The organism is Legionella bozemanae, assembly GCF_900450575.1.
In the GTDB taxonomy this organism is placed as follows: Bacteria; Pseudomonadota; Gammaproteobacteria; order Legionellales; family Legionellaceae; genus Legionella; species Legionella bozemanae.
Window position 1 is genome coordinate 3,357,844 of record NZ_UGGY01000001.1, and the last position, 461,373, is coordinate 3,819,216.

Genomic DNA, 461,373 nt, shown 5'->3' on the forward strand with positions numbered 1-461,373 from the left:
GTATTGTTGATTACTTATGTACCAATAAAATGGAGGCACTCAATCAAAGAGATGTTGAAGAGGGGCTAATCTTGGCAGTGAAACTTAAAAACCCCCAAATTGCTCGATATTTATGTGCACCTCCTGCACACTCGCCCAATAAAAAATCCCTAAGGATTGCTTTTAATAAAGCGGTTTCAAGTGATCAAAATGAACTTGCTGACTATTTAAGTGAGCAGTTACACAGTAAAAAAAGCCATCAGAAAAAAACGGACTCCGAATTGGATGATAGTTCAGACACGCATCATGAGCCTGAAATGGATAACATCTTGGAACTAGACAGTTTCTCAGAAACCGACTTGGAAATCGATGACATCCCCATAATAGATAATAGCTTAACAATAGATAGCGGCACAGAAAGTGATCCAGACTCTGATGTAAATCAGGCCTCTAAAGTTGGAATACCATTAACGAAACATGGGCTTTTTAAAGCAAAAATACAACGAAACGTTCCTTCTGTATCAGAAGATTTCGTTGAATCGATGCTTTTAGATTAATAAGATTGAAACAGTAAAAATTAGAGGGATAAATGCCCACTAATTTTTACTGATGAGCTACCACATAGCGTAAGACACTGCTTACCTATCCGATCAGGGATTAATCATAGATCCTATTGCTTTTTGAGGGGGTATCAAAAATCAATTGGCTAAATTTCTAAATTCACCAATAGACTGTACTAAACTACAAAATAGAGCTCTATGCTTAGCATGATGGACATGCACAAAGAGAAAGAATTTAGGGACACATTGAACTGGGAGATATTTATGCGAAGATATTGCATTCAAGCAGCCATGTTTCAGTTACCAATCCCCTTTTTTAATCGTTTTGCCCATGATTTTTGGATTTTAAGAGAGATTGAAAGTAATAACGTAATCGCTCAATTACATGGCCTTGCTACGTCAAGAAAAAGTGGGAATATAGTACCCATTGGCTACAATAAAGATCATAGTTTAAAAGCGTACTGTATTGCCTATGATACTGAATTTGCCAATCAATATGGTTTGCAACAAGGTACTTTTGCATTACCTATTCATGTCCACCGCACAGTGTATCTAAAAGAAGATTGTGTCCAACACTGGCTGCAAGGAATAAAAGCGATTAAAACAATTAATGATTTGGATCTTAATTATCCCCCTTACGGATTCACAATTCCTTTATCTGCCACCATCAACAGTAACTCCATCTATCACACTTTTGCGCAGGTAATGGAAATACCCTTACACACCTTTGATGGTTTTTTTCATATAGGAATAGAAGGTTCTATCTACGACCAAATTAAATATCATTTATAAATAAACTTATTAAATTAAGCAGCACATTCCATAAAATCGCAATGTTCTGTTTTTTATAAAACAGCTCTTTACCCCTTTTGATATTTTCTGTAGTCTTTCATTTTTTAAATTGAATGAATAAGGATTTTTCATGCCTAGTTTCTCTACGTTTAGCATTTACGAAAAAGAAATGCGTACCTTCATCAATAAAGTTGCCGAAACAACCTCCTTAGAACACGATAAACTGACAACATGGTTTTATAGTGAGGGAGTGATGCAATTTCGTGGCGGACAAGCAGCGGATTATTACTCTTACGTCAATGAAAATCTAAAAAAATTTGGCCATAGGCCATTGATTTCCAAACAACATTCCATGGGGCAAACATTAACTGGATTTATTACACTTAAAAACGCATTCATCAACCAGTTTGCAAAAGATCAGCTCGAACTCAAAAATCAATTAGAATCTTTATTTACCCATACTTTTTATAATGCCATAGAGAGTCATTTACCCTACATTATTATTCAAAGTGAAATATCTTCCGAATTGAGCGCCTATCAAGATAAAAGCGGCGGTCCTCTTGAACCAGCAGAAGCGCTTAAACTCTCAATTAAAATGTTTGAAGAAAAACGCTTAACTAATCCTCAGTTAGAAGAGGATTTTAAAAATCAATTAATTCTAATGAATGAGTTTTTAGACTATTTGAGTAAGCACGCAGCATCTTCTGGACCACAATTCTTTAAGCCAGGCGACAATAACACAGTACACACAACCTCAGAGCAACTCACTCTAAAATAGTTGAATCAATTAAGTACCCGGGTTCCGCTTCGCTGCACCCAGGCTACGACTTATAAACCGATTGGGGATCATGGCCTTCGGAGAACAACTGCATGGCCTCCCTTTCTTCAGATGTTCACCGCTCTGTTTCTATCATTTCATGCGTTACTTGTTGATAAATTGCTTTAAATTCAGCTATTGCTCGTATATCATCCAGATTTCTTTTCATGTATGGAGAATTACTAATCATAACTATTCACCCTTCTTCTATATAAACTTTCAAACCAAATTATTTGTACAATCAAACGGAGGGAAGTCTATTAAAAACGATATATTTACTTCGAGGGTCTTCAATGAAAACTTATAGAAAAGAATTATGGTTTCATGTTCCTGCACGCATGGGATTTATAAATATAACCGATAAAGTACGCGAGTGCTTAAACGATAGCGGTATTCAGGAGGGTTTTGTTTTAGTGAATGCAATGCATATTACTGCTTCTGTTTTTATTAACGATGATGAAGAAGGTTTGCATCAAGATTATAAAAAATGGTTAGAACACATTGCGCCCCACGAACCCATCTCGCATTATCAACATAACAATACTGGAGAAAATAATGCCGATGCCCATATCAAAAGACAAATAATGGGAAGGGAGGTCGTAGTAGCCATTACTGAAGGAAACCTTGATTTTGGGCCATGGGAACAAATTTTTTACGGTGAGTTCGATGGTTGCCGCGATAAAAGAGTCTTAGTGAAAATAATTGGGGAATAGTAAGCGCAATTGCCTATTTTTTTCTTTTGTGTATTATCCTGGATAATTGTGCATTTATTTTAATAAAACGAGGGATTTATGGGACATCTTGTTAATAATGTGTTACGTACAAAAAATATGGTGGCGCTGTTGCAAGCTATGGGGGTTAATTTAAATAATGCCCAGGTTTCATGTAAGGATGAGCGCGTTATTTTTACCTCAGAAACCCTGAAAGACGCTGAAACCCTAGTAACGAATTTGCAAGAACTTCTACAAAAGGATGGAATAAAACCTTCTGTTAGACGCATGAGTATTGCTGAGTTATTGGCCAATGAAATTGCTCAAGCGGCTTGCTCTGATGGTGCAATGACCGAAACACATAAAAAATCTTGTCTGGCTGTACTGAATGTTTTAGAAATGATGGGATTGGAATATGCACTTGATAAAGAACAGGAGTACGTGAATATCCAACTTCCATCTGCTGCTTATGCTCCCTTATTTAATTCTTTAAATTATAAGTATATGAGCATTGAAGGGGAGAAAATCAAATTTAACATCAAGGAATTTCTAAAAACTCATAAACAAGAACTTATTTTAATTGATGGAAAATCACCTTTGCTCTTTGCTGACACAGATTCCTTTGAAAAGAAAAAGGTTTTTTATGCAGAGAAAAGAATAAATGAGAATACAGTTGAAGTAACTCCTTACTTTTTTGTTCCTAATGCAATCACACCCCCTGCCTATCATTTTGTTTTGGATACAAGTAGCAGTATGGGTGGAGCACGTTTGGATGCATTGAAAAAAAGTGTAATCGAATTTGCCGAGGCTTTGTTCGAGTTTCAACCTGATGCGGTCATTCATATCACTGAATTTAATACTGCGACTAAAAAGGTGGGAATAGGCAATTATCGAAAATCAGATCGTTCTCAGTTAGCTACGGATATCACAACATTAAAAGCTGTTGGAGCAACCCGGCTTTTCGGGACAGTCTCCGATAAATTGACTGCGCTCGCACAATCAACACAGCATAATAATGTTTTATTATTTACTGACGGCGAAAATACAGAAGGACATCTTGATAACGAGATAGCAGTACTGAAGAAAACAGTTACAACCGTAAAATCAGGCTCCTCATTAATTCCTGTACGTAATAAATTTTTCATTTTGAGCTATGGTACAACGCAGCCCGAGGTTTTACATCATGTGGCTGAGGTATTTGGTTCTCTTGTTCTCGATACAGATACGATTGATTTTACTGAAGCCTTATCTAAAAAAGGCAAGTTACAGGAATGGGCGGCAGCTCGAGAATTATTCACCTGTCGTTTAGAGGTTACAAATAGCTCCGACCTCGATGCCAAATCAGAGGAATACGTTCATTCTTGTGATATGTCAGGACAATTTGTTGCGTTAAAGCCAAACCAATATAAGGATAATGAAACTCTGCATTTAACGATTACCGATGGCAACGGTACTATCCTGCTTGATGATAAAAAGGTATTTGCTAAAAAACAAATGGCTTCCCTGTTACCTGGTAGCGCCAAAGCAGCATCTCATCTTGGTGTATTTGCGCTACAGGGTACCCCCTCCCAACAGAGTCAAACATTCATACCCTCTTCTAATTTCATGTAAGTTTCAATTTTTATTTGGGTGAATTCATAGGCTAAGGAATGTTAAAACCCAAGGCCTAGGGTCATAATGGTATCTAAAAGGCTGTCATCCCTGCGAAGGCAGGGCTCCATTTACAATGTACATCCTAAGCCTTGTGAGGATATTCTCTCTCTAATTTCGCAAAAATACTTTACAATTGAGTTGAACAGTCCTCAGTAAATTAATTTGAGTTATGAACTATTTTGAGAGATGGATCCCTGCCTTCGCAGAAATGACAAAATAGGCGGAAATAGCAAGAAACTACTTTTTTATGAAATAAAAAATAGTGTCTTGGAACATGATATGAAATACTAGAACCTTTTGCTGTATTAAAGGACATACAATTGGGCTCTAAGAATTTAAATAATGATGATTTTTTTGGAAATACTGTCATTTATCGCACGAATGATTCTTGGGGCGATATTTTCGTAGTCGATAAAAAAAACATTAGAGCGTTAAACTTCGACCCAGTCTACGATCAAACCGGCATTTACATTCACTATCCTTATATCCCTGTACATGAATATACTCGTGTCATGGTGTTAGTCCTTGCATTGATTAAACCAAGCCATATCACTTTATTAGGACTAGGCGGAGGAAGCTTAATTCACTGCCTTCACTTTCTTTTGCCTGAATGCCACCTTTTTTGTATCGAATTACGTGAAAAAGTGTATGCCGCCGCAGTGGATTTTTTTCAATTGCCGAAAGCCCAAAATATCGAAATATTGATTGCAGATGCACAAGTTGCAATCAAATTTCAAAAAAGCAAAGGGACTCAAATAGTTTTTGCTGATCTGTATCTTGATTATGGAATGGACTTATTTCAAACTCAGCAACAATTTATAGAACAAACGCATCGTATTTTGGATGATCAGGGTTGGCTGGTTATCAATTTTCATGAACTTCCTAAACTGGACTCCTTTTTTATTCAATACATGCAAGATTATTTTGCTGACCTATTTATTTGTCCAACAGTGAGCAACAATTATATTTTATTTGCCAGTAAATCTTCTGTTCAAGATTTGCATTTAGACAACTATCAAATGTCCCTTGCAGAATTAGAAAATAAGCTCAATATCAAGTTACTTCGTTTATTTAAAAAAATAAAACGCTATAAGAGCGAGACAAATGAAGAATTAACTCCATCTTAAAAATGAAAAAGAGTCTTTAAGGCTAGGGTCTGTTGCCAATTCCCTCGCTTAAACCCTTGTATCTTTTTGGTAATACCCGGTTGCAAGCAACCAGGTAAATTAGATTATATAGGATTGAGCTCTTATGCGAATATATTTAAACCAATTAAGCGATTACTGCTAGGGATGCATGTGACAAACCCTCATCATGCTCCTTCTGATTTTTTTCTATCTTTGGTAAATCGCGCAGCTGGGCAAAATTGGGTTCAACAATCAATATTGCATAATCACCAGTTGCTTGTACACGCTGCATTGTCGGATGAACACCTGTTATTTTATGCTTTATTAAATGCTCAAGGATAACCCTTGTTTTATCTTCATCTTTTACAGTTAATAAAATTTGCGCTGGACGTGCTTTTTCACCATCACGTTTAGGATAATATTTCCAATGAGATAAACTGTCTTCAAAAAGAGAGCTTGTACATTTCTCTAACGCATCTTCATAGTCTTTTTTAGTGTTTTGGTTAATAAAACTGAATTCATGCTTAGCTAATTTCGGCAATGATTTATCATCTAAAGAGAACAGTTTAAACTCATGTATTCCTTTTAATTTTTCTAATATTTCGTTACTTAAAATACGAGCTGCTTCTTCAATTTTAAGTACTTTTTTCTGCAAAGCATTATCATTTGGCTGAAAAAGGATAACCCCAGGATGCTGTGTAGTAACATGATCGATTTCGTGCGCCGCAAAAAATGCCTGGTTTATTTCTAGCATTTTATTTGCCGGTGCAATCCACCCTATACTGGGATCAAAGCAGATCACACTATCAGGTAATCTCTTAAATTTGTCTATGGGCTCACCTGGATTAATGTCAACCTCTCCAAGCAAAAGACACGCATGATTATAAGACTCACCTGTAAATACATTCTTCTTTTTACTATCCAATGCAATGAAGGTAATCGGCAAATCAATATTTTCCGCCTTAAGCTGTTTTAATAATTCAAATAAAGCATACGTTGAAAACTCACCACAGGAACCCATTTTACAATAAGCAACTGCAAGCTGTTTCATCATATAGGTTGATACAGCTCCGTTCGGAAAATCTTTTATTTTTCTTACTAATACCTCCGAGGCATCTCTTACCAAGTTAAGATTCGTTATGGATTGCAGGAGTAAATCCAAAGATTTTCCAAATTTAATTCTATATTGTTGGATTTCATCTTCATAAACAAAAGGCAATTCAGATAAAGGGATAATACTGTTACGAGTCACCATATTTTTTTGCATGTCGGCTAAAATTGCCTGAGCTATTTTGATTGCTTTTTCTAGGGACATTCTTTTCCTTAGTGAAAAATAGAATGGTGAATATATCAATAGATGTTCGCACTGTCGATTATAAGACCAAATTTTATTTTAGCCGATTCAGTAAAGGGACAAATTTATAATTGGGAGGCGTAGTGTTTATGGAGTTTATTTTATATGGAACATAAACACTTCTATTTCACTGGAGAAAAACTTTTTAACTGAATCCAACTTAACGTGATTACTTCAAGAGTAAAACTGCTTTACAATAATAGAATACTAACTAAGAGTGTTCATGTCACTCTAACCATAGAATAGCTACTATGAAAAAAATACTCTTCTCATCTATTTTACTTCTTATCTTATGTTTTTTAACAGGGTGCTGGACGGTACAAAAGGGACAAAAATCTGGGGTTATTGTTAAAGTTGCCAAAGAAGGTAAATTTTGGGGGACCTATGAAGGAGAAATGATCCTGGGCGGTTTAGAAAATGCCAGCGGAGCCAGTGGCCGTGCCTTTCATTTTACTCTGGGACAGTTCAAATCAGAACTGGTAAAACAGGCTGATTTTGCCATGCAAAATAATAAACATGTAATTATTAGTTATCATTGTGATGCCTATACCCTTCCTTGGAGTGGTGAAACGAAATGTTTTGTCACTAAAATTGATGTATTGCCAGATAAATAAGTTGGTTAACTCTGGAAAAAAAGGATCACTTTAAGAAATTTCTTACAAAAATTTAAGCAAGTATGGTGATGACCTTTTAGAGGAATTTGTTATGCTTAACAAGAACGAGGAATGACAATGGATGTCTTAAAAGGAATTTATAGCATCAGGGAAGATGCGAAACCACATGGATGTGGTAGCTCCTCCTCGTGTACTTCACAGCTAGTTCCCATGCTAGCGAATTCAAATAAAAAACTATCGATGACAATTTTATGCAGAATATCTCTATGCCTCGGTGATGAATAAAAATCAGAGATAACCTGTATTCATTGCATTTTAGGAAGTTCTACTCCCCTTTCCTCAATTTCTTTCTTTGCATCTTTAACGATTTTATTGAGTGCATCCACAGAGTCTGTGGTAATCAATTTTTTTAAACCCATTTTATGAGCTGCTCTGGTAAACCCTCCTTGGCCTGTCTCAAGTGTTTTGTATTCATCAGTATCTTTAAACGCATCCATATAAGCTTGGATTTCTTCTACGGTATTAAATTTCTCAATTTCGGACTTAAAATTTAATAAAATATGGGTCTTTAATTCATCTCCTCTCATCTTATTATATCGCTCTTTAAACGCTTCAGAAACGTTCTCAACAGTATTTGGCGTGACTTCATATTCATGTTCTCTCGGTTTTTCTAAATTTGCAGGGCTATAAACCGTTTTAATATAGATTTTTTTTAGTTCCTCTTTGAGATCATGAACATTTTGATAAGGTTCTTTTGCCAGATAAAATGCTGCAGCATCTGTTTCTACCCCATTTTGAAGCTTTACCAAATTTTGCAAATTAGTAACTGCTGTTTTATGCGGTTTCTGCAATTCTTGAATTTGTTCAGGTTTCATTGCAAGTGCTGTTGACGGATCAATTCCAAGTTTCTTTTTAATCACCCTCTCATATTCCGTTTTTAGCTTTGCTATTTCGGCTTTTGCCTCCTCAGGCGCCTCGTTAAACTGTATTAAATTATTTATTTTTTTTAGTTCTTCTTTGATAGTTGGAACATTTATGTAAGCTCTTGTTGACATATAAAGTTCAGCAGTATCCAAGCCTATTCCAAGACTTCGTTCACTGTCTTTTTCTATCGAAGCTTGTATAGTATTTAACCGTTGTAAATTAGTAACCGCTGTTTTAGCCGGTTCATTCAATACCTTAAGTTGCTTGTAATCCAATGTGAGGGCATTTGACAAATCCAGGTCAAGTTTCTCATTAATCAACTGCTCATATTCAGTTCTTAGCTTTGCGATTTCTTCATTTATACTATCAAAATTGGGGCCTACTTGCTCAAAAGATAATATCCTGTTTTCCGACACCATAAAACGATTCGGTTTATTCTCAACTTCTTCAAACTCAAATAAATTTAAATAATTGTCATCAAAATAATCTTCTTCCAATTCAGATCCATCTTGAGTCAGTTTTGCACGCACGTCTTTTAATTGCTGTTGCTTATTAACGGGGTAACCTTCTGGATCCGTAGTTTTATATTCTGGATGATCAATTTGATATTGCGCTATGGCTGCTTTTTCTTTTTCAATCTCTTGCTCTAATGCAACTGTTTTTCTATTTATTTCCTCAAGTTCTTCTTTTGGAAGTAAGAACGTCTCAAGTTCTCGTATTTGCTCATTGAGTTAACTGATTTCAGGTTCACTGGCTGTTTCTAATTTACTCTTCAGTGTCTCTATTTCAAGTACTTTTGCTTGATGGAAGCGCAATTTTGTCTTGATGCTAGCATTTACAAGGACAAGTTCTTCAAAAGATTTTAATTGATCAAAATAAGCAAATTGCTCACCAAACATCGAGTCCACAGAAGTAGATACTTTAATTGGTTTCCCTTCAAGTGCTGCAGAAAGACTTGCAACCGCATCAGCCGTGCTTTTAAGTGTATCATCGGTTAGCATAGGTAAATTCAATGACTGCACGAATTTACTTCTTTGAGTAAATAAAATAATCTCATCATAGCCACCTTCACGTAATCGCTTGACTAGATTGAGATTTAATTCACCTTTTATAAGAAGACATCCATCAATATCAACTAGTGCTACTTTTTTTTTCTTGCGTGCTTCAAGTTTACTGTTACCCATATTGTGCCTTAAAAATCTAAAAATTTAATTGAGCACTCTTTACCATCTTTTAGTGAGCGCCCTCTATAAGTGTATGTGAAAAGCTTCTTATGTTCAATTTTTCATCATTTTAGATGTAACTGACATTCCTTCTGTTTCAGACGAAAACAATTTCATGAATTTTAGTATAATATTGAGATATGGATTATTCTAAAATAGGTGGAATACGATGCCCAAAGGTTCCGAACTCTTAGTTGCTGCCCTGGAAAATGAAGGAGTAAAACACATTTTTGGCATTCCTGGCGAGGAAAATCTTGATGTGGTAGAAGCACTTCGTAACTCGTCAATCAAACTGGTACTAACACGGCACGAACAGGCGGCTGCGTTTATGGCAGCAACCTATGGACGATTGACTGGCAAACCTGGGGTTTGTATCACCACCCTAGGCCCGGGAGCCCTGAATCTTACTACGGGAGCCGCTTATGCTCTTCTTGGCCACATGCCTGTGATCATGATTACAGGGCAAAAAGGCGTTTTATCCTCGCGCCAAGCACGATTTCAGATGGTGAATACCGTGGCAACAATGCAACCATTAACCAAAATGTCGCGCCAAATTGTATCCCCATCCATGATCCCTACCATCGTACGGGAAGCATTCCATCTCGCTCAAGAAGAAACTCCGGGACCTGTACATTTGGAACTTCCAGAAGACATTGCTGCAGAGAAAAGTAAAAAGGTTGAACTCATTCCGCCGCACCCTCTCGAATATCCTATAGCGAGTGAGGAATCGTTAAATCGGGCAGCGGAGATGATTAAAAAAGCAAAACGACCTCTTGTAATGCTTGGTGCTGCAGCATCACGTCCAAGAGCGACCAACGCACTGTCTCAATTTATTACGCGAACAAAAATTCCTTATTTCACAACCCAGATGGGTAAAGGGACTGTTTCCGGAGCAACAGAACTTTACATGGGCACCGCAGCTCTTTCAGAGCGAGATTATGTACATGAGGCGATAGAACAAGCCGATCTGATTATCACAATTGGACATAGTACCATAGAAAAACCACCTTTTATCATGGGACCTCATCTCGAAGTCATTCATGTGAGTTATAAATCCGCCACCGTGGAACAAATTTATTTTCCTCAGGCAGAGGTTATTGGCGATATGGGCCCCTCATTAAAATTGCTTGCAGATAAACTTGAAGGCAAGCTTCCCCATGCGGATGCGCTTCTTCATTTACGTGAAGGGATTTTGAGTAAAATCGCGGCGCGGGCTACAGAAGATCGCTTCACTCCCCAACGCTTGGTCTATGATGTTCGGCAAGTAATGCCGCGTGATGGGATTCTCGCATTGGATAATGGGATGTATAAAATCTGGTTTGCCCGCAATTATCGTACCCAAGTAGCCAATACAATTCTTCTTGATAATGCACTTGCTACTATGGGGGCAGGCCTTCCCTCTGCAATTATGGCCTCACTTTTGTATCCTGATCGCCGTGTGATGGCTGTATGCGGTGATGGGGGTTTTATGATGAATAGCCAAGAGTTGGAAACTGCTGTCCGTCTTAAATTAAACCTGGTAGTACTGGTAATTGAAGATCATGCATTTGGCATGATCCGTTGGAAACAAGCAGTAGATCACTTCCCCGACTATGGCATGACATTCACAAATCCTGATTTCATAAAATACGCGGAATCTTACGGTGCACGCGGCACCCGGGTTGAATCCATTGGAAGTTTCCAAACTATTCTGGAAAACGCATTCAAGGGTGGAGGAGTCCATCTTGTGGTGTTCCCCATTGATTATTCAGAAAATCAACGTGTTCTTGTGGATGAATTACAAGAAAGGCTACCGCCAAAGAAAAAGGGAAAATAATGACAACAACACTTCGCGTAGTATGCGCATTTGATCGCACATTAATCAAAGAAATTCCTGCTGATGATGCACAAGCACTTAGAGCAAAACTCAGCAAAGCCGCATCAACCTTAAAAAATCGTGATGCTTGGCTCAAACCTTACGAGCGTATGGCCATATTGAAACGTGCTGCCGAATTATTGGCATCCAAGCAAGAGCACTTTACAAAGCTGATCGCGCAAGAAGGAGGGAAACCCTTTACTGATGCAGCTATTGAGGTGACCCGTGCTATAGATGGGTTAAACGATGCCGCAGAAGAATTACGCCACTTTGCTGGCAAAGAAATTCCTATGGGCCTCACCCAAGCTAGTACGCATCGTTGGGCATTTACGATTAAAGAACCCATTGGCGTGGTCGCCGCTATTTCTGCGTTTAACCATCCACTCAATCTGATTGTGCATCAAGTAGCCCCTGCAATTGCGGTGGGTTGTCCGATAATCATCAAACCTGCATCAACAACCCCGTTATGTTGCTTGGAACTCATCGAATTATTGCGACAAGCAGGGCTCACGGAGGCATGGTGTCAAACGTTTGTTACGGAAGATAACGACTTAGCGGAACGACTGGCAACCGATGAACGCGTCGCTTTCTTAAGCTTTATAGGTTCCGCTAAAGTGGGTTGGTATTTAAGAAGCAAACTCGCTCCAGGGACTCGTTGTGCCTTAGAGCATGGAGGGGCTGCACCCGTGATTGTTGATCGCAGCGCGAATTTATCGAAAACCACCCAGGCACTTGCCAAAGGAGGTTATTATCATGCCGGACAAGTATGCGTTTCAGTCCAACGGATCTTTGTGCATAAAGACATTATTACCTCATTCATGGACGAATTCGTAAACCGGGTCAAAGTGCTGCACGTTGGCGATCCACTTTTAAAGGAAACGGAAGTGGGACCGCTTATTCTTCCACGTGAAACTGAGCGAGTCATGTCCTGGATCGATGAAGCAGTAGCAAAGGGAGCAAAATTATTTGGTGGCGGTCGACTTTCCGAAACAACTTTAATTCCCTCGGTATTACTCAATCCAGCTGTCGATGCCAAAGTATCACAATTGGAAATTTTTGGTCCGGTAACCTGTGTTTATGAATATGAAAAAATTGACCAGGCAATTCACACTGCAAATTCATTACCCTTTGCCTTTCAAGCCAGTGTATTTGCTGAGGATTTAGAGCCTGCATTAAAAGCAGCAGAAGGCCTTGATGCTTCTACAGTACTCATTAACGATCACACCGCTTTCCGTGCTGATTGGATGCCTTTTGCCGGATTAAAGCAATCAGGCTATGGCATTGGGGGAATACCTTGGACTATGGAAGAAATGTCCAAAGAAAAAATGATTGTTTTGAAAAAGAATTGATGCATAATAAACTGGAAAAGCAAGCCTGGTTGCTTGCAGCCAGGAATTCTATTTATTATCCATTACAGCAATCAAGCTCCATTTATTAATAAATGAGAAATAAAAATTGCATGTCTCACATACTATCAGCCCCTTAGTGAAAGGGAAACAACCTGCTTCTCTTCGTCTCCATTTATCTTGACCTTTTCTTCTACTCTAGTTTTCTGACCATTAATCTCAGAAAGAGTCTCTGAAAGTCGTTTGGTAGCTGCATGTTGGAGATGAAGGCTTGCACAGAACTTGATTTTTTTGAGCCCGGGTGAGTTCGCAATTAAATTTTGGCTATTTCTGAGAAACGAATCAAGAATTGAATACAGTTGACTATTTCTTGGACCAAAAAAACTTTGCAGCCCACTATATTCACTTCCTATCGCTTTGTGAATTTCTCTTATCTTTTTTGTGCAGTGTATGAATTTAGCCAGGGGTTGCGTCAAGGAATGCTCTTTCAGTGTAAGTTTTTTTATTTCTTTAACTTGTTCGGCCCGTTTTTCATTTGGGGCGTAACGCCGACCTCGGGTGTACTCCTTCACTTGCTTCTGCATATTTTCTAAAATCGGATCAAAATCGTTAAGGCTAAGCTGAATTAGTGGTAATTTGTCACGCTCCACTTGATCAAGAAAAATTTTTGCCGAGGTAAGCACTACCTGCCGCCATTCTTGACTTACATCCCACAATGATTGCCAATCTTGAACGGGAAGAAACTTAATGAGTTCACACTTTAACTCAGTAGGTAATAGCTGGATAAAAGGAGTAATTTTTTTTAGGGGATCGGTAATATGAGGTGCATAAAATTCCTCGCTTTGAATCAGCATTAAACTCAAAGAAGGATCTTCAGCTATTAATGGAATACACATATCGAGTAAGCTTTTGGGAGACCGTTTTTCTGATACATCAGCGGCTATGGGTGTATCGATTGCTCCTGATACCTTTTTCAAATCTTCATTCTTTTCTGTGTTTTCAGAGTTAATAGGCATTATATGGTCACAAAGATAAAAATAAATCCATTTTACGACATAGATTATAAAAAACAAGCAGGTGGCCTGGTCGCTTGCAATCAGGCGTTTCGCTGGTTTTTCTACTCTTAAATTAAAAATACTCAGTGAAACCTTGGATTTTAATAACAGGAAGCTTGTTTATTTTGAAGGCCCCACTGGTATCATTTTGGAACTCGCAGAATTGAAAAACCCCTAATTCTTTTATTTTCTTACAGAGGCTCAAGGCTCTACTTCAAACCCATCCCAAACCATAGGCCATACCCGGCATCCTACTTCAAATACCAGGCATTTTTTCAATAACTCCTCAATGACTTGCATTGATTTTAAGTAAAGCAAGTAAGACCACGAACATCATCGTAAATACGGTAACCAGAGCCATCGACGCATAAATATCTAAATGAGTTGAAGCACCTAAAGGGTCAACTAATTGTGATAAACCTTGTATCCCATAAATAGCGACCGCTTCTCTCCAAAAGTTTTTAGAAGAAAAAACAGAATGCTTGCTCATAGCCATAACATCATGCTTGGCAATATAAACCGCAAAAATTTGATAGATAATATAAACCACAAAAAACCAACCAAAATAATTTTGCAACGGAACACCAAAATATGGTCCCCCATCCCTCCATACCCATAATGAATAGACGGTCGAAGACAGAGGATCCATACATACATCCCACATCACCATAATAAAAGCAGCGATTAAAGGTACCAGAAATATCTGCCTCCCAGTCAGTGGCGTAGCATACTGTCCTAAAAGTATATGAGCCAGAATCCACGAAGCGTAGCCCGTTCCAAAATAAGCAAACATAATAATAAGAGGCACCTGAAACAACCTAGGCCCAGCTAATTTATCATAATAATAATGCCCAAAAGGAAAGCCCGTCTGAATGCTTAGTGCTTCAAAAAAGTGGCTGATCAACCACGTTATAATAAAAAATAAAATGAGATTTTTTAATCCATATCGCTCTTTACCATGCAGGCAAGCTGAAATAAAAATAGTCAAGACGAGAATAATAGGTAAAAACATCACAGCGAGTGGGCCATGCCAGACAGCAGAAAAAAGAGTTGCCAGAAAATAAAGAGTAATCACTGTCCATCTGATACTACTACTTCTATTTTTTGTCGCTTCATTTTTGGTCATTTAACGTGTCCTTACTCGTATGCCCATTTGAACAACCTACACCTATAAATTACCCGATTTAAGCTTCATTTAATAGATGAGATTTTGTAGAAATGATGGTGCAGCTTAAGTAGTGTTTAATGATACTATTGGGTCCTTAAGCGAAACAGTACAAGTGATTTATGCTAAGCATTTTCACTGCAACACGATGAAGGATTTACTTAAGGGGAACGCAGGATGCACGAACAAACCAATCTTCTAAGCTCACTCCGAAGATTGTTATTTTTATTATTCATAAGCTATATAAAGTGGTCAGCTGCTAATACGCCTGTATCACTCAATTACCCCCCAGCCATAGGGAATTTTGCTCTGGCAACGTCACAACAGCCTGGCCCTTTTTTTTCTTTTGGCCAAAATATTATTGACAAGAATCAATTTATTGTTTCTTTCAACCCCAGCTACTTATATAGCCAGACCCAACGCATTTTGGACGGAACTCCTTCCATCCTTTATGGAATCACAGATTCAGCCTCGATATTACTCACTTTGCCTTATGCTTTCAGTTATAAAAATGGTAATCAAAGCTTATCTGGTATCGGCGATCTTGCTCTTGATTTAGAATATGCATTTTATAGTCACGAAAATTCAAAATATTCAGATCAAGCAACCATTATTTTCTCGCCTACGTTCCCTGTCAGCAATTTAAATGAAATTTCTAAAAAACTAAATCCAAGCAGCCGTGTATCAGGATTTTCTAAAAAAAATGTCCCCTCTAGTTTCGATACAATGACTTATTTTATTGGCGCCACTTACTCGCGTATGCTCGTTGATTGGTATGGTTTCATTGCCCCAGGAGTTTTATTCGCAAGCAAAAAAGACGCAATTCAACAAGGAGCGCAATATTATTATAATTTTGGGATAGGGCGTAACATCAAAAGCGCAGAAAAAAAATACATCCTTTTTGGATTGCTTGAAATAAATGGCCAATACAGTGTTAAAACCCAACTTGACTCGCATAGTGCCCCCAACACGGGCGGAAATATTATTTATGCAACCCCGTCGCTCTCATTTTCTACGCCCAAAATAATGATTCAGATCGGTCTTTCCTTGCCTGTCTCCCAATATTGGTATGGCAATCAAAGTAACATCTCTTATTATACAAGCGGTATTATTACTTGGACTATTCACTAGAGGTCGTTTTTGCCTACTTGCCGTGCTTTATGCACGGTATCCAGTCAAGCGTGCATAGAGACCAGAGCTGGATTCCGCACATAAAGCGCGGAATGTAGGCTTTTGGATTATATTTTGATTTTATATTATGCTCTTCAAGGTGCTTACCCTGCCTATTTCGTCACGAACACGCGTTAATAAAACATTAATTTTTTTTTGTTTATACTAAAATAGTATTAAGCCAATAAGTTACTGATATTATGCCAAGACATATGCTATTTTCAGACGAAATGGATTTCATCGTGACGCAATATCTCGAAGGGAAAGCAGAATGGAAGAAGCGAGAAGTAGGCGTCATCATTCCTACGCTGGAAGATCCGGATGGAATGAATGTTACTTATTTTTACAACCGAGAAAAAAATTCTGTTGTCATTCCTAGCCCATTAGCTGTAAAAGATGGCGAAGGTCTTGGTGCCGAACCTTCTTATCAAGCAACCGTAGCGGCTATTGCAAGGCAATTATTAGGTACTGATCGTTTTAATATTTGCAGCTCTTTATTGGGAAAAGGCTCTGGAGAGCGTCATTATGTCGCACTTTATCATGCACAAAATGAAAACGAAGAAATGAGTATTTTTGACTCAAAAATAAGTAAGCCGAAACGATTTTTCAATTCTTCTAATGCACCGTCTATTTGGGAAATGGCATGGGGATACTTCACAGCTCCGTTTAAGGCATTTGGATTATGGGCATTTAACATTGGCAAACAAATCAATGCTACTTTTTTAGATCAGCAGCTGACTAAAATTTAAAATAAAAGTGACTGACAGTAAATCGTGTCTCAGGGATACATCACAATAAACTTTGAATTTATAGTGGTAAATCAAGAGTAAGATTTAGTTAAAAATTTTGTTTGTTTTATTTACAAACCATGCATTTCTTATCTATCCTAAACGTTCAATTTTTACTTAACTCAAACATAAGCACCAGATTATTTTCTGGAACATTGATTGCACATATCCTTGATGTCCGTTAATTTTGGGTTCTCTTTTTCTGAGCATTGTAAGAAAAACTATTTGGTCAATTTGCATGAATAAACGAATTAAATTAAAAAGTTATAATGAATTACTCTCAAAGATTACTCATTTATATTTTATAAAAAAGCAATTTATTTGCGCCGCTTTGTTGTTATTAGTTGCTCCATGGTCTTGGGCAAAACATTTTTATGACACCATAATCATTGGGGCTGGCGTATCTGGATTAACTGCCGCAAAGCAATTACATCAAGCGCACCAAGATATACTTATTATTGAAGCAAAAGATCATCTCGGCGGCCGAGTGCATACAGACTATAATTGGGGGTTTGCTATTGATCTGGGAGCTACCTGGATTCACGGGATTGAACACAACCCGCTAATCCCTTTGTTAAACCAACAAACTATCGTGCTCAATAGTTATAATAACTCCAAATCAACCGACATGCTAAAAGACTTTGCTTTGTATAATAGTGAAGGACAACCTGTATCAGATAACTCTTTAAAGTTATTTTCCAGTTTGACTTATGAATTTATACGTTACAGTAAAACGCAAAATATCATGCTCTCCTTTGCTCAAAATTTTACTGCATTTGCACAGAAAAAAAAGTTGGATGCTGAGCAGCGTGCCTTACTGCATTATGCATTGGAAAATATTTACACTTATGAATTTGCTGATGATTTGACGCAATTATCACATAATGTTTATTCTGCATACGAAGGCTCAACTTCTTCTGGCAAAAATGCATTTATTCCTGCAGGTTATTTTCAGCTTTTTCAACAATTTTCACGACATATTCCTATCCATTTGCATCAAATTGTCCAACAAATTGATTATGCTGACGATGATGTCCGTGTCATTACTCAAAAGGATACCTATCATGCCAAACGCGTGATTATCACGGTTCCCTTAGGTGTACTAAAAGCCAATAAAATTATATTTCATCCCTCCTTACCTAAAGAAAAGAGTAATGCAATAGCCCAATTAAAAATGGGAAATTATGAAAAATTATATTTGCTGTTTGATAAAGTCTTTTGGGATAAAAATAAAGAATGGATTGGTATGTTACCCAAAAATGAGGAGGAAGCGTTTAATATCTTTAATTATTACAAATACACCAAAAAACCCATTCTCATTGTATTTACTGCTGGTAAGCTTGCACGTGATATGGAAAAAAGAGGCCATTTAAAAGAATGGGCCATGCATCACTTAAGAACGATTTATGGTGTGAATACTCCTGAGCCAATTAAAGTAAAACAATCGCACTGGATTAACGATCCATTTACTCTCGGCAGTTATTCTTATTTACCAATCAATGTTGATAAAAATGTTGTTGCATTATTAGCTAAGCCTGTAGCTGGCAAACTCTATTTTGCCGGAGAAGCAACTTCTACAACCGATCCAAGTACCGTCCATGGCGCTTATTTATCCGGCCTGCGAGCTGCTCATGAAATACTAACCAAAAACCACTTTTATATGCAGCAGCCCAACAAAGAGGCATCTTCTTCGAACTCATCAGTCAAACGCACATCCTCGGGATAATAATTACTTAAATACTTGACGCAGGCTTCAATTCTTTAAGTTGCTTATCACCTTAAAAAGCGTCCATCTATATAAATGCTATAAGCTGCAATTGCCAATAGCAGCGCCGACAAAATGGTCATACCTACTCCCAAAAGAGCCATCCCGAAAGAAACTTATTAAGCGTGTTATATTCCTCAACCTCATTTTTTAATAGCGGAAATCGCTTGTTGTATTACTTTCAATATCAATCAATTTATATTCATAATAATCAAAAAACATCATTTCATTTCATAATGTTTTGTTTTTATTGATTATTTAAGTTCTAAAAAGTTCTCAATAACAACAAAAAGAATCCGAGAAAACCAAAAAAATATAATTTTTTACAAAACGTATTTTTTCATTATAATGTGTTCATATTTTCTATTTTAGAGGATTCCTATGGCTAAAAATACACTGTTTAATTTTCTTTTTACAAATGAAGCTACTGTCCAATTACCTCAAGGTCATAAGCTGGTATTAGACAGCAACAAAGAATCTCATAAGTACTACCGAATTGAATGCCACAAGCCAGTGCACGTTATCGTAAAAGACAAAGAAAATCTGTATACGTTGGACAAACACCACATTAGTGTGTATCAACATGAATATCGTGATAATCCAAAATTAAGTCAATATCATTATACCGCTGAATTTACAAACCAATTAGGTGGACACTATCGTCTCCACGTTTACTTCAATGCTTTTGATAATTTACTCCCAAATATAACCTTTGAGGAAAAAACCAATAATGGTTATGAATTGGTAGACAGCAAGGACTTGAAAAGCCAATTCATCCACTTGGCACTCAAACATACAGATCCTTTAATTAAAAAACTGAGACAACAACATAATGAAGCCATTAGAGTGTTGGAAACCCGTTATAATGAGTGTGACGAGCGTCTTGCACAACATTTTGATTCTCAAAAAGAGGATACAATTGGCGCGTTACAGATCACTAAAGAAGCATGTGACATATTAAGAAAACTTATTCCTCTTGTTCGCTCATCTAATTACCCCAAATTTCTTCGCTTTCACGAAATGGCAGCTCGCTCCCTTCGAGAACGGCATTCCATTCAAGTTGCAGCTGACGCCACTTCTCAAATAGAAAATTTGAATAATACATCCATTAATGTCCACGAAAACATTTCATCACATGTCGAAGTTACTTCACAGAATGCAGCCTCTTCAAAAGAAGAAGTTCCCCCAGCAGATATTACTTGCTCCCAAGCAGAAGAAGCTGCCACAGCAAATATTACTTTCTCTCAAGTAGAAGAAGCTGCCGCAGCAGATGTTGCTGTCTTGCCAAAGATAAAAACGAATTCCTCAAAAAAATCGAACACTCAGACTGCTCACGAATTGGAGCTCGAACTCAAGAAATTAAGTTCCCAATTTGCAAAACTTACTGAAGCTCCCAAAGAAGTACAAGCTAAAAAAATAGAGCGATTATTGGCTAAAACATATGGAATCAGTTTGCTCTATGAGCGTCAAATTAACGTAAAAGATCTACAGCAAATACAAAAAATACGTCGAGGCTTGCACGCACTTGGCGCTAATTTATTACCCAACTTACTCTTTAATAAGCAATTTGAATTGGCTTCCTTATTAACTTCTTTTCATCCTCTATTACGTGACGAAAAATACCTCCGGGTCGCCTTGCAAACACGAAATTCAAAGTTGTTGGATTTTATTTTGGAGTATGGCGACATTGATGTAAATAATCTGCCTGTCACCGTACGCAAAACATCTTATCCATCTGCAGTACACGCTTGTTTTTACGAAGACAGCTCTTCAAACTCTATGACTGAATGTTTCTCAGTACTCATCAAACATGGGGGCTCCCTTTTTGCACCAGACAATAAAAATAAGGATTTACCGCTTGCTTATTCAATACTCTCCAGCGATACCCATCCACTATTTAAAGCATTACAAATGAATCGTGACAAAACAATTAATTCCATTGATTTTTTAAAAAATTTGATTGTTTTACTGCGCGCTTATTTGGAGCGAAATGATCTTAGTGTGTCAGAATTGAATTCTATCGAATTAGAATTAAAAAGATTTGAGGTAGAATTGGAAGCGTTGCAAAATCCCCAGTTGAGCGATTCAAGCTCACGCTATTTAACGAAACGGGCTAATTCCCTCGAGGAAAAATATTTCGGTTCTCTAATAAATAAATTGAAGAAAGATCCCAATATCATTGCCGTAAACAGAGAACTACAAATAGCAACCTCTAAACTCGCCTCAAAGCTCACCAAGGCGCAAAGACGACAAGGATGTATTGCTGCAACTAATAATCTTGAAAATCTGGATAAGCTATTAGAAGGAATCGATATGACCGATATGGATTTCGATTTTATAAAAACTGAGGTTCTAAAAAATTTAAACAATAATTTACAATTAATTGAGAAAAAATCTCAACTCATTGATGTTCAGAAAGAGATAACTCGCTATCAAATTTATAGCCGAAGAGGAGGCAGAAAATATCGAGAACTACTCAGAGAGCAAGATACATTACTGCAAGAGATAAAGAGATTAGAAAGTGAAAATTCTCTGAACCTAAACAGTGAAGACCTGGAAAATACTCTGGAAGCGCTTGAATCCATTACTGAAACTCTCGAATCCTTAAATGGAATGAGTAGCTTATTAACTCGATTTTCCAGTTTATTTGCTTCCATTGCTCAGGCCACCCCAGCTCTGCCTGCAGATGAAGCCGAGGAAGCAGATTTCGCTTTATTAGACTTGGATGGTAATAATCCTAAAAAAGCCGCATTGGGATAAGTTAAAGGATATCCAGTTCTTGCATTAGAATTGTAGCCTGGGTGAAGCAAAGCGGAACCCGGGTTTACGATCGCTACTTCCCGGTTATGGCTTGCGTTCTTCATCCAAACTCACTTCTATATTAATCGATTAGGGTAATGCAAAATGCCAATTCATCGCTCTGGACAGACCTTCGAGCATGATTTCACCACGGATGCTATTGCCTTTCGCATTCACTCTAGGGCTTAATACTACAATTCCTGCTTTACCAGGAACAACAGCAATCGTATAACCAGACACACCACTTTTAGCAGGCATACCCGTTTTAACCATATGCGTCCCTGTTTCATCATAAAGGCCACACGTTGCCATAATTGCTAAAGTGATCTTACAGGTATCGGTAGAAATGATTTGGTTCCCACTTTCTGGATCTCGTCCCGCATTAGCTAATAAAGTAGGTAGGAATAGCATTTGTTCTAGCGTAGCTTCATAGGAACAAAGCGCAAAATACAAATCCAATGTTTCATAAACATCCGTTCCAAGGTTGTTTCTACTTTTTAATAAATAGGCAAGAGCACGATTGCGATTACCCGTTCTTTTTTCAGAAGTAAAAACCAGTGGATTAATGCTGAGCCGTTGATTAAATAATTTTTGAGTCCAATGCTCTAACCAGCCAAATTGTTGTTCCCCATTGCCTGGAATATGGGAGCATAAGGTAATCGCTCCAGCATTTAACATGGGATTTGAAGGTTTAGGGCCAAATTGTTCCAAACGAGTAATTGACGCAAAATCATCCCCGGAGGGTTCAACCTTAACCCATTCAAATACCTGTTCCGCACCAAATGCTTCGAGCAAGCCAATCAAAGGAATCATTTTGGCTGTACTTTGCAATGTTACGGGATTCAATGGGTAGTTGCTATAAGAAAGAGCTTGTTCACCTAATGGTTGGACAGCAATCGCAGTCAATTCCGGGTTCACGTTGGCAAGCTCTGGAATATAATCCGCAGTTTTACCTTCTTGATTCAACTCTGCGGCACGAACCAAATCTTCGAGCAAATGAATTGTTAGCAATGATGACATAGGATCCTTAGCCTGAAAAAGCAGCCATTATGATAAATTTAGCACATTAAAACAAATAAATTTGCAGGAAGGATTAATTAAAAACTTAACGAAGGCACAGAGGTTTCGCCGCTTACCGGTAAAAGTAATACATAGCTTATCTCTCCGTGACTGTGGTGAAAAAATTTAATGCAAGGAACTTTAAAACAGGCCAACCATTCAGTAATCACCTCATCAATGAATGCTTAAATCAATGGATTTTGATCGTAAAGGACTAGAAGGTGAAATAATGCCTAAGGTATCACCTTTTTGCAAAGGTCTAGGTCTTATATTGTTCATGTTCGCCAAACTCATTCTTCCTGAATATTCTTAATTTTATCAATGTGAGACAGATATAAAACATATTATAATTTTGTCAAATACTCTATACTTAAGGCCAAATAAAGGAATTTTACTCCCCCTTATACGCGTGTGATACTATGGATAATAATCATATAGTTGTGCTCAATTCAGGCTCTTCAAGTATTAAATTCGCGGTATACGAATTAAATGCCTCCTTACCCAAACTCCTGCATGGTATTGTTGAAAACATTCGTGAGTCCCCTGTTCTGAAATTGTACGATGAAAATGATGTCTTAATTCGAGAAAATCATTTTGAAAAAGATCGCGAATACAGCTACTTTTATGAATTATTATTTTCAGCCTTAAAAACCAATCAATTTGGTTTTCAAATCAGCGCCATAGGACATAGAGTAGTACATGGCGGCAATGAATTTCATGCCCCTGTCTTTATTTCCTCTGACATCATGAAAAAATTAGAAAAACTTATCCCTTTTGCTCCGTTGCATCAGCCATACAACCTTGAAGCAATTGAGAGTATCAGTAAACTCGCTCCTGAATTACAGCAAATCGCTTGTTTTGATACGGCATTTCATACCACTCATCCAAAGACAGCAGATCGATTTGGCCTTCCAAGAAAATTTTTTGAAGCGGGGATAAAACGTTATGGTTTTCACGGGCTTTCCTATGAGTTTATCATGCATCAATTGAAAAAAATTACCCCACAAAAGTACTTGGGTCGCATTGTCATTGCCCATCTGGGAAATGGCGCCAGCATGTGTGCGGTCAAGCAAGGCAAATCAATAGACAGCACTATGGGTTTCACCGCATTGGATGGACTCATGATGGGTACACGTTGCGGCACTATCGATCCAGGCGTCATTCTTTATCTTTTGCAATCTGAAAAAATGAGCCCAGATAAAATTCAAAATTTACTTTATAAAGAGTCGGGCTTGTTAGGTGTTTCCGGCATTACTTTTAATATGCAAGAGCTGCTTGCAGAAAAAAATCCGCATGCAAAAGAAGCAATTGAGTTGTTCGTCTATCGTATACGTAAGGAACTCGGAGCACTTACTGCGGCACTTGGCGGATTGGATGTCTTGGTTTTCACTGGCGGTATTGGAGAAAATGCCTGGCAAATTCGTCAAGCGGTTTGTCAAGATAGTGAATGGCTTGGTATCGAAATCGATACGACTTTAAATAAGACAAAACAATTAATGATTAGCAGTTCCAAAAGTTTTGTCGACATTTATACGATCCCGACTGATGAAGAATGGGTTATTGCCAATCATTGTTATCATCTTATTAAAAATAAGGAATTATGACATGGACAGTACATTACTTGCAGGGAAAAAGGCTTTGGTGGTTGGCATTGCCAATGAACATTCCATTGCCTTTGGTTGTGCCCATGCGTTAAAAATGGCTGGGGCTGATCTGGCAGTCACTTATTTAAATGAGAAAGCCAAGCCATTCGTGGATAAAGTTGCCAACTCGCTTCAACCCTCCATTTATCGTCAATGTGATGTAACCCAAGAGCATGATTTGGATAATTTATTTTTGGACATTGACAAAAAATGGGGGCAAATTGACATCGTGGTTCACTCAATTGCTTTTGCTCCCAAACACGATTTACAAAATCCTGTGCATGAATGCTCTAAAGAAGGCTTCCTCATGGCCATGGATATTTCCTGTCATTCATTTATCCGTATGGCGAATCTGGCAAAACCGCTGATGAAAAATGGGGGCTCATTGTTTGCCATGTCATTCTATGGAGCAGAAAAAGTCGTCGATAATTATAATCTCATGGGACCAGTTAAGGCTGCATTAGAGGCTTCTGTGCGTTATATGGCAGTAGAACTGGGTCCACAACAAATTCGCATCATCGCCCTTTCTCCCGGCCCTCTAAAAACACGCGCTGCTTCAGGTTTGGGAAAGTTTGATGAGTTACTTCAGCTTGCAAAAGAAAAATCTCCCTTAAGATCGTTGGTTGATATCGATGATGTAGGAGCAATGGTCGTTTTTCTTGCGAGCCAATATGCTAAAAACATTACTGGCGATGTCATTTATATTGATAGTGGATACCATATTATTGATTAGGTCTATTGACACTTCTACTCGCTTGGCCAAAAAATGATGCTTAACTTCCTAAATCCCTCAATAATGCGTTAAAATAATAGTGAAAATCACTGATGCGATAATGTAAATAATGGAAGGCCGTAATGAATATCAATCAAAAAATCACTTGTCCTATTTGTCGAAAACAAAATACCTGGTACTCCGAGAACCGGTTCAAACCTTTTTGCTCTCATCGATGTAAACTCATTGACTTAGGTGAGTGGGCGAGCGAAGATCGGAAAATTCCTGGAAATCCGCTTGATCCAGACCTTAAAATTGCTGTTTATGGCCAAGACGAGTAACTCTTTTCTCTACTTAACCTCTATGAATGATGCAGCCAGGTTCCACCAGTGTGTTGACAGAAGTTTGTCATTGATTAAAAGCGTCTGGATATTGCGCATAAAGTGTGACATGCAGGCGGAGGGCGGGTGAGTTTTTTTCATAAAATCAGTCTGCTTAAGCAGCATGACCTTCAGAATCATCAGCGTCTTTTTGAGGAGGATAAATTCTTACTTTAATAATTTTTGAGGGACTAACTTTTTCAATTTTGGCATGAAACTCTGGGAATTCAATGTATTCTCCTTCCTTAGGTAAGTAGCCCAAGCGATGAATAAATAATCCATTTAAAATATCAATCTCATCGTCTATATCGATATCCTGGTTCAACGCTTGTTCTAAAAAATAGATGGAGCAGTTACCTGAAGCAGAGATGCTCCCATCCTCATTTAATACCCAATCCACTTTAGTACGGTGAAACTCATCTTTAATTCGACCAATCATTACCTGCAGTAAATTATCAAGTGTAACAAATCCCAAAATCGTGCCTTTACCACTGTAAACAAGTGCAAAATGAGACATTCCTTCACGGAATTTATGTAATAAATCCAGTGCGGGCACACGACGAGACACTTTGATAATCGGTCGGAGAAGTGATTGCAATTCTTTGATCTCCCCATGTTGATAAAAGATAGGAAGAAGATCTTTGACATGAATAATCCCTATAACATCTTTTTTATCTGGATCATAAACTGGATAACGGCTGTAACGATGTTTCATAATGATCTCGATGATTTCCTGGATAGGCTTGCTTATATTGAGCATGACCATTTCTTCATTAAATCGCATCACTTCAGTTACTTTCAGGTCCGCTAAATCCAGAGTGTGTTCAATGATTTCAACCTCCTCTTCCGTAAGCTCACCATGAAGATGGCTTGCGCCTAAAAGCAGTTTTATCTCATCTGTCGAATGAAAATACTCACTCTGATGCACTTCATCTAATTTAAAAACCCTTAAAAGAAAATTTGAGCAGGTATTGAGGAACCATATTGCAGGATACATGAGCCAATAAAAACCATATAGAGGTATGGCCGTCCACACAGACACTCGCTCTGACTGACGAACCGCAAGGGATTTAGGCATTAACTCCCCAACGACAATATGAAGAAAAGAAATAAATGAAAAGGCGACAAAAAAAGCGATGACCGTGATTAATTGTGGTGAGCTTACACCAATAAAAGTCAGAAATGGTCTCAACAGATCAGCAAAAGCCGGTTCTCCTATCCAACCCAATCCAAGTGAAGCAATCGTAATACCGAGCTGACATGCAGATAAATACGCATCAAGATGTTTATGTACATGAACTAAAATTCTTCCGCGTACACCATATATATCCTTGATCGCTGCAACACGAGTGGCCCGCAGCTTTACCATTCCAAATTCGGCTGCCACGAAAAATGCATTCAGTAAAACCAATAGAAACGCTAATATAATCTGCAAAAAATTGATCACCAGGAATTTCCTTGTCTCGAAATCCAATAGTTAGTGAGATTTATTTTTTTCAAGAGTCTCTCTCCAAGCTTGCTCTTCAGACATAGTTTCAAAAATCTCTTTATCTGTTTTTTCTATGTCATGCTCTACTATTTTCTTCTCATGCTTAGAACCTGTCAAATTACTGGGTTTCTTTTGATTTTTAATCTTATTCAAACGCTCTACTGCATGGGGATTAGGATTTTGATAGATTTTCATATAAGTCCTTTTTATTAATAACCATAAGTATAAGTATAGTTCTTTCAGCTAAAATGGATTATTTTTCCGGAAATAGCATACATTTGCATATAATTCTATGCTTTTATCGCAAAAAGCTGAAGAATAAATGGAGCAGACTGGAGCATGCTCTATTGTTTAGCGAGTTACAACATCACAACTAATTTGTTCTTGGGGAGCGACCGTTATATGATGCGACCCGAGCTCCCCACTCCAACAGATTTTTATTGCAATCATCTTTATCTAAAATTACCTCTATAAAACATAAAGCATCTGTTTTTTTGGCTTCTTTAATTGCATCGAGAAGTGCTTGATGCGTAGGAGCTCTAAAAGCGCGGGCGTTTGCTTGTTCCCCATTAAAAACATCGACTAAATCAGCATAGCGCCAATTATTAATCACATTATATGGACCATCATGAATTTGTACCTCGATGGTATAAGAAGCATTATTCATTAAAAAAATAATTGGCTTAAATCCATAACGAATAAGCGTGGAAAGCTCCTGTGCACTCATTTGAAAAGAACCATCGCCTATCAAAGCAATAACCCGTTTTTTATGGTGAAGCGCTGCTTGCATACCCAAAAGTGCTCCTACAGACCATCCAATCGAGCCATATTGCATTTGAATTTCAAAGGGACATTTTTCAGGTAAATTAAGTCGCATGCCATTAAACCAGGAGTCTCCAGTTTCTGCCAAAACCCCATAATCATTGCTTAGAAGCTTCTGAATTTGACCAAATAGGAAGCGGGTGGTGAGTGGCGAATTCAGATCATCAGGCTCGTTATATAAAGGTGCAGAGCCTGCGATCCGTTTATAGGCTTTGACTGAAGCATCATTGAATTTTAATTTGTCCTTTAATCCTCGCAAAAACTCATTCATATACACTTCAGTGTATACTTTACCGGCGATAGAAACACTCCCATCTGCAATGATAATGAGTTTCTTGGGCTGGATATTACACACATGCCCAACCGTTGTATAATCATTAAAATTAGGTCCTATAAAGAAATACAGGTCGCTTGATTCTACTATTTCGCCACATCCCGGAGAACTAACCGGGCCCCAATAAATGCCGATGTAATTAGGATGTTGTTCTGAAACAAATCCCTTAGCATCAGGCATTGCTGCTAAGGCATAACCGCAGGATTGACTTAAGGTTTCGATCATGGCGGTTGCTTCACAAGGGCGAGATTTACTGCCTGCGATCAGCACTGGCTTAACAGCAGCATTGAGCTTCTCTGCGGCCTCCTTAATCGCTGCAGTAAGCGATGAGGTATCACTCAAGCGTTTGACATTAAGCGCCCGTTGTGTAGGAGGCGAAACAGAGAGCCCTGCAATATTGCATGCAATTTCTATATAAACAGGTTTCTTCTTTTCCAACGCGATTGCTATAGCGGAATCAATTTGCATGGGCGCATCACTTGGCCTATGAATAAACACACTATGTGCCGTAATTTTCGCAAATATTTCGCGAACGTAGCTGTAATTTTCTGTTGCCAAAGTATGATGTAAAATTTCTGCATCTTGCACCGAGTTTGTATTAGGACCGCCTGAGATGACAATTACAGGCAAATTCTCAGCATAAGCCCCTGCAATCGCATTGACGGCACTTAAGCCGCCAACACTGAAGGTGACAACCAGGGCAGAAACCCCTTTTATGCGCGCGTAGCCATCTGCTGCATAACCCGCATTCAGCTCATTACAGCAATTGATCATTTTCAGTGACGTATTTTTTAATAACTCGTCCAATAAGCCCAGATTATAGTCCCCAGGAATTGCGAAGTAATCATTCATTCCTAATTCTTGGAGACGTTGTGCGAGATAAGTACCTACAGTAGCCATAAGGAGTCCTTTCTTTGAAATACTGATAGAGCGTTTAAATTTATTATGGCAGTGGGTTATTCTTTCTTCAAGGAATTCTTTGTCCTTTTATTGAGCACAACAGTGGGTGGAAATTGATGTTGCAGTTACTTTTTTAAATGCTCAACAAAATAGTCCCAAATTCTACGCCAAACATAAGCATTCATGAAATACAGAGAATGGTTCTCATTGGGAACTAAAAGCATATCAAAATTTTTATCTGCCTCGATCAAGGCATTAACCAATTGCAACATATTGGATGGATGGACATTATCATCCAAATCGCCATGAATCAGGAATAATTTCCCCTTAAGCTTTGCGGCCAAGGGATAATTCGATTGTAAGGTATAATCCACCTCATTGGGTAAACCATGATAGCGTTCGCCCCAAAATGCCAAATAGCTTCGTAGATCTTGTAACCCAGAAACACAGACTCCTACTTGATAGAACTCAGAATAATCCAACAAAGCGCGAGTTGCAGCATACCCGCCTGCCGACTGTCCGATAATACCAACGCGCTTTATATCCATATAGGAATACTGCTGTGCCAGGCTTGTAATCACCGCAACATGATCTTCCAATCCGCCAGCAGTTTCTAAATGCTGGTAAGAATATTCATGAAATTTTTTAGAGCGCAAAGGCGTACCACGCCCGTCCATATTAACGACGATGAAACCTAATTCAGCCAAACTTTGCGGCCACCAGCAGCCATAAAAATATTCGGGAGGATCATAACAATAGGTTTTAGGCACACGCGTCAATTGCGGTCCTGGATAAATGTCATCAATTATTGGATATTTTTTCTTTGGATCAAAATCTGTAGGAAAATACATGAGACCATAAATGTCTGTTTCTCCATCTGCGCCTTTGAGACAAAAAGAGTTCGGTTGTTTATATCCCAAAGCACGGAGCAGAGAAAAATCTGCTTCTTCCAACAGATCAATTTCGTTCCCATTTTTATCATATATTCTGGTGACTGGAATGGAGTCCATGGAAGAACAATAATCAATAAAATAGTCGCAAGAGGGTGAGAACACAATGGAGTGATCAGCGATTTCCGGGGTCAACAATTGCACCTCTTTACCATCCAGGCGCGCGCGATATAAATAACGAAAGTAGGGATCAACTTCTGGTTCTTTGCCATTCCCTAAAAAATAAACCCAGCGGTTTTTCGTATCCACATGAACTACTTTGCGAACCATCCATTCGCCTTGAGTGATGGGATTTTTTACTTGCCCAGTGTGTAAATCATATAAATAAAGGTGGGCCCAACCGTTATGATTCGATAACCAAATAAACTCATTTGTCTCTTCCAGTATTTGCGTGTAATTCTGCCACAAAATTAATTGACTGGGCTCAACATACCCCGAAGACTTTTCAGTGAGAATGATTCGATGTTGTTCTGTCGCAACATCCAATTCGCATAAAGAGAGTTGATGATTACCCCGTTCTTCTTTTAAAAAAAAGATTTTTTTACTGTCTGCACTCCACCAAACATAGCCTGCTTCAATTGGTGATCCGACTAATGCAGGCATCAAAGGGGGCATATCGATTTTACTCAATTTCTTTGCTGCGACGTCAATCAAACATAATTTGATTTCCGGGAGCGCATCATCACCTACAAAAGGAATATGTGCCTCATAGACTTGGGGACGAAATGAACCATCCTCCGGAACATGTTGCAGCAGTGATAATTTTTTCACATGCTGTTGATTGCATTGAAAGGTCACAATCTTTTGTGAATCGGGAGACCAAATAGCCATAGGCGGTAATACGGTCTGCATCCGACGCAGCGTTAATGAAGTTAAATTAGTATCAGGAGAAACAGCATATGCATTCGTTGCAGTACCATCAGTAGTAAGTTGATACTCTTTATTCTCAGCAAATGAAAAAAGAAATAAGTTATAGTCTTTAATATACATATCCCAACACTGATCCAATGAGCGAATTCTCGGCACAATGGAAATGGGTAAAAGCCCCCAAATCTCCATGATCGTAGGACATCGGGACATTGCAGCAGGTTTTTTTATCTCCGGCACAAGCGAGAGCACCTGAGTTGTCCGATCATATTGAAAAATAAATTGCTCAATTTGTAATTGCACAATGTGTTCGTCAACAAAACCAATTTTATTGATTGGCAGGGCAAAAGCTGTGATTTCCCGATTTAATTTTTCTGCAACTTTGCGTGCCAGCAATGAGTGATCAAAAGCGGGTTCCTTTTTCTTGTTTTGGAGATTAAAAATAAGATATTCATAACCTTGAATCGTGTCATGTCGATAGCAAATACGTTGTTCATCGGGTGACCACGTAATGGAAGGTTGAACGTTTTTTAGCAAACCAGCAACATTTTGTGGAAGAAATTTTTTTGCCTTCTCATAACGTTTTTTTCTCTCTTTTTCCATAAGCATGCCTATTACTTTTGACTTTGTTGCATTTTGCTAATCATGTCATTTAAATCACTGTATACCCAAGCTTCCGCAATTTGCTGATCATCATCCAAGCGGAAAATAGTAATGCCACTGTAAAATACAGAGATACCTGTTGCGGGAATTCCTGCAAATTCATGACGATGGGTTCCATGGCCACGCCAACGCGTCACTACTTTGTCTCCACTTACTATGAGATCATCAATAGAGTGCGTTAGATCTGGAAAAGCGCGATACCATTGCTTTAAGGCTTCTTTAAAATTCTGTAAATTGGCTGCTTGATCATAGCTAAAGTGAATTACGGTTTTTGCTGAAAAAAGCTCATCTGCCAAAGCAGCATTTTGCTGATTCCACATCTCATCAAAAACCCTTCTCACTGTCTTTTCTATTGCGGTAGTCATCTTCATTCATTCCTTGATATTGAACATGTCACGCTGCAGGATTCTGCGGTGTATTCGCTAATTGCTCGGCTTTATTTTTATATGCCTGAACTTCTTCAACTTGATCAAAGAAACGCTCATGTTTTTTTACTACGGTTGAATACAATCGGGAGTTAAGTAACGCGGCAATATCAAAATCGGTGAGTCGTTCTCTTGCTTTTTTGTTTTCCAATGCAGCAATTAGTTTTTCTGCAGCCTTTATTTTATCTTCAACACTGAATCCAAATTTTAAGGTAATGAGATTCGTTTTATATTGCGCAGACTTTTCATTGACATGCATCCACTTCGGCAGGCTCCATTCTGCACGACGTGTCTGACAATATTTTTTCAGATCGTCAATAAAATCATTTATTGCGTGATCATTATCTGATGAAGGAGCCTCTTTCTGAGTAGCCTGTTCATGAGTTATTTCTTTTCTGGGAGGAGGATTATTGAAAAGCTCTAAAAACTCTTTTAAATTATTTTCTTCTGCAAATTGACGTGCGGATTTTCTCTGAAGATCATCCTCTTGTTCCGGATCAGCTCCATATTCAAGTAATAGCCTGGCAACTTCAAATTGAGCATTCTTGACAGCCCAAAGCAGGGGATTATCATCTTCCGGAGCAATTGCATTGGGATCAAAACCATGCTCGAGTATCGCTTTGAGACTTTCAAGGTGACCTTTTTCTATTGCAGTATTGACATTTAATTTTCCATATGGATTCTTAGCGAGTTTTGCACCATGTTCAAGCATTAATTTTACCAAATTATAATCGTTTGTTGTTATTGCATGCTCAAAAGAAGTAAGAGCATAAGGACCGGTACGAAAATTCGGCTCTGCACCATTTTTTAAAAGTAATTCGACACTATCCCTATTTTTTAAGAGTACTGCGATGGTTAGGGGAGTACAGTTATCAGTATCCCTCGGTTTATTAACATACGCCCCGTGAGCTATTAAATGAGGAATAAGTTCATAATTTTTCGCACGGATAGCAGCAATCAGCCAAGTTCCTCCATAAGAATCACTCCATTGAGCTTTATTTTCAATATTCCTTTTCGCTCGGTTCTGCACTTCCTGCATCCAACTCGTTAATACCCGCTCCAGGTATTCATTTCCTGCAAAAGTGTACACTTGAGTATGAATTGCCGCAATTTCATTTTTCGAACACGCCTTTATTAAAGCCTCAGCAATTGCAGCATCATCAGTATATTCTTGAGACGGGGGAGTATTCGCATCGATAAGAGTCCATTTATCATGTTGAGGATCATAGGAAACTACAATAGCATGTTGTAGCCCAAATCCAGAAATAGAAAGACATATAGGTTCTGTGGGTTTGGGAACCATGATATTAATTTTTTCTCTTAGAAGAGCAAAATAGTCAGTTGTCAATTCATCCTGTTTATAAACACCAGATAGATGCTGCGGCAAAGAAACAATTTCCCCTTGGTCTTTAAGTTTTTGAGGGATCGTTAATTTGACGAAGCTACCTTGCGTGAGTGGTTCTGTGCCATCAAATAAATGTGGATATAGAATACGTTGTTGATGCAGTTCAACGCCATCAAAAAAAGCAAGGGTATCAATAAGAAGATCCTTCGACCTTAAGTAATCTTCCAAAATACCTCTTAGCAAAGTTTTTTCGGTTCCCTCAGCTCCATTATTTAATAAAGCCTCCACTGTTTTTTTAAAATCATCAAGAGGAATTTCTAATAAACGATTGACTCTTTGGTTAAAAACTTCTAATTCATTTGTAAAAACAGCTTGCATTCCCATATAAGCAATACCCTCACATGTCCCTCGTTCGCTACCGATGTAATTTAATGCTTTCATTAAGTGAATTAGTTTGACATGTTTGCCAAAGAAAGGAACTGAATTTTCAGGCTTACTGGGTACCGTTTCAACTTTTTCTTCCATTTTCAAAAATCGGAAAATAATAAATTTCTATAATTATAGATCACATTGCGCATTTTATGGCGAAATACTGGCTCTGCTTAATGCAGTTGCAGCAAGGACGCCTACAGCGGCGATGCCGAGTGCCACAGCAGGTTTAAAAAAACTAAATTGATTTGATTTTTTTTCTTTCTCATTTGTTTTAAGCTCTTGGAGCATAGTAGGTCCCTGTGGCGGGCTTGCATTCACAATCATTCCTTCACGTGCTTTAATTTTTACCTCGGAAAATGGAATGTTATCCTTTTCAGCCTTCATAGTGTAATCACCGGGCGGGACGTTGATAAAAGCGACACCACCATCTAAAGAAGTCGCTTTTAATGTTTTGATAAAAGGATTGGTTTTATGAATAATTGGAAAAATACCAAAATAAAAGGTTTTTGCATCGACTTTAGGAGACAACGACACCGTAACGCCCTCGACTCCTTGGGGGATATCATCCAGAGTGGTATTAGGCGGAGTAACCGTTGCCGCAATCTGGCAGGCTAGAGGATCTTCCGTTTCGCCCATTGCAAAAGAAAGAAATTTATACGCCATATTGGAAGGAACTTGGAATGAAATATTTTTTAGGAAGTTCTCATTATTTATTCCCTCAGGAGGAACAGTCAGAGTTGCTGTTTGTATCTTTTTATATCCTGACCAAAAAGATCCGGGCTTTTCAAAAACTAAAGTAAGAGACGTTCCAACAGGCCACTCAAATGGTCCAAATTTCCCAGAAGAGTCCGTCTTAAATTGTAACTGATCATTTTCAAGTACCGTAATCGTTGCATCCACAATGGGCTGACCGGATATAAATGAACGAGCAAATCCAGATACCAATGTTGTTGTCATAATAAATTCCTTTTAAAAATCATGTAGAAAAGCCAAGAGCATCTATGAAGTTCCCGCAGATAATTACCAACACTCTAATGGGTTCTGTCGAAAATGAAAATACTCACTTACAGTAAATCCCTGGAAAAGCGATAACAGCTTAATTGCCTTACGAAAATAGCGCAATGTGGTATAGAAAAAGAAGGACAAAATCCCCTCTTTAACACCTATAAAAATAAAAGCGCATTCTTATTTTAAATCAAATTGCAGCCATACACCGAGCCCCATCATCCACTCTTCTTTTAACTCGGTGAGGTCTCTTGCTGGTTGAAATAAAGTAGTTTGTGTATTTGAAAATTCAGGTTGCGCAGGCAATGCCATCCCACATCTTATTACTTATTTGATGGTGGAACAGTATAAGCAAGATAAGATTAAAAAGAGTTAAGAAATTGACAATTGACAATGATATGGAAAAAGTTGAATCTGGGCATAGAATTTCCCAATTTACTCGTCTTTTGTATCTTAAAAACTTACTTGGAAATAAATCACTATGGTCACTTTTAAAAAAATAATTTTCTTCTTTTTCTATTTCTTTTTAAGCATCACGTCTTATAGCCAATCACTCGAAAACGACAAGGAAATCCTAGTTAATTACAATTATCTAGGGACATTTTCTAAAGAGATAGCGCAAAAGGCATTAAAAAAAATGCCACCGCTTGATGTACTCGAAGCAAATTATGAGGTGACTCTTTATAAAATCAACTATAAAACTCCAGCTCCTGATAGTCAGATAACTATTGCTTCTGGCCTGGTCGCTGTACCTCGTGTAACAAACACGCTAGGAATTGTCAGTTATCAGCATGGTACCCGCTTCAAGCACGAGGATGCTCCCTCCAGAATGAAAGAGGGCGATTATGTGTATCCTGCTTTGTTTGCCAGTCATGGTGGTTATCTGACAGTGATGCCCGATTACCTTGGGTTAGGGGATAATGAATTACCTCTACATCCTTATGTACAATATGAAACATTGGCCAGCAGCAGTGTGAATATGCTTTTAGCGGCCAAAGAGCTTGCCAAAATTATAAAAATCGAACTCAATGATCAACTCTATATTGGCGGTTACTCAGAGGGCGGATTTTCCTCTTTGGTCCTATTTGAGTTACTTGCCACTCAATATCCACATATACCGGTTACTGCTGTTGCTTTAGGGTCTGCACCTTATGACTGGGATGAAACCATGAAATTTATTATGTTGAATCCGGGCCCACGAGCTACTGCGTATTTAGCATATTTTTTCTATTCATTGCAAACCTATAAAAATTATTGGGCTGATTTAAATCAAATCTTTGTCAGCCCTTACAATATCCTCATTCCAGAATTATTTGACGGCCTCCATGCCACCAAAGAAATACTGGATGCGCTACCGCAAAATCCAGCATTAATTTTTCAGCCGGAATTTTTTGAGGCTATCTTAAATCATACAGCGAGCAACTCAGAGAAATTGAAGAACTATTTCAATCATTATGATTTTTCTCCAACAGCACCATTACTGCTTGTTGGCACAAAAGGAGATAGGGATGTTCCTTACCATGGAGCTGAAATTGCTTACGAACAATTTACAAAATACAGTAGTGCTGTCTTTATCCAATCAGTCAGCGACACACTCGATCATCGGGATGCAGGCCCATATGTCTTTTATGAAATGCTGCAATTTTTTAAGCGTTCTCATACTAAATAAGAGGATATTGCCGGGGCATCAGTAATCTTTTGTACTTCCACATCGAGACGAGGTATGGCCGCCAAATCCAACGGCCGATCGCGCACTCCCGCAATAAACGCGCATCCCTCATGCTCACAAGAAGAGTCGCAATTTTTGCTTCAAAGCAACACCAGATGATAAAATCATCTATATCCAACGTTCATGACGTAATCGCGTAATATAGAACTCTCAAATTCTGCTTTTTCCATAAGTACCAAAAGAACATCACGAGCGTTAATTACCCCTAATGGTTTGGAATTCTCGTCGATGATAGGAACATGCAAAAGATTATGCTCCTTCATCGTTGACCATACATCTCGCAACAAGTCGCTTGGGCGGCAGTAAATAACATCTTTGGTCATCACCGTCCCAACAGGAACCGTACAGCCACAACCTTGGCAAACCGCCATCATGCGAACAACATCCGTTCGAGTGACTATACCTACCATTGTTCCATCCTTGTTACAAATTACGACAAGATTGATATGTCGGCCATCAAGGAATTTGGCAGCCTCCAGTAATGGAGCATCATCTCTTACACTAACAAGACGTTTCTGCGCGATAGGAACTATTTCCTCTACAAATGCCATAGAACCACCTTCCTTCAATCATTGATGAGATCTTAATCCATTATTAGAAGCAATGGGTAATATACGGATAATTATAGCCTATTGTATAAAGAATATAAGAAATAAATTGAGTACCAAAAAACATCATGCAACAGACAAGAATTATAGGGCTAACTTAATCTCTTTGTGTCAGCCCCTTAAATCTCGAATATTATAACCCCTACAAACCTGGAGATTGAGTTTAATTTCTTCCAGCCATAACACCTCCATCGACATTGATGATCTCTCCGGTGATCCAGCTTGCTTTATCTGAGAGAAGGAATTCAATGGCGTTAGCGACATCCGTTGTTTTACCTATCCTGCCAAGGGGATGAAACTCATTAAAATCCTGTAGTGATGTTTCAATTTTATCTTCGGCTATAAATGACTTGTAGATAGGGGTCGCTACTACCGCAGGCGCTACGGCATTCACCCTGATGTTGTGATCTGCCAGTTCCATAGCTAAATGTTGCGTCAACGAATGAAGTCCCGCTTTTTGCATGGAATAAGCTGAAGAAGGAGTAGCCTTGACCGCTTGCTTTGCCCACATGGATCCAATATTAACTATTGAACCACCTCCATTTTGTTTCATTTTTGCTGCAACAGCCTGAGTAATAAAAAAGAATGCTTTGTTGAGATTTACTTGCAGATCATAATCGGCTTCTGTATGGTCTAAAAAGCTTATGGGTTTAAAATAGCCGGCAGCATTAACCAGATATTTTATTGCACGTGCTTCATTTTTTATTTTTATAACAAATTGCGTCACATGTGCTTGATCATAAAGATCACTAACTAAATATTCTATTTTGTCTCCAATTTGTTTTAGTTCATCAATCGCATGTTTTAGCTTTTGTTCATCCCTTCCTGTAATCAGGAGATCAAGGCCACTTGTTGCAAGTCTTTTTGCTGTTTCCAGTCCCATTCCACTGGCTCCCCCCACAATAATCGCTAAATTTTGATTGCACATATTCCTCACCTTTTTAGTTTATAAAAATCTGTTCCGTGGAGTATGAGCAATATATAATCCTAAAAAAAGTAGGTACTTAATGGTACACTAGGTACTTATTGGTACCTATTATTGAATTATTTGAAGAAAAAAGTTGAAGCAAAAAATACCTCTAAAAACAGCAACAATGGTTGAAACAATTTACGGTTGTAAATGGTCACTCACCATTTATTCTCTTTTGCGAGAAGGCGTTAACCGTCCCGGGGAAATGGTGCGCCGCGTTGACGGTCTCACCACAAAAGTTTTAAATCAATGCCTCAGAAAAAATATTGAATTCGGTATTCTTAGCAAGAAGGATTTTCATGAAATTCCGCCCAGAGTGGAGTATTTTGTTACCCCCTTTGGAGAAAAATTTTTAAAGATTCTCGATGAGATTGAAGAATTGAATCGTTCCATTGACCCACAAAATCATTAAATCTATTCTAACTTACAGAAGACCGATAAAATGAGACGTTTCATAGGAACGAACTCCTAGAATATTTTGCAGCCAATTCTCTCCTCGAAAATAAATAATAACTTAACCAAAACGAATTCACCAGTTTATAAAGTTCGTAAAAGCAACAATTTCAGTGAATATCTTATGAGAATGTTAACTCGTTTAACTTTTTTAATTTTAACATGTGGATAGACAGGAATAACGAGTGCCATTACTATTTGGATGGGCCAATCACATTTGTACGCCTGGCATACAAATACGATTAGCATTGGATTGTTACTATTTCATTGTTCAATGGAAAAAATTCCTTTTCATTTTTGTCAACGTTATTTCCTTTTCTTTATTCCATTGTTTCTGGGAAAACAAGGTTCCTGCGACAAAAATAGAAATGCTTTCCGTACTCTTTTGTTCTGACAATGGCGCGTCTTCTTCAAGTTTAAATTCTTGTGTAATCGTTTCAACCAGCTGCGCAAGATATTTATTCTCAGAAACCCCTTTATTATAGTAGGAAAGACGCTTCTTAAAAAACGATTGAATATCGCTGAAAGTACAACCAAACAGCAGAGGGCTTTTCGTTTCTAATAGTTTGCGCATGACTTCGATTTCATAGATATATGCATTTGCTTCAGTATTTGCGATTTTGCTGCAACATTAAAAGCATGCCCTGCTTCATGAATAATCGCACCAATCATATCAATCTTTTTTTGTTCAAAAAAACTTATCTTTAAAGCAATGGTTTGGTTCATGACCCAATTTTTATGAAGGTGTCCTAATAGTTTGTACGTACTTTTGTTGATAAAGATAGCGGGATTACCCTGAACACCTACAAAGTCATGCGGTGGTTTTAAAATATCAATTTGAAGTTGCGGAATTGAAGCAGTAATACCGTTATTAAGTCCATTCCAACCCATTTCGCGGCATTCTTCTATGAGCAATCTAATGTGATAGCTTGTCAGCATGGTATACACTCCTTGTCTATAAATTCCCATAAAAATCAAATTAAAATCAACTTGACTAATAGTTGCAAAGCCATTATTGCGGATCAATTTTTACCAGTCAATACATTTGGTGATCATTTGGTTTTTATTTGATTTATTTTGTTAAAAATAATCGAAAGAGAGTCAATAAGTGCGCATAACTTAAGAATTCTGGCACGTTGATTATAGAAAGTGCTGCAAGTAAAATTTTGAAGAGTACTTATGCCGTTACAGACCACCGATTACTGCTCTATGAGAAGGTAGGGCACAAAAAATTCACCCTACCTATAAAGAAATTTCTATAGCTAGCATGCGCTGAGCGGGTATCAGCACATACCCATCCCTTTTTGTTGTATTTTTTCCAGAGCTTCTGTGTCAGGCACCACTTCATCAAGAGAAAAATAATCACGAGTAATAGGATCACGTCGTAACTCAGGGCGTTGTGGATGGCGCTCCCTTATAGCGAGAATTTCTGTTAAATCATAAAGCTCATTCCCGACCCCACCTTCCAAACGTGAATTGGGTAATCGCACTGGAATTTTGGGCACGCTAAAACCAATAGGAGAACGCATGGAGTTACCAAATATTGCTGTATTCAGTGTTTGAAGCAACCCAGCATCCGCATGAGGAGTACAACATTGAACAATATGCTCCTGCATCTTGCTACTAAATCGATCCCATCGTAACCTTATCCCCTCAGGAATTACATTCCATATTTTTTCGTCCACTTTTGCAGAGCCGGAAGTTAATCCAAGTGCTTGAGCAAATTTTGCGATATTCACATGAGAAATTTTTACGCATGGAATCGTTACTTTCTCGCCGTCAACTTCAGCTTTTATTACTGCGTCCTTTAGTTCAAACGCCCCTTTTTCAGCTGCCTTACGAAAAAAAGCCAAAAATAACTCAGCCCTTTCTTTTCTACGTGGAATTGGAGGATTTTGCGTGCTTTCTCGAATAACAATGTCCGCTCCCGACCGCATCACTCGATAATGCTGAGCACAATTTATCGCTTCTAATATTTTATTAGTTATCAATTCAACAAACTTTGCACCTTGTCGCTCTTTTTCTGCACTTTCACTTCTCATTTGCATGATTCATTCTCACAACCATTAATCTTGTGATAAATTATAACAAAAAGGTTGTAATATGACCATAAAATCCGATTATTATTAAAGATAAGGTGGTTTTCTTAGAGAACATGCCCTCCATCAACTGCAATGACTTTTCCGGTGATCCAATTGGCTTTTTCTGAAGCCAGAAATAAAACCATATTTGCAATATCATCAGGGGTTCCGGCTCTTTGCAAAGGAATATTGCTCACATAATATTGCCACAATTCCGGGTTACTGGAAGCTGTATCTTCATTCATTCCCGCTTCAATAACACCAGGCGCAACCGTATTCACGCGGATGCCGTATTGTGCTAAATCGACGGCAGCATGTTTTGTCCATTTATTCAGTGCCGCCTTCGAAGCACCATAACCAATTCCCTTTGTCATCGTTATAATGCCGCTGATTGAAGAAATATTTAAAATACACCCCTTCTTGCCGTTTTCCACCATATTTTTGGCACACAATTGCGCTAAATAAAGTGGCGAAATAGTATTAACCTGAAAAACTTGCTGCATTTTTTCTGGGGGCAATTCAAATATCGTTTCCCGACAAAGCATGCCAGCATTATTAACTAATACATCCACATAGCCTAAATACTCCATCGCTTGTTCGGCAAAAGTTGCAACATGGTCCATTTTGGAAAAATCAGCATAAAATGCTTTTGCATTTCTCCCTGTTGCTTTAATCGCTTGAATCGTGTCTTCCGCACCTTGTGCATCACTGTGGTAACTAATAACAACATCTGCGCCTTGCTCTGCAAAAACTACGGCTATTCTTTGACCAATACTGCGGTTAGCCCCCGTGACAATAACTTTTTTCTCTTTAAAATCCATGTCCATCCTTAAAAATGTTCAGTTAAAATCTCTTTTTATTTTTTAACTCACATGCGGGAAGCAAACCAGAAAAAGTGCACATTACTCCCGTCTTGCTGCACCCCGTGCAATTTCTTTATTTTTATAATAACAAATCATTATGAAATAAAGACAATAATTGAAAAACTCAATTTTTTTTGCGGACAACTGTATTCTCCCTAATCGTATTGGAGCACATACAAAGCTTTTTCACTTGGCTGAGGATTAATAAAATCTTATTGAAAAAATTAAACACCTTGACACCGTACCTGTCGCCCTGTAGAAATTAAGCATCAATAAGGGACTAAAAAGGAGGAAGTTTATGGAAGGAAAATTGGAGCGCTACCAGCAAGAAATTAACACTGCAACCCAGCCCATTTTTACACGGCTGGAGCACTATCGTAAGGCCATGTTTGACATAAGAAAATTATTAATGAACTATTTTTTTAATCCAGGGCGAACACAAAAGCTCACTGAAGTTGCCAAAGGAGAAGAAATCGTTTTTAGCTTCAATCTGGTTCAAAAAAACATGGAAAAATGTCTGGTCGATGAGCATCAATTAGTAGAGACGGCTCAAGCAATGATCGATACAGAAAAAAATCCAAGTCTTGTAGCAGCTTTTGATAGTCATGTTTTACAGAGCGGCTTGCCGCTGGAATTTCGCGAACAAGAAGGCCTGTATCTCTTTAAACCAGAGAAACCCTACACACCAATGGCGCAAATTTTTATGCATCAATTTGCTTATGCACTGGGTGCTTATCGCCTATGTTTGGGCGTTGGTGAAACCTATTTTACTCTCTATAATCACCAAGGAATGTCCACTAAACAGCTGCAAAATTACATTGACGCAGCGAATGATTTAAAACAACAAATTACAGAGGAAGTCGATTTAATTGCGTTACATAAACAGGCAAAAACAATAGAAAATGAAATCATAGCCTTATTGCGAACTGAGAAAGTACATGAAGGATTAAATCAATTTAAGTATGATATCGACTCGCTCAAAATAAAATTGGTTGGATTATTGGAAGCCGGAGCACTTCATTTACAAAATTGCTATAAAGACTTTCCTAACAATGCTATATTTTGGATAGTGCATGATCGAAGTTGGCATACACTCGTCAAAACTATTTCAGGTCTTCTCTATGAGAAATATGATTATTCTACTTTATACAGTACATTCGAAATTAATAAAGAAATTATTGGGCGGATTAAAGCAGAAATAGACCATTTTTATTCCATAGTGTTTGAAAAAGAACCCTTGCTTAAAATTGAATTATTAAGAAAAGCAGCAAACCTTATTAGTGAAGCAAAAATTGATATACTCGCAAAACTTGCTGAAAACAAGATAGAATTGATTGAAGCACCAAAAAAATAGGTATGTTTTCCACCCACCCTTCTAATAGTATTTATGGGCTTATGCTCGCCTATCAACAAAGACAATTAGCACTTGTGAATACATTTGGAGAAGCAAACATTGCTGAGGAGGAGAAAGAAGAATTTAGCCCAAGCATTTGACCTGTAAAAATGACTATCTATAACAAACCATAATTGTTATGATAATTCAGTGGAAAATGCTATAACCTCATGGTAAAAAACAATTTTTAAGGAATAATATGTTAAGGAAAACAAAACTGCTCGGTCTTGTGTCTTTATTATTAGCCAATCCTTGTTTTTCAGGGTTTTACCTTGGTGCAGGAGTAGGACCTGAAGGCGCTCATTTTACGCAACGATCTCATGTAACGAGGCTAGGAGCTATTTCCAATACAGCAGGCGAAGGAGCTTTTAATGTTTATGATACAGAACACTTCTCCGGGACCGGAGAGTTCGGAACTTTATTTGGGGGTTATAGTTTAAGGTATAAAAACTTTTATCTGGGAGCAGAAGCCAACGCCAATATAAGCTCAGTTAAATATACCCTGGTTAACGACGAACTCATACACAGCAACTTTCTCAAAACTACTTTTTCAATTCCAAATAGTGAAGGCATCAGCATATTACCTGGATACTTTTTCTCAGACTCTTTTTGGGCCTATGGACGAGTGGGGTATGCAAATGGGCACGTAAAAATTAGGGAATCCGATCCAACAGTTAGAAGTTCTACATCAAACCGCAGCGGTATTCGCTATGGTGCTGGAGTTCGTTATAATCTGTTGGATCCTCGCTGGACATTAATGATGGATTACAGTCAAATCAATTACACCAAGATAAAAAGTCATGTGTTTGAGCCTAATGGCGGAGTAACTAAGATTGCCCGAATTTATCCCAATACTGCACAAGTCGCTTTTGGATTAATCTTTAATTTTGATACACCCAAAAAAGCCTTTGTTAAATAATACATGGAGACTCGTATTGAGTCTCCTTACTTTTCCTCATTTCTGAAGAAAACACCCGCTTATTTTTTCGTAATTAGGGTTTGTTTGCATTTTGCCCCGGAGCAAGTCCGGGGAAATGCAAATAGACCCTAGAAAACAATTGAATAAGCAAAAGCCAGAGCAATAGTATATCCCAATAACAACAGAACTTTCTGGGCTGCCTTCATGGATACAGCAAAGAAAACTAAAATCAAATGGAGCAAAAATAATGCATAAAGAATGTATTCATTAATTCTTTCCGCTGTAGAAAAAGAGTAATTCCTAAGGAACCCATCAGGAAAGGCATTCAAACGCGTAATAATTGTCGCCATAAGAATAATTAAGAAAAATAAATACAAAACAATCACATAAGTGCTAAAAAAAATGGGAATCTTAAATTCTGTAACTTCCTCCTCTTTATCTAAATTTTTAATAAAAATCAAAGCAATTAAAGAAACAATAATACCGATAAAATTAAATCGGACAAACGGAGAACTGAGTAAAGGAAAAAAATTCACCTGGCCTAACAAAGACCATTTACACTCCGCGATTAATACAATGAATAGAAGCGGAAAAAAGAATACGGCCTTCAAGAAGATAGGAGATCGGTTGTTTGTTTTACATGAATGAAATAAGAAATTTGTATATTTAAGGTTAAGAAAAATACCCCAAACAAATGAGGTAACAAAAATCAAAAAAAATGAATTAACAAGAAATAATAATGTAATAGGACTCAATAAAATGGATATAAGATTTTCGTGCATTATATTCCTAGAAAAATTATTGGATATTCATAATTATAGAGCGCCAATCAAATTCCTTTGTTGTTCATGATGCGGGAAGGACGTGCAGCAATAAATCCAGATTATATCCCCAAATCAATAACGTCAGAGGAAGATTTTAAAACCATTTTTAAAAGAGAGACCCGCTTAATTATTATTATCCTGTATCATGCGATATTGAGCCAATACCATTAAATTTAATTGGGACTATACTAATAAATATGCCAGTTTTTGTTTTTAAATGGGGTATTTCTATGAAGGTTTTTAATAACATGAAGATGTATACCTCTTATTTAGATGGTCTCTACCAGCATATTTTTGCAAATACTCCCATCGTTACCTGGGGCTATTTCTACTATGATTTGAATGGACGTTGTTTGCAATTGATGTCTGATAAATGGCTCCTCGATGTTTTTTTAAAAAATGATTTATTTGCCACACAAATTTTCACTAATATAACTACAACTCCGGATACCTTATATGCTTCAGATATTATGAATGATGAGCTTCTACCCCATTCAATCAAAGAAGTCTTAATTGATCACAAATATGCTTATTTTTTTGATATTGTCCATAAAGAGGAAAATTACACAGAAATCTATACATTTGCATCGATTACTGATTCTCACCGCTCTAATAATTTTACCCTTAACAACGTAGATATCTTAAAAGTCATTAGCCAAAACCTGGCCACTCGGTGCAGACGATTATTAACCAAAGATAATACTCTGATATTGCCTAAAGATTTAATCATTGAGATGAATTCACTTGCAGAATCGCATGGTTCAAAGAATTCTTTAAATTTGAAGGAATTCATTTTAAAACAAAAAGAGACTAAATTGCAGGAAATGGTAAATGACACCGTTTTTGATTTTAATACCTTGCCTTTTAATTTCATGTCAGCAAAACAACTGACCTTGAAGGAAAAAGAGATCATTTATCTTTATTATCATGGTTTTAAGATACAACGCATTGCCGATATTCTGGAAATATCAAAACGCACCGTTGATAAACATTTCGAAAATATCAAGAAAAAACTTACGTGTGACAGTACAGGTCAAATAATTCCTGCCTTACTGCGCTCTAATATTTCTATAAATCAATTTATCCAAAAATCTTAAGTCATTCGCCGCTAAAACTCCATTTTAAAAAATGATGCAGCAAGTGGATATTTTCTTCTCTTCGGTTTGAGCAAAATAATATTCTAGTGTCTTTTTGTTTAGCTTTTTATGATAAGTGAACTCCTTGTTGCTTAACAATTGATTCAACCATGATGCCTTCATATTAAACGATGAGCCATAAAACTCACAAAGATCTATTTCAGCAAGTGAAAAAATCGCACCTATCCAAGGATCAAGAAGAAAGTTTTTTGTGATAACTACTGTATGTTCAATGTCTTCGATATCATAAATAAGTGCAGGGATATTTTGTTGTTTTAGTAATGCAGCCAAATAAAATGCTTGGTGTTCACAATTTCCCGCTCTATGCGCAGAAATTGTATATTTTATTGGCGCTCTCGCATCGAGAAAATCAATCTTTTGGTCCTCACAATATTTTGCAATTTTAAGGAAAAAAGATCTCACTTCGCCTACTTCCCTCACTGCGGTTAAGCTATTTTCATGATATTGAGCCTTTCGCTCTTTGCCTATTTTTGCGGTTAAGGGATTGATAACCGATGCAGAAGTGCTGGCAATGCACACACCCATTGTAGCCTCCAGCGCGTTACATAAAATTTCAGGGTATTTATTTGCAGGGTTAATCTCGATTTTTTTGTTTTTGAAAAATTTAACCAACATCACCAATCTCCATTTGGGCTCAAAATCTTTATACTCAAGAAAAGAAACTAAAATCAATTACTTTTCCTGTAGCTTACAATGAGTTAATATTAGGCACTATGACTATCTTAACGATTTTTAAGCTGCATTTTTGAATTCCAAAACTGGCATATTACCGCGGCTGGAAAAGAAACAAAGCGGTGAATAGGAGAATGGATATCCCCGGAAATAGATAAATGATTTTTGGGTGTTTTCTGACGAACTAAAAAAGAGAGGGATAATGGGAATTTTTAAGGATATTACACACCGGTATTGTCAAAAAATATTGGATGCCTACCAAGTGCAAGCAGATGAAAAAACATATAAAGGTAAAGAAGCTGACTTATTAATTCAAAGAAATGAATTTGCAAAATGTTTAATCAAGAAGATTAAAGAAATAGATGTTGAGGACGATGATTATTCTACTTATTTTGAACAGATTTTAAAAGAAATTGAATCGATATCAAAGGAAGTCGTAACTGCCGTCAAAGAATATAATAAAGAAAATAGCACTACATTTACCACCGATCTTTATGAAAGTTTTTTCACATCCAGCCTAATCAATTTTATTAATGCATTAAAGGAATTGGTTCAAAACAGCCCCTCTCTCATTACTGATATTAAGGATGCATCATTCTTTGGCAATAATAGACATGTTCCCTGGATCAATCAATTTTCATTTATCTTATATGAATATATTCTTGAAAAGGAATTTGACCTTGCTACCAGTAAAGTTGAGCGGGATATTTTTGACACAAAAAAACGATTGATCTTGAAGTATGTGCAAAATGCAGGAAATCTTTATTCACAATTTAAAAAAGATGAGAGCAATACGGAATACCAGGAACTGATGAAAGTATTATTAACGAGTATGAGTTCTGAAGAAAAAAGCATCCAACGGCGTAAATCTGACGAAAATAATACAGGCTATATGTCTTATTTTTCTCAAACATTTTATAAAGCCTCTGAAAAAATAATTGGAAAAAATCAATTGGGACAGAAAATCGAATTTTTGATAAAGGAATTTAATGAGCGCTCAGTGAGTAAGGGACTAGTGATATAGCTAATCCCTTGTTCCGTACTACATAAGAACAATACATTACTAAATTTTTTATTTGCCCGGCTCCTATTTCATATAAGTTTGAAATGAAAAACAATTATCAAAAGTGACAATTAACGCTTTAAATATTATCAACCATTGGAGCCAAACTTGCAGCGTGTCCCTCTGATTTATTATTTTCTTTAAAACCATTTAAATCTTCTTTAAAATTCTTAATTTTTTCAACATCCTTGGTTATTAGGTTTTTATCAAAAATCGAAGCTACTTTTAAAAAAAACTCAGATAGCTTTTGTAAAAATCTAGGTAATTTGTAGTGGAGATTAGAAACAGATTGCAAATCCATTTTATCGTGCGGTGCGTCTTTATTCTCAATTTTATTAATCAGCAAAGTACAAAATTTCTCTAATTTTTCTTTCCGCATCGTTTTATGGGATGGATCCATTCTATGGACTTCCCTATCGAGTAATGATACTAAATTATAAATATCTTTCTTATATAAAATAACATGACTCAGATTATGGACTTTTGCTTTTCCTTCTTCCTCAAGTCTGCGATTAACAACCTCTAATAATCTACTTCGAACCCCATAGGTAAAAGGGCCTCCTTTGGGTAGTCCGGTAAGCTCACTTAATACGAAAATTAATTCCCTTACTTGAAAATGAAAGCGAGTATTCTTTTCGACTAATTCCTTTATATCGCTTGGAACTTTTACTCCCCCAAGTACTAAACAACACCCAAGCTCAAGGCTTTCATATATTATTTCTCGATCAGTGTGGCTGTAACTTTTTATATCAGCTAAAAATCCTTTTATTTTATCCCATTGCCCTTCTTGTGCGTATAGGGGGATTAGTTGGCGCTGGACTTCAATATTATCTTGGATGCCTAAATTTTCCAAAGCACCAATTTTTCTTGCACGACAATGTATATGATGAATCCTATCAAACTCCGTTTTAATCTCTGGTGTCACTGAGGGAATAATAGAGATTTTTGCAGGAACCATAAGTGCTTTTTCTCTGGGTAATTCCTCAATGGCATCTTGTATTCCTTTTGCAGCTTGATACCAGGTTATTCCATTTTCATGTTTAAACACTTGGTCTAATAGTTTATTAATTTTCTCATAGCCGGGTGAATCCTCAATGATATTTCTCACATACAAACAATATGCCTCTGGGGAGCAATATGTAGTACGTTGTATATCATCTATATCCCGTGCTTTTGCGCGAAACATAATATTCATATAAGGGTCTTGACCAACCACAGCTGTTCCAACAAGCCCTATATTCTTTGTCCATACATCGAAAGGAATTGAGGCTGATTGTTCTTTTCCCCAAGTCATAATACGAATATTTACCTTATCGTTTTGTTCATCAAACTCAATGTTTCTAATAATAAAAAAATGACCATCCATAAATCGTTGCACAACATTTTGATTTTTGGGCTCCCCTTGTTCTGGGGCAAGAATATATTTTGCAAGACTTCCTGTGCCAGCAAAACCTACCATATACCCATCTTGAATGAGTAATTGTAACTGCTTTATTGCCGCTCTATGATGGATGGGAATATTGTGCACATGATTGTATCCAGCTTGTTGCATCCAGTTATTGATTTCATGATGTGAAGTAACACCAAAAAGCTTTTTAGCCAAATCTGCTCCTTCTTCACTGTAGTGAACAATAGAATTTTCTGACGACCGTATTCCATTTAAAATAATGTGATCTGCATCGTGAATTGTAGTTCCGTCCGAACTTTTTTTATTTGCAACCCCTTCAGTGACTTCGACTCGTAATACGCCTTCTTTCCCGGCGAACTCTTTAAGATCACAAATCCCTTTTGCAGCAAGTTCAGTTACTATTTGTACGTATTTCAATGGATTTAATAAGGCGATATGGTGCACAAAAGCATTTACACCGCACACTTGCTCATTGCGTTGATTGATATAACGCGGATCCAACACCCGAATTATCATTTGTAAAACAAGAAGATCGCGATCAAAATTTTTAAATTTAAGTGGGTCGTCATTATTTAGAAAGTTATCATACAGATAAGATTCATAATCACATTGTACTACTTTCAATAAGGGGAATTCTTCCAATATTGAGTGAACTGCTTCTTGCTCCCCTGTTAAATAAGCGAAAGCCTCTAGTTGCTTGGCCACTGTATATATCTTTGGATTACTTTTATCGTACCAATCACTTTGGTTTTCTCGAAGATGCTCTTGGAATTTTTTCAATAAAATTTTAGCTAAATTTTTCACATGGGCTTTGGCTAAGGGAGCATCATCCTCATGCTCACAAATACGAGTAACCTTATCTAAAACGAGCAAATACTCCTGATATGAAGTGGCTTTTTCGCCATTTATGAGACCATCAAATGTAATTTGCCCATTATCGTGATATGTTAAAAGTTCTAATAATGATAAACCCATGACAATCAAACTCCCATCACTAATGAGAAAACAAAAAACATTATTTCACATAGAAAAAGTGATTAGAGCTCTTCCGCAGCATATGCGCTTCAAAAAAATTCTCTTATTTTTCATTGAAAATGAATAATGCCAATCTACTCTTCACCTATAACGTTAATTATAGTTAAAAGATTAAATATATTAGAAACTCCTATAAAATGCAGATGGCTTTTATGATGGAGCTTTTGGATACCGCGAGCACGTCGCGGTATGTAGGCAGGAAGAATGACCGCAGAAAAAAAATTCACCAACTGTTTACAACGCTTCAAGACAGTAATTTTTTGGCTTATTTCTATTTAATATGCTGCTGGAGAAAATCATAGGCCTTTTTAGCATACTGAAAAGGGGGAGCTTTAGCCGGATCCTGTTCTGCCTCAACAATCATCCAGCCAGAATATCGATGTTTTTGCAACATCTGAATGATGGGAGCAAATTCAATGGTCCCATCGCCAGGAACCGTAAATACACCAGCTCGTACGGCATCCATAAAGTTCATATGTTGACTCTTAACGTTATTGAGGATTTCGGCACGAACATCCTTTAAATGAACATACAAAATACGATCATTGTATTTATTGATTAAAGCAAGTGAATCAATATCAGCAAATGCAGCATGGCCGGTATCAAGCAATAAAGAAATCAATTGAGGGCTCGTGTTTTCCATTAAATAATCGATTTCATGTTCATAAAAAACGCCTGTTCCTGCATGATAGTGATAAACAAGCTGCATATCAAAATCATAAGCAATACGACCAATAGTATGTAATCCTTGAAGCAGTTTTCCCCACTGCCCCTCATTAAACTCTGGTTTGTGAGGACTTAAAATAGGTAGATCTGTTCCTTGGATGGCGTGTCCACACTCACACACATTAATAAAAGATGCTCCCATCGCGCGCATAAAACTTAAATGCTCCATAAATCGCGATAAAGTATTTTCATACTGCTCCGTCTCCGTAAAAAAAGTACTGAACCAGGCACTCGATAGATGTAGTCCACGATCACTTAAAGCCTTTTTTAAAACAGAAACGTCACGAGGATACTTATTACCAAGCTCTGTACCTGTATAACCCGCCTCTGACATTTCTCTAATGCATTGTTCAAAACTAATTTCTTTCCCTAGCTCAGGGTCGTCATCATTGCACCAGTTAATAGGTGCAATTCCCAATTTAATGTGCATATATAATTCCTTAGGAGTCCTTAATATTCTCTAACGTTTTGCAATTGCGCTTGCATCCTGTGATGCGCTTTAGTTACTTCTTCTGAGTTAGATACCTCTGCAACCGCTACACGCCACCAGGTTTGATAGCCATTACTCATGGTCTTAGGCAATATCGGCAATACAATCATTGAAGAACATGCTTCATTTCGCGCAGTTTCCATGGCAACAGCCAATTGCTCATAAGCATCCACAAAAAAAGTTTTAGCACCCAGACCTTCCGCGTATTTGCAAAAATTGATTGGCAAATAATTCCCAGAAAGCTTCTTGGTTTTATCTTCTCGATAACGAAACTCATTGCCAAAACCTTGGCTACCCTGGCTTTCTTGTAAATTTTTAATGCATTGAAAACCATGATTATTAAAAAGAATGATGGTTATTTTCTTGTGCTCCTGGATGCTGGTAAGCAACTCTGAATGCATCATCACAAAACTGCCATCGCCCACCAAAACATACACTTCACCAGGAGTATTTTCTTTAGCTAGCCTTACCCCTAAGCCTGCAGCGACTTCATAACCCATGCAAGAGTACGCATATTCCAGATGATAATCTTTAGGCTTTTTGGATTTCCACAAACGATGCAAATCTCCGGGCAAACTTCCTGCAGCACAGATAATGACATCATCTTCGGTCACCATTTCATTTAACAAACTGATGACTTTGGTTTGTGATAAACCATCCCCTGCCGCATGAGTCACAGTACAAATTCGTTTTAATTCCTTCTGCCATTCATTTTGATAGCGCTGCATACATTGTTGATACTCTTTAGATGTTTGATAAGCCCCTAATGTTTTCCCTAATTGTTCTAAGCCTGTTTTTGCATCTCCTTTCAACATCAAACCATTCATTTTGATTGCATCAAAACGGGAGACATTAAGATGAATGATTTGGCATTCTTCATTTTTAAAACCCCATTTAGACGCAGTAGTAAAATCTTGCAGACGCGAGCCGATTACTAAAATCACATCTGCTTGTGCTGCCAGAACATTGGCTACTTCAGAACCTGTGACACCTATTCCACCCACATTCATACAGTGACTTTCTGGCAAAGCACTTTTTCCTGCCTGAGTTTCAGCAACTGGGATTTTATGGTGTTCTGCAAATTGAGATAAAACGTCTGTTGCAAATGAATAATGAACACCACCTCCTGCAATAATCAATGGTTTTTTTGCTTTAAAAATAAGTTGGGCGGCTTCATCCAGAGCACGTTCACTAATAGGCTCTCGATCAATGTGCCAAAAACGTTTTTCAAAAAAAGAACGCTCATAATCATATGCTTCGGATTGCACATCCTGCGGTAAACATAACGTAACCGTGCCCGTTTCAACAGGATCCGTAAGTACCCTCATTGCATTGATGCATGCGGTCATCAATTGTTCGGGGCGCGCAATTCGATCCCAATATTTACTCACCGGCTTGAAGCAATCATTCACAGACAGGGTATAATCATGTGGGACTTCAAGTTGTTGTAATACGGGATCCGGCTGTCTGCAACTGAAAATATCGCCCGGTAGCAACAAGAGGGGAATTCTGTTTGTGGTTGCTGTAGCTGCTGCTGTAATCATATTGGTTGCACCTGGACCTATAGAGGAAGTACAGGCAAAAATACTTAATCTGTTTTTTTGTTTTGCATAGGCCGTAGCTGTGTGTGCCATTCCTTGTTCGTTATGTCCCTGATAATAAGTCAGCCCATAATTGTCATACTCAAGCGCTTCACCTAAACCTGTCACATTCCCATGCCCAAAAATTCCAAATACTCCCGCAACAAACTGATGTGCATGCCCATCCAGCACTACGTATTGATTCGCCAAAAACCGCAATAAAGCCTGAGCCATTGTTAATCGAATTTTCATGCAAATTATTCCTTGAAATTATTATTTTTTCAGACTTTGACTGCCGTCCTGCTCCCTACTTCCCGCGACGTGTTCGCGGGATCCAGTGTTACTGGACAAACTAGACTCCGCAAACAAGTCGTGAGGGCGAGGCGTAGGCTGGTTGCCATGGCGGCCGAGGCCTTTTTTCCATACCCTGTTATTTGCCTTATGTGTTCTTGTCCATTCATGTTCTTTGATAAAAGTCGGTGTCGTATAGGGGTTATCTTTTAAATGACGAATAAACCAAAGCGTATAAAGAGCATATCCCGGAGCGACACAATGCGCATGGGTCTGACCATTAGCAATTTGATACGTATCATAATTTTCAATACGTAAAACCTCTTTCCCATTCTCACCAAATGCATAGCCTTGGGGTTCTGAAAAACGATAATGATAGATTTCAGGTTGATCATGATAATGAGAAGGATAACTTGACCAGCGCCCTTGAAAGGTAATAATTTCTCCAACAACTAAATTAGACTCAGGTCTGTTGCGCTTATCAAATACCGTCCTCACGATACGATATGAGCTATCATCCAAAATGTCTTTTCCCCGATTATCTAACTCCACAAGATTGGGCTGATTAAATAATAAAGGAGCAAATGAAGCATGATTTTCTGTCTCAATCAACAAAATTTCACAATCAGTCAACGCATCCACAGAAGCTCTTTGGCCGGCAGGACAATGCAAGACGATAGGCTCCTGAGAAAAATAATCATAGCGCGCTACATGCTGGCTTTGCTGTCCATAGTGAAATATTACTTTTCCAGTCATTAATAAGGCAGCAAATTCATAATGTTCATTAAATAAGTAGTTTTGGCCAGCATCTAATTTAATCGAGCGAAAACTCATGCCTTGAGATAAGGGCTCTAATGTAACAATGGCATTTAATCCTCGATTAAAACCCTGGGGGTTTTTAATAAGAATCGGAGAATTATGTTGATTATGCTTTTGATGTAAGTGCAGCAAATAAGCACTTTTCCAAATTTGCGGATCATCATCAAAATGTTGAATAAAATAGTCTAACTCTTCTTTATAAGGAATAGCTGGAGCACAGCCATGGCGAGTGACTACCAGAGCCCCACTGGCATTCGCATAAGTAGTAGCAGCCTCCCAGGATTTCCCCTGCAAAAGAGCTGATAAGAGACCAGCCATAAATCCGTCGCCTGCTCCAAGCACATTCAGTACTTCAACAGGAAACGGCTTAGATTGTAAGCACTGGCTGCCGTTAGCAAAATGAACTTCACAACCTTTCTCGCCACGCTTTATCACTACAGGTGCCTGAGTCAATTCCCTTATTTTCTCTAATGCATCATAAACTTCCTCACATCCACCTGCGATACAAATTTCCTCCTCAGTACCTACGATTAAATCACAAAGAGATAAAATACGTTGATAGATTTTACTTACTTTCTGACTATGGCGGTATCGCGTTTCTCCATCACCTAATGCGGTTAATCCCCAAAGAACAGGACGATAATCCAGATCAAGAACTACTGCAGTTTCAGCCTTTCTTGCACATTGGATAACCTCTTCGGTAGTTTGTAACATCGTATCAGTAGATAATCCTGTACCTGTGATTAAAATAGCTTTCGCCTGTTCCAACACGCTCTGGCTTATTTGCTGCGGCTTAATTTGCATATCCGCACAATCAGTACGATAAAACATTAAAGGGAATTCATGAGGAGGCTTAATACCCAGCAATACCAGTCCTGTTAAATGATGTTCCGTTGTCTGTAGCAAGTCGGTATTGACTCCTTCAGCATGTAATTCATTTTTTAAAAAATGCCCCATTTCATCGTGACCAACACAAGAAAACATCATACATTTTAGACCAAGACGGGCAGCACCCACGGCAATATTTCCTGCACAGCCCCCTAGATATTTTTTAAAACTCTGAGCGTCGCTAAGCGATACACCAATTTGCTCTGCATACAGATCAACTGCTACCCGTCCCATGCAAATCAAATCTACAGATCTATTTGTATCAAAGTAAAATGATGGATAAATCATGTCATCCTCAACTTATAGAAACAGGTAATTTAGTAACCAAAGATTGTTTTGCAGCTTGGGCGATACGCAAGGCTTGCAACCCATCTCTTCCAGAAACAGGGCTGGGTTTATTATGCAGCCAAGCATCATAAAATGAATTTAACTCTGCTCTAAACGCCTGATGATAACGTTCAAGAAAAAAATATTCTGGATTGGCTTGTTCTGTGAAGGTATTTGCATAATGAATCACTGAATGTTTCAATTGATTATTGGCCAACAACATTCCTTCTTTACCGAATACCTCAATCCGTTGATCATATCCATAAACCGCCTGGCGACTATTATCAATGACACCCATCGCGCCATTAGCGAAACGCATTTGTATGATTGCAGTATCCACATCATCTAATGCTTCAAAATCTGGATTAATCAGTACTGCGCCCGTCGCATACACCTCAATAACTTCCGATTGGGTTAAAAAACGAGCCATATCAAAATCGTGAATGGTCATGTCCATAAACAGGCCTCCAGAGGTTGCGCAGTACTCCTTGGTAGGACAAACAGGGTCACGAGAGGTAATCTTAACAAGATGAACGGCACCAATTTCACCTGTTTGCACCTGTTGGTGCAGATGGGCAAAACTTGGATCAAAGCGTCGATTAAAACCGAGCTGTAATAAAGTGTTATTTGCCTGCACTGTTTCTAATACATCCAAAATTTCTTTTTCATTCAAGCCTATTGGTTTCTCACAAAATATCGCTTTACCCGCTTCGCTTGCTGCTTTAATCTGCTCTACATGCAAATTCGAAGGTGAAGCAATCAGGATTGCATCCAGACGTTGATGAAACACTACTTCTTCAAAATGAGTGTATTGACCTGTAATCGACAATTTATCGGCCCATTCCTTATTCAGATAAGGATCTGCGATGGCTAGTAATTCATATTGTGGTAAATAATATTTGATATTCTCTGCATGTAACTTACCGATTCGTCCTGCACCAATGATCCCTATACGGCATTTTCTTAGTTGATGTGCATTATCCATTTTTTAATCTCTCACTAATTCAATTTCGTTTGTTTTTATTTCTGATAATGATTTGCCAATGTCTCTGATTTTTTTACCTGACATCAAATTTTTCTCTATTTTTTCCAAAGAAGTCCCTGTTGTCTCAGGTACAAAATGATAAACAAAGAAAAAAGCCAGCAAGCATAATGAACCAAATAAAGCAAAAGTAAGTCCTTCTCCTAAATTTTGGTAAATCGCCAGAAAAGATATGGAAACTACAAAATTAGCGCCCCATTGCGCTACCGTGGCAATACTCATCGCCAAACCACGCACCGATAAAGGATAAATTTCAGAGATCAAAACCCAAAATAAAGAGCCTACGCTAATACAATAACCCATTACATAAGTTGATAAAGAACCCAATATCCAAAATTTTTGACCAGGTAATTCTGTATTAAATAAAAGGCTCACTACAAAAAGGCTTAGGGCAGCGAGCATCGCACCACTTAATAATAGGAAACGTCGACCTAATTTATCGATATAAAATAAAGTAAGTAATGTAAATAAAAAATTAACTGCCCCCATACAAAAGGTAGCCAAAATGGCATTCGAAACAGGATAAAAACCCGCTGATTCAAAAATAACGGGGCCGTAATACATTACTGCATTAATTCCAGAGAACTGCTGAAATATTCCCAAACTGATACCAACCACGAGAACAAAAATGATTGGAGCTCGAAACAATAAGTTATGATTCGGTTGGGTTTGTTGTATATTGCTCTGGATCTCATCGACTTCTTTTTGAATATCATACTCCAACGGACGAATACGTTTTAAAACGTGCAAGGTTTTATCCATTCCATATTTCTTCATGAGCCAACGCGGTGAATGGGGAACAAAATGCATCCCTATAAATAAAATCAGGGCAGGAATACTCCCCATTCCAAATAATAATCGCCAGCTGTTTACAGAGTAGTCATGGAAAAAATAACCGATTAAATATGCTATTGCCTGACCAAAGGTAATCGTCAAACCATTAATCAACACTAAAGTTCCTCTTCGGTCAGGAGGAGCAATTTCTGCAATAAATAATGGGGTAATGTAAGAAGCAATTCCAATGCAAATACCAATGATAAATCGACCAACTAATAACAGAATGAACTCATGTGTGATTGCACATAGAGCAGTCCCTACAATAAACCCCATAGCAACTGTTTTGAGTAGAAAACGCCGACTTAGTTTATCAGCAAAGAAACCACTTAAAGGAATGCCAAGAATACAACCAAGTATACTAATACTCACTACCTGGGACCATTGCCACTCAGAAAGAAACAATTGAGCCATCACCTGATCTTTAACATCGGCGATCACACTGGAATCAAAACCAAATAAAAAACCACCAAATCCAGCAATCAGGGCAACAAAAAAAACAAATGAATTAACTCCTGCATTCATAGTATTACCATCCCTAGCTCATACTTAATGGTTGGTGATGTTATCATTCTCCATGTCGAATAAATAGATGGTAATGTCTGAAAATAAACAATTTTCTGGCGAAGTATTTTTCTCGACAAACGTTGGATTTAATAGCCTGAGGGAGCTCACTTTTTAACTTGTTTAATCTGTAGATTTCAACGTCCCGCCCCCGCGAACAAATCCTGAGAGAATCACGCGAAATTTACCTCCCCTACGTACCGCGCTTATGCGCGGTACCCAGAAGATGTTTCTTGAGGCACAAAAGGTGCTGATTAGGAGGGGCTATTGCTCTGGATACTGCGCATAAAGCGCAGTACGTAGAACGTTGAGTATCGTTCATTTAAAAACATAAAGTTACTTTTATTTCTCTAGAGATATTCCCTGATGAAACACCATCCGCCATATGTTATTTTTTCTTCGCCAAATCGAAATACGTCGAGCAAATTTACTTTCTGAAAAATGATTTTGCTTCATCTCGCTGAGGTACGTTAATAAAACCACGTCTTCTACCAAAAGTTTTGCCTCAAACTCCGTACCTGTTGCTTCAGAATAATCTTCTAGTGACAACCATCGGGCTGCTTCATTTTTATCATGAATTTTGCCGTTACTTCCATATTCAATAAACTCATCATCGATTAAATTGATTAAAACAGCGACTGAATCCTTCTTGGCAAGCAACTGTTTTTCATAATGAATAATTTGATTAACAACTGATTCCATAAGTTAGTTCCTCTCAATGCACTCTTCCATTAGTCGAGTGGCAACTGCTTAAACTTTGAACACAAGTCACTCTTCTTACCTACTTGCTAGGCTTTATGCACGGCATCCAGCCACTCGAACCTATAAGATTCCGCCCATAAAGCACAGGAATGCAAGCATTTTTAGATACGTTTACTTAACCGCATAAGTACTTAGGCAAAATTTTTGTCGCAAAATATGATAATATATACAAAGATGAGTGATGCAAAGTAATTTTAGATGCAGCCTTTTTGCTCCCAATGCATCGTTTTTAGATTAAAACCATGAGCCATACCCCCAAGGTTAAGTTATGAAAAAAAAGCGGATTATAGTCGGTATCACTGGGGCTTCCGGAATTATTTATGGGATCCGTCTGTTGGAGTTATTAGCTCATACAGAGTACGAAACCCATCTTATAGTATCCAAAGCCGCCCAACAAACTCGCGCCTATGAATCCGAACTTTCTGCAACTGATCTTTATAATCTTGCCGATAAGCATTATCCAATTTATGATATCGCCGCATGCATTTCGAGTGGCTCTTATATTACTTCAGGCATGATTATTGCGCCTTGTTCCATGCGAACCTTAGCAGACATTGCTTGTGGGACAACCTCTAATTTATTAACCCGTGCAGCAGATGTTATTTTAAAAGAACGCCGACGGTTGGTATTAATGGTTCGTGAAACCCCGCTGCATCTTGGCCATATTGAAAATATGAAACGGGCAACAGAAATAGGTGCTATTATCGCTCCTCCTGTGCCTGCATTTTATAATAATCCGCAAACAATCGATGACATTGTTACCCATAGCGTTGGACGCGTTCTTGATTTATTTGATATAGAACTCAATTGCATTAACCGCTGGGATGAAAAAGAAAAGAAAACAATCCCTGAACATGAAGATTAATTGATGCAAGATATTCAACCACCTTCGTTTGAAACATACTTACTGAAAATATACAAAATCCATTGTTTAATGGAGTACAATTCAAGCCTACCTTTGCTATAGAGTAAAAAGGAGTATTAATTTTAATATCCGCAAAAGGATAGGTGTGATTTCAATATATCTCATTAAGTTCTATTCTGTGGCATTATTGTGATATAAACATTGTCAGAAGGTCAATGATCATAAATAAATAGATGAAACAAGGTGATTTTGAGTGATTTGTTAACAAGGAATGTAAATGACTACACGTATATTATTTAGAAAAATTACTCTAATTTTTTATCTCTGTACAGCGATGTTATTTCTTGGTTCTTGTACAAAAGCTGCAAACTCTAACGCACAACATGCAGGAGTTGGAGAAGAATATGGTAAAAGCGATCCTGCCTGGCGTTAGACGTATTTTTTATTGGCAAGAGATTCCCTTCTTATGAAAATTTACTTGTTTTTGTTTACTTTCTTATATTGCATCGCTACTCAAGCAACACCCACGCTCGCATTTGAGCGTTATGGTTCCATTTGGACTGCCAGGATGGATGGTAGCAAAGCTCAAAAAATTACTGAGGGTTACATTCCCGAAATTTCACCTGATGGTAACTACATTGCCTATAATGTAGTAGATAAATCAGGGAGCCGTTACCTGGCAATCATTGAGCTTAAATCAGGTAAGATAACTCCGTTAAAAAATATACCATCCGCGAACAGCTTTAATCCAGTGTGGTCTCCTGATGGTAAAACACTGCTCTTTAATACCTTTATCAATAATAATTGGTACCTGGCATTAGTCGATGCAGAGGGACGCGGTTTTCACCTCCTCAAGAATACCCTGAATGAATACAGCCCGGCATGGGCGAAAAATGGAGCATCTTTTTTTAGCCACGACCTGGATGCAATTTATTGGATGGATTTTAAAGGAAACCTAATAAAGAAATGGAATCTTAATGAGATTATCCCTCAGGGCAGCATGAGCAGCGCTTCTCGTATCCATCTCTCTCCTGATGGAAAAACACTAATTATGGATGTGGATATGAATGAAGAGATTCTGAAAAATTGGAATGAACCTCCGCCCGCCCTCTGGACGCTCCATCTTGATTCAGGAAAAACGACACGTATTACTCCCAAAGGAAGGCCAGCATGGAATCCTTTTTGGATTAACTCAGAAGAGTTTATTTTCTTAGAACAAGGAATAAACGAGAAAACTCCTGGGTTATATCGCGGCTCGCTAAAAAGTTCATCTAAGGTGCTCTTATTAAAAAATGTTCAAACACCAAGCGTTTCGAGATAAGGATCATTACCATTTTTTTCTTTAGAGCACTCTCAGCATCACCGTATTTTTAGACAGTTTATATTCCATAATTCATGGATTTTTGCTCTATTTTTAGGATGAGCATCCCCCTGCAAATACCCACAAACGAGAAAGAGTCATGCCTTTCTTTACAAAAGAGCTAAGCGACATTGGTAATACCTATCGCCTAGTATATTCCCAAAAAAATATTTACCCCTAAAATAAAGAAATAAGAGGCTATTAAAAAATACAATTATGGATCCTATAAAAAGGAAAAGTATTTTTGCTGGTTTATATGGAAATACTTTAGAGTGGTTCGATTTTCTTCTTTACGCCAACTTTACCCCCTTATTTGCCCAATTATTCTTTCCCTCAGACGAATATTTTGTTTCTCTTCTTCTCACCTTTGGTGTATTTTCCGTCGGTTTTTTTATGCGTCCGCTAGGAGGTGTATTACTGGGACATTATGCAGATCATATTGGCCGACGAAAAACCCTCATTCTCTCAATGTCTATTATGACATCGTCCACTGCATGCATCGCGTTGATACCCGATTTTAATTCTTTAGGTATTATTTCTCCTTTATTATTTATTTTTTTTAGGTTAATTCAAGGAATTGCAGTAGGAGGAGAGCTTCCTGGTTCAACAACTTTTCTTATTGAACATATGGCAGATCATCGACGTGGTTTTGCGGGAAGTTTAGTATTAAGCACTGCTTTTCTAGGCATTTTTTTGGGGTCACTTACTGCTTCTTTACTTAGTGTTTTATTAGCTGAAGATACCCTGCAGGCCTGGGGATGGCGTTTGGCGTATTTAATCGGTGCATTACTTGGATTAATAGGAGTTTATTTACGCCTTACGAGCGTTGAGCCTGCTACCTTTTTGAAAGCCAAACATACCACAGAGCTTCCTGCAAAAATTGTGTTTTTTGGTTATCCGCGCAAATTAGTGTTAGCCATCGTTTTTACGAGCATATTAGCAATGAGCAATTACCTACTCATCGCTTATATAACGAGTTTTTTAGTGAAATCAGAAGGATTTTTATTAAAAGATGCCTTATTAGCTAACTTTATTGCACTGCTCGTTTTAACACTATTAATTCCTTTGATGGGTTTATTATCAGATTATTTCGGCAGGAAGCCCATTTTTTTGTTGGGTGCACTTGGCATTTTCATTTTTATTTATCCCATATTTATTCTTTTTTCGAGTGGAATTTGGTGGCAAATCCTCTTAGGAGAAATAATCTTAGCGATAATACTTGCGCCGTTGAATGCTGCAGTACCTACCATGCTTGCAGAGATGTTTCCCACATCGATTCGCGCTAGTGGCGTATCTATTGGCTATAATATTGGCCAGGCGGTCTTTGGTGGGACAATGCCTTTAGTTTCTTTAACCTTGGTTGAATTAACCGGGAATAAATATGCTCCTGCGTTATATATTCTCTTTTGGGTGATTATAGCAATTATTGCTGCTCGCTATGCGCGAGAAACTTATCTTGATAAGTTAGCCTAAAATGACCATTGATAATATATATGCCAGTTCTCTTTTGCATGTGATAATGAGATTACTATCTACGATTCAAACAACAATATTAAAGGATATATTCTAATAATTTTTGTATCTCTGCGGGAGAAAAAAATATTCGTAAGAGCGCTCGCATCCAATTTTAATTAATAAAAAATCAATATGATTTTAATTTGGCCGTCATGCTATAATATTAAATATGCCTTTTTGAGTTTTTTACTATGCCTTCGTCCTTTGAAATTATAAAAAATGAGAACAATCTGAATAACGCCGAGGAAGCTCAAGCCGGTACTCCAATTCAACCACTGGCAGAGATGGATAGAACGAAACTAGCCCTTGAACATCATCATCATCGTATACGGTATGTTCATGGTGTGCCTTACATTAATTATCAAGATAAAGATTGCCCTGTAGTTACACGAGACGTACGTAATTTTAATCAAAGAGTATTCTCAATAGGCTCATCCTCCAGTCGAGAAATGATTATGTTAGATCCAGAGGCTGAATCCCTAAAAAAGCTCTATGCTGAATTACGCCAAAATATAAGAGCTGGCGCTACAACCTTAGAAATTTTACAAGAAATCTCTAAATTGACTCAAAAAACCTTTCCTATAAGCGAGACCACTCTTTTAAAAGAATTTGTGGAGAAGCACTTAAAAGAAGGAAACCCTATTATCCCCTTAGATGCATTCATGCAAACGGGAATTGGATTATGTCGCCACCATACCTTATTAAATGCTTATTTGATGAGTCGATTAGTTGATGACGGTATTCTTCAAGGAGAGGTAATACATCAACGCCACTCCTTCCAAAAACATGGGGCTCATACCTGGAATCTATTTCGGGACACCAAAGATGGAACACTTTATTCCTTAGATTCATTATGGAAAAACGTGACCTCACTTGCTGATAATCCAGGTGATTTAAATAGGTTATATGGTTTTGATGTTGAATCAGGAATTAAGGCAGCATTTGGCGCATTTCAATTATCGAGCAAACAAAAAGTTCATGTTTCCTCACCTGAACATAAAGCTCATGCTGCATCAAAACCTCCTGCAGCGCTGGAACCTATTCCGGCACTAAATCTTGCTCTCCTAGACATACTACGTAAAAAAGATGCACTACAAAACATCAAAAATGAGATACCAAAAAAATTCTTTAATATAAATGATAGGGCTCTGGAAGAAGATCTGGTAGAAATGATAAAGAAAGAGAAACTAATTGACGCCCATGATAAAAATAAGATACCGCAAAAATTCCTTAATATAAATGATAGAGATCGGGAAGAAGATCTAGAAGAAATGATAAAAGAGCAACGAAATGAGGCCCATGATAAACAGATACTCCATAACCAAGAGATCATACAATTTTTCAAACCAGCACATAAAATAGAGAAAATTGACCCTGATGAGAAACCAGAGAAATTTTTTAATCTAGAGAGATAATAGAGATGAGCACTTAGGATAATGAGGAGAATGATACATTATTTGTAGGCTCCACTTGCAATGTCCATCTAAGCTTAGTCCAGTATATTATATTACTCTACTTCGCAGTGCGGAAAAACAAATAGTGGCTTGCACATCAAATAGGATATTGATATATCATCATTTATTTTTTTAAATGGTCATTTTTTACAAATAAAAAACTGTACAATTTCAAACCACCCATCAAATATCTTCTATAATAGAAAGAAGCGTCCTTCGCTTTTAGAACTTCACGCTATCGAATAATGGAAAGAACATAAATGATTTCTATATCCGGATATGCATTACGTGAAAAAATGCGCCGTAACCATAATATTGATACCTATTATGCCTTGCGATTAAAAGATAGGTGTAGAGTCTTGCTAAAAACTCCTAATAAATTTCATTCGAGCTCTGAAAATTTAGCCATTTTACAACATGAATACCACTTACTGAGCATGATTGAAACGCCTACGATCATTAAAGCTTATGATTTTCTGCAAAATACCTATGCGCCTGTTTTAATCCTAGAGGATGTAAAAGGACAGTTGCTCACTTCCTATCTTTTAATGCATCAATTAGATATTGACGATTTTTTTAACTTAGCATTGCAGCTCGTTGATATTGTAGGGGAATTACATCAACGACAAATTATTCATAAAGAAATTAATCCATCCAATATTGTTATTGATCCTGAAAATATGGTTCTTAAATTAGTTGACTTAAGCGCTTCAACAAAGCTTACTGAAGAAACCTTTGATTATCTCAAGCTCAGCGAATTTGAAGAAGGTTTAGCTTATATCTCACCTGAACAAACAGGAAGGATAAACAGGCCTGTTGACTATCGTACTGATTTTTATTCGCTTGGTATTACCTTCTATGAAATGCTGGCAAATCAATTGCCATTTCAAGCAGTTGATGCGCTTGAACTCGTACATTGCCATATTGCAAAAAAACCACCAACCGTATTACAAGTTAGACCAGATACACCCAAAATGCTCGCAGCTATTATCGATAAGTTATTAGGTAAAATGCCGGAAGAACGTTATTCAAGCATTATTGGATTGAAGTCTGATCTTCAGGAATGCTTTAGACAATGGCAACTTAAAGGCTCGATTAGTGAATTTTCACTGGGAACACATGATATTCGCGATCACTTAATCATTTCTCACAATTTATATGGCCGAGAAAAACAAGTGAACCAGTTAATGAGAGTATTTAACCGAGTTCGTCAAGGCACTAAAGAAATGATCTTTGTTGCGGGCTATTCTGGTATTGGCAAAACCTCTTTAGTTAAAGAGGTGCACAAACCCATTATTCAGCATAAAGGCTATTATATCCAAGGTAAATTTGACCAATTACAGCGAAGCATTCCCTATAGTGCCATTGTTGCTGCCTTTAAAAATCTAGTCAAACAAGTACTTTCCGAAAGCGAAGAGCGGTTAGAAAAAATAAAAAAACTTCTTATTTACTCATTAGGCAATGTAGGGCAGGTTGTTATCGATGTCATTCCAGATGTTGAGTTAATTATAGGAAAACAAGCCCCAGTACGTTCCTTGAATCCTGCGGAATCCCAAATTCGTTTTAATCTCGTATTTCAAAATTTTGTTCGCGTATTTGCTCAACCTGAGCATCCACTTGTTCTGTTTTTGGATGATTTGCAGTGGGCGGATAATTCTTCGCTTAATTTCATAGAAAATTTATTACAAGATCGGGAAACAAATTATTTACTCATTATTGGAGCTTATCGAGATAATGAAATTAATGAGAATCATCCATTGCAATTAAGCATAAATAATTTAAATAAAAATAAAGTGAATCTAAGTACTCTCACTCTAAAACCCTTGCGATTAAATAATATCCAAGAACTAATACACGACACATTATCTGGTTCACAAAGAAAAATCCAAGGGCTTGCTCAATGTATTTATGATAAAACACATGGCAACCCATTTTTTATTAATGCATTTCTTCGCAACATTTATGAGCAAAAAATACTTAATTTTTCTTATGAACGAGGCGCATGGGAATGGGATTTAGCCAAAATCCAACAACAAAGTGCTACCGATAATGTAATTGATTTGTTAACCACCAAAATTCATTTACTTCCCAATACTACCCAGGAAATTTTAAAACTTGGTTCATGCTTTGGTCATCAATTTGATTTTAATACCTTAAAAGTGATTAGTAGTGAATCGACGAGTCACATTGCAGAACAACTTTGTCAGGCAATTAAAGCAAATCTTATTTATCCGCTTGAAGAAAGTTATAAAACATTAGGACTAATGGGGCTTGATGAACATATTGCCACCCTCGATACAAACTCCCTACATTATAATTTTTCTCATGATCGCATTCAGCAAGCGGCTTATGAACTTATTAATGTAGAAGACAGACCAAGCATTCATTTAAAAATTGGCCGCTTATTATTAAAAAACAAACCCTTAATAGAAAATGATGAGCGATTATTTGATGTACTCGAACACTTTAATCAAAGTATTGCTTTAATTCATACCTCCAAAGAAAGACTAAAACTGGCTCAATACAATTTGTGGGCAGGTCAAAAAGCAAAACTCGCATCTGCTTATTATGCGGCTAATGAATATTTATCAGCGGGCATTGAATTATTAAAACCTAATAATTGGGAAAAAAATTATAATTTAACATTCCAGCTTCATAAGGAATTAGCGGTTTGCAGATATTTAATTAGTGATTTTAAAGCTGCAGATAAATATTTTTCTGCACTATTAAAACACGCAAAAAATGCACTCGAGGAAATTGAAATTTATCGTTTAAAAATTGAGATGTTATCTACCTTGGGGAAACATACCGAAGCCTTGGAAATGGGATTGAATACATTGCGAAATTTTGGCATTAAACTGCCTAAAAAACCTAATTTAATGCATGTCTTAATTGCCATTTATAAAGTAAAACTCCAATTAAAAAATACTAAAGTAGAATCTATAAATTTACCTTTAATGAACGATTCAAAACAAATCGCACTTGTGGATTTAATTACGCAATTATTCAATAGTGCATTTATCACGAATCAACAATTGTTTGTTATTCTCACCTGCAAAAATATTAGTTTAAGTTTAAAGTATGGTTATACTGAAAGCACCTCAATGTCTATTCCCGTTTATGCATTTATAATAATGCACTCATTAAATCTTTATCAGGAAGCACTCTCCTTTGTAACACTTTATAACAATCTAAAGCAAAAATACGGAGCATCAAATTTCGAAGGAAAAAATCAATTTGTATTAGGTTCTTTTATCGAACCATATCAAATGTCGATGCATCTATGTAATACCACAATAACTAAAGCATTTAGACTGTGTTGTGAAGTCGGAGATTTAGTATACAGTAATTACAGTAACTTACTTTTGGTTCTTCATTCGCTTTCAGCAGGAAAAAAACTTGATGAGGTAAAAAAGAACGTACAATCTACCTTGTCCTTTATGTCACGCGTTAAAATTTCTGATTTTATTGAAGTGGCAAAATTCTGGGACTATTTATGCCAATGTTTGGAAAAACCGGGTTCCACAAAGATTAAACAAATATCTTTATTTGAAGAAAATATTATTAAAGGAAAAAATAAAACCGAATTAAGCTTCTTCTATAGCTCATTGACATTATTACATTTTCTACTAGGAAATTTTTCGGAGGCAATCAAAGCGGGAAAGAATCATGAACTTCACTCTGAATACGATAAGGGTTTAATAAGCCATTTAGATGGTAAATTTTTCTTTGCTTTAGCTCTATTTTGTCAATTGCCTTATTTACCAAAATCTATGTACCGGCTTTCTTTAAAAAAACTGAAACAACTGGATCTTTTTATTAAAAAATATACCAACTGGTGTCCTGAAAACTTTAGAGCCTACTCCATGCTTCTTGCGGCTGAATTCTCACGTTTAAACGGACAGCATGAGAAAGCTCTTGCACTTTATGAACAAACGATAGAAACAGCATTGGCAGGAGGGCTCATTTTAATTGCTGCCATAGCAAATGAACGAGCTGCATATTATTGTCTTAATCTTAACCTAAACCAAATTGCAAAAATTTATTTGTATAATGCACATTGTTATTTTAAAGATTGGGGGGCAAATACAAAAGTGAGGCTGTTGGAGCCAATAAATCACACAGCAGCAGACTTTTCCCCTTCTCAGCATATGCTCCCAACAACTCAAGCTAAAGCAAAAAATCAGACCATTGATATGTTGACCATTTTAAAATTTACTCAGCTTATCTCCAGTGAAATTCGTTTAGATAAATTACTGCAGAAACTTTTAGTTATTGTATTAGAACATGCAGGAGCACAGCGAAGTATTATTTTAACTAAAAATAGTGAAAAATGGGTTGTCGAAGCAGAAGGTGATTTAGAACAACAAAGTATTTATCTTATTGGCTCCGAAAATATAGAAAGAGAAATAAAATATCCGATTTCTATTTTAAATTATGTTCAGCGCACTCAAAAACCTATTATTTTAAATGATGCCATCCAGTCAGAATTAACTTTTCAAGACGAATATGTTCAGGGAGAAAATCCACGCTCGCTTTTAATGATGCCACTGTTTTATAAAGGAAATTTATGTCGAATGTTGTATTTAGAGAACAATAGTACAAGCCATACATTTACAACAAGCCATTTAGACAGCCTTCAATTACTTGCCTCCCAAGCAATGATTTCGCTTGAAAATGCCAAACTCTATTATCAAGCAACTCACGATCCTTTAACCGGATTAGCCAATCGAAATATGCTGTATGAATTTTTTCAACAAATGACCAAACAAATAACGCATTTCCATGAGAAAGTCGCATTATTATTCCTAGATATCGATTATTTTAAAGTAATAAATGATACTTTAGGGCATGATAATGGAGATAAGCTCTTGATTCATATTGCAAAAACAATTAACTCATGTTTGCGTGAAGGTGATTTTGCCGCACGTCTAGGTGGAGATGAATTTACAATCATATTATCCAATATTAATTCTAAAGAACAAGTCACAATGATTGTAAAAAAATTATTAAATGAAATTTCGAAACCGGTTCCAATTGATGCGCATTTAATTCAAATTGCATCCAGTATGGGAATCAGTATCTTCCCTAATGATGGCCAAGATATTGAAACACTTCTTAAGTTAGCTGATACGGCCCTTTATCAAGCAAAAGAAAAGGGCAGGAATCAATTTCATTATTATTCAACAGAGTTGTATGAAGAATATCAGCAGACCCATGGTTTGAGTAAAGAGTTACAACAAGCTTATGACAGACAAGAATTCTTCTTAATGTATCAACCATTTTACACCACTGATGGACGCATCATAGGGCTTGAATCCTTATTGCGGTGGAATCACCCTGAAAAAGGAATTATAGAAGCATCAAAATTCATTCGTAGCTTAGAAAAAAGCTCATTAATGATTCCCGTTAGCGAGTGGATTATTAAAAGTACCTGCCATCAAGCAAAAATATGGCAGGATCAAAAAATACTTCCAGGCCCTATTGCAATCAATATCTCAACAATACAATTTATTCGCCACTCACTGAGCAAAATTGTTGCTGAAGCTTTAGCTGAAAATCGGTTGAAGGGATCATGCATTGAATTGGAAATTACGGAATCCGTTTTCATTGAATACAATGATGCGCTGTATAAAGAAATTGACGCATTAAAAGGAATGGGTGTTCATTTAGTGATTGATGATTTTGGAACGGGTTACTCAAGTTTATCGTACTTAAAAAACTTGCCTATTAAGAAAATAAAAATAGATAAAGCCTTTATTAATAATTCGCATAAGGATTATTTAGATCAAACGATTATTAAAGCAATTGCCACGATTGCTCATAAATTAAATATTAATGTTGTGGCCGAAGGCGTTGAAAATAAATTACAGCTTCAATTCTTACGCAAACAAGGTATTGATTGCATCCAAGGATATTACTACTCGCACCCCTTAACGGTTGAAGCGTGTGAAACTCTTTTAAGAAACATGCCATTAAAAAAGCATAAGTAGAATATCTTTTTTTACACGAAACCCAAAACTTTTTTCTCAAATTGAATTCTTTTTCTGCTAATGATAAATTCTTTCTCTTAATTTATTAGAGATAAAATATAATGACAAGGACGCTTTTTACTCTATCACTCATTCTATTCAGTTCCATTGCTTCCGCCCAAGATAAAGTGGTTCAACATTTTTTTAAAGATGTGGATCCATCGGAAATTTCTTCTACGATAAAAAATAACATACAGGCAAGTCATTTTCGCCTTGTTGAGATTGACCTGAATCAACTCTATGCTGAGCTTGAGAATGCTCCCCATCGAGATGAATTGCAATCAGGAGAGTCAATACAAATCGAGCTTCCTCTGCCAGATAAAACGACGAACCTGTATCAGGTTACGGAAAATAGTACGCTGCACCCGGAACTCAGCGCAAAATTCCCTGAAATTAAAACCTATGATGCGTATGGAGTTACTGAACCAGGCGAACTTGTCAAACTGGACCTCACCCCACAAGGTTTCCATGCAATGATTTTCAGACCAGGACAAAGTCCCGTTTTTATTGATCCTTTAAAAAAAGGAGATACCCAATATTATATTGTTTACTATAAAAAAGATTTCATTACCTCAAAACGCTTAAAATGCGGGGTACACAGTCAAAGTCCATTAGCAACTATTCCTGTTAGTTCAAAGCATTTTGCTAATTTTAATCCGTGCCGACTCAAAAAATACCGCTTGGCTATGGCGGCAACAGCTCAATACACACAATACTTTGGAGGAACAGTCGCCGCAGCATTAGCTGCTGAAGCAACCACAATCAACAGAGTGAATGGTATTTATGAAATCGACATGGCCATAACCATGCAGATTATTGCTAATAACAATCTCATTATCTATACCAATCCGAATAATCAACCCTATACACATGGCAATCCTGAAAGGATGATCGATCAAAATCAAAGGAATATTAACCAAGTAATTGGTCCACTTAATTATGATATTGGCCATGTTGTTGATTCGGCTGGAAGCGGTCTTGCTGAATTGGCCAGTGTTTGTGACAATAATGGCAAAGCCCGTGGAGTTACAGGTCGGAAGAATCCTATAGGAGATCCTTTTGATATTGATTATGTCGCCCACGAAATGGGCCATCAATTTGGAGCGAATCACGTACAAAACAACAACTGCAACAGAAATGGGCCAACAGCGGTAGAACCTGGAAGCGGTAGTACGATTATGGGTTATGCAGGGATTTGTGCCCCCAATGTGCAAAATAATTCAGATGCTTATTTTAATGGTATTAGCCTACAGGAAATGGGAAATTTTGTCTCCAGCCCTTCGCATACCTGCCCCGTAACAACACCGATTGCCAGTGCTCCTGTAATTAGTCGCGTCAACGGAGGATTTATTCCAGCACAAACTCCTTTTGCTTTGTTTGCATCAGCAACTAAAAGCGGAGCTGGAGTATTAACCTATACATGGGAACAGATGGATAACGAAATCTCTCCCCAGCCGCCAGTAAGCACCGCAACTGGTGGTCCGAATTTTAGAAGTTTTCCACCTCAAACTGTAGGTACGCGCTTCTTCCCTAATCTCAATGCGCTGAGCAATGGAGGTCCTTTTACCTGGGAAGTGTTATCGTCCGTTTCTCGCATTATGAAACTCAGAGTTTCCGTGCGGAGAAATATCCCTGGAGGTTCTTGTAATGCATATACTGACACTGCGGTAACCACTGTAAGTAGTGCAGGCCCCTTTATAGTGACATCCCCCACGAATTCAGGCATCATTTGGACGGGCCTGTCACCACAAACAGTCACTTGGGATGTTGCCAATACCAATATTTATCCAATTAATGCCTTTTTTGTGAGCGTCTTTTTATCAATTGATGGAGGAAAAACATTTCCCTATCCTCTCTTGTTAAATACGCCAAATAATGGATACGGGCAAATTTGTGTTCCTAATCTCAACACAACTACAGCTCGAATTATGGTACAAGCAAATAATGGAAGCTTTTTTAATGTTTCAAAAAATAATTTCTCGATCATTGCGGTCCCGCCTAGAGCTCCTGTATTGACGACTGCCGAGCGTAATCAAATGAATACCAATGAAGCATTTGTCTTCTATGCGGGTTGTGCCCCCCTATCCGGTGAAGTCTATACAGTGAATGGCTTGCCTGGGGCAACTGTAACATTGGACAACAAGAACAGCCGCTTCGTCATAGGAAACATTTTAACACCGAAAAGAGTACAGAATGTCACAATTACTGCAACTGGCGGAAATAAAGTCAGTGTCACTTCAAACCCAATTACTATTCTCAGTATTTTATAGACAAGGCTTAATTATGTATAAACATTACATAGCAACAATTATCGCATATATGCTGTCATTTAATGCCTATACTGGTGTTTACTCGGGTATTAATTTAGGTATTAATACAGTCGAAAACAAACATTGAAGCCATTAAAACAAGACTTCATAATGGAGTTGAATTAAGAAACTTGAGGCACATTAACTCGAGTGTCAGAATAGGTACTTGCACTTCAGCAAGACATTCAATATAGTGAAATATCAAGTTGGTATGTAGTTCCACATTTAGACTATGGATTTAGCTTTATAAGGAATTTTACATGACAAGACTAGAAGAACTGCTTTATTCTTTGACTGCTGTAGTAGTTCGCTATCACGACAGTCAGCCAAAAGTGAAAAAATTAGTTGTTGCAACGGATGAGAATCTTCTCAGAGAAAAATCACTATCTTGCGCTAAAGAAATAATTCAGAATCAAGATATTCATTTTAAAATACGTTTGAATGATCTTATCAAACAGTGCTCAGATAGCGGCCGTAGGCCTTTCTTATATTATATTTTGCATGAAATAACCTCTCTGAAAGCTCTATTCGACCAAAAAACTTCTTTTGAAGCCGCAAAATTAGAAGAGTGCAAAAATCAAATTACTCAATTATTAATCGATTTTAAGCTTCTTTTAGATACCCCTAAACACAAAACTTATAGAATTACTTACAGTAAAACCGAAGACACCAAAAAGACAGCCCTTGATTTATCAGGTTTAAAAAATGATGGCTATATTGGAGGTGAGCTTTGTAATTCCGGGGAAATTTTAAACGATGAAGTATTAAGACGATTTAATATATGCACCTACACGTCCAATGAGCGGATTAGAGATATTGCCGAACAAATTTGCATGGAATATCAACATACGCTTTTAGTACCTGAACTAATGGAAAAAAACGAAGTTCAAAAAAGGATAAATTTAGAACAAAAGCAGGAACTAAATTCATTAACAAGCCAACAGGAAGAAAATCAAAAAAAATTGGAAACTACTTCTTCAAAACACTACGCTGCTCTTTACGTTTTTTACATTCTCTTTAAAAGACTGCAAGCGACAGAACAAAAGCAAAAAAAAATAATTGAGCAACAAGAAGAGACCATTGGCGAACTGAGACAAAAAATCAGTGAGTTAAACCATGCTGCGGATGCAAAACCAACGAGTTATAGGTTTTATCCCTCTTATTGAGAGTCTCTATCAGGATAAGGAAAATAGATAGCGATTCATCTCGAATCGCTGTACTAATTTGGCAGCGCACTCATATAAAGACTCATACTAATTACGGTCCGTTTCTGGAAGGTGAGCATTATTCTTCTTAGTCCTTAACTGAATCAATATATAGCTGCCAACAACTGCAATAATTAATAAACTAATGGAGAGCAGCGGTCGTGTCGCAAACCAGGCAATTGCAGTGGCAATGAGCCACACACACAACCCCAAGAGAAATGCTATAAATCCAGTACCAAATCCTACAATAGATCCTAAAAAAGGTACTACATCAGCTAAAATAACCAGTGGTTTCATGATTAGGGAGAATCCACCAATCAACATTAATAAAGAAAATAAACGCCAAACCCATGCGAGCAGTGAATTTTCGGATTGAGCCTGTGCAATCATTTCATCAGATGAATGCTGCCCTGTTGATAAGAGCATAATCCTTTGTCCTGCAGGGGCAAAATAGGGCTGAAAGGTCTCTCCTGTTTGTTGTCCAATAATACTCACTGTTTGTGGTTTAACAACTGTTAGATTAATACGCAGATCACCCACCTGGGGATTTTGAGCATCTTGCCCCAGGTATAGTTCATTATTAATTAGAGTAACTGGCTTATTCAATTTGCTCTTTAGAATTTCTTTATTAACCTGGGCTAAACTGACTGGTTCACTAATATTAATTTGTTTAATTAAAGCATCGGGCAGCAAAAAATCACCGACGGTTACTGTTCTCGCATACTCTGTTTGTGACTGAACAGGCATGGTTGGATTTTGATGTCCTACGGGATTTTTAAAAGTAGAGCTGTCGATTGCACTTTCTGACCAGACTTTATCATAGGTGTAGGTGGTTATATGTTTTTCCGAGCCGCCTAATTGTGATTCAGTTCTCGTTTCAGTTTTTTGTTTCCATTGATACATTTCAACCTTGCGATGGAGATTGATGGCATTTACTGTTACTCCTAGCAAGGAGTCGCTTAAATTATCTTTGGTAGTTGCTAAGCCACTTATATAAACAACTTTAAGATTATTTTGCTTATTTATAGGAGCATTCGGTACAGAAATTAGAACATTCTTGGTTTGCTCCAAAGATTGTGCCATATGCAAACTGTGTCCTTCGTTCCAAAACACGAGGACAATAGCACCAATAATTAAGGCAATTCCAATAAAAATACCAAGAAAAGCATCTTTTAATCGAGAAAACCATGAGGTTGTTGTTATTTCTTCTTCTGCCATGACATTACGCTCCATCGATTACTTATTATTATAGTGCACAAAGATCATCTGAAAAGGAAAAAATTAAAATTGAAATTAACCCCAAAAGCACCAATTAGTTTATTTAAACTACATCCACATAAATACACAAAAAATACTCAAGGATATTTTTTTAGACTTCTAATACCTAATGTGGATAAATCAGACCTCAATCCTTGCGGAAGCATTCAATCTCAATAACTTAACTCACAATAAAATCTTCTCCGATTCCAGGTATAATTTTCCATTGACAGGCTGCGCCGTGATAAGCAAGTGTATGAATATCCGGTTGTGCCGGACCATTGGCGGTGACCACAAAGACACAAGTTTTGGATTCAAAGCGTGCACCTTCAGTCGACTGAACAACAGTTACTGTATAGGCAATATCAAAAGTGGCATCCTCCTTAAAACCAAACCCATAGGTGAGAGGGTTAGCCGTCGAAATTCGTACTCGATTTATCGGCTGGCATGATTGATCAACCAGGAGTCCGTCCTCATTAATCATGCGCAAATTGACTTCCCATTCGCCATTCAGACTACTCACGTTATGCCAAGTGTGAACTGGGCAATAGGAAAACAAATGATTGGCAAATGCGTAGGGACTCAGGCCGAGAAAAACTACTATCTTGCAAATACGTTTCATTTTTAAATGATCCTTCCATTAATCAATTCGTACTGTTATTACATAAATGAGAATCATTTGCAAATGTACTACAGATTTTTTTCTTGAGTCGTTAACTCAGTTTTATCATAGATTTCAGCAAGGTGGTTTAACAGCTGAAAGAGATGAATCGTTCATATCTTCCTCAACTATCTCTTTCATTTCTTGAAGAGCATCTATTATTGAGGAAGGAAAATGTGCTGGATCGGAGATTTCTATACACTTTAATATTCGCACATGGATAGCACCCAAATCAGTTTTTTCTGCATTTTTCAAACTATCTTTTAACGCTTCTAACATACTGGCTTGTTGGAGAGGTAAACTGGATGTATCCTCTTCAGCTTCAGTAATTATATCGATTAGCTGCCCCATTTTTGCTCTGAACTCTTCTTTTTCAACTAAAATGCTTAAATCAGTGAGGAATTGTGAAAACTCAAGCTCTGAATTACTTATGCTAGACGAAATAAACTCAAAAAGTTTCTGCAGATCATTAGACTTATATTGTCCTTGCTCGATAGCTAACTCTTCTTGTTGAGCTATGATAATTAATTGCGCTTTCAAACCCTCTAAATAACGAAATTCTTTAGGGTTTAAATTCAATTTAAGTTGCAGTTCACTTATCAATTTCACCATAGTGTAGGTTTTTGAAAATTGCGTATTAAAAGTATGGACAATATTGCTAATTTCCTTATCTCCTATATCAAGTCGATACACCAGATCTGGAAAGCCTTTGGTTTGCAAAGGATATTTTCTATTTTTAACGGGGTCAGTGGAATTAAATCCAAAAAGAAACTCTCTAGCTGGATAAATTTCATTAGCCCAAGGATCACAGATAAAAGCGGAGCCCCAGCTTGAAGGATCTCGTGGATTTGAGGTTATAGGTCGTCCAACTACCACAAATGCATGATCCCCATCTACCATCTTATAGATTTCAATAGGCCGAATGCCCTTTTCTTTCAAATATTCAAAAGCCATTGCAGCCTGTAATAAGCAATTGCCTGCTTCATATTGCGCGCCAGACTTCGCAGCTGCTTCAATAAAGCCCTTCATGTAAGGGTAGGCCTCAATTAAGGATTGACGAATTTTTATTTGCGCACTATCGAGGTCTTTAATTTCTTTTTTATTTAAATCGTCGATTAAGATTTGCGCCAAATTAAGGCCTTGATCTTGCCGATATAATTGTTTTTTGTTTTCACTTAATTGAGCTTCTTCTGCAGGTTTATTATTTGCACCATAGGAAAGATTTCGTTTGACATGAGAAATCGCTTGTTTGGCAATTTCCAGATTCGCAGGTTGAGAAAACAACAATTGATTATGCTTGTAACGCATGTTTACCTCAGATAAAAGCTCATTCTTTTCATTAAAAACTTATTTAATAAATTCTTCTATTAAAAAATTATAGACTACCCTATACATCTTTGAAGGCATAATATGCCTCCGAAAATATTTTAAAATTTATTAATCCGAAGCCTGAAGTACTAAATGAATAAAATTGACAAAAGTGAATTATTTTTTTTGAAACCAGAAAATTAATTAGGGAATGTTCCGGTATGGGCCAGCTTGCAACGGGCACATAGACCTTTAATTTCTACAGTACAATTTATAATTGAAAATTGAATCGAATTCGCAAATTCTGTTACGGCGGAGAAATCTACAACGCTTTCTAATTCCTTGACAAAACCACAGTGGCTGCAAATTAGGAATTGGGCCTGCCCCATATGATCTCCATGCAAACAAGCAACATAAGATTTCAAACTATCGATACAATGAATAAATCCTTCTTGATGCCAAAACTGAATGGCACGATAAACTGTAGGTGGCTTGGGGTTCTCAGTTTGTTCGGATAATTTTTGTAGGATTTCATAAGCTCCAAGAGGCTTTCTCTCTTCCACTAAAATTTTGAGGACACGCTCTCTCGGTTCCGTAAATCGATACCCATGCTTTATACAATGCTTATAAGCCTTGTCCAACAAATTGTATTTCATCAATCATTTTTAAGTTTAATGGATCAAATACTATTGTACCACAGTCATTATTTTACCGAAAAATAATTAAACAAATACCGCAAGATATTTAACAGAAATTCTATTGGCATAAAAATTATTAAATGTGACTTGTTCTTTGGCAATAGAATGTTACAATGTAACACTTTCGAAAGGTTGGTTTGCAAAATAATTAATTTTCATTTCCTATAGGTTTTAAGGACAGGAAAATTTTCTTTGCTTACTGGATCTTATCTAATTTTAAGGTTTTAAGAGTTACTGTAATTGTTAATGACTTTTCTGAAATTAATATTGATGAACAACTGATAAAGTCAAGAGAGTCCCCTTTAAAGCGGACTTTTGCAAAAAAGCGGGCTCTTTAATGTCCTTTAAATGGAGGAAACCAATGTATTTTTATAATTATAGATTCCGCCTTCCAGATGACATCCAATTTTCCGATCCTGAGCAAACCTCAATGCGAATTGATCAGATGTTAAATGCCTCCAGAAACTTGGGATTAGTACGCATAGCAATTGACTTGACCAGCCCCAATAAAAGTATCAGTTTATTATGTAAATCTCAAAATGCTCATGCCATAGAGTCAGCAGTAACTCAAATTTTGTTGACCCAAGAAATTACGTTGTGCAGCGACATGGAGGAAGAAGCGCTGTGGTTTGAAGAGAAAGGGGCGCATAACGGTCAGGTGTTTCAAGCTGAGTCTATACATACAGGTGGTATTAAAAAGAAAAGAAAAAAAATATCGCATAGGTTCTCTCCCCCCCCTTACGCTCACTCCCGCAGTCACTCCACCTCCCACGACCACTCTCATGACCACTCTCATGACCACTCTCATGACCACTCTCATGGACACTCTCATGGACACTCCCATGGTCATGAAAATCATTGGGTTAAAGCCGCATTAGGTTTGATTTGGGGAGTAGCCCTGCTTGTTCTTGCTATAGGGAGTTTTAATATTCCTCTTCTTGCCTATTATGCCATAACCGGCCTTACTACTTTGATGACACTGTATTTGGGATATACCGTTTATCAATCAGCATGGTATGCCTTGCTTGAAAAGAAATGGGATACTACAACTTTATATACTATCAGTACCTTAACCATCGTTGCCGTATCCATTGCCAGTCTGTTTATTCCCGGACTACCCATGATGTTTGAGGCAGCGCCTTTGGTCTTAGGTTTTTGGCATTTAGGCGAAGGCATTGAACATACTTTAATCGATAAAATCACTAAAAAATTAGACGTTCGTGATTGTGTGGATCCCTTAGTCCTATTAAAGGGTAAACCAGACATAGAGATTTCAGTGAAACACTTAATTCCTAACGATATAATTCTCGTGAAAAAGGGACGTGTTATTCCTGTCGATGGGGTATTAACCACAGAAGCATTACTTTATACCACACGAATCGATGGTTCACCTGAACTCAAAAGGTTTAAAGCAGGCGATGAAGTCAAAGCCGGAATGCGTTTAGCCGATCATATTCCTTCATTGGAAATGCGGGTTACAAAGACCTATCAAAACTCGTACCTTTCATTATTGGCGGAAAATATTGATAAAGCGAACGAGGAAAAAGCACCTGTTGAAATCTTTGCAGATAAGGTATTGAAATATTTTATTCCTGGTTTGCTTGGAATTGCACTGCTCTCAGGCATTATTATAGGTTCCGTGTTTAATCCCGCGCTTGCAATTCAATGTGTCGTATCGGTTCTTGTGAGTGCATGTCCATGCGCTTTAAGCCTGATTACCCCCTTGGCGGTTAAAATCGGCATGCAAAAGGCCTCTGAAAATGGAATTATTTTTAGGAACGGTAAAGCACTACAAGCAGCGGCTAATATTGATACTGTTGTTTTTGATTTAAATGGCACGCTGACTCAAGGGAATGTCACAGTAGAAGCGTTGACGATTGATGATAAAAAGTTTTTGAGCCACGTCGCGTTATTAGAAGGCCAAGCCGACCATCCATTAGCAAAAATTATTAAGTCTTATATCGAAGATCAAGGCATCATTGCAGATGAGCAATCAGAAATAACTTCTGTTGATCAACGTCATCACTCAGGCATCAAAGGTGTGATTAAGGGTGAAACATTTATGATCGGCAATAAAGACATGCTTGCCGCGAATGGAGTCATGCAGATTAACGCGCCCTATAATAACCCTGAAAATGGTTCCATCTATATTGTACGTGAAAAAAACGTGATAGGACAAATTTCCTTAATCGATCCATTACGTGAAGATGCCATTGCTACAGTAAATGAATTAAAGCGTCTGGGTAAAACGGTACATATTTGTACCGGTGCAGATCGGGAAACTGCAGAAAAATATGCAAAATTATTGGGTATTTCTAAAAAGAATATTTTTGCGAATACAGTAGGTGTTGTCACGCGAACTGGCGAGATATCTAAAGAAAGTTATATTGAACAGTTAAAGCATGATGGCTATAAAGTGGCTATGGTAGGTGACGCAGCAAATGATCTCACAGCCATTAGGCATTCCAATCTCGGTATTGCTGTTCAATCGAAAATTGGTGATGACATTACACAGCAATATGCAGGCATAGTGGTTCAGCAAGGAAGACTATTTTCTATTGCAACTGCATTTGATATCGCAGCAAAAACAACAAAAAATATTGCCCAAAATTTCTGCGTGAGTTTAACCTATAATTCAACAATTACTTTAGTGGCGGCAGGACTGTTTGTTGCTTTAGGTTTTGCCCTTAACCCTGCACTTGGGGTGGCATTAATGGTGCTTGAATCAGCGATTGTTTTACTGAATTTATATCGTTTCAAAGAACAAGAAGTTGTAACAACTTCCACATCAAATAGTAATAGTGCAGGAGTGGATGAAGTTTCTGAAGATACAACTTTCGATTTATTGAATGTTTTGGGTTATCGCCCCCAACCTAAATCAAATCTTGATAGTGCTGGGGCAGAGCCTTTCACAATGGGCTATCAAACGAACCCTTTATTTACACCTCGACCTAAAGAGAAAAATTATTCTTTTTCCGTTCATGACGTAACTTCATGCGATGCAACCTGTCAAATCTCTTGATCACATCTGAACTGAAATCGATTAAAAAAAATTAAAGCTCCCCAATCTCATAATAAGAGTCCCTGCTCTTAAAACCTAACTTGGCTTCATATTCTCGTTGTTATGTCCCAATGAAGATTCTCTTGCAATCTTAAGTTTACTTGACATCGTATTGGCTTGCCAAAAAAGAACCCCACTGTCTACAATATTTGAGCTAAGATGAGTTGGACAATGACGCTCAATGAACTCTTCCCATGTCAAATAACATGGATCATCAAGTTGATAATCAGCTAAATGAGTTCCAGGGAGCAACTTATTTTTAAAACGATCCCCATATAAAAGACACTCATATAGTGCAATAAATTTTTGATACTCACTAAAAGAAAAATGCTCGTAAAATTTACCCCTATAACCATAAAGAATGAACAACAATTCATGAACTGCCGTTGTTGCATCAAGATCCAGAGTGATTGACTCCGTACTGTTTTTTTTATTAATTATAAGCTTCATTAGTGACCATTAATTAAAAATGAGCCATAACTTATTAATATATTTAAAGTAGCGAGAAATCAATATAGTTATCTGAACTTTAACCATCTAATCCATTAAAGCCCATTCTCAGAGCTGAGAGTAAGGGTTCCAAGCGATGCGTTACTAGAGCTTTTCTACCATATTAATAATCTCGCCGAGTGAAAGATGGCTCACCTTTTTATCGAGTGCAACAAAATTGTGCTTACATTGTGAGCAGTTGATCATATTTTTATCTCATGTTCAGTTAATTCCTTGTTGCCCAAAGATTTCTTTCTAGAAATTACAAATTTTTTGCTATGATTAACTGACTTTTGCCCGCATTTTGCTTTCATTGCAAGCGAAAATATTTGGTTAAGATCATCTATTGTCAGTATGTTCATACACTAAAACACTCTAGTTATTAAGATTGAAAAGAGCATATGATTAAAGGGACATTAGTGGTAACGATACAGTACGTTTAAAAGACATATCATATCACTATTTAATAAACTGGATATTAATATGAAAAAACTGTTTTACAGTCTGTTGGTGGTTTTGGTAGGTATTGGATTATTGTACTTATTTCAACCATTTCTGGGGTTTAATATTGCAATTTCTGAGGTATTAGGCCGATCTTTTCCATTTCTAAAACCACAAGCCCCCCAAGATATTGATCTAAAGAATGATTTTATACTTAAACCTTATGTTCGGAATTTGGATAGTCCCCGATTTATGTACGTTACGGAATCTGGAGATTTACTTATAACAGAACCTCCAAAAGGAAACGTACTCCTCATACCTTATAAAAAACCAGAGCAGAAACGAATACTGCTTTCTGGTTTGAACAATCCTCACAGTATGGATGTTTATGAGAACTACCTATATATTGCAGAAGAAAATGCTATTGGACGAATCGAATTTGATGCAAAAGAGGGACGCACTATTGGTCGTTATGAACGGATAATTAAAAATATTCCGGATGATGGCGGCCATTGGACCAGAACCATTAAATTTGGCCCTGATGGATATGGCTATGTATCTATTGGTTCTTCTTGCAATGTCTGTATTGAAAAAAATCCTTTAAGAGCCTCTATCTCTCGGTTTAAACCAGGAGATGATCATATGACAGTTTATGCCACAGGGCTTAGAAACGCTGTTGGATTTGATTGGTCACCCACAGATGGAGGACTTTATGCAACCGAAAATAGTCGTGATTATTTGGGAGACCATTTTCCACCCGACGAATTGAATCTGATTCAAGAAAATCAATTTTATGGATGGCCTTACGCAAACGGTGATCGTGTTCCAGACCCAAAATTTGGCATTGGGCAAGAACAAATGATTAATAAATCACAAATCCCTGTTTTCAAATTTGCCGCCCATCAGGCACCGCTGGGTATCACTTTTATAAAAAATCCTCAATCCCCATTGTATAAAAAAGCACTGATTGCCTTTCATGGCTCCTGGAATAGCTCAATTAAGGTCGGTTATAAAGTCGTTAGTTTAACTTTTGAAAATGGAGTTATAACTCAAAATGATTTTATTACTGGATTTCTCAAAAATGGTAAAGTAATTGGCAGACCTGTACATGTCGTCGAAGGTAAAGACGGTGAATTGTATCTATCTGATGATTTTAATGGAGTGATTTATTTGATTGAACATAAGTAGGGACAACAAGACTCTTGTTTTTTAATTTTCAGCGGGTTATAAGAAGATGTGATCAAAAAAGATGCACATTATCTTTTTTTGTGTTAAATTAGCACTCATTTTATATTTATTGGGTAGCTAATATGTTCTTTGTTCGATTAGATGTATTATTGGTCGCATGTTTCTTAATGTTGTTTCAGCAATCAACACACAGTCACGGACTTATAGAAAAGCCTATGTCTCGCGAGTATTTTTGCGGCAAAGTGACTCAGCCCCATCATATTGAGCCTGACAACACACTTCCTTATGCAGAATGTCGCCCCATTTTAACAAAGGGAGATGGAAGTTATAATCATGATGTCTACCAGTTTATGAGCGTATTAAGCCATACTCGGGGGTATTATCAAAATGACAATTTACCAAAACACGTTTGCGGTTTTGATAGCGAGACATTTAAAGGAAAAGCATCTCCCTGGGATGCCGCCATTAATTGGCCCACCAACAAAATAACCACAGCCACACAAGAATTTGTCTGGGATATTTCTTATGGCCCCCACTTTAGCGATACGGAACATTTTCGGTATTGGATTACCAAAGCGGATTATCAATTTAATAAAAATCAACCCTTAAAATGGACCGATTTTGAAGTAGAACCCTTTTGTGAGCTCGCATGGGATGACAAAAATCCGCCTCAAGATAAAAATACCATTTGGGCTGATAAGAAAAACAATAAATTTCATATGACATGTAATATACCAACACGTACAGCCCGCCATGTTATCTATGCGGAATGGGGACGAGATCAAAGCACCAATGAACGATTTCACTCGTGTATTGATGTTGCGTATTAATTGTCACTCCCTAGAAATAAATGCTCCCCCTAGGTGCCGCGTTTTATGCGCGGTATCCAAAACAATGCTTTTATAGTCATTCTGAGTTTTTTTAAAGCAAAATCATTGAATAACACGCATAAAGCCTGAAAGTTCCTCACAAAATTTAAACAGGAAAAGATGTATTCTACACAAGCAATATATTTTTCATTTTAACTTAACAACCGTAGGTTATGGTGAGATTATATCTCTGAAACCAATTGCTCAAACGTTAACCTGGTTTGAATCGTTAATAGGACAATTTTATTTAGCAGTTATCATCGGCCAGTTATCATCGGCCAGATTGTCGAAGGAGAGGTGGTGTAGCCACCCGTTTATCACTTATTTATTGCGGCACTTTATTAAAAAATACGTTGCCATCTCACCAACTCCCTTGACTAAAATGGTTCCTCTTTTTTCAAACTCGAATCGATCTTTCAGAATTTGGTATGTTGCTTCACTTACATGGATTCGCCCCGGTTCGCCGTGAGACTCCATACGGCTTGCCAAATTGATGGTTTTTCCCCATAGATCATAAGAAAATTTTTTCTTTCCGATGATACCACCCACTACAGCTCCAGTATGAATCCCTATGCGTACTTGAATGGGATAATGAAGCTTTTCGTTCATCCTATTTATCTTTTCAAGTACACTGCATGCAAAATTAGCGACAACTTCAGCGTGAAATTGATTGTTTATTGGAGCACCTGCCACCGCCATATAGCAATCTCCTATCGTTTTAATTTTTTCAAGACCGAATTGATCAGTAAGTTCATCCATAGTGGAAAATATAGTATTCAACATCCTAATCAACTTACCTGGGGTCAGGATATCTGCCAAATTAGAAAAATTAACAATATCAATAAATACAGCGGTTACAGAAGGAAATCGTTCAACGATTGTTTGTTCACCTAGTTTTAAACGTTCCGCAATAGAGCTCGGCACAATACTCAACAAGAGTTCATCTGATCTTTTCTTGGCTTCTTGTATTTGGATAAGATAAAGTTTTTCTTTGTCCCTTAATATCTTTTTTTCTATGGATGCTTCGATTCGAGCTTTAAAAATAACAGGATTAAATGGCTTAAGAAGATAATCATCAGCCCCCATCTCGAGACAACGTACTACTGCATCAATTTCTTTGAGGGGAGAAATAACAATTACAGGAAGATAGTAATAACGGCTATCTCCCATGATTCGTTTTAAAACTTCAAAACCACTTATCCCTGAAGTGATAATTGATAAAAGTATTAAATCGAAATTACCAGTACTTAGTTCATCAAGTACTTTAGAAGCATTACCACAAGGCGTGGCATTAAACCCATAATGCTTTAAACGACGTATTAATAAATCTCTCGCCATTTCATTGTCTTCAACAACAAGAATAGAACCTTTGGGAGGTATAGGCTTATAGATAATTTTATTGTCAAGCGGAGGAATAGAGACAATCACATCATGAATTATAATATTCGATTTCTTAAATTGTGCTAATAGATCTGTGCCCCTCCATTGTATTTGGGCTAATTTATCTATTTCGTTTATATAATTAATGAACAATTTTGCAGCTAGAAGAATTTTTCTAATATCATGAGTAAATTGCTCCTGTTCGACTGAGAGCTCTTCATCCAAAAGGAGCTCACAATAACCAATAACTGAATTAAGCGGCGTAAGTAAATTAAATTGCAATTCGCTGCTGAATGTTTTCAAATTAAATGCTTCTGATTTCCCAGCAGTAGAGCTGAAATGTAACACCTCCTCTACACGGCTTTGTAAGAGTTTTCCCGATTGTAAAATCTTTTTAAGATCATCCTCATACGTTTCAAGCTGATGGAAGACAAGTTCCTCAAGTAGGATTTCGGCATAGCCAACAATGACATCAAGAGGCGTGGAAAACTCACTACGTAAACTGGCAAATAAAGCCTCTCGTTCACGCCTCAGGGTTGAGTTATGCTCCTTCTTTATTTTTTTATCGAAATCCATTAATTATGTTCCTCATAGAGTTAAATATGCGGTGGCTCAACACGCTTTCACTAATCGCTCAATTTTTTCAAGAAGACGAGGAAGATCAATAGGCTTCACTTCATAATCATCACAGCCTGCAGCTACTGCTTTTTCCCTATCTCCTACCATAGCATGCGCCGTTAGAGCAATAATCGGGATGGCGCTGGTCTCTGGAGCAGATTTAAGTTGTCGTGTAGCATCGTATCCATCCAAAACAGGTAGGCTTAAATCCATTAAAATGAGATCGGGATTTTCAGCTCTTGCCATGCTCACGCCTTTTTCCCCATCGACTGCACTAATGATCTCATATCCTTTACGTTGCAAACGTCTTGATAGCATATCAAGATTCAATTCATTATCTTCAACAATTAAGATCTTTATCGTCATCGCAATATCTCCTAGCGATTTTTAATTATTTGTTCAATCTGATCCGTTATCGTGGCAACAAGTTGCTCCCGACTATAGGAGTTTTTTTGTAAAACTACTTTGCTCGAATTCATCAGAAAGTCTCGTTCTTCTTGGGTTAAATCCTTTGCAGTGAAGATGATTACAGGAATTTGAGCCCATTTTTCATGTTTTTGTAATTCACGAATGACAGCAAAACCATCCATTTCTGGCATCATTAAATCCAGGAGAATCAGAGAAGGAGTCTGGTCAGCTAAAACCTCTAAAGCATCACGACCATTTTTTGCCTCCAACACATTCCATCCCGACTTTTTAATCGCTCTTCGAATAATATTCCGTGCGTCTGCTTCATCATCCACAATTAATATAGATTTAATAGCATCCTGCGGTAATATACTCTCAATTTTCTCCATAAGTGTCTTAGGTTCAACGGGTTTATTGAGATAGTCAACAGCACCTAAAGCAAAACCCAAGTCTTTTTCCAGCAGCATTGAGACCAGAATCACGGGAATATTAGCCAGATTAGGATCAGATTTTAATGCTGATAAGGTAGTCCATCCATCCATCATGGGCATAATCACATCAAGAGTAATCAAGTCAGGCTGATATTTTTTTGCTAAAGAAAGGCATTCTTCACCATGGAATGCGTGTAACACTCTTATACCTGATTTTTCTAAAGCCTTTTGCATTATGTCATGTATTTTAGGATCATCATCAACCACCAGGACCGTTTTGGCTCCTACTTCTCCATGGACTTGTTGTTCAGGTAATTTTACCTGAGATATTTTTTCAACGCCTACTTTACTAATCAGCGGCAAAACAATAGTAAACGTGGAGCCCTTACCATATTCACTATCGATACTCACGTCACCTCCTAGAATTTTAGAGAAGCTTTTCGTCAAATACAAACCTAACCCAGTTCCACCAAATCGACGCGCGGTCGAGGATTCTGCTTGAGAGAATGCTTTAAACAATGTACCTAATTGCTCACGAGTCAGTCCGATCCCTGTATCACTGACTGAAAATTGCATATACGGTTTACCGTCACTCATTAACGGTTTAACCGATAAAGTAATCGTACCTTCTTTGGTAAATTTAGCTGCATTGCTTATTAAATTTAACAGACATTGTCTGACTTTCACGAGATCGGTATGCATCGTGTCCACCCGAGGATCGATCTCACATTTAAATGTATTCATATTCTTGCTCATCAAAGGAGTAATTATAGCCTCCAACTCCTTAATCATCTCGGGAATTTTGACATCTTCCAGGAAAATATCCATCTTACCTGCTTCAATTTTCGATAAATCCAAGATATCGTTGATAAGCGACAACAAATGTTTTGCTGAAGACTCTATTTTTTTGAGATCATCCAGATAAATCTCATGTCCCTCATCTTCCATTTCTTCTTTCAATAATTCGCAATAACCAATGATAGCATTGAGTGGCGTGCGTAATTCATGGCTGGTATTGGCAATAAATTCAGATTTTGCTTTATTAGCCACTTCCGAGTCTTTTTTAGCTTCATTTAATTGTACCACCAACTGTTCCAAATTCTGATTTACATTTTGCAGCTCCTTGGTTCTTGACTCTACCAATTCGTGTAAATGCTCTTGAGTATATTGCAGGCTTTCGGCCATATCATTGAAGGTTTTAACGACTCTGTTAAGATCATCATAAGGCGTCATACTTAAACGCTGCTCTAATCCGCCTTTGTCTTTGGTGATCTGATACATTGCCGAACTTAAACTACCCAATGATTTAGAAATAGCGTGATATAAAAAATATCCTACGATACTAATAAATAGAAGGATGCCCAAAGGTAAAGAAACCATAATAATACGATTGGTTGCAATCAGCTTATGAAAAGTCTTTAATGATTGATCCTTTAATTTCTTTGTAATTTGATCCAAGTTGTCAAATTGTTTTGCAAGAGACGCTAAATTTTCCTTTACCGCAATATGATTTTTTTGTAATTGCAATTGAAGATTGTTGAGTTCTTTTCGCAGGGAGAGGATACTTCCTGAACCCTGGGTTAACTGATTAACAACCAAGTTAAATTGGTTGCCTAAATCCAATGCGGCTTGGTGCAGTTGCGGATTATCCTGTAATAAAGTACTTAATTGTTGCAATTTACTGCGTGTTACTGGGATTAGCTGCAATAGTTGATTATCTTTTAAATTATTCAATTCATCGGAATTTTCTTCATCAGCAATTTCTTCGATCAATGCCATGAGCTGTGCGAGTTCTATATTAATTTTTTCATCGATACGATGAGCATCTGCAGCATTACTTAAAATCAGAGTTTCTAATGCTCCTTTAAGCTGGTCACTTTGTGGAAGTTTTCCATCCTGGAAATAGCCACGTAGTTGGCGTATGTTTTTTTTATATTGATAAGTTAAAATACCGCTGATATTTTCAGACTTATTGTGAATATTTTTAATTTGCTGATCAATAATTCTTTTTTGATCTGCCAACTCGTTTTTCGCTTTCAAAAAGGATTGAGTCAACTTCAATAATTGATCGTCAATTTTTAAAAATTCCTGATAGATCACTTTAAGATTTTCAAGTGCCTGCAAGACAGAGGAAACTTTATTGGTAACCAAAGCCAATTGTTCCTCCCCCTCAATAAAAATCGTCTCTATCGGTAAACGAGGCTCCAGTTTGGATAAATCATTTTCTTCATGTGCGGTTAAAATGCTTTGTTGGCGCACCAAGAATTGAGTTCGTGCATTACTCATTCTAAATCGCGCGTTTTCAATTGAAGTCACCGTTAATAAAAGGTTTTGATTTTGAAGCAGTTGATGATTAAGATAGAGTGCAGCCAAGCTAAGGATCATCGTAAAAATAACGGTAAGAATATAAAATAACAGAAACACGTTTACTAATGATAATCTTAGTTTCCTGTACATTAATAATCCTTCCACTTATTCTTTAACAAACGAATGCAATTCAGTCCAATCAAGAGAGGTAAATTTTCCATTTCTTAATATAGTAGGCCAAACTGTATGTAATGCCTGGTGATTGTTTTTATCATAACTGATGGGAATATCGATGCCTATATCCACATCGCGCATGTTTTGCATCACATCAACAAGCCCTTCTCGCGTCAATTTATTAGCATCCGCAGCACGTTGTAATGCCAGGACAAATAATTTTGTAGCGAGGTACCCCTCTAATGAGATATAGCCTGGTTGGGCATCATGTGCATATTTTTTTAGACTCTCTCGATACTCTTTGACAGCAGGAAGATCAGAGTTATAACTAGGAACAACCTGAGTCACTATCACGCGGTTATCTCCCAATGTGCCAAGCTCTTTTAGCAAAGTTTCACTTCCCACAAAAGAAACATTGAGAAACAGGGTATTAGGCAGGTCTTCAACCGCCAATTTAATGAATCGAGCAGCAGGAAGATAAGGAGCTACTATAATAATCGCCTTTGGCATTTTTTTTGCATCCAGGATCTCGGATAAACCCTCCTCCACATTTACTGTATTTCTGGTGAACCGACCATGCATTAATTTTTCTGAATCTTGATAACCTTCTTCCTTTAACGCTTTTATAGCACCAAAATAACCGGAATCCCCAAACGAATCATTTTGTGTAAAAAATGCAATTTCATCGGGTTTAATTCCTGCTTTTAATAAACCTTTCACCATGGCCGCAGTTTCTTCTGCATAACTTGCACGAAAATTAAAAACGTACCGATCGGGGGGGCTTTTACGGAGCACTTCTGTTCCAGCATAACAACCATAGAGTAGTGTCTGCAATTCTTGGGCAATAGGTACTGAAACCACCGCAGTTGGAGATCCCACATTGCCGATGACAGCGAGCACTTGATCCTGCGTAATTAATTTGCGCATGTTAGGCGCAGCAAGCGAAGGCTCATAGGAATCATTATAGACAATAAATGTTAATTTTTGACCATTGATACCACCAGCAGCATTTATTCTGTCAAAATACGTTTTGATTCCAAGGGTCATGCCCTGCCCCAACGTTTGTGCCGGACCTTCCAAAGCAGTGCTGCTTCCTATCCTAATAGGTGATTGATTGGCCGTGGACAAGGTTGCTTGTGCAAATGATAGTTGAGCAAAAGTAAGGAGTATAAAAATAATACTCCTGCTGAATGAAAATAAAATCCATTCCTTTATCATTTGTTTATCCAAGAGAGAAATATTTTATGATAAAAAAAGTATAGTTGATTCAACGCATGTAAGCACCTCGAATAAGGATTTTTTTGCGAAATAATTTATTTTATCGAGAAATACCCGTATATATTTTGTTGGCTTCCAAGATCTTAAGAGGATTACCATAAGGAAAAAGCAAAATTCCTAGCAGCTTTTAACTCTCTCCCCATGAGCTGATAAAAGAAAAGTTATGAACAACACGCAATCAAAAGGAATAAACGAATCACTTTGGATAATAATTCAGCATTATCAGAGTAACCGCAACACCTTGAGCGCTTCTGTTGTACGTAGCAAAATCATAAAACTCAACTGCCCTCAACGCAAAGTTAGAATTAATCTGATAAGATAAGGAGCCGCCAAGAAAAGGATCAACATCTACAGTGTTTGTGTTCTGAGAAAAAAATTGACGAGGGGCAACCGTAGTCGCTGTCAAGTATGTTGAAATAACTGATGCACCACCAACTATACTGGCTCTTAATCTACTTTTAGGGTTAAGAGTATATCCTATAATAGCTACCAATGACTTACTTGATCTGGAAATTTTTAATCCATCTTTTATTTTTGAATGAGTAAAAATTTGATTATAATCCAGTTCATAAGTGAAGGGTAAGTTGTCACCAAGGCCTGCTCCAAACCCCCAACGCATCCCGCTGGCATTGTTGGGAAACACATCCCGAGGTGTAAAATGTATTGTTGACTGGTCGGGAGGAGATAATGACAATTGATTGTCGTTGAAAAAAGTGTGTGTAAATACATATCCGCCTGTGATGTAAAAAGAACCATGGCAGCGCCAATCTGCTTTATCACAGTTTTTTTTAGCTTCTGCAGCAAAAATTAGGTTGCTTAGCGTTATTGAAAAGATTATTGCGACAATTTGATATTTAACCACATGCTTATCCTTAAAAATTAATAAATTTTATTTTATATAAAGCTCGGACTATTGGAATACTTAATTCTGCCTTTTATGCAACGAACAAGAAATACATAATACCAATAAATAATGTAATTTTTTGACCCTGGGCACATATATAAATAAGTTGGTCAAAAAACAATTTATTTTCCAATTAATTCAGTATATTCCCGCATTGTATTGGCAGTGATTTCTCTAAATCGTTCCGGTGTTAGGTCATTAGAAAGAGGGCTGGAGTCCTTGCTGTGAATTAAAAATTTCTCATATGCATTTTTACCTAGGAGAGTAAATAAATTATTCAATTCTGGAATAGTAAAATTTAATAGAGCCAAATTTTCTTCCGGCATCAGCGGCAAAATACGTTGCTTCACCTGCGTTTCATAAGCATAAGCAAGTGCTCATCGCGGAAATCCAAAATTTATCGGTTGGCTTTGCACTTTTTTCTATGACAAACCGTAATTTTCCGCTTTTTGATGGCCCAGGCATTTATTTACATGACTTATATGTGAAAGAGCACTATAGGCGTAAGGGTATTGCCACACAATTAGTAAATCAGTTAATAGAACTCACCAAAGAGCGCTCTTGTACACGAATAGATTGAGTATTATTAACCAATAACAATTAGGGCAAAATTTTTATGCCAGTATTGACTCAGCCAAGCCTGTAGATTACATCCAGTATATGAGAATTAGTTGTGATGACTCAGCGAGGTCTTTAGCTCCTACGCAAAATGAGTCTTGAAGAAAAAATTCATTTTATGGAAACATTTCGCCAGATACCACAGAATTGTTCGGCAATAGTGTAAATGCTCAGTCACTATCAAGGAACGGTTGGGTTTGAGTACAGGTTGTACGGAGATTTTTCTGAGCAAGCACAGCATACATCAACATGTGCGCATTGATTAGAAAAAATTTCTCGCAAAATGTGCTAGCCGTTCTTCAAGAAGTATTAGTGCTTAGGACTCATTCCTTTCGCCTGCAGTTCTTGCAGCGCGCCTTTATTTTTATGTAAATTTAAATTCATTCCAGCTAATACCTCCGGTGCTTTTGTAAATTGAATGTCGGCATATTCCACGACTTGAATATGATTCCCCCAAGGGTCCAGAAAATCTAAAAATTGTTCTCCAATTAATTCAGCCCCAGCCTTTTTCGCCAATTCTTTCACCTTGGAACGATCATCAACCACAAGACCAAAATGACGTATCTTATCTTTATGAGGGGTAGTATTTCGCATTAGAGCAATAAATTGATCGCCTAAATCAATAAAAGCATGATTTTTATCTTTACCTCGCAAAGTAAAATTAAAAATTTTGCTATAAAATTCCAATGAGTGTTCCACATCTCCCACTTCAAGTGCAATATGGTTAATGCCTATCAGTTTTGCTTTTTCCATAATTAGCTCCTCCTTTAACTCTATAATAACTATAGCTGATTAATGAATCGAAAATCGGGTTCGCAAAAGCAGACTTTCAATCCAAAATTAACTAAAAAAAACATGTAAAGCTCATTTATTTAATAAGTTGACTATAATTTATACTATAAATAACTTAATTCTTGAGAAGCTGAAAATGCTTTAAAGAAAAAGCAGTGTATTCATTATGGCTCAAACAAAGTATAGAAAAGATCCAACTGGAAAATTTGGAGGGAAACAAGTAACTCATAAAGCAGATACTGCTCCGCTCTATCCCGGCAAATTAGAAGTAAAACAAATCATTCAAGGCAGTCAATCAGGTGATTGTTATCTATTGTCAGCTATTAATTCGATTCTTGCGCTTCCAGGTGGTGAGAATTTTATTCGCCAGCGAATGGTTGAAAAAGATGGGGAAGTTCATGTTTTGCTTTTTGATGATTCATATAAACCTCACTGGATAGCTATTGATAAATCACTGCCAACATCGCCAGGTGTGTTAAGTAGTGGAGCCACATGGGTTCGATATCTTGAAAAAGCATATACAGCGTTTCATTCAGGAGATTATAATCAAACGTTAAAAAGTGGAAAAACCACTCAAGCATTACAAACCTTCCTTGGAAGATCTACAGACTCTCTTTCTTTACCATACCAATCAAAAAGTACACTTGCTGATCTTTATACAAAGAGTATTGCTGGCTGTTCCGGTCAAGATGTTTATACTTTAATTTTTTTATTACGTCCTATGACTAATCCAGCTACCATGCAGAATATAGTAAAGCATGTTTTTAATGATAACAGTGCACTCTTGGCAGATTGGTGGGCTTGGGTAAAACCCAATAAGAAAGATTGGGAGAAATTATTAAAAACCCACCCCTTGACCATTGAAGCCTTTCAAGCACACCTTAATAAAATGCAGCAAAAAAACCCCGAAACCTGCCCAAAAGAAGCGATCCAAGCTGTAGTAACATGGCTGAATACCAATAAAATACTGCCTTCTAGAAAAAGCTATGGTTATGAGGAAGAACATTTGTTCTCTGAGTTAAAAAATGCAATGGAGCACGATCAACCTGTAGTAGCTGATCCTAAAAATATGCCTTCAAAAGGTATTATCCCAGAGCATTCTTACGCAATCGTCGGCATCAGGGAAAATCCAGTAACTGGTAAAAAATTTATTGTATTACGTAATCCATTTCCTGAAGATCGTTCTTTAATTTCACATTTTTTCCTGTCAGGAGGACGACATACAAGCGAAACAATAGATCCCAAAACAGGTGAATCTAAGCTGAAATTCAGCACAACCAAGAACTCTACTTTTGAAATGGAATTACGTGATTTTACCGAGTCATTTGCTTACATTGATAAGGGAAGATCGCTGGAGCATGTAGAGTTTACTCCCGAACAGAATGAAACTCCTACCCCCAATTAATCAATAAGATAGATTCAAATTACTCCTTAATTTAACAAAAAATAAGCAAACTGTCCTTTTTTAATAATTCCTTAATGTATTCGAGTTATCATTAGCAAAAAAATTAGCTCCAATATGCATTACAGCGAGGAACATCCTGTGTTTAGTAAGCCGTTAAATACAAAAACAGATAAAGTAAATGAAAAAATTGCTGGTATTACTCGTGCCACAGAAGTACAAGACATCCGCTCTCTACCCAATTTTGATGAAATTTTGAGTAAAAACCCGTACCGTGAAAAAGTTCAGGGTTATTATGTTGAGATTCCATTATCTCAGTATGAAACATTTGTACCCAATGCACCTAAATTTCCCGATCGTTATGGCAATAATTATACAGGTGGTCAGTTTGATGCACCATTATTCACATTAAAAGAATGGCGTGACAACTGGACAGAAGCTTACCCAGACCCTAGTAGTGATAAACCCGATTTATTAGTCAATGCGAATTGGTTTAATGTATGGACAACTGGTGTACCCAATGTGGGAGAAAAAATCAACCCTAGAACACAACCACGCACATTTCTTGTTGGCTTATCGGTAAGTCATGGTGAGCTGGTGTCCACATATAAAGTACTTGATCAGAATAATGTTGGGTTGGATACAATTGTTTTTGATGCTGCACGTAAAAAAGCATCTATCATGGCCCATACAGATATTGAACCTGCATTGGAGACAAATCCCAATTTTTATGATGATAAAAATGCCGTATCCGGGTTTATTATTCTAAGGGATGAAACGAGATTAAAAACACCCGATTTGAATAATAACCATGCAAATCGATTGCCGCGTACTGGGGTTGGCTACAAAAATAATGGCAATAATATTGTTGTCATGGTCATTCATAATCCTGATCGTAACTGCGGTGTTACTGCGGAAGAGTTTGCGGATTTATTTGCCGCACTCGGGTGTACTCATGCCATCAACTTAGATAATAGCGGCTCTGTAGAGCTTTACTATCACGGATTAGGTGGGCTTGGTAAAAAAATGGTCACTGTGCAAACAAAAACCTGTGATGCAGGGACAACAACGGAACGACCAAAACCTAATTGTTTGGGCTTTAAAAATGTAAGTAGACATACCTTATTTGCCAAGGACGACTCAGATATCCCGGCAAGAAAGCAACCAAGTTCTGATGTGGAAAAACCATCAGCCCAAACAGATGATGAGATAACGTATAGTTATTATATTAAACGCTAACTTAAGGTCGACGAAAACTGGAATATGCAATTTGCATTTTCTCATCTATAGAAATTGCTTCAGATGAAGAGGCATCTGAGGCAATTTTTACTGCTAATTCAATAGGAAATTTAACCTGACTAAAAAAACTAGTACCATCTCGATATGCTTGAGCAAGTATATGAGAGGTATATTGTATTTTATAACGTTCGGCGAAATAGGGACATAGCACTGCAATATGAAACGTGGAAGCAGTGTCATGTATGCGTCTATCATTGATATAGAGCGTGCAATCGTCGACAGTAGAAGTAACAAGATTTGCTTTATCTAGATTAAGCAGATACTTAAAGCTGTCCCTAGATTTAATCGTTGGAAAAGTAACGGCTAGTTGCTGATTTTTTGATAAAAAAGCTGGGAGAGAAACACTATTCCCATGAATGACTATTGAATCAGTGTCTTTATTTAAACCTAATCGATTCAAAAATATATCGCGCATTTCCTGATCAGGAAACTCAATTGCCAATGTTCTATTTTTGTCTTTAATACACTCAGATAATTTAATTACTGGACCTATTGCTCGCTGAATAAAATAATTCAATCGCTGTTGTAGCACATGATCACCAGAACAATAACGATCAATAATCCTGGTAAACCAAGTAGAACCATAATTATTTTCAGTCAGCGATGCATGAAGTTGTTCATAGAGGCCATTAAGTAATTTTTGCTGAGCTACCTTCCACTCTGATGGTACGGAATTTGGGGATAATGTTTGTGCACTAGCAATTTGACGTACCATGTTTAGAACAGAGCGAATACGCGAATAATTGGCCGATTTACGCGGTAAGCGCTGTAACAAAGCTAAAAGATCGTTTTCGTAAGTAGTTATCCAATTTTTGGAATAAAATTTTGTATCATGCATCAGATTCCTTACAACTGTAATGATTGGATAACTCTATCAAAATCAGTTTAACTATGTTATCAAATTGGACGCTTTAACCCTTTCGAGAATGGGCTGTAAAAATATATAGCTCATGTTGCCTTCTAAAGAACAAAAATGTCAAGAGCCACCGCTTTTGCCTTTAGGACTGACCTGAGACTTTGATTGTCCGGGCAGATAGTCTTCAATTAGGGTAAAATCTGCCAATTTAGAAACAATTACTTCTGAATTAATGAGGGAAGAATTTAAATATTTGTGGAGCAAATAGGCAGTTTGGGACACTAAACGATGAGACGACATCACTGAAAGATGACCGTGGCGATCTAAGATATTGAGTGAGTTTGGATACTTATCAACATATTCTTTAATATACCCAGATTCTCCTGGAACAATTGCATCTTCTGTTGCAATGAAAAAATGATAGGTACTTGCTGAGTTTTCGATTATTTTTCTTTTAAGCCGTATCAGAAATTCACTATCAATTTCCATTTCCTTGATTGAATCAGAAAACCATGACAAGGGTTTCATAGCCAGATAAGAACCATTAAATGGTGTACCTACTGTAATAATTAAAAGTACTTCAATACCGGCTAAGCGGGCCAAAAACTCTGCGAAATATGAGGCAACCAAACCACCACGAGAATGAGCAATTAAAATGACTCGTCGATGATGATTTGCTTTTATTTTATCCCTAAGTTGTTCCGCAAAAAACTCGATACTTTTTCCCTGATATCGTTGGGCAAAAGAAAGTAAATTTAAGGAAGAAATTTCATTAGGAAGTCCAGCTTGAATCAAGCGCTCGGCAACCCGTTGAAAAGCGGAGGATTGATCTGCTGTACCATGAATAAAATAAATTGCCGTCTCTGATTCTTGATTTTGCTCATTCGTATAGAAAGGATTCCGATAGGTTTGATCCCCAGAGGGAGCCATTAACCAATAATAAGTATGAGCAAACATTCCTGTGGTGGAAATTGGTTGTTTTGTCTTTGCCGTATTGAGGGTTCGCTCCCACATAGTTAACTCCTTTTTCATTATCAAATTTCATGGAATATACTCTGACGTAAAAATGAAATAATATAAACTTATTGATAATTTAATAATACGAATGACTATAAAATTAGTCTTTTTAAGCGAAACACAAAACACGAAGTAATGCAATCATTCAATCCGTAACGGCTCCCATGTCCCGAAGAGCCGTCACTATTTCATGATCTTTTTAGTTTTTAAAACAAACCTCTGGATACTGCGCATAAAGCGCAGTCCCCCCGAACAGGTATGAGGGAAAGATGTAATCAGCAAGCCCATACCCCTTACCTCTATCTCTAGAAAGGCCACGCTTACTGTAAACCCAGTCGTTTCATATTGTTAACTTGGATAGTGCTGAGAAGAATCGTAATATGGAATGAGTCTTTTCAAAACAAAAAAACCATTTTTTTGAATGTTTGTTTGAAGATTACCTATCCAGCAATAATCTAAAATAATGAGTATAATTAATAAATATTCACTGCAACAAGGATGTTTTTATGTATGAAGATCTGACTGTTCCTTACCAAGCCCCCAAAGACATTGCTTCTTTACAGTTGGGAGGCATTCTTGCTGAGGATAAGGTGTTAGAAAATGCCCCCGTTAATCTCGTACTCAAATCATTTAACCGTCATGGCTTGATTGCTGGAGCTACAGGTAGTGGAAAAACAAAAACCATACAAGTGCTTTCCGAGCAATTGTCCTTAGCTGGGGTTCCTTGCCTGGTAATGGATATTAAAGGCGATGTCTCTGGTTTGGCAATGCCAGGAGAAGCCAATCCGGGTATTGAAAAGCGGTGTAAATCCTTACAATTACCATTTACTCCTCGCAGTTTCCCTGTAGAGTTATATACTCTAAGCAGCGTTCCTGGAGTTCCTTTACGGGCAACTATTTCTGATTTTGGTGCTTTACTGTTTTCGAGGATGTTAGAAATCAACGAAACTCAGGCTGGTGTTGTTACTATTCTTTTTGAGTATGCTAAAGACAATGCGATGCCGCTCATTGATCTACATGATTTTAAAGCGTTGTTGCAATACGTACAAAGTAAAGAGGGTAATGCAGAAATTGAATCACAATATGGCAGCGTTGCTGCGACTTCTATTGGTTCCATTATGCGTAAAATTGTTGAATTGGAATCACAAGGTGGCAAAGATTTTTTTGGTGAACCCGCATTTAAAATTGAGGATTTATTACAATATAACGAAAACAACCAGGGAATTATTTCCATTATTCGTTTAATGGACATGCAAGATCGACCACAGTTGTTTTCAACATTTATGTTAAAGCTACTGACCGACATTTATCGTCAACTGCCTGAGTTGGGCGATCCCGATAAGCCAAAATTAGTTTTATTTATTGACGAAGCACATCTGATTTTCAAAAATGCCAATAAAGCCTTATTAAGTACACTAGATACTATTGTTAAATTAATTCGCTCTAAAGGCGTAGGTTTAATTTTTTGCACACAAACGCCTAACGATATTCCCGAGGCTGTTTTAGGGCAGCTCGGATTGAAAGTTCAGCATGCTTTGCGTGCATTTACTGCCAAAGATCGACAAGCAATGAAATTAGTCGCGCAAAACTTTCCTCCATCAACCCACTATGATACAGAGAAAATGTTAACCTCTTTAGGCATTGGTGAGGCACTTTTGAGCGCTCTTGACGCGGAAGGAGAACCTACCCCCTTAGTTCACTGTTTGATGAGGCCGCCAGAGTCAAGAATGGGTGTATTAACTGAGTCCGAAGTCCAGCAAATACTTAACAAATCTCATTTGTATCAACGCTATTCTCGTCGGGAAAATCCACCCTCTGCTGCCGAAATGCTTGCTGCAAAAAAACAAAGCACGACAATGGAAGCTCCCACACCTTCACAAGAAAAAACGACCCCATCCGAACCGTCTATATTCGTCACAATGAGTAAAAATACTCTGGTGCGGCAAGTCGTTCGCGATTTTTTCCGTTGGTTACTAAAAAGTTTGACAAGCCGTAAACGCTAGCATAAGGTCGACGATTTGTTGCGCTGACGTCATGTTGCAAATATAATTCCGCCTTCATACTGCAAGTTCAATGATGTGGGCTCGTGTCCGGGGTCAATGGGTATATGCATGCTCTTAAAAAGATTTACTTAACTTAAATTTGCTAAAAATGTATCATTAGTGAAAATTTAAACGAATCCTTTTAGGGGAAGTAAGATGTCACTAGCAAAAATATATGCAGAAGAAGCTAAAGATTTCGAGCAAAGAGTGAAAAAAATATCAAAAACTGCAAAAAAAATTCTGTCAAAATATCCCCATGATTTTGATGAGGAACTCATAATCTTTGCAGTGCGGTCTATACTACGACACAACGAGATTGACGCCTATGAAAAAATTCCAGAGTCTCAATTGGCAGCAATGCTTAATGAAAAGACACTCTTTAATGCAATTCTTGCTTACTATTTTTCTGCACTTGATGAGCAACTTTTTCGGCAGAATAATTGGCTTCACAAAAATGATGTACCTACAGAAGAGGAAGACATTAATTTACGTACCAAATTTTTAGGCGAACTGTATGTCATTCGAGAGAAAAAATTTGAGGGGCACTCTATTGAGGAAGCAATTCGATTTAAGTTAGAACAAACCAAAGAATTAAGTGATGTAATAACAAAAACAGATATAGAACACCTCAAAGATCATCATACGCTAAACATCCTAGAAGTTATTTCCAGCTTACTAAAATTATTTGGTATGGCCATCTTTTCTCCACTTTATTTCGATCCCATCATTTCAAATAAATGCGCTATGGGAAATACATTTGCTACTCTTTGGTCGGGTAAATCATTAAACACAGTTCACATGGAGCATTTGAAGGCTAAATCAGAACAACTAGAACACGCGTGTAAAATTGTGAGTGAGGCTTTAGCAACTTCGCAAGATGGCCTCAAAACCGAAATAACATAAGTACAACATAAACTTATTTAAGATTCTTTAGATGTCGCGGACAAGGCCTGAGCAATCCACGCGAAATTTCCCCCTACGTATCGCGCTTTATGCACGGCACGTAGGGGGTTGAGTATAGGAGTAACCGTCTACATGTCTCACTGAACACGATTAGAAATGGATTAACTTTCGCTGTAGTGATACATTCATTTTTCATTCCAATGGGGTTTGCGCTTTTCAATAAATACTGTAAATCCTTCTTGAGCATCAAGCATTATCCCATTAAGTGACATGATTTCCCGCGCATAATCATAAGCAGCTTTATTTCTTACTTCGGATGCAATACAGAAAAATAAAAACTATTCGCTATATGATGCTCCGTAGCTCTCTCTAGATGATGTTCACTTGTATACTGAGCAATTTTCATCATTGCTTCATTTTGTATGGCAGCCATTTTTCGATGTGTCGTTTTTTCGAAAGTTTGAAGTTTTTCTGGCTCTAGCTTAGGAAAAAAAAGCCCCTGTCTTTGTCCTAATGCCAAGATTTTTGCAGCTTTTCGGATTGCTACAAAATCCTGAGCACCTTCATCTATCACCTTAGGTAATGAAGGCGAGCAAGGGGAACCTCCTAAATTCTCTGCTAAGACTATAGAATTAATCGGATCGCTGATTATGCTATCAAAATTTAATTGATCCAATTGATTACTGTTCGCCAAACATCGTGCAGCACTAGCCAGCGTTTTAACATATTTCAACTTGTGTATTAACTTATCAAGATTATATATATCTAAGAGATTCGCTGCCTTCATCATTTCGAATAATTTAAGCAAGGAGTCATCCGTTAATTCGGCTTTACACACTGCGGCAACAACCATATCCGTAGACAGTTTAATTCTTCCTTTACTCACTTCAGATTTATTATTCAAATTATGTATCAGCGAATTTGCTTGTAAGTACTCAATAACATTTGCTGCCTTGTCTGCACTATGAGGGTATTGATCTAATCCGTCATACGCTGCATTAACAGAGCAGTCGAGGCGGCTCAATTGAATCATCGCCTGTGCTAATCCAAAAGCATGTTCAGGATGAGAACAAATAACATCCGTTGTTTGATTATTGAAAAGTGTCGCCTTTTTAAGCGCTACTACTGCTTCAGCAACGCGATCAGGATAATTAGTGGCAAAAGCCAAATTTAACACATCCTCTTCCAGGTTCTCTTGATTTAAGAGAGTCACCGCATTGACTAATGCCATACTCTCATTAGAGCGAACAAATAGTGTTTCTAAAATCAAGGGAAGTAGTTCAGGATTGATAGTCATTTCCTTTAGCTTACCCGTGGCACATTCTATATCGAATCCCTTTCTATCGACACTTAAAATATAGGTCAAATAAGGCTGTGGATCCCAACCAGCGCTTTTAAAATTCTTGATAATTTCTTCGGCAAAAGAACACTTATCGAGTATGCCATCAACAACAAACAACTTATTCAAGCTATCTTGCGTATGAGGAAGAAGTTCTAACAACTTATAAAAATGATAAGGATTTTGTAATTTCAGAATATTGATCACATTATCAAGATTGAATAATTGCGGGTTAATCCTGAATAATGTTTCCAATGCCTGCTTCTTGCTAAAAAGCTGTTTCACGTCAATTAATAGTGGGACCACATCATCTGTATTTATGCCGTAACGATTAAGAGCACCCAGTGTTTCAAAATAAAGAAAAGCATCCTCGGCGAATGCTAATTGCCTAAAATATTTGAATATCTCTACTAATTGTTCTGGTTCTGACATCATTTCTGCTGCATGCAGAACGATTGTCATGATAGATGGAGAAAGTTTTTTGCTAATAGAAGCCAACAATGGTGCTAACTCTTTGGCATGCTTGGCATTTTTCTTCAAAAACACCACATGCTCTACTGACAGTTGTTTCTGATTATTTAAACAATCTAATGCTTCATAACCACCAAAATAATTAACAAGCATTCTAAAGATACGGCTGCTCTCTGAATCTCCATCTCTATCCTTCTTACCAATCAAAATAGTGACTAATTCTAAAAGTAACGATGGAGATAAGGTATCAATACCTTCAAGTTTGTTATTACAAAATTCACGTAACTCTTTAATATGCGGCTCATCCTTAAGCGTCCTAAAATATCCTTTGTTTTGATCATATAACTTAATTTGCTTTTGTATAATTTTTGCCTTCATTGACTAATCCTTTTGTTGTTACTCCTATTTTGCCTTCGACACATAATACTGCAGCAATAAATAAATAAACAGGCAGAACAACAAATCAGATTTGAGAAATAAATGGATAAATATTTGCAAACGGTGGATAAACTTTATCTCGTAGCTTACAACTAAATCGTGGGACCACCACTTCAAGGCTCATACAAAAATTCACCACAAGTAACTTAATAAGATCAATATCTTTTATATTAAGTTAGACTCTTAATGAGCCAATATCTTTAAGTTTTTATGCCAAGCTGATGACCAAAACACCGATGAAAATTAAAAGTCCACCCACAATGACTGAAAAATTCACGTGCGCTTGATTAAATAAAAACCAAGTAAAAATAATGGTAAATATGGGATAAGTTAATTCGACAATACCTGCAATCGTAGCATTTTTAAGATTAATGGAAGCTGCGATGAAATAACTGGCGATGAGTACAATGGCAATCTCGACGATTGTTAATAACAGTAGGCCAGAATCAGTGGTTAATATTTCAACGTCTCTTTTCATGGTGGTAAAAAAAGAAATGCAGGTAAACAATATAGCCCCAATTATCATTTCCAATGCCAATAATGTACTCGGTGAAATACTGTGTAATATTTTTTCAGCCAACGCGTAATTAAATCCCCATAAGATGGCGGCAAGAATAGCAAAAGTGAACCACATGACTTACTCCCGGGAAACAGACGTTTTTTGATTTTTTCTATTTTGAAACCAAGCCAGGCCCTCTAAAAACAAGGAATGGCGGCTAAAATAATCTGGGTATTATAACATCAAATAGATAAAAAATCAATCACTTATTGAACACTACGATGCGCATGAGCTTCTTGCGTGTCCTAATAAATTAAGAAATCAGCTAAGATAGGAATAACCACCTAAAGTGAAATAGCAGAGAAAAGATCATGAGTCACGATTTAAAAATTAGATTTGCAACAGCATCCGATGCACCCTTAATTTTACAATTTATTAAAGAATTAGCGGAGTATGAGCGATTACTGCATGAGGTAGTTGCTACCGAAGAACAATTGTTGAAGACCCTATTTGGCTCTAAAGCTTATGGTGAAGTAATTATCGGCTATCTCGATAAAAAACCAGTTAGTTTTGCTTTATTTTTTCACAACTATTCAACATTTTTAGCAAAACCAGGCCTTTATTTGGAGGATTTATATGTGAAGCCCGAAGCACGTGGTCAGGGAATAGGACAAATTATGTTGGCCTTTCTCGCTAAGTTAGCTAAGGATAGAGACTGTGGGCGTTTTGAATGGTGGGTATTGGATTGGAATGAAACTGCGATTAAATTTTATGAAAAGCTTGGTGCAAAACCAATGGACGAATGGACAGTACATCGAGTTAGCGGCCAGGCATTGGATGAATTAGCAGCCAGCTATACTGAATTGGCTCCGATGCAATGCTAACTCCCTACCCAAAAACTTAGCAAAGCGGCTCTAACCCCGCTATAGTATTGCGGTGCTCGTTAATTCATGAAAAAATTTTCTACAGGTCAATAAAAATCCACCTTCATACGCATTGAATATTTTATTCTATTCAAGTAAATTGCCGTAACTCATTGAGCTAAGGCTTAGCAAGAATTATGCATCAAATTATTCAGGCTCTTTTTTTTATTGGATTTTTTGCTATAGCATTCATTATAGCATTACCTTGTAAGCGTCTCTTCAATATAAGTGATGCTAAAGATCATCGATATCAGCATTTAGATGGTGTAAGAGGGTTAGCTGCATTGGGTGTTGTAGCGTGTCACGTGAATCATCATTTACTTGCTTATTTTGGTATCACCGGCACCCCCATAATTGGAAATCGCATAGGGTTTATTAGTGTACAGTTATTTTTTGCTTTAACTGCCTACTTATTTACTAAAAAAGCTTTAGAAAATAAACTTAACCCCGCTTCTTTTTATATGGCCAGGGTAAGGCGAATAGTTCCTCTTTACCTTTTTGTTGCCTCAATAACTATTCTTGTATGTTTTTACCTCTCCGTAAAAACATCGAATGACTTCTCTCTTCATTTTCAAGGAATTATCGATATATTTTCATATGGCTTTTTAGGTGATGGAGTACTCTATTTTGGTAGTATCAATGCCTTGTCCTTTATTGGTATTGCATGGACTTTAAGTTATGAATGGAAATTTTATTTAGTCCTACCCCCTTTATATTTTCTATATCGCCAGTCCACATTCATGGCGATTACAATCGTTTTATCTGTTCTTCTAGTAGCTTCTCGTGATTTATACTCTTTAGGCAATGCGTCATGGCCGTTTTTTATCATTGGAAGTTTTGGCGCATGGTTAATGTATCATTATCCAAGCTTACAGGATTCAAAGATAAAACCCTTTTTGGGGGCTATGGCTTTATTAGCGCTTCTCTTATCTCTCATAACATCCGGCCAATTCGATTTCAAACACTTTTTTCTAGCAGGTGTTTTATTTCTCAGCATTCTTATAGCAGAACCTAAAATATTAACTTATAAACCCTTACTCTTTCTTGGCCGGATAAGCTACAGTATTTATCTTCTTCAATACCTTGTAGTATTCCCTGTTGCACTATTTGCCTCAATGCACCCTATGGCACTACTCGCCCATCCAATACAAAAATTCATGACTTGTTTTAGCGTTGGCATCATATTAATTCCGGCAGCGACCTTTACTTATAAATTTATCGAATTGCCTGGGATGGAAGGGACCTTTTGGAGCCAATTTACTTTTATAAAAAATTTAGTACGGAGAAGACATAAGTTGCTCACCGAATAATTAAGAGGTAGCAGGAATCAGGAGCTTTTTTAAAGCCATCAAGATGACAAATAACAAACCCATTATGATTAAAAATAAATTTGATCCTATCTGAACGGACTTTTTCATTAATCGTTACCCTGTCTCAATGTAATCAATTTTAGACTAAGAGTAATAACATAGAAAGTTACATTTAATAAGTAGGCTGTATGTGACAATTCATTCCCACATACCATCTACCGCCATCCCCACCGTAAGCGTTCATGCCCCATTCACCGAACAGCTGCATTTGGCGCATCTTGCGCGAAAATAATGCTTCGGAAGCCTCACATACTGATGTATGCTACGTTTCCTCAGCATCATTTTCGCGCAACCTGCGCTCAAATCCAACCGTTCACCAAGATTCAAACATACTCCCTGAATAGCTACTCCCCACCACCTACGTACTGTGACTGGTTCCTGAGAGAACCACGCGAAACCAGAATGTAACTTTATGTTTTTAAATGAAATAGGCTCAACTTTCTACGTACCGCGCTTTATGCCTGTACGATCCCCACAAAATTCAAAGAAAGACTGTAGTGGGGGTCTGTGTTGTGGCATTTAGCTCAGAGAGTAGAGGTAATAAATTTTGAAACTGTTTTACTTTGAGAGAGATTCCTTTTTTGAGAGCTTCGCGCCCTAAATAGACCAGGGATAAAATGTTGGTGAATTTTGAAGAGTGAGCCTGAAAGGAAGATGCATATCCTTTACGCTTGGTAAAAATGCCAGCAAGCCAACAAGCAAAAGTAGAGATAGCAGCAATAAGCAGTAATATGCTCATTCTTTGAGGAGAACGAGAAAGACTTTCTTTCAATCCAAACCCATAACGAGTACATTTTGTATCACGAAAATTTTCTTCTATTTGCATGCGTTGCCGATAAATATTCACAGCGTATTCAGCGGTGTTTGTTGAGGTCAATGAAGTGACCAATAACCAAGGCTCATGATGAGCTCTAGTATATCGTTTACTCATTGCATCACGCCTACCTTTCTTGTATTGATTCACTCTATGACGACCTTTAGAGAGGCCTTTATAGAGTATAAAGTGAGCAGGGATTTGTTCTTTCTCTGTAAGAAGGCCCTGCCCCAAGTAGTTAGGTTTGGCTGTGGCTTGTTCATAATAGATATGACTTAATTGCCAAGTTGCTGTAGCCTCTAAATATATCGCATTCTTATGGCGTAATCGGCCTAAAAAATCCCAATCAAGCGCTCGAACATAGGAAAACCAAGGCGCTCTAAATCCCGCATCGGTAACAATAATAGGTTGTACAGAGCTCGGTAAAATAGCTTTTAGATTATTTAAAAATTCTTTATGAGTTTGATGGTTATTTTGTTTTTTCTGTGGATGACATTCTTCGTAAATCACAATCGAGCGTCCTTGCATCGACAAGGAGGCTCTCAATAAATAGAGTTTAGTCTGCGAACATATACAGCTCCAATCAACATGAATCCAGGGGCGTCTTTGTGCTGCTAGTAGATAATGACTCATTGTCCTATAAAATTCAATCGCTTCTTTTTGTAATCGCGTATTCCCTAATAAGCGGTCTATCCTTTTTATATTGCTGCGAGTCTTAACTTTAGTATGAGGCAAATGACGGCCAAGCGATGTCAGCGTTAATTTATTTACCTTAATTAACGTCGATGAAGCCATGATTAAATTGTGTAAGCGTGATTTATGAATAAAAGGTAATTCTTTTGCTAATGTTTTGTGTAATAATTGCATCAGGTGCATGACGTCGATCTCTTATTGTTGTGGAACTCTATTGGATCATAATCCGTCATGCACTTTCAATACCATTATTCCTATATTTCAATGCCTTAAACCAAATTTTTTTGTCTATCTCTCAGGCTTTATGCGCGGTACGTAGGAGGTTAAATTCACGAGGTTCTCTCAGGAACCAGTCACAGTACGTAGGTGGTGGGGATAAAACCTTTAGAAGGTTTGAGGATTTTTATAATAAATCCTCAATTTTTTTGCCATCCATCCATTATCTGGAAAAGTTGTCCCTGGCACTTCCCAAACCCCGGTTGCAAAAGCACCAGCTCCCCACAAAATTGAAAATATATGCGCATCAACTGCTGCTTTTAATTGGTCAGAGTTATTGTGAGCCCAATTGAAGTTATTTAACGTCAAGCACTGGCTCGCATTTTTACCAGCACACAAACTGTAACCATTGGGTAAATGAGCAATATCAACATTAACCCAGGAAACAATATTGCTTAAATCCGGTTGTAAGTTTGGGTCACCAAAAAAATATACCGGAGCAGAACCTTCTTCATGAGCTTCTAAAACAGGCTCATTTTGTGTAGGGATATGGGCCGCTGGGATTTGCCATAACATGGCAGGTATGTAATTTTTTCCTGCTTGTTGTCCTAGCCCTTCACTAATTTTTTTAGTCATTGTTAGAAAATTTTGCCATGCAGCATCATTGTAAAACGTTGCCTGATTCATAAGTAAACTGGGAAATTTACTACTGTAATCATCAGCGCCATAACGATCAAAATAAATAAAATCAGGCTTGTATTTACTGCTAAATAATTCAAAGCGTTTTAAATCGGCCAAAACCTTATCAACATAGGGTTGAACTGCCGTTGCTCCCTGATGAATCCACCATCCCCCTTCAGGCGCCGCGGAAATATTTTCATGAACGCCTAGGGCAACATACGGTCCAAAGTATTTGGCCATCCAGTTTTGGGCTTGTAACCAACCATTAAAATTATCTGAGAAATCGGGAATGTTATTATTTGGAGTTGCCGCGATACACTGAGGCATCACATAATCATTAACACAAGTGGAAAAAGCTTGACCCGCAGTATAATTATCCGTTTTAGACTTTAACCATACCAACAAATCCGTTGGGGTACCCTGAGCCATGACCGGTTTATTATCCCAACCATAGGTGCAATTGGTGTAATCCATTTTTTTAGCCATCATGCAATAAGCATTCGCAAGCGCTTGGCCAACGGGTATATATAAAGACTGAACTGTCTCCACACGATTTGTATTTCCTAAATAGCCAAGCATATCTGGGTTTAATAATATGGTGCCAAAGGTTCCCGTATTGCTGTACGCATTAGCCTCCAACGTTTTAGACAAAAACATGAGATTAAAGAAATGTTTTGTGAGATCATCTACATGAGTCACGCTGTCTGTATTCCAGCCCCCACTGAGTTGCCAGCCGTACTCCACTAAAACAGGATTAACAGGATAGCCCGTATTCGTTTTTATATTTTTGGCCATGTTAATCATATTCCAAATTTTATAAGGGGTTTCAATTTTTCCAGGATCCCCATCACCACCAGCACCATTGTAGGTAAACACTGAATCGATGCGAATATTAGTCGGTTCTTGCAGTGCTCCGTTTGTTATGGTTCCCATGGCTAGGTAGTTTGGCCAACCAGAAACAGTAGCGTTATTTTTAGTTTGACCATAAGAAAGAGGTGAGGTGATTATTGTGAAAAGAATCAAAAAATTGAGAACCATTTTTTTCATTGAATATTTCCAAAGATAAAAAATATTCAAATTATACTATAATTGATCAATTTAATCCAAAAATGATTATGTCCTTATTATCATCTCCATTTTATTTTCTATTTTGTTTCAACTAAATTACAAAGCACTCTCTGAAGCCTTGTTTTCATTAATTGTTTTTTCAAGGATTGCTTTTTTATCTGGCCATTGCTGAATTAATGACTTGTTTAATTGGGAACAATGTTCAGCAAACCAAGGCCCTACTTGCACCAAGATCAATGGTATTTTAGGTTTGATACATGTTTCAAACTCTTTCCGCGCTTCTTTTTTACACAGCTCCTTATTTTCAAGGCAGTTTTTTATAATGTCATCGGTTAATTGCTGCCAATTTTCTGGTGGAGCCACCCCTAAAAAAGATTCAGTCATGATCTTTGCCAAAATATTTTGGCTCATCGATGCAAATTTTTGGGGATCAATTTTTTCTTCGCAAAACTCATGGCGTAAAAGTTCATTGACTTGTTTTCCAACCCGTTCTACTTCATCCATGTTGAAACATGGAGTTAAGTTAGTACCCGATTGTGGGATAGTGTTTGCAATGAGTAAATTGCAGCTTAAAACAAGACCTAGACACATTAATATCCTTATCATGTTCTTATCCTTAATAACGCCCTTAATAAAAATGAATATAGAAGAAAAATCAGGAACATTCTATTTGGCAAGGTTAAAGCGGATACATAGAGCAGTGCCCAAAATTCTGCATCCTTGCTGCATTACCGAAATATAATGTCGCTATCATCAGATTTTATTTCACGAGAAGAACCACTCCCAGGAGCAAGGCCGCATAAATCCTTAGCTTTTTCCTTAAAACCGTGTGCTTGGGAAAGCTTTTTTTGCAAAAACCGGCTAGTGTTGATGGCTTCTTTCGAATTGTCTTGTGACCAATAAGCCATAGTCATTAGAAAAATAAGCGTCAAACCTGTCTCTTCAATAGCACGGTGATAATAAGTTGCTCCGCGTTGCGCTGCCTCTCTCCACCATTGTACTGTTCGGCTCACTCGCAAAAGTGCGGGAATTTGCACATGAATATGTCCCATCTCCAGTTGCGCCCAAAGCATTTGTCTCACCACATTGCGATGGCTTTGCAATACTTGAAACCAAGCCATTAAGAGTTTATGTAAACGCTCTGAGGTATTTAGTTCCATTATTTCTGGTTGCTCTGCTCTTGCCAGCATTGCTTTGTCCGCCCTATCGAAAAAAGCGTCTACCAACTCATTTTTTTCACGGAAACAAGAGCGAATATCCTCTAGATTCACGTTAAGTCGTTTGGCAATATCAAATAACCTCACATTCTCCCATGAAGTTTGTTCCGCAAGAGAGAGTGCAGCATCTACAATTTCATCCACAGTCACGTGTGCTTTTTTCATAGTTAAAGTCCTTTTCTCAAACTCTATACTATAGGTATAGGAACAATTTACTGCCTTCTCAACTTAAAACATGTTTGGTATGACGAGTCACCCTTATCTATCATTGCATGAATAAGGATAACTAAAGACACTTTAAACTTATGAAAACGACTTATGAGGATCAATAACAAATTTTTTAGGCACACCACGGTCAAATTCAACATAAGCACGGGGTGCCTCATCTAAAGTAATAACAGAAACATTGACCGCTTTTGCTATTGGAAGTCGATCGTTTAAAATAGCCATCATTAGACCATAATTATATTTCATTACTGGCGTCTGACCTGTGGCAAATGACAGTGATTTTGCCCAACCTGTACCAAGATGCAAACTCAAAATACCTTTTTTTGCAGCTTTATCTACAGCACCTGGATCTTCTGTGACATATAAACCTGGGATGCCAATGGCACCAGCTGCCCGGGTTACCTCCATCAATTGATTGAGCACCACAGCAGGCTCTTCAATCGTTTTTCCATCTGCAGCATGGCCTCTCGCTTCAAACCCAACGCAATCAATAGCGCAGTCGACTTCAGGCACTCCTAAAATTTGCTGGATTTGTTCACACATAGACACATCCAAAGAGGGATTGACCGTTTGACAGCCAAAGCTTTTGGCATGAGCTAGCCGATCTTCATTGACATCACTAATAATGACCACAGCTGCGCCAAGGAAAAATGCAGAAGCAGCTGCCGCAAGACCAACAGGGCCCGCACCCGATATAAAGACAGTTGATCCTGATTTAACACCCGCTTTGATACAGCCGTGATAACCCGTAGGTAAAATATCAGACAGACACGTTAAATCACGAATTTTTGCTAGGGCCTGATCTTTATCAGGAAATTTTAATAAATTAAAATCTGCGTACGGAATCATGACATATTCTGCTTGCCCTCCAATCCAGCCGCCGAGATCAACATAGCCATAAGCGCCTCCAGCACGCGAATCATTTACATGGAGGCATACGTCCGTAAATTGTTCTTTGCAATTTTTGCAACGTCCACAAGCAACATTAAAGGGAACAGAGCAAAGATCGCCTACCTTGATAAACTCAACATCTGATCCTGCTTCAATCACTTCACCTGTAATTTCATGGCCTAAAACCATTCCTACCGGGGCTGTCGTTCTTCCTCTCACCATGTGCTGATCACTGCCACAAATATTAGTAGAGATCACTTTGAGTATCACTGCATGATTAATTTTGCTTCCTTTAGGATTAACAAATTTTGGGAAATCGATTGAATCAACTTGAACCGTTCCTTTACCGGTATAAATAACACCTCGATTTGTTTGCATTCCATACTCCTTAAAGAGATTAGGTGGAAAAATTCTTTTGATAAAAATCGAATAAAATTCCATTCAACACCTTCAGTTACTCATTTAAGTTTAGCTGTTATTGTCTTATTTTCTACCATTTTGCTGTGCTTGCCCACGGAATCATCCATGAGTGATTACCTGAGCTGAATCCAACGGACTACCCATGAATAAGTCGTGGGGAGGGAAAGTAGGCAGGGGGCATGACATAAAATCAAAATACCTCCATTCAGATAATCACAAAAGCTTACGTTCTGCGCTTTATGCGCAGAATCCAGCTCCGATCTTAAGCATATAAAAGTAGTAAAAAATAATTATTACAATCATTAGTGTACTAAGATGTATATATATATTTACATCTTCTATTGCAGGTACGTTATGGAAAACTATTTGATAAAAACCCCACATCTTGGTTTGCGCTTAATTAAAAAAGGGGATGACAAACATTTAAAACTTATAGAAAGAGATCCAGCAGTTAAAGAGTTTTTTCCTGAAGGTCTTTTAAACGATAAAGACATTAAGGATTATATTGATGAATGTCTGGTTGATTATGAAGAGAAGCATTTGCCCTGTTTTGTTATTTTTAAGCTATCTAATGACGAATTTGTAGGAGAATCCTATTTCAACCAGCTCGAATCTGGAGAAATAAAGGTAGGCTATCTCTTACATCAAAAATTTTGGCATAAAGGGTATGCTACCGAAATATTAAAAGGGCTTTTGCGCTGGGCAAGGAAGAACATAGAAACAGAGTATATTATCGCCTATGCCGACAGGAAGAATACTGCATCATTCCGGGTCATGCAAAAATGCGGTATGAAGTATTATAAAAAAGGGCATTATAAGGATATGGCATGTTATTTTTACCGCATCCGTAATCAATAAAATAAATCCAGGGTGTATTTACATTTCACTGCTTTGGGGCTCACTACAGAAAAAAGTAATTACATTTTTTATTACTTTTTCACAGAGGTTAAGTTGTTCTATCGTTATAAATTCATTAGGATTATGTGCCTGTTTAATATCACCAGGCCCGCAAATAACCGTAGGGATATGCGCATTTTGAATTATTCCCGCTTCCGTTCCATACGAAACTTTTAAGCGCTCCTTTATTCCTGTTACTACACGAACTATCCTCGTGATCGATGAATCCTCAAGAGCACGAAATCCAGGTGCATCAGAGGTTTCATCAAAATAAATCATTGCTTCGGAGTAGGTTTTTCTCATCTCAGGCAGTAGCTCATTATTAATATAATTTTCAATTTGACTGCGAAAATTTTCAATGAGAAATTGATTGATATAACGCACTTCAAGAATAAATTCACAAACTCCAGGAATTACATTCGTTGCATTGCCACCACTGACGATATTGACGGTTATTGTACTGAACGGACAATCATAATCATTATCAAACGGCCCATTTTCTTTTACATAACGAGCGATAGAATTAATATAAGAAATTAAACGACTCCCATACTCGATTGCATTACATCCTTCAAAAGCAAGAGAAGAATGAACCGCTTTTCCCTGTATCTGACAATGATAAAGCTTTCTGGATTTTCCGCCTATTATTGGTCGCATATTAGAAGGCTCCCCAACAATACACCCCTCTGGCCGAATGTCATTTTTTTTAAAAAAATCAATTAAATAATCTATACCGACACACCCTATTTCTTCATCACAAGTAAATGAAAAGTGTATCGGCTTCAACAGGTTCAACTTTTTAAACTCGGGAACAAGAGCGAGAATTACCGCAAGAAATCCCTTCATATCACATGCACCGCGACCATAAATTTTATTATCAGACCTTGTGGCTACAAAAGGATCTGTATTCCATATTTGCCCTCCTACAGGGACCACATCGGTATGACCTGACAGAAGAAGACCTCCCTCTGTTTGCCCATTACTTGCAGGAATTGTTGCAAATAAATTAACTCTGGATTCTGTCGGGCCAGGTATAATTTGCGAATGAATATGATGTAACTTAAACCAGTCATCTATTGTTTCAATGAGTTCCAGGTTCGCCATGTTGGAAATCGAATTGAAGCGGATGAGATGAGCTAACCATTGTAATGTATCCATTACCATCCTTGAGTGGACAATTAATAATCAATTTGGACCACAAATTATAACGTGTCAAGCAGTTGGACTCGTATACACTGCAAAATAAGCGCGTACGGAAGCTGAAAATTATCATTAATATGAAGCAATAAATCCCAGCAGCATCCTTTATTTAGATTATAATTAACTAAAAGGAATTATTTTCCCAAGGAGATTTATGAGAAATCTTCGTTTTAAAAAATCCTCAGTTGGATCAATTGGTGTTGAATTGGAACTTCAACTTATTGATCCGAAATCGTATTCGTTAATTTCCAAAGCCAAGGAGCTGATTAGAAATATTAAAACCGGCCCGAATCAGGTAAGAATCAAACCTGAGATAACGCAAAGCATGATTGAAATTAATACTTCGATCCATCAGTCCCCACAAACCATGTCACAGGAATTATTTGAATTGAAAGCCTATTTGTTAGAGCAAGCATCTAGCCTTGGGATTGCTATGTGCGGCGGCGGAAGCCATCCTTTTCAAAGTTGGGCCATGCAGAAAATATTTCCGACATTAAGGTATAAAAGTATTTCAAGGAGATATCGCTTTTTATCCCAAATGGCGACTGAATTTGGTCAGCATATCCATATAGGCTGCGGAAACTCGGAGAATGCACTTTATCTTACCCACGCGCTCTCGCGATATGTACCTCAATTAATTGCCCTCTCAGCCTCCTCGCCTTTTTATCAGAGTGTTAATACCAACTTTTGTTCATCCCGCTCTATAATGTTTAATGCCTTTCCGTTAAGCGGTGTTATACCTTATTTAATCAACTGGAACGAATTCTCGGACTATTTTTATAAAATGCGACGCCTGGGTATTATCACATCCATGAAAGATTTTTATTGGGATATCAGACCCAAACCCGAATTTGGCACGGTTGAAATTAGGGTTTTCGATACACCCTTAACCATCAAAAAAGTCATTTTAATTACCGCCTATATTCAGGCTCTGGCCATTTATTTATTGGAAGAAAGGCCCACGCAAGTAAGCAATGACCTGTATTATCTCTATAATCAAAACCGATTTGAGGCCAGTCGTTATGGTTTCGACGGTACTTTTATTAATCCTTACACAATGAAGCATGGTTTAATTGTTGACGACATATTTGATACGGCTGAGAAAATAAAAAAATATACGAGTCAATTAGGAAATTCTGACTACGTGGCCCAGTTATTGGATGAGGTAACCAATAAAATTAATGATTCCTTTGTGCTCCTACAAATATTGAAAAAAGTAGGTTCCTTACCTAAAGTTGTTGAAGAGCAATGCCGAATATGGTCCGAAGAGATGAAACAGCAAGAATATCATTACTGAGGATATATCAATGGATAATATGGTTATTGAATCGGATGAAAACGAGTTAAATCTTAATAAACAGCTGACACGCATCATAGGTGACTTTCTGGACCCGCTTGAGCTGGAGCTCCTACTAAAACACGCTAAAATCTCTTCATTCACCGCAGGTGAAACAATTGTGCATCAAGGAAAAAAAGCAGATGGAGTCTATGTCATTCTTGAAGGTACGGTTCGTGTAACCGCACAAATAATGAGCGAAGGCGTCACCAATATGGAAATGCTCCAGCCAGGTTATTTTTTTACGGTAAATAGTCTTATTGAAAATACAGCTTCATCTACATCTTTTATAGCATCTGATGCAGTTCTCTGTATCCATATATCAAGTAGTTACTTTGAATTGCTTGCTGATGATTTTCCGGAAACACGATATAAAATATTACAGGTTGTTGCCCAACAGATTTGCAACCGTTTAAAAACAATACATGACATCATTACTTCTTTTATTTCTAATTCGGATATGACAAGTTTGTCATTTTTTGAAAGAATTATTCATTCATTAAATCAACCCAAAAAAATTATTTTTGAAGAAAGTAAAATCGATAAGCGCGAAATAGAAAATCTACTTTCACTTAAATCATTTACTCAAGATGAAATTGATATCTTACTCAAACAGTTCATTATTTTGAATGCGCCAAAGAATTGTAAACTGGTCAATGAAGGGGATAACACAGCCTCATGCTACTTGGTTATTTATGGTGCGATTCAATCATGCATTATACAAGACAGCAAACTCGCTAAACTCTCGGTGATTGGCCCGGGAACATTAATTGCCAGCATTGGTTGCATTGAAAAAAATGTACCGTTTCATTTTACATTTGTTACCTGCGAACAGACCATTTTATGTAAGCTGACTGAAGCAACCATACAACGGATTAAAGAAAGCAATCCCCAGCTTTGGTATAAATTATTTAATTTAATTTTTGGCTCGCTGGTAGCGCTGAAAAAATCCATTTATAAACTGGATATAAGACTCCATATAGAGAACTATAATAGGTAACATGATATGTGCAGAATATTAACCTACCTTGGTAAACCGATCCTGGTTGAAGAACTGCTCTATAAGCCAGATAATTCATTTATCAAACAAAGTTATAATCCCAAATATATGTCCCATTTACTTAATCTGGCAGGATTTGGTATGGCCGCATGGGACCATACGTCACCTAACCCCCAATTGCCTTATTTGTATAAAACAACGCAATTGCCTTTTTACGATGGAAATCTGTATAACCTCGCCTCTAAAATTTCGCCTTATTGTATGTTAGCGCATTTACGAGGAGTTTCTTATCACGAAAAACAGATTATCTCGAATCAAAATGTACATCCATTCATTTTTTCAGGTTCGAATGTGGTGCTTGCCCATAACGGATCGCTAAGTGAGTTTGAAATAATGCGTTATGATTTACTCGAATACATTGATCCTGAATATGAAAAACATATTCATGGGACTACAGATAGTGAATGGATTTATTCTATTTTTTTATCCCAGCTACCCAGCCCCATAGGCAATTATCAAACTGAAGATATTATTAAGGCAATTATTGAAACTTTAAAAATACTTCATTATGTTCGTCAAAAAAGAAATATAAGAATTAATTCACCAGTTAATCTATTTATAACGAATGGCGAATTTATTGCTGCCACTCGATTTGTTCTGGATTATGGATGGCCAGAACCCGATGATCCATCTCCCTCCGCCCACTCCGGCTATCATTCATTATGGTATACCTTCGGGGATAGTTATGGATTGTATGATAATGAATACAAAATGAAAGCAGGTCCTAAAAAAAGCATTATTATTGCTTCTGAACCTTTGACTGAGGACACAACTACTTGGCTTGAGGTTCCCGAATATACTCTGGTTGTCGCAAGACAGGCAGGAGAAGAAATTAATATAACCTCTCAAGATATTAATTTATAATTCCAGCCCCTGATCAAGAAAATTATTTGGTAAACCCTGGTTGCGAGCAACCAGGCGTATTTTTAGATAAACATCTGATTTGGAGTTTCCACTTTATCATTTGTTTGTTTCACCACAGATAAAGATGCAGGTTGCCAGAACATATCTCGCGGCAGAGAAGTAGATGGAGTTTGGCATTGCTTTAAGGTTTGAGCTTCTGCATTAATCAGCAAGTCAATTAATACATCATTTGCGCTTGCCTGTGGGCGACGCAGAGCTGCGCATTTAGAGGATACTCTTATTTTTTCATTCAGCGGTTTAATCTGACTTTCGTAATTTTTCAGTTGTTTTTCAAGATCAAAGGTATCGCTTGAAGCGAATGATTTTATATAGTTACTCAGGCACAGATCTGAATCCAATTCAAGAAACACCTTAACATCAAATTTATCGCGTAATTGTTCATCCAAAAAAATATCTGCCCCAAAAACAATGACATCGCCCTGCGCACTTTCGATTGCAGATAATAATGAATCGATAGAATTATAAGCAGAACTATCAATTAAGGTAGTGCACTTTTTATTTAATAAAGAATAACATTGTTCACTGAACGCCTTATAATCACTACCTATAGGTCCACAAATAGCTAATATTGTCATTGAAATCACCATGATGAGTAAAAAAGTGGCAATTATACTGCTTTATTAATCAATATGAAACTATTAAATCAAATTATTACTCTGAAGGTTGAGTCGTTTGACCCCAAATAAGAAGCTGGATAAACAAGTCTGGTTGCTTGCAACCAGGATCACTACTTAATCCCCTGTTCTTAGCAAAATCGACCTAGCAAACTCCTCTACCCCCATTTTTATTGATTAGAAAAACCCTCTTCTCTTTTATCCTCGTTGGAGTCAGATTCAGGTTTAAACGTATCTTTATAAAGTGCCTTGAAAAGACGCGAGTCTTTATACGTTTGGTTTGCGACGATACCTCCTGAAACAAGCAGACCAACCCCTGCTGCTAAGGTACTTAAAAGCACTAAAATGGCTTTTCCTAACAAATTAAGGCTTGGAGTGAACTTAAATTTTTGACCTATTGCTTGAAGCTCTTTCTTATTTTCATTATCTGATGGTTCTAGCAAAGCTTGGGCTGTTCTTGCCATGGCTTTCAAAACATCCGTTTTTGTTTCAGGTAAACGAGCTACATCGGTAAGAACTGCTCGAGAGGCATCTAGAATCTCTTTTAAATTATCATTTTGATGTTGCTTATCTTTAAAGTATTGTAGGTTATTAATCTCGTTTTCAGTTTCCTCATTATATTCCAGATGAGCCACATAATGATTGAACATTTCATGTTGAATTTTTGTAATCGTTGATATTAAACCCTCTAATTGTTTCGCTTCATCCAGCTTACCCTTCTTCACTAATGAGTCTTGCCTACCTTTAAGATTGTTAAGCTCATTCGCCAAAACCATTATCTCATTTAGACTTGGTTTTACTGTATTTGATAGATAATCTGCATAGGCTATTAATTGCAAATTCTTCTCTATTTCAGACTTAGCCAGTATATTTTCTTCTTTTAAGTATTGAGCTAATCCTTCATTGGTTACAGTTTTTCTTAATGTTTCCAGCACCTTTCCTACCGCCATTTGTGCTGCTAATTCCTTCTGAAAATTGCTTGGGGAAATATCTTTTTTCAGATAATTATAACAATCAAGTGAGCTGCTAAGACAATTATCAAATATTTTTCCGATTTCGCTTTCTAAAGCCGGTTCGAAAATGTGATCCCGTTCTTGTGCTGGTAAAGTTCCCTGTAGCCTCTGAAATGGCTCCAGTGACACAGCACTTTGTGTAGCAGTTAAATTAAGTAGTTGTTTTTGTTGCTCATCCAGTAGTCTTGTCTGATTCGCTGTATGGTAAAAAAAATCTCCAGCTTCATTTTGAATAAATAGATAAGGTGCATTTCCAGTGCGATTTTTTAATGCGTCCCTGATCTTTAGCTCTTTGTCTTCAGAGCTTAAGTCCAGCTTAAAATCACCTATCTTGATTACATAAGCAATAGTTCCGTCTAATTTATTTAAAATCTCTTTTGTTGCTTCCATCGTGGATTCTTTTGCAAATTGGGATAACTCACCATCATCAAAAGCACATATAGTCTGCATGGAATTATTGAGGCGCAAAAGGAAATCTTTTGTTTCCTCTTGAGTCAGTTTCTCAGCTACACCAGCCAAAGCACATAAAGCAGCATGTTTTAAAATAGCACCTTTCTTATCATCTTGATTCAATTTCTCCAAAATGTTTTTAGCTTTGGGATCAATCAAATAATTATCAAAATCAGTAGGTAGCTGTTTGCTGGCTAAAAGTGCGTCGATGCGATCGATCAATGAAGCTCCAAGGTTTCTTTTGATTTCTGGTGATAAGCTACCCCGGAATTGTTTAATACCTTCGATTAAAAACAGGCAAGATTCTAAGTCTTTATTATTAATGAATTGATCCTTGATCTTATCTATTGCATCTTTATCTTTTGCAGCCAACGCAAGCAATAAGGCAAGTTGGTGATTTTTCGTATCAATATTGGCGATCTGTGGTAATTCTTGGGCTGGATAAAAACGTATATCAGTATATCCAGTGATCAATGAAATCATTAATGAAGCGATTTCGGGGTTGCCATCAGGATAATTTCTTTCAAGGTTTTTCACATATTGCGTTAACTCAAGCTCTTTCCCTGTTTTAAAGAACATCTCTTTTAACACTGGGTAGCCAATAAACTTCCATGGTTGAGGCTGTGATGGATTAAGGGATATTAGGATTTCTGCAGTTTTTTGCATTAATTCAGGGGTTAAATATGCCGCAAATGCTTCTTTTTCCGGGGTGTTACCAAACTCACTTTTAAAATCACGATAATATCGTAGTAATTCCAAATAATTTTTGGGGTTATATGCAGTATGAGCTATTGCTTTACTAATATTCTCTTCGATAATTTTGACTTTTTCTTGTTCGGCTAAATCTGGAACCAAACCTTCTTCTATTTCTTTCCTTGCTTTTTTAGCCCGTATCATTAATTTTGTTAGTTCTTCAATATCTTGTTTATCTTTCATAGCTAAACCAAGTTGGATGCTGGAGCGGAGAAGCAATAAGTCATTGGTAGTCTCGCATTTATTTTCTGAAATTTGCTGAACCAGTGGCGTCCATTTTTCCGAATCTTTTTCTGCAAGCATTGTATAATGCTCAAGGGATGTTTTTTTAATATCAGAAACAAGGTAATCTTTAAAAGGCGTTTTTTTATTTTCATCGATGTTGGCAATAACTGCATCAAGAATTTTTATGCGAAAAGCAGGATTTTCCAAACTTGCCAACATTACATTAGCAAATGCTCCTTCCAGATCTGCAGAAATTGTTTCTTCCTGACTTAATTTTTGATATAGCTCGACTATATTCTCAATATCGTGGGGATGCCAATAAGCTAATACCAATTGCGCATAGATTCCTTTTTGCTTTTCCTTAATCTCTTCTTCTTGTGGTATCGCGTTTAATAAATAGCGCAAAAGTTCCTTACCATCTGCCAACTCCTTCGCATGAGTCTCAATAAACTGTTTCAATTGGCTAATAGAATAACCTTGAATCAACTTCCGAATATAATAATCCTCAGTTTGTTTTCTATTCTTCATATCGACCTTTACAGCATGCATACGGCCGTTTGCAGCGGGAAAATTTTCTGAGTCTACATCCATCCTTTCGACGGTATTGTTCACTTCCTCTTTATCGTCAAAAACAATAAAGTTGCTTGAGGGTTTATGCTGAAGGACATGAAGAATCATTCGTTCCTTACCTCCTTTGAACTTATGCCAATCAACGAATGACTCCGTTTTAGGTTGCAGCTTTTTTCGAATCCTTTCGACCTTTTCGTTATCACGTTTTTGAGTTTCTGTAAGCTCAGCAACTGACTCCATTGGGGCTGCGATCCCAGATGATTCACGTGCCAGTACGGCCTGTTCTCTTTGCTTGGACTCTATCCCAAGAATTTCTTGTTCTCGCATCTTTGGAGGTTCTAGTTTCCTTTGTTCTGTTACATCTAAATCCAAAACGTCCGGATTTTTTTTTCGAATTTTTAATATCCTTCTCTCAAACTTTTCAATCGTATTACGATAGTAACTTCCTAGTTTGCCCTGATCCTTATCATCCACATCCAAATAGGGTGAAGCATTTACGATGACATATCCTGTATTAATTCCCGTTTTTTTTAATTCATCAATCACTAGACAGCGAAAACTTTTGTCTTCTAAATATGCGTCTAATTTTTTCATCTCGAATGATGATAAAATGTTTGCTTGTTTGATCCCCATCGCTTTTAGTGCTTTAAAGAGATTAGTATTGAATTTTCCGGCGCTATCAAGACAAGTCCCATCAACATCTAATAAAATTTCTGGGTGTTCTGGAGGTTTAGGAGATTTTGGTTTTGGCATGATGTTCTACCTGTAACTGCTTACTACATACTACTTACTATAGTATAAATTTCAAGCATACGGATGTGATTCAAATTTTAGAGGAATATGCTCACCGAGTTATTGAAATTAGGCCTTTAACGTTTAATACTGCACTTACTCTAAGTATGTTATATGCCTTTTATGCGAAATACCGGCGAAGTTAATCCAACCCATTTTTATCATAAAAAGATTGAGAAAAATCAGGAGCTAGTGAAACATCAGCAAGGAGCATATCCTGTTGTTGTAATGGATTTGAGGCAATTGGATTTAAGTTCTTATAGTATGTTTAAGATAGCTTAAAACAATTGTTAGCCACTACTCACCTAAGGTTTACCATAATCTGGCTGCATACAATCAGGGATTCAATGAATTTGAATCCTGTTAATCAATAGTCATATAATAGAGAGAAAATTATCAATCCACTTTTAAAAATGATTACTCTCATCACTGGTGCTTCAAGAGGAATTGGTAAAGCGTTAGCGTTTGAGTTTGCCAGTCACGGCCATGATTTAATTTTAACGGCGCGCAATCAAAATTTATTAGAAGAACTCGCTGTTCAGATCAAAGAAAAGTATTCAGTCAAAATAAGTGTCATTGCATTGGATCTCAGCGAACCCAGATCTGCTGCTGATTTAGTCCATCAAATCGAGGCACTGAATATAGAAGTCGATTGTTTAGTAAATAATGCAGGCATAGGTTACCTTGGTGACTTCGTCTCTATGGATGCAGAGTATTTAAATGCATTGATGCAACTCAATATGACAACATTGACGATGCTCACTTATTATTTTGCCAAAAAATTTGTTCACAAAGGCAAGGGCAAGATACTCCAAGTAGCGTCTACTGCGGCCTTTCAACCAGGCCCTTTTATGGCGGTATATTACGCTTCTAAAAGTTATGTAGCCTCTTTTTCGCAAGCGCTGGCTTATGAATTAAAAGGAACAGGAGTTACCCTTTCCACTCTCTGCCCAGGCCCTACTCAGTCAGATTTTTTTAAAGAAGCAGGTATGGAGAATAGCTTTTTAGCCAGGGGCTTTATCGGGATAAAATCTACGGAGCAAATTGCCAAAGCCGCCTATCAAGGCTTTAAGAAAAACACACTTTTTATTATTCCCGGTATCATGAATAAGATACTTGCTTACTCCGCTAAATATACTCCTGATGCACTAAATCTCAGAATTGCTGCGTTCCTTCATAGACGCAATCAGGAATCCTAGCTTCGCTTCGGGTAAACCCTAGTTAGGGTAAATTGACCCCATCCGGTGCTCCTGCTGGTCAGAATTAACAGACGCGTTTAACATCCAAAAAACCTCTACCGATCTTTCGTTAAGGCAGAGGTTTTTATTCGTTCTTCAGCTCTCAGGTCCAGAAAGTACCAGGTGCAGCCTGTACTCATTAACTTTTAATGTTGTTCAAAATAATCAGGGGGTACGCCGTAAATGGAACAAAGCATGGGCTTATCTAATTTTTTCTCCCATACAGGATTTTTAAGAACCTCTATCGCATTTTCATACCCTGTTTTCATACGATAATTAACTGCTGAGCGAACGAAGTTATAGTCTTTGAACGAATGAGTAAAGGGAGAGCCCCGATAAATGATATGTACCACGCTGAAATGTTTGCTATGACCCAATTCAAGTATTTTCTGAACGTCAGGATCTTTCTTTACCTCCGGACTTAATTTTTCACCTAAAAACTGTATGGCTGCTTGCAAGTTTTGGCGACTGGTATACACATTAGTCAGTCGGCGTGAGTGACTGGCGTACCGTATGTCTTTTTGCCTTTCTTCAAGTTCATCCATGGTTTGCGGCAGCCGTCCTTGCAGACTGAAACAATCCACCACAAAACATAAGGTATCCAATTCGGGTAAGGCATCGAGCACCGTCACAAGAGGCGTATTCGCATAGATACCACCGTCCCAGTAATAATCATCACCAATTTTAACTGCCGGGAGGCCTGGAGGAAGCGCGCCGCTTGCCATAACATGCTCTGGGGTAATGGTAATTTTTTGATTATTAAAAAACTCCATTTCTCCGGATGCCACATTAACCGACCCCAAACAGAGGGTGACTTTTTTATCATTAATGCGATCAAAATCAATTAAACTTTCCAATGTTGTTTTGAGATAGGAGGTATCATAATAGCTGAGTTTATCCGGTGTATCATAAGTTAACGGCGTCGGTGGAAAGGGGCGAGGTTTAAAAAAACCCTCCAAACCATTGACGATCGTATTCATAGCACCCATGCGGTTATGAAAATGATGTAACAAATTTGAAACTTCAGCCTCATAAAATACATCAGTCCATATTTTAGGTACGATCATATTCCAAAATGCAGTTAATTTTTCAATTTGCTGATTTCTCGGATTCCCGGCAATAATCGCGCTGTTAATGGCCCCTATAGATACTCCCGCCAAAAAATTAGGATGATATCCTTTTTCATGGATTGCACGAAATGCACCGACCTGATAAGCCCCCAATGCACCGCCTCCTTGAAAAACACAAGCAATCCGGTCATACGTTTGTTTGGTATTATTTAAAGGGGCTGTGGGCTTATTTATGCGACATAAAGGGCTTTTATGATGTTTTGTTGTTTTTTCTTTAAGTTTCCTGCCCATGTTTATCACTCCTTACCGTCCTTGTTCTTTACAATTATAATCGATAGTTGCAGAATTTTTACAAGAAAAATGACTTAAAAAACGAATTCGCAGAAATTAAGCTTCTCTATTTAACAAAAACTCTAGTGCAAAAGGAGAGCGATACATGGAATTAAAAGATGCAGAAATGTTTTGCAGTAAGTGGCTGCCATCATGGACCGGTGGGGTAGAAGCAGTTGAAAATCTATTGTCTTTTTATAGTGAAGACACCTTTTATTTAGATCCGGTTATGAAAGAAGGTATTCATGGAAAAAAAAGATTGTCTCAATACTTTAGCAAACTCCTGGCAAAGAATCCTGACTGGAAATGGAATGCAGTAGAACTGATTCCCACATTAAAAGGCTTTATCTTAAAGTGGCAAGCAACATTCCCCAAAAATGAGAGCGAACTGACTCTCTTTGGGCTTGATATTGTTGAAATCGACAACAAGCTGATTAGCAGAAATGAAGTGTACTTTGACCGCTCAGTTCTTCTTACCTAATCAGTTGGTTGGTGACCTGCATCACTTTGCTTCCGGCGTTCCGCAGCTTGTCTCTGAGCTGAATCTTCTACACATCGCTGAAAAACCAGTCCAGCTCTACTCTGACGTCCCGCGGTTTGTCCCTCAGGCTTTATGCGCGGTACGTAGAACGTTGAATATAGTTCATTTAAAAACATAAAGTGACATTCAAATTTCGCGTGGATCGCTTAGGACTTGTCCGCGGGATCCAGAAAATCTACCCTAAAATACTAGCTCCCCACGGACAAGCTGCGAGGCGTAGGCAGAGATATAATCTACAGTTGCTTGCAACCAGGATTCTCCTCCCCCATAGGATCTGCTCTGCAAACCAGATAAGATATACAGTGCGCCATATCATATTAGTGTCATGGCGCAACAATGTTTTACCCGCATCATCATTTGAATGGAATTCAGATTAATTAAAAAAGGAGTTTGTAATGAAAATAAACTATTTAATGGGTGCTTTGTTTTTATCACCCCTTCTTGCTTTTGCTTATACTGACAGCAATTCAGAAAGTCTTATTTTTTCCCCTTTGCCTAAGAATAAAAATACAGTAAGCAGGCATTATAGTAATGAACAGGAACTACCTGATCTGCAGCAAATGGTCCAAAGGACCATTGATTTTCCAACGCAAATCGTTCGTGTCAGCGGGAATGTTACCGGATTGAAACTTAGTTGTGAGGAGGTAGAAGATGAAATCGATCGTGTCTTTTCAAAAAAAATCTCGCCCAACCTATTTACCTACAATACTTATGTCAATTGCGGCTATGATCAGGATAGCCCAGAACAATATGCGGTAAATTTTTCAATTCAAAGTTATTTTGATCCACTAACAGATAAAGCCGTTGATTATTTAAAAGCCTACCTGCAAGAATACAATGGATACAATTTATTCAATGCCACAACATTACACATTGAAAATGCCAAAGGTGTTATTATATCGATGAACTTTAATGCAGGTTTAAAAAACAACCCCGATAAACCTTCATTTACCCTTTATCGCCAAGATCGAAACAATTTTTATTTTAAAAGCAATTTCGACATGAGAAAGGAATTAATCACCGATATTTATCAACGATTTTATTCTAATGATCCCGAGATGATCCTCCCCTTTTTAGACAAATGGATTTTCTCCTATGCAGGAACAGTTTATTACTCTATTTTAAAAGCATCCAACTATCTTGAGTTGCAGCCTGAAAGAATATTTGTAATGGAAAATGAGGGAGATATTTTCGTATCCGATTTAAGATACTACTTCGCCAATCTCTGTATGAAGAAAAATCCCAATAAACATTGCTTGTAACTATTAAATCATTAATAGCGTATCCTGGTTGCGTGCGACCAGGATTTCCACTTAATTACCACTTCACAAGTAACTCTAACATCTACAGGGATGACAGGGCGTTCCCACTTGACTGAAATGTTACAATTTATGGGGAGTGCACTAGCATAAAGCGCGGGTATGTAGAGAAATTTAATGGAAAAACTGACAATCAATCAGAGGCTGGCCCCTATTTATGCCGCGTGCGCTCTTCGTGCTTTATCAATGTCGCCTAACCGTTCCTTTCTTAAGTCTTCGAAAGCTGCTGCAGATGATGTAGTCATGCCAAGAGCCTGCATCGTTCTATTTTGAGCCTGAGCAAGAATAGCATATCGTCCATCACTTTTATATCGATCAACAACCTTCTGTACATCATTTGGTGTCTCTGCATTTTCTAGATCCTCATAGAAATCTTTGAGAATCTTGCTTTTTAAATAATCCCCTCGATCGTTTGTGTATCTACTTTTAAATTCGCCCTTTATAGAGCCACTTGTGACCTCTGTAGTCACTGTTCTCGTAAGTTGCTCATTCGGTTGTACATAATGCTTATACTTCCCTTTCAATACCCCATTTTCCATGGCTTCCGTTTCTTTAGCAATGTGTGCAAAAGATACTTTAAGATAGACTTTACCTACCTCTTCCCATCCCCCTGCTCTTTTCGGATCAATATGATATTCTTTTATAAATTTATCACGGGATTCTCTATCTTTAAATTCGATTTGAATTATGGGAGCCTTGCTATCTTTGCCTTTTACTATCAAGGGTGCTCTTGTAACTCCAGGAGCATGATGTTGGATAAAATGTTGAATAAATTCCTTATGGGTGTCACCGGAGGTTGGTTTGTGCCCCATTGTACCTGGCTGCTTGACAGTGGGGTGGGGAACCGTTCTATCTGGGTGCCTGACAGTAGGTTGGTGATCCTCTGTCCTTGTCTGCCTGACTGCAGCTCGATGCACAGGAAGATCCGAAACAAAATTTTCAAGGCTGGCGTATTTTGAATCTTTTTTATATCCTTCTTGAGCTGCAAATGTATCGGACCATAGACGCCTAACTGTTACAGGAATTTTATTTTCGTTAAAGTGTTTCTCAAGTCTGCCTCTGAACTCTTTCTTATATATAGAATCCCCGAGATTTCCCATTTCCTGAAATAAAAAAGTCCATGCTTGCTCAGCGGATATCATTCCCGAAGCAGTGTTTTGTTGGCTTGATGCCATCCACCCACCACTTACTTGTGCATTAATCTGGCTTCCATCGATTAATTTACCGGTTTCAAGAGCCTCACATATTTTCTTCATCGACTCTTCAAGTCTTGATGATCTTCCGGTAAAAATGCCAGCATTTATTAAACTTCTCGTTGTTTGAATAAACTCAGCAGTTGATAATTTTGGAAAAAGAACAGTATCAATACTTTTTATAGCCGAAGGATCCACCAGAACAATCGGTATAGGTTTGCCTTGTGCATCTTTCTTGGTAGCTGTTTCGTCTTTTTTAACAGAAGGAGAAACGTTCCTGATTTTCTCGTAAAAATCGTCTCGCTCTTGTGGCGTATGAAATTCAAATTGAATAGTATCCAAAGGTTGCCTGGCATTATGAGATGGATTGTTATACTGAAAGTTCTTTACTCTGAAATCAACTTGTGCACCCAGTACCGAGGCAATCACTCTTGATTCTTGTACTATATCACTTTTTTCAGCGGTATTAGTAACAGTAGGCGACTTTATCTCGTGACACAATTGAAGTATGTTTGCTTTTAATTTATCAAGATTCACCCCAGGAAGATTCTGTAGTATCGAGGGATCCTGCTTATTAGCATCCGCAAAATATGTGTTGATAAACTGCTCATCAAAATTATCTAGAAGAGCGACCACAGTTTTTTGCGGATCTGCACTTAGCGCTCCGATAGAACCCATCCCTATCGAATAGTTGGCAAGAGGTTTATAAGGTTTTCCCTCTGCTATGCACTCTAATACGTTTAGCAGTTCGTTTGTGGCTTGGAAATCCCCCCTACTTCCAGGAATGTGCATTACCAATATTTGTAAATTTTCTAAATCTTTTCTATGTTTTCTGAGTAACTCCGCAGCCGCCTGTCGTGAAAGCATTTTAAAGTACCTCAAATACTCTTATTCACAGTATAGTATATAGCGGCCTTTTTTTTGCTCATAAAATGCGCATTTCTTTCCTTTGGCAAAATCCTGGTTGCATACAACGGCTACAGTGCGTTAGATTTTTCGATCAGATCTATTCTATTATCAGGCTCTTTTTCTTTTTGCTTTTTAAAGAAATTATTTAAGCCGCCAATGAGCGTATTACCAGCAGAAAATAGCTTATCAAGCAAACTAAAATCCATTTCCATTTCATAACATCTTACCGTGTTAATATCATTAAAATCATTAACAATCATTTGTGAGAAACACAAAAGCATGTAATTGAGAACCGCCTCATCCTGTTCTTTCTGTCCCATCTTTTTAAACTCAACATCATTCTCTAATTTTTTCCAGGTATAAAAATTAATACTACGTCCATGATTGGGATCATAAAAATAAGCGGTTTTTCTCTTTGCATCATAACGCAAATAGAGAGCATGGCCCCACGATTCATGCTCTGTGTCTTGGGTTCCATCTTTTTTAGTTGGGTGATGCCCAATGGATATTTTTACAATTCCATAATTTTTTAATTTTGACTTCTGTTGCCGAGTAACTGCTTGAAACAGTACTTGATAAATAGCATCTGAATTCAATGCGGGTTCATCTGCACAATGCGACTCCTCATCTAGTTTTTGAATTTTCTTAAGATGAAGCCGTTTTAGCACTGCTTGTGATAAACCATTGTTCGTTTCATCCCCTAAGTGTACTTGATATAAAGCTTGATTGAAGCGATCTTGTGGCGAGATTTTCACTTCCGCTTTCCACTGAGAATCGGAGAGTACTTGATTTCTACCTAGACTGGTCATTTCTCGAGTAATTAACCTATAGGTGTTTGCTTGACACGCCCCATCTCCCAAGACCTCATCGCTCCCCCCAATAAATCCTTGAATGTTTTCATACTGAATAGGATTGCCCCACTGATTAAAAAATTCAATCTCTTTGTTAACATCACCTAAAAGCAATGCGTGCATTTTACTTGCAGACCGCTCACTAAGGGGTGAAATAATCTCTTTTACTTTGTCATACTGAGCGGTTAATCCGCCCAGGCTCTCCTTGTTGTCTTTAATTTTTTGATCGATAAAGCGGCTGAGAGAACGCAACAATTTACTTTTTGATCGTTTCAAAGCGCTGTCAATGTGTTGAGGAATATTTTCATTAGCGTCACTCAGTTCCTTTTTGCATTGCGCGTATTCTTGTTCTAACAAATGAGTTGCTGTTGCCATGAGTTCTTGTCTTGCTTTGGTTACTGTGTGAATCAAAGGAGCTAAAGAAGACTCACCACCGGCTGTAATAATCTTCTCCTTCAACGCCATAAGTTCAATTTGCTCTTGCAACTCGCTCAAGGTCGGAATCTCATGTTCTGCCTGCCCATTAAGCACTGCGTTTTGTAGCACATGCTTGATTTTTTGCTGGACAAGCTCTTTATTCATTTTAATTTTGCTAGCGTCCAGGGCAAGCGCGGAGAAAACAGCGGCTTCATGTGGATTCTGCAGGAATTTTTCGGGATGGATAATTTGCTGGTGTACAAATGCTTTTTTTAACACCAGAGAAAAGTCCTGAATATATTCTTTCGGTAGCCGCGTGAGCGCCTGTTTTAGCTTAGGAAACATTTTAATCACTACTTCTTCTTGAGCCGTGACCTCGCCTCGTTCAAGCTTGACACTTAATTTGGACATTTCCTCATCGTATTCCTGTTTTGTCATTTTTCCTTGCGCATAAGCGATAATTCGAAGTTTATCAGACTCCGTCATCATGCGTGCACTATCGCGAATATCAGTGCCGATCACATCCCAGTTACCAATCATTTTTTCTGCCATTTCTTTATTTGTACTACGCTCCAAACGAGCATAAAGATCGATAAGCGCTGCGCGATTACAGGCTGAGCGAACACTCACTACAAACTGATCCAGTGCCTCAACATTCTTAGTGTGATCCACTGAGGTAAGCTTATCAGGCATATGTTCAATCACATGCTGAATATCACGAACGATTACAGGAGCTAACGCGGCTACATCGTCAACTCGTTCATCATGTAACACCTGGCTTACTATCTGTATAGGGTTTGTATTAACCAAAGAAAGTGAGGCGATAACATGGTCTTCGTCTGCAATTTTATGCAACTGCTCTGCAAGTAATTGCATAAATTCCTCATTATTTGCTTGTTTTGAGCCTAATAGAGATTGAGCCCGCTCCATAGCCACATCAAAGCCTGCAGGTGAACCGTGCCACTCCTTTCTTTTTTCTTCAATCATTCTGTTTCGTTCTTGTTCAGCAAGAGCTATTTTTTCCATAAACTCATTGATTTCAGATATTGAGCGTAGTGGCGGGACATTGTCATCAAGGCGTCTGGAAGTAGGCCAGTGCGTTTTATATACTTCCTCAAAGGGCATGTTCGCGTCATATTCGGCACATTTTTTTTTCAACTCATCCACGATAGAACAATTCATGAGCACGATTATCTCATTAATTAATCTTTGATGTAGGTGTTGCCAATATTCAAAATTGTTAGGATAAAGAGTCAGTTGGACATTATCTGGAATTAACTCTTTTTCATTGATCCTCTTTGCAATAGCAGAAACATTAAAAGCATCAAGTTTATTGGCGCTGCTACTGGGGTTAAAAATGTTCCAAAAATTAATCAGGTAGGTATTAAGATTTGCTTTCATTAAATGGAACGCATCTAAAGCGAATAACTCTTGCTTCAATTGCTCCAGATTCATAACCAGTTGCATTTTATATTCATTTAAACTTGGAAAGGTCTCTGGGTTCTGAGCATAAAAATGGTGCGCGGTTTTCTGAAACAGCCAAGTTCTTAGAACTTCGATGTTAAAGGCCCTTAATTGCTCTTCAGTTACATCTTGAGGCCAATCACCATTCTTTTTCCAATACCCACTGGTATTAAAATACTCACATAATTGTCGCAGAGAAATCACATCTTCTACTTCTTCTAATGCAGCGGGAACAGCACTCATCGTCCATGCCATTTTATCGTCACATTGTGCTTTTATTTTTTTTATATAGTCTGAGAAACGATGGTGCTCAACAGTATAATTGTCTTCCTCCGAGGTAACTGTAACTGTGGGAGATGTCTCTTGAGATCTAGGTAGACTCAAACTTAAATCAGCGTAAGTTGGAAAATCATAATAATAAACATATTGTCCACCGAAAATAGAGCGCATAATAATCTCAACAAAATATAAACACCTTGCGCATTATATATCAAGTCCTTTATTATGCCATGAGCGATGCACTTATTTTTTAAAATATGTATAAAAACACATAGCCCGGTTGCTTGCAATCAAGATTTCCGCTTAATTATTGATTCTCAATCCACCAAATCCCCCCATAAGTTGTACCTTGGTCCAACATTTTATTTTTTTATAAAATTTATAATGGCCTCCTTATCTGAAAGAACAATCCAATTTTTATTAATAAATTCAGTGAATTAACATGAAATCGCCTGAATAAAAATTCATCAATTAAGAAAAATAATTAACAAAACGACGTTAGTTAAGAAAATTGGCTAATAATTAGCCTAAAATGCAAATATAGAAGAAGATAAATAAAGGAATTTTTATGGGGATGCAAAAAAAAGAAGCAACAGAAAATCAAGATCAAGCAAATGAACTTGATATGCCATCCGAATTGCCTATTTTGGCATTAAATAGAGCCATTATCTATCCTTTGACCATATCCCCGCTTAATGTGAGACAATTGCGCGCCATCCAACTCATTCAAGACGTGACGATTAGCTCTTCACGTTTCATAGGAATAGTCGCTATTAAGGATAATGACGTCGAAGATCCAGGTCCGATTGATGTCTATACAATCGGCACTGCTTCAATAATACATCGTCTTATTCATTTATCAGATGACTCAGTACAAATCATTGTACAAGGAGTAGAACGAATTCGTATCAAAGAATTTACCACGATTGATCCTTACTTCAAGGCCCAAATTGCAATTGCAGAGGAACAATTTATTAAAAATAAAGAAGTTGAAGCCCTCATGCACAATACGATTGAATTATTACGCCACTTGCTTTCTTTAACATCACATTTACCAGAAGATTTATTAAATATCGCACTTAATACGGAGGATCCACGTCAATTTGTTTATCTCATTGCAGGGAGTTTCAGATTGGAATTGAAAGATGCACAAGAACTTTTGGAATTAGACAATGTCGAACACAAGCTCGTGAAACTCAATAATTTTTTAACCCGTGAAATAGAAATTATCGAACTGGGGAGAAAAATTCAATCGCAAGTACAAAACGGACTGGATAAAAACGAACGCTATTATATGCTGCGTGAACAAATGAAACAGATTAAAAGAGAGCTGGGTGAAGAAGATGAGCAGGTTCTCGAAATTAAGGAATATAAAAATAAAATTACTGAGGCACATATGTCGAAAGAAGCGGAGAAAGAAGCAATACGTGAACTTACGAGAATGAAAAGCATGTCTGCATCTGCTGCCGAGTATCAAATCATTAAAACCTATCTGGATTGGTTAGTTGAATTACCGTGGAGTAAGGCAACTGAAGATAATCTGGACATCGAGTGTGCGAGAAAAATACTTGATGAAGACCATTATAATTTGAAAGAAGTGAAAGAACGGATACTCGAATATCTTGCTGTACACAAGCTACGCCTTGAGCGCGGCGATAAAACTCAATTAGAAACAGGCTCCATTCTTTGCTTTGTTGGCCCACCTGGTGTTGGTAAAACCTCACTTGGGCAATCAATCGCCCGTGCACTCGGGCGAAAATTTATTCGATTCTCATTGGGAGGAATGCATGATGAAGGAGAAATTCGTGGGCATCGACGTACTTATGTTGGCGCATTACCCGGTAGAATTATTCAATCAATTAAGCGCGCCAAAACCCGTAATCCTGTAATGATGCTGGATGAGATAGATAAAATGGGCGCCGATTTTCGTGGTGATCCCTCATCCGCTTTGCTTGAGGTACTCGATCCAGCACAAAATAAAACGTTTTCTGATCATTACCTTGATGTCGATTTTGATCTATCGCAAGTTATTTTCATCTGTACAGCGAATCAACTTGATCCAATTCAGCCAGCGTTGCGTGATCGTATGGAAATTATTACGCTTTCTGGTTATATCGATGAGGAAAAATTGCATATTGCAACGAACTATCTTATTCCTCGTCAGATCGCAAAGAATGGGTTAATGCCTGAAGAAATTCAATTTGAAAATGATGCAGTCCTTATGATGATTCATGAGTATACTCGGGAAGCAGGTGTCCGTAATTTGGAACGTGAGATTGCTGCAATCTGTCGTAAAATTGCAACAGCTGTGGCAGAGGACAAAATGACATCCGCCATAATCACTAAGGATAAGCTTATAGAGTTACTTGGCAAACCAAAATTCTATTCCGAAGTTGCTGAGCGAACCACCATTCCGGGGGTTGCAACCGGTCTTGCCGTAACAACAGGCGGCGGTGACATTTTATTCATTGAAGCAACAAAAATGCCCGGTTCTAAGGGTTTTCTCATTACGGGCCAATTGGGTACCGTAATGCAAGAATCCGCCCAAGCGGCTTTTTCTTATGTCCGCTCCAAAGCACATCAGCTTGAAATAGATGATACAGTTTTTGAAAAAAGTGATATTCATATCCATATTCCAGAAGGGGCAATACCCAAAGATGGCCCCAGTGCCGGGGTTACTATGGCAACAGCACTTGCATCACTCATGACCAATCGTTTGGTCAAGAATGACATTGGGATGACCGGCGAAATCACACTAAGAGGACGAGTACTTCCTGTGGGGGGTATCAAAGAAAAAGTGATTGCAGCCCATCGCGCCGGTTTAAAAACAGTAATTCTTCCTAAACGGAATGCTAAAGACTTAGAAGATCTACCGGATGAAGTACGCCAAAAAATGAAATTTATCTTCGCGGAAGATGTTAACGAAGTCTTTGATGCAGCCTTATGTCCAAAAGAAAAGAAAAATAAAAAAAGTAGCATAACAGATAAAAAATAATCTGCTTTATTGTCTTGAAGTAAATACAATAAGCAACTGTCTCTTGCTCACATCTCTGCCTACACCCCGCGAACAAGTGTGGGGGCGGGGACGTCCGAATGCGCTTGGACTGGTTTTTCAGGGATGTGTATAAGATTCAGTTGCAAGCAGCCAGGCTACAACTTCATCACATTCACGCTGAGAAAGTCGTTATGAGTTCTTTATATTGATCTTCGTTAAAACCTATTGCAAGTGTTTTGCCATTTTGTACCAAAACAGGCCTTTTAATGAGTGAGGTATTTGCGATAATAAAATCTATTTTTTCCGATAGGCTCAATGCTTCATAATAATCTTTATATTTTCGGTACGTCATCCCTTTTTTGTTGATGGGAAGCTCACCCAAATAATCACCCCATGCTTTTATTTGTGCTTTTGTTGGCGGAGATTTTTTGAAATCAATAAATTCATAATCAATTTTATTTTGCTCTAAGAACGTACGCGCTTTTTTTACAGTATCACAATTGGGGATTGCAAACATTGAAATCATTCTTACTCCACAGGGCTCGACTATTACACATCACTGGATCTTATAATGTTGCACTCATTTCTTCTAGAACATTTTAACTCAATCTGTAATGATTGTGTTGTACGCATCAACGACGCGCTTAATCTGCTCCTTTTCCTAGATGTTACCTAAAAGATTTCTAAGCTTTAATGATGGTCAAAAGGATCAACTGGTTTTTTTTCTTCAGGATTCGCTACATCAACTGATGGCCGTTTACTTAGATACTCTTCAGACTTAAAAAAGACACAATGATCAGAACTTGTTTTTGCTGATTTGTCTTGTTTTTCATACTGCTCCAGTAAATTGCTTATTTCAGTATGACCCAGAGCGGTTGCCAGCTCATGCAGTGTTACAGAAACTGCTGTGGAATCATTAGGTTGAGCCAAGCCAATTTTTTTCTTAACTAATTCATCCATGATGCGTTCATCTAGCTGCGCATTACGAGCAAACTGATACAAAGAATCGGCTTGAACATCCAATGACATGGTTATTTTGGCTGGGCATGCAAGCAATTCTTTTAGAACATCAATATGGTTATAATAAATAGCTGTTAAAATCGGGGTATTTCCTTCTTCATCTGCTACTAGAGCAGGATTAACGCCTTCTTTTATAAGATTTTTAACCATGACGGGATCATTATCTAATGCGGCAAGGAAAAGTAGATGCGCGCCTGACCGTGTGGCTTTTCGTGCATCGATTCTATGGATCTCCTGAAATTCAGGTTGCTGCTCCCATGCAGTCATCCGTTTTTTAAAGTCTTCCTCATTCGCTTTATTACAATAAACATTGGTTACAAAAGCACACTGGCTACCAGTCGAAAATGCATTAAAAACTCGCCGGGATATTTCTTGCACCTTATTTCCAGGGATACGTTCAGGTTCACGACCGCTATTAATGAGTTGCCATTGATCCGCCGCCGGATCATATCCAACGGTAATGGCATGATCACTACTACCAAGAATAAAGACAATCGGCTTTTGAATTCCTTGCAATTCATTTTTAAGCGTGGAGAAATATTTAAATAATTCATCAGAATTATAGGCACCCATAAAGGTGTTTATTCTGCTGACTCCTCCACTTTGCTCAAGCTTTTGGGAAAGAACAAGAGGAGCACTGAGTAGTGTATCTTGTTTGAGTTGCGTTGCTTTTTCAAATAAAGGAAGGTGTAACCTAGGTTGCTGATATATTTCTACCCCTTCAAAAAAGGCCATATAATCATTTTGTGGATGGGTAAGCTCTGCTTTAAATTTTTCTAATGCATTTCTACAGTTCTCTAATTGCTGCTTTACATAAATAGTGTATAAAAATTCATTTTCTTTCTTGTTGAGTTCTTCTCTTAATTTACCGAACTCGATCTTTTCTACACCTAACAAATGGGTTGACCACTCTTTTCTCATCGCACGGAGTGTCTCTTCGAGCTCTAAAGTAGCTATTAAAGTTTTTTTTGCATCACCGTTTAATTTCTCGGTAGGATTTACAGCCTCCTCTTCCAGTATATCGATGGCCTTTCGAATACCTTCAAGTTCACCGTGAATAGCGATAAGCTCTTCAAAGCGGTCTTCAAATAGCACAAGTTCTTCAGCGAGAATGGCCTGCATACCCATATTGGCAACACCAAAACACATTCCGCCAGGATCAGGGTGGTATCCTGTTTCTTGCATTAACTCAATTAACCAATCTTTATTCTCTTCATCTCTCTCTTGTGGCATATCTGCCTCCATTATTTGCTCGAGGCATATCAGCCTACTTTTTTATTATAGTTTAAGTATAAAAAATGGACGATGTTATCATTTTCTTCCGGGCTCTCAATGAAGCGAATATCCAAAGAATGTTGATTGCATTGGGAGCCAATACTCATTTATTACAATCATGAGTGGTTGGGCCTTGGCCCAATATGTTAGATGCGACTATTGAAAGATTTATTGAACCGACTAAATAACACCGTTTTGCTGCTCTAATAAACCCTGTTGTAAGCAATCAGCTTCGCATACTCTCGTTTATTTGAGTATTGTCATTAAAATAGACTTACCATCTGGTGTGTCTATGATACCCATCTCATGAAATCCTGCTTTTTCATAACAACGTTTTGCACGTAAATTATTTGGATCAGCTTCCGTAATGATTTTCTTGATAAGAGGGTTTTGAAATAAAAATTGGATAAATTCTTTCATCATTAAAGTGCCGAAGCCTTTATTGATATAATTTTCCTCGCCAATAAATTGATCTAAACCTACTGTATTTGCATCTTCATCCGGCCACCATCCCTCGCCTACTTTACTCGCCCAATAATACTGAATAAATCCAATCGGCTTGTTATTCATAGAAGCAATATAAGCACAAACAACTTCATCATCGATACGCGCTCTATATTTCTCTTTAATTTGCCCTGACGTCAGGTGATCATTCCACCACTCCAGGACATGTGGTTTTTCAAACCATGTGCATAATAGATCGAGATCGGAAGTGGTGAGTGGTTTAAATATAATTTGCCCAGTCATTTTTTTCTCTTAGCAAACATCGCTGCTTGTTCGCAACATCATGATACTTTTATCATAACTACTAATTTTCTACATCTGCAAATAACATTGTCCCATTGGTTCCGCCATAGCAGTTACCCAATGATACACAACACATAGTCAATGAAACATTATCTATAGGAGAAATGCCTCATGAAATCAATTCGGGTAAAGTACCACCATTTTTGGGATTTTTACCGCAACCGGAAGCCTATGAAGGCAGTTGACCTTGGCTTTATTGATTTTGGTTCGGAAATAAAATCAGTTGCTGATATCTTAGACGCGCTTATTGAAACAAGAAATGGTAAAGGTCGCGTGTTTTGGAATATAATATTAGATACTGTTACTGTTGTTAGGAATTTTCAGCATATCTCTGCAGGTCCTAATCCTGCACCGCTTACAACAAGAGGTTTCAAACCGCAACTGTCTCCAGCTGACGCATATCAAGATGATTATGTTTTTGGTATGGATCCCTATTTTTTACAATCAATACATAGAAGGAATTTATTATTCGTGTTGAATAGGAGAACTAACAAATAAACGTAGCCTGCTTGCACACAACCAGACTACATTTTAACTATGCTGTTAGATGGCCTGCCAGTATCGCTTTTTCATTTAGACTATAGTGGTATTCTTCCTGCACCGTTGCAAATTTAATTTCCAAATACTGCGGTATCCTGGTCGAATAAATCTTCGTTCTGTCTGCAAAACTTTCCTGCTCTTTAGCAATCTCCGTAAGCTTTCTATTTTTTTCTTGCAGCATGGATGCTTGTACTCCAGCATTACATGCTGCCTCCATCTTTTCATTTAGATTGGTTAATTCTTTAGACCAGTAGAACGTAGCTTTTAATTTATTAGGAGATTTATCTTGATCCCATAATGCTCTAAGTTTTGCAAAATTGATGGAGGGGTCCATATGTCCAAGGAGCTGAATGTACATTTTAAGATAGGATTTGGGGAAATCTTCGCTTTCAGTTATTCCATCTATCAAGCGCAAATTCGTAATCACTAAAAAATATCCCTCATAATTATGCTTTTTCCTTAAAGCAATCGCTATATCAATCCAACGGCAAAAAGCTTTAAGTCGAGCATTATTTTCTTGAGCTTCCATTATATCTCTTTTAAGATGAGCTTCTAAGTACTCTCTACCATCTAAAAATGCTTTAAGGTTCGAGCTTGCCTTTGGCCTCTTGGAAAAACCATCAGGGCTTGCAAAATCATTTAGAGGAATTTTGCTATAATCTGCTCTTAATTGCTCATCAATGAGTGTTGCATCGACTTGTACTAGTTGATTGTACATTTTGAGATAGGGTTTAAAAGCCTTATTTTTTGTTAATTGAAGATTTATATCCATTTCCATTAATGTGTCGCGCACTAAAAAATAGGCTTCATAATTATGCCTTTTCCTTAACATGATTGCTGTATCCACCCATCGACGAAAAGCATGCATTTGCGCGTCTTGACAAGAGTGCTTGTTGATATCTTCTCTAACAAAATATTTTAATACTTTTCGAACTTCTAAATGTTCCTCGGCACTTGAGTTTGCTGTCCTTAATTTGACATCAAAGAGTCTGGCATGGTCATACGCAAATCGAGATTCAATATAAGCAAAGAATACGTAGCATTCTGGATCTCTTTTTATTTTTTTTCGGGTCTCTTTCTCGGCAAGCATCTCGTCCCACTCAAAGGCAGCATTGGGCTTAGTTAAAAACTGTTGCTTTTCTATTAGATTTTTAAAAAAAGAATTTTTAGACATAGTAATATTTTTAGACATAGGAACTTTCACAAACCAAAAATGTTCAATTGTAAGTCTATCTGCTTATTTTAATCAAGCAAATGCAGCCTGGTTATAAACAACGAAGTTACGCTTCTTACACCATTGCATATTTATTAGGGAAAAAGAAGTCATGATAAAATTTTGTTGGGTCACTATCCCCCAACTTACTTGCTGTGATTAAAATCTACATAAAAACTTTTATGTAATTTGTTTATGCTCATGCCATGGCTACGCGTTTATTAGGAGATAATCAAAGTTTAATTTCAGCATTAATTAAAGTTCGCGATGCCCACTATATTAATAAAGAGGAGGTTGCTGAAACATACAGTGAAATCTCGCATGAGGAAATAAGACGGGAAGCCTATTTTTTCGACCCCACTAATTTCAACTTGGCGCAAACCTTTTCTACTCCCTTCAGCACTCAACCTAGTATTGAAATGCAATTAGAAAAACTACAAAAATGTTAGGAACAGGTAGGCTGGTTGCAAACAAGCAGGCTTTCATGCCACAAGTAAGATTTATGAAAAAGTCTCATTTGAAGACTCACTGTGCATCTACAAACCTCAACTTAAGAAAAATTGAGAGGATTAAAATCGCCAGACTGCTCCGCCATATTTTGGGTATTTTGCTCCTGATATTGCCTATATTTTATATAGTGAATGCGGCGCGCCAAGGAACCTGTAGGATTAAAATCTTTTGACATTTCAATCTTATTGAGACGTACTAACAAATCATCTATAGAGTTACTTTTTTTCAGGATTTGATTGACTGCATCCACATGATGCCGCCGCCAATGAAAAGTAGCAAATAGGGTAAACCCAGGGGAGCAACTGGTATTTTTCGTATAATCATTTAAAAGATTTTTTGCATTCTGGAACAAATCGTCTGTGGATGAGCTCGTAAGTTCAAAGTAGCTTTCGGGAAAATACTCTTTTTTTCTGTATTCATCCAAATCTATTTGTTTTTCTTCTCGATGATTGAAAATACTACAGTTGCCGCTTGGAACAGAAAGGGTTTTTACAGAAAGAGGCAACCGGATAATCACATCGCGTAAGGCCCTATCTCCAATAGCGAGATCATTATCACATATATCACCTAAAAGATGGATTTCTTGCATTTGCTTAGGGAAACTGCTAAAAAATTGAGACAGCTCATCAAAAGGACAGTTTTTAATCACATCCGCATTCACTTTAAAATAAGTACAATGCGGTGGCATAGCCTTAATTACTTCATCTGCATCTTTCCATTTTTTACTAGTACGAATTCCAACCTTGGTTACATGTCCGGGCAGGTTTTCTAAAAGCTCAATACACGCCTTTTTGGATTTCGCAGCCATCTCCTCGCCGGCATTCTTTCGCCAATCATCAGTGCGGTTGATTTCGCTATCCTCATAAACAACAGAAGTAATTGACTTGGGAAGCAGGGATACGTTGTCAGCGAGTTCTTTGGTTCTTATATGAATCTCATTGATCTTTGGATTCAGCGAGTGCATCATCTCCACTGCTTCTTCCAAAAGTTCTTTTGTTAGTGGCATTTCCTTCTTGCGAAAACAGAGATTCTGACCTCGACCAGCATCATATCTTATTTCTATGTTGTCTGATTCTTTTACTGGATCTTTTGGAGTACCGTTGAATGAAAATAGAAATTTTATTCCCATAATTTAGACCTGCAAAAATTGTTTCGGGTTTGCCCTGTTCGAGGTCTATTATATAATTTATCTCTTTTAAATAGGCTTAATTGCACTACGTAAAACTTGCATTGTTGCATTTTAAGGCATCAGTGCCGTAGCCCTGTGCAAAGAGCAGAATCTTCTATATATTGCTGAAAAACCATCCCAGACCTATTCCGACGTCCCGCCCCACAGCTTGCTCGCAGGGTGTAGTCAGAAATGTGATCAAGAGACCGTTGCTAGCAATCAGGCTGCGCTGGCGGTCATAATATTCTTTTTCGATTGATAATATACTTCCCTGTATTTCCCATTATGATGCCATACTTGGCGTAGCATCTTTAGTAAATTGCTCCAATTCCTCTTCTAAATCCGTTACTGTTTTCTTCGCTCCCTTAATCAATTGGCTTATTGATGTGAGAAACATATAACGATCAAGGCCACGCTCATCATTATCAATAAATTCTTTTTCAAGAGTCTCGAGATGCTCCTTTGCCCGAGCCAGTTCGGCTTCTACTTCTACTTTTAATCTCATCGTTCCTTTTCTCCATTAAATGAAATGGGCTATAACCTACAATATAAATATTATCAAATAGTTATAATGTATTGCTCGCCTCTTTTACACTATACGTTCCTTTTAAGTCAATTTTTTCAAGAACTATTACCCCCACCACCCAGTTACGGATCTTATTGATTCTGAAGTCAATTGAAATTTGCTATGGTATGGAATGTCTTTAAAATTGAAAAGGATGAAGCATTGCCTGGAATATTCATTGCAGCAGGATTCATACTACTTTTGCTTTTCCTGGAAAGAATGTCGCCTTTTTGCTGATCCGTCCGACAACACGCTTCCTGTTGTTGTCATGTTTTGTATGCTTCTCTATTTTCAGCAAGCCCTAACCTGGTTGTGAGCAACCAGGTTAGGGCTAAACCTTATTGGCAATTAAAGCGACTTGGTTCTGCGTAAGGATATTGCTATGAAAATGTAAGTCCAACCGCTGATGATCATATCAATCGCAATAAACAATCCGATGACCCATAAGCCGCTAATTGGCCAGTGTAACAGAATCAGGATACCAAGTATTAAGGAGCATATCCCTGCAAATAAGATCCAAACCCAACCCTTTGTATTCCGTAAGGATACGGACATGCTAATGCGGACAACGCCAATCACGATAAGCGTCCATGCCAGTAACGCAGTAATAATGGTTGACGCTAATAAAGGATCATACAAAACTATACCTGCGCCGATAAGGTAGAGTATTGCAACGAGAATCTGCCAAACCGTACCTTTCCATTCTTTGTGTTTAAAAGCATCAGCAAAATGTGATAATCCTGAAATCATAAGTAATGCAGCAAAAAAATACATGCTGACTATGGTTAAGAAGATGTCCATTCCTAAACCAATAATACCAAAGATCAAGAGCAGAATTCCAAAACCCAAAAACCATCCCCAGTGACGTTGCATGATTTTTGTGTCGGGATGAAGCACAATATTATTTGTATTTTCCATATCAGTTCCTTTTGATTATGTAATTTAAATATAGCTTATTATTCGCAATTCGTTCTTTAGACTGAAAAAATTTTAACTAGGCAACTGTCTAAAGAAAATTTAATTGAATTCCTGTAGCGTATGGTTGTTTGCAACCACAATTTCAACTCGGTAGAGCAGGGATTGCATGATTCAATGCCTGCAGCATACTGAAAACTCTTGATAAAAAAAGCTAAGGGTGAAATGCGAAACTCAAGCCCTGCAGCTAAATCAGGCTACTTTTCTATAATGGATTATAGTAGTCACGATCACCATCCTCTTCTATTGGATTTTGTGGATCAGCTTTATTAACAACGACATCTTCAATTTTATCAAGTAATTGGCTGGATTTTGTTTGATGTACAAAAAGAAATGAACGATTACATCCCCAGTTTATCAAACCTTTAATTACTACTCCAACTCCTGCAGTTAAGATACCAAGAGTGAGGTTTACGAGAAATTCTGACCAACCTCGATGTGCATCAAGCACATCATGGGCTGCACGTATCAAACCTAGAGATTGCTCTTTAAATGTTTTGTAGGTCTCTGGGTTTGGATCTGCAAAATATATATCTGCTTTGTTCTTAAGCTCTTGCTGAAGTGTTGTAGCAACATCCCAAGCATTGTGAAGTGCACGATAGTCTTCATCGTTTTCATCACCGTCTGCTTCCACCAAGGCCTTACTTTTTCGCTCGTCCAAATCAGCGATTTTATTTTTGAGTAGTGCAAGGTTTTTATAGAATTTTCTTTCTCCCTTAATTCCATAGGGAGTGGGTAATTGGCTTGGAATTATGAGGGCTGGAGGCTCGGCCAGTTTTCTGGCTAACTCTTCTTTTTCGGCTCTTAAAACTGGCTTCTCAAATTCTTCTTCCGCTTTGAGCCAACTTACGATTTGGTTATCAAAGCCATGCTCTTCAAACTCATAGTCTTCAATAAATTCCCAGACATATTCATTGTGCTCTAAAGCAGGTCCTAATAACATTATTGCTAAATCTTTAGGCACCTCTTGAATACTTTTTAGATATTTTTCAATGAGAGTAGCCGCGTTATATAAGGCGCAAAGCTCAGTATCAACATGAGCTCCATTAAGCCTACGAGCGCTTAATTGGACGTGCTGTTTCAATAACTTGAATCCGGTAGGATTTACTTGAGCGTCATGGCCTAGTAATGGTAAATAGTGCAATAATTGTGTGCTTTTATGCTTTTTATACTCTATTCGTTCTAATTCATCAGTTGTCCTTTCCCAATGCCCGCCATGTGACGCACCTAAACGGCTTCCAGTATGGCAAATCGTTATACGTTGTGGATTTGAAAGTGGGATAGTCGGATCAATTGTTGCGGCAAATTCAGCCCCTTCTTGCGGGATATAGTGTAGGCTAAATCCTAATGGATTACAGACGAGAATCGCTAAATCATCCTGATCTAAGCTTATATAGCGAGCAGTTCCCGGATCTATTTCTGTATATTCCCTAATAGCACCTGCTTTATCTCTACCTGCTTTGGGAGGAAGTTTTTCGTATATTCCCGGCTTATTTAGTTGAACCGCCATAAAATCACGAAGTACCGGCCCCATCATGATTTGAATATCAAAAGGGTTATACTGCTTTAGAATACCCGCAAAGTGTTTCCAGGAAAAAGCGTGCGGATTAAAGCCATAAAATCTGGCAAAACTATTTTTTAGCTCTGCATAAGCATCGTTATGGTGATTATCATAATGCTCATCTTTTGCAAAACGATATATTTCCTGCACTAACTCAGGAGTTATCGCATGAAGTGGGCAGTTATTAAGCGCTGCTGATATTTTTGGATATGGCATAAGGAAAATCCCCTTAAGAGTCCAAGTAAAATTATAATCCTTTTTGATTAAGAAAATATTAATTTGTGCGTTTTGCAGCTCATTTAATGCCCAATAATCCAAATGTAGCCTGGCTTGCTTAACTAAATCTTCTACGCATCGCTGAAAAACTAGACCCCGCAGACAAAGATGTGATCAAGAGACCGTTTCTTGCAACCAGGCTATACTTCATGTAGTCAAATCGGCCCTTCTTCAGGCTGCCAACAACTGCATCAAAGATTTTTCACGACAACCTCCCTTGTCTCATTAGACTTAAATACCTTGAGCAAATTATTGGCCGCCGAATTATCATGATCGGATCTGACATATTTTCCGCTGACATGATGAAAACCCGATACAACGATCTTACCCGCTTTCATTAATCTGGCCAATTCTTGTGCACGAAACTTTCGTCTGTCGTCCAGTTCAAAAATGACGAAGCGTCGTAACTTGCGAGAGTATTCCGCTGAGCGCAGCCGTGCCATCATCGAGCGAATAATAACCTGAGCAAATAAAACCATATTGCCATTCACTACTAAAGCTGAATCAGGCGTACCATCAACGCGTAGCTCTCCGGCAGGAGTTGAATCATCAAGAGACTCGGCAAGCAAGCTGAGTTGCGCGCCAAGGCCGGCACCCAAACTGTCGCGGAGCACATTCGGAGCATTGTCAAGCTCCACTGCACCGTTCCAAACTTTCTGCACAAGCGTTGCCCACAATAAAATACCTAGAGCAGCTAAGCTTCCCACTCCAGTGAAGAGAAGCGCCGATGCCCCAATCGTTATTACCCATTTTAGCGCACCATAGAAGATCTCATCACTATCATCCACATCAACATCAATCCCGGATGTATCCATCGTCATACCTGTCGTACCACGAATCAGCTGGGGGATAGCCACACCATCGAAGTCGATATCCACATCAGGAGCGACATCGATAACAGGTGTATCAATCGCCCGCACCACATGTCCTGTTATTTGAATTCCATTATTGGCCATCGACATGGACAGAGATGTTACCTCAGCACCGTCGACTTGCTGCCCCACTTTGGCTTCTGCACCCCGCTCCAAAACCATATCCAGAAAATTCCTGTTATAGGCAATAGCAAGCCCGGTTCGTGGTGTAACGAAACTTTCTGTTATTATTAATGTTGCGGGAGTTTGCGGTGGGCTGGCTGATACAACGAAAGCATCGACACTGTCAGAAGCAGCTGGTGTTAAGGTGAGCGCAACATTCCATTCAGAATTTTCAGGCCTAGTATCAGGGTCAGTGAATCGTGTGTTGTTCAAACCACTAACGAGGCTAGCGGCTAGTGGAAGTCGTGTATTGGTAAGAATGTCTTGTACTTCGGAACTATTCATAAAATTGTCAATATCGGTTGCGATTTCTGCAGGTGAAGGAGTTCCGTCAACTCCATCATAGCGAAAACCGATCTCCGCAACTGGCTCGGCATCTACCAAGATAACTGTTAACTTTGCTGCCGCATCAAGAGGAATAGTCAATGGAGTTGCGTTTGGGTCGGAGGCCGGTCGTATCTCGATCGTTCCCAAAATACGGAATATACTCCGGGGTGAATCAGGTCCCTGGGTTATCATTGCAAACTCTAGTGGATCGAGCAAAACAATAATATGAGAAGGTTGTCCTCCAATGTCCCGATCAAACTCCAGACGCTCCGGGAGTCGGCCAAGTCGAGTTAACTCACGAAGAAAATCACTGATTACACTAAAAGAAACTCCAACTGCAGCATCTGCGTTTCCTAAATCAATATTCATCATACACCTCCTTATTTGACTTAATGCAAAGGGGCCTTTCAATTAATAATGATTTGGTATTGTAGATGCTCTATGCTCATTGAACGGGCTCCGTTTGCAAAAATTTGGGCTTCCTACCCCTTATACTTACCACCTCATAGGGATTGGAGCCCAGTGGAACAACTTCCCCATAAGTGTTCATTTCAAAAAAATCAGCTAAATTTTAGGTATCTTTATAAATATAGCATTCAGAAAAAAAGCATCTGTCCAAGTTCAAAGTTTTTATATGCATGCGCAGGGGCAATTTTGTCTTTCATCATCAACTTTCTTTATCAAGGGTCTTTTTGTACTTGCTTTGCAAAGGTTGAAATGAACTTATTTAACCGTTACCATGACCAATCATTTGAATACAAATAATTCGAACAGAAATAAAAAATCAGGGTGTTATTTGTAGTATCTGAGTTTTCGATAGCTAGAGAAATCTTCTCAAAAACAGTATTGGAAGTAACTTTCAATACGCCAATTAGTAGCACTCGCTAAAAAATATTAACCAAGGGAGGATTATCAAATGGATAATCAAATGAACAATCTCTTAAAAGCAACTAAGAATGCTGCGCAATTAGCTTGCACATCGGAGCAGGAAGAAATTTTTTTTAAAAGTAATGGTGTTTTAACATTAGGGGTAGAAATTGAGCTGCAACTCATCGATTCTGAAAACTATAATTTATGTTCAAGAGCTACTGATGTACTAAGTGCCACAGCCCATCTCGAAAAAATTAAGCCCGAGTTTTATTTAAGTACTATAGAGGTGAATACAGGTAAATGTATTACCACCCAGGAGGTTGAAAAGGATCTTTATAAAACACTTGCTGCACTACAAGATATAACAAAAAATTTGGGAATTTTATTTTCAACAACAGGCTCCCACCCATTTTCTAAATATGCGGATTGGGAAATTTCTCCTACGATGCGTTATCAGGAGTTAATTGATCGCAATCAATGGCTTACACGTCGTATGAGCGTATATGGCCTGCATGTTCATATCGGTATGTCCAGTGGTGAAGAGTGCATTCGATTTAATAATTTTTTCATGTATTTTTTACCTCATTTATTGGCGCTGTCCTCCAGCTCTCCTTTTTGGCAAGGAATTGATACCGGACTTGCGTCATGTCGTCCTACTACTTATGAGGCTCTCCCTACTGCAGGACAACCCTACCATGTCCGTACGTGGCAAGACTTCGAAAACTTATATAAAACATTAAAGTTATGCGGTTCGATTAAATCGCTTAAAGATTTATGGTGGGATTTAAGACCAAGTCCTGGCTTTGGAACATTGGAAATTCGTGTATGTGATGGCGCGGCAACACTTGCAGAAACATTGGCGCTTGTTGCATTGATTCATACTCTTGCTCACTGGTTTGCTGATAATGGAAGTTGGCTTGAATCAGTTGCCTACCCTCCTTATTGGCTTGCTCGGGAAAATAAATGGAGAGCGATTCGTTATGGTTTGGATGCTGAATTAGTCATGAATACGGAGGGAAAAACCAAGTTAATGCGTGAAGATATCAATGAATGGATTGAAAAATTAACCCCATATATCAAACAGTTAGGCTATCAAAATTATTTTTCTACTCTGCAAATGATCATGGACTCAGGTACAAGTTCCGAACGCCAACGAAAAGTATTTGCCCATCATGATTGTCTTAAAGAGATAGTCAAGCACAACGTAAACGAATTTTTATTACAAACTCCTCAATACCAATGTGAATCGGTTCTTACATAGCAGCCCAATAAGCGAATCTTTAATAAAAATAAGTCGAGGAAGACATCTATGAAACAAGTAACCTATACATCAAAAAAACTAGGTAATGTACTTATTAAAAGTGAATTGAATCAATATACAATGTGCTCAAAAAGGTTGGTGGCAAAATCCCTTAACCAAGATGAAGTGCGTTTTTTAGTCGATAAATACACTCATCTTTTAGAAAATCCTGAAAATACACGGTTGTTTGGTGAAGGAGAACCCTGGACGCCTGCTGCAGTAGAAGAGTTTATCCAAGATGAAACGAAATGTTGGAACTCGGGTAACAAGTTCTCCGTGTTTTCAATTTACCTTTCTGCTACGCAAGAGTTTATTGGTTATCTCCATATAAAACATTCTTTAAAAGATTTCTCGAAGGTAGGAACTGGTCATCCTAATGTTGGGGAGATTATTTATATTATTGATCAAGCGTTTTGGGGAAAAGGCTATGGAACTGAAATTGCAATCTTAGGAAAAAAATTTATTAAACACATTATTTCTGAGAGTGACAAAGAAACCCTAGAAAAGAATATTAAAGAAATTGTTGCTACAGCTCATCCCTCCAATGAAGGCTCAAAAAAAATTTTACAAAAAACACTGAAAAATCAGGAACAGCAAGAATTTACTAAATTTAATGGGCAGCCACGTCTATTATTTTTTAAACCCTTAAAAACCGATGTTACCCTGGCAGATGAATCTCACGCGTTAACCGCAAAATTATAAAAAGGAGGGGACTATGTGTGGTATTGCTGGCGAATTCCAATTCAATAAAAAAAATATTCCTCTTTTTAATCTGGAAAAAGCTTTGCTGAAGCAGTTCAACCGCGGCCCTGATGATGGTCAAATATATCTTACGAAAGGCATGGCGCTTGGACACAGAAGGCTGAAAATATTCGACCTGTCTCATCGTGGAATGCAACCTATGGTTGATTCGGATTTAGGGCTGGCATTGGTTTTTAATGGAGCAATCTATAATTTTGTGGCGTTGCGTGAAGTCTTAAAATCTAAAGGATACTCTTTTATTTCAAACAGTGATACTGAGGTACTTCTTAAAGCCTATCATGCCTGGGGGAAAGATTGTGTGCACCGCTTTTCTGGTATGTTTGCTTTCGCAATCTGGGAACAAAAGACGGGAAAATTGATACTTGCCCGTGATCGTTTAGGTATTAAACCGCTTTATTACAGCGCTGATGCAAATTATGGATTTAAATTCGCATCCACCTTACCTGCATTAATTGAATTTGGTGATGTCGATACATCAATTGATAAAATTGCGCTTCATTATTACCTTACATTTCATGCAGTCCCTGAGCCGCTTACTATTTTATCGGGTGTAAAAAAACTTTCTCCAGGCTCCATCATGACTATTCATCCTGATGGTAAAATTGAAGAAGAGACTTATTGGGACTTAAAATTTGATAATACAAAAGCCGATCATTATCGTGATGAAAATTATTGGATAAAAGAAACTTATGAAGTATTAAAATCAGCAACACATCGCCAATTAGCAGCAGATGTTCCTATTGGCATTCTCCTTTCTGGAGGGTTGGATTCTTCATTGCTCGTGGCGATGGCTTCCAAACTTGGGTATAAAAAAATTCAAACATTCTCTATTGGTTTTGATAGCTTAAAAGGGAATAAAGGCGATGAATTTTTCTATTCCAATCTGGTTGCGAAACAATTTAATACGCACCATCGGCAAATGTTCATTTCAAACAAGCAGTTAGCCTATTCATTGGGAGATTGTATTGCTGCAATGTCAGAACCTATGCTAAGCCATGACAATATTGGCTTTTATCTTCTCTCTCATGAGGTTGCCAAACACGTTAAAGTAGTACTTTCAGGCCAAGGTGCTGATGAGATTTTCGCAGGGTATCATTGGTTTCAAAATATACATGCAAACCCAGTATTACCGTCACAGTCAGCGCAAATAATTTTTAACAAAGTAGCCGATCGTTCCTTTCAAGAATATCAGCAACTTGTAATGCCAGACTTTCACACTGCATTTCATGCTTCTGATTTTCTAATTAAACTTTGTGAAAAAAATAATTCTAAAAATCCAATTGATAATCTGCTTCGATATGAAAGTACCTTTGCATTGGCAAATGGACCTTTAAGTCGGGTTGATAATATGACCATGGCAGCAAGTCTTGAGGCAAGAGTACCCTTTCTGGATGAAGAAATGCTCAAGCTCGCTCTTTCCATGCCCCTTCAATATAAATTACCGCAAAAAGGGAAATATATTTTAAAACAACTTGGAAGAAAAATGCTTCCTAAACCAATTGTAGATCGCCCTAAAGGATATTTTCCTGTCCCAGCATTGAAATATTTAGAAGGAAGTACCTTAGAGTTAATGCGCGATGTACTTTCTCCTGAAAAAATCAAGCAAAGAGGCATTTTTAATTTACAAGCAGTTCAAGAGCTATTTACAAGCGCAACAAAAAATTTTACCCCTTCAGGTATTTCTAAACTATGGCAAGTCGGCTTACTTGAATATTGGCTGCAACAGCATAAGCTATGAACTTATTATCTCTTTATGCCGGGTCGAATTGACCCACCCAACTTGCTTTTACTCAAAAGAACGGAGTATATGGGCAAGGAAAATATACAGTCAAAAAGCTCAACTATTTGATAATTTGCATTATTTATTATAGAGTTTCGTAGTGTACGATTACTTAAGCAAGCATTGACAATTAATCCACACCGAAGTTATTTAGCAATTACTTATTTCCATATAAGCATTATCAAGATATAGAACATTGTAATTCGTTACGGTACATGAGGATTTTGCATTGTTCGTTTTGGAATTTTTAAAAATCTTAAAGTAAGTTGTATCATTCTAGGAAGAGGCTTTAATGAAAATATTTGGTGTTTATGTCGTATCTAATAAAAATGAAATTATTTTATCTGTTAACAATGAAACAGATTCTATCTCGAGCTTCTTCCCTATAAAAAAAGATGACCCTTTTATTACCTCCACTACCTTGAAATATGCAAGTAAAAATCCGAAACATTTTCCCTACCAACACGAAAAAAAGTTTTACTATGGAATAAACGATGGGACAGGTAATTCATACTTCCTTGTTTCAGATGTAAAAGATGATAAATTAGTTAAGACTTTATTAGAGCAAGTAAAAGAAATCGATTTAACAACGGAAACACAACAAAACAAGTTCATTGCCATTAAAAATAAGATCTCAATGTATGCAAATGAAACAGCCGCATCATTGCCTCCACATATTATTTTCCGTGATCTAAAAAATAGATTTAATAATCTTTGGTCTTAGCTCGCACTAGTTCCTCATCACCAACAATCGTAGATACTGTCTTAAAAAACAAGCAAGCTTTTAATGAAAATTTATCTTGCTTTTAAAGATACAAGCTTGGTTACGTGAACCAGGATTTAACCACCAGAAGCAGCAAAATAATGCCATGAGCATAGTTAGAGAGGAACTCTAGTTGCAAGCACCCTAAATCACTTGCCTATTCTATTGAAGAGCTCTGAAAAGTTCTTACAACTTCGTGAGTATTATTATTGATAATAGAGCCATTATAATGTGTGGTTTGATTATGCGCCTTTGCCATCATCCAGAGATACAGCTCTTCTAAATCATCACTATTTCTTTCATCTATAGTTTTCTCTTCTATATACAATTTTGCAGTATAAATAAACATAATTTGTTCCTCGGTAGATATTAATATTTAGGATATCAAGAAAGAACAATTGTTTATTTTTTTAGACTTATTCAAAGTTGATTCGCATTCCTTTCTTATAGTATGGCATAAATATTGATTTTAGGATTAACTAAACATAAACAAAGAATCAGACTATACATGCTTTGGAATTTGCTCGTGAAGAAAGTATTTTCATTGTTTGGTAACAGGCTATGCTACTTAATTTATTAATTTTTATGAAAAATTTAAAAATAAAAATTTCCGCTTGAATTGCGATCACATAATATTGTTACAATGGACTTTGGTAATCATTAATATAAAAAAGGTAGAAGGAACTCCAATGACTAACAGATTTGCATTTTGCGCACAGTCACTTGTACTTGTAACATCCGTTTGCGCAGTGACCTCATTTGCGATTGCCGCTTCTTCTTCAATACCTGCCCCCATTTATGGTTCATACATTAGACACTTGGATCGAGCAAAACAAACATTTAATGGTAAACCTAATCCTAACAACCGCCCCACCAAGCAAAAGGAAGATTTCTTCACTGTGTGTAACGCAGCAGGTTGTGTGGCCCATACACCGAACCTGTATGCTCCTCCTGGTGCTCCCAAGTACATAGACTATCACTGGAATAATAATCGCTGGGAATTAAAGGCTGCTCACTTCTTCATTTGCAATAACGGCAACAAAGTCAAATCTACTTTATTCGAATTTTTTACATCGAACGGAGACGGGAGTTTTTCTGGTCAACGAAGTATTAAAATAGGCGGAGCAGGATGCCCTGAAGAAGGTCCTGGAGTATATAGGATACCTTTTAAGTTAATCCCTGCTTAAGAGAACTCATGGGATAAATACGCAAGTTATTTTGAGGAGGACTCAAAATAATTTAATTTTTATAGAGTATTTTGTTTGTAAATCAAATATGTTAAAGCCCTGGGAGCACGTAGATTGAGTCATTTTGACCGGAGGTATCGTCAGTTTTTTGATAAGAATCCTCCTACAAATTTTTTCGCCTACGTACTGCGCATAAAGCGCAGTACGTAGAGAAATTTAAATAAAAATGTGACAATACCTCAGGTCATTGTGACCCAAGAATCTTCGGTATTTAGCTATTATATTAGGTCTAAAGACTCAATCTTGTGCCTTAAGGTAGCTTGCACCAGGCTATGCTTACTGGCCTCCCATTAACCTTAAGTCGTTATTGATTATTGTTAATTTAGATATATAGTTTTCAGCAAGCACAGGATCATTTACTGCCTTAGATAATTTGCCCCAAACAATATGATCCTCATTTTTATCGGTAGGATATAACATCCATGATTCGGAATATTGATCTTTTAGAAATGCAATTGCCATATTATTTAAGTCAATAATGCTATTAATAAACACGTTTTTCGCATCTTGGGTGTTTTGATATACCGCCGCCATTCCCATAACCAATTCAAAATAGATACTTGCTATGTCATGAGGATCCGCATCCTTTAAAAGATCAATTGTAATTTTTTCTGAGGGCCATCTAATTATTGGAACTTCATATATTCCATAAATTTCCCTGACAATTGGCAAAGGATTAGAAATACTCTCACCCATACTGTCATTATCAATTAAAGAAAAAATATTTGTTTCTATATTATAAAACGTATTTTCCGGATGAAAATCATCATGAATTACCGACAGCAGATTTCTTGGAGATATAAATTGCTCAGCACCGATGATACTTTTATGTAATTCACTGGTTTGACGACCAATTTTATAAAAAATATCTTTAAGTTTATTTATATCTTTATTGTGCAGCAGTTCATAACTCATTGTTTTAAAAAGTTCTTTTCCTTGAGCAGCTTCAAGAACGGCAAAATAATAATTATTTATATCATTTTTTACTGTGTAATACTGAATTAATTTGCTTAAACAAATGGTAGCCGCTTCAGGATTATTTTGAATCGCGTGTAGTTTGGAATAGTTTTGTAATGCAAACAAAGACTCTGCTTCTTTTTTAGATGAAAGCCCTTTTATAACAAATTTCATTTGATTATCTATATAAACAAGATAGATAAAATTATTTGCTGCTCCTGCTTTTAATTTTGTGACTGAAACATGTTGTTCATTAAAACCATGTGCAGAGGCAAAATGTTTCGCAACATAAAGAGCAACTTCAGGCTCCCAAATTTTGGTAACCTTATTGGAAATATCCCCGAAGTCATATCGTTCAATATGTGCGGCAATGGAATTACCGGGCAATAAACAGACAGTTAGAACACTAACAATAAAAATATAATTTAATAGACTTAGAGTTTTGGATTTAAGAATGGAAAAGTTCAATGAATATCTCGAAGGATTAAAAATGACCAAATTGTATGCCATGTGACATATAGGATCAATAGGCTATGCTTGCTATCCTCTTTGGCAAAGCCTGACAACCCTGTTTCACTGCTTCAGTTTGCTCCTGGTTTTGGCTTGCAACTGAATCTTGATCACACTCCTGCCTACACCCCGCTCCCACGACTTGTTCGTGTGAGCGGGACGTAGGAATAGGACTGGACTGTTTTTTCAGCGATGTGTAGAAGATTCAGTTGCTTGCAACCAGGATACCTTTGCTTAAAAGACCATAGCCCGTATCTTATATAGGCTATTCGACTTATAGGGATTCTATCCTAAGCATAGTTTAGTAGCATATTCTTCTGCAGCAGCTCTTGTTTTATTCATACCACCACTGGAATAAGCAAAATTATAGCCATCAATAAAGCATTGAACCGAATTTTTTGTATAAAAACTACTCGATTCATAATCACTTATTGTAGCAGCAAAGCTTTTGGCAGCACTTCTGGTTTTATCCATGCCACTGCTTTTATAAGCGAAATCATAAGAAAGTTGAAATGTTTTAAAATAGGCTAATGGGCATACTTTATTAGATACTTCTGTAGCAAACTTTTCTGCTTCAGACGAAGTTGCATCTAAACCACTTGCACTATAAGCCCATTTATAGGACTCTTGCAGTACGCTTAACTTATTTCCACAATTAATATTATTTGGATAACTAATTACAGCCTCCATTTGATCAGCCAATACCTCGATGGTTTTTTGCTGCTCTGTATTTAATGAGTACTCTATATAATAAACTTTCTCTGCCAATCTATATAATTTCTCATATAAAGTTGCACTACTTGGCGCAGCTATGGTTGATGAAGAGAGAACGGCCATTATATAACACATCTTGTGATTAATTTTCATGTTTCAATCCTATATCCTAATAAGTTTCCATAATCGCTAGGGCGAGATATGACGCAAGGATTATATAATTCAATCATTGGTTTCAGCAATTAAAGATAACGGAGGGCGCATGTGCAGCCTGGTTACAGTGGTAAAAACCTGATACGCTGTTACACACTTCGGGTAAATCCTGGTTGCAAGCAACCAGGCTGCACGTGCAGGAAAATACTAATACACAGGGAGCGATGATTATGGATTTACAATTAAAAAATAAAAAGGCATTAGTAACAGGTTCTACTGCAGGTATCGGACTCGCTATTGCACAACAACTTGCCGCTGAAGGAGCTGTGGTGGTAATCAATGGTCGAACAGAACAACGAGTACACGAAGCGATAAAACAAATAAAAATAAATACGCCTCATGCTCAGTTAATTGCAGCAGCTGCTGATATAGGTAAAAAGGAAGGAATAAATAAATTAATAGAAGAAGTTACCGAAGTAGATATTCTTATTAATAATGCTGGAATTTATGATGCCAAACCATTTTTAGATATTTCCGATGAGGAATGGTTTCAGATGTTTGATGTTAATGTAATGAGTGGAGTACGTTTAAGCAGACATTACCTGCAATCCATGTTGAAAAATAATTGGGGGCGAATTATTTTTATTTCCAGTGAGTCCGGAGTGCAAATACCAAGTGAAATGGTGCATTATGGTATGAGCAAAACAGCACAGTTAGCTGTTGCCAGAGGAATAGCAGAAAACCTTGTAGGAACTAATATTACGGTAAATTCAGTCCTTCCAGGACCGACTCGCAGCGAAGGAGTTAACCAATTTATAAATAGCTTGGGAAAATCGCAACACAAAACAGCGGAGCAAGTAGAACAAGAGTTTTTTGCAACCGTACGTCCCTCTTCACTTATTAAGCGTTTTGCGACACCAGAGGAAATCGCTAATACAGTCACTTATCTATCCAGCCCCTTAGCTTCTACAACTCATGGAGCTTCCGTGCGGGTCGATGGAGGAATTATACGTTCTATAGTTTAATTTCCAGTAAGTGTAGCCTGATTGCAAGTAACTAGGCTACACTCCATAAAGTGAGTTGATAACTTATGCTATTTCATCTAGATTATAAATAATAGAAACAATAGGGAACACAATATTGTTGTGTGTGTTCCAATTCAAGGACGAAACCTATGTCGCTATTAATCAATTACATGAAGACATTACGCTTCCTCTTAAGACGGAAGGATCTGGGGTCTTTTGTCAAAGAGCACGACCGCCTGTTCTCTCTTGCAAAGCAAACTCACAATCATGCAGTCGTTGCCTCCCATTATTATGACCTCATGGCGGAGGTGATTGAAATTGCTTATGGCACCAGTTGGGTTTTTTATCCGCCCGATCATGTGGGACAATCACGCGAGGAGACCATTTCGAACTTGCATAAACGGATCAATGCAGTACTCTGCCTTTTACCCGGAAAAACAGCCCTCGATATGGGCTGCGGCCTTGGTGGCGCAGCACGTGATATTGCCCGTCATTCTCAGGGGAAAGTGCTTGGGGTCACCTTGTCTCAGGCTGAAGTAGAGCGGGCGAATGCCCTCAACCGTGAACAAAATCTGGATCACTTGTGCGAAGTCATCCAAGGAGATTACACCCAAAACTTGCCGTTTCCTAATGATTTCCTGGACTCAGCATATAGTATTTACTCACTTAAATACATTTCCAAGGATCTGCTTCCCCAGGTATTCGGAAACGTCCATCGTGTAATGCAACCGAATGCACGATATGTAGTCTATGATGCAGTTCTGACATCTAAATACGATAGGGACAACCCGCAGCATCGCGCGCTGGTTGAGCGGATTGAGTTTGTAACGGGTATGCCGCCTCTGCACACGAGTGAAGATCTGATCGATGCGGCCCGCAGCGTAGGCCTAAACCTGATCTCTGAAACAGAAACTTCAAAAGATCTTGGGTGGAGCTATTTTTTTACCGAAAACAAGCTCTTAGCTGGTGCGCTTCGTTCTCAGATAGTGGGAAGCGCGATTTTCGGCCTTGAAACGGTTCGCCTCTTTCCAAATGGATTCTCAGACTTCTACAACACGTTCATTGCAGGGACTGTAAATGCCCTGGTCGATGCCGACCGCTTAGGGATTGTGTCGTTCTCTCGGTTGTTCGTTTTTACAAAGACCGACTCCTGATGTTTTTAAAAGGACTCTAAAACCATGAAAATATTGGTCACAGGAGCTAGTGGACACATTGGAAATAACCTCATTCCTGAGCTTATTAGAAAACAATATGCTGTGCGAATACTTGTGCGAAGTGAACTACCCAAATACCTCACTCATTTTCCTCTGGAGGTATGCCAGGGAGACATCTTACATCCGGAGTCTTTATATCATGCTACTCGAGATATTGATACCGTTTTTCATTTAGCCGCGAAAATTGCAATTACAAATCGAGAAGCAGAAGAAGTCCGTAAAACCAACATTCAAGGCACCCAAAATGTAGTCAGTGCATGCCTTAAAAATCAAGTAAAAAAGCTAATTCATTTTAGCTCCATTCACACACTAATCCAAAGTCATCAAAAATCCAATACTGCTCACATTTTAAATGAAAATTCCCCTCTTGTTTTAGAATCCGTGAATATTTACGATCAATCTAAAGCCCATGCTGAAAAGATAGTGCTTGATAGTTGTGAGCAAGGATTAAATGCAGTTGTGGTTAATCCCACAGGAGTAATTGGCCCAAATGACTATAAATTATCCCTCATGGGCACTGCAATAATTAAAATATACAAGGGATACAACCCTGTTTTGGTGCGCGGAGGATTTAATTTTGTTGACGTTCGTGACGTGGTTCAAGGCGCACTAACTGCTGCTGAAAAAGGCAAATCTGGAGAGCGCTACATCTTAGGCGGCCACGACATAAGCATGCATCATTTAGTCAGATTGATGTCTACTGTAAGACAAAAAAAAATGACTCGTTTGTTTCTCCCCCCAAATATGCTTTACTTTGCGGTACCTCTCATGGAGTTTTTTTCTAAAATCACCAATACAGAACCGCTCTTTACCAAATACGCAATTGAAACGTTGATGTATCCACCAACAGTAGATTGTACGAAAGCTGAAAAGGAATTAGGGTATAAAAAAACAAAAATCGAAACAACAATCCATGATACTCTTCATTGGTTTTCACTGTCTGGCAAAATAAAATTATGACGCAAAACAATCTCACTTTATTTCTTTATTTCTGGAGTACCTTGGCCGTTATCGTATTTTTCACGCTTTTTTTCAAACGAGCACCTTATGGACGTTATGAGCAAGAGAGCAAATCACTTAAAATTCCTGCACATGTTTCTTGGTGTTTTATGGAATTGCCATCGGTGATCACTTTTTTGGTTGTTTTTCTCATGGCAAAACCATCTGCCTATACCTGGGTATTTTTTGTAATGTGGCAATTCCATTACGTCTATCGTTCCTTAATCTATCCGTTTCGCTTAAATAATGCAAAACAGGTTCCAATAGTTATCACGATATCTGCCACGTTTTTTACGACGGTGAATGGTTTTGTAAATGCCTATTGGCTCACTCATTTTCAAGAAATTACCTTGTCAACGTTGCAATCACTTCATTTTATCGTTGGTTTGCTACTTTTTGTTTCGGGATTTGTAATCAATCAACATTCGGACAACATTTTGTTTGACATGAATAAAAATAAAAAACCTGGATCCTACCAAATACCCTACGGGGGCATGTTTCGTTTTTTAAGCAGCCCAAATTACTTTGGTGAAATTCTCGAATGGATTGGTTGGGGTGTAGCGACTTGGTCGCTTGCTGGTTTTTCTTTTACGCTGTGGACAATAGCCAATTTAGCTCCTCGGGCGATCACGCATCATCGTTGGTATCGGTCCCATTTTTCCAATTATCCTCAGGAAAGAAAGGCGCTCATTCCGTTTCTTCTGTGAAAAATTCTACTCAGAATTATAGGAATAAGCTATATACAATTAGAAATAAGACTTGCGCCGCAGTCACGGTGAGTCCGTTTTGTATCATTGCTTTGACATTTTCGCTGCCAGCAAAACCCATTGCAGCAAACATATTAGCACCAGGATAGGCATAATTAGTAACACGGGTCGCAAAAACCAGGCACAAAGCGAACGATATCATGGGCAATTGCATCTGAAGCACACTAGGATAAAAGAGCTGATGCAGCATTTTAATGGTTGCTTCCGCAGCGCCTGGCATGCCAAAAGCACCTGTGAACCCAATTAACATCGATAATACCGGTTTGCCACCTAAATTAATTAATGGAGTTAATAGTTCTGTTAGGGCACTAAATCCTCCCGCCTGATGAATTAAAACCATGAAAGGATCAAATAAAATAAACAGAAAGAAGAGATGCAGGCTTTTTCGCATTCCCTCAACTAACAATTTAAAAATTTGATTTAAACTTAATTTACTCGCCAATCCAGTAATAAGCGCTAGAAATAACATGACAAAAATAACATAGGTGGTTTTTGCCTGAGCAAATAAACCATAGACCACACAGGCCATAAAGGAAATCAAAAAGAGCAAAGTAGCGCGCTTTTGTTGTTTACTGGGCACAAATGGTTCTGAAGTATCCTCTTCTTCGCAAGATTCATGTGCATACGTTCGTTGTAATCGATTCGCCATAAACCAGGTAGTCATTAAGGTAACCAGGGCCACGGGAAGAGATGCATAAAGAAGTACAGCCTCATAATTTAGTCCGGTAATGCCCAGTAAAGCCACTACTGGAGGGGCAAAAGGCCCAAGAATTAACGCTTCTTCCGCTGAAGCCTGCATTAACACAGCCAAACTAGGTCGTGATAATCCAACAGAACCCGCAATAGGGCGTAAACTGGGTGCTAAAATAGCTAATCCTCCAGCCAAGGTACCAAGCAACCCTACAATGATAAAAGATGAAAGCACAATGCCAATTTTAGCCCGTCGTTGAGTATTAATCCCAATCCCATAAACAATTTGGTGCACCAAAGTATGACTGACCTGAGTATGCGTTAAGATCTCGCCTAAGCCATGGCCTAGCATGATAATAAAACCAACTAAGGCCATGAATGAGCCTAAAGCATTGGCCATAGAGTTGCCAATGTCAATTGGACTGCTTAAATTCCACAAATAGCCCAGTCCCACACAGAGAGCAGTCGCTATTAACGCATCAACATTGCGGAATAACATCACGACATAAAGAACAATAATGGCTAAACTGGCTAACTGAATGTAAAAAGACATTAATGGATCACTCCAATCTGCTTTAATCCTTGGCTAATACCTTCAATTCCCAAACCAGGTTTGTCTGCCAAAATAATTTTATTGCCAAGGCATTGTGCCCCGCCAAGAATATAATTGTCACGAATCAAATAAATAGGATCAAGATCCGCATAGAGGATATCAGGCTTACTTAAAGCAAAACTGGCTACAGCAGCAACGCCAATGGGTGACTCCAGCATACAGCCGACCATGATTTTCATTTGTGCTGTTTTAGCAATATTATAAATCGCTTGAGCATTCGCAATACCACCCGATTTCATCAACTTAATATTGATGCCATCACAGGCATTAATTTTTACAATATTCAGGGTATCTTCGGGAGAAAAGCAAGCCTCGTCGGCAATGATAAGACAGTCAACCTGTTCGTTAATCGCTTTTAAATGCAGTAAATCTTGAGCACTAATAGGTTGCTCGACCAAAGAGATATTCACATGCTGTTGTTTTAATGAATCAATAACCTTTAAGGCATCTTCATAAGACCACCCCTGATTGGCATCTACAAGTAACGTGGTGGAATTACCTACAGCGTGACGAATAGCCTGGGCACGCCTGATGTCTTCAATTGGATTTAATCCTAATTTTATTTTTATTGTTTGGTGCCCTTGCTTGACGAGGTCAATAGCATCCTGCACCATAGCGCCGATCTCTTTAACGCTTATAGTAATACACGAGCTCATGCTGTTCGTGTTACCTCCCAGCAATTTATAAAGAGGTAAACCACAATATTGGGCAAATAAATCATGCAAGGCGATATCAATGGCAGCTTTCGCAGAAGTATTACCTACTATAGCCTGGTTATTCATCTGCAGTAATAAATTCAACTCAGAAATACTTCGTCCAATCAACTGTGGACCAAGCATGGTTTTAATTGCAGTGATAATAGATTCCGTACTGTCTCCAGTGATGGCTGGGGTTGATGCTGCGGAACCATAACCCAAATTGCCACTATCCGTTTTAATCATTACCACCACATCCTCAACGCATTCGGTACGTCTTACGGCAGTTATAAATGGGCGAATTAATGGAATAGTTAATTGCGCAATATGAATCTCCGTAATGTTCATCTAAGCACCTTTTCTAAGTTTATGGTGTCTAAAAATACATTCTCTTTTCAAGTTAGAGGGATATTTTTAAAAAGCTTAATAACCCTGTTTTTCTGCTTCTGGTTTAATCCTGGCTGCAAGTAACTAAATCTTATACACATCGCTGAAAAACCAGCCCAGGCGCTATTCCTACGTCTCCGCGACGATGTTATCCCTTCTTTATAATGTCTTGAGCCCTTCCTCAATGATAGAAAGTCCAATTTCCAAATCGTTTACCTCAGTAGAAAGCGGCATGAGGAGACGGATTACATTTCCGTATCCTCCGCAACTAAGAATTACCAGTCCATGCTCTAAACAAAATCGTGTTAACCTGTCCGCCGCTTCTTTATTTGGTGCCTTTGTGCTTTTATCCTCCACAAGTTCGAGCGCCTGCATCGCACCCAACCCCCGAACATCGCCTACTATTTTATATTTTTCTTTAAATCCAGAAAGCCTGGAATGAAGTACTTTTGCAAGATGAGTGACATGTTGCAAAAGCCCTTCTTCTTCAAAGATTTTGAATACTTCAAGAGCTGCGGCACAACTTAGTGGATTTCCTCCAAAGGTTCCGCCCAACCCGCCCACCATTGCAGCATCCATCATTTCAGCTTTTCCTGTGACAGCAGCGATCACTGTTCCGCCACCCAGTCCCTTTGCTGATACAGTAAGGTCAGGATCCACTCCCATTGTCTTCATCGCAAATAGATTTCCAGTACGTCCAAAACCAGATTGAATTTCATCTGCAATGAAAACAATTTTGTTTGCCGTACAAAACTCACGAAGTTTTTGTAAAAATGGAACTGGAAATTGTATGAATCCCCCTTCCCCTAACACGGGTTCTAAAATCACTGCAGCGGTATTTTCAACACCTACGCGAAAATTAACCAGTTCAGAAAAATCATTAAAACACTCTTCGACACAATTTTTTCCCTGCCAACGATACTCATACGGAATGGCAGCACGATGAACTTCTGCAAGAAATGGACCAAATCCATGCTTGTAGGGTTTATTCTTTGCTGTAAGTGCCATGGCCATGTAAGTGCGGCCATGGTACGCATGATCAAAACAAATCACTGCTTGTTTTCCGGTATAGGCACGAGCAATTTTAATCGCATTTTCTACAGCTTCAGCTCCTGAATTCAACAGGATTGATTTTTTTTCGAAATGTCCAGGTGTGAGATCATTTAATTTTTCACACACGTTGATATAGCCTTCATAGGGAAGAATATTAAAACTCGTGTGCATGAATTTTTCAGCCTGAGCCTTGATTGCATTGACTACTGCATCGGGACAGTGCCCTGTATTTACCACTCCAATTCCAGATGAAAAATCCAAAAATACATTTCCATCTACATCCTCTACAAACGAACCTTTTGCCCGCTCCACAAAGATGGGTGTAGCGTGAAAGGGACCGCGAGCAACATGTTTATAACGCCGCTCCATCAATACTTTTGATTTTGGTCCTGGTATTTGCGTTTTAATATGTATTTGATTCATTAGTACCATCCAATTGGTGTGTCATCCAGATTAATATTCACTTGCTTGATTTCAAGATAGCTTTCGATTCCATACAAACCTAACTCACGACCAGCTCCACTTTGTTTGTAGCCCCCCCAAGGCATTTCATTATGAGTTGGATGGTAATGGTTTACCCAAAGAATACCGGCACGAATTTGCGAGGTCACTCGATGAGCACGAGTAAGGTCCTTAGTCCACACAGCGGCTGCCAAACCATAATCGGTATCGTTTGCAATTTGAATTGCTTCTTCTTCCGTATCAAAAGGAATGACTGCGAGTACCGGACCAAAAATTTCTTCTCGAGCGATGCGCATTGTGGGCTTCACCTCATCAAAAATAGTTGGCTCCAAAAAATTTCCTTTTGCAAAAACTTCACCTGTAGGGCGTTTCCCGCCACAGATCAATTTTGCACCTTCATCAATCCCTATCTTGATGTAATGTTCTACTTTGTCGCGGTGCGCACTTGAAACCAATGGACCCATTTTTACTCCATCGTCCAAGCCATGGCCTAGCTTGATATTTGGAATTTTTTTCAACATTCCTTCCACGATTTTTTCGTGAATAGAGCGCTCAACTATCAAGCGGGAGCCAGAAGAACATACCTCGCCTTGATTGGCAAAAGCGCCAAAAAGAGCACCGTCAATTGCCATCTCCAGATCGCAGTCTGCAAATACAATATTTGGATTTTTTCCACCAAGTTCTAATGATATTCGCTTCAAATTTCCCGTAGCGGCTTGCATTATTTTTTTGCCGGTAACAGTTCCACCAGTGAAGGCAACTTTATCCACCATCGAATTAGTGGATAATTCTTCACCTACTTCCATCCCGGGACCAGTAATGAGATTCACGACACCTGCTGGAAATCCACATTGATCAATCAGTTTGAATAACTCAAGCGCAGTTATTGGTGTCAATTCTGAAGGTTTTAATATGACGGTATTGCCTGCTGCAAGTGCGGGAGCAAGTTTCCAAGCGGCCATAAGTAGTGGGAAATTCCAGGGAATAATTTGTCCGCACACACCGATAGGCTCGCGTACCACATAACTAAAAGAGTTCGCCGGAACTGACATCGTTTCGCCATGAATTTTAGTAGCGAGACCTGCGTAAAACTCAAAACAATTGGCGGCATCGGTCACATCATACTCTGCTTCTGCCAAAGGTTTTCCACAGTTTCGCGTTTCCAGCTCTGCTAACATTTTGGCATTGGCGCGAATTAAATCAGCAACTTTGAATAATAGTTTACTTCGATCAAGCGCTGATGTTTTTCTCCAATCACCTTCATCGAAAGCTTTGCGTGCCGCTTTGATTGCGAGCATAACATCTTCTTTGGTACTTTCTGGAACTGTTGCAAGCAATTGGCCATTACCGGGATCAATAATATCGCGAGTGCCCCCGTTTTGGGCTAAAGTAAATTTTCCATCAATATACATTTCATAACGTTTCATTTATTAAATCCCTTTTTATTGAGTGTACTAAGTTTATTATAACTCCGACTTCGCTCTCCTGATTATTTTCAAGCAACGAAAATATTAAGTTAAAATTTTAAAATCAGATTATTTTTGTGAGCTATACTAAAAATATAGTGGGGTAGCTCAATTTATACCTCTATTTCAAATAATTACAAATAGATGCTTCTATTTGAGGGGTACTTTATGGATCAATCTACGGCTCAAATAGTGTTTAAAAATAAAATTCTCATTCTTGGATTCGGCAGCATTGGCCAAGCAATATTACCTCTTTTATTCCAATATTTTAAATTAGATCCATCGCAAATCCACATCCTGTCAAAACATAATCTTGGAGCAGATGTGGCAAACAATTATGGCGTCTCATTCAAAGAATGTGCGGTTAAAGAAAATAATTACCAAGAACTATTGTCCTCTATTCTTAAACCTGGAGATTTTTTGCTAAATTTATCCGTAGGAGTATCCACTATTGATTTAATAAAATATTGCCAGTTAAATAAAATATTATATTTGGATGCAGCCGCTGAGCCTTGGGAAGAACGCTGTAGCGATGAGAATCAACTCTTTTCTAATTATGCGTTACGTGATGCTACATTACAACATAAAAAACAGGGTCCTACCGCAGTTTTAACCCATGGAGCGAATCCTGGATTGGTATCTCACTTTCTGAAACAAGCCTTATGGAATGTGGCAAAAGATAATGAGTGGGAAGGTGAACTACCGCAAAAATCTGTGGAATGGGCACAATTGGCCCATGATCTTGATATCAAAACCATACATATTTCTGAACATGATACGCAAATTACTTCTCAAAATAAAAAACCGGATGAATTTATCAATACATGGTCAGTGGATGCCTTAATTTCTGAGGCGCTTCGACCTGCTGAACTAGGCTGGGGCAGCCATGAACGTCACTGGCCTCGTGATGCAAATCATTACAACTTTGGCTCAAATTGTGGCATATATCTTAGTCGGCCAGGAGCAGAGACCCAAGTCCGTACCTGGACCCCTAACTCTGGCCCTATTAATGGTTTGTTAATTACTCATGCTGAATCTTTATCTATTGCAGAATATTTAACTTTAAAAAAAGATAATAAAGTGTATTACCGACCAACAGTTCATTATGCTTATCATCCATGCCCTGATGCTATTTTATCTTTAAAAGAACTCGTGCAAAGAAAATACATCCCTCAAAAAGAAAAACGAATTATTTTAAATGAAATTGTTGATGGCACCGATGAACTCGGAGTTTTATTAATGGGAAATAAAAAAGGAGCTTATTGGTATGGTTCTAATCTGTCCATCCATGAAGCGCGAAAATTAGTTAAGCATAATAATGCGACAAGCTTACAAGTTGCCGCTGGAGTTTTATCAGGTGTGATCTGGGCTATTAAAAATCCAGAACGTGGGATTATAGAACCTGAAGATATGGACCATGAGTATATTTTGAGTTTAGCCAATCCTTATCTTGGTAAAGTCGCCGGCTATTATACCGATTGGACGCCTCTACAGGGCAGAGACACTTCAAATGATAAAAATATTGATCAAAGTGACCCTTGGCAGTTTATTAATATTCGAATTGATGAAGCTGGATAGAAAATCTTTAAGAAATTAGGGCAGGTCTTTCTTTTTCCCTGGAGGATAAAGAAAAGCCCTGGTTCCGTTGGCACTGCAAGATGAAATGATTGTCTTATAGGCTTCTTTGCAAAATTACTTTTTTATTGTTATTACACTTAGCTACTCCCATTGAGCATCGCCTTTCCTAACCAGAAAAAACATACATCATGTGTCATTTTTTCTGAAGTTTTTGCTAAAATCCAAGACTCAACTTCCTGCCAAATATCACCATTCATATCTTTTTTGTCTCGTTGTAGAAAAAAGGCAATAAGCCATTTCATCTCCATACTGCCTTGATGGGGTAGGAGGATGGATGTTGTTTTAACTTCTTTCTCAAAGGGTATATTTAGGCTAAGTAGTGCTGACTCTATATCATCTGCAGTATAAAATTGCTCATTTTGATTTCCTATATAATGCTTGAAATGTGATTGAATTTCATAAATTCCACGATGCCCTCTTAATACAATTAAACCTGACTCTCCAGCATCTGCTATTTTCCTAACGATATAAAGTAAATCCAAACACCAATAAAGACATTGGGAGGCGATAACCCAATTGAAATACTCATTACCTGAATTTTCTAAAAAATAGCGTTCAGCAGTTCCAGAAAAGGTGTTCGTTTGAATGGGAATAGTAAATTGATTTTTGGAATATTCTAATAACGCATCTACACTTGGTTCTACACCGGTTATAGCGACTTTTGCAGGCATTCTACTGCCGTAAGCATCAATTATTTTTTTAATTAATGTGCCGTCATGGCAACCTAAATCCAAAATATTGAGCTCCTGTGAAGGAGGAGAAAAGCGAGTACTCATTAAGTCAATAAGTATGGATTTTTCACTCGCTTTAGCGAAATAGGTTTTGAAAAACTCACTGCTATCATACATAGACATTTTTAGTCCTTATCCGTGAGGTCCATATAAATAAACATGATTTGGAGACTGTAACCAATTGCTCTTGGGATAATTCACTCCCAACGTTTCAATGAATTGAAAAGATAAAGCTTTACGTGAGTAGCTTGAATTATTTACTGGACTGCAATGAACAAAATTACCATGAAATAATAATGCATCCCCAGCCTTGACTTCCAAGGGCGTATAACAATAATTTTCAGTGGTAAAATCAGGAATATAGACTTCATTGAGCGGAGCAAATTGTCTGGTTTTAAGTTGATGATTTACCCGTGAAACCCACTTTAAGGGCCAACGGTTGCTGCCCATAATTCCATACATGCACGCATTTTCTATGCATGCATCTTCTAAAGCTAACCATAAAACTACTACTGAAGTAGGCTCAGTATAAGCAAAAGTTGATTCTTGATGCGGCCTAACCTCACTGCCTAAACCATGAGGGTACTTAGGAATATAAACGCTCAAATGACAAATTGGCCGTCTAAATCCTATACCTTTAAAAATCAACCTAAGCATGGGATTTTTGTAAACTGTTTGTTGCATCATTGAATATTTTTCTATGAGATGCATACCATGCCCAATTCTATTAATTACTCTTACGCTGTCTATCACCTCGTAAAATACATGTCCTTTGTGACTGGAGGATTGAAAATAAGGTTCAGTGACATAATCTTTTGGTTCTGATTCTGGTTTCAAAGGATTTTTAGAATAAAAGCAAACGATTTCATTATTCCAGTTTTGCGCAATATCTAATTCGGCATCATGCTGTATGATTGCAATTTCATTTAATAAGTCAGTGAGCTCTACCTGATTAATGTACTCTTTAAGAACAATAATGCCATTTTGGTTATAACTGTAGATTGCCTGGTTTAAATGGGATTGAAGATCACAAAAATTGTACTCTTTTAATGCATTTGAATTGGTAATCATTTTCATCTTTCACCTCTATTTGAAAGCACTTCAAACGGGCATATCACTTTTATGTCCAAATCAGGATGTTTTTTGCGCTTTATGGTGTAATTTAGAGGGATAATGGCAATCTCTGTGGATGCACCAGCTTCTGCACTAATGAGATGACCACCAAAAATTTGGAAATTAGCATCACCTATGGCGGCATGAATGTGTACAAACAAGCCCTCATCAGCTAAGGCCACATTGCCAGTCAAGGAAGCAATTTCATAGGTTCCCTGAAACAACCTCTTGGTATGTTGTTGCGTATCACGATGATAAAAACCCATAGTGATATTGGATAAAGCACCAATACCTGTAAAAATTGCGGATTTTAAATTAATAGAATATGTATAATGGATTATGCTTTGAAATAGGTTTTCGCCTTCTTTTAGGCTTAAGATAAAAGGAGAACTTTCGGATTGATGCACAATAATGGCTCCTATTGAGTTAACAATAAAGAGCCATCACCAAAAATCTAAAGATGTGCTCGATCAGGATGGCTTAAAGAGTACCGAACACTAACGATTTTCTTAACTTAAATTAAATCAAATTCTAATTTCTCATGTCAAGCTACTGTAACCCTAACATCAGAGACCAGCTTTTCCTTTTAGGATAAAAAAAAGACCAGCCCCTTTGCATACTTTAGAACATAAAATCCAATATTCATTCTATTTGCCTTGTAATTGCTCTATACTCCAGTTATATGTAGCAATTGATATTTGATTATGCCAAAAAATCCAGCTTCTGAATTTTTGCTTGCAATGGAAGTTGATCCATTAGAACAGCCACGCCGTTTGCCTCCTAAGTTAAACGCAGAATTTCGTACCGCTTCTGAATATTTTAGAAACAATCCAGATGTTTTTAAATTAGCAAGAACAGATAAAACAAAATTCCAAGAAAGATACGTTGTTAAACATGGAGTGCGAGCAAAACTTCCTGATACACACCATAGTTTTTTTAATTTTAATGGTAAATTAGTCTGTACTTTACCTGGAGCAGAAGGAACTATAGGTTCAGGTAATTATGGCAAGGGATGTCTAGCAATGGACGAATATGGACATGTTTTTTTAATGAAAGTCGAGAAAAAAGCTGTTCTTCAGAGGCGCGCTAAACTTAAAGAATTTGGTGCAGACAATCTACAAGACTCAATGAAGGAAGAAATAGCGATTGGGAAGGATGTTGGGCTCATCGTTGCCTCAAGGCAAAAGGGAGGAAATAGTAAGGAATACGATGCACCAGGTTATTCCGAATACATTCCAGAACAAACCTATGTATTAATGCGATTTGGTGGGGATAGTGTCAAGCAAAAAATCAAAAGCCCAGATTTAACTCCAGAGCAAAGAGTGGATATAGCGATCCAGGCAGCTTGGCAATGTCATTTATTGCATCAAGGTTATTTATCGAGATCTGGTGTTCCATACGTACATGGTGATTTAAAACCCGATCAGCTCGTCGTTAATGCTCAAAATCAATTATCCTTGGTCGATTTTGGTTGTGCCAATAACAGATTAGAGGAAAAGCATGGAAATGATTCCGGTTCCTTTGACTATTTATCACTATCATGTAAAAACTATACACGAAAAGAAGTAGATCATTTTGCCCTGCTTAGAACAATTTATATGCCTGGGATCTTTAAGGACAAAATGGGAATGCCAAAAAAAAGAGAAGAAACATTTAAGTCAGATAATGTTTCTATATTAGACGATGGAAGTATTGAACAATATGGCCTTAGAAAATGGTTTGATACGTCCAATGGTGAATTACCTATAGACAGCAGCCCTGCACAAGTAGCATTTTTATTAATTTTAACTCAGCGTCAATGCCAACATCTTTTTGATCGCTATAAGAATAACCAAGAAGTAATTTCTGCTTTAAATATTGTCTACCAGTCCGGATACATTGCTAATCAAGAACTTAATGTTGAGTCATTTTTAACTAATGAGATGGCAATAAACTGCTTGGCGAAGCTTACGCCAATCATGCATTTAATGGATAAGGACGCTCAATTAAAGCTTGTTGAGCAAATTCTGAGTTCAAATCTTAATTTAAATACATCAGAGCAACATCCATTATTAACTTATTTGCAATTTGACTCTCAAACACGGCATTCAATTACCCCAGTTATAAGCATTGCAATTAAAAATGATGTTGACCTTAATGAGGTTCTTGAAAATATTGAATTTATAAAAGCGATATCTCCTCTTATTCGTGATAACCCCAAAACTATTATTTTTGGACCTGGGGAAAATATAGTGGAGCGATTATGTCATGAATATAAGGAGGAACTTGGCAAGAATCTTCCTCTGTTTTTCGCCACTAAAAAATCTCTAGGCCCAGAAAAATTTAAAGAAATTTTTAAAACTCGGGACGTGATGGAGGCATTAAAATATGAGGTTCAGGAACATAAAGCCAAATATTCTAAGAAAGGAATAGGATTTTTTGGGCGAAAAAACAATGATGGTATAAATAAATTAAATCGATTAGATTGTAGTGACGAAAATACATATGGTAAGTTTGCACATAAGATTGAAGGCATTAGTCCTGATGGTGCATTACCTTTTTTTCGTTCGCGCGATCCTGAAATTCAAAAATTTTATTGTATTGCCCATGTTCTCTTAAGTACCGTAGGGTGCATTAAAGAAAATGAGCAAATTATGAAAAAACAAAATAACTTACTCCAACTTTAATTATTGAGCATAATTAGTAATTAAGTATAGGTCTTTTCTTTTCCCTATGGGATCTCGTTTTGTAATACTCAATTTTTATGTAGCAATTTCACTCCGTTATTTCTGTAATTTAACTCCTATTTATGTTAAAAAATTCTTGCTGAGTTTTGATTTATGGATTTTCAGCGAGCAATTATTTTTATTAACAGGAGTTACGTTCATCATTTGGTTGCCTCAGGATAACTAAGCTCTATTTAAAATAAAGGAGATGTTTAAATGTCATTTAGCAAAGAAGAAATTAGTTCTAATAATTTTAGTTGGTCTAATTTTTTGAACTGGGGTACTGTATATAGAGGGTATAATGCAGGAGTTGCATTGCTCGTTACCTATCAATATTTGACCAATCCAGAAGCTTCATTTATTGAACATATTCCTGACATCCTTATTCATGCGGCAGAAGCAGTCATTCCGAACCAATGGTCTCAAATTGCAATCGTTGCAAATGTTGGGCGTGCATCCCAAGCTGCCTATGGATTTTTCTCTGGAAACTCGACAATCCCTAGTGTCGCAAACTTGGTCGATGTGGGGAATCATTTGTTAAATACAGCCCATAGATTGTCTTAATCCCTATCTCTAGCGAATTGTTAAAAACATTGAGGGTAGGTCTTTCCCTTTCTCAGTAAGCATAATCTGGTTGCAAGCAGCCAGGTTATGCTTGCATGTGGGGATATCAAATGTATGAATACTTAAAAACTGGATATGAAAGGGTCTATCTATGATCAATATTCTACACCACCCTATTTTCCCATAAATGACATTCCCATACTTACGCCTTGATCAAGTATATCCTCTCCTTCATCTATTACTGAGCTAACTAGATTCTGTCCTCCCCCGCTTCCATTTATCTGCAAAACCGAATCTAAATTATCAGGCAACAAAGATGAGGCTAACTGCATAGGATCTAAACTAGATATAGCTCCTGATGGGGCACTCAAGGAAAAGCTTTGGTCATCTTGATCATCAGGAGGGGATTGGGATTGGTTTTGCCCCTGATTTTGTAGCATCTTATCAGCCTCATCTAAAGCTATCTGGGCGGCTACTACCCCGACTATCTGGGCCATAATGAATATCTTTTTATAAAGTACCATATATTAAGAATAGCATAAATAATGAACACATCTAAATTTCTCGGCGCTGCTCCGCAGCAAGCCTGGTTACTTGCAACCAGGAGTACAATTTAATCAGTCCTACCTTCATTCCCAAAACTGGTCAGGCTGCGCTTGCTAGGCTGCCAAGCCTTCTAACAATAAAATTAATAAAAATCCAACGAAAAAGCACAAAGTAATCAATGGAGTTTCACGAACTTCATGTGCTTCAATTAAAAGTTCTTCTGTAACGAGATAAAGTAACGCCGCAACACCAAAAGATAAAATTACATTCGTAACCGTTTGAGGTAAATGAATTAACAAACTTGCACCAAGACCTGCGCCAATTGGAATCAAGAGTGCCAAAATAAAACTCACTAACAAACGGATAGGTGCACTAACTTGCCTTGCTCCTAAAGTGGACGTGGTCGATAATCCTAAGAAGAAAATTTCAATGGAAAGGGCTATAGCGATAAGAATTCCTCCTTTTTCGCCCGCTAAAAAAGAGACGCCAATCAAAATACCATCTACTAATAAATCAATTCCAACCGCAGTTAATAACCCCCATGATATACCGTTTTTTTGTTGTTCAAGATCTTCTAATCTACTGGTCAACCATTTTAAGAACAACATCCCCAAAACACCTAACGAAAAACCAATAATAAGCGCAATGGGATCGTGATATGCACCGATTTTGGGCAGAAGTTCTTTTGCTACTGCAGCAAAAACAACTCCCGCAGCAAAATGTTGCGTGGCACTTGTTATTTGATTACCCGGCTGATAAATACTGGCAATTCCTCCACCAATAAACATTAATGCGGCAGGCATTAATGAATATAGAATTATAAAAGTGATGGATGGGGCCATAGTCGTTTTTTAATTAAGGTAATAGTTTATACAGCATAGTGAAATATTCGAGCTAATTCAACACGCGTAGGCTGTGCTGAAAGCCTGAGAGAACCTCATCTTTTATAAAGCCCCGTTAGCGTATTTGTAAGGACAAAAACTGAAGACTTCTCAGCGGCAGTAATTCACAATAGTACAAACTATACGCATTCCAGTTAATATTTCATTAACACTGCATGCTCATAATTTGAACTATCAAATTTAAATTAAGGCAGTTTATTATGTTTACACCACTTGAAAAAAATCGAAAACAAGAACACAGTCGTTTATTAGAAAATATAACGGAATTGCATTCCCTCATTTATGCGTGCAGAAGCATGGTGTTAGCCGCTCTTAAGAAAGAAAATCTCGAAGCAACCGAGCCAAACAGCTTGCAAGAAATCAACTGGAATTTATTTGTACTGGAAATGAATAGTGGCTCTCAAAGAGATCAATTGAAACATTGTTTATATCTTTCGTTTTCCTCTTATTAACCATCTGGAATTTGCAGATGGTTTAATCTATTGCCCTCATTGGTTTATTACATGGGAGCTCAAATTTTTATAATTCATTAGCTTTTTGGATAATACAGTTACCCTGCCTCTTGGTTTTTTTAAAGAACCATCTCCTAGAGGAGGTGTTCCATACTCATAAATAACTGCTCTGGTATAGCAATATTAGGGGGCAAGTCTTTCCTTTTTTCTGTAGGCTAAAGGAAAGACCTGACGTATTTACCTATATGTCGCAAAATTTTAAAATCTCCAAGCTTGCAACACATTAATAAAACCATTTTATTGTTAAACCACGCAAGGGACAGTCTGAACTCGCTCAGGGGCTTTTCCATCGTGTTTCGGTGCTAGTCTAGTGGTTAATTTGCGATAACTATCCAGTACACTATCTGCTACTGTCAGTGCATCAGGAAAGCAATAGTTGATTTGTTTGCATTGATTAGCAAGTACATGGAGCTTATTCCAATCACTTATATTTTCTTTATTGATTTTTTTAGAGTCGAGTAATTGTTTATAACAGAAAAGTTCTAAAAATCTTTTTACTTTATCTTTGTCAGCTGTACGCTCAACTGTATTATGAAAAATTTTATTTATTTGCAGCTGCAATTTTTTTTGGGTCAAAGGGAATTCTGTATTCTCAATAATGAATGCCGCTGCCGCTTTAAAAAAAGCAGAAAACTCGAAGCTTCCTTGAGGTTGTTTCTTCTGTTTGAAAAAAGTGGCAACTGGAGGCTTCTTTTTTCGAATGAATAAATCTAAAAATTCACTGTTTTTTAAAGTAGCATCTAACAATAATTTAAGTGTTGCATGCTTATTATCATCGTTTTTATGATCTTTCATAGCAACGGAAGCAGCTATATATAAAGTAGGATCTATATTGGTCCAATGAGTATTTGTTAATAAAGCAATGAGGTCTTGATCACAAGGAACCTTTTCACATTCTTTTAAAAGTATTCTTCGTAGCGAGCCTTGATAGGCAGCAATGTTTTCTGGATCATTTAGAATAGAATCATCGGTTATGATGTCGATAGATTGGCTAACTACTAATTTAAATAGCGCGCCACTGTTTTCTTTTTTCTCTCGGTTAAAATAATCATAAACATCACTAAAAAATTGGGGATTGCTCGCAGCTTTTCTTATTAAATGTTTGAAAAATTCATTGTTACTCTGTTCTTCAGAGGATAAGGCAACGATTTTCTCCACCTCATTCCACAGTATTCGATAAAAGATCTCTGGTTTTCGCATCTCGGTGTTTATTGATATTTTCTTATATGTATCTATTCTTGAATGAATATAATTTTTGATATCAGCCCTATTCGTTCTACTCAACGCTTTATTCTCATTAATTACTGCCTCATAATGGCCTATCGCCTTGAATGCTTTTGTTAGGGTTTCAGATTTCCTGGTATTACCGAAATAACAGTTGACTATTCCTTCCACCGATTTATCAAAAATATAATTGATTAATTGTCTCAGGTGAAAAAAATCATCATCAGTATCTATATTGAAGGGTTTATTTTTTAGATCTTTGCCTGATTGCAGCATAGGATTTATCAAATGCTGGATAGTGCTTAGGTCCTTCATTTCCGTGGTACACCATTTATAGACATCTTCAGGTAATCGTTCTTTTAACAGACCTTTTAAATTTGCCAGAACACAATTACCTATTTTTTTGGATTTTACATGTTTGCCCAAGCTAAAACTGAAACCCAAATCTTTTAGTGCCTTATCATATTGATCATAAAATTTCTTATAGTCCTCTTCATTACCGTTTACTACTTCTAATCCGGTAATTTTTTCAATGGCCGTTCTTAACTTATTTAAATCTAAGCCAGTGATATTAATGCGATAAACTAAATTATAAGTCGCTCTCTGACCATTGCCACGATTGCAATGGGTAATGACCAATTGATTTCTTTCCTGATATATTTGGGTATAGATTGCGTGACCAATGCAGTTATGCTCAATTGTTAAATCATTACCAGCAAGGAGCTTTCTAATTCGTTTTAAAGTAATCTCATTTTTATCTTCGATAACGATTGTTTTAATTGACTCATAAAACCGATTAAGAATGCTTTTGTATTTCTTTAACTCTGAAGCAGAATATGTTTTTCCTGCTATTGTAATGTCTTGCGAAAGGACAGCTAGCAATAGTTTTACAAATTCTTCACTAGCTGCTTTAACAACTAACCCCTGCCTTCTAATATGTTCTTTTTGATTAACCACTAAATCAATCCGATAACCATGAAACATAGTTGCCCAGAAAGCCAAAAAGTTTTTATTTTCGGCATCATTGACATCGCTTAGCCATTTTTTCTTTTTAGTGATCGATTCATTTAATGTAGCTCTCTTTTTCGCTTTGCCTTTTTTTGATTTTATTTTATTTAATTCTACTTCTGCATCGGCTATTTCCTGTTTGACCCGATCATAAGCTGCTGAAGTCGGTTTATTGAGATTCTGGCGTTCGAGATCTGTCCGCATGAATTGCTCGAATACATGAGTAAAATTTACTGTTTTTGCTACCGGTGGATTGGATACACCATGTGTCATCCTGTGCTTCTTTCTTTTATAAACATCTTTTTTTGATTGCATATTCTGACTACCCCAATGATCTGCCCTATCACCATACATAGTTAATAGATATAACACATACAGTTACATTGTAAATCCAATTTTACGAAGTTCAATCAGATTGTATTAATATTTTAATTAGAAATTTTGAGCCGAAAAGTGCAGTGAAGTGTATAGAGCCAGGTCTTATCTTTTGCCTGTAGAATAAAGGACCTGAGCCCGTTTTGCTTTTGCAAGTTTCAACGAGCAAGTAAGTTGGATCACAATGACCATGTGCTTGCTTTTAATACTTCTCAAATAAATTATTTACAGACCACACAGTTCACTTAATCTAAATAAAATACAAATTGTATATTTAACAAAGGAGTTGTTATGCTTTCAAAAGGATTTTTTTCCTCTTCTACATTTAGTTGGGATCAAGATTTATCAATTAGAGATAATGTTCGTAAAGTGATGCAGGACTATCTTCCTTATGGATTTAATGTACTAATGAAAAATTAGGACTCAGGTGAAATTCTTTCTTTTTATCTGACTGTAACAATTTAATGCCCTCATTCTTGCTTCATGATGATTAATAATTGGCTTGGGGTACCTTGTATGCAAATAAATCCTATTACAATCAGTTGATTCCCAAGGAGCATGGATTGATGGCCTTTCTAATTTAGAAAGTTCCGGAACCCAATGACGAATATAACTACCGTCAGGATCGAATTTTTGGCTTTGTAATACAGGGTTGAAAATACGAAAATAGGGTGCCGCATCAGCACCACATCCGGCTACCCATTGCCAACTGGCACTATTATTTGCTAAATCCGCATCAACAAGAGTATCTAAAAACCAGTCGGCGCCCAACCGCCAATCAATCAGTAACCCCTTAGTAAGAAATGACGCAACAATCATACGCACACGATTGTGCATATATCCTGTAGCCCATAACTCTCTCATCCCCGCATCAATTATTGGGTAACCGGTCAATCCTCTTTGCCAGGGAGTTAATAATTGCTCATCGTTCTGCCAAGGAAATGCATCAAACTCACTTCTAAAATTATCATAGGGAAGATTAGGGAAGTGATACAGTAAATAAGCTGAAAACTCCCTCCACCCAAGCTCTGATAAAAAATGTTCTGCTGAGGATAAATCACAGCTTGAATCAAGCTTTGCTAATTCAATTGCTCGTACGATAGTTAACGGACTGATTTCCCCAAAATGCAAATGAGGTGATAAACGTGATGTTGCATTTTTTATAGGAAAATCACGATTTTTTTTATACCCATTGAGATGATACTTGATAAACTGACGAAGTTTGTATTGCGCCCCCTCCTCTCCTGGAGTCCAATAATTACTAAATTGTACTGCCCAATTGATGTTGGGTAATAATTTCCAATCCAAAAGCTTATCGCTTTGAACCTCAACTCCAGTTGGACGATGCTCTAAATGCATAGGCGGTTGAATATTAAGAATTTGTTTACAGTATTTCCAGTAAGGAGTAAACACTTTAAAATAATCGCCGTTTTTATTTCTTATCGTCCAAGGTTCGTGAAGCAAGGTTCCATTCGAACTGTAGACTTCAATGCCTCGCTCCAACAAAGTTGCTTTAATCTTTTTATCACGCGAAATAGCTGATGGCTCATAACAACGATTCCAAAATACTGAGCTTATAGAAATTGTCTTGGCCAAATCTAAAATAATTTCTAATGGCTCACCTTTACGAAGGACAAGATTTAATCCGCATTGATTTAAGGAGCGGTTTAAAGAAATAAGGCTATAGTGAAGCCACCAGGCTTGTGCTCCTCCTAACACACTATTTTTTTCATTATAAATATACAACGGAATCACAAACTGGTGATGAGAGCAAGCCTCGATGAACGCAGGATTGTCGTTTAGCCTTAAATCTTGTCGAAACCAGATTAATGCAACACCCATATAAATCTCGTGATGAACTGAATGTTTTAATTTATCAATTTCAATAACAGATTCATAGAAAAAGTATTTAATATGTCAGGCAAATTAGACAGTTTTCAAATAATTTAAGTCAAAATAGAACCTAATACATTGCACCATGAAACAAATATTGTTTCTCAAAAAACTGTCTCTTGAGCACATCCTTGCCTACCCCCCGCGGCTTTGTCCGCGAGGTCCAGTGTTTTAGGCAGATCTTCTGGATCCCGCGGACAAAGCCGCGGGACGTCGGAATAGGCTGAACTGGTTTTCAGCGATGTGTAGAAAATTCAGCTCAAAAAGAGAGGCAGATCATACCTCTTTTTCTGAAACTCGTAAAACATATATACCTAATTGTCAAAATAGTCTTTATTTCTTGTTATAAGGAAAAGAATACACGTGTCGATTCTATTTTATTCATCAAAAAATAAGACTTCACCAGAAGCAACATCGTACAAACCACCAATAATTTTAATGGTTCCTTGATCCTTTAACTCTTTTATAACACTACTTTTATCTAGAATATTTTGAATGCTATTTTTGATATTAATTTTGGCAACTTCATTGACATAAGCGAGATTACTCCCGTTTCGATTTTCTTTAAATGATTTCTCCAAGCTAATTGCAGGTTTTATTTTATCTAAAAGCTGAGTCAGATATCCTAGCTGAGCTTCATCACAAGCCCCTTTTATTGCACCACAATTTGTGTGACCAAGCACTACAATTAGTTTAGATCCAGCTAGCTTACATGCAAACTCTAAACTACCGATAATGTCATCATTTACAATATTACCTGCAATTCTAATGCTAAAAATATCACCTAGACCTTGGTCAAAGATTAATTCTGCTGGTGTTCTTGAATCAATGCAACTTAAAATCGTGGCAAAAGGGTATTGTGCCTCTGCTGTTTCATTGACTTGTTGAAGAAGGTTACGATTAAATCGCAAGTTTTGAATAAAACGCTCATTTCCTCTTTTGAGTAAATCAACTGCTTCATCGGGAGTAATATTAAGCTGATCTTCTTTTTTAAGAGTTTTCATATCGATTTCCTTTTTTATATATCAGTGAATATAAATACCAGTGTTTTAAATTGAACCTATGATAATAGTTTATTGACTTATATAGATTAGAATTAATAGCTCGTTATGTTAAAGGACTAATGAGTTAGAATATAACAGAGAAAAGATAGAATCCATTTTACTTTGATAAAATGAGGAAAATGTGATGCAAAAATTTTAAAAATAATCCCTGTTTCTTTTACAGAATATATTAAGAGAATTGCTGGTCGTGACAAATAAAAAATGAATTATAGAAAACAAGATTTTTTTAAGTAACCCCTACAATTTTAACGAAGCATTTAATTTCTCCATAACTCCAGCGCAGAGTAATTTTTGAATTCTTAAACAAAGGAAATTCTGCGTTATTTAAGAAATTGGATTAAAATACTAATAGCGCTTTTAAGTTCATTAAAATAAGAAAAAGCTAAGATTAATATAATACCAAGTGCAAAACCTATGGCACTTGCCTTACCAAAACGAGTATAAACGGTTTTTAATTGTTCTAGATATATTAAATTCTTAAAAGGTCCTAACCACCAAAAATAAAATGGGCGTTCCCAAAAAGGTTTTTCAAAAATACCGCCTGTAACAAACAATTGTTTACCACATATACTGCAGTAAAATACTTGAACCTTATGAGTAACGAGACGATTCTCAAATTTTACAATAGGCTCCATACTTTTCTTACAAAATTTACAGGGTAACTTCATGATAAAAACCTTTTTAAATATCCTGATATTAAGTATAAAGGAATTACTATCAATAACTCATTTAATGTACTTTCACTAAGCATAGCCATTCTTCTTTACCTGTTGATATGCTTGAGGCGAAGAACAATCACACCTACTAATGAATTACAAATCTCCTCATGAAAAATGTTATTATTTTTTAAACTAAAGAAACAAATATATCTTAAGATAAACAATTATAAATAAATCATGAGTAGAGCGACAGTTCGAAAATTAAGATTCTCCAAAAACAAGGTTATAAAATTTAAAGAATTTGTTTAAGTACAAAAATACATTTAAAAATGTGCTGCTCGAATTCTTATTTCTTGCTCAATAAGGAAAAAATCATGAACAAGGATTTATGCTTCATAAGTGCAGTAGAACTAAACACTCTTTATCGAGATAAAAAAACGTCTCCCGTTGAAGTGTGTCAAGCAACTTTGCAGAAAATCCAAGATATAAATGGTGAAATTAATGCGTTTCAGCACATTGATGGGGAAACAGCAATGGAAATGGCCCGCCTCTCAGAAATGCGTTGGTATAGAAAAAAAGAACTAGGATTCATTGATGGCATTCCTCTTACAATAAAAGATAATATTTTAACAAAGGGCTATCCTTCTTTATGTGGTTCAAAGACAGTTAACCCTAATCAACAGTGGAATATTGATGCTCCTGCTGTTGCGAGACTTCGAGAGCAAGGGGCTGTATTTTTGGGAAAAACAACTATGCCCGAATTTGCATGGAAGGTAACAACCGAAAGTCCTCTCTTTGGTATAACACGTAATCCATGGAATCAGAGTTATACCCCTGGCGGCTCTAGTGGTGGTGCTGCGGCAGCAGTGGCAAGTGGTATGGGTACTTTGGCATTGGCATCGGATGGTGGGGGGTCTATTCGTGTACCGGCCAGTCATTGTAACCTCGTGGGGTTTAAACCAACGCACGGTCGGGTGCCAGATTATCCCCCGTCACCATTTGGGACTAACTCCAATATTGGGCCTATTGCCAGAACCGTTGCAGATATCGCGTTAATGATGAATGTGATAACTCAATACGATTCTCGAGATTGGTATAGTTTACCGCCGGAGCATGTTGACTATCTAAGAAAGATAAAAGGTAATGTAAGAAAAATTAAAGTTGCCTATAGTCCAGATTTAGGTTTAAGTTCAGTATATTCTCCTATTACACCAGAGGTCGCGGAAGTAACTAAAAAGGGGGTTGCTCAATTAAATTTAATAGGCGTTGCTGTTGAAGAAATTGACTTAGGAAACAATTTCTTTGAAAAAGGAGCCAAAGCTTATGAGACCATTCGCTTTGCGATGCTTACTTCCTTGGTATCAAAGTTAACTCCTCAACAGCAATCTGTAATGGACTCTGAGCTATTGAAGACCTCTAAAGAAAATTCTATATCCCTTAATAAGTATTTAGAAGCGGAACAAGAAAGACGTTTGTTTGGTTCCAAATTAAACCAGTTTTTTGCTAAATACGATCTTTTAATAACACCTACTATCCATTGTCTTCCTGGACTCGTAGAACAACTTGCTCCAGAACCCTTTTTAACCATGTGCTTTAATTTTTCAAGACATCCAGCGATATCGATACCTTGTGGTTTTTCTAAAAATGGGCTGCCAATTGGATTGCAAATGATTAGTGGGCATTATAGAGATGCTTTTTTACTCAAAGTAGCTTATGCATTCGAGCAAACACTGTCAAATTAAGTGATAATAATAGGACGAGCAAATAGCTTCTTTTCTAAATATAAATGCTTCCTACTGTTGGTCAAGGGAAACAACACCTCATGTCGCATCTCCTTTCATCTCCGGGGCGAGGGCAAGGCGATAATCCCTGCCACTCTAAAATTTTTTAAGACTAATTGACAAGTATCTCAATACACGGGGAAGCGTTATGCGCTTCATCTAATGAATGCTCAGTAAAACTTCCCGTTTTCATGCAGTTTGGAGACCAATGCCCCATTAACTATTAACGACAACCAACTGTATTAAGTACCCTTATTTCTTGCTTTTGCCAACATAGTTAATTTCTCGCCTTCTAACAATCAGACTCAGGGCCGCCATTAGAGGAGCATTGCGATTTAGGTGAACTATTATTGACAACAGTAGTCGATAATACTGGTATCGCGAAAATATCGCCAGAAGCTGATACATGGGACGCCTCGTTTCCTTCAAAAACAACCATATTAGCGGCATAAACTCCATATCCCTCACCGCTGCCTCCTAAAACATTAATCGTAGAATTAGTAACCGTCGCATTACCGCTATTGCTATTGAATAGATCCGCTAAAATCCCCATCGTGAAAAGGTCTCCACTCGCATTAACTACTGAATTCGTAACAACCACATTCCGATTAAAACCCGCAATACCCACCACCTCACCTCCACCATTTGCAGTTACCGTGGAATTCGTTACGAATGCGTCCATATCACCGTATACGCCGTATGTCGTTCCACCACCTGTTGCCTTCACTGTGGAATTATCGATTATGACCGTATTGCTATCACTTACAACTGCATAGGTATCTCCTCCTCCTATAACACTACTGATGGAATTAGTTATTGTAAGCCCATTGACCGCCAATATTCCTACAGTCTGCCCTCCGCCGACAGCACTAACATTAGAGCTGTCTACAGTGGCGTTGTTAAAAGCTTGCACTCCATAGGCAAAACCACCACCAAAGACCTGTATGTTAGAATTACCTACCATCAAATTATTGTTACCGTACACTCCGAAGGTATTTCCTTCACTAACAGCCTTAATGATGGAATTAGTGACAATACTATCATTGGCAAATACCGCAAGGGTCTCGTAAACACTAGTAGCATTAATACTAGAATTATCTATTATCAAACTATTATTGCCGGATACTGCGATAGTAGTACCTTCACTCACGGTGTTAATGATAGAATTCATAACGGTACCATCATAGGCCGATACACCTACAGACTGGCCCTGATTAGCAATTGCACTAATAATAGAGTTATCTATTATTAAACCATTATTGCCAGATACTGCGGTAGCATTCCCTTCACTCACGGCACTAACGGTAGAATTACTGACATTACCATCATAGGCTGATATCCCGTAGGCAAGTCCTCCGTCACTGGCAACACTAATGAATGAGTTATTAATAGTTGCATTGCCTACAGCACTGATCCCATAAGCAGCACTTCCTAGACCCGGTAGGCTTTCAACATTTATGGTGCTTTGGGTCATTATAGCGTCGTTATCAGTATAAAGACCATACACTTGCGCAGCCGAATTCTGGAGATGAAGACTTGAATTAGTCGTTGTACCATTATTGTGAGCATATATTCCATATTGCTCGCCAAGTCCATTTAGACTCATTATGGAAGAGATAAGGCTGGCATTGTGTTCTGCATAAACTCCAGTTAAGGTTGCGAAATCAGTTCCTATTACATCCAAAAGAGAAGTTAATACTAATGCATCCTGGTCTGCTTTAACTGCAAAAACACTACCTAAACCCGTACTACCAGAAGTAATATTAGAATTAGTTACCAACACATTATCTTTACCGTAAATGCCGTAGGTATTTCCCTCATTTAAACTTGCGGAAAATATAGTCGTGTTATTTACATAAGCATTCTCACCCGCAAAGACAGCATATGTTTCGGGGGCACCACTGCCAGTAGCAGTTACAGCTGAATTATAAACATTTATATTCCCAGTAGCACCTGCAGCGATTAATTCATCAAATCCTGTTTCAGTCAATAATGAAGGGATAATCTGGTTGTTGTTGGTAACTTGCACATCATGAATCAGTCCATTACCTGTCCACCATAACCCTCCAACAATCTCGGGACGAGCATTACCACTTGCTGGCTGTCTAAAATCATAGGTTCTGCCCCAAATACTTTGTCCATTATATAAGTTAACAAAACCATCAGCGCCCATGGTAGGAACTTGATAAGTTCCTGACGCAAACCATAAAGACGCGTTCGGCGCTACAGCATTAATACCAGTAACAACACCTTGATACAAATCAAGACAAGGATTTTCAGCGGTACAACTATTTAAGTTAATGGACCACTGATTACTGCCCTGAGGACTAAAAAACCACACATTATCAGCAAGCAGTTGTGTTGGCCCGCTGGCTACAAAGCTATTACGAACAGGACTCGCAAGACCATAAGATTGACGTGCAATATGGCGAATAATAGGCTCTTCCATTCGATTGCTTAATCGGTTAACATCCGTATGATTAGGACCGCCAAAACTGTACCGAATTCCTAATGAGAACTTATTTTTATTTTGGTTGTCGTAATTATTTTGAACAATAAGCGATGCATTATTATTCATATATAATTCAATATTGGCCTCTACTCCATTAATGCTTTTTGCGGTCTTATAATCGAAGTGATAGACACCTCCTCGTACCCATCCCCCTTTCAGGAATGGGAAATAACGCCCTACCTCTCCTTCTACACCATTACCGAACTCATTCACCAAAGCTACCGGAGTATCAATAAAACTATGCCCGTGACCACCAGCTAAATAATTAGTCATCCCCGAATCACTTAATGTAGATTGAGGAATATCACTCGCCATTATATATTGATAAGGCTGTTGGCGATCACTCATTGGAATATAGCCCTGAATACGTGCTTCATAATGGCGAGTCAATAGTTCAATACCAGGGTTTGCAAGCCATGCATGGGTATGCGCTCTGGTTCGTTGATAATCACCAAAAAAATAACCGCCTAAAATAACCTCATGCGTATTTAAAGTAGTTAAACGACGAAGACCCGAACCAAGGCTAAAAGCATAATTATCATACCGCCCAGCCATAAAACTACCGTCAGCAAACCATAAATGATTCGCATTACCTTGAATAGGAATTAAACTATCTACAAAACCTCCTAACTGATTTCTTCCTCCAAGCCCTTGACCGGTATAACGTTTAGTCCAGGGAGTCCCTGCACCCAGTAATTCATTTTGAGCATTAGCATTCAATGCATTTAAGCTTAAAAGAGCTATAGCGACAACGACTGGTTTTATTTTTAACGTCCTTATAAGCATTCATATATCCTTAGTGGTTTTTAATATTCAACAACAAAAATTAGTTAGGTTTAGAGCAAATTAATTTTGAAAAATTATGCCTTTTATTCATCACTTAAAAACTGATTCTTTCACAATCAACTATGGAAATCCAGGGCATAAGTTATGGGTAATAATACCCAGATTGACATTATTAGAGGTTTTCCATAATCTCTAGATTTACATAAGGAGCTTCATAATGACAAGGCTGTCCGCCACTATAGTTGTGTTGGGTTTATTTTCAGGAGTAGTACATGCGAGTAAAAATTTGCCAGAGGATCATCTGAATCAGGTTATCTTCTCTGCACAATCTGGGATACAGCAACAAGACATAAAAAATCCCACTCCATTCAAAATAATTAAAATTGACGTAAAGCACCTTCAAACCCAATTAAAAAAAACACTCAAAGTTAGCGCAGGCACTCCGATTCAGTTACCGTTTCCTGATGGAAGTATCCACACTTATAAAGTATGGGAAAATCATACTCTTCACCCTGATTTAGCTGCTCACTTTCCTGAAATTAAAACCTATAATGCTTATGGTGTTTCTAATTCTGACGAGTTTGTTAAGTTTGATATTACCCCCGCTGGCTTTCATGCAATGATTATAAGACCGGGAAAAGATACTCTTTATATCGATCCAATATCTAATTCGCCTAATTCTCTTTATAGGGTATGGACTAATAAAGAAATCCCTGTGAGCAAACCAGGCCAGTGCCTTGTCGAAGATAGTCTAAGTATGGAACCACAACGATTGAAAGCGGAGGCAACTTCTTGTACATTAAGGACCTTTAGACTCGCGCTCGCCGCTACTTCTTCCTATACTGCAGCCCATGGAGGAACTGTCGCCGGTGTACTTGCAGCACAGAGCACCACTGTCAATCGGATTAATGGGATATATGAGCGTGATTTAAATATTTCTCTGCAATTAGTCAATCCTACAGCTCCCGCTTATCCCTCCTCTCCTTATCCCATTATTTTTGGTGATCCAGCGAATCCCACACCACCCAATCCTTATACATCAAACAATGATGTGAGTATTTTGATAGAGGAAAATCAAAATTTCTTCAATAATACCATCGATCCAAACTCTTATGACGTTGGCCATGTTTATAGCTATACTAAGAGCATGGAAGATCTTACTTATGCAGGCTTGGCTACTATAAGGAGTACCTGTAATCCTCTTTATAAAGCTCGTGCCGCCAGCTTATCCTTTTATGTAGCTCCAAACGATTTTGATATTAACGTTATTGCTCATGAAATAGGACATCAATTTGGTGCCACACATACTCAAAACAATGAATGCAGTCGCACTCCAGAATCTTCGGTAGAAACCGGCAGTGGAGTCACTACCATGAGTTATGGTGCATCTTATTGTTATCCGTCTGTGATCAATGCTAGTTTTGATTTTTTTCATGCCTTCTCGGTACAACAGATTGAAGCTTATCTAGCTACCCTGCCCAACCCACCTACTTGTGGTTCGAATACCTCAACATTACCTATACCGGCACCGACAATTAATTCAACGAATGGTAATTCTGTTATACCGGTGAATACGCCCTTTACTCTTACAGGAAATGTTACTCCAGGGGCACCTTCCGAAATTTTAAATTATATTTGGGAGCAAATGGATATAGAAATAACTCATCAACCACCTGTTAAAAGCGCCACTGGAGGCCCCAATTTTAGAGATTTTCTTCCTAATAGGTCACCTATACGCTATTTCCCTAACCTAAATGATTTAGCTAGAGGAGGACCTTTCACCTGGGAAGTGTTGCCTTCTGTCTCACGAACACTTAATTTTAGACTCACCGCTCGTCAGAATAACCCAGCACCTGGAGTAGGCTCCTGCAACGCGTTTACTGATGTTACCGTAACAACCGATGCGAACTCCGGCCCTTTTCTTTTAATTCACCCTAACCGTAGCGGTATTATCTGGACTCAAGGATCTAATCAAAATATTACCTGGAAGGTTGCCAATACAAATAATCTCCCTGTTAATGCACCTTTTGTCGATATCTTGCTCTCAGTTAATGGCGGTTTAACGTTTCCTTATGTGCTAGCAACACACATTCCTAATTCAGGAAGCACTTACATCAAAGTGCCATCTGTGAGTACCTCCACAGCACGGATCATGGTTATGGCTTCAGATAAGCGGTTTTTTACAGTACCAGGAAAAAATTTCACTATAAGATAAGAAAAAAGTGTGTTGCAAAAATAAATGGGCCATTATAAAAAATGGCCCATTTAGATTAAGGAATAAATATTAAAAATGTGGTTCTTAAGAAAATTTATCTTATGTAAATCATAATTAACTATTTCTTTTAGCAAACTCACCTTGGTTCATTACTCATAGAATTTCTTGAAATAAAGCAAATAATAAAAATAGATAATTAAATCGGGAATAAAGATCTTTACTATGCAAGGTTGCTTACATGAAAAACACACAAACCATTAAAGAGATGATAGCTTTATCTACCGGGATTCAATCTTATTGTATTCCTCTGAAAGAAATAGGGTTTCATACATTCACTGTTCTGATTAATTTTGATAATAACTCACAAATAAATTTAAGCAATCGACCTCAATGGATTAACGATTATTATGAATTAAAATTATATGAAAGCAGTATATTTGATACAAATCCTACATTATTTAACAGCGGAGTGAGCATTTGGCCTCAAGACTCTCATTTACCAGTATTTCAGCATGGATTACTTCACTTCGATAGCGGTCAAGGAATAACAATCTGCCATCGCGCAATAGATTACACCGCTTTTTATTTTTTTTCCGGCTCAAAAAAAAATGCGGGATTATTAAATGTCATTATTAATAATCTTACTTTTTTTGAGGATTTTATTAATTATTTTACTAGGGAGGCCGATCACATAATTAGTTCTGCATTTTCTTTGAAATTTAGTCGAATACAAAAAGAAAATAATAATATATTAAGTGATTCTTTTATTCTTAATAACTTAAATAAATACAATAAGTGCCAACTTCGAATACAAGAAATAAGAAAAAAAATAACCGATAAACCAACCCCATTTAACTCAGAATTATCTTTAAGGCAAAAACAAGTTCTTTTCTGGTATGCAAAAGGTAAAACTGCCAAACAAACAGCTAAAATATTAGGGCTTTCTCCACGCACAGTAGAACGACATTTTGAAGAAATTCGCAAAAAAAAAGGTAACAAAAATAAGCAAGAAATATTAAATGAATTTTTGAGATTATCCTATGAGGGAAGATTAGAGTTTTAGAATATTTAAATAAAGAAATCTGAGACCAATTTTCAGCTAAAAGTGTCTTCTCTAACAGGAGAAAATACATCTTTGTCCCTAGCATTATATTAAGTTGCGTGTATCATTTTAAAATTTGATTCTTTTTCACAGTATTTTAGTAACTAATCGCTTTAAAGATAAAAAGCATTTTCCAATTTCCAATTAATATTTTCTTATGGTTTACTATGTTATTTAATGAAAATTTATTACAAATCAATAAAATTGTTAGCGCTCTTAATGAGCTTTTCAATAATATTAACTACTCCTCTAGACACCCTCAATTTCAAATTTTTTTAACTTGCTTGGAAAGCTTATTGCAATCAACTCAGTATATTAATTATTTGCCGAAACAGAGTTTTTATTTAAAGCAAATTAGTTTGCTTAGAGAATTAAAAGTGTGTCATAGGAAGTGTTTAAATATGCTCTATATCTCAAAAGAATATAGTGAGTTTTTTCCTTCTCATATTCCTCTTGATATTGTTGATGATTTACTGATGAAATTAGATAATATTTGCAAGACATTAAGGGATAAAGAAGAAACCGAAGTAAAGCCTTATATTAAAAATAAATGGATAATGAGTTTTCCATTAGCAGATAATATTCGAGAACGCCTAGATCAGGTTTTATACTCCTTGAATAAGTCCATGCTAACAAAGAATAAATTACCGCCGTCTGTCTTTATAAGTTATGCCTGGCCATTTCCCGATAAGATTAAAGAAGAGTTTTGGATGCATAATTTTATTTTAATTTTAGCTAATGATCTCAAAAAGGCCGGAGTTTTAGTATTTGTTGACTTTCAACATAGCAGATGGGGACATCGTATCCAATCCCACATTAGTCGGATTAAAGAGTGTGACGCAGTTATTTTATTAGGCACTTCTTCTTTAAAATCAAAATATGAAAATCCGGATTTTCACATGGTGCAAGATGAGCTCAGCGAAATAATCCATAGTCATAAACCAGTAATACCTATTTTACTTACGGGTGATTTTTTCGAATCCTTTCCTAGAGCAATTGTAAGAAACTTGGCGATTGAAGATTGGCGAGAGGAATCGTATATCGCTCATTTAAAAGACCTATTACAGCACCTATATTCCCCTAACTCCAAAGCTTATAAAACCTTATGGGATAGCTTATTGCAGTTTGTACAAACCCAATTTCAAAATAAGGCCAGCGTTAATTTGTCAGGTCAAAGACTAGGAACATTAATTAGTTCAAGCTCATTTCAATCAAAGGAAAAAGCTAAAACTTATAAAGAAACAACTTCGGTGACCATACGCAAAACTGACGATCAAATGGATAAACAAGCTGATTTATTTCATGAGAAACAGCGATTTTTTAGACTTCCTCCTTTACAAGAAAAAAATAATCCTTATCGGCTCCCGCAAATTAACCTAAAACTAAAATAGGAATCTTTCTCTCATTCAACAAGTTACAAGTTATGCGTGCTAAAAGCCCACTGTTGATGGGCTTTTTCATATTTCAATTACCCTCTTATATCGCTAACAAAGACAGGATAATTATTAGGTGTGCCAGCCATTACTTCAGTGTGACCTTGATTATTTATATAAATAATTGTCGGGGTTCCCACAAGACCTGTATATCGAATGAAAGCCAACTCATTCTCATTTAAGGAACGAATAGCATAGGCTGACGGATTAGTTGATGGCGGAATACCCCCGCTTTCGCTTATGATATTAAAATTATCTTCATTATAAGCAAAAGCGCCCGCCGGGGTTGCAGGATAACCTGAGCCAGGCGGCACTCTTCCATCAAGGATAGCCCAAACTTTGCCTTGAGATGAGGGTTGCAAGAAGCTAACTAGAATCCAATGAATTGATACTTGCCCACTTATAACATAAGGCTGCATGCCCTCATAAAAATCATGGCAAACAGAGCAGTTTGGTTCGCCAAAAACATAAATTGTCTTGGGCGCATTCGGATTTCCTTCTACAAAAGAGGCTAAGGAACGTACTACATCGTATGAAAAATTAGCAGGAACCTGCTTGTTACTTCCATAACTACTCATAGGCAAGTTGCTGATATAATCTAGGAATGTGGTCGCTTGTGATGATGGAGGTGCTGGAGGCGGTGAAGGAATTTGAATGGCTTGGCCGCCAACTACGGCATAACGTTGGAACTGATCAATGAAGATAATTTGTTTATCTACTGTTTGATAAGCTAACAGGTTGGCAATATCATTAGAGGCGCCAGGGCCAGGAGGAATGATAGGATTATAAGGAGGCGTGATGGGGATTCTTGTCGCACTGCTTAACAGTAAGGTAATTTCCGCAGGATTACTTAAAATTTGTCCGTCTATAATGAGGAATTGACCATTTACGTCCACAATGCCCTTTTGTGGAGCCCAATGAGATTCTGGTGGGAAAGTAGCCTCGTACTTTAATAAGTCACTAAAGTAGAAACTTGTTTTCACTTGCGGTGGAGCAAAAAAGATACTCCCATACGCGGCTCTGACGCTTAATTGGGCAGGGGTAAGTATCTGAATATCCAAAATATCCGCCTGGCTTGGCTGATAGCATTGATTGGGATTTCCCTGCGCACACAGCACTGGCCCACCCTTTATAGTTCCAGATAATCCACCATTTACATATAAAGTCAAAATACATGATTGATGAGCACCTAGAGGAGACGTACATCCTGAAGGAGTAATACCCTGTATAGGTTTCATCTGTAGAGTATGCGGCTTGCGTGACTGATTAGTCACTGTATATTTTACTTGGGCAGTATCTGTTGTACCTATAGACACTTGAGGTGGAAATCCTGGAACAGGTATTAAAGTCCATAAAGGAGCTCCAGCATACACTACAACAGTAAAACAAAAAATGCTAAAGCCAATTCCTATTTGATTTATTAAGCGAAACAATTTCATATCCATGTCCTTATGCCAGGTAAGTGAGGTTAAACATCACTCCATTCGTGTAGAGGTGGTTTAAGCTAAGTCCGCTATTTTGCGTTTGCCCCGCAGCTCGACCAAGATTGCTCTTGCCCCAATCGGCAAATTCATACCCAACACCCACCTGCCAATGATTATTCAACGCTTTTTGTACACCTGCGCCCACCGTATAGGTGAATGTGGTTTCGGTATGAGATTTAAAATTTGGATTCGGTAGGGCCTCAAAAATTATTGGCGTGTTACTAAAGGAGTAAGCATTGTTAAAACCAACACCTATACTGCCGCTTATCCAGGGCATAAGCCAATACCCCATATCCGCCAGAAGCTTCGCTTTTGCTGCGATATGGGTATGTTGTATTTGGTACTCATAGGTATAATTAGCAAACTCTGGGTCTGCATCATCCCAAATCATCCCGGATAGATTCGCATTGCTGGTTGCGCCTACTGCTAAACCAAGCTGTCCCTGGATGATTTGCGACAGTCTTTTTTGAAGACCAAGAAATACTTCGCCATTAAATAAAGTTCGAGTCGACTTATTTGCTACATAAGTCTTTTCAATCTCAGGTGCCAGATAAAAAGTTTGCGTTTTACCCCCATCCTCCCAAACCGGCCCCGCACTAATAGTGCCAACCCAGGACCACGTAGGTACCACAGGCCCCATAGTGCCTGCTAAGGCACTCCCAGTTACAACGCTTGCTGATAACGCGAGTGCTAAAAAATTCCTATTCATAAAAACTCCCTAAAAAAATATAATGACTGGTTCAGATAAAAGGATAACACGGTCTTTCAATGCTGTTTGTGTCCATCCAGATATTGAATTGTCCTTTTTAAATATACGTATGATTTCAAACTCTTAAATGACTGTATACGCATTTTTCATGAATTGGAATCCCCGGTTTGATAAAACGTTTGAGTTTACCTATGAGCTTCGTTTTACATACTTAGTCAAAATCATAAATGGAGTTGGAAATATAAACAAAAAAGCGTTCGAACAAAAAATAAATTGAAATGAATAACCGACACTAGGGCGTATTTACACCCGAAGCAATTATTATTTACCTACCTTACAGAGGAATATCATGCACCATACCGTTATATGGCATTAGAAAAATTGCATAGCCCAGGATCACACGCTTTTTTCAATTTTGTCACTAACTTGTCCATTATAGGAAGCTACTTTGTTTGCAAAACCCAGGTAGCGCTTCCTATCAATTGATAATTTGAGAAATGGGAAGTACACTCGAGAATCCGTTGTTTTTCGAATAATGGAAAAAACGATGTCGCATGAAACATATCTATTGAGTATGTTCAAAGATTTTCCTAAGTATTCATTTACTAAATTAGTGAGGATTTAGGTCATTTCAAAGAGGGAGTTTAGATGAAAATAGGAGCGTTGGCTGGGTTACTTTTGTTGGGCTGTAATACAGACATTTATGCAAATGCTGCAATATGCGCTGTGCGTATTTAACCCTGAAACAAGACAATCAAGGATATGTGATGATAAAGCGAATAATTTATATCGGGACTCTAGCCCTGTTGTTGCTAAGTTCATGGGCTTATGCGAAACAAGGGCCCTTATTTAAGATTACTGAATCAGGAAACCCTGCAGCAGCGGATGTGATTTTATGCTTAAACGGCAAAGGTCCTTTATCCTGCCAGCGCTATCATGTTTCAGCGCAGGATTTACACATTCGTAGCACTGCAAACCATTATTACCCTATCGCCGGAATTATGCCAGTAACCCCAGGCTATCGAGCCTCTGGGTGTACGCTCTATCCTAAAACTGGGTATTGTTTGTTTGCAACGAGCAATACCACATCTGCTACGATCCATTTAAGCGCCGACTCGCAGAAAACTGTACCCGGAGCACCTGCGAATGTAACCGCCACTGCAGGCAATGCCCAAGCTTCAGTAAGTTGGACTGCACCCAGTAATGGAGGCTCTCCCATTACAAGTTATACAGTCACTTCGCATCCTGCAGGGGGGACGTGTGTTGTAACGGGTACAACCGCTAATTGTACGGGTTTAACCAATGGCACATCCTATATTTTTGCAGTCTATGCAACCAATGCGATAGGCAATGGTCCTGCAGCCAATTCGAACCCAGTAACGCCTTCAAGCCCAATACAGGTTACTATTGCAACAGGCGCTTATTCTGATGGCAGCATTGGTCGACCACTTCTAGCCCTGAGCAAAGACGCAGGCACCACCTGGGCCTTTCCTGAAGCCATTACGGCACCACTGTTTACGCCCAACAATACTTATCCGTTTAACCTTGGCTCCTTCATTGGTGCAAGTTGCACGGGCAACACCTGTATTGCGGTAGGTAGTTATTTTGATGGCAGCACTACTCGACCACTTCTGGCACTGAGCAAAAACACAGGCACCACCTGGACCTATCCTGAAGCCATTACTGCACCGCTGTTTACACCAAACAATACTGATCCGTTTCACTTTGGCTTCTTCAATGGCGCAAGTTGCACGGGCAACACCTGTGTTGCGGTAGGTACTTATGACGGCAGCACTGGTCGACCACTTCTGGCTCTTAGTAAAGACGCAGGCACCACCTGGACCTTTCCTGAGGCCATTACGGCACCGGTGTTTACACCAAACAACACGCATCCGTTTAACAATGGCTTCTTCAATGGCGCAAGTTGCACGGGCAACACCTGTATTGCAATAGGTGGTTATAATGATGGCAGCATTGAGCGACCACTTCTGGCACTGAGCAAAAACGCAGGCACCACCTGGGCCTATCCCGACCCCATTACGGCACCGCTGTTTACGCCAAACAACACACATCCGTTTAACAATGGCCTCTTCAATAGTACAAGTTGCTCGGGCAACACCTGTATTGCAGTGGGGGCTTATAATGATGGCAGCATTGAGCGACCACTTCTGGCACTGAGCAAAGACGCAGGCACCACCTGGACCTTTCCTGAGGCCATTACGGCACCGGTGTTTACACCAAACAACACGCATCCGTTTAACAATGGCTTCTTCAATGGTGCAAGTTGCACGGGCAACACCTGTATTGCAGTAGGTTCTTATAATGATGGCAGCACTGGTCGACCACTTCTGGCACTGAGCAAAGACGCAGGCACCACCTGGACTTTTCCTGCATCGATTACCGCACCGGTGTTTACGCCAAACAATGCTCATCCATTTAACACTGGCTCCTTCATTGGTGCAAGTTGCACGGGCAACACCTGTATTGCGGTAGGTAGTTATTTTGATGGCAGCACTACTCGACCATTTCTGGCATTGAGTAAAGACGCAGGCACCACCTGGACTTTTCCTGAAACCATTACCGCACCGGTGTTTACGCCAAACAACACGCATCCGTTTAACAATGGCTCCTTCAGTAGAGCAAGCTGCGCGGGCAACACCTGTATTGCAGTAGGTACTTATGATGATGGCAACTTCACGGCTCGACCACTTCTGGCACTGAGCAAAGACGCAGGCACCACCTGGACCTATCCTGAAGCCATTACCGCACCGGTGTTTACGCCAAACAATATTTACCCGTTTAATAGTGGCTACTTTAATGGCGCCACAGGCTTTAATAGTTTATTGTATCCAAAGTCTTTGCATTTTTTGAGTGAACGCTCAGCTGCAAAGCTTCCATAATAAATACCAAGATATCTTTCTGTTGTTGCAACGTGCAAACAACAGAAAGGTCGTTCAATAAAACGACTACTTCACCAGGAGAGGTGGAGGTTCGACAAAATGTAAAGTGAAGAGCACGAAGTGTGATACAGCATTTTGGACGTACTTTAGCGCGTCGCAAATATTTTTTAATTGAAAGGCTATAAAGAATTTGTGTCAAAGAACAGGGTCTCAGGATGGAATTCCTGGTTTACTCTTTCTATAACTCCACGCAACTCTATAAGTTAATGCAGATAGTTTATTTTTCTGCGAGGCCTATAAGTCCATCAGTATTTTCGTTAATTCTCAAGAAGCAAAGAAATTTACTAAGCATTTTATAGAGAGAATTGCATATTGATAACTCTATCTTATGCGTGCAATAAAATCTGAATCATTAGACAAAATTTCATACAAAATCCTTTTCGTAAAATAAATCAAACCTCACTACTGATAAAGTAGTGAGGCTAGATAATTAGCTGTTTGGGGTCACAATATTAAACCAGAAGTCAAAGTTGTCCATTAGTCCAAGTAATTGGTTTAAAGACTCTTTATTACCAGTAACTTTTAGTTCGTTGTTTGCCAGAGTACTTTCAACTGTTTTTTGCTTCAGAATAATTTGGTTTAATGTTTCTCTATCCATAGTAATGCTTGCATCCACTTTATCTGATTGATATCCCTTAATATGATGCAAACTCCCATTATTTAGTTCTACGACATATTTTTCATTAATATCAGGAAAAACAAAATTTAATGTGAGTACGGTATTAGCCGCTTTTTCACCGTTTAATTTAACTCCCAAGTAATCAAAAAATAAATCTGTACTCATAGCGCGAATCGTATCAGGGCTTGCAGTATCGGGTGTAGCAACTTTTTGTACTCCATTACGTAATTCCTTAGCTCCGCTAAGATAGAAATTGCGCCATGGTCCTGATTCAGCTTGATAACCGAGTTGTTCTAATGCATCGGCTTCAAGATTACGCGCTTCCTGATTATTGGGATCAGCAAAAACCACATGGTTCATTACTTCAGCTACCCAACGATAATTTCCTTGCTCATAATCTTTTCTAGCTTGTTCCATAATTTTGGCAGCCCCACCCATATAATCAACATACTTTTTACTGGCTTCTACTGGTAGCAAAGGATGTAAAGTCGCAGGATTACCGTTAAACCATCCTAAATATTTTACATAAGTGGCTTTAGTATTATGGTTCATTGTTCCATAGTAACCTCTGTTTGACCAATAATGACTTAATGTATCCGGAAGGTTCACTTTTTCAGCTATTTCATCCATAGTAAAACCTTGGTTTGCATAATGTAGGGTTTGGTCATTAATGAAGCGATACATATCTCGCTGTAATTTTAAATGAGTTACAATATTGTCTTTCTCCCAAACTGGCCAGTGATGAGGGGCAAACAATACCTGGACATCATTGCCCCAAAGATAAAGTACCTCATTTAAATACTTAGACCAAGCTAATGGATCCCTAATTTTTGCTCCTCTTAGAGAGTAAGTATTATGTAAGGTATGTGTTGCATCTTCTGCAGTACATAGAGCATGATATTCTGGTATGTAAAAGAACATTTCAGATGGTGCTTCAGAGTCTGGCGCCATATAAAAAATAAAGTTTAGACCTGCTAAATTTAAATGTTGCTGGTTGTCTTGGATAAGATCGGTAGGGGGTATAAGTGATACAGTTCCTGAGGATGTTGTCATTCCCAAACCAGCACCAACTTGTCCAGTTGGCGACATAGGAAGTAAGTTACCATACATGTAACTGGCTCTTCGACTCATCGCATTGCCTGCCATCACATTTTCAGCCACGGCAGCTTCGGTAAATCCAACCGGTGCTACAATTTTTACTTTACCTGCTTTAACGTCTTCTTCGGTAACTACTCCTTTGACCCCACCATAGTGATCGACGTGGCTATGAGTATAAATAACTGCAACAATAGGTTGTTTCGGTCGGTATTTAAAATATAAAGCAAGAGATGCTTTTGCTGTTTCAGTGGAAATTAAAGGGTCAACAATAACTATGCCTTGTGGTCCTTCAATAAAGGTAATGTTGGAAAGATCGGCAGTACGTACTTGATATACATGCTCATTAACTTTAAATAGACCTCCCATTTTTACTAATTGAGATTGACGCCATAAGCTGGGATTAACTGTAGCAGGTGATGGGCTACCTTCTTTAATAAACGAAAAATTGCTCAAATTCCATATAATGTTTCCATTAGCATTTTTAATCACGCCATCATTCGGCAAGGGTGCAATAAATCCTTTGGATGCATTATTAAATGATTCCTTATCATTGAAAGGCAGTTCTTTTAATAACTTATTATTTAAATTTTGGGTCACTGAGGAGGCTTCTTTTGGAGGTTCACTTGCGGAGGAGGTATTTAAGAAAAATACTGATGATGCAGCTAAAATGCTTAGAGCCAATTTTTTTATTTTCATATCCGTCCCTTGATTTGTAATAATATTTTAATTTCTACAAATTAATTCTAAATAAATAGTTGATGACGTAATTTACTATCTTAAAATAGTTATAGTATTTTGGCCCAGTATTTTTTAGTGAACTTTAATAAAAATTATAATCACCTAACTTTTTGATTTACCAGTCCAAGGATAAATTATTTGGCAGCGGGGGAATGACCAATTGTATCTGCAAACCATCAAAGAGAGTTCCAGATAAAATCGGTGCTGATTCATGAAGTGCTCGTTGCAGAACATCATCATAACTATAAATCTTATCGGCTGATTAACAAAGTTGCTCCTAATTGGGAAAAACAAAAGCATTTCTTGATCAAAAAAGCATCGTTATATCTTTCTGGTTAATGTAATGAATAAGAATATTAACTCTTTATTAGAGGAGCTTAAAAGATTCCCCTGGTTAATCCAAAGGGCTCCTTGGCACGAGCTATAGAAATTATTGAGCAAAAAAATCTGTCTACTAACCTTGTTAGTAATGATGCGTCGAGACAAGGCTCCACATTTTAAGTCCTGAGACTCTGTTGCCATTTGGCAATGCCCTATTTGTTGTTCAAAAAGAACCTATCTTTTACAACAAGCCAGTACCGTCCTGGTATTTTCTCTTACAATAAAAGATAATATTTTAATAAAAGGCTGGCCCTTTTTATGTGGTGCAAAAACCGTTAATCTTAATCAACTATGGAATATTGACTCTCCTGCAGTGGAGAGATTTTGAGAGCAAGGAGCTGTATTATTGAGAAAAACGACCATGCCCAAATTTGCATGGAAAGTAACAACCAATAGCCCGCTATTTGGTATAATCGCAATCTATAGATCAGCGTTTCACTCCTAACAGATCTTAGAATAACTTTAAATAAGGACTAAATGGTGTGCGCGAAATTCTAAATACATCCAGGATTAGAATGGAATCACACATAGGCAGCTAAAATTTATATTTTAAAATTGCTTCAATAATTGGACTCTAAACTTACTTTCCGCCTCATCTCTTCCATCTATGATAGAGTATCAAGAATTATTGAGAGATAAGAAAATATTAAATATTATTTTAAGTTATCTAACTAATATTAGAAAAATAAATATCCGGTTAAATTTCAACTACTTATTTCTTATGTGATATGAGTTAGGAGATTTTCTCCATCTCTAAGGCACTGGATTCATCTTACAACCATCTATGATTCTGGAATGATAACTATTATACAACCATCTTATTTTTGCAACACGGTCTATTGATTTGCTAATCTAGACGAGAGTGAAAAGGTAGAGCATGCAGTAAACTGGACCATGGATACATAAATGACACATTGTTCAACATGACCTATATGGCATAAGAATAGGAGAATAAGAAGAGTGAATAAGTTAAGGAATCGATGTTGGGGTGTTGGGTTCGTTGGATTATGCGTCAGCACTTCAATCAATGCAGCACTCCCCGTATGGACATATTCTGCTCCCAGTCCAGCCCTAGTTACAGTTGCTGCTGGAGGCACTGCTACAGTACAGTATACGGTAACGAATCAATCCATAAAATCCAAAAATCTAATATTAAAAGCGACTCCTGGCGTGAGTGCGTCAGCTTGTTATTTGGCAGCAAGAGGCAGTACATGTACCTTAACGCTGATGATTAACGGCAGCCTGATACCGGAACAAGGTCTTCATACAGGACCTGTATTGTGTGAACAAAATAATCCCAATCAGTGTTATCAACCGAACCCTGTTAATGTATTAAATGTGGTGAAAGGTACTAATCCACCCCCAGTAATCCATTATACGGTGAGTGCAAATGGGGACACACACGTTGTCCCGAATCCTTCCAACCAACAGGTGAATTATAATGGAACAGTGGTAATTTATTTGAGTGTGGCTCCTGGCTATGTAGCGGGTATTGCGAGTGATACATGTGGGGGAAGTTTGTCCGGTACGACGTATACTACAGCTCCAGTGACAAGAAACTGCTCGGTGAATTTTATCTCAACACCCTCTTTCCCTGTAGCTGGGAGACCCAATCATGTCTTTGTTGTTCCAGGTAATGGCCAAGCAATGATCAGCTGGACCGCTCCAAGCAACACGGGTACAGGAACAATCATAGGGTATACAGTAACGTATGGTCCAACTTCAGGCACGAGATTCGACACAGCGGGTTGTACTGCAACAGCACCATCATTAACATGCGTGGTTACTGGTTTAACAAATGGGATAGCGTATACGTTTGCAGTCAGCACTATAACGCGACAAAGTGGCGTAAATCAAACAGGCCCCGCGTCTTTATCAAGTTCCATTACCCCAATAAACGGCCTAGTTGCAAGCCCATCAACTTTGGCTCTTTCGGGGCTTGGTGGTGGTCTTGCAAGAACAATTACGCTGAAGAACACTTCAGCTAATCCCATTACTCTTGATACAGTGCCTACAGCAGGAGCTTTTAATCCGGCATTACCTATGGGAACTGCAATATCCGCAACAACGTGCAATAATAATGTACCAATTCCTAGCGGGGGTTCATGTACTATAATACTCACCCCTGGCGCCATAGTTTCTTCTGATAATTCAAGTACACCGTGCACCAATGGTGGCGCACCAGTTCCCAGCGCGATTAACATTACAGCAAATGGTAACACCGTTCATACAACAGCACATGTTGTAGTACTTGGTTATGGGTGTCAGTACCAGGGAGGTTATGTATTCTCTATTGACGACACAGCCCCCAATGTAGGAAGTATTGGCGGTAAAGTAGTGGCTACTACCAATCAGGCGGATGCTTATCCTAATGGTATCACGTGGTCTCCTGGTAGTGTTTATAATAACATTTGGGGTATTGATGATGCATCCACTTCTTCTCATCCTAGCCCAAACGCTTCTTCAACCTATCCCGCAACTTTTCAAACAGGCCAATTAAACTGTGATGCGGCGAATGATGGTGCCTGTGCTACACACAACGTACAAGTCTTTTATAACAGTAGAGCAAATACCACTTATGCAACAGGTCTTTGCAGGCAGCCATTAACGGGCAATAGTGCAACAGCATGTGCTGGCGGTTCGACTTGCTATAGCGACTGGTATTTGCCATCCGTATGTGATTTAGGTCCTTTTGGTTCTGGCGGTAATTATCCCTCTTCTCCTGGCTCGCAAGCATGTACTCCAGGAAGCACCAACATTCAAAACCAATTGGTGAGTACAAATATCACCAACCTTTCTGGCTATTATTGGTGTTCTACTGAGAATTCGGGCTTTCCGCTGGAGAGCGCATGCTATCAGTACTTTGATTCTAGTAACAGCGCCCAAGGCGGCGTAGATAAACACTACGCTTTAGGTGTGCGCTGTGTTAGAAGCTTAACCTATTAATCAATTTATTCATTATCCAGACCGCTTCGCGGTCTGGCCGTTTCTGCTTTAGCTATGTATCGAAACATTATATCAATAAAAACATAAGCTAAATAAACTGCTAAATAAAAAATTCAGCATCAAAAACATTATTGTAAGAAATTTGACAATTGAAGATTGGCCAATAGAAATCGTATGTCCCTCATTTAAAATGACATATTACAACACCTCTATTTCTACTAGCTTCAAAGCTTATAAAACCTTATGGAATAGCTTATTGCAGTTTGTACAAAATCAATTTTAAAATAAGGCCAGCGTTAATTTGCAAAGCCAAAAGCCACTAATAAGCACACCAGTTAGTTCAACTTCATTTCAATCAAAGGGAACTAAAATTTATATTTTAAAATTGCTTCAATAGGATATGAAACTAAGGTCCCAGTGTTACCGATAGCAACATTCGGTGCTGGAATCTTATTTTGTACTACTTGACTCAACCTTGATCCTGAAGCTAACACTTCAAATTTCACGCCTAAAGAAAACGTTTCACTCATTGAATAATCTAATCCAATATGAACTCCGCCACTAACTGTCGTATCTGACGAATAATAAGGATCAATTTCTGATGGGATTGGCACGCTAAGGAAGTGTTCCGATGCATTTACAGCTCTATAATTCATAAAACCAACTTTCGCACCGATATAGGGTAAAAATTTGTTGCTAAAATAATTGCTGATGTATCGCCCACCTAGATAAATACCATAACTCTCGTAATAATCAAACGTATGACTAATATTAATCCCCCGAAGAGTAAAATAGTAAGTTTTAGAGTCTCCTCTGAAATAATTCCCCTCAACAAATACGCTGGTTGAAGGAGCGATTAATCTAGCGATTTCCGCACCTATAGTATACGGTGTGTGAAATTGATCAGAAAAATTAGTTGAGCTTACAGAACTCAGCCCAAATCCCGCACTTTGGTTAAAAAGATAAGTTGGACTTCTGGTACTATAGTTAGTAGGAGCTACTCCACCTTCTATACCTATAGACCACATGGGTATGGGTAACACGGGAGTTCCAGTAGTTCCAGAATGACAGATATTGGCAGCAAGAAAACCAGGAATAATTAAAGAAGTCATTTTAAAGATGTTAGCTTTATTCATTTATAATTTCCCTTAATAGATTATTTACTGAAATATTCCTTCTTCTATTGTCTTTATTCATCATCCTTCCCTTAGACACATAAGCCACATCCAAACAATACAGCAGTGGTATAAAATGCTTCACAGCGCTCCATCAAATGATGGGAGCATTTTAATCAAGATAGTCTAGGCTAACCCTTTGATTTGACGTTCAAAAAAAGAATTAAAATACCTAAGAAAGATTCTACTCTATATTTACAGGGATGTTCTATTAGGAGTAAATATATTTTGCTGGAGTATCTCAACCAAAAGGCGCGCTGAACTGAATTTGTGCCTGGACTGCATTATAAGAATTGGTCCCGATCCCGTCATAAGTTACCATAGGGCTCAATGAAAAACCCGATGGAAATAGAACATCTAATGCCAACTTTGTTCTTCCTGAGAAACGTGATACAGGGATAAAAAACTCATCATCAATAAAAGAATCATGACTCTGATTGAAATTATAAAGTCCTTGTATGGTGAAACGAAGACCAATTTCCTTGCAACGAAGCGTATTAAACTGATAGGCAAATTCAGGTCCAAAATTTAATTGCCCCAAACTAACTGTTTGTCCAGGTATCAAAACATTTAAAGCATTAGTAAAGTGATGCTGATTTTCACTATAGTAGGTCATGCCTGCTGTAGGCATTACTAATAAATTTTTAAGTTTAAAATCACCTACTAGTTCGGCGTTATATAAACTACGCACGGTAGTAAATGAATCATCATAGTAACCTAAGGGATTTATTTTATTGTTTGATTCACCCCAACCAGCACGCGTATGTAAATATAAATTGGAGTTTAGTTTTGTACTTACGTAAGGCCCTAAAAGCCATCCAGAACCATGAGCATTGTTCACATGGTTGCTTTCATTTTGATTGATAACATCCCCTTGAGCTAAGATACCGCCAACAATTGAAGGCATAAAAAGGTAATCAAGTCCTACATAAAGCACACCAAAATTACCATGCCGTGAGTTCTCAAATCTATTTTGGTTATAATAGGCACCATGTACTTCGACCCATAAATCAAGTTTAGTGGGATTGATACTGAATTGACTCGAACTGATAGAACCATTAAGTGTTGCACCATTTGAGGTAGGTCTTATGTTTCCAAAAGAACCAGTATCAGTGCATGCTTTTTTCTGCTGCGACAGTTTTCTAATAAGACGATAGCGATCAGGAGATGCAGTCAGAATCAGTTGAGTCCGAGCACTTAAAAAGTTTCTTACTGCTGACAAGGTTTTTTTACGAATTAAATCCGGATTGAATTCTACAGTAAGCGCAGATTGAACGCTTAATGTCGTTCCATTAGGTGCTGCAGCTGTTGCAGTTCCAATATTGGTTACTCCACCTTGTTGCACATCTTTTATTGTTGTGACATAAGTCCCTTTACACGCCATACTTGCTCCGGGATTTAAGGCCGTTGCAGGACATGAAACCATATTTATTTGGGAATCGGTTACAGCAATATTATTTAAAACCACAGTGCCTGTATTTGTTACTAAGTAAGTATAGGTAATTGCAACACCTGGATAGGAAAAGCTTTGGATATCTGCTGATTTATTTAAAGTCAAAGAGGACGCTTGAGCAGTAGCTTGCACTGTTGTCGTTGAAGGTGCAGAAGTCACTACAAAGCTGTTAGGCGTCATACCTGAAGCAGTGGCTGTATTTGAAATATTCCCTGCATTAAGATCTGCTTGACTGACAGTATAGGTGGCGGTACAGGTTGTCTCTGCGCCGGGAGCCAACGTGGTGTCTGGGCATGTAATAGCACTCAAGTTATCTGGTGTTGCAGGAGCAGCTATTACATCATTTATAGCAAGCCCCCTAAGGGTCACATTCCCTGTATTCATAACTGTAAAGCTGTAAGTCACTTGTTCTCCAGCAGCATTAACCGTAGTTGGTGAGGCCGTTTTTTGTAAGGTTAATGCAGTAGTAGGAGTTGCAGCTACAGAGGCTGATGAAGACTCAGAAATTACAGTACCATTCACCCAAGATCCCGTAGCAGTAGCGCTATTATTAATAGAACCATTATCTACGTCCGCTTGACTGACGGTATAGGTGGCAGTGCAAGTTGTCTCTGCGCCGGGGGCCAACGTCGTGTCTGGGCATGTAATAGCACTCAAGTTACCTGGTGTTGCAGGAGCAGCCATTACATCATTTATAGCAAGCCCGCTAAGGGTCACATTCCCTGTATTCGTAACTGTAAAGCTGTAAGTCACTTGTTCTCCAGCAGCATTCACAATGGTTGGTGAGGCCGTTTTTTGTAAGGTTAATGCAGCAGCAGGAGTTGCAGTTACAGCGGCTGATGAAGACGCAGGAAGAAGTACAACACTTCCGTAGGATGCCTGAGCAGTTGCGGTATTAGTAATTACACCTGCATTAATATCCTCCTGAGTTGCAGTATAAGTAGCAGTACAGACAGTAGATTCTTCTGGTGCCAAGGTAGTTGTTGGGCAAGTGATGGCGGATAGAGTACCAGTCCCTGAAAAAGCGGACTCGTTAACTGTTATATTATTGAGCGTTACGTTCCCACTGTTAGTGACTGCAAAACTATAAGTAATGATTTGTCCTGCTGCTGTTATTTCTGAGGGGGTAGCACTTTTTTGGAAAGTAAATTGAGGAGAGACTGATATTGGTACCGTAACTTCATCTGAAATGGGTGTCCCACCATCACTATTAGCCGTAGCGGTATTTATTAGAGTTGAATCCCCAGATGGCGGATCGTTTACTGTAACTGAATACGTAGCTGTTACGACGGCACCCGCAGAAAGGGTACCTAAAGAACAATTTATTGTTAATGCATTAAATGTACAGCTACCAGCTGAGCTTGATACATTATTGTTATATGTTGCATCATCCAGGACTCCAGCAAGATCATCTTCTAGCACTACATTAGTTTCAGAATCCGGGCCAGTGTTAGTGATTTCTATAGTATATGCGACCGTTTGGCCTGGGACTGCAGAAGTTGTATCAGCACTTTTGTTAATTTCAAGAGCTGCCCAAACATTGGAACCAACAAAAGACATTAGTAGAATAAACTTTATTACAAACCACATTAATTCCTTTTTCATTCAACTTCCACTGTCAATGTACATAAAACTTTCGGTTTTTTTCTCAATTATTTTATAGTAAAAATTTGAGTTAACTTTTTGATAAAAAATGAAAAACAATTTAAACATACGTCTCATGAACAATCAAGCCCCAACCTATCTATAGAGAGTTCTATTGGTAGAATTTATATTGGAGTTAAGTGTATTTTCATGTTAGAAAGTAGGTGAAAATCAAGCATCAATCGTACTCATTTATGAGATATCAAGAGTTATATTGAGGTCTAGACTTCTATATTGATAAAATTGATTCATTCTAAAATTACTCAAATTACAAAAGAACGTGTTTCCTCATCGATGTTATATTCATCATCCGCATCACTATCTAATTGTTTATCTAAAGCCGCCCTGCTGATCGCTCCAGTTGCCAAATCAATTTGAGATATTTTCTCAGGACATGCTTTAATGGAAACAATGGGTCTCTTTAGGGTTTCTTCCAACATAAATGCGATTAAAAATCCAGGAAGCTCGATATCGTTTTGCTCTTCCTCTTCTTCTTCATTAATATAATCGGGATAGGGTCCATAAATAACAGTAATTTGAGTTGATGGACTATATAAATCTACATTGCACTCTTTTAAATACTTCGTTACATACCTGAAATCTTCATTTATAAATTCATGTATCTCCGCTACTGCTATTTGTAAATGGCTGTCTAGAACTAAGTGTTGCTCCGTATTTGTGATGATCAAGCGCGTGCAATACTCAAGAGAGCTCTCTCGAAGACTAATAGAACCGTTACAATCTTTAAATATAAAAATTCCCATTCCCTCTTGTTTAAGATGTGGCATAGCATTTCTCAAGACTAGTTGAGAATCTATTTTTAATTCAGGAGACACGGAATATCTGTCAAAAAGATTAATGCGCCAAGTTGGATTCTGCTGATGATTTGCAATGATTTGTTGAATGTACTCTGGCCATTCTTCATCACTTTGATAACCCGATTTGTCCATCGTACAAACTAGCTTTAACTTTCCACTACATTCACTTTTAATTAATGCTGATTTTCGATCAGAATGTTCATTAAAGTCGAATAGCCTTAGTTTCTTTGTTACTGTGACTATTTTCTCATCTTGGGTATTATTTCTTCTATTTAAAACACTATATTTTCGTTTCATTGAGTATGTACCAATCTCGTTAGTTTAAATATAAATTATATCATCGAATAGGAGGCAGTGAGCCCGGCATCAATAATTGGATGCACTCAAACAAATCATGTCCCCTCTTGTCCGGATCGTAACATCCATTCTGTTCTATTTGTTGAAGAGCGAATTGAACAAACTCCACACCATTCTGTGCATTTAACTCATTAGGAAAATAATTGCCGGATTTAAATAAGGATTCAAACATGCTGTCAACAATACATCAAGTTGAAAGATATCTCTTGCTTAAGATCCAACTAAAAGCAAGAAGAAGTAATTCTTATCTACCCTAAAACGAGACGATTTCCACTAAATTCAGAAAATTAAACAATAAGATAGAACACTTAGCTAACTTTTCTATAGCTTCAATGAGCACTTTAGTAAATTTACTCATTATTTGGTTTTCCGTTCTATAATGATCTTTGATATCTATGAAATTGATTATTTGTATAAGGTACATACAAATTTCTTATACTTCATGTAAGAGAGAATTATTATAAAGGGTAAAATCGTGACACCTTTTAAACGAATGAACTTAAATTTAATATTGCATTTGGATGCTCTATTAAGTGAAAAAAGTGTAAGTGCCGCAGCTGCTAAAGTGTGCATAAGTCAGCCTGCAATGAGTTCTTCTTTGAAGCAACTCAGAGAGTTATTTAAAGATCCACTGTTGATTCCTGGAAAAGGAGAATACTTTCTTTCTCCAAAAGCAAAAGAGTTACAACCACAATTAGAGCAGGTGATGTTTGGTTTAAGAAATATCTTACAACCTGGCGAACAGTTTGATCCCTTTCATTCAAAAAGATCATTTAAGATTGCTTTACCTGATTATGTTGAGCTCATCGTGTTACCTTCTTTAATGTCGGCGCTTGAAAAATTGCCTCATATTGTTATTGAAACAACAATTGAGGCAATGGCTGATAATCCTCATCTGTTTATTGATGATAAAGTAGATATTGCCATCGGAGCTATTAATGAAAATTCACTCTCAGCACAACTTAAGGCTGAAAAATTATATGAAGAAGAAATTATTTGTTTTGCAAGTAAGAATAATCCACTCATAAATAGGCCCTTATCTTTAAAAGATTATCTGGCCAGTAAACATATTGCATTTAGTTTTAATCAAGAAAGATACAGTCATTCAGCGGAATACTTACTTAAAAGAAAAAAGGTACGCAATGATATGCTTTTTGTAAAAAATATTTTACCTGCTATTTTTGCAGTAGCCAATTCCGACACCGTTATTTCCACGGCTCCAAGTTTTTTAATTAATATTTTTTCAAAGCAATTTAATTTAAAAATGCAACCCTTACCATTCAATCTGGAACCAACCCCTATTTATCTCGTGATGCACAGTAAGAGCCAATATGATGAGGGAGTGCATTGGTTATCCAAATTAGTAAGTTCGAGCATTAAAGATTTGAAGGCTTGGTAGAGTGCTTGAAAATAACTGGGCTTAATATGTAGTACTCATCTGCATTAAGTTTAGAATTAATCCGCACTAAGGAATCCCTGTCTCTCATACGCACAATAGTACCGATAAACTTAACAGTAAATTCGGCTATTGAGCCCTGATGACAAATGGGTGTTTCAAATCGATAAGCATGTCGACAGCCATCTTGACCAGTAAATACTGTAATGGTATTGAATAATCTGTCTACCAGGGACTTAGCCGAAGAATTAAAAATATAACAAACGGTCCTTTTCGTCAGAATCTCGAGCGAATCGCTAATATCATCGGTGCAAGATCCTGGGTGTCATCAGCAGCAGAGGGGCTGGTATAAGCTTTCACCCTGAGATCGTCCAAAAATCGCCAGCGCATCCCCAGAAGATTGATATTTCTGCCTTGCTCATTTCACTTTTTGAAAAACTCCGCTCCATTGTTTCTGTTTTTATACTGGAGCGCCCAGAAGCTCTTTCATCGGGCTCTGTTTCGATACTTTTCTCTAATTGTCTTGGTGCTGCAGCAACTGTTTCTTGAGCCGTTGTTGCCCACAATCTACCGGCCATATCTGGAGGATAAATTTTACCTTGGTAATAATTAATTGTGTTACATTCTGGGCGCAAAAGCATGGCTCTAAAATTCGTCGCCAAGCTGGCATTTTTGCCCGGATTATCGCAACAGTAAAGATGAATATGAGATATACGATGATTGATCACTAAAAAATCGTGGTTGAATCGCGTTGCTAGTGTTTCAATATTCAAATGGAATGTAAAGAATAATCATATTATGTGTTAACTTCTTGCATTTTTCTAACTCTCATTAAAGGAATTTATTTTGTTAAAATATGGAATTAACAATTAATAAATATCTAAAAAAATATTGAATGTTTCAGTAAAACTTTTGGAAAACCGAAGATATATATCTTGAATAAATTTTCTTTTTACGGTGCCATTCTTAATGGAGAAAAGCCCCTAAAACACATAATAACGACTTGGCAAGTATATTAGAAATAGATTGTTTATATACGTTGTATACAAAATACTGATAGTTGTTGGCAACATCGAAGAAGAGAGAATTTTGTGGTGTCTGCGGTAATGTTTTGATTGTACGCAATATTTCACGAACCATTTGTAAATGGTTCAATAATAGAAATTGTCAGCTTCGTAGCCTTAGGACTTTTTAAAATTATGGCAAGCCTATACATGCCCTTCTCAGTAAACGCTTTGGGCAACGCCGTTGAATGTTTTAAATTTTTATATTTTAAGTTTAATGAATGAAATATTAAATTTTTATGTAAAAGGTAAAAAATGAAAAAATTCAGAATAAAGCATCCAGCTGTCATCCCGTATATCCCTGCCCGCCTGCTTCGCTGCATGGGTAAAATCATTGATGAGAATATTGGGGGTATAATAAATGATGGAGATATTTTCTTTAAAGTATTGGGTACGATGCAGCCAGTATTTTTCTAAACAGGAAAAATAATAGGGAAGCTCAGTAGATACCATGTTAATTATCAAGACTCATGATTCGAGAACCTTTTCTTAATGATATTGATGACCTCTCAAAAGGTACTGGTAAAATGCGGCATGACAAATGTGGGGGCGTTGCTCCATGAAAAATATAAAATCATTATCAAAGCGAATCGCGGTTCATGAGATTTTTTTCTCGATTTAAAGGTTCGAGAGGTACGAGTAGCCATATTATGACATAAGCAATAAAAGCGGCCCCACCTGCCAGAAAAAGAACGATAAAAAAGATACGAACCCAGATGGGGTCGATGTTAAAATAATCTCCTAAACCACCACAAACACCAGCAATTCTTTTGTTATACCTTGACCGAAAAAGTCTTTTATAAGGCCGATTCGTTTTATTCATGAGTTTCTCCAAAACGCTTACCTTTTCCGAAGTCCTACAAAAAGTATAGAGTAATTAGCCCAAGAAAATGTTTTATCGCTATCTGTAGTTCCAATAGAGAGCTTGTTAACTGATTTAATTGAAAAACCGTCACACGCAGAGGACAAAAGAGAGTTTTCGTTTGATAAGTTTTTTATTATTTTATCCCCATTCCAACCTGGATTAGTTGTTAAAATTTTACTATATGTATAAATTATCCGCTTAAGGAGCAGGTTATGAAAAAACGTAAGGAAGAGAAAAAGCATCCTGAGGTCACTCATATTGAACACATTTGCGATATTACCCCCAACACTCCGCATACAGGAGAGGTTTGTGATAAAGTGAATAAACATAAAGACTCTAAACAAAAAATAAAGTCATATCCAAAAACTAAAAAAACTTAAAACTCGGGCGGAATTGATTTTTCATAATACCACTGGTCAAAAAATAACCTTATCCCAAGTTCCATAAGAAGACCGGATTTTTCCTCGCGGAATGGATAAGAAGAATAAAAGAGCGCCGCTAACGAGACTTGCAAAAATTCCCCATGCTGATGCATGATAAATAAATGGCGTAATAAACAAAGCGATAGCTAAAAATAAATTAAGTAGGCGCAAAATACGAACTGTTTCAGCTAATGCTGTTATGGTTATCGTTATAATAAGACAGCCAATGAGATGATCACTATTAGCCATTGGACCCGTTGTGTCCAAAGTAATACGCGTAAACATTAACCAGATACCGAGGAGTATGCATCCCATTAAATTCCAAGGTAAAGTTATACCTCCGCTCAACATTTCTCGTAGAATTATTTTAGGCGATTGCTCAAAAGTATCTACTTCTTTTCTAGATTGAGCTCTCTCATCACTATCACCAACAAACAAAATTCTCAATAATGGCCTGCCAGCTTTCCATCTTCGCCAAAGAAAAATACTCGTTGCAATTAATTCATCAAAGGAATAGGGAACTTGAATGAGCATGGCAACCGCAGCGATTAGACATAAAGTACACCATGTATTTAAAAGAATAGGTTGAATGACGATAAAGGTAATAGAGACGATTCCTAATGGCACAATCATAATACCAAACAAAAGCACCAACCATGGCATGGTACGCCACCGATTTGCGCCACCAATAATACCTGTTAAAATTTCTAAAATGTAAACTGCAGCACCTAGCCCTGCATCTGGAACTGGAAACGCTTTAGATATAGAAGACGTAATAATTTCTTCGGTTCCATTTTTTGCATCAGGTAAATCTCCCATAAAAAATGGTTCCCAGACATGATCAATATGACCAAGTTGATAAGCCGTCATATATCGTGAAATAAAAAAACCAATATAAGCCAAGATGATTATCGGCAATCGCTGGAACCAGCTTGAAGGTGAAAAATCCCATCCAGGAGGAATGACAGGTCCTTCTAAAGCAGCATTAGGCGCTACACCTATGTCAGGGCGAACTATTACAGAAAAACCAACAATTAGTGTGCCAATAAGAGTATCATTTAAATACGCAGCAGCAGTTGGTGCCCAAAAAACCAAAGGGGCAAATATTAACCACAGACCAATTAAAGCACAAGCCCATCGAGCTTGTGATAAACGCCAAGATAGACTTAAAGATGCAAATAAAAGAAGTACGCTCCCACTAATAATATCACTTAATGTTAGAGGATAAGAGGTATATCCTAGGGATGCTGGCGAAGTTATTAGCCATAATCCAAAACCCATATTTAAAAAATGTGCCCATAGGTTTTGTTGGTGTTGTTGGCGGAAGTTAGTCTCATAAAGGGAGCGTATTTTCTCTGGGTTATGCTTAATAGCAACCATCCAGTCTGGCTGGACTAATCTATTTTTTTTATACCAAATTTCCGGATCAGCCTTTAAAGAATCAATAATTTTAGGAAGGGTTTCTTCAATTGAATGTTTAGGTTCCCAATGAAGATGTTCTTTGGCTTTAGTAATATCTAAAGCATAATGATCTGAAGCAAGATCTATCATAAATGAACGAATAAATGGTTTTTCGCCTTGATCAAAATCATCAGGTATTAATGGTTCTGTCTGATGCTCCAGCCAGGCACCTGCTTTAGCGACAGTAGAGGGAACCTTGTAGAGAGAAGATTGTTCCCCATGAATCAATTGAGCTATTAGATTTTGTAATTTTCTGTAGCTGAGCGTTTTTGGCTCTCCTGCTAGAATAATTTCTTTTTGCGATAATTCATTACGGTAAAAAAGAGCTTTTTTGAAAAGCTCTATCAAGTCTTTCTGATGAATAAATGCTTGGCCAACATTTAAATCTCCCGCGTATAAATGACTTTTAATTTCTCGTTCATAGGTTCGAGCAATTTGGTTAGCAAGTGTGGGAACACAGGTCACGTCTTCATATAAACCTGCCAAACGAAAAATCAGGTAAGGTATTTTTCCATGATATTTTTTAATTACTTTTTCCGCTTCTAATTTGGATTTTGGATACGGCCATTTCGGCAAAAGAGGTGCATCTTCATTAATAGTTTCTCCTAAGAGACAAGGTTTATGTACGAGCATAGTGCTGGCATAGATAAATCGTTCCACCTCAAAATCTTGTAATGCCAGGAGTAAATTTTTTGTACCATTTACATTTACAGACTGATACAAAGAAGACTCTTCGCCTGTAAAATCAAAATAGGCTGCAAGATGAATCACTGCAGCAATTTTATTTCCATATTTTTCTTTAAATAACCGAAAAGATAAAGCTAAAGAGGCATCCGATGTAATATCACAGGGAATTTCACAGGCATCTTTATCTTGATCAAAACCTACAATTTTATAAGAGTTTCGTAAAGCACGAGCAAGAGCAGTCCCTATTTTGCCACTAGAGCCTGTGATAATGACAATTGGCTTATCCGCTTTCTTAGCCATATAAAAATCCTTTTTTATAGGTTTAGTTAATACTATAATCTGAATAATTCTTAATTATATAGGGGTTTTGCCCTATTATTAAAAAAGTAAATAAAAAATCTCGAATGCACACGAATGACGAGAAACGATATAATGCAGTCATTAAGATTGCAATATGGCCTAAATAATCTTCAATTAATAAAATACAGCTATTCTTGAAAAAGGAGGACCAATTTCCTTTCAAATGAAACGTAATCATTGTACTTAAAAATCAATCTCATAATGATTTTTTAGAGGAGTGATGTTGGCGAATTAATACATCAATACACGCATCTTTTTCAGTAAATGTCTTAGCATGCTTTTTAGAAGAACCAGGAAATAAATTTACTCAATAAGACTCAGAAAAATAATCATGTGTCCCTTGGGCTACGACAGCTTCTGCCTGTCGATTTAATGCATGAATATAAGCAGCAGTACGCAGGTCAACTTGATGAACTTCCAGTAACTCAAAAACGTTGTTAAATTCTCTCGATATGATGGCGCGCAAACGTCTTTGCACCTGTGCCAACGTCCAATAATAACCTGACTTATTCTGAACCCATTCAAAATAACTTACCGTAACCCCACCAGCATTAGCTAAAATATCAGGCACAACGAGAATATTTTTTTCCTTTAAAATATCATCGGCCTCTACTGTAGTAGGGCCATTAGCAACCTCAACAATGATAGGCACTTTTATCTTTGCCGCATTTTTCTTGGTTATTTGATTTTCCAGCGCCGCCAGAATTAAAATATCAACTTTTAATTCTAACAGTTCTTCATTAGTGATTTGAGTTGCTTTAACCATTTGACAAACTGAGTCCTCACAGTAGACGGCTTGGACCTGTTCAAATTTGTTTTTGGCATAAATAATACTTGGAATATTAAAGCCTTGTGCTCGATATATACCACCTCTAGAGTCACTAACTGCTACAATCTTATAACCATCTTGATACAACAATTGCGCTAAAGGTTGTGCTGCATTGCCAAAACCCTGAATGGCCACGCGCATTTTTTGGGGATGCCATTTTTTTATTTTTTCCAGTTCTTTAATACAATAATAAGCGCCTAAGCCTGTAGCATTTTCCCGGCCCTGGCTTCCACCCAACGGTAAAGGTTTCCCTGTAATTACAGCCGGTGTTGCTTGACGGACAATTTTAGAGTATTCGTCCATCATCCATCCCATAATCATAGCATTTGTATACATATCAGGCGCAGGGATGTCTAAATCAGGTCCAATAAAATCTGCTATGGACGTAATGTAACTTCGGCTTAATCGTTCTAATTCAAGACGTGATAATTGTTTCGGATTAACAATAACACCACCTTTTGCACCACCAAAAGGTATGCCAACTACAGCACACTTAATGGTCATCCAGAAAGCTAAGGCTTTTATTTCAGAAAGACTCACTTCAGGATGAAAGCGAATCCCCCCTTTAGTGGGGCCACGTATAGAATTATGATGGACACGATACCCGGTAAATATTTTTAATTGCCCATCGTCCATTCGTACTGGTATCGCCACCTCAAGGCATGCTTTCGCATGTTTTAATTTTTCAACTGCTTCTGGGTCAAGCGAAGCGAGAATAGATGCGTTATCGAGCCTGAGTAAAGCTTCTTTATATAAATTGTCATCCATAACAATATCCTTAAAAACATCCTCTTATTACTTACAAATATAATCATGTCCTTTCTACTATAGCTGCTTTTTAAAATGGATCCATGTTAGTAAAAAATAAATGTTTTTAATTCGTTTATTAAATATGAGTCAACAGAACTGTACTATAATTTTGCTAATAAATTTTTTTCTAGAGAAGCAATCTGGATAATGGATGCTCATTTCCAATCTAAATGGGACATAGAATTATATTTTTCATGAAAGAATTAAGGGATAAAAAATGATAAAGGGAATTTTTTCTAATTTAAAATATGACTTTCAAGCTTCAATAGTGGTATTTTTAGTCGCCCTACCTTTGTGCCTCGGTATTGCCCTGGCATCAGAAGCACCTTTATTTTCGGGGATTATTGCTGGAATAGTGGGAGGGGCCGTTGTTGGATTTCTTAGCGGCTCAGCCTTGGGAGTCAGTGGCCCAGCTGCGGGCCTTGTAGCGATAGTTCTCGCTGCTCAACAATCCTTAGGTTCTTGGAAAACATTTTTATTGGCCGGGTTTATCGCAGGAATCTTTCAAATTGTAGCGGGGTTTCTACGTGGTGGAATTATTGCTTATTATTTTCCTTCATCAGTAATTAAGGGCATGTTGGGCGGTATTGGGATTATCATTATTTTAAAGCAGATTCCTCATTTAATTGGATATGATGTTTCCCCTATTTTAACCGATTTAACCGATGGCCGGCTCGAATTTTTTTATATTAACAAAGCGATGGAGAACATTAACTCTGGAGTAGTCATCATTAGCATAATTTCACTTGTAATCATGATATCATGGCAATATTTAATTAATAAAGGATACAAACTATTTGAAATTTTACAAGCTCCTTTAGTGGTCGTTTTGTGCGGATTTATTCTGTCTTTGCTTTATAAAACCGGAGGGCTTCCTTTTCATTTAGAGTCATCACAGCTCGTACAAATTCCTGAATTTAAAAGTATTACTGATTTGACTCAAGTAATAACTTTACCCAATTTTAATCAACTGGGTAACATGGAAGTATACCAAGTGGCAGCCATTATTGCTTTAGTCGCAAGCCTGGAAACTTTATTGTGTGTTGAAGCCACTGATAAGCTAGACCCTTATAAACGAATTACATCCACAGACCGAGAATTAAAAGCTCAAGGGGTAGGTAATATGCTTTCTAGTTTGATTGGTGGATTACCTATCACCCAGGTCATCATACGCAGTTCCACAAATATTACCTTTGGCGCTAAAACTAAATTATCCGCGATTTTGCATGGAGTATTGCTTTTGGTTTGTGTGCTCACTATCCCCATGATATTAAATCAAATTCCACTTGCATCATTAGCTGCAATTTTAGTTATGATTGGCTATAAATTAGCTAGTCCATCTGTATTTAAAGAAATGTATCAAATGGGATGGGAGCAATTTCTACCATTTATCGTTACTGTGGTTGGAATTGTAGTGAATGATTTACTTTTTGGTATCAGTGTTGGCTTTACCGTAGCTATTTTCATTATTTTACGCCACCACTATTTAAACGCCCATGACACCAGTATTGTTATGAAAAAAGGTATGGTTTTTCACATGGAATTGGCTGAAGAAGTATCTTTTTTAAATAAGGGCAGCTTTATCCATCAATTTCGCAAAATCCCACCTAAATCCACTGTAATCATTGACAGCAGCGGCTCAAAATATATTGATAATGATGTGCGAGAGGTTATTAACAATTTCTCAGAGAGTGCTAAAACAAAAGACATTACCGTTGAAATGCGAGGAATCCAGCTTCAAAGATAAAAATAACTTTATCGATACCAGTAAGCAATGTCTTGCTGTGCTTTAGGATGTAATCCATAGTTACGAGTTCTTGCACAAAAATTAAACTCATAATAAGTAGAGAAATATTCTGACTCCAAAGTAGCTCTAAAGAAAAGTTAAGCATTGAAAATTTCATTAATTTTAAGGGATTATAATATATATTGATAATCTGTGTGTTTCTCGGTACCTAGCGAAGAGCAAAATGATAATGGGATAAATTTTAATAAATTATTTAGAGTAATAAAATTATGAATTCAGAAGCAAATAATGTGTTTCGAATACTTCCTAAGGCTTTTTTACTATTCATTATTTTGACTCTCACCCTGTCAACACTGGGTATTTTGTTGGGTTTTAAGCTAGGTTTTAGTTCTTTTTATCAAGATGTTAGCATTTACCATGCCTTATTTTATTGGTCATTAGGAGTCATTGCTTTAGTTCTTGTTTTACTTGGCTTTTCTTACTACAAACTCACTAAAGATAAAATCGCTTTTTGTATTAGTGTTTCCTATTTAATTGGAGTTGTTTTTTATTTTACGGCTTGCTTAGTAAATAATTGGTTTACTCCTTTGAATTATAACTTGAAAAATTTTCATGGGTTTGTTTGGTTAGGATCAAATACATTCATAAGCTTTTTATTAGTAGTGACTCTTGGCATGTGTTTAATAAAATCGTTAACGCGTAATTACTTTATTTTTAGTGTTCTTTTAATATTAAGTTGCATCATTTTTGGCACAGAAGGTTTTTTAATATCATGGTCTTCATATCCGAATTACATGCCACGATTTTTTTATCCTAATGAATTTATTACCCATCCATTTGGTTTAATTAACTTGGCATTAAATCTATATTTAGCTTTTATCACTTGTTATCAGCTTGATCCCAAGAAGTGGGGTGTCTTGCTCAACGCTGTCAAATATAGCGCATTTGCTCAGATTTTAATGTCAATTTATATGGTTTTTGGCTCAAGCAAGCTTCTGGATACCGCTTATTTAGTTGCATCGTTACTTCAACTTTGCAGTTTTATCATTCCGGTTATTGGCTTAATTCAAAGTTTTCAAGAAAAATTTTTCTTGGCTTTTAAGGCACAGGAGAATTTGCAGCAGCAAAAAGATAAATTTGAAAAGTTATCTACTATTGATTCGCTTACCTTGTTAATGAATAAAGCGGCTTTTGAGGCTACCATGGCTGCATTAATTTCTAATTACCAAAGGTATGGACGTCGATTCACTTTAATATATTTAGACCTAGATAATTTTAAATTTGTTAATGATTCATTAGGTCATGAAGTAGGTGATAAATTATTGCAAGAAGTAGCTTCTCGATTAAAAAAATCCATCCGTATTGGTGATTATTGTGCCAGGTTGGGTGGAGATGAATTTGCTATTATATTTCCTGAGTTATTCGAACCTTATAAAATTCAATCCATTGCAGAAAATTTAATAAATGTATTCAATGCTCCTTTTGAAATTCATGAACATATATTGTCCATTACCGCAAGTTTTGGAATCGCGATCTATCCTGATTCAGGAGTTACCTATCAAGATATGCTCAAAAATGCAGATACTTCCATGTATGAGGCTAAAAAATCGGGAAAAAACACCTATGTTTTTTATTCACCAATTTTATCAAAATCGCAATTAGAGGAGTTGGAAATTGGAAAACATTTACGTGATGCCATAAAAAATAATGAACTTAGTTTGCATTATTTACCTATTTATTGTTTAACTACTCGAAAATTAATGGGTGCGGAGCTTTTGTTACGATGGAATAGTCAAAATCTTGGTAAGATGGGGGCCTATGAATTTTTTAGAATTGCGGAAAAAACGGGTTTAATGATTCCAATTGGTGAATGGATACTTGAAACCGCATGCTTTCAAATTAAGCATTGGAATGAAAAATACAATAAAAAATTGCAGTTTTTTATCAACATATCCTCTATTGAATTCGCAAATAATAATTTTATTAATCACATTGAAAGCTTAATTTTCAAATCAAAAGTGGACAATATCACGCTTGAGCTAACTGAAAAATCACTTTTAGAAAACAGAGTTAAGATTGAAAAAAATCTGCTTACCCTAACCCGATTAGGAGTAAAGCTGGCTTTAGATAACTTTGGAACAGGTTATTCTTCTTTTATTTTGCTCAAAACATTACCCATTGATACCTTAAAAATCGACAATACCTTTATTAAAAATGTTGAAAAAAATATCGATTTAACGATTCTCAGAACAATTATTAAGTTGGCTCATCTTTTAAATCTTAAAGTTGTTGCTAAAGGTCTTGAAACTGAGCAACAGTTGAAAACTCTAATTGAAGAAAAATGTGATTTTGGTCAGGGATATTTATTTTCAAGAGCAGTAAATAAATATGACTTTGAATGTATGGCTTATAAATCAACGCTTACTTGAATGCAGCTGATAAGAGATTTATTTTTCACCACTGTAGAGCAAAGAACAAAAGGTTTGAACAAATGAATCAAAAAGTGCAGGTTCTCCTGATTTTTTCTATGACTTGATTCTTTTTTAATAATCTCAATTTTATTAATTCGGTATGTTTATTTTGAGTAGTCATAGCGACTGAAAATTAAATTTCACGTTTAATCAGATAGATATTTTTCATGGAATGCGGTTATTATGAAAATAAGACACTGCATATAGAAAGTCTAAGGTAATGAAATATGGAAAATTGCAAATAGGAGCGCTACGTAATCATTATCAGTCTTCTGGCAAAAAAACTTCAATTAAACGAACTGCCAATAAATTTTCGATAAACTAAATCATTACATTACGAATCAGTACTGCTAAGAAAAACATAAATGGTTCACTTAACCTATACGAAATTAAGAGATTAACCCGTAAAGCAATTTACTTTTTCTAAATCTGGAGAAAAATCAATGTCAGAGAAGAACAATAACTCGAACAAACCAAAAAAAATTTTCCCTCTTGCAGCAGTAATTTTTCTTTTAAATAACAATGCAATTCACAGTGCTACACAACTTGGTCGAGGAATTTATTACGATGAGCAACACATTGCAAAATTAGCGCAAAAATATCCGGGACGTGTTTCAAAAGACGCTGGCTATCCCCTCATAAACAACTATTCAACGCTAAAATCAGTATTTCAAGGGAGCCAGTTTGGTCTGGGTAATAAACCCATAACAACGGGTTTATGGTGGACACCTTTGCTGGCCGTGGATAAGGCGCCAGGACAAATACAGGATGGTGACTATCTGAATCCCTTATTGTTAATTCCAAACCCGCTTACTGTGCGTTTAACAGAAAGGGGTATTTCTTTAGGAGTTCCCTTGCAAAACGCTAAAGTTGACAATGTGCATGTTGACCGTGGATATGATAATACGCTCGACGTAACTGTTACCACAGGAGATTTGATGGGTACGGCACCTTTGGTTGCTGATTATTCTGATTGGATGGTGACGGCAGCGTGGGCCCGTAATAATTCTCCTCTTCTTACTGCCAGTGTGGTAGAAGGTTCCCCTTTCGTTTTTATTGAAAAGAAAAGCAATCAAACAATTTCTTATCTACAGTTTAATAATTCACAAGATGTAAAACTATTAAGCCAAGAAAAAGGCATCAGTGTGTTTAAAACAAAAAATGCTTCCGATTCGGGCTATCGCTACTATGCTTATTTCTCTAATCCTGATGCCTCAATTACTCCTTGGAAAACTAATTCTGGTTCTGTAATCGTCCCAGTCAACCAGGGAGGAAGTGGAAACATTATTCCAAGTACCTCCATTAATACCACGGAAACAAATCGCTATTTTTCGTTGGCTGCTATTCCTGCTTCTTCTGACTTATCAGCAGTTGCGGTGGCCAATCAATTCAAGCCCTACGCGTATACGTTTATCAAAAATACATCCATCACGTATGAGTATGATAAAAATAACGCTGAAGTGATTACGCATTTTAATTTTGACACTCAAACAGTCTATTCGAATGCATCATTGAAGAAACAACCGCTGGTTATGCTTTATCCTTGGCAAATTAAAAACATGAATAGCACCGAAAAAGCCGGCTGTTTATTCCAAGATGATTGTGCCAGTGACAGTGGAACCATTCAGACATTAAAAGGCACTATGCATGCTTATGTGGTTCCTCAAGGAGTAGGCGGAACACCTTCTTTTTCTACTGAAGTAGCCTTTCATGGTGTGTTACCTGCTTTACCTAATCGTCTCAGCCAGGCTGATTTGGATAAAATGGCAAGTTATTCATTTGCATTACCTCCAGATCCTCATTTAGACGCTAAAAATCCTTGGACTGATACTTACGCAACAGGAAAATTATTAAGCAGGGAGGCTCAACTCATAAAAATAGCCAATGTTTTAATGGGATCTACCCCCAATCCTCAATATAAAAAAATTCGGGATGACTTATTAACTAATCTAAAGAAACAGGTTACAAGTTTTCTAACTGGCTTAAATTATACGGACCCTTGCCCCGATGGTGCTTCCGATTGTCCGCGACCTGAAGGAAGCTGGTTTTATTCGTATAATAGCAAATGGTATACGATGATGGGATTTCCAAGTGGTTTCTTTACAGCAACTACCCTAACGGATCATCCTTTCCACTGGGGTTATTTAATTGACAGTGCTGCAACTATTGCGCAATTTGATAAAACATGGGCGCAAGAATATGGGGCTATGATTAACTTGCTCATTCGAGATATTTGCAATTACAAATATCAAGAAGAGGGAGGAGAGGCGACCAGATTCCCACATTTTAGAAGTTTTGATCCCTATGCTGGTATCTCCTCTGCTTTAGGCATGCCTTATAGCTTCGATAATGTGAATGAGGAAGACAGTGCTGAATTTATGAATTTAGCTCAAGCTATTATTCTATGGGGTTTAAATACCGAAGGAGTTACTTTCGATGGAGATAATACTTCTTCTCACGCTCTCGTAGAAACAGGTTTGTATCTTTATACTACAGAAGAACAAGGGCTGAATCATTATCATTTTAATCAAAATCCTAATGCCGGTGTTTTTCCCATGGGATGGTCAAATAGTACGACTGGACAAAACTATTTATTGGTCGGAAATGTTTGGGGAGGTAAGCTTGATAGATCAACTTATTTCTGTGCGAGTCAACCTTGTTATTATCAAAACCTTGCATCCAATACGTTACCCATAAGTGCGGGATCTTTCTATCTTGGTTATGAGCCAGACTTTGTTACTAAAGTGTATAACGAGGATGCTAAAAATCCATGTTCCGGCGACGCAGCAAACTCTGCTTATTGCGGCACGCTATTGAAATACTTAGCCTTAGGTGATCCAGTCAAGGCATCGCAATACTATACCCGTTATTTCGATGAGCAAGCTAAAACGCCGGATCCTGGCGAATCCAAGCCAAGTATTTATTATTGGATTCAAAATTTAAAAGCGCTAGGATCTTTAAATAAATCGCTTAGGGCAGATACACCTGCTTACGCTGTTTTTGGTACCGGGGATAAAACCTATGTGGCAGCATATAATAATGAAGCGTCAGCGAAACAAGTTAGTTTTTACCACGAAGGTCATTTAGTTTGTCGCTTGGAGAACATACAACCAGGAGAAATTAAAGGAAGTATTTGTGGCAAAGAGGATCCTCAACCTCCTGAGACTCAGTTTTCCTATATGATCTACGTTGGTTACCCTTTTAAACCGGTATTAATCAATCATAGTATTACTTGTCCTGATCCAGTCACGAAACACCCTGCCTGTTTAGTTAAAAATATCGCGGGGTCTTCTGTGATGACCATTGCTGGTAGTAACAGCAACCTTTGTACTTTAGCAATCAGTGAGGATGGGGTAGTCACTACAATAAATGACAGATCACAGGGTTGTTACATTAACTCAACCCCTGCAACACCGGATAAAGCTGGGAACATTAATCTTCCTGGTGGTTTTTAATCGATTGAGATAATGTATTTTTGTAGCTGTCTATAAATTTATCATATATCTCAGATCGAGGTTTTGTCTGTGGTTTTTCATCCGTTGCTCCGTATACAGAAGGGCATCACTAATTTGGGTGTTGCCTTTTTTAGAATACTCAAGCCAGATTTTGAATTATCAAGAAGCGATTTTTGCTTTTCTATAATGTTGTTGATTTGTATAGAGAGAAAGTTCGCCTCAAACTTCTTGCAGCTTGTTGGATTAGCTTTAATGAGCTATGATGCATTGTTGGATAATAACCATATAGTGGTAAACCAAGATCTAAAAAATAAGGATATCAATGATGAATAGACCCATACTTCTCATCCTTTTATTCGCTTCTCAATCACTTCACGCAATTACCTGCTCGTTCGATGCAAACAAACAATGCAACTTAGTTAGAAATATTCTTACTGATAAAAATGAAGAAGGATTAAATTTCTTTTCAGCTACAAATTATGATCATCGAAAGTCAGGGGAGATTAACGTTTACGATACAACTTTGGTTACATCATATTGCGATAAAACGAATGAACCTGGCCAACTTAAATTAAGCGCAATTAAGGTAAACAGTAACTACTGGCTATCTGGTGAAATTATGACGCGTAGAAACCTTGATGCGCCACCTTATAATGCCCCAATGAGTTCCACCGTTTGGGATACGAGCACATTAAGTCATGGTTATCTCGAAGTGACTGCAAAATTACCAAAGTGTGAAACAAGTGATGACGGCTCCTGCGAAACAAAAACAAATCCTACTAATTATAACAGTGGGTTATGGCCTGCTATTTGGCTCCTGCCTACCGATGATAGCCAATGGCCAAATAATGGTGAAATTGACATTATGGAGGCTTATCCCAAAAATACGGACTTTAATGTTAGCACTGCGGCCTTACATTTTAACGGTAACGATCCAAGCTGTACGGGCGGAGATTGCAAAGGGCCAGGATATCGATTAGTCACAAAAACTGATTCTGAAAGATTATATAATAATTTTCATAAATGGGGGTTTGAATGGGAAAAAGACCCACAAAGTACAAAGAATGGATATATTATTACGGGATATTTTGATAACAAAAAAATTTGGGGGCCTCTTAAAACAGACAGCTTACCAGCAGATGGAGCAAATGCTTTAAGTAGGGGATTTAATAATCCTGAAGGCGGCTATTATTTAATTGTAAACTTAGCAGTCGGTGGCCCCTATGCCGGCGCACCTAATCCGCACATGAAAAGTGCAAGTATGTTAGTGCAGAGCATCAAAAGTTATAAAGTAATAAATCCCACGGCATGTAAAGCACCCATTAATATTTTATCCAGTTATACACAGGATAAGAAAAGCATTACTTTAAAGTGGGAAAAACCAGAAGGTGGTTTGCCAATTGATGAATATCAAGTAAGAAATTGGGTTCAACAAATTCTTTGGAAGGGTGAAAAACTAACCTGGACGGAAACTACCTTGCCCGGTAAATCAGGAAAATACACCTATTACTTAAATTCACAATGTGGCGATAAAATCTCAGACTTGGTGAAACATGAGGTTATCATTCCTTAGCGTCTAATGTCGCTAAATGTCCTTCATTTTAGCGACATTTTGGGAGTACTCAAGATAATCTCTTCTCTTTTCAACCACAAATTTGGAGTGAAGAGGGTAGCTGGAGCACTCTTGCTGAAACGTACCCCCATGAAAACGGGTGCATTCTGCCAATTTTACCCCAGAGTTATTGGCTAAATCCGAAGCTACTGCTTGAAGTCGTTTCTTTAAGATCAGCGGCCAAGTGTTGTTTGTTATAAGCTTCAATAATTAGCTTGGCACATTGACGTAAATTATCATTTTCAGCTGAACCAGTAAAAAATACGAAAGCACCACCAAATTGACTACTAGGAATACTGCGGGTCATCATCATTCCTGCTGCGGCAGAGCTGCAACGTTTACTAACATCGGCGCCATGCTCTAATAGTAGTTGGATAACTGAGGGATGTTGTCTTTGAAGTGCTAGCTCAATAGGAGAAATACCATCCTCATTAGTCACTGAAATTGTACTCGCGTCTGTCATAACAATTAAGCGTACGATATCTAAAAGTTTTTCAGTCGGTGCATTACCTATGGCACGAAATAATGGAGTTTCTCCATATTTGTCTTTTTCTGCAAGTTTGATGCCTTCACAACGCACTAATTTCTTCAATACTTCATGATGTCCTTTAGCTGCTGCAATATGTGCGGCAGTCAAATTTTCAGATACTTTGATATTAGGGTTTACCTTTTTTTCGAATAGCAAATAATCTACTGTTTTAACATAGTTATTTGCAGCTGCAAGGTAGAGAATTGTGTTGAATTCTCCATCTGGCACATCGAAATTAATTTCATCTGGTAGAGATTTTAGGCTTTTTAATAGTTCTGCATCTGATTTAAATATTAACCCTCTTGATGTGGGCTTGGTAATAACCTCTAAATGTTTCGGATTTGAACTAGGACTAAATTTCATAAAATAATTCCCCATACTAAAATATACACACTAATATACAAAAATATGAGTAAGATACAAGCCTTGTTGTTTGCAACCAGCAGGATAGCAAGCGTGCGTATCAGGTTGGGCCATTCAGCAAATAGCTTAATCAAGGAATGTGTAGCATAGGATTAATAAGCTGCTGAATTTGGAATTATAATTAACTATAAAATAAATTAAGAAAAACAGATAATCGGCGATACATTTCGTCCATATAGATCAATATATAATATTGGACATAATTGCCGGTATGATGCAATTATCAATTTTTATCGGAATAACATCTAAATGCCCCCGGCGCCTTTTACAGGAAACCTTCATTTACAGCATGATGATTAAATGTTAATTTTTAAAATCCAAACTATTGAGGGATCCAATATGAAAATGAAAACAATTGTTCTATCATCACTAGCTTTAGTATGTTCCGTTGCTTTTGCAGACTCGACCCAACCAAAGGTAAGTATTCAACAAGCACTTTCTACCGCTGAGCAAGCAGGATATACCAATATCCGAAAGATTGAATTTGAACATGGTCAATGGGAAGTTAAAGGACGAGATGCCCAAGGTAAAAAATTTGAGATAAAAATCGATGCAACAACCGGTACGCTTTCTAAAGAAGATAATGATTAATTAACGGCTAATACTGAATAAGCTACTCGCATCAGGTCTAATGATGCGAGGCTTATATATGGGATTGTTTTTTATCATTGCAAATATTCTAAGAACAGCAACAACTATTATTTCAATGCCGCCGCATATCCAGCCAAACTGGCAATAAAACAAAAAAATTTATATTGTAATTTTTTATTTTTAAATCAGTCAATTTATTCTTTTATTGATTTCTCTCGTGAGGGCTTCAAACCTTTTATTCGCCTGAAAGTCAGGTTTTCTCTCGCCTTTGGATGACTATAAGAAATACTTTACCCCTTAAAATAGCACCCCCTCAAAATTAGAGTTTCTCGGTGACAGTATCACCTAAAGGAAAAACTTTCGGACAACAACAGTTAGAGTCAATTACTGGCACAATGAATTCAATACGTTGTGACACGTTCCAGCTGAACGCACCCTCAGCATGCACTCAAGTTATTTTGTTAAATCATCCTGTTGGTAAATTTTTAACCACAATTCTATACTTTAAGAATAGGCTGAATCAAAAATGGGGATCTGTCATGCATTCCAAATATGATAAACTCATTTACATCAATTTGACCCAAGATCAAATAACGGCAAATATTGATACGCTTATAATTCACGAAAGCCCGGCAATACTCGTGAAAATACCAGATGGAAGTGACCTTAAAGCTTTGGAGAACCCTGATTTCTTTCCTAAACCGATTACAAACCGTACCAAAATATATTTTGCGGCTCATGGAAGAGAAGAGTTAGACGATATGGTCCTTGATAGACAAACAGGCACCCCAAAGATATACGATTTAGATGATATCGCCGCCTATTTTGGAAAATTACTCACAAATCCAGATTTCAAAAATCCTAATGTAATACCTCGATTGACACTGGTGATGAGTGTATGTGAGGGATTAAATTTTGCCAAAAACCTACAAAAAAAATTATTTAATGACTATGGACTATTTATTGATGTAATTGCCAATAAAAATGTATTACATGAGCAATTTGAAAAGCCTAGGTATGAAAATACAGCATATCTTACTCACAGAGAAACATCCATCAAAGGAGTAGGTAGAGAGCACAAGCGGCCACATAGTAAAGTGTTATTAACTATTAATACGGATGGTTCGCAACAAGAAATTGATGCCTATCAATTAAAGTGGATAGAAAATGTCCTCAATACAGTTCATCAGCAAATAGCAACTTTTAGCAAATGGGCTGATTTTGAAAAACCAGAGAATATCCGTATATTAGAAGGACTCAATGCCTTTTGTAAGGACGTTGATGCCGTTATCTCGTTATCCATCAATCAAGATATTAATTTGACTGCCAATAACCTCTTAGCATTGCTGCAAAGTTGTCAAAAAACCTCTGCAGATCCGCTGTATCAACAAGCAATGAACTATGAAATGTTTCAAATCGTGACAAAAAACCTCATTAATGAAGGGATAAAATATATTAATCCGAACATGGAGATGCAAGATTATTCTCATGCTCTTGAAGACATTGAATCACAGAAGAACAAGATGATTCGAGATGAAGTTGCTCCCAATATATTTCAGGCAAAAAAAGCCATTTTTTCTGCATTACTTGCTGAGGCTTCAGAATATGGTATAGAGTCGGTCTTGGAACGACTCGAAAAAGCAAAGGAAGAAGTGTCCCAGGGGATGAATCCCTTTTAACATCGAGGAAACAAGCAATGATATGGACTCATCAAATTACTGCTCTCGAAAATTCATGTCATATGGTCAGATAATTGTGTTACTTTTTCCTCTGGAACTCCCTCAAGAAATCTCATTCGTACATCATTAACCCATATATAATTTCCATATACTCGCCCCTGCCTTTCCAAATGGATATGACTAGTAATTTCATTATTGGGAGCGATTGCCCAATAGTTGCGGCAATATTTACCAAGACATCTAATGAAAATCGAGAGATACGACCAACATATCAGACCGATAGATAATAATTCGCATGTTAAGGTGAGGTGGTGGTAACATGACAAAGGTACCAATTTGCTTGCCGGATATCAGACGATGAATATATCAAAAGGCAGATCCTGAAAAACAACACCGCTTTTGGGAATCTTTGTTCATATAATAAAGATAGAAACTCTCAAAGAAGCATACCAAATAGTTACCCGGAACGGTGGAACACAAGAAGATGATAATCAAAGCTTTGAGGATATGGATCTCTCTAATGATTTCTAAAAGGATCGATCATATGAAACATTATTATATAATACTGATTTCATCCTACCTGCTTTTATCTTGCCATAATAGTGGCAGTAGCCCCAATACCGACGCAGCAGAAGCACAGAAATTTATTGATAACTACACCAAACAGTATGTGAAGCTCTATGCAAGTGCTAAAAATGCACGATGGCAATCAAATATTGAGATAAAGCCGAATGATTTTACTAATGCGATGATTGCGCAGAAAGCGGATAAAGATCTCGCTGTATTTATCGGTAGTAAAGAGAACATTCAGAGCGCCCGCAAATACCTCAACCCAAAATATAAGCTAACAAAGATGCAAGTAAAGCAATTAGAGCTAATTCTCTATTCTGCTGCTAATAGCCCTCAAGAGGTAGCTGACCTTGTAGAAAAAAGAATAAAAGCTGAGGTTGAGCAAATATATAAGCTGTATGGATATCAATATATACTGGATGGCAAGAAGATAGATGTTAATAACATAGACTATATTCTTAAAAAAGAATCCAACCTCAATAAACGTCTGTCAGCATGGGAAGCAAGTAAACAAGTAGGACCTACTCTCAAAACGGGGCTTATCAATTTACGCAACTTAAGAAATCAAACCGTACAGGCGCTAGGGTACCCTGATTTTTTCACATATCAGGTAAGCAGCTACCATATGAGCACTGATGAGATGATGCAGACCATGGAACGTTTCATGAGGGAGCTTTATCCTCTATACCGTGAGCTGCATACCTGGGTGCGTTATGAACTAGCCAAGAGATATGGTGTAAACACTGTACCTGAATATCTGCCTGCACACTGGCTACCAAACCGCTGGGGGCAGGACTGGAGTTCTATACTGAAGGTAAAAAGCATTCATATTGATGGTATCCTTAAAAACAAATCCCCTAATTGGATTATGAAGTCAGCAGAGAATTTGTATGTAAGCCTTGGTTATCCCAAACTACCGGCAACGTTTTGGAAAAAGTCAAATCTTTATCCCTATCCTCCCAATTCATCCATTAAAAAGAATAACCACGCATCTGCCTGGCATATCGACCTTGATCAAGACATACGCATCATAATGAGTTTGGAGTCTAATGCTAAGTCGTTCAGGACCTCTCACCATGAATTAGGTCATATCTATTACTACCTCACTTATACTAACAAAGATGTGCCGCCACTGTTACGTAAAGGCGCTAACCGTGCCTTTCATGAAGCTATTGGCACCATGATGGGACTTGCTGCGAGGAAGAAGCCTTATCTGGTGGAGCGCGGCCTGATCGATACGTCCATAGAAATAGATAATATGCATACTCTTCTTAAAGAAGCACTCAACTCTGTAGTGTTTATTTTTTTCTCCGCGGGCACGATGAGCCATTTTGAAAAAGCCATGTATGTTGATAACTTATCTCCTGACCAATTCAACGCAAAATGGTGGGAGCTGGTTAAGAAATACCAAGGAATTGAGCCGCCATTTATTAGAGGTGAAGAATATTGCGATGCAGCTACTAAAACACACATCAACAACGATCCTGCCCAATACTATGATTATGCATTGTCTTATGCCCTTTTATATCAGCTGCACAACCATATAGCCAAAAATATACTGCACCAAGACCCTCATGCTACCAACTACTTTGGCCAGAAAGCTATAGGAGACTTTCTAATGCATATTATGCGCCATGGAGCTTCCAAAGACTGGAGGCAAATACTCAAAGAATCAACCGGTGATGAGCTGAGTGCCAAAGCAATGTTAGAGTACTTTCAACCACTAGTTGACTGGCTGCATGAACAGAATAAAGGAAGGAACTATAGCCTTCCGGAAATTATGGAATAAATTTTTTGGGTTATCTCCGCCACGGTAAGCGTAGGTTAACTAAAAAGTACATGAATGTGCCGATGATTCAACGTCGTGCTTACGGATTAGAAATTTTGAAAATTACAGATTAAGGGTTAAGGTTTTGTGTTCTTGGTTAGTGTTATTCAATCCACTAATTTGTATACTGCAAGCCCGTATATCATTAACAAAGCAAAAATAGATTGATGATCAAATTAAGTCAGGGACACTTAGAGCAGTCAAATAATACAAAATAGTGCCGTTTTGGTACCGCGATATGATGATTAACTTATCAATGAGTTAATTGGCTTGGTGGCTAGAATCGAACCCGCTACCATGAACGCATGTGCGATATTATCTTTTTCAGGCTTTGGGAGAACATTTAAAGCATAATTAGTCCCAGATTTTTCGATCCTTTCACTTCTTACATCAGATGTATTTAGGCTCACAACACAATCGTTTGGAGATTTTTGCGATTTTGAGGGGTCATGATTTTTTAGAAAAGTTCTATTAACTGAAGGTTCGCAATTTCTATCATTACAAGCGCTTGCACTAAGACTTACAATATTATTCTCAATCTTATAGCCACCATCACTTTCCCGGACATTTTGATAAAGTAATTCATTATTTGTGGCTCATATTAAGAATTTTCAAAACTAATCAGTTCTTTTGAAGTTACCTAAATAACCCACTATCCGGTTTTCTATTCTCTCAAAATTGTCCTATATTTAAACAATTAAATCCTTTCTTTGGTTCTATACAAATGCCAACTCGTAATAAAAATGAAATCCTGTTGCAAAACGATCGCTACAAAGTTTCAATCATCGCAGTTGAAAAGAAAATTAAGGCAATAGCTATTGATTTTGGGGGTAAAGAAGACGATTTCTCTCCCGTTTTATTTGATCAGTACTTTGCTGAAAAATTAAATGAAATCCAAGAAATCTATCAATCGCTTAATTCACTTAAAAAGGCTCATGAAGACTTGCTCCTGGAGGCAACATACAGGCCGGCAAAAATAAAAACCGGAAAAGTGAAAAAGCATATTCAAAATCAAATTGATATGATTAATAACATGGAAAAAGTTGTTGATACTAAATTACTTGAAATAATCAATTTATATGAGGATAAGAGCCACCTACTATTCAAGCAACCAGCCTATCAAGAACAGATTGCCAATATTATCAATTCATTAGAGAAGATCAGGGATTTCTGCAAGAATAATAGTAGCAACACTCTTCTTTCAGAAAAACTGACCCATGTATGGCGTTCTAGTAAACAGAGTCAGGTTACCAGTCAGCAAATTAATATTCACGCCTCTATAGTTGATGCACTGAGTAGAGAACTCAGACAGTTACAAAATATCAATATGCATCTTCAGAACAAAGTAAGCGACCTTGAAGCAAAATTGAGAGAACCTTCTAAACAGTCAGGAACTATACAAGCTACACGATTTTTTAAAACTGATGAAACTAAGACAAAAAATGTGGGAGAAGAATATAAGGGACCATCCTCTGGGGAAAGTTCTAATGTTCCCAAATAGTTAAACCTGAAAAAAGTAGGTCAATCTACAATGAGCCTTTATTACGTTGCTTTTTTTAGTTTAAATTATTGGACATTGCTCCACCAGATTAAATGAATGTAATTCACATGAGTGGCAAAAATCCGATTCATTGCGACTGCGGGAATCGAACCCGCTCACAAATCTTTAGCAAACTCCTTCCATGACAACTAAAGACCAAGAAAGACCAGATAGAGAAGGGTTAACCTTTGATAAGGAAATTTTAACTGAATTGTACTCCATGGTCACTGATTGTCAGCAAATGGTGCCGCTATGGTGCCGTTTTTTCAGATCATGCTTTATATTCCATATAAACCTCTTTGCTCTATGATCGCTGCAATACTTAGCAGCGTATCTAAAAAATCGAGAAATCAGTCCAAGTACCATATAACGCTATTATTCCCTCTTTATTGATATTTAATAGTAGGAATTACTTCCAGCATAAACTAACGACATTAGCATAAGATAAATGGCTAACCTAACAATGAATTCCTGTTCTTTCAAAATCACTCATAATACTCCGAATGAAAAAATTATATCAATATAGTAGATTGGGGGTCTAAGGGGCGTATCTCATCTAAAGATCTGAGCTCAATCGAATATTTCCTTACCAATTCAATTTTGGCAGAGTAGCATGTTGCTTCTATACTATCATTTGGTGCCAATAAGTATACTTTGTCAATGTAGTGCACACCATCTGTTAAGATTAAAGGGAAGTCACGCCACATTACATCCTCTGCGCTTAATGCAATTTTTAAATCGTCCCCAAAAAATCGTTGCATCCCCAATACCATTGCATATCGATATTCCTTTTCTGCAGCATAACATAGACCTTTTCCATTAGAATCACGTTTATGAAAAGTATTGCATAATGTTCGCATACCTAATCCATATCGATGAGGATCGGTCATTTTTTCCCAAAGCTCATGTTCAATACCAAAAGCTTCAGGGTAATAGGTAATAGCGCTATCATATGGGAGAAAAACAATATGAGGGAAATGATTGCCTAGTAGCTTTCTGCTGATTTCGATGGTTTGATTAAATATTTTTCTTACTTTCCCAACAGTTGAAGTAATAACACAAACGTTATTTTTATTCTGTGCAAATGAGCTTTCTTTAAATGAGTCCCAAGGATCATCGTTTCCATCCCATATAGACCAGCAGGAAACAAGAGCATCATTACATGTAGTATCACTTCCAACAATACCATTACCTAAATTGATAGCGGTAGAACTTTCTTGGGAATCACCCGCATTTGTTTCCATAGTTTGATAATGACTCAATAGTCCATAATGAAAAGTGCAATTTATTTCAGTGTGCTCCATAGTACCAACAGACTTTTCAGCCCCATATCTATCTAAAAATCGAATCAGTTTAGTATCATCTGCAATAACGACATTTTGAAACGGCATGATTATACCAGTGCCCATAGAACCTAATCCTCTTTGTTTTTAGTTAAAAGCAGTGAATGATTATAACTTTAGCCATAGAGTAAAACCATTCATGTAGCAATTTTCCATAATGGACAGATGTGCAAGATGATTAATCTTGGCTCATAATTTTAGCTTTCTATTAGGGTGAATTAAATAAAACTGTTTTAGAGATCCGTTTTTATTTTGGCAAGCGAAAAGTTTTGCTAAAACAACAATGTCTGTGGTTTGATTATATTAATACCTTTATTCTATATTCTAGAATTTAGAATAAGGAATAGTTTAAATCGAGTTAACACTTTTAAAATACGAAACTAAGTTATATGATGCCTTCATTTATCCTGACTAATCACATTATGACGCAACTTCCTAATACAGGATTTCTAAGACTTAAACAAATCATCGGCGACAATAAAGCAAATCCCCCTATTCCGGCATTAATTCCTATAAGTAAATCAACATGGTGGGCTGGCATTAAATCAGGACGCTTTCCACAACCTGTAAAGCTTGGGCCGAGAACTACTGCCTGGAGAGTTGAAGATATTAAAGAATTTATCATTAATTTTGATAAGAAAAAGTAAATATTAGACCCGATTATGTATTTGTAAATTTTATTAAAAAAGTTAAATTATATTAAACGCTTGCTTAATTTTTAATGGTGTAGCCGTTGTCTAGTGTCTTTAATATTGTTCTGGATATTTTCATCTGATTGTAGGGATAAAATTCCCTCTGCAACTCTTTTAATTAATTCTTCTTTATAGTAGTAATTTATCCGTTCATGTAAAGTATTTGTCTAAACTGTAGCCATAATTTTTTTTGTACTACTATTAATAGTAAATCTTCCTAAAAATATTAAAGACCTATTATTAAATGAACTCCGAAATACAAAAAACAAGAAAAAATCATTATGTGCCCGTGTGGTATCAAAAAGGTTTTTTGTCACATTCCTCAAGCAAACTAGTGTATTTAGATCTGTATCCCGAACAAAAAGTACTGCCAGACGGTAAAATAATCTCTATGAAAAATACGCATTATTTTTCACCTCAACAGTGCTTTTATGAATATGATTTATATACTACTTTTTTCGGTAGTTGCATTAATGATGATATTGAGAGGTTACTCTTTGGAGAAATAGATCGCATAGGAGCACCTGCTGTCAGGGCTTACACTATAAATGATTGTCATGGGTGGCATAAAAATTTTAAAAATTTTTTTAAATTTATTGACGCACTAAAGACTAGGACCCCTAAAGGTTTAGACTGGATAAAGAATCACTATTCTGGTCTCAAACAAGAACAGTTAATGAAAGAAATGCAATCTATACATAATTTACATTGTGTTATATGGACAGAGGGAGTAAGAGAGATAGTTTCAGCAAAAAATTCCAATATAAAATTCATCTTATCTGATCATCCAGTAACTGTGTATAATCCTGCTTGTCTCCCAAATGATGAAAAGTGTAAATACCCAAATGATCCTTCAATCTTATTAAAAGGTTCACAAACGATTTTTCCTTTAAATGAAAATCACTGCTTAATACTCACAAATCTTGAATATGCTAATAACCATGAAGATGACCCTTTAGAAAAAAGAACAAACCCTCAATTTCTAAGAGAAACACTAGTGAGTACAATTGATTTTATTTGGTCTAGAGAATTGAATGAAGTAGAAGTTTCGGAAATAAACTACATTCTAAAAAAAGGAGCAAAAAAATATATAGCATCTTCAAACGAGGATTGGTTACATCCTGAAAAAATAGTCTCATCTACATGGTGTTCTTTGAAAAAAACATTGCTACCACCGGAAAACGAGCTAAATAGATTTAATAGCGAAATTATAATTGGTGGATTCAAAGATGGATCTACATATAGTCAGGACGTATTTGGTAGGAAAATTCCAGAAAATAAATATTTGAAAAAAGTAATTGTAGAAAGTGAGCTGAAAAGAAATGATTTATGCGGATGTGGCAGTGGTAAAAGATATAAAAATTGCTGTAAAGATATTCCAAAAGGAAAAAGAAAAACTTGGAAAGAATTAAGTATTAGGGAAAGAAATATCGTGTTATATGATGGCATACGCCAGATTTTAAAGCTTGATAAAGACTCTAGTTGGGATGATATTAGACAAAGATTATCAGATAATAAAATAGTTGAAATTTACAGTCTTTATGGAAGTCTTTGGCCTAGTAATACCGATATATTTGGTTTATTGCCTCAACCTGATAGCAATTTGCGAGCTCTATACACAGGAATGTTAGATCCAAGGAGTACCGGTATTCATATTGTAACAGGATTAGTACCTTATTTTGATGAAATTTTAATACAACATCCCTTTTTGAATCCGGGAATACTAAAGGAGGAAATTAATCCTATAAAAAATCCAAGTCTTTATAGGCAGCAATTATTAAAAGATTTATGGTTAATCTTACATTTACAAATATTTGTTGAAAGTGGAGTTGTTAACTTAGTTCCTGATATAACTGCTTTTAATTTGAAAATTACTAAAGAAATGTATGAAATGGCAAGGCAGAGGAGTGAGAGCGAAATAATAAATGAAAAAGAGGTCGAAAGATTAAAAAATATTGTTCAAGATGACTCACTTATAACTTATTTTTCTCTACCAAAAGAAATACTAGAGCAATCCATCAAAAAAGAGAATCCCAACATTTCATCGGATAAATTAAAAGAACTTGTTGACTATTGTTCCGAATCTAATAGAAGTAACCCTTTTGCTCCCTTACAAGATTCTCCAGAATCTAAAAATTTTCTTGCATATAATATGGTCCCAAATTTCGAAATGTCTTTGTATATTTCTCAGACAACTGGTGCACTTATTATTACAGATAGTGAAAGCAGATGGCAGCAGATAATAAAGTCTCAATACAGAGATTTAGGTATAGCTCGATATCCATGGAACAACCTAAGTGAGCAAATAAATAGTCGAGAATTTACATTAAATTTAAATCCAGAAATTACATATGATTATGGAAAAAGAGAACCTTTTATAAATATAAAAAATACATTTCGTGAAATTTTTAATATTATTAAAAATGATATAGCAATTAATAATACAAAAATGAGAAAACTAAGAGAGGAACTAACTAAAAGTTACCTTCGAACATTGAAAATTGAAGATAAGCACAATAATTTCAAAGCAAAAATATCAATTCTCATGCCAAAGGGAGGATTTACAGATCACAATGTACAACGCTTACTTTTGAAATCAGGCAGTGACAAGCATTTGAAATATGTTCCAATTTCAATATTTATAAATTGCCATGAATGAAATTTTATTTTTTTTATTATAATTTTTTAATAACCACAAGGAAGAAGTTAAAGTCTTGCATGTGCTTTCTGTTGCCAGTTACCAATGTAAGGATTTTCATATCCCTTCTATTAAGGCAATGTGTAAAGCCCATTGTTTTCCCAAGCATTTGGTTTTAATGCTCGAACTCCAGGCGCAAGATTCTCCTGTGGTACTGAGGTAATAGATTATTATTTAAGTGGATAAAGGAAAGACCTAACCCTTAGATTTTTGCTATTATTGTTATAAAAATTGGAGGATTAGATATGGAGATTCTGTTAAGCTCTATTTACGTTGTTTTTGCATGGATTTTCAATCATTTTTTCAAAATATCGATTTTTATTTTTTTATTTATAATATGTTTTGGGATAAATGAAATAGCAAATAGTGCGCGGGAAATGGCCCTCCAGTTAAAAATAATTAAGATTTTACTAAGAAGCAACGATGATGAGGAATAAGGAAAAAACAATCTTCAATTGCATTTCCATGGCTTATATTTAATAAATTTAATTTTGAGATTTTTATATAATTCCTTTAATAAATTAGAGTTTATTTCTTGTAATAATAAATTTTTCAAATGTAAGTATTTGTTTCGGAATAAATTTACAAATTCTATAGAAGGATAGAATACTTCAAAGGTATTTGGAGTAAAAATTAAATTAATTTCTTTCTCACTTATTCCTAAATCTGCAATGTGACTTAGTGAATAAGTATAACTTTTAATATAATCATTCACTGTCTTTAAATCTTCAAGCTCTACTAAAGCATAATTTTTAATAATAGTTTCTTTAATTATTCTACCTTGGTTTTCTTGATGCTTTAAAAATCCTGTGACAGTTTTTTCTACGGCCTCACATAAAAAATCTAATTCTTCTCCTTTTAAGTTCTCAAAAGGTTTAGCTTTTTCTATAAAAGAGGAATTAAAGCCCAACATAATTTCTATATGTAAATTAATAGGAGCATACAAATTATTTATTTTATTAGTAATTAATTGAATTCTTTGTTTTTTATTATTGAGAATAAAATTTAAATAGCCAGATACACCGGCTCCCCCTATTGTGCCTAATGCCCCACTTAGTAAAACTGTTGTTAAATCCATTTATTTTCCGCTCTAAGTTACAAAAAATTTTATTTATTCAAAAATAAATTATTTCCCTTGGTCTCGAACAAATTAGTATAGTCTTCATCCTCTCTTAATAAACTTAAAGAATAATCTAATGCACCAAGAATTACTGATTTATTAAAACCGTCCATTCCGGATTTAATCACTAACCCACCAAGCTCAATTTTACGCCGAGTATCTGCTTTTCGTTTTTTTAGTCTTTCTAGAACAATTGATTTTTCATATCTTACAATAACCTGTTGTTGCCTTTTGATTTGATCATGAATTGACATAATTCAGCTCCTTAGCAATCTTGGCAAAGATTAAATCGAGTCGGTTAAGGTCATAGTGATGAAGATTATGTTTATAGGCAAGAGAGCCGATTTCTAGCTTATGCTTTTGTTGCAGTTGATCAAGTTTTATTTTAGCTTTTTCAATTCTATCCGTGAGTACTTCTTCCATTTGCGATAATGTCTTCTTTGACATGATATTCTCCGCAAATTTAGTTCACGCAAAAAGCATAACTGTTACGATCTTTGAAATCAACATCTTCATAATAATCCGAGCGCTGCGAGATCTGACAATCACGCAGAGGTTTTCTCAAGTGCGCAATATACATTCTTTCGAATGTTTGCTAAATTAGAGCTTCGCTGCTAAAAAAATCCTTCATGGAGAAGGTCTTTTCTTTTTTTCAAGCAACCGATGGAGCGCTTTTATTTAAGGTGAATCCATGGCGATTGCTTTCGCACGTGTCTCCATTCATAGCCGCTCGAAAGGCCATAGTGCCGTTGCTGCAATTAGTTATCGTGCAGGTCAGAGATTAGTGGATTCACGCACTGGTATTACTTATGATTTTTCAAATCGTCATGATGTTGTTTATTCCGAAATTCTCTTGCCCGAAGATTGTGATGAAGCCTTTCTCAATCGAGAATATTTATGGAATCAAGTCGAACTTGCAGAAAATCGTATTGATGCCCAAGTGTGTAAGGATGTAGTTTTGGCATTGCCCAAAGAATTGGATTTGGTTCAGCAAGTTGAGCTTGCCCAACGTTTTGCCCAAATTCATTTTGTTATAAATGGATTGCCTGCAGATATTTCCATTCATGACCATGAGGATGGTAACCCACATGCTCATATCCTCATACCAACCCGTCGTTTGGAGAAAGAAGGATTTTCCAAATATAAAGCACGTGATTTGAATCCTGCTTTTGCAAAAGGATTTATTGTGGAACAGGATTATTGGGGAGAACAATGGCGAGAGTTCCAAAATAATTTTTTTAAAGATCACCAGCTTGATATATGTGTTGATTTCAATCATCTGATTCCTGAGCGTCACCATGGAATAATAAAATCAACCGATAATCATTATTTACTTGAAGAAAATGAGTTGATTCAGGAACTCAGAAAAGATCTGGCTAAAAATCACCTAGAGGAACTGCTTAATCATATTTCATCACAACATAGCGTCTTTACACGTGTAGATATTGAGAAACTTCTATTTAAAACGTTGAAAAGTCCTCAAACACCTAACGAATATTTAAGTTTGGTTGAATGCGTTTTAAACCATCGGCATGTTATTAAACTCGGCCTTAATGACGAAGGAAAAGAAGCCTATACCACACGCCACCAATACATTCAGGAAGCACGTCTGCACAATGACGTTGAAAAGATGATGCAGCGTTATAATCATGTATTTAATCAAAAGACAGATAGCCTTTCTTCCCATTACAAATTAAGTGAAGAGCAGCATCAGGCCTTACATTACATTATCCAAAGTTCGGACATCAGCGTTGTCGTAGGTCGCCCTGGCACCGGGAAAAGTTATCTATTAAAGCCTGTGAAAGATTTCTATGAACATCACCAGCATCAGGTAATCGGTGCAGCTTTATCTGGAAAGGTTGCAAAGGCATTGCAAAAAGAAACCGGTATTACCTCGTCCACTATGGCTTCTTTATCTTATCGGCTTATCAATAAACATCTGCAATTAACAGACAAGCACGTCATCGTTGTTGATGAGGCCGGCATGGTTGATTTTGACAACATGGCTTTAGTAATGAAAGAAGCACGAAAAGCAAGAAGTAAAGTCATTTTAGTGGGTGACCCAGACCAGTTAAAACCCATCCATAAAGGTGAAATATTTCGAGGCATTGCTGCTCATACAGGATATATAGAGTTGGAAAACATCAAACGGCAAAATGACTTGGAAGACCGCAAGGCAAGCCTTAATTTGGCTAAAGGAAAGATTGATGAAGCATTGACTCATTACCATAAAAAAGGTGCGATAGATTTTTCTAATACACCTGAGGAAGCTTCCAATAAATTAATTGAGGAATGGCAACAGGATATCAGTAAAAAAACTCTAAAAGACTCGATTATGCTTGCTTTTTCCAGAGCTGCTGTTGCTGATTTAAATGATAAAGCGCATCAGGCATTACTGGATAAAAATGTTTTGGGGAAAGAAGAAATTGTGCGCCAGGGTTATGAGCGAACTCTCTTTATTTCAACAGGAGAGCGTTTACTGTTCCGTCAAAATGATAAAATACTTGGAGTGAGAAATGGAGATTTAGGAACAGTTCAGGCTGTAGATAAAAATAACTTACACGTCAAATTGGATAGTGGTGAAAAAATAAATATCCCAAAAACATATAAAGCCATTGATTATGCTTATGCGCTCACGGTTCATAAATCCCAAGGCATGACAGCGAAACATGTTCGTGTTTTTATAGACAGTAAATTCTGGGATCGAAATTTAAGCTTTGTTGCTATGACACGTCACAAACAAAGCTTAAAACTCTATACGGATACCCAAAAACACCCAAGTTTGAACGATTTAAAACAAACACTTTCCAGAAAAATAACGAAGGATAATGTCATCGACTGGCCACTAGATTTTGCAACTCGCTGTGGATTTGACCCTGACAAATTAATCGGGAAAGTAGTGAATCATCTTGCAGATATAGCTCACGATATTAAAGATAAATACACCTTTGTAATAAACTATGAAGCCAATCAAAAACAGAAATTTAAAAATAATACGTACGACACTTTAGATAAGACCATGCCTGCAAAAGAAATTTCTAGAAATCTATCTTTCTATGAGCAATTTAAGAAAGAATATCCGATCTTGGTTCAGTATGAACAAGCTATTGATAAACGTAAGAAGTCCAACGGCTATTGGGCTGAAAAAGCCGACAAAAAAATTCTCAAAATGGCCAACCAAATAATCGGTAATAAAATCTTATTTGAGAAAATCAAAAATCATTTTCCACATTTATCTAATGATATACTTCACGTCATGACTACCCGAGGTAAGTATTACGTTAAAGAATATTAATACTACGTAAATAAATTAACATTCTAAATTAAGGTAGATCCATCCTAAATTGTAAGGGCTCAGCAAAATTATTCTTCATTAAGTAATTCTCTAGCTCTTTCTGTGATTCTTGTATGTTGAACCTAGTATGGTTATAAAGATAATATAGATGTGCCATTTCAATTTTAAAAAAACGACCATCTCTTAAATTAATTCGACACCATAAAGAATCGGTAGGTCTGTTATCCTTCCAAAAATCTTTTTTAGATTCAAATTGTTGTTCAAATGGTTTACAAATTTGATTAATAAAATCTTCAAAAATACTTATCTCTCTATGTTCGGATTCTATCATTATTTACCCCATATAATTATTTTATTATCATGGTTATTATAGTGGAATATATATGCCTTAATTATATAACTACCTTAAGAAAAGTCTTTTAGAGTTTTATTACTTATCTATGGCCATGCTAGGATCTCATTAAAACTCTTCGCAGGGTAATTCTTTATACCAAACAAACTGCCCAGCCTTAACAGGAGCAAACCCAGTCCGCATAATCAAAGTATTCTCCGCAGGCAATCGCATCACCTCATCCGGTCTGAGCAATGGCACAGCCTGATAACTGTAACTCGTCGATACACTATATCCATGCTTTTGATTACTACTTGATCCTGCATTGACTTTAATCGTGCGTGTACCCATAAGCTTGCTAATGTACTCTGCATCGTGAATATCCTCAGCTGCAAAAGCAATTTTGGTTTTAATGTTAGTAAACGCTTTGGCTTCATCCTGGGTGTATTGTTCATAGGTTTGGGCGATGTATTGCAGCATGAGGACACAACGCACTCTATACTCACGTAAAAGCTTTAGGGATCGTCTAAGCCGTTCGATACGGCCGAGGGATGAAAACTCATCAATGAGACACAACAAAGGATAGGGCTCTTCTTTAACATCAGGTACTTTCCGAATCATAGCGGAGATTAATTGTTGCCAGAACAACGTGAATAAAGGTGCGAGCCGCTCCATATCGTCATCACTAAATCCGATGTAAATCGTTATTTTTTCGCGCCTTAGATTGCGTAAATCAAAATCAGAATCTGAGGTCGCAGCATCAATGCTTGGGTCTTCGAACAATTCAAAATAACCAGTAAGTGTTTCTAGAATGGAGCTTCTTGTTTTTTCATGGTTGTTTAAATAGGAATAAGCATTGCGATAACATTCTGGATCAAGATGGGCTGTTTCTTCTAAAGTTGTCGCCAACCAATCATCAAAATTTTGTTGCTTTATTAACCGGCTGATTTCACCCAATGTAGTCGGGCGTTCTGGTGTGTCTAAAAGATAGAGCAGCACCGCTTTAAACAGTTTACGTGAGGCCAGCTGCCAAATAGGGTCTGATGTTTTACTGTTAGGAATTAGAATATGTGCGATTCGCTGAATATCTGTGATACGCTGTTTTTTATCTCTAGATATCATAGCAAGGGGATTATATCGGTGTGTATTTCCATGTTCATCAGTGGGTGCCCAGCAAAAACATTCATGCCCCAAGACTTGCTCCCGATAGTGCGCTGTAGTTTGATACATAGTGAGTTTCACATCATTGCATACCACTGAATAGGGATATTTCAAAAGGTTAGGAATACCAATACTTCGAGTCTTACCACTTCCGGTAGGAGCAAATACCAAAACATGTTCAAAACCATTAGACCAAAGCGGTACACCGTATTTTTTACCAATTAGAATGGCACCTTCTTCTTGTTTTAGAAACCCTGCCCTATAGGTTTCCAATGCTGTAGCAAAATGTGCATTACCTAAGACTTTATTATCTTGCTTGAAACGGTCTTTATATGTAATTAGGAGAAGTGTGAAAGGAATTAAAAAACCACCGATAAGAGAAACTATTAATGTTTGAAACAGCTCTTCTTCCTCTTGGCTCGACTGAAAGAAGGCCAGCAAGTCATCCAGGGAATTAATAGACTCATCTAGCCAAACACTAAAAATTAGTACGGAAAAAAATAAACTCACAAGACCAAAACCAATAAACCCAATTGCGTAGCCGGACAGGATACGAGATATGCCACCTTTACATAAACCGAAACTAATTAGAAGAGTCATTCCCAAAAGGATTAAAACAGGCAAAATATTCATAATATCTTATTCACTCATTCGGTTTGGGGTGTTTATAATACATATAGATAACGCGTCTTCCAGTTTCAGTGCGTTGTAACTGCACAACAATGTCAATTACCTCATGAAGCTCTCGCAGTATGTCTTCGTCGCGCATAGAAGGCACGTTGTTTAATTTATACAGCTGGGTCATGCGCATAAAGGCGACTCTGGGATTGCTGGCATGAATACTGGTAATGGACCCTGCGTGCCCTGTGGCACATGCACTTACAAAATCAAGGAGCTCCCTTCCTCTGATTTCACCCATGATAATACGGTCGGGTCTTAGTCGTAAGGAGGCTTGCACTAAATCTTGCATGCTAAGCAGGCAAGACACTTTCTCTTGCTTTTTAGTGGCTAATAAATTGACTTGGTTGGCATGAGGAATATTGAGTTCATAGGTATCTTCAAGGGTAATTAACCGCTCATGCGCTGGAATGTGCTGGCAGCAGGCATTTAAAAAAGTAGTTTTACCCGATGAGGTTTCACCTGAAATGACTATATTTTTCTTACTCATTACTGCTTGAGCAATAAATTCACCCCATCTTTTTTCCTGATACAGCTGTAACAAAAGCCGATCTTCCTTGCTTAGCCAATGTTCTTGTGTCTCATTTAAATCAAACCCTTTCGTCATTTCATAAAAATCGGAATGCTGGTAGTTCTCAAGTGTCAGTGCAGCAATTGAAGTCCGCCTAATCGACAGTGTATGGTTTTTAGCAGCCGGAGGAATAACCAATTGCACCCGTGAGCCATCAAAGAGATTTCCAGATAAAATCGGCGTTGACTCATGAAGTACTTGTCCGTTCTCATTGGCAATAAGCGTAAAAAGTCGTTTGAGGTGAATGGTGGTTAACAAAGGCAATTCAAACCGTTGCATCACCCCTTCTTTTTCGATAAAGAGTTCTTGCGGCTTATTGATTAGAATCTCAGATACAGTCTTATCATTAAGCCAAGGAGCCAAAGGGGTTAACAACCCCTCTGAGCCTGGAGCATAAAATGAAGTCGCTGCTATTTCCATGATGAAGCAACCCGCCGATACTGTGGTGATGGAGGCAGCTTTGAAGAACCTACACTATGGAAATCCAAATCATGGGCGACAAATACATTAATCAGTGCTCCCTGGTTAATTTGCAAGGTGGGCTTAATGTTTAAATCATTTTGCAAGGTTTGTCCTGATGCTTGCTGAAAGCTGGATGCAATTGCCATCCGGTATTGTGCTTTCGAGTTGTACTCATCCTGGCCATTTACCCCATTGTTTGCAGCATAGGCACCTAAAATAGACAAAAGTGCACTGGTACCAAAACGCTCAAAGAAGTGACGGTTAATGTAATCGGCACCTTGACCAGAACGTCCGATACTGTCCGTACCTGGACTATTTAAAGTAACAATCACCCCATTAGCTAACTGTACGCGATTCCATACGACCAGAATACGACTTTGACCTTCGGTAATTGTCGAATTAAATTGCCCGACCAAAGTAGAACCTCTCGGAATCAGAACATTTTCGCCTTCAAGTGAATAGATATCTCGAGTCGTAATAGCACGCGCCATTCCGGGAAGTTCTGAGTGAATTGCAGTCTCTAGTGTTGCAGGAATCATCTCACCTGCGGGGACTGTTAATTCAGGATGCGGCAGGCGTTTGGCAGTAACCGATGTAATGTCATTTTGTTGATTTATGAATTGGGCATTTGGGTTGTTACCATTTAAGATAGTTCCTTGTGCGTTTTCACCCATTCCAGATTCACTTAGCGTGAGTGATTCATTAAAAAAAGTCGTTGGTGCATTCATGCGTGCCAGGGTCTCTTTATTCAATTTGACGCTATGGCGCAGTATGGGTGGTTTTTCTGGCTTTTGAATAGGGTGTGGCTCATTCATTACTGAGGCTTTTTGTGCTTCAGTTTTCATCTGTTCAATTAACGCAAGATTTTGTGAGCGCGTCATATCGTGCTGAACATTCTTCTCCTCCTCTGCCTTTTCAAGTGTTGCTTTTGCATGGGGCATGAAGGCAAAGGAAAGTAACAACACAACAATCATCAATCCTACAATTAAGGGTTTTACGCCAGTAAAAAAACCACCTTTTTTAGGTGATGTAACCTGTGACAATGCAGAAATATCCGTTTCTTTATTATTGTTTTTCTGATTATAAGTACTCATTGCTTACCTCCGGCCTTGTTTCAGGCGTGTGATTTCATTGCTGTTAAATACCGAAGCCACTAATCCCCCGTGACGTAGAGTAAATTGAGGCGCAATACGTTGAATTACCAACACGTTGCCTTGGCGGCGCGTATTGACTATGGATTCCTTTCCCTGGTGATCGTCCACAGCAAAAATCGCAGGAACAGGCTGGTTCTTTTGTAATTCCACATAGGTAAAGGTACCATCATCGTAGACATGAACTGGCATAATTTGAGCATTACCACTGAAACGGTAATTCCAATTTAAGGTTTTAGGATTTTTTGGCTTCGTAGCGTTTAATGCAGCTTTCTTTTGTTTGGCCTGAGTGGCTTTTCGCTCCTCCTCAGGATAAATAAATTTAATGGCATAAACAGGAGTTGATTTACTTTTTAATTCTTTATTACTTATCACATGAAAGTAATAAGTGTGTTTATTGGTTACTACGGTCATGTTGGTATTTGAGCTTAACATGGTAGGTTTGATAAACATCATATTAGGTAGGTTGTTATGCTGAGTCACCATCCAGGAAGAAGTATCACCACCTTCCACATCAAGAATTGTTTCATGGCGGCCAAAAACAATTTGAGTCGAGGTAAACGTAGATGCATTTACACGTACCACGTTATTGTCTTCAAAGACGACATGATTCACCCGCATATCTTGAGAATAAGATTTGGGTACTTGTACGCTGTAACTGCTACTCCATGGAATTAAAATCATCAATAGGAATGGGATTGCTTTAGTCATGATTTACCTCTCACTGTTGCGAAGCTGTTTGCTGTAACGGGTCACTTGAAAACCATCCCAGTTTTTCCAGCGTATGTCAGGGTTGCTGGAAGGTTCCATGTAGCGCCATGAAATCAGCGCATTGTAGTGCTGCTCAGTTTGTCCTCCCGTCGCTTTGTCTGTATCAGTTAGCGTAAATACCACCTCAGCCAAATTCTGATGATTCTTTGGGAAATCCTTTTCATTAAAGATGAGATTATCCAAAAAATTAATGCTATAAATATGAAGGCTACGAGACCCCTTTGCCCCTAGAACATGGATTGGTGCGTCTTTAGACGATTTATCCTGTTCGCGCAGGTATTCGCTGGTGACAGTACTGCTGGAGAGAAGGCTTACTAAATCAAATTGAGTTCGATAAGAGCTCACATCAAAGCTTTCTCGATTCGTGATGTAGCGCACAATATCACTTTCCACCTGTGCTTTATTCATGGGGGCATTGTTTTGGTGCAACGGTTCAACTGTAGTAATACCATTGTCGTAATGATGCACCATGACTGGAATCAGTGTTTGCAAATTAGCGAGCACGGTTACTGCAATCACAGCACAGATATTTAAACCCATAGCAAATAGAAAGGCGATTTGATAACGGTTGCGCGAGACTTCGACACGGGCAAAATTATCATCTGCCCAACGGCGTGCCTCTTTAAAATAGGTATTGTTTGAACTCATGAACGACCTCTTGGATGGTTGTTAAATGAAGGAGGAATTGTTTGGTCTTGTGTTGGGGATTGGCCACGAAACGCGCGTAAATTTTCAAAAGTGCTTGCAGGCAAAACGGTTTTTGCCATATCAAAAGTTTTACGCCCCATAGTTTGCCCGGTACGACTTGCACCTATTGCCCCACCGAGAAATCCACCCACCATCGCAGAACCATTGCTGGTGGAGCAGGTACCACCAATACTTTTGGCAATGCCCGTAACTTCCAAAATAGCCATCACACAAAGACAAGCAACAATAAATATAGGCATCCAATCCACTGCACTAATGGTCGTTGCATGGTTTTGATAATGGCCACCAATTGCCCAGTGAATTAAGTGCATACAAAGACCTACTACAGAGGAAACTAAAATCAGTACCAATGAAAAACCCACTACAGTGCCAAGCCAGCGGTCAAAAAACGACCGGGTTCGCTCAAAAAGCGTGAAACATAAAAACAAAGGTGCCGTACACAGACAAATAGAGAGCATGAGCTTTGCGATAATGAATTCAAACAGCGCAAGACCCACCACAGCAAGTCCCGAAAGATAAATCATAATCGCAGTGAAGATGGGAGCATAGTGATTAAAGGATGCTTTAGCCCAAGTCCATGAGCCGACGCGAATGACTTCTATTAAGACCGATTGCAGCCCACCATTAACCCCACTGCCTGTAATTACCGGCACATCAAAGGGTGTAGCTTGCATTAATACCCCGCCAAGTTCACTGGCGCCATTGATAAAGAGCTTCACCAAATAATCGGAAAAAAAGCCCCAGTTCATCGCAAACATGTAAACAATTCCCATGCGAATGGCACCTTTGGTAAACTCCTGAATTGGTGTCTTAATCAATCCTTTAACCATCCCATAACCTGTAAGCACAATATAGAGCACACAAAGTAACGCCAGGGGTTTGGCCAATACATTGGATAAGGTGTTGTAGCCGTTAAAAATAAATGATTTGGTCAAGATATCAATTTGACTCATAAGCTTTAACACCACCGTGGAGTATGTTGGTATATCCATTGTCTTCTCGCTTTAAATGGTGTTAAAAAAAGTATCCTGATATTCCAGGGCAATTTCGGCAAATACACGTGCGTCAGTTAATTGTGATAACGTCAATCTTGAAAACTCTTTATGTAAATGTGCAAAATCCAACATGTGTTCAAATAATTTTTGGCAGTTAAGCTCTATATCCTCTCCGGACATACAACTTAAATAATAACCACCACCAGGCTCAGAAAAGAGTCCCATAACCTGCTCTGCACTTCGCGACGCTTGCATTAAAAAGTTAATTTGTTGTTTTTTAGTGAGCGCTTTTAAAGGATTGTCATGGCATCCACCAAGCAGACTCATACTCATGAGAAGCATCGTTGTAATAATAAATCGTTTCATAATTCATCCTTATTCAAATGATGCATCATCGTTAATTAAAACTTGCGGGCAAAGCCGCCCATAATCAGGGCATGGGGTATTCAAATCAGGTAGCCTGTTGCAGGCGCACAAATGAAGTACAAGACATATTCCAGCTAAAAAACGCATGAGTTCTCCTTTTTTAATCAGGTAACATGTTAAAACGGACGGATTCACTGTCGAGTGCAATCTCATTGGCTCCCTGAGCTGCAATTTGCTGGCTGATTAAAGTGTTCAGTCTTAAATTTTCTACTTGGATGTAGGCAAGCTCAGCTAAAATTCTGGAATTCAAATCCATTGCCGATTTTGTGTTTGGGGCTTTATCAATGGTCATGGACAAATTATGGATTGCTTTTAAATGGACATTTACCTCATTAAATGCATAGGTGGCCTGCACACTTACAGCACGATTGACAGCTTTATTTTGTTTATACGTGTTTAGCCGCTCTTGAGTTGCTCCTTTGAGATAACTTGCCTCATCCAAAGTGATGTGATTTTGTTGATAGGCTTTCACAAGCTCCTGGTAACGCGCGGGATTCCCACCGGAGATATTCTGCAAGGCATCATCCCAGGTATTAGGCGACCATTGCCTGTTATTTAAATCCGACAGGCTATTTGTCAAGTTGCCATATCCGTAACTGCCGCTGTTATAGTTCTTAATGCTTTCAATACCATTAAGTTGTGATTGGGCATTGTTATAAGTTTTGGAAAGCAACTGGTACTGGGAGCGCAATTGCTCCAATTGCTCTACGGCTTTGAGTAATAGTGCTACATCAACGCCACCAATAATACCGGCATGAACTGGCGATGTGATTACCATAGTCAGGAATACTAGAGATAGAAATCGAGTGCTCATCCCTTGCTCCTTTCTAAAAAAACAGGCAGCCAAATATCTGGATTGTCGCCGACTTCAGTAATAATGTTATCCAGCAAACGAACACTTGCTAGATAGCCCGAAAAGACCCGAATTTCATCGGCAAGTGCGCTTAAATCGAGTGTGCACAACATCGACTCTTGTCCTTGTTTCACCAAAAACTGTCGTGATTCAGCAGTCAAGTGTTTAATATGCGCAAGCTCTGCTCGTGAGAGATTGAGCTTGTCGAGATAAATCGACTCAGAGGCTGTAGGATTGGGAAAATAAATGGTAGTGGCTACATTAGTCAGAATGTCGCTGGCAATGTCTGAATAAACTACGGATTCAGGAGCCTGGGTCATAAAGATAAAATGGCCGTTTTTCTTGCGAATGGTGGCCAGCCAGCTTTTCAAATTCTTCTTCCAGAATCTTGAGCCCAAAACCTGCCATGCTTCATCAATAATAAAAGAAGTCAATCGACCATCCAGACATAAGCGCATGCGATGAAGAAGATACATATAAACGGGAGTAGAAACCGTACTAGACATCTCATCCATTAAATAAGTAATGTCAAAGCCTACCTTGTCAAAATCAAAACAAAGCGATTCTTTTTCATTATCAAAAAGCCAAGCGTATTCCCCATCGTTTGTGACACCATGACCTTTAAGCCATCGGCGAAGTTCAAACCAACGAGGGAAATCATAGGGCAGGCATTTACTTAAGTTGGTTAGCGTTCGATGATGTGGTTCCAAATGCTCGAAAACATAATTCACGCTCTCATTAAGCACTTCGGTAAGCGAGCCAGATAACTCCTCTTCCTCATTCTTTTTTACCAGATGTCCCAACCAATCCTTAACGAAGCTGCGGTTTTTTGGTGTATCAGGCAATTGCAGTGGATTCATCCCTGTGGTTTGCGCATACTCTGGAGAAATCACTGAGTAGATGCTGTTGCCACAACTTAAAACATAAATTTTCGAAGCCTCATCCCGGTCTAAGAAAAAACTGCGGTTGTTGTAACGTCCCATCTGTGCATCCAGAAATGCTACTAATGTGTTTTTACCCGCATTGGTAGCACCATAAATGGCAGTATGGCCTTTAGCTGGGTTGGTTTTGGAAGAGCGGCTGTGGTAGTTGAAATACACTGGGGTTCTTGAAGGGGTTTCAAGTAAGGTAACTGCAGCCCCTAAATGATTACCGTCTCTAAATCCGGTTTCATAATTATGGAGCGAACAGAAATCCACAAAATTATGCGAGGTTATGAGTGCTGAACGGGTTATAAAATGATGATTGGTTGGGAGTTGTGCCCAAAACGCCAGCTCCTGACCTATGGTTTCGCGAATAAGCACCATCCCGGAGGCCGCATAAATCTTAACAGCTTCCCGTATAGCATCCTCTAATTCTTCTTTGCTTGCGGCCACAAGCATTAATGTATTGTGATGGTATCCTAGTCGTATGGTTTGCGAAGAAAGTCCATCTTCTAAAACGCTCAAATGGTTAATTTGACTCAAGCTCGCATCATGGGCATTAATCAGTTTTTCCCTTTTTTTATTCACCGTGTCCAGTGCCACTTCCCGTGGAATTGGCGCAAAGGAATGGGTGAGAATAAATTCACAATCAAGTTCTAAAAGACTATCCAGCACAACACTTGCCGTGTATTGGCCATATTGCTTCACTGAAAGAATGGCTGCAAAACACACATCATTCGATGCCGCACCTTGGAACTGGATGGATTGCCCAAAATAAAGTTGTTTATTGCAGAGGTATTGCCCCAAATGCCCATCTGGGTAGAGACTTTCAGTTCCCCATACCTCAGGAATGCTCTTGGCAATGGGTGAGTAACTGCAAGGCCGTTGAAACGGCAGGCTATCCCCGCCATTAGGAATCAAGGATAAAAAAGCCAATAATTCGCTGTAACCCAGAGCCTGGTCATTATCCCCTAATAAACAAGGTTTGAATGGAGAAAGTGAGGTTTTTAACTGCTGCATTTTTGCTTTCAATGCAGTTAAATTCTCTTCACGAAGCAAAACTTTGCCTTTAGGACTTTGTGAGGCTTTCAATCGCTCCATAAAGGATAGTGATCGCGCTGCTTTGCTTGAAGTATCCCCTTTTAATACAGTAGTTAAATAAATGCTATTATGATAGAGGTTTTTGCCAGCAAAGCGGGCATGGTATTTGTCATTCACATGGCGCGCAAAGTTTGATTTAAACGCACCTTGTAACTCAATATTTTCTTTTTTCCTATGGATGGTGACGTATTGGATAAAACGCTCATCAAGATGAAGCATGGCCTGATGTAATTGACTGTTCAATTGATTCAAAGTCTCAGGTGCTTGCGTAATAAACGGAATGCCTTGAACTTTTAGGACAGCTCCCTGAAAACTTGACTTGGATTCAAAAACGAAAGGTGTATTTAAGTGGGTAATAGGATAAATGCTTGAAACTGGCGTTTCATCACGGGCCACTTTGGTCTTTTTAAACAGGTTCATAAGTGCGAACTCCTCAAAATTTTTGGTTCGGCATAGGTGGACAAAACGCCCATCGCTTATACATCACAGTGAAATAACGCGTGTCGTTACGGCACACCAACCAGCCATAGGTATGTAAAGGCAAGAACACCAATCCATAGAGCAGATTTCCCATCGCAATAAAAACACACACCGATATCATGAGGTTGATACTGTGGTATTCAAAAGTCACACCTCCAGTCATGGCACATCGTGTCAGCGCGCCATAGACTGGATGATGATTTAGCGTTGCCTCATTGATGTGACTCATGATCCTACCCCACAAGAAGACTGTATAAAGAGGAACCGCCAAAGATAACGCCAAGACCTACGAGGATCATGACAAAGCGTTCTTTGGGGAGTTTTTGTTGCGCAATACACAAATACCCGGTACCCACAATGGCGATAAGCCCTACTGCTTTAGCAACTGGCCCTTGTAAAAAGCGCACGGTGTTGTTGAGAATGCTCTCAATGCTGGCCGCAAACGTTGGTGTTGGAGCAAGAGTTAGTGTCAGGAGAACACGATGATTGATATTTTGTTTCAGTTGATTCAATAACTTTTTCATAAATTCTCCTGATTTATTTGCCTTCATCATTAGCCGTTTGTTGATTTAGGGAAGCACGCTTGCGATGGAAAATTTCTTCGCGATCAATATCCGTGTTGGGCGGGGCGATAAAGCCGATCCGCGCATATTGCCCCTTCACATCCAGAAGCTTGACTTGAATCGTGCCATTATTGATGAGTACCTGTTCGCCAACTCTTCTGCTTAATATCAACATGGTGTGTTCTCCTATGGTTTGATGTTTAAAATCTGTTTCATTTTCTTAAGTTGCGCATATGCCAATTCAAGATTGCGGGGTTTGTTACAACGCTTAGGTGGAATAAAAGCTAATCGTTTTTTTGCCGCCCTGCATAAATCGATAAATTGTGGCAAAGTAGGAGGTAGCTCTTTGGCTGCTAGACTTGCTATAGTTGCCTGTTCAATGACCTTATCCTCAAATTCTCCTAAAGCCTTAGCCCATTCCCGTTTTGCAAATTCAAGAAAATCCTCCTGCTTGAACTGGCTTCGCCATACAGAACCGTAATAGGCTGCAAACTTGAGAAATAAGCCGTCTATACTCTTGCGATTAGTGGGAATACTTTGGGAAGAAGATAATGTTGCTCTCTGATTCATACTCATCGATGTATCCTGATTTGCACGACTCCCAGAGGGCATCTGTTGTTTTAGATTGGGAATAATTTGTTTTATGTGGTGCATGTTTTGATTCCTTTGCAGTTGGAGTAATGAGTTCATCTTTCCAGCAATGCTGGGCAAGCCAGTTCGCAGGATATTTCCAAGGGGCAACCCACTCACCTTGACTTTTGAGTAGATTGATGAAGTTAATTTGTGCCTGTAGGGCGGTGAGCATTTCTTCGATTAACGCATCAGATGGGGATAGCGTTTGGAACACTTCCCAGGCTTTTTGTTGGGCTTTCTTAAGGGGATACAATTCCCAGAATGATTCGAAGCGTTTTTTTAAATAAATAAAATAATAATTATTATTACTTTGAGGTATGGCGGCTTTTGGGGATTCTGCTATGTCGGCTTTTAGTGGCTCACTCCCCGATAACCCAGCATTTACAAAGTTTTTCTCATGCAAATTTCTGTCGGCTTTCTGTGGCGGGTTTATGGCGGCTTTATTTTGGACAGAATAATGCCTTGTTGCTAATTCACATTTTAAAATAAGTTGCATTCCTTCGGATTGTATTGCAATGATCCCGACACGAACCAAACCGGATATTGCACGTCGTATTTGATCACGCGACCAACTCTGACTTTTAATACCTTGGTGCGGCTCAATGTACAATTGTTCTGCAATCGATTGATAACTAATTCTTCGCTTTTCTCCAACGACCCCCGTTTTTCCATCCATATAGGGTCTTATTCCTCTTAAATAGGCAAGTTGCTGGATATGAGGCAATCCACTGAGAACTTCCAGCTCTTGGTGATTGATTAAAAAATCCATGACTATATTTTGACTCCATAGGGTTATTTAGTTGAAAACATGATCCGTGTTACACTGGAAAACACAGCGAAGTATTCGTTAGAAAGTTACCAAATAAAACGTAATGTTTTATCGAATTCTTCATAATGTTTAATAATATAAAACACTTTGTTTTATGTAAAGTGTTTTATTAACTTATTCTGATAATCATGAGCATAAAAGAAAGAATTGGTGAACGAATTACTCAATCCCGTAGAGCGCTGGGCATTACAATCAAGGAATTAGCTGAAAAAACAGGTGAGCTAAGCGCAGCTAGAATAAGTAATTGGGAACAAGGAACCAGAAGCCCTGGCCCTATGGAGGCAAAACTTTTAGCAAAGGCGTTAAATGTATCAGCATCCTTTCTCTTATGTCTTACAGATAATCCGGGCGGGGAAATATCAAAAAGCAGTAATGCAATTCAATTTATGCCAATCCTCCCATTACAGGAAGCCCCAAAAGCAAATGAATATTTTCATGGTGTGAATATTATCGAGGATTCAAAAACCAAATTAATTGTTGATTCTATAAAAGGAAAAAAACCCAGCGAACGTTCTTTTGCGGTAGAAATTGAAGATAACAGTATGCAGCCACCTTTTTATAAAGGGGATCTTATTATTATTGATACAGAGGCCTCACCTAATCCAGGTGATTATGTTGTAGTTTACATACCCCAAAAAAATCAAACATACCTACGCAAATATAGTGAGGCTAAATCAAAAGATTATTTGTATCAGTTAATCGCTTATAATGAGTTATGGGCAACTATCGAGGTAACTAGCAAAAACGATGCTACCATTATAGGTACTGTAATTGAACATCGTAGATATTTGTAATTTTTCAACTCGAATACTAATAGATAGAAAGATTACTAGCTAGAATTAAATAAAAACCTCATATTTATATATCCACTATCTTTCGATAATTTCTTAATTCTTTCATAAAAAGAATGGTTACTCATCCTTTACTTATCTCAACACTCAATAAATATTTTTTGAAAATATGCCTTTATATGATTGTCTTGATTAAATTTCTTTAATAAAAATAATAACTTGACAATCAAATTTAGGTTAAATACATTGGCCTCGAAGTATAAGGAGGTTCTTGTGAAAAAAATAATACTCTTATCAGCAATACTAGGAATTGCTTCCCTTAATTCTTATGCGGGACTGGTGGCTACCACCGTTCATAGCCGAGCTAATTGTTATAATAATGAATCCATAACCTGGTGGTTGAACCATTCTTATGACTGGCGTGTCGTAAGTGTACATTTCGATATTTACAATACTGCCCACCATATTGATACTGGCTACGCATATACTTGGCGACAAGCCGCAGTACACTGGGGAGAAGCACCTCTAGGAGATCATCGATGGACTGTTTCTGGCTATCATTATTTAATTGATTATGGTAACGGAAAAATCCCTTTCGATTCAACGCATGTTGGCGATTGTAGTATTTATAATGGCTGGTGGGATTATTAATACGTTAAAAAAATTGTAAGGAATAAAAATGAAAATAAAATTATTAATAGCAAGTATATCAGCCCTCCTTACTTTCAATGTAATGGCAGAGACCTCCAACCCATCCAAAGAAGAAATGGATAAAAAAGCCAGAGAATATTTAGCCAAATCTGGTATTAATATTCCAGAAACAACAGATATAAGTATTGTTTCCGCTACCAAGTATATCAATGCCCCAACCGCCGCAAATGATAAAAATGACGCCTATATAGCGAAAAAAATGCAAGAATTTTTATCAATGAATCAAGAGCAACAAAAAAATGGTTATGTGCAAGTTGCTGAACCGCGAGCAAAAGAGTTAATGGAGTTAAAATACATTGCTCCAACTCAGATAAAAAAATATAAAGATACTTTTTCTCCAATTAGTACTCATATAAGAATGTCAATTGATGAAATAAAACTAGCTTATACCTTCTTAGGTGTCCCAGAAACAGATAGGAACCTAACGATAGGAGTAGCCCCTTTTGGCGCTTATAAACAAGTAAAAAATGGAGATAAAGGAGATGGCTGGGATGGAGCTGTCCAATTTTTTGAAAAAGATGGCATAGGCAGTTGTGCTTATTATGAGCATAACAGAATACTCGCCCAGAGTGGCGTTGAACTGATAAAAGAGTTAGTAACTTATGATGTTGATAATAAACCTACGATTGTATTAGTCAAAGGAACAGAACAAACAGGCTTTGTATATAAATTAAAATGGTATGATCAAACCTTTAGTAGAGAGTTGGAGTGCGCAAACACAAAGTTTAGCTCACAAATACGCTCGGAAGTTATAAACTTAGCTAATCGGATAGAGAATTACCAGCATCAGTAAACTTATTTAAAAGGCTTGGATTACAAATCTAAGCCTAATCAAATTTAAACCCTATGATTTATTTAGGTGCATTAAAATATTAACGTCTATTCCCCAAAAAATAGTAAGAATAATTCTGCTAGGGTTATCCCTTTTTCCTTGTCTAAATAATATCTTCCTTCCAATACAGCGAGTAGAAACGTTGTCGAAATTTGAAGTGATGCACCGAGCTCCTTTAAATCAAGATGGCTGTATTTTAGCAATATCTCAATAAGATATTTTTGTTTCTTTCTATTACACGTAAAATTAAAATTTACAATTCCCTCTTCTTCTTTACAAGCAACACTCATTTATAAATCCCTGAGATAAAAATCACACAAGTCTATGTATTGACATGCGTATTGAAACACGGAAAATACTCGAACGTAAACTTCTAAATTTCATGCTGATTTATAGAGGTTATTTTCAATTTTGAAAGAAATTTGGGCTTAATATGGACTTTAACCAATCAATTATAAAAGTAACCTGGCAAGAAATAAGAGACTCTCTCTATGAAGTCGAACCTAGATTTACTGAAATCGTAGACGAATTAAATCCGGATAAAGATTGCTGCCTCTATGTATTGAGCTTTCCTTATGGTGCAATGATTGGCGATGATATAAGTCAATTCATTCCTTATGATAATGGAGATGGGTTTTATCGCTTATCCTCTGAAAACGCTCCTGCCGATATAATAAAAGATCTGGGTTATGGTAAGGATAGCGCACCGTTAGGCATGGTATTAAGTAAGTCTATTGAGTTTTTCGTCGATTTACCCGATAAAGAATTAACTTTGCCTATACGCATTGCAGGACCTGGTGAATTTTATAATTTTTCCCGCATTCTCAGCATTAATAATAATAAAAAACCGTTTGCTCCCAATGGACTTTTAAAGGCTACAGCCGGGGCTCGAACTGTATTTTCCCTGCCTTATCTAACTTGCAATAACAGCTTCAATCGTCTTGAAGGAGCCATTGGAACTTTGAATAAATATCCTTCTTCGCAATATGATCATTTTGAATTATTTAAATTAATTACTAATAATCAAAATCTAACAACTAAATGGCGAATGAAGCTAATTTACTTTGCTCAAAAATGGATTGATAACATTTTAAATAATGAAAAATGGTTCAAGCTGCGTTCTTATATATATCAACTAGCATGGAAATCAAGCGATTATAAACGTAACCAATATTATTACGATATTTCCTATTCTATCATGCAGGAGAAATCTAATACGCGCTCTAATCCATATATTAATGATACTGCTCGACATTTACTCGATATCGCCATTGGTGCTTTCCCAGGATTAGCTCCACTAGTTAATGATGAGTTACTTCCATTGAAAACTATTCAACATGTATTAACTTACTCCTATGGATTAAAAAAATATATCCCGACAATCATTGGCCCTGAGTATTTTGATTATCTGATTAAAAAGCCTGTTTATTATTCCTTGCAATATCCTATCACCCGCTCTTTTTCTCCAAAAACAAAAAATTCAATTAGTATGCTCAACCACTTAGATGATTTGAAAAAAAGCATGGATAGATTTTTAATTATGATAAAAAGCAAAGACAGTATGTGGTATGGCACTATATTGCAAGAAGCAGTAAACACGACAAAATTTGAATATATACATGTCAATTCAAACAATAACCTAAAACCCAAAACTCCTGAAGAAGTGATACAAAATGATTATAGATTCCGAACTGTGGAAGAGAACTGCATTAAAAATAATATTTCTCCCTCAGTTGATGCAAATTTCTTTCGAGGTTGTGTTAGTTTATCAACAATATGAATTTAGTTTTCATTTAGCATATTCTGAAAAATGAACATTCTTTTTTACTCTATGGCTGGCAAAATAGCTTACTGTAAAAATTATTAGACCCGTCATACCACATAAAACCCACACAAGATTCATACCCCAATCGGACAGCATATTTGCACCAATAAAAGAACCGGCTAAGATTCCAAAGGCAAAAATAAACTTATGATTTCCCATAGCTCTACCCCTAGCAGCTTTTGGTGAATATTGAAAACAAATAAATTGACTCATTACAATAGCAATCATTTCTCCCAGGGTTCTAACAACACATAAAGATAGAACAAAATAATAATTATCAGAATAAATAACTAAATACATTCCAACTCCCAGGATCAAACCACCTAAAGCAAGGGCAACTAAATGATTCAGCACCATAATGCGTTGAGTTAAATAGGGCAACAACGTAATGATAATAAAAGTATTCAAGCCTAAAATAATGCTTATTTGAAAACTGGTAAAATGATTCTCCAAAAACACCTGATATCCAATGCGCTGTTGCGCAAAGATAATTCCCAACAAAAAAGTTACCGCTAAAGCTACAAAATAAATTCTTTTATTTGGAGTAGTTCTGTCATTAAGATTAGAATTTCTGATAATAACCGATTCACCTCTTTCGCAAAAATAAAACAATGAGATAATAACTAGCATTCCACCAATTAACGAAAATAATAAGATCGCATAATTACTTGATAAATAACTAACCAATATCCCACCCAATAAAAGGCCTATATTAGATGCAATAGATGTAAAGCTTATGACGTGGGCTCGAACAGACTCTGAGTCATTTGCATAGCTCGTAATAATATAATGATTAATTGCAACGAAAGCATATCCTGCCAAACCATACAAAAACACAGATGCTGCTAATACAACTGGTTTAGCAGAGTAGGCTATTAGTAAAAAACATATTCCCTGTAATAAAAGACTAAATCCCGAAAAGATTAATGGATTAAACTTGTCAGAATATTTTGCAGATAACCATGAACCAACAATATTTCCTGCAGATAAAGCAGTTACTTCATAACCTATGATCAGCCATTTCATACGAATATGGGCTAAATATATACCAATAAAAAATGCAATTCCTGCTGAAATAGCGCGGATGAAATATAGAAACAAAAATCGTTTACATCTTGAGTCTAATTGATTAAAAATTGCAAAATAATTCACGTAAAATCCTTTTTATAGTCTTATAGTCCTTGGGTTTCAATTCAAATTGAGCTCTCTAAGTGTTTTATCATCCACAGGAGCTCTCGATTTTGGCGGGATATACAATGTGGAAAGAGTCGAAAAATTACCGGTCGGTAAATTTTCTAATCTGATCTTTTCTATTCGGGGATTCATGCCTGGATAAATAGCTGCTTCATATATGAATAATTCCTGTTGCGGCGAATAATATTTCAAAAGTTTATTTAATAAAGCCTCCAAAGCCTTGGTAGATAGATAATTAGTTGCTTGTTTCAAATTTCCTAGCATCGCAACTTGCCATAACAAAACATGACTATAAGGATCGAGTATTCTTTCTTTCAAAAGAAATTCTGTAGCTTCAATAGAAATGCAGCCTTCATTGCCAGGATTTATTTCCAGATCGGCAAATAAACAATCTTCAGCAGAAACACCTGGTAAAATTAGTGTTTCATATCCTAATGTTTTAGCTTTTTTTAAAGCAGTTAATCCAGGAGAAGTAAAAACTGTGGGATGCCCATAGAGGATTACTGTCAGAAATTGATACTCTGATGCTTTCGACAAGATATGATTTGAAATTTCCGTATACGCGTCGCTACGTAAAGTATGATTAAAATAGTATGGCTCGAGCGATTCATGATTTGGATTAAGTTTTTTGATGTATTTTTCAAGCACTGGCTCATTAAGTAGGTACAGCACAAAATCTGCTTTTTCTATATAAGTTTGTGCTTCTTGAGTAAGATGTGCCAGAGTTTTAATCCCGGAACCTACTAAAACCAGCTTATTTCGCGAAAACATTACAGCTCTACTACCTCAACTGTATCTGCGAATTGCTTATTTTTAGATATAACTTCTCTCAACTTCAACTGATCATCTTGAGCAAATAAATTTTTTAACTCAGTGTCTAAATTATCAAGAGAATCAAAACGATTATCGGAAAACAGAGGGGTTTTTACTAATTGTACAAATTTTTCGAGAATATCCATACTTCATCCTGATAGCCAAATCATTTAGTGCTTCTTTTTAGCACAATACAAAAAAAGATTCACTACATTTTTTATAAATGCTCTTTTTCATAATATTACTTAATTTTGATGAATTTCAAATCAGTATTAATTTTCTTCAAAGAAAAGGCTTCCGCAAGTATATTTCTTGACTAATAACACGATATGTTTTATTTTTAACATCAAAATGTTTTATAAAAGACAATTATAGATTGCTAAATACATAAATAGGCCAGGGAGTTCGGAATGGTTAAATGGGTAAAACTAAAAAAATACTGCCAAGAAACTGGAGATACAGTAAACGCAGTGCATTGTAAACGAAAGAGAGGAATGTGGTTAGATGGACTCCATTGCAAGCTGGGACCAGATGGTAATTTATGGGTTAATTTAGTGGAGGTTGAAAAATGGGTGGAAAACGGCAATCGGGCAACACTCCAAAAACTACAAATGGGGTAGTAGTCCGAAAATGGCATTCAGGGAAAACAACTCTAAGAATTAGTTTTTATTATCGCGGTGTTCGCTGCTTTGAATCTATTAAAATTGAAGCTACTGCAGCAAATATAAAATATGCAGAACGCCTACGTGGCGAAATTCTAAATGCTATTGAACGCGGAACTTTTTCGTACTCTGATTATTTTCCTAACTCGAAGCGTGCCTATATCTTTGGGCATGTTAAATCCAAAATAACTATAGGAGAGTTGCTCCGAGAATTTTTAGAAGAAGCAAAGTCAACTAAAGAAGCAAGTACTTATCGCGGTTATAAACGTGTTTGTGATGGACACCTATTTCCAATGTTTGATAAAGTTGAAATACAGAATTTACAACCCTCCATTCTCAGAAAATGGATTAGGAGTCTTAATTGTACGACTAAAACGGTGGCGAACATTCTAATCCCTCTACGTGCAGTCATTGAGCAAGCACTGGTGGATCAATACATCAAAGAAAATCCTCTCAATAGTATTATTGTTGATAAGTTACTTAATAAAGAAACAAAAAAAAGTGATTATAAGCCTGATCCATTTAGTCTTGATGAAATTAAAGCTATATTAAATGAATCAAAGGGACAAGTACGTTTATTGCTTCAATTTGCGTTCTTCACAGGATTACGAGTATCCGAACTTATTGGATTGAGATGGGAGGACGTGGACTTGCAAAGCAAAATTATTCATATTGAAGAAACCATTGTTGCTAAAGAAACAAAAGGTCCCAAAACAGAGGCAGGTGTTCGAGATGTACTTTTATTACCTCCAGCATTAGAAGCTTTAGAACAACAAAAACAATACACTTTTGCGCAAAAGGGAAGAGTGTTTCATAACCCACAAACCAACAAAGCATGGGAAACGTCACAACAAATTCGCCGTACTCAGTGGATACCCATATTAAAACGAGCGGCAATTCGTTATCGCAATACATATCAAACTCGACATACTTATGCATCCATGATGCTTTCCCAAGGTGAAAACATTATGTGGGTATCTAAACAATTAGGGCATGTTGATGTTGAGATGGTAATTAAAACCTACGGCCGATGGATACCAGATAATTCATCACAATCAGGGTACCGTCCTATACACGATTGGGATCATCATTTAGACTAATTGTTGCACATAATTTTATATGTGCCTCTATATTTTCCAATTTATTCTTTAAGTTACATTTAAGACTTCAATTTGGTTAATTGAGTCAATAGCAGCTGATTCTATTTCTAGTTGCTCTTCATCGTCTTCAAGGTAATATTTCATTTTAAATTGAATACCAGCTTTTATCCTAATTTCAATTTCAACTGATGTAGAATAATAATGATCATTTTCCTCAAAAATACTAAAGTCCATCTCTTCAGCTATATAATCACCCTTATAAATATCAACTAAGCCCTCTACTTCAGTGACAAAATTGCAATCTATTACAAAAAGATCATCACCATAATAATGAAGTGTTTTAAAATCGAAGTTTATATCATCTTCATTTATTATCCCGCTAACGGAAGAAATATAAGCGATATTATCATCACTTGGTATTCTTAAGTCCTCTATGTTTGTTCCTTGCAGCATATCGATAATATCGTTTTCAATTAAATTAAAAATCTGATATTTCTCCTTCTTTAAAAAATCACTTACTTTAGAGGAATAGTTGATATTATATAGGTGAGCTTGTATAGGTTTGGATTCAATAAATTCTTTTAATGACCTATGAATAATTATTTGATTGCTTTGTTCTAAAATCTTGCTCAAATGAGAGTCATTAGAAATGAAATAGACCTTTCCCAAATGTTTTTTTGTAAAATTCAACAAAAAATAATATAGAAATGAATCAGGGAAATCTTCTTTACTTTTTAATATCTTGAAAGCTCTAGCTCCTTCAAAATAATCTTTTAAAGTATCCATGGGATCACAATCTATATGGTCATAAATTTTTGCTTTATACTTTGAAAGTCGACTTCTCAAGTCTTTATCAATTTTGTTTTTATAGTCAGGGGGTAATATTTCTTTAATGGTTTTCTTACTTTCTTCTGATATAAACCCAAATCTTTTAAGGTCATTTATGTGTTTATTGAAAAGTCCTTTAATTTCTTCATATTTGCTAATCTGGTAGCTAACAAACTCATTAAACACTATATAGGGAACATGCAATTTTACTTGTTCACTCTCCAATAATCTCTCCAATGCTTTGAAATCAGCTTTTTTAAATAAGACATCGCTTCGAAATATATTTGTATCTAAAATAAGATGAATTGGTTTTTCGTTCATTATTTAAAATATTTTGTAGCTGTATTTGAAATTATAAACTATAAAATCCCGATAGTACTTTTTGGTAGCCTAAGAGATAATCAAGCTAATTGAGGACAGTACCAAAACAGTAAATAGTGCCGTTATGGTGCCGCAAAATAAAAAAAATTGTTTTTTTTATTATAAATCATAAGGTTAGTTGGTGGAGGCGGCGGGAATCGAACCCGCGTCCGCAAATCCTCTGCCTTCAGCTCTACATGCGTAGCCGTGTCTTTTGATTTAACTGTGCATTCTCCGACGGGCAGGATACTACACAGCGATTCCCTGAATTTCGCATCTTAATCCGGGAGAGATTAGGACGCTAGCTTATCTCTTATGACCGTTGATTCGATACCGATAAGCGGGCTCGGTCGAACGGGATACTGGGTTTATTGGCCAGTACACAGTGATGGTTTAACTAAAGTGCTTATTAGGCAGCAATAGCTTCCCCACCAGCAAAGTTTTCATCGTTTGCATTTATATTTAGTTGAGTCTGATTTACGAGAGTTCTCATTCTCGGCATGCACCTCTGGTTTTGCAACCCACGTCGAAGCCAGGTCGCCCCCTTTGTACATTTTAAGTATAACATAAAATGTGTGCCGATGAGCAGCTTTCTTTTGAAAATTCAGAGAATGCTTTCCTGGGTTAGGGCTTTTGCCCTTCCCAGGCTTTGCTTTAGCCTTGAATGCCGTTGTGACGTAATAAGGCATCAACCGTTGCCGGGCGGCCTCGGAATTCTTTGTACGCTTCGGCTGCTTTTTTCGAGCTGCCTGCTTCCAAAATGCAATGCAGGAAATCGTGCCCTGTTTTTGGATTTAATACCCCTTCCTCTTCAAAACGGGAAAACGCATCGCTCGATAAAACTTCTGCCCAACTGTAACTGTAGTACCCTGCAGCATATCCGCCCCCAAATATATGGCTAAAGCTCTGCGGAAAACGATTGTAGGGGACAACGGGAATCACACTGGTTTTAGCACGTACGTCAGCGAGGATATTTTCAACGAAGGAATCCTGCTTGGGCGTATACTCTTGATGGATACGAAAATCGAATATGGAAAATTCCATCTGCCGTAACATTGCCATTGCCGATTGGAAATTTTTTGCGGCAATCAAGCGTTCAAAAAGAGACTCGGGAAGCGGCTCACCGGTGTCTACATGCGCGGTCAACACGTCCAAACCACTCTTCTCCCAACACCAATTTTCAAAAAATTGACTGGGTAATTCTACCGCATCCCACTCTACCCCATTAATTCCGGATGCACCCAGATAATCGACCTGAGTTAAAACGTGATGCAAGCAATGGCCAAATTCATGGAATAAAGTGACCACTTCTTCATGCGATAACATCGCAGGCTTATTAGCTGATGCCTTGGCAAAATTACAGGTCAAGGTTGCGATGGGTAATTGTACTTTGCCATTCTCCAACCTTCTGCGGCTTTGTAATGAATCCATCCATGCACCGCTGTGTTTGTTCGGCCTGGCAAATAAATCCGTAAACACATAACCGCGAACCGTACCATGTTCATCGACCACGCAATAGCATTGGACGTCTTTATGCCAAATATCCACGCCCTTTACTTCTTCAATGGACATCCCATAAAGCTTTTTAACGAGATCAAATACACCCTGCATGACCTTAGGTTGAGGAAAATAGGGCCGTAAATCCTCCTGTGACAGGGCAAATAAAGCTTGTCTTCGCTTTTCAGACAAATACGCTACGTCCCAAGGCTTTACGGGTTTAAGCTTAAATTTTTCTTCAGCAAATTGCCGCAATTGCTCGAACTCTGTTGTTGCTTGCGTGTGGATGCGCTGAACCAAATCATCCATAAAATCCCTGACTTGGCTGGTTGATTCTGCCATTTTTGTCGCAAGCGACAGTTCTGCATAGTTGTTAAACCCTAAAAGTTTGGCTTTTTCATGACGTAATGCCAGAATTTCCTGAATCAAAGGCGTATTGTCATAAGTTCCAGCATTAGGACCTTGATCTGAAGCTCGGGTAATAAAGGCTTGGTACATTTCTTCGCGTAACGCACGATCTTCAGCATAAGTCATCACTGCTTGGTAACAAGGGTATTCCAAAGTCAATACATGCCCCCCAAGACCTTTTTCCGCAGCAACTTCTTTCGCAGTATTTAAAGCATGCTCGGGCAGCCCTGCCAAACGTGCTGAATCTTTAATATGTAAGGTAAATGCTTGGGTTGCATCCAAAATATTATGTTCAAATTTATTGGTTAACTCATCCAGACGCGTCTGAATTGCTTCAAAGCGTTTTTTATGTTCCTTGCCCAGAGCAACCCCTGACAATTCAAAATCACGCAAACTATCGGCAATCAACTTTTGTTGCACTGGATCCAGTGCATGTTGGTCAATTGATTTAATGGCCTCATACAATTCATGATTATGACCCATTGCTGATTCATAAGCGGAGAGGAGCGGCAAACACGCATCATAGCATTTGCGTAACTCAGGCGAATCCATGACTCCATGCAAATGAGACATCGGCGACCAAAAACGTTCCAGCTCATCGGCCATATCATCCAAGGGATACATTAGGTTGTCCCAGGTATAATGAGGATTTTCTTTGAGTAAGCGCTCAACCTGTTCCAAATGTTTTTTTAACATGGCATCCAGATGAGATTGAAAATGATTGACATCGATACGGCTAAATTGGGGTAGTCCTACAGTTACTGACATGCTTTACCTTCAAAAATAGATACAAGACCTAAAGCATAGCATTCAATTCACAAAGCCTCTATACCTCAATGAAATCATCGATATAGGCCATTCTCAGGAAATTAAATACAACATAGTGCCATATCTGGATCCATATCTTCCTCATCATGCTCAGGAGTGACATCCAAATCTACAGTAGGCGGCGCTTTAGTGCTAAAAAGACCTAGTCTGGATAATGCGGAGGAACGATCTAGGGTATCCCTAGGCCGCCTGTTGGCTACTTCTTCGGTAAGGGCAAAATTAACAAGACAAACTGTAACTAGGATAAGCGCCCCAATGAACGGTAAAATCGGATTCACGGCAAATACGGGAAGAGCCATACACATCCCTAAAAAAATAAAGACCGTAGTCGCGACATGTGAGCCTAAACGAAACTGTTCTAAAGCGATTTGCTTATCTATGGCTTTAAGATGTTCTTTTATTTGGCGTTCCTCTTTTAGGGTATGCGGTTTGTCGAGCATCGCGGTGTATTGCGAGCGCAGTTCATACAAACGACTCAACTCAACATAAGCCCGGGTCATCGCCCAAATGACATCAAAAGCAAAAACAGCAAGGGATACGTAGAATGCAAAAGGAGCTAATGCTCCGGTTAAATAAAACGTATTAATCAGACCTGAACTAACCCAAACAATATCATTCCCAAATTCAAAATAGCGCCGTTTAATTTGCGCACTAAAGCGCACCATCCAGCCTAATGACTTTTCGTGCTCATCCATCCACCAACCAGGAATAGTATGCTTCAATAAAGAATAGAAATTCACTGCCAGACGTGGTAACCAAAAAAACCAGGCCAAGTGCATAAGAAACGGATCCATTGCTGCATCCATGATTTTTACAAAACGAAGGTATGATTGTGATTCTGTATGCACCAAAGCAAGAAGATCCAATGCGCGTTTTGAACGAACAATGAAAAGACGCCATAAATTGATGTCCAGGATGATATTGCGTAATTCTTGGGTGAAGGAAAAATTTTCAGGGGGTTCTTTTGGCTTTTGAGGAAAACTGGGAATAAGTTCTGCCAATAATTCACGGTACAGATTTTGTTGCGCGCGCAAGCTAAGCACTTCTCTTGGTATGTCCATGTAGTATTGATAGATGTGCTCCAAGAGTTCAGCCATCATCAATGCAGCAATCAATTGTTCGCGTAGTTCTTTCCTATCTATGAGTTTTGGAGAGAGAAATTTAGCCCTGAGTTGTTGCCTCAAAAGACTATATTCCAGGTTCATCACTAAATGCATCGGAATGATTTGACGATAAAAATCAGGACCTAATTTTTTAATATTTTCGGTGAACGTCCAATTCAAAGGATTTTCAGCCTGAGCAAGAGAGAGCTCAGGAAAGGTTTCATGCAAATGTCGAATTAGTGGGGTCATGATGTCCTAAAATATATTTTTGGGATATCAAATAGACAATATTATATTAATCATTCGCTTACTGTCTATAAATAACTTTAAAAGTAAAAAAATAGACCTGATTATATATAAATCTGTACAAAAAGAAAATTTATGAACTGTTTACATTTTTTATTGTTTCTATGCGTGAGTATTTGGCAAGACTAAAGGTGATGTTTTCATCAGCAAGCCCTCCATGATTTGCCTGATTCGAGCTATAATTATAGTTAGGTTAATTTATCGTTAGCATGCTCATAAAATATGACAATGGAGCAAAATTCAATCTTTTTGAAAAAAAATAGTCAAAAATGAAGTTGTTTTCTTGCTGATTCATGTCTTCTGAGCGACAATAGCACACCTAGTTAAGTGTACAAGAGAACTCATGAATCTTTCCAAAGAATTAGCTAATGCCATTCGCATGTTAAGTGTAGACGCAGTAGAACAAGCCCAGTCAGGACATCCAGGAATGCCGTTAGGCATGGCTGATATTGCCACCGTTTTATGGAAGAAGTTTTTAAAACACAATCCGAAAAATCCTCATTGGTTTAACCGCGATCGTTTTGTATTATCCAATGGGCATGGTTCCATGCTGATTTATTCATTGCTGCATCTGAGCGGCTACAACCTCTCATTAGATGATCTGAAGCATTTTCGTCAACTCAATTCGAAAACGCCGGGGCACCCAGAGTTTGGCCACACTCCTGGAGTAGAAACCACTACCGGTCCTTTAGGGCAAGGCTTAGCCAATGCAGTAGGCATGGCTTTGGCAGAACGCGTTCTTGCAACTCACTTCAATCGCGATGATTTGCATCTGGTGGATCACTATACCTATGCCTTTACTGGTGATGGCTGTCTCATGGAAGGTATTTCTCATGAAGCGTGTTCGCTGGCGGGTACTTTGGGTTTAGGAAAGCTGATTGTTTTCTATGATGACAATGGAATTTCTATTGATGGTAAAGTCGAATCTTGGTTTACTGATGATACAGCACAACGCTTTAGAGCCTATCAATGGCATGTCATCGAGGCAGTTAACGGCCACGATATGGATGCGATTGAGCAAGCCATTCTTAAGGCGCAAGCCAATACCACGCAACCCACGCTGATTATCTGCAAAACAGTAATCGGACTCGGTTCTTCCGTAGCTGGTAGTGAAAAAGCTCATGGCTCTGCATTAGGTGCCAAAGACGTTGCCAAGGTACGCGAATTTTTTAAATGGAACCATGAGCCTTTTGTTATCCCGGATACCATTTATCAACAATGGAATCATGCGGAACAAGGGGAAAAAGAAGAGCAACAATGGTTAATGCTTTTGAATGAATACCAACAACACTATCCTCAAGAACATCATGAATTCTTACGCCGTATCAATGGCGATCTTCCCGATGATTGGCAAAGCCAAAGCCATGCATTTTTTGAGCAGTGCCGCAGTAATGACAAAGCCATTGCGACACGTAAGGCTTCTCAACAATGCATCGAACATTTTGCCCGCATGCTGCCTGAAATGCTTGGCGGCTCCGCAGATTTAACCGGTTCCAATAATACCGATTGGTCCGGCAGCAAGGCCATTACTGGCGGGGACTTTACAGGGAATTACCTGTATTATGGCGTACGGGAATTTGGGATGGCAGCCATCATGAATGGTATCGCGGTCCATGGAGGATTTATTCCTTATGGCGGAACGTTCCTGGTTTTTGCCGACTATGCGCGCAATGCGGTACGTTTAAGCGCTTTAATGAAACAACGCGTTATTTATGTCTTTACTCATGATTCGATTGGCTTAGGTGAAGACGGTCCAACACATCAACCAGTTGAGCATGCGTCCATGTTGCGGATGACTCCAGGTATGAGTGTGTGGCGTCCTGCAGATTTAATGGAAACAGCCGTTGCATGGAAACTCGCTTTGGAGCATCATAATGGTCCAACATCCTTACTGCTTTCAAGACAAAATTTACCGGCATTGCCCCACAGTGCAAGCGCAGCAGAATTAATTAAAAAAGGGGGTTATATCATTATGGATTGCGAAGGCACTCCTGATGCCATCTTGATTGCTACGGGCTCGGAAGTTCAACTGGCACTTGCTGCTGCAGCACAAGTGAAAACACGCGGGCTTAAAGTGAGAGTCGTTTCCATGCCTTGTGCAGAACGGTTTCTGGAGCAAGACCAAAGTTATAAAGATGAGGTATTGCCCCAAAACATTCACACGCGTATCGCAATTGAAGCAGCCAGTTCGGCTTATTGGTATCAATTTGTTGGCTTACACGGTGCAGTAATTGGTCTGGATCGTTTTGGCGTCTCGGCTCCAGCAAATCAAGCCTATCAATATCTGGATATTACGGTAGAGCATATAATTAAAACTTTGGAAAAATTAGTACAAAAACATTATTAAAGAATTTGTAGCCTGGGTGAAGCGAAGCGTAACCCGGGAAACGCTCATACATCTCGGGTTACGGCTTTGTCTTTACCCAGGCTGCGATTCACTGCTATGAAGTTAAGTAACGAAGGCGGGAACCCATTTCTAGCGCGGCATAGTGCCACTTTAAGAATAGATTCCCACCTTCGCGGGAATGACAAAAATCCTTAACTTAATGGCAGTGAGACAAGATTAGAAGCTTAACTTGAGATAAGTAACTCATTACTAAAATTGGAGAGAAGTGATATGACAATACGTGTCGCGATTAATGGCTACGGTCGCATTGGCCGTTGTATCCTAAGGGCAATTTTTGAATCCAAAAAACAAAATGAATTTGAAATCGTTGCGATCAATGACTTATCCGCCATTGAGACTACAGCGCATTTGACCCGCTATGACACAACACATGGCCGTTTCACATCCGATGTGAAAGTTGAAGGCGACATGCTCGTGATTGATGGCCATGCAATCAAAATCATTGCCGAGCGTAATCCGCAGAATCTCCCCTGGAAAGAACTAAACATTGATTTAGTTTTAGAGTGTACCGGTTTCTTTACTGAACGAGAAAAAGCAATGCAACACATTACTGCTGGTGCGAAAAAAGTATTGATTTCCGCTCCAGGAAAAAACGTGGATGCAACCATCGTTTATGGAGTGAACCATCAAACACTTAAAGCATCGGACCTCATCGTTTCTAATGCGTCATGCACCACCAATTGCTTGGCACCTGTTGTAAAACCATTAAATGATGTTTTAGGTATTGAACACGGCTTATTGAATACTGTTCATGCCTATACCAATGATCAAATGCTTTTGGATGGAAGCCATGAGGATTTACGTCGCGCTCGTGCAGCAGCTCACTCGATTATCCCAACAAAAACTGGGGCAGCAGCAGCTGTAGGCTTGGTGTTACCTGAATTAGCAGGGAAACTTGATGGCTTTGCAATGCGTGTCCCGGTTCTGAATGTTTCTGTGATTGATTTGACCTTTACCGCAAAGCGTGAAACCACTGTACAAGAAGTGAATGACATTGTACGCCAAGCAAAAAGTCGCATCTTACAAATCAATGATAATCCTTTAGTATCCTGCGATTTTAATCATAACCCGGCATCGTCTATTTTTGATACTACACAAACCAAGGTGTTCGGCAATCTCGTAAAAATAGTCGCATGGTATGATAATGAATGGGGCTTTTCTAATCGTATGCTGGATACAGCACAGCAAATGATGAGTTGCTAAAACCCCAGTTTGGAGATAACTGATGAATCTGATACAAATGAGCGATGTAGACCTGTCTGGAAAACGGGTGCTAATTCGCGAAGATTTGAATGTTCCAATCAAAGATGGAATGATTACCAGTGATCAACGATTACAGGCAGCCCTACCCACTTTGAAAGCTGCCTTGGCTGCTGGCGCTGCAGTTATGGTCTTATCTCATTTAGGGCGCCCCGAAGAGGGAAAAATAGAACGGCGTTTTTCCATGCAACCCATTGCAGAATACTTGCAGGAAAACTTGGACTATCCTGTTCATTTCGTAAGTGATTACCTCAATGGTGTGGATGTTAAACCAGGTGAACTCGTGGTTTGTGAAAACGTACGCTTTAATGTTGGTGAAAAAAATAATGACGAGCAGCTGGCAAAAAAACTTGCCAGCCTCTGTGATGTCTTTGTTATGGATGCTTTTGGTACAGCCCATAGAGCCCAAGCCTCAACGTACGGTGTAGCTCAGTATGCAGCCATTGCCGTTGCAGGCCCTTTATTGGTGCGCGAATTGGATGCTTTGGAAAAAGCGCTTGCTGCCCCCAAAAAACCAATTGTTGCAATTGTTGGCGGTGCCAAAGTTTCTACGAAGCTCAGTTTGTTACGCCAGTTAGTTACCCTTGTTGATTATTTAATCCCTGGCGGCGGTATTGCAAATACCTTCCTCAAAGCACAAGGATTTGAAATTGGCGTCTCCCTTTATGAAGAAGAGCTGCTGCAAGAAGCACGTGAAATTCTCCAGTTAGCTAAAGAAAAAGGGTGCCACATTCCTTTGCCCAGTGATGTTGTGGTAGGCAAATCCTTTAGCGAACATTGTCCGGCCTATAACAAGTCGTTGCAAAATGTTGCCTCTGACGACATGATTCTCGACATCGGTCCTACAACGGTAAGTGAGTATGTCGATATTATTAACGAGGCCAAAACCATCATTTGGAATGGTCCGGTTGGCGTTTTTGAATTTGCACAATTTGCCTATGGAACGCGCGCATTGGCTATTGCAATTGCTGAAAGCGATGCATTTTCAATAGCTGGTGGTGGCGATACGCTTGCAGCGATTGATCTTTATGATCTGAACCAGCAAATTTCTTATGTTTCCACTGGAGGTGGGGCATTTCTTGAGTGTTTGGAAGGAAAGACCTTGCCAGCTGTTGCCATTTTGCAGGAGCGAGCAAAAGATGTTAAGACAAACTAAAATCGTTGCCACCTTAGGACCATCCAGTAGTGATCCGGCAATACTTCGTGCTATGTTAACCGCAGGTGTTGATGTGGTACGCATCAATTTTTCCCATGCAGATGCCTCTGCATTACAGCTCATTGCTTTGGTACGAGGAATTGCTGAAGAATTAAATCGGCCATTGGCAGTAATGGCTGATTTACAAGGACCCAAAATCCGCATTGGCCGCTTCAAAAATAAATCCATCACTTTGGTTGAGGGGCAAGCCTTTACTTTGGATTGCAATGCCCCTGAACTGTTAGGTGATACGAATGAAGTATCTGTGGCTTACCCGAGCCTATCGCGTGAACTGACCCCAGGAGATCACTTACTGCTTAATGATGGTTTAGTTGAATTAGAGGTCAAGAGCATTGCTAACTCCAAAATTCACTGTGTTGTCGTTGAAGGTGGCATCTTAAGTGATCTGAAAGGACTAAATAGAAAGGGTGGTGGATTAGCAGCCAGAACCATGACGGAGAAAGACAAACGTGATTTACGCACCGCCATTGAAGCGGAAGTAGACTACATTAGTTTATCCTTTGTAAAAGATGCCGAAGACATTCGTCATACCCGTGCACTTATGACTCAATTTGGCAAAAAAATACCCGTTATTGCAAAAATTGAACGCACCGAAGCGTTACAATACCTCACTGAAATTATTCAGGAAGCAGATGCAATTATGGTCGCCCGCGGCGATCTAGGTGTTGAAATCGGCGCTGCGGAAGTACCCGCGATTCAAAAACACATCATTGGCGAAGCCCGTCGATTAGACAAAGTAGTGATAACGGCAACACAAATGATGGAATCGATGATTAACAATCCTCAACCTACACGGGCAGAAGTTTCTGATGTTGCCAATGCCATATTGGATGGAACAGACGCGGTGATGTTGTCTGCAGAAACAGCCAGTGGTCAGTTTCCAGTAAAAGTTCTGAGCATGGTTAATAGGATCTGTTTAAGCGCTGAAAAACATGCCAGTTTTTACTATCACACTACGGATGAAACTTGTCATTACCACCGAGCGGATCAAGCAATTGCCATGGCAACAATGCACGCAGCCAATCACTTTCCCATTCAGGCAATTATTACCCTGACAGAATCAGGTGATACCGCTCTATGGATATCACGTCAACAAAGTACAGTCCCTATTATCGCTGTATCGGCTAATAAGCGAACTATAGGTCGTTTGTGCCTTGCCCATAATGTTTTCCCGGTATTCATGAATTATCATCAATTCGCTGCCGAAACATTAAATCAACAAGTGCTTGAGGAATTAATAAAGACAGGCCATTTGGAGAAGAAAAGCTTTGTTTTACTAACTCGCGGCCGAGTAATTGGCACAGCAGGTGGAACAAACAGTATGGAGATTATTCGGGTTTAAATGTAATCTATAATAAGTGTACTGCGGGGTAGAACCTCCGCATACGCATCCATTTATTTTGCGGGTGTAGTTCAATGGTAGAACCTCAGCTTCCCAAGCTGATGGCGTGGGTTCGATTCCCATCACCCGCTCAAAATTGAGTTATGAACTATTTTGATGGATGGATCCCTGCCTACGCAGGGATGACGGAGTGAGCAGGGTGATAGATCCATTAAAATTTTACAAATTTCTAGGGATCACTCAGGCATAAAGCGCGGTACGTAGCGAGGCATTTATAAAAATTCAATTAACTATTCAGTGATTTCTTCTTTTTTCTCATTTCGCGACAAGCCCAGTTTCTCTTTCAAACGTGCTACAACATCTGGATCATATTGTTTTGTTGTTTTATGCTTCACAACTACAGCCGTTGTCTTAGCCGGTTGAGCCGGTGCATTTAACGTATTGTATGTTGAAGAACGTGCTGGATAAGTAGGAAAATGATCCTCTGCAGCCATGGGTGATTGACTCATTATTTTCGCTTGAAAACTCGAGTTTTGCTGATTCGAATTGGATTGAGCTGGTGCTTTTTCTGTCTGAATTTTACGCGCATTTCTAACACTTTTTTCAACACGCTTTTTAATCTTGGCTGCGGCATGTTCTGCTTCTTCTTCAGTTACTACACCGCTCTCATTCCCGTACAAATCAACTCGCATTTCTCGCAGCTTTAAGCATGCCAAATAATCAAGTCGACGCGTAAACAAAACTACTGCTTCCCTTAATTTACTTTTGGAAATACCTACTTCTTCTGCCTTATCCGCAAAAAGCAAAATATCATCCATAATTCCCACTTTTAACGGGCGGATTCGTAACGAATTATCAAATGCCGCAGGGAAATTTGCAGCGAGCCACAATAATGCGTCTGTTCGTGCCTTTTTAGACTTATTTTTTTGAGCTTTATTAATAACGGCAGTGCGTGGGTGCAGCTCTTGTCTTCTCATTAGAGTACCCTTGTTAGATATTGAATGTCATATCCGGAAATGAAATCATTCACATTAAGAATGAGCGCACAATGTACAATGTTTAATGATTGTTTGCAAGCACTCTGAGTCATGTTCAGTAATTGCACATAAAAACTGGAAATCAAAAGTAGAAAAATAAGCGCTGATAGTCCTATAATGAAAACAAGATTGCTTTAATCAGCACACTGATGTTGATACTATTTTCGTTGATATATCTAGCCCGATATATCATTTGAATACGTATGGAGCATATATGACAAATTTCATACAAAAAATGTTTATGCTATTTCTTTCCGTGTTTTTTCCATGGATTGTGTTCTTAATGAATGATAATCCTGGTGCAGCATTTGTTTCCTTAGCCTTACAAGCTACAGTGATTGGATGGCCTTTTGCAACCATTTGGGCATGGCGAACACACTATCCTCCCTCAAAAGAAAAAAAATAACTTATTTCATAAAGGAGAACTATGTTAACTCGTGTTATTGTTAATGGGTCCAAAGGTAAAATGGGCTCCCTAGCCTGCGAAACCCTGCAAAACCATAAGGAATTTGAATTAGTCGCACAACTTGGCAAAGAAGATGATTTGGCACAAGCCATCAAAGACACTAAAGCGCAAATTGTTATTGATCTGACTCGTGCAGATTGTGTTTACCAAAATAGCCTCACGATTATCAATCACGGTGCACATCCTGTTATTGGCACATCTGGACTGCTTCCTGAGCAAATTAAAGAATTAACTGCTTTATGTGAAAGCCGCCGTCTGGGAGGAATTATTGTTCCTAACTTCTCTATAAGTGCGGTCTTGATGATGCTCTTTGCCGCCAAAGCTGCTGAATACTTGCCTGAAGTAGAAATTATTGAAGCACATCATCAACAAAAACTAGATGCACCATCTGGAACTGCTTTAAAAACTGCTGAAATGATTGCCGCAGCACGAAAGAATCCTAAGAGCAAATTACATCTTAAAGAACTAATTCCTGGTGCACGCGGAGGAGTACACTGTGAGGTCAATATTCATTCCTTGCGTCTGCCTGGCGTGATTGCCCGCCAACAAGTCATTTTTGGTAGTGTAGGCGAAACACTAACCATTACGGATGACTGCATTGACCGACGTAGTTTTATGCCTGGAATTGTTTTGTCATGTCAGAAAGTAACAGGATTATCTACATTAATCTATGGACTTGAGCATTTACTCTAATTAAAAAATCCTAAAGCTTCTCCACTGTAGTTGAGTGAAGCAAAGCGAGCAACTCGGAAATTAGTTTGATACTACCCCCTATTTCTTTGCGCTTTGCTTCATCCTAACGTTCCCTTATAAACTATTTACCTCATTAAGATATGACTCTTTAGACTTAGTAAACAAATCGCTCCATTCTTTTACTGTCTTTTCAACTAACTCAGGAAAAAGGGCGTCATTATTTGGCCTTAAAAATGCGCGTAAACGACCATAAACTGAATTAGTAGCCTCGGTACGGCTTTCGTCTGACTCGGGCCGCTCTAATGCAATTTGGAGTATCTTTTCAACCCGAACAATATTATCTTTCCCAGCGGATGGATTCTGCATTAAATCAAAAATTTTCTGTATTCCATCAGGGCTAGTCGGCGGCTCAGGAAAAAATACTGCAGACCACCGTGACCCTGAATCTATCGGAGTAAACAGGCTTTTTTCATTAATTAATGGATGTAAGGCATCATAAAGCCGATTGCAATTTGTTTTACCTAATTGTCGCGCAGCCAAACGACAAAGCAGTGTATTTCCAGGGAATAAATATTCTTTTACTTTTTTAGAACCGCCAATAAAAATATTTTTCACTTCATTATCAGTGGCAATCCGGTCATCCTCTTTAAGCGCCCGCTCATTATCCAGGCGTTTGGTAATCTCAGTGGCTATATCTTCTGGTAAATACCAATCAGGAGTTTTTATTCCCTCGGATCCTGGCGCATTATGCCCTGCATGTTCATGCTGATGGCGGCTCATATACAAATCAGCGACCAAGGACACAAAACGAATGCGATTTTTTTTATCCGAAAGTTCATCAAATACAGGCCAGCTTCCATAGAGTTCTTTATAAAGGATCATGGCATCAGTGTGAATAAGCTCAATCGCTTTCCTGTCCTTGCCGCTCACACAAGAACCATAAGAATAGCCACCAATAGCCAAAATAATCAGCTGCTCCAAAGAACTCAAAAACAATTCTCTGCCAGCATAATCAAAAATCGTTGCCGTCCCTGGTTTTGACTCTAAAACACTTTTATATTGCTCCAAAAGCGTCTGCAGCCCTGGGGTCGAAGAAACATATTTTTTCGCAACAGCCAATAAATTCAAACCGTCTTTATCATTTGACGGAGTATAATAAATCCGTTTTGCTATATTATAGGGGTGATTGCTTTGGAGAATTGCTTGCGTTTTTGCTCGCCGTTCTACAGCAGCTCGCGCTAATTTGTACAGCTCCAAATCCGGAGGTAATGTTGGTAAATAATCCGTTATCCAGTTCGGCACATAGTCTGCTGCATGAATTGGACTAATCAGCGTTTGTAACAGTGCAAGCTGCTCTGACTTCGAATGCTCCATCACTTTAGCAAGATTTGAATCGCTATGGCGCTGTTGAACTGCCTGTGGCCATTCCAATCCATCACGCGTGGCAATATGGCTCGAGCGATACCGCTTCTTGGAGAGTTCACGAATTTTTCCTTCACGGCTTACTGCCAATAAACTGTGAGCCGCATAATTTGCAGGTAAAGGCAGTGTTCGATGGCGGCTGGATAAAAAGGTAACTGCATCTTCTTCCCGCTCAAACTCTTTAAGTACATGCCCCAGGAAAAACTGCTGATGATGAGGTAATACCCAATACCATTGTGGAATACTTGAAATGTGCCCCACTGTGTCAGCGCATTCCCTCTTAAAATTCTCTGAGGTGAGCAGCGTTTTAAACTGGTTTAAGTTTTTATCCAAATTATAAGGGTCAGCCGCCAAAATTCGCATCATTTCTCGCAGATGCGGGCTCAGCTGATTAAACCATGCAGGAAGCGGTGAAGATCCCGTAGCAATTTGTTGTAGGTCTGTAACCAAACTGATTGCTTTCTTTTTTATTGATTTCCAATTGAGTAAGAAATCATTAAAATCATGAACCACTTCAGTAGGGCTTTCGATTGCTCGATCCAGATTGCAAAAATAAGCTTGTTGATACTCATTAAGAGCATAAAACCAGGGTGGAGTTTTCGGATATTTTTCTTTTTTTATTTGCTTTAATTCATTTAGAAATTGATCGTAGTAAGGAGGAAGTGACTCGTCGAGCTGGATAATATAGTCATCCTCTCCCAGCTTCATAGGCGTTAATGTTGCCAGATCATAGCGGCCATGACGCATTAAGTCATACTGCTCCGCCTCGTTCAAAAGCTCAAATGCTTCTTTAATAGAAACACCCCATACCAAAGCAATCACTTCCAGTAATTTGGCAGTATATCGTTCCAACTCTACATGCAGTTCATCCGGTGAGCCCTTTGCTTCTAATGCACTATCTTTACATTCACCTACATATTCTTCCAAAGTGCTTTTGGCTAAAAAGCTGCTCTGAGGCGGTAGTGGGTATGCATCAAGAAGAAAGGAGAACGCATTACGAAAACTATTAATCCGTCGCTCATAACTGCGGTGATTATCGGGCTTCTGGTGGTAAGTTTCTAGAATATAGCCAGGAAAGCGAATTTCTAAGGCCTGGAGTACTTCGTGTGGTAATTCGGTACCATAAGGTACACGTAAAATAATTCCTTTTCCCATCGATTAATTTCCTTAACTACTTACCCCAGTTCAAAATAACGCCGGTGCAAAGCGATTCAAAAAGAGGTTATTTTAGTCCTAATCTCTTCGTTATTATTGTATAAATAATTCCATGAAACAATTACAATAATCACTTAATTTGATAAAAATAATAAAAAGGAGTTTGCTAATGAGCTATATTGTTCAACATTATATTGGTGGCCAATTAATCACTGAGGATACTACAAGCCACGCTATTTATAATCCAGCTCTGGGAGAAGTAGTCGGTCAAGTTCATTTTGCGTCCAAATCACTTTGTGATAAAGCAATTGCCACTGCCAAAGAAGCAGGGATAGGATGGGCACAAACCCCAGCAATTAAAAGAGCACGAATCCTTTTTAAGTTCCGCGATTTATTAGAAAAAAACCAAATGGATCTCGCACGCATCATCACCCGCGAACATGGTAAGACTTTAGATGATGCCAAAGGTTCTGTAGCACGAGCTATTGAAGTAGTGGAATTACATTGCGGCCTGGTCAATCAACTTCAAGGAGATTTTTCCGCTGACGTAACCAATGGGATTGATTGTCATACATTAAGACAACCCATAGGGGTATGTGCGGGCGTTTCTCCTTTTAATTTCCCGGTTATGGTTCCAGTATGGATGATGATTCCAGCGATTGCTTGTGGTAACACTTTTATCTTGAAACCCTCGGAACAAGATCCTTCTGCCCCTGTCCGTTTGTTGGAATTATTAAGTGACGCAGGACTTCCAAATGGCGTTGCCAATTGCGTGCATGGTGATAAAACGACAGTAGACCATCTGCTCGCTCATCCAGATATTGTTGCCTTTACTGCGGTTGCTTCTACACCGGTTGCTCAACACATTTATACTACAGCAACATCTTATGGAAAACGCGCGCATACATTTGGTGGAGCAAAAAACCATTGTATCGTAATGCCTGATGCGGATCTGGATCAAGCTGCTGCTGCGATTGTGGGTGCAGCATATGGTTCCGCAGGCGAACGATGCATGGCCATTTCTGTGGTTGTTGCTGTAGGCGAACATACAGCGGATGCTCTAATTGCAAAAATGACACCGCAAATCAAAGCGATGCACATCAATGCAGGTGATGTACCTAATACCGATATGGGGCCATTGATCAGCGGAGCACATCGAGAAAAAGTCTTGGCAGCTGTAGATAAAGGCGTAAATGAAGGAGCAAAATTAATTATTGATGGCAGAGCATTTAAACATTCTGAACATCCACAGGGCTTCTTCATGGGCCCGTGTTTGTTTGATCATGTTAATGAAGATATGTCTATTTATCAAAATGAAATTTTCGGGCCAGTTCTTGTGATTGTTCGTGTCAATCATTTTGATGAGGCGCTTGATTTAGTCAATAGAAACCAGTACGGCAATGGAACTGCAATTTTCACCCGCGATGGATTTAGTGCTCGTGAATACAGCCAGCGCGTACAAGTGGGCATGGTGGGGATCAACATTCCTATTCCTGTCCCTGTTGCCAATCATCCTTTTGGCGGTTGGAAACATTCTTCTTTTGGTGACACCAACATGCATGGACAAGAAAGCATCAATTTCTATACCCGACGCAAAACAGTTACCAGTAAATGGCCTGTGAGTGAAATTAACGAAAGTGCTTTTATTATGCCAACGCATGATTAAGGCAATAGAATAATTAATGTAGCCTGGGTGCAGCGCAGCGTAACCCGGGTTTATCATACGGAATCCCTCGGGTTACGGCTTCGCCTTCACCCAGGCTACATTGGTACATTACACGGAGAATTCAATGGCAAAAATAGGATTTGTGGGACTCGGGCATATGGGCTTACCCATGGCTATCAATCTTGTTAAAGCAGGACATCAGGTTACTGGATATGACCTACAGCAATCTGCTTTACAGCATTTTTCTCAAGCAGGTGGCCTGATCGCGCAAAACGCCCAGGAAGTCGCCAAAGAAAAAGATGCCTTGATTACGATGCTGCAAAATGGGCAACAAGTGTTGAACGTTTGCCACGGCGCTAATGGACTGTTCCAAACCGCAAAAAAAGGCGCTTTATATATTGATTGCTCCACCATAGACGTCAACAGTTCACGTGAACTTCATAATCTGGCCAAACAACACCAGCTGCAAGTCGTTGATGCGCCTGTCTCTGGAGGTGTAGCCGGAGCAGGAGCAGCCACACTAACGTTCATGGTTGGAGGCGAAGAAGACGCGTTTCATGCTGCGAAGCCTATCCTGGCAGCTATGGGGCAAAAAATAATTCATACTGGCGGCGCAGGAAGTGGGCAGGCAGCAAAAATATGTAATAACATGATTTTAGGGATCTCCATGATTGCCATTTCAGAAGCCTTTATTCTCGCAGAACAACTGCAATTGTCCCCGCAAAAACTCTTTGAAGTGGTAAGCAATGCTTCAGGTCAATGCTGGGCGATGACCAAATATGCACCTGTTGCCGGCGTGTTAGAAAATGTTCCTGCCAACAACGAGTACAAACCTGGATTTGCGGCAGCAATGATGCTTAAGGATTTGCTGCTCAGTCAAGATTCAGCACACTCAGTCAATGTAAATACTCCATTAGGTGCCAAAGCAACAGCTATTTATCAGCATTTTATTGACCAAGGTATGGGTGATTCCGATTTCTCCGCAATTATTAAACTAATTTCCCAAGGCGAAGAGGTATAATATGCATGCTCATTTATTCAATCCCAAATTAACGCCAACGGAAGATTCAATAACTGAATTTTGGTCTGAAGTGGCGCAACAAACCATAGATTGGCTTCAACCTTGGGATACAGCGCTCACTGGGGGATTAAAACACGGTGATGTAACCTGGTTTAAAGGGGGAAAATTGAATGTCAGCATGAACTGTTTAGACAGGCATTTACCACAAAAAGCGAATCAACCAGCAATTATTTGGGAAGGCGATGAGCCAACCCAACAAAAAACCCTGACCTTTGCTGAGTTACATGCTGAAGTATGCCGTATGAGTAATGTGCTCAAACAGTTAAAAGTAAAAAAAGGGGATAAAGTAGCCATCTATTTACCTATGATCCCTGAGGCAGCAATTGCCATGCTTGCTTGTACACGTATTGGTGCAGTACATACAGTCATCTTTGCCGGTTTTTCTGCCAACGCATTAAGACAACGGATACTCGCCTCAGAATGTACCTGTCTCATCACCGCAAACCATTTCAGTCGAGGCGGTAAAATAATTGCTTTAAAGAAACAGGTTGATGAAGCATGCCATGATTTACCCTTACAAAGACTACTCATAAAAACAAGTGATGATTCTAGTGCCTTTGATAAAAATAAAGAGTGTTGGTGGCATGAGCTTAAGGACAATGTAAGCCCCCACTGCGAGCCCGAACCCATGGATGCAGAAGATCCTCTGTTCATATTATACACTTCTGGAAGTACTGGCCAACCTAAAGGGGTAGTCCATACAACCGGAGGATATCTGGTGCAGACAGCGTACACGCACGAATTAATCTTTAATTGTCAAAAAGATGAAGTATTTTGGTGTACTGCAGATATAGGGTGGGTTACAGGGCATAGCTATGTAGTTTATGGCCCACTTTGTAATGGAATTACGACCTTGATTTTTCAAGGAATTCCCACTTGGCCTGATTCTTCCAGAGATTGGCAAATCATTGATAAGCATCAGGTCAATGTGTTTTATACTGCACCCACAGGGATACGCGCCTTAATGCGCGCAGGCGATGAATGGTTAGCATCCAGTTCTCGAAGTTCCTTGCGATTACTGGGATCAGTAGGGGAACCCATTAATCCTGAAGCATGGCAATGGTATTATCAAAAAGTAGGGCAAAACAGATGCCAAATAGTAGATACCTGGTGGCAAACTGAAACCGGAGCAATAATGATTAGTCCCAGAGCTGATGATCCGATTAAAAAGCCGGGTTCAGCGCGTCAACCAATCCCAGGCGTCATTCCTGTATTGCTCAATGAACATGGCCATGAAATAGCGGGGGCTGGTGAAGGGTTTCTGGCAATCAAATACCCTTGGCCCTCTATGGCCAGAACAATCGCTGGCGATCACCAACGTTATTGCATGACCTATTTACACCATGGCTATTACATAACAGGAGATGGCGCAAAACGAGATGAAGACGGTGATTATTGGATTACCGGACGGGTAGATGATGTGATTAACGTATCAGGACATCGCTTAGGTACTGCAGAAATCGAAAGCGCGCTGGTGAGCCATCCTGCTGTTACGGAAGCAGCTGTAGTAGGTATCCCCCATGATCTTAAAGGCCAGGGCATTTACGCCTATGTCATTTTAAAACAGGACTTCACTGCTGATACTACCTTGAAAGAACAATTACTCCAACAAGTCAATAAAGAAATAGGGCCTATCGCAAAACCCGATGTCATTCATTTTGCTAATGATTTACCTAAAACACGTTCAGGTAAAATCATGCGGCGCATTTTGCGCAAGATTGCAGGCAAAGAAATCCAGAGTCTGGATGAGCTTGGGGATATCTCCACTTTGGCAGATCCACAAATTGTTGAGAAATTGTGGGAGGAATCGAAGTAATCCTAAACAATGCGAAATTTTCCTGTATTCTGTCATCCCTGCACATTCCGTCATCCCTGCGCAGGGATAACAACCTTTCGATATCACTGCAGACTGTATAATACGTATTTTTTTGTTTAATTTTTTGAGGAACTCTCAGCATAAAGTGCGGTATGTAGGCGTGATATAAAAAATTTGTTATGTGGTAATAGATTTATCTATGTAATACTAGATTTCTCTTTAAATTTGTGATTATCTCCAGCATAAAGCAATAAGAGAAAATTTATTTAATATAATTACTTTTTTGAACTTTTGAGCCTGAAATCTTGTTCTCTTGAACCTGGACTGGGCAGCAGCCAGGTTACAAAAACACTCGCCCCAAAATTCTCAATTTTTGACCAAATTGTCAAGTAAATGCAAAAAATGTATTGCTTTATAAGCGAAAAACAATTAAAATTGGTGACGTTTTAGCTATAGGTCAGATCCCCTAAAATGCAAGAAGCCCCGGATTGTTTTGATTTTTCTCAGCTGTCCTTGGAGGAAATAGCCAAATTACTCCAACGTTTTAGCGTGCGCCTAACTCCCGATGAAGCCCTTACCATTCAGAACTCCTTATTAAAGCGACCACCAACTTATGCGGAATGTATTTTATGGTCCATCCAAGGTTCTGAACATTGTTCTTATAAAAGTAGTCGCAAACATCTTAACCAATTTAACACGAAAGCACCCCACGTTATTCTCGGCCCTAAAGAAGATGCAGGAATTGTTGCTGTAACCATTGATAAACAAAACAGGCGCTATGGCATCGTAGTGAGTCATGAATCACATAACCACCCCTCGCAGCTCGTACCCTTCGAAGGTGCAGCAACAGGAGTAGGCGGAAATGTGCGTGACGTCTGTTGTATGGGAGCGGAGGTCATCGCCGTTGCCGACAGTTTGCGCTTTGGCGATATTAATCGTCCCAAAACAAAATGGATACATCAAGGAGTAGTTCAAGGAATCGCGGGTTACGCAAATCCTCTTGGCATCCCCAATTTAGGTGGTGATACTTATTATGATGAAGCCTATAATGAAAACTGTCTGGTCACTGTAGTCACTTTAGGGGTCGTCAGAGAAGATCACATTATTCATTCCTATGCGCCAGCCAATGCAGAAGGCTATCAATTTATATTAGTTGGCAAACCTACAGACAATAGCGGTTTTGGCGGTGCAGCTTTTGCTTCAGCAACACTGAGTGAAGAGCAACAAGAGCAAAATAAAGGGGCGGTACAAGAGCCTAATGCTTTTTTACAACGCCATATCCTTAAAGCCAATTATGCCATGTTTGAATTTCTGCGCGAAAAAAATCTAATCGATCGCGTTGGCTTCAAAGACCTGGGCGCAGGAGGAATTGCTTGTGCCAGCGTTGAATTGGCGGAAGCCAGCGGCTATGGGGCAGAAATCAATCTTGATCTGGTGCCAACCAGCATGAACAATTTATTACCCGCTGTCGTCTTATGTTCTGAAACTCAGGAACGCTTCATGTGGGTTGTTCCCAAAGAACTGGTTGATACCTTCCTAAAACATTACAACGAACGTTTTGCTCTTCCAGAAATCTGTGATGGAGCACAAGCAACTGTTGTGGGTCAAATAAGAAACGATGGTTTATATGTGGTGAAGGCCCAGGGCAAAGAAATTGTTTCCGCACGCGCAGAAGACATTACTAAAGGGATTCTTTATGATCGCCCCTTCAGTACGAAACAAAGCACTTATAGTGAACCAGAACATATTCCAGTAAGCGATTTCAATGCAGAATTACTCAGTTTACTTGCTCATGAAAACATTGCATCACGTGCCCCTATTTACGAAAGTTATGACAAACAGGTCCAAGGTCGTTCATTCGTTGAACCAGGATGGGCCGATGCTGGAGTGATTACTCCATTTAATGAGGATAAATATCCGGAAGAAATTCGACGAACTGCTGTTGCCTTATCGGTCGATCATAATCCGCGTTATAACAAAATTGACGCGTATTGGGGTGCTGTCAATGCAGTTGTTGAATCAGTACGTAACATCATTGCAGTGGGCGCATGGCCTCTTGCTCTAACAGACTGCCTGTGTTTTGGTAATCCTGAAAATACCGAACAAATGGGCGAGTTTGTTGATTCAGTACGTGGCATAGTCGATGCATGTGCTGCAGTAAAAATGTTTACCGATCGCAACGTAAGCCTGCCTATTATTTCAGGTAACGTGTCTCTTTATAATGAATCGGCTCAAGGTGCGATTCCACCAAGCCCCATCATCAGTTGCATTGGCGCGATTAACGATTACTCCAAAACAGTAACCTATGATTTCAAAGAGACTCATTCAGTGCTTTTAATGATTGGCGCACGCAAAGATGAATGTGGCGGTAGTGTGTATTACCAAGTGCACAATCAGCTGGGCAGTCAATTACCCAAACCCGAACTTGCTGCATTTGCGGATGAAATTGCCGCAGTACATGCAGCCATACACGCAGGCCTGGTTTTGTCAGCACATGATATTTCCGAAGGCGGTATTGCAGTTGCCCTAGCAGAAATGAGTTTTAAAAATGAAATTGGGGTGAATGTTTTTATTCCCGGAGAGTTACCTAATGATAAAAAACTGTTTTCGGAAAGCGGCGGATTTATCCTCGAAGTCTCTCCGGAAAAAGTAAATGCGCTGGAACAAATATTTCATAAATATTCTGTACCGTTTCAAGCTATAGGTGAAACAACAGCAACCCCAAACTTGATGATCAATTCGGTTATCAATCTATCAATCAGTGCAGCCAAAACTGCCTGGAAAAATGGTTTAGTTGAGAGGCTCATATAATGTCAATTATTGATTATAAAGCTGCAGGTGTAGACATTGAAGCAGGTAATGAAGCAGTTCGTAGTATTAAAAAAGCGGTAGAAAGCACGTTTTCGCCGCGAGTCCTTACTGGAATTGGCAGTTTCGGTGCCATGTATGATCTCAAAAACCTGCTGCAAGATTATGAGCATCCAGTTCTTGTGCAAAGCATTGATGGTGTTGGGACCAAAATGATGGTCGCCAAAATGATGCAAAAATTTGATACCATTGGTGTTGATTTAGTAAGTGCCACCACCAACGACATTATTGTTTTGGGAGCAAAACCGCTTACCCTGCTCGATTATATTGCCAACGATAAATTAAAACCGGAAATCATCGAACAGATCGTTAACGGCATGGTAAAAGCCTGCAAAGAAAACCATATTTCTTTAGTTGGTGGTGAAACAGCTGAAATGCCAGGTACCTATCTACCAGGCGAGCTTGATTTGGTTGGCGTCATTACTGGCGTCGTAGAAAAAAATAAGGCGATTGAAGGAAAAGAGATTTGTGAAGGCGATCTTGTAGTCACCTTTCCTTCAAGTGGTTTGCATACCAATGGCTATTCACTCGCAAGAAAGTTACTCTTTGATGTAGCCGGCTATAAAGTTGAGTCGCAATTTCAAGATTTTTCCCACAGCATTGGTGAAGAACTTTTAACACCGCATCTGAATTACACCAGACCTGTTTTAAGTCTTTTGGAAAAAAACATTCCCATTAAAGGCATGGCCCACATAACCGGCGGCGGGTTACTGGAAAATATTCCGCGTATTTTACCCAAACATTGTTCTGTGGAAATCCATAAAAAACAAATTCCCGAACTGCCTATATTTAATTTGTTACGCAAGTTGGGGCACCTGGATGACGAACACATGTATCGTACCTTTAATATGGGTGCAGGTTTAGTACTTTTTATAGCACCACAAACACTCACTCCTGTTCGCGAAGTACTCCGCGATTTTCCTACTTTCCCTCTTTATGAAATTGGACAGGTTGTAAGAGGAGAGCAAAAGGTGACGCTGTTATGATACGTATTGGCTTAATTCAATTTCCAGGATCCAATTGTGAACGCGAAACAGCGCTTGCTGTAAAACGTGTGGGCATGGAGCCTGTTGAATTCTTGTGGAATGAATCCTTAGAGAAATTACGTCACCTGGATGGCTATATTCTTATCGGAGGGTTTTCCTACGAAGATCGCTCCCGCGCAGGAATTATTGCCGCACTTGATCCGGTAATTCAAGAAATCAAAGCACAGAGCGAAAAAGGGAAGCCCGTAGTGGGAATCTGTAATGGCGCGCAAATACTCGTTGAATCCGGTTTAGTCCCCGGTTTCAACCAAAATGATATCAGTATGTCGCTCACAGAAAATAAGCGTATTGCCAACGGCAAAATAGTAGGAACAGGTTTTTATAATGCCTGGGTGCATATGCGCTTGGCAGAAAATCACCAGCATAATGCGTTTACCCGCCATCTTAAAACTACAGATTTAGTTCATCTTCCTATTGCCCATGCGCAAGGACGATTTCTTATGCCGGATTCTTTATTAAAAGAAATCGAAAAACACGGCTTAAATTTATTTCTATATTGTGATGCCCAAGGCAAGATCATTGATAATTTCCCCATTAATCCAAATGGTTCTGCAGGTAATATTGCTGCAATCACCAACCAAGCTGGGAACGTTATGGCCATGATGCCTCATCCTGAGCGCACGATAAATGGCGATCCTATTTTTGCGTCCATGCGTGATTACATCAAGGAACATCAATGCAGCCTGGGTGAAGGTGAGGTTCCGACTAGCCTACGCTCCGCGACTTGTTCGCGGAGTCCAGAAGCCCTACTAGCACTGGATCCCGCGAACAAGTCGCAAGACGTAGTGAATAGAATGACAGTCAACCCCAAACATTTCAACAAAATTCCAAGCAGCCATATCTGCCTTGTCAAACTGATTATCACCGATAACCAAGCGTTGACCGTACAAAAAACATTAAGACGATTAGGTTTTCCAGTAACGGTAAATCGATTTGAGCATTGGGAAGTTGCATGTGATTCTGCAGAACAGTTTGCCCAACTTAAAAATACGGGACTTTTGTATTCCGATCGAAAAGAACGCGAAGTGTTTGCAAGCAAGCTTGACTCTCAAAATGCTTTAGCTTATCTGGTGCGTGCAAAAGAAGACTTGAAAGGGCAACAAACACTACAAACGCTTAATACCCACTATGCAGTACAAAAAATAAATAAAATAAGACATGGCGTCTTATGGCAATTTACCAGCGATGAAACCAATGTCTCTGCGTTAATCGACCCTATTTTATTAACTCACATTATCGGGAACCCTTATGCTCATGAATGCTACCGCTACGACCACTCGTTATGATAATGAAATTCGCGAAGCTTTAGCTTTTTGCCTTGATCAAACGAATTTGCCTGTAGGGAAAAAATATCAAGGAAAAGTAAGAGATTCGTATGATCTTGGTGATGCCATTATGCTCATTACTACAGATAGACTCACGGCCTTTGATCGACATCTCGCACTCATTCCCTATAAAGGCGCGGTACTTAATTTAACCAGTGCCTGGTGGTTTGAGCAAACCCAAAACCTTATCCCTAACCACATTATTGCTGTTCCCGACTCGAATGTCGTTATTGCCAAAAAATGTACTGTTTTTCCGATTGAGTTTGTAGTCAGAGGTTATATCAGCGGCACGACCAGTACTTCTTTATGGACTCAATATCAAAATGGAGTACGTAACTATTGTGGCATTACCTTTCCTGAAGGCTTAAGTAAAAATCAAAAATTGGAGCAACCTGTTTTAACTCCGACGACCAAAGAAAAAATTCACGATCGCCCTATTACTCCGGCTGAAATTGTTTCAGAAGGATGGATGGCTGAAGAAGATTGGCTAGAAGCCAGTGCTTTAGCCCTTAAACTCTACGAGCGTGGCGCTGAAATTGCTAAAGATCATGGTTTGATTTTAGTAGATACTAAATATGAATTTGGCCGCGATGCGCAAGGAAAAATTATTGTTGTTGACGAAATTCACACTCCTGATTCCAGTCGTTATTGGTTGGCTGACAGCTATCAAGAACGCATTGCAGCTGGACTGGAACCAGAAAATATTGATAAAGAATTTTTACGGTTATGGTTTGCAAAAAACTCAGATCCTTATCACGATGAGCAACTTCCACAAGCACCACAAGAATTAATTAAAGAACTCTCATCACGTTATATTCAATTGTATGAACGAATCACAGGTAAAAGGTTCAATTTTGCAGACCATAAAGAACCTGCTGAGCAACGAATCATGCGTCATATTGCAAATTACTTGGGGTAGCATAACCAAATGTGTGGGATAGTAGGTATTTACAGTCATGAACCCGTAGCTTACGAATTGTATGAGAGCCTGATTCACTTGCAGCATCGGGGGCAAGATGCTGCTGGCATCCTGACCTGTGATCAGCGCTTCTATACGAAACATGGATTAGGTTTGGTACGCGAAATTTTTACTCCTGAGAATGTTTCTGTGTTGCAGGGAAATATCGGCATTGGCCATGTACGTTACCCTACCGCAGGCGGTTATACTGCAACGGATGTCCAACCCTTATGGATTGGCAGCCCACGCGGCATTGCACTTGCTCATAATGGCAATCTGTCCAATTACCAGGAACTGGCTGACGAGATTCGTTTAAAGCAACATCGTCATCTTAATTCTACGCTTGATTCTGAAGCCCTATTACTCATGCTGGCAGATAATCTGGCCAGCAATGCGTCCAGTAACGAAGAAAATAATGACAGTTTTTTCGAATTGCTGACGCAAGCAGTCGCGCATATTTTTGAACGAATTGAAGGGGCTTATTCCATTGTTTCCGTGATTATTGGTAAGGGACTTGTTGCGTTCCGTGATCCTCATGGTATTCGCCCTTTAGTTTGGGGAACGCGTGAAAATCCAGATGGAACTATAGACACTATTTTCGCATCAGAAACAACCCCTTTTTATGCCTTAGGCTTTGAACCTAAGGGAGATATTTTACCCGGTGAAGTAGCCTATGTGGATCTTAATGGGACATTACACCGCAGGGTTCTGAAAACCGAAGAATTTAAACCTTGTGTGTTTGAGTATGTTTATTTTGCCCGTCCGGATGCAACACTCAATAACGTCAGCGTGTACCGATCTCGTCTACGTATGGGGCAAAATCTGGCGCTTCAGTGGAAGAAAAAATACCCTGATCTCATCCCGGATATCGTCATTCCGGCCCCTTTTACTGCAAATACAGCAGCGTTATCTTTTGCCCATGAGTTAGGCATCAGATACTCTGAGGGTTTGTATAAGAATCCTTTTATAGGCCGTACATTTATCATGCCCAATCAAAAGGCGAGAAGTCGAAATATCCGTTATAAACTAACGCCGCAACGAACCGAAATTAAAAATAAAACGGTGATGATTGTCGACGACAGTATTGTCCGGGGCACAACTTCCCGGGAAATAGTCAAGATGGTAAGAGAATCTGGCGCCAAAAACATTTATTTTGCGTCCACATCACCACCACTTAAAAATCCTTGTTTTAGTGGGATTGATATTCCTTCTCGTAAAGAGCTCATTGCGGCCAATCAAAGTGAAGATGAAATTGCCGCCTATCTTGGTGTTGATGTGTTACTTTATCAATCCCATGAAGATTTGATTGAAGCAGTAACCCGACGGGGGGAACATCAAATCAAAAAGCCCTGCATGGCGTGCATGGACGGCGATTATTTTTGTAAAAAATTAACTGCAGAAAAAATGAAACAGCTCGAGCAGCAACGAGAAACCAGCAGGCTGAGTACCCCCGCAAAAAAAGAGGATATCATTGAATGAACATTCTTGTTATTGGTTCTGGCGCACGTGAACATGCACTCATCAAAGCATTACACCGCTCCCCACAAAATACTTCCTTGTTTTGTTATGGCACGGCGATCAATCCAGGAATCCACAAATTAACGGTTCAATATGGTGTTGGCGATATTACCGATTGCGCTGCAGTAGTGTCCATGGCAAAGCTCTGGGGGATTGAATTAGCAATCATCGGTCCTGAAGCACCGCTTGAAAAAGGAATGGCTGACGCATTATGGCAAGCAGGAATCCCTACGATTGGCCCAAAAAAAGAATTGGCACAAATAGAAACCTCTAAAGAATTTGCGCGTGATCTCATGCAAAAATATCACATTGCTGGTTTGCCGCGTTATCAAAAATTCGCAGCGCTGAATCACATTGAAACATTTCTTAATGAGCTAGGCGAAGGCAATTACGTGATTAAAGCAAATGGCTTAATGGGAGGCAAAGGAGTAAAAGTTGCAGGAGAACATCTGCATTCAATTGCTGAAGCCTTAAATTTTTGCCAGGAAATTCTCGATAAAAAACAGACGATTCTTATCGAAGAAAAACTAATCGGCCAGGAATTTTCCTTTATGTGTTTCGCTGATGGTAAAAAATTGATTCCTATGCCTTTAGTCCAAGATCATAAACGCGCTTATAATGGTGATAAAGGGCCCAATACCGGCGGTATGGGTAGTTATTCAGACACCGATCATTGTTTGCCTTTTTTAACTGCAAATGAGGTCCAAGAAGCTCTAGCGATTAACAATGCAGTTTTTCAAGCGTTGTCTGCAGAGTGTGGTGAACCTTATATTGGCATTTTATATGGCAGTTTTATTGCCACCAAAAATGGAATTTATGTCATCGAATTCAATGCCCGTTTTGGTGATCCTGAAGCGTTAAACGTGTTATCCATTCTGGAGTCCGATTTTGTTGCCCTATGCCAAGCCATGGTCAGCAACAACCTTAGCGCAGATCACGTCATATTCTCGAAAAAGGCTACTGTTTGTAAATATACGGTTCCTGAAGGTTATCCTGATGCGCCAAAGAAAAATTTTGCTGTTGATTTCTCAAAGGTAGTTTGCCAAGATCATTTATATCTTTCTTCAGTCAATCAGGTCGATCAGCAAATTATTGCTGAAGGTTCGCGCACCGCCGCCTATGTTGGCATTGCCGATTCGATTTTTGCTGCAGAAATGAATGCTGAGGATGAAATTTCATTAATTGAAGGTCCTTTATTTCATCGTCAGGATATAGGTACAAAAAAATTAATTCAGCAGCGCATTGACCACATGCAAAGGATACGCACCTCATGATTCGCATTGCCGTCCTTGGTTCAACTCGAGGCACTAATCTTAATACCCTTGTCGCTGCAATGAAGCAACAGCAGTTATCTGCGTCCATAGAGCTGGTCTTAAGTAATAAAGCAGACGCGCTCATTTTGGAAAAGGCAGCGCGTTTCGGCATTAAATCCATGTTCGTTAATCCGCAAGGCCTCAGCCGCGTCGATTTTGATCATGAACTATCCAAAATACTCAAGTTCCATCAAATAGATCTTGTTGTATTAATTGGCTATATGCGCATCTTATCAGCCGAATTTGTCGACAACTGGGAAAATAAAATAATCAATATTCACCCGTCTTTATTGCCTGCTTATGCAGGGTTAATGAATCTCGATGTACATCAAGCGGTTATAGCCGGTGCTGAGGTCGAAACAGGATGCACCGTACATTTTGTTACCGCACAAGTGGATGCGGGCCCTATTATTTTGCAAAAAAAATGCCCTGTTTTACCAAATGATACTTCAGAAATTTTGAAAGCAAGAGTACAAGAATTGGAAGGGCCAGCTTTGGTTGAAGCAATAAACAGGATTGCAACCACTGATAGAACTCAGGTTCACTGCTGTTAACTTAAGAAAAAGATGTCGTTCCTGCGAAGGCGGAACCTATTTCTAACAAGGCATAGTGCCAATTTATGAATGGATTCCCGCCTTCGCGGGAATGACAAGAATCTTTAAGTCAATGGCCGTGGAACTCAGAGTTTTTACATCACGGCACTCAAGCTACGATGTAATAAAGATAAATATAAAATAGAATTAATGAGGGAATTATGTCTAATATACTTGTATCAATACTTATGGGATCAAAGTCTGATTGGGCCATCATGGAAGAAGCCAGCCTGACTCTGGAAAAATTCAACATTCCTCATGAAGTCCGTGCATTATCAGCGCATCGCACTCCTGATGCTTTGTTTGACTATCTTAAATCTGCAGAACAACGCGGTGTTGAAGTTTTTATCGCTGCAGCTGGAGGCGCAGCTCATTTACCTGGTGTTGTTGCTGCCAAAACAATAATACCTGTTTTGGGCGTACCCATGCCTTCATCGACATTTACTGATGGTCTTGATGCACTTTTATCCATAGTGCAAATGCCTGCAGGAATCCCCGTAGGTACTCTTGCTGTAGGTAAGGCAGGTGCAATTAATGCTGCAATTTTGGCAGTAACGATTTTAGGTAATAAATATCCTGTATATCGGGATGCAATCAAACAATACCGTATGGCGCAAGCAGAGAAAGTATTGGAAAATGCGACAATTAAGTGATAAATACATTATCCGCATCAGCCAATGCACATGGATTGGGATGTATTTTTTGCAATGAGGAGAATTTTAAGAACAATGCTTTTAATTTTTAGAGTTAAAAAAGAACTCTATTTTTAACTCTAAAAACAATCAGTGAAATAGAATAGAGGGTTTCTGAGCCAGCTCGAGCTCAATACTGTAATTTTTGCTTTCCAGGCTATACTAAATCAAGCCATTGATTTAACAAAGCAATTAATTCCTGAACCCCTTCTTTTTTCAAAGAAGAAAAAGATTGCACCGTAATCAAATGTGCTGCCAATTCATAATGTTTACGAACTTTAAATAAGGTGTTCTTTACCTCGCTACGGCTTAATTTATCTGATTTAGTCAGTAAAATATGGACTGGGAGCTCGCGTTCCAAAGCCCAATCGACCATCATCAGATCTAAATCTTTTAAAGGATGGCGAATATCCATTAATAAAATCAGACCTTTTAAACTTTGCCTGACTTCAAGATAATGGGCCAAATTTTTTTGCCAATCCATTTTCACGTGCAAAGCAACTTTGGCATAACCGTAACCTGGTAGATCGACAAGGCGACGTACTTCATCGATTTCAAATAGATTAATTAATTGCGTACGTCCAGGGGTTTTACTGGTTCGCGCCAAATTTTTAATGCCTGTTAAACAATTCAAGGCACTTGATTTTCCCGCGTTTGAACGGCCAGCAAAAGCAACCTCATATCCTGAATCCTCAGGCAATTGAGATACGCGTGCTGCGCTTTTTAAGAATACTGCTTTAGAATAAGGATTTTCTGACATAAGAATTATAATATTTTGGTATTTCAACCAAGGCAGTGTACCATTACTTCGTAAATTTATTATGAGAAATCGATGAAAAAATTTGTACTCACTTTTATTCTGTTTATTCCATTAGTCCTTTTTGCCCAAGAAAATCCCTCCACAATGAAAAAAGCAGTAGTGTGTACTGCATGCCATGGTCAAGAAGGCAATAGTGCAAATCCCCAATGGCCTAATATCGCGGGACAACATCCCAAATATTTTATAAAACAATTGCACGACATGAAAGACAGTAATTTACGTGATGCACCTACAATGAAGGCGCTCGTTGCCGCCCTAAACGAGCAAGATATGGATGACTTGGCAGTATATTATGCTAAAATGCCTCTGGCTCAAGGCAGCACTCCCGAAAAATTTCTTAAACGAGGTGAGCAAATCTACCGCGGGGGAGATTTTGCAAAAAGGATTACGGCGTGTATCGCCTGCCATGGTCCTAAAGGTACAGGTAACGCTCCGGCTGGCTTCCCGGTGCTTTCTGGCCAACATGCGGCTTATACCGTGTTGCAATTAAATGCATTTAAAGACGGTAAGCGAAAAAATGATTTAAACCATATCATGCAAGATATTAGCAGTAGAATGAGTCAAGATGATATGGAAGCAGTTGCACATTATATTGAAGGGTTACATTAGGGAACTAAATTATGTTAAAAAAATTAATCGCTGTATTTTTTCTTTTTCCAGCAATAGCCTTAGCCGCGTCATTTGTTGAAGGTAAAGATTATCAAATCGTTACCAATCCCCAAGCAACAAATAATAAAAATAACCCCCCCATCATTGAAGAGTTTTTTAGTTATGGTTGTCCTTGGTGTTACAAAATAGAAGCGCCTCTGGATGCATGGGTTAGTAAAATGGGTAATAACATTCAATTCGAACGCGTTCCTGTAGTATTCAAACCATCCTGGGAACTCTATGCTAAAGCCTACTATACCGCAAAGACCCTTGCGCTTTCTGATAAAATGAATCCTTTACTCTTTAAAACCATACAAGAAGACAGAAAACCACTGGATTCAAAACAAGCGATGATCAATTTCTTTGTTACTCAAGGCGTTGATAAAGAAATTGCTAAAAGTGCCTTTGAAAACTCCCCAGCAATTGATATGCGCGTGCAAAATGGGATGAGTCTCATGGGAACTTATCAAATTAATGCGGTTCCTGCTTTCGTAGTTAATAATAAATATAAAACGGACTTACAAATGGCTGGTAACTCAGAGCGTTTATTGGAAATATTGAATTACCTCTCGCGAAAATCTTAATTGTCGTCTTGAACGTAACAGCTCTTTTTTACCTACTTACCGTGCCTTATGGACGACATCCAGTCGATCTCATATGAAGACCGGGCTGGATTCCGCGCATAAAGCGCGGAACGTAGGTATTTTCATGCCCTACGAATCAACAAAGATGCCATCTCTAAAAAGCTGTCATCCCTAACTAAGTAGATTAAGTTTTAAAAATTTGCGCTCAAATAGCCACAATAGGTTTCCACAACTTTCAGTGGAATAAAAAAAATAAAACTTGTTAGTATAAATACTGAAGTTTTAATTTGGGTGAAACCATACCCGTAATTTATCATGGCACAGGGTAGAAAAGGGACTAAACGACACAAAGCGAGTGATTTCCATCCATAAGAATCTATATGTCTTAGCCAACCATCTAATTGTTGTTTCTTTTTGCCTGATAACCAAGCAAGCCCTACATGACGACTAATCATAAATGCAATTACCGCACTGAGTAGTGCGCTCAATAAATTCAGCACCAATCCCCAATAAAATCCAAATAAGGCACCCGCTGCAAGAATAATTGGCAAGTTTGGTAAAAATAATAGAGAGGCAAAACAATAAAGTAAGCAAAAACCAATAACCGCTAGATAACCTAATGAACGCAACCAATGGATTAGAGTAGGAATTTCATGCTGAAAAAACCAGGCAACAGTAATCAAAGCAATAATTATTCCCCATTTAAGCCATCTAAGGCCTTCATTGATTTTCATAAATGATGAAAAAAGACCATATCCAATAATCAATTATGTCAAGAAGCCACTATAGCGTCAAACCAAGTTATTGATTTAACAACAATTAATTTTCACTTTTATTGCAGTCTCCCTTCAAATAAGCGTTAAAGCAAGCTTGTAGATATTCCTGGTTTTTGCTGTTTCAGTTCTTCTTTTGCAACGGATAAATGTGCCAATAATCCGCTTAACACATCTAATGTTTGCTTCAGTGCAGTTGAGAGTGAACTTGATACAAAGGTACTTAAAAAAGGACTGTCTTGTTTATAAAGTTGATCAGCACGTTCAAGAAGTTCTGCTGTTTTTCTATGCACCTCAACCAACTCGTCCACACTACGCAAGTGAAACAATGTATCAAAAAGCATTTTATACTCTTCTCTTAGTGCACCTTCTTTGGTCAAATCCAAGTTCTGTTCTGCAAAAAAACTTGAACGGTTCTTGGGGTTAATTAATTTTAAATAACCATTCAAAGATTCTTCTAATTTAGGTTTTAGCTTATGGAGTTGATTGGCAATATATATTTGGTCTGTAATTTGTGTAAATGGTTGTGCTATATTTTCTTTTTTTAGAGAAGAAACCTCTATATAAATAAGTCCCAGTTCGCTAGCCCATTTCCTTGCTTCTTCAGAGTATATATCTCTACATTGCCCCAAATCTGCTTTACAACCAACAAGTATCATAGGAACATTTTTTTTAATTTCCTTTAAACGCGCAATATGTTCTTTCGTATGCTGCAAAGAGGTTTTATTGGTTAAGTCAAAACAAATCAAGGCACCATCAACATGCCGAAAATAGGGTGAGACTATTTTGTGCAGTCTTGGAGTTCCCGAAGCATCCCAGATACGCAATTGAATTATTTTATTAAACGCGTTAAGCCGTTTAATTTGTTGGTCAACCCCCATTGTGTCCATGTACTCGTCGGAACTATAAACATTACCGCCGCAATAGGTGTGCAGCAAACACGATTTTCCGACAAAGTTATCACCTAGGAGGATTATTTTGAAATGTTCATTAAATTCTTGCTTGTGTTGCATGCTAAATATCCCTCCTTAGATCAACCTGAACAAATAGTAACAAAGAAATAATGGTGATTTAAGTATTTTTTGAACTAATAGTTAAATTTTTTTTAGCATTGATGAAATAACGGGATCCGAGTTTTGCTAATACAAATTCAGAATTTAAATGTATCGTGTTATACTCCTTTACCTGGGTTTTCCAAACTTAAAATTCCAGTGTTAAAATCATAAGCAAAAATCTCAGCATAACGACCCCAATCAATCATGGTACGCAATACACGTTCTGCTTCCTTTTCACTTAAGTAATCTTCAAGCTTGCTCAAAAACCGTTCTTCGGAAACCCTATGCCCTACTTTTTCATCTAAAATACGACGAATGTAGCGGGCAAGAGGTACTTTTTCCAACAATCTCTGCGCAAATAATTGTTTACGTTCTTGGAGATCAGCCTCAGCAAATTGTTTGCCGAGATCACTCAATTGAATATCCCCTGCAGAAACTTTAGCAAAACCTAATATTTCCAAAGTCTCGAGTATGGGGAACAGATCGTCAATATTCATCATCAGCTCATCAGCAAGTTCCGGCAAATCAATTCGTTCTTCAAAAGAAGTCATTGTTTCAATTAAACCAGTCAGCTCTGAAGGCTCGACATCAGGCAAACGATATCCCAAACCGATTTGCCGTTCTCTTTGCGCACGTTTTGCCTTTTCTTTGGGGCCAGTAGTCATTAAAGTGTAAATTTTATCCACCAAAGCACGGAACTCATGCGATTCTGGATCGCGAGGCTGCGGTAATGTAACAGGTAATTCGGCGCGGATGTACCCAGGATCATTACCAAAAATTACAATTCTATCCGCTAATGTTGCTGCTTCTTCAATATTATGCGTTACTAATAAAATGCCATTGGTATTGGTTTTCTTTTCTTTCCATAATTCCAACAAGTCAGATTTCAGGTTTTCCGCAGTCAGAACATCAAGCGCAGAAAAAGGTTCATCCATTAATAAAACATCCGGATTAATCACAAGTGCTCGTGCAAAACCAACCCGTTGGCGCATCCCACCAGAAAGCTCTTTAGGGAATGCAGACTCAAAACCATCAAGACCAATAATATCAATCGCTTCAATTGCTCGATGCCTGCGCTCCTCACGGCCTATTCCTTGCGCCTCGAGACCCAGTTCCACATTCTCTAATACGGTAAGCCATGGCATCAATGCAAAAGATTGAAAAACCATCGCAATGCCATCAACAGGGCGGGTAACAGGTTTACCCCGATAGGTTACCGTCCCTCGTGTAGGTGCTATAAGGCCCGCGATAATACGCAATAAAGTGGACTTTCCTGAACCGGATTTCCCTAATAATGCAACGATTTCCCCTTCTTGGAGCTTGAAATTCACATCTTCAAGCACAAGCAAATCTTGGTCCGCTGCTTTTTTAAATGACTTGCTCAAGCCTTCTATAGCAATAATGGTTTCAGACATAGGTATCTTTTAATTAAAGTTAAAACGTTCTTCCGCCAACCGATAGAGCGGACGCCAAATCAAATGGTTAAAAGCGAGCACATACAAGCACATCATCGCAGTGCCCAACGCAATTCGCGGAAAATCTCCCGTAGCTGTGCTGGCTTGGATGTACTCGCCTAAGCCTGTAGCTCTAAGAGTAGTATTACCCCAACTTACAAACTCTGCCACAATACTGGCATTCCATGCACCACCTGCCGCCGTTATGGCACCGGTAATATAAAAAGGAAAAATCCCAGGCAACGCCAACCTTTTCCACCAAATCCATCCTTTTAAGCCAAAATTATCTGCAGCAAGATAGAGCTCTCGTGGAATAGTCGATGCTCCTGCAATCACATTAAATAAAATATACCATTGAGTTCCAAGAATCATGAGTGGTGTTACCCATATTTCTACGTTTAAATGAAATGCTACAATGGCAATCACGAATAAAGGATAGAATAAATTCGCTGGAAACGCTGCAACAAATTGAATCACAGGCTGTATTTTTTGAGCAATTCTTGGTCTTAAACCAATCCAAACACCTACTGGAATCCAAATTAAAGAACTTATAAAAATCAAACAAAGAACTCGTGTACCTGTTGCTGCTCCAAGCAAAAACACATGCAAAATATCACTGACTTTCAATTCTGCAAGGATAAAGCGCAATAAAAACCACCCTCCAGAGCATACACTGATCAAAACCAAGAGACTCCAAAGGCGATCCAGACGCTTCTGCTTTTTAAAATCAATTTCCTTAATTGCCTTGGCTTCATTTATCCTAAGCCAGCGCGCATTGATAAAATGATCGGTAAAAATATTAAGCACCTCAGCAAACTGCTTCATTAGCCGACTGCCGCGAATCCAATCCACTAACCAAGACTGATATTCAGCTCCATCATGCGAAGGCTCTGTTTTAAACTTTTCGGACCAGGCAATTAAAGGCCGGAAAAATATTTGGTCATATAAAAAAATAACAATCACCATCGCTAGAATGGCATAGCCTACAGCATGTAAATCACGCTGTTGGATTGCCAAAGCGATGTAAGAGCCTACCCCGGGAAGTCTGATGTCTTGATGCGCTACAGAAATTGCTTCCGATAAAACCACAAAGAACCAACTTGCGGACATAGAAACCATCATATTCCATAACAAACTCGACATGGAAAAAGGAACTTCCAGTTTCCAGAATCGTTGCCATGCCGACAGTCGGAACATGGAAGACACTTCTTGCAAATCATGCGGCAATGTTTTTAATGATTGATAAAAACCAAAAGTCATATTCCATACCTGAGCACAAAAAATAGCGAAAATGGATGCGCATTCAGGTCCTAACAAACTGTTAGGAAACAATCGGATAAACCCTGTCACGGTAATGGATAAGAAACTTAAAACCGGTATGGATTGCAAAATATCAATAGCCGGGATAATGATTTGTTCTGCACGACGATTTTTAGCTGCCCAAAGTCCTACCGTGAACGTAAAAATGATTGAAAAAAACAGTGCAATAAACATCCGGAGTACGGTACGTAGTGCATAAAAAGGAAGATTGGCAGGATCCAAAGAAATAGGTATCTGTTGTCCTAACCGATATGGAGTGGCCATTTGCGAACCGGCCCAACCCAAAAAAAACAGGACAGAAAAAATCAGAATAAGGAGCAGCAAATCCCAACGATTTATATATCGGCCAAATCTATCAGGATTAGCAAAGTAGAACCGACTTTCGCGCACAATGCCTCCTCAATAACTTTGTCGACACCCAAATACACTCTGCAACTTATGAACGCAGTATTTCTAATTAAATTCAAGTGAAACTTAATAATGATATTAGATAAACTCTTGGTTACCGCACGGTATTAGTTTTCCTTAATACGAGCCCACCTGCTTATTTCTGTCTCTTGATCACATCTCTACACCCCGCGACTTGTTCGCGGGGTCCAGTGTTTTAGGGCAGATCTTCTGGATCCCGCGTACAACCCCGCAAACAAGTCGTAGGGGCGGGACGTCGGAATAGGGCCTGGCCTGGTTTTTTAGCGATGTGTATAAGATTCAGCTGCTTTTTCTAGGTTCAAGGTATAAAATACCATAAAGACAACATAATCGATAGCTTAAAGCAGCTGAATAAAACGCTTTTCGCCTTAAATAACACCATTATTTTTATTATTAGATTATCTTAGTCAGAATAAATTGAATAAAAATTGAACTTTTTGATGGTTTCGGTGTCTAATATAGTGAGCATTTCCCCCGAATGCTTAGCTCTGCTTTACCCCCTCTTAAGCGGAGCAGTGTTTGGATTCATTATCTAAACATGAGATTTGCCCCGGCAGCAGCCGGGGATTTTTTTATTTGTATTGAATAAGCTACACTATAAAAAAGTAATTATGAATTTAGGGGTTGTAAACAAACCCTGGTAATCAGGATATTCTCATGAATAACAAATTAGTCTTTGTTTTATTATCGATTTTTTTCCAATTAAGTTATGCACAACCGGAACAAGCTCAATTATCCGTCTGGGTCAACGAAGCAATTGTTTCTACCTATACCTACAGCTATAAAAATTATCTCGAAGATCAGAAAAAGATCGCTAAATATTTTACGGCTGATGGCTGGATAGCCTACAGCAATGCCTTAAATGCTTCTAAATTACCTGAAGATGTTCAAAAGAACCTATACACTGTAAGTTCCGTGGCAACCGCACCTCCCGAAATCACGAATATTGATCCAACACATTGGAAGGCAACCATGGGACTCATCGTCGCTTATCAGAATCCCCAATATCAACAACGACAACACTTGAAAGTAACCATTAATTTTATGGTTGCACCATCAGGGCAAGGGGTACGAGGATACAGCATTACCAGTTTACAATCAGCAGTTGTCAAACAACCTTGTAAATGTGATGTTGAAGAAGATGAGCCAACACCCGCAAGTACGCCCAGCACTTCTACTCCAAACGCATCACCACCAAGCCAACCTACGCCAAATAACGCCAAGCAATAAGTCCCAAATGCACGACAATTAGCATACCAATCAAAATCAAAATAATATTTAATTTGGTTGGTATGGTTACATCTAAAGCGGATTGTTCCGGATGGTTAGGATTGTAATAAACATCAATTTCTGCATTTTCTTGAAAGGCAATAGCCGCCTTATAAGCAACCCCACGAGAATATTTACTGTTCGGATTATTATGAGCTGTATCTAAAAATAAATATTCCCCAGTTAAATTCTTATCATAAACTTGATAGGTATATTCAATTTTAGGCCAAACACTATGGCCTACTTTAGTCCATTCACACGCAGTAATACGGCCTTTAACTTGTAACCAAGTCTGAGCTTGCACCAAAACTTGTCTATCACGCCAAAAATGCCTGAAGATAATTAAAAGGAAGAGCAGCCATCCTAAATCCAGCACCCAACGCCAAGTATTTAGCCCAATCATTAAAGTAGTCCTAAGAAATATGCAGTATGCAATATACAGTATATATCGCAATAGGTATAATCACTCACATCAAGGTGATTGAAAAAGGACGTACAATGATTGCTAAAACCCCCCTTCATGCCACACATCAAGCATGTGGCGCTAAAATGGTCGATTTTCATGGCTGGGATATGCCTTTGCATTATGGCTCGCAGATTAATGAACATCACTTTGTTCGTAAAGATGCAGGCATGTTTGATGTCTCACATATGACCATTGTTGATATTCTTGGCGCCGGCGGCCGACAATTTTTGCGCAAGCTTTTAACGAATGATGTGGATCAGCTCGAACACAATGGAAAAGCGCTTTACAGTTGCATGTGTAATGAACATGGAGGAATTATTGACGATCTCATCGTTTATCAACGTGCTTCAGATAATTATCGAGTTGTCCTAAATTCAGCGACCCGACACAATGATTTAGCCTGGATTCGCAAAAAAAGCGAAGGATTTGCTGTTGGCTTGCAAGAGCGAAGAGAATTGGCCATGATTGCCATCCAAGGACCTAATGCCATTGAAAAAACACTAAAAATTCTTAATCCTGCCCAAATTGATGCCGTTTCAACGCTAACCCATTTTGAATGTGTGGATGTGGAACAATGGTTTTTTGCCCGCACCGGATATACTGGAGAAGATGGATTCGAAATTATTGTACCCCAAGAAGCCGTAGTCCAATTATGGAATGATTTAATGCAAGCCGGAGTGCATCCTTGCGGCTTGGGTTCCCGCGATACGCTGCGACTGGAAGCCGGCATGCTTCTTTATGGCCAAGATATGGATACTACCACCAGTCCATTAGAATCAGGACTTTCTTGGACCATTAAATGGGAACCTGCAGATCGTGATTTTATCGGAATGGGTGCTTTATTCTCCCAAAAACAAATGGGGATAAAGCGAAAAATGGTAGGACTTACCTTATTAGATAAAGGCATTATGCGTCATGGACAAAGAGTAATCATTCCAGGTCATCCTGATGGGATTATTACCAGCGGCAGCTATTCACCCACCCTAGAAAAATCCATAGCCTTAGCAAGGGTTCCAATTGAAGCTGGTGATGAAGTGATGGTAGACCTTCGCGGTAAATTAGTCCCTGCAAAGGTAGGTAAGCCACGTTTTGTTAAAGCAGGAAAGGCAATTTAAAAACATCGGAATTAAGTTAATAAAAAGCTAAACTTGCAGCTCAGGAAGAAAAAAAGCAAAATCTGTACCCAGACTGTATAATTAAATAAGGATAAGACAATGAATGAATTAAAATTCACGAATACCCACGAATGGCTCAAAGAAGAGCAAAATGAAGTAACGATAGGTATTACCGATCATGCCCAACAATTATTGGGCGATATGGTTTTTGTCGAATTGCCAGAAATTGGGGATAAAGTAAGTGCAGGTGAAGAGCTTGGCGTTGTAGAATCAGTAAAAGCGGCTTCTGACTTTTATGCTCCTATTAGCGGTGTTGTTACTGCCATCAATGAAGTGGTTGTCGAAAATCCAGCTCTTGTTAATTCTGACCCTTATGCTGCTGGTTGGCTTGTCAAATTGAAACCCAGTCATCCTGACGAAATCAATGGTTTATTAACCGCTGAACAATATCAAAATGAGATTGCTGAGGAACATTAATCATGCCTTATATCCCACACACTCCCAAAGACAACAAAACCATGCTTGATGCCATTGGTGCTCAAGACACCCAAGCTTTATTTGATGAAATCCCCTTGTCCTTGCAATATGCAGGGTTTCAAAACATGCCATCTGGCCTCAATGAAATGGACATGTTAAAAGAAGCACAAAATTTAGCGAATAAAAACCGTAATGGAATCTGCTTTATGGGAGCAGGATGCTATGAGCATCATATACCTGCAGCAGTGTGGGATATCGCGTCTCGCGGTGAATTCTTAACAGCTTATACTCCTTATCAGGCCGAAGCGAGCCAAGGGACTTTGCAGTTACTCTACGAATACCAAACTATGATCTGTGAATTAACCGGCATGGAAGTATCGAATGCGTCGATGTATGACGGCGCTACCGCGTTAGCCGAAGCCATTTTAATGGCAGTACGGGTTAATAAGCACAGCAAAACAAGTCGCGTATTAATCACTGGCACAACTCATCCCTTTTATCGGGAAACCATCGAAACCATCCTGCGCAACCAGCATATTGAAGTGATAACCTTACCCTTTGATGAAAAACAAGGTATTACTTCTCTTTCCGCATTAGAGCCATATACCGGAGAAGATATCACTGCACTGGTTATTGCTCAGCCTAACTTTTTTGGGTGTCTGGAAAAAGTAGATGAACTCAGCGACTGGGCTCATCAGAACAAAACAATTAGTATCGCTTGTGTTAATCCTGTATCTCTGGCCTTATTAAAACCGCCAGGATTATGGGGGAAACATGGTGTAGATATTACCTGTGGCGAAGGTCAACCTTTAGGCTCTCCTATGGCATCAGGTGGCCCATACTTTGGTTTCTTAAGCACTCGTATGGCTCATGTACGCCAAATGCCAGGACGAATCATCGGATGTACTTTGGATAAGGATGGAAAAAGAGGATTTACTTTAACCCTGCAAGCACGGGAACAGCACATACGCCGTGCGAAAGCGACTTCAAATATTTGCACCAATCAAGGCTTATTGGTTACAGCAGCCACCATTCATATGAGCCTTTTGGGTGCAGAAGGGCTACGCCAGGTTGCCAGCCAATGTCATCATAACACTCATGAGTTAGTGGAAGTTTTAACACAAATTGAAGGTGTAACGCAGGCTTTTGCTGCACCTTATTTTCATGAGGCGTTACTCAAGCTCGATCAACCTGTTGAGCAGGTATTAAAACAATTAGCCGACGCAGGTATTACTGGAGGATATGCGCCAGGGATTCATTACCCGCAATTGGCAAATACTCTTTTAGTCTGCGCTACTGAAATGCGTACTGAAGAAGAAATTATGCTTTTTGCAAAAACATTGAAATCGATTATGTCGCAACGAGGTGCCTCATGTTTGTAATCCAGTTAACCTATTTGGTTCCTCTTACTGAAGTAGATAAGTATCTGCAAGCACATAGAGAATTTCTTGATTACTATTATAAGCAAGGTTTACTACTGGTCTCAGGACCTATGAAACCACGTACCGGTGGAATTATTATTGCAGCCACGACTGACCGAGCTTATCTGGAATCGATATTCAAAAAAGATCCTTATTATTTGGCAGAAATCGCCGAGTATCAATTTATTGAATTTACTCCAGTCAATCATCGAGCTGAACTTAAAGAATTTATTCAAAAAATGGAAGGCAAATTATGTTGATTTTTGAATTATCCCAAAAAGACCGGCAGGCAACAGCCCAAGCACCAAAAATTTCAACCAGTAAATACGCCATTCCTGCTGAACTGCAGCGAAAAATGCCCCCGAAAATGCCCGCCTGCTCCGAATTGCAAGTGATACGGCATTTTACTCGTTTGTCTCATAAAAATTTCTCGATTGATAGTAATTTTTATCCACTGGGTTCATGCACCATGAAATACAACCCGCGTGGAGTTCACAAAGCAGCATCAATGCCGAATTTTCTCAACCGCCACCCCTTGGCAACAGAAGAAAATAGCCAGGGCCTTTTAGAACCATTGCATCATTTACAGGAATATATTGCTGAAATTACCGGTATGGCGGGTGTTTCTTTAACGCCAATGGCGGGTTCACAAGGAGAATTTGCAGGGGTTGCCATGATTAAAGCGTATCATCAATCTCGAGGGGATACAGCACGCGATGAAATGCTGATCCCTGATGCGGCTCATGGTACAAACCCGGCTTCTGCTGTTATGTGCGGTTTTAAAATTGTTGAAATAGCTACCGCTGCAGATGGTGATATTGATCTTGAAGAATTAAAAAGCAAACTAGGTCCAAGAACAGCCGGCATCATGCTGACCAATCCCTCTACATTAGGCTTGTTCATGCGTCAAATTAAAGAAATTGCTGCTCTTGTTCACCAAGCTGGTGGTTTATTGTATTACGATGGAGCCAATCTCAATGCGATTTTAGGAAAGGTAAGACCGGGCGATATGGGCTTTGATGTCATGCATTTAAACCTGCATAAAACATTCGCAACCCCTCATGGCGGCGGCGGACCTGGCGCAGGTCCTGTAGCCGTAGGCAAGCGTTTGCTCCCCTTCATACCATTACCTGTAGTGAAAAAAACCGCCTCAGGATATCAATGGGCAACAAACCAAGATTATCCACAAAGCATCGGCCGCCTTTCTTGTTTTATGGGAAATGCTGGTATTTTACTGCGTGCCTATTTTTATATACGAGTACTCGGTAAAGAAGGTTTGCTCCGTGTTTCGGAATTTGCAACGCTTAATGCAAATTATCTGCTTAAAGAACTCATAAAAGCAGGATTTACTGCAGCTTATCCAAGCCGACGTGCCTCTCATGAATTTATTCTCACTTTAAGTCCGGAAAAGAAAATGTATGGTGTTACAGCAATGGATTTTGCTAAAAGATTGCTGGATTATGGCGTTCATGCCCCCACCACTTATTTCCCACTGCTCATTCCTGAATGCCTTTTGATTGAACCAACAGAAACTGAGAGTAAAGAAGAGTTAGATCAATTTGTACACATCATGAAAACCATTAGAGAAGAAGCCGCCACAAACCCAAACTTGGTAAAAGACGCCCCCCATACGTTACCGGTCAAACGGCTAGATGATGTTAAGGCAGCTCGCGAATTGGATTTAAATTATTTTGCGCATGAAGAAACTTAGATTCATGCTGATCTTTAAATTTTTTAGCTATTAAAGAGCAATGAGGCTATCCAAACTCATCGCTCTTCATAGCTAGGATGAAAGCCTATCTCACTGGTTTTACTTCACTTCCACATTGCCTCTTGCGAAACACTACTGTGGCGCTTTCAAAACTACATTAAAATTAAGCCGTTTTACAATAGGGTAATTCTGCCTGATCCTTATTAAGACTTATTTGTAAAATTCTTGTAAAAACCCATAGAGTCAATCATAAGATAATTAATATTAATTATAATTTTTAATTAAATTGAACAAATAAAGGATAATATTGTGTCTCTCGAGAAGAAAGAAAAAGGCAAATTATTAAATACTCATATACAGGATGGAAAAGTTAACGGATACACATTTCAAGACGATTCTTATGCTAACCAAATGGCCTATCTTTTTGGTGGCAAAGAGGGTGAAGAAGCCGCAAAAAAAATCTTGGATGATGCCGAAAATAAATATCCTGAAAACCCTGAGCTTAATGAATTAGACAAAATCGTCCTCAAACAAAAAAAAGCAAAATATATCGAAGAAGAAATAAAAAAAAGAGCACAAGAAGTCGACTCAAAGTTTCATGCCGGAATTAAAGAGATTTTTCAATCCTTATCGAATAAAGAACATCCAGCCAAGGGGGAGGAGGCCGGAAAAGACGCGATGCTCCATTTAATGAAAGGTCTTGGATTAAATGTTGATGAGGATAATGTACAGACTCATTATACGCCTGGCCCGCCTCAGGTATTTCAAATTACTTGGGTTAATCGCCCCACAGCAAACCTTGCGGATGAAAATTCTAATATAAATAAGCTTACGAATATGTACTCGAATTGCTTGCGGCCCCAAGAAAAAGAACAATTTGATAATAATTGGAATAGGCATGTTGAACATGCTAAAACCGGCGGCCCAAAAATTGAAAAGGAAGAATTCCTCAAGCAAGCCGACCAATCATTCCAACATACCATTGATGCGTTAAAAAATCCTGAAGAAGCTCAAAAGTCAGATTTGTCATTCCACTGACTGATTTCTTGATGTTATGAACTTGAAGCTTCATATACTGCACATCTTATCCCTGCTCTTTTCTAAAAGTAAGGTTTCAAAAAGGCCTACTCTTGCCTTGTACGTTAACCATATTAGATCTATAACTATAAAAATAAATTATTTTCCTATATGCACTGTGATGGTGTTACTAAATTATTATTAAGGAAGAATATAAAGTGCTCCCCAAGAACCTTACAGTTCTCCATTTTCTTTTGCATGACATACACGTTTGTATGGACCTGCACTATATTGAGAAAATTCTCCCTTTGCCCATGCTGGAAATCGTTCCATCATGTCCAGTATATTTTGTAGGATTAATGAATCTTAAAAATAAATGTATCCCTGTACTTGATTTAGCTATGTGTACCGGCTTGATACGCAATGAAGAATATCCTTTAAATATACCCATCTTACTTTGCTCCGATAAACCTCTTTCCAAAGTCGCTGAGGAGAGTAAAGTGCGAGTAGAGGATGGAAAAAGGTCTAATGAAACACATCAAATTGGACTCATAGTTGATAAAGTACTTGGATTGAGCAGCATTGATGAACAGCAAATTGAAATTCATGAAGAATTTACAAGTAATAATTCACCTTTTTTGGGTGCTGTAACTCTAGAAACCGGTGTTTCGCTATTACTCAACATCAATTGGGTTTTTGCTTTAAAGTTAACTCAAGAAATTAACCAGTTGAGTACTAATCATGAGTAACAACATGAGCAATAATATATTAAATGACATAAAAAAACTCGAATCTGCATTTATCGAATTAATCCACAAGCGTTTTGGACTTGTGATCCATGTAAATCAGGCACAAGAATTAGTAAAAACGATTGGCGCTGCATGCAAAAAATTCAATTATCAGCCTCAAGAATATTTGGAGCAATTAAAAAAATGTTCCAGCAACTCTTCTTTATTAGCTGATTTAGTCGCAGCCATTACTGTGGGGGAAAGCTACTTTTTTCGTGATAAAAATCAAATACATTTACTTGAAAATAAGCTGTTGCCTCAATTAATAAAACAAAAATCACACGATTTTACTTTAAAAATTTGGAGTGCCGGTTGCTCTTCAGGCGAAGAAATATACACCATTGCCATGCTGTTAGCGGAACTTATACCCAATATGGATATATGGGATCTTTATTTATTAGGTACAGACATCAATACCGCAGCACTGCAAAAAGCAACAACAGGCACTTATGGACAATGGTCCATGCGTTCTATTCCAGAGAGATACATGCAACGCTATTTCCTGAAAAATAATCGTACACATATACTGTCGCCTGAAATTCGTGATTTAGTACAATTTAAATACCTTAATTTGTGTGATAACCGCTATCCATCCATAATTAATGGTATATTTGAGGTCGATTTAATCCTATGTCGTAATGTGCTCATTTATTTTGATAATGAGCTGGTTACTCAAATTATGAAAAAGATAAGCGCATGCATGACTGAAGATGCTTATCTTTTATTGGGTGCATCCGATCCTATTGTTACGACTGGGACAAATCTTGTCTTTCATCATGATGGTGCAATCTATTTTTCACTGGATAATGGTGATGGAACAAAAAAAGGATTTTGAATGATGATAAAAGAACAAAAGCATGCTTCAGAATTAATGCCCAAAAGCGAGGAAGCATTAAAGATACTGCAAGCAAGAGCAAAACAACTTGCCCACCAGGAAGTAGACATCCGTGAAAATCATGGTGTTGCCTTTGTTCGCTTCAGCTTAAGCAAAAATGAAATTTATGGAGTTTCTTATCAATACGTGCAAGAAATTCTGCATAATACCTCCATGGCACATCCTCCTTTCGCACCCAATTTTATTGCTGGAGTAATCAACTGGCGTGGTGCGTTGATTACAGTAGTGGATCTCCTCAAATTCTTTCATCCAAATCATTCGAGTCACCATCTCAAACAGGATAATCAATTTATTATTGTTGTTCATGCAACTAGTATAACTCTTGGCTTACTTGTTTACCGCATCGAGGGTAGTGAGACTTATCTGCCAAGTCAATTAGCTGCTCCTCTAACCTCTGCAACCGTGACCAATTCAGAATATATTCTAGGGTTACATCATGCTGTCACAGCAATCATTAATATGGAGGCTTTTATATCAAGCTTAAGCCAAGAAATTAAAACGCGTTTATACAAGATAGGAGAGGGTCATGGAAACTAATAGGAATAAACGAGGCTTTGTTATTACTGTACGTGCTCGCTTGCTTATTGGATTTATGGCCCTTAGCCTACCATTAATACTATTAATTATATTCTTAATACCCAAAGTTCACTCCATAGTTCAGCTTAGTCACAAAATTAGTTATGAAAGCTTACCCCAAGTTCTAGACAGTCAAATTCTCCAGACTCAAGATACACTTGAGCAGTGGGCAATGACGGGAGATTCTAAGAGTAAAGAAGCTTTTGAACACCTTTGGAATGAAATTAATGAGAGTAGAAACCAGTGGGATCAAGCTATGCACTCGTTAGGTGATCAACAATTACGGCAAGAATGGGATAGGCTACAAGACTTGTATCAAGTTCTTTATGATACTCAAATAGCAATAATAAATGCTCCTAGAAACCCCAATGATCCCAATAATGTAGAAAACAGTAGGAATAAGACCAGAAACATCATAAAAGTAATGATTGACATGCTTGATGGCGTTTATTCTACTCAAACAAAAAGCAGAGTCGGTGGAATATTTAATTCATTAGCGCAAGAAGTTGAGAAGAATACAAATATAATTAATAAAAATTTAGCTTCCTTAGAACACTCTGCCTATTTGTTATTAATTTTCGCTATCCTATTAACCATTATCATTCCTTATATAACCCAACGAGCTATATCAATTCCTGTAGATAAAGCAATTAACATCGCTGAACGAATCGCAGCAGGTGAACGTGACGTAGTAATTCAAATCCAATCTGAAGATAAGTTAGGCAAGCTGCTTTTATCGCTAAAAACCATGCAAGAAGCGATTAGGAAAAATGAGGAAACTCTTCAGACTAAAGAAGAAGAATCACGAGAGCTGTTTGAAAAACTGGTCAACTCATCGAAAAAATTTAGAGTGCATAGCAGTAAAGTTGCTGCAGGCGATCTTAGAGAGCGTCTTGAAATAGACAAAGAGGACATCTTACAAGATCTGGGTAAAGATTTAAATTCAATGACTGATGGGCTGGCATCAATTACCAAAAAAATTAGCAAAGTCAGCAATGACATCGTCACTATGGTAGGAACCGTACTCACAGCCGCAAATGAACAAGCAGAAGGAATTACCTCGCAAGCATCAGCTATAAATGAAATCAGTGCGTCATTGGAAGAAATAGATAAGAGTTCAAAACAAACTATGGCTAAAGCACAAACTCTGCGGGAAGTAGCGAAAAACACTTATGAGCAAGGAAAACTAGGCACAGAGTCAGTAGAGCAAAGTATTCAGGGGATTAAAGCTTCAGAGGAAAAGATGAAGCTTATTGCACAAACCATTCTTGATTTAAGTAATCACACCCAACAAATTGGCGACATTACCTCCGTAGTAAACACACTTGCCCAACAATCAAAGATGTTGGCATTGAATGCATCGATTGAAGCATCCAAAGCAGGAGAAGCAGGAAAAGGTTTTGCTGCAGTGGCAACTGAAGTAAGAAATCTCGCTGAGCAATCAGAACAGTCAACTGTACAGGTGCAAAGAATTCTCGAAGATATCCGGCGGACTACCGAAAAAGCAGTCACCGTTACAGAGGAAGGTGCTAAAACTCTTGATCTAGGGATTAAACTCATTGAGAAAGCAGGTCATGTCATTCAAGCCCTAAGTAAAATGATTAATGAAGCATCGATTTCGAGCCAGCATATTGAAGTAGCCATTCGTCAAGAAGCTGTTGGGATTGAACAAATCGTTGAGAGCATGAATGAAATTAATCGTACTACCTCAACTTTTTCCAGCAGCATAAAAGAGATGATGGCATTTATTCATAATTTGGATGATATTGCCAAACATCTAAAGGATGATGTGAATTTTTATAAAGTTTAGGAGCACACCCATATGACTCCAGACGATCCTTTATTAAAGCAGGTGCTTGAAACATTTAGTACGGAACTTGAATCATTATTAGCGCTCATCACCGATCATTTAAAAAAGATGAAGCACGGCGAATCAATGAGTCATTTAAATCAGATGATGGAGGAGATTTCTCGTGCAGGGCGAAATATTAAAGTATCAGCACTTTCTGTAGGTATTGATGAGCTAGGGAAAATTGCCGAGTATGTTGAAAAACTATTTGAGCCTTCGCAAGTCGTATCCCCTGAACGAATTAATTTAACATTTCGAGCCATAGAGGGAATGCGTGAAACGCTCCATAATTTTATAGAAAAAAAACCGCTTTCAGCTGAGCTGCATGCATTATTACAACAACTACAACACGCATTAAATCATGAAGAAGAAAAAAAAGAAGAAATTCAAATTATAGAGGAAAAACCAGCTTTATCTGAGCCTATTGCCCCAGTGACGCCTCCGGCAAATGCTGCGGATAATGAATTTATAAAAAAACTTATTGAAACTTTCAAAGCAGAACTCCAAGAAAATTCAGTCACGATCACGAATGGTGTGCTGCAGCTTGAAAAGGGGACTAAATCAGAACAAGAATTCCAGAGTTTACTGGAGGAAATTTTTCGTGTGGCTCATAACATCAAAGGATCTGCACGAGGTATAGGCGTTAATGATATTGGTGAGATTGCCCATCACATAGAAACTTTATTTGCAGCGATCCAGAAAAAAAGTATTAAAATTTCTCCTGAGCTCATTAACCTGTGTCTGCAATCGATCGATTACATGAATGAAGCAATGCAATGCTATACGGAACAAAAACCATTATCTTTTGATTTAGCAAACCACTTGCGACAACTTGAATACTATACAGAATCGCCTGCTCAAGAAATACTATCCCCATCAAAACCAACGGTTGAAACATCGCCGAAACTTGAAAAAGCGCCTAAGACTCATGAAATACAGAGCAAAACAAATGAATTTGATTCAATACGTGTCTCTTTGCAAAATTTAGATCGGGTTTCAGTTTATACTGAAGAAATCCAAGCCATTAAAATTGCTATTGAAGAATACTATTCCAAATTGACCAAGATGAATTACAAAATCGATCATCTGGTGCAATCATGGAAAAAAGATAAAACCAATTTCAACACTTTTTCGCAAAATGAAACGGGCTCATTAACTGCCCTATTCTCTACGAGCCTTGTTGAATTAGCTGAAATCAATAATTCAACTCATTTAATGCAAAGGGAGTTGCATACCTCTGTTAGCGAATTATCTATTTTATTAAATGCGCTCCAAGATGAAATTCGTACTTTACGTCTTGTACCGGTAACAACGCAATTACGTTATTTGCCACGAATTGTACGTGATTTGGCGCATGAGCTAAAAAAACAAGTCAATCTTGAAATAAATAGCAATGATGTAAAAATGGATAAAATGATACTTGATGGTTTAAAAGATCCTATAGTACACCTGCTACGTAATGCAATCGATCATGGCATAGAAAATACTGAGGCTCGTAAAGCTGCTGGCAAATCAGCACAAGGAAATATTTCGATTCATGTAAATCAAGAAGACAATCAGATTGTCTTTAAAATTATTGATGATGGGAGCGGAATTAAAACGAATGATTTAATTCGCACAGCACTGCAAAAAAACATCATCACCCAATCTGAGCTTGAAAATATGAAAAAAGCAGACCTTTATGCGCTTATTTTTCGTCCTGGTTTTTCTACTCGGGAAATTGCAACCGATATTTCTGGTCGAGGCGTAGGCTTGGATGTGGTGCGATCCAATTTACTCCGTTTAAAAGGCCAAGTCAGTGTTGAAAGCAAACCAGGGAAAGGAACCATCTTTTTTCTGAGAGTTCCTCTTACATTAGCGACTGAACGCGGATTGATTGTTTCATGCAATAACCAAATATTTGTGCTCCTTACCAACTCGGTAGAAAGTGTCATGTTATTAAAGAAACATGAGGTTATAGCCGTGGAAGGAAGCCCTTCTGTTCTTGTCAAAGAACAACCGGTTTTGTTATGCTCTTTGTCTAAGGTACTCCATCTTGATGAAAAAAAACAAAATAGAACAGAACATATCTCTGTTGTAATCATCAAAAAAAACGGGGATCGTATTGCCTTACTTGTCGACGAAATTATTGGTGAAAGGGAAATTGTACTCAAACCGTTGCAAGAACCCTTATCAAATATACCTTGTGTCATTGGAGCGACCTTGACAGGCAACAATCAAATTAATTTCGTATTAAACTCTTCAGAGATTATAAAGAGAATGCTGCTATAGTGAACTACTATCTATGATAAAAATTTTAATTGTTGATGATTCACCAACAGAAGTTGCAATAATTCAACACATTATAGAATCTGAAAAAGATATGGAAGTCATTGGTATCGCAAAAAATGGCAAGGAAGCTATTGAATTAACTGAAAAGTTAAAACCCAATCTCATTACCATGGATATTAAAATGCCCATCATGGATGGACTCGAGGCCACACGTCTTATTATGGCTCAAAATCCTACACCAATTGTCGTGATCAGTTCTCTGGTGAATGATGAATCACTCCATGCCACATTCCATATTCTTGAGGCAGGAGCATTAACTGCTTTGGCAAAGCCTGTTAATGTATTTTCTCCCTCTTTTGAGGAAAGCAGGCAACACATCGTTAATACACTACGCAGCCTTTCTGATATTCGTGTCATCAAAAAACCTTTGAAAAACCATTTAATTTTTGATGAGAGCAAAAAGTATAAAACAAAAGATGTCAAAACAACACATTACGAGATTATAGCGATGGGCGCTTCAGTTGGAGGCCCTATGGCATTACACACTATTCTCGCGCAATTAGCTCCTGATTTTCCTGTACCAATTCTGATTGTCCAACACATGAGCCGTGGCTTTATTCGAGGATTTGCACAATGGCTTGAAGAGAATGTAAGCCTTACCGTAAAAAATGCAGTAAATGATGAACCATTACAAAAGGGAACGGTATATATAGCACCTGAACATCAACATATGGTAGTTGAACGTGTTCATGAACAATTAATCTGTAAATTAGTTGATGGGCCTCCTGTTTCCGGTTTTTGCCCTTCGATTACCCGATTACTTCAATCAGTTGCCAACGTTTGTGGAAAAAAAGCCATTGGCATTTTATTAACTGGAATGAGTGATGATGGTGCGGAAGGCTTATTGGAATTAAAAGAAGCTCATGGACACACCTTGATTCAAGACCAAGAAAGTTCCATAGTTTTTGGTATGGGCGCTGTTGCCCAATCATTGAATGCTGTAGATCAAATCATTGAGTTAGAGAATATTGCCAGTTATTTAACAAAAATCTGCATCAGCGAAGATGAGTAACTCATTTATGGAAAAAGAAAATCCCGTGATCTTGATTGTAGATGATAGTGCCACTATGCGTTTAATCATCTGCGATGTATTAACTAAAGTTGGTTTTAATGTCATTCAGGCAGAGAATGGTGAGGCCGCATTATCACTACTCAAAACTACCAAACCTGACGCAATTTTGTTGGATGTGGAGATGCCTGGCCTTAATGGTTTTGAAGTATGTGCCGAGATTCGAAAATCACCTGATTTGCGTTATCTTCCAATTATGATGGTTACTGGTCTAGAGGATTATGCATCAGTTAATAAGGCGTTCCAGGTCGGAGCGACCGATTTTACCACCAAGCCCATTAATCCAACTCTATTAGGATATCGCGTCCGTTATATGGTGCGCACCAATTCCTATTTTCAGGATTTACAGATCGCGGAACAAAAGGTCAGAGCTCTAAATGAAGAACTTATCAACAAGCTGGTTGAGATCCAGCAAAATGCCATTGCAGTAGCTCGTTTTGTACCCCAAGATTTTCTAAAGGTACTTAATCGTAAGAATATTGTAGATATTAAACTCGGTGACTGTGTTGAAAAGGTCATGACGGTGCTCTTTTTAGATATAAAATCATTTACTACGATGGCCGAACGCTTATCACCTGTTGAAATCTTCAATCTCGTGAATACCCTGATGAGTTATTTAGATCCTGCCATTTTTAAAAATTCGGGTCTTATTGATAAATATATTGGTGATGCCATTATGGCTTTATTTAATGATGCAGATGATGCCGTAATTGCTGGATTGGATATGTTAGAAGCTCTGAAGACTTTTAATGCCACGCGAATACGCGATAACCTTCCCCCCATCAATGTAGGAATTGGCATAAACACGGGTAATTTGATTGTCGGCACTGTGGGCTTTGAAAAGCGTATGGATTGCAGTGTAATTAGCGATGCAGTCAATACCGCTTCCCGGCTTGAAACATTAACTCGAAGTTTTAATATTGAACTCATCATTGGTGAGGAAACCTATGAACAATTAAAACAAAAAGATCAATACGATCTGCGCTTCTTAGGTTTGACGACAGTAAAAGGTAAACGTCTACCCATAAAAATTTATGAAGTCTTTAATCATAATCCTCCAGTGGAAGTGCAATTTAAAAAAGATTCTGCCTCTATTTTTGCCACCGCATTGGAGCATTATGAGGCAAAACAATTTGATGAAGCCTCAAATCTTTTTGAGCAAATTATCATAAGTAATCCCAATGACTTACCCGCAAAATATTTTCTGCAGCAATGTAAGGAAAAGATGAGTGGTTAGTCTGAACAAAAGAACGTATAGCCTGGGTGAAGCAAAACCCGGGAGTTCTATAGCACCAAACAAGACTCCCGGGCTCGCTCACTTCACCCAGACTACCTTGCAAAAAACTTAACCTGCTTTAATTTGCTCAACCACTTGCTGATTGAGATGAGTCACGATAAGACTGACCAATTTAACTGCCTGATCATAATCACGTTTATCAAACATCCCTGCTTGTTGATGCGCATAACGAATGGGCACGCCAATATTAATGCTAGGAACCCCTGAACCTGAGCCTTGTACTTTTGAACCATCTTGGCCATAGCCTATTTCTGATTCCAACTGTACCTGAATGTTATTTTTTTGAGCTAAATCTAAAACCCAATTAAGCAATTCTTGATGGGGAATCATTGAGCGATCGTATACAAACAAAGTAGGGCCTTTGCCCAAAGCAATTCGTCCTTTGCGTTTTGCAATTAAAGCTGGGTAATCATCAGCAATACCAACCTCAACATTAATCGTAATATCCGGATGCGTACTCTGATAAACGGTACTTGCCCCGCGCAAACCCACCTCTTCCTGTACTGTAGCCGCGGCATAGAGTTGATTTGGTCGATCCTGATTTTTTATGGAGTCCAGAACATCGCTAATCAGCGCCAATCCCAAGCGATCGTCAAGAGCCTTTGCTAGAAAACGGTTTTCACTTAATGGGCTGAATTGACTTGCGGGAGTAACTTGTAATCCTGGGCGCACATTAAATTTCGTTTCAGCCTGTTCCTTTGTTTCTGCACCAATATCAAGAAATACTGCATTTCCCATGGGTAATTGATTTTTTTTGGCCTCGTCAATAAGGTGGGTCGAGTCCATACCTGAATAAGCTAAAATAGGCCCTTTAGGAGTAGAAACCATCCAACGTTGTGCAAAAATTACTGAAGAGGGAATACCGCCTAATGGGATAACCTTTAAAAAACCATCAGGAGTTATTGATTCGATCATATACCCTACTTCGTCCATGTGTGCCATTAATAAAACATTAGGGCCTTTTTGATTTGCTTTATATTGGCCAATCAAATTACCCATCCCATCTACAGTAACCTTGCTCATGGAGGGCTGCCATTGTTGTTTCACCGCATCACGAACAGACTTCTCAAAACCGGATGCACCTGCCAAATCAGTTAACTTTGCTAAAGAGTGCTCATCTGCAATAGCACCTGTTGCCTGAATCAGCATCAATCCCATCGTAAATAGATTTAATTTCTTCATAACAAAATGTCCTTATTTAAAATCCAGCACCTAAAATACACATCAATAATCCGGAAAAATGCAATTCCCCTATGTCCTGTGCTTGCGGCTTTTCCGGCTCAGAGATCCATTCCTGGATTCTGCGGACAAGCCGCAGAACGTAGAGAGTGTTTTTAACCCAATGATTGCGACATGATTCTACCATAACCTGCCATAACCTGAACTCGGCGTAAGAATCAAGACCAGCGCCGATTCGTACGTCGAGTCAAAGTTCCTATAGTAACCGCCTGGTATTTAAGCTATTATTGGTTTTTTTATATTGGAACATTTTTTTACCATGCACAGCGTTATTGTCATTCCTGCCCGTTACGCTTCAACTCGTTTACCAGGAAAGCCTTTGGCAATGATTCGTGGTCAAACTATGTTACACCGTGTGGTTCGTCTATCACGTGCTGCAGCTGAAGGATTAAAAAATGTTTCTGTACTCGTTGCCACCGATGATGAGCGAATTGTCCAACATTGCGATGAAATAGGTGTTGCATCAATCATGACCTCGCCAGAGGCGCCCAGCGGAACGGATCGTGTCGCTGAAGCAATACGCTCTATGAGAAGCAAGCCGGATTTCATTTTAAACATGCAAGGCGATGCTCCGTTGACACCACCAGATTTTTTACGTGCATTAATTGATGCTTTCGCTGCCTCTCCTTGTGATGCAGTAACCCCTGTAACCCAGTTAACCTGGAAACAGCTGGATGTACTGCGCCAAAATAAATTGGCTACCCCCTTTAGTGGTACTACGGCCGTATTCAATGAAAAAACAGGCAATGCTTTTTGGTTCAGCAAAAATATTATTCCTGCCATTCGCAAAGAAGATGAATTACGTCAGAAAAGTGATAAAAGTCCGGTATTTCGTCATATTGGTTTATATGGCTATTCAATGGACATGCTCGAAAAATACATTACCCTGCCAGAAAGCACCTTTGAAAAAATGGAAGGATTGGAGCAATTACGCATCCTCGAAAACGGTTATACCCTTCGTTGTATTCCTGTTGACTATAAAGGTCGAGCCAGTATGTCAGGTATTGATAGCCCAGAAGATGTAGTTCGTGCTGAAACGTTGATTGCCCAATACGGTGAATTATTAGAGAGTCTGTAACGATGAGAACACGATTACTTGTTGCACGCCATGGAAATACTTTTGCACCTGGTGAGGTGGTTAGAAGAGTAGGAACTACCGATTTGCCCTTGGTCAATAGTGGTTTGCATCAGGGACGTATACTAGGTACCTATCTGCAAAAGAATGATCTTATGCCTGATGTCATCTTCACTTCGAAGCTCAAACGAGCCATACAAACTGCAAAAGAAGCACAAAGTGCTATGGGAATAAATTTACCAATTGAAACACTGGCTATCTTCAATGAAATTGATTATGGGCCTGATGAAAATCAACCTGAAGAGCGTGTCGTTGCACGCATTGGCAAAGAAGCGATTAATGCCTGGGAAACCCATGCCATAGTACCTGCTGGTTGGAATGTCGACCCTGCAGCGCTTATTAATAATTGGATGGATTTTTCTACTCGTCTGCGTCAAGAGTACCCTGGAAAAACATGTCTGGTGGTCACAAGTAATGGGATCGCCCGTTTTTCGCCTTATTTGACTGGTGATTTCACAACATTCAGCGCCCAATATGAGATCAAAATAGCGACAGGAGCACTGTGTGTCTTTGAAAATGAAGAGCCTTCAGAGGTATGGCAATGCCGTGCATGGAATGTGAAGCCTGCATTACAACCGTAATGTAGGCCTGGGTGCTGCGTGCGCAGCGGAACCCGGGAATGAATTCTTCCGCTGCACTCAGGCTACATTTCTATTTATTACATGTTATCAAAATAATTTTTTAACGTTTGCTGCACATCTAAATTGAGCTCACCAGAATTAGGATCAATCGCGCTTACCGTATCCCCAAGATAACCAATTGCCCAGAAGAAGATGTTGTTTGTTTCCATATTCGCCTGTAAATAAGGCATTAGCGAATTGATAAAAAATGCTTTTCCTTTTGCAGTTTTCCATGAGGCCTCGCCAAGCACAACAGGATAGCCTGCTTTATATAAAAATCCCCATGACCAGTCGAAACGTAATTGACTTGGCATCCCAGGCGCGGTTTCCCAACCAGCAACTTCAGCAGGGTATACATGCGGCGAAAAAACCAAATGGCTGTTTTGAGCCTGTTCATCACCCAATAACCATTGTAACGCCGGCTGATTTATTCCTTGACTGATTAACTGATTCTTAAATTTATCTTTATCAAATACAGCGATTCCGTTTTTAGCCTGTTTTTCATTTAGTAAAGGCTTAAAGTCCTCTCCCCAATTCCCTTTAAAAAACATACGTTCTAAATTGCCACATAAGGAGGGATCAGGAGAATGGCTGTATCCGTTGTCATTGACTACTTGGGATTTAGGGACACAAATTACTGGATTATTTGCATCATCATTTCCTGAATCAGGACCTTCTACAAATAACAGTAATTTAGGATTGTTTTTCTGCACTGCATTAGCAGCAGTTGCTATAACTTTTGTCCACGGTACTTGGGAGTCATGTGTTTTAAACCAATTTAAACGATAAGGCTCATTAAAAATATCAATGCCCAATACATTATCTAAATTGCGATTTTTAATTTCTGTTGCTAAGAGAGAAATATCATTTCCATAGCGTTGCATATCATAAACAGTACCATCTCGCATCGCATCACCATACCCATGACGATGATGGATATCAATCATTACTTTGATATTCTTCTTTTTTAATTCTTGTAACACAATCCAAAGTGCTTGTTTTGGACTGACTGCTTTGTCGCAAGCAGTACCATTACTTTGCCATGTTTTACAAAAGATACCATTACCTGCATTTGGGAAAGATTTGTCAGAAAGCCACTTATTTAAATCGACCTCATGTTGATCATCATAAAGCACCTCCGGTTGGATAGGCAATCGTAAGGTTTTAAAACTTACTGATGAATTCTTGTCTACCCCTGAACTGGGAAAATCCCATGGATGACTAATCAAATCCATCATGCCATAGGCTCTTGGATTGGAACTCAAAGATGGAATTGCATAAAAAGGATTGCTCTGTAAGCCTTGCAAAACATTCGTGTCTTGAAATCCAGACCATGATAGACCATCTATATGGACAATCTGCCCTTCATCATTGTAAATTTTACTTTCTCGGGTTTGATAGCCGTGTGCATCCAATGCAAGCATTAATAATAACCAACATCCTAATACTCTCATTTTTTTCATTCATGTACCTCCAGACTGCATAGACAACGTTCAAAAGTGGGCGTCATTTAACCACTTATGAATGACCTCAGGCTAAATATTGAATGAATTTTACAAAAATATAACAAATCAAGTGATTTAATTGGCGCAAAAAACAAACATCATAATGACCTGGGCGAATCGTAACCCGAGGTTCGTAAGCACACGCTCGAATCCCCAGGTTACAATTAATTAAAGAAAAATCTTTATCCTACGCTTGCAAAACGACGATCATTTTCATGAATTGATCTTTTAACCAACTCATCCATCTCTTCATTGGGTTCGCAGGGTTGATAAACAACTTTTAGGGGAGAAATATCCACAGTTGATTGGGCACTATCATTTTGCAAATAACCATCAAGGTTTCTAAAAGTAAGGTATTTATCTGTAGCAAACTCTTGGCATTGGGCCATGGTTTCATCTTGGCATATTGAAAATTTAATTAAATGTTCCACATGAAACGGTTCACGGCTTTTTGAAAACACATATTGCATATCGTACAGAACGCTATCAGCGCCAGCACAAAAATAAGAACCGGATTGAAATTTATTATTCTCAAATACATCACTACGAATGAGGCGACCTTCACCAGGTTGCAAGCCAGCAAGAGACACTTTGTGAGTTGCTATTTCTTTAGGATTGTCTGCAAAAGCATAACCAGTTAAAACCACACCTAATAGTAATGAGGCTATTTTCATCATTCTGTTTTAACTCCTAATGTGAAATAAATATTCCCTGTAATAGTTATTATCCCTAAACCACTGCAAAGAACAATAAAAGTAAGAAATTATCTAAATAAAGTGATAACTCTAATTAATTTCAGTCCGACATTATACCCTATTTCATACGAATAGTGTAAAAATTTATAAATTAATTCTCATTTTGATCGAAAATCTTCTAATAATTCGACATCAATCGGAATAAAAAAGAAGAGAACAATCAATGAAATGAATTAAAAATACCTTTTATTTCACGATCAAAAAGGTGTGTTTTTTTTGATCTTTCTGCTTTTTTATTAATCAAGCTTTAATTATTTGTTATCCTTGCCCAACTAAAAAATAAATATATCTTTTTACTGAATGGCTAAAACTTTAACTAAAAAGTTCAGAACTTCATTAGTATGTTATTTGAACAACCCTATGATGTGAAGAATAAAAAATTACTATCAGAATCTGCTTTTGCAATATATGAAAATGTAGTGAAACCTACCAAAGAAAAAGCAGGTTTTTCCAAGAAGTTTCTTTTACATCACAAAATACATTGTCAAACTTTACTATTCCATCTGCCGAAGTTGAAAATATTCATGACGAATTAGAAGAGGATATGAGCCGCTCAAATTTTCGATCTTTAAATGGATAGACTTCATGAGCACTTTTCTTAACTCCTTGAGAGCTAAAACCAAAAATGGGGACAATCTCATGATTAAAGCGATCCAACAATGAACTTTATAATCTAATTATACATATCAAATCTTATTCTTTACTTAACCATTTAAGCTCTTTCAGTGGTCAACTAGTTACCATAATGATAAGTAGATAAATAACTAATTGATTTTAGGATAAAAAAACTTTGCTATTAAAAAAAAATGGGTTATAACTCTCTTACCTGAATCATGGAATGACAGGGATCTAAGATGGGGCAGCATGATGCTGAATAATTATTTTTTCATGGAGTGAGAAAATGAACAGTAAAGTATTTTCGCAGCGCTTCAATCGCGAGTTAGCTTCATTGGGCTTTCCAGAAGAGTTAACTGAGAAAATCAAAGCAGTATCCAAAGTATTTGGTGTTTCACGTCATTTAGCAAACGCGTTAATTTTTGGCCACATACTTCCAGTAACTGAACAACTTAATAAGATTGCCGAAATTTTAGAAGTTTGTCCGCAATGGTTAGGTGGGGCAACTGACCGAAAGAAGACTTATCCAACCCGTGAAACAGCAGATAGTGTATAATAGTTAAAGTTGAGATAATTATTATATGTTGTAAAATGCTGTATCTGACTTTAATTATCGATTATCAGATACAGCAGAACATGTATCTATTTTCATCATAAAAAGCTTTTATTCGCGGATTACTACCATCATGGAATGCTTAAGTTTTTGTATTGCCAAATCAATTGATTTAACACGCGTAGACAATTATTTTAAAAATGCTTCGACTGATTTTACTTCACTGAAAACTCGGGATGTACTCAAGTTAAGCCTGAATCACAACAAAGATCATACCATATTCATTTTTAAAAATGGTACAGTGGTTTCCTGGGGAATCAAAAGATATCAAATTAATGATTATCTGAATACCATCAAACTCTTAATTGATAAACCCGTTGCCCTTTTGGTGCATGATGAATTCCATTATCAGCTCGATAATAAAACGACTATAGAACCCCATGATTTTTTCGATGTAGACTGCTTGACTATAGAAGATGAAAGTGACGAGCTCAAACTCAGTTTATCTTATGGGTTTTCTCAATCAGTCAAGTTACAATATTTTGAAACCATTATTGATGCGCTGATTGATAAATACAATCCTATGATCCAAAAATTGTCGCATACAGGCGAGATGGAAATTAGCCGTACGCAAATACAGCAGATTATTGGAGAAATCCTTGGAGCAAAAAGTGAAATGAATTTAATTAGTAATTTCCTTTATCATCCAAAATATTTTTGGCAACATCCAACTTTAGAAGAGCACTTCACGATGTTGGAACGTTACCTGCATATCCAAAGGCGCGTCAATGCGATTAATCATCGCTTGGATACGCTTAATGAAATCTTTGATATGTTTAATGGTTACTTGGATAATCGGCACGGTCATAATTTAGAGATTATCATTATCGTATTAATTATTTTGGAAATTGTAGTTGCTGTTTTAAACTTGCATTTTTAATAAATTCATTTTAATAAAAGCAAATTAACGTAAAACAAGCTATTCTTAAAAAAAACGAATCATATTTATTAATATCAATTATGCTTAGTAAAACTACCCAACTCACTGAGGAACAACTCAAAGAACTAGAAGAATTAAAAGCTGTCTGTAAAAAGAAAGATGGCAGCGTACCTAATTTATATACCCACTTACTCATCCAAAAAAGAAATTTACCTACAGTCTTAAGGTATCATGACAAACAACGATTAGTGGGATTTTTAAGTGTTTTTTTCTTTTATGAGGATGCAGTTGAAATTTCATTGCTTGTTCACCCAGATTATCGCCGCAAAGGTATTGCCAAAAAAATGCTTCGCAATATTTTACCTCTGGTAAAAGAGCAAGGCTATTTTAAATTAATTTTTTCTAGTCCTTACCTTTTAAATAGTCAATGGCTACCTGAACTCGGTTTTTCTTACATGCATAGTGAATACTATATGGAGCGGCATGATTTAACACCCTTACTGGACTACCAAAAAAATCTGACATACCGCACTGCAACAGAAAAGGATATTCCACTGCTTTGTGTTCTGGATGAGGCATGTTTCTTTAAAACGGAAGTAGAATTAGTTCCACGTTTTGAACACATACTGAGTGATAGAACATATCAAATAATCCTTGCATTTGAGGATAATCACCTTGTAGGAAAAGCACATATACGTTGGGAAAAAAATGGTGCAACACTTTCTGATATTGCCGTTTTGCCAATCCGGCAGGGAAAAGGTTTGGGAACAGCATTAATTTCACACTGTATTAATTATGCTTTAAGTGAAGGCAAACCTCACCTCAATCTTGATGTAGAAACGCATAATCAAAAAGCACTTAATCTCTATACTCGGCTTGGTTTTCTAACTGAAAATTCGTGTGATTACTGGGCAGTTGATTTCTATGAATTACAAAAACGAGTTATCGCCAAAAAAAGACGTTAACTTGCATACCTAAAGACAAACCCTTATATACCCAGGCGCGCAGAAAAATTTGCTCTGGATACATTTAGAAAACGGGGTTATCTCGGCTGCCTTAGACCGCTCTTTTTTGTAAAATAAAACCCTGTTCATATAGAGCTTGACAGAATTTAAACCCCCACTTTAGTATTGTCCTAAAAACTGAAACAACTATTTGCTGCAAAATTGTTTTCAACGTACATAGAACGTTTCATACTAAAAATAAAAAGGATCATAATGAAAAAAAGGGTTGTTATAACCGGCATGGAAATAACCTCTTCCATAGGAACAGGCTTAAGCAAATTCTGGGAGGCGGCAAAACAGGGACAATGCGGAATAAAACGCATTCAAAGCTATGATCCTTCATTGTATCCCACCCAAATAGCAGGCGAAGTGACTGATTTTTCCCTGGAACATCTTCCCGAGTTTAACAAGAATAAACGCTATCCACGAGTTGCCCAATTCGCGCTCTATTGCGCACATCATGCAATAGAACAATCCCAACTCACCCCCCATGAACTTAGCAAAGCAGGGACTTTCATCGGTACCGGGATGGGAGGATACCCCGAATCAGAAGCAAGCTATAAATTCTTCTTCGCTGACAATTGGAAAAAAATGCAGCCCCTGACTGTGATCAGAGGAATGTCCAATTCCATTGCAAATTTTATCGCGATAGCATTCGGCCTCAGTGGGCCTAATTCCACTATTTCTAATGCATGTGTTTCATCCGCCGATGCCATAGGGGCAGCTTACCAGCAAATCGCTAACGGCAGAATTTCCACTGCGATCTGTGGAGGCACTGAAGCACCACTTTGGGAATCAATGATGTCTGCATGGTGTAAATTAAAGGTGATGTCCACTAATAATGAAGAACCAACAAAAGCCTGTCGCCCATTTGATCTAAATCGTGAAGGGATGGTAATGGCAGAAGGTGCCGGAGTTTTAATTCTTGAAGAACTACATCAAGCCAGAGCACGAGGAGCTACTATTTTCGCAGAAATTATTGGTTTTGGTTCCAGCTGTGACGCATTTCATATTACCGCACCTTCTTCCGAAGGACAGCAACGCGCGATTCAAGGCGCATTGGATGATGCAAAATTATCACCGCGAGATATTCAGTATCTCAAAGCGCATGGGACTGGAACGCCATTAAATGATATGGTCGAAACACAAACGATTAAATCACTATTTGGTGAAAGAGCTTATGAGATCCCCATTACGGCACAAAAATCAATGATTGGGCATGCAATAGGTGCATCTGGTGTCATGGAAGTCATTTCCACATCTCTAAGTCTGCAACATGATTTGTTATTACCTACAATTAACTTAGAAACTCCAGATCCTGCCTGTGACTTGGATTATGTAGCTAATGAAGCCCGGAAAAAGACCATTGACATCGTATTGTCCAATCATTTTGCTTTTGGAGGCGCTAACGTTGCTTTGATCTTACGCAGATACATAAGATAAGAAATAGTAGCCCCGCCTGCAAGCAGGCGGGGCTACTAAGCTGTTAAACCTGAGCCATCCTCATGCAAATTTGGCATGGTTCTCTCAGGACTTGTTCGCGGGATCCAGGAAGTTTGCAATAAAACTGGATCCCACAGACAAGCCGCAGGACGTAGTTAACAAATAGAATATTTATTGAAAATCGCTTAATACACATCAAGATTTCTTATGAAAAACTGGCGATCTCTCTGGCGGTTAAGCCCCGCAATTGTCAAATTGAAAGAAAAAACCACGTTGTGAAGTAAACCGTGCCAGAAGGATAGAGATATTGATCTTTCCCTGGATGAGACCATGCAGGTCCTACGCTTACAGTAATAATTGACGACCAAACCTGAGGTAAAACAGGAGCAAATGGGTCATCGGTAGTATATCCTTATTACTGTAACCAGTCCGCAAAATCCTAAGACTGCTATTATTTTTTCAATATACCTATCCATTTGCTTTTTAACCATAAAATCCCAAGAATTCAGCCAATTTTATCCGGTATGTAGACATACTTACTTTTCTATACTTCACCTACCGTTGCATTTATCATCTAGATACTTTAATTTTTGTCTTGACGCATCACTGATTCATGATGATAAAAAATACACTTATCACTCAAAAGAAATCCCATTTTTTGTTATTAAATATATTTAGGAATGCAAGTGAAAACGAAACTGGGTCTTTTTGGCACAAACATTGAACTGAAAGAAATAAGAACTCAAGAAGAAAAGAGAATCCCATCGTTCAAGGTTATTTTTGTCGGAGACGTTTGCGGTAAAACCTCCCTGTTAAAAACGCTTACTTCGGGAAAATACCCCACGAATATTAGGGCCACAACAGGTGTGAATTTTTATCATAAGGTGATTGAATTCAAGGAAAATAAAATAAATCTTCACATATGGGATATTCCCGGAACAGCACGTTATGGAAATTTATGCAGGTTTTATTTTAAAGAAACAGACATTGCAATTATAGGTTTTGATTTGACTAGAAAAGTAACGTTTCATGGTGCTATGAAGTGGCTGGAAGAAATGAATCATCATTTAGATAGAAACTGCTTGGGGAAAATTATTTTAGTTGGGCTAAAAAGTGATGCAGAACCTGACGAAGAATTAGAGATTAAAGCACTGAATCGCTTTGTTAAGAATAATAATTTATTTTATATGACTGCAAGTGCAAAAGCAGGAGAAAATATAGAAGAGTTATTCCTGCAAGCAGTTACATTAAAAGTGGAATCATCATATCTTAAAGAAGAACCATTAATAACGCATCAAGTTGACGATTATCAATCCGATAGTAGATGCGTTATTTTATAGATACTGAATCAAAAACCTCTGCCGATAGTGTTAGCCAGAGATACTTTTAACTCATCTTTTATAAAGACCTCCAAGCAAAAAGGAAGCTATTTAAACCATAGCATTGGAGGTTTCTTGGGTATATAATCAGCTATTTTATAAAAAAAGGCCAATAAATGAGTTATTCACTAGGTGATATAGCAAATAAGGTACAAGGGGTAGTCATAGGGGATGACTCAATAAAAATTTCGTTCTTATCACCTATTGATGAGATTATGCCGGGAAGTCTGGTGTTTGCTGACAGCAATGAAAAGGTAAAATTAGCAGAAGCATCACAAGCAGCGGCCATCTTAGTCAATGAACAAACCTCTGTTGCAAAAAAACCATTCATCCAGGTAAAACATCCATTCAAAGCCTTTATTACTCTGATGCATTTTTTCCATCCCCCGCAAAAAATCATCCCTAATATTCATCCTACTGCAGTCATTGGCGAAGGAGTGACATTGGGAAAGGAAGTATTTATAGGACCTTATGTGGTGATTGAAGCAAACAGTAGTATTGGCGATAACTGTGTCCTAAAAAGTCATATTCATATTGGTCGTGAAGTGGCCGTGGGGGATAATACTACCATCCACTCCCATGTTACTGTGTACGATAAGTGTCAAATTGGTTCTCGAGTCATCATTCATGCCTCTACAGTTATTGGCTCCGATGGTTTTGGTTATACCTTTGTTGATGGCAAACATCTCAAAGTTCCCCATGTTGGGCGTGTCATTATTGAGGATGATGTAGAAATAGGTGCAAATACCGCTATAGATCGCGCCACGATGGGAGCAACTGTTATTGGTGAAGGGACTAAAATTGATAACCTCGTCCAAGTAGCACATTCTGTAAAATTAGGTAAGCATAATATTCTATGTGGTTTTACTGGCATCGCAGGAAGCACCACTTCAGGCAATCATGTTATTTTTGCTGCCAATGTTGGGGTTAGTGATCACGTACGCATTGATGATGGGGTGGTATTAGGCGCTCGCACAGGAGTACCGCCAAACAAACATCTGAAAGAAGGAAACATTTATTTAGGAAATCCGGCTCGTCCTAAAGATCTTGCGATTCAACATGAACTCGGTGTCAATCGAATTCCTTTAATACGCAAAAACATTAAGGCTCTTTCCGAACAAGTCGAATTATTGAAAAAGCAACTTGCCAAAGAAGAGGCAGAATAACTATGACACCCCCCTTGATTCTCATTGACGGCTCATCCTATTTTTTTCGTGCATTTCATGCATTACCGCCTTTGACTAATTCAAAAGGGCAACCCACAGGAGCCATCTATGGGGTAGCCAATATGATTAAAAAGCTCATTAAAGATTATCAGCCAGAGGAGCTGGCAGTAGTCTTTGATGCCAAGGGAAAAACATTCAGGGATGAATGGTATCCAGAGTATAAAGCACATAGACCGCCCATGCCCCAAGAACTAAGTACCCAATTTGCGCCCTTAATCCAGCTACTGGAAGCTATGGGACTTCCTATACTGATTATCGAGGGAGTCGAAGCAGATGATGTAATCGGTACCCTAGCAAAGCAGGCTACTGAACAGGGAATCCCTGTAGTGATCTCTACAGGCGATAAAGATATGGCACAACTCGTCAATGAACATATTACGTTAATCAATACCATGAGTAATACTATCTTGGATATTGAAGGCGTCAAAGTGAAATTTGGGATAGAACCCTCACAAGTAATTGATTATCTTACACTTATTGGAGACAGTGTCGATAATATTCCCGGGGTAACTAAATGTGGGCCCAAAACAGCAGTCAAATGGCTTACGGAATATCAAACTCTGGATAATCTGATTCAGCATGCGGATGAGATTGGCGGCAAAATTGGGGAGAATTTGCGTACAAGTATCCCGCAACTGCCATTATCCAAAAAATTGGTAACGATCAAAACCGATGTTGATTTACCCTTAAGTTGGGGCGAATTAAAACCTAATCCAATGAATAAAGAACGACTCATTGAACTAACCCGTGAATTTGAATTTAAAAACTGGCTCAAAGAACTTTTGGGAGAAGAAGGAAGTGCCTCTGCAAGTAAGCCCGTTATTTCCAGCATTCCTTTTGAATTGATTACCACCAACCAGCAATTAAACCATTTGCTCAATCAATTAGAGCAATGCCAAGTATTCTGCATCGATACAGAAACAACCAGCATCGATATTATGCTCGCAGAACTTGTCGGGATTTCCTTAGCAATTGAAGAAGGAAAAGCAGTGTACATTCCCTTTACACATACTGACGGCACTGTGCAATTGATACGTGAAGAAGTTTTAACTGCTTTAAAACCCATTTTAGAAAATCCGGACATAAAAAAAATCGGTCAAAACCTCAAATACGATTATGCCGTATTGAAAAATCATGGCATTAACCTAAAAGGGATAAGTTATGACACCATGTTAGAGTCTTATGTACTCAACAGTGGTGCAGGACGTCATGACATGGATTCATTGGCCTTAAAATATCTGGGACATAAAACGATTAGCTATGAAGAAGTTGCTGGCAAAGGAGCAAAACAACTGCGTTTTGATCAGATCCCGGTGGATAAAGCAGCAGCTTATGCTGCAGAAGATGCAGAGATTACATTGCAACTGCACAATAAGCTTTTTCCTTTAATTCCGGAATCCGTACAAAGTGTCTTTACTGATATAGAAATGCCATTAGTTACCGTTCTTGCAGACATAGAGCGCCGCGGGGTACTCATTGATGCCGTGACTTTGGAGCAGCATGGAAAACGCTTGAAAGAACGCATTCATGCATTGGAGCAAGAAGCATTACAATTGGCTGGCAGACCCTTTAACCTGAACTCGCCCAAACAATTACAAGAAATTCTCTTTGATTCGCACAAACTGCCAATAATCGCAAAAACGCCCACGGGACAACCCTCTACAGCAGAGTCTGTATTACAGGAATTAGCTTATGATTATCACCTTGCTGCAGTGATCCTTGAATACCGCAGTCTTACTAAACTCGTTTCTACCTATATTGACACTCTGCCTAAAAAAATTAATCCAAAAACACTCAGAGTACATACATCTTATAACCAGGCAGTCACGGCAACTGGTAGGCTTTCTTCAAGCGAACCCAATTTACAAAACATTCCCATACGCAGTGAAGAAGGCCGTTTAATTCGCACTGCATTCATAGCTCCTGAGAACTTTCTTATTCTTGCAGCAGATTACTCCCAAATTGAATTGCGGATCATGGCTCATCTGTCACAAGATGAAAATTTGTTAAAAGCCTTTGCCCTGGGCTGGGATATTCATGCAGCAACAGCCAGCGAAATCTTTCAAATTCCCTTGAATGAAGTAAGCAACGAGCAACGCCGCAGAGCTAAAGCAGTCAATTTTGGCCTGATTTATGGAATGTCTTCTTTTGGCCTGGCAAAACAAATTGGTGTGGAACGCCAAGATGCACAATATTACATCGATACCTATTTTCAACGTTACCCTAAAGTTTTGGAATACATGAACCGAACCCGTCAACAGGCTCATCAGCTTGGTTATGTAGAAACTCTATTCGGTAGACGTTTGTATTTACCCGAAATTAATGCACGCAATTTAGTAAGACAAAGGGCAGCAGAACGGACAGCAATTAATGCGCCTATGCAAGGCACTGCAGCAGACATCATTAAAAAAGCCATGATAACTATTGCTAAATGGCAAAATGAACAAAAAAATCCACCAGCAAAAATGATTATGCAAGTTCATGATGAATTGGTTTTTGAAGTCTATGATAAAGAAGTTGAAGCAAGTAAAAAGATGATTCGTGAATTAATGGAACATGCGGTAAAACTTTCCGTCCCGCTTGTAGTCTCTATTGGTATAGGCTCCAATTGGGATGCCGCTCACTAAGCACTTAAAAAGAAACAAGGCTCAAGCCGTTAGTACCTTATTTTATACATGATGCGTTGCCCAATAAATATTCAATGCATCACCATATTCAAGGGGTTTAATGATTTGTCCTCGTACATTTAGATCCTTGATTGCAAGCTTGTCCTCTTTTGTATACGCATTTGTCAAAATGAATACCTCTGTAAAAGCCAATGACGGATCCTTGCGAATAATTCTCAGCAAATCGATCCCATTTACTTTAGGAACATTAATATCAAGGAGAATTACTTTTGGGTGAATTTTATTTTGCCCATCCCGTCCATACAGTTTATTTAAAGCTTCTTCGCCATTTGAAGCAACTTCAATAGCGCACGACTCTTTAACTTTTTTAAATATGCGCCTGACTCCTTCAACATCAACAATATCATCTTCAATATACAAAATATCAACGATATTTTCGTAGGATTCCATAGTCATTCTCCTACCGCGTTCATCTGCTTTTAAATAGATCACAAAAAGTGCGCGGAACTCAGGAAATAGTTTATCTAAAAAGACTTACATTCATTACATTGAATTCATATGTTAATTATAGTATCAATAAAAATCATTTTGTGAAAAAATTAAATTTATTGCCTATAATCTATATTAATCGAACAAAGGAATAAAAAAATGTATGAATTAGATAATACCATTAATTTTATGCTCGTAGATGATGATGAAATTGATATCAAAGACATACAAAGAACTTTTAAAAAAAATAATATCAACAATCCACTTCATGTAGCAACAAATGGAGTAGATGCATTAAATAAGTTATTGGGCATAAATGGAGAAAAAAAATTAAAACCCACGCCCAAAATAATTATTCTGGACATTAATATGCCTAAAATGAATGGCATAGAATTCATGAAAAATATCCGCACAAATAAAAAATTAAAATCACTACTGGTTTTTATTCTCACTACTTCAAATAGTGAGAAAGATAAAATAGATGCATATAACTTAAATGCTGCAGGTTATATTGTAAAACCATTTCAAGTTTCAGAATTTATGGAAATGATTTCATCATTGCATCACTATTGGAATCTACTTGAGTTTCCTAACAAGAATGCAAGTTAGCGCGCTCACAATTTCTTATTGATATTCAATGACTAGAGCGCTTTCTTTTTTTTGATCTGCTTAGGCCAGGTAAATGACATCGTCGTACCATGCCCTACTTGCGACTGAACCATCACTTTCCCACCCTGGGATTCGACAATTTTTTTAACGATACTCAAACCAATACCCGTAGACTCCAACTCATCCCTTGATTTGAGGGTCTGAAAAACAACAAAAATCTTATTAAAAAATTCCGGTGCAATCCCTGGGCCATCATCTTTAATAGTAAACAGGTAAAATGCACCTAATGTATCCACCTCGATTTTGATAGTACCCTTTTCTCGATGATGATGTTTAAAACTATTACCAAGTATATTAGAAAATACTTGAATCAATGGAATTTTAGCGGTTTTAAAAATCGGGAGGCGTTTAGGATATTGTATTTTAAATCGACCTTCAGGATTAAGATTTTCAATGATGTCTTTCAGAATTTCTTTGGTATTCACACGCTCAACATTCAAATCCAAACGACCTGCTCGTGAATATTGTAATATTCCATCAATTAAATTCGCTAAGCGTAAAGTACGTTGACGTAATAAGGCCAAGTGCTCTTTTGATTTATCATCCAACTTATCGGCATTATCCTCCTCAAGCCAGGTAGCTAATCGTTCAATAGCCCGTAAAGGAGCTTTTAAATCATGTGATGCAATGTAAGCAAATTGCTCCAACTCTTCATTCGTCTTAAGAAGTTGATCTTCAATTCGCTTCGCTTCTGTAATATCTTTGGAAATCATCACGTAGCCAACAGGAACACCCTTATCATCCCGCCGTAATGTTAGAGTGACGGCAGCAATAAAACGCGAGCGGTCTTTACGAACACGCTCGAACACTTCTTCTGCGTTTCCTTTTTCTAATGCTCTGTTCATAAACTCCTGAGCTGCTCCGGATTTAATGTCTTCTCGTGTATGGAGTACAAAAATATTTTTTTTATTCACCATCTCGGGGGCAGTGTACCCATAATTCCGGTACGCTCCTTCATTCCATAAGATTATTTTTCCCTTCAAGTCAATGCCTACGATAGAATATTCGATAGAGCTGTCCAGAATATTTTGTAGCATACTTTTTGTATAAAATGTTTCTTCTGTTTTAATAGTTTGTACCTCCTGGTCGAACAAACTCTTTTTTGACTGTGTTTTTCTCTGGTGTTTTTTAGCTTCTTTTAATTGTTGCGCAGAGGGACCAGGATTATCTGCTTTTTCGCTAATTTTTTTATTTTTACGTACTTGTTTGTGATCTGAGAGACTCTGTGTCCGGTCATAGTCCATCATCATGGTTTCCTTAAAAAAAGATCATTGATAACGTCACAGAAATAGGATAACTCTAATTATAGCGCGTGTTTCAGATGCTTGCTGATTTTACGTTGATACCGGCTCTAAGATATAGATTATCAAGCCAGATGATGCAATCAAAGATGATAGCTGGCTTGTCTTTTAGAACGAGTTATATGTGAAAAAGCTTGTTTTTCATCGACCGATTCATCGAAATAATACGCCCAAGCTTTTTGAATGCATTCTGAACTTACGGTTTTAGTCCAAGTATTGTACTCGTTTACTAAACGATTATATTGCATCAAAACTTTAGCAAAAGCACCACGCATAAATTCGGAATCTGACCAGGTAATAAGAGGAAGATGAGGATATTTTTGCAGTATGATTGCTGCAAGTTGTGGCCCATGAGTAGAAAATTCGTCAATCAAATTCAACTCACCATCAATGATAACCAGATCCGGGACATGGGTATCTATAAAAGACAGAGCGTCCTGACTATTATTTACAACATCTATTGCTACTGAAGCAATAACTGATTCTAATAGTCGAGACAAGCAAAATGCATTAAAAGCGTTGTCTTCAATAATTAATACACGCATCGCGTCCGGGCTCCCTGTTAGTTCATCATTAAGTATAAAGATCAAACCTTAAGGAAGAATTAAGAAATTATTTTTTGGAAAAATTATTTCTGTTAAAAATAGATAATATAGTCTAAATTAGACTAATATATATAAATTAACTTTAATTAACGTTGTTTCAATATGAAGAAGGCAATTAAAAATTTTTTACCCACAGCGGAGGCAATCCAACGCTTGTTGTACCCTTATGCAGAAATTATTGTGCATGATGTAACACAAAATAAAATTGCGGCTATTTACAATCCATTTTCCAAACGTCGAGTAGGCGATCCATCCCTACTGGAGCAAGATGGGCTGCAACTACTGAATGATTGTGTTGGCCCCTACGAAAAAACAAATTGGAATGGAAACAAAATCAAATCCGTCAGCAGTATGATTCGTGATGAAAATCATAATGTAGTGGGCATGTTGTGCATTAATCTTGATGTTTCAGTAATGGAAAAGTTTAATGAGTTTTTGCAACAATTTCTTCAGTGCGCCCAATTCATAGCAAAGCCAGAGCCTCTATTTAAAGATGATTGGCAAGAGCGCATTAATACCTACATCCATCATTACTTAAATGAACATCAATTACTACTTGATTCATTAAATCGAAAAGAAAAAAAAGCCCTAATAGATCACCTGTATGCAATCGGCGCTTTTTCCGGGAAAAATGCAGCACACTATATTGCGCAAATTCTCAATGTGTCACGAGCCACTATTTATAATTATCTACATCAGTCCTCAGGAGAAAAATGAATGTTTGATGTAAAAACTGCAGTACTTAAAGCTGAAAATAGAATTCGTAGCCATATTCGTGAAACACCTTTGGATTTCTCTGTACCGCTAAGCAAGCTTACCCATGTGAATCTTTATTTAAAATGTGAAAACTTACAATATACAAGTTCATTCAAAGTGCGGGGCGCACTTAATGCATTACTCTCCCTAAAAAAAGACCAACAAAATGGCATTGTGGCAGCATCAACAGGAAATCATGGAGCAGCGATTGCCTATGGGCTACATAAATTAAATCTTCCAGGAGTTATTTTTGTACCTGAAAATGTGTCTCCTGTAAAAAAGGAAAATATCAGTTTTTATAATGCGCCACTTAGGCTTTATGGAAAAGATTGCGTCGAAACCGAATTACAGGCAATAGACTATGCAAAACAACACGATATGGTTTACGTATCACCCTATAATAATATGCAAGTCATTGCTGGTCAGGGTACCATTGGTATTGAACTGATGCGCCAAATGGATTCTGTAGATGTTATTTTTATCCCTGTAGGTGGGGGAGGATTAATCAGCGGCATTGCAGGATATATTAAAGCAGTTTCTCCTAGAACAAAAATTATTGGATGTTTACCTGAAAACTCTCCGGTCATGTCAGAATCGATTAAAGCAGGAAAAATTATTTCCATGGAAACCTTGCCCACGTTATCCGATGCTACAGCAGGAGGAATGGAGCCTGATTCAATAACCTTTGATCTGTGTGGCAAGTACGTTGATGATTTTGTTTTAGTCTCTGAAAACGAAATTCGCTCCGCGCTACTTACCGTATTGAAAATCCAGCATCTATTAATCGAAGGCGCTGCTGGCGTAGCGCTGGCTGCATTTTTAAAATGTGCTGAATATTACCAAGGAAAAAATACAGTAGTTGTTTTAAGTGGCGCTAATATTAGCCTGGAAACATTAAGAAATGTAATCCAGTAATTAAAATAATCACATTCAGTCATTATTGAGTCTTGGCCGGACGGGCCATAGTTGAGCGCAGGCTGTGAGAAAGTTTTTCTAAACAAGCGCAGCATACATCAGTATGTGGTGACATTGATTAGGGAAATTTTCTCGCAAGATGCGCCAAATATGACCGTTCCTCGAAAGGATCTAACGCCCGCCGCCATCTCCACCATAGCCTTTTTCATTATTTGAAGAAATCGGTGGCTGATCGACATTGCAGGAGCTGACAAATACGGCGAATCCTGCCAAACAACAAGCAAGAATAACTCTTTTCAATTGTTTCATAGTTAACATGGGCTTTCCTTATATAATTAACTCCATAATATCTACCTATTTATTTGTTATATTATAATCTGTAATTATCTCTTTGATTACATTCCAGGACTTTTCGACATCCAATGGATTGGTGCCTGGTAATTTTGCACATACAATCAACGCCTTCCATAACGCCCATCCGCGAGCACGCGCCCATGTTGCCGTATCCAGTTGAAGCACCTTACGAAACGTATTGCGACTTTCCTCTTTAAAAAAAGTCCAAGCAATTACCAGGTCACATGCAGGATCACCAATCGCCAATTGACCAAAATCAATCACAGCACAGAGACAGCCTTCTTTAACTAATAAATTGCCTACAGCAATATCTCCATGAATCCAAACGGGCTTACCTTGCCAAGACTCGCTTAGTGCCTCAGACCATATGGAAGAAAAAATCTCGGTGTCAGTATGTCTGTCTAAAATTTTAATTGCTTCTTGCACCTCAGCATCATAAGTTGACAGTGCTCCCCCACGATAGAAACTGTGCTCACCCGCTACTGGCCCCCCTTCAGCATCAATTTTTTGTAATTCCAACAAAAATTGGGCTAAATCAGCGGCAAATAATTCCATATCCTTAATTCGCTCAATTGATGCTGTTTGTCCTTCAATCCATCGATAAATTGACCAAGGCCATGGATAATCTGCTACAGGTTCACCTTTGGCTAAAGGTGTAGGAATTGGTAAAGATAAATGGGGCGCAAGATAAGGTAACCAAAGCTGCTCTTTTTCTACTTGCAAGGCATAAAATGATGCGCTTGGAAGCCGGACGGTCATTTCAGTGCCTAAATGAAAGGTTCTGTTATCCCAACCACTGAACGCTACAGGCTTAATAGGTAAATCAGACCATTGCGGGAATTGTGCATCAATTAATCTGCGTACAAGTGAAACATCAATAGGTACCGTCATAGCTCTCCCCGAAAATTTGCTGAATCGGGCTAATTTTTACCGCACACACTTTATGCGTTTTGCAAAAAATTTACACCTCAACATCATGTGCCAATAAACGTCTGTTTGCACGGAAATACGTTGCAGGAGAGTGTTCCAATAAATCAGAAAGTTTTTCCATATAAATACAAGCAAAACGATCGACTTGATAGGCAAAATAACTTTCCTCTGCTCCAGCGCGAAAAACACGTTCCCATTTTGGATTAAAATAGCTTTGTTGTTCTTTTAACAATTTAGTCAGTTGGGCATCAATCCTGCTGATTTGTGCTTGCAATTCTTGTATTTCATGACTGTATTGCTTTGAACCTTCATCAATCATCTTAGTGTATAAATTAACATATTGCTTTTCTAAATCCTTTTTTATTTCCATCGCTTCACTGATTTTTTTCTCTATAGGCATTGCCCGGGCTTGTGCGACTATTTCTTCTCCAAGCTCTTCAACAACCAAAGCGGTTCGCCAATTACAATCTTTTTTTAACCTTAAGATATCTCCATAGATGTGATCACCAATATAAAGAATCTCATCACCACGAACATGCAAATCTTCGGTGAATTTTTTGGCATTACCTCCTTGGTATACACCTGGAACTATAGGACCCATTGTATTAGTCATTGTTCCCGTAGCGGGATGAACTGATAAAAAACGCAGATTATCGTAAAAAAAGCGTGGCTTATTGGCCAGGGTAATGACAAATTCAAATAAATTGATCCAGCTTTCACCTCTCTTCAAGAAAGGGTTAATTGCGTATTCCAATAGTAGCTTTGTATAGGAAAAGTCGGAATTGGTTAGAACAAATATTTTTTTGCCATGATGAATGAAATGCTTCAGGCCCTCAACCAGGGCACGCTCTTTAATAACATATGTAGGTAAATTTTTACTAATAATTGTTTTTAAACTACCGTCAGAATGAACTTTATCCACGCAAAATTGTACGTCTTGTGCAATGGTTTGATAACTGGGTATTTCTTCAGGGTACAATGAATCCTTTAAATCAACTAATTGGCCATATAGAACACAGAAAGCGATCGAAAAAGCAGTATCTATAGCCATATAATTCGAATCACTCAAATCAACATAAATACTTCGATAAATTTTTTGCTGTTCAGCAAAATCAATAGGTTTAGTGCCATGATAACTTTGACGAATTGCACCATAACGACTTAACTTTAAAATATTGCCGTTTTTACTATCAATAACCAAACCACGAATCGCATCGTGATAATTAAAATTCAATTTTTTAATTTGTTCAGGATAATGTTTTACCTCTACCAACTGTTCTTTAACAAGTTGGTAAACCAAAGACTCAAAATTCTCAGAATTATAACGAATCAAGGTATGATCCATGTCCAGACCAATCAACTTGATTTTTTTCATATTCAGAATTCTGTTTACATAAACTTTATGTTCATTCATTAGCCTAAAACCTGTTTTGTTAAAGTAAACTGGGTAAAGCGAAACGTCGCTGCTCCCATCCTGCGTTCTGCGGGCTTTCCGCGAAATCCAGGAAGCACAAGACATCACTATATCTCGCGGACAAGTCCTGAGAGCCCCATTTTTTTCACCCTACGTACCGCGCTTTATGCCAGGAGATCTTGTCCATTGAAACAGTCTCAAATTATAGATTTGTTAAAATATTTTCTAGATACCGCGCATAAAGCGCGGTATCTAGGGGATTTATTTCACGCGCTTCACACCATCTTGAGAAGCCAATAAAATTATATCTGCTGTACGGTGTGCAAATATCCCGTTTTCCACAACCCCAGTAATTCGATTAATGCGATCTTCCATGTCCATAGGTTCATTGATTGTTAAATTGAATACATCAAGAATAATATTACCATTATCAGTGATAAAACCCTCTCTATACTCAGGATCACCACCTAACTGAACTAACTTCCGAGCAACCATACTTCGCGCCTGAGGAATTACCTCCACAGCAACAGGAAAATTTCCCAAATGTTTTACAAGCTTTGATTCATCCACGATACAAATAAATTTTTCTGCTACCTGGGCGACAATTTTTTCGCGAGTATGAGCACCTCCACCTCCCTTAATCATTTCACCATGCCCAGTCACTTCATCAGCACCATCAATATAAATCGGTAAATCCTGTACTGAATTTAAATCAACAACAGGAATGCCTTCTTGCCGCAATAAAGCTTCCGTCGCTTTGGAGCTCGATACACATGCATCAATTCTGTGCTTTATAGTAGCCAGTTCTTTAATAAAAAAATTTACTGTAGATCCGGTACCCACACCGACCACCATATCGTCTTCGATGTATTGCAATGCAGCTTTTGCTGCTTTTATTTTTAATTCACTCATTAAGCACCGCTCCCCTTTCTTTGCCTCACAATTTCATATAAAGAAACGCCGGTGGCTACTGAAACGTTTAAACTGGCTACACTGCCTAACATAGGCAAAGAAAATAAACCATCACAATGTTCGCGTGTCAATCGGCGTAGTCCTTCACCTTCTGCTCCCATCACAATGGCAACATTTCCAGTGCAATCCATTTGATATAAGGAGCTGACTGCCTCGCCAGCCGCACCGTAGATCCAGACCCCATGTTCTTTTAAAAGTTCCATACTACGAACTAAATTAGTTACTCTTGCCAAAGGTATCGACTCTGCTGCGCCACATGCCACCTTGCTCACTACAGGAGTAATACTGGCACTCTTGTCTTTAGGGATCACTACAAAATCCACACCGGTTGCATCTGCAGTACGCAAACATGCTCCTAAATTATGGGGGTCGGTGATTCCATCTAGGATAAGAATCAAAGCAGGCTGCTTACTGGACGCCAATAATGCAAGTAAATGGGATTCATTGTAATCGGGCAATGAAGATGCGCTTGCAACAACGCCCTGATGGGCAAAATCTGCAAAGCGCTGGTTCATTTTTTGCGTACTTAATTTTTCAATGTTAATGTGTGCTTGTGTCGCTTTATCAATAATATCCTGCAGCCGCTTATCCATCCGATCTTCACTGATATACAGTTTTTTAGTTACCCGATGCGGGTTGGTTAACAAAGCAAAAACTGCATGGACCCCATAGACATACTGCTCACTCATGACTGACTGCTTCCTCTACGGGCTCAAAATCAATTTTACGTTCATCTAAATCAACCCGGGCGACCAAAACCGTCATCTTGTCTCCTAAATGATACACATGACCACCCCGCGTTCCAGTCAGACGATGTTTTACAGAGTCAAAAGTATAATAATCATTTTTTAAAGAAGTAACATGGACCAAACCTTCAACGTAAATTTCATCCAGTTCAACAAAAATTCCGAAACTGGTTACCGCAGAAATTCGCCCTTTGAAGACCTGACCTAATTTATCTTGCATGTATTCACATTTTAACCAGGTAATCACTTCTCTTGTCGCTTCATCAGCACGGCGCTCAGTCATTGATGAATGTTTCCCTAATCGATTCATATCTTCGTGGGTATAGCTAAATTCATAAACTGGCTGATTATCTAATAAATGCCCTAGGGCCCGATGAATTAACAAATCGGGGTAACGCCTGATGGGCGAAGTAAAATGAGTATAGGCAGAATAGGCAAGGCCAAAATGTCCTTCATTGGCTTCAACATAATGCGCTTGTTTTAGTGAACGGAGCATGACCGTTTCAATGAGATGTTTATCAGGCCGATCTTCGATAGCATTCATAGTGCGCTGAAAATCTTTGGGCCCAGGTTTTTTGCCGCCACCTAATTGCAGCCCTAATTCACCTAAAAACTGTCTTAATGCAGTAATCTTGTCCTCTTCAGGAGCAGCATGCACACGATAAAGGGTAGGAATTTCGGCCTTTTCCAAAAATCGTGCTGTAGCAACATTCGCGGCCAACATGCACTCTTCGATCAGTTTATGCGCATCATTGCGAATCACTGGAACAATGCATTGAATTTTTTTATTTTCATCAAATTCGATGCGCGTTTCTGTAGTCTCGAAATCCATAGCGCCGCGAAGCTTACGGGTAACCAATAAAACGTGATACAAACCATAAAGAGCTTCCAACGTAGGCCATAAAGAAGCATGCTGTTCGTCAGTAGCGCCTTGCTCAAGCCAATTGCCAACCTGAGTATAGGTCAAGCGAGCATGTGAATGAATGACCGCGCGATAAAACCGAGAGCGCGATATTTTACCTTCATTACTGATTGCCATTTCGGCGACCATACACAGGCGATCCACATGCGGATTTAAAGAACACAAGCCATTGGATAAAGCCTCCGGTAACATAGGGATTACTTTTCCAGGAAAATAAACCGAATTACCACGGCGTGCGGCTTCTTTATCCAGTGCAGAATCTTGCTTCACGTAATTACTGACATCCGCAATTGCAACATACAATTGAAAACCGCCCTTTGGCTTTTTATAACAATAAACTGCGTCATCAAAATCTTTGGCATCTTCCCCGTCAATCGTAACAAAAGGAAGACTGCGAAGATCCGTGCGTCCCTTGACTTGGTCTTCGGTAACATGCTGCGGAATTTTTGCAACTTCAAGGCTTACATCCTCCGGCCACTCGAAGGGAATTCCATGTGCATAAAGTGCAACTTGAATTTCCATGCCAGGAGCCATATGTTCGCCTAAAACATGAATCACCTTACCAATAGCTTGTGTTCGTTTACTGGGAAAGGCAATTAATTCGACCAAAACAATTTGACCGTTCTTGGCTCCATTGATCATTTCTTGAGGAATAGAGATATCTTGGGTTAAATGTTTGCTATCAGGCAATACAAAACTGACCCCATGATCAGTAAAAAAGCGCCCCACTACAGTGGCATTGGCATGCTCGATCACCTCATGGATTTTTCCCTCGGGCCTTCCTCGTCTATCCACTCCAACCTGATAGGCAAGAACAACGTCTCCGTGCATCACTGCCCGCATTTCTTTAGCGGACAAAAACATATCCTCTGCACCATCATCAGGAATAAAAAAACCAAACCCGTCGGGATGTGCTTGCACCATGCCGCGTGATAGATTAATTCTTTGCATAAGACAAAATCGGCCGCGTCGATCTTGCATGATTTGTCCATCACGCAGCATGGCCTTCAGCCTAAACCCCATGGATTCTTGCTTGCGTTCATCACCTATATGGAGTTTTTCGAATAATTGATTTCGCGACATAGGCTTACCGTATTCATTAAGAATTTCTATAATGAATTCGCGACTGGGGACAGGATCGGTATATTTTTCACTTTCCCGTTCATAAAAGGGATCTTTTGATTTTTTGCTCAACGCTTATCCTGTTTGTATTTTATTGTTATCATAATTAAGTTATGCATCATTTGCTCAGTTCTACCACTTATCCATGAAAGTAGCAAGATAAGTGGTCAAGCACCAGCAATTTCCGTCAAGAAAAGTGTCAGCAAAGCGTCTGTTCAGGAAGCATTCACAAACTTTAACAGTTATTGCTGGGTATATATCCATTTACTATATCTTCTTTAATCTCTTTTACAGAGAGATTTGTATGAAGCAATGAACCAATCAATATTTTCTGTTTCATCTCGTTATTTATTGAGGGATCACGAGATAATACAGAATAAAGGTTTAACACAAACTGGATTCGTTTTTCCTTATCCTTTTTTGTGTCTGATTTTTGCTCAAAAAACTTCATATGCATTCTACATCCTCCAAAACTGGTAACCGAGATTCCTGTCAACTACTGATTCTTTGGTACAGGAATCACAAATCCTCGTGCACCTACTGCAGCAGTTAATGCAGATAAAGACATATCTTCTGCTGCCCAAAACGTACTGCCTTTACCTTGAGCAGGAATTTTCACCCCTTTCCATTTACACACAGCAATGAGCCCTTCACAAGGTGCTTGTTGTTCGTGGCCAGGCTTGGATTCAATACAATTTAAAACAAATGGGCCTTTATGCAGGGCCAATGCAGACCAATTCCCACCTTGTATCCGTGTTGTCCAGCCGGCACTGGCACTGGGATTAGTAACTGGATGCGTAATCCATACATCTGTAGAAGCGAGATTATGAATAAATATCAAACTGCTTTTTTTAGCCTTTAATGTCACTGACTCCCCTTGAATAGCAACAGCTTGGCATCCAACAGGCAGAGTCGATTCTGCAGCTGCAACATAAAAAGATAACAGTGAAAAACAAAAAAAAGCGACAATTTTCATTACTTTCTCCCAAAATAAGAACTAGAAACCTAGAGCGCCACCCACTAAATTCTATATATCGTTGCAAGCCCGTTCGGCTCAGTGATGGACTTGAGTACACTCCTGCACCTCCCTTACTTGCGCCTTGCCTAGAACTTAGTGGATGACGCTATAATTCTTTCAACTTCACAAAAACATCAATAAGGTTGAAATTATATAATTAGCCTATGTTGCTTGTCAGCCTTACTTGCTAAAATCATTCTAATTTACGCGAACCAATTGAATGAATATGCATATCTGGGTAGATGCCGATGCGTGTCCCAAAGTAATTAAGGAAATCTTGTTTCGTGCTGCAGCCCGTACGCACACTTCACTAATCTTAGTGGCCAATTCCTTTCTTACTTATCCTAAATCACCTTTTATCCGCTTTGTGCAAGTCGTTAAAGGCTTTGACAGTGCAGACCATTATATCATTGCCCATTTAAAACCCTTTGATTTGGTCATTACCGCCGATATCCCCTTGGCAGCAGAAGTTATTGCCCAAAAAGGCTTGGTGATTAATCCTCGTGGAGAAGAATATACTGAGAACAACATCAAACAACGTTTAAATTTAAGAGATATGCACGAACAATTACGGGCAGCTGGACAATACTCAGGCGGCCCTGCCGCATTAAGCATCAAGGAAAAAACCGCTTTTGCTAATGCCTTAGACAGATGCCTGGCAAAGAAAGGACAAAAATAACGGCCTCCGTTTTACAGCTTACCCGCAGAATCCAAAAGAACAAATAGGCTGGTTCATTTTGACCTGAGAAATCATCATTTTTTTTGATAAGAAACCTCCACAAATTTTTTCGCCTACGTACCGCGCTTTATGCGCAGTATCCAGGAAAACTTGCTTTAGAAAAACTCGGCAGTATCTTAAGGTATCGTTCTGGATAGCGCGCATAAAGCGCAGTATGCAAAGAAATTCAAATGAAAAAGTAAAGAACCTTAGGTCGAACGACCCGACCTCACTATTTGAAAGTCAGCAAATTTGACAAATAATTGCCCGCAACCTAGATTTTAAATATGCTCAAAAGGATGGTAAAACTGCATGAAGCTGCTTCGGCATATCCTGTTTCTTGTTGTTCTATTAACAGGGAATTCACCCGCTTACAGTGACAGCATTATAGTAGGAGTTTCACGATCTGCGCCTCCTTTTTCTGCTGTAGATGGCAGCAATCATTATTTTGGTTTTTGCATCGATCTGATGAATGAAATTTGTAAACGTCTCAATGTAACATGCGAATACAAACCAGTTACCATGCTCAATCAAATGGATGAACTGAATTCGGGAAACCTTGATCTCACTTTTCCACCAGGCCCAATACCTGCAGACGCATTACAAAACTACATTTACAGTTTACCCTATATGACAAGTGACGGGCAATTTTTGACCAATTCTTCAAGTATAAAAACAATTGCAGATCTTAAAAACAAAAGAATAGGGGGTCCTAAAAGCAAGCGACCTTGAAGATATTCTTTTGCTTTATACAAGCAAAGATAATATAAAAAAATATCCAAAAATTTCTTTAATGATCATGGCATTACTCAATAACGATGTCGATGCAATCATAATGAACATCAATATGGTTAAGTATCTTACCATCAATAAAGTAATGAACTTTCAAACTGTAGGACAGCCTATTGTTCTGGGAAATGGATATGGAATCGTCGCACTTCCCAAAAATACCGATCTCATTAACAGGATAAATGAGATCTTGTTGCAAATAGAAAATGATGGAACGTATACAACTATTTATAATAAGTACTTCGGACCCTAATTTGTAGCCCTATGCAGTATAGGTTAAACTGGCATTCATTTTCAAAGATACAGGATAAAATATGCCAGATAGCATTCATGTCGAAAAAATCATCACCCTACAGAAAAACGCCATCGGCCAATGGAAAGCTTCGGGTATAGTACATCAACACGAAAAATTTTATCGCCTGGTTGAAGAAAATCATGCTTTTAACTACCAACTATGGCATGCAGAAGATAGGGCTCGTCGTGATGATCAGGGATATGAGTTTGTATACCAAGCGAAACGAGAAATTGACCGCTTCAATCAATTACGTAATAACCGCATGGAAGCAATGGATGAATGGCTTTTCAACCAACTGCAACCTGCAGATTATCATACTTGTCCCGTTCATTCTGAATCACCGGGAATGATCATTGACAGACTTTCTATTTTATCCTTGAAATCTTATCACATGGAACTGCAAACCAAGCGTGAAGACGTTGTGGAGGAGCACCGGAAAAACTGTACTCATAAATTAGCGATTATTAATCAACAATTGGAACAATTAGCCCAGTGTTTCAAGGAACTACTTGAAGACGTAAAAGCACAAAAACGTACTTTTAGAATCTATCATCAATTTAAAATGTATAATGATCCTAATCTAAACCCCGAATTGTACTGCCGAAAGTAGGGTAATGATTTAGAGTGGTATCGCTCAATGAATGAGTCAGTATTGGGTCTTGTGGAGGTTTTTTAGGCTTTGAATTTCGAGGAGAAAAGAAATTCCAAAAAAGTGAATCGTGTCGGGACAGGGAATCAGAGGCTTTACTTTTACGCTCACGTGATTCCCCTTGCGGCTGGGTTTTTATTTTATCCATCGACTCATCGCCTGGAGCAGTTCCTTCTGTTGGAGTAGCGACAACCTGTCCTTTAGGCGGACGACCCAGTCCGCGTGCCAAAGCGCGCAGTCCAAGAATTAATGAAAACAAGACGCCACTCGCTATCGCCAATGCCCCCATTACCGGCGTATCATGATAATCTCCTTCGAAATCAACTTCCTGACAAGGGGTCATTACAAAATTAGAGAAATTATTCCCCTTGGATAAGCCCGAGAAAAAAGAACGGATAACTTCCAACCACTCTTGAACAAAAGTCTGCGGCGAAGGATCAGGTTTCAGTCCATCTTTTAATGATGCATCAAAATCCTCTGCAGTTAAAATCTTAGCATCCTTTTCCTTTTCTATATTTTTCTTCATCTCCAGAATTTGGTCGTAAGAATGCTCTTTTTCAAGCTCTACTTCTCGTTTTTGCATATGCTGATAATGCGCATGCAAGGTATAGGCCATCATCCCAATCATGAATACCAGACCAGAAACGATAAATATAGCCAATAAGGCGGGGGGGAAGCTCACTGCGGCGATTGAAAATACTGCGGTAACCGTAAATAAGATTTGGGTCAATACACCATAAGCATATAACCCATACTTTATTCCTAGCAAACCTGCGGTTAAATAACTGTGCGTTGTTTGATCTTTTAATAATTGCCGCTCTTCTTCAAAGTTCTTAATTAACTTACATACCTCTCCTTTCAATCTTTCGATTTCGAGTAAATCTGGCGCTTTTTTCTCTTTTTTGTCTTGCAACTCAAGCAATTTGGCATAAGTCAATTCCAATTCTTTGGTTGTGAGTGCTAATTTACATCGAGTTTGCGTCGCTGCGAGGCGTAACTGAAAATCATATTCTTCATAAATTCGTGAAATAACACAGGAGAGTGTATAAATCGCACCAATGATTGACATAGCGATAAGAAGGTGTGGTGAAAGAACAGCAAGGCTGACCACCCCAACATAAAAATATAAACCATCGAGTAAACCACCTGTCCCTAACGCTAAATAAGCATAAACTCGGTCTTCATCAGACTGATATTCGATTTGTGATAAATAGTATTCTCGATCTAATGGGGTTAAGGAACTCAACTGTTGGATTTCAATTAAAAGCTCTTTATTTTGATCCATTTGCTTTTTACGATGCTCGACCATGCTACGTATCCAAAATCGGTTGGCAGCAGCAAATATACCTAATGCCAATCCAACAGGGACAATCATATACTTAAGGTCCATGCCGCTGATCAGGCTTAAAATTTGCACTGTGCTTCGCCAACCTTTGTAAGCATTTTTCAAACCCTTCATTACATCGCGAAAATAGGGCCAAGCGGTCGCTATGAATTTTTTTACGGAATCCTTTTCTTCTTTCTCAAAAACACTTGCCAGGAAGGAAAAAGACACTAAAAAAATTGCTTCTGCAGCAATTGCAGCAATTCCTTCGGGAGAAGTGAGTATTTTGTGTATGTAATCAGCATCAGTCTTACGAATAAATACTTCCATAAAGTATTTAAACATGCTGTACGAGGAACTTAGAGAATCTACAACGGCATATGCATGGTAAATGTAACGGTTTTTATCGAGTTTTTGAGCGAGGAGTCTACTTTGCGCGTCAATACGGCCGGCGATTGCCAAGAGAAAAACAAGTTCTTCTGATTTTAAAGGTGAATCTTCTTCGCCGTTAAGAGACATTCTTACACACAGAAAGGGCCGTGGGTTAGGATGGGGCGGATTATATGTATCATTGATCTTGATGTCAATAATCGTTTCATCATGAATCAAAAAGATACAAGTTTATTGCAATCCGATAAAAGAGATCACACGCAGTTCGTACAAAAAATATTTCATTAAACCTACTTACGGGTTGTGACTTAGGAGGCAAACCTGCTACGATATTGCACTAAATATTAAAACAACTCAGGAAAGAGGATTCAATGAGATCAATACTTGCTCTCTTTATTTTGGCAGCACTAATGACTGGACCTGTTATGGCATCAAATGAAGCACAAATTTATGGCTATGTTGAGAAAGTTTCGTTTCCCGAGAAAGATTTAACCTTATCAGCAAAATTAGATACTGGAGCTAAATCCGCATCATTAAATGCAACCAATATCACTGAAATTACTAAAAATGGCGTGCCCTATTTACGTTTTATTGTTCCTACTAAAAGTGGGGAATATGTATTTGAAGCAGAATATAAAGGTCGAGTAAAAATTAAAGTCCGTGATGGAGAACATGGATCAGAGATAATGGAACATGCACCAATCAAACGCCCTGTCGTCCTACTTAATTTACAGCTTGGAGATAAAGTTAGAACAATTAAAGTGAATTTAACCAATCGCAAACGTTTCATCTATCCGTTGCTTTTAGGAAGAGATGCAATCATTGCTTTTAATGGTGCAGTGAATCCAGCACTCACATTTACATTAAGAAATCAGAGTTTTAAGAAACAATGAAAAACAATACGCGTCATGTTTATGGACTTATTTTCACTTTATTGATCCTTGGGACAGGAATTTTTTTGTATCGACACTTTGTACTCGATGTGCCTTTAACTGACACAGAAACGATAAACAGTTGGATGGTTGAATCCAACTTGCGTTTTGTTGCAGATCCCAATACACCGATTAAAGCAAGTTTTAATATTCCTTATTTACCGCCACATTTCGCTATTCTTGATGAATATTTCGTATCAAGAAATTATGGTGTCACAACAAACTTAAATGGAGATAACCGGGAAACAGTTTGGTCAATTAGACGTGCTCATGGCCCGCAATCTCTATATTACAGAGCAATTTTTCGTCAAGCTGAAGGAAATGAATCACCATTAGCAACTCCTCCAGCTGCCAAAACCCAACCGCTTGAAGAAAGCCAAAAATCAGCTGTTGAAACCATTACCAGCCAGGTACGGCAATCCTCCGCAGATATTAAAACCTTTGCCCAGAGTACTATTAAAGAGCTGAATAAAAAAGATGGAAATGCCAAGTTACTGACAAGCAATGATTTTAGTGATGAACACCTTATCAATGCAGCAATTTTAATTTTGAATCAGTCTAAAATCTCTGCTATTCCAGTAAAAGGAATTTATTTGTCCCAGAAAAGCAAAGCCGAGTTAAACTCATTTTTAGCCGTATTTAATGGTAAAAGCTGGATTTATATTAATCCTAGAACCGGTGGCGCGGGTCTGCCTAAAGACTTTCTCATTTGGCAATATGGCAATGAACCTGTATTTAACGTAGTTGGCGGTAAAAAAGCTCAATTTAGTTTAACCGTATCTCCCACTCCCATAAACGCCTTGAGTATTGCCAAATCACGAGGCTTGCAATCCGATTCACAACTGTTGCGTTTTTCATTATTGCAACTGCCAGTCAATGTGCAGGAAACTTATAAGATTTTATTAACAGTACCGATAGGTGCCTTTATTATCTTAATTCTGCGAAACTTTATCGGGATTAAAACCTTTGGGACTTTTATGCCGGTTTTAATCGCTTTAGCCTTTAGAGAAACCCATGTAATCTGGGGAATTTGCCTCTTTGTCATTATTGTATCCTTTGGTTTATTGGCGCGCTTTTATCTGGATCAATTAAGGTTACTTTTAGTACCGCGACTCGCGGCCATTCTTACCGTCGTGATTTTACTCATGATCTTTATTAGTGTATTCAGTCTCAATCTTGGATTGGATGCAGGACTATCGGTTGCCTTATTCCCTATGGTCATTTTAACGATGACCATTGAACGCATGTGTATTACTTGGGATGAGCGGGGCGCTTCAGAAGCCATAAAATCGGGTATAGGCAGTCTGGTTGCCGCGGTTATTTCTTATTGGGCAATGAGCTATGAACCCTTACAATATCTAATCTTCGCTTTCCCTGAATTGGTTTTAGTTCTTTTGGCTTTAATATTGTGGTTCGGACAATATCGAGGATATCGATTGTTCGAATTGAAGCGCTTTAAATCACTTGCGGGACATGTAGAATGATTACCCTGTTTCGCCGTTTAAAAAGTCATGGAATATTAAGCATTAACCAGCGCAATACGGATTTTGTATTGCGCTACAATCCACGAAAACTGTTTCCTCTGGTTGATGATAAGTTAAAAACAAAAAAGCTGGCTCTAAAGTCTGGCATCGCGGTTCCACCTTTATACGATATCATTGAAACGGAGCAACAAATTAAAACTATAGAGGAACGCTTAGAGCCTTATACTGACTTCGTGGTGAAACCCGCACGTGGCTCTGGCGGCGATGGTATTTTAGTTTTTAAAGATAAAGTCTATGGCCGTTATCGGCAAATTAATGGAAAACTTACCACAGCCCAGGAGCTTAGTTATCATTTATCGTGCCTGCTTTCAGGAGCATATAGCCTTGGCGGCTCTTCAGATTATGCAATTATCGAGAAACGAGTAGTAGTAGACCCCGTATTTGCCGAAGTAAGCTACGAAGGTATTCCTGATATTCGAATTATTAGTTTATTGGGTTATCCAGCCATGGCCATGGTGAGACTTCCGACTCGTTTGTCCGGTGGAAAAGCAAATTTGCATCAGGGAGCAATTGGTGTTGGAGTAGACCTCGCCACTGGGAAAACCCTGGGCGGAGTATTTCACAATGACATCATCGATTATCATCCGGACACGTTGAATCCCATTGTAAATATAGAAGTACCCTATTGGAATAAAATACTCGAGATCGCCTCCAGTTGCTATGAACTAACTGGTCTGGGTTATCTTGGTGTAGATATCGTCCTTGATAAAGAACAAGGGCCTTTAATGCTCGAACTGAATGCGCGTCCAGGCTTAAATATTCAAATCGCAAACAGGGAAGGAGGCTTAAAGCGCTATCGAGCGATCGAAGCACACCATCAAGAACACCCTAATGAGACAGTTGCTGAAAAAGTAGCCTTTAGCCGTGAACATTTTGCTCGCATGAAGTAAACGTAAATTTTTCTCGAAATTTTATCGCCATACCTATCAATAAGCACTAATCGATGGCTTCCTTGCGATACCCCAAAAATATGTTGTTCTGCAAGTTATTGTTTATACTGGTGCGCTCACTAAAATTCAGATCAATATCACTATGGTTACTATCTCACTTATCTTGACGCAAGTAACACTAATTTATGGGGATCCCCAGACAAATTGAGTTACCCCACTGAAATTTAAATAGAATATGATGTCGTATTGCCAATACCTTTTTCATTTTCATCCACAGTGACGTCAGCATATTTTCTTTTCTTTTTATTAGAATTTCCACTGAATTGAAACGTTGGACGCCAAGTTGATTTCATCTTTTCAAGACCGCTTTCCTCAGCCTCTGAATGCTCCTCTTCTTCCAAACTCTGAGGATACTCCTTCTCCAAATCCTGCGGATACTCTTCTTCTTCCAAACTTTGAGGGTGCTCTTGTTCAACGGCATCAAAATTAAAACCGGGAGTTAGGATTTTTTCATGTTCATCAAAATCAGGACCAAATGTTACGCTCGCCTCATCCATATGCTCTTTCTCAGAAGAGAAAACTGGCTCCGCAAACTCATCTAAATTATAACCAGGAGTTTTGGGTATCACATACTCCATATTAATTCCGGCTTCACCCCATGTAGCATGGTAATAATATTGGGATTCATTAAAATCAGCTACCACCTGCGACAAGGTCGTAGGTGAAGCGCTATAATCATAATCTTCATAAAAGGCAAGAATTTCTTCACCTGGTTGAATTTCACGGGTGGTTATATAGGAATTGGTTTTAAAATCAAAGCGAACATTCGCTTCATGTTCCTGCTTCGCCCCTTCGAGGCAATAGGCTTCTGATGCTTTTTCTTTAATATAAAGATATCCACCCTTACTGGACTGCACTAAATAATTTATATCAATACCTTGCTGCATGGCCCACAAGTTCATCTCATTGCTCCTTTTAGGAACATCATCCCTTTGCTGACCAACGAGCTGGCATAGTGTTTTTTTCGCTGGAATTTTCTGTCCACTAAATAAAGAGTAACGATATTCTCCTTTCCCTCGCTCTGTAGGTGCGATCACTAAATGGTAAGGTGAGTTTCTTTGCAGTTCCATTTTTTGATTTTTTTGAAAGCGCGCCACATCTTCTAATTGGTGCAAATCATAAATTTTAGGATCTGAATTTTTATCCAAATACATTTGCTTCTTAGCTTCTTTTTTTCGCATATCTGCTCTTTGAGTTAGCAAGCTGAAAAAATTTTTTATTTCTTCTCGCGTACTCATTGTACTTGTTGTCAGCTCTTGATCTTGTGTTTTAGCCAAGTCATGCAGGACTTCAACCAAAGTTTGTGGTTGGCGTATGATTTGAGGACGCGCTTTTGTAAAATATTCATCTCCATAAGAAATAGTCAACTCATCAGCAAAAGCAATTCTTCGGGTTGCAACATAATAGGCATGGTAATCAAATTGAGTATTTCCGAACTCATCTTTTTGTTGATGGCAAATGACTTTTACTTTTAAATTGGGCGTTTTCGCATGGTTCACCCAGCGTGTACTTGTCCCTGCTTCCAACAAATCAATTACTACAGCATATTTATCTTGATCATCTAAATTCAATTTCCAAATAAAGGTAGAATTTCCTTGATACTCTTTGACCAACCGATCTATCTCGGTATTAGTTCTAATACCGAATAAATCAATACCTTTTATTTCCCCAACAATTTCTCCTTTCTTAAATGCTTTGCCAGCATATACTGCCAGCTGCTTGGGACCAAGATTAGGAGCCGCAGCTATAATTACATCCTTATCATAATCTGTGGATAGATAATTAAAGCCTGGCTGGCAGCAATGATTCTGCAAATAATGACATAGCCTGAGTTGGGACTCGCTCTCCTCGGGGAAAAAAACTAATTGTTCTGTACTCATTTCCACAGCAGCTTGCTCTCGATCTACCCTATTTAAAAATTTAACGGCTCGTGTCATTTTGATTCTTCATAATTGGTATTTGCGGCGAATTTTAATAAAAAAAAATAGTCTGTCCAGCTATTTGTTAGACGAAAAGACTCTTTGCGATTCTATTTGTAAGTTAAAATAGATGATTCACTTCAGATTATATTGTGATAAGTCATATTGTGACGTTCACACATTTTGTTGAAAATGACGATCGCTTTAGCGCCCATGTCTTCAGCAAAGGCATTTTTCAACTTAGTGAACAACTTCTATCAGAACCCTCAGGGGTTTTATTGTGGCTCTGTTTGAGTGCAGCATACAACTCTTGTCGTGCTTTTAGCCAGTCAATAGTCTCTTCCCTAATTTGCAACACTTCTTTTGTTGCAATTTGATTCATTTCTTTTTGTTTCAGACTCCAGAACAATCCGTTAATACTATATCCTTGAGCGAGTCGCTTTTGTGCAGGAGTAACACATGCTTCTTTAATTTGATTTAAACTATCTTTTTGCTTTGCCTGGAGATCCTGTAAAATTTTTTGCTCTTCTTCTAAAGTCTTACCTAATTTTATCAATCCCTTTTCGTTCAACTCTGTATGTAATTCCTGTTCAATAGTATCAATGGTTGTCTCAGGGGCCATACGTCCGAGGCGAATATTAGGAATATTGTTGGCAGAAGAAACAAAAAATCTTTTAACAGAACCAGCGCCAGTCTGAGCAAAAATACGACTATACATAGAGGCTATCCTTAATAATATAATAATTAACCATTATGTCATTATTATTTTCACAAGGCAATTCATGATCAGTCTTTAAAAGAATGGTCATTTTGTTTTCAATTTACCTTAGATATGATATAACTTTGACAGAAATAAGCATGTTGAGGATTTATATGTTTTTAAAAACGCTCTTTCGTCCAACCATTCCCGCCAAGCCAATGCCCCCAAAGAAATGGCTTGATACACAATTTAAAGCGAGTGGGTTAGATAAACGTTTTCCTCAACCCCTGCGCGACAAAACGCAAAAATCCGCAAAAATATTTTATAATCAACATTATTTTACTCATAATGATACCGATGCACCTTTTTCTCTACGTAGAGCATTAACCAAAATACCCGCAATCAACGTTTCCGGAGATAGAAATGGTGTGTTTCAAAATGGAATCTCATTTCCGCAAGCACCTGATTTTTTTGCACGCATTCCATTAACACATCCCGAACTTTTATCTCCTACAGAACGATTGTCTGCAGGGAAAAAAATTGTTTTTTCCAATAGCTCTGTTTTTGCTTCAGGCGGCTATCCTGCAATGAATGGAAGAAAGATGAAGAAAAACCCCTATGATGTAGGGATCTTTTCCCTTGCGGGTGCCACTTTTGAAAATCCTTATCTGCATTATTCGTTATTCATGCTGGATCCAATAAACTCTAAAATTGATAATCCAATGTTCGCCCATTTATTTAAAAATCTACCAACTGATTTTAAAGAGGCGCAAACATCCCTTGGCCCCCATGATTCAAACGAATTTCTTACTCGTATTCGAACTGGATTTCCATTTCTTGCACGTTCAGCTCCTAACAAATTTCATTCATCTTTTACTAAAAAAAATGCGGTACTTTTTATATCTGCTGCATATTTTCGACATCAGTTGGAAGATATTTCGATGCTGCTTACTGCAGTTAATGAAGCGGCTAAAGAAGCAGGAAAACCTGCTTTATTAAAAGCTACTGCAGTAGGGATGGGTTTTTTTGCGAAAGTGAATGGTCAATATGACATACAACATCTTCTTTATCCCTATTATCTTCGTGCATTTCAACAGTTGCTGCAGGAAAACTCTTATCCTTGGATTGCAAAAATTGAATTCCCCACTTTTAGTGAGCAGTTTCAAGAACAGTTTGCCTCCATTATGGATAAACCAATTGAACACATTGAAGTATATCAACAATATCGGGATGTCCTGGAGTTTACGGAAGAAGAAATTGAACACTATTTTGCTTGTGCAGTTAATCCTTCAGATGCGTTTGCCTATATAGGAAACGAGTGGGGATTTGGTAGTGTAGAAGCAATGATAGGGTTAAACTCATCATTGCGTATCGATCAAATACCACTAGCAAATCCCTTGCTGCTTGACTCTGACCATCATATTCCGGTCAAAATCAGCAGCACGTTTGACGCTGAGCTAGTAGACTTAAAATCCAAGAGCTTACAATTGTAATGCGCTTGTTGCTTCCAAGGCTCTGCTAATCGCGCTCAGAATTTGTGGTTCATGTTGAAAAAATCGTTCTAACATGTCTTTAGGCATATCAGCGTATACTGTTTTGCAAAGCGCAACAAATGTCTGCTCCGCATTGTTGATCAATAACCAGGTAAGAACATCTTTTTCAGTAAGTAAATCACTCATGCGCATTGATTTTGGCAGCTCAGGATTATAGTCATGCATGACATTAGGTACTAAACCGCCACTCATGAATTTTTCTCTGTATTTGGGACACGTAGAAGCAATAAACTGGCTGAATGGAATATGTTCCACAATGAGCTCTTCATTTTCATTATCATGTCCTTCACTTTCAATGCCTGTTTTATATTTTAACATCATGAGTGACGTTGATTTACCATAAAACTTATGTATCCATGCGTTCTGTGCTTGTGATTTATTTTTGTCCATAAAAACCATTAAATCTTTTAAAGAGGTACAAGCACCCCATCCAAAAGGATCTTTATTAAATCGTTGATACTCGCATACCGTGGAATGGCGAACATTTAGCAATTGAGTCTTTGGAACACGGGGAAGAATGCCGCCTTGTTGGTGAAAGATATCAGGAGCTCGTCCATCTACACGTACAAGTAAAGAAGTTTTTTGAAGTTTTATTATTTCATTTCCGATTACAGGGTCGCCCATCTCTAAAAAACGTCTACCAATGCTTGCCCCTTTATCAAAAAACTTACAAGAATAAAATTTTGCGAACATAATCCCCTCAAATTACTAAGCTAAAATTTAGATTGAAGGAGATTATATAAAAGAAATATTAAATAAATATTAAGCAGTATGATTAAATAAAAAATAAACTACTCTTTCTGTCCACTTGCTATGCTTCTTTATGCTGTATCCCTTGTGCATGTTGAATAAATAACCGCTTTATAGAGGTAAATCCATTACATAAACTTAAACCCAAACCACGCAGAGCAACAAGTGGTGTAAAAGAATTACTGAATAAACGTTTGAACCCTTCCATCAACATGATAATTTGCCATACCTCATGTTTACGCTCACGCTGATAAGCGCCTAATGCCTTTTTGGATAAAAGGGTATCTTGGGCTGCATCCAAATGCCGAATCCAGGAACTTACATCAGCCAGCCCAACATTTAAACCCAAACCTGCTAAAGGATGGATCGTATGTGCTGCATCGCCAAGAAGCAACCAGCGGTCGCCTGTATACTGTTTCACATGTCGCATCTGTAATGGAAACTGATGACGCGTGCTGATGACCTCTACCCGACCTAGCTTTTTAGCAAAAGCCTGTGTCAAGGACGCATTAAATTTTTCATCTGAAAGACTCATTAATTTTTTCGCATGCGTGGGATCGGTGGACCAAACTATGGAGCATTGATATGCATCGGCAAGCGGTAAAAATGCCAAAGGACCATCTGTATGAAAGACTTGATAAGCCGTTTGTTGATGCGGCTTTTCGATAGATACAGTAGCTACCAATGCATGCTGATCATAAGACCAGCTGGTTAGAGGCACTTTAAGTTTTTGCCGTGCTGGTGAATTGGCGCCATCGGCGATCATTAATAATTGTCCTTCCCAAGTCTGTTGAGTACTGCATACTTTAACTCCTGCTTCCTCACTAAATAGTTCCTCGACACAATTGTCAGGAAATAAATGAATGGACGATTGTGCGGAAACTTGCTGCAATAACGCTTCTTTTAAAATGGACTCTTCAACGATGCTTCCCAGATTCTGCGCGCCAACGTAACGAGAATCAAAATCAATATACGCTCCACTTGCTGCGTCCCAAACATACATACGACTGTAGGGAGAAAAACGTTTCTTGTCTAAATGCTGCCAGGCATTTAATTGCTGCAACAGTGTCTGTGACGCATGATTAATCGCATAAACTCGAGTATCGGAGCGTTTGCTATCAACTTTTAATGAACCCGCATCAATAACTGCTACAGAGTAACCACGCTGCGCCATAGCCAAGGCAGCGGCTAAACCTACAATACCGCCGCCAATGATTAATACATTAAATTGCAGACTCATTTCTTTTCCTTCATAACTGTTCTTGTAGCTTTGGCAAAGCAATTTCACAAACCAAATCAGGAATTACTCCCCCAAACCCTCGTGCATATCGTGCTAAAAGGTTCTTCAAAGCAGGAATATTATCAAGAGCCATCAATCCTAACCCACGGGCTACACCTAACCCTGGAAAACGGCTGGTAAACACTTGAATTAAACCATCTGTTAACCGGGTAATGATTTTTTGATCATGCGATCTTAATCGCACATAATGGTGCAACATCTCTGCATTAAGCCCTTGCTCAGCAATACATTGGGCTAAAGTAGCCACATCTCTAAGCCCCAGATTAAACCCTTGCCCTGCTACTGGATGCAATGTATGGGCGGCATTACCTACAAAAACTACTGGCCATTTGATTTGCATTGGCATTAAAACTTGTTGTAAAGGATAAGAAAAACGTTTGCCTACTTTAGCAAAACGACCCAAGCGATAACCAAAAGTCTGTTGTAACTCTTGTAAGAATGCAGCTTCGGTTAAAGACAACAAGTGTTCCGCCTCTTTGGGAGAAACAGCCCAAACCAAAGACATTCTGTTTTCTTGCATGGGTAAAAGTGCCAAAGGTCCACGTGCAGTAAAACGCTCATAAGCACGATGCTCGTGCGGCTTAAGCAAGCCCACATTAGCTACAATCGCGTGTTGACCATAAAGCTTAGTCTTTGCCGGTAACGAACAGAAACGACGTACTGCAGATTGCGCACCATCTGCGGCAACAATAAGACGTGCCGTAATATTTAGTTCTCCGGAATCCGTGAGAATTGTTGCCAAATGGTTCTCATAATCCAAAGAATGTAAGCTCGCTGGAGCAATAAGCCGGTCATGAGATAATAATTGATGCAAAGCTTGATTTATATGTTGCATTTCCGCAACGTAACCCAAAGGGGCATTTAACTCTCCTTGCAGGCGCGATATCCCAAAATGATGTTGATCAGAAACATGGATTGTGTTTATGGCCGTTGCATGATCCTTAAGGAGATCCCAAACTCCAAGCATATTTAAAATACGCCGACTTGCGGGTGAGAGCGCTAAGGAGCGGGCATCAAAATCAGATTTTATTTTATCACTAAATGGCTTGGCTTCTACCAACAAAGTACTATAGCCTAATTCTTGTAAAGCAAGCATTAAGGTTGCACCGGTTAGACCACCACCTATAATCAATATATCAATTTCTTTATTAATCACGCATTAATGCCTCAATCTCATGTACCTCCACAGGCAATGCCGCAGTTAATACTTCATGGCCTGTTTTTGTTACAACTACATCATCCTCAATACGCACACCAATACCACACCAGCGTTTATCTACTCCTGGAATATTCGAGCTAATGTATAACCCAGGTTCGACAGTTAAAACCATTCCAGGTTCTAAAGGGCGCCATTCGCCATTAATTTTATAAAGACCACAATCATGAACATCGAGTCCCAACCAATGTCCAGAATTGTGCATGTAGAACGGTTTATAAGCCTCTTTAGCAATTAGCTCTTCCACATCTCCTTGTAAAATGCCCAACTCCTTTAGCCCTTCGGTTAAAATACGTACCATAATTTGTTGCACTGCATTCCAAGGCAAACTGGGTTTAATTGCCGCGATTCCAGCTTTTTGTGCTTTGAGTACCAATTCATAGATATTCTTTTGTTCTGGGCTGAATTTACCATTGATGGGAAACGTTCTCGTAATATCTGCAGCATAATTTTCATACTCGCCTCCTGCATCAATAAGTACCAAACTGCCTCGATGTAAGGGTTTACTATTTTCTGTGTAATGTAGAACACAAGCATTTTCACCACAGCCTACAATAGGATCATAGGCTACACTGCGGCAACCATGGCGACTGAATTCATAAACAAGCTCCGCTTCCAGTTGATACTCATGTTCCAAATGTTTGCAGCGACGCATTGCATGCTCATGCGCTTTAACAGAAATACTTGCTGCTCGGCGCATTAATTCCAGTTCAGCGTCACTTTTAAATAAACGCATTTCACCGAGTATAGGCTCCAAATCACACAACTGGTCAGGAACTTTAACCCCCCGTCGTACTTGCTCCTTAAGCGTCACCAATGAGTGCATGATTGTTTTTTCGATTTCTGAGTTTCGCGCAAGAGCATAATAAATCGCAGATTTTCCATTTAATAATTTGGGTAATTCTTCAGCAATAGTGTCTATTGGAAAAGCCGCGTGCATGCCCAGTTCAGATAAAGCCCCATCTTGTCCTAGACGTTTTCCAGTCCATTGCTCTTCTGCGGGATTACGTGAACGATTAAATAAAATACTTTGGGGATTTGTTCCTGTGATGAGAACCAACAATGCATCAGGCTCATTATATCCAGTTAAATAATAAAAATGGCTATCCTGTCGAAAACGATAATGCGCATCACCATTACGTAATACTTCATGAGCAGCAGGAATAATGGCGATACTGTCATTGGGCAGTTTCTGCGCCAATTTGTTTCTTCTTGCTTGATATTCTTGTTGGGAAATCATAATAACATCCTTTTTAATGAGTTATTCCAGTATGACCGCCACGCTCTTTCTCATTCATTAATAAGTCACTGTGTAAGCGAAGCACGGCCATTCGTGCGTACTCGCTGACTTCCATTAACGCACGTTCATCTTCTTCATCCACATCCAATGTATCACAATCAAGTTCAGCAAATTCAATAAGATGCTGAAATGCATCTTGTGCTTCTTCTTCGTGAAACTGGTTGGCGCTAATGCCAGCCAGAGTCAGGGCTTGGGTAAAACCTTCACACCATTCACTAAAAGCTTGCGCTCGCACCAGCAAGGATTCCTCATCATCAGGCAGCATCATTTCAAATTCAAAATCCATCGTATTAATTTGTTGCTGGCTTATAGAAAAAACAGAAAACATGGCTAAAACAGCATTCCTGCTGGCTTCATCTTTTTTATTATTCAATAAAGCACGTAAATAGGCCTCGCCTTGACTGTCAGCACCGGCACACAGGTAGCCACACATCATTCCATGCAATAAACTGGCAGATATGTGCAACACCAAAACATCAATCGTTGCAGAAAATTCATCATAATTGGGCAAATGCAAATGTTCTCTTTCTTCAGACATATTCAACTCATTTATAGAAAATACCCAATGATAACCGATTTAACGCAAGCGTTCACCCTACTAATTGCTGCTTGCGAGCAAAATTGTTACTATTCATATAAGCTCTCTATGGAATTGCAAAGGTCTTATTATCATGACGCAGATGAAATCGTGTACTGTTAAACTACTAAATAAAACTTATGAAATTAAGTGCCCAGAAGGCGAAGAACCTAATTTACTGCTTGCCGTGCAGAAATTAAATAACCAAATAATGATTAATAAAAAGAAATCAAAGCATCTGGACAATTTCCAAACATTGTTACTTGCTGCACTTGATATCAGCCATGAATTAATATTATGCAAAAACAAACAAGCGCATCAGCAACATCAGGTGACACAATTTATTAACTCACTAGAAAATAAAATCAACAAAATGGTGGGTGGCAGTGAGATGGCGGAATGTATTCCAGACTTTGATTAATTTTACTGCAAATTACAAAAGTGCTTCTGCCTTCTATAAAGCAGGAAGATACTCTCTGAATAAGAGGAAACCAATTTTGATTAAAAGGACTTAAAATGAGACGCCAATGGTATATAGGGTTTGGGGTAGCTTTATTAATTATGCTCGCCCTATTCGCTATGTTTCATAGCATCAAATGGTTTATCGCTTTTCTTATTCCCATTATCATAATCTGGATCTATGATCTGATTCAGAAAGAACATACCATCCTGCGTAATTTCCCAGTCTTAGGCCATGTGCGCTATTTTCTAGAATTTCTTCGTCCTGAAATTCAACAATATTTTATTGCCACTGATGAAAGCGAACTCCCATTTAATCGTGAAACACGTTCGCTCATTTATGAACGTGCAAAAAATACTCGTGATACAGTTCCATTTGGTACGGAACGCGATATTTTAAGCGTGGGTTACACATGGGCTCTCCACTCTCTAGCTCCAAAACATCATTCAGAAGTGGAATCAAGAATCATGGTGGGAGGACCAGATTGTCTGCAACCGTATAATGCCTCGCGATTTAATATTTCCAGCATGAGCTTTGGCGCACTGTCTGGCAAAGCAATTATGGCTATGAATAAGGGGGCGCTCATTGGCGGTTTTTACCAAGCTACCGGCGAAGGGGGATTAAGCTCCTATCATTTGCAAGGCGGTGATCTGGTATTTCAATTCGGGACAGCCTATTTTGGTTGCCGCGATGCGCAAGGAAATTTTGATGAGAAAGAATTTGCCGTTGAAGCCAATCGTAAAGAAGTAAAAATGATAGAAATTAAGTTATCCCAAGGAGCCAAACCTTCTCATGGAGGCATATTACCTGCCGCCAAATTAACCGAAGAAATCGCTAAAGTAAGAAAAGTATCTATGGGTCATGATGTCATTTCCCCAATTGCTCATTCTGCTTTTACTACCCCAGTAGGGTTACTGCATTTCGTAAAAAAATTACGGGACTTATCGCATGGAAAACCCATAGGGTTTAAATTATGTTTAGGCCGTAGAGATGAATTTCTTGCCATTTGTAAGGCCATGTTGAAAACCAACATCTTACCTGATTTTATCACCGTTGATGGAGCAGAAGGGGGAACAGGCGCTGCGCCGGAGGAATATGTTAATTTTATCGGTACCCCTTTAGAAGCAGGTTTAGTCTTTGTGCATAATGCGCTAGTAGGAATTAATGTACGTGACAAAATACGTATTATCTGCAGTGGTAAAGTTGCAAATGGATTTGATTTACTTACCAATATCGCCATGGGCGCCGATATGTGCAATGCGGCCAGAGCCATGATGATGGCTGCAGGCTGTCTGCAGACCAAACAATGCAATGCAAATACTTGCCCTACAGGAGTGGCAACACAAAATAAACGATTACAATATGGCCTGGTTGTCGATCAGAAAAAACATCAAGTAGCCAATTTCCATAAAAACACCATGAAAAGCTTTTTGGAAATGGTGGGGTCTCTTGGTTTAGATAACCCCAGCGATTTGAAACCTAATCACATCATGAGACGAGTCAACGTACAAGAGGTTAAATCCTTTAATGAAATTTATGAATATCTTACACCGGGCCAACTATTAGGCTCTGATATTCCCAAGACTTATAAAGCTCATTGGGAAATGGCTGATCCTGAAAAATTTTAATTTTAGAGATCATAAAATAGCATAGATTATTACAATTCCAAGTTTGGTTTCTGAAGCTTACTTAACTCTATAAAGAAAAAAATTCTTGCAATCAAAATGAATTGCAATAGCTCTTTATATTATTTTTTAACAATATAAGCACTATTAGAACATTGAAGAACCTATTTTAGCCTATACTTTTTATACACGTAGTATATCGAATTAGGTGATAAGATGCGACATAAAGTAGCAAATCGCAGAAAAAACACGCATTTCAAAAGGGATTTTGATCAACTTAATGGATTATTTACTGAATTGGAAACATCGATTGAATCCTCTCTAAAGGAAGATGAAATGGAGGTATTTGAAGCTTTGGATACCCTAGAAGAAAACCTGGATGATTTAAGTTATCTCACAGAAAATGCAACACATGATGACCCGCTTAGGAATGGTAATTTCTTGGAAGCCGAGCTTCCAGACGCTCTTCGGATCCTTATTGCTGGATTTCGCCCGTTCAAAATCGATGATTTCAAAGCACATTGTCAAAACTTGATAAATATCCATGGCTTTTCAAAATTTCGCGAAGCATTTGATGCATTATTCCTTCATGATGAGCATTTAAACAAGCGTGAAATGAGGGCCATAAAACATATAAACCGATATCTAATGAATAGAATGATGGATACTTTTGCGTCCATCACCACTGAAGGCTCAAGAACTTACGCTCAAAGTATTTTGGAAGTACTGAATAAGCCTGATGAGTTTTTTCGAGAAAACGCGCTGGCAGCAGCTACAAAAGACAAGTTCCAAAAAGCAAAGAAACTGGCAATTAAAGCAATTGAGGCTGAAACTGCAAAACAAATAGCAGAAATAGAACGACAAGGGCTCCCTAAAGAGGAGATGGAGGAAGCAATTGAACACGTCAAAAAGAAATCATCAAAGCAAATAACTGCTATTGAACAAATGGAAACAATGCCTAAGGAACTGGCTATTAAGGCAATTGAGGCCGAAACGGCAAAAAAAATAGCAGAAATAGAAAAAAAAGAACTCTCCGAAGAGGATATAAAAAAAGAAATTGAACAAGTCCAAAAGGAATCTTCAGAGCAAATAGCTGCAATTGAGCAGATGAAACCTATACCTCTTGACTATTATGTTGAAGCAGAACGTCGCAAAATGCTCGTCGAAGCGCAGCGTGCGAGAGCGCTCTTTCAGAGCTATGATAAAGTGGCTGATTTTGTGCTCAACGACATTCTTGCAAAAAAAACAATGGATGAACGAACAGTTACCGTGGAGCGTTATCTTTTAATGGCTGAAAAACTGGTTGCTCGAAAAAACTTTGATGCCGCTTGTCAAATTTATGCCGCAGTGCAAAAAACCCCTGTCTATCGTTTGGCAAAAACAAAAGAGGGACTATCAACGCATACACGAGAAGTTCTAGAGGATCTTGATAAGTTATTTAATAAAGTAGTTGACCTAAGGGCGCGTTGTGAACAAGATGATGCATACCTTCCCCTGAATTTTACCGTGACTGATATTACCTTCAGTACGGATGAAAAAAACTCATTTGTTTTGGATAGTGAAGGAAAAATAGTCAAGGGCTGTAGCGGCCTAGCCGGTATGGATAAAACAATCGCAAATTGTCAGAAAGCAACTACCTCAACGTCTTATAACCCTGATTATATGCTGCTAGACGAAATAGACAGGAATCAAGCAGAACTGGCCTCAAAAACCCAAAAAGAAATTGACAAAGAGCACGATAAGATTTCACAGGAACTTGAACCCCGCGGTAATGCCCCCGAATCCAGCCCACTTCTTTCAAAGATGAAGTATAAAAAATTAATTCGTTTAGGGATCGTTGATCCACCCAAAAGAAGTGAACAGCACCATAAATTAGAAGAACTAATTCACACTTTAAAACATGGAATCCAAACTCAATTGACTCGTCTAAAAAACTTCCTTGTGAGGACCGACCCCCCAACAGTAAGCAGAACATCGTCCATTCTGGAGGAAATACAAGATGGAGTGACTTCGCTTTTTGATAAAGTTTCTTCTTTCTTTCACGATAAGCTTAGATCATTAACGCCTTCTTCGAAATTTAATAGAGAAGCGTTTTTTCAAATCAAAGAAAAATGGAGTTCTATAAACGAAGATAATGAAGATAGAGAAGATGAATATCTGTCACTATAGACATAAGACCAGTAGCATTCTCGACGTTAATCGAGATGGCCATGGTTATAATCAGCCCAGGAAGCATCCTGAAATCGGCGTTACGCAAGCCCAGCTTGAGCGAGGAGCAGTGTATTATCCATACATGTGCTCCTTCCACTTAATATTACACCCTATGCTCGGTTTTTGGTCGGGGCTTACTGGTTTTCCAGCAAGAATATTATCCAGGGCATTTTGTAAGTGGGAGCCAGTCACTGGTTTGTTATTCCCAGGTGTTGATTCATCCAAACAGCCACGATAGACACAAAACAAATCCTTATCAAAAACATAAAAATCGGGGGTACATGCTGCTTGATATGCTATTGCAACCTCTTGGGACTCATCGTATAAATAAGGAAATGGATAGTGAAATAGTTCCGCTTCAATTCGCATTTTTTCTGGGCCATCTGCAGGATATTTTTCTGCATCATTGGAACTGATCGCCACAAATTGAATTCCTTTTTTCTGATACATTTCAGCCAAATCTACGATTTTTGTTTGAATATGTTTCACATAGGGACAATGATTGCATAAAAACATAATCACCGTGGCAATGGGTGATTTAATCTGAGTGAGGGAAACCCATTGATCATTTCGAGTATCCACTAAAGTAAAGTCAGGCGCCTTGCTCCCCAGTGGAAGCATATTTGATGCAGTTGCTACCATCATAACCTCTTATGTTGGTTGTTCTAATAAAATACGGGAGAAGAATCTTTTAGTTGGCATAGTCAGGACATGGTAAACGATAAATTCTTGGGAATCAAACAGCCATTCTAGATTTTCATAGCGTTTGGCTCACTTAATCAAAAGTTTAATCGACTATTCTCAGTTTGCACTTCCCTGTTAGCCAAGATATTCGTTTCAGCTTGTAAGGTTGAAATATCCCTCCCAAAACTTCACCTAACACATTAAAGTGAAGAAGATACAGGGAAAACCAGCGCCATTCTTGACTTTGAGCGAGATGCCCATGGTATAATCAGCTTAACCCGATAGCAAGTGATTTTAGAACCAATGCTAACAGCATGGGAAGCATCCTGAAATCGGCGTTGTGCAAGCCCACCTTGAGTGGGAAGCCTGAACCGATTCATCCGCTACCCACTTGAACCTCAGGGTTCATAATCCATGTCTGTCGGGGCTATCTTATTAGTCATCCAAACAAAATTCTCAGCAAGTATTGCTTAGGCTTGGTTCCCACAAATCGTTTAACAAATGCACTGACATTAGAAAATTAATAACTCCTTTAATTAAGATCTGTTCTCCTTAATTCATTCAAATCCTATAAAGCAAAAAATACGTAGATTAATTCAGCTTTCTATAAGCTTGATATTCGATAATAAATAAGCAAATAAGTAATGTTAAAATTGAATTAAAAAGGAAGACTATGTTTTCAAGAATGATAAATAGATCCCGCACATCCTATCTACGCCGCCACTCCATGTTTTCTCGAAATTCTGCCTCTCCCGTCCCTAATTTCCAGGGCAAAGAGCTGCACTATGAACCTTTAGAAATAAGGAAGCGATTGTTAGATTCTATCATGCAAGAGCAAAGCCTAGGCTCAATGTTTAGTGCATGGTTCAACAAGCGACCGGTAAAAAGCAGTTTATTTGATTTTCGACAATATTTAACACCAGAGCAGGTTAAATTTGTAAACTTATTGGATGAGCATTGTTGCCAACTCATATTAGATGAGCACTTACCGATACTTGAGAAGTTTTATAAAGCGAAACAACAAGAGCACACGGTTCTTGGCAATCTATATCGCACAATCACTTTTGAAGAGATGCTCTGTCGTTTAATCAAAGCACGGTATGAGGCGGCGTATCAAGACGGCCGACTGCTTTATTATAGAGAGGAGCATCACGAGTTAATTGAGCCGCTGCACCATCTTTCTGATCGCGATAAACTATTAGCAGTGGGTACTTTAGAGGATAAAAGTAAATTATATGAACATTATTTAACCATGGAGGAAAGTGCATTATCGCACCTGGTTTCAGCCAATGGTTATTTTTTGCCAATTGAAAATGGAGTACGATACAGGAACAACGGGGTAGTTCCTCATTACCGTTCGGGAAGTGTTCTGCACGAATTGGAAAAAGCGCATTTGGGGCCAGTATTTATTAATTACGCAGTAGGTCCTGAGCTAAGAAATGGACAGAGTTTGCACTATGATGCATTAATGTGCCTGGAATATGCTGATGAACACCCAGGGCACCCGCATTATGACAGGCGAACCAAAGCGTTAAACCACCAGGGTTTTGTGGCTGTTGTCCAAGACCTCTATGGGGATGAATACCCGCAAGGGCCTAAACCAAAAGAAGCATGCCAGTTCATAAAATTTAAATTGCCGCAAGGGGAGTTTGGCTCTAAAGAGGCTTATTTCTACATTAATGCTTATAAAACCAGGCTAAGGCATACCCTGAAACAAACGCTTATGGCGAGTGCTCTCTTCATGCAGGAACCAGGCGTCATCAGACTAAAAGGCCTTGGTTTGGGTGCCTTCGGCATTAGTGTATTAGATAATGTATTAGAAACTTTATATCTTGAAGTCTTGGATGAATTGTTAAGCACTTTGCCGCTCAAAAAAATTAATAAAGTTGAATTAATTAATTTTCCTTCCTTAATGAAACGTTTTGATATGCATGCAGACGATTTAGATTACTTTATGAATTATGGGAAGGATATGAGTTACCCTGCAACGATAGCGCATCCCCGCATTACGGTGGTTCAGAAATTGACCCCTTGTTTAAGTGATACAGAGGGTGAATATCTGGCGACACAAATATGCGGTGACAGTATTAGCCGTCCTGGAAATGAAGGTGCGCTGGGGTTGCCGCCTCAGAGCAGTGATGAAGCATCCATGTACTATTCTTTAGCAGGAATACATGCTATGCGTGAACAAACAAAGATACCGAATGAAGAATTAGTGGGTAAAATTATTATTACTGATGGGGTACATTGCACAAAACTAGTTGATAAGACAGAACGTGAATTAAGCGCATCCCCAAACTCCTCTATAAACCCTCCCTCTATTTAACGGAGAGGAACATCTGAAATTATTTTGTTATTGCCGCCCCCACGACTTGTTCGCAGGGGCGAACGTAGAAATAATGGATAATGAAAAAGTGACGCTCCTTTGGCCAAAATAACCCAGCCTGGCTGAGAATTGCAAGTCAATCCCCTTATTAATACAAAATTCCTAGTCCCTTTATTAGATCACTAAATTGGCATTTATAACCCCCTAAAAGGTAAAAAATGCGTAGATTAATTCAACTCCCTATAAGCTTGATATTGGATAATAAATATACAAATTTGTTTCAAATCATCTTTAATAGGAGTACGTAGTATGCAATCTCGCTTATTTTTATCCGTTGCACAAAAGGTTCGGCGTAGAAATCCGAATGGATTTTTTAAAGTGGATCCTAATATAAGAATTAGAGGTTTTGAGGAGGTTTGGTGTAATGAGGTACAAGCTATTTTACAATGGCACAATATGGAGCACGGATTTCATCGGCAAAGTATTTCATATTCTTCCACTTCTGAATCAGTTCCTCTTACACCTGAATCTGGACAGACTGCGTATCGTGGATATCCCCTCCTCAACCTTTTTTTATATAGACAACCAACCGATGGAGGTTTATTTACCGTCCCCACTTCACTCACAAATAAAGTGAAACCTTATGAAGATATTTTTGATATGTCTAAGTATGCAAAAGAAAGAGGGCAGGAAGCTCTTAAACATTTAACCGGCCATACTGAATATAGATCATACACTGAAACAATACCAGTTGCGCTAGCCTTCGGATTGGCTAAAGGTCCTGAAAATGGGGCTATTGCTTTAGAACATTGGGCTAGAGAAGGAACGGCTTTAATAGCACCTGTGTACGGCCCTGCATCGGCAATAGATTTTGCTCAAGTGTATGGTCTATTGTATCAGCAAGAGATTGCAGGCCCAATGCTTCCTTTTGCACGACAAAAATGTACCACAATGTTTTACAAAAAAAATGGCTCTCTAAATCCAGAAGAAGGTTTTAATATAATTTCACCATTTAATTTAAGTATAAATCAATTTTTGCTAGCCAATGGTGATCCCGCTGCCGTAAAAATGATCCATCAATATGACCGAAAAGCGCTTAAAGCATCAATTGAGTTTAGTGAATTCTACAGAAAACTACTCGAGGGGCAAATACAGAATTTGAGCAAGGATGAATTGCGGGTTCTCCATGAGCGAGCGGACAATGCCTTTCAAAAAATGCTGAAATTGGAAGAACAGTTTAGAACATATATTGCTTCCAGCATACAAATGCAGCGAGAGCAAGGCAATCTTTTAATGGCGCAATTAGATATCCCTTCTGATATATGCCTTAATACGGCGCTCCGTTGGTACATGAGTGCAATATGTTATTCTAAAGGTAAATTTCTTACCTCTACAAACAACGAGTGTTTATTACAGGTTAATAAAAATGATTTTGTTTTAGAGTTGCCTCAACCATCCGGGGATAGAGTCACAAAAACATTCGGTAAAGAAAAAGCGCTTGCTATTTTACCTCATATAATGTTCCCTGCTTTTGATCTAATATCTGCAGAGGGTGACTTTGATATCAGGGAAGGTTTGCCTAAGCCTATAACTCAATTATTAACTACTTTATTTATTAACCAACTTATGGCTAAAAACGATCCACACGTAGGCCATCTCAGGTTTCAAGCTCCTCATGCATGTGAAGTAAGTAGCTTATGTGAAAAAGAAATGAATAATTTAGAATTCAGCAGTAGAGGATATTACCCTTATGAATAAGTCGATTTTAACACAGATACTTAATGAGAAAGCAAATCCAGGTACTATTTGTAGGCTAAAAAGCTCCTTTGAGTGCCCGGAGAAAGCACAACATTATATGGATGGTGCGAATGCCGTCCCAGGAGTAATTGGGCATTTACAACCAGAGTTAATAAAAGGTCAGCTGAAATATAATGTACATTTAATGTTGTACCATCAATTCGATAAAAAGCAATTTAAGGGCTTTATAGAGGAGTTTGAGAGTGTGGAGATAATACCAACAGCGATTTCTACGACAGTTTCTAAGGAAAAGTCATAAGCTGATTTTTTGAGAATAGAGTTCTCGTTTGGATAATTGAGCATTTCTCAGGAGAGGGACCTTCTAAAACTCCCGGTTAATGCTGCCAATGCGTTACGTTCTTCTTAAGCGCAAATAATTTACTAAGGTATCAGCATTTCTCCATATTCGTCTTAAGAGGGAACATCTCAAATTAGCCGTCGCCGTTGCGTTTGCCTTCGCATTGGCTAAGGTCTTAAGAACAGAGTACCAAAAAAACGATCACGATCATATCCAGGATCTATTGTCATTAAAACACTACACCCTGTTTCCTCTTTCTTTAAAGAAGAACAACTCCTCTAAATTAACTGTGAAGAGTTCCGCTCCTCATCTTATGGATTATCTATTTATTAGTTGCTCTTTCAATAAAAGATATTCATCTCGAACTTTGGCCGCTGCTTCGAACTCCATGTTTTTTGCATGCAAATACATTTGTTTTTCCAGAGTATTGATGTGTTTCACTAATTCCTGTGTTGACCAATGTATGTATTCCGGGCTTGGTTCGGCAACTGCAGCGTTACGCTTTCCTTGATAAGCCCCTTCCATGATATCAGTTATGGACTTACTAATCCCTTTAGGTATGATTCCATGCGCCTCGTTAAATGCTTTTTGCTTCTCTCGTCTTCGGTCAGTCTCATCCAAAGCTCTTTGCATGGAACCAGTAATCTTATCCGCATAGAGAATGGCACGTCCTTTCATGTTACGTGCTGCACGTCCTATGGTTTGGATCAAAGAACGATCGGAACGTAAAAAACCCTCTTTATCTGCATCAAGAATAGCAACTAAAGCGACTTCGGGCATATCCAAACCTTCGCGTAACAAATTGATTCCCACCAAAACATCAAATACCCCCAAACGCAAGTCACGAATAATTTCAACTCGTTCTACAGTATCGATATCTGAATGCAAATAACGTACTTTAATGCCATGTTCATTCAAATAGTCGGTTAAATCTTCTGCCATTCGTTTTGTTAAAGTGGTCACTAAAACTCGTCCATTTTGTTGGATTACATAACGAATTTCTGACATTAAATCATCAACCTGAGTACGTACAGGACGAATTTCCACTTCTGGATCGACAAGACCTGTGGGACGCACCACCTGTTCGGCTACATTATCAGAATGCTCTTGTTCGTAAGGACCTGGGGTTGCTGAAATGTAAATCGTTTGTGGTGAACGCTCTTCAAACTCTTCAAACCGTAATGGTCGGTTATCCAGAGCCGAAGGAAGCCGAAAGCCATATTGAACCAATGTTTCCTTGCGGGAGCGGTCCCCTCGGTACATCCCGCCAATTTGTGGGACAGTAACATGGGATTCATCAATAATCAGCAATGCTTCATTTGGCAAATAGTCAAATAAAGTTGGTGGAGGCTCGCCCGCCTCACGCGCTGATAAATAACGGGAATAGTTCTCAATACCGGAGCAATAACCCAACTCCAACATCATTTCCATATCAAAAACAGTGCGTTGCTCTAAACGCTGTGCCTCGACTAATTTATTTTGCTCTTTAAACTCAGCCAGACGCTCTTGCAACTCTTCTTTGACCCAATCCACGGTTTGCAAAATACGATCACGCGGCGTCACGTAATGTGTTTTAGGGAAAATAGTGATCCGCGGCACACGGTGCAGAATTTCCCCAGTAAGCGGGTCAAATTGGGCGATGTTTTCCACCTCATCATCAAATAATTCAATGCGTATCGCATCCCGTTCTGAATCAGCAGGAAAAATATCAATAATATCTCCATGCACTCGAAACTGGCCGCGCTCCAGGGATAAGTTACTTCGAGTGTACTGCATTTCCGCAAGTCGTCTTAAAATTTTACGCTGATCAGATTGTTCTCCACGGGAAAGATGTAATACCATACGTAAATAGGAATCAGGATCACCCAAACCATAAATTGCAGAAACTGTTGCGACAATAATCGCATCTTTACGTTCAATTAAGGCTTTGGTTGCAGACAAACGCATCTGTTCTATGTGCTCATTGATGGATGAATCTTTTTCAATAAAGGTATCCGAAGCAGGCACATAAGCTTCTGGCTGATAATAATCATAGTAGGAAACGAAGTATTCCACCGCATTGTCGGGGAAATATGCTTTAAATTCGCCATAAAGTTGGGCAGCAAGCGTTTTGTTGGGAGCCATAATCAAAGCGGGACGGCGCATGGCTTGAATAACATGTGCTATAGTAAAAGTCTTGCCCGAACCAGTAACCCCTAAAAGGGTTTGTTTGGATAAACCTGATTTCAAGCCGTCAATTAATGAGGCTATGGCAGTCGGCTGGTCGCCAGCAGGCTTATAATCGGCATATAGTTTAAATAAATCTTTCATATCTTATTAGTATATCTCACAGGAGCAACAAATGGATATCGCATTAGCAAAACGCGTGCAAAAAGTTAAGCCTTCACCTACTTTGGCTGTAGCAGCAAAGGCTACCCAAATGCGTGCTCAAGGGCATGATGTCATTAATCTGGGTACTGGTGAACCCGATTTTGACACACCCAATTACATTAAAGAAGCGGCTATCGCTGCCATTAATCAAGGCCATACCAAGTACACTGCTGTTGATGGCATACCTGAGCTTAAAGAAGCCGTTAAAAATAAATTCAAAAAAGATAATGGTCTTGATTATCAAGCCAATCAAATTTTAGTTTCAGTTGGCGGCAAACAAAGCTGTTACAATCTCTGCCAAGCCTTGCTTAATCCAGGTGATGAAGTGATTATTCCTGCGCCATACTGGGTTTCTTACCCCGATATGGTCTTATTGGCTGATGCAACACCTATTATTATTTCTACAACTCCAGCACAACGTTATAAAATCAATGCCCAACAACTGGAAGACGCCATCACCCCCAAAACGCGCATGATCTTTATAAATAGCCCATCCAATCCATCAGGAGTAGCTTACACCCTGGATGAATTAAAAGCTCTGGCTGAGGTCTTAAAAAAACATCCGCAGATTATTATTGCTACTGATGATATGTACGAACATATTCTCTGGAGCCAACCTTTTGCTAATATTCTTAACGCATGTCCTGAATTATATGACCGAACCATTGTCTTAAACGGGGTTTCCAAAGCTTATGCCATGACTGGGTGGCGCATTGGTTATGCAGCAGGCCCCGCTCCATTAATGAATGCAATGAAAACCATTCAGTCCCAATCGACCTCAAATCCTTGTTCCATCGCCCAAAGAGCAGCTGTAGCAGCACTAACTGGCGGCAATGAAAGTGTCATAGAGATGGTAAAAGCCTTTCGCCAAAGACATGACTTTGTGGCCTCCCGATTGCAAGAAATCTCTGGAGTAGAAGTTATTCCAGCGGATGGTACTTTTTATATTTTCCCCAGTGTCCAAGCAATCATAGAAAAACGTGACTATGCCAATGACCTTGAGTTTTCTGAAAAACTGTTAGTTGAAGAAGGGGTTGCCTTAGTCCCTGGCTCTGCATTTGGCAATGAAGGCTGCATCCGTTTATCCTTTGCAACCGGCATGGAAACCTTACAAGATGCCCTGAACCGCCTGCAACGTTTTTGCAGTTAAAAAGAACAAGGACACCTTCTCTTTTTTAGGAGAGAAGGTGTCCATTAAGACCAATGAAAGAATATATTCATCCCTAAATAAACCAGATTTTAAAAAATTATTATTAAATCTACTTGACCCTCAATCAGAATCGTTTTAAGATTCCGACCCTATTCCCCGGTAGCTCAGTCGGTAGAGCGGATGACTGTTAATCATTAGGTCACAAGTTCGAGTCTTGTCCGGGGAGCCAAATCCAGTCTGGGTTTTGGTGTCCTAGCTCGATAATCAAAAACGGGTCTTTCCCAATTACGGGGGCACTCACCAGTTAACAACACAGCACCCTAACACGGGTTCTATAATTTTCAAAGTTACGAAAGCCATAAGCTCTTCTTTGTATCAACTTCATCTTTCTATGAAACCCTTCTGTAATGCCATTAGACTTCCTAAAACGCCACATACGTACTATCTCTTCTTTCCATTGGCCGAATGTTTTTCCGAGAGCTGCCAAAGCTTTAAATGGACTACTTTTCAGGTCATCAAGCATATTTAAAAACTGCGGAATCATTTTTTTACACCAATCTTTATTCATGGACTTGTGTAGGAGTAAAGAATGAACTTGTTGCTGGAACTGATATATAGCGTTTATAGCTGGATTGTCTTCAAGAAATGCATCACGCTTAATCCTTCTTTGAGGAGTCAATTTATCAGGTCGTGTACGCAGTAAAGCTAATATACCCCGATTACTTTTTACTTCGCTCGATAGCTCGCGGTAAGTCATCATACATTGATGTTGAAGCAAGCGAATGACATGAAATCGATCTGCTACTATTTTTGCATTAGGAAAATGTTTTTTAACAATGGAGCGGTACGTACTACTTAAATCCATACAGACTACTTTGACTCGTTCTTTTCCGACCAAGGAAGCCAGGTAACTGGAAAGGTCTGTTTCACTTCGCCCTTTAACAATATCAAAAATTTTATGCTTTTTGAGGTCACAGAGCGTTGTTGCAAATCCCTGTTTTCGGCTAAAGAAATGTTCATCAATACCAAGCACCACTGGGCATGGTGTATTCATGAGTTCTCTTGCTTGCTCCTGATAATGGCGATGATACCAACGCTCAATGGTGGCTTTTCCTTTATTAAATTGCTGGGCAAGGTCTTTTTGAGAAATACCACGAGTATGATCATGAAACACAGCGGCTTGTAAACGCCATGTCGAACGCTGATGTTTATTAATACCCGGGAATTGTTGATTACCGTATCGTTTGCACATATTGCAATAGAGTTTATACGCTTTAAAACGCAATAAAGTGCGACGATTACCAATTAACTCATGAGCTACCGTGCATATATATGAGGACTTCTTACGAACCATTTTACTATGGCAATGCGCACAACGAGGTAACCGATGATAAGAAATGTCCAATATAAGTGGTTGATAACCACTCACTTTTTCTATGGTAAAACCAGGTAAATTTAAGATAAGATTATGCTTGGGCACTTTAATCTCCAATTTGATCGCGAAATCAATTAGTTAGTCTAGACTAACTTGATTAAAGTGCCCCCTTATTTGGGGTAGAGCCCATAATTCCTCCAAGCATCCTGTTTCTTGTAATAAAACCGATATTATAGAGAAAAAACGTATGTCGATAACTCCACCAAAAGAAAATCTAGTTGATAAAGTATCTAAAGTCATCAAAGCTGGTATTGATTCAGCAGTTCCAGGAGGAGCTATTGCAACAGAGCTGCTTTTTAGCTTTGTTAAAATACCATATCAGAAACGCTCAGAAGAATGGCAGGAAGCAATAACTGATGCATTAATGAAAATTGAATCAAATGGGATCAACCTTGAGGAATTAAAAAATAACGAAGATTTTATTGATATTCTACTTCAGGCCATTCCGATGGGACTAAAGCACCATCAAGAAGAAAAAAGAAACATGCTAAAAAATGCAATCATTCATTCCGCTGAAAATAATGCTCCAGAACTCTCCTTGCAACAAACTTTTTTAAATTGTATTGATACGTTTACTATTTGGCATATAAAAATTCTTATGCTATTTACCAATCCTTCAAAATGGTTCCAAAATGTAGGACAAGGTCTTCCTGGAGTTGGAATGGTCGGTAGTGTGCGCAGCACCTTAGAAAGCGCGTTTCCTGAGTTAAGCAGTAATAAAAGCTTTGTAGATTATATTTGGACTGACTTATATAACAAAGGGTTTTTAAGTAGTAACAAGGAGTTATTGCAAGTTTCAATGACGAGCCAAGGCGGTATAGAGAAAAGGTCAACTCAACTGGGCGATCAATTTATAGAATTTGTCTCCGAATGAATAGAGCCACTAATGTTTAAACACTCAATACATACAATTGAAATTTTAGAAGAGATTGAGCAATTAGAGCAAAACAATGTTATTGAAAATAGACAATTGGAATATAAGCGCGAGCTTCCTCTAGACAAAGAGCAAATAATAACAGCCTTCTTAAAACCTCTTTGCGCTTTCGCCAATTCAAATGATGGCTATATTATTTATGGTATTCAGGAAAACAACCAAACCATTCAATTAGTAGGCATTCCATTAGACGACCCAGATAAGACTAAATTACGATTGGAAAGCCTGATCCGTGGACGGACTGAGCCACAAATTACTGGGACTGATATTGCTGTACATAAGCTTGAAAAAAATGATAACTACGTTGTGATCATTAAGGTTAAAAAAAGCTGGTACGGTCCTCACAGAGAAACAAAAACTAATTGTTTTTATGGGCGTAACTCAGCAGAATCATATCCTATGGACATTACTGAAATAAGGAATTTCTTTAATCTTTCCTCAAATCTTGTGGATAAAATCAGAGAATTTGTTGCTAAAAGGCTTATTGAAATAGAAGCAAGAAATACTATAGTGCCGATGGAGGTCGGTGCAAACTTAGTTTTACACATTATTCCATTATCAGCTTATACGAACGGTCATCAAAATAGCATTGCTGAACTTAATCAAGCAGCCAATCTTTTAAGGCCAAACAAATTTAAATACACCGCATGGCAGCCAAGAATTGTGCTTGAAGGGCTAATCGGAACAAGCCCACGACACTGCACGCAAATGACAGATATGATCTTTTATTTCGTAATGGAATAATGGAATCACTAACTGTGTTTCGTGCAAGACCAGAATTCGATGAAAATTTTCCTTGTATTTTCCCCGCACGTTATAGTGAAGAAATATTGTTAGACGATGTGCAGAGGTTTTTTGCCATATTGAAACAACTTAATTACCAAACGCCGCTAATTATTTTTATTAGCTACCTTAATATCCAACATTATCATTTTTCAGACCACAAGGGGCGATATCATAAATTTGATAGGAATATCATCCAATTATCGTCGGAAATAGTAGAGTCTTTTGATATAGATGTTAAACAATTATTAAAGCCATTATTTGATTCTGTTTGGAACTGTTGTGGCCTAATCGAGTCAGAAAGCTTTAAAGAGCTGATGGTTTAAAGGAGCATCCTCAAAAATAAAAATGTTTTATGAAGCATCACTTTTGTCACAAATATCACGTTTCAATTAAGCTTACTTGTCGAATTAGAAAATTATCGCGCTTTTTGCATATTCATTAGTGTCACTTTTGATTAAATCGAAACTAATACACATAATATGACATCTATTATTATACTCTCATGGTAAGTTCACTGATTTTTCAAGACATTAATGCTTCACGGTAATTCTTTAACGCTACTTGAAAGTCTTCAGGCATTTTATCCAAATATTGTTGAATATATGTGTCACAAGTGACAAGATCGGATAGATTGTTGCCATACTGTTGATTTATACAATCCTTTAAAAGATCAGGATTATTTTTGACTATTTCTCTTAGCAATTCATTACCAGGCTCATTTGAGCGCAATTCGTCCAACATATTTGGGGGTATTTTCCCTTCAAATTTTATTTTTGCATGTAATTTGTTTTTGATTAATGGCGCTATTGTTTTATTCCAATTTGCATTTGCAGTTTCAAGGGAATGCAACGCTTCAGGCGAAGAAATTTTTTTTAAAATAGCCAACGTTTTATCAGAAAGCAATTGAAGATCATTACATCTTTTCTTCCAAAAAGCCCTTTCCTCTGGACTTAATTCTTCATATACGGATTTCAATGATGTATCCTCAATCATATCTAAGTTTTCTCTATATTGATCAAAAAACTCCATCGCCAATATCCCATGACTTTCTTCCAAATTAGCTTTTTCGTTCCCCACTGCGCTAAGTTGTTCTAATAATGATGATAAGTACTGTGAGTATGAGATATATTGATCTTCATATGTCTTGTTAGCTATTTCCAATTTTTTATCATGATGCTCTACTACTTGTTCTGCTTTTTCAAGCTTTACTTGTAATTCACTTAGTTCGGCTTCGTGTTGTGCTAGTAATACTGATAATTCTTGTGGATCTGATGTGCCATATTCAGCTTCTAATTCTCTATTATGCTGCAGAATATTTTTTTCCGCTTTTTTAAGCTTCGCCTCTAAGATAAAGACCTTAATTTTAAGAAATGGTAGCGTAATAATTTCTAAAAGCTCTTTTAAAACAACCAAAATAGCTAAATATTTTTTCATTTTTTAAACCTCAAATTAATATATTGAATAACACCTCCCTGATATTTATTATTTTTATTTTAAATATGCATAGCTACCTATTCAGTGCAAGCTTCTGAAACAGCTATATTTTTTATTTTTCTTTGTTCACAATGAATACTATTTATTATCCCATCAAATCCAATAGCCTCTACACCATGAGATGTTAATGTGCTTATTAAATCCTCTATTACATTTTTACGATTCATAACAAACGTAGAAGCAAAACATCTCCAGAATTTCCACCCTGCACGTTCAAGAATTCTTTGCCTTTTCATATCGTCTTCCCATTTTGAAGCATCATGATAACGATCCCCATCGCACTCAATAGCCAAGCGAGCATCATTATGTCCCTCTACAACCATATCCAGACGGTAGTTTCCTACTTTGACTTGAGGAATAACTCTGTAACCACGCTCAGTTAATAGATCATAAATTTCCAATTCAAAACCTGACTCACAGAGTTCTCTAAGGTTTTTTACCTTTATTTCATCTTGGGCAAAGGGTGAGCTGAAATGCTCAATTAAACTGCGTCTTAAGCTGTCTTTGTGGCTTAGATTATCTAACTCAACACTTCTTACTAAATACATGCGATCTCGTGCTCTTGAGGCAGCAACATTAAATCGCTGCGCAGAGGCTTCTCGTGAATCCGCTTTCACATTATCTGGAGTCGCTACCATTGATAAAAACATGATGTCCCGCTCTTTACCTTGAAATGTAAGGGCATCACCGCAAGTAATTTTATGATTAGTTATTTTATCTGGCGTAATCTCTTGCTGAATCATTTCCCATATTTTTCTTGCTTGTTCATTGCCTAGCAAAGAAACAACGCCAATTGTCCGATTGGCCATAGCAGGGTCATTACAAATATTATTGATTTCCTCGACAATAAACTTTGCTTCAGCATTATTTTCTTTATTTATACGAAAGCCATCTTCAATAATTACGTCGATTAGAGGAGGATCCAGACGTTCTGATTTGCTTGGCAATCTCAGGGGCTTTAGTTCATGGTTATAAAATTCTCTCTTGGAGTACTCAATAATTGGCGTAACACAGCGAAAATGCTCGCGCAGCATAATGTGTGAATCAGCAAATACAACTTTACATAAATCATAAATAGAGCGCTCAGGAGACATTGCTTGTCTATATATGGCTACTTGATTGGCTAAATATTGAGCCATCAAATTATTGATCTTTTCTTCTTCCAGACCAACACCATCAGGCGAAACCTGCTTATCATCACCAACAACCAACAATTTATTGGCGCGTAACATGGCTGGTAGGGCACTTAAATCTGATTGTGAGGCTTCATCAATAATGACTAAATCAAAGCATCCAAATTCAGGAGGCAATGACTCAGAAATTCTATAATGAGGCATAATCCAGCACGGTATTGCTTTATTGGTAAGTGCAGCCGCATTTTTAGCATCGCGTCTATAACGAATGGCTCTTTTACCTGTTCCTCTACCTATTCTTGAAATAGCAGATTGAAAGGCTTGTAATGCTGCTCGAATGTCGGGCGTCGCATTTTTTGCTAATTGCAGCCAAGTGCGTTTAGCAACCACATCTTGATAGGTTTTTGCCAATTGTTTTTCATATTCATAGCGCTGAGTGGTTAATTTTTTAAACTCATCAAAATGACTCATTGAATAAAAATAGTTGGCCAAACGACGAAGCCGCCATGCTTGGCTCCAATCATCAGGCAATAAAGAATCCACCGTACTTTCCAACGGAGTCTCTTTAAGTTTTTGTGCCCATAGGGTAGCACCAGATTGATGAATTAAATCGCATATAGAATACACATCATCTAAAGCTGGTTTTAACCCATGAATGCGCCTCAATTCCTCTATCAATTGAGTTGATTGATTTTGTATTTCCATATCACTGATGGATGGATTGCCCACAGTTTCAGAAAAAAATATTTTGATTGCTTCAGAAATCCGCCCATTAAAGCTTGATAAACTGTTTAATATCGTTTCTCTATCAGACCAAGCTTTTGAGGAGTGATAAAAATTAAGATTTTTTTCAAGCAACTCAATTAACTCATGAATATGAGTATCAACCTCAAACAGCTCATTTAAATAAGGCCATGATGACAAAATTGAACTTGAATAATTTTTAATTTCAACTTCCAGTCTAATGTATTTTTTGACAGCAAAATAAAAATCTAATTCAGCTCTAACGTGTTGAAGAGGGTTAATCATCTCACTATTTATGAGAGAAAAAATAGACATTTCAGTGGCTATTTTATTCCATCGTAAAACGAGTTCATCAATATGATTGCAAAGTAATACATAACGATAAATATGCAGCCATTCATCTTGATTCTTGGCTGGCTTATTTAAAATAAGGATAGCATCAATTTTTTTAATTAATGCTCGCTTTGTTAATATGCCACTGACTCCAAAAGGGTGCTTACCTTCACTTTTATTAGCAACAGCTTGAGTAATTTCATCTGTTAATTTGAGATCAGTTGGTATAACAACAGGGTTTTCTAAAAAAATATTTTTTTCGGCCTGTAAATTGTTCACCTCATCAGCAATTTTTTCAATAAGTTGAATGATTGGCGCTGATTCAGCGTTTTTTAAATACGATTGCAATGAGCCAAACCATGATAGGTTGGCCGTTTCTAATTGCTTTTTTGTTGTTCTATATTCATAGAACGCATTTAATATTGTTTCTACTTCAGTACTATTTTCTGCTAAGTCTGGAATTTGAAAAGTATCAGCAGACAGAACCTGATCTTTTAGCGTTTTGTTTTTTAATAACTCGCGATGAAGGTTCAGTATACTGTTTAATTTGGGGATATCTTCCAATGCAGGTAGTGACTTGCCAAAGTAATCAAGATCTCCTTGCAAATTACGCCTTGCTTCTCTGAGTTGTATAATATCGGTATTATCAAATCTCGGCTTATGTTCGTCTAAGATAGAAATGGGATCCTCAAGCCAATCAAATTCTCCATTTGCTGCAGCGATTTCTTTTGCTGCATCCTCTGGGTGAATTTCTTGTCCGTCCATATAAATAGGTTGAATATTGCTTTTTGCCCAATTGGTAATAGACCGATCTATCCATGCCAATTTTGCATGAAGCTTATCAATAAATTGCTCGTCATTTTCAATTTCGCATCCAAGTGCAGTACGATCAATGGTTTGTAATTCTTGAGCAATTTTAGAGATAGCAAACTCAAACTGCTTCATTCCGTCTTGCTCATTGGTTAAAAGAGAAATGGCTAAGGGCTGAATTGTTACAGGAAGCTTTTCTTTCAACACAGATAAAGCTGGCTCTTTCATAGAGGTAACAAGTACACGCTTACCATTCGCCATATAATGGGCAATAATATTAGCAATTGTATGTGTTTTACCTGTTCCTGGAGGTCCTTGGACAACAACCCCATTTGAATGTTCTAATTTTTGTACAATTTTGACTTGTTCTTCATTAAATGGCAGAGGAAAAAACAACTCGCTTGCTGTCTCTGCATTGCCTTCATTTGAAGTATATCCAAGATTGGATAGACCACGAAAATTAGTAAGCTTTATTTCACGGTGCTCATCGACTGGCTCTTGCACCATTTCTTTAATAACACTGGCTATCTCACCCGTTTTTTCAGCATTAAAATGCTTTTTGAAATTTTCCAAATCCTGAATATAAAGGCTTTTGCTGCGCGGTCTGGCAAATAAAATCCATGTATCAGTAACTTTTAAGTTTTCTCCTGAATCAGGGATTTGACGATCTTCATTCGTAATTTGAGTTGGCCAATATACTCCTTTTGAATCCAGATGTGTCGCTGCAAGTTGTAGTTGGGGCTCATAGGAGAAACGCTCAAATGGCGAAAAGTCTTGGGTTTGTTTTGACATCAAATCATTATAAGCTTTCTGAACATCTGCTACACCCAAACTATCAATAGACATATAAACATCAAGCTCAAAAAGTGGCTCAGCAGATCGTCTTGGCCTAATTTCTATAGCCATATCTTTTGGATTTAGTGAGACCTCTACAGATTGAGTGATAAGAGGATATCTAATATTAAATTCATTTGTTTTCCATACACCAAGCCCGGTACCCCACACTAATTCAATTTGAGTATCAACGATCGAGCCTTCCAATTGCTGTTTTAAGGTGAACAGCTCTGAATATAATTTAACTGTACGGCGTCGCTTTTTCTCTTCTTCTGCCCAAATGCTCCATTGGTTATTTACGTAATCTTGAAATAAACGCTCTATAGTTTCTCGATGCTCGTATTCTGACAACAACATCAGCTTGGGCTGCTCTTGTCCCATATCAGTTTCTGCATTCCTAACATTTTCTATGTCAATTTTGCCAAACTCTACAGCTCTTTTTAATACAGGAGCTGTTTCAGTTTTTCTTGATAGGTCAAGCCAAGGTATTAATTGCTGAGCTTGAGGTTCTGGAGGATGGGTTTCTACCAGTCTTTCGATTCTTAACCACAGTTCATCATTATCTTCCGCTATATCAATGTGAACTCCAGGTGAAACAAATAACTCATGTTCAAAACGATTAAACAAACCATGCTTTACTACATCTTTGACAGGATTAAGTTTTAGGCGAGCCGATTGCTGGGCAAACTCTATAAGAGATAATAGACGCTCTTCTTCCATGCTCCTGGAAAAAGTTGATGATAGTTTGGAGGCATGGAGATTCATATCATTATTATTATCTTGCATTGTATTTCCTCAATTTTAATCACAGCCTTACTCTTTGCTAATTTTGGGCAATAGCAACCCATGCAAAGATTTATTTGCTTACATAGACTCCTTTTTTAATTTGTTATTATTGGTAGGGTTACGTAAGAACGTAGTATTAAACTTTACATTGTGAACATGAATTTTTGAGCGGTTTCTCTGTATGGTTATTAGACATTTGCGTGATTTTATATCAAAAAGGAGATTTATACCAACCTCTTACTCACAAAACAGTATCTCCGCTCGCTGATGATCTAAAGGTAATTCAACATATCAAATCACGAAGTACAGAGGCCATGACAATACTGTCAAAATCCACAGGGACAAGAGGGACATCTGGGGCGGGTGCGTTACTACAAGGTTTTAGCCGTCCCCACCCTTTGCCATAAGGGTGGGGCATATGGGACTTATTGGAAACTATATTCACCAATAAAAATCCATTCAATCATAATAGCTCCTTTAAATTGGGTTTTGGATTAAAGGTAAATGAAGGCATAGCAGTTGGCTTTTTCTCTTTGTCCTGATTTACGGCCAATCTTTTTGGTTGCTGATCGGTGACTTCCCTTTGCGAATACCCTGGCTTTTGACCACTCAGGTATTTTAATACGTATAGCCTAAACGTATTGTAAGTTGCCGTGAAGCTTCCCTCATCCCTCAGTGTTTCCCATATAATGGCAATAGACCATCCTTTTTCCAATGCTTCAGAAATGTCCTCACGTAAAGCCAGGAATTCAACTTTATGTTTTCTGACGTTTGTTCTTTGTTGATTCAGTTTAGAAGCTGTTATGTTATCTGTTAAGGATTTTTTCATGGTCTGCTCTCCATCTTGCTGGTTATTCATTCCTTTGATTTTTATTGTTTATTTCTATTTATTTTCGACCTTTTGGGTAACTTTCGGTAATTTATTATTTATTTCCGTTTATTCATGATTATTTTCGTTATTAATCGCTCTATAACGAACAATTACGAATAATTATCAAAGTGCGGATCAAAATAAATTTCAAAATGTAGGGCAAGATAGGTGAAGTTAGCTAACCAGCAAGCTGGTCACCAAACTTCACAAACCTTATTCGCACCTTCGGTGCTCAACGAAAAAACCAATGTCATTATTAATTTTTATTCACTTCCCCAAATTTTACCTGTAAACACATACAATCTTGGAGTGCCAACCCCTTTGATTCTTGGCTTGTGTGAGGCTTTGCCATCTGAGGCAGGTTTCAGCTAGCCGGCGTGTAATAAAACCCTTGTCACTGTGCGTTGATCAAATCCTTTGCACAGTTCATTTTTGTACGCCTCGGTTAACACCATGTAGATTCGAAACCCTTCCCTATCTGTATGATAAAATCCTGCCCGGTTGAGAATTTTGTCATTGTTAGGTGAGCTGGCGTTATCAAATCGACTAGCACCATGAGATTCAAAGAAAGCGCGCACTTGTGCCATAATGGCGCGATCTTCGCGGTGGCCATCAACTCCAAAAGCATCCTGCCATGCAGTAAAGCAAGTCTTCGCAGCTTGGAACGATTCGCCTTTTTGCCACCCTGTCAGACCAAATTGACTGGCCAGTTCTCCCGCAGCAGCAACTAATGCAAAGCGTCTGGCAACACGGATAATCTGGCCTGTTGCATCGGATTGAATGACTGCATCAACAAAAGTTTGAATGGTGTCGGTAATATATCGGCTGCTGTATTTCTTTAGTGATAAGGCCATGCTGGCTGGACTTAATTGATCATGAATTGTTTCAAAAATCCCCATCCCGCAACCGGCATCCGCTTCGATATCAGCAAGCCTGATTTCCTGACCTGCATTAATACGCTGTCCTGATTTTGCCATGAGTTCCGTCAAAGATTCCTCACCAGCAGACAAGAAAAATAAAGACCATCGGGAAGATTGCCTGACCGTGCCAGTACGAGAAGCACGTGTTTTTCCCTGACCATTGGCTAGCAAATAAGCGGCCTCCCCTGCTTCTCTGGGATCGATTTGACTGAGCTCATCAAGGATCAACAATCCATCATTGTGTAATGACGCCAAGCCTTCAAGGCCATTGGTGGTGCTGCGCCATAAACGGCAATAGGATTGTGGGTTTCCCCAAACCGAGGCAGCCAGACTCAATGCAGTGCTTTTGCCTGATGAGGATGTGCCTCTGAAATGAAAACCTCCTGAATCTTCGCCAACAATTTTTGCCAATACAGGTGCAAGAGCTACAGATATGGCAAACACCAGTCTTGAGTTGCCTGATGCCAGCCGACCTATTGAGTTTCGCCATTCCTCAACGCTTCCCTTGGAGGGCATTGCTGGTTCAATGGCATTGGTATTCTGGAATACAATTTTCTCTGCTGATTGCCCGATACACTGGGAAGTGGTTACAAAAACATCGCCATGCCAACCCAGTTTATCAACACATCGTGCACGTGCGTCTACTGGAAAGACTTGTAAATAGGAGGCTAACAAATCGCGAGCAGTCCTATTAGGTGAAATACTCAATCCCAATCGTGCCAGCTCTCGCCTCACATCGGAGGAATCACCTTGCAACAAAGCCAGTGGCATTGCCCACTGATGAGTTATTCCGTCATCATCCTGCCATTCCAACAACCGACCCCATTCACCGCTCTGAGCATCCCGGGTTTTGGCAACGACATACAATGGCGCGCATATCCACCGAGGTGGCAATGGATTGCCATCCTTATCAAGACCGATAAAGGTTAACCCCTCAGCAGTTAGCCGAAAACGACCACCAGCATAGTCGCAAAATACTGGACGCAGCTTTGGTGTATTGGGCAATTCAATAACATGATTTTGTGACATACATTATTCTCCAAACAACAGTCAAACCGTCGGAATAAAGCAAATTCCTTCTGACAAATTTTAATTTATGCGTTCTCAATGAGCTGTAACTGACCTTCGTCATTGGTTGAGTGATAAACTTTTTGTTGTTGGAGAAAATTCAGCACATCGCTTTTTCTGTACAAAACTTTGCGACCAATTTTTAAATAGGAAACACCACCAACCGCCCAACGGTTACGTTCAAGTAACTGGGTGGAACAGCTTAATACTGCCGCGATGGTTTGTTGATTGAAAAGCGCAGAATGTGGCGCTGATTCGAATTCGTTTAATAGATGTAACCTAGATGCTTTTTGTGCAGGCATAAGACTCTCCGCAATTGATTATTCACTCAGCATAATGCTGAACCAGTTCAATCCTTTGAATGAATTCAAATGCCTACCCAAATTAACCAGACAAGCCATTGAGATTCTTTTCCTGCTCATTAGCCTTTATTGGCTATGAAAGCTCCTACTTCAAAATCGGGAAAAGTATCTCGTGCTTGTCAAGGAGAAAAAATTGCAACCCATAAGCACGACGTTTAATCAATTTCATCTTCCGATGAAATCGGTTGGTTTTCGATATCAACTCATGTCCCTACTACTCAAAACACAAAAAATAGAATGCTGTTATTACATCCAATTTCTTACTAACATCTTCAGCAAAAAAGCATAAAGCATTATAACCATTCTACTGCAACAACAAATGCTTGCTTTCTATCTAGATGATGGATAGCTCCTATTGGAGGTGAGGAGAATATCAAATTATTCCGGTAAAAAATTTGCGGGACTAATTAGATGAGATATTTGCAAGAATAATACATACTGTAATTATTACGTCTTCCATGCATTACTTGTTGTTTGTATGATACAAAAAAATCAGCAATGAGAACTTAATATGAAAACAATCTGTGTGTACTTAGGAGCTAGTTTTGGAAACAATGTTGCATTTAAACAAGCTGTTATTAAGTTTGCTCATGAAATTGTTGATCACGGGCTAACACTTGTCTATGGTGGCTCTAGTCTAGGGATGATGGGTTTATTAGCAACTACAGTTAAAGAATTGGATGGCAAAGTAATAGGGGTTATAACTACTCATCTTTTAGACAAAGAAAAACCGTTAGATACTCTAGATGAGCTTCATGTAGTTGATTCAATGCAAGAACGAAAAAAAATGCTTCAACAATTGGCGGATGCATTTATAGTTATGCCTGGTGGCCTAGGAACACTAGAAGAAGCAATTGAAACCTGGAATGCAATAAAAATAGGTGAACTTAACAAAAAGATAGGATTCCTTAACGTAGATGAATATTTTGTAAAACTATTTAGTTTTATTGAGCATTGTCAAGAAAATGGATTTATACACGCTAAGCAATCTGGTATTCCTATGATACACACCGACCCCAGTAGTTTACTTAATCATTTAATTCAATCAGAAGAAGTTTTTATAATGGATAAGAAACATGAGTTGGTTTGAAAATATAATGAGTATTATGGATGGAATAAATTTAGAAAAACATCATGCTTTACCATGGAATTTTCCTGACTATCTTAATATCGGCTGCAATCGTGGAGCACAATGGGTGTGTCATGATTTTGAGGAAGATCATTTTAATCTAGTGCTAATGGAATTTGTGTAATAAATCAAAATTAAACTTGATAAGGTTTAAACTATTATAACCTCATGCTAAAATCAAAATTTAATCAATGAGGGATCTGCTATGAGTATCGTAACGCTTTTCGAACAACTGGCTAGCACAACTCACCATAAAATAAATCTTGATGAGCTATTAAAAGAAAAAGATGTTAACATACAGCAAGTATTTGCTAATAACGATGCCTCGTTTCTAAAAGCTCTATTCAATGAAAAAGCAATACTTGCTGATCGAACCACAATTTTTGATCTCTAGACTTTCAAGATGTTTTAGCATTAGATATGCAAATAAATCCAAATACATCTTCACTGGTTGTTGTTGGATGTGGAATTAAGTTTTTCGCTCATTTAACCACAGAGGCAATTGCTTATATACAACAGTCTGATATCGTTCTTTATTTAGTGAATGATCCTGTTCTGAAGTCATGGATACAAAAACAAAATCAAAATACAGAATCATTGGACTTTTTATATGAATCATGCTCTCTTCGTACAGAAGCCTATCAGCGTATTACTAATTATGTTTTAGAGCATCTATATCAAAAGAAGCATGTATGCTTTGCACTATATGGCCATCCCTGTGTTTTTTCCAAACCAGGATTAGAAGCAGTTAAACAAGCGCAAAAAAAAGGTTATTTTGCAAAAATCTTACCTGCTATTTCTGCGGAGGCTTGTCTTTTTGCTGATCTATTGATAGATCCTGGCTCTTTAGGATGTCAATCATTCGAAGCATCGGATTTTTTAATTCACCAGCGACAATTAAATCCTTCGTCACACTTAATCTTGTGGCAAATTGATGCAGTAGGCATTATTGATCATGAATCAACAAATAATAAAAAGATGGGGATTTTGCTCTTATTGGATTATTTGAAGCATTTTTATCAACCTATAGATGAAATTATTATCTATGAAGCCGCACAATATCCTGGTTTAGATCCTAGAATAACCCGTACGCAGTTACAGTATTTACCGGATATTCAATTATCGACTATTTCAACCTTATATATTCCCCCTGTAAAAAAAGCTCATTGTAATGAGGCAATATTAAGTGCATTTGGATTAATATAAAAATGACGGATTATTTAACAACTTTCGCTAGAAAATATGCAGCAAATTATAAAGGATTACCTAAACTTTGTTGGCAGGGTATTATACTAATTTGTATTAATACGCTTACTATTGGTATTTGTTTTTTCCTGTCGCTCTACTTTGTTACTATTAGGCACTTTACTCCATCCATGGCTGGATTATTACTTTCTTGTTACGGTTTGGGTACTGTTTTAGGTGGACTTATTACTGGTAAATTGTCAGATATGTTTTCACCTCGTCTTATTTCAATCTTTAGCCTTTTAGTGCAATCTACAACGTTTTTTCTTTTAACTAACTTACATTCAGCCTTTGCACTAATGGCTAATATGTTTTTGCTTGGATTTGCAGCTTATGGATTTAAAACCTCCAATAATGTATGGATGCTTAGCTTGTGTCGAAATGATACAAATTTACGATATAAAACGATTAGTATTTCCCATGTTGCTGCTAATTTTGGGTTAGGATTATCAGGAGTTCTTATTGCTAGCATGACTACTTATGGATTTCAGTCAATTTTTTGTTTATCAAGCGTATTGCTTTTGTGTTCTGCACTTTATCTTTTATTTCAGAAAAATACGGGTACTACTGTACTATTACCAATCAAAGGGCAGCATCACTACGATCATTCAAATGCATCTCAAATGATTTTATTATTGGTTATTGCATGTGTTTTTCTTGTTGGGTTAATTATTGCCCAGTTAAGCACTACTTATCCTCTCTATATTCAAAAGTCATTTCCACATTTAGGTATTAGGGCCGTAAGTATTTTATTTATCTTAGATACTTTTCTAATTGTCTTTTTCCAAGCTCCATTGACGGCCTTAGTAGGTGGGCAAAATAAATTATTAGTGACAGGACTTGGTGCTTTATTAATGGGAATAGGAATGTTGGTTTTAAGCTATTCTTCTGTATTTGTGCTGGCTATTTTCTCATGCATTATTTGGACAACTGGTGAAATGCTCTTTATCTCTACAGCCCAACTTTTATGTTATGAGCAAAGTAGCAATCAGAAAAAAGGACAAAGCTTAGGATTATTTCAAACTGCATTTGCAGTAAGCAATGTCATTGGACCAGCCCTAGGAGGTATCATATATCAAAATTGGGGGGGAAATTTACTCTGGTATTGCAGCATGTTCATTGGGACAATGTGTTTTTTGCTGTGTTGGTATTGCAGCAGAACCTATACTAACACATCCTCTTAAGAAAGAAGCATCTGCTGCAAATAATGCTTCTGATGTATGTGGGAATAAAGTATCATTAAACCGCTTGTCACTATTTAACAGCTCGAGAGAGTTTCTAAGAATGTTATGAGTATCTATAGCATTATGAAAGTAGCTGAACTTAACAAATTTTGCTATTTGTCCAACAACAGTATCAGAAGACAACGCTCCATCTTTTGATAATTCTTCAATGAAAATATTCATGATACGTTCTAGTTCGCGCACTTCATTTATTGTACTGGAGGCAAGCCGTGATCTTGGCGAGAATATACGAGTAGCGGGATGCTGTAATGAATAATATATTGGGAAATAATCTGTTTGAAAATTAAAATGCTTAGGTTGCATCACTGTTGGCCTATATTTTTTTAAGCCATAAGACTCCACAAAAGCTTGCTGCAAAATATCTACCGGCAAAGCGTCATTATCTGTTGCAGGAGCATAACCAGGAGCAGCCCCCAAAGCAGTAGCAAATAAATGTTTCGCTGTATCGACAAGGTAAGGATTGGGTTTTAAATTACGATTTTTTTGTATGATTGAAAAAGTGATGTCATAATAAATTCTGTTTCGCTCATACTCATATCGATACCATGCCAATTCGTGCAAATATTGTTTTAAAGTTTTCCAATCCGCATCATTATGCAAACTAATTAACCAATTCTCCGAGAAATAAACAATACAACAACGCCAATCAGTACTAATTACATTACTATTGACTACCTCTCGAAAAACTTGCCAATGCTCATATAGTGATTTTGCTGGTCGACTTTTAATATTAAAATCTCGCTGTAAATTTGAATGATTTAGAGTTGCTCCTATATTAGGTAACATAAATGTTGATCGTGCTCCGGCTGTTGAAGACAATAATCCATTGGGCGTATAAACATGACTTTTTCTTTTATTTAAAATGGTTGAGAGAGGGAAAATATCCCCAGGTTTATAAACAAGCCAAGGAATTGTGATTTGTTCATTTTTCAAATCGATATAACACTCAAGCTCTTTCTCAAGAATCATGCCTAAAGGTGTGCCATTTACACTATATCCAAGATGCTGAAGAATATCTTGTGGAACATTGGGATCCGTGATTCGGTAGTAGTCTCCATTTATATTAGGAAATAAGGAGCTGCATGTGTCAGCATCGGTATCACCATAAAGATAATAAGCGATATAAAGAGGGTAAGATTGATTCGGCGATAACTGATCTACGATACTTGTAAATACAGGCTCTACTTTTGCAAAACGATGACGAATATCTGACCAAAAACATTTAACCAATCCCTTTCTTTCATCAACCTCTGTAAACATCAATGCAACATCCTGTACTTTAGAAAGTGCTCCTCATTTTTTTGCTTTAAAAACCAAATGAAGATGCTCTCTAGTAAAATCTAATAAAAAACAATGATTCTAGTTCTACGAAAAGAGGCTTGTCAATAAATTGGATTTGTTTTTATTGATTTTCTTTTGTCTAAATTGATCATTATTTAACTCCGAAATTTACATAAAAATAAAATAATTTTTTCCTTTTATATTCAATGTTCAAATTAATCGAGTTCAATCTATAAGGAAAAAATATATTTTATAAGTTTAGATATGAAGTCTACCAGCTAAAGATAACTTTGAAAAAAAGGACTGATTTTTTTAATCAGAATTATAGGATTTAAATATGGAATTATTATGGATGAAAAAAATATTATTGAAATCACTCTAAATAATAAGGAGAAACAAAAACTAATACAGGAATTTAACGATATCCCCTATGACCCTTTAGGTGGAGAACACTACATTCAATTACTGAGGAAAAAAATATACGGGGTATTACCAGAAACATTAATTAATACACTAACAATTCAACGCAGTGCTAGTAAGCTAGTCTCTGCAGTAGTAATTAACAATGTTCCAATCGATGAAGCCATTTATGGAAGTCCGGACTTCGAGCAAACAGGTAAGCTGTTTAAATCTGGAACTCTTAGTGAAAACATCATCACTGCTTTTGCTGCCTTGGTGGGCGAACCCTACTCCATCTATTTTGAGGGGCAAGAGCTTGTTAATAATTTAACGCCACAAGCCCAAAATCAATTTGATTATACAGGATTGGGTTCTGAAGTAGAGCTTGATTTTCATATTGAAAATGCGGCATTACAGTATGTTGCTGAAGATGATTATTCACCATCGGGTATATTCTTTCTAGGTATTCGAATTGATGAAACCATTGAACCAACAAAAACACTTATCGCAGATACTCGAAAATCCTTAAAATTATTAAGCACCCATGATTTGAAGATTTTATTCGGAGAGAACTTTTATTTAAACCTCCCCTATCGATGGCGCGAAATTTTTTCTCATGAAGCAATGGTTAAATGTCCTGTCTTAAGAGGAACATTAAATAAACCACGGGTGTCTGTTGCTTTTTATTCGAATATGATGTTACCCATCAATCATGCAGCCAAAATGGCGTTAGCTCATTTCCATCAAGCAATCAAAGAAACAGCGGAAGTCATTCAAATTACTCCAGAGAAATTAGTGTATGTGGACAATCGTTTTACGCTGCACGCACGAGAGCGATTTACGCCAACCTACGACAATCAAGGTTGTCCTTATCGATGGATCCAACGTATCTTTGTAAGCCCCAGTTTATGGGCATTCAGGAATTTTCAAACTATGGGTGGACGAGTCTTTCTTCCCCATTCGAATCAAGGAATCGATCATGTTTTTTCACACATCCCAGAAGTTGCCTAAAGGACTTTTTAAAGCCTGTGTTGTTCCCAGACCCATTGCCTGGATCAGCAGCAAAGATACTGAGGGCAATCCTAATTTAGCGCCGTTTAGTTATTTTAATATTGTCTGTGAAGAGCCACCGATGATTATGTTTGCCACAACCGGTTCACATGACAGTGGTGGGGCTAAAGATACGTTAAAAAACGCGGAAGAGACTAAAGAATTTACCGTCAATTTAGTGAATTACCGCAGTAAGGAGGCAATGAATATTACCTCGCTGGATTTTTCACGAGGAATTAACGAATTTGCTATGGCTGAGGTGGACCATTTACCTGGAGAAATCATTCAAACCTATCGCGTTAAAGGCGCACCTATTAGTTTGGAGTGTGTTTATCACCAATCGGTGCAATTACCGACACCCGATGATTCGAGTCTAATCAACCGCATGGTCATCGCAAAAGTTGTTGGCATTCATCTTAATCCTGACATTTTAACCAAGGATAAACGAATCGATACCAACAAGCTTAATCTCATCGCACGAGTTGGCTACAACGCTTATACCAAAGTCAAAGCGCATTTTGAGTTAAACAGACCGTGCGGGTGCTGTGATAAATTAATGGATTAACAAGAATGAATAAAAAAACAATCAAAGTAGGTATTATCGGTGGAATGGGGCCTTTAGCTTCTGCATCATTTGTTGAAACTCTTTATGCAGCCTATCTAAATGAGAGTACTTTAAAAGAAAAATACCATCCTCCTTATGTGTATTTATACTCAGAGCCCTTGCAGACTCAATCCACAACGCTGATGTCTATTAATCAAAGTAAAATGGAGCTCTTAGCAAAGCTCGAAAAAAATACAGATAATCTAGTTCAGCAAGACGTGGATTGCATTGTTATTTGTTGCTTTACTGCCCATACATTGCTCCCCCAATTATTGCCTGAACACCAGACTAAAATTTGCTCCCTGGTAACACCGGTTTTGGAGCATGTACTGGCACAAAACACTCAATTTATTGTCCTTTGCGCCTCTTCCGCCAAAGAAGGACAGGTTTTTGAGAGCCATTCACTTTGGACAAAGGCAGCACAGCAAATTACTTTTGTTGAGAATGAGGTGCAAACACAACTGAATTCGTTGATTAAAGCAGTGAAAGACAATCACGTAGACGCGCAGCTACTGAATGATTTTTTAGAGTTTATGAGCCAATTTCCAGAGCACCAATTTATTATTGCTTGTGCAGAACTCCATATCCTCTATAAAAAACTCCAGGACTATACTCAAATGCAGTTCGATAAAGTGTTTGATCCCTTTTATCACGTTGCTCAAAATATCTGGGGTTAATTGGGATGAAAAAACTCGATTTACTTCCCATTGCAAGAGCAATGGAAACCATTTGCCCTAGCGTTATAAGCGATTTAAAAACAAATTGGGACGAGACTCTGTCCTCCTATATAAACCAAGTGTGGCAAAAACCTATTTCTTGTGTAAGTCCAATTGCGCGTCAATCTAGAGCGAAATTCTATTCAGCATTGAAACTTTTCTTTGGGTCACAACCTATTAATTTTGAATGTGCTTTTTCTGAATTTGACCGCTATCCCATTTTACAAACTGGACCCCATTGTCAGTTGTACACCAATGAGGTTGATTTTAATGCCATCTTGATGAGTTGGATGGGAAGCAAAATCCATCGGCTAAACCATATGTTTCTCTTAAATAGCGTGACACGAACGCTACAATGGAGTAAAAAACAAGGTCCGGGATGGCTTAACCTAAAACATGAGGTAATTAATTTATTTGCTTTAACACCTAAACAGATGTCTAAATTGAGTGTGTGTTCCCCCTACCCTCGATTGACTTATTGTAGGGATAATTTCACCCAATGTTTGAGTCAATCAAATTATTTTGAACAAAAAGGACTAGACAAATTACTGACATCAATTGATTTTAAAGAATATGAAGGGTTTATTTCTGCATTCACTTTATCGAATCAACGTTTACTGGCCCAGTGTACTCAAGACCAAGAAATCCAGCCATTAATCATGAACGATTATTTCACCTCACTTTTAGTTGCAGAACATTTACATAAGCCTGAGGGAATTATTTATCAGCTTATTTTTTCCCCTGAGAAACGCACTAAATTGAACCATTCAATCGCCTCAATGATGCATGAAAAGAGTCATATCTTCTTAAAACAAGGCACAGAGTTTTTCTGGGGCGTCAGAGACAATAAAATACGTGCATTAACCATTGAGAATCATGTTCTTAAAGAAAAGACAACCAATCTAAGCAAACAATTAAAAATACCATTAGACCATCAATCAATTCGAACAGCACTTATTGATGGGTTACTTATCCCTAATATTTTTTTAAGCTTTCTTGTTTTATGCCTCATGCCTCAAATTCGGGTCTTGGGTGGAACAAGGCAAATTGCTTATTTTCCTTTAATCCAAAAAATATTTTGCACGCTATTAAATCCCGATATACTAGAAGAGCACGAACTCCTTCAGGAGCTACTAAGCAATGATTTAAACGCATGGGGAACCAACTTCATTCAGGATAAGTTAACGCCACTTGAATGGCTTGGCCGTTTACCTTCTGGAAAAGAATTTTCTTCATTGAGCACTTATTATCTCAATAAATCGGTTGCAGAAATTACCCAAGAATTAACAATTTTTAAGGAACATCCAACATGGAAGCATATGATATAAACCCATCGCCTTGTTTATTGATTATTGGGGCACGAGAACATACGTTACAAAAACTTAAGACAATGGATATCCGCTATGTGCTGATTCAGTCGCAACTCGATCCTTTAACCAGGTATTTGGATGAAAACATTATATTCATTGATACTTATGAGAATCTTGCAAAACTAAGGCGAATAGCGAAACACTTACATCAAGTACATCATTTTAAAGCGGTTGTTTCTTTTACCGAGTTTGGTTTATATCCTGCTGCATTAATCGCTGAGCAATTGAACATTAAAGGCAATGCCGTATTTCCAGTAGAACATACACGGGATAAATTTAAAATGCGTAGTTTACTTAAGCATCAGCTTGACTCTATTGCCTATCAACGCTGTACCTCTTTAGAAGACGTAGCTGCCTTTTATAAACAAATAAATGCCCCTTTTATCCTAAAACCAATTCATGGGGCAGGAAGTCAGGGAGTTTGCTATGTAAGTTCTCTTGAGAGCATTCCTAATGCCTGGAATTGGGCGGTAACACATGGCAGCCAAGAATTTATTGCAGAAGAGTATCTTTTAGGCGAAGAATACAGTGTGGAATCCTTAAGTTTGGATGGGCAACATCAAATCATTGCCATTACTGAAAAGCTTACAACTGAATTTCCCCATTTTATTGAATTGGGTCATTATTCTCCTGCTCGCCTAACCCTAGAAATACAACAAAAAATACAGCAAATCATTCTTCGTTTTTTAGATATTATTCAGCACCAAAATGGTCCAGCTCATACTGAAATTAAAGTGCATCAGGGTGAAATTAAAATTATCGAATCACAAACCCGAATGGGAGGTGATCAGATTTGGGAGTTGACCGAATTAACCACAGGTGTGGATGTCATTTCTGAAACAGTGCTCCATTTATTGGGATTAACTCAAAAAACAAGAAATAAAAAAGAAAATGCCGCTGCTGTTTTATTTTTTGCGCGGGAATTTGAAGAGATTCTTGATATTAATGGACTTGAGTCGGCAAACAATTTACCAGGAATTGTTCGTATTCATTGTACCCTGAAAAAAGGTCAGAAGTTTGGGAAACTAAGCTCTTCTCAATCCAGACAAGGATATATTTTAGGAACAGGACGCAATCTTGATGAAGCTATTTCTACAGTGCGTTTCTCTATGGAACAAGTACAAATAACAACAAAAGTTCACCTCGATTAGGGAAGTAATATGTTAGAATCTATGTACCTTAGTACAACTCGATCAGGTAGAACATTTTTTAACATTTCACTCTTTATAATCGCTTTTTTTATCATGAAATTAGGGCAATTTTTGATCGTACCTTTTTTAGCAATTTACTTGAACCATTTTTCACTATCACCAATTTCTATCGGGGTTATTATTGCTTCCGGACAATTAAGTCACAGCCTGACAAGCTTATTCATAGGTCATCTATCGGATCGTTACCCTCCGCAGCAAATATTCATCATGACTTTATTTGGATCGACTATTGCCTATGAGGCTCTTTATCAAAACCAATCCTTAATGTGTTTTATTGTATTAAATACCATCATTGGCGTATTTCGAGCAATTTTTGATATTGCATCGAAAACATTGTTGGCCACCAGCATCAATGAGCAACACAGAAATGTTGCTTTTGGTTTGCGTTATGCCGTTTTAAATTTAGCGGCAGCTTTAGGCCCATTAATTGGCGCACGTTATGCTGCTGAACACTCAACACAGCTGTTTCATCTCATCGCATTCGGTTATCTTTTTACTGGTTTTTTGTTGTTAATGTTCTGGTCAAAAAAGAAAAATCTGCGCCCCCCAAAAGACTATTATGGCTCAAGCGCCTCCGTCACGGATACACTACAACTTATCGCAACGAACTCCTCTTTAAAAAGGCTCTTTCTGATTAGTTTTATTTGTTACAGTTTGTATTCTCAAATAACCTCTTCGTTAGCGCAATATATTGTGCGACAATTTGACGATGGGGTAGTGATGTACAGTAACATGCTAATCGTCAATGCAATAGCCTGCGTTTTGCTGCAGATTTTTATTGGACCTCTTCTCAGAAGAGTCAATTATATGTTGCTTGCATCTACTGGGTTATCATTATTAGCACTAGGTTTCCTGGGATTCTGCTTTGCCCAAAATAGCTTTTCACTGGATGGATCCATGCTGATTATATCCCTAGGCGAAGTTATTTTTTTCCCATTAAATGATGTGTTTCTTGCTAAAATTACACCACCTCATGTGATGGGTAGTTGTTATGGTGTTCTTAATGCTTCCGCAATTGGTTTGGCTGTTGGACCAGTTTTAGGAGGTGCGATATATCAGTTAGCTGACTATTATTCTTTATTTTTAATCTGCTCGATAAGTTCTCTACTTACGATTTTTCTTTATAGAAAATTGGTTGCTTTGAATGATACTGATTGAAACAACAAAACTAAAAAGTCCCCAAAGCTCCAACATGAAAAATTCATGCTGGGACTGTTTTAACTCGGTATTAATACGGGTGTCTCTTTCATCCTTTTGTCCCATGCAAAATAATTGCTGTCGCTTCCTAACCAAATCGGTATAATTTATTAATTCGACAGCACTCATTCAGGATTATTCAAAAACATTGGATCATCATATCAAAAAGGACAATAATCTAACATTCAGACCAAAATAAAACAATCATGTATCATATTTTTAACATTGATATATAACTGTTTTTATAAGAAGTATAGCCTATTTGCTTACAAACAGGCTTTTTTCTCCATTCACGGAATTAACAGTGAGCCGGCCAGACTGTTTTTGGTACGCCATGAATCATTTTAAATGTGAGTCAACAAAGGTATAAGAATCGGACTTGCACTTCCAAGTTTCATACCATGAAGGTGTTGATTAAATATTGCATAGTTATCATATGAACGGGTGTTCAGTATGGGGAACATAATATGGTCAAAGAAAGAAGCTCGTTTTTCAATTTCTTCTCTGTATATTTTTGCAACGATTACCGGATCATTATTAAATTCACCACAACCCCAAGCACCTAAAACGACATTGCGTCGTCCTTCAATAATTAAGGTATCCAGTTGAGCTGCGATACGTCGACGCAACTCTGCTTTGTAGTGTCCTAGTGCTTCATCTGTTAATCCATGAGGTGTAGAGGGAAGCTCCGGGGCGGCTGCTCTTAATTCATAAAATGGAAAAATATCAGATTTTGGAAGAAAAGAATAACTCAGTGCACTGTCTGCAATATGACCGACTGATGTAAAGTAATAAGAATCAGTGGGAAATGTTATTTCCGGTCCTCGGAAGCATACTCTGGGTTCTCGGTGAAATAATACCTTATATGGCTGGGAGTCGACTTCATAGAAGTGGTCCTCTAAGATTGCACGTTCCTCATCAGTCATTTTTATCTTGGCTTCCAGCAGCTTGCTTGCTGTTTCATTGTAGCGAAATGTTTTAGACGCTTTATCTAAATAAACGCTTTTGTCCAATAAAGATTGGACACAAGTGCTTCGATGCCACATATTTTCTTCTTGGGCGCTCCCTCCTTCCAAGACAGCACCTCCCGGGAAAACTGGGTTTGCCATATTGAGCACAGAATAAGCCACACCATGTTTTTTGGTTGCTTCGAATGTTGCAAGCCCCCAATCTTGATTCACTACTTCAACTGACTTTGGTGAAGAAGATTTTTTTTGTTCCCATTGATTTAAGTTCGTTTGTGCCTGATTTTGTAATTCCATCGATTTTTGTAAATCAGTGACCCATTCCAATGTTTTTCCCATGCTTTGATGGCGCCATCTATCTCCAGTATAAGTCCCTACAAGCCAGTTTGGTCTATGTTCAGCATAAACTTCTTTAATTACAGAAGCTTCTTTGGCTATAGGTCTAAATAGTGTCTTTAAAAACATTGGTCCTAACCTTAATTTGTATTTTGCATATTCTATTTTGAGAGTGTATTTCTTAAAAACTTAGGAAGTAGTTTTTACTAAGTTTCACCCTGATTTATAGAACACAGTGATGATCAAATTCTGTAGGCACAACAGCTTAGAGCATTAGCAAATTGAATTTTCTTTAATACCAAAGAGAACACGTTTCATTTTTGATAGTTTTAATGCAACAAGGCAGATTTTACTCTTCAAATAGCACTATTCTAAGCAATTGTATCCTTCCTATTTATTTTTTGATTCAACAATGATTAAGTCGAACAAAAGAGCAAATTTTAAACATAATGACCAAAAAAGTCAATTTTTGCTTGCCGAGGGGTATTGCGATAATCAGGCTACAGCCTCATCGTCCAACAAGAGCGTAGCCAGTTTTATAGCCCAGCTTGGGTCGTCGTTATCTTCAATTAGCCAGGCTGCCATCAAAACTAAGCGCACAAACACCCAATCCTTGATTCGTTGAGCGTCAAGATTTGATTTTTGCGCCAGTAAGTCAATTCGGTGCGCAAATATTTTTTTTACATTAACCGTAGTCGCAAGCTCCGTAATGTACATAAAATCAAAGGCTGCAATTTCAAATTCTGCCTCACCAACTACACCTTTAGGATCAATAGCTAACCAGGCGTTACCATGCTTCAGGATGTTGTCATGATGCAAATCACCATGCAGGAAAACGAGTGACTTCAGTGAAGAGAGCAATTTATTTCTCAAATCAATCGCTCTATTTAATATAAATGCAGGGATTTGTTTCGATGTAGGCGTATCAAGTGCTTTTAGCCAATCAGCAATATGGTAATCATTCTGTTTTTTAGGTAGATGCTTATTATGAAGCTTTTGCATGGTCTGCACGTAACAGTCCATCACATAATCGATTTGAGCAGGATATAAAGACTTAAGCGTAATACCAGGAATCGCTTGTTGTACTAATAACGCATTATATTTACTATTATAATCAATAAGCTTAATCGAGCCTTGAGAGTTAAGATTCATCAAAGCCTGTTTTTCATTTTCAATACTTTTTTTGTCATAGCTAATTTTTAAAACGACAGGCTGCTCACCATCTAAAATTGCTTTGGCAACATAATTGAACGTCATATTGAGAACAGGGATTACCTCGCTTAAGTTCCAATAGTCTGTAAGCGTTGCAATAGTAACTGGCAAATTAGCAAGCCAATGTTCTCCCTTTGCCCCATATATATTGGTTATGTTTTGCTTTAGTTTTTTCATTTAAATAATCTCCTGCACAAAACATAAATTAAATTTGGCTATTAAATCTAAAGACATTTTTCTTGCTGTTGTTTAAATGCGCAATTTCACGAGTATATTCAGTAAAGTTATTTCCATTATAATGTTTCATCGTTGCCCGCCAGAATCGATATGCCCCCTCATTGCCCGGTATAACCATTACCTCCCATGTGCCAGGAAATTTCTTAAAACATTGTCCTGCGATATATTGGCCAATCCCTTTATTTTTGAATTTTCGTACCACAAAAAATTGCGCCATATTAAAGTCAATTTCAGGCTCACTTCCTTTTTTATCCACGATGACAAAACCAGCCAGTTCCTTTTCATAACGGACTACAAATGGGAACGAGTTTTTATCCTGCCAATATTTTTTAAAATCGATGCACTCATACAAACCATCCTCTGGAATTTCCCAGCCTTCTTGGTTACCAAGATATTCACTCATGTCATATACATAAAACCTGCCTAGATTTTGAATCGCAGGATAATCTTCTAAAGTCGCCGGAATCAGTTTAATGTTGTTGTAATCAATAAAGGACTTATGAATTTCGTACATTGCTACTTCATTATTCCAGTAATGCGTACGACCTACATAATTCATTTGGACTTTTTCCAATACTTTACGAGAACGCTCATTGTCCGGATGAACAATGCCAACCAGTTTTTTAACCGGTAAGTGCGCAAATCCCCAATGAATAAGTGCTTTTGCAAGCTCCATACCGTAACCTTTATTCCAGGATGTTTTAGTCAACGCATAACCCACCTCAATATCTGGTTGACTGTCATCATAAGCAAGATAAATTAGCCCTGCTCGACCAACAAATATTCCGCTCTCTTTTTCAAATACACAGCCTAGACTAAAATGATGTTTTTCATAGTGTGTAATCGCTTTCTCTAAACCCGTCATTACCTCAGCTTGGGTGCGTACTCCTTGGCCAATATATTTCATTACCTCAGCATCAGATTGTAAGGCGTATAAATTATTAAAATCTGCCAATGTAGGGGTATTAATAATTAAATTTTTTGTTTCTAAAAAAAGACTCATAGTACTCACTCAGCAAGTATAGGTAACTCTTAATCCACATTTTACCGAATACTTTTATCAATTAAAGAGAAGAGGATTCGTGTACTCCAATAAATTGCAAGAAATGAGTATCATATAGGGGTTTTTATTATATCTGTCTCAATTCAAGCTACACTTGTTATATAACCTTATTTAAGGAAATAGTAAGAATGAGTAGCAAGGCGCCCGTTGTAATTGGTGACGTGGAAATCAAACCAGGAGAACGCAAAACTGTTTTATTACCTATGCCCAAATTATATGATTGGACACCTATTAGTTTGCCAATTCATGTGATTAGCGGCTTGGAAGAAGGGCCCACATTATGTATTACCGCAGCCATTCATGGCGATGAAATCAATGGTGTTGAGATCATCAGACGCTTTTTGAAAAAAAAGGGACTAAAAAATATCACTGGAAATGTCATTGCAATTCCCATTGTTAATGTATACGGTTTTTTGTATCAGGAACGATATTTAATGGATCGCAAGGACTTAAACCGATCATTTCCTGGCAGTTCGAATGGATCACTAGCATCCATCCTTGCAGAAATTATTAGCAAGCAAATTTTATCTCAATCAACCCATGCGATTGACCTGCACACCGGCTCAAACCATCGTTTTAATTTACCTCAGATCAGGGTAAATCTTGATATGCCAGGCATCGAAGACTTAGCCCGTGCTTTTAATGTTCCAGTGATCCTGCACTCGACTTTTAGAGATGGCTCAATGCGAGAATATGCCAATGAACAAGGTATCCCCATTTTAGTTTATGAAGGAGGCGAGTCTTTGCGTTTTGATGAACTATCAATCAGAACGGGGATTAATGGTATTTTGAGTGTAATGGGGGCATTAGGCATGATTAAACTGGGTGGATACGGAGTAAAAAAATGTACTCCTACTATTTCCAGAAACAGTTATTGGATAAGAGCCCCCATAAGCGGCATCTTAAGACACATTAAAAAATCAGGGAACCGGGTCACTAAGGGACAAGTAATTGCAGTCATAGCCAATCCGACCAGCACGGAAGAATACAAATTAAAATCACCGCTTTCCGGAATTATTATTGGTGAAAATATGTTGCCGCTGGTGCATTCAGGACAGGCTTTATTCCATATTGCCAGCTTTGAAAAATTGACCATCGTTGAAGAACAGCTGGAAAACCTGCAAGAAGCTTTTGACTTAAATGATTATGAAGATTAGAGTCTATGTCCATTTCGCTAGTTTGAGTCAAAATAGCCTGATTTTCTGTGCTCCGAAGTGCAGCATACATGCAGTATGTGAGCATAACAGCACAGAAAATCAGGGCAGTTCGGCGCCAAGGTAGTAAAAATGTAACCCATCAAAAATAATCAAGCCAAAATCGTAATAATGCAGTTACCGCTTGCGGCGACTCCATAGGTGACATATGGCCGGAATCTTCGATAATGGCTAACTTGGAATTGGGGATTTTGTCTGCCAACTCTTCATGAACCGCCAGAGAAAAAATTTTATCTTCGCGCGCATGAATAATTAAAGTAGGCATTGCCAGTGAGGGAAGAAAAGAAAGGCATTCATCGCGAGCTAATAGAATTTTTTGTTGAGTGAGAAATGTCTGTTGGCCAACATTTAAGAGCATGGAAAGCACTTCTTTCTTGACACGATCATCGTATACGTAAAGATCTGTAAGCATTTCGGCAACAACCTGAAAATTTCCCTGCTCCACTTCCTGTATCATTTCTATTCTTTTCTGATGTTTTTCCTCAGAGTCTTGTTGGGCGGAAGTATTTACTAAACATAATTTCGCAATGCGTTCGGGAACTTTTCTCGCAAGCTCTAATGCCAACCATCCCCCCATAGAATGGCCTGCCAGGAAAAATGTACCTTCAACCTTGTTTAAAACACTTTGAAGTAACTCTTCAGTAGAATTTCCATGGATGAGTGGAATAGTCTGGCATTGTACGAGGTCTTGCAAATGATTTGTTTGATAAGACCATACGCTATGATCCGATAAAACCCCAGTTAAAAAAACTAATGTTTTTTGCGACACAATACCTCCTCTTAAGAAGAACGCTTTGTAAACCACAAAATTAAATCATCATCCACACAAACCATAGAACCTGGCGCAACGAGGTTATAAGCATAGGTGATTCCCAAACCATCGGGAATATAACCCCGTTGCACATAAAGTCTCTGGGCCTGACCATAATCTGCATACAGCCCTACACCAATTCCAAGTACAGGATGTTTTTTAAATGCTTCGGCTTCCGCACAGTCAAGAAGGGCCGTAGCAATTCCTTTATTCCGATAAGGAGGTAAGACATTCAAATCCATAATTTCAGGAATTTTTTGCTGGCTAAATGATGGATAGGATGATTGCCATTTCAAGGTAATATACCCTGCAAAATTCGTTTCATAAAAAGCGACCCAAATTAGCCGCTCTTGATGTTCCTGTTCCTGCAAGTAATTGGTAAAAGTGATTCTGGGTTTTGGCCAATTATACGCTGCAAATTGCTGCACGATTAAGCCGATGTCCTCTTGCTTCATTAAGCGGATATGCATGGGTATTGAGTTCATTTATTGCATCTCAGTATAAAGGTACAAAACATATTGGTATTGATCCTCCATAACAGATAATATCAATAAAAAAAGAGAAAAACAGCGGATAAAATTATCCATTTTTATTCTAAAGAGGTTGTATCTATGGCCAATAAATCTCTGGATACTTATTTAAGTTTATGTACTCAAGTCTACGATCTGAGCAAACCACTTCCGCCAGCAGATGCCTGGAATTTTTATTTGAGTTATGCAAAAGAAACAGAAGGCCCTATTTTAGAACCCATGTGTGGTACGGGACGTTTTCTTCTTCCCTTGCTAAAAGAGGGATTTGCCATCGAGGGATTTGACGCCAGTCAATCCATGTTGGATGCACTGCATGCCAAAGCAAAAGCACAACAGGTAACTCCTTTAGTCTGGCATGGGTATCTTGAGGCGCTCAGCCAGGCAAAGTACTATGGATTAATCTTTATTCCTAGTGGTTCGTTTGGCCTAATCATTGACTTGGCTGAGGTGAAACACGCATTAAAAATGATTTATCATCATTTAAAAGACGATGGTATTTTTGTATTTGAAACCGAAACCCTAAATGCTGTCCCTAAAGAATTAGGCGTTTGGCGTGGTTCACGTTGGTACCGTGCCGATGGACAAATGATTTTATTGAGCCAGTTGGCCATGCTTGAAGAAACCATGTGTTATTCCATTGGTAAATATGAGTTAATTAAAGCAAATCAGCTCATAAAAACTGAAGTTGAGGAATATAAAATTCGTCTTTATGACAATCCTGCTCTTTTACTCGATTTGCTTCGTGAAACCGGCTTTAGAGAAATTCGCCTGGTTAAAGCATTTGATAGGTCAGCATCTCCAGATAAACAGGATGAAACCATTCTCTATGAATGCAGAAAATAATTCAGTGTGTCTCTGGGCGCAAAACTATCTAAATCAACAGGGGTATTCCACCCAGGAGCCATTCAGGCTCATACAGAGTTCAGCTTGGGCCAAGGTGTATCAAATAACCACGACAAAAGGCTACTTGTATTTAAAACAAATACCCAAATCATTTGCGATTGAGCCTAATTTATTACACTACCTACGGAGTTTTTTTCCCTCATTAGTACCGGAAGTGCTCAGTCATAATTCCAATTTACACTGTTTTCTAATGCGCGGTAGAGGAACGCCACTTAGAGAAATTTTTGCAATCAATTATCAAGTTGATTTGGCCAAAGAGGCGCTTAAATCTTATGTGCAGATCCAAACAGGCCTTATAAGCCAAATTGATTCTCTGTTGGCACTTGATGTCCCTGATTGGCGTTTGGCGAATCTGCCTGATCTCTATTTAAAATTATTCCATGAATCTGAATTTTTAAACCATGACGGTTTAACCTCAAGTGAATTACAACACCTTATTTCTTTGCATCCCAGGGTTACTGAGATTTGCCAGCATCTTGCGCAATACTCTATTCCTGAAACAATTGAGCACAGTGATTTTCATGAGAATAATATAGTATATCAGGCGCAACATCTCACGATCATTGATTGGGGTGAAAGTGTTATTTCCCATCCTTTTTTTTCTCTAATTTCTTTTTTGATGAACATGACGCGCACCCATCAAATAAAAGGGCAAAATGAAATTTACACTATATTACGAGATACTTATTTGCGTTACTGGAATGCTTTTGAATCGCAAGAGCGATTGCTGGATGCTTTTGCATTAGCAAAACGCTTAAGTCCCATTAAATATTGCTTAAGTTTTTTTCGCTTAACTCAATGCCCGGGATGGTATGCTATCGAACGTCATCAAGGACAAATGGCACAAGTGCTACGCACATTCCTCGAGTCAGAAACAAAAGCGAATAAAAACTAATTCCTTTCATTAGAGTTCTTATATAACTTATATAAGCTGTGAATTTTGCTTTAGTGCACAGCACAAACGTTTCGAGAGGCGGAGTTTACATGAAGTAAATGAGCATCGGAGAAACGCTTGCAAACGCAGCAATAAAGTAAAAGGCGCAGGTTATACAAGAGCTCTATTTTATGATGGAGATATCCCATCTTTCTCAATTCGACAATGCAATAATTTCCAATAACCAAATAGATTGGTCTTTCGAGAATCCAACAATTTTAATGCTTTGTAATCAAGAATCGAATGCACAGAAAAATCGGATTTAAAACCTACGAGTTCATTAATTCGTGCAAATGTTTTTTCAAAAAAGCGAATTACCGGCTGTTCTGAAGCAAAATGGTTCACAAATATAATTTGTGCTGTAGGCTTGGCAACACGCGTTAACTCCTGAAGAAAAGCATGTACATCAGGAACCACAGACGCCACATACATGGCAACAATAAAATCAAAACTGTTATCTGGGAACTCTAAATGGGCGGCATCCATAACCTTTAACTGTACCCGCTCTTCCAGCTTATTTTTTACTACCTGCTCTTCTGCCTTTTCCAACATTTTTTCAGAAATATCGATTCCGGTAATCTGCAAATCACCACGATAAAGCGGCAAAGATAAACCAGTACCAATCCCAATTTCCAGTACAGTAGCATTTTGCTTTGCCCCTTTATTGACTATCTCAGTACATAAAGAACGACCCGGGTTAAAAATGGAACCAAACAGGAAATTATAGAACGAAGCGTAGATATTATAAACTTTTCTTATTGAAGCTACAGACATAAGCAAACTCCATGAAATGCCAATAATTTAATAAAATTATTGAGCTCTTACCTATAAATATAGGGCTTAATCGCTAAAAATAAATTGGAAAATAAGAACAATTATCCTGCTGTTTTTAGAGTTCTATTTCCAATAATCAAATAATAACCCTTGCACGCCAAACACCGGATCACTTTGGGGTAACCCAGCGTTTTTAATCTGCTCATTAACATGCGGATGCTCTTCTGCTGTTCCATAATTCATATCAAAATCAACATCCCATGGATAAGCGCCAATGCATTTAAAGCCCCTGGATAAACTCAGGCTCTTATGCGCCACACCCGCGGGAATGATCACGACATCCCCCTGTTTCACCTCATAAATTTTGCCTTTATCTCCTCCAAATTGGACTGTACCCTCTCCTTCTATCATAACTAATACTTCATGTGTGGTACTGTGATAATGATGATAGTCATAAATCGAATCAACCCATGATTTACCCCAATGATTTCTCAGTAACAAATCCTGAATAGCTTGTGGTGATTGATTTGTGGCAAACGTTTGTTTGTAAATCAATAAGGGATAACGCGGATTATTGGGAAAAAAGCCATTGGCTTGAATCAACTCATGGAGCACTTCTTTGGGAAGAGCTGGTGTTAGCGTATCCTTTTGCATCCTTGTTGCCTCTACAATTTTTTAAGTGGAGCTAATCGCTTAGATATTTTTCAGAACAGTTAGAAAGCTTGCCCTTTTATTAAATCAAGAAGGGGCTGGCTCAAAAGCTATGCATTCATCACTACTTTCTTTCTTTTGAGGAGCAAAAAAGCCAGGTTTTTTTTTCCTTTCTGCTAAAATTCCATCCGCATAACCAGTCCATCCATATTGATTGAGCAGGGCGTTTTGATAAGCGACACGCTCTTCCCCTGTATAAGAATTAGGATCATCGGAAGTAAGTCTACCGTCTGGAGCTTTATAGAAAATTGATAGTTGACGCTTAAAACGCGGTTCCGTGAGTTTTTGCAGTCTTTCTGGATTATTTTTTTGTCTCAGCATCGAAATCCCCTTTATTTTACAAAACATCCTTACTTGTGAACTGTTTATATCAAATATAAGGTAATGAAACAATACAATTCAATTTGATCAATAATAAAATTACTGACAAAATAGCATCCAACTTATTCAACTTAATCCAAGTCCGCTATCTCCTGTCCACTGCGGATAAAGCGCAGTGGGCAGGCTTGTGAGATTCTCCTAGGGTTGACCACAGAACAGACAAGACTTTGAGTTCCTTAGCTTATTTATTCATTACATCCGTCAAGTATTTCTTCTATCTCATTATAAGACCTTAAGTAAATCCCTTAGTTTTTTAACAAACAAAAAGTTTACAAATTGTCTATACTTATTCTGTCCTATTAACAAAAGTGACGGCTTGATTTCATATTTAAAAAAAAGAGTGAAATTGTGTTTTTAAACTTCAACCATGAGGACAAGTAAAATGGATCTAAGTAAACGTATAGAACCAAAAACCTGGGCTTTCGTTGAAAAAATCAAGAAAGCTGGCGGTAAACCACTTTATGATCTTCCGGTAAAAGAAGGCAGGGCCATTTTTGACAAATTGCAAGAATTGCCTTCAGGAAAAGAAACAGCTGATGTGGATATTGAAGATCGTACTATTCAACATTCTAAAGGTAAATTAGACATTCGAATTGTTCGTCCCAAAGGCTCAAAAGAAAAACTACCGGTAGTCATGTTCTATCATGGTGCAGGTTGGGTTTTTGGTGATTGGCAAACTCATGGTCGTCTTGTTCGTGAGCTTGCCGTAGGTGCTCATGCAGCGATCATATTTGTCAATTACTCTTTGGCTCCAGAAGCACAATACCCAACCCAAATTGAAGAAGATTATACTGCATTGAAATATATTGCAGAACATGGAAAAGAATTGAATCTTGATTCTTCTCGCTTGGCAGTTGCTGGTGATAGCGTTGGCGGAAACATGGCCGCAGTTATGACGCTTCTTGCCAAAGAACGCGGTGGCCCCAAAATTGATTATCAAGTACTTATTTACCCTGTGACTGATGCCAATTTTGAAAATGATTCTTACAAAGAATTCGCTGAGGGTCCCTGGTTAACTAAAAAAGCAATGCAATGGTTTTGGGACAATTATTTACCTGATAAGGCAAAAAGAAAAGAAATAACTGCCTGTCCTTTGCAAGCATCGATTGAGCAACTCAAAGGATTGCCGCCTGCACTGGTAATCAATGGTGAATGTGATGTATTGCGCGATGAAGGTGAAGCCTATGAACACAAGCTTAATGCAGCAGGTGTACCAGTTACTGGACTTCGTCATCACGGCACAATTCATGATTTTCTTATGTTAAATGATCTTGCTGATACCCCGGCATGTCGTAATGCAATCGAGACAATTAACAGTCATTTGCGTATGGTTTTTGCCAAGAAACACTAACAACACCATTAAATAAAGGAATATCTTGCCTGCGTCTCGCCCCCGCAACGTGTTTGGGGGACGAACGTAGAGAAGGTCATGAACCACTCACTTAACTTAATGGCAGTGATGCTTGAGGGATATCACTATGCGGTATCCCTCTTTATTTTCGATCAAGATAATTCGAGATCCGATATCGTTTTTTTGTTTTCAGATCCTCTTTTTTTTATTCCTGTAAATAAAGGCTCCTGATATCCTCCTGGAATACCATTTTTGGAAAAAACAATTTGCCATAACTGGTTCGTTCGCGCACGAAAAGTACCGGCACACGCTAATAAATAATAGCGCCACATCCGATAAAACCGCTGGTCATATTGATTTTTTAAATGCTCCCAATTTTGTTCAAAATGCTCATTCCACGCCATTAAAGTATGATCATAGTATGCCCCGAAATTAGCCCAATTTTCCATGACAAACAATCCTTCTGAGGCGTGGCTGATTTGTTCCATGGAGGGAATCATCCCATTAGGAAAAATATATTTGTTAATCCAGGGATCTGCTGCTTTTGTAGTCTCATTTCCACCAATGGTGTGTAACAGAAATAAACCATTGCCTTTAAGGCAATCACGAACTTTTTGCATGTAAGTGCGGTAGTTTCGATAACCGACATGCTCGAACATTCCTAAAGACACAACACAATCAAATTGTTCATGAAGGTCGCGATAATCCTGAAAGCGAATTTCTATAGGTAAACCAGAACAATTTTGTTTTGCATAATCAAACTGTTCTCTGGATATAGTAATTCCAACAACACTGACTCCATAATGTTCTGCAGCATATTTTGCAAAAGCACCAAAACCACAGCCGATATCCAATACATGCATTCCTGGTTCAAGCTTTAATTTCTGACAGCTTAGCTCCAATTTGTTTAATTGCGCGGTATCTAGATCATTTGCATTTTTCCAATAGCCACATGTGTAATTCATGTGGCTATCGAGCATGGATTTAAATAATTCATTTCCCAAGTCATAGTGCTTTCTACCCACTTCCAAGGCACGCTTTTTTGATTGATGGTTAATCAGTTTGAGCCAAATTAATTTTGGCCATGACCACTTATCAGATTTAATTTTCTGGTCAAGTTGGGCCTGGAGAATACGGGTAAAAAATTGGTCGAGACTTTTACAGTCCCACCATCCATCCATGTATGATTCACCAAGTGCTAAAGAACCCTCATTAAAAACTCGCTGGTAGAATTCTTCATTATTAATTTGAATGTCCCAATCTTCATTTCCATTGGGAGTAATTCCTGCTGAATGCAAAAGGTCCGTTGCAATTTTTTTTATCTGCTGATTCATGAATAGACTCTTCCCTTTGAACTACACAATTCAAGAATATCAAGTGAGTAACTTTTAACGGGTCATCTTACTCAACTTATCCTGTAAAAAAATAAATATTTCAAACAACAAAATTATTAATACAATATATTTTCCATACATCACAACATTATCTATTATAAAATTTGTGTATCCATTTTGTTTGTATAAAGCAAGAGAAAACGAATAATACATTCCTAAAGTAAAAATTCGCGTCCATTGCGAAAGATTATAAACAAAAATACCCTCAATAAAACCTGCAATTTTTATTCGATAATACATTTTGATTAATCCCATTCCCTCAACAAAAAATAATAACCCCGTTGCAAGGCTCCAGGTACTAAGAATTACCTTAGCATCAAAAGCCTGGGTATCAGTACTTGCCAATCCAGAGATAGACAAAGCACCATGAATAATACTGTTTCCGTTGCTCCAACCTAAAAACAAACGTTTTTTCGAGCATGAAATCAGGTACTTTCCAATAATTATTATTCCGGTTATATAGAATAGATAACCCAAAATAATTAATAGCTGAGTTATCAAAAGAGGGGGGGCGAATAATCTATGGGTGATTAAAGCTAAGGCTTGAGTACTGACGGTAAGAAGTAAAATATTTCCTGTATGCAGCTTTATTTTTTTAAAAAAAATATGCCGCAAATTAATAAAAGAAATACCGATGTAGATTGGCCAAATGATTAATGCACAAAGGGCCCATGCCCAAATTATACTGTGCCATAAAGGCAATTCTTGTAAAAACAATATCGCTAATATTGAAGAACCTGCCACCCAGGTACCAATACCAAATTGATTTATTGCACGTGCAGTAAACAGATTAAAGCCTCCCTCTATGGTGTGCTTAATGAAAAAGCATATTAAATAAAGTCCGATAATGAACAACTCCAGAATAATGAGTTGTCTCAGTAAAGGGGTTACAAATTGAAGTTGCGGCAACACATCAAATCCGGCAATACCAATAGCCATGATTATGCTGCCGACGGCAGTTTGACACGAGGAACTTTTTTTATAAAAGTGATGAATAAATGCTGAGATAAAAAGTAAAATAAAAAAATACAGAACTAGGTAATTTCCCATAAATTAATAAGTCTGTGCAAAGATTCAGATGAAGAAATATCCTTCATTCTACACGCGCCTGGAATGATGTCAAAAATCGCCTGGGTGCAAGCTATAGTTAATTCTTTTGATGAAGGGCTAGCGATAGTAGCCTTGATGGAGCAAAGCTACAATTACTTAATAGCCCAGCCTATTAAAAACTATCAGACTTTATTAATAACCACTCGCAGCGCTTGCAACTTTAAAGTGGTACTGTGAATGAACTCTTCACTTTTAATAAGCCGTTTTTTGTAAAACGCAATCTCATCTTCACGTATTGAGGGATTAATCTTCTTTAAAGCTTCAAGCCGATTTACTTCATGGGTAATGCTCTCTTTCATCTGGTTTGTAGCGTGTTTGATGATCTCTTGAAGTTGTCCTTCAGCCACTTTTTTGCTCTGGGTTAATATGAACTCAAGATCAGCATGGATCTGCTGAATAATCGGGTAGCCTAAATGACGTTTAACAGGCTCACACATTTGATTTAATTGTTTGTAATCCAAAATGCTGGAAAGATTCTTTCCAGAAACATCCATGAGCACACGAATCGGTGTAAGCGGCAAGAAGCGATCTAATTGCAAATTTTTTGGTGCGGCACAATGGGCCGTAAAGAATGATTCCAAAAATAATGTTCCAGGCTTTATGCTTTTTATAGAAATAGTAGCCAAAGTTGCATTTCCCAACTCGGAATCCAGGATCATTTCCATACATTCGCTGACCATAGGATGTTCCCAGCTTAAGAACTCGACATCCTCACGCACCAGAGCTTTAGAACGAGAATAGGTCACCGTAACCCCATCTTCTTTTAACCCTGGGAAATGACTTGTTTTCATGTGATCCGTTGGGCGCAATATTTCCGTAGCTTCAGAATGGTACTCATGGTCAATACCGTACTCCTGAAATACTTGCGCCATATAATTTTCCAATTCCAAAAAATTTTCCTCTGCCTCTATGGCAGCAATCAGTGCCTCTGCTTGAGGTGCATTACAGGAATTTAATTCCAATAACCGATCCCGGCCTTCGTGAAGTGCCTGATTAATTTGTTCCGCGCGTGTTTTTGTTTCTAAAATTAGTTTTTCGAGCTCTTGCGGATTTGTATCGACTGTATCAAGAATTGGCAGTAATTCATTTTCAAATTCTTCATAAAGTGTAAAACCAATAGAGCAACTCCTGGTAAATAAGTTAATCCCTTCGTGATACCAACGAAACAATTTCTCTTGTACGGTATTCAACAGATAAGGGACATAAATTTCAATAGTATGCCGCTGACCTATGCGATCGAGCCGACCGATGCGCTGCTCCAACAAATCAGGATTTAATGGTAAGTCAAACAATACTAAATGATGGGCAAATTGGAAGTTCCGGCCTTCACTTCCTATTTCAGAACAAACGAGTACTTGGGCGCCATTTTCTTGTTCTGCAAAATAAGCGGCAGAACGATCTCGTTCGATAATAGATAATCCCTCATGAAACGAGGTACTGCGAATTCCTCTCTTTAATTTTAAATACTGATCTAAAGCAATCGCTGTATTTGCCTTGGCACAAATAAGAAGAACTTTTTGGGGATGCAGTTCATTAATTTTATTCACTAACCACATTACTCGAGGATCATTTTCAAGCCATATCTCTTTATTCACAAGTTGCTCGGGATAAAGCTTCCTTTGACCTTTTTGTTCCTCCATAGAAGAATAAATCTCGGAACATTCCAAAGGACAGGGATGCACGCGTCGCTCAGGGAAGCCTTGAATCGCTGCCCGGGTATTGCGAAATAAAACACGCCCTGTTCCGTGGCGATCTAATAAGTCTTTAATGATCTGGTTCATACTTAAGCCTGTTATCTCGCCCAAATAAGCTTCCAGCTGAGACTTATGTTCCGCACTCAAGGCATCTGCCGGCGTCTGTTCCTCATAAGCCATCAATTCGTGCACAAGTTTATTGATTTGTTGGTACCCTTCTTCTTCTTTTTTAAATGCAGAAAAATTATAAAATCGTGAAGGATCAAGCAATCTTAAGCGAGCAAAATGACTGGCAATTCCTGCTTGTTCTGGTGTTGCAGTCAAAAGCAATAAACCTTTGCTTTGTCTTGCTAATTCTTCAATGCATTCATACTCAGGACTCTTTTCTTCTTCGGACCAATGTAAGTGATGTGCCTCATCGACAACAAGCAAATCCCACTGACTGGCCATCGCCTGTTGGCGTGCTTTTTCATTTTCCATGAGAAAATCCAAGCTGCATAAAACCAATTGCTCGTTTTCAAAAAGATTCTCTTGTGATGTACCGAGCTGCATCCCTTCTTCTTCCTCTAACTCATATACAAGTTCATAGCGCTCTGTATCGATGATTGAGAAATACAAATTAAAACGACGAATCATCTCGACAAGCCATTGATGAGTCAAAGTTTGGGGTACCACAATCAATATTCGCTGGGCACGGCCAGTACCTAGTTGATAATGAATAATCATGCCTGCTTCTATGGTCTTGCCGAGCCCTACTTCATCTGCAAGCAAAACTCTTGGAGCATGGCGTTGTGCTACCTCGCTAGCAATATACACTTGATGTTTCAGATGACTGGTTCGTGAACCCAATAATCCCCTAACCCCAGATTGCTGTAATCTGCTGGCATGATGCAAAGTATCTATTCGTAATTTAAAGGTATTTAATTTATCAAGTAAACCACTAAAAAGTCTCTGTTCTGGAGTATTAAGCTTGATAAAACAATTCAGGGAAAGTTCACTGATCTGAAACTCATTGCCAGCGTCATCTACTCCTGTATAAAAAAACAATCCCTGGCGCTCTTCAACATGAGTAACACACATCTTTTGTTGGCTCGATGTAGTGATTTCATCACCTTCTTTATAAATGATACGGCTCAGTGGGGCACTGTCTGTAGAATAAATACGTTCTTCGTCAGCAGCGGGGAAACTTACGCTCACCTGTCTCCCATTCAAATCAATAATGATCCCTAAACCGAGGTGTGTTTCTGTATTACTTATCCAGCGTTGGCCAATACTAAAAGTCATAAAAAAACCATTTTATTTTTGTCAAGTGCGACTAAAATAATCAAAAATTTGCATAAACACAACTTGACTTGTAGCCTTTTTTTAAATAGCATGGCTCGAATTTAATCAACCCTAGGGGTGCCACTATGGAATCAAAATTTAACAGAGATGACAGAAGATACAGAGACGAGGAATATAACAGCGAAGACACTCAATACCCCACCAGTTATTCCCAAACATCTCCTCAACATGTAACCATTGAAGAAGAAAATGATGAAGGCTCATATTTTGATTTATTCTTGGGTACTCCAGAGCAAAAAGAGAAAATTACAACTGACATTAAATTGAAAGCATCTCAAGGTTATGAATTTGCAAAAAAGAATTTTCACGGATTTTTCACTCCCTTTGATAGCAAAAAAGAATTCGGCATTGTTGCCGCTGCTCCTTTAGGCTTACCTATAGCTTCGGCGCTTATTACTGGTGCTGCAGTGATTGGTGCCGCTGGCGCAACACTAACCGCACTTGGTAGCTTAGTTTTTGCAGCCGGTTATAGTTTAGATGGCTTACGCAAAGATCATGAAGAGTCAAAAGCAAAAGCACACGATGCACTAATTTTTGCTGCAAAAGCAGGTATTGTTGCTGCTGTTTGTGCTGCAGTTGCAGTTGTTGCCGCTGTATTTACCGCGGTTATATTCCCACTAGCACTCACTTATTTGATAAGCCGTAGTCTTACAACTGGTGTTGTAACTGGTCTTGCAAAAGTTGATGAGTGCATGTCTTCTTGCGGTAGTGAAGAAGAGCATGGCTCTAGCTACAGAAAGAGTTATGTGTAAACATGCTTACATTAGTTGGGCTTTTTAGTCCAACTAATAATGTATAATGAATTTTTTCGCACTCGTTAAAGAATAATTTAGTTACTTAAGCAAACCGTTACTCGTTCCAAAATAAATTTTTCCTTGTCTTTTTATATTATTCTGGTTAAAAATAGTAGTCACAGGAAGATTATTCAACAGAAAAAGGAATTCACATGGCTACCAATGAAGAAGAGCTTCAACTGCTTATCGAGATCGATACTCCCAAAGCAATAGATCAAGAAGAATTACAAAAAATACCGATAGAAGAAATACAAACCAAACTACAACGCATTAATTCCGATGCCGATCCCGAACAAGACAAACTCCAAAAAATTACTATAACCAAAGAAATATTTGAGCAAATCAGAAAAAGCCTGCAAGAAACAGTTAAAAGCATGGAAAAAAATCCAAGTATTTTCTCACGTGCGGCAGAGTACTGGGGTGCGTTACCTCTTTGGCAAAAAATTATTGGGGGTGTCGCCTTAACAGTTCCTACGCTAATCATTGGCATCGTGGCACATATTGGTTTTCTTTTGGCCGTTTGTGGGGTTACTGCCGTTACTTATACCGCTGGAGGTCTCATTCTTGATGATCATCATAAATGCAGCACCAGCGCTGTCGAAAGCTTGCAAAAAGGTATTTTAGGTCTGGCTGATCTTCTTGAGTTAACCATTAATGCCCTGGATATTATTCGCCAACAATTAGCAGTAGAAATTCAAAAATTTGTCAAAGAAAATGCAAGACTTGTAGAAAATATCGACGCATTAAGCAAGCAAATTGATGAGATAGACAAACAAGTTATGGCTGCATCCAAAGTAAATATAGCATTAGGTGAAACCAAAGATGGATTAGAAGCAGTCTCTGGCGTACTCAAAGAAGGCGTGACGCAACATACTGATTTTTTAAAACAAAACCGAGAGAAACTAGATCGTATTACTGAAGCATACAGCAACAGCCAAAAAGAATTAGCAGAAAAAGTTCTTGAGGTTAGAAAGGTACGCGATGAACTTGGAGAGGATCTTAAGCGGGCTAAATCAATGATAGATACGTTGCACTCCACTATATCGCAACTATCAACCTCTGCCATTGGCAATGAAGAACAACGCCTGGCGTTTCAGGAAAAACTGGATCTCTTCATAAAGGATAAAGAATCAAGTTTTCTATTAATCGCTGATCGCATCTGTGACGCGGAACGCAAGCTTGCCCTGACGCAAAAAGAATTGGAAAGCTCCAACACGCGCTATCAAGAGCTCCTTAAAATACAGGAGCAACACATAGACACACTTAAAACGCTAAGCACACCTTCAGATCAAGCCCCCCAAATAACTCCAGTTGGCGAGTTATTGACTAAAAATGGATTTTACGCGCTAAAACAAGAAGTACCAGTTCTTGGGGCAACAGACCCTAGAACATCACTCGAAGCAACTATGTAATATGACTCCTATCTCCCTCCCCTCTCCTCATATTTTGCTTAACTGGAGGGGGGATTTTTAAGATGCTCCATAAACTGCAGCGTATTTAAAATACCGTGCCTTATTCCTTTTTACCTTCTAAAGTCAAATTATATGCCTCTAAAGCGGCTTTGACTGCTGCACGCTCGCTAATTCGTTGATACCACTCCAGTAAATGAGCAAACCGCTGCTCGTCAATGGTCTGCTGGTAAAAAATTTGAAAACAGTAAATCCAAGGCCAAATTGCCATATCCACAATAGTATAATCCGCACCACCTATATATGAACATTGGGTCAATTGTTTTTCCATAACACCAAGCAAACGATCACTTTCGTCTGCATAACGTTTCAGTGCATGGGGAACCTTTTCTGTGGCACGATGAAAATAGCCTAACTGACCAAACATAGGCCCTATATGGGCCGCTTGAAAAAAACACCATTGCAAAATAGTGTATTTCTCTGCCAATGATTCAGGTAAAAACTTACCATGCTTTTCTGCAAGATATTCCAATATAGCAACGCTTTCAAACAAATAAAAATCTTTTTGTGAATCATATAAAACAGGGATTTTATTATTCGGTGAAATTTTTAAAAATTCCGGATTAAACTGTTCTCCTTTAGAAATATCAATTAATTTAAGCGTATAAGATTGAGACAATTCATGCAGCATAATTGTCGGCTTAATACCATTAGGCGTACCAAATGAGTACAAGGTATACATAAGAACCTCCCTGTTTTTAATTCTTGATTTGAAAGTGCGGCGTAAATTTTTTTCTTTGATTAAACCCAGCCTGATTAATGACAAGATAGACTATAATTCTAAAGAAACCCAGTTATTTTTTAGTCTAATCTTAGAAATCATATGCAAAAAAGGACCTAACATGAGCTTCAAAGATAAAGTGGCTATTCTTGACAGTTCTCGCACTCCTTTTGTCAAATCACAAACCTACTATTTGGGAAAGTCCAATCAGGATTTGCTAGGCACAGCCTTAGCTGATCTCATCAATAAAAACAAGCTCCAGGGTGAGTTATTAGGTGATTTTATTGCCGGAGCAATTATGAATCATCCTTTTGACTGGAATCTTGCTCGTGAAACGGTTTTAGGCAGTTCCCTCTCTTCTGAAACTCCTGGATTAACCATACAGCGTGCCTGTGGTACTGGTTTAGAAGCAGTTAACCTGATTGCGCTAAAAATTGCCAGTGGACAAATCGCAGCAGGTATCGGTGGAGGGACAGATACTAATTCAGATATTCCATTAATTGGCCAAAGAAGGTTGACTCATTTTTTAATCAAATTTCAAAATGCTAAAGGATTTAAAGAAAAACTGAAGCTGCTTAAGGAGTTCCGGTTAGGTATGTTAAAACCGGAAATCCCGGAAGTACGTGAACCTCGAACACATTTATCCATGGGCGAACATTGTGAATTAATGGTTAAAGAATGGCAAATTTCCCGTAAGGAGCAAGATGCGTTGGCTCTTCGCTCCCATCAAAATGCCGTACAAGCCTATGATGAAGGATTCTATGAGGATTTGATTGCACCACTTGATTCCTTAAAACGGGATACAATCACCCGCAAAGATACATCTTTGGAAAAATTATCTGCTTTAAACTCTTCTTTTGACAAATCAGACAAAGGCAGTTTGACCGCGGGAAACTCTACCCCACTCACTGACGGAGCTTCCGTTGTTTTACTAAGCACCCCTGAATGGGCAAAAAAACATCAACTAGAACCCCTCGCTTATTTTGTGGACTGTGAAGCAGCTGCAGTAGATTTCGTACACGGCGCAGGTCTATTAATGGCTCCAACCATTGCCGTTTCGCGTTTGTTAGCACGAAATCGACTTAAATTGCAGGATTTTGATTATTATGAAATTCATGAAGCATTTGCCGGACAGGTACTCTGTACTTTAAAAGCCTGGGAATCTGCTGAATATTGCCAAAAAATTTTGAATCTCAAGAAACCTTTAGGAAGCATTGATACGCAAAAAATGAACGTCAAAGGAGGAAGTCTCGCCCTTGGTCACCCATTCGCAGCTACTGGAGGGCGAATAGTTGGTGCGGCAGCCAAAATACTTGCTAATAAAGGCAAAGGACGTATCCTTTTAAGTGTCTGCACTGCAGGCGGGATGGGTGTTGCAGCGATTATTGAACGTTAACCCACTTCCTGGGACATGAGATTGTTTTTTTGTTTCACTGCCGCTACTTCATAGAACTGAACAAGGTATAAGCATTTGCTTCCGCCTCATGTATTCTTTCAGAATGCAGTTGTCTGGATTTAGTAGCAAAAAAATTACTTGCCAGATAAGCACTTGCGCCCACTGTCGAAGAAACTGTCTCCGTAACGGTAAAAGAAGGGGTTTGCGTAGCGCCGCTCGGTTTAAAGAAAAAACCTCCGCCATAAGTAACATTTACTGCTGCATCAACTGCTTTTTTTAGCAAAACGTCTAAATTTCCAAAATATAGAGGAACGGTAAAGTTACTCACACCTAAATCGATTGATACGTTAAAAGGCTCGGTTATCACTGCACCATTATAATGCTCCCCATATACTTTTTCTTTTCCATTAGGAGGATAAGTAAAATCAGGGAAGACCTTGCCTGCAAAATAGAGGGTTGCTGCGGTAACTGCATTACTGAGCATGACTGTAGATATTGAGTTGCTAAAGGCTTCTGCACTCACATAAAGATATTCTTTCAGCCGAGGATTGCTAACTTGAATTCCTTTACTGTGAGCGTAATAACGTCGTTCCTCTCTGCTTTCCTGCCAGTGATTAATATTGACGCCTAAAGTTTTTAAGGCAATGCCTGAACCAATACATAGAGTACCAATTGAGTTAACCATTCCTAAGCTGACATATTCAGTCAGATTATAAGCAGGAGTATCACTATTTACATGATTACTGTAAGAGCCAGGGAGCCACTCAGGAAAAACATAATCCAAGTTGGTAATATTAATTCCTAGAGAAAAATTCCCGACAGCATGAACCCCCCCATAGTATGAGGCATTGACTTCCTGTAAGGGAAGTACATTAGAAAGTGCATAGGCGGCTCCGCCGAGAGTACATGCCAGTGTACCGCAAGTGTTCATGGTATCTGCCACCGCATGTACTGTTGTATCTAAAACCCAATTGGTTGCCGTCCAAAACCTATCCGCCCATCCCATAGCTACATCCCTTTTAACAAAATTATCCTCGTTCAAAACATGACTTGCATTTTAGTTTCACGTGTGTTTACTTGCATTTCTGCGGCAAATTTCAAAAGTGGGCCTAATAAAAATGAATGATCCCATATCAAAATATCGACAACTATTTGATTTCTATCAGAACATATCTATTGCAACCGGTCAATATTATTTACAAGCTGAACTTAAGATGCCGTTTTAAAAAACAAAAGGATATGAGTTCTATTACTTGTTAAAAATGACGCAAATAAACAGTCAATTCGTCTGCACGGTTGGTAAAAAGCCAGTTTATTCCTCGATTTAATTCTCTGTATAAGCTGTATTTAGAATCTACCATACCCACACCGACAATTTTTTCGGCCGCTTTGAATCGGCTAATTATTTTGTTGTTGATCAAAAAATAATGGCCTAGTATACCACCATAATTCTCATTTAAACTGACATTACAAAATTGCTTCACATTATTATGTGATGCAACCAGCAAAAGAGCATTCTTGGGAAATTGTGACAATGAATAAAAAATTGCAGAATCCAGAGTTAACAAGTGGTAGTTTTCACCAGCAGATAACCCATTTAAAGCTTCTACTAAAATATCCTCGTCTTGAAAAGGCGCTTTTAATTCAATAAGCAAATGCAAGCTCTTCCCGTAGGCAGCAACAACCTCATTAAGTGTAGGCACATCAGGAACCAAAGCCCGTAACTCCTTAAAGCTCAGGTCAGCAATGGTTAGATCATGTTTCCAGAGACGTTTTAAAGTAGCATCGTGATTTACCACCAGTACTTTATCTGCTGTTGTGCGCACATCAAATTCAATTCCCCAGCATTTCAGCTCTTGCGCCAATTTAAATGCAGCAAGCGTATTTTCAACAATACCCTGTGCATGATTATGGGCGCCTCTATGTGCAATCAAACGAGCAGACTTAATGATTTCTATCGAGGGTTTATGCCTGGGAATGATGGCAAAATAACCATCCACTGTTTTTTCTAGTAAATTAAGTAACACAACACAATTCCTGATATCTCTCTATATAAGTACAGTTATTCTATGTGGGGAAAATTGAAAACGCAAAAATACTGATTTCTCTTGAAATTTGTGTAAAAATAAAGGGTTTTAAAATCTATGACTGGTATATGCCTTTAATTACCACCAATATTGATCAGGTTATCAATGAATTACATAAAGGAAAACCTGTAGCCATCCCTACAGAAACTGTCTATGGGTTAGCCGCGCCTATTAATAATGAAAAGGCCATTAGAACAGTTTTTGTGATGAAGGATAGACCATTAAATCATCCCTTAATTGTGCATGTCCCACAAAACTGGGATCTCAGTACCCTGGTCGAAGATATTCCTGTTTATGCACAGCAACTCATTAATAAATTTTGGCCAGGTCCTTTAACTCTTGTCTTGCATTGCAAACACGATCAAATCAATCCATTAATTACGGGTGGCCAGACTACTGTAGCCATCAGGTGTCCAGCCCACCCCATAGCCCAGGAATTATTGACAAAATTAGGCATCCCACTGGTCGCCCCTTCAGCCAACCCCTTTGGGAAAGTGAGTCCTACTACCGCACACCATGTTAGCGAATCATTTCCTAACCTGGAGTTAACCATATTAGATGGGGGGCGTTGTAGTGTAGGCATTGAATCGACCATCATTGATGCGACTCATGCAGAAAACTATCAAATTTTACGTCATGGGCTTATTGATGAAAAAACTATAGCCGAAGTGATTGCGACCCCCTCCTTGCACCTTGAGAATACTTTACGTGTTCCCGGGAAGCTGGAAAACCATTACCAACCACAAAAAAGCTTATATTATTTTGTCAGCTATAAAGCTCTTGCAGATTTTTGTCAAAAAAATCCAGATGAAGTATATGTTATTGCAAGCAAACGACCAATGAACATCCGTGAAGATCATTTTCATCTTTTGGCAGATCACCCTGAAAAAGTGGCCTTTGACTTATATTATCAATTAAGAAAAGCGGATACGGCTGATGTTCAAACCATTGCAATCGAACTTCCTCCTGAAACAGAGGGTTGGCAAGGGGTGAGAGAGCGTATTTTAAAAGCAGGAACGCCTTATTCCACAACTAGTCAGGGGAAAGTTATCTAGGGTCTATTGACAGTTCAACAAAATATGAGTAACTTAGCGCCACAATGCCGAGGTGGTGGAATTGGTAGACACGCTAGCTTCAGGTGCTAGTGGAGGCAACTCCGTGGAGGTTCGAGTCCTCTTCTCGGTACCAATAATGGTTTTTTTAAAACTTTAAACTACTTTAATATTCTGCTCATTTAATTTATGGGTTAGTCCCACTTGGTTTCGTTGTTGTTGGCGAAGTGGTGGCTGGTGGTGCAGATGTTGATTGAGAAGTAACCGCGAGGTTATTCGAGAAAAAATCTGTACCAATGCACTTCCCTAAGTTGTTGCCCCATATTGATGCATTTTTATTGTCTATATTTACGGGTAACTCTGAATAAAATTTTGTTTTACATTTATCAAAACTTACTGAAATTAATGCCACACATTTATCATAGCTTATATTAGCGTTTACAAGCAGTTTATTCGTCTTCGGATCATCTACTAATTGCCGGCACATTTTCGCTGGAGCTTGCTCTTTAAAAGAGGTTAACCATTCATCTTTAGTCACGCTCTTGCTAGAGGAGGCTAATACTATTGTGGAAAATAATATACTGCTCATTCCGATTATTCCAGTTAAACTTTTATTGGGCATGATAGTTATTCCCTTAAATGTATTAATAAAAGGATAGACATAAATGTTATGTTTTTCTAAAACAAATCACACAAGTCATTTTTGTGTAAGCTGTTTTTACATAGGTAGATTAAAATTAATTCACTTCAGGTATTATTAGGATCTGTTTACATTTTTTCGCTAGTTTGAGTCAAAATAGTCTGATTTTTGAGTACCGAAGCATAGCATACACGGAGTATGTGTGCATCGGAGCGCAAAAAATCAGGCTATTTAGACCAAGAGAGTAGAAATGTAAAACAGATCCTATTAGGCCCATTCTATAGGGAGATCTCATGAAAATTATCGTTAGTGGTGGCACAGGGTTAGTTGGTCAAACTTTAGTGCCAGAGTTACTTCAGTCTGGACACGAAATTTATGTCATAGGGCGAGATGAGGAAAAAATTAAGCGTACATTTTCAAGTACAGTTCATGGAACCACTTGGGATAAGCTAAATACATTAGACCCAAATGAATTTGATGTAATTATTAATTTGGCTGGTGAAAATATTGCCGATCATCGGTGGAGTGCTAAAACAAAAGAAACGCTACTTTCAAGTCGAATTGAAACAACCAACCAATTAGTTCTTTGGGGTATAAAAGCCGACACTAAAAAACCTCACTTATATAACGCAAGTGCCGTTGGCATTTATGGTTTGCAGAAAAAACTGGCACAAGACCATATTACATTTACCGAAACAACCCCACCCATCGACTCTCCTGAAACCAGTTTTGCAAACCAACTGGTTACTCAATGGGAAGATACTGCAAAAAAAGGCTTTGCTATGGGTATGCCTGTTACTCTCATGCGTTTTGGCGTGGTTCTAAAGCGGGGCGGAGGAATGTTAAAAAAACTGGAATTGCCTACCCGCTATGGAATGGGGGCGGTAATTGGTTCTGGAGAACAACCTTTAGCATGGATTGATAGTACCGATCATGTGGAAGCAATCATGTTTTTGCTAGCGCACCCAGAAATTACAGGCCCAGTGAATCTAGTAGCACCGGAGTCTGTGTCGCAAAAAACATTTACTAAAACATTTGCTCAGGTATTAAAAAAACCTGCTTTTTTATGGATGCCGGCATGGATTATACAACTTTTATTTGGTCAAATGGGTGAGGAGTTATTATTGTCAGGACAAACCGTTGCACCTCAACGATTGTCAGAATATCAATTTAACTTCAAATACCCAACTTTATTATCTGCTTTAACTAAAGAGTTTGGAGGTTAAATCATTATGAGTCTTCGCTTATTGTCCTTAGACGAAGTCAAACAAAGCATCACCATGAGTCAAGCAATTAAGGCGATGGAAAACGCATTTATTCAATTAGCAAAACAACAAGTTAAATTACCTTTAAGAACAGGAATTGCTATTGATGAGGAAGATGCGCTTACGTTGACCATGCCAGCATATCTTGCTCAAGATAAGGCTTTAGGTTTGAAGGTCGTTTCTATTTTTCCTAAAAATAGTGCGCTCAACAAACCCTCTATCACTGGTTTTATCATGTTACTTGATGCCAGTACTGGTGAGCCCAAGGCGCTCATGGATGCAGGTTATTTGACTGCATTAAGAACCGGGGCAGTTTCTGGATTAGCCACTCAATATTTTGCAGCAGATGACGCAACTCATGTTGCAATCATTGGCTCGGGAGTGCAAGCAGAAACACAACTCCAAGCTGTAGCAAACGTACGTGACATAAAGCAGGTATCGGTATGGTCAAGAAATATTAAGAATGCAGAACAATTTGCGGCTCAGTTCGCAGACCAATATGCCATCAACGTATATGACAGCATTTCTTTAGCAGTTAAAGATGCGGATATCATCTGCACCGCAACCGGAAGTGCTGAGCCATTAATCTCCATGCATGATATAGGACCGCATGTTCATATTAATGCCATAGGCTCACACACTGCCAATATGAAAGAAATCAGCAATGATGTACTAAAACATGCTGTAGTAATTGTTGATCAATTAAGCGCTGTTATGGCCGAAGCAGGTGAAATTATCAGCGCTGTGCAGGAAAAGCAGTTACAACAAGAGGATATTATTGAAATAGGTGATTGGTTAATGCATAAAAATGCAGACCTCAAAAACAAGATCACTGTTTTCAAATCAGTAGGGCTGTCAATACAGGATTTAAGTGTTGCCTCTGTTGTTTATCAAAATGCCATGGATAAAAAATTGGGAACTCTATTTGCATTAACATAAGTTTTGAGATAAGCATGTAGCCTGGGTGCAGCGCAGCGGAACCCGGGATCGAGAGGCTCATTTAATTCAAAAACCTGGCTTCCGCTGCGCTGCACCCAGGCTACACAACGACACAACAACTGCATGTCGCGCTATTTAATTTCACCGAGTGCCTCACCTAAGCGGATTGCACTTCCTGTTTTTAAAGCAGGATTCCAGTGTACTTGCATATCACTTGCAAACAGCAAAACTACGGTTGATCCCAATTTAAAGTATCCCATTTCATCACCCTGAGCCATCTTTTGTTCTTGCTCTTGATTGTATTCAAAATCAACACGAGTCTTACTCCGTTTGATATCCCCATGCCAACTGGTTCCTATCGCTCCAACTATGGTTGCTCCAACCATCACCATTACCATGGGACCCGATTCGGTAGAACAAAAAATAACCAGTCGTTCATTACGCGCAAATAATTTTGGCACAATTCGCACCGTTGAAGGTTGAACTGAAAATAAAGCGCCTGGAATATAGGTCATCGAGGTAATTTTGGCATCCATAGGCATATGCACACGATGGTAATCTTTAGGTGATAAATACAAAGTAGCAAAATGCCCATTAATAAATGGAGCAGCCACATTGTTATTACCCGCTAAAAGCTCAGCCACGGAATAATAACGGCCTTTTGCTTGAATTAATTGACCTTGCTTTATAGATCCTATTTCACTAACACAACCATCTACAGGTGAAATAATATCCGCATCGGCCAATGGCCTGCACTCTGGTTTTAATTGACGAATAAAAAAATCATTAAAACATGCATATGCAGTGTGGTCTTCGATTAAAGCTTCACTCATATTAACGTGATATTTCCTTATAAATCGTTGAATGATGTAATTTTTTACGTTGACATTTTTCACTTCAGCCAAACAACCGGCAAGAGTGGTAAATCCGTGCTGAGGAATCAGATATTGGGGCAATGTTTTTATTAAATCAAAAGACATGTGAAACGCTCACAGCATTCTAAAAAAAGGGAATCATAACCTATACTTCCAGCGGCCACAAACAGAGTCGTGATCACTTGAAGTATAGTGGTAAATTTAAATTGTTTCTTAACAAGTATAACTGGAGGTAATTTGTAATTGTCGATGCGAAGCAGAAATCGTTTCGTAATGGTATCTCATGTTATTAAGACAATGCGCTTTAGTTGTATGTTCTTCCAAATTTAACTGAGCAATTAACTTATATTTTGGCTCTTCCAACATTACCGGATACTTATTCACTTCTTTTTTAATTGCTTCCACTATTTTAACAAACAAACACTCATTCAATGTTGAGGACTCACCTCCATTCATAAAGATCATAGCCAGTACTTTCGCATTACAATTCCCCTCTAAATAACCTTCTACCTCTGATCGTCTGGAGGCTCCCAAAAGACTTCCCCATGTTTTCGATTCATATTTTGCTAAGGAAGAAGAGATTAAGCTTTTAAATGATTTATCAGTGAGGGAATCTACCCAATCATAAATCGTCCGATACAACATGGCGATGCCCCCATCACTATAAGGATGAGTAAATCGTTTATCTTTCTTGGCAAAAAACACCACATCGCGAGTAAAATCATTGATTCCCTTTTCAAAACTTTTATCTCTGATCGCAAGATCAACACTTGGTATAGGATGCTTTTGCAACATTAGAGGAGTAAGACCCTGTACAAGTAAAGTATTCAATGCTCCATCTTGCTGAGTTCCTGAGCTTAAAATATAAGCCAAACGATTATCACCACTTTCATTTGCGCTTACTTTTAAATAGGCCTTCACCGGTTCAGCCCTTTGGCGGAATGAAAACGAAGTCACTACTGGTGCATATTTTTTATCTATAATTTCATTTATATAACGCTCCAACTCCTCGGGTTTGAGACTTTTTGCCCAAACAAACAATGAATCATAATATTGTTGTTTCACATCTTCATGTGTAAAAGGCAGTACTTCTCGTTTCACGGCCAGTAATGCTTCTTCCATAAGTTCGTCTGTAGTAGTCAAATGCAATTGGAAATTGACCTGTTCTGCTATGAGCTTAAGACTTGATGCAATACTATTAAATTCAGCAGCATGGGTTGTTGTATTCGCCAGGGCCTGCCGAATTTTTAGGTTATATGTTTGATGGAGTAAACTCAGTTTATTTGAAAACTCAAGATTGTCTTCTTCAGTAAGATCCTGGCGTTTTTTTTCATAATAGGTCTTTGTGATTTCACGAAACTCATTAACAAAGGCAATCAAAAATAATGATGCATCACGCAATTTACTGTCTTTATCGACACTAAGCTTTGCTCGAATTGTTTCAGCAGAAAGCACAGGAAGATTTCCAAATAACTCCCAGGCACTGGTTAAACTATCATCTGTGGCTTTTTTGCTTTCCAGTTCGGAAATTTGCACATATGGAGGATTGGTGGCCTCCTTAAGTATTGTGTTTGTTAGTCTATAGGAACTGTGGATCAACTCTTTTATTATTGGTGCAAATGCATCACGCCAAACCTGATGATATCGTTTTTGTAATTCATCAGGTTTGTACTTTAGATCTTCTTCTTTAGCATAAGTTGTTTCATTTTCTTTTTTGACCCAGTCTTGTATCTTGCGATAAAAAGAAGGTTTTTGGTAAAGAGCTAAGTAAGTAGGCGGCAGCGGTAATCCATAACCATTGTCCATACACCCCATGTAAAAGACTACCACTCGATATAAGTTATCATAGTGTTCTTGATATAAATCCATCATAAAATCAACAAATGATTTTTTGTCCGTCTTTTCATTGCAAAAGCGGGGATACAGCTCTTCATATTTTGCCCGTAAGCTGGGATCTGTTTCTTCTAAAGAAGTGTAATTTAAAGGCAGATCACCAAAAAGCTCTGTTAAGCGTTGACGTTGTAGTTCAGGCTGGAAGGTTAATAGTGCTTTTAAAGCCGCTGCAAGCTTTTGTTCTTGCGCCAGTGAATTCTGAGCCAGCCGCGCGAATTCCCCTGGATCTGCATAAGCTTTAGGTAACAATTTAAGCGCTTGCTCTTGTACTCCAGGCATAATTAGTGGAATAGTCTCTTGTCCCGGATGTTCATAAGGAGGCCAATGATAAGGCATTGATTGCTGAACATTCGGAAAAGCCTCATAATCACGAACCGTTAAAGTAACATGCTCTTTCGGTATGCCAATTACTTTTCTTGGCACTTTCATATGAATAGTGAACCAATAGAAGAACATATCAAAATCAATATCCCCTGCCAGGCTGAGATTATGAGGATGCGCATCATCATCATCAAGGAACCATCTGCCAAGCAAAAGTTCCATGATATTTTTTTCGACAAGGGTTTTAACACTGGGCGCAACTTGTTCCTTTAAAGTACTGTTAATAGGAATGCCCTGACTCGCATAATGAAAAGGTTTAAAATCTTCAACACCAATAGATAATGTACCGATTACTTTTTCTTGGGTGTCCCCCCTTTTTGAGGTAATTTCCAGGATACTACTCTTTATCTTTTGAAGCTGCTCTATAGTTAAAGGCAGTTGAGGGTTAAAGTTTGGTATATCCTTTATCGCAATGGTGTCCTTTTTTAAGCCATCTGGAGTTTTAACAAGGTATTCGAGAAAGTTTTGCTCTAACTTAACATAAAGGGTGCCACTTTTTATATTTTTCGTATCATCTGGCATTAATTCGAGATCGTATTCCCCGAATACCAAACGCTCTTCAGCGGATCTTTTTCCTTGAAATAACCTTTTGAATGATGAAGTTGCTACACTGATTTTGGCTAATAACTCAGGATAGTGATTTTTAGGCTCTAATTTTTTAAAAAAAGCCTTCTTAATAACCCCATCTTCCTCAAAGGAAACCTTCCATGTTTCATGAGAGCTATCCGCAATTTTTTCTACATAAGTGAGTTTACTATTTGTGAGTGCCTTTTTTGGAATTCCCATATTTTTTAATCCATTAAATCCCAGTCGTCCTTTTAGAATAGTTCATATTAGGCAGAAATATTCAATAAGTTCAAGAATAATTTTCAAACAGATAACAAGGAAACTAAACAGTTAAAATTCAAATGCTTAGTGTATTACTAAAAAAATAATCCCTCAGATCATGTCAGTCTGCTTTTTTTAATGACAATTCACCATGCAAATTGCATGCCTGATTGAATAAGAATGCCTGGCCCGGAGGGAGAGTTGTTCCGGGCCAAGGCTGCAGTTTTCTTGGGCTTCGTTGATTTAACTCATTTGACACCATGCTAAGGAGAAGCACAGTTCATTGTCATCGGAGTGCTCTAGATCGATAAGCTCAAGCACGTCCTTATTCAGTTCGCGTATCTCCTCTCCTGAACGAGTCTGGTTAAAAAACCAGAAATTACCAGTCTTGTAGTATTTATATCCATTTGCCCCGCCAAGGAAAAGGATGCAGCTAATTATATTAGCAATAACCACTAAGGCATTGTATAAAAATCGATATAAATCGGACTCAATTTCAGGATCGACAATTTTAAGAATTTCTTTTTCAGCATTCTTTAATGTGGGACGCACATCGGCATAAGGATTCATAAGTGCGTCATAAGAAATGGTGTATAATGTTTTTCTATAAGCTTCTTCTGCACCCTTCCATTTTATGTGCATTTCACTGAATGATGTAGCTCCAGATAAACGCTCATGGATTTTTTTGCATTGAGCCTCAACTCGCAAAATAACTTGCCGAAACCGCTCAGCTTCTTCACTCTCTTCTTGTGCCGCCAATTCGATCAGGTCTTTTCTGAGCTTTAAGTCTTGCATTTGTCTGACACAAATAAAACGCTCGCGCAATCTTTTAGCTAAAGCTAATTCTACTGGATCTTTTATCGCAAGGACTTTATTGCCTTGAGTCTGTATCCCGTGCACTACGCCACTATAAAGAACTTCCATCAATAACGTTCGTATTTTACCTACCTCATTTGCTAATGGAGGTAAAAGCAGGCGTAAGGCTTGTCCTTTATTATTCTTCTCTAGTACTAAGTGATATGTTTCAAGAGGAGCGGTAATACCTGATTTTTTTAATAGGAGTAATGCAGTGCTTGCGGCTTTTAACTCATCAAGCGTTAACTTGCGTAATCTCGATGTTACATCATGAAGCCCTTGAAATTCTTTAGCAAAATGATGAGCAATTGATTTTTGTAAATGTTGGTGGGGATTTAAAGCAAGCTTTTCTAGATTTTCAATACTAATGGTTTTTGTTTGGTCCAAAGCCACCAAACTGGAAGCCAACAATGGATATTCCTTTGTTGCAGCAACGATTTGTTGATAACCATCTTCAGAGAGAGAGCCTTTAACCCAAAAAATCAAACAAAGTCGCCTGCAGTCTTCATCAGGCAAAGAAAAAATAAATTTTAATTCTTCACGCTTTTTAAATTCAGATTCTTTAAAAAATTTAGGAACATCTTCTGTTAGTGCTGGCTCTAACTCAACTAAACTGTCTATAGCACGGTAATAAGCTTCCTCAGATAAAATAAGTTGCATTAAATCATGTGGATAGGATTGTTGAATTAAAAAGGGAAGTAACTTAATTTGTGTCTCATCTTTCATATAGCCGCTAAATTTTCTAATCAATTCAAGATGAGTAAGCAGCTTCCGGTTTTGTTCATCAAGAATACCTTTTTCGTAAAATACAATGATGATTTTTAATAGACTTTTATTAATACGTTCATCATCAGTGAATTGAATTCCCCGAATTTCTTTACGTAATGGACTGGATTCAGATAAAAGCTCCTTCAACAGAGAAACAGATAAAGGAAGCTCATCCGGTATTTTGTATTGAAAAAGCAAATCCAGTGCCGGATTTTCTGCAAATAATGCGGATAAATTAAGTTCAGCAAAAGAAATAGGGTCGCGAAGAGGTGCCGTTTCTTGCTCTATTTGGAGTTTTCGTATCAATAGCGCAATACGCTGAAAACGTAAGTTAATCTCGTTATTCCCCTGGACTGCATTGTGTAATAAAAAGCCCGGAATAGCGGAACCAATCTGCTGCAATAAAGGTTCTATAGATGACACAGAGGAAACGCTCACCCCAAAATCAGGTGATTTAATAAAGGGGGTTAAATCAAAACTTGATACACAGACTATCTCTCTGTCTTTTGGTTCTGCATGGCCATTTTTCATTAAACCGATTACCCACTGTTTTGGGTCATCCTTTCGATACATCACCATAATGCTGCAGTTTTCTCCTACGTCATTAATGTAGGCAAAATCCTGGCAACCTAAATGCGCATGGTAAACCGCAGACTCTTCCTCTTCTTTTTTGAGTGGCTCACTCCCCAATAAATAGGACAAATTTCCTGCAGTCATATTACCACGCAGATAATATTTCCCCAGAGCATGTTTGCGCCAGATACTAAAATGTCTTATTGCTTGCTGTATGGTGCCCAGAAAATTAACAGATGGAAAATCCCCAATTATATTTGTGTCATCTTTTTGTTCTGCAACGACCCACCCCAGTCCAAAAGCATGGAAAATTTGTTCTGCATTTCCCTTCAGCAAATAAGGCATAATTCATTCTCAATATGACAAATTGAAAGTATTATAACCAATAATTCATCGAGATGGTGATGGTTTTTTGCTAAAATTGCATTTTTAATACCTTTACTAAGTTATCATTATGCGGATAACTCACCAACAATCTATTGAGGCAAGAAAATAAATATGAACTGCAACATTATAGGCGCAGGCCGGTTAGGTAAAAATATCGCTTTGGCCTTATTTAAAGCTCAGCTCATCTCAGCCTTTTCCATTTGCAATCGCAGTTTGGAAAGCGCACAAAAGGCGAGCCAGGAAATTGGCTTCGGTCAAGTAATTGACAAAATTGCGCTCTTGCCCGAAGCGGAAGTAAGCTGGATATGCTGTAATGATGATGCCATTCACAATGCAGTAGAACTACTTGCACATAGTAATGTCTTAAAGCCAGGCAATTTTGTTATTCACTGCAGTGGGGTATTGAGTTCTGCTGTATTTGCTCCATTAAAAAAACAAGGCTGCTTGGTCGCGAGTTTTCATCCTTTAAAAGCATTTAAAGCAAATTACCTGGAGCCCACTGCATTTTATCAAGTTGATTGTGTTTTGGAGGGTGATGCTGAAGTATGCGCGTGGTTAAAAAGCTCGTTCAATCAATTAGGCGCTCATCTCATTACCATTAAACCCGAGGCAAAAACAGCATATCATGCTGCAGCATGCATGGCTTCGAATTACTTAATTACCCTGGCATCCTGTAGTGAAGAATTATTTCTTAAAGCGGGTATCGATACACAACAAACTCGCCGGATGATGGTCAATTTAATGCAAGGGAATCTAAATAACTTAAAACAAACAGCCTGTATTGCAGAATCACTCACAGGACCATTAGCAAGAGGCGATGTCCAAACCATCGCATTGCATTTGGATTCGATAAAAAATCCAGAGATTAAGCGTTTCTATCAAAGTGCGGCCCTGAGTACACTGTCTATGACGGAATTATCTGAAGAAATAAAAGAAAAAATCAGAAGTCTTTGTAGTTTTGAACGTGAATTTTTTACTTAGAAGAATCAGCGATCTAATGTTTTGGGTAACAACTCCCATCACCCAGAGCTCACTGGCCATTAATCTTCAGTCTACCCCTGCAACGTATTTAGGGCTCCAGAAACTGAGCACTCTCACCAGACTCCGCGAACAAGCCCTGGGCGATCCATGCGAAATTTGAATGTCACTTTATGTTTTTAAATGAAATATACCTAACGTTCTACGTACCGCACTTTATGCGCAGGAACAAGCCGCGGAGCGTAGGCAGAAGAACGATGGCGCTTAACTTAATAGCAGTGCACTCCCCAGGACGATACAAAAACTGGAAACCGCATAAAGAAGACAGTCAATGTCCTTAGATAGTCTTCGTATACTCTGTAACCACTGATGAATCCAACTGGCGGTCGTTGGAATCATCTATCCTAGGCTCATCTGATGACCGAAGCTGTTGTGCCGCCTCCACTTTCGGTTTTGGCACCTCTGTAACGCCAAAGGTTTTTACCATAAGCTGAGGGCTACCATTAAGCGGATTAAGCCCCTCTTCCACTCCTTTCTTCTTAACGCTCAGCTCATATCTTTCATGAGATCCCTTGGTTTTTTTAAACCCAGCCTTTTCCTCGCTCGTTAATTCTGTCCCACCTTTCTTCTTATTAAAGAATTCGTCTTCCTTTAATACCTCTAAAATTACCTCACGAGTTCGTTTATCTTGGCCTTTATGTGCTTGGGTTTTACTTGCACCGGTAGCATCAAGGTTCATTTCTCTATCTGCAGCATTATTAGTATCAATTAATTGAGAGATATAGAATTTTCTAACTGCAGGAATCAGTAATAAGGGTGCAGTTGCTAGAGCAAACACTCCAAGACCAATTCGCGCAGTCCAACGCAAGAAAGGATTTTTTATATCTTGTACGAATGAAAAGCTGCTTACTTTCGCAGCGCCACCTTGGTCTTCTCGAGAAATTGCTGCCGCACCACCGTGTAAATTACATTTGCTTACTGACACTGCTATAGCAGCGCGTAAGTCATCGGGATCGGCTGTTTGTCCTTTAGCATAAGCTTTTAATTGCTCGTAAATGGCTCGTTCATGATCTTGCAATCCATCCGTATTTCCAGCATGCTCTACACGCTCATGAATACTTTTCAATAAAGCAAAACGTAACATGACATCCTGATTGCGCTCATTTCCACTTTTACAGCCACCAGTTGATGCCCATTCGATGTACATACTAAGCGCTTGACTCAGTTGACCATAGCGCACATCCCAATGCTGGTTGGTGGCAATCATTCTTACAAGAGCATTGGAAGCCAGTAAAGGTAAATCGTCAACATCCTCTTGCGATAAGTCGCTTTCTAATCCTTTTTTAAATGCTCTGATCTCCTTAATTAAATTCTTACCTGCTTCTGACTCAGCGAAATATGTTGGCCTCTGTTCCTCGTTTAAAAAAGTATGATAATGCTCAAGTACTTGAGCATTGATATTAGTGATTTTATCCTTTACTTCTTGACTTAAATAAGCACTATTTTCTTGCAGAGTGTGCAGCATGGCCATTTCGGCACTTAAAGTAATATCGTCCAGTTCCACAGAGCCAGTAACCATGCTTCTATCATCTCGATAACCTAAATCCCGAGTGTGGCGGTTGGTACCAATATTTTGTACGTATAAGAAATTATTTTTTGGTAGTCGTTCTTGAGCTTGTATTAACGCTTGTTCTCTTGCATTTTCTAATTCTACTCCTAGCTTATCAAGTTTTTTCTTATATTGCTCTTCTTCTTCTGTTAGAAGTCTTTTCTCTTCAAGCTGATCGAGTTGCGTTTTGAACGCTGTAAGCTTTTCCTCTGGAGACATATCGAGTTGCTCCTCGAGTAGTACTGCAGGTTTTTCCTCAACAAGTTTCTCGAGTTGTTTTTCGAGTTTTTTCACCCGTATGCTCCATGGGGTGTTAAAATCATGCATGGCCTGGATCATATAGAGCGCACTGGCTCTTTGTTTGTTATTATTATCTCCTATAGTCTCAAATGCTTCTGAATGAAACGAAGTGAATAAATTCTCTACCACAGGACCGTTTTTTCCTCCACGCATGGCACGCATTTGCTCGTGGAGAAAACCGAATTTTTTTACAAGATCATCTTTAATATCCTGAGCACTCATCGAGGGATGAAAAACCAGTGCTGGTGAGGGTATACGCGCACTCACAGCGGTCGTAGGATGTAAAGCACCCTTTTCATCTCGATAAGTATAGGTAACTCTCCTAAAAGCAGCTTGATCTTCTACTACTTGCCCTGGAATAAATGAAGGTTTCTCATGCGCTGTATGTTGGGTTCCGGTTATTAACATTCCCTGTTGCAGGTAATTAGACGTGTAAAAATAATCGAATCCTGTAGCCGTCTGCGCAGTAAATTTGTGCTTATTCAAACTACTGCTTAGTTTTTGCGTGTACTCTAAAACATATTCTCTACGCTTCTTAAACAGATCCTCTTGTTCTTCTTTTGTTAACTCTCCTGAAGTTAACACTCCTTTATCATTAAATACTAAACCCCGACGTTTCTGAAGTAGATCCTCTTGTTCTTCTTTTGTTAATTCTCCTGAAATTAACTTTCCTTCTTCATCAAATACTAAATCCTGACGTTTCTGAAGTAGGTCCTTTTGTTCTTTTTTCGTTAATTTTCCTGAAATTAACTTTCCTTCTTCATTAAATACTAAAGATAACAATGCGTGTTCTTTTAAATGCGCAACGACTCCTTCTATGAGTATCTTTTTTGCGGATTGAGCCAATCTGACTCTTTCTTTGGCTAAATTTTTATTAAGTTTATCTACATCAACCTTACCATTTGAATCAGTGGCATTTTTTACAGCTTTTTTATAAACTTTGGCCACTTCATCCTGGAGCTTCAAGGCTGCTTTATGGCGAATGTCTTGCCAATCCTTTTTACTAATTGTATTCTTATCACCATAGGTTATGGAGCGCCTTTCAAAGGTTCCTGCCATTAAACACATATGAGCATAAGTTTCTTCAAAAGAGGCAACAATACTCGCTCTTTGATGACGAAGAACCCTCTGTCCCCCATATATTTTTTTATACTCTTCCTGTAGTTTCTTGTATACTTCAGCGCCTTTTTCAGGGAGACGGGGGCCGCTTAAATCAATAGAACATAAAGTAGTATCAGTAGGTGTACGACCACCAAGGACTTGCTTAAGCCCCTGTTTGATATCTATAGGATGTCTTCCCTCAATACTTTCTATACTTAAAGAACCTTCTATCTTCTTAAGAACTTCTTCTTGTTCTTCTATTGTTAGTGTTAGCTCGTAAACTAAACGTCCTTGCGGCTCAAACATCAAGCCATTTTGTAGTTCTACGGGATCTTTACCTTTGGTTACTTTTTCTAAAACTTTTTGATATAGGTAATCTTGATAAATGGCATTGGCTTTGGCTGTAGCATACCTTTTGCGTTCGATTTCTATGCCTTTTCGTACTTCCGGATCTAATCCTTCGAAACCATCATCTATACTTTTCAAGGCTTTTCGTGCGTCACTTCCCTCGGGTGTTTCGCCTGCTTTAAAGAGTAATTTCTGATAAATTGCAATTTTGACATCATCTCTTAGTTTTCCAAATTCTTCTTGATAATGTCCTTCACCTACAGCGATAAGATCTTTAAGAATTTTTGAGAGTGCCATGCATCGGCTCCTACTTAGGCTTTATGATTATATTTTAGCACGTAAATATTACCTTAGCCTTACGTGATATAAATTCAAAAAGGTGCTGCAAGTCAGGTAGTCTGGAGTTAACTGGAATAGTAAAATCCCGGGTTCCGCTGCGCTGCACCCAGGCTACGATTTAAAATAAGACGCTTAAGGTTTGGATATTTGGTTAAAACTCAGCCTCTTTACCAAAATTTTGCTGTTTGGCATGTTTTTTTGTCTTTCTTTTTTCATGCCAAGTTTGCAACATTACAAAAAATGCAGGAACGAATACCACGGCAAGGCATGTTGAAGCCAGCATTCCACTGCATACAGCAATCCCAATCGAGCGTCGTGCATTAGCGCCCGCACCACTGGCGAATACTAAAGGCATAACTCCCAGGATAAAAGCGAACGAAGTCATTAAAATAGGACGAAAACGTGTTTTAGCACCAATTACTGCAGCCTCCATGATGGATTTGTTATGCAGTTCGTGTTGTTCTCGCGCCACCTCAACAATCAAAATAGCGTTCTTCGCTGCCAACGCAATAAGCAGCAAAATCCCGATCTGGGTATACATATTATTGGAAAGGCCTAGGGCCGATAAAACCAATACCGTTCCAATTAAAGCTAAAGGCACGCTTAACAAAATCGCGGCAGGAGCGATCCAGTTTTCATATTGACCTGCCAAAATCAGATACACTAAAATGAGGGACAGGATAAAAATATAATAACTCATGTTTCCCGCAATTTTCTCCTGATAGGCGGTGCTGGTCCATTCATAAGAGATACCTGCAGGCAAAACTTCTTTTGCGAGCCGCTCCATCACTGCCATGGCTTGGCCTGAGCTGTAACCTGGCGCGGCCGAACCATAAATATTGCTGGAAGGGTATAAATTATAAAGCGAAATAATGGAAGGCCCTACGGTAGACGACATATCAGTCAGTGTTCCCAGAGGCACCATTTCCCCCGATTTGTTTCTTACATAATAATTACGGACATCACCAACCGTCTTGCGTGCCTCTGCGTCTGCCTGCACATAAACCTGAAATACTTGCCCGAATTTTGAAAAAAGATTCACATAAGATGAGCCAAGATAGGTCTGTAACGTGTTTGATGCATCGCCTACAGAAACGCCCAAAGCTTCTGCTTTGACTCGATTAATTGGGGCAGCAAGCTGCGGCACTGAAGCGCGAAACGAAGTCATCAGGCGTTGCAACTCAGGCTGCTGGCTGGCATAACGAATCAACTGATCTGTAGCCGTTTGCAATTTTTGATAATCAAATGAGCCGTCTTGCAACTCAAGTTGCATTTGGAAGCCACCAGACATACCTAAGCCTTGAATTGGCGGGGGGATCATAACCAATATTTTAGCGCCTAAGGTTTTTTCTGCGATCGCGTTCAGTTGTTTGTACATCGCCAGCAAATCTTCTTTTTTACCCCGCACGTCCCAATCTTTAAATATCACGTAAAGAACACCACCATTGGCAAGGCTTGCATTGCTATCCAAAAGCGAGATCCCAGTAATACTGATCACATTTTCTACGCCACCAAGTTTAGATACTTGCGCGCTTAAATCGTGTAAAACAGCCTCCGTGCGGCCTAAACTGGAACCATCGGGCAATTGCACGTTCATCATCGCATATCCCTGATCTTCAAGTGGGATAAACCCCGTGGGGATACGTGTTAAACCTAAAATCGCTAAAATGACTAGGGCAATACCAATGATGCATACTGTTTTATTTTTATGAACAAGCCTATCGATGAAGCGAAGATAGAAATTTTCTATAGGATAGTAATACTTATCAAATAAACGAAAAATGATATTTTTCTTTTTCTGCGGGTCAACGGGCTTGAGCCACAAGGCACATTGGGTAGGCTTCAAAGTCATCGCATTGATGGCACTAATAAATGCAGTTGCCGCAATAACTAACGCAAACTGAGCATACATAGCACCGGTTAAGCCCGGCATAAAACCTGCAGGAACGAATACCGCCATTAACACAAGCGTAATCCCAATAATAGGACCCATTAATTCGGCCATAGCATTAATTGACGATTGTTTGGGTGGAGTGCCTCGTTCAATATGTTGGGTTACACCCTCAACAATCACAATCGCGTCATCAACCACAATACCAATTGCTAAAACAAGTGCAAATAAAGTTAACAAGTTAATGGAATAACCTAATAAAAGCATCGCAAAGAACGCACCAATAATGGTCACTGGTACTGTAGTAGTGGGTACCAAGGTAGCACGATAGTTTTGTAAGAAAAGGAGAATAACAATCAAAACCAGAATACCCGCCTCATACAAAGTGTGATATACCTCGTTCACAGAAGCTTTTACGAAAACGGTGGTGTCAAAAGGAATTGAATATTCCATACCTGGAGGAAATTTTTTTGCCATTTTCGCAACTGCTTTACGTACCTCGGTAGCAACTTGCAAGGCATTGGCATTAGGAAGTTGGTAAATACCAATAGCCGCTGCCTGTTTATTATTCAGTCTCGCAAGCTGGTTGTAACTGTTAGAGCCTAACTCCACACGACCTACATCACGAATACGGACAATTTGCGCACTTTGTGTCGTACTGGTTTCTTTAGCACTTTGATTGGGGTTTTGCGCTATTGTTTTCACAATAATGTTTTCGAATTGATCTACGTCAGCAAGTTGTCCCGGTACATTTACCGTAAATTGATATGCTTGTTTCCCCGCAGTTGGCGGTGCGCCAATTTGTCCAGAAGAAACTTCTTGGTTTTGATTACTAATGGCTTGCAGAACATCACTTGGATTAAGGGAATAAGCCAACATTTTTTTAGGATCCAGCCAAACACGCATCGCATAAGTACCAGTTCCAAAAATAATTACGTTACCTACCCCAGGTAAACGCGATAATTCATCTTGCATATTAATTGCCGCATAATTATCAAGAAACAACCCATCATATTCATTATTTTTGGACGTTAACGTAATAAATTGCAGAATCGCTGTAGATTTTTGCTGTACCAGCACCCCTTGTTTTTGCACTGAATCAGGCAACTGCGCCATTGCAGCTTGCACGCGATTTTGGACCAGTACTTGCGCAAAATTAAGATCCGTTCCAATAGCAAAAGTAACAATCAATGTATAGGTACCATTATTCGTACTGGTAGATTGCATGTACAGCATGTTTTCCACCCCGTTCACTTGCTGTTCAATGGGTAGCGCTACGGTTTTGATGAGTGTTTTCGCATCGGCACCAGGATATGTAGTGGTCACCTGAATGGTTGGGGGAACAATAGAAGGATATTGAGAAACGGGTAGTACAATTATAGCGACCGCCCCCAGCAATACGATGAGGAGCGCAATAACATTGGCCAATATAGGCCGTTCAATAAAAAATTTAGAAATCATTCTGCCGTTTTCTCACATTGTGTACCGATCACCGAAACAATACTCCCTGACCCATCTAAATTAATGTTTGGCGCTCCCATTATCTTTGGGTTTGCTTTCATCATTATCTTTTGTTTGTGCCAGTTCATGCGGCTCAACCTTATTACCGGGAGTCGCGTATTGCAGGCCATCAATGATGACTTGATCTTGGGCCGAAAGTCCTGTGACCACAGCACGCATCCCATTCTCTACACTGCCCAATGTTACCCGTTTTGTCACCACAACATTATCATTATCCACAGTCAATACATAAGAACCGATCTGATCATAAAGGATCGCTGTATCAGGCACCGTTAATTGCTTTTTAGGTTTGGAGATAGCGACCCGTACTTGTACAAAGAGACCTGGTACAAAAATGTACTCTTTATTTTCTAATACAGCGCGCAGCTCCATAGTACCAGTAGATGCATTAAGACCTGTATTAACAAAATCAAGCGTTGCTTTGTACTTAACCGTAGGATCGTTTTGCAGACTCACTTCAACAGGAACTTGTTTAATATCCTGAGGTTTAAATCCTCGCGCACGAGCTGCGGCCCGTAATTTGAGTAAATCGAGTTCATTTAAATTAAAGTAAACATAGATAGGATCGATCTGCTCTATGGTAGCTAAATTTGTGGCCTCACCATGCCCCACAAGGTTACCCACATCCACTAAATGCCGACCGATTCGGCCATCAAATGGAGCTGAAATATGCGTGTAACTGTAATTAATCGCTGCGTTGACTTCTTCTGCTTCGGCTTTATCAACTCCTGCGGCAATTTCCAATGTTTTGGCATACCATTTTTCAACTTCGTTTAATGAAGTAGCATGTTGTTTGTACATTTGTTGTTGGCGTGCATATTCAGCCTTGTTGTAGACAAGGCTCGCCTTTTCTGCAGTAACCGTCGCCTTGGCAGCCCTTAGTTTCTCAAAATAAGGCTCAGGCTGTATAACAAAGAGCTCCTTTCCTTTTTTAACAAACGTTCCATCAACAAACTCGATTGAATCAAGATAGCCTTCAACACGTGCAACCAGATTAACCGAATTATAAGCGACTGTATTCCCTGTTTGCGTAACATATTCAGCCATTTCTGCACGTATTGGTTTTTGCACAACAACCTTGGGTGCAGGGATGGCTGGCGGGCTGCTTTTGCCAAAAATATGTGAAATCAGATAAATGAGAAGTAAAATAGCAACTGCTATCCCTGCAATTTTGACTGATTTTGAATCTCTATTAAAGTTCATACCCAACACCATTTTATTTAAATTTTCCTAATTTCCCTTGGGAAAAGAAATTTTTCTCTAGGATCTGTTTCCATTTCGCTCGCTTGGCCAAGAGAGTAGGAATGGAAGCAGATCCTACCATTTTGGTAAATAAAGCTCCTTAAATCGTTCTTTCTTAGTTCGCGGTGGCTCATGATTTTGCTGTTTGAGCAAAGTGCCCCAGTTTGTACGTGCTGCCATTTCAGCTTTTATTAGGGGCGGCACAACATCATTAGTACCACGGATTTCCCAGCCCCCGCCCAGTGCTCGATAAAGTGAGACTAATGCGAGTGGAATATTGGCTTGTGCGTTAACCAATGCAGTCTGTACGCTCAATTGTTGCTGTTCGGCATTCAGCACCGGAGTAAAATCAACTTCTCCATTAATATAACGGACGATTGCCAGTTTTAGTGTTTTAATAGCCGCGTTATTTGCTTTGGTTAGTGCGCGTTCCGCTTTTTTTGCCTCGATATAGGCGGTAATACCATTTTGCACTTCTTGCTGCGCTTTGAGAACCAGATTAATGTAGTTTAACAAGCTCTGCTGGAATGCAGCATCTTGTGCCCGTACTGCGTTCGTAATTTGACCGTAATTAAGTATTGGCCAGGTCAATGTGGGACCAGCGGTTATCGAGTGATTCGCCCAATTAAACAAATCTGCAAGTGAGTTTTGGCCAATGTTGTTTGATGAAAAAACAAAAGTACCATTTAAGGCAAGGGAGGGGAAAAGATTTGCTTTTGCTGCGCCAATTTTAGCGGATTGTGCAATCGCCTCTAAACGGGCTTGATGAATATCCGGCCGTCGCGCCAAACTTTCTACAGGAATCCCCACTGCTACAGTTGAAGGCGCTTTAGGGATTCCTTTGCTTTTCTTAAGCTCTCCGTCCACCCCATTGGGCATTGTACCTAATAAAAGAGCCAGTGCATTTTTTTGCTGTTCTAAGCTATTTTCCAGTGGCGGAAGAGATGCTTCTGTTTGTGAAAGCTCCGTCTGTGCTTGTTCCACATCCATGAGGTTTGTTTCACCAGCATTATATCGAGCCTTGGCTATTTTTAACCCCTCTCTTTGCACGACGATGTTGGCTTTGGTTACTTTAATTTGTGCTTCAAACGTTCGAACTTGGATGTAGGTGCTGGCAACGTCTGCGGTAAGAGTAACTAATGCATTATCATAAGCAGCGAGAGAAGATAAAAATGTTGCATCATTGGCTTGAATTGCTCTTCGATATTTTCCCCAAAAATCAATTTCCCAATTTGCTGCAAAACCTAATGATAATGTTTCGAATGATGGAGGTAGAATTGACTGCAGTTGACTTCCACCAATTTCATAATAGGTAAAGTTACCGGTCATTGCCTGTTGTTGTGGATAGAGCATACCTACCGATTGAGCCAGGAGGGCACGAGTTTGCAGTACTCTTACTCCTGCGATCTGCAGCGTCAAATTATTATAATAACCTTCGTAAATTAATGAAGTCAGAACAGGATCATGAAAAACCTCCCACCATTTAGTCGTTTTAAATGGCGCTTCTTTTACTGTTGCATCCTTTTTTGGCCAATGTGTAACGACTGGTTTTAGCGGCTCTTTATAATTAGGACCGACCATACAGGCGCTAAGAAACAAGCAAGCAACGAAGGTAAAAAATTTTAACATGGGTGCTAAGAATTCCCTATCTAAACTATTTTCCATTAATGGAAATGACATTAGCTTCTTTACTTCAAAGCACTTTATCACTAGTAGGGATTATTTAACAGAGCATTCATGTGAAAACTAGGCTGTTAATCCCATAGCCATCAAGGTAAGCAGAAAAGCGAATGGTGTCACTCCTGCGAAGGCAGGAATCCATCCATCACGGAGCACATTTTAACCAACCTTTTTTAAACTAAGGCCTGCATTCTCACCCAAGCTACAGAAACTATTCTGAGGTAATGACTTGTAATTGAGTCACATTTTGCAAACCACGCGGTAATCGGTTGCCTCGACGTCCACGCTCACCTTTATAATGATCCAGATCACTTCCTTTCAAAGTAAAATGCCGTTTTCCAGCATGTACCGTGAGTGAATCATCTGCAGAAAGTACCTGTATATCAATCACATATTCTTCACGCGATACTGCTTTGGCAGAAGGGATACTGATTAATTTATTTCCTTTCCCGCGCGATAATTCTGGGACTTCCCTGGCAGAAAAAATGAGTAATCGACCAGTGCTGGTAACACAGGCAACAAATAGCTCATCATGCTTGGGGACTATGCGAGGCGGCAAAATATGGCTGGATTCAGGCAGCTTAATACACGCCTTGCCATTACGATTTTTTACATACAAATCGCCTATCTTAGCGATAAAACCATATCCTGCATCACAGGCTAATAACACCATTTGTTCCGCTTCACCGCCGACCACTGCTTCGAATAACGCACCTTCGGCAGGATTAAGCTTACCTGTTAAAGGTTCTCCCTGGCCTCGCGCCGATGGTAAAACATGGCCTGGCAAGGAATAAACTTTGCCTTCACTATCAAAAAAGAGGATTTGTTGGTTTGAACGCGCCATGGCTTGCGCTTTAAATTCATCACCGGCTTTATAACCCAACTCGCTACCGATTACATCATAACCTTTAGCTGCCCTTACCCAGCCCTTTTTAGAGAGTACTACAGTAATTGGCTCATTGGGTAAAATATCCTCTTCTTTTAATGCTTGTGATTCTTGTCGGACAATAATTGGTGAACGACGCACATCACCAAACTCATCCCTGTCTTTAATAATTTCCTCTTTAACCAACGCTTTTAATCGTTGTTCCGAGGCTAAAATATTTTGCAGATTATCGCGTTCAGCGCAAAGCTCATCCAGCTCACCACGTATCTTTATTTCTTCCAGTTTTGCCAAATGGCGCAACTTCATTTCTAAAATCGCCTCAGCTTGCCGATCGCTGAGATTAAATCGTGCCATTAACCCTTGTTTGGGTTGCTCATGTTCGCGAATGATCGCAATGACTTCATCGATGTTCAGATAAGCAATCAGCAACCCTTCAAGCACATGAATGCGATCCAGAACTTTTGCCAACCGATACTCCAAGCGTCGCCTTACTACCGTTAAGCGATAGGACAACCACTCCCTTAGAACATCCAGTAAATTTTTTACCTTTGGCCTGCCATCAAGTCCTATCATATTGAAGTTAACGCGATAACTTCGTTCCAAATCCGTGGTTGCAAATAAATGAGACATCAAACCTTCTGCATCAACTCGGTTTGAACGTGGAATAATTACCAATCGAGTGGGATGCTCATGATCGGATTCATCGCGTAAGTCCTCTACCATAGGCAGTTTTTTCTGTTGCATCTGGAGCGCAATTTGTTCTATTACTTTGGCACCAGAGACCTGATAAGGCAGAGCAGTAATTACTATATTTTGTTTTTCCTGACTATAAACCGCCCGCATTTTAATTGAACCATTCCCCGTTTCATACATATTGGCAATTGCTTCCGGCGGGGTAATTATTTCCGCTTCAGTCGGAAAATCAGGCCCCTTAATGTACTGAGTAATAGCAGCTAAATCTGCTTGGGGGTTATCTAATAAATGCACACAAGCATTGGCTACTTCGGTTAAGTTATGCGGCAGAATATCTGAAGCCATACCCACAGCAATACCTGTAGCGCCATTTAATAAGATATTAGGTAAGCGTGCTGGCAGTAATGCAGGCTCTTGTAATGTCCCATCAAAATTGTCAACCCAATCGACGGTACCTTGTAATAATTCTGAAAGTAATACTTCAGCATAAGGTGATAATCGAGCTTCCGTATAACGCATGGCAGCAAAGGACTTAGGATCATCAGGAGATCCCCAGTTTCCTTGACCATCAACAAAAGGATAGCGGTAGGAAAACGGTTGTGCCATTAATACCATGGCCTCATAACACGCACTGTCACCATGAGGATGGAATTTACCCAGCACATCCCCAACCGTACGTGCCGATTTTTTATATTTGGCGGTCGCTTTCAAACCCAGCTCAGACATTGCATAAATAATACGCCGCTGAACCGGTTTTAATCCATCAGCTATATGGGGTAAGGCTCTATCTAAAATGACGTACATTGAATAATCAAGGTACGCCTTTTCCGTAAATTCAGTTAATGCTTTTCGTTCTGTTACTGCATTCATCGTTTTTTTATTCATGAAATTAATAATTACTATTTAACCATTGAGATGCTCTATTGCAAAGTAATTTTAGCAGAGTCCTTATGATGTCATATAGAGGAACAGCTTATAAATTGTGAATAACTTTGTATATTTCTTCATGATGATTACCATATTTAACGTAACCTATTGAAAATTAATTAACTTTTAAAATCAACCTATTTTAAATCATTTTTCACCTGTGGATAACTTTGTGCATTATTATCGAATAAAAATGCTAAGTCCTTGTAAATAACATAGAAATTATAGCTTTTTCACACCATTTCTCATCGCAATGAATAACATTAAAAAGGACAATATATATTGAATAGAGTAAAGATTATTTAATGGGAGGCTACCTTATTTCCGGTGATGAGCAGTTCATCGCGAATATTGATAACTTTAAAGAGACTTTTGATAGATTAATTGCTTTAACAAAAGATAACCCCTTCCAAGCAGAACGAGCGGCATACTTTATTAACAAATCAACGGCTTGGCCAATTAAATCAAACAATTCAATTAAAAATGAATAACAAACTCTGTCTTTTGTATTTTTTAGGCAACACGCTTAGAGCAAATTAATCGCTTCGTCACCAAATTTCAAAATTGGACTACGTTAAGTTTTACGTAATAGTCACGTTATATACTTATAAATAAGCTAGGGAGAAAACTAACAGTTTTTGTTGTTGGGATCAACGCGAACTAAAATCGGAGCGAAGGTTATGAAACGGAGTGTTGATCAAAAGCAGGTGATTGATAAATTAAATCTGTATCTTAAATGGCATAATATGCCAGTACAAATGAATAATGAAGGGGTTTGTAACGGTCTTGCGACTTTGTATGCAAAATATGTTCTGGAAGGAAAGGAAAATCAATTTTTTAAGATACTCGAAGAGATAGTAAAGAAAAACCCTGATTCTGCAATGGAATCTGATATAAACCAATTTGTCTATGATGTGGTTTTAACTTTATTCCCTGAACAATTTGATAAAGAGTTAAGTCAGGCCAATTCAATGCGCGCATTGACTATCAATAATAAACCGATGAAATCCTCCTTTGATTTTGCCATAACGACCAGTGATAAAAATTGGGAAGAAATTTTTAAGACACTCGCGTTGCAACAAAATGAAGTAATGCGTATTGGCGGTACTATGCATGCCGTGTCAGTTAGAAGGAAAGATAATAAATATGTCGTATACGATCCCAATTACTCGTCAGGAACAAAAGAGTTTGCAAGTGAAAGGGAGGTGATTGCCGAGTTACATAATAATGTACTTAGATATCAGAAAGGGGGCGCTTTAGGAATGACAATTAGTGTCATTCGCCATCCAGAAAACAACGAACCTCGAATTTTCCCTAAAATTTCTGAACTTTATGATCATTATTTAACGCAAAAAAATATTGATGATGTGGCTGTTTCTCATTTTGGTGGAGTATTTAATACTCTGAGAAAAGCAGCTGAAATTAATGATGCCTCTGTGATTCAGCATTTACTAGAACTCGGTGCAAAAGATAAAGATCTTCAGGCGGCAAGGATTGCTGTTGTAAATAATAACCCAGATGCTTTGGCAGCTTTACTGGGCAACAATAAGGATTCAGCAACTTTTGCCACTTTATTTATTGATGCTTTAGCCCATGGACGGGAAAAAACTTATGACCAGTTATTTCTGCTGAAAAAAGCTTTGCCATTTAATAACCCGACTCAAGTAATTCAAGCGGCGGCGAAGGGCGGTAATCCTAATCTACTTAAAAAAGTAATGAATTATTATGGGATATCTGGGCTAGGGGCTGATGAACTGCATAAAGCAATCCCTCATGCTATTCACAGCGGAAGTACTGCATGTGTCAGGCTGCTTGTTGAACGATTAGTTATTAAAAAACAGCCTTTGAGTGTTGAAAAAAATATGGAATATTTACTGGAATCCATTAAACAAAATCAACCCTACATGGTAGCCTATTTTATTAAAAGTATTCCACCAGAATATTTAAAAACAATTTCTATGAGTGTTTCTGCAGTTGAGAGAGCTGATTTGTATTTATTACGTCAGTTACAAACTCATGGCGTTCCTTTTTCAGAAACTGCCAAGGCAGTCCTTGATAAAAAGGAACACCAGCCTGTTAAATTGAGCCTTAAGGCTGGTATTTTCTTACATAAATTTACTGATTTAATGCACAGTGGAATTACTTATAATCACTCTCATTTTAAGATAATAAAAGATAAACTTTCTGCCGCTAAAAATGAACTGCAGGAAAGTGAAAGTGAAAAGATACTGACTGGTAAGAATTTTTGACTGGGCAATTGCCATTAGTGAGAAGAACCCAACCGACTGAAGAGTTATTTGCTCTCTTAGTGGCTGCCTCATTAATAAAGAGCGTCTCAATAGTGATAAAAAGATATTAGTTTTTGAGTTAGAGTTCCTTTCACATAAAAGAATGAAGAAAGAAACTCTAAAATATAAGAGTACTACTTAACCATTTTCCTGACTTTTTGAATCGCTCGGATTTGGGCAACAGCACGTGCCAATTCCGCAGTGGCGACTGAATAATCCATTTCACCACCTTTGCCAGCCATTGCGGCTTCAGCTTGCGCTTTTGCAGCAAGTGCAGCTGCTTCATCAAGATGCTCAGCACGCTCAGCGACATCAGCAAGAATAGTGACATTATTAGGTTGAACTTCCAGCATTCCACCTTGAACGTAGTAAATTTCTTGGTGACCGCCAGGTAAAGTGAGTCGCACTTCACCTGGTTTCAGAACTGTAAGCAAAGGGGCATGACCGGCTGTAACGCCTATCTCGCCTAATTCTCCAGTTGCAACAACCATCTCAACCAAACCGGAAAATATTTCATGTTCAGCACTAACAATATCTAAGTGCGTTGTTCTAGTCATATTTGCTTACCTCATAAGGTCTTAGCTTTAGCAACTGCTTCCTCAATACTACCAACCATATAAAATGCTTGCTCAGGTAAATCATCATATTCACCGGCGAGAATACCTTGGAAACCCTTAATTGTATCCTTCAGTGATACATATTTTCCTGGAGAACCAGTAAAGACTTCAGCAACGAAGAATGGTTGTGACAAGAATCTTTGGATTTTACGCGCACGAGTAACAACACGCTTATCTTCTTCAGATAATTCGTCCATACCAAGAATCGCAATAATATCTTTTAATTCTTTATAGCGTTGTAATGTTTGCTGTACACGACGAGCAGTATCGTAATGCTCTTGTCCTACAATGAGTGGATCCAATTGTCGTGAAGTTGAATCCAATGGGTCTACCGCAGGATAAATACCTAACTCAGCAATTTGACGTGACAATACAACTGTAGCATCCAAGTGCGCAAAAGTAGTTGCTGGAGAGGGGTCAGTTAAGTCGTCAGCAGGTACGTATACTGCTTGAATCGAGGTAATAGAACCGGTCTTTGTAGAAGTAATACGTTCTTGCAACATACCCATTTCTTCAGCAAGTGTTGGTTGGTAACCTACCGCTGAAGGCATACGGCCTAATAGAGCAGATACTTCAACCCCTGCCAAGGTATAACGATAAATATTATCAACAAATAGTAATACATCACGGCCTTCATCACGGAATTTCTCCGCCATAGTCAAGCCAGTTAATGCAACGCGTAAACGGTTACCTGGTGGCTCGTTCATCTGACCATAAACTAATGATACTTTATCCAATACATTGGATTCTTTCATTTCATGATAGAAATCGTTTCCTTCACGAGTACGCTCACCCACACCAGCAAATACTGAGTATCCACTGTGCTCAATCGCGATGTTACGAATTAATTCCATCATGTTAACGGTCTTACCTACGCCGGCACCACCGAATAGCCCCACTTTACCCCCCTTGGCAAAAGGACAAAGCAAGTCAATAACTTTAATACCTGTTTCAAGTAATTCCTGACTTCCAGCTTGATCTTCGTATGTTGGCGGCTTGCGATGAATAGCCCAGTGCTCCTCAGCACCAATTGGACCCGCATCATCAACAGGACGACCAAGAACATCCATAATACGACCCAAAGTTTTCTTTCCTACAGGCACTTGAATAGGATGGCCTGTATTTTCAGCTTTTACACCGCGCTTAAGTCCTTCGGTTGTTCCCATAGCAATAGTACGGACTACACCATCACCCAACTGCTGCTGTACTTCGAAAACCAAATCGCCATCAGCAAGTTTCAATGCATCATTGATTTTAGGGACATTCTCACGGGGGAATTCGACGTCCACAACCGCGCCAATAATTTCTACTACAGTTCCTAAGCTCATTTTATACCCTCTTATAAAGCGGCTGCGCCACCGACAATTTCTGCCAACTCTTGAGTAATTGCAGCTTGTCGGGCTTTGTTATAAGCCAATTGAAATTCTTTAATCAAATCACCGGCATTGTCCGTTGCATTTTTCATTGCAATCATCTTCGCCGCTTGTTCACAAGCAATATTTTCAACTACTGCTTGATAAATCTGTAATTCGATATAACGTTCTAAAAGATTATCCAGCAGCTCCTTAGCATCAGGTTCATAAATATAATCCCAATGATGCCCCATTGACGTGCTGTCTTCTTCTGATTTTGGCAATGGCAATAATTGTTTCACCACAGGTTTTTGGGTCATGGTGTTAACAAATTCGTTGTAGACTACATGCAACGCATCAATGGTGCCATTGTTAAAAGCATCAAGCATGACCTTAACGATACCAATGATGTCTTTAATACCCGGTGTATCACCTAAGTGTTCCTTTGAGCCAAGAACATTACTGCCAACGCGTTTAAAAAATGCTTGTCCCTTACGCCCAATGACGGCAAGATCAACCTCTTTACCCTGCTCCTTCCAGCCGCGGATTGTGCGGACTGTTTCTCGCAATAAGTTGACGTTTAAGCCGCCACAGAGACCGCGGTCGGTCGTAACGACGATAAGGCCGATACGATTAATCTCGCGATGACTCATAAACGGATGCCTGTACTCTGAGTGTGCACGAGCAATATGTTTTACTACACTGTAGATCTTACTGGCATAAGGTTTAGATGCGCGCATTCTTTCCTGAGTTTTACGCATTTTGCTTGCTGCCACCATTTCCATCGCACGAGTAATTTTTCGAGTTTTGTTAATACTCGAAATTTTCGAACGGATTTCTTTTGCTCCAGCCATAATCTTACTTCGCCTTAAATTGACTTACCAACTTGCTGTACGCTTAAAGTCTTCTACAGCTTTTTTCAATTTTGCTTCAATGTCATTATCGTAAGCGCCTTCTTCGTTGATCAGTTGTAACAGATCAGGATGAGAGCTACGCATGTAGTCATGTAATGATGCTTCAAACGCTGCCACTTCATTTACAGGTACATCATCTAAATAACCTTTTTCAACAACAAACAATGCGGTACCCATTTCTGCGACAGACAATGGAGAATATTGTTTTTGTTTCATCAGCTCTGTAATACGCTGACCACGCTCTAACTGCTTACGTGTTGCATCATCAAGGTCAGAAGCAAATTGCGAAAACGCTTCCAATTCACGGAATTGAGCCAGTGCCAAACGAGTACCACCACCCAATTTTTTCATGATTTTTGTTTGTGCCGCACCACCGACCCGCGATACAGAAAGACCAGAGTTAATTGCTGGACGCACACCTGAGTTGAATAAATCAACATCAAGGAAAATCTGACCGTCGGTAATGGAAATAACGTTTGTTGGAACGAACGCGGATACGTCACCAGCTTGAGTTTCAATAATTGGCAATGCAGTTAATGATCCTGTTTTTCCTTTAACTTCGCCATTAGTCAGTTTTTCTACTTCGGCAGCATTAATACGTGCAGCTCTTTCTAACAAACGAGAATGTAAATAGAAAATATCACCAGGATAAGCTTCACGGCCAGGTGGTCTTCTTAACAACAATGAAATTTGTCGATAGGCCCAGGCTTGCTTAGTTAAGTCATCATAAACAATCAATGCATCTTCGCCTCGCTCCATGAAGTATTCACCCATGGTACAGCCAGCATAAGGTGCAATAAATTGCAACGCAGCTGAATCAGAAGCACCAGCAACAACAACGATTGTGTGTTCTAAAGCACCATGTTCTTCGAGCTTACGTACTATTGCAGCAACAGATGACGCTTTTTGGCCGACTGCTACATAAACGCATTTAACGCCAGTACCTTTCTGGTTAATAATCGCATCAATTGCGATTGCTGTTTTTCCTGTTTGACGGTCACCAATGATAAGCTCGCGCTGTCCGCGTCCAACTGGAATCATGGCATCAATCGCTTTCAATCCTGTTTGTACAGGTTGATCTACTGATTTACGTGCAATAACACCAGGAGCAACTTTTTCAATTGGCGACATGCCGGCTGCATCAATAGGTCCTTTACCATCAATTGGATTACCTAAAGCATCAACAACACGTCCTAGCAGACCTTTTCCAACTGGAACTTCAAGAATACGACCAGTACATTTACCTTTTTGGCCTTCAGCTAAAGAAGAATATTCACCAAGAACAACTGCGCCTACTGAATCTCTTTCAAGGTTAAGAGCTAGGCCATAAACGCCGCCTGGAAACTCGATCATTTCACCAGCCATTACATCTTCTAGGCCATGTAAGCTCACAACACCGTCTTTCAAACTGACAATAGTACCTTCATTTCGTGCTTCCGATACTACACTAAAGTGTTCTATTTTCTTTCTGATTAATTCACTGATTTCAGAAGGATTTAACGCTACTTGTTCTGACATGGAAACTATCCTCTAATTTATGCGGCCAATTCAGTGCTAAGCTTATTAAGCTTGCCACGAACTGAACCATCTATAACTAAATCGCCCGCTCGAATTATTGCTCCACCAAGCAAGGAAGGATCAATACTGATTTTTAACGAGACCTTGCGCTGTAAGCGCTGACTTAATGATTCAATTAATCGCTGTTGTTGTGCACTTGATAAATCAGAATAACTGCTTACATCAACGCTCAGAGTTTTTTCTTGCTCTGCCCGATGTGCTTCATAGAGTGCATAAATTTCAGGGAGCAATATCAATCTTTTATTGGTAGCCACTAATGCGATTAAATTATTTAATGGCTTGTTTTCTTTTGATTTTGCACCGCTTGCTGCCTCCAACAACTCAATATGTTGCGTAACAGTCGTTGCTGGATTTGCAATAAATTTTTCAGCCTCAGGTGTCAACACTGCTTGTGCAAGATTTCTCAAATGTGCTGACCACTCAGCTAATTCTTTTTCCCCTAAGGCATATTCAAAAATTGCCTTGGCATAGGGTCTGGCTATGGTGGTACTATCAGACATTTTAAATCTCTTCTATCAAGTTATCTAATAATGCAGTATTTGCCTTAGCATCTATTTCACGCATCAAAATCTTCTCAGCACCTGTTATTGCTAAGTTTGCGACTTGTTTACGCAACTCGTCTTTTGCATGATTGATTTGTTGCATCAATTGCTCTTGTGCCAGTTTTACCTGCATTTGCGCTTCATGCTTTGCTGTTTCTTTTGCTTCTTCAATGATTTGCGCAGCACGCTTATTCGCTTTTTCGATGATATCAGCCGATTGAACTTTGGCTTGCTTTAACTCATCTTTCACGCGATGTTGTGCTAACTCTAATTCTTTGCGACCACGTTCAGCAGCAGCTAGGCCATCAGCAATTTTGTCTTGTCTTTCTTCCATAGCTTTTGCTAGTGGAGGCCATACTAATTTCATGGTAAACAAAACAAAAGCTGCGAAAACGAGCATTTGTACGATTAATGTTAAATTAATTTCCACCGTTTATCTCCTGGAACAATTAGGGCGCCACGCGCCCCGATCATGTGTTATCAAGAACCCAGGTTGCTAAGGAAAGGGTTTGCGAAAGTAAAGAACAATGCGATACCCACTCCAATCATAGTTACGGCGTCTAACAAACCTGCAACGATGAACATTTTTACTTGTAACATTGGAACCATTTCTGGTTGACGAGCTGAGCCTTCAAGGAATTTGCCACCAAGCAAACCAAATCCTATCGCTGTGCCCAATGCACCCAAACCAATTAACAAGGCAACCGCAACAACGGTCATACTTTGAATTTGTGCTATTAAACTAGCGGCTTGCATATTTATCCCCTTTACAATGGATGAAAATTAAATCGGTTAATGATCTTCGTGTGCCAAACTTAGATAAACAATCGTTAGCACCATGAAAATAAATGCTTGCAATGTTATCACCAATATGTGGAATATTGACCACGCCAGCGCCAAAATAAATTGAGCTGAGCCTAAAGTCATTGTGCTCACTGTTGATGATGTTGCAGCATTTAAGGTTAACAGAGCAATTAATATAAATATTAATTCGCCTGCATATAAGTTCCCAAATAAACGCAGTGCTAGTGAAATTGGCTTTGCAACAAGACCAACCACTTCAAGCAACAGGTTAAAAGGTATAAATCCAGGATGATTAAAAGGCTGTAAGGTAAGCTCTTTTATAAATTTTTTAGTGCCTTTTATTTTAATGCTGTAAAAAATAATCAGAATAAATACAGAAATTGACATGCCAAAGGTTAAGTTCAAATCGTTAGTTGGCACTACTTTAAGATAATGAATTCCACCAGCTTGAGCAAGTGCAGGCAATACATCTACGGGGAAAATATCCATAAAATTCATCAGGAAAACCCATAAAAATATGGTTAGAGCCAAAGGACCAATCAAGTTATTTTTGCCATGGAAGCAATCTTTTACCTGATTATCGGCAAACTGGAGCATAATTTCCGCGAAATTCTGTAATTTACCAGGAATTCCGGTAGTCACTTTGCGTGAACCAAAATACATTAAGCCACAAACAAAAATCCCTAAAACAATTGAGAAAAATAAGGTGTCAAGATTCAATGTCCAGAAACCGCCCGAACCAAATTTCATATCACTAACGTTATATGTAAGATATGTTAAATGATGCTTGATGTAGTTTGTGCTAGATACCATTTCAGTCACTTTCAGGCCTATTCTGTTTGTTTACAATAATCAACGGGGCAAACCAATGCGTCATCAGGATCATAATGTATGCTCCAAAAAACGCTAGTGGTGTAATTTTAAATAGTAAAAACACCGCGGTGAATAAGAATACCGATATTACTATCTTTAACGCTTCGCCTTTATAGAAACTATTCACTATCTTTTTGGCTGAACGAGCACCTTGATACTTAAACAGTTTGCTTGCAAAATACGCATTAGGAACAATACAAACCATACCACCAAGCAATGCTGAACTTGCTGCATTAATATCGTATATTAACGCACAAAACGCTGCAAAGACCAATGTAACGCTGGACTGCACAAGCCATAGCCGTACAATTCCGCGCTTACTTAGCTGTTTGTTCACATATTCACCTAAGTTTCACCGCGCGAATTATAAAGCAACCAGCATGAATAATCAACGCTATATTTTATATATGCGAGAATCTTTATTACCAATGACCTACATTTGGCTCTGACGCCCAGGGTTCTTGAGTGGGCAAAGGCTCTCCTTTTTGCAGCAACTCTATGGAGATATTATCTGGAGAGCGAATAAATGCCATATATCCATCTCGTGGAGGCCTATTAATGACAACCCCTGAATCTTTCAATCGTTGGCATGTCTCATAGATGTTATCTACACGGTACGCTAAATGACCAAAATTTCGTCCTTCTTGATACTCTTCACGATCCCAGTTATAAGTAAGTTCAAGCAATGGCGTTTTAAGTTGTTTTGCTCGCTCTAAGTCATTAGGTGCTGCAAGGAATACCAAGGTAAATCGGCCTTTTTGATTCTCCATGCGATTGACTTCAATCAACCCCAATTTCTTGCAATAAAAATCAAGTGATTTGTCCAAATCGGTAACTCGCACCATCGTGTGCAAATAATTCATTCTTTTTCTCCTTAAGTGAACTATTTCGACTTTACTCCGGAGGTACTTTAACCCCCTTCTATATTTGCATTTAATCCCTTCTGAATCCAGTTAGAATAGATTTTAGCGTCTATAATTAAAGTGTGGAGCTTATTATCGCCACATTTGGGTAATAAGTAGTGTTTATTAACCTCGCAAAAGGAAAAAACATGCCTGATAAGATCCAACATACTGCAGCCAGTCTGCAGCAAAAAATGCTCGCTCGTTATAGCGATGGGTTACATCATAAACATAACAAACATCATCTTGAATATCGTCAACACTGTAGATCCCACCCATGCAATCAAAGTAATGGCTTAAGTAATGAAGAAGAAGACGGGTTAAACGGTTCTACGGGATTGCTACGTCAATTTAAATTGAGGAAAATGCGAAAACGTCCCGATAAGGGAGGTTTCCATTAAAAACATACGTCCTAAAAAAAGCGATTGGATGTATGTTATTGAGCAAACGCTTTTTTTAGGACCACCTTAAATTATTCTGATAGGTGAATTCAAAATTCGCCATGAGTCACACGTTGAGAAAACCTTTTTTACACCAAATCCACGAATCTCTATGTTCCTTTACGTCCAATCCGAAAGAGGATATTGATGGATAAGCTAGCTTAAAAATATTAGCTCAGTTTAAATTTATTGTTATATACCAATAAGTTATATAATATTGCGCTGTTTCAAAATTCCCTAATGTTGGAGTAATGATAAACCACCGAAATTGTAACATTACATCCATTCCGAACACTTATTTTCATAATACCGATCATGGATCCTAATTGATCGCTATTTATCACTCAGTGTTCTTTTTCAAGCTAAGAAAATAAATTTAGCAACTATTTTATTAATTTGGAGAGTTTAAATGTTTTTTTTACATGCTAGAGCTAAAGAGGGTAGCCGAGTTATGCTATGTATTCGTGGAAACATTAGTGAGAATGGTACCCCTTACTTTATCAATGGCGAGGCTATCTATTTAGGAGAGCAAGTAGCTCCAACTAGCAGACGTATAATTAAAAAGGTAGGTGAAGTGCAGATTATAAACAATCAAATTTCTTTTCATTTCACAGATGATGATTTTAAGAAATTAATTGCTTACAAGGAAGAGACTGGGTATTCACTTATGGATGGCGGCCCCTGGGAAATACGCCAAACCACGGTAGAAGATAAACTTCCTGCAGGTATTGGGACTTTTACTTATATGTATAATAGTGCGAAAAAACCTTTTGTTAATTTAAGCATGTTCTTAAACTTTAATAATAGCGCGTTCTTTAAAACAAATGACCCTGACCTGGATCATGATATGGGTGCTTCTATGATTCTACGCAAGTAAATTCGAATATTCCCCATTGCTTAAGAATCATATTATAGAGCAAATAGTCAGCTGCCTTATAAAAGCAGCTGATTTTTACTTAAAATTAATTCAACTGAAGCAAGGGATTAATACAAATAGTTATGTTATGCAAGAACTCTATTGGTTAATAATTACTGAGGTACACTATTACCCTACGGAATTATCCTGATAAGTATAATACTTAAGAATTTTTACTACCCGCACGACATCATTTGTTCGCCTTGCCATATTAATTACTTTTTCTGCTTGTTCCTTACGGACATCGCCCATCAAATATACAACTCGGTCTGAAGTAACTATTTTGAATGCATTAGGATCAATAGAATCATCAGCAAAAATTTGGCTGCGAATTTTAGTCGTTATCCAACTGTCTTGTACTGTATTAGACTCCAAAGCACTCACTTTGACTTGATTAAACAAACGTCTATAACCCCTTACTTTGGCTAAACGCTGGCTTAATTCCATTTGCATTTCAGCGGTAGGGACATGTCCTGCTACTAAAACATCGCCGTTGAAAATTGCGATATCAATAACGCTTTCAGTGTTCTTAAAAGCATTATCAACCATTATCGCATTATTTACTTTAATGTATAAACTGTAATCATCCAGTTTTTTATAGACATTATGTCGATTGTAAACCATAGTGGCGCCTGTCCATATGCTGCCCATACAACCGGATAAGCATAGGAGAGCGAAAGCAAGTAGTGCAGCAAAACATCCTTGTTTTAACATATTATTTAGTGAATGTACTGAAAAATTTTAACCACTTTACTTACACCATTAACGCGCCGCGCGGCATCAACTGCAAGAGCTGCTTGCTGGTCATTAACGATACCCATGAGATAAACTACTTTATTTTCTGTCACAATACGAATGGAGCCGGACTCAAGTCCTTTTTTGGCCAGCAACATGCTGCGAACCTGGCTGGTAATCCAACTGTCTTTGGAGCGTTCGGTAAGTGGGATAGGGTAGCCTACCGATATTTCATTATATACTCTATATACACCCGGAGTAGTTTGCGCGATTTTTTCCGCCAAATTACGTAAAGAAGCTGTTGGTGTTTGGCCTACAAGTAGGACAACTCGATTAAAGCTGGTTACAAGAACTCGTGAATCTCTAAACTGACGGTTTGTTACGATTGCTTTATGAACTAAATGAAATAAGCGGGCATCTGCTTCCATTGTAATTACACCGCGTCGATCATAAACCATTCCTGCAACGGCGCCGGTTACTACAGCGGCAACACATCCTGTTAATAAGGTAATTACTAAAAGAAAAGCTATTGATTTTAATTTAAACTTCATTTTTTACCCCAAAACCTGACCAAACAATGATTGGTCGATTAAATCACAAAAGCAATGTAAGATGAACAGGTGCATTTCTCTTATTCGTGCAGAATTGTCTGAGGTAACACGCAGTTCAATATCTTCAGGCCCTAAATGATTTGCAAGCACACCTCCATCACGCCCGCTTAACGCAACGGTATCCATTCCGCGTTCATTTGCAGCATGAAGTGCGTGCAACATACTGTCTGAATTACCCGAAGTCGTTAGCAAAAGCAGCACATCATTTTCTTGCCCTAAGGCCTGAATTTGTCGCGCAAATACCTGACTGTAATGATTATCATTTGCAGAAAAACTTAAACTGGTCGCATCCGTACTTAAATTAATTACGGGAAGAGAAGGTCTTTCTACTTCAAACTGGTTCAACATAGCGCTCGCAAAATGCATGCAATTGGCACTTGACCCCCCATTACCACATAATAATATCTTCCCATCAGCAAGCAAACAATTTACTAAGCGTTGTCCAGCCTTGGCAATCAAATCAGATAAAGAATCAGCAAGCGCTATTTTGGTTTCTATATTCACCCCAATCAAATGTCTTACTCGTTCTTCCATTTGTACCATCATATTAAAACCTCTATTTCATACTTTTTTGTAGTTTACTGTTTAACTAAAAAATTCCCTCGTTACGCTTCGTCTCATGCCATTAAGTCAAGAAATCACTTCTCCGCCTACGTCCCGGGACTTGTTCGCGGGGCGTGAGATAATGTTCACATACTTAAACTTAATGGGAGTGACGTCTCATTTTATCCAAAATTACATCAATCAATAATCTGTGCCAAATGCATCTTTTACCCAATTAATGGACGCTGATTTTCCATCAATACTTACCACATCAAAACGAAGAGCAAATTGATTATACTTTTGATGTTCCAGCATATAATATGCGGCTGCTTTGAGTATTTTTTGCTTTTTTGCATAAGTAACACTTGCAATGCCGCCACCAAACTGCAGAGAAACCCGCGAACGCACTTCTATAAAAACCAGCTGATCTTTATCACGCATAATTAAATCAATTTCACCCAGACGGCAATTGTAATTTTTTTTAATTAATTCAAGACCTTGTTTTTCTAAATAAGCTAAAGCTTTTTCTTCAGCGATACGTCCTTTCTCATAAGTCATCAATTACGCCGTCTCACCTAATGAATGGACAAGACCTTGTCTAAATTGCCCCCACTCCAAAACACGGGCAACCTGCTGAGACGCCTTAAGATATAAAATACCCTCTCCGTTCTGCGATTGGTCTGCTGGGAATAACATCAATTGATTCAATTGGGTAGCCAAAGTATAACTATCTATTCCTAAAGCATACAATCGATTGTAGCTATTAAATTGTTCTGGCCAATTACGGGTTCCCGCCTGATGCGAGAAAACCCAAGGAATATCACAAAAAATAATTCCATCAAGATCTTTATCTTTCAAAGGATTAGCATTGCCTCCATAAACACTGGCGGTAGCATATACGGGAACATCTCCTGCATAATAATAATTTAATAAAGGCATAATTTGCCGGGCTTTTGACGGATAGGCCAGCAAAAATATCATATCAAAATCTTGCCTACGACTAATAACCGGCTGGATTTTTTGTCCTAATAACTCCCTTAATTTCTTTTCGCGTTGTTGACTGTTAGTGATTTGCAGAAAATCTTTCATTCTTTTATTCAAATCATCATTAGATCCATATAAAAAAGTATCAACAACACGTCCACCATTCTTTTGCCATTGTTGAGTAAATGCTTTGGCCACATCCTTTCCCCAATCATTTCCTGGTGCAATAATTAATGCTCGGCTATATCCTTTATTTTTTGCCCTGATTGCTACCTGAGTTGCTTCATTTGCTGGTGAAAGTCCAAATAAATAGGAATTTTCCTGGATAGCGGTATCTGCATCATTGAGTAATAGTGTAGGAACAGGATGGGGCAGTGCCGCAACTGCAGCTACTTGCGATTTAGTTAGAGGCCCCACAATGTAATCAGCACCATCATTGACTGCATTTTGATATAAAGAGGCAACATCACCTTTATTGGTATCGTAAGTTTTCACCTGCATGGATGTTTCGCTATTATTGCCCTTGTATGCCGCCATAAATCCATCCCGAACTGCAGTTCCTGGGCCTTGCAATGCACCGCTTAAGGGTAACAAAAGTGCTACCTGTTTTGGTTGGCTACGCATTTTATCTGCAATAGAGTCCAGTGGCGTAGGCAAAATATGATTTGCGGGATGACTTCTGTATTGAGATTGCCAATGATCTAAAGCAGCGAGCAGCGATTTTGGATTGTCACGATATTTGCGTGAAATCAATGCGAGCTCTATCCAGCCCTGTAACACCGCTTGATTCGCGGCTTGTGCTGCGAAAGAGTTTAATTCTGCTTGGGGTATGCGCGTTAAAGTTAACCAAAGTGTGCGACGGTTATTGGCTTGACTTTCCTCATCAGTCAACAAAGCCTCAAGTTGGATACGCTCATTAACCGATTCCAATTGTTTGCCTGTACCACGATAAGCTTGTGCTAAAAGTTCATGAAGCTGGATCTTTTGATAAGCAGATAATCCATCACGTTCAGTAATGCCATCTAATTTATTCAATGCGATTTGGGGTCGGTCACGCATGAGATCAATTTGTGCCAATAAAAGATTCTTTTCATCCTTAAGTGCCGGTGTTAAGTCAGAAGTCTGTGCTAAAATAGCAGCACCTTGGCGCCATTGCCCCTCTGAAATCAGTCGGCCTGCAGCCAAAAGCAAGGATTGTTGTTTTTCCATACCTTCTTGATTTTTAGCCTGCGCAAGGTAGCTTCCAGTAGGTTTGGAATAAGGACTCGCTATTTTTTTCTTCTCTACTTTGGGTGCAGGCACTGGTGCAGCTATTTCTGGAGGATTCACCGCTGTAGTGCATTGGCAAAGAAGAAAAGTAGATGTCAGTAAAAAAAATACGCGAATTTTTAGAAACATGTTTTTAAAAATTGAATAAGCAATAACGCAAGAGGATAAACCATGACTAACTCACTAGCAACAGGCATAGGAACTCTCTATATCGTTGCAACTCCAATAGGAAACCGTGAGGACATTACGTTTAGGGCATTAGAAGTACTTAAATCAGTTGATTTTATTTTAGCTGAAGATACACGCCATTCGGTGCAGCTATTAACTTCTTTAGGGATAAAAAATAATCTTGAATCACTGCATGCGCATAATGAAAATGATAAAAGCAAACACGTTATTGAACAACTTTTAGCGGGGAAATCAGTAGCATTAATCAGCGATGCGGGTACACCATTAATTAGCGACCCTGGTTTTTTATTAGTAAAATTAGCGCGTCAATCCCATATTCCCGTTATCCCTGTTCCTGGAGCGTGTGCATTAATTACTGCACTTAGCGCAGCTGGCATTCCTTGTGATTCTTTTCTATTTTTAGGGTTTCTTCCAGCAAAACAGCAGGCAAGAAAAAGCAAATTGGAAACCTTACGTACAGAACCGCATACTTTAATTTTTTATGAATCGACCCACCGTATTCTTGAATGCATTGATGATATCGGTGAACTCTTTGGTCAAACATGCGAGATTGTTCTGGCAAAAGAATTAACCAAAACGTTTGAACGTTTTATTACCGGTACTTTGCTTGAAGTCAAAAACTGGCTTTTAGCAGAGCCGGCACATGTAAAAGGAGAGTTTGTGCTGCTTATTCCTCCGCGTCCAACTGCTCCTGAGCCAGGTGCTCATGAAAAATTACTGAAAATATTATTGGATGAGTTACCGCTCAAGCAAGCAGTAGCCATTGCCTGTAAGCTAAGCAATGGCAGTAAAAATGAATTGTATGAAAAAGCATTGGCAATAAAAAATCAATCAACGTAGCCTGGGTGAAGCGAAGCGTAATCCGGGGGTTTTAATCACTTAAAAAAGAAAACCCGGGTTACGCTTCGCTTCACCCAGGCTACATAAATTAAATAAAGCAACAGTTATCTATATCTATATTCTCTTCTTTATTTAATAGGCGTGCATCTTCTTCATCATATATATCATCAAGAAAATCGTCTTCTTTAGGGCCTTCTAAAGCTAACCTTTCCGCCTCTTTTTTGCTTTGGTGCTGATCGTATGCATGATAAATTTCATAACCCATATACAATACAGTTAAAGCAATTGCTGCAGGCCAACATACAGCATAAGTAGCAATTAAAAGGGTAGGTACAATTGCATTCTTGGCCAAAGTAAAATAAAAATCATTACGTGCAGCTTCATATTCCTGACGTGCTTTTTCCAGCTCTTTTCCTTTAAGATGGCCTAACTCTAAACGATAACCTTTTTCCTGATACTTCGAATAAGCATCAGAAGAGAGATACATTGCTACAGCAATGGTACAAGCAAAGAAACAAACAACAGGTATAGCTGGTCCGGTAAACAGTAATGAGGCTGAAAAACCAAACATCAATAAAGCTGCGGCGGCGGCATTAAAATAAAATGTTGCTTCTTTCGTGCGCCAGTCAATTTCCAGCTCTATAATTTGCTTTTCAAGCATGGCTATATGCGCATCCCGCTCCTTTTGAGACAAATGGGTAAATAACGCTTTGTTGCGGTAATCCTCTATTTCCTTCTCGTATTGTGTCTTCTTAGCCAGATATTCCCGCTTAGCCAAATAACATTTATATAAAGTCATACACACATCAAACCCTAAGAAGGCTGCAGTAATTACCCCAGCAGTAGGATCAGGTATATGGGTAATATGATTAAAATTAGTTAAGAAATTAACTGTTGCCCATACCAAATCATTGGCAAAATTACAGTGGCGTTTATAAAATTCAAATTTAAAGCGTGCCCACATTTCTTCAGGCGTATTATTGCCTTCCCCCTTTTTAGGGCAAAAGGTATGGCGAAGTAATAGACCGAAATCAATTGCAAAACGGAATAAAAATAAACCCACACTGAAATAATTCAATACGCCATTGGGTGCCTTAAGCGTATCGATTATTTTATCGGCATCCGTATGCGTACCTAATATTTTATCCAGCTTTTCAAGAAAATGCGTTTCCTTTGCTAGAGTAAAACCCGATACTAAGGTCAAGCGGCAAAATACCCAATACACGCGGCATAAATTGGAATACGCAACATAGTCACGAATTCGCGACAAGTGAGCCGGTGCAGTGCATAAGTTTTTAAAACTATCGAGAAAGCTATTTTTTAGTGAGTCAATAAACTCTTCTTCAGCTTTTGCATCCTCTTTTTCCTTCAATAAATGTTTCTTAATTTTTTCCTTAAATTTTTTATAGTCAGCTTCTTTGCTTTGCTGTCCATAGGCTTTATGAAAGGTTTCTAAAAGAGTCGCGCAATAGTAGCAATACAACCAAAAAGCTTTATTTCTTTCTTCATCTTCATCTTTTTGCATTTGTAACACAGCAAACATGTGCTTGAATTCAGCTTCGAGCGCTTTTTGATTTTCTAATATAACGGTATAACTTTCCTTTTCCGCTTCATTTTGAATTTCTTCTAGGGTTATCTGCTGACGACCATGAAGTTGCTTAAAAAACTTTTCCTTATCGCTACTAATAGGATTTTGTTTTGAAACAGCCATGACAACCCCCTTCTTTACAAAAATTTTACAAAGTGTTTTTATAAGTACATTATCATTTGACTTTCATTTTGACAAGATGTTTTTGTATGTTTTTTTTACACAATGTTTCAAAACAGTAAAAGACGTAAATTAGGCTGTTACAAAGGAAAACTAGGCTTATTTACCAATGCAGAAACTGGAAAAAATGCGTCCCAATAGGTCATCAGAACTGAATTCACCGGTTATTTCGCATAAGCTTAGATGGGCACGGCGCAAATCCTCTGCCAATAACTCCCCCGCGCGATGCACTGTTAATTGCTGTTGACCAGTAGTAAGTAAATTTTTTGCTTCATCTAATGCGTGTAAATGACGTCTTCTGGCAAGAAAGTGGCCTTCATTCGGTTGATAACCTACTACCTGCTTTATTACGTGTTTTAGACTATCAATCCCTTCACCTGATTTAGCAGAGAGATAGATTGTATGATTTTGTATTTGCGCGCTGCGACTCAAGGTATCAATTTTATTAAATATTGTAATAATGGGAACTTCTTGCGGTAATGCTGCTTTAATTTCCTTTGTTAAATAATGATGGTGTTCCAGATCGTTCACATCAACGACGAGCAAAACACAATCTGCCTTCTTTAGCTCTTGCCAAGCTCTTTTAATTCCTTCTTTTTCAACTAAATCATCAGAATCACGTAAACCCGCGGTATCAATAATGTGTAGTGGAATATCATCAAGTAAAATATGTTCGCGCATCACATCACGAGTTGTACCAGCAATTTCCGTAACTATAGCAACATCTCGCCCAGCGAGGCAGTTAATCAAAGTTGATTTACCTGCATTGGGTCTGCCAGCGATGACTACAGATAAGCCTTCACGTAAGATCACTCCTTGATTGGCTTGCGCACGTATCTCATCCAATTCAATTAAAATATTTTGTAGTAAATAGGCTACCTTACCGTCGTTCAAAAAGTCAATTTCTTCTTCCGGAAAATCTATTGCTGCTTCTACATAGAGACGTAGATAAATAATCTTTTCGTTTAATTGATTGATTTTATTTGAAAACTCGCCTTGTAATGATTTTAAAGCCATTCGCGCTGCAGTTTGCGAACTGGCCTGAATTAAATCAGCTATTGCTTCAGCCTGCGTTAAATCAATTTTATCATTTAAAAATGCGCGCTCAGAAAACTCCCCTGGACGTGCCATTCGGGCCCCTAAATGAATGCATGCTTTAATAAGCATATCGAGCACAACAGGAGATCCATGTGCTTGAATTTCAACAACATCCTCACCAGTAAAAGAATGAGGTGCTTTGAAATAAATCATTATCCCCTGATCAATTAAAGCATCGGGTTGTGGTGATAGAACTTGTTCAAAGAATGAATAAAAGGAACAAAAAGCCGCTCTACGTGGAGTCAATGGTTTATTGCCATTAAGCGAATAAGCTATTGTGTATGCTTCTGGACCTGATAAGCGTATGATTCCTACACCGCCTCTGCCAGGCGGGGTAGCTATGGCTACTATGGTTTCTGTTGTAGACATTTATTTATTTAACTGAAACAAGTTTCTTTGCAGGTTTTTCATCGGAATATTTACGTGTAATGTACCATTGTTGCAATATGGACAAGGCATTATTCACAATCCAATACAACACTAAACCAGCTGGAAAATTCCAGAACAAGCCAGTGAACAATACAGGCAAAAACATCATGATCTTTGCTTGCATTGGATCTGGTGGTGCTGGATTCAGTTTTTGTTGAATCAGCATTGTAGCACCCATGATTAATGGCAATACATGATAAGGATCAGGTGAAGCCAAGTCGTTAATCCATAAGATAAATGGAGCTTGTCTTAATTCAACGCTTTCCAATAAAACCCAATACAGAGCAATAAATACAGGAATTTGGATTAAGATAGGTAAACAGCCACCTAAAGGATTTACCTTTTCCTGTTTATAAAGTTCCATGGTAGCTTGGCTGATTTTTGCTTTATCATCGCCATAACGCTCACGTAAAGCTTGTAATTTAGGTTGCAATTTACGCATCCCCGCCATTGACTTATAGCTGGCAGCAGATAAACGATAAAAAGCTAATTTAATTAATACCGTAACTAAAACGATTGACCAACCCCAGTTGCCCACAAAATTATAAATTGCTTTCATCAATGAGAATAATAGTGAAGATAAAAACCATAAAATTCCATAATCAACAGTAAGATCAAGCGAGGGGGCAATACTTTTTAATACGCTGGTGATTTCCGGGCCTATATACAACTTGGAACCAACTGTTGTCTGCTCTTCTGGCTTCAGTGTAA

General features: G+C 38.3%; 382 protein-coding genes, 3 tRNA genes, 2 other RNA genes and 1 pseudogene (2 of these 388 cut by a window edge). 185 read left to right on the forward strand and 203 right to left on the reverse strand.

Annotation, left to right across the window (positions count from 1 at the left end):
• The 6 genes from DY223_RS14945 to DY223_RS14970 all read left to right on the forward strand — a co-directional run.
• Positions 1–536, forward strand: partial view of an ankyrin repeat domain-containing protein gene (locus DY223_RS14945; RefSeq protein WP_058458200.1) — the 3' end only. The gene continues 2,851 nt to the left of window position 1, outside the view; only the last 536 of its 3,387 coding nucleotides appear in the window; the start codon falls outside the window, past its left edge; it ends in the stop codon at positions 534–536.
• A gap of 267 nt (positions 537–803) precedes the next feature.
• Positions 804–1,331, forward strand: coding sequence for a hypothetical protein (locus tag DY223_RS14950; protein ID WP_058458201.1), 528 nt, complete (start codon positions 804–806; stop codon positions 1,329–1,331).
• Between the two features lie 130 nt (positions 1,332–1,461).
• Positions 1,462–2,109 carry a hypothetical protein gene (locus DY223_RS14955; protein ID WP_058458202.1) on the forward strand — a complete coding sequence of 216 codons (648 nt, stop codon included), beginning with the start codon at positions 1,462–1,464 and terminating at the stop codon, positions 2,107–2,109.
• Between the two features lie 332 nt (positions 2,110–2,441).
• Complete coding sequence (locus DY223_RS14960; protein ID WP_058458203.1) at positions 2,442–2,861, forward strand: secondary thiamine-phosphate synthase enzyme YjbQ; 420 nt, start codon at positions 2,442–2,444, stop codon at positions 2,859–2,861.
• A 78-nt stretch (positions 2,862–2,939) separates the two neighbouring features.
• Positions 2,940–4,469: a VWA domain-containing protein gene (locus DY223_RS14965; protein WP_058458204.1), complete on the forward strand. Its 1,530-nt coding sequence runs from the start codon at positions 2,940–2,942 to the stop codon at positions 4,467–4,469.
• Positions 4,470–4,831: 362 nt separating this feature from the next.
• Entirely contained in the window at positions 4,832–5,638 is an 807-nt protein-coding gene (locus tag DY223_RS14970; RefSeq protein ID WP_058458205.1) for a class I SAM-dependent methyltransferase, read from the forward strand.
• A gap of 145 nt (positions 5,639–5,783) precedes the next feature.
• On the opposite strand, the gene DY223_RS14975 is transcribed toward DY223_RS14970, so the two are convergent.
• Positions 5,784–6,953 carry a hypothetical protein gene (locus DY223_RS14975; RefSeq protein WP_058458206.1) on the reverse strand — a complete coding sequence of 390 codons (1,170 nt, stop codon included), beginning with the start codon at positions 6,951–6,953 and terminating at the stop codon, positions 5,784–5,786.
• Positions 6,954–7,243: 290 nt separating this feature from the next.
• On the opposite strand from DY223_RS14975, the gene DY223_RS14980 reads away from it, so the two are divergent.
• Entirely contained in the window at positions 7,244–7,606 is a 363-nt protein-coding gene (locus DY223_RS14980; protein ID WP_058458207.1) for a hypothetical protein, read from the forward strand.
• A 305-nt stretch (positions 7,607–7,911) separates the two neighbouring features.
• On the opposite strand, the gene DY223_RS14985 is transcribed toward DY223_RS14980, so the two are convergent.
• Together DY223_RS14985 and DY223_RS14990 are read right to left on the reverse strand one after the other, a co-directional pair.
• Positions 7,912–9,060: a hypothetical protein gene (locus DY223_RS14985; RefSeq protein ID WP_058458208.1), complete on the reverse strand. Its 1,149-nt coding sequence runs from the start codon at positions 9,058–9,060 to the stop codon at positions 7,912–7,914.
• Positions 9,061–9,261: 201 nt separating this feature from the next.
• Positions 9,262–9,714 (reverse strand): hypothetical protein, encoded by a 453-nt coding sequence (locus DY223_RS14990; protein WP_058458209.1) that lies wholly within the window; start codon positions 9,712–9,714, stop codon positions 9,262–9,264.
• 208 nt (positions 9,715–9,922) lie between these two features.
• On the opposite strand from DY223_RS14990, the gene DY223_RS14995 reads away from it, so the two are divergent.
• Positions 9,923–11,569, forward strand: a complete 1,647-nt coding sequence (locus DY223_RS14995; RefSeq protein WP_058458210.1) for an acetolactate synthase large subunit — start codon at positions 9,923–9,925, stop codon at positions 11,567–11,569.
• Entirely contained in the window at positions 11,569–12,957 is a 1,389-nt protein-coding gene (locus tag DY223_RS15000) for an aldehyde dehydrogenase family protein (RefSeq protein ID WP_058458211.1), read from the forward strand. The genes DY223_RS14995 and DY223_RS15000 overlap by 1 nt, the downstream gene beginning before the upstream one ends.
• Positions 12,958–13,082: 125 nt before the next feature.
• Here DY223_RS15000 and DY223_RS15005 read toward each other — a convergent pair whose 3' ends face one another.
• Both DY223_RS15005 and DY223_RS15015 read right to left on the reverse strand, forming a co-directional pair.
• On the reverse strand, positions 13,083–13,970 hold the full coding sequence (locus tag DY223_RS15005) for a hypothetical protein (protein WP_058458212.1): 888 nt from the start codon (positions 13,968–13,970) through the stop codon (positions 13,083–13,085).
• 325 nt (positions 13,971–14,295) lie between these two features.
• Positions 14,296–15,135, reverse strand: a complete 840-nt coding sequence (locus tag DY223_RS15015) for a carotenoid biosynthesis protein (RefSeq protein ID WP_058458213.1) — start codon at positions 15,133–15,135, stop codon at positions 14,296–14,298.
• A 216-nt stretch (positions 15,136–15,351) separates the two neighbouring features.
• On the opposite strand from DY223_RS15015, the gene DY223_RS15020 reads away from it, so the two are divergent.
• The 4 genes from DY223_RS15020 to DY223_RS15035 all read left to right on the forward strand — a co-directional run bounded on the left by DY223_RS15020 (position 15,352) and on the right by DY223_RS15035 (position 21,657).
• The gene (locus DY223_RS15020; protein WP_115684334.1) at positions 15,352–16,305 is read left to right on the forward strand and encodes a hypothetical protein; all 954 of its coding nucleotides are present in this window, start codon (positions 15,352–15,354) and stop codon (positions 16,303–16,305) included.
• A 281-nt stretch (positions 16,306–16,586) separates the two neighbouring features.
• Positions 16,587–17,093 (forward strand): hypothetical protein, encoded by a 507-nt coding sequence (locus tag DY223_RS15025; protein WP_058458214.1) that lies wholly within the window; start codon positions 16,587–16,589, stop codon positions 17,091–17,093.
• Between the two features lie 277 nt (positions 17,094–17,370).
• Complete coding sequence (locus DY223_RS15030; protein WP_058458215.1) at positions 17,371–18,858, forward strand: flavin monoamine oxidase family protein; 1,488 nt, start codon at positions 17,371–17,373, stop codon at positions 18,856–18,858.
• A 420-nt stretch (positions 18,859–19,278) separates the two neighbouring features.
• The gene (locus DY223_RS15035) at positions 19,279–21,657 is read left to right on the forward strand and encodes a hypothetical protein (protein WP_058458216.1); all 2,379 of its coding nucleotides are present in this window, start codon (positions 19,279–19,281) and stop codon (positions 21,655–21,657) included.
• Positions 21,658–21,786: 129 nt separating this feature from the next.
• Here the strand turns inward: DY223_RS15035 and glsA are convergent, their stop codons facing one another.
• A complete protein-coding gene (gene glsA / locus DY223_RS15040) occupies positions 21,787–22,716 on the reverse strand; it encodes a glutaminase A (RefSeq protein ID WP_058458217.1) in 930 nt (309 codons plus the stop codon).
• Between the two features lie 458 nt (positions 22,717–23,174).
• Between glsA and DY223_RS15050 the strand changes: the two genes are divergently transcribed.
• The 3 genes from DY223_RS15050 (at position 23,175) to DY223_RS15060 (ending at position 25,451) form a co-directional block, all read left to right on the forward strand.
• Positions 23,175–24,359: an acetate/propionate family kinase gene (locus DY223_RS15050; protein ID WP_058458218.1), complete on the forward strand. Its 1,185-nt coding sequence runs from the start codon at positions 23,175–23,177 to the stop codon at positions 24,357–24,359.
• A gap of 1 nt (position 24,360) precedes the next feature.
• Positions 24,361–25,131: an enoyl-ACP reductase FabI gene (gene fabI / locus DY223_RS15055; RefSeq protein ID WP_058458219.1), complete on the forward strand. Its 771-nt coding sequence runs from the start codon at positions 24,361–24,363 to the stop codon at positions 25,129–25,131.
• A gap of 122 nt (positions 25,132–25,253) precedes the next feature.
• On the forward strand, positions 25,254–25,451 hold the full coding sequence (locus DY223_RS15060; RefSeq protein WP_058458220.1) for a DNA gyrase inhibitor YacG: 198 nt from the start codon (positions 25,254–25,256) through the stop codon (positions 25,449–25,451).
• A 154-nt stretch (positions 25,452–25,605) separates the two neighbouring features.
• Here DY223_RS15060 and DY223_RS15065 read toward each other — a convergent pair whose 3' ends face one another.
• The 8 genes from DY223_RS15065 to DY223_RS19545 all read right to left on the reverse strand — a co-directional run bounded on the left by DY223_RS15065 (position 25,606) and on the right by DY223_RS19545 (position 35,034).
• The gene (locus DY223_RS15065; protein ID WP_058458221.1) at positions 25,606–26,937 is read right to left on the reverse strand and encodes a hemolysin family protein; all 1,332 of its coding nucleotides are present in this window, start codon (positions 26,935–26,937) and stop codon (positions 25,606–25,608) included.
• A 30-nt stretch (positions 26,938–26,967) separates the two neighbouring features.
• On the reverse strand, positions 26,968–27,174 hold the full coding sequence (locus DY223_RS15070; RefSeq protein ID WP_058458222.1) for a hypothetical protein: 207 nt from the start codon (positions 27,172–27,174) through the stop codon (positions 26,968–26,970).
• Between the two features lie 178 nt (positions 27,175–27,352).
• Positions 27,353–29,035 (reverse strand): thiamine pyrophosphate-binding protein, encoded by a 1,683-nt coding sequence (locus DY223_RS15075; protein ID WP_058458223.1) that lies wholly within the window; start codon positions 29,033–29,035, stop codon positions 27,353–27,355.
• Between the two features lie 125 nt (positions 29,036–29,160).
• Positions 29,161–31,455 carry a S9 family peptidase gene (locus tag DY223_RS15080; RefSeq protein ID WP_058458224.1) on the reverse strand — a complete coding sequence of 765 codons (2,295 nt, stop codon included), beginning with the start codon at positions 31,453–31,455 and terminating at the stop codon, positions 29,161–29,163.
• An 11-nt stretch (positions 31,456–31,466) separates the two neighbouring features.
• Positions 31,467–31,880, reverse strand: coding sequence for an ester cyclase (locus DY223_RS15085; protein ID WP_058458225.1), 414 nt, complete (start codon positions 31,878–31,880; stop codon positions 31,467–31,469).
• Positions 31,881–31,908: 28 nt separating this feature from the next.
• A complete protein-coding gene (locus tag DY223_RS15090) occupies positions 31,909–33,810 on the reverse strand; it encodes an ankyrin repeat domain-containing protein (RefSeq protein WP_058458226.1) in 1,902 nt (633 codons plus the stop codon).
• 54 nt (positions 33,811–33,864) lie between these two features.
• A complete protein-coding gene (locus tag DY223_RS15095) occupies positions 33,865–34,674 on the reverse strand; it encodes a hypothetical protein (RefSeq protein WP_058458227.1) in 810 nt (269 codons plus the stop codon).
• Positions 34,675–34,902: 228 nt separating this feature from the next.
• Positions 34,903–35,034 carry a hypothetical protein gene (locus DY223_RS19545; RefSeq protein ID WP_259293091.1) on the reverse strand — a complete coding sequence of 44 codons (132 nt, stop codon included), beginning with the start codon at positions 35,032–35,034 and terminating at the stop codon, positions 34,903–34,905.
• Between the two features lie 169 nt (positions 35,035–35,203).
• On the opposite strand from DY223_RS19545, the gene DY223_RS15100 reads away from it, so the two are divergent.
• Positions 35,204–36,391 (forward strand): alpha/beta hydrolase, encoded by a 1,188-nt coding sequence (locus DY223_RS15100; protein ID WP_058458228.1) that lies wholly within the window; start codon positions 35,204–35,206, stop codon positions 36,389–36,391.
• 164 nt (positions 36,392–36,555) lie between these two features.
• Here DY223_RS15100 and DY223_RS15105 read toward each other — a convergent pair whose 3' ends face one another.
• Positions 36,556–37,002 carry a CBS domain-containing protein gene (locus DY223_RS15105; protein ID WP_058458229.1) on the reverse strand — a complete coding sequence of 149 codons (447 nt, stop codon included), beginning with the start codon at positions 37,000–37,002 and terminating at the stop codon, positions 36,556–36,558.
• Between the two features lie 220 nt (positions 37,003–37,222).
• Positions 37,223–37,987, reverse strand: coding sequence for an SDR family NAD(P)-dependent oxidoreductase (locus tag DY223_RS15110; RefSeq protein WP_058458230.1), 765 nt, complete (start codon positions 37,985–37,987; stop codon positions 37,223–37,225).
• Positions 37,988–38,120: 133 nt separating this feature from the next.
• Here DY223_RS15110 and DY223_RS15115 point away from each other — a divergent pair, with 133 nt between their 5' ends.
• On the forward strand, positions 38,121–38,441 hold the full coding sequence (locus tag DY223_RS15115) for a winged helix-turn-helix transcriptional regulator (protein WP_235810463.1): 321 nt from the start codon (positions 38,121–38,123) through the stop codon (positions 38,439–38,441).
• A gap of 312 nt (positions 38,442–38,753) precedes the next feature.
• Here DY223_RS15115 and DY223_RS15120 read toward each other — a convergent pair whose 3' ends face one another.
• The 4 genes from DY223_RS15120 to DY223_RS15135 form a co-directional block, all read right to left on the reverse strand.
• Positions 38,754–39,056: a hypothetical protein gene (locus DY223_RS15120; protein WP_058458231.1), complete on the reverse strand. Its 303-nt coding sequence runs from the start codon at positions 39,054–39,056 to the stop codon at positions 38,754–38,756.
• Positions 39,041–39,421 carry a hypothetical protein gene (locus DY223_RS15125; protein WP_058458232.1) on the reverse strand — a complete coding sequence of 127 codons (381 nt, stop codon included), beginning with the start codon at positions 39,419–39,421 and terminating at the stop codon, positions 39,041–39,043. Before DY223_RS15125 ends, DY223_RS15120 begins: the two co-directional genes overlap by 16 nt.
• Before the next feature lie 344 nt (positions 39,422–39,765).
• On the reverse strand, positions 39,766–40,524 hold the full coding sequence (locus DY223_RS15130) for a hypothetical protein (protein ID WP_058458233.1): 759 nt from the start codon (positions 40,522–40,524) through the stop codon (positions 39,766–39,768).
• A gap of 104 nt (positions 40,525–40,628) precedes the next feature.
• On the reverse strand, positions 40,629–41,384 hold the full coding sequence (locus DY223_RS15135) for an SDR family NAD(P)-dependent oxidoreductase (protein ID WP_058458234.1): 756 nt from the start codon (positions 41,382–41,384) through the stop codon (positions 40,629–40,631).
• Positions 41,385–41,724: 340 nt separating this feature from the next.
• Here DY223_RS15135 and DY223_RS15140 point away from each other — a divergent pair, with 340 nt between their 5' ends.
• The 3 genes from DY223_RS15140 (at position 41,725) to DY223_RS15145 (ending at position 43,738) form a co-directional block, all read left to right on the forward strand.
• Entirely contained in the window at positions 41,725–42,780 is a 1,056-nt protein-coding gene (locus DY223_RS15140) for a hypothetical protein (RefSeq protein WP_259293208.1), read from the forward strand.
• Between the two features lie 2 nt (positions 42,781–42,782).
• Positions 42,783–42,920 (forward strand): hypothetical protein, encoded by a 138-nt coding sequence (locus DY223_RS19550; RefSeq protein WP_259293209.1) that lies wholly within the window; start codon positions 42,783–42,785, stop codon positions 42,918–42,920.
• Positions 42,921–43,018: 98 nt separating this feature from the next.
• Positions 43,019–43,738, forward strand: coding sequence for an outer membrane protein (locus DY223_RS15145; protein WP_058458236.1), 720 nt, complete (start codon positions 43,019–43,021; stop codon positions 43,736–43,738).
• A 128-nt stretch (positions 43,739–43,866) separates the two neighbouring features.
• Here DY223_RS15145 and DY223_RS15150 read toward each other — a convergent pair whose 3' ends face one another.
• Positions 43,867–44,520 (reverse strand): hypothetical protein, encoded by a 654-nt coding sequence (locus DY223_RS15150; protein WP_058458237.1) that lies wholly within the window; start codon positions 44,518–44,520, stop codon positions 43,867–43,869.
• 272 nt (positions 44,521–44,792) lie between these two features.
• Here DY223_RS15150 and DY223_RS15155 point away from each other — a divergent pair, with 272 nt between their 5' ends.
• On the forward strand, positions 44,793–45,659 hold the full coding sequence (locus DY223_RS15155) for a helix-turn-helix transcriptional regulator (RefSeq protein WP_058458238.1): 867 nt from the start codon (positions 44,793–44,795) through the stop codon (positions 45,657–45,659).
• 24 nt (positions 45,660–45,683) lie between these two features.
• Here the strand turns inward: DY223_RS15155 and DY223_RS15160 are convergent, their stop codons facing one another.
• Positions 45,684–46,334, reverse strand: coding sequence for a hypothetical protein (locus DY223_RS15160; RefSeq protein WP_082642394.1), 651 nt, complete (start codon positions 46,332–46,334; stop codon positions 45,684–45,686).
• 319 nt (positions 46,335–46,653) lie between these two features.
• Here DY223_RS15160 and DY223_RS15165 point away from each other — a divergent pair, with 319 nt between their 5' ends.
• A complete protein-coding gene (locus DY223_RS15165; RefSeq protein ID WP_276527734.1) occupies positions 46,654–47,415 on the forward strand; it encodes a hypothetical protein in 762 nt (253 codons plus the stop codon).
• A 118-nt stretch (positions 47,416–47,533) separates the two neighbouring features.
• On the opposite strand, the gene DY223_RS15170 is transcribed toward DY223_RS15165, so the two are convergent.
• The 7 genes from DY223_RS15170 to DY223_RS15200 form a co-directional block, all read right to left on the reverse strand.
• Positions 47,534–49,837: a hypothetical protein gene (locus DY223_RS15170; protein WP_058458240.1), complete on the reverse strand. Its 2,304-nt coding sequence runs from the start codon at positions 49,835–49,837 to the stop codon at positions 47,534–47,536.
• Between the two features lie 331 nt (positions 49,838–50,168).
• Complete coding sequence (iolE, locus tag DY223_RS15175) at positions 50,169–51,053, reverse strand: myo-inosose-2 dehydratase (RefSeq protein WP_058458241.1); 885 nt, start codon at positions 51,051–51,053, stop codon at positions 50,169–50,171.
• Between the two features lie 20 nt (positions 51,054–51,073).
• The gene (gene iolD, locus DY223_RS15180; protein WP_058458242.1) at positions 51,074–52,945 is read right to left on the reverse strand and encodes a 3D-(3,5/4)-trihydroxycyclohexane-1,2-dione acylhydrolase (decyclizing); all 1,872 of its coding nucleotides are present in this window, start codon (positions 52,943–52,945) and stop codon (positions 51,074–51,076) included.
• 21 nt (positions 52,946–52,966) lie between these two features.
• Positions 52,967–54,979, reverse strand: coding sequence for a 5-dehydro-2-deoxygluconokinase (gene iolC / locus DY223_RS15185; protein ID WP_235810464.1), 2,013 nt, complete (start codon positions 54,977–54,979; stop codon positions 52,967–52,969).
• 7 nt (positions 54,980–54,986) lie between these two features.
• Entirely contained in the window at positions 54,987–56,003 is a 1,017-nt protein-coding gene (gene iolG / locus DY223_RS15190) for an inositol 2-dehydrogenase (RefSeq protein WP_058458243.1), read from the reverse strand.
• Positions 56,004–56,006: 3 nt separating this feature from the next.
• Positions 56,007–57,419, reverse strand: a complete 1,413-nt coding sequence (locus DY223_RS15195; protein WP_058458244.1) for a sugar porter family MFS transporter — start codon at positions 57,417–57,419, stop codon at positions 56,007–56,009.
• A gap of 381 nt (positions 57,420–57,800) precedes the next feature.
• A complete protein-coding gene (locus DY223_RS15200; protein WP_058458245.1) occupies positions 57,801–58,160 on the reverse strand; it encodes a DUF4440 domain-containing protein in 360 nt (119 codons plus the stop codon).
• Positions 58,161–58,488: 328 nt separating this feature from the next.
• On the opposite strand from DY223_RS15200, the gene DY223_RS15205 reads away from it, so the two are divergent.
• The 8 genes from DY223_RS15205 (at position 58,489) to DY223_RS15240 (ending at position 72,921) form a co-directional block, all read left to right on the forward strand.
• Positions 58,489–59,085 (forward strand): UbiX family flavin prenyltransferase, encoded by a 597-nt coding sequence (locus DY223_RS15205; RefSeq protein WP_058458246.1) that lies wholly within the window; start codon positions 58,489–58,491, stop codon positions 59,083–59,085.
• Positions 59,086–59,362: 277 nt separating this feature from the next.
• Positions 59,363–59,518, forward strand: a complete 156-nt coding sequence (locus DY223_RS19135; protein ID WP_154669243.1) for a hypothetical protein — start codon at positions 59,363–59,365, stop codon at positions 59,516–59,518.
• 33 nt (positions 59,519–59,551) lie between these two features.
• The gene (locus DY223_RS15210) at positions 59,552–60,406 is read left to right on the forward strand and encodes a TolB-like translocation protein (RefSeq protein WP_058458247.1); all 855 of its coding nucleotides are present in this window, start codon (positions 59,552–59,554) and stop codon (positions 60,404–60,406) included.
• 255 nt (positions 60,407–60,661) lie between these two features.
• Positions 60,662–61,918, forward strand: coding sequence for an MFS transporter (locus DY223_RS15215; protein WP_058458248.1), 1,257 nt, complete (start codon positions 60,662–60,664; stop codon positions 61,916–61,918).
• Between the two features lie 233 nt (positions 61,919–62,151).
• Positions 62,152–63,375: a hypothetical protein gene (locus tag DY223_RS15220; RefSeq protein ID WP_058458249.1), complete on the forward strand. Its 1,224-nt coding sequence runs from the start codon at positions 62,152–62,154 to the stop codon at positions 63,373–63,375.
• A 299-nt stretch (positions 63,376–63,674) separates the two neighbouring features.
• Positions 63,675–69,407: an EAL domain-containing protein gene (locus tag DY223_RS15225; protein ID WP_058458250.1), complete on the forward strand. Its 5,733-nt coding sequence runs from the start codon at positions 63,675–63,677 to the stop codon at positions 69,405–69,407.
• A gap of 101 nt (positions 69,408–69,508) precedes the next feature.
• On the forward strand, positions 69,509–71,716 hold the full coding sequence (locus DY223_RS15230; RefSeq protein WP_058458251.1) for a reprolysin-like metallopeptidase: 2,208 nt from the start codon (positions 69,509–69,511) through the stop codon (positions 71,714–71,716).
• Positions 71,717–72,015: 299 nt separating this feature from the next.
• Complete coding sequence (locus DY223_RS15240; RefSeq protein ID WP_058458252.1) at positions 72,016–72,921, forward strand: hypothetical protein; 906 nt, start codon at positions 72,016–72,018, stop codon at positions 72,919–72,921.
• A gap of 87 nt (positions 72,922–73,008) precedes the next feature.
• Here the strand turns inward: DY223_RS15240 and DY223_RS15245 are convergent, their stop codons facing one another.
• The 4 genes from DY223_RS15245 to DY223_RS15260 all read right to left on the reverse strand — a co-directional run bounded on the left by DY223_RS15245 (position 73,009) and on the right by DY223_RS15260 (position 76,842).
• The gene (locus DY223_RS15245; RefSeq protein ID WP_058458253.1) at positions 73,009–74,178 is read right to left on the reverse strand and encodes a TMEM43 family protein; all 1,170 of its coding nucleotides are present in this window, start codon (positions 74,176–74,178) and stop codon (positions 73,009–73,011) included.
• A gap of 220 nt (positions 74,179–74,398) precedes the next feature.
• Complete coding sequence (locus DY223_RS15250) at positions 74,399–74,839, reverse strand: hypothetical protein (protein ID WP_058458254.1); 441 nt, start codon at positions 74,837–74,839, stop codon at positions 74,399–74,401.
• 114 nt (positions 74,840–74,953) lie between these two features.
• Positions 74,954–76,186, reverse strand: a complete 1,233-nt coding sequence (locus tag DY223_RS15255) for a hypothetical protein (protein ID WP_058458255.1) — start codon at positions 76,184–76,186, stop codon at positions 74,954–74,956.
• A 200-nt stretch (positions 76,187–76,386) separates the two neighbouring features.
• On the reverse strand, positions 76,387–76,842 hold the full coding sequence (locus DY223_RS15260; protein WP_058458256.1) for a Fur family transcriptional regulator: 456 nt from the start codon (positions 76,840–76,842) through the stop codon (positions 76,387–76,389).
• A gap of 403 nt (positions 76,843–77,245) precedes the next feature.
• Here DY223_RS15260 and DY223_RS15270 point away from each other — a divergent pair, with 403 nt between their 5' ends.
• On the forward strand, positions 77,246–79,906 hold the full coding sequence (locus DY223_RS15270; RefSeq protein ID WP_058458257.1) for a heavy metal translocating P-type ATPase: 2,661 nt from the start codon (positions 77,246–77,248) through the stop codon (positions 79,904–79,906).
• Between the two features lie 75 nt (positions 79,907–79,981).
• Here DY223_RS15270 and DY223_RS15275 read toward each other — a convergent pair whose 3' ends face one another.
• Positions 79,982–80,395: a hypothetical protein gene (locus DY223_RS15275; protein WP_058458258.1), complete on the reverse strand. Its 414-nt coding sequence runs from the start codon at positions 80,393–80,395 to the stop codon at positions 79,982–79,984.
• A 522-nt stretch (positions 80,396–80,917) separates the two neighbouring features.
• Here DY223_RS15275 and DY223_RS15280 point away from each other — a divergent pair.
• Positions 80,918–82,063, forward strand: a complete 1,146-nt coding sequence (locus DY223_RS15280) for a PQQ-dependent sugar dehydrogenase (protein ID WP_058458259.1) — start codon at positions 80,918–80,920, stop codon at positions 82,061–82,063.
• Positions 82,064–82,185: 122 nt separating this feature from the next.
• Positions 82,186–82,893, forward strand: coding sequence for a lytic polysaccharide monooxygenase auxiliary activity family 9 protein (locus tag DY223_RS15285; protein WP_058458260.1), 708 nt, complete (start codon positions 82,186–82,188; stop codon positions 82,891–82,893).
• A gap of 360 nt (positions 82,894–83,253) precedes the next feature.
• Here the strand turns inward: DY223_RS15285 and DY223_RS15295 are convergent, their stop codons facing one another.
• The 6 genes from DY223_RS15295 to DY223_RS15320 form a co-directional block, all read right to left on the reverse strand.
• Positions 83,254–84,888, reverse strand: coding sequence for an adenylate/guanylate cyclase domain-containing protein (locus DY223_RS15295; RefSeq protein WP_082642395.1), 1,635 nt, complete (start codon positions 84,886–84,888; stop codon positions 83,254–83,256).
• Positions 84,889–84,924: 36 nt separating this feature from the next.
• Positions 84,925–85,296, reverse strand: coding sequence for a response regulator (locus tag DY223_RS15300; protein WP_058458261.1), 372 nt, complete (start codon positions 85,294–85,296; stop codon positions 84,925–84,927).
• A gap of 11 nt (positions 85,297–85,307) precedes the next feature.
• Entirely contained in the window at positions 85,308–88,226 is a 2,919-nt protein-coding gene (locus DY223_RS15305) for a response regulator (protein WP_058458262.1), read from the reverse strand.
• 15 nt (positions 88,227–88,241) lie between these two features.
• Positions 88,242–89,468 carry an ABC transporter substrate-binding protein gene (locus DY223_RS15310; RefSeq protein WP_082642396.1) on the reverse strand — a complete coding sequence of 409 codons (1,227 nt, stop codon included), beginning with the start codon at positions 89,466–89,468 and terminating at the stop codon, positions 88,242–88,244.
• Between the two features lie 256 nt (positions 89,469–89,724).
• On the reverse strand, positions 89,725–90,390 hold the full coding sequence (locus DY223_RS15315; protein ID WP_058458263.1) for a hypothetical protein: 666 nt from the start codon (positions 90,388–90,390) through the stop codon (positions 89,725–89,727).
• 164 nt (positions 90,391–90,554) lie between these two features.
• Entirely contained in the window at positions 90,555–90,782 is a 228-nt protein-coding gene (locus DY223_RS15320) for a hypothetical protein (RefSeq protein ID WP_058458264.1), read from the reverse strand.
• A gap of 23 nt (positions 90,783–90,805) precedes the next feature.
• On the opposite strand from DY223_RS15320, the gene DY223_RS15325 reads away from it, so the two are divergent.
• On the forward strand, positions 90,806–91,012 hold the full coding sequence (locus DY223_RS15325; RefSeq protein WP_058458265.1) for a GNAT family N-acetyltransferase: 207 nt from the start codon (positions 90,806–90,808) through the stop codon (positions 91,010–91,012).
• A 347-nt stretch (positions 91,013–91,359) separates the two neighbouring features.
• Here the strand turns inward: DY223_RS15325 and DY223_RS15330 are convergent, their stop codons facing one another.
• The gene (locus DY223_RS15330; RefSeq protein ID WP_058458266.1) at positions 91,360–91,803 is read right to left on the reverse strand and encodes a VOC family protein; all 444 of its coding nucleotides are present in this window, start codon (positions 91,801–91,803) and stop codon (positions 91,360–91,362) included.
• A 205-nt stretch (positions 91,804–92,008) separates the two neighbouring features.
• Between DY223_RS15330 and DY223_RS15335 the strand changes: the two genes are divergently transcribed.
• Complete coding sequence (locus tag DY223_RS15335; RefSeq protein WP_058458267.1) at positions 92,009–93,247, forward strand: C2 family cysteine protease; 1,239 nt, start codon at positions 92,009–92,011, stop codon at positions 93,245–93,247.
• Between the two features lie 138 nt (positions 93,248–93,385).
• A complete protein-coding gene (locus tag DY223_RS15340; protein ID WP_058458268.1) occupies positions 93,386–94,483 on the forward strand; it encodes a phosphodiester glycosidase family protein in 1,098 nt (365 codons plus the stop codon).
• A 1-nt stretch (position 94,484) separates the two neighbouring features.
• Here the strand turns inward: DY223_RS15340 and DY223_RS15345 are convergent, their stop codons facing one another.
• Together DY223_RS15345 and DY223_RS15350 are read right to left on the reverse strand one after the other, a co-directional pair.
• Positions 94,485–95,381, reverse strand: a complete 897-nt coding sequence (locus DY223_RS15345) for a hypothetical protein (protein ID WP_058458269.1) — start codon at positions 95,379–95,381, stop codon at positions 94,485–94,487.
• Positions 95,382–95,519: 138 nt separating this feature from the next.
• The gene (locus tag DY223_RS15350) at positions 95,520–96,413 is read right to left on the reverse strand and encodes an esterase/lipase family protein (protein WP_058458270.1); all 894 of its coding nucleotides are present in this window, start codon (positions 96,411–96,413) and stop codon (positions 95,520–95,522) included.
• 509 nt (positions 96,414–96,922) lie between these two features.
• On the opposite strand from DY223_RS15350, the gene DY223_RS15355 reads away from it, so the two are divergent.
• The gene (locus tag DY223_RS15355) at positions 96,923–98,419 is read left to right on the forward strand and encodes a helicase HerA-like domain-containing protein (protein WP_058458271.1); all 1,497 of its coding nucleotides are present in this window, start codon (positions 96,923–96,925) and stop codon (positions 98,417–98,419) included.
• Positions 98,420–98,614: 195 nt separating this feature from the next.
• A complete protein-coding gene (locus DY223_RS15360) occupies positions 98,615–99,361 on the forward strand; it encodes a hypothetical protein (protein WP_058458272.1) in 747 nt (248 codons plus the stop codon).
• A gap of 307 nt (positions 99,362–99,668) precedes the next feature.
• Here the strand turns inward: DY223_RS15360 and DY223_RS15365 are convergent, their stop codons facing one another.
• Positions 99,669–101,549, reverse strand: coding sequence for a hypothetical protein (locus DY223_RS15365; protein ID WP_058458273.1), 1,881 nt, complete (start codon positions 101,547–101,549; stop codon positions 99,669–99,671).
• Positions 101,550–101,817: 268 nt separating this feature from the next.
• Positions 101,818–102,243, reverse strand: a complete 426-nt coding sequence (locus DY223_RS15370; protein WP_058458274.1) for a DMT family transporter — start codon at positions 102,241–102,243, stop codon at positions 101,818–101,820.
• A 236-nt stretch (positions 102,244–102,479) separates the two neighbouring features.
• Between DY223_RS15370 and DY223_RS15375 the strand changes: the two genes are divergently transcribed.
• Together DY223_RS15375 and DY223_RS15380 are read left to right on the forward strand one after the other, a co-directional pair.
• Positions 102,480–102,992, forward strand: a complete 513-nt coding sequence (locus DY223_RS15375; protein ID WP_058458275.1) for a GNAT family N-acetyltransferase — start codon at positions 102,480–102,482, stop codon at positions 102,990–102,992.
• Between the two features lie 176 nt (positions 102,993–103,168).
• Positions 103,169–104,341, forward strand: coding sequence for an acyltransferase family protein (locus tag DY223_RS15380; protein WP_058458276.1), 1,173 nt, complete (start codon positions 103,169–103,171; stop codon positions 104,339–104,341).
• A 541-nt stretch (positions 104,342–104,882) separates the two neighbouring features.
• On the opposite strand, the gene DY223_RS15385 is transcribed toward DY223_RS15380, so the two are convergent.
• The 5 genes from DY223_RS15385 to fdhA all read right to left on the reverse strand — a co-directional run bounded on the left by DY223_RS15385 (position 104,883) and on the right by fdhA (position 110,587).
• Positions 104,883–106,082, reverse strand: coding sequence for an IS4 family transposase (locus tag DY223_RS15385; protein ID WP_160116288.1), 1,200 nt, complete (start codon positions 106,080–106,082; stop codon positions 104,883–104,885).
• Between the two features lie 210 nt (positions 106,083–106,292).
• Positions 106,293–107,852: a hypothetical protein gene (locus DY223_RS15390; protein WP_058460542.1), complete on the reverse strand. Its 1,560-nt coding sequence runs from the start codon at positions 107,850–107,852 to the stop codon at positions 106,293–106,295.
• 117 nt (positions 107,853–107,969) lie between these two features.
• Positions 107,970–108,479 (reverse strand): hypothetical protein, encoded by a 510-nt coding sequence (locus DY223_RS15395; RefSeq protein WP_058460541.1) that lies wholly within the window; start codon positions 108,477–108,479, stop codon positions 107,970–107,972.
• A 122-nt stretch (positions 108,480–108,601) separates the two neighbouring features.
• Positions 108,602–109,255, reverse strand: coding sequence for a TetR/AcrR family transcriptional regulator (locus tag DY223_RS15400; protein WP_058460540.1), 654 nt, complete (start codon positions 109,253–109,255; stop codon positions 108,602–108,604).
• A gap of 138 nt (positions 109,256–109,393) precedes the next feature.
• Positions 109,394–110,587: a formaldehyde dehydrogenase, glutathione-independent gene (fdhA, locus tag DY223_RS15405; protein WP_058460573.1), complete on the reverse strand. Its 1,194-nt coding sequence runs from the start codon at positions 110,585–110,587 to the stop codon at positions 109,394–109,396.
• Between the two features lie 396 nt (positions 110,588–110,983).
• Between fdhA and DY223_RS15410 the strand changes: the two genes are divergently transcribed.
• A complete protein-coding gene (locus DY223_RS15410; RefSeq protein WP_058460539.1) occupies positions 110,984–111,487 on the forward strand; it encodes a GNAT family N-acetyltransferase in 504 nt (167 codons plus the stop codon).
• Positions 111,488–111,505: 18 nt separating this feature from the next.
• Here the strand turns inward: DY223_RS15410 and argE are convergent, their stop codons facing one another.
• Entirely contained in the window at positions 111,506–112,684 is a 1,179-nt protein-coding gene (gene argE / locus DY223_RS15415) for an acetylornithine deacetylase (protein ID WP_058460538.1), read from the reverse strand.
• A 196-nt stretch (positions 112,685–112,880) separates the two neighbouring features.
• On the opposite strand from argE, the gene DY223_RS15420 reads away from it, so the two are divergent.
• From DY223_RS15420 to DY223_RS15430, 3 genes are read left to right on the forward strand one after another with little or no spacing between them, the layout of a single operon-like run.
• Entirely contained in the window at positions 112,881–114,023 is a 1,143-nt protein-coding gene (locus tag DY223_RS15420) for a YbdK family carboxylate-amine ligase (protein WP_058460537.1), read from the forward strand.
• A gap of 10 nt (positions 114,024–114,033) precedes the next feature.
• The gene (locus DY223_RS15425) at positions 114,034–115,062 is read left to right on the forward strand and encodes a Crp/Fnr family transcriptional regulator (protein WP_058460536.1); all 1,029 of its coding nucleotides are present in this window, start codon (positions 114,034–114,036) and stop codon (positions 115,060–115,062) included.
• A 6-nt stretch (positions 115,063–115,068) separates the two neighbouring features.
• Complete coding sequence (locus tag DY223_RS15430; protein WP_058460535.1) at positions 115,069–115,986, forward strand: class II glutamine amidotransferase; 918 nt, start codon at positions 115,069–115,071, stop codon at positions 115,984–115,986.
• Between the two features lie 62 nt (positions 115,987–116,048).
• Here DY223_RS15430 and DY223_RS15435 read toward each other — a convergent pair whose 3' ends face one another.
• Both DY223_RS15435 and DY223_RS15440 read right to left on the reverse strand, forming a co-directional pair.
• Complete coding sequence (locus DY223_RS15435; RefSeq protein ID WP_082642479.1) at positions 116,049–116,621, reverse strand: nucleoside/nucleotide kinase family protein; 573 nt, start codon at positions 116,619–116,621, stop codon at positions 116,049–116,051.
• A gap of 209 nt (positions 116,622–116,830) precedes the next feature.
• Complete coding sequence (locus DY223_RS15440; RefSeq protein ID WP_058460533.1) at positions 116,831–120,424, reverse strand: hypothetical protein; 3,594 nt, start codon at positions 120,422–120,424, stop codon at positions 116,831–116,833.
• 162 nt (positions 120,425–120,586) lie between these two features.
• On the opposite strand from DY223_RS15440, the gene DY223_RS19140 reads away from it, so the two are divergent.
• Together DY223_RS19140 and DY223_RS15445 are read left to right on the forward strand one after the other, a co-directional pair.
• Positions 120,587–120,745, forward strand: coding sequence for a hypothetical protein (locus DY223_RS19140; protein WP_160116290.1), 159 nt, complete (start codon positions 120,587–120,589; stop codon positions 120,743–120,745).
• 131 nt (positions 120,746–120,876) lie between these two features.
• On the forward strand, positions 120,877–121,662 hold the full coding sequence (locus DY223_RS15445) for an SDR family NAD(P)-dependent oxidoreductase (RefSeq protein ID WP_058460532.1): 786 nt from the start codon (positions 120,877–120,879) through the stop codon (positions 121,660–121,662).
• 185 nt (positions 121,663–121,847) lie between these two features.
• Here DY223_RS15445 and DY223_RS15450 read toward each other — a convergent pair whose 3' ends face one another.
• A complete protein-coding gene (locus DY223_RS15450) occupies positions 121,848–123,062 on the reverse strand; it encodes a patatin-like phospholipase family protein (protein WP_058460531.1) in 1,215 nt (404 codons plus the stop codon).
• A 145-nt stretch (positions 123,063–123,207) separates the two neighbouring features.
• On the opposite strand from DY223_RS15450, the gene DY223_RS15455 reads away from it, so the two are divergent.
• Positions 123,208–123,582, forward strand: a complete 375-nt coding sequence (locus tag DY223_RS15455; protein ID WP_058460530.1) for a nuclear transport factor 2 family protein — start codon at positions 123,208–123,210, stop codon at positions 123,580–123,582.
• A 455-nt stretch (positions 123,583–124,037) separates the two neighbouring features.
• The gene (locus DY223_RS15465; protein ID WP_058460528.1) at positions 124,038–124,904 is read left to right on the forward strand and encodes an Lpg0189 family type II secretion system effector; all 867 of its coding nucleotides are present in this window, start codon (positions 124,038–124,040) and stop codon (positions 124,902–124,904) included.
• A gap of 212 nt (positions 124,905–125,116) precedes the next feature.
• On the opposite strand, the gene DY223_RS15470 is transcribed toward DY223_RS15465, so the two are convergent.
• Together DY223_RS15470 and DY223_RS15475 are read right to left on the reverse strand one after the other, a co-directional pair.
• Positions 125,117–127,021, reverse strand: a complete 1,905-nt coding sequence (locus DY223_RS15470; protein WP_058460527.1) for a hypothetical protein — start codon at positions 127,019–127,021, stop codon at positions 125,117–125,119.
• 110 nt (positions 127,022–127,131) lie between these two features.
• Positions 127,132–130,245: a hypothetical protein gene (locus tag DY223_RS15475; RefSeq protein ID WP_058460526.1), complete on the reverse strand. Its 3,114-nt coding sequence runs from the start codon at positions 130,243–130,245 to the stop codon at positions 127,132–127,134.
• Positions 130,246–130,642: 397 nt separating this feature from the next.
• Here DY223_RS15475 and lon point away from each other — a divergent pair, with 397 nt between their 5' ends.
• Positions 130,643–133,069: an endopeptidase La gene (lon, locus tag DY223_RS15480; protein WP_058460525.1), complete on the forward strand. Its 2,427-nt coding sequence runs from the start codon at positions 130,643–130,645 to the stop codon at positions 133,067–133,069.
• A gap of 172 nt (positions 133,070–133,241) precedes the next feature.
• On the opposite strand, the gene DY223_RS15485 is transcribed toward lon, so the two are convergent.
• The 3 genes from DY223_RS15485 to DY223_RS15495 all read right to left on the reverse strand — a co-directional run bounded on the left by DY223_RS15485 (position 133,242) and on the right by DY223_RS15495 (position 136,111).
• Entirely contained in the window at positions 133,242–133,595 is a 354-nt protein-coding gene (locus tag DY223_RS15485) for an arsenate reductase family protein (RefSeq protein ID WP_058460524.1), read from the reverse strand.
• Positions 133,596–133,759: 164 nt separating this feature from the next.
• Entirely contained in the window at positions 133,760–135,322 is a 1,563-nt protein-coding gene (locus DY223_RS15490; RefSeq protein ID WP_058460523.1) for an ankyrin repeat domain-containing protein, read from the reverse strand.
• Between the two features lie 288 nt (positions 135,323–135,610).
• Positions 135,611–136,111, reverse strand: a complete 501-nt coding sequence (locus DY223_RS15495) for a GNAT family N-acetyltransferase (RefSeq protein ID WP_058460522.1) — start codon at positions 136,109–136,111, stop codon at positions 135,611–135,613.
• Between the two features lie 171 nt (positions 136,112–136,282).
• On the opposite strand from DY223_RS15495, the gene DY223_RS15500 reads away from it, so the two are divergent.
• Positions 136,283–136,669 (forward strand): hypothetical protein, encoded by a 387-nt coding sequence (locus DY223_RS15500; protein ID WP_058460521.1) that lies wholly within the window; start codon positions 136,283–136,285, stop codon positions 136,667–136,669.
• 37 nt (positions 136,670–136,706) lie between these two features.
• Here DY223_RS15500 and DY223_RS15505 read toward each other — a convergent pair whose 3' ends face one another.
• Positions 136,707–137,885, reverse strand: coding sequence for a RasGEF domain-containing protein (locus DY223_RS15505; RefSeq protein WP_160116291.1), 1,179 nt, complete (start codon positions 137,883–137,885; stop codon positions 136,707–136,709).
• 245 nt (positions 137,886–138,130) lie between these two features.
• Here DY223_RS15505 and DY223_RS15510 point away from each other — a divergent pair, with 245 nt between their 5' ends.
• The gene (locus DY223_RS15510; protein ID WP_058460519.1) at positions 138,131–138,373 is read left to right on the forward strand and encodes a hypothetical protein; all 243 of its coding nucleotides are present in this window, start codon (positions 138,131–138,133) and stop codon (positions 138,371–138,373) included.
• A 101-nt stretch (positions 138,374–138,474) separates the two neighbouring features.
• Here the strand turns inward: DY223_RS15510 and DY223_RS15515 are convergent, their stop codons facing one another.
• From DY223_RS15515 to DY223_RS15535, 5 genes are all read right to left on the reverse strand, one after another.
• Complete coding sequence (locus tag DY223_RS15515) at positions 138,475–139,563, reverse strand: DUF5617 domain-containing protein (RefSeq protein WP_058460518.1); 1,089 nt, start codon at positions 139,561–139,563, stop codon at positions 138,475–138,477.
• Between the two features lie 322 nt (positions 139,564–139,885).
• Positions 139,886–140,107, reverse strand: coding sequence for a hypothetical protein (locus DY223_RS15520; protein WP_058460517.1), 222 nt, complete (start codon positions 140,105–140,107; stop codon positions 139,886–139,888).
• A gap of 408 nt (positions 140,108–140,515) precedes the next feature.
• The gene (locus tag DY223_RS15525; protein ID WP_058460516.1) at positions 140,516–141,085 is read right to left on the reverse strand and encodes an HdeD family acid-resistance protein; all 570 of its coding nucleotides are present in this window, start codon (positions 141,083–141,085) and stop codon (positions 140,516–140,518) included.
• Between the two features lie 262 nt (positions 141,086–141,347).
• Positions 141,348–142,919: a hypothetical protein gene (locus tag DY223_RS15530; RefSeq protein ID WP_131744468.1), complete on the reverse strand. Its 1,572-nt coding sequence runs from the start codon at positions 142,917–142,919 to the stop codon at positions 141,348–141,350.
• Positions 142,920–143,170: 251 nt separating this feature from the next.
• Positions 143,171–144,712, reverse strand: coding sequence for a hypothetical protein (locus DY223_RS15535; RefSeq protein ID WP_131744469.1), 1,542 nt, complete (start codon positions 144,710–144,712; stop codon positions 143,171–143,173).
• A gap of 544 nt (positions 144,713–145,256) precedes the next feature.
• Between DY223_RS15535 and DY223_RS15545 the strand changes: the two genes are divergently transcribed.
• The 4 genes from DY223_RS15545 to DY223_RS15560 all read left to right on the forward strand — a co-directional run bounded on the left by DY223_RS15545 (position 145,257) and on the right by DY223_RS15560 (position 149,776).
• A complete protein-coding gene (locus DY223_RS15545) occupies positions 145,257–146,471 on the forward strand; it encodes a carboxylate-amine ligase (RefSeq protein ID WP_058460512.1) in 1,215 nt (404 codons plus the stop codon).
• Between the two features lie 48 nt (positions 146,472–146,519).
• Positions 146,520–147,212 carry a GNAT family N-acetyltransferase gene (locus tag DY223_RS15550; RefSeq protein WP_058460511.1) on the forward strand — a complete coding sequence of 231 codons (693 nt, stop codon included), beginning with the start codon at positions 146,520–146,522 and terminating at the stop codon, positions 147,210–147,212.
• 13 nt (positions 147,213–147,225) lie between these two features.
• Positions 147,226–149,010 carry an N-acetylglutaminylglutamine amidotransferase gene (locus DY223_RS15555; RefSeq protein WP_058460510.1) on the forward strand — a complete coding sequence of 595 codons (1,785 nt, stop codon included), beginning with the start codon at positions 147,226–147,228 and terminating at the stop codon, positions 149,008–149,010.
• Positions 149,011–149,344: 334 nt separating this feature from the next.
• Positions 149,345–149,776 carry a hypothetical protein gene (locus DY223_RS15560; protein WP_058460509.1) on the forward strand — a complete coding sequence of 144 codons (432 nt, stop codon included), beginning with the start codon at positions 149,345–149,347 and terminating at the stop codon, positions 149,774–149,776.
• A gap of 196 nt (positions 149,777–149,972) precedes the next feature.
• Here the strand turns inward: DY223_RS15560 and DY223_RS15565 are convergent, their stop codons facing one another.
• On the reverse strand, positions 149,973–150,164 hold the full coding sequence (locus tag DY223_RS15565; RefSeq protein WP_058460508.1) for a hypothetical protein: 192 nt from the start codon (positions 150,162–150,164) through the stop codon (positions 149,973–149,975).
• A gap of 340 nt (positions 150,165–150,504) precedes the next feature.
• Between DY223_RS15565 and DY223_RS19010 the strand changes: the two genes are divergently transcribed.
• Entirely contained in the window at positions 150,505–151,002 is a 498-nt protein-coding gene (locus DY223_RS19010; RefSeq protein ID WP_131744470.1) for an MBOE_33420 family protein, read from the forward strand.
• A 336-nt stretch (positions 151,003–151,338) separates the two neighbouring features.
• Here DY223_RS19010 and DY223_RS15575 read toward each other — a convergent pair whose 3' ends face one another.
• Positions 151,339–152,529 carry a hypothetical protein gene (locus tag DY223_RS15575; RefSeq protein WP_058460506.1) on the reverse strand — a complete coding sequence of 397 codons (1,191 nt, stop codon included), beginning with the start codon at positions 152,527–152,529 and terminating at the stop codon, positions 151,339–151,341.
• 285 nt (positions 152,530–152,814) lie between these two features.
• On the reverse strand, positions 152,815–153,396 hold the full coding sequence (locus tag DY223_RS15580; protein WP_058460505.1) for a hypothetical protein: 582 nt from the start codon (positions 153,394–153,396) through the stop codon (positions 152,815–152,817).
• Between the two features lie 230 nt (positions 153,397–153,626).
• Between DY223_RS15580 and DY223_RS15585 the strand changes: the two genes are divergently transcribed.
• The 4 genes from DY223_RS15585 to DY223_RS15600 all read left to right on the forward strand — a co-directional run bounded on the left by DY223_RS15585 (position 153,627) and on the right by DY223_RS15600 (position 157,341).
• Positions 153,627–154,421, forward strand: coding sequence for an SDR family NAD(P)-dependent oxidoreductase (locus DY223_RS15585; RefSeq protein WP_058460504.1), 795 nt, complete (start codon positions 153,627–153,629; stop codon positions 154,419–154,421).
• Positions 154,422–154,570: 149 nt separating this feature from the next.
• Positions 154,571–155,575, forward strand: a complete 1,005-nt coding sequence (locus DY223_RS15590) for an SAM-dependent methyltransferase (protein WP_058460503.1) — start codon at positions 154,571–154,573, stop codon at positions 155,573–155,575.
• A gap of 24 nt (positions 155,576–155,599) precedes the next feature.
• Positions 155,600–156,595, forward strand: a complete 996-nt coding sequence (locus DY223_RS15595) for an NAD-dependent epimerase/dehydratase family protein (protein WP_058460502.1) — start codon at positions 155,600–155,602, stop codon at positions 156,593–156,595.
• A complete protein-coding gene (locus DY223_RS15600; RefSeq protein WP_058460501.1) occupies positions 156,592–157,341 on the forward strand; it encodes a methyltransferase in 750 nt (249 codons plus the stop codon). The genes DY223_RS15595 and DY223_RS15600 overlap by 4 nt, the downstream gene beginning before the upstream one ends.
• Positions 157,342–157,357: 16 nt before the next feature.
• Here the strand turns inward: DY223_RS15600 and DY223_RS15605 are convergent, their stop codons facing one another.
• The 4 genes from DY223_RS15605 to DY223_RS15620 all read right to left on the reverse strand — a co-directional run bounded on the left by DY223_RS15605 (position 157,358) and on the right by DY223_RS15620 (position 162,728).
• Positions 157,358–158,644 (reverse strand): Na+/H+ antiporter NhaC family protein, encoded by a 1,287-nt coding sequence (locus DY223_RS15605; RefSeq protein WP_058460500.1) that lies wholly within the window; start codon positions 158,642–158,644, stop codon positions 157,358–157,360.
• On the reverse strand, positions 158,644–159,747 hold the full coding sequence (locus DY223_RS15610; protein WP_058460499.1) for a dipeptide epimerase: 1,104 nt from the start codon (positions 159,745–159,747) through the stop codon (positions 158,644–158,646). The genes DY223_RS15605 and DY223_RS15610 overlap by 1 nt, the downstream gene beginning before the upstream one ends.
• Positions 159,748–159,945: 198 nt before the next feature.
• On the reverse strand, positions 159,946–161,262 hold the full coding sequence (gabT, locus tag DY223_RS15615) for a 4-aminobutyrate--2-oxoglutarate transaminase (RefSeq protein ID WP_082642478.1): 1,317 nt from the start codon (positions 161,260–161,262) through the stop codon (positions 159,946–159,948).
• Positions 161,262–162,728 carry an aldehyde dehydrogenase family protein gene (locus tag DY223_RS15620; RefSeq protein WP_058460497.1) on the reverse strand — a complete coding sequence of 489 codons (1,467 nt, stop codon included), beginning with the start codon at positions 162,726–162,728 and terminating at the stop codon, positions 161,262–161,264. The genes gabT and DY223_RS15620 overlap by 1 nt, the downstream gene beginning before the upstream one ends.
• A 207-nt stretch (positions 162,729–162,935) precedes the next feature.
• Here DY223_RS15620 and DY223_RS15625 point away from each other — a divergent pair, with 207 nt between their 5' ends.
• Positions 162,936–164,345, forward strand: a complete 1,410-nt coding sequence (locus DY223_RS15625; protein ID WP_058460496.1) for a saccharopine dehydrogenase C-terminal domain-containing protein — start codon at positions 162,936–162,938, stop codon at positions 164,343–164,345.
• 137 nt (positions 164,346–164,482) lie between these two features.
• On the opposite strand, the gene DY223_RS15630 is transcribed toward DY223_RS15625, so the two are convergent.
• The 3 genes from DY223_RS15630 to DY223_RS15640 are packed head-to-tail and all read right to left on the reverse strand — an operon-like array spanning position 164,483 to position 166,656.
• On the reverse strand, positions 164,483–165,259 hold the full coding sequence (locus DY223_RS15630) for a class I SAM-dependent methyltransferase (protein ID WP_058460495.1): 777 nt from the start codon (positions 165,257–165,259) through the stop codon (positions 164,483–164,485).
• A gap of 9 nt (positions 165,260–165,268) precedes the next feature.
• Positions 165,269–166,213 (reverse strand): phytanoyl-CoA dioxygenase family protein, encoded by a 945-nt coding sequence (locus tag DY223_RS15635; protein ID WP_058460494.1) that lies wholly within the window; start codon positions 166,211–166,213, stop codon positions 165,269–165,271.
• Positions 166,210–166,656 (reverse strand): PPC domain-containing DNA-binding protein, encoded by a 447-nt coding sequence (locus DY223_RS15640; RefSeq protein ID WP_058460493.1) that lies wholly within the window; start codon positions 166,654–166,656, stop codon positions 166,210–166,212. The genes DY223_RS15635 and DY223_RS15640 overlap by 4 nt, the downstream gene beginning before the upstream one ends.
• Positions 166,657–166,953: 297 nt before the next feature.
• On the opposite strand from DY223_RS15640, the gene DY223_RS15645 reads away from it, so the two are divergent.
• Both DY223_RS15645 and DY223_RS15650 read left to right on the forward strand, forming a co-directional pair.
• Positions 166,954–168,915 carry a protein kinase family protein gene (locus tag DY223_RS15645; RefSeq protein ID WP_058460492.1) on the forward strand — a complete coding sequence of 654 codons (1,962 nt, stop codon included), beginning with the start codon at positions 166,954–166,956 and terminating at the stop codon, positions 168,913–168,915.
• Positions 168,916–169,170: 255 nt separating this feature from the next.
• The gene (locus DY223_RS15650) at positions 169,171–169,518 is read left to right on the forward strand and encodes a hypothetical protein (RefSeq protein WP_058460491.1); all 348 of its coding nucleotides are present in this window, start codon (positions 169,171–169,173) and stop codon (positions 169,516–169,518) included.
• 173 nt (positions 169,519–169,691) lie between these two features.
• Here DY223_RS15650 and DY223_RS15655 read toward each other — a convergent pair whose 3' ends face one another.
• On the reverse strand, positions 169,692–170,015 hold the full coding sequence (locus tag DY223_RS15655; RefSeq protein ID WP_058460490.1) for a hypothetical protein: 324 nt from the start codon (positions 170,013–170,015) through the stop codon (positions 169,692–169,694).
• 162 nt (positions 170,016–170,177) lie between these two features.
• Positions 170,178–170,906 (reverse strand): ZIP family metal transporter, encoded by a 729-nt coding sequence (locus tag DY223_RS15660; RefSeq protein ID WP_058460489.1) that lies wholly within the window; start codon positions 170,904–170,906, stop codon positions 170,178–170,180.
• Positions 170,907–171,166: 260 nt separating this feature from the next.
• On the opposite strand from DY223_RS15660, the gene DY223_RS15665 reads away from it, so the two are divergent.
• Positions 171,167–171,418, forward strand: a complete 252-nt coding sequence (locus DY223_RS15665) for a hypothetical protein (protein ID WP_058460488.1) — start codon at positions 171,167–171,169, stop codon at positions 171,416–171,418.
• 303 nt (positions 171,419–171,721) lie between these two features.
• On the opposite strand, the gene DY223_RS15670 is transcribed toward DY223_RS15665, so the two are convergent.
• The gene (locus DY223_RS15670; RefSeq protein ID WP_058460487.1) at positions 171,722–174,025 is read right to left on the reverse strand and encodes a hypothetical protein; all 2,304 of its coding nucleotides are present in this window, start codon (positions 174,023–174,025) and stop codon (positions 171,722–171,724) included.
• A gap of 351 nt (positions 174,026–174,376) precedes the next feature.
• Here DY223_RS15670 and DY223_RS19555 point away from each other — a divergent pair, with 351 nt between their 5' ends.
• Complete coding sequence (locus DY223_RS19555; protein WP_259293077.1) at positions 174,377–174,505, forward strand: hypothetical protein; 129 nt, start codon at positions 174,377–174,379, stop codon at positions 174,503–174,505.
• Between the two features lie 3 nt (positions 174,506–174,508).
• Here DY223_RS19555 and DY223_RS15675 read toward each other — a convergent pair whose 3' ends face one another.
• The 3 genes from DY223_RS15675 to DY223_RS15685 all read right to left on the reverse strand — a co-directional run bounded on the left by DY223_RS15675 (position 174,509) and on the right by DY223_RS15685 (position 177,710).
• Complete coding sequence (locus DY223_RS15675) at positions 174,509–175,927, reverse strand: cryptochrome/photolyase family protein (RefSeq protein ID WP_058460486.1); 1,419 nt, start codon at positions 175,925–175,927, stop codon at positions 174,509–174,511.
• A gap of 428 nt (positions 175,928–176,355) precedes the next feature.
• Positions 176,356–176,982 carry a carbonic anhydrase family protein gene (locus DY223_RS15680; protein ID WP_058460485.1) on the reverse strand — a complete coding sequence of 209 codons (627 nt, stop codon included), beginning with the start codon at positions 176,980–176,982 and terminating at the stop codon, positions 176,356–176,358.
• A 380-nt stretch (positions 176,983–177,362) separates the two neighbouring features.
• On the reverse strand, positions 177,363–177,710 hold the full coding sequence (locus DY223_RS15685) for a hypothetical protein (RefSeq protein ID WP_058460484.1): 348 nt from the start codon (positions 177,708–177,710) through the stop codon (positions 177,363–177,365).
• A gap of 365 nt (positions 177,711–178,075) precedes the next feature.
• Between DY223_RS15685 and DY223_RS15690 the strand changes: the two genes are divergently transcribed.
• Positions 178,076–179,443, forward strand: a complete 1,368-nt coding sequence (locus DY223_RS15690; protein ID WP_058458448.1) for an amidase — start codon at positions 178,076–178,078, stop codon at positions 179,441–179,443.
• A gap of 331 nt (positions 179,444–179,774) precedes the next feature.
• Here DY223_RS15690 and DY223_RS15695 read toward each other — a convergent pair whose 3' ends face one another.
• Complete coding sequence (locus tag DY223_RS15695) at positions 179,775–182,780, reverse strand: beta strand repeat-containing protein (RefSeq protein ID WP_058458447.1); 3,006 nt, start codon at positions 182,778–182,780, stop codon at positions 179,775–179,777.
• 217 nt (positions 182,781–182,997) lie between these two features.
• Between DY223_RS15695 and DY223_RS15700 the strand changes: the two genes are divergently transcribed.
• From DY223_RS15700 to DY223_RS15710, 3 genes are all read left to right on the forward strand, one after another.
• Complete coding sequence (locus tag DY223_RS15700) at positions 182,998–184,995, forward strand: reprolysin-like metallopeptidase (protein WP_058458446.1); 1,998 nt, start codon at positions 182,998–183,000, stop codon at positions 184,993–184,995.
• A gap of 238 nt (positions 184,996–185,233) precedes the next feature.
• Positions 185,234–186,058 (forward strand): helix-turn-helix transcriptional regulator, encoded by an 825-nt coding sequence (locus DY223_RS15705; protein ID WP_058458445.1) that lies wholly within the window; start codon positions 185,234–185,236, stop codon positions 186,056–186,058.
• Positions 186,059–186,498: 440 nt separating this feature from the next.
• The gene (locus tag DY223_RS15710; RefSeq protein ID WP_131744471.1) at positions 186,499–187,488 is read left to right on the forward strand and encodes a toll/interleukin-1 receptor domain-containing protein; all 990 of its coding nucleotides are present in this window, start codon (positions 186,499–186,501) and stop codon (positions 187,486–187,488) included.
• A 77-nt stretch (positions 187,489–187,565) separates the two neighbouring features.
• On the opposite strand, the gene DY223_RS15715 is transcribed toward DY223_RS15710, so the two are convergent.
• Together DY223_RS15715 and DY223_RS15720 are read right to left on the reverse strand one after the other, a co-directional pair.
• The gene (locus DY223_RS15715; RefSeq protein WP_058458443.1) at positions 187,566–188,969 is read right to left on the reverse strand and encodes a thioredoxin fold domain-containing protein; all 1,404 of its coding nucleotides are present in this window, start codon (positions 188,967–188,969) and stop codon (positions 187,566–187,568) included.
• Positions 188,970–188,979: 10 nt separating this feature from the next.
• Entirely contained in the window at positions 188,980–189,723 is a 744-nt protein-coding gene (locus tag DY223_RS15720) for an outer membrane protein (RefSeq protein WP_058458442.1), read from the reverse strand.
• Between the two features lie 767 nt (positions 189,724–190,490).
• Here DY223_RS15720 and DY223_RS15725 point away from each other — a divergent pair.
• On the forward strand, positions 190,491–192,623 hold the full coding sequence (locus DY223_RS15725) for a fibronectin type III domain-containing protein (protein ID WP_058458441.1): 2,133 nt from the start codon (positions 190,491–190,493) through the stop codon (positions 192,621–192,623).
• A gap of 490 nt (positions 192,624–193,113) precedes the next feature.
• Here the strand turns inward: DY223_RS15725 and DY223_RS15730 are convergent, their stop codons facing one another.
• Positions 193,114–195,096 (reverse strand): alkyl/aryl-sulfatase, encoded by a 1,983-nt coding sequence (locus DY223_RS15730; RefSeq protein WP_058458440.1) that lies wholly within the window; start codon positions 195,094–195,096, stop codon positions 193,114–193,116.
• 1,383 nt (positions 195,097–196,479) lie between these two features.
• Between DY223_RS15730 and DY223_RS15735 the strand changes: the two genes are divergently transcribed.
• Positions 196,480–198,465 carry a fibronectin type III domain-containing protein gene (locus DY223_RS15735; RefSeq protein ID WP_058458439.1) on the forward strand — a complete coding sequence of 662 codons (1,986 nt, stop codon included), beginning with the start codon at positions 196,480–196,482 and terminating at the stop codon, positions 198,463–198,465.
• Positions 198,466–198,830: 365 nt separating this feature from the next.
• Here DY223_RS15735 and DY223_RS15740 read toward each other — a convergent pair whose 3' ends face one another.
• The 4 genes from DY223_RS15740 to DY223_RS15755 all read right to left on the reverse strand — a co-directional run bounded on the left by DY223_RS15740 (position 198,831) and on the right by DY223_RS15755 (position 204,084).
• Positions 198,831–199,601, reverse strand: a complete 771-nt coding sequence (locus tag DY223_RS15740) for a hypothetical protein (RefSeq protein WP_058458438.1) — start codon at positions 199,599–199,601, stop codon at positions 198,831–198,833.
• Between the two features lie 280 nt (positions 199,602–199,881).
• Positions 199,882–202,698: a DUF7507 domain-containing protein gene (locus tag DY223_RS15745; RefSeq protein ID WP_058458437.1), complete on the reverse strand. Its 2,817-nt coding sequence runs from the start codon at positions 202,696–202,698 to the stop codon at positions 199,882–199,884.
• 302 nt (positions 202,699–203,000) lie between these two features.
• The gene (locus DY223_RS15750) at positions 203,001–203,852 is read right to left on the reverse strand and encodes a hypothetical protein (protein WP_058458436.1); all 852 of its coding nucleotides are present in this window, start codon (positions 203,850–203,852) and stop codon (positions 203,001–203,003) included.
• 40 nt (positions 203,853–203,892) lie between these two features.
• Positions 203,893–204,084, reverse strand: a complete 192-nt coding sequence (locus tag DY223_RS15755; protein WP_058458435.1) for a hypothetical protein — start codon at positions 204,082–204,084, stop codon at positions 203,893–203,895.
• Between the two features lie 300 nt (positions 204,085–204,384).
• On the opposite strand from DY223_RS15755, the gene lelA reads away from it, so the two are divergent.
• Complete coding sequence (gene lelA, locus DY223_RS15760; protein ID WP_115684336.1) at positions 204,385–205,311, forward strand: LysR family transcriptional regulator LelA; 927 nt, start codon at positions 204,385–204,387, stop codon at positions 205,309–205,311.
• 353 nt (positions 205,312–205,664) lie between these two features.
• Here lelA and DY223_RS15765 read toward each other — a convergent pair whose 3' ends face one another.
• From DY223_RS15765 to DY223_RS15775, 3 genes are all read right to left on the reverse strand, one after another.
• A complete protein-coding gene (locus DY223_RS15765; RefSeq protein ID WP_160116292.1) occupies positions 205,665–206,081 on the reverse strand; it encodes a hypothetical protein in 417 nt (138 codons plus the stop codon).
• Positions 206,082–206,609: 528 nt separating this feature from the next.
• The gene (locus tag DY223_RS19145; RefSeq protein WP_058458433.1) at positions 206,610–206,825 is read right to left on the reverse strand and encodes a hypothetical protein; all 216 of its coding nucleotides are present in this window, start codon (positions 206,823–206,825) and stop codon (positions 206,610–206,612) included.
• Between the two features lie 127 nt (positions 206,826–206,952).
• Positions 206,953–207,195 carry a PspC domain-containing protein gene (locus DY223_RS15775; protein WP_058458432.1) on the reverse strand — a complete coding sequence of 81 codons (243 nt, stop codon included), beginning with the start codon at positions 207,193–207,195 and terminating at the stop codon, positions 206,953–206,955.
• Between the two features lie 254 nt (positions 207,196–207,449).
• Between DY223_RS15775 and DY223_RS19150 the strand changes: the two genes are divergently transcribed.
• Entirely contained in the window at positions 207,450–207,617 is a 168-nt protein-coding gene (locus DY223_RS19150; protein WP_154669234.1) for a hypothetical protein, read from the forward strand.
• A 36-nt stretch (positions 207,618–207,653) separates the two neighbouring features.
• On the opposite strand, the gene DY223_RS15780 is transcribed toward DY223_RS19150, so the two are convergent.
• Both DY223_RS15780 and DY223_RS15790 read right to left on the reverse strand, forming a co-directional pair.
• On the reverse strand, positions 207,654–210,107 hold the full coding sequence (locus DY223_RS15780) for a vitamin K epoxide reductase family protein (RefSeq protein ID WP_058458431.1): 2,454 nt from the start codon (positions 210,105–210,107) through the stop codon (positions 207,654–207,656).
• A gap of 367 nt (positions 210,108–210,474) precedes the next feature.
• The gene (locus tag DY223_RS15790) at positions 210,475–211,764 is read right to left on the reverse strand and encodes a Glu/Leu/Phe/Val family dehydrogenase (protein ID WP_058458430.1); all 1,290 of its coding nucleotides are present in this window, start codon (positions 211,762–211,764) and stop codon (positions 210,475–210,477) included.
• Between the two features lie 259 nt (positions 211,765–212,023).
• Between DY223_RS15790 and DY223_RS15795 the strand changes: the two genes are divergently transcribed.
• The 4 genes from DY223_RS15795 to DY223_RS15815 all read left to right on the forward strand — a co-directional run bounded on the left by DY223_RS15795 (position 212,024) and on the right by DY223_RS15815 (position 221,052).
• Positions 212,024–213,553 carry a SulP family inorganic anion transporter gene (locus tag DY223_RS15795; protein WP_058458429.1) on the forward strand — a complete coding sequence of 510 codons (1,530 nt, stop codon included), beginning with the start codon at positions 212,024–212,026 and terminating at the stop codon, positions 213,551–213,553.
• A 269-nt stretch (positions 213,554–213,822) separates the two neighbouring features.
• Positions 213,823–215,982, forward strand: coding sequence for a putative bifunctional diguanylate cyclase/phosphodiesterase (locus DY223_RS15800; protein ID WP_058458428.1), 2,160 nt, complete (start codon positions 213,823–213,825; stop codon positions 215,980–215,982).
• Positions 215,983–216,467: 485 nt separating this feature from the next.
• A complete protein-coding gene (locus tag DY223_RS15805) occupies positions 216,468–219,479 on the forward strand; it encodes a glycosyl hydrolase (protein WP_058458427.1) in 3,012 nt (1,003 codons plus the stop codon).
• Between the two features lie 322 nt (positions 219,480–219,801).
• Complete coding sequence (locus tag DY223_RS15815) at positions 219,802–221,052, forward strand: glycoside hydrolase family 16 protein (protein WP_082642401.1); 1,251 nt, start codon at positions 219,802–219,804, stop codon at positions 221,050–221,052.
• Between the two features lie 166 nt (positions 221,053–221,218).
• Here DY223_RS15815 and DY223_RS15820 read toward each other — a convergent pair whose 3' ends face one another.
• Positions 221,219–221,983 carry an ankyrin repeat domain-containing protein gene (locus DY223_RS15820; RefSeq protein WP_058458424.1) on the reverse strand — a complete coding sequence of 255 codons (765 nt, stop codon included), beginning with the start codon at positions 221,981–221,983 and terminating at the stop codon, positions 221,219–221,221.
• A 399-nt stretch (positions 221,984–222,382) separates the two neighbouring features.
• Here DY223_RS15820 and DY223_RS15825 point away from each other — a divergent pair, with 399 nt between their 5' ends.
• The 4 genes from DY223_RS15825 to DY223_RS15840 all read left to right on the forward strand — a co-directional run bounded on the left by DY223_RS15825 (position 222,383) and on the right by DY223_RS15840 (position 228,212).
• Complete coding sequence (locus DY223_RS15825) at positions 222,383–222,634, forward strand: PepSY domain-containing protein (RefSeq protein ID WP_058458452.1); 252 nt, start codon at positions 222,383–222,385, stop codon at positions 222,632–222,634.
• A 539-nt stretch (positions 222,635–223,173) separates the two neighbouring features.
• Positions 223,174–224,313, forward strand: a complete 1,140-nt coding sequence (locus DY223_RS15830; protein WP_058458451.1) for a hypothetical protein — start codon at positions 223,174–223,176, stop codon at positions 224,311–224,313.
• Between the two features lie 544 nt (positions 224,314–224,857).
• Positions 224,858–226,672, forward strand: coding sequence for a M2 family metallopeptidase (locus DY223_RS15835; protein WP_058458423.1), 1,815 nt, complete (start codon positions 224,858–224,860; stop codon positions 226,670–226,672).
• A 763-nt stretch (positions 226,673–227,435) separates the two neighbouring features.
• Positions 227,436–228,212, forward strand: a complete 777-nt coding sequence (locus DY223_RS15840) for a hypothetical protein (protein ID WP_058458422.1) — start codon at positions 227,436–227,438, stop codon at positions 228,210–228,212.
• Between the two features lie 551 nt (positions 228,213–228,763).
• Here the strand turns inward: DY223_RS15840 and DY223_RS15845 are convergent.
• Positions 228,764–229,660 carry a hypothetical protein gene (locus DY223_RS15845; protein ID WP_058458421.1) on the reverse strand — a complete coding sequence of 299 codons (897 nt, stop codon included), beginning with the start codon at positions 229,658–229,660 and terminating at the stop codon, positions 228,764–228,766.
• A 356-nt stretch (positions 229,661–230,016) separates the two neighbouring features.
• Here DY223_RS15845 and DY223_RS15850 point away from each other — a divergent pair, with 356 nt between their 5' ends.
• Positions 230,017–230,241, forward strand: a complete 225-nt coding sequence (locus tag DY223_RS15850; protein WP_058458450.1) for a helix-turn-helix transcriptional regulator — start codon at positions 230,017–230,019, stop codon at positions 230,239–230,241.
• Between the two features lie 289 nt (positions 230,242–230,530).
• Positions 230,531–232,945, forward strand: a complete 2,415-nt coding sequence (locus DY223_RS15855) for a DUF4238 domain-containing protein (protein ID WP_058458420.1) — start codon at positions 230,531–230,533, stop codon at positions 232,943–232,945.
• A gap of 490 nt (positions 232,946–233,435) precedes the next feature.
• Here DY223_RS15855 and DY223_RS15865 read toward each other — a convergent pair whose 3' ends face one another.
• From DY223_RS15865 to DY223_RS15875, 3 genes are read right to left on the reverse strand one after another with little or no spacing between them, the layout of a single operon-like run.
• Complete coding sequence (locus tag DY223_RS15865) at positions 233,436–234,062, reverse strand: hypothetical protein (protein WP_058458418.1); 627 nt, start codon at positions 234,060–234,062, stop codon at positions 233,436–233,438.
• 29 nt (positions 234,063–234,091) lie between these two features.
• Entirely contained in the window at positions 234,092–234,358 is a 267-nt protein-coding gene (locus tag DY223_RS15870; protein WP_058458417.1) for a conjugal transfer protein TraD, read from the reverse strand.
• A complete protein-coding gene (locus tag DY223_RS15875; RefSeq protein ID WP_058458416.1) occupies positions 234,345–234,551 on the reverse strand; it encodes a hypothetical protein in 207 nt (68 codons plus the stop codon). The genes DY223_RS15870 and DY223_RS15875 overlap by 14 nt, the downstream gene beginning before the upstream one ends.
• A 244-nt stretch (positions 234,552–234,795) precedes the next feature.
• Between DY223_RS15875 and traA the strand changes: the two genes are divergently transcribed.
• The gene (gene traA, locus DY223_RS15880; protein ID WP_058458415.1) at positions 234,796–237,399 is read left to right on the forward strand and encodes a Ti-type conjugative transfer relaxase TraA; all 2,604 of its coding nucleotides are present in this window, start codon (positions 234,796–234,798) and stop codon (positions 237,397–237,399) included.
• A 28-nt stretch (positions 237,400–237,427) separates the two neighbouring features.
• Here the strand turns inward: traA and DY223_RS15885 are convergent, their stop codons facing one another.
• From DY223_RS15885 to DY223_RS15955, 16 genes are all read right to left on the reverse strand, one after another.
• Positions 237,428–237,730, reverse strand: a complete 303-nt coding sequence (locus DY223_RS15885; protein WP_058458414.1) for a hypothetical protein — start codon at positions 237,728–237,730, stop codon at positions 237,428–237,430.
• A 129-nt stretch (positions 237,731–237,859) separates the two neighbouring features.
• Positions 237,860–239,524, reverse strand: a complete 1,665-nt coding sequence (locus DY223_RS15890; RefSeq protein WP_058458413.1) for a type IV secretory system conjugative DNA transfer family protein — start codon at positions 239,522–239,524, stop codon at positions 237,860–237,862.
• 10 nt (positions 239,525–239,534) lie between these two features.
• Positions 239,535–240,560 (reverse strand): P-type DNA transfer ATPase VirB11, encoded by a 1,026-nt coding sequence (gene virB11, locus DY223_RS15895; protein WP_058458412.1) that lies wholly within the window; start codon positions 240,558–240,560, stop codon positions 239,535–239,537.
• Positions 240,551–241,696, reverse strand: a complete 1,146-nt coding sequence (locus DY223_RS15900) for a TraB/TrbI/VirB10 family type IV secretion system protein (protein WP_058458411.1) — start codon at positions 241,694–241,696, stop codon at positions 240,551–240,553. The genes virB11 and DY223_RS15900 overlap by 10 nt, the downstream gene beginning before the upstream one ends.
• A 3-nt stretch (positions 241,697–241,699) precedes the next feature.
• On the reverse strand, positions 241,700–242,464 hold the full coding sequence (gene virB9 / locus DY223_RS15905) for a P-type conjugative transfer protein VirB9 (RefSeq protein ID WP_058458410.1): 765 nt from the start codon (positions 242,462–242,464) through the stop codon (positions 241,700–241,702).
• A 3-nt stretch (positions 242,465–242,467) separates the two neighbouring features.
• Positions 242,468–243,172 carry a VirB8 family type IV secretion system protein gene (locus DY223_RS15910; protein ID WP_058458409.1) on the reverse strand — a complete coding sequence of 235 codons (705 nt, stop codon included), beginning with the start codon at positions 243,170–243,172 and terminating at the stop codon, positions 242,468–242,470.
• Positions 243,169–244,224: a TrbL/VirB6 family protein gene (locus DY223_RS15915; RefSeq protein ID WP_058458408.1), complete on the reverse strand. Its 1,056-nt coding sequence runs from the start codon at positions 244,222–244,224 to the stop codon at positions 243,169–243,171. The genes DY223_RS15910 and DY223_RS15915 overlap by 4 nt, the downstream gene beginning before the upstream one ends.
• A 12-nt stretch (positions 244,225–244,236) precedes the next feature.
• On the reverse strand, positions 244,237–244,593 hold the full coding sequence (locus DY223_RS15920; protein WP_058458407.1) for a hypothetical protein: 357 nt from the start codon (positions 244,591–244,593) through the stop codon (positions 244,237–244,239).
• A 9-nt stretch (positions 244,594–244,602) separates the two neighbouring features.
• The gene (gene lvhB7, locus DY223_RS19270; protein WP_165483288.1) at positions 244,603–244,740 is read right to left on the reverse strand and encodes a T4SS-associated protein LvhB7; all 138 of its coding nucleotides are present in this window, start codon (positions 244,738–244,740) and stop codon (positions 244,603–244,605) included.
• Between the two features lie 13 nt (positions 244,741–244,753).
• Positions 244,754–245,467 (reverse strand): type IV secretion system protein, encoded by a 714-nt coding sequence (locus tag DY223_RS15925; protein ID WP_058458406.1) that lies wholly within the window; start codon positions 245,465–245,467, stop codon positions 244,754–244,756.
• Positions 245,464–247,950: a VirB4 family type IV secretion/conjugal transfer ATPase gene (locus tag DY223_RS15930; protein WP_058458405.1), complete on the reverse strand. Its 2,487-nt coding sequence runs from the start codon at positions 247,948–247,950 to the stop codon at positions 245,464–245,466. The genes DY223_RS15925 and DY223_RS15930 overlap by 4 nt, the downstream gene beginning before the upstream one ends.
• Positions 247,951–247,963: 13 nt before the next feature.
• Positions 247,964–248,239, reverse strand: a complete 276-nt coding sequence (locus DY223_RS15935; RefSeq protein WP_082642400.1) for a VirB3 family type IV secretion system protein — start codon at positions 248,237–248,239, stop codon at positions 247,964–247,966.
• A 4-nt stretch (positions 248,240–248,243) separates the two neighbouring features.
• Positions 248,244–248,534 carry a TrbC/VirB2 family protein gene (locus DY223_RS15940; RefSeq protein ID WP_058458404.1) on the reverse strand — a complete coding sequence of 97 codons (291 nt, stop codon included), beginning with the start codon at positions 248,532–248,534 and terminating at the stop codon, positions 248,244–248,246.
• Between the two features lie 13 nt (positions 248,535–248,547).
• A complete protein-coding gene (locus DY223_RS15945) occupies positions 248,548–248,748 on the reverse strand; it encodes a carbon storage regulator (protein ID WP_058458403.1) in 201 nt (66 codons plus the stop codon).
• An 11-nt stretch (positions 248,749–248,759) separates the two neighbouring features.
• The gene (locus DY223_RS15950) at positions 248,760–249,149 is read right to left on the reverse strand and encodes a hypothetical protein (RefSeq protein WP_058458402.1); all 390 of its coding nucleotides are present in this window, start codon (positions 249,147–249,149) and stop codon (positions 248,760–248,762) included.
• Positions 249,097–249,975 (reverse strand): hypothetical protein, encoded by an 879-nt coding sequence (locus tag DY223_RS15955; protein ID WP_064115063.1) that lies wholly within the window; start codon positions 249,973–249,975, stop codon positions 249,097–249,099. Before DY223_RS15955 ends, DY223_RS15950 begins: the two co-directional genes overlap by 53 nt.
• A 188-nt stretch (positions 249,976–250,163) precedes the next feature.
• On the opposite strand from DY223_RS15955, the gene DY223_RS15960 reads away from it, so the two are divergent.
• From DY223_RS15960 to DY223_RS15970, 3 genes are all read left to right on the forward strand, one after another.
• Positions 250,164–250,829, forward strand: a complete 666-nt coding sequence (locus DY223_RS15960) for a S24 family peptidase (protein WP_058458401.1) — start codon at positions 250,164–250,166, stop codon at positions 250,827–250,829.
• A gap of 270 nt (positions 250,830–251,099) precedes the next feature.
• Positions 251,100–251,477: a hypothetical protein gene (locus DY223_RS15965; protein ID WP_058458400.1), complete on the forward strand. Its 378-nt coding sequence runs from the start codon at positions 251,100–251,102 to the stop codon at positions 251,475–251,477.
• Positions 251,478–251,505: 28 nt separating this feature from the next.
• A complete protein-coding gene (locus DY223_RS15970; RefSeq protein ID WP_058458399.1) occupies positions 251,506–252,330 on the forward strand; it encodes a hypothetical protein in 825 nt (274 codons plus the stop codon).
• A gap of 86 nt (positions 252,331–252,416) precedes the next feature.
• On the opposite strand, the gene DY223_RS15975 is transcribed toward DY223_RS15970, so the two are convergent.
• Positions 252,417–252,659, reverse strand: a complete 243-nt coding sequence (locus tag DY223_RS15975; protein ID WP_058458398.1) for a hypothetical protein — start codon at positions 252,657–252,659, stop codon at positions 252,417–252,419.
• A 293-nt stretch (positions 252,660–252,952) separates the two neighbouring features.
• On the opposite strand from DY223_RS15975, the gene DY223_RS15980 reads away from it, so the two are divergent.
• Entirely contained in the window at positions 252,953–254,149 is a 1,197-nt protein-coding gene (locus tag DY223_RS15980; protein ID WP_131744490.1) for a hypothetical protein, read from the forward strand.
• 9 nt (positions 254,150–254,158) lie between these two features.
• Here the strand turns inward: DY223_RS15980 and DY223_RS15985 are convergent, their stop codons facing one another.
• Genes DY223_RS15985 through DY223_RS15995 form a run of 3 tightly spaced genes read right to left on the reverse strand, consistent with a single transcriptional unit; the run spans position 254,159 to position 256,347 of the window.
• Entirely contained in the window at positions 254,159–255,346 is a 1,188-nt protein-coding gene (locus DY223_RS15985) for an MFS transporter (RefSeq protein WP_058458396.1), read from the reverse strand.
• Between the two features lie 36 nt (positions 255,347–255,382).
• The gene (locus DY223_RS15990) at positions 255,383–256,159 is read right to left on the reverse strand and encodes an SAM-dependent methyltransferase (RefSeq protein ID WP_058458395.1); all 777 of its coding nucleotides are present in this window, start codon (positions 256,157–256,159) and stop codon (positions 255,383–255,385) included.
• Positions 256,159–256,347 (reverse strand): hypothetical protein, encoded by a 189-nt coding sequence (locus DY223_RS15995; protein WP_058458394.1) that lies wholly within the window; start codon positions 256,345–256,347, stop codon positions 256,159–256,161. The genes DY223_RS15990 and DY223_RS15995 overlap by 1 nt, the downstream gene beginning before the upstream one ends.
• A 264-nt stretch (positions 256,348–256,611) precedes the next feature.
• Between DY223_RS15995 and DY223_RS16000 the strand changes: the two genes are divergently transcribed.
• Both DY223_RS16000 and DY223_RS16005 read left to right on the forward strand, forming a co-directional pair.
• A complete protein-coding gene (locus DY223_RS16000; protein WP_058458393.1) occupies positions 256,612–256,821 on the forward strand; it encodes a hypothetical protein in 210 nt (69 codons plus the stop codon).
• Entirely contained in the window at positions 256,770–257,963 is a 1,194-nt protein-coding gene (locus tag DY223_RS16005; protein ID WP_058458392.1) for a site-specific integrase, read from the forward strand. The genes DY223_RS16000 and DY223_RS16005 overlap by 52 nt, the downstream gene beginning before the upstream one ends.
• A gap of 48 nt (positions 257,964–258,011) precedes the next feature.
• On the opposite strand, the gene DY223_RS16010 is transcribed toward DY223_RS16005, so the two are convergent.
• The 4 genes from DY223_RS16010 to DY223_RS16025 all read right to left on the reverse strand — a co-directional run bounded on the left by DY223_RS16010 (position 258,012) and on the right by DY223_RS16025 (position 263,236).
• Positions 258,012–259,112: a PIN domain-containing protein gene (locus DY223_RS16010; RefSeq protein ID WP_058458391.1), complete on the reverse strand. Its 1,101-nt coding sequence runs from the start codon at positions 259,110–259,112 to the stop codon at positions 258,012–258,014.
• 179 nt (positions 259,113–259,291) lie between these two features.
• Positions 259,292–259,696, reverse strand: a transfer-messenger RNA (tmRNA) gene (gene ssrA / locus DY223_RS16015).
• 109 nt (positions 259,697–259,805) lie between these two features.
• Complete coding sequence (locus DY223_RS16020; RefSeq protein WP_058458389.1) at positions 259,806–261,824, reverse strand: M3 family metallopeptidase; 2,019 nt, start codon at positions 261,822–261,824, stop codon at positions 259,806–259,808.
• Between the two features lie 101 nt (positions 261,825–261,925).
• Positions 261,926–263,236, reverse strand: coding sequence for a hypothetical protein (locus DY223_RS16025; RefSeq protein WP_058458388.1), 1,311 nt, complete (start codon positions 263,234–263,236; stop codon positions 261,926–261,928).
• A gap of 400 nt (positions 263,237–263,636) precedes the next feature.
• Between DY223_RS16025 and tkt the strand changes: the two genes are divergently transcribed.
• From tkt to DY223_RS16050, 5 genes are all read left to right on the forward strand, one after another.
• Positions 263,637–265,640 carry a transketolase gene (tkt, locus tag DY223_RS16030; protein ID WP_058458387.1) on the forward strand — a complete coding sequence of 668 codons (2,004 nt, stop codon included), beginning with the start codon at positions 263,637–263,639 and terminating at the stop codon, positions 265,638–265,640.
• Between the two features lie 270 nt (positions 265,641–265,910).
• The gene (gene gap / locus DY223_RS16035; RefSeq protein ID WP_058458386.1) at positions 265,911–266,903 is read left to right on the forward strand and encodes a type I glyceraldehyde-3-phosphate dehydrogenase; all 993 of its coding nucleotides are present in this window, start codon (positions 265,911–265,913) and stop codon (positions 266,901–266,903) included.
• 22 nt (positions 266,904–266,925) lie between these two features.
• The gene (locus DY223_RS16040; RefSeq protein WP_058458385.1) at positions 266,926–268,116 is read left to right on the forward strand and encodes a phosphoglycerate kinase; all 1,191 of its coding nucleotides are present in this window, start codon (positions 266,926–266,928) and stop codon (positions 268,114–268,116) included.
• Positions 268,100–269,518 carry a pyruvate kinase gene (pyk, locus tag DY223_RS16045; RefSeq protein ID WP_058458384.1) on the forward strand — a complete coding sequence of 473 codons (1,419 nt, stop codon included), beginning with the start codon at positions 268,100–268,102 and terminating at the stop codon, positions 269,516–269,518. The genes DY223_RS16040 and pyk overlap by 17 nt, the downstream gene beginning before the upstream one ends.
• A gap of 60 nt (positions 269,519–269,578) precedes the next feature.
• Positions 269,579–269,649 (forward strand) — tRNA-Gly (locus DY223_RS16050).
• 159 nt (positions 269,650–269,808) lie between these two features.
• On the opposite strand, the gene DY223_RS16055 is transcribed toward DY223_RS16050, so the two are convergent.
• Positions 269,809–270,495 (reverse strand): ProQ/FinO family protein, encoded by a 687-nt coding sequence (locus DY223_RS16055; protein ID WP_058458383.1) that lies wholly within the window; start codon positions 270,493–270,495, stop codon positions 269,809–269,811.
• 274 nt (positions 270,496–270,769) lie between these two features.
• On the opposite strand from DY223_RS16055, the gene DY223_RS16060 reads away from it, so the two are divergent.
• A complete protein-coding gene (locus DY223_RS16060; protein ID WP_058458382.1) occupies positions 270,770–270,961 on the forward strand; it encodes a hypothetical protein in 192 nt (63 codons plus the stop codon).
• 21 nt (positions 270,962–270,982) lie between these two features.
• Positions 270,983–271,714 (forward strand): 4-hydroxy-tetrahydrodipicolinate reductase, encoded by a 732-nt coding sequence (gene dapB / locus DY223_RS16065; protein ID WP_058458381.1) that lies wholly within the window; start codon positions 270,983–270,985, stop codon positions 271,712–271,714.
• 114 nt (positions 271,715–271,828) lie between these two features.
• On the opposite strand, the gene DY223_RS16070 is transcribed toward dapB, so the two are convergent.
• Positions 271,829–274,291: a hypothetical protein gene (locus tag DY223_RS16070; RefSeq protein ID WP_058458380.1), complete on the reverse strand. Its 2,463-nt coding sequence runs from the start codon at positions 274,289–274,291 to the stop codon at positions 271,829–271,831.
• Between the two features lie 169 nt (positions 274,292–274,460).
• On the opposite strand from DY223_RS16070, the gene DY223_RS16075 reads away from it, so the two are divergent.
• The 11 genes from DY223_RS16075 to purE all read left to right on the forward strand — a co-directional run bounded on the left by DY223_RS16075 (position 274,461) and on the right by purE (position 289,128).
• Complete coding sequence (locus DY223_RS16075; protein ID WP_058458379.1) at positions 274,461–275,957, forward strand: CoA-acylating methylmalonate-semialdehyde dehydrogenase; 1,497 nt, start codon at positions 274,461–274,463, stop codon at positions 275,955–275,957.
• A 124-nt stretch (positions 275,958–276,081) separates the two neighbouring features.
• Complete coding sequence (gene mmsB, locus DY223_RS16080; protein ID WP_058458378.1) at positions 276,082–276,978, forward strand: 3-hydroxyisobutyrate dehydrogenase; 897 nt, start codon at positions 276,082–276,084, stop codon at positions 276,976–276,978.
• Between the two features lies 1 nt (position 276,979).
• A complete protein-coding gene (acs, locus tag DY223_RS16085; protein ID WP_058458377.1) occupies positions 276,980–278,854 on the forward strand; it encodes an acetate--CoA ligase in 1,875 nt (624 codons plus the stop codon).
• A gap of 471 nt (positions 278,855–279,325) precedes the next feature.
• Positions 279,326–281,665, forward strand: coding sequence for a phosphoribosylformylglycinamidine synthase subunit PurL (purL, locus tag DY223_RS16090; protein WP_058458376.1), 2,340 nt, complete (start codon positions 279,326–279,328; stop codon positions 281,663–281,665).
• Positions 281,665–282,708: a phosphoribosylformylglycinamidine cyclo-ligase gene (purM, locus tag DY223_RS16095; RefSeq protein WP_058458375.1), complete on the forward strand. Its 1,044-nt coding sequence runs from the start codon at positions 281,665–281,667 to the stop codon at positions 282,706–282,708. Before purL ends, purM begins: the two co-directional genes overlap by 1 nt.
• On the forward strand, positions 282,705–284,054 hold the full coding sequence (gene purQ, locus DY223_RS16100) for a phosphoribosylformylglycinamidine synthase I (RefSeq protein ID WP_058458374.1): 1,350 nt from the start codon (positions 282,705–282,707) through the stop codon (positions 284,052–284,054). The genes purM and purQ overlap by 4 nt, the downstream gene beginning before the upstream one ends.
• Positions 284,017–285,012 (forward strand): phosphoribosylaminoimidazolesuccinocarboxamide synthase, encoded by a 996-nt coding sequence (locus DY223_RS16105; RefSeq protein ID WP_058458373.1) that lies wholly within the window; start codon positions 284,017–284,019, stop codon positions 285,010–285,012. The genes purQ and DY223_RS16105 overlap by 38 nt, the downstream gene beginning before the upstream one ends.
• Before the next feature lie 9 nt (positions 285,013–285,021).
• On the forward strand, positions 285,022–286,530 hold the full coding sequence (purF, locus tag DY223_RS16110; protein ID WP_058458372.1) for an amidophosphoribosyltransferase: 1,509 nt from the start codon (positions 285,022–285,024) through the stop codon (positions 286,528–286,530).
• Complete coding sequence (gene purD / locus DY223_RS16115; protein WP_058458371.1) at positions 286,527–287,843, forward strand: phosphoribosylamine--glycine ligase; 1,317 nt, start codon at positions 286,527–286,529, stop codon at positions 287,841–287,843. Before purF ends, purD begins: the two co-directional genes overlap by 4 nt.
• A complete protein-coding gene (gene purN, locus DY223_RS16120) occupies positions 287,840–288,436 on the forward strand; it encodes a phosphoribosylglycinamide formyltransferase (RefSeq protein WP_058458370.1) in 597 nt (198 codons plus the stop codon). Before purD ends, purN begins: the two co-directional genes overlap by 4 nt.
• Before the next feature lie 200 nt (positions 288,437–288,636).
• Positions 288,637–289,128 (forward strand): 5-(carboxyamino)imidazole ribonucleotide mutase, encoded by a 492-nt coding sequence (purE, locus tag DY223_RS16125; protein ID WP_058458369.1) that lies wholly within the window; start codon positions 288,637–288,639, stop codon positions 289,126–289,128.
• A 196-nt stretch (positions 289,129–289,324) separates the two neighbouring features.
• Here the strand turns inward: purE and yihA are convergent, their stop codons facing one another.
• A complete protein-coding gene (gene yihA, locus DY223_RS16130; RefSeq protein ID WP_058458368.1) occupies positions 289,325–289,927 on the reverse strand; it encodes a ribosome biogenesis GTP-binding protein YihA/YsxC in 603 nt (200 codons plus the stop codon).
• Positions 289,928–289,999: 72 nt separating this feature from the next.
• Here yihA and DY223_RS16135 point away from each other — a divergent pair, with 72 nt between their 5' ends.
• Together DY223_RS16135 and DY223_RS16140 are read left to right on the forward strand one after the other, a co-directional pair.
• On the forward strand, positions 290,000–290,596 hold the full coding sequence (locus tag DY223_RS16135; protein WP_058458367.1) for a c-type cytochrome: 597 nt from the start codon (positions 290,000–290,002) through the stop codon (positions 290,594–290,596).
• A gap of 11 nt (positions 290,597–290,607) precedes the next feature.
• Entirely contained in the window at positions 290,608–291,219 is a 612-nt protein-coding gene (locus DY223_RS16140; RefSeq protein WP_058458366.1) for a thiol:disulfide interchange protein DsbA/DsbL, read from the forward strand.
• Positions 291,220–291,410: 191 nt separating this feature from the next.
• Here DY223_RS16140 and DY223_RS16145 read toward each other — a convergent pair whose 3' ends face one another.
• From DY223_RS16145 to DY223_RS16160, 4 genes are all read right to left on the reverse strand, one after another.
• Entirely contained in the window at positions 291,411–291,953 is a 543-nt protein-coding gene (locus DY223_RS16145; protein WP_058458365.1) for a TVP38/TMEM64 family protein, read from the reverse strand.
• A 125-nt stretch (positions 291,954–292,078) separates the two neighbouring features.
• Positions 292,079–293,005: a Rab family GTPase gene (locus DY223_RS16150; protein ID WP_058458364.1), complete on the reverse strand. Its 927-nt coding sequence runs from the start codon at positions 293,003–293,005 to the stop codon at positions 292,079–292,081.
• Positions 293,006–293,163: 158 nt separating this feature from the next.
• The gene (locus tag DY223_RS16155; RefSeq protein WP_058458363.1) at positions 293,164–294,462 is read right to left on the reverse strand and encodes an ABC transporter ATP-binding protein; all 1,299 of its coding nucleotides are present in this window, start codon (positions 294,460–294,462) and stop codon (positions 293,164–293,166) included.
• A 9-nt stretch (positions 294,463–294,471) separates the two neighbouring features.
• Positions 294,472–296,211 (reverse strand): ABC transporter permease, encoded by a 1,740-nt coding sequence (locus DY223_RS16160; protein ID WP_115684337.1) that lies wholly within the window; start codon positions 296,209–296,211, stop codon positions 294,472–294,474.
• A 696-nt stretch (positions 296,212–296,907) separates the two neighbouring features.
• On the opposite strand from DY223_RS16160, the gene DY223_RS16165 reads away from it, so the two are divergent.
• Entirely contained in the window at positions 296,908–297,480 is a 573-nt protein-coding gene (locus tag DY223_RS16165) for a DotI/IcmL family type IV secretion protein (RefSeq protein WP_058458361.1), read from the forward strand.
• Here DY223_RS16165 and DY223_RS16170 read toward each other — a convergent pair.
• Complete coding sequence (locus DY223_RS16170; protein ID WP_058458360.1) at positions 297,455–297,922, reverse strand: DUF3592 domain-containing protein; 468 nt, start codon at positions 297,920–297,922, stop codon at positions 297,455–297,457. The genes DY223_RS16165 and DY223_RS16170 overlap by 26 nt on opposite strands.
• 95 nt (positions 297,923–298,017) lie before the next feature.
• Here DY223_RS16170 and gcvT point away from each other — a divergent pair, with 95 nt between their 5' ends.
• The 13 genes from gcvT (at position 298,018) to DY223_RS16235 (ending at position 312,471) form a co-directional block, all read left to right on the forward strand.
• A complete protein-coding gene (gcvT, locus tag DY223_RS16175; RefSeq protein WP_058458359.1) occupies positions 298,018–299,100 on the forward strand; it encodes a glycine cleavage system aminomethyltransferase GcvT in 1,083 nt (360 codons plus the stop codon).
• Between the two features lie 99 nt (positions 299,101–299,199).
• Positions 299,200–299,577, forward strand: coding sequence for a glycine cleavage system protein GcvH (gene gcvH / locus DY223_RS16180; protein WP_058458358.1), 378 nt, complete (start codon positions 299,200–299,202; stop codon positions 299,575–299,577).
• Between the two features lie 2 nt (positions 299,578–299,579).
• A complete protein-coding gene (gene gcvPA, locus DY223_RS16185) occupies positions 299,580–300,959 on the forward strand; it encodes an aminomethyl-transferring glycine dehydrogenase subunit GcvPA (protein WP_058458357.1) in 1,380 nt (459 codons plus the stop codon).
• The gene (locus DY223_RS16190; RefSeq protein WP_058458356.1) at positions 300,950–301,258 is read left to right on the forward strand and encodes a YciI family protein; all 309 of its coding nucleotides are present in this window, start codon (positions 300,950–300,952) and stop codon (positions 301,256–301,258) included. The genes gcvPA and DY223_RS16190 overlap by 10 nt, the downstream gene beginning before the upstream one ends.
• Positions 301,252–302,709 (forward strand): aminomethyl-transferring glycine dehydrogenase subunit GcvPB, encoded by a 1,458-nt coding sequence (gcvPB, locus tag DY223_RS16195; protein ID WP_058458355.1) that lies wholly within the window; start codon positions 301,252–301,254, stop codon positions 302,707–302,709. Before DY223_RS16190 ends, gcvPB begins: the two co-directional genes overlap by 7 nt.
• A gap of 309 nt (positions 302,710–303,018) precedes the next feature.
• Positions 303,019–303,747 (forward strand): hypothetical protein, encoded by a 729-nt coding sequence (locus tag DY223_RS16200; protein WP_058458354.1) that lies wholly within the window; start codon positions 303,019–303,021, stop codon positions 303,745–303,747.
• Between the two features lie 197 nt (positions 303,748–303,944).
• Positions 303,945–304,475: a chemotaxis protein CheW gene (locus DY223_RS16205; protein ID WP_115684338.1), complete on the forward strand. Its 531-nt coding sequence runs from the start codon at positions 303,945–303,947 to the stop codon at positions 304,473–304,475.
• 4 nt (positions 304,476–304,479) lie between these two features.
• The gene (locus DY223_RS16210; RefSeq protein ID WP_235810467.1) at positions 304,480–305,349 is read left to right on the forward strand and encodes a CheR family methyltransferase; all 870 of its coding nucleotides are present in this window, start codon (positions 304,480–304,482) and stop codon (positions 305,347–305,349) included.
• Complete coding sequence (locus tag DY223_RS16215; protein WP_058458351.1) at positions 305,350–305,946, forward strand: chemotaxis protein CheW; 597 nt, start codon at positions 305,350–305,352, stop codon at positions 305,944–305,946.
• Complete coding sequence (locus DY223_RS16220; RefSeq protein WP_058458350.1) at positions 305,936–307,795, forward strand: methyl-accepting chemotaxis protein; 1,860 nt, start codon at positions 305,936–305,938, stop codon at positions 307,793–307,795. Before DY223_RS16215 ends, DY223_RS16220 begins: the two co-directional genes overlap by 11 nt.
• A gap of 12 nt (positions 307,796–307,807) precedes the next feature.
• A complete protein-coding gene (locus DY223_RS16225; RefSeq protein ID WP_058458349.1) occupies positions 307,808–310,105 on the forward strand; it encodes a chemotaxis protein CheA in 2,298 nt (765 codons plus the stop codon).
• Positions 310,106–310,118: 13 nt separating this feature from the next.
• The gene (cheB, locus tag DY223_RS16230) at positions 310,119–311,177 is read left to right on the forward strand and encodes a chemotaxis-specific protein-glutamate methyltransferase CheB (RefSeq protein ID WP_058458348.1); all 1,059 of its coding nucleotides are present in this window, start codon (positions 310,119–310,121) and stop codon (positions 311,175–311,177) included.
• Positions 311,170–312,471 (forward strand): response regulator, encoded by a 1,302-nt coding sequence (locus DY223_RS16235; RefSeq protein WP_259293210.1) that lies wholly within the window; start codon positions 311,170–311,172, stop codon positions 312,469–312,471. Before cheB ends, DY223_RS16235 begins: the two co-directional genes overlap by 8 nt.
• A gap of 108 nt (positions 312,472–312,579) precedes the next feature.
• Here the strand turns inward: DY223_RS16235 and DY223_RS16240 are convergent, their stop codons facing one another.
• Positions 312,580–313,689, reverse strand: coding sequence for a M42 family metallopeptidase (locus DY223_RS16240; protein ID WP_064115070.1), 1,110 nt, complete (start codon positions 313,687–313,689; stop codon positions 312,580–312,582).
• 340 nt (positions 313,690–314,029) lie between these two features.
• Between DY223_RS16240 and kdsB the strand changes: the two genes are divergently transcribed.
• Both kdsB and DY223_RS16250 read left to right on the forward strand, forming a co-directional pair.
• Positions 314,030–314,848 carry a 3-deoxy-manno-octulosonate cytidylyltransferase gene (gene kdsB, locus DY223_RS16245; protein ID WP_058458345.1) on the forward strand — a complete coding sequence of 273 codons (819 nt, stop codon included), beginning with the start codon at positions 314,030–314,032 and terminating at the stop codon, positions 314,846–314,848.
• 2 nt (positions 314,849–314,850) lie between these two features.
• Entirely contained in the window at positions 314,851–315,486 is a 636-nt protein-coding gene (locus DY223_RS16250; protein ID WP_058458344.1) for a histidine phosphatase family protein, read from the forward strand.
• A gap of 77 nt (positions 315,487–315,563) precedes the next feature.
• Here DY223_RS16250 and DY223_RS16255 read toward each other — a convergent pair whose 3' ends face one another.
• Together DY223_RS16255 and DY223_RS16260 are read right to left on the reverse strand one after the other, a co-directional pair.
• Positions 315,564–316,988, reverse strand: coding sequence for a cellulase family glycosylhydrolase (locus tag DY223_RS16255; RefSeq protein ID WP_058458343.1), 1,425 nt, complete (start codon positions 316,986–316,988; stop codon positions 315,564–315,566).
• Positions 316,989–317,212: 224 nt separating this feature from the next.
• Positions 317,213–317,707: a hypothetical protein gene (locus DY223_RS16260; protein ID WP_058458342.1), complete on the reverse strand. Its 495-nt coding sequence runs from the start codon at positions 317,705–317,707 to the stop codon at positions 317,213–317,215.
• Between the two features lie 979 nt (positions 317,708–318,686).
• On the opposite strand from DY223_RS16260, the gene DY223_RS19275 reads away from it, so the two are divergent.
• The 7 genes from DY223_RS19275 to polA all read left to right on the forward strand — a co-directional run bounded on the left by DY223_RS19275 (position 318,687) and on the right by polA (position 327,572).
• A complete protein-coding gene (locus DY223_RS19275) occupies positions 318,687–318,956 on the forward strand; it encodes a hypothetical protein (protein WP_058458340.1) in 270 nt (89 codons plus the stop codon).
• Between the two features lie 130 nt (positions 318,957–319,086).
• Positions 319,087–319,893 (forward strand): RMD1 family protein, encoded by an 807-nt coding sequence (locus tag DY223_RS16275; protein ID WP_058458339.1) that lies wholly within the window; start codon positions 319,087–319,089, stop codon positions 319,891–319,893.
• Between the two features lie 80 nt (positions 319,894–319,973).
• A complete protein-coding gene (locus DY223_RS16280; RefSeq protein ID WP_058458338.1) occupies positions 319,974–320,858 on the forward strand; it encodes a GNAT family N-acetyltransferase in 885 nt (294 codons plus the stop codon).
• A gap of 252 nt (positions 320,859–321,110) precedes the next feature.
• A complete protein-coding gene (locus DY223_RS16285) occupies positions 321,111–322,340 on the forward strand; it encodes a beta-ketoacyl-[acyl-carrier-protein] synthase family protein (RefSeq protein ID WP_058458337.1) in 1,230 nt (409 codons plus the stop codon).
• 686 nt (positions 322,341–323,026) lie between these two features.
• The gene (locus DY223_RS16290) at positions 323,027–323,680 is read left to right on the forward strand and encodes a Rab family GTPase (protein ID WP_058458336.1); all 654 of its coding nucleotides are present in this window, start codon (positions 323,027–323,029) and stop codon (positions 323,678–323,680) included.
• Between the two features lie 155 nt (positions 323,681–323,835).
• A complete protein-coding gene (gene lpxD / locus DY223_RS16295; RefSeq protein WP_058458335.1) occupies positions 323,836–324,885 on the forward strand; it encodes a UDP-3-O-(3-hydroxymyristoyl)glucosamine N-acyltransferase in 1,050 nt (349 codons plus the stop codon).
• A 2-nt stretch (positions 324,886–324,887) separates the two neighbouring features.
• Positions 324,888–327,572: a DNA polymerase I gene (gene polA / locus DY223_RS16300; RefSeq protein ID WP_058458334.1), complete on the forward strand. Its 2,685-nt coding sequence runs from the start codon at positions 324,888–324,890 to the stop codon at positions 327,570–327,572.
• 42 nt (positions 327,573–327,614) lie between these two features.
• Here polA and DY223_RS16305 read toward each other — a convergent pair whose 3' ends face one another.
• Positions 327,615–328,022, reverse strand: a complete 408-nt coding sequence (locus DY223_RS16305) for a response regulator (RefSeq protein WP_058458333.1) — start codon at positions 328,020–328,022, stop codon at positions 327,615–327,617.
• Positions 328,023–328,220: 198 nt separating this feature from the next.
• Here DY223_RS16305 and DY223_RS16310 point away from each other — a divergent pair, with 198 nt between their 5' ends.
• Positions 328,221–328,670 (forward strand): response regulator, encoded by a 450-nt coding sequence (locus DY223_RS16310; protein ID WP_058458332.1) that lies wholly within the window; start codon positions 328,221–328,223, stop codon positions 328,668–328,670.
• Positions 328,671–328,702: 32 nt separating this feature from the next.
• On the opposite strand, the gene DY223_RS16315 is transcribed toward DY223_RS16310, so the two are convergent.
• Both DY223_RS16315 and DY223_RS16320 read right to left on the reverse strand, forming a co-directional pair.
• Positions 328,703–329,977 (reverse strand): sensor histidine kinase, encoded by a 1,275-nt coding sequence (locus tag DY223_RS16315; protein ID WP_115684339.1) that lies wholly within the window; start codon positions 329,975–329,977, stop codon positions 328,703–328,705.
• Positions 329,978–330,114: 137 nt separating this feature from the next.
• On the reverse strand, positions 330,115–330,576 hold the full coding sequence (locus DY223_RS16320) for a response regulator (protein ID WP_058458331.1): 462 nt from the start codon (positions 330,574–330,576) through the stop codon (positions 330,115–330,117).
• Between the two features lie 162 nt (positions 330,577–330,738).
• Between DY223_RS16320 and DY223_RS16325 the strand changes: the two genes are divergently transcribed.
• Together DY223_RS16325 and DY223_RS16330 are read left to right on the forward strand one after the other, a co-directional pair.
• Positions 330,739–331,353, forward strand: coding sequence for a helix-turn-helix transcriptional regulator (locus DY223_RS16325; RefSeq protein WP_058458330.1), 615 nt, complete (start codon positions 330,739–330,741; stop codon positions 331,351–331,353).
• The gene (locus DY223_RS16330) at positions 331,354–332,307 is read left to right on the forward strand and encodes a threonine/serine dehydratase (protein ID WP_058460814.1); all 954 of its coding nucleotides are present in this window, start codon (positions 331,354–331,356) and stop codon (positions 332,305–332,307) included.
• Between the two features lie 171 nt (positions 332,308–332,478).
• Here DY223_RS16330 and DY223_RS19280 read toward each other — a convergent pair whose 3' ends face one another.
• The 8 genes from DY223_RS19280 to DY223_RS16365 form a co-directional block, all read right to left on the reverse strand.
• Complete coding sequence (locus tag DY223_RS19280) at positions 332,479–332,625, reverse strand: hypothetical protein (RefSeq protein ID WP_165482461.1); 147 nt, start codon at positions 332,623–332,625, stop codon at positions 332,479–332,481.
• A 36-nt stretch (positions 332,626–332,661) separates the two neighbouring features.
• A complete protein-coding gene (locus DY223_RS16335) occupies positions 332,662–333,552 on the reverse strand; it encodes an aminoglycoside phosphotransferase family protein (RefSeq protein WP_058460813.1) in 891 nt (296 codons plus the stop codon).
• A gap of 70 nt (positions 333,553–333,622) precedes the next feature.
• Positions 333,623–335,005, reverse strand: a complete 1,383-nt coding sequence (locus tag DY223_RS16340; RefSeq protein ID WP_058460812.1) for an HAD-IG family 5'-nucleotidase — start codon at positions 335,003–335,005, stop codon at positions 333,623–333,625.
• Positions 335,006–335,266: 261 nt separating this feature from the next.
• Positions 335,267–335,917, reverse strand: coding sequence for a ribose-5-phosphate isomerase RpiA (rpiA, locus tag DY223_RS16345; RefSeq protein ID WP_058460811.1), 651 nt, complete (start codon positions 335,915–335,917; stop codon positions 335,267–335,269).
• The gene (gene rlmB / locus DY223_RS16350; RefSeq protein WP_058460810.1) at positions 335,917–336,666 is read right to left on the reverse strand and encodes a 23S rRNA (guanosine(2251)-2'-O)-methyltransferase RlmB; all 750 of its coding nucleotides are present in this window, start codon (positions 336,664–336,666) and stop codon (positions 335,917–335,919) included. Before rlmB ends, rpiA begins: the two co-directional genes overlap by 1 nt.
• Positions 336,659–338,839, reverse strand: a complete 2,181-nt coding sequence (gene rnr, locus DY223_RS16355) for a ribonuclease R (protein ID WP_058460809.1) — start codon at positions 338,837–338,839, stop codon at positions 336,659–336,661. The genes rlmB and rnr overlap by 8 nt, the downstream gene beginning before the upstream one ends.
• A gap of 163 nt (positions 338,840–339,002) precedes the next feature.
• Positions 339,003–339,224 carry a hypothetical protein gene (locus tag DY223_RS16360; RefSeq protein WP_058460808.1) on the reverse strand — a complete coding sequence of 74 codons (222 nt, stop codon included), beginning with the start codon at positions 339,222–339,224 and terminating at the stop codon, positions 339,003–339,005.
• A 39-nt stretch (positions 339,225–339,263) separates the two neighbouring features.
• Positions 339,264–339,743: a hypothetical protein gene (locus tag DY223_RS16365; RefSeq protein WP_058460807.1), complete on the reverse strand. Its 480-nt coding sequence runs from the start codon at positions 339,741–339,743 to the stop codon at positions 339,264–339,266.
• Positions 339,744–340,011: 268 nt separating this feature from the next.
• On the opposite strand from DY223_RS16365, the gene DY223_RS16370 reads away from it, so the two are divergent.
• The 4 genes from DY223_RS16370 (at position 340,012) to DY223_RS16380 (ending at position 342,197) form a co-directional block, all read left to right on the forward strand.
• Positions 340,012–340,464, forward strand: coding sequence for a YaiI/YqxD family protein (locus DY223_RS16370; RefSeq protein ID WP_058460806.1), 453 nt, complete (start codon positions 340,012–340,014; stop codon positions 340,462–340,464).
• 351 nt (positions 340,465–340,815) lie between these two features.
• Positions 340,816–341,235, forward strand: a complete 420-nt coding sequence (locus DY223_RS19560; protein WP_259293078.1) for a transporter substrate-binding domain-containing protein — start codon at positions 340,816–340,818, stop codon at positions 341,233–341,235.
• 10 nt (positions 341,236–341,245) lie between these two features.
• Positions 341,246–341,545, forward strand: a complete 300-nt coding sequence (locus DY223_RS19565) for a transporter substrate-binding domain-containing protein (protein ID WP_259293079.1) — start codon at positions 341,246–341,248, stop codon at positions 341,543–341,545.
• A gap of 61 nt (positions 341,546–341,606) precedes the next feature.
• Positions 341,607–342,197 (forward strand): DUF4254 domain-containing protein, encoded by a 591-nt coding sequence (locus DY223_RS16380; protein WP_058460805.1) that lies wholly within the window; start codon positions 341,607–341,609, stop codon positions 342,195–342,197.
• On the opposite strand, the gene DY223_RS16385 is transcribed toward DY223_RS16380, so the two are convergent.
• Positions 342,163–344,079, reverse strand: a complete 1,917-nt coding sequence (locus tag DY223_RS16385; RefSeq protein WP_058460804.1) for a hypothetical protein — start codon at positions 344,077–344,079, stop codon at positions 342,163–342,165. The genes DY223_RS16380 and DY223_RS16385 overlap by 35 nt on opposite strands.
• Positions 344,080–344,321: 242 nt before the next feature.
• Between DY223_RS16385 and DY223_RS16390 the strand changes: the two genes are divergently transcribed.
• The 3 genes from DY223_RS16390 to DY223_RS16400 are packed head-to-tail and all read left to right on the forward strand — an operon-like array spanning position 344,322 to position 347,316.
• Positions 344,322–344,843 (forward strand): ATP-dependent zinc protease family protein, encoded by a 522-nt coding sequence (locus DY223_RS16390; RefSeq protein WP_058460803.1) that lies wholly within the window; start codon positions 344,322–344,324, stop codon positions 344,841–344,843.
• Positions 344,840–346,366, forward strand: coding sequence for an inactive transglutaminase family protein (locus DY223_RS16395; RefSeq protein ID WP_058460802.1), 1,527 nt, complete (start codon positions 344,840–344,842; stop codon positions 346,364–346,366). The genes DY223_RS16390 and DY223_RS16395 overlap by 4 nt, the downstream gene beginning before the upstream one ends.
• Positions 346,363–347,316: an alpha-L-glutamate ligase-like protein gene (locus tag DY223_RS16400; RefSeq protein ID WP_058460801.1), complete on the forward strand. Its 954-nt coding sequence runs from the start codon at positions 346,363–346,365 to the stop codon at positions 347,314–347,316. The genes DY223_RS16395 and DY223_RS16400 overlap by 4 nt, the downstream gene beginning before the upstream one ends.
• A 224-nt stretch (positions 347,317–347,540) precedes the next feature.
• Here DY223_RS16400 and DY223_RS16405 read toward each other — a convergent pair whose 3' ends face one another.
• Together DY223_RS16405 and DY223_RS16410 are read right to left on the reverse strand one after the other, a co-directional pair.
• The gene (locus DY223_RS16405; RefSeq protein WP_058460800.1) at positions 347,541–349,313 is read right to left on the reverse strand and encodes an SET domain-containing protein-lysine N-methyltransferase; all 1,773 of its coding nucleotides are present in this window, start codon (positions 349,311–349,313) and stop codon (positions 347,541–347,543) included.
• 217 nt (positions 349,314–349,530) lie between these two features.
• Positions 349,531–350,013 (reverse strand): hypothetical protein, encoded by a 483-nt coding sequence (locus tag DY223_RS16410; protein WP_064115064.1) that lies wholly within the window; start codon positions 350,011–350,013, stop codon positions 349,531–349,533.
• 155 nt (positions 350,014–350,168) lie between these two features.
• On the opposite strand from DY223_RS16410, the gene DY223_RS16415 reads away from it, so the two are divergent.
• Entirely contained in the window at positions 350,169–351,488 is a 1,320-nt protein-coding gene (locus DY223_RS16415; RefSeq protein WP_058460799.1) for a hypothetical protein, read from the forward strand.
• On the opposite strand, the gene DY223_RS16420 is transcribed toward DY223_RS16415, so the two are convergent.
• The 5 genes from DY223_RS16420 to DY223_RS16440 form a co-directional block, all read right to left on the reverse strand.
• Positions 351,477–352,241, reverse strand: a complete 765-nt coding sequence (locus tag DY223_RS16420) for a hypothetical protein (RefSeq protein WP_058460798.1) — start codon at positions 352,239–352,241, stop codon at positions 351,477–351,479. The genes DY223_RS16415 and DY223_RS16420 overlap by 12 nt on opposite strands.
• 118 nt (positions 352,242–352,359) lie before the next feature.
• Positions 352,360–353,538, reverse strand: a complete 1,179-nt coding sequence (locus DY223_RS16425; RefSeq protein ID WP_058460797.1) for a UbiH/UbiF/VisC/COQ6 family ubiquinone biosynthesis hydroxylase — start codon at positions 353,536–353,538, stop codon at positions 352,360–352,362.
• Positions 353,539–353,548: 10 nt separating this feature from the next.
• The gene (gene ubiH, locus DY223_RS16430; RefSeq protein WP_058460796.1) at positions 353,549–354,754 is read right to left on the reverse strand and encodes a 2-octaprenyl-6-methoxyphenyl hydroxylase; all 1,206 of its coding nucleotides are present in this window, start codon (positions 354,752–354,754) and stop codon (positions 353,549–353,551) included.
• Positions 354,747–356,054 carry a Xaa-Pro aminopeptidase gene (pepP, locus tag DY223_RS16435; RefSeq protein ID WP_058460795.1) on the reverse strand — a complete coding sequence of 436 codons (1,308 nt, stop codon included), beginning with the start codon at positions 356,052–356,054 and terminating at the stop codon, positions 354,747–354,749. The genes ubiH and pepP overlap by 8 nt, the downstream gene beginning before the upstream one ends.
• Positions 356,055–356,067: 13 nt before the next feature.
• Positions 356,068–356,652, reverse strand: a complete 585-nt coding sequence (locus DY223_RS16440; protein WP_058460794.1) for a UPF0149 family protein — start codon at positions 356,650–356,652, stop codon at positions 356,068–356,070.
• A 133-nt stretch (positions 356,653–356,785) separates the two neighbouring features.
• Between DY223_RS16440 and DY223_RS16445 the strand changes: the two genes are divergently transcribed.
• The 3 genes from DY223_RS16445 to DY223_RS16455 all read left to right on the forward strand — a co-directional run bounded on the left by DY223_RS16445 (position 356,786) and on the right by DY223_RS16455 (position 360,945).
• Positions 356,786–357,112, forward strand: a complete 327-nt coding sequence (locus tag DY223_RS16445) for a cell division protein ZapA (protein WP_058460793.1) — start codon at positions 356,786–356,788, stop codon at positions 357,110–357,112.
• A gap of 95 nt (positions 357,113–357,207) precedes the next feature.
• Entirely contained in the window at positions 357,208–358,779 is a 1,572-nt protein-coding gene (locus DY223_RS16450; RefSeq protein WP_058460792.1) for an FMN-binding glutamate synthase family protein, read from the forward strand.
• A 213-nt stretch (positions 358,780–358,992) separates the two neighbouring features.
• On the forward strand, positions 358,993–360,945 hold the full coding sequence (locus DY223_RS16455; RefSeq protein WP_058460791.1) for a RasGEF domain-containing protein: 1,953 nt from the start codon (positions 358,993–358,995) through the stop codon (positions 360,943–360,945).
• A 114-nt stretch (positions 360,946–361,059) separates the two neighbouring features.
• On the opposite strand, the gene DY223_RS16460 is transcribed toward DY223_RS16455, so the two are convergent.
• Positions 361,060–361,629, reverse strand: coding sequence for a thioredoxin family protein (locus DY223_RS16460; RefSeq protein ID WP_058460790.1), 570 nt, complete (start codon positions 361,627–361,629; stop codon positions 361,060–361,062).
• Positions 361,630–361,943: 314 nt separating this feature from the next.
• On the opposite strand from DY223_RS16460, the gene ssrS reads away from it, so the two are divergent.
• From ssrS to DY223_RS16480, 4 genes are all read left to right on the forward strand, one after another.
• Positions 361,944–362,104, forward strand: a non-coding RNA gene (gene ssrS, locus DY223_RS16465) — 6S RNA.
• Between the two features lie 294 nt (positions 362,105–362,398).
• Positions 362,399–363,997, forward strand: a complete 1,599-nt coding sequence (locus tag DY223_RS16470; RefSeq protein ID WP_160116293.1) for a hypothetical protein — start codon at positions 362,399–362,401, stop codon at positions 363,995–363,997.
• A gap of 309 nt (positions 363,998–364,306) precedes the next feature.
• Positions 364,307–365,755 (forward strand): hypothetical protein, encoded by a 1,449-nt coding sequence (locus tag DY223_RS16475; protein ID WP_058460788.1) that lies wholly within the window; start codon positions 364,307–364,309, stop codon positions 365,753–365,755.
• Positions 365,748–366,053 carry a hypothetical protein gene (locus tag DY223_RS16480; protein WP_058460787.1) on the forward strand — a complete coding sequence of 102 codons (306 nt, stop codon included), beginning with the start codon at positions 365,748–365,750 and terminating at the stop codon, positions 366,051–366,053. Before DY223_RS16475 ends, DY223_RS16480 begins: the two co-directional genes overlap by 8 nt.
• 357 nt (positions 366,054–366,410) lie before the next feature.
• Here DY223_RS16480 and uvrB read toward each other — a convergent pair whose 3' ends face one another.
• The gene (gene uvrB / locus DY223_RS16485; protein ID WP_058460786.1) at positions 366,411–368,402 is read right to left on the reverse strand and encodes an excinuclease ABC subunit UvrB; all 1,992 of its coding nucleotides are present in this window, start codon (positions 368,400–368,402) and stop codon (positions 366,411–366,413) included.
• Between the two features lie 31 nt (positions 368,403–368,433).
• Between uvrB and DY223_RS16490 the strand changes: the two genes are divergently transcribed.
• The gene (locus DY223_RS16490) at positions 368,434–369,612 is read left to right on the forward strand and encodes a pyridoxal phosphate-dependent aminotransferase (protein WP_058460785.1); all 1,179 of its coding nucleotides are present in this window, start codon (positions 368,434–368,436) and stop codon (positions 369,610–369,612) included.
• Between the two features lie 153 nt (positions 369,613–369,765).
• Positions 369,766–369,841: transfer RNA gene (locus DY223_RS16495), tRNA-Asn, on the forward strand.
• A gap of 75 nt (positions 369,842–369,916) precedes the next feature.
• Here DY223_RS16495 and DY223_RS16500 read toward each other — a convergent pair.
• Positions 369,917–371,092, reverse strand: coding sequence for an ISL3 family transposase (locus DY223_RS16500; RefSeq protein ID WP_115684340.1), 1,176 nt, complete (start codon positions 371,090–371,092; stop codon positions 369,917–369,919).
• A gap of 142 nt (positions 371,093–371,234) precedes the next feature.
• On the opposite strand from DY223_RS16500, the gene DY223_RS16505 reads away from it, so the two are divergent.
• From DY223_RS16505 to DY223_RS16515, 3 genes are read left to right on the forward strand one after another with little or no spacing between them, the layout of a single operon-like run.
• Positions 371,235–371,921, forward strand: coding sequence for a hypothetical protein (locus tag DY223_RS16505; protein ID WP_058459653.1), 687 nt, complete (start codon positions 371,235–371,237; stop codon positions 371,919–371,921).
• Between the two features lie 12 nt (positions 371,922–371,933).
• Positions 371,934–372,725 (forward strand): AlbA family DNA-binding domain-containing protein, encoded by a 792-nt coding sequence (locus DY223_RS16510; RefSeq protein ID WP_058459652.1) that lies wholly within the window; start codon positions 371,934–371,936, stop codon positions 372,723–372,725.
• Complete coding sequence (locus tag DY223_RS16515) at positions 372,725–373,090, forward strand: hypothetical protein (RefSeq protein ID WP_058459651.1); 366 nt, start codon at positions 372,725–372,727, stop codon at positions 373,088–373,090. The genes DY223_RS16510 and DY223_RS16515 overlap by 1 nt, the downstream gene beginning before the upstream one ends.
• Positions 373,091–373,289: 199 nt before the next feature.
• Here DY223_RS16515 and DY223_RS16520 read toward each other — a convergent pair whose 3' ends face one another.
• The 5 genes and pseudogenes from DY223_RS16520 to DY223_RS16545 form a co-directional block, all read right to left on the reverse strand.
• Positions 373,290–374,201: a hypothetical protein gene (locus tag DY223_RS16520; protein ID WP_058459650.1), complete on the reverse strand. Its 912-nt coding sequence runs from the start codon at positions 374,199–374,201 to the stop codon at positions 373,290–373,292.
• A 77-nt stretch (positions 374,202–374,278) separates the two neighbouring features.
• A complete protein-coding gene (locus DY223_RS16525) occupies positions 374,279–378,901 on the reverse strand; it encodes an AAA domain-containing protein (protein ID WP_058459649.1) in 4,623 nt (1,540 codons plus the stop codon).
• Positions 378,902–379,364: 463 nt separating this feature from the next.
• The gene (locus DY223_RS16535) at positions 379,365–379,730 is read right to left on the reverse strand and encodes a TraK family protein (RefSeq protein ID WP_058459647.1); all 366 of its coding nucleotides are present in this window, start codon (positions 379,728–379,730) and stop codon (positions 379,365–379,367) included.
• Between the two features lie 305 nt (positions 379,731–380,035).
• A pseudogene (locus tag DY223_RS16540) lies at positions 380,036–381,721 on the reverse strand (DUF927 domain-containing protein).
• A gap of 65 nt (positions 381,722–381,786) precedes the next feature.
• Positions 381,787–382,062: a hypothetical protein gene (locus DY223_RS16545; protein ID WP_058459646.1), complete on the reverse strand. Its 276-nt coding sequence runs from the start codon at positions 382,060–382,062 to the stop codon at positions 381,787–381,789.
• 571 nt (positions 382,063–382,633) lie between these two features.
• On the opposite strand from DY223_RS16545, the gene DY223_RS16550 reads away from it, so the two are divergent.
• From DY223_RS16550 to DY223_RS16565, 5 genes are all read left to right on the forward strand, one after another.
• Complete coding sequence (locus DY223_RS16550) at positions 382,634–383,212, forward strand: LOG family protein (RefSeq protein ID WP_058459645.1); 579 nt, start codon at positions 382,634–382,636, stop codon at positions 383,210–383,212.
• Positions 383,199–383,375, forward strand: a complete 177-nt coding sequence (locus tag DY223_RS19155) for a hypothetical protein (protein ID WP_154669242.1) — start codon at positions 383,199–383,201, stop codon at positions 383,373–383,375. The genes DY223_RS16550 and DY223_RS19155 overlap by 14 nt, the downstream gene beginning before the upstream one ends.
• Positions 383,376–383,456: 81 nt before the next feature.
• On the forward strand, positions 383,457–383,645 hold the full coding sequence (locus DY223_RS16555) for a hypothetical protein (protein ID WP_058459644.1): 189 nt from the start codon (positions 383,457–383,459) through the stop codon (positions 383,643–383,645).
• Between the two features lie 26 nt (positions 383,646–383,671).
• On the forward strand, positions 383,672–384,457 hold the full coding sequence (locus tag DY223_RS16560) for an SAM-dependent methyltransferase (protein ID WP_058459643.1): 786 nt from the start codon (positions 383,672–383,674) through the stop codon (positions 384,455–384,457).
• Positions 384,458–384,459: 2 nt separating this feature from the next.
• Entirely contained in the window at positions 384,460–385,680 is a 1,221-nt protein-coding gene (locus DY223_RS16565) for an MFS transporter (protein ID WP_058459642.1), read from the forward strand.
• Here the strand turns inward: DY223_RS16565 and DY223_RS16570 are convergent.
• Positions 385,591–387,000 (reverse strand): hypothetical protein, encoded by a 1,410-nt coding sequence (locus DY223_RS16570; RefSeq protein ID WP_058459641.1) that lies wholly within the window; start codon positions 386,998–387,000, stop codon positions 385,591–385,593. The two genes, DY223_RS16565 and DY223_RS16570, sit on opposite strands and share 90 nt — an antisense overlap.
• Positions 387,001–387,369: 369 nt before the next feature.
• On the opposite strand from DY223_RS16570, the gene DY223_RS16575 reads away from it, so the two are divergent.
• From DY223_RS16575 to DY223_RS16600, 6 genes are read left to right on the forward strand one after another with little or no spacing between them, the layout of a single operon-like run.
• Positions 387,370–388,431 (forward strand): Fe(II)-2OG oxygenase family protein, encoded by a 1,062-nt coding sequence (locus DY223_RS16575; protein ID WP_058459640.1) that lies wholly within the window; start codon positions 387,370–387,372, stop codon positions 388,429–388,431.
• Positions 388,400–389,035, forward strand: a complete 636-nt coding sequence (locus tag DY223_RS16580) for a flavin reductase family protein (protein ID WP_058459639.1) — start codon at positions 388,400–388,402, stop codon at positions 389,033–389,035. The genes DY223_RS16575 and DY223_RS16580 overlap by 32 nt, the downstream gene beginning before the upstream one ends.
• Before the next feature lie 5 nt (positions 389,036–389,040).
• Complete coding sequence (locus DY223_RS16585) at positions 389,041–389,751, forward strand: aspartate/glutamate racemase family protein (RefSeq protein WP_058459638.1); 711 nt, start codon at positions 389,041–389,043, stop codon at positions 389,749–389,751.
• 5 nt (positions 389,752–389,756) lie between these two features.
• The gene (locus DY223_RS16590; protein ID WP_058459637.1) at positions 389,757–391,118 is read left to right on the forward strand and encodes a hypothetical protein; all 1,362 of its coding nucleotides are present in this window, start codon (positions 389,757–389,759) and stop codon (positions 391,116–391,118) included.
• Positions 391,100–392,311: an ATP-grasp domain-containing protein gene (locus tag DY223_RS16595; protein ID WP_058459636.1), complete on the forward strand. Its 1,212-nt coding sequence runs from the start codon at positions 391,100–391,102 to the stop codon at positions 392,309–392,311. Before DY223_RS16590 ends, DY223_RS16595 begins: the two co-directional genes overlap by 19 nt.
• A 9-nt stretch (positions 392,312–392,320) precedes the next feature.
• A complete protein-coding gene (locus tag DY223_RS16600; RefSeq protein ID WP_058459635.1) occupies positions 392,321–393,529 on the forward strand; it encodes an MFS transporter in 1,209 nt (402 codons plus the stop codon).
• 383 nt (positions 393,530–393,912) lie between these two features.
• Here the strand turns inward: DY223_RS16600 and DY223_RS16605 are convergent, their stop codons facing one another.
• From DY223_RS16605 to DY223_RS16615, 3 genes are all read right to left on the reverse strand, one after another.
• Positions 393,913–394,998 (reverse strand): poly(ADP-ribose) glycohydrolase domain-containing protein, encoded by a 1,086-nt coding sequence (locus tag DY223_RS16605; RefSeq protein ID WP_058459634.1) that lies wholly within the window; start codon positions 394,996–394,998, stop codon positions 393,913–393,915.
• 366 nt (positions 394,999–395,364) lie between these two features.
• Positions 395,365–396,258, reverse strand: a complete 894-nt coding sequence (locus DY223_RS16610) for an aminoglycoside phosphotransferase family protein (RefSeq protein ID WP_058459633.1) — start codon at positions 396,256–396,258, stop codon at positions 395,365–395,367.
• A 28-nt stretch (positions 396,259–396,286) separates the two neighbouring features.
• Positions 396,287–397,321: a GNAT family N-acetyltransferase gene (locus DY223_RS16615; RefSeq protein ID WP_058459632.1), complete on the reverse strand. Its 1,035-nt coding sequence runs from the start codon at positions 397,319–397,321 to the stop codon at positions 396,287–396,289.
• Positions 397,322–397,509: 188 nt separating this feature from the next.
• Here DY223_RS16615 and DY223_RS16620 point away from each other — a divergent pair, with 188 nt between their 5' ends.
• Entirely contained in the window at positions 397,510–398,538 is a 1,029-nt protein-coding gene (locus tag DY223_RS16620; RefSeq protein ID WP_058459631.1) for a succinylglutamate desuccinylase/aspartoacylase family protein, read from the forward strand.
• A gap of 139 nt (positions 398,539–398,677) precedes the next feature.
• Here DY223_RS16620 and DY223_RS16625 read toward each other — a convergent pair whose 3' ends face one another.
• Entirely contained in the window at positions 398,678–399,364 is a 687-nt protein-coding gene (locus DY223_RS16625) for an alpha/beta fold hydrolase (protein WP_058459630.1), read from the reverse strand.
• An 11-nt stretch (positions 399,365–399,375) separates the two neighbouring features.
• Positions 399,376–399,891, reverse strand: coding sequence for a GNAT family N-acetyltransferase (locus DY223_RS16630; RefSeq protein WP_058459629.1), 516 nt, complete (start codon positions 399,889–399,891; stop codon positions 399,376–399,378).
• A gap of 126 nt (positions 399,892–400,017) precedes the next feature.
• On the opposite strand from DY223_RS16630, the gene DY223_RS16635 reads away from it, so the two are divergent.
• Complete coding sequence (locus DY223_RS16635) at positions 400,018–400,779, forward strand: class I SAM-dependent methyltransferase (protein ID WP_058459628.1); 762 nt, start codon at positions 400,018–400,020, stop codon at positions 400,777–400,779.
• Complete coding sequence (locus tag DY223_RS16640; RefSeq protein WP_082642448.1) at positions 400,748–401,734, forward strand: aminoglycoside phosphotransferase family protein; 987 nt, start codon at positions 400,748–400,750, stop codon at positions 401,732–401,734. The genes DY223_RS16635 and DY223_RS16640 overlap by 32 nt, the downstream gene beginning before the upstream one ends.
• A 168-nt stretch (positions 401,735–401,902) precedes the next feature.
• Here the strand turns inward: DY223_RS16640 and pmtA are convergent, their stop codons facing one another.
• The 3 genes from pmtA to DY223_RS16655 form a co-directional block, all read right to left on the reverse strand.
• Positions 401,903–402,547: a phospholipid N-methyltransferase PmtA gene (pmtA, locus tag DY223_RS16645; protein ID WP_058459626.1), complete on the reverse strand. Its 645-nt coding sequence runs from the start codon at positions 402,545–402,547 to the stop codon at positions 401,903–401,905.
• A 123-nt stretch (positions 402,548–402,670) separates the two neighbouring features.
• Complete coding sequence (locus DY223_RS16650) at positions 402,671–403,201, reverse strand: cupin domain-containing protein (RefSeq protein ID WP_058459625.1); 531 nt, start codon at positions 403,199–403,201, stop codon at positions 402,671–402,673.
• 84 nt (positions 403,202–403,285) lie between these two features.
• Complete coding sequence (locus DY223_RS16655; RefSeq protein WP_058459624.1) at positions 403,286–403,579, reverse strand: hypothetical protein; 294 nt, start codon at positions 403,577–403,579, stop codon at positions 403,286–403,288.
• A 442-nt stretch (positions 403,580–404,021) separates the two neighbouring features.
• On the opposite strand from DY223_RS16655, the gene DY223_RS16660 reads away from it, so the two are divergent.
• Positions 404,022–404,990, forward strand: coding sequence for an alpha/beta hydrolase (locus tag DY223_RS16660; RefSeq protein ID WP_058459623.1), 969 nt, complete (start codon positions 404,022–404,024; stop codon positions 404,988–404,990).
• Positions 404,991–405,142: 152 nt separating this feature from the next.
• On the opposite strand, the gene cfa is transcribed toward DY223_RS16660, so the two are convergent.
• The 3 genes from cfa to rapA all read right to left on the reverse strand — a co-directional run bounded on the left by cfa (position 405,143) and on the right by rapA (position 410,472).
• Positions 405,143–406,324: a cyclopropane fatty acyl phospholipid synthase gene (gene cfa, locus DY223_RS16665; protein ID WP_058459622.1), complete on the reverse strand. Its 1,182-nt coding sequence runs from the start codon at positions 406,322–406,324 to the stop codon at positions 405,143–405,145.
• A gap of 54 nt (positions 406,325–406,378) precedes the next feature.
• On the reverse strand, positions 406,379–407,323 hold the full coding sequence (locus DY223_RS16670; protein ID WP_115684342.1) for a hypothetical protein: 945 nt from the start codon (positions 407,321–407,323) through the stop codon (positions 406,379–406,381).
• Positions 407,324–407,616: 293 nt separating this feature from the next.
• A complete protein-coding gene (rapA, locus tag DY223_RS16675) occupies positions 407,617–410,472 on the reverse strand; it encodes an RNA polymerase-associated protein RapA (RefSeq protein WP_058459620.1) in 2,856 nt (951 codons plus the stop codon).
• 125 nt (positions 410,473–410,597) lie between these two features.
• Here rapA and DY223_RS16680 point away from each other — a divergent pair, with 125 nt between their 5' ends.
• Together DY223_RS16680 and DY223_RS16685 are read left to right on the forward strand one after the other, a co-directional pair.
• Positions 410,598–411,284, forward strand: a complete 687-nt coding sequence (locus tag DY223_RS16680) for a hypothetical protein (protein WP_058459619.1) — start codon at positions 410,598–410,600, stop codon at positions 411,282–411,284.
• Positions 411,285–411,478: 194 nt separating this feature from the next.
• Positions 411,479–412,738 (forward strand): LegC2/C7 family Dot/Icm T4SS effector, encoded by a 1,260-nt coding sequence (locus DY223_RS16685; RefSeq protein ID WP_058459618.1) that lies wholly within the window; start codon positions 411,479–411,481, stop codon positions 412,736–412,738.
• A 100-nt stretch (positions 412,739–412,838) separates the two neighbouring features.
• On the opposite strand, the gene DY223_RS16690 is transcribed toward DY223_RS16685, so the two are convergent.
• On the reverse strand, positions 412,839–413,477 hold the full coding sequence (locus DY223_RS16690) for a glutathione S-transferase family protein (RefSeq protein WP_058459617.1): 639 nt from the start codon (positions 413,475–413,477) through the stop codon (positions 412,839–412,841).
• A gap of 160 nt (positions 413,478–413,637) precedes the next feature.
• On the opposite strand from DY223_RS16690, the gene DY223_RS16695 reads away from it, so the two are divergent.
• On the forward strand, positions 413,638–414,912 hold the full coding sequence (locus DY223_RS16695) for an acetyl-CoA C-acetyltransferase (protein WP_058459616.1): 1,275 nt from the start codon (positions 413,638–413,640) through the stop codon (positions 414,910–414,912).
• Between the two features lie 43 nt (positions 414,913–414,955).
• Here DY223_RS16695 and DY223_RS16700 read toward each other — a convergent pair whose 3' ends face one another.
• A complete protein-coding gene (locus DY223_RS16700; protein WP_259293211.1) occupies positions 414,956–415,954 on the reverse strand; it encodes a hypothetical protein in 999 nt (332 codons plus the stop codon).
• Between the two features lie 214 nt (positions 415,955–416,168).
• Positions 416,169–416,939, reverse strand: coding sequence for a glycerophosphodiester phosphodiesterase (locus tag DY223_RS16705; protein ID WP_058459614.1), 771 nt, complete (start codon positions 416,937–416,939; stop codon positions 416,169–416,171).
• Between the two features lie 128 nt (positions 416,940–417,067).
• Between DY223_RS16705 and DY223_RS16710 the strand changes: the two genes are divergently transcribed.
• Entirely contained in the window at positions 417,068–418,054 is a 987-nt protein-coding gene (locus DY223_RS16710; protein WP_058459613.1) for an L-threonylcarbamoyladenylate synthase, read from the forward strand.
• Between the two features lie 46 nt (positions 418,055–418,100).
• Positions 418,101–418,187, forward strand: a tRNA-Leu gene (locus DY223_RS16715).
• A gap of 51 nt (positions 418,188–418,238) precedes the next feature.
• On the opposite strand, the gene DY223_RS16720 is transcribed toward DY223_RS16715, so the two are convergent.
• Complete coding sequence (locus tag DY223_RS16720) at positions 418,239–418,673, reverse strand: hypothetical protein (protein WP_058459612.1); 435 nt, start codon at positions 418,671–418,673, stop codon at positions 418,239–418,241.
• A gap of 311 nt (positions 418,674–418,984) precedes the next feature.
• Between DY223_RS16720 and DY223_RS16725 the strand changes: the two genes are divergently transcribed.
• Both DY223_RS16725 and DY223_RS16730 read left to right on the forward strand, forming a co-directional pair.
• Positions 418,985–419,917, forward strand: a complete 933-nt coding sequence (locus DY223_RS16725) for a TIGR01777 family oxidoreductase (protein WP_058459611.1) — start codon at positions 418,985–418,987, stop codon at positions 419,915–419,917.
• A gap of 6 nt (positions 419,918–419,923) precedes the next feature.
• A complete protein-coding gene (locus DY223_RS16730; protein WP_058459610.1) occupies positions 419,924–420,895 on the forward strand; it encodes an ornithine cyclodeaminase family protein in 972 nt (323 codons plus the stop codon).
• A gap of 131 nt (positions 420,896–421,026) precedes the next feature.
• Here DY223_RS16730 and asd read toward each other — a convergent pair whose 3' ends face one another.
• The 3 genes from asd to DY223_RS16745 all read right to left on the reverse strand — a co-directional run bounded on the left by asd (position 421,027) and on the right by DY223_RS16745 (position 427,413).
• Entirely contained in the window at positions 421,027–421,875 is an 849-nt protein-coding gene (gene asd / locus DY223_RS16735) for an archaetidylserine decarboxylase (protein ID WP_058459609.1), read from the reverse strand.
• A 108-nt stretch (positions 421,876–421,983) separates the two neighbouring features.
• The gene (locus DY223_RS16740; RefSeq protein WP_058459608.1) at positions 421,984–424,830 is read right to left on the reverse strand and encodes a hypothetical protein; all 2,847 of its coding nucleotides are present in this window, start codon (positions 424,828–424,830) and stop codon (positions 421,984–421,986) included.
• A 285-nt stretch (positions 424,831–425,115) separates the two neighbouring features.
• Positions 425,116–427,413: a hypothetical protein gene (locus DY223_RS16745; protein ID WP_058459607.1), complete on the reverse strand. Its 2,298-nt coding sequence runs from the start codon at positions 427,411–427,413 to the stop codon at positions 425,116–425,118.
• A gap of 153 nt (positions 427,414–427,566) precedes the next feature.
• Between DY223_RS16745 and DY223_RS16750 the strand changes: the two genes are divergently transcribed.
• On the forward strand, positions 427,567–428,436 hold the full coding sequence (locus DY223_RS16750) for a Rossmann-like and DUF2520 domain-containing protein (protein ID WP_058459606.1): 870 nt from the start codon (positions 427,567–427,569) through the stop codon (positions 428,434–428,436).
• 334 nt (positions 428,437–428,770) lie between these two features.
• Here DY223_RS16750 and DY223_RS16755 read toward each other — a convergent pair whose 3' ends face one another.
• From DY223_RS16755 to parC, 5 genes are all read right to left on the reverse strand, one after another.
• Entirely contained in the window at positions 428,771–432,088 is a 3,318-nt protein-coding gene (locus DY223_RS16755; RefSeq protein ID WP_058459605.1) for a hypothetical protein, read from the reverse strand.
• Between the two features lie 193 nt (positions 432,089–432,281).
• A complete protein-coding gene (locus DY223_RS16760; RefSeq protein ID WP_058459604.1) occupies positions 432,282–435,482 on the reverse strand; it encodes an efflux RND transporter permease subunit in 3,201 nt (1,066 codons plus the stop codon).
• Between the two features lie 60 nt (positions 435,483–435,542).
• Positions 435,543–436,745, reverse strand: a complete 1,203-nt coding sequence (locus tag DY223_RS16765; protein WP_235810525.1) for an efflux RND transporter periplasmic adaptor subunit — start codon at positions 436,743–436,745, stop codon at positions 435,543–435,545.
• A 114-nt stretch (positions 436,746–436,859) separates the two neighbouring features.
• On the reverse strand, positions 436,860–438,413 hold the full coding sequence (locus DY223_RS16770; protein WP_058459972.1) for an efflux transporter outer membrane subunit: 1,554 nt from the start codon (positions 438,411–438,413) through the stop codon (positions 436,860–436,862).
• Between the two features lie 262 nt (positions 438,414–438,675).
• Complete coding sequence (gene parC / locus DY223_RS16775) at positions 438,676–440,928, reverse strand: DNA topoisomerase IV subunit A (protein ID WP_058459602.1); 2,253 nt, start codon at positions 440,926–440,928, stop codon at positions 438,676–438,678.
• A 347-nt stretch (positions 440,929–441,275) separates the two neighbouring features.
• Between parC and DY223_RS16780 the strand changes: the two genes are divergently transcribed.
• Together DY223_RS16780 and DY223_RS16785 are read left to right on the forward strand one after the other, a co-directional pair.
• The gene (locus tag DY223_RS16780; RefSeq protein WP_058459601.1) at positions 441,276–441,461 is read left to right on the forward strand and encodes a CHASE3 domain-containing protein; all 186 of its coding nucleotides are present in this window, start codon (positions 441,276–441,278) and stop codon (positions 441,459–441,461) included.
• A 189-nt stretch (positions 441,462–441,650) separates the two neighbouring features.
• Positions 441,651–443,219 carry a dehydroquinate synthase/iron-containing alcohol dehydrogenase family protein gene (locus DY223_RS16785; RefSeq protein WP_058459600.1) on the forward strand — a complete coding sequence of 523 codons (1,569 nt, stop codon included), beginning with the start codon at positions 441,651–441,653 and terminating at the stop codon, positions 443,217–443,219.
• Between the two features lie 173 nt (positions 443,220–443,392).
• Here the strand turns inward: DY223_RS16785 and DY223_RS16790 are convergent, their stop codons facing one another.
• From DY223_RS16790 to DY223_RS16835, 10 genes are all read right to left on the reverse strand, one after another.
• Complete coding sequence (locus DY223_RS16790; protein ID WP_058459599.1) at positions 443,393–443,815, reverse strand: F0F1 ATP synthase subunit epsilon; 423 nt, start codon at positions 443,813–443,815, stop codon at positions 443,393–443,395.
• An 11-nt stretch (positions 443,816–443,826) separates the two neighbouring features.
• Positions 443,827–445,203, reverse strand: a complete 1,377-nt coding sequence (atpD, locus tag DY223_RS16795; RefSeq protein ID WP_058459598.1) for a F0F1 ATP synthase subunit beta — start codon at positions 445,201–445,203, stop codon at positions 443,827–443,829.
• A gap of 11 nt (positions 445,204–445,214) precedes the next feature.
• Entirely contained in the window at positions 445,215–446,081 is an 867-nt protein-coding gene (atpG, locus tag DY223_RS16800) for a F0F1 ATP synthase subunit gamma (protein ID WP_058459597.1), read from the reverse strand.
• A gap of 24 nt (positions 446,082–446,105) precedes the next feature.
• Positions 446,106–447,659, reverse strand: a complete 1,554-nt coding sequence (gene atpA / locus DY223_RS16805) for a F0F1 ATP synthase subunit alpha (RefSeq protein WP_058459596.1) — start codon at positions 447,657–447,659, stop codon at positions 446,106–446,108.
• Between the two features lie 17 nt (positions 447,660–447,676).
• Positions 447,677–448,219: a F0F1 ATP synthase subunit delta gene (locus DY223_RS16810; protein WP_058459595.1), complete on the reverse strand. Its 543-nt coding sequence runs from the start codon at positions 448,217–448,219 to the stop codon at positions 447,677–447,679.
• Position 448,220: 1 nt separating this feature from the next.
• A complete protein-coding gene (locus DY223_RS16815) occupies positions 448,221–448,691 on the reverse strand; it encodes a F0F1 ATP synthase subunit B (protein ID WP_058459594.1) in 471 nt (156 codons plus the stop codon).
• Between the two features lie 50 nt (positions 448,692–448,741).
• The gene (atpE, locus tag DY223_RS16820) at positions 448,742–449,017 is read right to left on the reverse strand and encodes a F0F1 ATP synthase subunit C (protein WP_010655291.1); all 276 of its coding nucleotides are present in this window, start codon (positions 449,015–449,017) and stop codon (positions 448,742–448,744) included.
• Between the two features lie 36 nt (positions 449,018–449,053).
• The gene (gene atpB / locus DY223_RS16825; RefSeq protein ID WP_082642447.1) at positions 449,054–449,878 is read right to left on the reverse strand and encodes a F0F1 ATP synthase subunit A; all 825 of its coding nucleotides are present in this window, start codon (positions 449,876–449,878) and stop codon (positions 449,054–449,056) included.
• Position 449,879: 1 nt separating this feature from the next.
• A complete protein-coding gene (locus DY223_RS16830; RefSeq protein WP_058459593.1) occupies positions 449,880–450,275 on the reverse strand; it encodes a F0F1 ATP synthase subunit I in 396 nt (131 codons plus the stop codon).
• Between the two features lie 85 nt (positions 450,276–450,360).
• On the reverse strand, positions 450,361–450,801 hold the full coding sequence (locus DY223_RS16835) for a VOC family protein (RefSeq protein ID WP_058459592.1): 441 nt from the start codon (positions 450,799–450,801) through the stop codon (positions 450,361–450,363).
• A 188-nt stretch (positions 450,802–450,989) separates the two neighbouring features.
• On the opposite strand from DY223_RS16835, the gene DY223_RS16840 reads away from it, so the two are divergent.
• Together DY223_RS16840 and DY223_RS16845 are read left to right on the forward strand one after the other, a co-directional pair.
• Entirely contained in the window at positions 450,990–451,241 is a 252-nt protein-coding gene (locus DY223_RS16840) for a hypothetical protein (protein ID WP_058459591.1), read from the forward strand.
• Between the two features lie 448 nt (positions 451,242–451,689).
• A complete protein-coding gene (locus tag DY223_RS16845; protein WP_058459590.1) occupies positions 451,690–452,157 on the forward strand; it encodes a hypothetical protein in 468 nt (155 codons plus the stop codon).
• 168 nt (positions 452,158–452,325) lie between these two features.
• Here the strand turns inward: DY223_RS16845 and DY223_RS16850 are convergent, their stop codons facing one another.
• The 5 genes from DY223_RS16850 to DY223_RS16870 form a co-directional block, all read right to left on the reverse strand.
• Complete coding sequence (locus DY223_RS16850; RefSeq protein WP_058459589.1) at positions 452,326–452,910, reverse strand: BON domain-containing protein; 585 nt, start codon at positions 452,908–452,910, stop codon at positions 452,326–452,328.
• 5 nt (positions 452,911–452,915) lie between these two features.
• Positions 452,916–453,482: a BON domain-containing protein gene (locus tag DY223_RS16855; RefSeq protein ID WP_058459588.1), complete on the reverse strand. Its 567-nt coding sequence runs from the start codon at positions 453,480–453,482 to the stop codon at positions 452,916–452,918.
• A gap of 3 nt (positions 453,483–453,485) precedes the next feature.
• Positions 453,486–454,085 carry a D-sedoheptulose-7-phosphate isomerase gene (locus DY223_RS16860; protein ID WP_058459970.1) on the reverse strand — a complete coding sequence of 200 codons (600 nt, stop codon included), beginning with the start codon at positions 454,083–454,085 and terminating at the stop codon, positions 453,486–453,488.
• 201 nt (positions 454,086–454,286) lie between these two features.
• Positions 454,287–454,643, reverse strand: coding sequence for a YraN family protein (locus DY223_RS16865; protein WP_058459587.1), 357 nt, complete (start codon positions 454,641–454,643; stop codon positions 454,287–454,289).
• A 3-nt stretch (positions 454,644–454,646) separates the two neighbouring features.
• Positions 454,647–456,467, reverse strand: a complete 1,821-nt coding sequence (locus DY223_RS16870) for a penicillin-binding protein activator (protein ID WP_058459586.1) — start codon at positions 456,465–456,467, stop codon at positions 454,647–454,649.
• A 42-nt stretch (positions 456,468–456,509) separates the two neighbouring features.
• Here DY223_RS16870 and rsmI point away from each other — a divergent pair, with 42 nt between their 5' ends.
• Positions 456,510–457,367: a 16S rRNA (cytidine(1402)-2'-O)-methyltransferase gene (gene rsmI / locus DY223_RS16875; RefSeq protein WP_058459585.1), complete on the forward strand. Its 858-nt coding sequence runs from the start codon at positions 456,510–456,512 to the stop codon at positions 457,365–457,367.
• A gap of 88 nt (positions 457,368–457,455) precedes the next feature.
• Here the strand turns inward: rsmI and DY223_RS16880 are convergent, their stop codons facing one another.
• From DY223_RS16880 to yidC, 3 genes are all read right to left on the reverse strand, one after another.
• Positions 457,456–459,078, reverse strand: coding sequence for a hypothetical protein (locus tag DY223_RS16880; protein WP_064115089.1), 1,623 nt, complete (start codon positions 459,076–459,078; stop codon positions 457,456–457,458).
• Positions 459,079–459,234: 156 nt separating this feature from the next.
• Complete coding sequence (gene mnmE, locus DY223_RS16885; RefSeq protein WP_058459584.1) at positions 459,235–460,602, reverse strand: tRNA uridine-5-carboxymethylaminomethyl(34) synthesis GTPase MnmE; 1,368 nt, start codon at positions 460,600–460,602, stop codon at positions 459,235–459,237.
• A 4-nt stretch (positions 460,603–460,606) separates the two neighbouring features.
• Positions 460,607–461,373, reverse strand: the 3' portion of a protein-coding gene (gene yidC, locus DY223_RS16890; RefSeq protein ID WP_058459583.1) for a membrane protein insertase YidC. Its footprint extends 907 nt past the window's final position; the window shows 767 of its 1,674 coding nt (coding positions 908–1,674); the start codon falls outside the window, past its right edge; its stop codon occupies positions 460,607–460,609.

What these genes read in the sequence shown, in the direction of transcription:
- DY223_RS14950 (WP_058458201.1), top strand. Translation starts at nt 804, where the DNA reads ATGCGAAGATATTGCATTCAAGCAGCCATGTTTCAGTTACCAATCCCC.
- DY223_RS14955 (WP_058458202.1), top strand. Translation starts at nt 1,462, where the DNA reads ATGCCTAGTTTCTCTACGTTTAGCATTTACGAAAAAGAAATGCGTACC.
- DY223_RS14960 (WP_058458203.1), top strand. Translation starts at nt 2,442, where the DNA reads ATGAAAACTTATAGAAAAGAATTATGGTTTCATGTTCCTGCACGCATG.
- DY223_RS14965 (WP_058458204.1), top strand. Translation starts at nt 2,940, where the DNA reads ATGGGACATCTTGTTAATAATGTGTTACGTACAAAAAATATGGTGGCG.
- DY223_RS14975 (WP_058458206.1), bottom strand. Translation starts at nt 6,953, where the DNA reads ATGTCCCTAGAAAAAGCAATCAAAATAGCTCAGGCAATTTTAGCCGAC.
- DY223_RS14980 (WP_058458207.1), top strand. Translation starts at nt 7,244, where the DNA reads ATGAAAAAAATACTCTTCTCATCTATTTTACTTCTTATCTTATGTTTT.
- DY223_RS14990 (WP_058458209.1), bottom strand. Translation starts at nt 9,714, where the DNA reads ATGGGTAACAGTAAACTTGAAGCACGCAAGAAAAAAAAAGTAGCACTA.
- DY223_RS14995 (WP_058458210.1), top strand. Translation starts at nt 9,923, where the DNA reads ATGCCCAAAGGTTCCGAACTCTTAGTTGCTGCCCTGGAAAATGAAGGA.
- DY223_RS15000 (WP_058458211.1), top strand. Translation starts at nt 11,569, where the DNA reads ATGACAACAACACTTCGCGTAGTATGCGCATTTGATCGCACATTAATC.
- DY223_RS15005 (WP_058458212.1), bottom strand. Translation starts at nt 13,970, where the DNA reads ATGCCTATTAACTCTGAAAACACAGAAAAGAATGAAGATTTGAAAAAG.
- DY223_RS15015 (WP_058458213.1), bottom strand. Translation starts at nt 15,135, where the DNA reads ATGACCAAAAATGAAGCGACAAAAAATAGAAGTAGTAGTATCAGATGG.
- DY223_RS15020 (WP_115684334.1), top strand. Translation starts at nt 15,352, where the DNA reads ATGCACGAACAAACCAATCTTCTAAGCTCACTCCGAAGATTGTTATTT.
- DY223_RS15030 (WP_058458215.1), top strand. Translation starts at nt 17,371, where the DNA reads ATGAATAAACGAATTAAATTAAAAAGTTATAATGAATTACTCTCAAAG.
- DY223_RS15035 (WP_058458216.1), top strand. Translation starts at nt 19,279, where the DNA reads ATGGCTAAAAATACACTGTTTAATTTTCTTTTTACAAATGAAGCTACT.
- glsA (WP_058458217.1), bottom strand. Translation starts at nt 22,716, where the DNA reads ATGTCATCATTGCTAACAATTCATTTGCTCGAAGATTTGGTTCGTGCC.
- DY223_RS15050 (WP_058458218.1), top strand. Translation starts at nt 23,175, where the DNA reads ATGGATAATAATCATATAGTTGTGCTCAATTCAGGCTCTTCAAGTATT.
- fabI (WP_058458219.1), top strand. Translation starts at nt 24,361, where the DNA reads ATGGACAGTACATTACTTGCAGGGAAAAAGGCTTTGGTGGTTGGCATT.
- DY223_RS15060 (WP_058458220.1), top strand. Translation starts at nt 25,254, where the DNA reads ATGAATATCAATCAAAAAATCACTTGTCCTATTTGTCGAAAACAAAAT.
- DY223_RS15070 (WP_058458222.1), bottom strand. Translation starts at nt 27,174, where the DNA reads ATGAAAATCTATCAAAATCCTAATCCCCATGCAGTAGAGCGTTTGAAT.
- DY223_RS15075 (WP_058458223.1), bottom strand. Translation starts at nt 29,035, where the DNA reads ATGGCTACTGTAGGTACTTATCTCGCACAACGTCTCCAAGAATTAGGA.
- DY223_RS15080 (WP_058458224.1), bottom strand. Translation starts at nt 31,455, where the DNA reads ATGGAAAAAGAGAGAAAAAAACGTTATGAGAAGGCAAAAAAATTTCTT.
- DY223_RS15085 (WP_058458225.1), bottom strand. Translation starts at nt 31,880, where the DNA reads ATGACTACCGCAATAGAAAAGACAGTGAGAAGGGTTTTTGATGAGATG.
- DY223_RS15090 (WP_058458226.1), bottom strand. Translation starts at nt 33,810, where the DNA reads ATGGAAGAAAAAGTTGAAACGGTACCCAGTAAGCCTGAAAATTCAGTT.
- DY223_RS15095 (WP_058458227.1), bottom strand. Translation starts at nt 34,674, where the DNA reads ATGACAACAACATTGGTATCTGGATTTGCTCGTTCATTTATATCCGGT.
- DY223_RS19545 (WP_259293091.1), bottom strand. Translation starts at nt 35,034, where the DNA reads ATGGCATTGCCTGCGCAACCTGAATTTTCAAATACACAAACTACTTTA.
- DY223_RS15100 (WP_058458228.1), top strand. Translation starts at nt 35,204, where the DNA reads ATGGTCACTTTTAAAAAAATAATTTTCTTCTTTTTCTATTTCTTTTTA.
- DY223_RS15105 (WP_058458229.1), bottom strand. Translation starts at nt 37,002, where the DNA reads ATGGCATTTGTAGAGGAAATAGTTCCTATCGCGCAGAAACGTCTTGTT.
- DY223_RS15110 (WP_058458230.1), bottom strand. Translation starts at nt 37,987, where the DNA reads ATGTGCAATCAAAATTTAGCGATTATTGTGGGGGGAGCCAGTGGAATG.
- DY223_RS15120 (WP_058458231.1), bottom strand. Translation starts at nt 39,056, where the DNA reads ATGCGCAAACTATTAGAAACGAAAAGCCCTCTGCTGTTTGGTTGTACT.
- DY223_RS15125 (WP_058458232.1), bottom strand. Translation starts at nt 39,421, where the DNA reads ATGCTGACAAGCTATCACATTAGATTGCTCATAGAAGAATGCCGCGAA.
- DY223_RS15130 (WP_058458233.1), bottom strand. Translation starts at nt 40,524, where the DNA reads ATGAGAAGTGAAAGTGCAGAAAAAGAGCGACAAGGTGCAAAGTTTGTT.
- DY223_RS15135 (WP_058458234.1), bottom strand. Translation starts at nt 41,384, where the DNA reads ATGGATTTTAAAGAGAAAAAAGTTATTGTCACGGGGGCTAACCGCAGT.
- DY223_RS15140 (WP_259293208.1), top strand. Translation starts at nt 41,725, where the DNA reads ATGGAAGGAAAATTGGAGCGCTACCAGCAAGAAATTAACACTGCAACC.
- DY223_RS19550 (WP_259293209.1), top strand. Translation starts at nt 42,783, where the DNA reads ATGTTTTCCACCCACCCTTCTAATAGTATTTATGGGCTTATGCTCGCC.
- DY223_RS15145 (WP_058458236.1), top strand. Translation starts at nt 43,019, where the DNA reads ATGTTAAGGAAAACAAAACTGCTCGGTCTTGTGTCTTTATTATTAGCC.
- DY223_RS15150 (WP_058458237.1), bottom strand. Translation starts at nt 44,520, where the DNA reads ATGCACGAAAATCTTATATCCATTTTATTGAGTCCTATTACATTATTA.
- DY223_RS15155 (WP_058458238.1), top strand. Translation starts at nt 44,793, where the DNA reads ATGAAGGTTTTTAATAACATGAAGATGTATACCTCTTATTTAGATGGT.
- DY223_RS15160 (WP_082642394.1), bottom strand. Translation starts at nt 46,334, where the DNA reads ATGTTGGTTAAATTTTTCAAAAACAAAAAAATCGAGATTAACCCTGCA.
- DY223_RS15170 (WP_058458240.1), bottom strand. Translation starts at nt 49,837, where the DNA reads ATGGGTTTATCATTATTAGAACTTTTAACATATCACGATAATGGGCAA.
- iolE (WP_058458241.1), bottom strand. Translation starts at nt 51,053, where the DNA reads ATGCACATTAAATTGGGAATTGCACCTATTAACTGGTGCAATGATGAC.
- iolD (WP_058458242.1), bottom strand. Translation starts at nt 52,945, where the DNA reads ATGAAAATTCGATTAACAATGGCTCAGGCTTTATTGCGGTTTTTGGCG.
- iolC (WP_235810464.1), bottom strand. Translation starts at nt 54,979, where the DNA reads ATGATTTATCCATCATTTTACTTTGATACAAATAGATCTGTAGATTTG.
- iolG (WP_058458243.1), bottom strand. Translation starts at nt 56,003, where the DNA reads ATGGATAATGCACATCAACTAAGAAAATGCCGTATAGGGATCATTGGT.
- DY223_RS15195 (WP_058458244.1), bottom strand. Translation starts at nt 57,419, where the DNA reads ATGAATGCAGGAGTTAATTCATTTGTTTTTTTTGTTGCCCTGATTGCT.
- DY223_RS15200 (WP_058458245.1), bottom strand. Translation starts at nt 58,160, where the DNA reads ATGGAATCAGTTGTTAATCAAATTATTCATTATGAAAAACAGTTGCTT.
- DY223_RS15205 (WP_058458246.1), top strand. Translation starts at nt 58,489, where the DNA reads ATGAAAAAAAAGCGGATTATAGTCGGTATCACTGGGGCTTCCGGAATT.
- DY223_RS19135 (WP_154669243.1), top strand. Translation starts at nt 59,363, where the DNA reads ATGACTACACGTATATTATTTAGAAAAATTACTCTAATTTTTTATCTC.
- DY223_RS15210 (WP_058458247.1), top strand. Translation starts at nt 59,552, where the DNA reads ATGAAAATTTACTTGTTTTTGTTTACTTTCTTATATTGCATCGCTACT.
- DY223_RS15215 (WP_058458248.1), top strand. Translation starts at nt 60,662, where the DNA reads ATGGATCCTATAAAAAGGAAAAGTATTTTTGCTGGTTTATATGGAAAT.
- DY223_RS15220 (WP_058458249.1), top strand. Translation starts at nt 62,152, where the DNA reads ATGCCTTCGTCCTTTGAAATTATAAAAAATGAGAACAATCTGAATAAC.
- DY223_RS15225 (WP_058458250.1), top strand. Translation starts at nt 63,675, where the DNA reads ATGATTTCTATATCCGGATATGCATTACGTGAAAAAATGCGCCGTAAC.
- DY223_RS15230 (WP_058458251.1), top strand. Translation starts at nt 69,509, where the DNA reads ATGACAAGGACGCTTTTTACTCTATCACTCATTCTATTCAGTTCCATT.
- DY223_RS15240 (WP_058458252.1), top strand. Translation starts at nt 72,016, where the DNA reads ATGACAAGACTAGAAGAACTGCTTTATTCTTTGACTGCTGTAGTAGTT.
- DY223_RS15245 (WP_058458253.1), bottom strand. Translation starts at nt 74,178, where the DNA reads ATGGCAGAAGAAGAAATAACAACAACCTCATGGTTTTCTCGATTAAAA.
- DY223_RS15250 (WP_058458254.1), bottom strand. Translation starts at nt 74,839, where the DNA reads ATGAAACGTATTTGCAAGATAGTAGTTTTTCTCGGCCTGAGTCCCTAC.
- DY223_RS15255 (WP_058458255.1), bottom strand. Translation starts at nt 76,186, where the DNA reads ATGCGTTACAAGCATAATCAATTGTTGTTTTCTCAACCTGCGAATCTG.
- DY223_RS15260 (WP_058458256.1), bottom strand. Translation starts at nt 76,842, where the DNA reads ATGAAATACAATTTGTTGGACAAGGCTTATAAGCATTGTATAAAGCAT.
- DY223_RS15270 (WP_058458257.1), top strand. Translation starts at nt 77,246, where the DNA reads ATGTATTTTTATAATTATAGATTCCGCCTTCCAGATGACATCCAATTT.
- DY223_RS15275 (WP_058458258.1), bottom strand. Translation starts at nt 80,395, where the DNA reads ATGAAGCTTATAATTAATAAAAAAAACAGTACGGAGTCAATCACTCTG.
- DY223_RS15280 (WP_058458259.1), top strand. Translation starts at nt 80,918, where the DNA reads ATGAAAAAACTGTTTTACAGTCTGTTGGTGGTTTTGGTAGGTATTGGA.
- DY223_RS15285 (WP_058458260.1), top strand. Translation starts at nt 82,186, where the DNA reads ATGTTCTTTGTTCGATTAGATGTATTATTGGTCGCATGTTTCTTAATG.
- DY223_RS15295 (WP_082642395.1), bottom strand. Translation starts at nt 84,888, where the DNA reads ATGGATTTCGATAAAAAAATAAAGAAGGAGCATAACTCAACCCTGAGG.
- DY223_RS15300 (WP_058458261.1), bottom strand. Translation starts at nt 85,296, where the DNA reads ATGACGATAAAGATCTTAATTGTTGAAGATAATGAATTGAATCTTGAT.
- DY223_RS15305 (WP_058458262.1), bottom strand. Translation starts at nt 88,226, where the DNA reads ATGTACAGGAAACTAAGATTATCATTAGTAAACGTGTTTCTGTTATTT.
- DY223_RS15310 (WP_082642396.1), bottom strand. Translation starts at nt 89,468, where the DNA reads ATGATAAAGGAATGGATTTTATTTTCATTCAGCAGGAGTATTATTTTT.
- DY223_RS15330 (WP_058458266.1), bottom strand. Translation starts at nt 91,803, where the DNA reads ATGGAAAAAGCAAAACTGATAGGCATTAACCATATTGCACTTGAAGTG.
- DY223_RS15335 (WP_058458267.1), top strand. Translation starts at nt 92,009, where the DNA reads ATGGCTCAAACAAAGTATAGAAAAGATCCAACTGGAAAATTTGGAGGG.
- DY223_RS15345 (WP_058458269.1), bottom strand. Translation starts at nt 95,381, where the DNA reads ATGCATGATACAAAATTTTATTCCAAAAATTGGATAACTACTTACGAA.
- DY223_RS15350 (WP_058458270.1), bottom strand. Translation starts at nt 96,413, where the DNA reads ATGTGGGAGCGAACCCTCAATACGGCAAAGACAAAACAACCAATTTCC.
- DY223_RS15355 (WP_058458271.1), top strand. Translation starts at nt 96,923, where the DNA reads ATGTATGAAGATCTGACTGTTCCTTACCAAGCCCCCAAAGACATTGCT.
- DY223_RS15360 (WP_058458272.1), top strand. Translation starts at nt 98,615, where the DNA reads ATGTCACTAGCAAAAATATATGCAGAAGAAGCTAAAGATTTCGAGCAA.
- DY223_RS15365 (WP_058458273.1), bottom strand. Translation starts at nt 101,549, where the DNA reads ATGAAGGCAAAAATTATACAAAAGCAAATTAAGTTATATGATCAAAAC.
- DY223_RS15370 (WP_058458274.1), bottom strand. Translation starts at nt 102,243, where the DNA reads ATGTGGTTCACTTTTGCTATTCTTGCCGCCATCTTATGGGGATTTAAT.
- DY223_RS15375 (WP_058458275.1), top strand. Translation starts at nt 102,480, where the DNA reads ATGAGTCACGATTTAAAAATTAGATTTGCAACAGCATCCGATGCACCC.
- DY223_RS15380 (WP_058458276.1), top strand. Translation starts at nt 103,169, where the DNA reads ATGCATCAAATTATTCAGGCTCTTTTTTTTATTGGATTTTTTGCTATA.
- DY223_RS15385 (WP_160116288.1), bottom strand. Translation starts at nt 106,082, where the DNA reads ATGCAATTATTACACAAAACATTAGCAAAAGAATTACCTTTTATTCAT.
- DY223_RS15390 (WP_058460542.1), bottom strand. Translation starts at nt 107,852, where the DNA reads ATGAAAAAAATGGTTCTCAATTTTTTGATTCTTTTCACAATAATCACC.
- DY223_RS15395 (WP_058460541.1), bottom strand. Translation starts at nt 108,479, where the DNA reads ATGATAAGGATATTAATGTGTCTAGGTCTTGTTTTAAGCTGCAATTTA.
- DY223_RS15400 (WP_058460540.1), bottom strand. Translation starts at nt 109,255, where the DNA reads ATGAAAAAAGCACACGTGACTGTGGATGAAATTGTAGATGCTGCACTC.
- fdhA (WP_058460573.1), bottom strand. Translation starts at nt 110,587, where the DNA reads ATGCAAACAAATCGAGGTGTTATTTATACCGGTAAAGGAACGGTTCAA.
- DY223_RS15410 (WP_058460539.1), top strand. Translation starts at nt 110,984, where the DNA reads ATGGAAAACTATTTGATAAAAACCCCACATCTTGGTTTGCGCTTAATT.
- argE (WP_058460538.1), bottom strand. Translation starts at nt 112,684, where the DNA reads ATGGATACATTACAATGGTTAGCTCATCTCATCCGCTTCAATTCGATT.
- DY223_RS15420 (WP_058460537.1), top strand. Translation starts at nt 112,881, where the DNA reads ATGAGAAATCTTCGTTTTAAAAAATCCTCAGTTGGATCAATTGGTGTT.
- DY223_RS15425 (WP_058460536.1), top strand. Translation starts at nt 114,034, where the DNA reads ATGGATAATATGGTTATTGAATCGGATGAAAACGAGTTAAATCTTAAT.
- DY223_RS15430 (WP_058460535.1), top strand. Translation starts at nt 115,069, where the DNA reads ATGTGCAGAATATTAACCTACCTTGGTAAACCGATCCTGGTTGAAGAA.
- DY223_RS15435 (WP_082642479.1), bottom strand. Translation starts at nt 116,621, where the DNA reads ATGACAATATTAGCTATTTGTGGACCTATAGGTAGTGATTATAAGGCG.
- DY223_RS15440 (WP_058460533.1), bottom strand. Translation starts at nt 120,424, where the DNA reads ATGCCAAAACCAAAATCTCCTAAACCTCCAGAACACCCAGAAATTTTA.
- DY223_RS19140 (WP_160116290.1), top strand. Translation starts at nt 120,587, where the DNA reads ATGCGAAATACCGGCGAAGTTAATCCAACCCATTTTTATCATAAAAAG.
- DY223_RS15445 (WP_058460532.1), top strand. Translation starts at nt 120,877, where the DNA reads ATGATTACTCTCATCACTGGTGCTTCAAGAGGAATTGGTAAAGCGTTA.
- DY223_RS15450 (WP_058460531.1), bottom strand. Translation starts at nt 123,062, where the DNA reads ATGGGCAGGAAACTTAAAGAAAAAACAACAAAACATCATAAAAGCCCT.
- DY223_RS15455 (WP_058460530.1), top strand. Translation starts at nt 123,208, where the DNA reads ATGGAATTAAAAGATGCAGAAATGTTTTGCAGTAAGTGGCTGCCATCA.
- DY223_RS15465 (WP_058460528.1), top strand. Translation starts at nt 124,038, where the DNA reads ATGAAAATAAACTATTTAATGGGTGCTTTGTTTTTATCACCCCTTCTT.
- DY223_RS15470 (WP_058460527.1), bottom strand. Translation starts at nt 127,021, where the DNA reads ATGCTTTCACGACAGGCGGCTGCGGAGTTACTCAGAAAACATAGAAAA.
- DY223_RS15475 (WP_058460526.1), bottom strand. Translation starts at nt 130,245, where the DNA reads ATGCGCTCTATTTTCGGTGGACAATATGTTTATTATTATGATTTTCCA.
- lon (WP_058460525.1), top strand. Translation starts at nt 130,643, where the DNA reads ATGGGGATGCAAAAAAAAGAAGCAACAGAAAATCAAGATCAAGCAAAT.
- DY223_RS15485 (WP_058460524.1), bottom strand. Translation starts at nt 133,595, where the DNA reads ATGATTTCAATGTTTGCAATCCCCAATTGTGATACTGTAAAAAAAGCG.
- DY223_RS15490 (WP_058460523.1), bottom strand. Translation starts at nt 135,322, where the DNA reads ATGCCACAAGAGAGAGATGAAGAGAATAAAGATTGGTTAATTGAGTTA.
- DY223_RS15495 (WP_058460522.1), bottom strand. Translation starts at nt 136,111, where the DNA reads ATGACTGGGCAAATTATATTTAAACCACTCACCACTTCCGATCTCGAT.
- DY223_RS15500 (WP_058460521.1), top strand. Translation starts at nt 136,283, where the DNA reads ATGAAATCAATTCGGGTAAAGTACCACCATTTTTGGGATTTTTACCGC.
- DY223_RS15505 (WP_160116291.1), bottom strand. Translation starts at nt 137,885, where the DNA reads ATGTCTAAAAATTCTTTTTTTAAAAATCTAATAGAAAAGCAACAGTTT.
- DY223_RS15510 (WP_058460519.1), top strand. Translation starts at nt 138,131, where the DNA reads ATGGCTACGCGTTTATTAGGAGATAATCAAAGTTTAATTTCAGCATTA.
- DY223_RS15515 (WP_058460518.1), bottom strand. Translation starts at nt 139,563, where the DNA reads ATGGGAATAAAATTTCTATTTTCATTCAACGGTACTCCAAAAGATCCA.
- DY223_RS15520 (WP_058460517.1), bottom strand. Translation starts at nt 140,107, where the DNA reads ATGAGATTAAAAGTAGAAGTAGAAGCCGAACTGGCTCGGGCAAAGGAG.
- DY223_RS15525 (WP_058460516.1), bottom strand. Translation starts at nt 141,085, where the DNA reads ATGGAAAATACAAATAATATTGTGCTTCATCCCGACACAAAAATCATG.
- DY223_RS15530 (WP_131744468.1), bottom strand. Translation starts at nt 142,919, where the DNA reads ATGCCATATCCAAAAATATCAGCAGCGCTTAATAACTGCCCACTTCAT.
- DY223_RS15535 (WP_131744469.1), bottom strand. Translation starts at nt 144,712, where the DNA reads ATGATGAATATTGATTTAGGAAACGCAGATGCTGCAGTTGGAGTTTCT.
- DY223_RS15545 (WP_058460512.1), top strand. Translation starts at nt 145,257, where the DNA reads ATGGATAATCAAATGAACAATCTCTTAAAAGCAACTAAGAATGCTGCG.
- DY223_RS15550 (WP_058460511.1), top strand. Translation starts at nt 146,520, where the DNA reads ATGAAACAAGTAACCTATACATCAAAAAAACTAGGTAATGTACTTATT.
- DY223_RS15555 (WP_058460510.1), top strand. Translation starts at nt 147,226, where the DNA reads ATGTGTGGTATTGCTGGCGAATTCCAATTCAATAAAAAAAATATTCCT.
- DY223_RS15560 (WP_058460509.1), top strand. Translation starts at nt 149,345, where the DNA reads ATGAAAATATTTGGTGTTTATGTCGTATCTAATAAAAATGAAATTATT.
- DY223_RS15565 (WP_058460508.1), bottom strand. Translation starts at nt 150,164, where the DNA reads ATGTTTATTTATACTGCAAAATTGTATATAGAAGAGAAAACTATAGAT.
- DY223_RS19010 (WP_131744470.1), top strand. Translation starts at nt 150,505, where the DNA reads ATGACTAACAGATTTGCATTTTGCGCACAGTCACTTGTACTTGTAACA.
- DY223_RS15575 (WP_058460506.1), bottom strand. Translation starts at nt 152,529, where the DNA reads ATGGCATACAATTTGGTCATTTTTAATCCTTCGAGATATTCATTGAAC.
- DY223_RS15580 (WP_058460505.1), bottom strand. Translation starts at nt 153,396, where the DNA reads ATGAAAATTAATCACAAGATGTGTTATATAATGGCCGTTCTCTCTTCA.
- DY223_RS15585 (WP_058460504.1), top strand. Translation starts at nt 153,627, where the DNA reads ATGGATTTACAATTAAAAAATAAAAAGGCATTAGTAACAGGTTCTACT.
- DY223_RS15590 (WP_058460503.1), top strand. Translation starts at nt 154,571, where the DNA reads ATGTCGCTATTAATCAATTACATGAAGACATTACGCTTCCTCTTAAGA.
- DY223_RS15595 (WP_058460502.1), top strand. Translation starts at nt 155,600, where the DNA reads ATGAAAATATTGGTCACAGGAGCTAGTGGACACATTGGAAATAACCTC.
- DY223_RS15600 (WP_058460501.1), top strand. Translation starts at nt 156,592, where the DNA reads ATGACGCAAAACAATCTCACTTTATTTCTTTATTTCTGGAGTACCTTG.
- DY223_RS15605 (WP_058460500.1), bottom strand. Translation starts at nt 158,644, where the DNA reads ATGTCTTTTTACATTCAGTTAGCCAGTTTAGCCATTATTGTTCTTTAT.
- DY223_RS15610 (WP_058460499.1), bottom strand. Translation starts at nt 159,747, where the DNA reads ATGAACATTACGGAGATTCATATTGCGCAATTAACTATTCCATTAATT.
- gabT (WP_082642478.1), bottom strand. Translation starts at nt 161,262, where the DNA reads ATGAATCAAATACATATTAAAACGCAAATACCAGGACCAAAATCAAAA.
- DY223_RS15620 (WP_058460497.1), bottom strand. Translation starts at nt 162,728, where the DNA reads ATGAAACGTTATGAAATGTATATTGATGGAAAATTTACTTTAGCCCAA.
- DY223_RS15625 (WP_058460496.1), top strand. Translation starts at nt 162,936, where the DNA reads ATGGATCAATCTACGGCTCAAATAGTGTTTAAAAATAAAATTCTCATT.
- DY223_RS15630 (WP_058460495.1), bottom strand. Translation starts at nt 165,259, where the DNA reads ATGTCTATGTATGATAGCAGTGAGTTTTTCAAAACCTATTTCGCTAAA.
- DY223_RS15635 (WP_058460494.1), bottom strand. Translation starts at nt 166,213, where the DNA reads ATGAAAATGATTACCAATTCAAATGCATTAAAAGAGTACAATTTTTGT.
- DY223_RS15645 (WP_058460492.1), top strand. Translation starts at nt 166,954, where the DNA reads ATGCCAAAAAATCCAGCTTCTGAATTTTTGCTTGCAATGGAAGTTGAT.
- DY223_RS15650 (WP_058460491.1), top strand. Translation starts at nt 169,171, where the DNA reads ATGTCATTTAGCAAAGAAGAAATTAGTTCTAATAATTTTAGTTGGTCT.
- DY223_RS15655 (WP_058460490.1), bottom strand. Translation starts at nt 170,015, where the DNA reads ATGGCCCAGATAGTCGGGGTAGTAGCCGCCCAGATAGCTTTAGATGAG.
- DY223_RS15660 (WP_058460489.1), bottom strand. Translation starts at nt 170,906, where the DNA reads ATGGCCCCATCCATCACTTTTATAATTCTATATTCATTAATGCCTGCC.
- DY223_RS15665 (WP_058460488.1), top strand. Translation starts at nt 171,167, where the DNA reads ATGTTTACACCACTTGAAAAAAATCGAAAACAAGAACACAGTCGTTTA.
- DY223_RS15670 (WP_058460487.1), bottom strand. Translation starts at nt 174,025, where the DNA reads ATGCAATCAAAAAAAGATGTTTATAAAAGAAAGAAGCACAGGATGACA.
- DY223_RS19555 (WP_259293077.1), top strand. Translation starts at nt 174,377, where the DNA reads ATGCTTTCAAAAGGATTTTTTTCCTCTTCTACATTTAGTTGGGATCAA.
- DY223_RS15675 (WP_058460486.1), bottom strand. Translation starts at nt 175,927, where the DNA reads ATGGGTGTTGCATTAATCTGGTTTCGACAAGATTTAAGGCTAAACGAC.
- DY223_RS15680 (WP_058460485.1), bottom strand. Translation starts at nt 176,982, where the DNA reads ATGAAAACTCTTAAAAAAGAAGATCAGCTTAATATTACTCCCGATGAA.
- DY223_RS15685 (WP_058460484.1), bottom strand. Translation starts at nt 177,710, where the DNA reads ATGAAGTTACCCTGTAAATTTTGTAAGAAAAGTATGGAGCCTATTGTA.
- DY223_RS15690 (WP_058458448.1), top strand. Translation starts at nt 178,076, where the DNA reads ATGAACAAGGATTTATGCTTCATAAGTGCAGTAGAACTAAACACTCTT.
- DY223_RS15695 (WP_058458447.1), bottom strand. Translation starts at nt 182,780, where the DNA reads ATGCTTATAAGGACGTTAAAAATAAAACCAGTCGTTGTCGCTATAGCT.
- DY223_RS15700 (WP_058458446.1), top strand. Translation starts at nt 182,998, where the DNA reads ATGACAAGGCTGTCCGCCACTATAGTTGTGTTGGGTTTATTTTCAGGA.
- DY223_RS15705 (WP_058458445.1), top strand. Translation starts at nt 185,234, where the DNA reads ATGAAAAACACACAAACCATTAAAGAGATGATAGCTTTATCTACCGGG.
- DY223_RS15710 (WP_131744471.1), top strand. Translation starts at nt 186,499, where the DNA reads ATGCTCTATATCTCAAAAGAATATAGTGAGTTTTTTCCTTCTCATATT.
- DY223_RS15715 (WP_058458443.1), bottom strand. Translation starts at nt 188,969, where the DNA reads ATGAAATTGTTTCGCTTAATAAATCAAATAGGAATTGGCTTTAGCATT.
- DY223_RS15720 (WP_058458442.1), bottom strand. Translation starts at nt 189,723, where the DNA reads ATGAATAGGAATTTTTTAGCACTCGCGTTATCAGCAAGCGTTGTAACT.
- DY223_RS15725 (WP_058458441.1), top strand. Translation starts at nt 190,491, where the DNA reads ATGATAAAGCGAATAATTTATATCGGGACTCTAGCCCTGTTGTTGCTA.
- DY223_RS15730 (WP_058458440.1), bottom strand. Translation starts at nt 195,096, where the DNA reads ATGAAAATAAAAAAATTGGCTCTAAGCATTTTAGCTGCATCATCAGTA.
- DY223_RS15740 (WP_058458438.1), bottom strand. Translation starts at nt 199,601, where the DNA reads ATGAATAAAGCTAACATCTTTAAAATGACTTCTTTAATTATTCCTGGT.
- DY223_RS15745 (WP_058458437.1), bottom strand. Translation starts at nt 202,698, where the DNA reads ATGAAAAAGGAATTAATGTGGTTTGTAATAAAGTTTATTCTACTAATG.
- DY223_RS15750 (WP_058458436.1), bottom strand. Translation starts at nt 203,852, where the DNA reads ATGAAACGAAAATATAGTGTTTTAAATAGAAGAAATAATACCCAAGAT.
- DY223_RS15755 (WP_058458435.1), bottom strand. Translation starts at nt 204,084, where the DNA reads ATGTTTGAATCCTTATTTAAATCCGGCAATTATTTTCCTAATGAGTTA.
- DY223_RS19145 (WP_058458433.1), bottom strand. Translation starts at nt 206,825, where the DNA reads ATGGTATCTACTGAGCTTCCCTATTATTTTTCCTGTTTAGAAAAATAC.
- DY223_RS15775 (WP_058458432.1), bottom strand. Translation starts at nt 207,195, where the DNA reads ATGAATAAAACGAATCGGCCTTATAAAAGACTTTTTCGGTCAAGGTAT.
- DY223_RS19150 (WP_154669234.1), top strand. Translation starts at nt 207,450, where the DNA reads ATGAAAAAACGTAAGGAAGAGAAAAAGCATCCTGAGGTCACTCATATT.
- DY223_RS15780 (WP_058458431.1), bottom strand. Translation starts at nt 210,107, where the DNA reads ATGGCTAAGAAAGCGGATAAGCCAATTGTCATTATCACAGGCTCTAGT.
- DY223_RS15790 (WP_058458430.1), bottom strand. Translation starts at nt 211,764, where the DNA reads ATGGATGACAATTTATATAAAGAAGCTTTACTCAGGCTCGATAACGCA.
- DY223_RS15795 (WP_058458429.1), top strand. Translation starts at nt 212,024, where the DNA reads ATGATAAAGGGAATTTTTTCTAATTTAAAATATGACTTTCAAGCTTCA.
- DY223_RS15800 (WP_058458428.1), top strand. Translation starts at nt 213,823, where the DNA reads ATGAATTCAGAAGCAAATAATGTGTTTCGAATACTTCCTAAGGCTTTT.
- DY223_RS15805 (WP_058458427.1), top strand. Translation starts at nt 216,468, where the DNA reads ATGTCAGAGAAGAACAATAACTCGAACAAACCAAAAAAAATTTTCCCT.
- DY223_RS15815 (WP_082642401.1), top strand. Translation starts at nt 219,802, where the DNA reads ATGATGAATAGACCCATACTTCTCATCCTTTTATTCGCTTCTCAATCA.
- DY223_RS15820 (WP_058458424.1), bottom strand. Translation starts at nt 221,983, where the DNA reads ATGAAATTTAGTCCTAGTTCAAATCCGAAACATTTAGAGGTTATTACC.
- DY223_RS15825 (WP_058458452.1), top strand. Translation starts at nt 222,383, where the DNA reads ATGAAAATGAAAACAATTGTTCTATCATCACTAGCTTTAGTATGTTCC.
- DY223_RS15830 (WP_058458451.1), top strand. Translation starts at nt 223,174, where the DNA reads ATGCATTCCAAATATGATAAACTCATTTACATCAATTTGACCCAAGAT.
- DY223_RS15835 (WP_058458423.1), top strand. Translation starts at nt 224,858, where the DNA reads ATGAAACATTATTATATAATACTGATTTCATCCTACCTGCTTTTATCT.
- DY223_RS15840 (WP_058458422.1), top strand. Translation starts at nt 227,436, where the DNA reads ATGCCAACTCGTAATAAAAATGAAATCCTGTTGCAAAACGATCGCTAC.
- DY223_RS15845 (WP_058458421.1), bottom strand. Translation starts at nt 229,660, where the DNA reads ATGGGCACTGGTATAATCATGCCGTTTCAAAATGTCGTTATTGCAGAT.
- DY223_RS15850 (WP_058458450.1), top strand. Translation starts at nt 230,017, where the DNA reads ATGACGCAACTTCCTAATACAGGATTTCTAAGACTTAAACAAATCATC.
- DY223_RS15855 (WP_058458420.1), top strand. Translation starts at nt 230,531, where the DNA reads ATGAACTCCGAAATACAAAAAACAAGAAAAAATCATTATGTGCCCGTG.
- DY223_RS15865 (WP_058458418.1), bottom strand. Translation starts at nt 234,062, where the DNA reads ATGGATTTAACAACAGTTTTACTAAGTGGGGCATTAGGCACAATAGGG.
- DY223_RS15870 (WP_058458417.1), bottom strand. Translation starts at nt 234,358, where the DNA reads ATGTCAATTCATGATCAAATCAAAAGGCAACAACAGGTTATTGTAAGA.
- DY223_RS15875 (WP_058458416.1), bottom strand. Translation starts at nt 234,551, where the DNA reads ATGTCAAAGAAGACATTATCGCAAATGGAAGAAGTACTCACGGATAGA.
- traA (WP_058458415.1), top strand. Translation starts at nt 234,796, where the DNA reads ATGGCGATTGCTTTCGCACGTGTCTCCATTCATAGCCGCTCGAAAGGC.
- DY223_RS15885 (WP_058458414.1), bottom strand. Translation starts at nt 237,730, where the DNA reads ATGATAGAATCCGAACATAGAGAGATAAGTATTTTTGAAGATTTTATT.
- DY223_RS15890 (WP_058458413.1), bottom strand. Translation starts at nt 239,524, where the DNA reads ATGAATATTTTGCCTGTTTTAATCCTTTTGGGAATGACTCTTCTAATT.
- virB11 (WP_058458412.1), bottom strand. Translation starts at nt 240,560, where the DNA reads ATGGAAATAGCAGCGACTTCATTTTATGCTCCAGGCTCAGAGGGGTTG.
- DY223_RS15900 (WP_058458411.1), bottom strand. Translation starts at nt 241,696, where the DNA reads ATGAGTACTTATAATCAGAAAAACAATAATAAAGAAACGGATATTTCT.
- virB9 (WP_058458410.1), bottom strand. Translation starts at nt 242,464, where the DNA reads ATGACTAAAGCAATCCCATTCCTATTGATGATTTTAATTCCATGGAGT.
- DY223_RS15910 (WP_058458409.1), bottom strand. Translation starts at nt 243,172, where the DNA reads ATGAGTTCAAACAATACCTATTTTAAAGAGGCACGCCGTTGGGCAGAT.
- DY223_RS15915 (WP_058458408.1), bottom strand. Translation starts at nt 244,224, where the DNA reads ATGGATATACCAACATACTCCACGGTGGTGTTAAAGCTTATGAGTCAA.
- DY223_RS15920 (WP_058458407.1), bottom strand. Translation starts at nt 244,593, where the DNA reads ATGAAACGATTTATTATTACAACGATGCTTCTCATGAGTATGAGTCTG.
- lvhB7 (WP_165483288.1), bottom strand. Translation starts at nt 244,740, where the DNA reads ATGCGTTTTTTAGCTGGAATATGTCTTGTACTTCATTTGTGCGCCTGC.
- DY223_RS15925 (WP_058458406.1), bottom strand. Translation starts at nt 245,467, where the DNA reads ATGAGCACTCGATTTCTATCTCTAGTATTCCTGACTATGGTAATCACA.
- DY223_RS15930 (WP_058458405.1), bottom strand. Translation starts at nt 247,950, where the DNA reads ATGAACCTGTTTAAAAAGACCAAAGTGGCCCGTGATGAAACGCCAGTT.
- DY223_RS15935 (WP_082642400.1), bottom strand. Translation starts at nt 248,239, where the DNA reads ATGAGTCACATCAATGAGGCAACGCTAAATCATCATCCAGTCTATGGC.
- DY223_RS15940 (WP_058458404.1), bottom strand. Translation starts at nt 248,534, where the DNA reads ATGAAAAAGTTATTGAATCAACTGAAACAAAATATCAATCATCGTGTT.
- DY223_RS15945 (WP_058458403.1), bottom strand. Translation starts at nt 248,748, where the DNA reads ATGTTGATATTAAGCAGAAGAGTTGGCGAACAGGTACTCATCAATAAT.
- DY223_RS15950 (WP_058458402.1), bottom strand. Translation starts at nt 249,149, where the DNA reads ATGAGTATGAATCAGAGAGCAACATTATCTTCTTCCCAAAGTATTCCC.
- DY223_RS15955 (WP_064115063.1), bottom strand. Translation starts at nt 249,975, where the DNA reads ATGGATTTTTTAATCAATCACCAAGAGCTGGAAGTTCTCAGTGGATTG.
- DY223_RS15960 (WP_058458401.1), top strand. Translation starts at nt 250,164, where the DNA reads ATGAGCATAAAAGAAAGAATTGGTGAACGAATTACTCAATCCCGTAGA.
- DY223_RS15970 (WP_058458399.1), top strand. Translation starts at nt 251,506, where the DNA reads ATGAAAATAAAATTATTAATAGCAAGTATATCAGCCCTCCTTACTTTC.
- DY223_RS15975 (WP_058458398.1), bottom strand. Translation starts at nt 252,659, where the DNA reads ATGAGTGTTGCTTGTAAAGAAGAAGAGGGAATTGTAAATTTTAATTTT.
- DY223_RS15980 (WP_131744490.1), top strand. Translation starts at nt 252,953, where the DNA reads ATGATTGGCGATGATATAAGTCAATTCATTCCTTATGATAATGGAGAT.
- DY223_RS15990 (WP_058458395.1), bottom strand. Translation starts at nt 256,159, where the DNA reads ATGTTTTCGCGAAATAAGCTGGTTTTAGTAGGTTCCGGGATTAAAACT.
- DY223_RS15995 (WP_058458394.1), bottom strand. Translation starts at nt 256,347, where the DNA reads ATGGATATTCTCGAAAAATTTGTACAATTAGTAAAAACCCCTCTGTTT.
- DY223_RS16000 (WP_058458393.1), top strand. Translation starts at nt 256,612, where the DNA reads ATGGTTAAATGGGTAAAACTAAAAAAATACTGCCAAGAAACTGGAGAT.
- DY223_RS16005 (WP_058458392.1), top strand. Translation starts at nt 256,770, where the DNA reads ATGGGTGGAAAACGGCAATCGGGCAACACTCCAAAAACTACAAATGGG.
- DY223_RS16010 (WP_058458391.1), bottom strand. Translation starts at nt 259,112, where the DNA reads ATGAACGAAAAACCAATTCATCTTATTTTAGATACAAATATATTTCGA.
- DY223_RS16020 (WP_058458389.1), bottom strand. Translation starts at nt 261,824, where the DNA reads ATGTCAGTAACTGTAGGACTACCCCAATTTAGCCGTATCGATGTCAAT.
- DY223_RS16025 (WP_058458388.1), bottom strand. Translation starts at nt 263,236, where the DNA reads ATGACCCCACTAATTCGACATTTGCATGAAACCTTTCCTGAGCTCTCT.
- tkt (WP_058458387.1), top strand. Translation starts at nt 263,637, where the DNA reads ATGAATCTTTCCAAAGAATTAGCTAATGCCATTCGCATGTTAAGTGTA.
- gap (WP_058458386.1), top strand. Translation starts at nt 265,911, where the DNA reads ATGACAATACGTGTCGCGATTAATGGCTACGGTCGCATTGGCCGTTGT.
- DY223_RS16040 (WP_058458385.1), top strand. Translation starts at nt 266,926, where the DNA reads ATGAATCTGATACAAATGAGCGATGTAGACCTGTCTGGAAAACGGGTG.
- pyk (WP_058458384.1), top strand. Translation starts at nt 268,100, where the DNA reads ATGTTAAGACAAACTAAAATCGTTGCCACCTTAGGACCATCCAGTAGT.
- DY223_RS16055 (WP_058458383.1), bottom strand. Translation starts at nt 270,495, where the DNA reads ATGAGAAGACAAGAGCTGCACCCACGCACTGCCGTTATTAATAAAGCT.
- DY223_RS16060 (WP_058458382.1), top strand. Translation starts at nt 270,770, where the DNA reads ATGACAAATTTCATACAAAAAATGTTTATGCTATTTCTTTCCGTGTTT.
- dapB (WP_058458381.1), top strand. Translation starts at nt 270,983, where the DNA reads ATGTTAACTCGTGTTATTGTTAATGGGTCCAAAGGTAAAATGGGCTCC.
- DY223_RS16070 (WP_058458380.1), bottom strand. Translation starts at nt 274,291, where the DNA reads ATGGGAAAAGGAATTATTTTACGTGTACCTTATGGTACCGAATTACCA.
- DY223_RS16075 (WP_058458379.1), top strand. Translation starts at nt 274,461, where the DNA reads ATGAGCTATATTGTTCAACATTATATTGGTGGCCAATTAATCACTGAG.
- mmsB (WP_058458378.1), top strand. Translation starts at nt 276,082, where the DNA reads ATGGCAAAAATAGGATTTGTGGGACTCGGGCATATGGGCTTACCCATG.
- acs (WP_058458377.1), top strand. Translation starts at nt 276,980, where the DNA reads ATGCATGCTCATTTATTCAATCCCAAATTAACGCCAACGGAAGATTCA.
- purL (WP_058458376.1), top strand. Translation starts at nt 279,326, where the DNA reads ATGCAAGAAGCCCCGGATTGTTTTGATTTTTCTCAGCTGTCCTTGGAG.
- purM (WP_058458375.1), top strand. Translation starts at nt 281,665, where the DNA reads ATGTCAATTATTGATTATAAAGCTGCAGGTGTAGACATTGAAGCAGGT.
- purQ (WP_058458374.1), top strand. Translation starts at nt 282,705, where the DNA reads ATGATACGTATTGGCTTAATTCAATTTCCAGGATCCAATTGTGAACGC.
- DY223_RS16105 (WP_058458373.1), top strand. Translation starts at nt 284,017, where the DNA reads ATGCTCATGAATGCTACCGCTACGACCACTCGTTATGATAATGAAATT.
- purF (WP_058458372.1), top strand. Translation starts at nt 285,022, where the DNA reads ATGTGTGGGATAGTAGGTATTTACAGTCATGAACCCGTAGCTTACGAA.
- purD (WP_058458371.1), top strand. Translation starts at nt 286,527, where the DNA reads ATGAACATTCTTGTTATTGGTTCTGGCGCACGTGAACATGCACTCATC.
- purN (WP_058458370.1), top strand. Translation starts at nt 287,840, where the DNA reads ATGATTCGCATTGCCGTCCTTGGTTCAACTCGAGGCACTAATCTTAAT.
- purE (WP_058458369.1), top strand. Translation starts at nt 288,637, where the DNA reads ATGTCTAATATACTTGTATCAATACTTATGGGATCAAAGTCTGATTGG.
- yihA (WP_058458368.1), bottom strand. Translation starts at nt 289,927, where the DNA reads ATGTCAGAAAATCCTTATTCTAAAGCAGTATTCTTAAAAAGCGCAGCA.
- DY223_RS16135 (WP_058458367.1), top strand. Translation starts at nt 290,000, where the DNA reads ATGAAAAAATTTGTACTCACTTTTATTCTGTTTATTCCATTAGTCCTT.
- DY223_RS16140 (WP_058458366.1), top strand. Translation starts at nt 290,608, where the DNA reads ATGTTAAAAAAATTAATCGCTGTATTTTTTCTTTTTCCAGCAATAGCC.
- DY223_RS16145 (WP_058458365.1), bottom strand. Translation starts at nt 291,953, where the DNA reads ATGAAAATCAATGAAGGCCTTAGATGGCTTAAATGGGGAATAATTATT.
- DY223_RS16150 (WP_058458364.1), bottom strand. Translation starts at nt 293,005, where the DNA reads ATGCAACACAAGCAAGAATTTAATGAACATTTCAAAATAATCCTCCTA.
- DY223_RS16155 (WP_058458363.1), bottom strand. Translation starts at nt 294,462, where the DNA reads ATGTCTGAAACCATTATTGCTATAGAAGGCTTGAGCAAGTCATTTAAA.
- DY223_RS16165 (WP_058458361.1), top strand. Translation starts at nt 296,908, where the DNA reads ATGAATAACAAATTAGTCTTTGTTTTATTATCGATTTTTTTCCAATTA.
- DY223_RS16170 (WP_058458360.1), bottom strand. Translation starts at nt 297,922, where the DNA reads ATGATTGGGCTAAATACTTGGCGTTGGGTGCTGGATTTAGGATGGCTG.
- gcvT (WP_058458359.1), top strand. Translation starts at nt 298,018, where the DNA reads ATGATTGCTAAAACCCCCCTTCATGCCACACATCAAGCATGTGGCGCT.
- gcvH (WP_058458358.1), top strand. Translation starts at nt 299,200, where the DNA reads ATGAATGAATTAAAATTCACGAATACCCACGAATGGCTCAAAGAAGAG.
- gcvPA (WP_058458357.1), top strand. Translation starts at nt 299,580, where the DNA reads ATGCCTTATATCCCACACACTCCCAAAGACAACAAAACCATGCTTGAT.
- DY223_RS16190 (WP_058458356.1), top strand. Translation starts at nt 300,950, where the DNA reads ATGTTTGTAATCCAGTTAACCTATTTGGTTCCTCTTACTGAAGTAGAT.
- gcvPB (WP_058458355.1), top strand. Translation starts at nt 301,252, where the DNA reads ATGTTGATTTTTGAATTATCCCAAAAAGACCGGCAGGCAACAGCCCAA.
- DY223_RS16210 (WP_235810467.1), top strand. Translation starts at nt 304,480, where the DNA reads ATGAGCAATAATATATTAAATGACATAAAAAAACTCGAATCTGCATTT.
- DY223_RS16215 (WP_058458351.1), top strand. Translation starts at nt 305,350, where the DNA reads ATGATGATAAAAGAACAAAAGCATGCTTCAGAATTAATGCCCAAAAGC.
- DY223_RS16220 (WP_058458350.1), top strand. Translation starts at nt 305,936, where the DNA reads ATGGAAACTAATAGGAATAAACGAGGCTTTGTTATTACTGTACGTGCT.
- DY223_RS16225 (WP_058458349.1), top strand. Translation starts at nt 307,808, where the DNA reads ATGACTCCAGACGATCCTTTATTAAAGCAGGTGCTTGAAACATTTAGT.
- cheB (WP_058458348.1), top strand. Translation starts at nt 310,119, where the DNA reads ATGATAAAAATTTTAATTGTTGATGATTCACCAACAGAAGTTGCAATA.
- DY223_RS16235 (WP_259293210.1), top strand. Translation starts at nt 311,170, where the DNA reads ATGAGTAACTCATTTATGGAAAAAGAAAATCCCGTGATCTTGATTGTA.
- DY223_RS16240 (WP_064115070.1), bottom strand. Translation starts at nt 313,689, where the DNA reads ATGGGATTGATGCTGATTCAGGCAACAGGTGCTATTGCAGATGAGCAC.
- kdsB (WP_058458345.1), top strand. Translation starts at nt 314,030, where the DNA reads ATGCACAGCGTTATTGTCATTCCTGCCCGTTACGCTTCAACTCGTTTA.
- DY223_RS16250 (WP_058458344.1), top strand. Translation starts at nt 314,851, where the DNA reads ATGAGAACACGATTACTTGTTGCACGCCATGGAAATACTTTTGCACCT.
- DY223_RS16255 (WP_058458343.1), bottom strand. Translation starts at nt 316,988, where the DNA reads ATGAAAAAAATGAGAGTATTAGGATGTTGGTTATTATTAATGCTTGCA.
- DY223_RS16260 (WP_058458342.1), bottom strand. Translation starts at nt 317,707, where the DNA reads ATGATGAAAATAGCCTCATTACTATTAGGTGTGGTTTTAACTGGTTAT.
- DY223_RS19275 (WP_058458340.1), top strand. Translation starts at nt 318,687, where the DNA reads ATGAACAGTAAAGTATTTTCGCAGCGCTTCAATCGCGAGTTAGCTTCA.
- DY223_RS16275 (WP_058458339.1), top strand. Translation starts at nt 319,087, where the DNA reads ATGGAATGCTTAAGTTTTTGTATTGCCAAATCAATTGATTTAACACGC.
- DY223_RS16280 (WP_058458338.1), top strand. Translation starts at nt 319,974, where the DNA reads ATGCTTAGTAAAACTACCCAACTCACTGAGGAACAACTCAAAGAACTA.
- DY223_RS16285 (WP_058458337.1), top strand. Translation starts at nt 321,111, where the DNA reads ATGAAAAAAAGGGTTGTTATAACCGGCATGGAAATAACCTCTTCCATA.
- lpxD (WP_058458335.1), top strand. Translation starts at nt 323,836, where the DNA reads ATGAGTTATTCACTAGGTGATATAGCAAATAAGGTACAAGGGGTAGTC.
- polA (WP_058458334.1), top strand. Translation starts at nt 324,888, where the DNA reads ATGACACCCCCCTTGATTCTCATTGACGGCTCATCCTATTTTTTTCGT.
- DY223_RS16305 (WP_058458333.1), bottom strand. Translation starts at nt 328,022, where the DNA reads ATGGAATCCTACGAAAATATCGTTGATATTTTGTATATTGAAGATGAT.
- DY223_RS16310 (WP_058458332.1), top strand. Translation starts at nt 328,221, where the DNA reads ATGTATGAATTAGATAATACCATTAATTTTATGCTCGTAGATGATGAT.
- DY223_RS16315 (WP_115684339.1), bottom strand. Translation starts at nt 329,977, where the DNA reads ATGATGGACTATGACCGGACACAGAGTCTCTCAGATCACAAACAAGTA.
- DY223_RS16320 (WP_058458331.1), bottom strand. Translation starts at nt 330,576, where the DNA reads ATGCGTGTATTAATTATTGAAGACAACGCTTTTAATGCATTTTGCTTG.
- DY223_RS16325 (WP_058458330.1), top strand. Translation starts at nt 330,739, where the DNA reads ATGAAGAAGGCAATTAAAAATTTTTTACCCACAGCGGAGGCAATCCAA.
- DY223_RS16330 (WP_058460814.1), top strand. Translation starts at nt 331,354, where the DNA reads ATGTTTGATGTAAAAACTGCAGTACTTAAAGCTGAAAATAGAATTCGT.
- DY223_RS19280 (WP_165482461.1), bottom strand. Translation starts at nt 332,625, where the DNA reads ATGTTAACTATGAAACAATTGAAAAGAGTTATTCTTGCTTGTTGTTTG.
- DY223_RS16335 (WP_058460813.1), bottom strand. Translation starts at nt 333,552, where the DNA reads ATGACGGTACCTATTGATGTTTCACTTGTACGCAGATTAATTGATGCA.
- DY223_RS16340 (WP_058460812.1), bottom strand. Translation starts at nt 335,005, where the DNA reads ATGAATGAACATAAAGTTTATGTAAACAGAATTCTGAATATGAAAAAA.
- rpiA (WP_058460811.1), bottom strand. Translation starts at nt 335,917, where the DNA reads ATGAGTGAATTAAAAATAAAAGCAGCAAAAGCTGCATTGCAATACATC.
- rlmB (WP_058460810.1), bottom strand. Translation starts at nt 336,666, where the DNA reads ATGAGTGAGCAGTATGTCTATGGGGTCCATGCAGTTTTTGCTTTGTTA.
- DY223_RS16360 (WP_058460808.1), bottom strand. Translation starts at nt 339,224, where the DNA reads ATGCATATGAAGTTTTTTGAGCAAAAATCAGACACAAAAAAGGATAAG.
- DY223_RS16365 (WP_058460807.1), bottom strand. Translation starts at nt 339,743, where the DNA reads ATGAAAATTGTCGCTTTTTTTTGTTTTTCACTGTTATCTTTTTATGTT.
- DY223_RS16370 (WP_058460806.1), top strand. Translation starts at nt 340,012, where the DNA reads ATGCATATCTGGGTAGATGCCGATGCGTGTCCCAAAGTAATTAAGGAA.
- DY223_RS19560 (WP_259293078.1), top strand. Translation starts at nt 340,816, where the DNA reads ATGAAGCTGCTTCGGCATATCCTGTTTCTTGTTGTTCTATTAACAGGG.
- DY223_RS16380 (WP_058460805.1), top strand. Translation starts at nt 341,607, where the DNA reads ATGCCAGATAGCATTCATGTCGAAAAAATCATCACCCTACAGAAAAAC.
- DY223_RS16385 (WP_058460804.1), bottom strand. Translation starts at nt 344,079, where the DNA reads ATGTCTCTTAACGGCGAAGAAGATTCACCTTTAAAATCAGAAGAACTT.
- DY223_RS16390 (WP_058460803.1), top strand. Translation starts at nt 344,322, where the DNA reads ATGAGATCAATACTTGCTCTCTTTATTTTGGCAGCACTAATGACTGGA.
- DY223_RS16395 (WP_058460802.1), top strand. Translation starts at nt 344,840, where the DNA reads ATGAAAAACAATACGCGTCATGTTTATGGACTTATTTTCACTTTATTG.
- DY223_RS16400 (WP_058460801.1), top strand. Translation starts at nt 346,363, where the DNA reads ATGATTACCCTGTTTCGCCGTTTAAAAAGTCATGGAATATTAAGCATT.
- DY223_RS16405 (WP_058460800.1), bottom strand. Translation starts at nt 349,313, where the DNA reads ATGACACGAGCCGTTAAATTTTTAAATAGGGTAGATCGAGAGCAAGCT.
- DY223_RS16410 (WP_064115064.1), bottom strand. Translation starts at nt 350,013, where the DNA reads ATGTATAGTCGTATTTTTGCTCAGACTGGCGCTGGTTCTGTTAAAAGA.
- DY223_RS16415 (WP_058460799.1), top strand. Translation starts at nt 350,169, where the DNA reads ATGTTTTTAAAAACGCTCTTTCGTCCAACCATTCCCGCCAAGCCAATG.
- DY223_RS16420 (WP_058460798.1), bottom strand. Translation starts at nt 352,241, where the DNA reads ATGTTCGCAAAATTTTATTCTTGTAAGTTTTTTGATAAAGGGGCAAGC.
- DY223_RS16425 (WP_058460797.1), bottom strand. Translation starts at nt 353,538, where the DNA reads ATGAGTCTGCAATTTAATGTATTAATCATTGGCGGCGGTATTGTAGGT.
- pepP (WP_058460795.1), bottom strand. Translation starts at nt 356,054, where the DNA reads ATGATTTCCCAACAAGAATATCAAGCAAGAAGAAACAAATTGGCGCAG.
- DY223_RS16440 (WP_058460794.1), bottom strand. Translation starts at nt 356,652, where the DNA reads ATGTCTGAAGAAAGAGAACATTTGCATTTGCCCAATTATGATGAATTT.
- DY223_RS16445 (WP_058460793.1), top strand. Translation starts at nt 356,786, where the DNA reads ATGACGCAGATGAAATCGTGTACTGTTAAACTACTAAATAAAACTTAT.
- DY223_RS16450 (WP_058460792.1), top strand. Translation starts at nt 357,208, where the DNA reads ATGAGACGCCAATGGTATATAGGGTTTGGGGTAGCTTTATTAATTATG.
- DY223_RS16455 (WP_058460791.1), top strand. Translation starts at nt 358,993, where the DNA reads ATGCGACATAAAGTAGCAAATCGCAGAAAAAACACGCATTTCAAAAGG.
- DY223_RS16460 (WP_058460790.1), bottom strand. Translation starts at nt 361,629, where the DNA reads ATGGTAGCAACTGCATCAAATATGCTTCCACTGGGGAGCAAGGCGCCT.
- DY223_RS16470 (WP_160116293.1), top strand. Translation starts at nt 362,399, where the DNA reads ATGTTTTCTCGAAATTCTGCCTCTCCCGTCCCTAATTTCCAGGGCAAA.
- DY223_RS16475 (WP_058460788.1), top strand. Translation starts at nt 364,307, where the DNA reads ATGCAATCTCGCTTATTTTTATCCGTTGCACAAAAGGTTCGGCGTAGA.
- DY223_RS16480 (WP_058460787.1), top strand. Translation starts at nt 365,748, where the DNA reads ATGAATAAGTCGATTTTAACACAGATACTTAATGAGAAAGCAAATCCA.
- uvrB (WP_058460786.1), bottom strand. Translation starts at nt 368,402, where the DNA reads ATGAAAGATTTATTTAAACTATATGCCGATTATAAGCCTGCTGGCGAC.
- DY223_RS16490 (WP_058460785.1), top strand. Translation starts at nt 368,434, where the DNA reads ATGGATATCGCATTAGCAAAACGCGTGCAAAAAGTTAAGCCTTCACCT.
- DY223_RS16505 (WP_058459653.1), top strand. Translation starts at nt 371,235, where the DNA reads ATGTCGATAACTCCACCAAAAGAAAATCTAGTTGATAAAGTATCTAAA.
- DY223_RS16510 (WP_058459652.1), top strand. Translation starts at nt 371,934, where the DNA reads ATGTTTAAACACTCAATACATACAATTGAAATTTTAGAAGAGATTGAG.
- DY223_RS16515 (WP_058459651.1), top strand. Translation starts at nt 372,725, where the DNA reads ATGGAATCACTAACTGTGTTTCGTGCAAGACCAGAATTCGATGAAAAT.
- DY223_RS16520 (WP_058459650.1), bottom strand. Translation starts at nt 374,201, where the DNA reads ATGAAAAAATATTTAGCTATTTTGGTTGTTTTAAAAGAGCTTTTAGAA.
- DY223_RS16525 (WP_058459649.1), bottom strand. Translation starts at nt 378,901, where the DNA reads ATGCAAGATAATAATAATGATATGAATCTCCATGCCTCCAAACTATCA.
- DY223_RS16535 (WP_058459647.1), bottom strand. Translation starts at nt 379,730, where the DNA reads ATGAAAAAATCCTTAACAGATAACATAACAGCTTCTAAACTGAATCAA.
- DY223_RS16545 (WP_058459646.1), bottom strand. Translation starts at nt 382,062, where the DNA reads ATGCCTGCACAAAAAGCATCTAGGTTACATCTATTAAACGAATTCGAA.
- DY223_RS16550 (WP_058459645.1), top strand. Translation starts at nt 382,634, where the DNA reads ATGAAAACAATCTGTGTGTACTTAGGAGCTAGTTTTGGAAACAATGTT.
- DY223_RS19155 (WP_154669242.1), top strand. Translation starts at nt 383,199, where the DNA reads ATGAGTTGGTTTGAAAATATAATGAGTATTATGGATGGAATAAATTTA.
- DY223_RS16555 (WP_058459644.1), top strand. Translation starts at nt 383,457, where the DNA reads ATGAGTATCGTAACGCTTTTCGAACAACTGGCTAGCACAACTCACCAT.
- DY223_RS16560 (WP_058459643.1), top strand. Translation starts at nt 383,672, where the DNA reads ATGCAAATAAATCCAAATACATCTTCACTGGTTGTTGTTGGATGTGGA.
- DY223_RS16565 (WP_058459642.1), top strand. Translation starts at nt 384,460, where the DNA reads ATGACGGATTATTTAACAACTTTCGCTAGAAAATATGCAGCAAATTAT.
- DY223_RS16570 (WP_058459641.1), bottom strand. Translation starts at nt 387,000, where the DNA reads ATGTTTACAGAGGTTGATGAAAGAAAGGGATTGGTTAAATGTTTTTGG.
- DY223_RS16575 (WP_058459640.1), top strand. Translation starts at nt 387,370, where the DNA reads ATGGATGAAAAAAATATTATTGAAATCACTCTAAATAATAAGGAGAAA.
- DY223_RS16580 (WP_058459639.1), top strand. Translation starts at nt 388,400, where the DNA reads ATGTTTTTTCACACATCCCAGAAGTTGCCTAAAGGACTTTTTAAAGCC.
- DY223_RS16585 (WP_058459638.1), top strand. Translation starts at nt 389,041, where the DNA reads ATGAATAAAAAAACAATCAAAGTAGGTATTATCGGTGGAATGGGGCCT.
- DY223_RS16590 (WP_058459637.1), top strand. Translation starts at nt 389,757, where the DNA reads ATGAAAAAACTCGATTTACTTCCCATTGCAAGAGCAATGGAAACCATT.
- DY223_RS16595 (WP_058459636.1), top strand. Translation starts at nt 391,100, where the DNA reads ATGGAAGCATATGATATAAACCCATCGCCTTGTTTATTGATTATTGGG.
- DY223_RS16600 (WP_058459635.1), top strand. Translation starts at nt 392,321, where the DNA reads ATGTTAGAATCTATGTACCTTAGTACAACTCGATCAGGTAGAACATTT.
- DY223_RS16605 (WP_058459634.1), bottom strand. Translation starts at nt 394,998, where the DNA reads ATGTTTTTAAAGACACTATTTAGACCTATAGCCAAAGAAGCTTCTGTA.
- DY223_RS16610 (WP_058459633.1), bottom strand. Translation starts at nt 396,258, where the DNA reads ATGAAAAAACTAAAGCAAAACATAACCAATATATATGGGGCAAAGGGA.
- DY223_RS16615 (WP_058459632.1), bottom strand. Translation starts at nt 397,321, where the DNA reads ATGAGTCTTTTTTTAGAAACAAAAAATTTAATTATTAATACCCCTACA.
- DY223_RS16620 (WP_058459631.1), top strand. Translation starts at nt 397,510, where the DNA reads ATGAGTAGCAAGGCGCCCGTTGTAATTGGTGACGTGGAAATCAAACCA.
- DY223_RS16630 (WP_058459629.1), bottom strand. Translation starts at nt 399,891, where the DNA reads ATGAACTCAATACCCATGCATATCCGCTTAATGAAGCAAGAGGACATC.
- DY223_RS16635 (WP_058459628.1), top strand. Translation starts at nt 400,018, where the DNA reads ATGGCCAATAAATCTCTGGATACTTATTTAAGTTTATGTACTCAAGTC.
- DY223_RS16640 (WP_082642448.1), top strand. Translation starts at nt 400,748, where the DNA reads ATGAAACCATTCTCTATGAATGCAGAAAATAATTCAGTGTGTCTCTGG.
- pmtA (WP_058459626.1), bottom strand. Translation starts at nt 402,547, where the DNA reads ATGTCTGTAGCTTCAATAAGAAAAGTTTATAATATCTACGCTTCGTTC.
- DY223_RS16650 (WP_058459625.1), bottom strand. Translation starts at nt 403,201, where the DNA reads ATGCAAAAGGATACGCTAACACCAGCTCTTCCCAAAGAAGTGCTCCAT.
- DY223_RS16655 (WP_058459624.1), bottom strand. Translation starts at nt 403,579, where the DNA reads ATGCTGAGACAAAAAAATAATCCAGAAAGACTGCAAAAACTCACGGAA.
- DY223_RS16660 (WP_058459623.1), top strand. Translation starts at nt 404,022, where the DNA reads ATGGATCTAAGTAAACGTATAGAACCAAAAACCTGGGCTTTCGTTGAA.
- cfa (WP_058459622.1), bottom strand. Translation starts at nt 406,324, where the DNA reads ATGAATCAGCAGATAAAAAAAATTGCAACGGACCTTTTGCATTCAGCA.
- DY223_RS16670 (WP_115684342.1), bottom strand. Translation starts at nt 407,323, where the DNA reads ATGGCTATTGGTATTGCCGGATTTGATGTGTTGCCGCAACTTCAATTT.
- rapA (WP_058459620.1), bottom strand. Translation starts at nt 410,472, where the DNA reads ATGACTTTTAGTATTGGCCAACGCTGGATAAGTAATACAGAAACACAC.
- DY223_RS16680 (WP_058459619.1), top strand. Translation starts at nt 410,598, where the DNA reads ATGGAATCAAAATTTAACAGAGATGACAGAAGATACAGAGACGAGGAA.
- DY223_RS16685 (WP_058459618.1), top strand. Translation starts at nt 411,479, where the DNA reads ATGGCTACCAATGAAGAAGAGCTTCAACTGCTTATCGAGATCGATACT.
- DY223_RS16690 (WP_058459617.1), bottom strand. Translation starts at nt 413,477, where the DNA reads ATGTATACCTTGTACTCATTTGGTACGCCTAATGGTATTAAGCCGACA.
- DY223_RS16695 (WP_058459616.1), top strand. Translation starts at nt 413,638, where the DNA reads ATGAGCTTCAAAGATAAAGTGGCTATTCTTGACAGTTCTCGCACTCCT.
- DY223_RS16710 (WP_058459613.1), top strand. Translation starts at nt 417,068, where the DNA reads ATGCCTTTAATTACCACCAATATTGATCAGGTTATCAATGAATTACAT.
- DY223_RS16720 (WP_058459612.1), bottom strand. Translation starts at nt 418,673, where the DNA reads ATGCCCAATAAAAGTTTAACTGGAATAATCGGAATGAGCAGTATATTA.
- DY223_RS16725 (WP_058459611.1), top strand. Translation starts at nt 418,985, where the DNA reads ATGAAAATTATCGTTAGTGGTGGCACAGGGTTAGTTGGTCAAACTTTA.
- DY223_RS16730 (WP_058459610.1), top strand. Translation starts at nt 419,924, where the DNA reads ATGAGTCTTCGCTTATTGTCCTTAGACGAAGTCAAACAAAGCATCACC.
- asd (WP_058459609.1), bottom strand. Translation starts at nt 421,875, where the DNA reads ATGTCTTTTGATTTAATAAAAACATTGCCCCAATATCTGATTCCTCAG.
- DY223_RS16740 (WP_058459608.1), bottom strand. Translation starts at nt 424,830, where the DNA reads ATGGGAATTCCAAAAAAGGCACTCACAAATAGTAAACTCACTTATGTA.
- DY223_RS16745 (WP_058459607.1), bottom strand. Translation starts at nt 427,413, where the DNA reads ATGCCTTATTTGCTGAAGGGAAATGCAGAACAAATTTTCCATGCTTTT.
- DY223_RS16750 (WP_058459606.1), top strand. Translation starts at nt 427,567, where the DNA reads ATGAACTGCAACATTATAGGCGCAGGCCGGTTAGGTAAAAATATCGCT.
- DY223_RS16755 (WP_058459605.1), bottom strand. Translation starts at nt 432,088, where the DNA reads ATGGCACTCTCAAAAATTCTTAAAGATCTTATCGCTGTAGGTGAAGGA.
- DY223_RS16760 (WP_058459604.1), bottom strand. Translation starts at nt 435,482, where the DNA reads ATGATTTCTAAATTTTTTATTGAACGGCCTATATTGGCCAATGTTATT.
- DY223_RS16765 (WP_235810525.1), bottom strand. Translation starts at nt 436,745, where the DNA reads ATGAACTTTAATAGAGATTCAAAATCAGTCAAAATTGCAGGGATAGCA.
- DY223_RS16770 (WP_058459972.1), bottom strand. Translation starts at nt 438,413, where the DNA reads ATGTTAAAATTTTTTACCTTCGTTGCTTGCTTGTTTCTTAGCGCCTGT.
- parC (WP_058459602.1), bottom strand. Translation starts at nt 440,928, where the DNA reads ATGAATAAAAAAACGATGAATGCAGTAACAGAACGAAAAGCATTAACT.
- DY223_RS16780 (WP_058459601.1), top strand. Translation starts at nt 441,276, where the DNA reads ATGGGAGGCTACCTTATTTCCGGTGATGAGCAGTTCATCGCGAATATT.
- DY223_RS16785 (WP_058459600.1), top strand. Translation starts at nt 441,651, where the DNA reads ATGAAACGGAGTGTTGATCAAAAGCAGGTGATTGATAAATTAAATCTG.
- DY223_RS16790 (WP_058459599.1), bottom strand. Translation starts at nt 443,815, where the DNA reads ATGACTAGAACAACGCACTTAGATATTGTTAGTGCTGAACATGAAATA.
- atpD (WP_058459598.1), bottom strand. Translation starts at nt 445,203, where the DNA reads ATGAGCTTAGGAACTGTAGTAGAAATTATTGGCGCGGTTGTGGACGTC.
- atpG (WP_058459597.1), bottom strand. Translation starts at nt 446,081, where the DNA reads ATGGCTGGAGCAAAAGAAATCCGTTCGAAAATTTCGAGTATTAACAAA.
- atpA (WP_058459596.1), bottom strand. Translation starts at nt 447,659, where the DNA reads ATGTCAGAACAAGTAGCGTTAAATCCTTCTGAAATCAGTGAATTAATC.
- DY223_RS16810 (WP_058459595.1), bottom strand. Translation starts at nt 448,219, where the DNA reads ATGTCTGATAGTACCACCATAGCCAGACCCTATGCCAAGGCAATTTTT.
- atpE (WP_010655291.1), bottom strand. Translation starts at nt 449,017, where the DNA reads ATGCAAGCCGCTAGTTTAATAGCACAAATTCAAAGTATGACCGTTGTT.
- atpB (WP_082642447.1), bottom strand. Translation starts at nt 449,878, where the DNA reads ATGGTATCTAGCACAAACTACATCAAGCATCATTTAACATATCTTACA.
- DY223_RS16835 (WP_058459592.1), bottom strand. Translation starts at nt 450,801, where the DNA reads ATGAATTATTTGCACACGATGGTGCGAGTTACCGATTTGGACAAATCA.
- DY223_RS16840 (WP_058459591.1), top strand. Translation starts at nt 450,990, where the DNA reads ATGCCTGATAAGATCCAACATACTGCAGCCAGTCTGCAGCAAAAAATG.
- DY223_RS16845 (WP_058459590.1), top strand. Translation starts at nt 451,690, where the DNA reads ATGTTTTTTTTACATGCTAGAGCTAAAGAGGGTAGCCGAGTTATGCTA.
- DY223_RS16850 (WP_058459589.1), bottom strand. Translation starts at nt 452,910, where the DNA reads ATGTTAAAACAAGGATGTTTTGCTGCACTACTTGCTTTCGCTCTCCTA.
- DY223_RS16855 (WP_058459588.1), bottom strand. Translation starts at nt 453,482, where the DNA reads ATGAAGTTTAAATTAAAATCAATAGCTTTTCTTTTAGTAATTACCTTA.
- DY223_RS16860 (WP_058459970.1), bottom strand. Translation starts at nt 454,085, where the DNA reads ATGGTACAAATGGAAGAACGAGTAAGACATTTGATTGGGGTGAATATA.
- DY223_RS16865 (WP_058459587.1), bottom strand. Translation starts at nt 454,643, where the DNA reads ATGACTTATGAGAAAGGACGTATCGCTGAAGAAAAAGCTTTAGCTTAT.
- DY223_RS16870 (WP_058459586.1), bottom strand. Translation starts at nt 456,467, where the DNA reads ATGTTTCTAAAAATTCGCGTATTTTTTTTACTGACATCTACTTTTCTT.
- rsmI (WP_058459585.1), top strand. Translation starts at nt 456,510, where the DNA reads ATGACTAACTCACTAGCAACAGGCATAGGAACTCTCTATATCGTTGCA.
- DY223_RS16880 (WP_064115089.1), bottom strand. Translation starts at nt 459,078, where the DNA reads ATGGCTGTTTCAAAACAAAATCCTATTAGTAGCGATAAGGAAAAGTTT.
- mnmE (WP_058459584.1), bottom strand. Translation starts at nt 460,602, where the DNA reads ATGTCTACAACAGAAACCATAGTAGCCATAGCTACCCCGCCTGGCAGA.